This is a genomic window from Paenibacillus sp. PSB04, assembly GCF_025809195.1.
Classification (GTDB): Bacteria; Bacillota; Bacilli; order Paenibacillales; family Paenibacillaceae; genus Paenibacillus_AQ; species Paenibacillus_AQ favisporus.
This window is the reverse complement of the sequence record NZ_CP081301.1, coordinates 2,982,134-3,362,500: the sequence shown is the minus strand read 5'-3', so window position 1 is coordinate 3,362,500 and position 380,367 is coordinate 2,982,134. Positions and strand designations below refer to the sequence as shown.

The 380,367-nt window shown below is 54.4% G+C and carries 335 protein-coding genes, 2 tRNA genes, 1 rRNA gene, 4 riboswitches and 2 other annotated features (1 of these 344 running past the window's edge); of the genes, 101 read left to right on the top strand and 237 right to left on the bottom strand.

What is annotated here, in order from left to right; translation table 11 throughout:
• The 53 genes from K2F33_RS15475 to K2F33_RS15215 all read right to left on the bottom strand — a co-directional run.
• A 16S ribosomal RNA gene (locus K2F33_RS15475) occupies positions 1-167 on the bottom strand (it extends 1,386 nt beyond the left edge of the window).
• Positions 168-716: 549 nt separating this feature from the next.
• The gene (locus K2F33_RS15470; protein ID WP_263882147.1) at positions 717-2,765 is read right to left on the bottom strand and encodes a LysM peptidoglycan-binding domain-containing protein; all 2,049 of its coding nucleotides are present in this window, start codon (positions 2,763-2,765) and stop codon (positions 717-719) included.
• Positions 2,766-2,933: 168 nt separating this feature from the next.
• Positions 2,934-3,818, bottom strand: a complete 885-nt coding sequence (gene ilvE, locus K2F33_RS15465) for a branched-chain-amino-acid transaminase (protein ID WP_076174439.1) — start codon at positions 3,816-3,818, stop codon at positions 2,934-2,936.
• A 3-nt stretch (positions 3,819-3,821) separates the two neighbouring features.
• The gene (pheA, locus tag K2F33_RS15460; RefSeq protein ID WP_263882146.1) at positions 3,822-4,718 is read right to left on the bottom strand and encodes a prephenate dehydratase; all 897 of its coding nucleotides are present in this window, start codon (positions 4,716-4,718) and stop codon (positions 3,822-3,824) included.
• Between the two features lie 4 nt (positions 4,719-4,722).
• Positions 4,723-5,682, bottom strand: coding sequence for a homoserine kinase (gene thrB / locus K2F33_RS15455; protein ID WP_263882145.1), 960 nt, complete (start codon positions 5,680-5,682; stop codon positions 4,723-4,725).
• Positions 5,679-6,749 (bottom strand): threonine synthase, encoded by a 1,071-nt coding sequence (gene thrC, locus K2F33_RS15450; protein ID WP_116234237.1) that lies wholly within the window; start codon positions 6,747-6,749, stop codon positions 5,679-5,681. Before thrC ends, thrB begins: the two co-directional genes overlap by 4 nt.
• 48 nt (positions 6,750-6,797) lie before the next feature.
• Positions 6,798-8,084: a homoserine dehydrogenase gene (locus tag K2F33_RS15445; RefSeq protein ID WP_076174430.1), complete on the bottom strand. Its 1,287-nt coding sequence runs from the start codon at positions 8,082-8,084 to the stop codon at positions 6,798-6,800.
• Between the two features lie 62 nt (positions 8,085-8,146).
• Positions 8,147-8,584, bottom strand: a complete 438-nt coding sequence (locus tag K2F33_RS15440) for an ACT domain-containing protein (protein WP_076174428.1) — start codon at positions 8,582-8,584, stop codon at positions 8,147-8,149.
• Between the two features lie 206 nt (positions 8,585-8,790).
• Positions 8,791-10,101: a GTPase ObgE gene (obgE, locus tag K2F33_RS15435; RefSeq protein WP_145142027.1), complete on the bottom strand. Its 1,311-nt coding sequence runs from the start codon at positions 10,099-10,101 to the stop codon at positions 8,791-8,793.
• Between the two features lie 13 nt (positions 10,102-10,114).
• A complete protein-coding gene (locus tag K2F33_RS15430) occupies positions 10,115-10,855 on the bottom strand; it encodes a Spo0B domain-containing protein (protein ID WP_076174423.1) in 741 nt (246 codons plus the stop codon).
• Positions 10,856-11,098: 243 nt separating this feature from the next.
• On the bottom strand, positions 11,099-11,410 hold the full coding sequence (rpmA, locus tag K2F33_RS15425; RefSeq protein WP_076174421.1) for a 50S ribosomal protein L27: 312 nt from the start codon (positions 11,408-11,410) through the stop codon (positions 11,099-11,101).
• A 17-nt stretch (positions 11,411-11,427) separates the two neighbouring features.
• Complete coding sequence (locus K2F33_RS15420; RefSeq protein ID WP_076174419.1) at positions 11,428-11,760, bottom strand: ribosomal-processing cysteine protease Prp; 333 nt, start codon at positions 11,758-11,760, stop codon at positions 11,428-11,430.
• A gap of 13 nt (positions 11,761-11,773) precedes the next feature.
• Complete coding sequence (rplU, locus tag K2F33_RS15415) at positions 11,774-12,085, bottom strand: 50S ribosomal protein L21 (RefSeq protein WP_076174416.1); 312 nt, start codon at positions 12,083-12,085, stop codon at positions 11,774-11,776.
• Between the two features lie 13 nt (positions 12,086-12,098).
• Positions 12,099-12,185, bottom strand: a sequence feature (ribosomal protein L21 leader region).
• Between the two features lie 58 nt (positions 12,186-12,243).
• Positions 12,244-13,488, bottom strand: a complete 1,245-nt coding sequence (locus K2F33_RS15410) for an Rne/Rng family ribonuclease (RefSeq protein WP_076174413.1) — start codon at positions 13,486-13,488, stop codon at positions 12,244-12,246.
• Between the two features lie 127 nt (positions 13,489-13,615).
• Entirely contained in the window at positions 13,616-14,479 is an 864-nt protein-coding gene (locus K2F33_RS15405) for a M50 family metallopeptidase (protein ID WP_145163062.1), read from the bottom strand.
• On the bottom strand, positions 14,472-15,335 hold the full coding sequence (locus K2F33_RS15400) for a M23 family metallopeptidase (RefSeq protein ID WP_263882369.1): 864 nt from the start codon (positions 15,333-15,335) through the stop codon (positions 14,472-14,474). The genes K2F33_RS15405 and K2F33_RS15400 overlap by 8 nt, the downstream gene beginning before the upstream one ends.
• A gap of 215 nt (positions 15,336-15,550) precedes the next feature.
• Positions 15,551-16,249 carry an ABC transporter permease gene (locus K2F33_RS15395; protein ID WP_076174406.1) on the bottom strand — a complete coding sequence of 233 codons (699 nt, stop codon included), beginning with the start codon at positions 16,247-16,249 and terminating at the stop codon, positions 15,551-15,553.
• Between the two features lie 12 nt (positions 16,250-16,261).
• Positions 16,262-17,164: an osmoprotectant ABC transporter substrate-binding protein gene (locus tag K2F33_RS15390; protein WP_089548369.1), complete on the bottom strand. Its 903-nt coding sequence runs from the start codon at positions 17,162-17,164 to the stop codon at positions 16,262-16,264.
• A gap of 41 nt (positions 17,165-17,205) precedes the next feature.
• Positions 17,206-17,865 carry an ABC transporter permease gene (locus K2F33_RS15385; protein WP_076174404.1) on the bottom strand — a complete coding sequence of 220 codons (660 nt, stop codon included), beginning with the start codon at positions 17,863-17,865 and terminating at the stop codon, positions 17,206-17,208.
• Positions 17,862-19,031, bottom strand: coding sequence for an ABC transporter ATP-binding protein (locus K2F33_RS15380; protein ID WP_076174401.1), 1,170 nt, complete (start codon positions 19,029-19,031; stop codon positions 17,862-17,864). The genes K2F33_RS15385 and K2F33_RS15380 overlap by 4 nt, the downstream gene beginning before the upstream one ends.
• A 541-nt stretch (positions 19,032-19,572) precedes the next feature.
• Complete coding sequence (locus tag K2F33_RS15375; protein WP_076174398.1) at positions 19,573-20,088, bottom strand: DUF2179 domain-containing protein; 516 nt, start codon at positions 20,086-20,088, stop codon at positions 19,573-19,575.
• Between the two features lie 217 nt (positions 20,089-20,305).
• Entirely contained in the window at positions 20,306-21,100 is a 795-nt protein-coding gene (minD, locus tag K2F33_RS15370) for a septum site-determining protein MinD (RefSeq protein ID WP_076174396.1), read from the bottom strand.
• Positions 21,101-21,103: 3 nt separating this feature from the next.
• Positions 21,104-21,766, bottom strand: a complete 663-nt coding sequence (minC, locus tag K2F33_RS15365; RefSeq protein WP_089548370.1) for a septum site-determining protein MinC — start codon at positions 21,764-21,766, stop codon at positions 21,104-21,106.
• Between the two features lie 78 nt (positions 21,767-21,844).
• The gene (gene mreD, locus K2F33_RS15360; RefSeq protein WP_397345588.1) at positions 21,845-22,375 is read right to left on the bottom strand and encodes a rod shape-determining protein MreD; all 531 of its coding nucleotides are present in this window, start codon (positions 22,373-22,375) and stop codon (positions 21,845-21,847) included.
• Complete coding sequence (gene mreC, locus K2F33_RS15355; RefSeq protein ID WP_076174390.1) at positions 22,372-23,244, bottom strand: rod shape-determining protein MreC; 873 nt, start codon at positions 23,242-23,244, stop codon at positions 22,372-22,374. Before mreC ends, mreD begins: the two co-directional genes overlap by 4 nt.
• Positions 23,245-23,299: 55 nt before the next feature.
• Positions 23,300-24,334, bottom strand: coding sequence for a rod shape-determining protein (locus K2F33_RS15350; protein ID WP_076174388.1), 1,035 nt, complete (start codon positions 24,332-24,334; stop codon positions 23,300-23,302).
• A 39-nt stretch (positions 24,335-24,373) separates the two neighbouring features.
• Complete coding sequence (radC, locus tag K2F33_RS15345) at positions 24,374-25,063, bottom strand: RadC family protein (RefSeq protein ID WP_076174385.1); 690 nt, start codon at positions 25,061-25,063, stop codon at positions 24,374-24,376.
• Positions 25,064-25,106: 43 nt separating this feature from the next.
• Positions 25,107-25,709 carry a Maf family protein gene (locus K2F33_RS15340; protein ID WP_105446166.1) on the bottom strand — a complete coding sequence of 201 codons (603 nt, stop codon included), beginning with the start codon at positions 25,707-25,709 and terminating at the stop codon, positions 25,107-25,109.
• A 25-nt stretch (positions 25,710-25,734) separates the two neighbouring features.
• Positions 25,735-25,977 (bottom strand): DUF4321 domain-containing protein, encoded by a 243-nt coding sequence (locus K2F33_RS15335; RefSeq protein WP_076174380.1) that lies wholly within the window; start codon positions 25,975-25,977, stop codon positions 25,735-25,737.
• 118 nt (positions 25,978-26,095) lie between these two features.
• Positions 26,096-27,397, bottom strand: a complete 1,302-nt coding sequence (locus tag K2F33_RS15330; RefSeq protein ID WP_263882143.1) for an SPOR domain-containing protein — start codon at positions 27,395-27,397, stop codon at positions 26,096-26,098.
• Positions 27,398-27,579: 182 nt separating this feature from the next.
• Positions 27,580-28,944: a UDP-N-acetylmuramate--L-alanine ligase gene (murC, locus tag K2F33_RS15325; protein ID WP_089550337.1), complete on the bottom strand. Its 1,365-nt coding sequence runs from the start codon at positions 28,942-28,944 to the stop codon at positions 27,580-27,582.
• A gap of 4 nt (positions 28,945-28,948) precedes the next feature.
• Positions 28,949-30,325: a bifunctional folylpolyglutamate synthase/dihydrofolate synthase gene (locus tag K2F33_RS15320; RefSeq protein WP_076174374.1), complete on the bottom strand. Its 1,377-nt coding sequence runs from the start codon at positions 30,323-30,325 to the stop codon at positions 28,949-28,951.
• 45 nt (positions 30,326-30,370) lie between these two features.
• Entirely contained in the window at positions 30,371-33,037 is a 2,667-nt protein-coding gene (locus K2F33_RS15315; protein ID WP_076174371.1) for a valine--tRNA ligase, read from the bottom strand.
• 58 nt (positions 33,038-33,095) lie between these two features.
• Positions 33,096-33,353 (bottom strand) — a binding site (T-box leader).
• Positions 33,354-33,630: 277 nt separating this feature from the next.
• On the bottom strand, positions 33,631-35,079 hold the full coding sequence (locus K2F33_RS15310; protein ID WP_263882142.1) for a LysM peptidoglycan-binding domain-containing protein: 1,449 nt from the start codon (positions 35,077-35,079) through the stop codon (positions 33,631-33,633).
• A 129-nt stretch (positions 35,080-35,208) separates the two neighbouring features.
• On the bottom strand, positions 35,209-36,105 hold the full coding sequence (locus K2F33_RS15305) for an RluA family pseudouridine synthase (protein WP_263882141.1): 897 nt from the start codon (positions 36,103-36,105) through the stop codon (positions 35,209-35,211).
• A complete protein-coding gene (gene hemL, locus K2F33_RS15300; protein WP_263882140.1) occupies positions 36,102-37,403 on the bottom strand; it encodes a glutamate-1-semialdehyde 2,1-aminomutase in 1,302 nt (433 codons plus the stop codon). The genes K2F33_RS15305 and hemL overlap by 4 nt, the downstream gene beginning before the upstream one ends.
• 66 nt (positions 37,404-37,469) lie before the next feature.
• The gene (gene hemB, locus K2F33_RS15295) at positions 37,470-38,468 is read right to left on the bottom strand and encodes a porphobilinogen synthase (RefSeq protein WP_263882139.1); all 999 of its coding nucleotides are present in this window, start codon (positions 38,466-38,468) and stop codon (positions 37,470-37,472) included.
• A 56-nt stretch (positions 38,469-38,524) separates the two neighbouring features.
• A complete protein-coding gene (gene cobA, locus K2F33_RS15290; protein ID WP_145142002.1) occupies positions 38,525-40,078 on the bottom strand; it encodes a uroporphyrinogen-III C-methyltransferase in 1,554 nt (517 codons plus the stop codon).
• Positions 40,079-40,089: 11 nt separating this feature from the next.
• On the bottom strand, positions 40,090-41,046 hold the full coding sequence (hemC, locus tag K2F33_RS15285) for a hydroxymethylbilane synthase (RefSeq protein ID WP_263882368.1): 957 nt from the start codon (positions 41,044-41,046) through the stop codon (positions 40,090-40,092).
• The gene (locus tag K2F33_RS15280; protein WP_263882138.1) at positions 41,046-41,696 is read right to left on the bottom strand and encodes a precorrin-2 dehydrogenase/sirohydrochlorin ferrochelatase family protein; all 651 of its coding nucleotides are present in this window, start codon (positions 41,694-41,696) and stop codon (positions 41,046-41,048) included. The genes hemC and K2F33_RS15280 overlap by 1 nt, the downstream gene beginning before the upstream one ends.
• Positions 41,697-41,701: 5 nt before the next feature.
• Positions 41,702-42,424 (bottom strand): cytochrome c biogenesis protein CcsA, encoded by a 723-nt coding sequence (gene ccsA / locus K2F33_RS15275; protein ID WP_145141996.1) that lies wholly within the window; start codon positions 42,422-42,424, stop codon positions 41,702-41,704.
• Positions 42,425-42,543: 119 nt separating this feature from the next.
• Entirely contained in the window at positions 42,544-43,932 is a 1,389-nt protein-coding gene (hemA, locus tag K2F33_RS15270) for a glutamyl-tRNA reductase (protein ID WP_076174358.1), read from the bottom strand.
• Between the two features lie 190 nt (positions 43,933-44,122).
• A complete protein-coding gene (locus K2F33_RS15265; protein WP_263882137.1) occupies positions 44,123-44,650 on the bottom strand; it encodes a hypothetical protein in 528 nt (175 codons plus the stop codon).
• A 118-nt stretch (positions 44,651-44,768) separates the two neighbouring features.
• A complete protein-coding gene (speD, locus tag K2F33_RS15260; protein ID WP_089548381.1) occupies positions 44,769-45,167 on the bottom strand; it encodes an adenosylmethionine decarboxylase in 399 nt (132 codons plus the stop codon).
• 308 nt (positions 45,168-45,475) lie between these two features.
• A complete protein-coding gene (locus K2F33_RS15255; RefSeq protein WP_089548382.1) occupies positions 45,476-46,063 on the bottom strand; it encodes a non-ribosomal peptide synthetase module in 588 nt (195 codons plus the stop codon).
• 334 nt (positions 46,064-46,397) lie between these two features.
• The gene (gene yihA / locus K2F33_RS15250; protein ID WP_089548383.1) at positions 46,398-47,042 is read right to left on the bottom strand and encodes a ribosome biogenesis GTP-binding protein YihA/YsxC; all 645 of its coding nucleotides are present in this window, start codon (positions 47,040-47,042) and stop codon (positions 46,398-46,400) included.
• Between the two features lie 17 nt (positions 47,043-47,059).
• Positions 47,060-49,396 (bottom strand): endopeptidase La, encoded by a 2,337-nt coding sequence (gene lon / locus K2F33_RS15245; protein WP_163881424.1) that lies wholly within the window; start codon positions 49,394-49,396, stop codon positions 47,060-47,062.
• A gap of 90 nt (positions 49,397-49,486) precedes the next feature.
• Positions 49,487-51,241, bottom strand: coding sequence for an ATP-dependent protease LonB (gene lonB / locus K2F33_RS15240; RefSeq protein WP_263882136.1), 1,755 nt, complete (start codon positions 51,239-51,241; stop codon positions 49,487-49,489).
• Between the two features lie 236 nt (positions 51,242-51,477).
• Positions 51,478-52,575, bottom strand: a complete 1,098-nt coding sequence (ispG, locus tag K2F33_RS15235) for a flavodoxin-dependent (E)-4-hydroxy-3-methylbut-2-enyl-diphosphate synthase (protein WP_076174340.1) — start codon at positions 52,573-52,575, stop codon at positions 51,478-51,480.
• A gap of 118 nt (positions 52,576-52,693) precedes the next feature.
• Positions 52,694-53,950: an ATP-dependent protease ATP-binding subunit ClpX gene (gene clpX, locus K2F33_RS15230; RefSeq protein WP_076174338.1), complete on the bottom strand. Its 1,257-nt coding sequence runs from the start codon at positions 53,948-53,950 to the stop codon at positions 52,694-52,696.
• Between the two features lie 12 nt (positions 53,951-53,962).
• Positions 53,963-54,553, bottom strand: a complete 591-nt coding sequence (clpP, locus tag K2F33_RS15225; RefSeq protein WP_076174335.1) for an ATP-dependent Clp endopeptidase proteolytic subunit ClpP — start codon at positions 54,551-54,553, stop codon at positions 53,963-53,965.
• A gap of 334 nt (positions 54,554-54,887) precedes the next feature.
• Positions 54,888-56,216 carry a trigger factor gene (tig, locus tag K2F33_RS15220; protein ID WP_263882135.1) on the bottom strand — a complete coding sequence of 443 codons (1,329 nt, stop codon included), beginning with the start codon at positions 56,214-56,216 and terminating at the stop codon, positions 54,888-54,890.
• A 141-nt stretch (positions 56,217-56,357) separates the two neighbouring features.
• Complete coding sequence (locus K2F33_RS15215) at positions 56,358-57,299, bottom strand: hypothetical protein (RefSeq protein ID WP_208629382.1); 942 nt, start codon at positions 57,297-57,299, stop codon at positions 56,358-56,360.
• Between the two features lie 260 nt (positions 57,300-57,559).
• Between K2F33_RS15215 and K2F33_RS15210 the strand changes: the two genes are divergently transcribed.
• Positions 57,560-57,633 (top strand) — tRNA-Arg (locus K2F33_RS15210).
• 463 nt (positions 57,634-58,096) lie between these two features.
• Here the strand turns inward: K2F33_RS15210 and K2F33_RS15205 are convergent.
• Both K2F33_RS15205 and K2F33_RS15200 read right to left on the bottom strand, forming a co-directional pair.
• The gene (locus tag K2F33_RS15205) at positions 58,097-59,116 is read right to left on the bottom strand and encodes a Gfo/Idh/MocA family protein (RefSeq protein WP_076174298.1); all 1,020 of its coding nucleotides are present in this window, start codon (positions 59,114-59,116) and stop codon (positions 58,097-58,099) included.
• Positions 59,117-59,157: 41 nt separating this feature from the next.
• A complete protein-coding gene (locus K2F33_RS15200) occupies positions 59,158-59,931 on the bottom strand; it encodes a sugar phosphate isomerase/epimerase family protein (RefSeq protein ID WP_145163098.1) in 774 nt (257 codons plus the stop codon).
• A gap of 138 nt (positions 59,932-60,069) precedes the next feature.
• On the opposite strand from K2F33_RS15200, the gene K2F33_RS15195 reads away from it, so the two are divergent.
• Positions 60,070-60,888 (top strand): helix-turn-helix domain-containing protein, encoded by an 819-nt coding sequence (locus K2F33_RS15195; protein ID WP_263882367.1) that lies wholly within the window; start codon positions 60,070-60,072, stop codon positions 60,886-60,888.
• Positions 60,889-60,983: 95 nt separating this feature from the next.
• Here K2F33_RS15195 and K2F33_RS15190 read toward each other — a convergent pair whose 3' ends face one another.
• The 7 genes from K2F33_RS15190 to K2F33_RS15160 form a co-directional block, all read right to left on the bottom strand.
• Positions 60,984-61,856 (bottom strand): carbohydrate ABC transporter permease, encoded by an 873-nt coding sequence (locus tag K2F33_RS15190; protein ID WP_076174289.1) that lies wholly within the window; start codon positions 61,854-61,856, stop codon positions 60,984-60,986.
• 17 nt (positions 61,857-61,873) lie between these two features.
• Positions 61,874-62,749: a carbohydrate ABC transporter permease gene (locus tag K2F33_RS15185; RefSeq protein ID WP_089548390.1), complete on the bottom strand. Its 876-nt coding sequence runs from the start codon at positions 62,747-62,749 to the stop codon at positions 61,874-61,876.
• A 30-nt stretch (positions 62,750-62,779) separates the two neighbouring features.
• Complete coding sequence (locus K2F33_RS15180; RefSeq protein ID WP_076174284.1) at positions 62,780-64,105, bottom strand: extracellular solute-binding protein; 1,326 nt, start codon at positions 64,103-64,105, stop codon at positions 62,780-62,782.
• A 97-nt stretch (positions 64,106-64,202) separates the two neighbouring features.
• On the bottom strand, positions 64,203-65,777 hold the full coding sequence (locus K2F33_RS15175; RefSeq protein WP_263882134.1) for a response regulator transcription factor: 1,575 nt from the start codon (positions 65,775-65,777) through the stop codon (positions 64,203-64,205).
• The gene (locus K2F33_RS15170) at positions 65,758-67,587 is read right to left on the bottom strand and encodes a sensor histidine kinase (RefSeq protein WP_263882133.1); all 1,830 of its coding nucleotides are present in this window, start codon (positions 67,585-67,587) and stop codon (positions 65,758-65,760) included. Before K2F33_RS15170 ends, K2F33_RS15175 begins: the two co-directional genes overlap by 20 nt.
• 382 nt (positions 67,588-67,969) lie before the next feature.
• Complete coding sequence (locus tag K2F33_RS15165; RefSeq protein WP_089548393.1) at positions 67,970-69,790, bottom strand: ABC transporter ATP-binding protein; 1,821 nt, start codon at positions 69,788-69,790, stop codon at positions 67,970-67,972.
• The gene (locus K2F33_RS15160) at positions 69,783-71,537 is read right to left on the bottom strand and encodes an ABC transporter ATP-binding protein (RefSeq protein WP_263882132.1); all 1,755 of its coding nucleotides are present in this window, start codon (positions 71,535-71,537) and stop codon (positions 69,783-69,785) included. Before K2F33_RS15160 ends, K2F33_RS15165 begins: the two co-directional genes overlap by 8 nt.
• Before the next feature lie 285 nt (positions 71,538-71,822).
• Between K2F33_RS15160 and galU the strand changes: the two genes are divergently transcribed.
• Both galU and K2F33_RS15150 read left to right on the top strand, forming a co-directional pair.
• Entirely contained in the window at positions 71,823-72,731 is a 909-nt protein-coding gene (galU, locus tag K2F33_RS15155) for a UTP--glucose-1-phosphate uridylyltransferase GalU (RefSeq protein WP_263882131.1), read from the top strand.
• Positions 72,732-72,810: 79 nt separating this feature from the next.
• Positions 72,811-73,893, top strand: a complete 1,083-nt coding sequence (locus K2F33_RS15150) for a glycosyltransferase family 8 protein (protein WP_263882130.1) — start codon at positions 72,811-72,813, stop codon at positions 73,891-73,893.
• Between the two features lie 55 nt (positions 73,894-73,948).
• On the opposite strand, the gene K2F33_RS15145 is transcribed toward K2F33_RS15150, so the two are convergent.
• The 4 genes from K2F33_RS15145 to K2F33_RS15130 form a co-directional block, all read right to left on the bottom strand.
• Positions 73,949-75,166: a CynX/NimT family MFS transporter gene (locus K2F33_RS15145; protein ID WP_412973988.1), complete on the bottom strand. Its 1,218-nt coding sequence runs from the start codon at positions 75,164-75,166 to the stop codon at positions 73,949-73,951.
• The gene (locus K2F33_RS15140; protein ID WP_076174266.1) at positions 75,159-75,872 is read right to left on the bottom strand and encodes a FadR/GntR family transcriptional regulator; all 714 of its coding nucleotides are present in this window, start codon (positions 75,870-75,872) and stop codon (positions 75,159-75,161) included. The genes K2F33_RS15145 and K2F33_RS15140 overlap by 8 nt, the downstream gene beginning before the upstream one ends.
• A 167-nt stretch (positions 75,873-76,039) precedes the next feature.
• Positions 76,040-76,711, bottom strand: a complete 672-nt coding sequence (locus tag K2F33_RS15135; RefSeq protein ID WP_084204113.1) for a phosphatase PAP2 family protein — start codon at positions 76,709-76,711, stop codon at positions 76,040-76,042.
• Positions 76,712-76,874: 163 nt separating this feature from the next.
• Complete coding sequence (locus K2F33_RS15130) at positions 76,875-78,077, bottom strand: ROK family transcriptional regulator (protein WP_089550341.1); 1,203 nt, start codon at positions 78,075-78,077, stop codon at positions 76,875-76,877.
• A gap of 424 nt (positions 78,078-78,501) precedes the next feature.
• Between K2F33_RS15130 and K2F33_RS15125 the strand changes: the two genes are divergently transcribed.
• The 6 genes from K2F33_RS15125 (at position 78,502) to K2F33_RS15100 (ending at position 84,547) form a co-directional block, all read left to right on the top strand.
• Positions 78,502-79,761, top strand: coding sequence for an ABC transporter substrate-binding protein (locus K2F33_RS15125; RefSeq protein ID WP_076174264.1), 1,260 nt, complete (start codon positions 78,502-78,504; stop codon positions 79,759-79,761).
• A gap of 54 nt (positions 79,762-79,815) precedes the next feature.
• The gene (locus tag K2F33_RS15120) at positions 79,816-80,763 is read left to right on the top strand and encodes a carbohydrate ABC transporter permease (RefSeq protein WP_263882129.1); all 948 of its coding nucleotides are present in this window, start codon (positions 79,816-79,818) and stop codon (positions 80,761-80,763) included.
• Between the two features lie 24 nt (positions 80,764-80,787).
• Positions 80,788-81,621 carry a carbohydrate ABC transporter permease gene (locus tag K2F33_RS15115; protein ID WP_076174262.1) on the top strand — a complete coding sequence of 278 codons (834 nt, stop codon included), beginning with the start codon at positions 80,788-80,790 and terminating at the stop codon, positions 81,619-81,621.
• Between the two features lie 61 nt (positions 81,622-81,682).
• Positions 81,683-82,717, top strand: a complete 1,035-nt coding sequence (locus tag K2F33_RS15110; protein ID WP_263882128.1) for a Gfo/Idh/MocA family protein — start codon at positions 81,683-81,685, stop codon at positions 82,715-82,717.
• Positions 82,714-83,697: a Gfo/Idh/MocA family protein gene (locus tag K2F33_RS15105; protein ID WP_263882127.1), complete on the top strand. Its 984-nt coding sequence runs from the start codon at positions 82,714-82,716 to the stop codon at positions 83,695-83,697. Before K2F33_RS15110 ends, K2F33_RS15105 begins: the two co-directional genes overlap by 4 nt.
• A 31-nt stretch (positions 83,698-83,728) precedes the next feature.
• On the top strand, positions 83,729-84,547 hold the full coding sequence (locus K2F33_RS15100) for a sugar phosphate isomerase/epimerase family protein (RefSeq protein WP_076174256.1): 819 nt from the start codon (positions 83,729-83,731) through the stop codon (positions 84,545-84,547).
• Between the two features lie 487 nt (positions 84,548-85,034).
• Here K2F33_RS15100 and pstA read toward each other — a convergent pair whose 3' ends face one another.
• The 4 genes from pstA to K2F33_RS15080 form a co-directional block, all read right to left on the bottom strand.
• Positions 85,035-85,916 carry a phosphate ABC transporter permease PstA gene (gene pstA / locus K2F33_RS15095; RefSeq protein WP_263882126.1) on the bottom strand — a complete coding sequence of 294 codons (882 nt, stop codon included), beginning with the start codon at positions 85,914-85,916 and terminating at the stop codon, positions 85,035-85,037.
• Positions 85,913-86,866: a phosphate ABC transporter permease subunit PstC gene (gene pstC, locus K2F33_RS15090; protein ID WP_412973987.1), complete on the bottom strand. Its 954-nt coding sequence runs from the start codon at positions 86,864-86,866 to the stop codon at positions 85,913-85,915. The genes pstA and pstC overlap by 4 nt, the downstream gene beginning before the upstream one ends.
• Positions 86,867-86,965: 99 nt before the next feature.
• A complete protein-coding gene (locus K2F33_RS15085) occupies positions 86,966-87,820 on the bottom strand; it encodes a phosphate ABC transporter substrate-binding protein (protein ID WP_076174249.1) in 855 nt (284 codons plus the stop codon).
• 32 nt (positions 87,821-87,852) lie between these two features.
• Positions 87,853-89,304, bottom strand: a complete 1,452-nt coding sequence (locus tag K2F33_RS15080) for a stalk domain-containing protein (protein WP_263882125.1) — start codon at positions 89,302-89,304, stop codon at positions 87,853-87,855.
• Between the two features lie 274 nt (positions 89,305-89,578).
• Between K2F33_RS15080 and K2F33_RS15075 the strand changes: the two genes are divergently transcribed.
• The gene (locus K2F33_RS15075; RefSeq protein ID WP_076174244.1) at positions 89,579-90,571 is read left to right on the top strand and encodes an MraY family glycosyltransferase; all 993 of its coding nucleotides are present in this window, start codon (positions 89,579-89,581) and stop codon (positions 90,569-90,571) included.
• Positions 90,572-90,737: 166 nt separating this feature from the next.
• Here K2F33_RS15075 and K2F33_RS15070 read toward each other — a convergent pair whose 3' ends face one another.
• Both K2F33_RS15070 and K2F33_RS15065 read right to left on the bottom strand, forming a co-directional pair.
• Positions 90,738-91,202, bottom strand: a complete 465-nt coding sequence (locus K2F33_RS15070) for a hypothetical protein (protein WP_263882124.1) — start codon at positions 91,200-91,202, stop codon at positions 90,738-90,740.
• 73 nt (positions 91,203-91,275) lie between these two features.
• Positions 91,276-91,349 (bottom strand) — tRNA-Arg (locus K2F33_RS15065).
• Positions 91,350-91,489: 140 nt separating this feature from the next.
• Here K2F33_RS15065 and K2F33_RS15060 point away from each other — a divergent pair.
• Positions 91,490-91,783, top strand: a complete 294-nt coding sequence (locus K2F33_RS15060) for a magnetosome magnetite crystal formation protein family (protein ID WP_076174239.1) — start codon at positions 91,490-91,492, stop codon at positions 91,781-91,783.
• A 280-nt stretch (positions 91,784-92,063) separates the two neighbouring features.
• Here the strand turns inward: K2F33_RS15060 and K2F33_RS15055 are convergent, their stop codons facing one another.
• On the bottom strand, positions 92,064-92,411 hold the full coding sequence (locus K2F33_RS15055; protein WP_263882123.1) for a hypothetical protein: 348 nt from the start codon (positions 92,409-92,411) through the stop codon (positions 92,064-92,066).
• Positions 92,412-92,447: 36 nt separating this feature from the next.
• Positions 92,448-92,762 (bottom strand): hypothetical protein, encoded by a 315-nt coding sequence (locus tag K2F33_RS15050; protein ID WP_076174234.1) that lies wholly within the window; start codon positions 92,760-92,762, stop codon positions 92,448-92,450.
• A 267-nt stretch (positions 92,763-93,029) separates the two neighbouring features.
• On the opposite strand from K2F33_RS15050, the gene asnB reads away from it, so the two are divergent.
• Positions 93,030-94,874, top strand: a complete 1,845-nt coding sequence (gene asnB, locus K2F33_RS15045; RefSeq protein WP_263882122.1) for an asparagine synthase (glutamine-hydrolyzing) — start codon at positions 93,030-93,032, stop codon at positions 94,872-94,874.
• 91 nt (positions 94,875-94,965) lie between these two features.
• On the opposite strand, the gene K2F33_RS15040 is transcribed toward asnB, so the two are convergent.
• From K2F33_RS15040 to K2F33_RS15010, 7 genes are all read right to left on the bottom strand, one after another.
• Positions 94,966-95,952, bottom strand: a complete 987-nt coding sequence (locus tag K2F33_RS15040; protein WP_089548407.1) for a LacI family DNA-binding transcriptional regulator — start codon at positions 95,950-95,952, stop codon at positions 94,966-94,968.
• 99 nt (positions 95,953-96,051) lie between these two features.
• Complete coding sequence (locus tag K2F33_RS15035) at positions 96,052-99,417, bottom strand: GH36-type glycosyl hydrolase domain-containing protein (RefSeq protein ID WP_263882121.1); 3,366 nt, start codon at positions 99,415-99,417, stop codon at positions 96,052-96,054.
• Positions 99,418-99,573: 156 nt separating this feature from the next.
• Positions 99,574-101,733, bottom strand: coding sequence for a glycoside hydrolase family 3 N-terminal domain-containing protein (locus K2F33_RS15030; protein ID WP_263882120.1), 2,160 nt, complete (start codon positions 101,731-101,733; stop codon positions 99,574-99,576).
• Positions 101,734-102,125: 392 nt separating this feature from the next.
• Complete coding sequence (locus K2F33_RS15025) at positions 102,126-103,724, bottom strand: type 2 periplasmic-binding domain-containing protein (RefSeq protein WP_116234190.1); 1,599 nt, start codon at positions 103,722-103,724, stop codon at positions 102,126-102,128.
• A 55-nt stretch (positions 103,725-103,779) separates the two neighbouring features.
• Positions 103,780-104,682, bottom strand: coding sequence for a carbohydrate ABC transporter permease (locus K2F33_RS15020; RefSeq protein WP_076174223.1), 903 nt, complete (start codon positions 104,680-104,682; stop codon positions 103,780-103,782).
• Positions 104,683-104,700: 18 nt separating this feature from the next.
• Entirely contained in the window at positions 104,701-105,660 is a 960-nt protein-coding gene (locus K2F33_RS15015) for an ABC transporter permease (protein ID WP_076174221.1), read from the bottom strand.
• A 14-nt stretch (positions 105,661-105,674) separates the two neighbouring features.
• On the bottom strand, positions 105,675-106,439 hold the full coding sequence (locus tag K2F33_RS15010; RefSeq protein WP_089548411.1) for an alpha/beta hydrolase: 765 nt from the start codon (positions 106,437-106,439) through the stop codon (positions 105,675-105,677).
• A 550-nt stretch (positions 106,440-106,989) separates the two neighbouring features.
• Between K2F33_RS15010 and K2F33_RS15005 the strand changes: the two genes are divergently transcribed.
• Complete coding sequence (locus K2F33_RS15005; RefSeq protein ID WP_263882119.1) at positions 106,990-107,895, top strand: serine hydrolase domain-containing protein; 906 nt, start codon at positions 106,990-106,992, stop codon at positions 107,893-107,895.
• Between the two features lie 124 nt (positions 107,896-108,019).
• On the opposite strand, the gene fucU is transcribed toward K2F33_RS15005, so the two are convergent.
• A complete protein-coding gene (gene fucU, locus K2F33_RS15000; protein WP_163881484.1) occupies positions 108,020-108,448 on the bottom strand; it encodes an L-fucose mutarotase in 429 nt (142 codons plus the stop codon).
• A gap of 172 nt (positions 108,449-108,620) precedes the next feature.
• Between fucU and K2F33_RS14995 the strand changes: the two genes are divergently transcribed.
• Positions 108,621-109,826, top strand: a complete 1,206-nt coding sequence (locus K2F33_RS14995) for an SLC45 family MFS transporter (protein WP_145029194.1) — start codon at positions 108,621-108,623, stop codon at positions 109,824-109,826.
• 84 nt (positions 109,827-109,910) lie between these two features.
• On the opposite strand, the gene K2F33_RS14990 is transcribed toward K2F33_RS14995, so the two are convergent.
• The 4 genes from K2F33_RS14990 to K2F33_RS14975 all read right to left on the bottom strand — a co-directional run bounded on the left by K2F33_RS14990 (position 109,911) and on the right by K2F33_RS14975 (position 113,567).
• The gene (locus K2F33_RS14990) at positions 109,911-110,780 is read right to left on the bottom strand and encodes an endonuclease/exonuclease/phosphatase family protein (protein ID WP_263882118.1); all 870 of its coding nucleotides are present in this window, start codon (positions 110,778-110,780) and stop codon (positions 109,911-109,913) included.
• A gap of 240 nt (positions 110,781-111,020) precedes the next feature.
• Positions 111,021-111,644 carry an XTP/dITP diphosphatase gene (locus tag K2F33_RS14985; RefSeq protein WP_212971248.1) on the bottom strand — a complete coding sequence of 208 codons (624 nt, stop codon included), beginning with the start codon at positions 111,642-111,644 and terminating at the stop codon, positions 111,021-111,023.
• Between the two features lies 1 nt (position 111,645).
• On the bottom strand, positions 111,646-112,407 hold the full coding sequence (gene rph, locus K2F33_RS14980) for a ribonuclease PH (RefSeq protein WP_076174210.1): 762 nt from the start codon (positions 112,405-112,407) through the stop codon (positions 111,646-111,648).
• Positions 112,408-112,490: 83 nt separating this feature from the next.
• Positions 112,491-113,567, bottom strand: a complete 1,077-nt coding sequence (locus K2F33_RS14975) for a GerMN domain-containing protein (RefSeq protein WP_076174208.1) — start codon at positions 113,565-113,567, stop codon at positions 112,491-112,493.
• 224 nt (positions 113,568-113,791) lie between these two features.
• On the opposite strand from K2F33_RS14975, the gene K2F33_RS14970 reads away from it, so the two are divergent.
• A complete protein-coding gene (locus K2F33_RS14970) occupies positions 113,792-114,370 on the top strand; it encodes a phosphatidylglycerophosphatase A family protein (protein ID WP_076174206.1) in 579 nt (192 codons plus the stop codon).
• 153 nt (positions 114,371-114,523) lie between these two features.
• Here K2F33_RS14970 and K2F33_RS14965 read toward each other — a convergent pair whose 3' ends face one another.
• The 3 genes from K2F33_RS14965 to K2F33_RS14955 form a co-directional block, all read right to left on the bottom strand.
• A complete protein-coding gene (locus K2F33_RS14965; RefSeq protein WP_263882117.1) occupies positions 114,524-115,516 on the bottom strand; it encodes an MBL fold metallo-hydrolase in 993 nt (330 codons plus the stop codon).
• Positions 115,517-115,535: 19 nt separating this feature from the next.
• Complete coding sequence (locus tag K2F33_RS14960; protein ID WP_263882115.1) at positions 115,536-116,291, bottom strand: class I SAM-dependent methyltransferase; 756 nt, start codon at positions 116,289-116,291, stop codon at positions 115,536-115,538.
• Between the two features lie 164 nt (positions 116,292-116,455).
• Positions 116,456-116,992, bottom strand: a complete 537-nt coding sequence (locus K2F33_RS14955) for a GNAT family N-acetyltransferase (protein WP_263882114.1) — start codon at positions 116,990-116,992, stop codon at positions 116,456-116,458.
• A 240-nt stretch (positions 116,993-117,232) separates the two neighbouring features.
• On the opposite strand from K2F33_RS14955, the gene K2F33_RS14950 reads away from it, so the two are divergent.
• A complete protein-coding gene (locus K2F33_RS14950; protein WP_186320366.1) occupies positions 117,233-117,415 on the top strand; it encodes a hypothetical protein in 183 nt (60 codons plus the stop codon).
• 158 nt (positions 117,416-117,573) lie between these two features.
• Here the strand turns inward: K2F33_RS14950 and K2F33_RS14945 are convergent, their stop codons facing one another.
• The 3 genes from K2F33_RS14945 to gpmA all read right to left on the bottom strand — a co-directional run bounded on the left by K2F33_RS14945 (position 117,574) and on the right by gpmA (position 119,892).
• Positions 117,574-118,503, bottom strand: a complete 930-nt coding sequence (locus tag K2F33_RS14945) for a manganese-dependent inorganic pyrophosphatase (RefSeq protein ID WP_089548420.1) — start codon at positions 118,501-118,503, stop codon at positions 117,574-117,576.
• Between the two features lie 128 nt (positions 118,504-118,631).
• Positions 118,632-118,982 (bottom strand): DUF1904 family protein, encoded by a 351-nt coding sequence (locus tag K2F33_RS14940; protein WP_089548421.1) that lies wholly within the window; start codon positions 118,980-118,982, stop codon positions 118,632-118,634.
• Between the two features lie 160 nt (positions 118,983-119,142).
• On the bottom strand, positions 119,143-119,892 hold the full coding sequence (gene gpmA / locus K2F33_RS14935) for a 2,3-diphosphoglycerate-dependent phosphoglycerate mutase (RefSeq protein ID WP_263882113.1): 750 nt from the start codon (positions 119,890-119,892) through the stop codon (positions 119,143-119,145).
• A 286-nt stretch (positions 119,893-120,178) separates the two neighbouring features.
• Here gpmA and K2F33_RS14930 point away from each other — a divergent pair, with 286 nt between their 5' ends.
• On the top strand, positions 120,179-120,640 hold the full coding sequence (locus tag K2F33_RS14930; RefSeq protein WP_263882112.1) for a DinB family protein: 462 nt from the start codon (positions 120,179-120,181) through the stop codon (positions 120,638-120,640).
• A 208-nt stretch (positions 120,641-120,848) separates the two neighbouring features.
• Here the strand turns inward: K2F33_RS14930 and K2F33_RS14925 are convergent, their stop codons facing one another.
• Complete coding sequence (locus K2F33_RS14925; RefSeq protein ID WP_263882111.1) at positions 120,849-121,517, bottom strand: DUF899 domain-containing protein; 669 nt, start codon at positions 121,515-121,517, stop codon at positions 120,849-120,851.
• Between the two features lie 172 nt (positions 121,518-121,689).
• Here K2F33_RS14925 and K2F33_RS14920 point away from each other — a divergent pair, with 172 nt between their 5' ends.
• Positions 121,690-121,914, top strand: a complete 225-nt coding sequence (locus K2F33_RS14920; protein WP_076174190.1) for a DUF6199 family natural product biosynthesis protein — start codon at positions 121,690-121,692, stop codon at positions 121,912-121,914.
• 6 nt (positions 121,915-121,920) lie between these two features.
• Here K2F33_RS14920 and K2F33_RS14915 read toward each other — a convergent pair whose 3' ends face one another.
• Entirely contained in the window at positions 121,921-122,907 is a 987-nt protein-coding gene (locus K2F33_RS14915; RefSeq protein ID WP_263882109.1) for a GNAT family N-acetyltransferase, read from the bottom strand.
• Positions 122,908-123,148: 241 nt separating this feature from the next.
• Between K2F33_RS14915 and K2F33_RS14910 the strand changes: the two genes are divergently transcribed.
• Positions 123,149-123,523, top strand: a complete 375-nt coding sequence (locus K2F33_RS14910) for a hypothetical protein (protein ID WP_263882108.1) — start codon at positions 123,149-123,151, stop codon at positions 123,521-123,523.
• A gap of 152 nt (positions 123,524-123,675) precedes the next feature.
• On the opposite strand, the gene K2F33_RS14905 is transcribed toward K2F33_RS14910, so the two are convergent.
• Positions 123,676-123,900 carry a helix-turn-helix domain-containing protein gene (locus K2F33_RS14905; protein ID WP_036649309.1) on the bottom strand — a complete coding sequence of 75 codons (225 nt, stop codon included), beginning with the start codon at positions 123,898-123,900 and terminating at the stop codon, positions 123,676-123,678.
• Positions 123,901-124,248: 348 nt separating this feature from the next.
• Between K2F33_RS14905 and efeO the strand changes: the two genes are divergently transcribed.
• The 6 genes from efeO to nagA all read left to right on the top strand — a co-directional run bounded on the left by efeO (position 124,249) and on the right by nagA (position 131,310).
• Positions 124,249-125,151, top strand: a complete 903-nt coding sequence (gene efeO, locus K2F33_RS14900; protein WP_263882107.1) for an iron uptake system protein EfeO — start codon at positions 124,249-124,251, stop codon at positions 125,149-125,151.
• 3 nt (positions 125,152-125,154) lie between these two features.
• On the top strand, positions 125,155-126,450 hold the full coding sequence (gene efeB, locus K2F33_RS14895; protein WP_212985924.1) for an iron uptake transporter deferrochelatase/peroxidase subunit: 1,296 nt from the start codon (positions 125,155-125,157) through the stop codon (positions 126,448-126,450).
• Positions 126,451-126,498: 48 nt separating this feature from the next.
• Positions 126,499-128,319 (top strand): FTR1 family iron permease, encoded by a 1,821-nt coding sequence (locus K2F33_RS14890; protein ID WP_263882106.1) that lies wholly within the window; start codon positions 126,499-126,501, stop codon positions 128,317-128,319.
• A gap of 209 nt (positions 128,320-128,528) precedes the next feature.
• Positions 128,529-129,413 (top strand): MurR/RpiR family transcriptional regulator, encoded by an 885-nt coding sequence (locus K2F33_RS14885; protein ID WP_076174180.1) that lies wholly within the window; start codon positions 128,529-128,531, stop codon positions 129,411-129,413.
• Positions 129,410-130,138, top strand: coding sequence for a glucosamine-6-phosphate deaminase (gene nagB / locus K2F33_RS14880; RefSeq protein ID WP_089548430.1), 729 nt, complete (start codon positions 129,410-129,412; stop codon positions 130,136-130,138). Before K2F33_RS14885 ends, nagB begins: the two co-directional genes overlap by 4 nt.
• Positions 130,135-131,310: an N-acetylglucosamine-6-phosphate deacetylase gene (nagA, locus tag K2F33_RS14875; RefSeq protein ID WP_263882105.1), complete on the top strand. Its 1,176-nt coding sequence runs from the start codon at positions 130,135-130,137 to the stop codon at positions 131,308-131,310. Before nagB ends, nagA begins: the two co-directional genes overlap by 4 nt.
• 65 nt (positions 131,311-131,375) lie before the next feature.
• Here the strand turns inward: nagA and K2F33_RS14870 are convergent, their stop codons facing one another.
• Positions 131,376-132,350, bottom strand: a complete 975-nt coding sequence (locus K2F33_RS14870; protein WP_179232039.1) for a YhcN/YlaJ family sporulation lipoprotein — start codon at positions 132,348-132,350, stop codon at positions 131,376-131,378.
• Positions 132,351-132,453: 103 nt separating this feature from the next.
• A complete protein-coding gene (locus K2F33_RS14865) occupies positions 132,454-133,005 on the bottom strand; it encodes a hypothetical protein (RefSeq protein WP_089548433.1) in 552 nt (183 codons plus the stop codon).
• A gap of 171 nt (positions 133,006-133,176) precedes the next feature.
• On the opposite strand from K2F33_RS14865, the gene K2F33_RS14860 reads away from it, so the two are divergent.
• From K2F33_RS14860 to K2F33_RS14820, 9 genes are all read left to right on the top strand, one after another.
• A complete protein-coding gene (locus tag K2F33_RS14860) occupies positions 133,177-134,097 on the top strand; it encodes an NAD-dependent epimerase/dehydratase family protein (protein WP_263882104.1) in 921 nt (306 codons plus the stop codon).
• Between the two features lie 556 nt (positions 134,098-134,653).
• Positions 134,654-135,931 (top strand): nucleotide sugar dehydrogenase, encoded by a 1,278-nt coding sequence (locus K2F33_RS14855; protein WP_306433710.1) that lies wholly within the window; start codon positions 134,654-134,656, stop codon positions 135,929-135,931.
• 689 nt (positions 135,932-136,620) lie between these two features.
• Entirely contained in the window at positions 136,621-137,595 is a 975-nt protein-coding gene (locus K2F33_RS14850) for an NAD-dependent epimerase/dehydratase family protein (RefSeq protein WP_076174167.1), read from the top strand.
• 14 nt (positions 137,596-137,609) lie between these two features.
• Complete coding sequence (locus K2F33_RS14845) at positions 137,610-138,611, top strand: glycosyltransferase family 4 protein (RefSeq protein WP_076174164.1); 1,002 nt, start codon at positions 137,610-137,612, stop codon at positions 138,609-138,611.
• A 3-nt stretch (positions 138,612-138,614) separates the two neighbouring features.
• Positions 138,615-139,574, top strand: coding sequence for a Gfo/Idh/MocA family protein (locus K2F33_RS14840; protein WP_076174161.1), 960 nt, complete (start codon positions 138,615-138,617; stop codon positions 139,572-139,574).
• A complete protein-coding gene (locus tag K2F33_RS14835) occupies positions 139,571-140,281 on the top strand; it encodes an N-acetyltransferase (protein ID WP_263882103.1) in 711 nt (236 codons plus the stop codon). The genes K2F33_RS14840 and K2F33_RS14835 overlap by 4 nt, the downstream gene beginning before the upstream one ends.
• Positions 140,282-140,302: 21 nt before the next feature.
• Positions 140,303-141,421, top strand: a complete 1,119-nt coding sequence (locus K2F33_RS14830; RefSeq protein ID WP_263882102.1) for a DegT/DnrJ/EryC1/StrS family aminotransferase — start codon at positions 140,303-140,305, stop codon at positions 141,419-141,421.
• A gap of 13 nt (positions 141,422-141,434) precedes the next feature.
• Positions 141,435-142,145, top strand: coding sequence for a glycosyltransferase family 2 protein (locus tag K2F33_RS14825; RefSeq protein WP_263882101.1), 711 nt, complete (start codon positions 141,435-141,437; stop codon positions 142,143-142,145).
• A 284-nt stretch (positions 142,146-142,429) separates the two neighbouring features.
• The gene (locus K2F33_RS14820) at positions 142,430-143,821 is read left to right on the top strand and encodes a glycosyltransferase family 4 protein (RefSeq protein WP_076174154.1); all 1,392 of its coding nucleotides are present in this window, start codon (positions 142,430-142,432) and stop codon (positions 143,819-143,821) included.
• A gap of 406 nt (positions 143,822-144,227) precedes the next feature.
• On the opposite strand, the gene K2F33_RS14815 is transcribed toward K2F33_RS14820, so the two are convergent.
• From K2F33_RS14815 to K2F33_RS14705, 23 genes are all read right to left on the bottom strand, one after another.
• Complete coding sequence (locus K2F33_RS14815) at positions 144,228-145,289, bottom strand: glycosyltransferase family 4 protein (protein WP_263882100.1); 1,062 nt, start codon at positions 145,287-145,289, stop codon at positions 144,228-144,230.
• A 27-nt stretch (positions 145,290-145,316) separates the two neighbouring features.
• Complete coding sequence (locus K2F33_RS14810) at positions 145,317-145,652, bottom strand: hypothetical protein (protein WP_076174152.1); 336 nt, start codon at positions 145,650-145,652, stop codon at positions 145,317-145,319.
• A 304-nt stretch (positions 145,653-145,956) separates the two neighbouring features.
• Positions 145,957-147,171, bottom strand: coding sequence for a glycosyltransferase family 4 protein (locus tag K2F33_RS14805; protein ID WP_089548436.1), 1,215 nt, complete (start codon positions 147,169-147,171; stop codon positions 145,957-145,959).
• Positions 147,172-147,324: 153 nt separating this feature from the next.
• The gene (locus K2F33_RS14800) at positions 147,325-148,041 is read right to left on the bottom strand and encodes a glycosyltransferase (protein WP_076174141.1); all 717 of its coding nucleotides are present in this window, start codon (positions 148,039-148,041) and stop codon (positions 147,325-147,327) included.
• Positions 148,038-148,970, bottom strand: a complete 933-nt coding sequence (locus tag K2F33_RS14795; protein ID WP_076174139.1) for an NAD-dependent epimerase/dehydratase family protein — start codon at positions 148,968-148,970, stop codon at positions 148,038-148,040. The genes K2F33_RS14800 and K2F33_RS14795 overlap by 4 nt, the downstream gene beginning before the upstream one ends.
• The gene (locus tag K2F33_RS14790) at positions 148,931-149,782 is read right to left on the bottom strand and encodes a dTDP-4-dehydrorhamnose reductase family protein (protein ID WP_076174138.1); all 852 of its coding nucleotides are present in this window, start codon (positions 149,780-149,782) and stop codon (positions 148,931-148,933) included. Before K2F33_RS14790 ends, K2F33_RS14795 begins: the two co-directional genes overlap by 40 nt.
• A complete protein-coding gene (locus K2F33_RS14785; protein ID WP_076174136.1) occupies positions 149,782-150,765 on the bottom strand; it encodes a polysaccharide biosynthesis protein in 984 nt (327 codons plus the stop codon). Before K2F33_RS14785 ends, K2F33_RS14790 begins: the two co-directional genes overlap by 1 nt.
• Entirely contained in the window at positions 150,758-151,849 is a 1,092-nt protein-coding gene (gene wecB, locus K2F33_RS14780; protein ID WP_089548439.1) for a non-hydrolyzing UDP-N-acetylglucosamine 2-epimerase, read from the bottom strand. Before wecB ends, K2F33_RS14785 begins: the two co-directional genes overlap by 8 nt.
• Positions 151,850-151,866: 17 nt before the next feature.
• Positions 151,867-153,312, bottom strand: a complete 1,446-nt coding sequence (locus K2F33_RS14775) for a glycosyltransferase family 4 protein (RefSeq protein WP_076174131.1) — start codon at positions 153,310-153,312, stop codon at positions 151,867-151,869.
• A gap of 147 nt (positions 153,313-153,459) precedes the next feature.
• Entirely contained in the window at positions 153,460-154,599 is a 1,140-nt protein-coding gene (locus K2F33_RS14770; protein ID WP_076174129.1) for a glycosyltransferase family protein, read from the bottom strand.
• A 32-nt stretch (positions 154,600-154,631) separates the two neighbouring features.
• A complete protein-coding gene (locus K2F33_RS14765; RefSeq protein ID WP_373309633.1) occupies positions 154,632-155,717 on the bottom strand; it encodes a CgeB family protein in 1,086 nt (361 codons plus the stop codon).
• A gap of 183 nt (positions 155,718-155,900) precedes the next feature.
• Positions 155,901-156,227, bottom strand: coding sequence for a hypothetical protein (locus K2F33_RS14760; RefSeq protein WP_076174127.1), 327 nt, complete (start codon positions 156,225-156,227; stop codon positions 155,901-155,903).
• A 3-nt stretch (positions 156,228-156,230) separates the two neighbouring features.
• Entirely contained in the window at positions 156,231-156,530 is a 300-nt protein-coding gene (locus K2F33_RS14755; RefSeq protein WP_076174124.1) for a hypothetical protein, read from the bottom strand.
• Positions 156,527-156,883 carry an alpha-helical endospore appendage domain-containing protein gene (locus K2F33_RS14750; RefSeq protein ID WP_076174457.1) on the bottom strand — a complete coding sequence of 119 codons (357 nt, stop codon included), beginning with the start codon at positions 156,881-156,883 and terminating at the stop codon, positions 156,527-156,529. Before K2F33_RS14750 ends, K2F33_RS14755 begins: the two co-directional genes overlap by 4 nt.
• 30 nt (positions 156,884-156,913) lie before the next feature.
• Positions 156,914-157,201 (bottom strand): nucleoside-diphosphate sugar epimerase, encoded by a 288-nt coding sequence (locus tag K2F33_RS14745; RefSeq protein ID WP_076174121.1) that lies wholly within the window; start codon positions 157,199-157,201, stop codon positions 156,914-156,916.
• Between the two features lie 152 nt (positions 157,202-157,353).
• Complete coding sequence (locus tag K2F33_RS14740) at positions 157,354-158,733, bottom strand: glycosyltransferase family 2 protein (RefSeq protein WP_318672518.1); 1,380 nt, start codon at positions 158,731-158,733, stop codon at positions 157,354-157,356.
• A 53-nt stretch (positions 158,734-158,786) separates the two neighbouring features.
• The gene (locus K2F33_RS14735) at positions 158,787-159,809 is read right to left on the bottom strand and encodes a GT-D fold domain-containing protein (RefSeq protein ID WP_263882099.1); all 1,023 of its coding nucleotides are present in this window, start codon (positions 159,807-159,809) and stop codon (positions 158,787-158,789) included.
• Positions 159,810-159,871: 62 nt separating this feature from the next.
• On the bottom strand, positions 159,872-160,603 hold the full coding sequence (locus K2F33_RS14730) for a sugar phosphate nucleotidyltransferase (RefSeq protein ID WP_076174117.1): 732 nt from the start codon (positions 160,601-160,603) through the stop codon (positions 159,872-159,874).
• A 32-nt stretch (positions 160,604-160,635) separates the two neighbouring features.
• A complete protein-coding gene (locus tag K2F33_RS14725; protein WP_084204105.1) occupies positions 160,636-161,388 on the bottom strand; it encodes a glycosyltransferase family 2 protein in 753 nt (250 codons plus the stop codon).
• Positions 161,388-162,506 carry a glycosyltransferase gene (locus tag K2F33_RS14720; RefSeq protein WP_084204104.1) on the bottom strand — a complete coding sequence of 373 codons (1,119 nt, stop codon included), beginning with the start codon at positions 162,504-162,506 and terminating at the stop codon, positions 161,388-161,390. The genes K2F33_RS14725 and K2F33_RS14720 overlap by 1 nt, the downstream gene beginning before the upstream one ends.
• A 5-nt stretch (positions 162,507-162,511) precedes the next feature.
• Positions 162,512-163,213 carry a glycosyltransferase family 2 protein gene (locus K2F33_RS14715; RefSeq protein WP_263882097.1) on the bottom strand — a complete coding sequence of 234 codons (702 nt, stop codon included), beginning with the start codon at positions 163,211-163,213 and terminating at the stop codon, positions 162,512-162,514.
• The gene (locus K2F33_RS14710; protein WP_186326167.1) at positions 163,206-163,388 is read right to left on the bottom strand and encodes a hypothetical protein; all 183 of its coding nucleotides are present in this window, start codon (positions 163,386-163,388) and stop codon (positions 163,206-163,208) included. The genes K2F33_RS14715 and K2F33_RS14710 overlap by 8 nt, the downstream gene beginning before the upstream one ends.
• A gap of 173 nt (positions 163,389-163,561) precedes the next feature.
• Positions 163,562-170,428, bottom strand: coding sequence for a WIAG-tail domain (locus tag K2F33_RS14705; RefSeq protein ID WP_263882096.1), 6,867 nt, complete (start codon positions 170,426-170,428; stop codon positions 163,562-163,564).
• A 367-nt stretch (positions 170,429-170,795) separates the two neighbouring features.
• On the opposite strand from K2F33_RS14705, the gene K2F33_RS14700 reads away from it, so the two are divergent.
• The gene (locus K2F33_RS14700; RefSeq protein ID WP_263882095.1) at positions 170,796-171,899 is read left to right on the top strand and encodes a YheC/YheD family endospore coat-associated protein; all 1,104 of its coding nucleotides are present in this window, start codon (positions 170,796-170,798) and stop codon (positions 171,897-171,899) included.
• A 191-nt stretch (positions 171,900-172,090) separates the two neighbouring features.
• Here the strand turns inward: K2F33_RS14700 and K2F33_RS14695 are convergent, their stop codons facing one another.
• The 3 genes from K2F33_RS14695 to K2F33_RS14685 are packed head-to-tail and all read right to left on the bottom strand — an operon-like array spanning position 172,091 to position 175,126.
• Entirely contained in the window at positions 172,091-172,903 is an 813-nt protein-coding gene (locus K2F33_RS14695) for an energy-coupling factor transporter transmembrane component T family protein (RefSeq protein ID WP_263882094.1), read from the bottom strand.
• Positions 172,900-174,522: an ABC transporter ATP-binding protein gene (locus K2F33_RS14690; RefSeq protein ID WP_263882093.1), complete on the bottom strand. Its 1,623-nt coding sequence runs from the start codon at positions 174,520-174,522 to the stop codon at positions 172,900-172,902. Before K2F33_RS14690 ends, K2F33_RS14695 begins: the two co-directional genes overlap by 4 nt.
• Positions 174,515-175,126 carry an ECF transporter S component gene (locus K2F33_RS14685; protein WP_076174107.1) on the bottom strand — a complete coding sequence of 204 codons (612 nt, stop codon included), beginning with the start codon at positions 175,124-175,126 and terminating at the stop codon, positions 174,515-174,517. The genes K2F33_RS14690 and K2F33_RS14685 overlap by 8 nt, the downstream gene beginning before the upstream one ends.
• A gap of 79 nt (positions 175,127-175,205) precedes the next feature.
• Positions 175,206-175,319, bottom strand: a riboswitch (TPP riboswitch).
• A gap of 280 nt (positions 175,320-175,599) precedes the next feature.
• Between K2F33_RS14685 and asd the strand changes: the two genes are divergently transcribed.
• Positions 175,600-176,394, top strand: a complete 795-nt coding sequence (asd, locus tag K2F33_RS14680; protein ID WP_089548444.1) for an archaetidylserine decarboxylase — start codon at positions 175,600-175,602, stop codon at positions 176,392-176,394.
• 18 nt (positions 176,395-176,412) lie between these two features.
• On the opposite strand, the gene K2F33_RS14675 is transcribed toward asd, so the two are convergent.
• From K2F33_RS14675 to K2F33_RS14655, 5 genes are all read right to left on the bottom strand, one after another.
• The gene (locus K2F33_RS14675; RefSeq protein ID WP_263882092.1) at positions 176,413-177,270 is read right to left on the bottom strand and encodes an SDR family oxidoreductase; all 858 of its coding nucleotides are present in this window, start codon (positions 177,268-177,270) and stop codon (positions 176,413-176,415) included.
• 25 nt (positions 177,271-177,295) lie between these two features.
• Complete coding sequence (locus K2F33_RS14670; RefSeq protein ID WP_263882091.1) at positions 177,296-178,291, bottom strand: phosphotransferase enzyme family protein; 996 nt, start codon at positions 178,289-178,291, stop codon at positions 177,296-177,298.
• A gap of 233 nt (positions 178,292-178,524) precedes the next feature.
• Complete coding sequence (locus K2F33_RS14665; RefSeq protein WP_256992934.1) at positions 178,525-178,647, bottom strand: hypothetical protein; 123 nt, start codon at positions 178,645-178,647, stop codon at positions 178,525-178,527.
• Between the two features lie 91 nt (positions 178,648-178,738).
• On the bottom strand, positions 178,739-179,524 hold the full coding sequence (locus tag K2F33_RS14660) for an AraC family transcriptional regulator (RefSeq protein ID WP_076174099.1): 786 nt from the start codon (positions 179,522-179,524) through the stop codon (positions 178,739-178,741).
• Positions 179,525-179,713: 189 nt separating this feature from the next.
• Positions 179,714-181,177 carry a MocR-like pyridoxine biosynthesis transcription factor PdxR gene (locus K2F33_RS14655; protein WP_263882090.1) on the bottom strand — a complete coding sequence of 488 codons (1,464 nt, stop codon included), beginning with the start codon at positions 181,175-181,177 and terminating at the stop codon, positions 179,714-179,716.
• A 206-nt stretch (positions 181,178-181,383) separates the two neighbouring features.
• Between K2F33_RS14655 and K2F33_RS14650 the strand changes: the two genes are divergently transcribed.
• The 3 genes from K2F33_RS14650 to K2F33_RS14640 all read left to right on the top strand — a co-directional run bounded on the left by K2F33_RS14650 (position 181,384) and on the right by K2F33_RS14640 (position 183,772).
• On the top strand, positions 181,384-182,037 hold the full coding sequence (locus K2F33_RS14650; RefSeq protein ID WP_076174095.1) for a pyridoxamine 5'-phosphate oxidase family protein: 654 nt from the start codon (positions 181,384-181,386) through the stop codon (positions 182,035-182,037).
• 164 nt (positions 182,038-182,201) lie between these two features.
• Positions 182,202-183,503, top strand: a complete 1,302-nt coding sequence (locus tag K2F33_RS14645) for an aminotransferase class I/II-fold pyridoxal phosphate-dependent enzyme (RefSeq protein ID WP_263882088.1) — start codon at positions 182,202-182,204, stop codon at positions 183,501-183,503.
• Between the two features lie 140 nt (positions 183,504-183,643).
• Entirely contained in the window at positions 183,644-183,772 is a 129-nt protein-coding gene (locus K2F33_RS14640; protein ID WP_208629380.1) for a YjcZ family sporulation protein, read from the top strand.
• 109 nt (positions 183,773-183,881) lie between these two features.
• Here K2F33_RS14640 and K2F33_RS14635 read toward each other — a convergent pair whose 3' ends face one another.
• The 5 genes from K2F33_RS14635 to K2F33_RS14615 form a co-directional block, all read right to left on the bottom strand.
• The gene (locus tag K2F33_RS14635; RefSeq protein WP_263882363.1) at positions 183,882-185,108 is read right to left on the bottom strand and encodes an ABC transporter permease; all 1,227 of its coding nucleotides are present in this window, start codon (positions 185,106-185,108) and stop codon (positions 183,882-183,884) included.
• 3 nt (positions 185,109-185,111) lie between these two features.
• Entirely contained in the window at positions 185,112-185,858 is a 747-nt protein-coding gene (locus K2F33_RS14630; protein WP_076174092.1) for an ABC transporter ATP-binding protein, read from the bottom strand.
• 91 nt (positions 185,859-185,949) lie between these two features.
• Complete coding sequence (locus K2F33_RS14625; protein ID WP_263882087.1) at positions 185,950-187,416, bottom strand: DEAD/DEAH box helicase; 1,467 nt, start codon at positions 187,414-187,416, stop codon at positions 185,950-185,952.
• 163 nt (positions 187,417-187,579) lie between these two features.
• Entirely contained in the window at positions 187,580-188,353 is a 774-nt protein-coding gene (locus tag K2F33_RS14620; protein WP_263882086.1) for an SDR family NAD(P)-dependent oxidoreductase, read from the bottom strand.
• A gap of 194 nt (positions 188,354-188,547) precedes the next feature.
• Entirely contained in the window at positions 188,548-189,006 is a 459-nt protein-coding gene (locus tag K2F33_RS14615) for a chemotaxis protein CheX (protein WP_076174086.1), read from the bottom strand.
• 384 nt (positions 189,007-189,390) lie between these two features.
• On the opposite strand from K2F33_RS14615, the gene K2F33_RS14610 reads away from it, so the two are divergent.
• Together K2F33_RS14610 and K2F33_RS14605 are read left to right on the top strand one after the other, a co-directional pair.
• The gene (locus K2F33_RS14610) at positions 189,391-190,293 is read left to right on the top strand and encodes a LysR family transcriptional regulator (RefSeq protein WP_076174084.1); all 903 of its coding nucleotides are present in this window, start codon (positions 189,391-189,393) and stop codon (positions 190,291-190,293) included.
• A 51-nt stretch (positions 190,294-190,344) separates the two neighbouring features.
• Positions 190,345-191,154 (top strand): histidinol-phosphatase, encoded by an 810-nt coding sequence (locus K2F33_RS14605; protein ID WP_263882085.1) that lies wholly within the window; start codon positions 190,345-190,347, stop codon positions 191,152-191,154.
• A 151-nt stretch (positions 191,155-191,305) separates the two neighbouring features.
• Here the strand turns inward: K2F33_RS14605 and K2F33_RS14600 are convergent, their stop codons facing one another.
• The 6 genes from K2F33_RS14600 to K2F33_RS14575 all read right to left on the bottom strand — a co-directional run bounded on the left by K2F33_RS14600 (position 191,306) and on the right by K2F33_RS14575 (position 197,112).
• On the bottom strand, positions 191,306-191,935 hold the full coding sequence (locus tag K2F33_RS14600) for a GNAT family N-acetyltransferase (protein WP_076174078.1): 630 nt from the start codon (positions 191,933-191,935) through the stop codon (positions 191,306-191,308).
• A gap of 60 nt (positions 191,936-191,995) precedes the next feature.
• On the bottom strand, positions 191,996-192,910 hold the full coding sequence (locus K2F33_RS14595; protein WP_263882084.1) for a metallophosphoesterase: 915 nt from the start codon (positions 192,908-192,910) through the stop codon (positions 191,996-191,998).
• 183 nt (positions 192,911-193,093) lie between these two features.
• Positions 193,094-193,732, bottom strand: coding sequence for an ion channel (locus K2F33_RS14590; protein WP_076174073.1), 639 nt, complete (start codon positions 193,730-193,732; stop codon positions 193,094-193,096).
• A 169-nt stretch (positions 193,733-193,901) separates the two neighbouring features.
• On the bottom strand, positions 193,902-194,666 hold the full coding sequence (gene sdhB, locus K2F33_RS14585; RefSeq protein WP_076174070.1) for a succinate dehydrogenase iron-sulfur subunit: 765 nt from the start codon (positions 194,664-194,666) through the stop codon (positions 193,902-193,904).
• Between the two features lie 16 nt (positions 194,667-194,682).
• Positions 194,683-196,428 (bottom strand): succinate dehydrogenase flavoprotein subunit, encoded by a 1,746-nt coding sequence (gene sdhA / locus K2F33_RS14580; RefSeq protein ID WP_076174068.1) that lies wholly within the window; start codon positions 196,426-196,428, stop codon positions 194,683-194,685.
• Positions 196,429-196,443: 15 nt separating this feature from the next.
• Positions 196,444-197,112 carry a succinate dehydrogenase cytochrome b558 subunit gene (locus K2F33_RS14575; RefSeq protein WP_076174065.1) on the bottom strand — a complete coding sequence of 223 codons (669 nt, stop codon included), beginning with the start codon at positions 197,110-197,112 and terminating at the stop codon, positions 196,444-196,446.
• A gap of 353 nt (positions 197,113-197,465) precedes the next feature.
• On the opposite strand from K2F33_RS14575, the gene K2F33_RS14570 reads away from it, so the two are divergent.
• A complete protein-coding gene (locus K2F33_RS14570) occupies positions 197,466-198,368 on the top strand; it encodes a LysR family transcriptional regulator (RefSeq protein WP_089548454.1) in 903 nt (300 codons plus the stop codon).
• Between the two features lie 71 nt (positions 198,369-198,439).
• Here K2F33_RS14570 and K2F33_RS14565 read toward each other — a convergent pair whose 3' ends face one another.
• From K2F33_RS14565 to K2F33_RS14555, 3 genes are all read right to left on the bottom strand, one after another.
• Positions 198,440-199,702: a cation:proton antiporter gene (locus K2F33_RS14565; protein WP_263882083.1), complete on the bottom strand. Its 1,263-nt coding sequence runs from the start codon at positions 199,700-199,702 to the stop codon at positions 198,440-198,442.
• Between the two features lie 19 nt (positions 199,703-199,721).
• Entirely contained in the window at positions 199,722-200,393 is a 672-nt protein-coding gene (locus K2F33_RS14560) for a potassium channel family protein (RefSeq protein WP_076174058.1), read from the bottom strand.
• 86 nt (positions 200,394-200,479) lie between these two features.
• Positions 200,480-201,820 carry a TrkH family potassium uptake protein gene (locus tag K2F33_RS14555; RefSeq protein ID WP_263882082.1) on the bottom strand — a complete coding sequence of 447 codons (1,341 nt, stop codon included), beginning with the start codon at positions 201,818-201,820 and terminating at the stop codon, positions 200,480-200,482.
• Positions 201,821-201,887: 67 nt separating this feature from the next.
• A riboswitch (cyclic di-AMP (ydaO/yuaA leader) is annotated at positions 201,888-202,031 on the bottom strand.
• A 258-nt stretch (positions 202,032-202,289) separates the two neighbouring features.
• Between K2F33_RS14555 and K2F33_RS14550 the strand changes: the two genes are divergently transcribed.
• Positions 202,290-203,984: a CPBP family intramembrane glutamic endopeptidase gene (locus K2F33_RS14550; protein ID WP_263882081.1), complete on the top strand. Its 1,695-nt coding sequence runs from the start codon at positions 202,290-202,292 to the stop codon at positions 203,982-203,984.
• Here K2F33_RS14550 and uvrC read toward each other — a convergent pair.
• Positions 203,953-205,836, bottom strand: a complete 1,884-nt coding sequence (gene uvrC, locus K2F33_RS14545; RefSeq protein ID WP_263882080.1) for an excinuclease ABC subunit UvrC — start codon at positions 205,834-205,836, stop codon at positions 203,953-203,955. The two genes, K2F33_RS14550 and uvrC, sit on opposite strands and share 32 nt — an antisense overlap.
• Before the next feature lie 252 nt (positions 205,837-206,088).
• Positions 206,089-206,406, bottom strand: a complete 318-nt coding sequence (trxA, locus tag K2F33_RS14540) for a thioredoxin (RefSeq protein ID WP_076174051.1) — start codon at positions 206,404-206,406, stop codon at positions 206,089-206,091.
• A gap of 399 nt (positions 206,407-206,805) precedes the next feature.
• On the opposite strand from trxA, the gene K2F33_RS14535 reads away from it, so the two are divergent.
• Positions 206,806-206,964 carry a YqzM family protein gene (locus tag K2F33_RS14535; protein ID WP_089548459.1) on the top strand — a complete coding sequence of 53 codons (159 nt, stop codon included), beginning with the start codon at positions 206,806-206,808 and terminating at the stop codon, positions 206,962-206,964.
• 140 nt (positions 206,965-207,104) lie between these two features.
• Here the strand turns inward: K2F33_RS14535 and dnaI are convergent, their stop codons facing one another.
• The 4 genes from dnaI to K2F33_RS14515 form a co-directional block, all read right to left on the bottom strand.
• Positions 207,105-208,058, bottom strand: a complete 954-nt coding sequence (dnaI, locus tag K2F33_RS14530) for a primosomal protein DnaI (RefSeq protein WP_263882079.1) — start codon at positions 208,056-208,058, stop codon at positions 207,105-207,107.
• 31 nt (positions 208,059-208,089) lie between these two features.
• Complete coding sequence (locus K2F33_RS14525; RefSeq protein WP_076174045.1) at positions 208,090-209,610, bottom strand: replication initiation and membrane attachment family protein; 1,521 nt, start codon at positions 209,608-209,610, stop codon at positions 208,090-208,092.
• 36 nt (positions 209,611-209,646) lie between these two features.
• Positions 209,647-211,338 carry an alpha/beta hydrolase family protein gene (locus K2F33_RS14520; RefSeq protein WP_263882078.1) on the bottom strand — a complete coding sequence of 564 codons (1,692 nt, stop codon included), beginning with the start codon at positions 211,336-211,338 and terminating at the stop codon, positions 209,647-209,649.
• 96 nt (positions 211,339-211,434) lie between these two features.
• Positions 211,435-211,731 (bottom strand): YuiB family protein, encoded by a 297-nt coding sequence (locus tag K2F33_RS14515; RefSeq protein WP_076174042.1) that lies wholly within the window; start codon positions 211,729-211,731, stop codon positions 211,435-211,437.
• Between the two features lie 273 nt (positions 211,732-212,004).
• On the opposite strand from K2F33_RS14515, the gene hemQ reads away from it, so the two are divergent.
• On the top strand, positions 212,005-212,754 hold the full coding sequence (gene hemQ / locus K2F33_RS14510) for a hydrogen peroxide-dependent heme synthase (RefSeq protein ID WP_076174040.1): 750 nt from the start codon (positions 212,005-212,007) through the stop codon (positions 212,752-212,754).
• 178 nt (positions 212,755-212,932) lie between these two features.
• Here the strand turns inward: hemQ and K2F33_RS14505 are convergent, their stop codons facing one another.
• Together K2F33_RS14505 and K2F33_RS14500 are read right to left on the bottom strand one after the other, a co-directional pair.
• The gene (locus tag K2F33_RS14505; protein ID WP_076173728.1) at positions 212,933-213,190 is read right to left on the bottom strand and encodes a hypothetical protein; all 258 of its coding nucleotides are present in this window, start codon (positions 213,188-213,190) and stop codon (positions 212,933-212,935) included.
• Complete coding sequence (locus tag K2F33_RS14500; RefSeq protein WP_076173727.1) at positions 213,190-214,383, bottom strand: NAD(P)/FAD-dependent oxidoreductase; 1,194 nt, start codon at positions 214,381-214,383, stop codon at positions 213,190-213,192. The genes K2F33_RS14505 and K2F33_RS14500 overlap by 1 nt, the downstream gene beginning before the upstream one ends.
• Before the next feature lie 428 nt (positions 214,384-214,811).
• Between K2F33_RS14500 and K2F33_RS14495 the strand changes: the two genes are divergently transcribed.
• On the top strand, positions 214,812-215,807 hold the full coding sequence (locus K2F33_RS14495) for an NAD(P)/FAD-dependent oxidoreductase (RefSeq protein ID WP_076173725.1): 996 nt from the start codon (positions 214,812-214,814) through the stop codon (positions 215,805-215,807).
• A 205-nt stretch (positions 215,808-216,012) separates the two neighbouring features.
• On the opposite strand, the gene K2F33_RS14490 is transcribed toward K2F33_RS14495, so the two are convergent.
• Both K2F33_RS14490 and K2F33_RS14485 read right to left on the bottom strand, forming a co-directional pair.
• A complete protein-coding gene (locus K2F33_RS14490) occupies positions 216,013-216,156 on the bottom strand; it encodes a sporulation histidine kinase inhibitor Sda (protein ID WP_089548462.1) in 144 nt (47 codons plus the stop codon).
• A gap of 278 nt (positions 216,157-216,434) precedes the next feature.
• A complete protein-coding gene (locus K2F33_RS14485; protein WP_076173724.1) occupies positions 216,435-217,097 on the bottom strand; it encodes a YheC/YheD family protein in 663 nt (220 codons plus the stop codon).
• A gap of 195 nt (positions 217,098-217,292) precedes the next feature.
• Here K2F33_RS14485 and K2F33_RS14480 point away from each other — a divergent pair, with 195 nt between their 5' ends.
• Positions 217,293-217,508, top strand: coding sequence for a hypothetical protein (locus K2F33_RS14480; RefSeq protein ID WP_076173723.1), 216 nt, complete (start codon positions 217,293-217,295; stop codon positions 217,506-217,508).
• Between the two features lie 81 nt (positions 217,509-217,589).
• On the opposite strand, the gene K2F33_RS14475 is transcribed toward K2F33_RS14480, so the two are convergent.
• Positions 217,590-217,949, bottom strand: a complete 360-nt coding sequence (locus K2F33_RS14475) for a HesB/IscA family protein (protein WP_076173722.1) — start codon at positions 217,947-217,949, stop codon at positions 217,590-217,592.
• Positions 217,950-218,766: 817 nt separating this feature from the next.
• Here K2F33_RS14475 and mqnE point away from each other — a divergent pair.
• Positions 218,767-219,873: an aminofutalosine synthase MqnE gene (mqnE, locus tag K2F33_RS14470; protein ID WP_076173721.1), complete on the top strand. Its 1,107-nt coding sequence runs from the start codon at positions 218,767-218,769 to the stop codon at positions 219,871-219,873.
• A gap of 59 nt (positions 219,874-219,932) precedes the next feature.
• On the top strand, positions 219,933-220,994 hold the full coding sequence (locus K2F33_RS14465; RefSeq protein WP_076173720.1) for an NAD(P)/FAD-dependent oxidoreductase: 1,062 nt from the start codon (positions 219,933-219,935) through the stop codon (positions 220,992-220,994).
• Here the strand turns inward: K2F33_RS14465 and K2F33_RS14460 are convergent.
• On the bottom strand, positions 220,991-221,245 hold the full coding sequence (locus tag K2F33_RS14460; protein WP_076173719.1) for a YuzB family protein: 255 nt from the start codon (positions 221,243-221,245) through the stop codon (positions 220,991-220,993). The two genes, K2F33_RS14465 and K2F33_RS14460, sit on opposite strands and share 4 nt — an antisense overlap.
• A gap of 162 nt (positions 221,246-221,407) precedes the next feature.
• On the opposite strand from K2F33_RS14460, the gene K2F33_RS14455 reads away from it, so the two are divergent.
• Positions 221,408-221,653 (top strand): NifU family protein, encoded by a 246-nt coding sequence (locus tag K2F33_RS14455; RefSeq protein WP_076173718.1) that lies wholly within the window; start codon positions 221,408-221,410, stop codon positions 221,651-221,653.
• An 85-nt stretch (positions 221,654-221,738) separates the two neighbouring features.
• On the opposite strand, the gene K2F33_RS14450 is transcribed toward K2F33_RS14455, so the two are convergent.
• The 8 genes from K2F33_RS14450 to K2F33_RS14415 form a co-directional block, all read right to left on the bottom strand.
• Complete coding sequence (locus K2F33_RS14450; protein WP_076173717.1) at positions 221,739-222,524, bottom strand: SDR family oxidoreductase; 786 nt, start codon at positions 222,522-222,524, stop codon at positions 221,739-221,741.
• Between the two features lie 286 nt (positions 222,525-222,810).
• Complete coding sequence (locus K2F33_RS14445) at positions 222,811-223,659, bottom strand: MetQ/NlpA family ABC transporter substrate-binding protein (RefSeq protein WP_089548465.1); 849 nt, start codon at positions 223,657-223,659, stop codon at positions 222,811-222,813.
• A gap of 138 nt (positions 223,660-223,797) precedes the next feature.
• Positions 223,798-224,466: a methionine ABC transporter permease gene (locus K2F33_RS14440; protein ID WP_089548466.1), complete on the bottom strand. Its 669-nt coding sequence runs from the start codon at positions 224,464-224,466 to the stop codon at positions 223,798-223,800.
• Entirely contained in the window at positions 224,466-225,482 is a 1,017-nt protein-coding gene (locus K2F33_RS14435) for a methionine ABC transporter ATP-binding protein (RefSeq protein WP_263882076.1), read from the bottom strand. Before K2F33_RS14435 ends, K2F33_RS14440 begins: the two co-directional genes overlap by 1 nt.
• A 153-nt stretch (positions 225,483-225,635) precedes the next feature.
• Positions 225,636-225,771: riboswitch (SAM riboswitch) on the bottom strand.
• Between the two features lie 89 nt (positions 225,772-225,860).
• The gene (locus tag K2F33_RS14430; protein WP_076173708.1) at positions 225,861-226,580 is read right to left on the bottom strand and encodes a Cthe_2314 family HEPN domain-containing protein; all 720 of its coding nucleotides are present in this window, start codon (positions 226,578-226,580) and stop codon (positions 225,861-225,863) included.
• 24 nt (positions 226,581-226,604) lie between these two features.
• A complete protein-coding gene (locus K2F33_RS14425; RefSeq protein ID WP_263882075.1) occupies positions 226,605-228,371 on the bottom strand; it encodes a UbiD family decarboxylase in 1,767 nt (588 codons plus the stop codon).
• Between the two features lie 101 nt (positions 228,372-228,472).
• Positions 228,473-229,468: a COX15/CtaA family protein gene (locus K2F33_RS14420; protein ID WP_089548469.1), complete on the bottom strand. Its 996-nt coding sequence runs from the start codon at positions 229,466-229,468 to the stop codon at positions 228,473-228,475.
• 310 nt (positions 229,469-229,778) lie between these two features.
• Positions 229,779-230,123 carry a thioredoxin family protein gene (locus K2F33_RS14415; protein WP_076173701.1) on the bottom strand — a complete coding sequence of 115 codons (345 nt, stop codon included), beginning with the start codon at positions 230,121-230,123 and terminating at the stop codon, positions 229,779-229,781.
• A gap of 140 nt (positions 230,124-230,263) precedes the next feature.
• Between K2F33_RS14415 and K2F33_RS14410 the strand changes: the two genes are divergently transcribed.
• Positions 230,264-231,640, top strand: a complete 1,377-nt coding sequence (locus tag K2F33_RS14410; protein WP_263882074.1) for a DUF2515 domain-containing protein — start codon at positions 230,264-230,266, stop codon at positions 231,638-231,640.
• Positions 231,641-231,672: 32 nt separating this feature from the next.
• Here the strand turns inward: K2F33_RS14410 and K2F33_RS14405 are convergent, their stop codons facing one another.
• The 8 genes from K2F33_RS14405 to K2F33_RS14370 form a co-directional block, all read right to left on the bottom strand.
• Entirely contained in the window at positions 231,673-233,307 is a 1,635-nt protein-coding gene (locus tag K2F33_RS14405; protein ID WP_076173697.1) for a putative polysaccharide biosynthesis protein, read from the bottom strand.
• Positions 233,308-233,376: 69 nt separating this feature from the next.
• Positions 233,377-233,862: a DUF456 domain-containing protein gene (locus K2F33_RS14400; RefSeq protein WP_076173695.1), complete on the bottom strand. Its 486-nt coding sequence runs from the start codon at positions 233,860-233,862 to the stop codon at positions 233,377-233,379.
• A gap of 9 nt (positions 233,863-233,871) precedes the next feature.
• On the bottom strand, positions 233,872-234,618 hold the full coding sequence (locus K2F33_RS14395; protein WP_263882073.1) for a Cof-type HAD-IIB family hydrolase: 747 nt from the start codon (positions 234,616-234,618) through the stop codon (positions 233,872-233,874).
• Between the two features lie 244 nt (positions 234,619-234,862).
• Entirely contained in the window at positions 234,863-236,914 is a 2,052-nt protein-coding gene (locus K2F33_RS14390; RefSeq protein WP_263882072.1) for a peptidoglycan D,D-transpeptidase FtsI family protein, read from the bottom strand.
• 254 nt (positions 236,915-237,168) lie between these two features.
• Entirely contained in the window at positions 237,169-239,223 is a 2,055-nt protein-coding gene (locus tag K2F33_RS14385; RefSeq protein WP_412973986.1) for a peptidoglycan D,D-transpeptidase FtsI family protein, read from the bottom strand.
• A gap of 308 nt (positions 239,224-239,531) precedes the next feature.
• Positions 239,532-240,491: a helix-turn-helix transcriptional regulator gene (locus K2F33_RS14380; protein ID WP_076173689.1), complete on the bottom strand. Its 960-nt coding sequence runs from the start codon at positions 240,489-240,491 to the stop codon at positions 239,532-239,534.
• A 175-nt stretch (positions 240,492-240,666) separates the two neighbouring features.
• Positions 240,667-241,365: a hypothetical protein gene (locus K2F33_RS14375; protein ID WP_089548472.1), complete on the bottom strand. Its 699-nt coding sequence runs from the start codon at positions 241,363-241,365 to the stop codon at positions 240,667-240,669.
• A gap of 389 nt (positions 241,366-241,754) precedes the next feature.
• Positions 241,755-241,916 carry a hypothetical protein gene (locus K2F33_RS14370; RefSeq protein ID WP_167372909.1) on the bottom strand — a complete coding sequence of 54 codons (162 nt, stop codon included), beginning with the start codon at positions 241,914-241,916 and terminating at the stop codon, positions 241,755-241,757.
• Between the two features lie 271 nt (positions 241,917-242,187).
• On the opposite strand from K2F33_RS14370, the gene K2F33_RS14365 reads away from it, so the two are divergent.
• The 3 genes from K2F33_RS14365 (at position 242,188) to K2F33_RS14355 (ending at position 244,730) form a co-directional block, all read left to right on the top strand.
• A complete protein-coding gene (locus K2F33_RS14365; RefSeq protein WP_263882070.1) occupies positions 242,188-242,610 on the top strand; it encodes an MreC domain-containing protein in 423 nt (140 codons plus the stop codon).
• Between the two features lie 114 nt (positions 242,611-242,724).
• Positions 242,725-243,351, top strand: coding sequence for an AIM24 family protein (locus K2F33_RS14360; protein ID WP_263882361.1), 627 nt, complete (start codon positions 242,725-242,727; stop codon positions 243,349-243,351).
• 113 nt (positions 243,352-243,464) lie between these two features.
• Positions 243,465-244,730 carry an MFS transporter gene (locus K2F33_RS14355; RefSeq protein ID WP_076173681.1) on the top strand — a complete coding sequence of 422 codons (1,266 nt, stop codon included), beginning with the start codon at positions 243,465-243,467 and terminating at the stop codon, positions 244,728-244,730.
• 217 nt (positions 244,731-244,947) lie between these two features.
• On the opposite strand, the gene K2F33_RS14350 is transcribed toward K2F33_RS14355, so the two are convergent.
• Positions 244,948-245,826, bottom strand: a complete 879-nt coding sequence (locus K2F33_RS14350) for an EcsC family protein (RefSeq protein WP_263882069.1) — start codon at positions 245,824-245,826, stop codon at positions 244,948-244,950.
• Between the two features lie 138 nt (positions 245,827-245,964).
• Complete coding sequence (locus K2F33_RS14345) at positions 245,965-246,420, bottom strand: Lrp/AsnC family transcriptional regulator (protein ID WP_076173678.1); 456 nt, start codon at positions 246,418-246,420, stop codon at positions 245,965-245,967.
• Positions 246,421-246,649: 229 nt separating this feature from the next.
• On the opposite strand from K2F33_RS14345, the gene K2F33_RS14340 reads away from it, so the two are divergent.
• Both K2F33_RS14340 and K2F33_RS14335 read left to right on the top strand, forming a co-directional pair.
• On the top strand, positions 246,650-247,489 hold the full coding sequence (locus tag K2F33_RS14340; RefSeq protein ID WP_076173677.1) for a sulfite exporter TauE/SafE family protein: 840 nt from the start codon (positions 246,650-246,652) through the stop codon (positions 247,487-247,489).
• Positions 247,486-247,872 carry a DUF1634 domain-containing protein gene (locus tag K2F33_RS14335; protein WP_076173676.1) on the top strand — a complete coding sequence of 129 codons (387 nt, stop codon included), beginning with the start codon at positions 247,486-247,488 and terminating at the stop codon, positions 247,870-247,872. The genes K2F33_RS14340 and K2F33_RS14335 overlap by 4 nt, the downstream gene beginning before the upstream one ends.
• Positions 247,873-247,927: 55 nt before the next feature.
• Here the strand turns inward: K2F33_RS14335 and K2F33_RS14330 are convergent, their stop codons facing one another.
• From K2F33_RS14330 to K2F33_RS14320, 3 genes are all read right to left on the bottom strand, one after another.
• Positions 247,928-249,478, bottom strand: coding sequence for a potassium/proton antiporter (locus K2F33_RS14330; RefSeq protein ID WP_263882068.1), 1,551 nt, complete (start codon positions 249,476-249,478; stop codon positions 247,928-247,930).
• 289 nt (positions 249,479-249,767) lie between these two features.
• Positions 249,768-251,465, bottom strand: a complete 1,698-nt coding sequence (gene ilvD, locus K2F33_RS14325; protein WP_263882067.1) for a dihydroxy-acid dehydratase — start codon at positions 251,463-251,465, stop codon at positions 249,768-249,770.
• Positions 251,462-252,157, bottom strand: coding sequence for a GntR family transcriptional regulator (locus K2F33_RS14320; RefSeq protein WP_263882066.1), 696 nt, complete (start codon positions 252,155-252,157; stop codon positions 251,462-251,464). The genes ilvD and K2F33_RS14320 overlap by 4 nt, the downstream gene beginning before the upstream one ends.
• A 236-nt stretch (positions 252,158-252,393) precedes the next feature.
• Here K2F33_RS14320 and K2F33_RS14315 point away from each other — a divergent pair, with 236 nt between their 5' ends.
• Positions 252,394-252,768: a winged helix-turn-helix transcriptional regulator gene (locus tag K2F33_RS14315; RefSeq protein WP_263882065.1), complete on the top strand. Its 375-nt coding sequence runs from the start codon at positions 252,394-252,396 to the stop codon at positions 252,766-252,768.
• Positions 252,769-252,974: 206 nt separating this feature from the next.
• On the opposite strand, the gene K2F33_RS14310 is transcribed toward K2F33_RS14315, so the two are convergent.
• A complete protein-coding gene (locus K2F33_RS14310; protein ID WP_263882064.1) occupies positions 252,975-254,051 on the bottom strand; it encodes an SDR family oxidoreductase in 1,077 nt (358 codons plus the stop codon).
• A 254-nt stretch (positions 254,052-254,305) separates the two neighbouring features.
• On the opposite strand from K2F33_RS14310, the gene K2F33_RS14305 reads away from it, so the two are divergent.
• Positions 254,306-255,433, top strand: a complete 1,128-nt coding sequence (locus K2F33_RS14305) for a GNAT family N-acetyltransferase (RefSeq protein ID WP_263882063.1) — start codon at positions 254,306-254,308, stop codon at positions 255,431-255,433.
• 93 nt (positions 255,434-255,526) lie between these two features.
• On the opposite strand, the gene K2F33_RS14300 is transcribed toward K2F33_RS14305, so the two are convergent.
• Positions 255,527-258,070, bottom strand: a complete 2,544-nt coding sequence (locus tag K2F33_RS14300; protein ID WP_263882062.1) for a beta-mannosidase — start codon at positions 258,068-258,070, stop codon at positions 255,527-255,529.
• 412 nt (positions 258,071-258,482) lie between these two features.
• Here K2F33_RS14300 and K2F33_RS14295 point away from each other — a divergent pair, with 412 nt between their 5' ends.
• Positions 258,483-258,737 (top strand): hypothetical protein, encoded by a 255-nt coding sequence (locus tag K2F33_RS14295; RefSeq protein ID WP_263882060.1) that lies wholly within the window; start codon positions 258,483-258,485, stop codon positions 258,735-258,737.
• A gap of 63 nt (positions 258,738-258,800) precedes the next feature.
• On the opposite strand, the gene K2F33_RS14290 is transcribed toward K2F33_RS14295, so the two are convergent.
• Positions 258,801-260,714 carry a sensor histidine kinase gene (locus K2F33_RS14290; RefSeq protein WP_263882059.1) on the bottom strand — a complete coding sequence of 638 codons (1,914 nt, stop codon included), beginning with the start codon at positions 260,712-260,714 and terminating at the stop codon, positions 258,801-258,803.
• Between the two features lie 241 nt (positions 260,715-260,955).
• Between K2F33_RS14290 and K2F33_RS14285 the strand changes: the two genes are divergently transcribed.
• Both K2F33_RS14285 and K2F33_RS14280 read left to right on the top strand, forming a co-directional pair.
• Positions 260,956-261,885 (top strand): hypothetical protein, encoded by a 930-nt coding sequence (locus K2F33_RS14285; RefSeq protein ID WP_263882058.1) that lies wholly within the window; start codon positions 260,956-260,958, stop codon positions 261,883-261,885.
• 74 nt (positions 261,886-261,959) lie between these two features.
• Positions 261,960-262,199 (top strand): NHLP leader peptide family RiPP precursor, encoded by a 240-nt coding sequence (locus K2F33_RS14280; RefSeq protein WP_263882057.1) that lies wholly within the window; start codon positions 261,960-261,962, stop codon positions 262,197-262,199.
• 85 nt (positions 262,200-262,284) lie between these two features.
• Here K2F33_RS14280 and K2F33_RS14275 read toward each other — a convergent pair whose 3' ends face one another.
• Positions 262,285-264,189, bottom strand: a complete 1,905-nt coding sequence (locus K2F33_RS14275; RefSeq protein ID WP_263882055.1) for a sensor histidine kinase — start codon at positions 264,187-264,189, stop codon at positions 262,285-262,287.
• Positions 264,190-264,547: 358 nt separating this feature from the next.
• On the opposite strand from K2F33_RS14275, the gene K2F33_RS14270 reads away from it, so the two are divergent.
• Complete coding sequence (locus tag K2F33_RS14270; protein WP_167372908.1) at positions 264,548-264,712, top strand: hypothetical protein; 165 nt, start codon at positions 264,548-264,550, stop codon at positions 264,710-264,712.
• 72 nt (positions 264,713-264,784) lie between these two features.
• Positions 264,785-265,219, top strand: coding sequence for a hypothetical protein (locus tag K2F33_RS14265; RefSeq protein ID WP_076173665.1), 435 nt, complete (start codon positions 264,785-264,787; stop codon positions 265,217-265,219).
• A gap of 93 nt (positions 265,220-265,312) precedes the next feature.
• Here the strand turns inward: K2F33_RS14265 and K2F33_RS14260 are convergent, their stop codons facing one another.
• On the bottom strand, positions 265,313-266,347 hold the full coding sequence (locus K2F33_RS14260) for a YeiH family protein (RefSeq protein WP_412973985.1): 1,035 nt from the start codon (positions 266,345-266,347) through the stop codon (positions 265,313-265,315).
• A 219-nt stretch (positions 266,348-266,566) separates the two neighbouring features.
• On the opposite strand from K2F33_RS14260, the gene K2F33_RS14255 reads away from it, so the two are divergent.
• Positions 266,567-267,469, top strand: coding sequence for a LysR family transcriptional regulator (locus K2F33_RS14255; protein WP_263882054.1), 903 nt, complete (start codon positions 266,567-266,569; stop codon positions 267,467-267,469).
• Here the strand turns inward: K2F33_RS14255 and K2F33_RS14250 are convergent.
• The 4 genes from K2F33_RS14250 to K2F33_RS14235 all read right to left on the bottom strand — a co-directional run bounded on the left by K2F33_RS14250 (position 267,454) and on the right by K2F33_RS14235 (position 270,892).
• Positions 267,454-268,269, bottom strand: coding sequence for a formate/nitrite transporter family protein (locus K2F33_RS14250; protein WP_263882053.1), 816 nt, complete (start codon positions 268,267-268,269; stop codon positions 267,454-267,456). The two genes, K2F33_RS14255 and K2F33_RS14250, sit on opposite strands and share 16 nt — an antisense overlap.
• Positions 268,270-268,617: 348 nt before the next feature.
• Positions 268,618-269,631, bottom strand: a complete 1,014-nt coding sequence (moaA, locus tag K2F33_RS14245; RefSeq protein ID WP_263882052.1) for a GTP 3',8-cyclase MoaA — start codon at positions 269,629-269,631, stop codon at positions 268,618-268,620.
• Between the two features lie 99 nt (positions 269,632-269,730).
• The gene (fdhD, locus tag K2F33_RS14240; protein ID WP_076173758.1) at positions 269,731-270,537 is read right to left on the bottom strand and encodes a formate dehydrogenase accessory sulfurtransferase FdhD; all 807 of its coding nucleotides are present in this window, start codon (positions 270,535-270,537) and stop codon (positions 269,731-269,733) included.
• A gap of 7 nt (positions 270,538-270,544) precedes the next feature.
• Positions 270,545-270,892 (bottom strand): Na-translocating system protein MpsC family protein, encoded by a 348-nt coding sequence (locus K2F33_RS14235; RefSeq protein WP_076173660.1) that lies wholly within the window; start codon positions 270,890-270,892, stop codon positions 270,545-270,547.
• 328 nt (positions 270,893-271,220) lie between these two features.
• Here K2F33_RS14235 and fdhF point away from each other — a divergent pair, with 328 nt between their 5' ends.
• The 3 genes from fdhF (at position 271,221) to K2F33_RS14220 (ending at position 276,153) form a co-directional block, all read left to right on the top strand.
• Positions 271,221-274,163 (top strand): formate dehydrogenase subunit alpha, encoded by a 2,943-nt coding sequence (gene fdhF, locus K2F33_RS14230; RefSeq protein WP_412973984.1) that lies wholly within the window; start codon positions 271,221-271,223, stop codon positions 274,161-274,163.
• Positions 274,164-274,181: 18 nt separating this feature from the next.
• Positions 274,182-274,676: a helical membrane plugin domain-containing protein gene (locus K2F33_RS14225; RefSeq protein ID WP_263882050.1), complete on the top strand. Its 495-nt coding sequence runs from the start codon at positions 274,182-274,184 to the stop codon at positions 274,674-274,676.
• 559 nt (positions 274,677-275,235) lie between these two features.
• Positions 275,236-276,153, top strand: a complete 918-nt coding sequence (locus K2F33_RS14220; protein ID WP_263882049.1) for a polysaccharide deacetylase family protein — start codon at positions 275,236-275,238, stop codon at positions 276,151-276,153.
• A gap of 275 nt (positions 276,154-276,428) precedes the next feature.
• On the opposite strand, the gene K2F33_RS14215 is transcribed toward K2F33_RS14220, so the two are convergent.
• The gene (locus K2F33_RS14215) at positions 276,429-276,974 is read right to left on the bottom strand and encodes a glutathione peroxidase (RefSeq protein WP_076173656.1); all 546 of its coding nucleotides are present in this window, start codon (positions 276,972-276,974) and stop codon (positions 276,429-276,431) included.
• 239 nt (positions 276,975-277,213) lie between these two features.
• Here K2F33_RS14215 and K2F33_RS14210 point away from each other — a divergent pair, with 239 nt between their 5' ends.
• Positions 277,214-277,957, top strand: coding sequence for an SDR family NAD(P)-dependent oxidoreductase (locus tag K2F33_RS14210; protein ID WP_263882047.1), 744 nt, complete (start codon positions 277,214-277,216; stop codon positions 277,955-277,957).
• 80 nt (positions 277,958-278,037) lie between these two features.
• Here the strand turns inward: K2F33_RS14210 and K2F33_RS14205 are convergent, their stop codons facing one another.
• Positions 278,038-279,411 (bottom strand): N-acyl-D-glucosamine 2-epimerase, encoded by a 1,374-nt coding sequence (locus K2F33_RS14205; RefSeq protein WP_263882046.1) that lies wholly within the window; start codon positions 279,409-279,411, stop codon positions 278,038-278,040.
• A gap of 134 nt (positions 279,412-279,545) precedes the next feature.
• Between K2F33_RS14205 and K2F33_RS14200 the strand changes: the two genes are divergently transcribed.
• On the top strand, positions 279,546-279,926 hold the full coding sequence (locus K2F33_RS14200) for a hypothetical protein (RefSeq protein WP_240913397.1): 381 nt from the start codon (positions 279,546-279,548) through the stop codon (positions 279,924-279,926).
• Positions 279,927-280,164: 238 nt separating this feature from the next.
• On the opposite strand, the gene K2F33_RS14195 is transcribed toward K2F33_RS14200, so the two are convergent.
• The 4 genes from K2F33_RS14195 to K2F33_RS14180 form a co-directional block, all read right to left on the bottom strand.
• Positions 280,165-280,626, bottom strand: a complete 462-nt coding sequence (locus K2F33_RS14195) for a DUF2269 family protein (protein ID WP_263882045.1) — start codon at positions 280,624-280,626, stop codon at positions 280,165-280,167.
• Entirely contained in the window at positions 280,623-281,243 is a 621-nt protein-coding gene (locus K2F33_RS14190) for a TetR/AcrR family transcriptional regulator (protein ID WP_263882044.1), read from the bottom strand. The genes K2F33_RS14195 and K2F33_RS14190 overlap by 4 nt, the downstream gene beginning before the upstream one ends.
• Before the next feature lie 32 nt (positions 281,244-281,275).
• The gene (locus tag K2F33_RS14185; protein ID WP_263882043.1) at positions 281,276-281,734 is read right to left on the bottom strand and encodes a DoxX family protein; all 459 of its coding nucleotides are present in this window, start codon (positions 281,732-281,734) and stop codon (positions 281,276-281,278) included.
• A gap of 104 nt (positions 281,735-281,838) precedes the next feature.
• Positions 281,839-282,471 carry a TraX family protein gene (locus tag K2F33_RS14180; RefSeq protein ID WP_076173650.1) on the bottom strand — a complete coding sequence of 211 codons (633 nt, stop codon included), beginning with the start codon at positions 282,469-282,471 and terminating at the stop codon, positions 281,839-281,841.
• 171 nt (positions 282,472-282,642) lie between these two features.
• Here K2F33_RS14180 and K2F33_RS14175 point away from each other — a divergent pair, with 171 nt between their 5' ends.
• The 4 genes from K2F33_RS14175 (at position 282,643) to K2F33_RS14160 (ending at position 287,149) form a co-directional block, all read left to right on the top strand.
• Entirely contained in the window at positions 282,643-283,848 is a 1,206-nt protein-coding gene (locus K2F33_RS14175; protein WP_263882042.1) for a MalY/PatB family protein, read from the top strand.
• A 313-nt stretch (positions 283,849-284,161) separates the two neighbouring features.
• Complete coding sequence (locus K2F33_RS14170; protein ID WP_089548500.1) at positions 284,162-284,959, top strand: SDR family NAD(P)-dependent oxidoreductase; 798 nt, start codon at positions 284,162-284,164, stop codon at positions 284,957-284,959.
• On the top strand, positions 284,956-285,732 hold the full coding sequence (locus K2F33_RS14165) for an SDR family NAD(P)-dependent oxidoreductase (RefSeq protein ID WP_263882041.1): 777 nt from the start codon (positions 284,956-284,958) through the stop codon (positions 285,730-285,732). The genes K2F33_RS14170 and K2F33_RS14165 overlap by 4 nt, the downstream gene beginning before the upstream one ends.
• 28 nt (positions 285,733-285,760) lie before the next feature.
• Complete coding sequence (locus K2F33_RS14160; RefSeq protein ID WP_076173646.1) at positions 285,761-287,149, top strand: mandelate racemase/muconate lactonizing enzyme family protein; 1,389 nt, start codon at positions 285,761-285,763, stop codon at positions 287,147-287,149.
• A 227-nt stretch (positions 287,150-287,376) separates the two neighbouring features.
• Here the strand turns inward: K2F33_RS14160 and K2F33_RS14155 are convergent, their stop codons facing one another.
• The 4 genes from K2F33_RS14155 to K2F33_RS14140 all read right to left on the bottom strand — a co-directional run bounded on the left by K2F33_RS14155 (position 287,377) and on the right by K2F33_RS14140 (position 291,717).
• Complete coding sequence (locus tag K2F33_RS14155) at positions 287,377-288,360, bottom strand: mannonate dehydratase (protein WP_089548502.1); 984 nt, start codon at positions 288,358-288,360, stop codon at positions 287,377-287,379.
• Between the two features lie 225 nt (positions 288,361-288,585).
• Complete coding sequence (locus K2F33_RS14150) at positions 288,586-289,863, bottom strand: ABC transporter substrate-binding protein (protein ID WP_244169371.1); 1,278 nt, start codon at positions 289,861-289,863, stop codon at positions 288,586-288,588.
• Positions 289,864-289,927: 64 nt separating this feature from the next.
• A complete protein-coding gene (locus tag K2F33_RS14145) occupies positions 289,928-290,734 on the bottom strand; it encodes a carbohydrate ABC transporter permease (RefSeq protein ID WP_263882359.1) in 807 nt (268 codons plus the stop codon).
• 17 nt (positions 290,735-290,751) lie between these two features.
• On the bottom strand, positions 290,752-291,717 hold the full coding sequence (locus tag K2F33_RS14140) for a carbohydrate ABC transporter permease (protein ID WP_084204072.1): 966 nt from the start codon (positions 291,715-291,717) through the stop codon (positions 290,752-290,754).
• Between the two features lie 909 nt (positions 291,718-292,626).
• Here K2F33_RS14140 and K2F33_RS14135 point away from each other — a divergent pair.
• A complete protein-coding gene (locus tag K2F33_RS14135) occupies positions 292,627-293,532 on the top strand; it encodes an RraA family protein (protein WP_076173644.1) in 906 nt (301 codons plus the stop codon).
• Between the two features lie 58 nt (positions 293,533-293,590).
• On the opposite strand, the gene K2F33_RS14130 is transcribed toward K2F33_RS14135, so the two are convergent.
• Entirely contained in the window at positions 293,591-294,760 is a 1,170-nt protein-coding gene (locus tag K2F33_RS14130; protein ID WP_076173643.1) for a helix-turn-helix domain-containing protein, read from the bottom strand.
• 46 nt (positions 294,761-294,806) lie between these two features.
• Positions 294,807-295,454, bottom strand: coding sequence for a GntR family transcriptional regulator (locus tag K2F33_RS14125; RefSeq protein WP_076173642.1), 648 nt, complete (start codon positions 295,452-295,454; stop codon positions 294,807-294,809).
• Between the two features lie 672 nt (positions 295,455-296,126).
• Here K2F33_RS14125 and K2F33_RS14120 point away from each other — a divergent pair.
• Positions 296,127-298,130, top strand: coding sequence for a methyl-accepting chemotaxis protein (locus K2F33_RS14120; RefSeq protein WP_318672479.1), 2,004 nt, complete (start codon positions 296,127-296,129; stop codon positions 298,128-298,130).
• Positions 298,131-298,353: 223 nt separating this feature from the next.
• On the opposite strand, the gene K2F33_RS14115 is transcribed toward K2F33_RS14120, so the two are convergent.
• The 4 genes from K2F33_RS14115 to K2F33_RS14100 all read right to left on the bottom strand — a co-directional run bounded on the left by K2F33_RS14115 (position 298,354) and on the right by K2F33_RS14100 (position 304,381).
• Positions 298,354-299,457: a Leu/Phe/Val dehydrogenase gene (locus K2F33_RS14115; protein WP_089548505.1), complete on the bottom strand. Its 1,104-nt coding sequence runs from the start codon at positions 299,455-299,457 to the stop codon at positions 298,354-298,356.
• Positions 299,458-299,654: 197 nt separating this feature from the next.
• Entirely contained in the window at positions 299,655-301,397 is a 1,743-nt protein-coding gene (gene nagZ / locus K2F33_RS14110) for a beta-N-acetylhexosaminidase (RefSeq protein WP_263882040.1), read from the bottom strand.
• Between the two features lie 208 nt (positions 301,398-301,605).
• On the bottom strand, positions 301,606-302,973 hold the full coding sequence (locus K2F33_RS14105; protein ID WP_412973983.1) for a (Fe-S)-binding protein: 1,368 nt from the start codon (positions 302,971-302,973) through the stop codon (positions 301,606-301,608).
• A complete protein-coding gene (locus K2F33_RS14100) occupies positions 302,966-304,381 on the bottom strand; it encodes an FAD-binding oxidoreductase (protein WP_076173638.1) in 1,416 nt (471 codons plus the stop codon). The genes K2F33_RS14105 and K2F33_RS14100 overlap by 8 nt, the downstream gene beginning before the upstream one ends.
• Before the next feature lie 205 nt (positions 304,382-304,586).
• Between K2F33_RS14100 and K2F33_RS14095 the strand changes: the two genes are divergently transcribed.
• Positions 304,587-305,315, top strand: a complete 729-nt coding sequence (locus K2F33_RS14095; RefSeq protein WP_263882039.1) for a FadR/GntR family transcriptional regulator — start codon at positions 304,587-304,589, stop codon at positions 305,313-305,315.
• A gap of 133 nt (positions 305,316-305,448) precedes the next feature.
• Here K2F33_RS14095 and K2F33_RS14090 read toward each other — a convergent pair whose 3' ends face one another.
• Both K2F33_RS14090 and K2F33_RS14085 read right to left on the bottom strand, forming a co-directional pair.
• Positions 305,449-306,066, bottom strand: coding sequence for a glycerol-3-phosphate acyltransferase (locus K2F33_RS14090; RefSeq protein ID WP_318672476.1), 618 nt, complete (start codon positions 306,064-306,066; stop codon positions 305,449-305,451).
• The gene (locus K2F33_RS14085) at positions 306,063-307,172 is read right to left on the bottom strand and encodes a glycosyltransferase family 2 protein (protein ID WP_263882038.1); all 1,110 of its coding nucleotides are present in this window, start codon (positions 307,170-307,172) and stop codon (positions 306,063-306,065) included. Before K2F33_RS14085 ends, K2F33_RS14090 begins: the two co-directional genes overlap by 4 nt.
• Before the next feature lie 295 nt (positions 307,173-307,467).
• Between K2F33_RS14085 and K2F33_RS14080 the strand changes: the two genes are divergently transcribed.
• Positions 307,468-307,896, top strand: a complete 429-nt coding sequence (locus tag K2F33_RS14080; protein WP_076173635.1) for an Rrf2 family transcriptional regulator — start codon at positions 307,468-307,470, stop codon at positions 307,894-307,896.
• 141 nt (positions 307,897-308,037) lie between these two features.
• Positions 308,038-308,676 carry an NAD(P)-dependent oxidoreductase gene (locus K2F33_RS14075; protein WP_263882037.1) on the top strand — a complete coding sequence of 213 codons (639 nt, stop codon included), beginning with the start codon at positions 308,038-308,040 and terminating at the stop codon, positions 308,674-308,676.
• Between the two features lie 77 nt (positions 308,677-308,753).
• Here the strand turns inward: K2F33_RS14075 and K2F33_RS14070 are convergent, their stop codons facing one another.
• Positions 308,754-309,218 carry a hypothetical protein gene (locus K2F33_RS14070; protein ID WP_263882036.1) on the bottom strand — a complete coding sequence of 155 codons (465 nt, stop codon included), beginning with the start codon at positions 309,216-309,218 and terminating at the stop codon, positions 308,754-308,756.
• Between the two features lie 440 nt (positions 309,219-309,658).
• On the opposite strand from K2F33_RS14070, the gene K2F33_RS14065 reads away from it, so the two are divergent.
• A complete protein-coding gene (locus tag K2F33_RS14065; RefSeq protein ID WP_212985867.1) occupies positions 309,659-310,579 on the top strand; it encodes an AEC family transporter in 921 nt (306 codons plus the stop codon).
• Between the two features lie 56 nt (positions 310,580-310,635).
• On the opposite strand, the gene K2F33_RS14060 is transcribed toward K2F33_RS14065, so the two are convergent.
• A complete protein-coding gene (locus K2F33_RS14060) occupies positions 310,636-311,499 on the bottom strand; it encodes a helix-turn-helix transcriptional regulator (RefSeq protein ID WP_263882035.1) in 864 nt (287 codons plus the stop codon).
• A gap of 212 nt (positions 311,500-311,711) precedes the next feature.
• On the opposite strand from K2F33_RS14060, the gene K2F33_RS14055 reads away from it, so the two are divergent.
• Positions 311,712-312,731, top strand: coding sequence for an aldo/keto reductase (locus tag K2F33_RS14055; RefSeq protein WP_212985865.1), 1,020 nt, complete (start codon positions 311,712-311,714; stop codon positions 312,729-312,731).
• A gap of 81 nt (positions 312,732-312,812) precedes the next feature.
• Complete coding sequence (locus K2F33_RS14050; RefSeq protein ID WP_263882034.1) at positions 312,813-314,312, top strand: MDR family MFS transporter; 1,500 nt, start codon at positions 312,813-312,815, stop codon at positions 314,310-314,312.
• Between the two features lie 141 nt (positions 314,313-314,453).
• Here K2F33_RS14050 and arsC read toward each other — a convergent pair whose 3' ends face one another.
• The 3 genes from arsC to K2F33_RS14035 all read right to left on the bottom strand — a co-directional run bounded on the left by arsC (position 314,454) and on the right by K2F33_RS14035 (position 316,613).
• Entirely contained in the window at positions 314,454-314,873 is a 420-nt protein-coding gene (arsC, locus tag K2F33_RS14045) for an arsenate reductase (thioredoxin) (RefSeq protein WP_076173629.1), read from the bottom strand.
• Positions 314,874-314,900: 27 nt separating this feature from the next.
• Positions 314,901-316,196: an arsenic transporter gene (locus K2F33_RS14040; RefSeq protein WP_263882033.1), complete on the bottom strand. Its 1,296-nt coding sequence runs from the start codon at positions 316,194-316,196 to the stop codon at positions 314,901-314,903.
• Between the two features lie 90 nt (positions 316,197-316,286).
• On the bottom strand, positions 316,287-316,613 hold the full coding sequence (locus K2F33_RS14035) for an ArsR/SmtB family transcription factor (protein ID WP_263882032.1): 327 nt from the start codon (positions 316,611-316,613) through the stop codon (positions 316,287-316,289).
• A gap of 157 nt (positions 316,614-316,770) precedes the next feature.
• On the opposite strand from K2F33_RS14035, the gene K2F33_RS14030 reads away from it, so the two are divergent.
• From K2F33_RS14030 to K2F33_RS14020, 3 genes are all read left to right on the top strand, one after another.
• Positions 316,771-317,220, top strand: coding sequence for a MarR family winged helix-turn-helix transcriptional regulator (locus K2F33_RS14030; protein WP_076173626.1), 450 nt, complete (start codon positions 316,771-316,773; stop codon positions 317,218-317,220).
• A 399-nt stretch (positions 317,221-317,619) separates the two neighbouring features.
• Complete coding sequence (locus tag K2F33_RS14025; RefSeq protein WP_263882031.1) at positions 317,620-318,432, top strand: arsenite methyltransferase; 813 nt, start codon at positions 317,620-317,622, stop codon at positions 318,430-318,432.
• Positions 318,433-318,560: 128 nt separating this feature from the next.
• Positions 318,561-320,534 (top strand): DUF2339 domain-containing protein, encoded by a 1,974-nt coding sequence (locus tag K2F33_RS14020; RefSeq protein ID WP_263882030.1) that lies wholly within the window; start codon positions 318,561-318,563, stop codon positions 320,532-320,534.
• A 153-nt stretch (positions 320,535-320,687) separates the two neighbouring features.
• On the opposite strand, the gene K2F33_RS14015 is transcribed toward K2F33_RS14020, so the two are convergent.
• On the bottom strand, positions 320,688-321,410 hold the full coding sequence (locus K2F33_RS14015; protein ID WP_263882029.1) for an HAD family hydrolase: 723 nt from the start codon (positions 321,408-321,410) through the stop codon (positions 320,688-320,690).
• A gap of 425 nt (positions 321,411-321,835) precedes the next feature.
• On the opposite strand from K2F33_RS14015, the gene qoxA reads away from it, so the two are divergent.
• The 5 genes from qoxA (at position 321,836) to K2F33_RS13990 (ending at position 326,937) form a co-directional block, all read left to right on the top strand.
• Positions 321,836-322,786, top strand: a complete 951-nt coding sequence (qoxA, locus tag K2F33_RS14010) for a cytochrome aa3 quinol oxidase subunit II (RefSeq protein ID WP_373309628.1) — start codon at positions 321,836-321,838, stop codon at positions 322,784-322,786.
• 27 nt (positions 322,787-322,813) lie between these two features.
• Positions 322,814-324,760, top strand: a complete 1,947-nt coding sequence (gene qoxB, locus K2F33_RS14005) for a cytochrome aa3 quinol oxidase subunit I (protein ID WP_089548517.1) — start codon at positions 322,814-322,816, stop codon at positions 324,758-324,760.
• Positions 324,757-325,353, top strand: coding sequence for a cytochrome aa3 quinol oxidase subunit III (gene qoxC, locus K2F33_RS14000; protein WP_076173619.1), 597 nt, complete (start codon positions 324,757-324,759; stop codon positions 325,351-325,353). Before qoxB ends, qoxC begins: the two co-directional genes overlap by 4 nt.
• 1 nt (position 325,354) lies before the next feature.
• Positions 325,355-325,636, top strand: a complete 282-nt coding sequence (qoxD, locus tag K2F33_RS13995; protein WP_076173618.1) for a cytochrome aa3 quinol oxidase subunit IV — start codon at positions 325,355-325,357, stop codon at positions 325,634-325,636.
• A 182-nt stretch (positions 325,637-325,818) separates the two neighbouring features.
• Complete coding sequence (locus tag K2F33_RS13990; RefSeq protein WP_263882027.1) at positions 325,819-326,937, top strand: acyltransferase; 1,119 nt, start codon at positions 325,819-325,821, stop codon at positions 326,935-326,937.
• A 295-nt stretch (positions 326,938-327,232) separates the two neighbouring features.
• On the opposite strand, the gene K2F33_RS13985 is transcribed toward K2F33_RS13990, so the two are convergent.
• The 8 genes from K2F33_RS13985 to K2F33_RS13950 all read right to left on the bottom strand — a co-directional run bounded on the left by K2F33_RS13985 (position 327,233) and on the right by K2F33_RS13950 (position 338,018).
• A complete protein-coding gene (locus K2F33_RS13985; protein ID WP_263882026.1) occupies positions 327,233-331,813 on the bottom strand; it encodes a collagen binding domain-containing protein in 4,581 nt (1,526 codons plus the stop codon).
• Between the two features lie 242 nt (positions 331,814-332,055).
• Positions 332,056-332,679: a class D sortase gene (locus K2F33_RS13980; protein ID WP_089548520.1), complete on the bottom strand. Its 624-nt coding sequence runs from the start codon at positions 332,677-332,679 to the stop codon at positions 332,056-332,058.
• A 33-nt stretch (positions 332,680-332,712) separates the two neighbouring features.
• Positions 332,713-332,967 carry a hypothetical protein gene (locus tag K2F33_RS13975; RefSeq protein ID WP_076173614.1) on the bottom strand — a complete coding sequence of 85 codons (255 nt, stop codon included), beginning with the start codon at positions 332,965-332,967 and terminating at the stop codon, positions 332,713-332,715.
• 540 nt (positions 332,968-333,507) lie between these two features.
• Complete coding sequence (locus tag K2F33_RS13970; protein WP_263882025.1) at positions 333,508-334,680, bottom strand: response regulator; 1,173 nt, start codon at positions 334,678-334,680, stop codon at positions 333,508-333,510.
• Between the two features lie 653 nt (positions 334,681-335,333).
• Entirely contained in the window at positions 335,334-335,849 is a 516-nt protein-coding gene (locus K2F33_RS13965) for a mismatch-specific DNA-glycosylase (RefSeq protein WP_089548523.1), read from the bottom strand.
• A 24-nt stretch (positions 335,850-335,873) separates the two neighbouring features.
• Entirely contained in the window at positions 335,874-336,728 is an 855-nt protein-coding gene (locus K2F33_RS13960; protein WP_089550357.1) for a MurR/RpiR family transcriptional regulator, read from the bottom strand.
• 183 nt (positions 336,729-336,911) lie between these two features.
• Complete coding sequence (locus tag K2F33_RS13955; protein ID WP_143811885.1) at positions 336,912-337,031, bottom strand: NAD-dependent epimerase/dehydratase family protein; 120 nt, start codon at positions 337,029-337,031, stop codon at positions 336,912-336,914.
• A gap of 45 nt (positions 337,032-337,076) precedes the next feature.
• On the bottom strand, positions 337,077-338,018 hold the full coding sequence (locus K2F33_RS13950; protein WP_263882024.1) for an NAD-dependent epimerase/dehydratase family protein: 942 nt from the start codon (positions 338,016-338,018) through the stop codon (positions 337,077-337,079).
• A gap of 170 nt (positions 338,019-338,188) precedes the next feature.
• Here K2F33_RS13950 and K2F33_RS13945 point away from each other — a divergent pair, with 170 nt between their 5' ends.
• Complete coding sequence (locus tag K2F33_RS13945; RefSeq protein ID WP_263882023.1) at positions 338,189-339,022, top strand: helix-turn-helix transcriptional regulator; 834 nt, start codon at positions 338,189-338,191, stop codon at positions 339,020-339,022.
• Between the two features lie 47 nt (positions 339,023-339,069).
• On the opposite strand, the gene K2F33_RS13940 is transcribed toward K2F33_RS13945, so the two are convergent.
• From K2F33_RS13940 to K2F33_RS13930, 3 genes are all read right to left on the bottom strand, one after another.
• Positions 339,070-341,469: an S-layer homology domain-containing protein gene (locus tag K2F33_RS13940; protein ID WP_263882022.1), complete on the bottom strand. Its 2,400-nt coding sequence runs from the start codon at positions 341,467-341,469 to the stop codon at positions 339,070-339,072.
• 151 nt (positions 341,470-341,620) lie between these two features.
• A complete protein-coding gene (locus tag K2F33_RS13935; RefSeq protein ID WP_263882021.1) occupies positions 341,621-342,964 on the bottom strand; it encodes a hemolysin family protein in 1,344 nt (447 codons plus the stop codon).
• A gap of 636 nt (positions 342,965-343,600) precedes the next feature.
• Entirely contained in the window at positions 343,601-345,847 is a 2,247-nt protein-coding gene (locus K2F33_RS13930; protein WP_263882356.1) for an excinuclease ABC subunit UvrA, read from the bottom strand.
• A 93-nt stretch (positions 345,848-345,940) separates the two neighbouring features.
• On the opposite strand from K2F33_RS13930, the gene K2F33_RS13925 reads away from it, so the two are divergent.
• Entirely contained in the window at positions 345,941-346,882 is a 942-nt protein-coding gene (locus tag K2F33_RS13925) for a helix-turn-helix transcriptional regulator (RefSeq protein WP_263882020.1), read from the top strand.
• 527 nt (positions 346,883-347,409) lie between these two features.
• On the opposite strand, the gene gntK is transcribed toward K2F33_RS13925, so the two are convergent.
• The 3 genes from gntK to K2F33_RS13905 all read right to left on the bottom strand — a co-directional run bounded on the left by gntK (position 347,410) and on the right by K2F33_RS13905 (position 351,189).
• Positions 347,410-348,948 (bottom strand): gluconokinase, encoded by a 1,539-nt coding sequence (gene gntK / locus K2F33_RS13915; protein WP_145141670.1) that lies wholly within the window; start codon positions 348,946-348,948, stop codon positions 347,410-347,412.
• Positions 348,949-348,983: 35 nt separating this feature from the next.
• Positions 348,984-350,345: a GntP family permease gene (locus tag K2F33_RS13910; protein ID WP_076173603.1), complete on the bottom strand. Its 1,362-nt coding sequence runs from the start codon at positions 350,343-350,345 to the stop codon at positions 348,984-348,986.
• A gap of 166 nt (positions 350,346-350,511) precedes the next feature.
• Positions 350,512-351,189, bottom strand: coding sequence for a GntR family transcriptional regulator (locus K2F33_RS13905; RefSeq protein ID WP_076173742.1), 678 nt, complete (start codon positions 351,187-351,189; stop codon positions 350,512-350,514).
• A gap of 417 nt (positions 351,190-351,606) precedes the next feature.
• On the opposite strand from K2F33_RS13905, the gene K2F33_RS13900 reads away from it, so the two are divergent.
• The gene (locus tag K2F33_RS13900; protein WP_263882019.1) at positions 351,607-352,596 is read left to right on the top strand and encodes a hypothetical protein; all 990 of its coding nucleotides are present in this window, start codon (positions 351,607-351,609) and stop codon (positions 352,594-352,596) included.
• On the opposite strand, the gene K2F33_RS13895 is transcribed toward K2F33_RS13900, so the two are convergent.
• The 5 genes from K2F33_RS13895 to K2F33_RS13875 all read right to left on the bottom strand — a co-directional run bounded on the left by K2F33_RS13895 (position 352,597) and on the right by K2F33_RS13875 (position 358,224).
• Positions 352,597-353,397 carry an ABC transporter ATP-binding protein gene (locus tag K2F33_RS13895; protein WP_089548531.1) on the bottom strand — a complete coding sequence of 267 codons (801 nt, stop codon included), beginning with the start codon at positions 353,395-353,397 and terminating at the stop codon, positions 352,597-352,599.
• Positions 353,384-354,394, bottom strand: a complete 1,011-nt coding sequence (locus K2F33_RS13890) for an ABC transporter ATP-binding protein (protein ID WP_089548532.1) — start codon at positions 354,392-354,394, stop codon at positions 353,384-353,386. The genes K2F33_RS13895 and K2F33_RS13890 overlap by 14 nt, the downstream gene beginning before the upstream one ends.
• A 4-nt stretch (positions 354,395-354,398) precedes the next feature.
• Positions 354,399-355,235 carry an ABC transporter permease gene (locus K2F33_RS13885; RefSeq protein ID WP_089548533.1) on the bottom strand — a complete coding sequence of 279 codons (837 nt, stop codon included), beginning with the start codon at positions 355,233-355,235 and terminating at the stop codon, positions 354,399-354,401.
• Position 355,236: 1 nt separating this feature from the next.
• The gene (locus K2F33_RS13880; protein WP_076173597.1) at positions 355,237-356,247 is read right to left on the bottom strand and encodes an ABC transporter permease; all 1,011 of its coding nucleotides are present in this window, start codon (positions 356,245-356,247) and stop codon (positions 355,237-355,239) included.
• Positions 356,248-356,358: 111 nt separating this feature from the next.
• A complete protein-coding gene (locus K2F33_RS13875) occupies positions 356,359-358,224 on the bottom strand; it encodes an ABC transporter substrate-binding protein (protein WP_089548534.1) in 1,866 nt (621 codons plus the stop codon).
• Between the two features lie 138 nt (positions 358,225-358,362).
• Between K2F33_RS13875 and K2F33_RS13870 the strand changes: the two genes are divergently transcribed.
• Entirely contained in the window at positions 358,363-358,635 is a 273-nt protein-coding gene (locus K2F33_RS13870) for a hypothetical protein (protein ID WP_076173595.1), read from the top strand.
• 39 nt (positions 358,636-358,674) lie between these two features.
• On the opposite strand, the gene K2F33_RS13865 is transcribed toward K2F33_RS13870, so the two are convergent.
• The 5 genes from K2F33_RS13865 to K2F33_RS13845 all read right to left on the bottom strand — a co-directional run bounded on the left by K2F33_RS13865 (position 358,675) and on the right by K2F33_RS13845 (position 368,062).
• On the bottom strand, positions 358,675-359,631 hold the full coding sequence (locus K2F33_RS13865; RefSeq protein WP_145141660.1) for a DMT family transporter: 957 nt from the start codon (positions 359,629-359,631) through the stop codon (positions 358,675-358,677).
• Positions 359,632-359,758: 127 nt separating this feature from the next.
• Positions 359,759-359,920: riboswitch (FMN riboswitch) on the bottom strand.
• Positions 359,921-360,148: 228 nt separating this feature from the next.
• A complete protein-coding gene (locus tag K2F33_RS13860) occupies positions 360,149-361,258 on the bottom strand; it encodes an S-layer homology domain-containing protein (RefSeq protein ID WP_263882018.1) in 1,110 nt (369 codons plus the stop codon).
• A gap of 230 nt (positions 361,259-361,488) precedes the next feature.
• Complete coding sequence (locus tag K2F33_RS13855; protein ID WP_412973982.1) at positions 361,489-365,136, bottom strand: DUF6359 domain-containing protein; 3,648 nt, start codon at positions 365,134-365,136, stop codon at positions 361,489-361,491.
• A 276-nt stretch (positions 365,137-365,412) separates the two neighbouring features.
• Positions 365,413-365,961: an AAA family ATPase gene (locus K2F33_RS13850; protein ID WP_263882017.1), complete on the bottom strand. Its 549-nt coding sequence runs from the start codon at positions 365,959-365,961 to the stop codon at positions 365,413-365,415.
• Positions 365,962-366,031: 70 nt separating this feature from the next.
• Positions 366,032-368,062, bottom strand: coding sequence for a bifunctional 2',3'-cyclic-nucleotide 2'-phosphodiesterase/3'-nucleotidase (locus K2F33_RS13845; RefSeq protein WP_263882016.1), 2,031 nt, complete (start codon positions 368,060-368,062; stop codon positions 366,032-366,034).
• A gap of 306 nt (positions 368,063-368,368) precedes the next feature.
• Here K2F33_RS13845 and K2F33_RS13840 point away from each other — a divergent pair, with 306 nt between their 5' ends.
• The 6 genes from K2F33_RS13840 (at position 368,369) to K2F33_RS13815 (ending at position 374,316) form a co-directional block, all read left to right on the top strand.
• Positions 368,369-369,346: a phosphate/phosphite/phosphonate ABC transporter substrate-binding protein gene (locus K2F33_RS13840; RefSeq protein WP_076173590.1), complete on the top strand. Its 978-nt coding sequence runs from the start codon at positions 368,369-368,371 to the stop codon at positions 369,344-369,346.
• A 117-nt stretch (positions 369,347-369,463) separates the two neighbouring features.
• Positions 369,464-370,234 carry a phosphonate ABC transporter ATP-binding protein gene (phnC, locus tag K2F33_RS13835; protein WP_212971339.1) on the top strand — a complete coding sequence of 257 codons (771 nt, stop codon included), beginning with the start codon at positions 369,464-369,466 and terminating at the stop codon, positions 370,232-370,234.
• Positions 370,231-371,046 carry a phosphonate ABC transporter, permease protein PhnE gene (phnE, locus tag K2F33_RS13830; RefSeq protein WP_212985842.1) on the top strand — a complete coding sequence of 272 codons (816 nt, stop codon included), beginning with the start codon at positions 370,231-370,233 and terminating at the stop codon, positions 371,044-371,046. Before phnC ends, phnE (K2F33_RS13830) begins: the two co-directional genes overlap by 4 nt.
• On the top strand, positions 371,043-371,870 hold the full coding sequence (gene phnE, locus K2F33_RS13825) for a phosphonate ABC transporter, permease protein PhnE (RefSeq protein ID WP_212971341.1): 828 nt from the start codon (positions 371,043-371,045) through the stop codon (positions 371,868-371,870). The genes phnE (K2F33_RS13830) and phnE (K2F33_RS13825) overlap by 4 nt, the downstream gene beginning before the upstream one ends.
• Before the next feature lie 226 nt (positions 371,871-372,096).
• Positions 372,097-373,830 carry a hypothetical protein gene (locus K2F33_RS13820; RefSeq protein ID WP_263882015.1) on the top strand — a complete coding sequence of 578 codons (1,734 nt, stop codon included), beginning with the start codon at positions 372,097-372,099 and terminating at the stop codon, positions 373,828-373,830.
• A 216-nt stretch (positions 373,831-374,046) separates the two neighbouring features.
• Positions 374,047-374,316 carry a hypothetical protein gene (locus tag K2F33_RS13815; protein ID WP_263882014.1) on the top strand — a complete coding sequence of 90 codons (270 nt, stop codon included), beginning with the start codon at positions 374,047-374,049 and terminating at the stop codon, positions 374,314-374,316.
• A 144-nt stretch (positions 374,317-374,460) separates the two neighbouring features.
• On the opposite strand, the gene speD (K2F33_RS13810) is transcribed toward K2F33_RS13815, so the two are convergent.
• The 5 genes from speD (K2F33_RS13810) to K2F33_RS13790 all read right to left on the bottom strand — a co-directional run bounded on the left by speD (K2F33_RS13810) (position 374,461) and on the right by K2F33_RS13790 (position 378,194).
• Positions 374,461-375,267: an adenosylmethionine decarboxylase gene (gene speD / locus K2F33_RS13810; protein ID WP_263882013.1), complete on the bottom strand. Its 807-nt coding sequence runs from the start codon at positions 375,265-375,267 to the stop codon at positions 374,461-374,463.
• 173 nt (positions 375,268-375,440) lie between these two features.
• Positions 375,441-376,208, bottom strand: coding sequence for an ABC transporter permease (locus K2F33_RS13805; protein ID WP_263882012.1), 768 nt, complete (start codon positions 376,206-376,208; stop codon positions 375,441-375,443).
• A gap of 1 nt (position 376,209) precedes the next feature.
• Entirely contained in the window at positions 376,210-376,971 is a 762-nt protein-coding gene (locus K2F33_RS13800) for an ABC transporter ATP-binding protein (RefSeq protein ID WP_263882011.1), read from the bottom strand.
• A gap of 15 nt (positions 376,972-376,986) precedes the next feature.
• Entirely contained in the window at positions 376,987-377,850 is an 864-nt protein-coding gene (locus K2F33_RS13795) for a pentapeptide repeat-containing protein (protein WP_263882010.1), read from the bottom strand.
• Between the two features lie 14 nt (positions 377,851-377,864).
• Positions 377,865-378,194, bottom strand: coding sequence for a PadR family transcriptional regulator (locus K2F33_RS13790; protein WP_076173581.1), 330 nt, complete (start codon positions 378,192-378,194; stop codon positions 377,865-377,867).
• A 438-nt stretch (positions 378,195-378,632) separates the two neighbouring features.
• Here K2F33_RS13790 and K2F33_RS13785 point away from each other — a divergent pair, with 438 nt between their 5' ends.
• On the top strand, positions 378,633-380,366 hold the full coding sequence (locus K2F33_RS13785; RefSeq protein ID WP_263882009.1) for a PQQ-dependent sugar dehydrogenase: 1,734 nt from the start codon (positions 378,633-378,635) through the stop codon (positions 380,364-380,366).
• Position 380,367 lies beyond the last annotated feature (1 nt).

Sequence of the window (380,367 nt, the reverse complement as noted above, 5' to 3'; positions counted from 1 at the left end):
CACGTTTCCGTGGGTTATCCCGGTCTTGCAGGCAGGTTGCCTACGTGTTACTCACCCGTCCGCCGCTAACCATCAGGAGAGCAAGCTCTCCATCAAGTCCGCTCGACTTGCATGTATTAGGCACGCCGCCAGCGTTCGTCCTGAGCCAGGATCAAACTCTCCAAGAAAGTTTGTAGCTCATTTTGAATCTGACGAGATTGATTTAATCTCAATCGCTCCGGTCATAAGACCATCGCGTTTATACTCACTCGTTGTTCAGTTTTCAAAGATCAAACTTCGTTTCGTTACCGCCTGATGTTTCAGCAGCAACTCTCATAATATATCACAGACTCGATATATTTGCAAGACTTTTATTCGAAGAAGTTTTTTCTATCAAATCTCATTTTCTCCGACCTGCTAACTCGTTAACTCGGCCGGACTTATAATTTATCACAGTTCTCACTACTGTCGCAACACACAAAATATTCCATCGAATCTTCATACTATACTTTTACCCACAACAAAATAAATTCTAGCATATTTCAAGCATCTTTTTCATATATTCATACTAGTTCTTTTATAAAATTAATACAGCATTCATAGAGTTCAAACTGCCATTAAACGGAAATGCTCTTGCTGAAGAATGGTTACAAATGATACGAACCTTGAATTCAATTAGAAGCAGGCATTCCGGCGATCACCTCGAAATGCCTGCTTCTGCTCAAATTGACCTGCTATCATCCATTAATCCATGGGTTTTTACGCGGTCTGTCAGCAGCTGTGCTTTTTCTTTCCTTTTTGGCGGCGGGAGCTTTCGATTTATTAACCTTCGCTTTATCCTTCGGGTCGCTGAGCGTTTTTACCGTCTTGGATGTAGTCTCATCAGCCGCAGGCTCAGAATCCTCTACCTCGGATGTCTCATGGACCGCCGCCTCATTGATGGTAGCTGTCGCTTGGGTCTCCTCTTCCCCAATCGGGGCTGGGTAGGCAGGCGCCGGGTTACGGTCCCAGTACGCCGCGTTCTCAGCGGCCCCTACAAAAGGGGCGTTGGGCCCTGCATGCTCATAGGCTCCCAGCGTCGAGGGAAACCCCATTCCATAAGGTGACGGGTAGCACCAATCATATGGAGTGGGATAAGCATGATGCGGATAGGCGTATGCCGGATCCACTTCTGGAAAATGAGTCATCGGTGCATAATTCGGATAAGCTTCGGCTGGAGATACCATCGGCATGTGATTCGGATAAGCTTCCGCCGGAGATACCATCGGCATTTGATTTGGATAGGCCGCTGCCGGGGATACCATCGGCATTTGATTCGGATAAGCTTCTGCCGGGGATACCATCGGCATTTGATTCGGATAAGCTTCTGCCGGGGATACCATTGGCATTTGGTTCGGATAAGCTTCGGCCGGAGATACCATCGGCATTTGGTTCGGATAAGCTTCGGCCGGGGATACCATTGGCATTTGGTTCGGATAGGCTGCTGCCGGACTTACTTGAGTATTCGGAAACATGGCATTCGCGTTTGGATATGCTGCTATCGGCTCACTATAAGGCTGAGCGTAGAATGGATCTACTCCCGAATACGGGGATACCACTCCTTGGCAGCCACATGGACTATACGGCGCAATTCCAGCGTGTACCGGATGATAAAACGCCGGCTCTACACTGTGCGGAAACGCCTCATTTGGCTGGTAATGGGCCGGCCCCACATGGATGGGCTCATAAGCGACCGGATGCTCGTGATTTTCCCAATGCGGCGCATAGGCAGGGGACACACCTGTCGGATAAGCGTTGGGACCCGGTTCATACTCGGTACCCTGAACGATTCCCGGATAATAAGGTGTTTTCTGCTTGTTTTCTTGCATGGCGTGCTGCAGGTTTGCGTTCTCGGCATTCGGCATGTCGTGATAGGAAGCCACTTCGTGCACGGGACCCGGGTACTGAATAAAGAGGTTATGCGTAACTTCGCTGTAAATGGTCTCTTTGCTGTAGGTCGGCTTCTTCTCGGCTGCCGGCATCACGTTCGGTTGATTTTCCACCGCAGGCATGATATTAGGTTGGTTCTCCATGATAGGCATCACATTAGGCTGGTTTTCGGCAGCAGGCATGACGTTAGGCTGGTTTTCCGCTATGGGCATCACGTTTGGAAAGGTGTAATTCGGCGAGGTCATTTCCGGCATTTCCTGGTTCATCGACAGGTTGGGGAGAGGGGGTGGAGACGGTATGTTTGGCAGCTCGGGAAGCTGCTGCGGCAGCACCTGGGCATTGTTCTCTTCCTTATTTTCTTCCATAGGCGCGGTGAGCTCTTCTTTATTCGGTTTTTCCGCCTCTTCCGGCTCCACATTCTCCTCTATCGGTGCCGTCAGTTCTTCTTTGGGACCGGTATATGTTTTGTTGCCGGGGATCGTTTTGGCATTCGCATTCCCGTCTACACTCTCAGCTGTGACGCCACCGACTTTAGGAATGTTGACCACTTCCCCCACAAGGAGCGCGTTCGGATTTTTGAGCTGCGGGTTGGCGTCGATCATATCCTTGAGCGTCACACCCCAGGCTTTGGACAATTTCCAAAGGCTGTCTCCCTGCTTGACGACATGCTTATGGATGATTTGATCGTTGTTTGGAACCTGTATCGGTTCCGCAGGAATTTTGACTTTCTGTCCGACCGTTAGCTGGTTTGGATCGGAGATTTGCGGGTTGGCGTCGATAATTTTTTGCAAAGGAACGCCGTATTTTTTCGAAAGCTCATATAATGTGTCGCCACTTTTGACCATGTGTATTTTCACGCGGCAAATACCTCCTAAACTTCTTGTAGGCGTGGGTTCGCCTCCATTCGTTACTACATCTTATGCAGGGGATAGGCGGATGACATCCCTTTAGACAAAAAAATCCTTCCACGAAGAAGATCGTGAAAGGATTTTAGAGAAAAACAGGTCATAAAAAGGCTGTCGGAATCAGGATTCCCAAACTTTGTAGCCGTCTTGCGTAACGATTTTCCGGAATTCTTCAAGAAGCTTCAAAGTGACCGGTCCAGCCTGTCCCTGTCCGATGACGCGTCCGTCGATTTCGCGGGCGGCGATGACTTCGGCAGCGGTTCCGGTAAAGAATACTTCGTCGGCAATGTACACGTCGTGCATGCTGAACGGTTCTTCCTTCAGCTTGTAGCCCAGCTTCTCACAGAGCTCGATAATCGCCATGCGCGTAATGCCTTCCAGCGCTCCAAGGTAGCAAGGAGGAGTGTAGACGACACCGTTTTTAACGAGGAAAATGTTGTCGCCTGAGCCTTCGGTCACATATCCCTGCGCATTCAGCATGATTGCCTCGTCTGCTTCCGCGAAATTCGACTGGATTTTGACCAAAATGTTGTTCAGGTAGTTCAGGGACTTAATCTTCGGATTCAGTGCATCAGGCAGGTTACGGCGCTGCGATACCGAGACTGCTCTCAGTCCGTTCAAATAGGCTTCCTCCGAATAAATCGCCAGCTGCTCCACAATAATAAGAACGGTTGGCTTCGGGCAGCGTCTCGGATCCAGGCCCAGGTTCCCCACACCGCGCGATACGATCAAACGGATATACCCGTTGCGCATATCATTCCGGCGAATCGTTTCCGCCATGGCGTCGCGCATTTCCTCGAAGGACAGCGGGATGACCAAATCGATCGATTTGGCGGAATCATACAGGCGGTCCAGGTGCTCTTTGCATTTGAAAATGTTGCCCTCATAGATTCGGATTCCTTCAAAAATGCCGTCCCCATACAGGAAGCCGTGATCAAACACCGAAACTTTCGCGTTTTCTTTCGTTACAAATTCTCCATCTAAGTAAATCCACTGTTCTGACATCTGTTACCGCACCTCCGAATTTTGTTCCTGATCCTGATAAGTAAAGCTCGGGTAAGATCCCAGCACGCGTACCTGGCAGCCCAGCGCTTCGATCTCGCCGAAGGCCGCCGTCAGCAGCACCGAGTCCACGGATTCGAGCACATCGATATAAAAGTAATAGCTTCCCAGCTTCTTCTTGGTTGGTCTGGATTCAATCCGCGACAAATTCAAACGCCTCCAAGCAAAGGCTGCAAGCACCTGATGCAGCGCTCCCGCAAAATCCTCGGGCAGCGTCACCAGCACGCTCGTTTTTTGCTGTTCTACCGGCCGGTTGAGCGGCGGAAGTTCCTGATGGCCGATCAGTACGAACCGGGTAAAATTGTTGTCATGATCGGTAATGCGTTTGGCCAGCACGTCGAGCCCGTGAGTAGCCGCTCCGAGTGTTGTGCCGATGGCGGCCCAGCCTTTGCCCGGATTGGCTTTGACGATGCCCACGGCTTCGGTTGTGCTGCCTGCGTTGATCAGCTCAGCCTGCGGAGCATGCTGGCGGATAAACTGCTGGCATTGGGCTGTGGCTACAGGATGAGACAAAATTTTCTCGATCCGGCTGTAATCGATCTCCCCTGACTCGGACATAAACTCCTTGCGGTCACCGATCAAATTCTGGATCGACGGATAAACCCACTCCACCCGCATCGGAATGTCGACTTCATTCACCAACCAGTCCATATGCAGGCTTACCGAGCCCTCAATCGTGTTCTCAATCGGAATGACGCTATAATCGGTTTTTCCCTGGGCCGTCGACAAAAATACGTCGGAAATCAGCTTATGATAGACCAGCTCCACCGGCTCATCCCCGAGCAAATACGCGACGGCCTCGTGCGACACCGACCCTTCCGGCAATAATGCAATTCGTTTCATGCGCTTACTTCCCCTTTACCATATCCATAAATGAACGGGACGGCATCCCGGAAATCTCAACGACTCCTTCCACGTCGGGAAGCAGCCATTTGGCGGATGCGTTGATGCCCTCAGCCCTCATCGTATTCAGGAGGAAGGCTTCCAGTTCGTTCTTTCTGGATTGTTGGCGGTCCACCAAAGCGAGCAGCGTAGGACCCGCACCGCTCAGCGCAACGCCAAGCGCGCCGTGATTCCCCGCTTCCTCCAAAATCCGGGTCATGCCCGGAATGAGGGGAGCCCGGTACGGCTGGTGCAGACGGTCCGACATCGCTTTGCCGATGAGGTCCATCCGGCCGCTGGCCAGCGCTCCGACCAAAAAAGAGGCCCGACTTACATTATACACTGCATCCTTACGGCTGATATGATCTGGTAAAACTTTCCTGGCCTCCGAAGTCTGCAGCTCAAAATCCGGGACGACGACCAGCACTTCCAGATCTTCAGGCGGATCGAAGCGGATGCATTCGGCATGAACACCGTCCCAAATCGCCGTAATGATGCCGCCATACAGAGAAGCCCCGACATTATCGGGATGGTCCTCAATCCCTGTGGCCATATCAAACAACTCCGCTTTGCTCAGCGGTGACCCGATGAGTGCGTTGGCCGCAGCCAATGCCCCGACAATCGCCGTGGCGCTGCTTCCGAGCCCACGGGTCAACGGGATGTCGGAATACATGGATATTTCGAGCTCGGGCACATGCACTCCCGCCCGCTCGAACACCTGCTGCGCGACTTGATACAAAAGATTACTTTTATCCCGGGGAATTCCCTGCATTTCGTCTCCGTACAAATGAAATACGGTCTGCTCCGCTTCCTTCATCTCGATCCAGGCGTACAGCGACAAGGCCATGCCCAGCGTGTCAAAGCCCGGTCCGAGATTCGCGGTACTGGCAGGAATTTTCACCCGTACCCCGTCAGGCTGAATCATACCCGCTCCTCTTCCAGCTTCGCGATCGCTTCCATAACGGCTTCCTCCGTATCCGGAACGACGATAGGCTCAGCGTTGACCGTTTTCAGCGCCACGTTCGGGTCCTTCAGTCCGTTTCCGGTCAGGACGCAGACAACCGTCTCCCCACCTTTGAAAAATCCTTCGCGCTTCAGCTTGTACACCCCTGCTACCGATGCGGCGGAAGCCGGCTCGGCAAAGACGCCCTCACGTGCTGCAATGGTGCGATATGCGCTCAGAATCTCATCGTCAGTGACGTAATTGATCTGACCGTTGGATTCCTCAGCAGCAGCGACAGCGGTCTTCCAGCTGGCCGGATTGCCGATCCGGATGGCGGTTGCGACCGTTTCCGGCTCGAGAATCGGCTCGCCCTTCACGATAGCCATCGCTCCTTCGGCTTCGAAGCCGACCATGCGCGGCAGCGAGGAGGCTTTGCCGGCAGCGTGGTATTCCTTGAAGCCTTTCCAGTACGCGGAGATATTGCCTGCGTTGCCTACAGGAATGGCCAGCACATCCGGCGCTTTGCCCAGCTGGTCCACCACTTCGAATGCGGCCGTCTTTTGCCCTTCAATGCGGAACGGATTGACGGAGTTTACAAGTGTAATCGGATGCTTGGCCGTAATGTCGCGCACGATCTCCAGGGCACGGTCAAAGTTGCCTTCAATGGCAATGACCTTGGCACCGTAAATCATGGCCTGTGCCAGCTTGCCGAGGGCAATGTTGTTGTTCGGGATGAGAACGATGCAGTTCAAGCCGCCGCGCGCCGCGTAGGCCGCCGCTGCAGCCGAGGTGTTGCCCGTGGAGGCACACATGATCGTACGGCTGCCTTCCTCCATAGCCTTAGCAACAGCCATGACCATGCCGCGGTCTTTGAACGAACCGGTCGGATTCAGCCCTTCATATTTAAAATAAAGATCGAGTCCAAGCTCCTCTGACAAATTTTCGGCGCGGATCAGCGGGGTGTTGCCTTCCTTCAGCGTCAGGAGAGGCGTATTGTCGTTCACGGGTAAATATTCCTTGTACGTTTGCAGTAAACCTTGGTATGGCATCGTAAAACTCCTTTTCTGTATTCGAGGTAGTTATTTGAATGGGCGGGGTTACCCCTCAACCCGGTATACGCTCTTGATTCTGCGGATGACGTCCAGCCCTTCAAAATGCTGAAGCACCTTATCCATGCTCGCTTTGTTGGCTTGATGTGTCACGATGATGATCTCCGCTTCGGGATTGTGCTCGTTCGGCTGCTGTACGACCGATTCCAGGCTGACTCCGAATTCGGCGAACACCTGCGTAATTTTGGCGAGAACACCGGCTTTGTCGTCAACATGAAGCAGGATAAAGTTTTTGTAACTGATCTGTTCATCGGTCTTCAGCTTCTTCGGCTTGTAAGGAACGATCGCTTTCAGGCCGTTGACGCCCAGTCTAAGGTTTTTGATGACCGCCATCAGGTCGGCCACAACGGAGGTAGCCGTCGGCATTTCGCCGGCGCCGGCGCCGTAGAACATCGTCTCGCCGACCGCTTCACCGTACACGTATACGGCATTGAAGACGCCGTTCACAGCGGCGATCGGGTGCCCTTTGCGCACCATTGTCGGCTGAACGCTGATGCTGAAATGATCGTCCTGCCGGTCAGCAATGCCAAGCAGCTTCATTTCGTAGCCAAGGCGTTTGGCATACGTAATGTCTTCCTTGGTCACCTGCGAGATGCCGCGCACGCTGACGTCCTTCAGCTCGATGTTGGAGCGGAAGCCGAGCGTGCCCAGAATCGCCATCTTGCGAGCGGCGTCCAAGCCTTCGACATCGGAGGTCGGGTCGGCTTCGGCATAGCCCAGTTTTTGCGCTTCTTCCAGCACATCCTCATAGGACGCGCCTTCTTGGCTCATTTTGCTCAAAATATAGTTGGTGGTACCGTTCACGATCCCCATGATTTTCAAGATGCGGTCCGAAGAAAATCCTTCGATCAGCGTCCGGATAATCGGAATGCCTCCCGCCACACTCGCCTCATAGAAAACGTCGCACTGCTTCTCCTGAGCCTTGGCCAAAATCTCCGCTCCGTGCAGCGCCATCAGGTCCTTGTTGGCCGTGACGATATGCTTGCCGCGCTCCAGCGCCTCCAAAATGTAGGACTTCGTCTCATCAATACCGCCCATCACTTCGACGATGACGTCGATTTCCGGGTCACGGATGACATCCCACGGATCTTCCGTCAATTTGCCTTGATCAACGGCCACGCTGCGCGTTTTTCCGGAGTTCTTCACCGCGATCCTTTCGATGACGACCGGAGAGCCCACCTGGCTGCTCAAATCCTCCTGATGGCCTTCCACGATCCTGACGACCCCCGTACCGACCGTGCCCAGACCCAACAATCCAACTTTAACCGGCTTCATTCTCATACCTCCCGTGAATCTCCAAATAACATTCTTTGTCTTCTATGACACCAGGCACGGACTTACCCCTGTCCGATCAAATTCGCCCGCTTCACTCCCGCTACGTCGCGCATGCCTTCCAGCATGTCCCCAAGCTCGTCGCCAAGCCGCGTCACTTCGACGGATATCACCACGTTCGCCATCCCCTGCAAAGGAATGCTCTGGTGGATCGTCAGCACGTTTCCGCCATAACCGGCCACCGTGCTCAGCACTTTCGACAGCATGCCCGCCCGGTGCTCCATATCGATAGAAATCGTCACGATCCGCTCGCGCTCCAACTGGTTGATCAGGTGGATTCCATCTTTGTATTTATAAAAAGCGCTGCGGCTCAGCCCGACTTGTTCCACGGCTTCATGAACCGTCTTCGCGTCCCCGGCCGCTAGCAGCTGTTTCACCTGCATCGTCTTGACAACGGCTTCCGGCAAAATGTCTTCCCGGACCAAATAATAGCGTTCTTTCACGAACGTCCTCTCCTCAAAGACTGATGTATTCATATAGTGGACATTATATAGGAACCCTTGCCTGACGGTCAATAGTCCGACGCCTTTTTAATCTCCATCATACAAAAAATTGCCCGCCATGTAACGTAAAATGTCAGAAACAAAAGGGGCTGCAACAAAAAACCGGACGCCGTATACGAAATATACGGTGTCCGGTTCTTGTATGTTTAATAGTAGCTGCTGCCTTCTACAAACTCGAATTCAAAATCGCCGATTCTCACAATGGTGCCCTCAACGGCACCGCGTTTGCGAAGCTCATCGTCGATCCCCATATGGCGCATCGTCCGCGCAAGTTTCAGAATCGCTTCATGCGAGTTCATCTGCATGCGTTTGAGCAGGCGCTCAATTTTGACACTGTGGACCACATAAGCCTCGTTGTCTCTCGTAATGGTGAACGAGTTGTCCTCGGTCTTATCCAGCTTGTACACTTTTCTTTCGGTGATTTCGGGTACTTCTTCCAGCGCGGCTTCCACAGGAATCTGGTCCAGCAGATCTGCCGCACGGTAGAGCAGCTCCTGAACGCCTTGCCGGGTCAGCGAGGAGATCGGCATGATCTCCAGATCAGGTCTGTCCTTGGCGACTTTTTCACGGAATTCGGCCAGGTTGTCTTGCGCTTCCGGCATATCCATTTTGTTCGCTGCTACGATTTGCGGACGTTCGGCCAGGTTGGCGTTGTACAGCTTCAGCTCGTCGTTAATTTTGACCCAGTCCTCGTATGGATCCCGTCCCTCGGATCCCGCCATATCCACCACATGGATAATGACGCGGGTCCGTTCCACGTGGCGGAGAAACTCATGCCCGAGGCCGACCCCTTCATGAGCACCCTCGATCAATCCCGGCAGATCGGCCATGACGAAGCTCCGGCCTTCCGCGACCTCCACGACGCCGAGGTTCGGCGTAATCGTCGTAAAGTGGTACGCCCCGATTTTCGGTCTCGCACCGGAAACGACCGACAAGAGCGTGGACTTCCCTACGCTCGGGAAGCCGACCAGACCGACGTCGGCCATCACTTTCAGCTCCATCACCACATACCGTTCCTGGCCTTCCTCCCCGTGCTCGGCGAGCTCGGGAGCCGGGTTGTTCGGGGTGGCAAAACGGATGTTGCCTCTACCGCCGCGGCCGCCTTTGGCAACGACCACCTGCTGTCCATGACGCGTCAAGTCGGCAATGACTTCGCCCGTATCATCGTCAATCAGCACGGTACCCGGCGGAATGCGGACGATCATGTCCTCCGCCCCTGCGCCATGCTGGCTCTTATTGCGGCCCTTCTCGCCGCGTTGGGCTTTGAAATGGCGCTGGTATCTGAAATCCATCAGCGTGCGCAGACCTTCGTCCACACGGAAGATGACATCTCCGCCCCTGCCGCCGTCACCGCCGGCAGGCCCGCCTTCCGGCACGTATTTCTCCCGGCGGAAAGCCACCAGGCCGTCACCACCGTCGCCGCCTTTGACATAGACTTTCGCTTTATCTACAAACATGACTTCACCTTCCTCATGCTCCACACGGCACGCGCAATTCAAATGAAGCCTGAGTCGGATCGATCTGCTCTGCTTTCATTTTCTTGCCTTGTACCACATTATATATTTGCTGCCGAAGCAGTTCCGGGTCCCCAAGGGAACCTTCTTCCTCAAACCTTACGATCAGCTCCGAGCCTTCCTCATAAAGGCTCAGGAACAGTTTGCGGGACTCGCCCCGCGAAGACTTGCTGCTGTATTGATATGCCCGGATCGTTTGGATGACGGCCAAGGCCAGATTGGCCCCTTCTTCCTGGCTGAGGTTGTTGATCAGCGTCATCTGGTCATCCACGTGAACGTCCAGCTCCAAATTGCTGCTGGTGCTGCGAAAAGACTGAAGGTAGAAAATAAGCGAAGGAATGCCCAGCTTGGCTATTTTGCTTTCGACAGCCATCTGTTCCTTTATTCTTTCCACACATTGAACCGCTTTATCACTTTTTCCGAGCTTGATATAACCATACAAAATTTGCAAATCATTCATCCAGTCATGGCGGTGATGGTTGAGCGTCCGGATGGCCGTCTGCTCCAGACTGCGGACTACGGCATCATGATGACGCGAAGTACTCCGGCGTATCTGCGCATATCCGAGAAAAAGCACCGCTAATATCCACAGCGGAAGGATCATGTACCAAATCCACGAGCCACCACGGTATATAAATACTAACGGAATCACGATTGAAATGACCGCAGCGGCCATTATGCTCTTCCCAAATCTCATAGCACTCCCCGTCCCCGTCCCACACATGAGATAGTTAACATCATTGCCCAGTATACCATAATTGTCCAGTTATGTTCATATCAATAATACACAGCCTACAAAATAACCCCACCAAGTGGGGCTTTTGCTCCAACGCATATTCAGCTGATTTGCAGGGGGGCTCCCAAGAATATGTTTTAATTCAAAAAGAGCCCCCGGCAAGCATTGCCGGAGGCTTCTTGTTCATTCTGCGTTCGCAGACAATTAAGCTTCTACTGCTGCCGCTACAGGAGCGACATCCACAGGATAAACGCTCACTTTCTTGCGGTCGCGGCCCCAACGTTCGAATTTCACAACGCCGTCCACTTTAGCAAACAGAGTGTCGTCTTTGCCGATGCCCACGTTCGTACCAGGATGAATTTTCGTTCCGCGTTGGCGAACCAAGATGCTTCCGCCAGTAACGGTTTGGCCGTCAGCACGCTTAACGCCGAGACGTTTCGCTTGGCTGTCGCGTCCGTTCTTTGTGGAACCAACACCTTTTTTCGAAGCGAACAATTGAAGATTCAGCTTTAACATGTTGTCTCCTCCTTCTGTTAGTAATGTACTTCTTGTATTTGAATATACTTCCCGTATGATTCTGCTATGGAATTCAGCATAACCACCATCGATTCCAGCAGCAACTGAACCTGTTCGTGCACGCCTGATTCCTCCATCGAAGGAACGTCCGCGCTCAGAAAACCGTTGTTCATTCTGCTGTCCATGACCGTTCCGGTTAATGCTTCCACCGAATTGACCGTTCCCACCGTGACCGCCGATACTCCGGCGCATACGATGTCTTCTCCGGCCTTCGCGTAGTTCGCATGCCCCTTCACTTCAAAGCCACGAATCTTGCCGTCTTCCCGGCGTAATATCCGTACGTTAATCAATTAGCGCACCTTCTTACGCTTGGATCTTCTCGATCGTAACTTTTGTGTATGGCTGACGATGACCTTGCTTCTTGTGGTAGTTCTTCTTAGGTTTGTATTTGTATACAACAACCTTCTGGCCCTTACCATGCTTCTCAACTTTAGCGGTTACGGATGCGCCGGCTACGACTGGAGTTCCTGCCACCAGACCGTTGTCACCGGATACGGCCAATACACGGTCGAAAGTTACACTTTCGCCATCGGCTGCGTTCAGCTTCTCGATGAACAATACGTCGCCCTCTTGAACTTTGTATTGTTTACCGCCTGTCTCGATAATTGCGTACATTTGCTTGCACCTCCTCATGTCTCAGACTCGCCTAATCCAGGTGGCCTGCCGTCTTAAGCAGCGGCACTTGTAAACCCGACCGGAGCGGTTACAGCATGTGACAAGCAATAAATACTGGACACATACTCATAGATATTAACATATCCGTCCATCATAAGTCAATGCGCGCTCAGAAGGTTTATTTTCCCCGTTCCGCCGCATACTTCGCATGATTTGGAAAACATGACAGCCGTGTCCTCTCTTACTTTCTTCCGCGTAAGCTCCAGCAAGCCAAGCTTGCTCCAGCCGACGACATGGCTCTTGGTCCGGTCCCGGCTCATACCCGCCTCCAGCCGGTTGACAACCTCCTGCCGGTTCTTCTCTTCTTCCATATCGATAAAATCGACGATAATGATGCCGCCGATGTCGCGGAGACGGATCAGCCGGGCGATTTCTTCTGCCGCCTGCAGATTGGTCTTCGTGACCGTCTCTTCCAAATTGCCGCCGCCGGTATATTTCGCCGTATTGACGTCGACCACCGTCAGCGCCTCGGTCTGATCCAGCACGATCGTGCCTCCGCTCTCCAGCGTCACCCTGCGCGCAAAATCCCGCTCCAGCTGTTCTTGAACGCCATGGGCTCTAAAAATGTGCTCATGGCCCTGGTGCATTCGTACGGGCCGGTGTCCGCCGTGGGCAATCTCCTCCAGAAACAGCTCGGCTTCTCTCGCTTCCGGCCGGCTGTCAATCCAAAGCTCGTCCTGCTCCGGATCGAACACGTCGCGGATAAACCGCTGCACGATACTGAGATCCCGGTGCAGCAGGCACGGTGCCGCGCAGGCGTCAGCCTTCTCCTGAATGCTTAGCCACCGCTCCCGCAGCGCGTTCAAATCCCCTTCGATGGCATCCGGATGTTCATCCTCGGAGACAGTCCGCATGATGACGCCCTCTCCGCTCCTCCGGAGGGAATCGCCCAGCACCTTCAGCCGGTTCCGGTCATGCTCCCGGTATACCTTCTTGGAGACGGCCACATAATCCGCATGCGGCATATAGACGATCCATCTGCCCGGAAGCGAATAGTGCGTCGTCACCCTTGGGCCTTTGCCGCCAAGCGGCTCCTTCATCACCTGGACGACGATTTCCTGCCCGACGCGCAGCAGCGATTCGATATTCGGCTTGTCCTTCGGCTGCTTCTCCAAATGCGGATGCAGCACGTCGTCCACGTATAAAAAGGCGTTTTTTTTCTGACCGATATCCACAAACGCGGCCTGCATGCCGGGCAATACGTTGACCACACGCCCTTTGTAAAAGCTCCCGACCAGACTGTGCCCCTGGCTCCGCTCGGCAGCGAATTCCACCAGCTTGCCTTCCTCCAAGAGCGCCATCTGGGTCAGCTTCGGTTCGATGTGAACGATCATTTGTTTCATGGCTTCACCCCTGCCAGAAGACATATCTTTTTCATTGTACCATGAAATCTCCTTTAAATTAGCTCCATCCCTGAGTTAGGAGCAGCCCGCATTCACACCTTTTTCACGTTCGTTGTTCCTTGCGTATTTATATCCACGAAGTACGATCTGTCGCAAAATAAGCAGAAATAATGCGCTGCTCGGGAAGCACGGCAATAATTTTTCCGCGCTCGTTCATCACATAAATAAGATGGTATTTCTCTCTTTTTAATAGACGCAGGATACTGTCCAAATGTTTCGCCGGATCGGCAACGATGGGCTGCGCGAGTTCCCCGTCCGCTCTGGAGCGGGTGTACATCGATTCACGGTGCATGAGAAATCTTGTAAATCGGTAGGGCAGGTTCCGGTAGTCGACCCAGTTCGAGTACAGCAGAAATATACCGATTAACAGCAGGTTGAGCTGAACGCTGCCCTTCCCTTGAAAAAGCGGTGCCAGCGCGCATATAATGACGATCACGCTCGCCCCAACGCTGATCCTCGAGGACCAGAGAAGCGTACGGTGATAAGGGAAAAACAAGCTGGCAGCCGACTGTAATATTTTGCCTCCATCAAGGGGTAAAATCGGCAGCAGATTAAACAATGCAATCATCGCGTTGCCATAAATTACATAAGACAGAAATGCGCCATCCCCCCAGCCGGCCAGACGGAGGAGCAGCGCGAACAGGATCATCATTCCGTTTTGCAAAGGCCCCGCTGCCGCGATGACGATTTCCTTCCACGCGGACAGCCGGCCCTGATCTTCGATTTCCACCACCCCGCCGAACGGTAGGAACTGAATCGAACGGATGCGAACGCCGTACATCAGCGCAGCCCCGGCATGTCCCAGCTCATGAATGAATACGATGACGAACAGCGTAATTAGCTCGAGGAAATGCCCGGTAACGACCGAAAACAGCATCAGGATCACGAAAAACGGGTGCAGCGACAGGGTCATTCCGCGAACGTTAATCAATCGGGATCACATCGGCCGGATCCACATAATGGCCCCCTTCTTTGACCGCAAAAAACAAGGTCGGCGTTTCACCGTCACTCCCCTGTCCGAGCGACCCGACCGGGTCTCCGGCCTCGACCCAATCGTTCTTCTGCAGCTGCGTCTCCTGCAAATGGCTGTATGTCGCTACCAAGCCGCCGGAGTGCTGGATGGTCACCGTGACTCCGGTTTCCGGCGAATCCGACACTTCCATAACACGTCCCGTTTCTACACTTTTCACCTGAAGCGCCGTGCTTGAAACCTCATCCGGAGCAATTTCCACTCCTTTCAGGTTGACGGCGAAGGCCTGTACGATTTTCCCTTCGATCGGCGGCACCATCGATTTGGACGCATCGACTTTCAATGGGGACACCGGATCCTGTTTGAAAATAGGGATAAAAGAGGGAGCTTTCCCGAAGTATGTTTCATACCAGGCTTCTGCAGCCTGAAAATCCATTTCCCGGTTCAGCGATTGAACGACAAAGCTCTGCACTTTGCCGCTCCACGGCTGGTTGATCGGAAAGTGAAACACGCCCCACACTCCCGCAAACACGATGGCGCTGAAAAACAGGCGCCACATGAAGCCGGAAACAAAGTGGTGCTTTCTATGGAAGGGGCCGCCGGCCTGATAACGTTCCTTTTTCCACTGCTTCTCCGGATCGGGCTCGGGCACGTAGCTTTCGGGCAGTTTGCCCCGGCTCCACAGCCTTGGCTCGTCCCGTACAGGCAATGGTGAAGGCTGCGAGGGCGGCTGGATCGGCATCGTTTTTGACAAATCGTCTCTGGTCAGCAGATCGCGGATCCGTTCTTCTCTCCGCTGTTTGATGGAAGATTTCATGTCCACTTGTGCTCATCCCCTTTTCGAGGCTTGTTTTATACCAGTTTATGTGGGAAAGTCCCGTTTTTAGAACAAGCCTGTTCCACCATGTGATTCCATAGCATCGGCTATTGGCGTTTCAGGGTCCTTGATGCTCCAATGCATTATCACACCGTTACGGAACACAAAAAAAAGCAGCCCCGGGACATTCCCGAAGCTGCTTTTGCTTCCATTCCTCACACCTTCTGAATTTTAGGCGGGACCGGGGCGGCGCCCGACGACTTCCTTTTGCTCAGGTCCAGCTTCTTCTGCAGGTAGCCCAGCACGATGTCCGCCACAATCGCCAGCAGCGCCGCAGGGATGGCCCCGGCAAAAATCCGCAGCGAGTTGTTGCTGTTCAGGCCCGCATAAATTTCCCGTCCCAGACCACTGCCGCCGACCAATGGCGCAATCGTCACGACACCGATCGCTATGACCGCGGCGATGCGGATCCCCGACATCAGGTAGGTCAGCGCCAGAGGGAACCGGACTTTATAGAGCAGCTGAAACGGACTCATGCCGATGCCTCTGCCGGATTCCATATAGCTTGGGTCCACCTGCTTGAGCCCGACGTACGTATTACGGACGATCGGGTTGAGCGAATACAGGAACAAACCGACCATCACCGTCTTCATGCCCAGGCCGAGCCACAGCATCAGGATGACGAGCATCGCCAGGCTGGGGATGACCTGCAGAATGTTGGTGATGAACAGAATGACCTTCGCCGCCCAGCGGCTTCTGGAGCACAAAATACCGAGCGGTACCCCGATGACGATCGCAAGCCCCAGTCCGATCACCACCATCAAAATATGCTGGATGAAATACTCCCATAATAGCCCGCTGTTCCGCGAGACATAAGATACGAAATCCATAAACGTTAGCTTTTTCTCGTCCATGCTAACCCTCCTCTAGCTCTTGATCAAACCTTTCTCCTTCAAATAGGCAATCGCGACTTCCCGCTCGCTTTTCTTCTCGATATCCACCTGGTAGTTCAGCGAAATCATCGTGTCGGCATCGATATGCCCGATCAACGGAGCAATGGCGTCTTTGATTTCAGGATGCTTTTGGAGGATGTCCGTCCGGATCACCGGACTCGCGTCGTACGGAGGGAAGAACTGCTTGTCGTCCTTCAGCGTCTGCAGCTGATAGGCTTTCAAGCGGGAATCCGTGGAATAAGCAAGCACGATATCGACCTGACGGTTCGCCACCGCGCTGTACACGAGGCTGATCTCCATCGGGAACACCTGCCCGAAATTGATGCCATATGCTTTGGAAAAGGCCGGATAACCGTCCGCTTCCCGTTCCAGCCACGTCGTATCCACGCCGAGCTTCATGGACGCCATATCTTTTTTGACATCCGAAATCTTCTGGTAGCCCTTCGAATCGGCGAGATCCTTACGGACCGTAAAGGCATACGTATTCTCAAAGCCTAATGGATCCAGCCAGGTAAAATGAAAATACTTGTCAAAGCCAGCTTTGGCTTCTTCAAGCACCTTCGCCCGGTCCTTGGTTTGGCTGATCGGAAAATGGTTGTTGAAAATTTCGCCCGTATAGAGCGTGGACATTTGAATGTCGTTTCTTTTCATCGAATTGATGACGATCGAGCTTGAAGCCAGGTCGGGAATGATGTCGACGCTGACATTGGTTTTATCTTCAATCAAGGCCTTGTACATTTCGGCCAAAATTTTCGTCTCGGTGTAGGTTTGGGTTCCGATAACCACATCCTGCTGGATCCCGCAGGCCGAAGTGATGCCTGTCAGAAGGATGGCACAGCACAAAAATAACGACAATTTGAACGTTTTCAGTTTCATCACGCCTCCTCGGATCAGTCTAAAGGGCTTCGTCAGCCTTGTCATACGGCAGCACTCCGGGTTTGACGGTAGCGCCGGGTCAGCCAGCCTTCCAGCAGCCCCAGCAGGCCGTCGGCCACCAGAGCCAGCACAACTGCGCCGATGCCGCCGATAAAGATCATTTCCGGCTTGTTGACGCCAAGCCCCGAAACGATCAGCTGCCCGAGCCCGCCGGCCCCGATCAGGGAAGCAAGCGTCGCCCAGCTGATGATATACACCGTCGTGATCCGTATGCCAGACATGATATAAGGAAGCGATAAGGGAAGCTGGATTTTCAGAATCGTCTGGGCTGCACTGTATCCCATGCCTTTGGCGGAATTCAGCACGCCTTTATCCACCGACTGGAATCCGTCGTACGTGTTCCGCAGAATCGGCATGAGGGAATACAGCAGCAGCGCCAAAATCGCCGGCTTCACGCCGATGCCAAGCAGAGGAATCAGAATGGCCAGCAGCGCCAGGCTCGGGATCGTCTGGAACAGGTTGGCGATAAAAAATACGACGCTGTTGATCCATCCAACCCGGTTGTATACCAGCAAAATGCCGATAGGGACCGCCACGATCGTCCCGAGGATCACCGCGGAAAAGGAGATGGTCAGATGCTGCCGGAGGGCCAGCAGGATATCCGGGTACCTTTCGGTGATAAAGCTCCAAAATTCACTCACACCGGCTCCCCCTCTCCGGCAGGCTGCGGAGGGGCCAGGTTCGGATATACCTCGGCCAGATGCTTGACGACACTGCCCCGGGTTACCAGTCCCAGGAACCGGTTATTCCCGTCGACCACGGGGACATTGCTCAGCTGGTGGCTGTCCATGAGCTCAATGGCCTGGGGCAGCGTACTCCCTGAAGCAACAGAGAAACGGACAGGGATCATGACGTCGGCAACTGTCTTGCCCTCTTCCCCGTACATGTCCAGCACCCGGTAAATCGAAACCGCGCCCTGCAGCTGCTTGTTCCGGTCCACGATAAACAGGGAGTCTACGCGCTTGGACTCCATCATTTTGATCGCTTCCGCCAGTCCGCGGTTTGGAAAAGCCGTTACGGGATTCGTAATCATGACGTCGTCAACGAGCGGAATTTCATAGGATAACTCGTTCTCGCTCTGCAGCCGCTTCTGGCCGATAAAGTTGCGGACGAAATCGTTCGCCGGATGGCGCAGGATCGCCTCGGGTTTCCCGGTCTGCACGATTTGCCCATCCTTCATCAGCACAATCGTGTCCGCGATTTTGATCGCTTCGTCCATATCATGCGTCACGAAAATGATCGTCTTGTTCAGCTCCTGCTGCAGCCGGATAAGCTCATCTTGGAGCTGCTCCCTGCTGATCGGGTCGAGCGCCGAGAACGGCTCGTCCATCAGGATAATATCCTGGTCGGCCGCCAGCGCCCGGATAACCCCGACCCGCTGCTGCTGCCCGCCGCTGAGCTCGGAAGGATAACGGTTCCGGTATATGGTATGGTCGAGACCAACCAGGTCGAGCAGTTCGTTCACTTTCCGGTCGGTTTTCTCTTTATCCCACTTTTTCAAATGAGGGACGACCGCCACGTTTTTGGCGATATTCATATGAGGAAACAAGCCTACACTCTGAATGACATATCCGATATTCCGGCGCAGTTCCACCGGGTTAAGCCCGGAGATGTCTTTTCCGTCGATCAGTACTTTTCCGGAGGAAGGGGTGTTCAGGGCATTGATCAGCTTCATGGTCGTCGATTTGCCGCAGCCGCTGGGGCCGATCAAGACAGTAATTTCACCCTTCTTAAACTCCAGGTTGATGTCTTTGAGGGCATGAAACCCGTCATCATACACTTTGTTTACATGTTCCAGTACAATCATTCAATCGCTCCTTTAGCCAGCTGTATTCATAGTATGTGGAGCATTTCGCATATCATCCGCCATCCGGCGCAAAGACATGGTCCGTCCGCAAAAGGGAGCGGGTCCATCAAACATGGCTTCAATCTTCAAGTAACCGAGCTTGTTTCATAGATAGGCTCACGGCCTGTTATGTAGTGGAAAAGCGGTTTTCCTAACGGGGAGTTAAAGGAATCATCCAAATACTGCGTGAGCGTTGCCATATGCAACGAATGGATGAAGCTAAGCATCCGTGCATCCTTAGATTCTCGCGTTCAACAGACATGCCAAACTGCAAATAGACAAGCCTAACTCTTTTGGACCTGGACGGAAGATTGGCGAAATGCGACTGTGGATCCGGTTCCAAGCAACAAATTTGGGACCTCCTGCCTGGCTGGCTCACAGCAGGTTTTAGTTTATTACCCATTCTGCTGCAAAATGAAACAGGCAGGGGCTTTTTTTATAAAAAGAAAATGCAGCCTCTGCAGCACTGTCCCCCGATCCCGCAATGAAACGTCCGCCGGTACTATTTTTTTGTTCCCCGGGTCCAGAATCCCCCATGAAGCATGACAGGCTCGGTGACGACAATGAATGCCTTCGGGTCAAGCTCCAGGATGGAGTTGTAGAGCTTCTTCTGGTTTTTCCGTTTGGCCAGCACTTCGAAGACCAGACGATGGCCGTCGCGGCCGCTGCCGATCCAGGAGGTGACGCCATACCCGATGTTGCGCAGCGTGTTGGCCATATCGCTCCCGGGATCATTGACGATGACCTTCATCGTAATATAGCCGAGCGCAATCCGGTTTTCGATCCACGAGCCCACCAGAACGCCAAGACCGTAGCCCACGGCATACACGATCAGGGACAGCGGCTGATTGACATACTTCAGCACGATGCTGAGTCCGAGCACATAAATCGTAATTTCAAACATACTGAGCACCGCGGCCAAATACTTTTGGCCTTTCAACGTCAGGATCATGCGCAGCGTAAAGAAAGAGACGTACACGATTTGGATGACGAAAATAAAAATCAGTATTCCGAGCATAGTAAGCACCCCTTGTCTATTCTCAGGTTGTCTTTGTAGTAACTTAACCCAATTCGCCAAGCCTCTATTCACGCCCGGGATCGATGAATGAAAGGAAATGGCCATACATCAAGGGAATTTGGAGGAAATGATGCGGAGCTCAAACGCAAAAAAAAAGGAATGAAGCCGCTTGGCTCCATCCCTTCTCTATAGAATAATCATCGTATAAAAGATCCGGTCATCCCATTCCGAACAGCTTTTTGAAACGGGTGAACATGCTTTTCTTCTGGTCCAGCTGCATCAGCGGCACCGTATCGCCCAGGATGCGCCGCGCAATGTTGCGGTACGCGATCGCGGCCCGCGATTCCGGGTTCATCACCGTAGGTTCCCCGCTGTTGGCTGCCTTGATGACGTACTCGTCATCCGGCACGATCCCGATCAGATCGATGTTGAGCACCTGGAGCACATCCTCGATGTCGAGCATGTCTCCGGATTTGACCATATTCGGCCGAATCCGGTTCACGACGAGCTTGGGCGACTCCACGGCAGAGCTCTCCAGCAGCCCGATAATACGGTCGGCGTCACGAACCGCGGCGTTCTCCGGCGTGGTAACGACGATTGCCTTGTCCGCTCCGGCAATCGCGTTCTTAAACCCCTGCTCGATGCCGGCAGGACAGTCGATAATGACATATTCGTACTCTTTCTTCAGCTCAAGAATGATATCCTTGACCTGTTCCGGCGACACCGCGTTTTTGTCCTTGGTCTGGGCGGCCGGAAGCATATACAGCTCGTCAAAGCGCTTATCTTTCACCAGCGCCTGGTTCAATCGGCAGCGCCCTTCCGCCACATCGCATAAATCGTAAATGATCCGGTTCTCCAGGCCCATCACGACGTCCAAATTGCGCAGGCCGATGTCGGTATCGACCAGGCACACTTTTTTGCCAAGCAGCGCAAGCGCGGTTCCGATGTTCGCCGATGTGGTCGTTTTGCCCACACCGCCTTTACCGGAAGTAACGACGATAGCTTCTCCCATGTGTTACACCCCTTTAAACACGTTAAAATCCCGCCGTATCCGGACAATATTGCTAATTTTATCGATTTGCATGGCTCCGTCGCGCAAAAACGCAAACTCCATGCTTGTCTCCCGAATGTTCCATTCGTCCGGAGGCCGGCTGATTCTTTCGGCAATCCGGAGCTGGGTGGGGGCAAAATAGGAGGCTGCAATGATCGCTTCCTCATTTCCCTCTACGCCTGCATGGGCCATTCCACGCAGAGCCCCCAATATATAAATATCACCCGTGCACAGAATGCTTCCGCCCGGGTTCACGTCACCCAGGAACAGCAGGTCCCCGTGATGATGCAGCACCTGGCCCGATCGGACCATTCCGCTCATGACCGCATAGGCCGGCTCTTTCCCGGGTTCGGTTTCCCCCTCAGGCATCTCTACGGAACGGATCAGCAAATTTCCCTTTTGCTTCAAGATGTCCAGCATGGATTGTTTCTGGTCTTCCGATATACGCCTTGACCCAAGCTTCACGTCTACATGAATAATCGGTCCGGTCAAAATATTTTGATGAGTATGCTCCAGCTTATACCTCAGCTCACCCAGCAGTTCCTCAAATTCACATTCGTCATCGAGCAGGAAAACCAGGCCATCTTTGATGCCCTTAATCGTCACATGATTCGATTTGACTGCCATGCCTGTCCCTCCCATCTCTATACATTTCGTTCCCGGATGCATAAGTTCCTGCCTGATTATGCAAATTGTAAGGGCGGTTTACGCCGCCTTTTCCACTTTTGCGCGTTTACCAAGCTTCTCGAGCTGCTTGCGCAGCGGAACATAAATGATTAACCCGAAAACGAAATGAACGACCAGATCGGGCAGAATATGGTGCAGCAGGTTCCAGTTATACGGAACGGCCGTGAGCGAGAACACCCGGTAGATCCCGTACAGCAGGCTGTCAAACAGCAGGCTTCCCAAAATGATGACCGTCATCATGACCGGCATTTGGGCGCGCGGCATCCGAAAAATAAAGCCCATAATATAAGCCGTAACCCCCATAACAAAGGAGTACGTGCCAATCATATCCCCGTAAAAGACGACGTCATGCAGCATGCCGAATATAATCCCGAGAACGAGCGCGGTATGACGGTGATGGTATACCGAAACGAATAACAGGACGATAAGGACCAGATTCGGCGAAATGACGTTCTGCCAGGAGCCCGGCAGCAGCCAGGGAACGACCGTCCCTTCGAGAAGAAAAAGGACGAACAGCAGCAGGATCAGCACTTGCTTGCGGACCATTATTGCGGTACCTCCGGTTGCGATACGACGAAGAGCAGCTTCCAGTCCTGGAACTCCGCCGCAGGCTTGATTGTCGCCGTCTTCGTTTTCCCGAACGGACTGACCTGTACTTTTTCGACAGTTCCGATAATAAGACCTTGCGGATACTTGCTCGGATCTCCTGCGGAAACGATGGTATCCTTTTCCTTAATCGGATCGTCCTCTTTGATCTGGGTCATCTGCAGGGTCTTGCTAACCTCGTCGTAACTTTCGATAATTCCGAACACGTTATGATTATTTAGTGCCGTTGCCGAAATGCCGTTAGAATTCGGGTCCTTCGCATCCATCGTCGTAATCAGCTTGACGGTCGACGTAAAGTTGCTGACATGGCTGATCACTCCGACAAGGCCCTCGCTCGAAATGACGGACTGGCCGACCTTGATGCCGTCCCGCTCGCCCAGATCAATGACCAGGGAGCGGTTTACCGTATCCGAGTTGACACTAACGACCTGGGTAATATGATAAGTATAATTGTTTTGCTCTTTCTGGGCATTCGTAAAATGCAGCGCTTCTTCCAGATCCTTATTTCGCTTGTCCATAAGATTATATTGGACTTTATCGCGTGTATAATGGGCAAGAGCAATTTTGAGCTCCTCGTTTTCTTTGTAAATGTCCCGCATATTGGCAATATCTTTAAACAAGCCCGCTATGTAACCAGCGGGCTTATAAAAGATATTTTGGGCAAATCCGACCGTATCTCTTAGAAACTTCTCGGGCCAGGATAACGAGGCCCGGGGCCCCAACGTAAATCCCATGAGCGCAATAAACATAACCAAACCAATCAGTATGACAAACAATCGCTTATTACCGAGCAGTTTAAACAGTTCTAACACCCTCTAACTTACTGATTTCTCTCCCATGATCAGGGGTGACCCGCTTTATAACTGCCTAGCGTTTGGAACGCACGGCCGAACTGCTGCGGGATTTGAATAGATGAATGTTCTCCAGCGCCTTGCCTGTACCGATGGCGACGCAGTCCAGCGGATTGTCCGCCACGATGACCGGCATGCCGGTTTCTTGTGCAAGCAGCTTGTCCAAGTTGCGCAGCAGGGCTCCGCCTCCGGTCAGGACGATACCGCGGTCCATAATGTCGGCGGCAAGCTCCGGCGGACATTTCTCCAGTGTCACCTTCACCGCTTCAACGATCGCATTGACCGTGTCAGACAGAGCTTCACTGATCTCGTCGGATGTGATGGTGATCGTCTTCGGCAGGCCGGTTACAAGGTCACGACCGCGGATTTCGCTCGTTTCCACCTGCTCCAGCGGCAGCGCAGAGCCCACTTCCATTTTCAGCTGCTCTGAAGTCCGTTCCCCGATCATTAAATTGTATTGCCGTTTAATATATTGAATGATAGATTCGTCCATTTCGTCGCCAGCCACTCTGACCGAACGGCTCGTAACGATACCGCCAAGGGAAATAACCGCAACTTCAGTTGTACCCCCGCCGATGTCAACGACCATGCTGCCTGTTGGCTCCCATACCGGAAGGTCTGCACCGATGGCTGCCGCAAACGGCTCTTCGATGGTGTAAGCCTCACGCGCACCCGCCTGTTTGGTGGCATCTTCAACCGCCCGCTGCTCTACCGCAGTGATGCCCGAGGGTACACAAACCATCACGTTCGGATGGCGCTGGAACATAGAGCGCTGCTTTTGCGCCTGACGGATGAAATATTTAATCATGGTGGCCGTCGTGTCAAAATCAGCGATAACCCCGTCCTTCATCGGACGGATGGCACGGATGTTCCCCGGCGTGCGGCCGATCATTTTCTTGGCGGATTCACCAACGGCTTCAATGCTCTTCGTATCGGTGCGCAAAGCGACTACCGAGGGCTCTCTTACGACAATTCCTTTTCCACGGACATAAACGAGCGTATTCGCCGTCCCCAAGTCAATACCCAAATCTTTCGTGAAGCTCCCTAACATGCTGTAATCTCCCTTTCTTCGTCAATCTCAACTATTATATTACATCAAGCCTTGCTCCTTCAAACTGACGTATCCTCCATCACCGATAATCAAATGATCCAACACCTCTATGCCCACAATGTCCCCTGCCTCCTTCAACCGGGCGGTCAGGGAAATATCTTCTGGACTGGGGGTGGGATCTCCACTGGGATGATTGTGTGCACAAACGACGGATGCGCTGCTGCATTTAATGGCTGCGCGAAACACCTCGCGGGGATGCACGATGGAGGCGTTCAGACTGCCGATCGAAAGCGTCTCTTGAGCAATAATGTGATTTTTCGTATTCAAAAACAAACAGACAAAATGTTCTTTTTGCAAATACCGCAGCTGCTCTGAGAGCACGTTCGCGGCATCCTTCGGGCTCCGTATCGTAACGGGCTCCTCTTTGCGAGCTCTGGACAAACGCTGTCCGAGCTCGATTCCGGCTTTGAGCTGCAGCGCCTTCGCGCTGCCGATGCCCCGAATGGACATCAGCTCCTCGACGCTCAGGTCGACCAGATTTCGCAAACTGCCGACTTGCTTCAGTATCCGCTGAGCCAAATGTACGGCTGACTCCTGGCGGGTTCCCGTCCGAAGCAAAATAGCAAGCAGTTCGGCATGGCTTAAAGCACTCGCCCCATATTCAAGCATGCGTTCTCTCGGGCGTTCTTCATGGGGGATGTCGCGCAGCAGATAAGTTTGCGACTCCATAAGTTCCCCTTCTTTCCCTTCATTCAAATAACATCCGCAAGTTTTACAAAACGTCGATTCCGAACTCGCCCAGCATGTCCGAAAGCAGGGACAGCGGCAGTCCGACCACGTTAAAATAGCATCCTTCGATCCGTTCGACGATCGTTGACCCGAGTCCCTGGATCGCATAGGCGCCCGCTTTGTCATCAGGCTCTCCGCTCATGGCGTAAGCCTCTACCTGGCGCCCGGTGAGCGGCTTCATCGTCACCGACGTCACACGATGGCGCACCATCGTCTTGCCGTTCATGACATCGATGACGGCGACTCCCGTATATACCTCGTGGGTCCGGCCTTGCAGCGATGTCAGCATGCGAACCGCATCCTGCTTGTCGACCGGCTTGCCCAGCACCTGATTGTCCAGCACAACAACCGTATCACTACCGACGATCACGGCATCCTCCTTATCATCATGAAGCGAGGCATGAACGGCTTCCGCTTTGCGTAAGGCCAGTCCTTCCACGACCTGCTGCGGTGTCCAATCTTCGGGTGTATGTTCTTCAGCGTGACTGGGACGGATCTCAAACGGAATATGTAGAGAAGCGATCAGCTCCTGCCTTCTCGGTGAAGTTGATGCCAGAATAATGCGGCGTGAATGGTTTGATTTCAATGAAAGGATCTCCTTTGTCCGGTAGTTAAAGCCTGCGATACAGCCACACGGAGACAATGATGCCGATCAAACTCAGCAGGCTTAGTTTCATTTGAATGGTAATGTCGTAACTGATAATGTCCAAATTAGCTTGCGGTGACCATTTGATCATCGTGGATGCGGTCAGAAAAGAAAGAGCTTGTACAGGCTCCAGCGCTTTGGCTATCCATGCTCCCGCCAGCCAGCCAAGCAGCAGAAACAGCAGTAATATTCCAACATTCTTCTTCATTCTTCTCTTCCCTCGCCATAATTTGACACCCACATTATTATACGGTTATTTGGACGTCAATACAAACACAAATCCGGCATGGGGAAGTATTTCCATTTCCACGCCGGATCTTTGTGTTTTATGCTTTTTCCAGGGAAGCGACAAGCTGCTTCTGCAGCATGATGAATTCCATCATCCTGGACTGGATTTCCCATAAATGCCCCTTCGCCGTATTTTTGTTGTATTCCTCGACGGACGAAAGCGAGCTGTTCATCGCCTGCTCCAGCTGCCTGCCCATCTCCTGCTGATCCGCGCCCAGGCCGGCCTGGAACGGCTTGGCCGCCTCCGTCCACTGCCGGTGCAGATCGGTCAAACGGCTCATATCCTCGGCACCGATTTTCCCCGGAAGATCCTTGCCAAGGAGGCTCGCCGACGTTTGGCTCAGCAGCGCAACCAAGTCCGCGCTCACCTGAAAGTATTGGTTAACGGCCTCAGCGTCCCCGTTAAAATGCAGGGAGGTTGCGGCCGGGAGATCCACCTCCCGCACATACAGATCAACCCCTTCCGCCTTCAGCTGATTGCTGAGCAGCTTGGCTTGTTCGCGGTCTGTGGACAGGCCCGCATACACCCGGTTTTCCTCATCCGGGTCGTTCCCTGCGGCAATGCCGTACTGCTCCAGCTCATCCTTCGCCTGCTGAACCCGGTCGGCAGTGCTGAAGACGCCATACTGCAGCATGTAGTAGGTTTGAGGACCCACCTCGACGGCGACCGCCGGCACAGAAGCTTGATCCTCGCCGGACTGCGCAGAGGTGCTTACAGCACTCGGGTTTCCTGTGTCGCCGCCCGGGTCCATCCCCGCAGATCCGTCCTTGAAAAAGGAGAGGACCACCAAACCGAACAACGCCCCGGTGACGATGGCTCCAGTTACGGTTCCAACGACTTTCCATATCGATCCCGGCCGGTGAGGCCGGTAGGAATACTCCTCGATGATTGGCCCGGGCCCTGCTTCATCGGGTCTGTTCTCGATGTGATCGTAGACATCATAGCCCTCCCTGACCGTGTACCTATTATTGGCACGATCCGGGTCCCAGTCTTCCAAGCTGTCCGGATAGCGATGATCTGGTCCGTCCGTACCGGATTCATGCTCATGGGTTTCCTCTGCCCGCTCTTGTATTCCGTAACCCATCCTCTCCTCCAGACGCTCCCAGCTGTCCTCCCTGTTGAACGGATCACTCCATCCCTGCATCGACGCAGGCACAGCCGATATCGGGGTACGCTTTGTTTCAACATCGCGGCGGCTGCTTCCGGAATTACGATCATCCGCCCATGCAGGGTTCTGTGCAGCGGATCCCGCAACCGTCAACTGTCCGCGGTCCTTCTTATCTTCAAGCTGGCGCCCTTGTTCTTCATCAAACCGGAACGTCATTCTCGCCTTGTTCACACCCAAACACCTCACCCTTGTCCGTATCTACTATGTATATATGATAGATTTCCAGAAGTTATGTTTGATTGTCCCACGAAAATGACAAGAGCAAAAAAACCGTAATCCCCTTTCAGACAGGGAATTACGGTTTCTTCGGTCATGATCCTATGCAGCCCGTGCCCATCCGGCAGAGGCATTCCTTACATTGTCTTGGCGATTTCCGCCCCGACTTTCCAAATGTCGCCTGCCCCCATGGTCAGGACAAGCACCCCTGGCTGGAGCCGCGGCTTCAGATCGTTCAGGACATCTTCCTTCGTCGGCAAATAACGGGCGCCCGCATTGCTGTTTTTGACGATCAAATCAACCAGCTTGGAAGAGCTCACGCCCTCGATCTGCTTCTCTCCGGCTGGCGAATAAATGTCGGTAATGATCACTTCATCGGCTCCGCCGAAAGCCCGGCTGAATGCATCGAGCAGGAAGAAGGTCCGTGTATAGCGCTGCGGCTGGAACACGGCGATAATCTTTTTGCCCGTAGCCTTGGCGGCACTGATGGTAGCTTCGATCTCCGTCGGGTGATGCGCGTAATCGTCGATGATCAGAATATCGTTCTTCTCGCCGAGCACCTGGAAACGGCGTTTGGCACCGTGGAACTTCGAAACGCCCGCAGCGATGGATTCGAACGGAATCCCTGCCTTCAGACAGGCGATCACCGTGGCCATGGCGTTATAGACGTTGTGGCGTCCCGGAACCGAAAGCTCGACGGTTCCCAGCGTCTGTCCGTTATGCTTCATCGTGAAGGATGCGTGACGGTCGCCCAGGACCAGATCCTCGGCGGTATATTCCGCATCGGAATCGATCCCGTAGGTGGCCACATTGCAGCGGATCGAAGGAAGGATCGCGCGGATATTCGCGTCATCAGCGCAGACGACGGCCGTGCCGTCTTCCTTGATCTGGCTCAAAAACTGCACATAAGCGCTCTTCAGCTTCTCGAAATCGCCGTCGTAGTTTTCAAGATGATCTGCCTCAATGTTCGTCACGATGCCGAGCCACGGATGGTACTGCAAAAAGGAGCCGTCGCTCTCATCCGCCTCAGCCACCACGTAGTCCCCTTTGCCGGCTTTGGCGTTCGTGCCGACGTTCATAATTTCCCCGCCGATAATAAACGTCGGATCTGCGCCGCATTCCTCCATGGCGAGTGCAATCATGGACGATGTAGTTGTCTTGCCGTGTGCTCCCGCAACGGCGATGCCCTTGCGCTCATTCAGCAATCTGGCCAGCATTTGCGAGCGGTGAAGGATCGGAATGTTCAGATGCTCCGCCTCTCTTCGTTCCACGTTGTCCTTGGGAAGCGCCGTCGAATAGACGACCAAATCCGCTCCGTGAACCTGCTCGGCCGTATGGCCTATATAAATTTTGGCTCCCTTGGCAGCCAGTTTTTCCGTTAATTCCTGGGCAGCCACGTCCGAACCCGTGACCGTATATCCCATTTCCAGCATAACCCGTGCGATGGCGCTCATCCCGTAGCCACCAATACCGATAAAATGAACATGTTCAGAATTCAACAGATTTTCACCAACCTTTTTCAGAATCGGTCTGACCCAGCAGGGCTGCCCGCACATCAGAAATCAAATACAGCGTGCCGGACACCACTGCCAAATCCCCCGGTTCTGTCCGTGACTTAAGTATGTCTAGCGCGTGTTTCCAATCCGGTTCTACGATGATCTGCAAACCTGGTTTGCCGTGAGAATGCTTCAGCCGCTCCACAATGTCCAGCAAAGCATCAGCGTCCATTTTTTTTCGGAAATCCGGCTCGGTCAGGATAAGCGTATCCACTATTGGAAGTATATGCTTCAAAGAGGACTCATGATGCTTATTTGACAGCATTCCCATCATCAAATTTAACTGTTTAAAGTGATAATGCCTTTGCAGGCTCTTGCTGAGGCTCTCCAGCCCCTCCGGATTATGCGCCCCGTCCAGAACAATCCGCGGAGAATCGCCCACTTCTTCGAGCCGGCCGGCCCACTTCGTATCCCGGAACCCCTTCAGCAGATCCTCATCGTCCATGACAAAAGCCATGTACTGCCGCAGCACTTCCAGCGCCATCATCGCGCCGGCGGCATTGGCAATCTGGTGCTCGCCCTTCATCCCGATGCTCAGATCCAGCTCGCGGAAAGGACCTTTGAAATGGAACGTCTGTAACGAACCGTCCAAACCGGTATATTCGTAGGTGAACTGCTCTCCCGCCAAATACAGCGTGGCGCGGCACTCTTCGGCTTTTTGCTTCAGCACCTCAATGACTTCCGGCTGGTTCACGCAGCTGACCACCGGAACGCCTGGTTTGATAATGCCGGCCTTTTCCGTGGCGATTTCCACAAGCGTATCGCCAAGAATATCGGTGTGGTCCATCCCGACATTGGTGATGATGGAGACGATGGGGTGAACGATGTTCGTTACATCCAGCCTTCCCCCGAGCCCGGTCTCCCATACAACCACGTCAGGGTAGCATTCCTCGGCATAATACAGGATCGCCAAAGCCGTGGACACTTCGAACATCGTCGGCGATCCGAGCTCCGTGGCCGCAATTTCCTGCACCGCAGGGTACAGGCGGTTCGCCAGGGAGAGCAGCACCTCCTCCGGAATGTCTTCCCCGTTGTACTGAAAGCGGTTCGTGAATTTGGTGATATACGGCGAAGTATACGTGCCTACCGAATAACCGCTTTGCAGAAGTACACGGGTCAAGTAAGCGCATGTCGACCCTTTCCCGTTCGTACCGGCGACATGAATGAATTTCAGCCTCCGGTGCGGGTTCCCGAACTTCTCCATTAACGTTTCGATCCGCTGCATCCCCGGTCTGATCCCAAACGGAATCAGACCGTTAATCCAATTCGCCGCCTCTTCATATGTGCGCAGAGAAGCCTCCCGTCCGGCTTCCAATTGATCCCCCATACCATTCACCTTCTGAATTTTAGTTAAGTTTCTGCTGCGTCGTGATCAGCCTCTCAGCTCTTCGATCCGTGCGATGACTTTGCTGCGTTTATCGGAATAGTCGGCCATCTTGGCCTTCTCCTCTTCAATGACTTTTGCCGGCGCTTTCGCCACAAAGCCTTCATTGGCCAGCTTTTTCTCCACCCGCTGCACTTCGCTGTTCAGATGCTGCAGCTCTTTCTCCAGCCGCGCAATCTCCTGGTCAATGTCGATCAGACCGGCAAGCGGCAGGTACAGCTCGGCACCGGTAATCACGGCAGTCATCGCCTTGTCCGGTGTCGTCAGGTCGAGACCTGCCGTAAAGCTCGAGGTGTTGCAGAAGCGCTGAACGTATACTTCGTTCCGGTTCACGATCTGCAGCACTTGCTCGTCGCCCGCCTTCAGCATCAGCTCGATCTTCTTGCTCATCGGAACATTAACCTCTGCGCGGATGTTGCGAACGGCACGGATGGCATCCATCAGCAGCGACATCTCGGCTGCAGCTTCGGCATCCTCGAAGGCTGGATCATACTCCGGCCATGCCGCAAGCGTGATCGTTTCCCCTTCGTGAGGCAGATGCTGCCAAATTTCTTCGGAGATGAACGGCATAAACGGATGAATCATCCGCAGCGTGCGGTCCAGCACATAGCTAAGCACCGACTGCGTCGTTTTCTTGGCGCTCACATTGTCTCCGTACAAAGAGAGTTTGGCAAACTCAATGTACCAGTCACAGAGGTCATCCCAAATGAAGTTATACAGGAGCCGGCCCGTTTCACCAAATTCGTAGGCATCTATTAGACGCGTAATGTCACGGGAAGTTTCGTTCAGGCGGTGGAGAATCCAGCGGTCCGCCGTGCTGAGCTCTCCGCTTATGTCAATGTCGTCATATGTGAATCCTTCCAGATTCATCAGAGCGAAACGGGAGGCATTCCAGATTTTATTGGCAAAGTTGCGCGCCTGCTCCACGCGTTCCCACCGGAAGCGCAGATCCTGCCCCGGCGTGCTGCTCGTGGAGATCATGTAGCGCATCGCATCTGCGCCGTACCGTTCGATGACGTCGAGCGGATCAACGCCGTTGCCGAGCGACTTGGACATTTTCCGTCCTTCGGAATCCCGGACCAGTCCGTGCATCAGCACGTCCTTGAACGGAATTTCGCCCGTAAATTCCAGCGCGGTAAAGATCATCCGGGCTACCCAGAAATAGATGATGTCATAGCCCGTAACGAGCACGTTCGTCGGATAATAACGTTCCAGATCCGCCGTCTGCTCCGGCCAGCCGAGGGTAGAGAACGGCCACAGCGCCGAACTGAACCAAGTGTCCAGAACGTCGTTGTCCTGCGTAAGCTCGGTGCTTCCGCATTTGGAGCATTGAGTTACATCCTCATGGGCTACGTGGATCTCGCCGCAGGATTCGCAGTACCAAGCCGGAATCCGGTGTCCCCACCACAGCTGACGGGAAATACACCAATCCCGGACGTTTTCGATCCAGTTCAGGTACGTTTTCTCGAAACGATCCGGAACGAAGCGTACCCCTTTGCCCGCCTTTTGCGCCTCGATGGCTCTTTCCGCGAGCGGCTGCATTTTAACGAACCACTGCGTCGACAGGTAAGGCTCGACTACGGCGCCTGTGCGCTCACTATGCCCTACCTGGTGCACATGGTCTTCGATTTTGATCAGCACGCCGAGATCCTTCAAATCCTGAACGATCTGCTTGCGGCAATCGGCCCGGTCCATGCCTTCGTACTTCGCGGCCTGGTCATTCATCGTGCCGGTCTCGTCCATCACGATGATTTGCGGCAGATCGTGGCGCAATCCCACCTCAAAATCGTTCGGGTCGTGTGCCGGAGTAATTTTCACGGCGCCGCTGCCGAATTCGCGTTCCACGTACTCGTCGGCAATAATCGGAATTTCGCGTCCGACAATCGGAAGCACGAGCATCTTGCCGATCATATCCTTGTAGCGCTCGTCTTTTGGATGAACCGCTACCGCCGTATCGCCAAGCATCGTCTCAGGACGCGTGGTCGCTACCGTAATGTGGCCGCTTCCGTCCTTCAGCGGATACTGCAAATGATACAGATGACCGTTGACTTCTTTATATTCAACCTCAATATCGGACAAGGCGGTTCTGGCGGCCGGATCCCAGTTGATGATCTTTTTGCCGCGGTAGATCAGCCCTTTTTCATAGAGTTTCACGAAAACTTCGCGAACCGCCTTCGACAGACCTTCGTCAAGCGTAAACCGCTCTCTGGAGTAATCCAGCGAAAAGCCCATTTTGGCCCACTGTTCATGAATCGTTTCCGCGTATTGGTCCTTCCATTCCCACACTTTCTCCAGGAACTTCTCGCGCCCCAGGTCGTGGCGGCTAATATTCTGCTCACGCAGCTTCTGCTCCACCTTGGTCTGCGTCGCGATGCCCGCATGGTCCGAGCCCGGAAGCCACAAGGCGTCGTACCCCTGCATCCGCTTCGTGCGAATCAGAATATCCTGCAGGGTAAAGTCGAGGGCGTGCCCGATATGGAGCATCCCCGTTACGTTTGGCGGCGGAATCACGATCGTATACGGCTCAGCCTCGGGCTTCTGCCCGGCTTTGAAATACTGGCCGTCGATCCAGTATTTGTACCATTTCTTTTCGGCCGATTTCGGGTCATACGTCGTCGGCATCCCGGTTGTTGCTTGGTTTTCCTGGTCTGTCATATTGTTCATCCTCCATCACAAGATCAGCTTTGCCAAAAATACAAAAAACCTTTCGTCCTCAAAGGACGAAAGGCTGTTCTTTCGCGGTACCACCTTTGTTTTGCGACAGCAAGCACAAACACGCATGCCTTCGCAACACTTCGTACAGATAACGGCTGCAGCCGGCCGGCTCTACCTCCCGCGCCTTCGGACGCAAGTGCTCAAACCGACAACTTCCGGGCGACTTCGGACAGCTGCATCCTGCGGAATCTTCCAGCGCTGCAATTCCGCTCTCTGAAGGGCAATACCGCCTACTCTTCCCGTTCATCGTTTTTGTGAAGATGGTGAAATGGATCATTTTTCAGCGAAGCTGAAGCGTTTCATATCGCAAGAAAAACTTCCGCCAAATTCAGGATGTCTTCTGTATTTGACGTTCGTTGATGTTTTTCTGCAAAACATATACTCCATAATAACGCGCTTCATGTCGATAGTCAACTTCCCTTAGTCCAAAGTGCAGGACCATTTTCCCGTGTTCGGGCAGACCTCATCCCGGGCACAAAAAAAAAGAGCCCGGCGCCGCAAAGCGCCAGGCTCTTCTGATTGCCTCAAAATCGTTACGGAATATACAGAATTTGACCTTCCTGCACGGTCTGGTCCGCCAGCCGGTTGTACAGCACAAGCTCCCGCGGCGTCAGCTGATAACGGTCGGCGATCGTCTCGAGCGTCTCCTCCCGCTGAACGATGCACAGCCGGACCTTACGGAACGGAGTCTGCTCGGAGATACTGCCGAGGAACAGGTTCTTCCATTTGATATCATCGGCTTCAGCAGCACCCGCGCTGGCGATGGCATCAGCAGCCTGCTGCTCCTCCTGCGCCTGCTGGTACTCAAGCTCCTTGATCGAACGGCTTGAGGACAAGATCGAGGAAAAGCCGATCGCTTCCTTCTCGCCGGACTCGGGTTCCTTCTTGCTTCCGAGCGCAATCCGCATTTCCCGGTCTTCAGGCGGTTCTTCCTGCTGAACTTTATCCTGGAAAGCTCCAAACGGGAACGTAGGCTCGCTGAACGGGTCTTTACCCGCCGCGTTCAAATAGATGTCTTCTTCCTGCTCTTCATCCGCCTGAACCGCCGTCGCTTCCGGATGCAGCAGCTCCGACTCCTCTTCATGCTCAAAATGCCACTTGTTCGGGTACTGGGGCTCCGCTGTCCGCTCCGATGGTTCCTTGTCCGTATGTAAAGCGGATAATCCGGCCACCTGCGGCGGAGGCGCTGCCGCTTCCCGCTCAGGTTCGTGGGCAGATTCCCATGCGGTAGACGGCGCAGTTTCGCGGGAATCGGACGCCTGAGGCACAGCCGCTTCCTCCGGCTCGGACGGAGGAACAGCAGCCGCTTGCCATGCGGCTTCCCAGGCTGCCGCTTCCCGTGCTTCATCCGAGTCACTGGCTTCCGCAGCTTCGATCGGAACCTGTTCCGGCTGCTCTGCCTGAATTTGGGACTGAGGCGGCGTAAAGGATGGAGCCGGTGCGGTCCAGACAGGCGCAGGGTCGTCTGGCGGCGTGAATTCACGCTGTTCCGGTTCTGCCGAAGCCGGCTCTTCCTCCCGCTCTTGCGCGAAGATCGCCGCTTCCTCCGGAAGGTCCTCATCCGGTGCATGAACCACCGTGAATTCGTCCGCTTTCCAGGCGGGTGATTCCGCGACCTGAGTCTCGATGCCGCGCAGAGAAAGAACGCCCGTAATATTCAGGCTCCGTTTGGACAGCAGGTCGACGTCAAAATTCTCGATTTCCACCGCAATGTCATCCAGCGAGGTTACCCGGTTCAAGGGAACCGTAATCTCCACTGGAATGAAATGCTCCAGCCGCTGCGTCCCTTCTTCCTCACCTTCGCTTCTGTACAGCCCCGACAGGAGCAGATGCCCGCGCAGACTGGCTTGTTCGTCCTGGCTGATCACTTGAATATGCGGAAGCAGCTCGATTTCCTCGAGTTCTTCGATACCCGCCACGTCTTCGTTTAAATGGATGCGTTCGTAAATGTCAAAGCGTAAACCGTAGGACTGGTCAAACACAAATAACGTCCTCCTTTTCGGCATATTTCTAACCGTGGGCCATCCCCACAGCACGAGCCAAAATCGTTACTCGTTCTATTTATATGCTTTAAAAAGAGGAGCATGCCAGTTTTCATATGATACTTAGGTTTACGCTCTCACAAGGGCTTTGAGACGCTCCATATCCTCGGGCCACGGATCGCTCACCTCAATCTGCTCGCGTGTGAGCGGATGGGCGAAAGAGAGACGCTCCCCGTGAAGCGCCTGCCTGCCGATGGCGGACATGCTTCCGCCGTACAAGGCATCGCCCAGCAGCGGGTGACCGACATGACTGAGATGAACGCGGATCTGATGCGTCCTTCCGGTTTCCAGTTCCAAATAGACGAGGCTGGCTTGATTCCCGGCTTCTGCGTGGAGAATCCGGGTCACCGCAGATTGCCCTCCCGGAGACACCCGTCTGCGCTGCTTGTGATGGCGGTCCTTGCCGATGGGCAGGTCGATGACCTTCATCTCCGCAGGGATCCGCCCCTCGACAAAGGCGGCGTAAATCCGCGAAATCCGCTTGCCGCTCATCTCCTTGTCCAGCACAAGCTGCGCCCAGTCATTTTTGGCATACAGCACGGGCCCGGTGGTATGCTGGTCGAGCCGATGAATATGCCTGACCGCAATCTCTTCCCCTTGCATCTGATAATGGGCGGCCACGGCATGATCCAACGTGATTTCGTCGGTGTGCCCATCCGGGTGAACCTTCATCCCGGCAGGCTTGTGAACGACCAGGCAGAAGTCGTCCTCGTACAGCACGGTGAGATCCGTCCAGATCGGCTCGATCCCCGCCTTGCGGGAAGCAAAAAGGGCCAGCCGAAGCCGGTCCCCTTTCCACTCGATGCCATTTGATGCCTGAAGCTGTCCAAGCAGCTTCTCCGGCAGGCCTGCCTCGTTCAGCAGCCACGCCGCGGCCGCCGCTTCGCGGTCCGCGGCCGATGCGATTTTTTTGCCCGGAGCCAGCTCCAGCCATTCCCCGCGCCGGAGCCAGTGGTTCAGGCTCACAGCTGCTTAAGGGCGTTGTAATTGGCTTCAATCGTCGCATCGATGTCTTCGATGCTGTGGGCAGCCGATACAAACATCCCCTCAAATTGGGAAGGAGCCACGCTCACGCCTTCCTCAATCAGATTGCCGAAATATTTGGTGAAGCGCGGAATGTCGCTCGTCTTCGCCGTATCGTAATTCACGACAGGCCCTTCCGTGAAGAAAGGACATACCATGGAACCGACGCGGTTAATCGTCACCGGAATGCCAAGCTCTTTGGCATTTTTTACAAAACCGGCCTCCAGACGGGCTGCGCGCTCTTCCAGCTGGTCATATACAGCAGGCGTCAGGAGCTTCAGCGTCGTAAACCCAGCCGCCATGGCCAGCGGATTTCCGCTCAGCGTGCCCGCTTGGTAAATCGGACCGGACGGCGCCACTTTTTCCATAATTTCGCGTTTGCCGCCGTATGCGCCGACAGGCAGTCCGCCGCCGATCACCTTGCCCAGGCAAGTCAGGTCAGGCGTAATGCCGAACCGGCCTTGGGCACAGTTCAAATGAACGCGGAACCCGGTCATGACCTCATCAAAAATGAGCAGGCTGCCATATTTTGTAGTAATTTCGCGCAAGCCTTCCAGAAAGCCCGGAAGCGGAGGTACGACGCCCATGTTGCCGGCTACCGGCTCCACGATGACGCAGGCGATCTCCTCGCCAAAACGTTCAAAGGCAAGCTTTACGGACTCAAGGTCGTTATACGCGACCGTGATCGTATTGCTGGCCACGCTTTCCGGCACGCCCGGGCTGTCAGGCAGACCCAGTGTCGCCACCCCGGAGCCGGCTTTGATGAGCAGGCTGTCCGCGTGTCCGTGATAGGAGCCTTCGAATTTCAAAATTTTGCTGCGTCCCGTGTACCCGCGGGCCAGACGAATCGCGCTCATCGTCGCTTCCGTACCGGAATTGACCATCCGGACGATGTCGATCGAAGGGACACGCTCGCACACGAGCTTGGCCATCTCCGTCTCAATCAGCGTAGGCGCGCCGAAGCTCGTGCCTTTGGCCGCCGTTTCCTGAACCGCAGCAATCACTTCCGGATGGGCGTGTCCCATAATCAGGGGTCCCCAGGAGCCGACGTAGTCGATAAAACTGTTGCCATCAATATCGTACACGCGCGATCCTTGGGCATGGTCCACATAAATCGGCGTAAGTCCGACCGATTTAAAAGCGCGGACCGGGCTGTTTACTCCGCCGGGGATATATTGCTTGGCTTCTTCAAAGGCCGACCGGGAAGCCTCCTCCTTGCGCTTTCCTGACATACTGCTCATGTCATTCACTCCAATCTATCGGTTTAAATCACCCCGCTAAGCGGGGATTTTGCTCCGATGCTTCGGTTATCCCTTGATCCACCGGGCCACGTCTTTGGCAAAATAAGTAATAATGATATCCGCGCCGGCGCGCTTCATGCTCGTCAGCATTTCCTGCACTACGGCTTTTTCGTCGATCCAGCCTTGAATGGCCGCCGCTTTGACCATGGAGTACTCCCCGCTCACATTGTAGGCGACGAGCGGAAGGTCGAACTGATCCTTCAGCGTGCGCATAATGTCCATATAGGACAAAGAAGGCTTGACCATCAGCATGTCGGCCCCTTCAAGCACATCGGATTCCGCTTCACGCAGCGCTTCGCGCGCGTTGGCCGGATCCATCTGGTACGTTTTGCGGTCGCCGAACTGAGGTGCCGAGTCGGCTGCCTCGCGGAATGGGCCGTAGAAGGCGGAAGCATATTTGACCGAATAAGACATGATCGGAATATGCTCAAATCCGTTCTCGTCAAGCCCTGCGCGGATCGCCTGCACGAAGCCGTCCATCATGTTGGACGGGGCGATAATATCGGCGCCGGCTTTCGCCTGGGACACCGCCGTTTTGACCAGCAGCTCCAGCGATTCATCGTTCATGACGTCGCCGCACACATGGCCATCCCGTTCATAGGTATGCACCATGCCGCAGTGTCCATGATCCGTAAACTCGCAGAGGCAGGTGTCGGCTACGACGAGCAGGTCCGGATACCAGGACTTGATCAGGCGTGTGGCTTCCTGCACGATGCCGTCTTCCGCAAAGGCCGAGGAGCCGATGCTGTCCTTCGTTTCCGGAATGCCGAACAACAGCACGGCAGGAATGCCGAGGGAGGCAATTTCGTCCACTTCTTCTTTCAGCCGGTCCAGCGAAAAATGATAGACTCCCGGCATGGATGAAATCTCGTTTTTTATGTTTTCTCCATAGGTTACAAAAATCGGCATGATCAGGTCATTCACGTTCAGCACCGTTTCGCGCACCATGTTCCGCATGCCCACGGACTGGCGGAGGCGCCGGTGTCTTACCATTGGAAAACTCATAGCTGTAAACCTCCTGTTGGTAGATATTTACGAGTCTAGGGTCATCCCAGACCCTTCTATTCTGATGCGGCCGCAGCTTCCGCGTTCCACAGGCACAGCGACCGGACAAGGCTGTCCAACGTCGCTTCTTCGGCAATGATGCCTACTTCAAGGCCCGCGTCACGGGCTGTCTTGGCCGTAATTTCTCCAATACATGCAACTTCCACACCCTGCAGCAGCGCTGCCGGGTCCTGCACTCCCATCCGCTGCAAAATCGAGAGCAGATTGTTCACCGTCGACGAGCTGGTGAACGTCACGGCATGAATCCCGCCCTCTTCCAGCAGCCGGATCAATTCGGGATCGTCCTCCCGCCCGGCGATCGTCTGGTACATCACCGCGCTGGTGACCTCGAGTCCCATCTCCGCGAGCTTGTCAGGCAGCCAGTTTCGTGCCAGATCCCCGCGCGGGAGGAAGACCTTCTGGCCGGCGAGCAGCTGGCTGCCCAGCGACTCGATCAGTCCTTCCTGCTGGAAGCGGTCCGGCAGCTCCACGGGGATGATGCCCCGCTGCCCGAGCGCCTCGGCTGTGGCCGGGCCGACCGCCGCAATCCGCGCCCGATGCAGCTGCCGGATGTCCTTCCCCTGCTCCTTCAAATGGCGGAAGAAGTAGTCGACGCCGTTGGTGCTGGTGAAAAACACCCAGTCGTATTCACCGAGCCGGTCGAAGGCGTCCTTGAGGCCCTGCTTAAGCTCGGGCGCTTCGGGATACACCGTCTCGATCACCGGAAATTCGTAGGGCTCCCCGCCGAGCTCCTCGATCCGGTTGACCAGATCGCTTGCCTGAGCCCGGGAGCGGGTGACGAGGATCCGCTTGCCGAACAGCGGCAGCGACTCCGCCCATTTGAGCTGCTCGCGCTGCCGCACGACGTCGCCGACAACGATGACGGCCGGCGGCTGAAAGTCCGCCTGCTCTACTTTCTCCGCGATGTCGGCGAGCGTCCCGGCGAGCACCGCCTGCTCCGCCCGCGTCCCCCACCGGATCAAGGCCACCGGCGTGCCGGGCTTACGTCCATGGCGCATCAGCTGCTCGGCGATATAACCGATCTTGGCCACGCCCATCATAAAGACCAGCGTTCCGGTCGCGTTCGTAACCTTGTCCCATTCGATCATCCGGTCCAGCTTGTCCGGGCTTTCATGTCCGGTGATGATGGACAAGGAAGAGGCCAAATCCCTGTGGGTCACCGGAATGCCCGCGTACGCCGGTACCCCGATCGCCGCCGTAATGCCGGGCACGATTTCATAAGGAATGCCGTTTCGCCTTAGCAGCTCGGCTTCCTCACCTACGCGTCCGAATATCGTCGGATCGCCGCCCTTCAGCCGCACGACCGTTTTGCCCTGCAGGGCAAGGTCCACCAGCAGCTGGTTGATCTCTTCCTGCTTCATCGTATGGCGGTCCGGGAGCTTGCCGACGTATATTTTTTCCGTTCCCGGCTTGAGCGAATGCAGCAGCTGCGGCCCCGCCAGGCGGTCGTATACGACGACATCCGCCTTTTGCAGGCATTCCAGCCCTTTTACCGTAATTAATTTGGCATGCCCGGGCCCGGCTCCCACCAAAAATACTCTTCCCGCCATGTTCTCATCCCCTACTCCCTGGTCTGTTCCAGAATTCTCTCGGCTCCCTGGGCAATCAGCTTATTGGCAACGTCTTCCCCAAGCTTCTGTGGATCCGTTCCCGTCAGCGTTTCTTTTAAAATGACGTCCCCTTCGGGAGATCCTACCATTCCCGTTAATTGTATAACGGGCGGAGTGCCTTGGGAATGCTCCGTTTCGGACGGAACGAGTACGGCGTGTGCCCCGATCGGCACCTGGCAGCCACCGTTCAATACGGCGAGAAACTTGCGTTCGGCAGCAACGGTCAGCTCCGATTCCTTATCGTTATATAAATCAAGCAGTCTGCGCAGATCCGCATCATCTTCGCGGCATTCGATGCCGAGCGCTCCTTGGCCAACAGCCGGCAGGCAGGTCTCCACCGGAATATACGAGCTGATTTTATCCTCCCAGCCCATGCGGTACAGCCCGGCAGCGGCGAGAATGATCGCCTGAAAGCCTTCTGTCTCGAGCTTGCGCAGACGCGAGTCAATATTGCCGCGAACCGGCTCCAGTTCCAGGTCCGGCCGGTGAGCCTTCAGCTGGCTGGAGCGGCGCAGGCTGCTCGTTCCTACTTTCGCTCCCTGCGGAAGCTCGTCAATGCTTTTCCCGTGAAGGGAAATGAGACAGTCCCTCGGATCGACGCGGCGGGGCACCGCACCGTTCATCAAACCCTCGGGGAGAACCGAAGGCATGTCCTTCATGCTGTGCACGGCCATATCGATTGCACCGTCCAGCATAGCCTGCTCGATTTCTTTAACGAACAAGCCTTTCCCGCCGACCTTGGACAACGTCACATCCAGAATGCGGTCGCCTTTCGTCACGATCTTTTTCACTTCAAATTGAAAATCAAACCCGTGTTCCGCGCACAGCTGCTTCAGCTGGTCGATGACCTGCCCTGTCTGCGTTAATGCCAATGCGCTTTGTCTGCTGCCTACTACGATTGTCCGCATCATGATTCCTCCTGGTTGTTCGCTATCCATTGCTTGATTTGTTCCGTATCCCACGGCTCAAACGTGCCCTTGCGGATTTCATCCAGCACTTCAAGCTCTGCCGCTTTCATTAATAATCTTTGCCGGGTTTCCGGGCGCGTAACCTGCCTCTTGATGCTGCTGCGCATCCGGTACATCCATTCGAGATATTCCTCGTATTCAGGGCCGTATTCTTCCTCCAGCCTGTCGCAAATCTCCGCAGCCAGCGCCGGTCCGGCGCCCGATGTGGACACGGCGATCACCAGCCTGCCCCGGCGAAGCACGCTCGGGCTGATAAAAGAACCCGTCCTACTGCCGCCGGCCGCGTTTGCCAGCGCACCCATCCGCTCCGCCTCATCGATCACGGCACCGTTCACGGCAGGTGAGGAGGTTGCCGCATAGACCAAAAAGGCCCCCGCCAAATCTCCCGCCGCGTACTCGCGGGAAATCCAGCGGATCCGGCCTTCCATTACAAGCTGCCGCAGCCCTTGTGTCACTTCCGGACTGATCACCGTCACATCTGCCGAAGCCGCAAGCAGGGAATTTACCTTTCTTTCGGCCACGGCCCCGCCGCCCACCACGGCGCAGCAGCGCCCCTTGCAATCCAGCATTACGGGCAAATATACCGACAAAGGACTCACTCTCCTGTCCAACGGTGAAAATCGGACCACGTATTCAGTACGAAAATAAAGATAATAAACGCATATCCGATCAGAATCCACTGGGCCATCACTTGACCGGAATGCTGTTTGGAACGTTTACGAATCAGAAAAAAATAATAAATCGCCAGTCCGGCAAGCGTAGCCACTACTTTCAAGTCCAGCAGCAGGCTGAGCTTGCCTTCGGAAATAAGCGACAGCACCGCGACGATGAACGAAACGGATAAGAGCGGGGTTCCGATCGATGCGAGCAGGTACGTATACTTGTCCATCAGCTCAAGACTCGGAAGCCGGCGGACGGTGTCGCTCCATTTTTTCCCTTTCAGCCTTCTATGAAGAAACAAATACATGCCGGCAAATACGGCGGCAATGGTGTAAACGGCGAAGCTTAGGTTGGCAAGCGTGATATGCAGAATGAGCAGGCCGTGTACCGTCTCCCAATGACGCAGCGGGTTATTCCCGGCCGCAAACCATAAGCGGTTCAGCACCATGGCGCTGAATCCGATGATGCCGAGCAGCAGGACGGCAAACTCCGACCGCTGCACCCAGTTCAGGATCAGAGCGGCGATGACGATACTAAATGAAAATAAGAGCAAAAAATCAAATGGGGTAAAGATCGGCAGCATGCTCTCCTGCCACGCTCTGATCAGAAGCGCGCCTCCCTGCAAAACGCCAACTACAACAAGAAGCCCTGTACCCATCCGCTTTGCCCCCTGATTGCGTCGTATGCAATCCGAGATAAAAAACAGAAGGCTCAGGGCGTAGATATAAATGCCGGCATCGTAAAAACCAGTGAGCAATGTCAACTCCCCCTACCGGCTTACAGGCTTGCAGGAGTCAAAGAAACCTTGGACAGCTTCATGTCCGATGGGTTCTTGCTATTCCCTTGCGGGACCTTGCCGGATTTCTCCATGACGCTGCTGCCATGACCGGACGCATTCATGTCCTCTTCCAAAGCAAATATGTGTGTGAAAAACTCTAGCGCCTCGTTGCCTTCCTTGCCGCCGGCCATTTCCTTCAAGCGGTTGATCGGATCGTGCATCATCTGATTGACGATACTCTTGGTCAACCGGCGGATGACTTTGCGCTGATGGTCGTTCAGTTCAGGCAGCTTGTTAAACAGGCTTTCCAGCGTTTCTTCATGAATCGCCGTGGACTTCTCCTGAAGCGCACGGATCGCCGGCCGGATGCCGAGCGTCTTGAGCCATTGATAGAACGCCGTCTTCTCCTCTTCGATCATCACTTCGATCTTCGCGGCTTCGGCCCGGCGCATTTCGAGGTTGCTCTCAACGATTCCTTCCAGGTCGTCAATATCATACAGGAATACGTTGCTAATCTCGGCGATAGCCGGATCAATGTCCCGCGGCACCGCGATATCAATCATAAACAGCGGCCGGGATTGCCGCTTCTTCATGCTCTCGCTGACCTGCGCCGGCGTAAGGACGTAATCCTTGGCACCCGTCGAGCTGATCAGGATGTCCACTTCGTGAAGCCGGGCAATCGCCTGCTCCATCGTGCACGGCGTACCTTGAAACTTGCTGGCCAGTTCTTCCGCCCGCGCCAGGGTCCGGTTGGCGACGATCACCTCTTCGGCCCCGTTCGCGTACAGGTGCTTGACGGTCAGCTCGCTCATTTTGCCGGCACCGAGAATGAGCACCTTCTTGTCGTTGAACATGCCAAAAATCCGTTTGCCCAGCTCAACGGCCGCGTAGCTCACGGACACTGCGCTTTCCCCAATGGAAGTCTCCGAATGGGCTCTCTTGCCAAGGGTTACAGCCTGCTTGAACAGCATGTTGAACCAAGTGCCCGTCGCTTTCTCCTCCTGGCTTTGCAGGAAGGCGCTTCGGACTTGACCCAAAATTTGCGTCTCCCCGATCACCATGGAGTCCAGGCCGCAGGTCACCCGGAACAAATGGGAAATGGCCTGCTCGTCTTCATATATATATAAATGCTTTGTAAATTCTTCTCTTGGGATGTCAAACCATTGCTCCACAAAACTGCGGATGAAATACCCGCACATATGAAGACGGTCTACCACCACGTATATTTCAGTGCGGTTGCACGTAGCCACAATCACGCCTTCCATTACACTTTTCGTCAGCATCAGCTGGCTGAGTGCCTTTGGAAGTTCGCTTTGATCAAATGTAAAACGTTCCCTCACTTCTACAGGCGCTGTACGATAGTTTAATCCGACAACGACGATGTGCATTACGTGTTCACCTGCCTATGTTTCATTTCAAAAAAAAAGATCCAGTTCAGGACGTTTTTTCTTACGGTACGTTCATTAACAACGTGTTCATTATATCACAAATGTCCTGCTCTCTCTGAACTATTTTTGAAATGTTTATGAAATTACATGTGATTTATTGTGTCACAAAGCACTGGGCTTTATACCCTCTTTATTGCGTTTCTTCCAGCGTCTTGGCGAGTTCTTTGCCGATTTTCTTCAGCTGGCCCGCTTGCGAGGCGATCACGTGCCCGTCCTCGCTCAGCAGCTTATCGTATACCGGCATGACACCTGCATACAGCTGGCTGTACCGAAGCAGCATGTCCTTCTCCGCATCGGTGAGGAGGCGGTTGCCGCCGATTTGCCACTCTGTGATTACATTAACCAGATCACCGACCGGTTTAAGCGGATCGACGTCACCGTCCCCAAATGTTTTTGCCAGCCGGCCGTGAGCATACGACGCCGAATAAGCCGCCAGCTTGAGGGCGTTCAGCTCATCGGTGCGCGAACTGCCAGCCGCATCCGCCAGGGACGTTCCCAGCACCTGCATTTGAAACTGGGCCACCTCGAACAGCATCCTTTCGGCATTCTCTCCCTCGGTATGAGGCCACATCATCCGGTATCCTTGGTAGACAAGGCTGACAAGCAGGACCAACAGCAGACCGACAAACAGCAAATCCCTCTGTTTTCTCCTTCTCACGCTTAAGCGAACCTCCCTGTTAACAAGCTTACTACTCATTGTATGGGGGTCCAAAAAAACAAATAACCATGGAGATGTCCATGGTTATGATTTAGATATCGTTATTCGTGCCGCGAAGTTACACCAGCTCGGTCTGTTTCAGTTCAGGGGTTTCTACCGTCAATTCACCCAAACCGCGCACCAGTTTCTTGGCGTAAGTTTTCTCAGGTTTCAATACGGATACCAGGTAATCAATGGCCAACTGTGGATCTACCGTCTCACCGCAAGTGTAGCAGTCGATCGCTGCGAATCCTCTCTCAGGATACGTGTGGATCGAGAGGTGGCTTTCTGACAACAATACGAGTACTGTAGCGCCTTGTGGTTCAAACTGCTTGGATTGTACCGACATGACTGTAGCACCGCATGCTTCGGCTGCCTCAACCATTTGAGCCTGCAGAAATTCCGCGTCATTCAGCATGTCAAAATCTACACCCCAAGTATCAACAGCAACGTGTCTTCCGAAAGTTGAATATTCCATCCTTCGGTTCCCCCTTCCTAGGAATAAAATGTTTGAAAATTTCATCCGCTAGGACCTACGTCATTCACTTCCCGAGGGAATAATCTCTCGCAACATTCAATGTCCTGAGTGAATCCTGGTTCCTATATAATTCTTTTCAACGAGATTAAAAATAACATCTATCCGCCCTAATTGCAACCCTTTTTTATCCTTTGCAAATATTTATTTTCAGCCACTCATCCCCGCGTCACCTGACCCGTTTTACCGGGCATTTAAGACGTAAAAAGAACCCTTCAGTTACCGAAGGGTTCTCTTTCTCCGAGGCCATCTCAAGCCTCAAGTGCAAACCATTTATGTGTGGTGAGGCGCAGTTTCTGGTCAATAACAGCAATCTGTTCAGGGGTCACCGCTTTGTTCCGTTCATCGAGCCAAAAATTAATATCTTGGTACAAACGGGATATTTCCTGTTCGACCTCGGTGAGCTGGAACATTCGCTGGAGTTCTCCGGCCGTATGCTTATATTCATACACCAGCTTACTCTGGGAAGTCGTAACTTCCGCAATTTTGCGAACCGAGCCTTTTTCATAATAATACATCATCGTGAATCCCTGATAAATGCGATTGACGATTCCGTCTCCTTTGCAGGCGACGAACAGTTTGCGGACCGCGTTTGTCAGATGAGGGTTTACCAAGCGGCAAGACAATTCACAAATGTATAACGAACCTTTACGCTCCAGAGGGAGATGAACCGCCTCGCCGCTTTCGTCTTCAAGCACAATTTCTTGTCCTCCGCCGTCCAGTACTTTCACATAAGAATGCACATGACAGCTTTCCGCCGAATGCAAAAATTGGTTCAATTGCTGCTCCGTCATTTGTAAAGTCGTTTGAACATACTCTGTGGCTAACCGCTGAGCCATAAAAATCTCCTCAATTCTTTTTTATGATTACAGAACGATGTGCTCCAGCACGTTTCGATTCTATAATCGCAAGAAAAATTTCCGCCGGACATGGCGGGTGAAGATCGTTAAAGGAGCTTAAGGCCTCTTTAAACAACCTTTAGTATTATTATACAGCACATCCTCGAGCATTGGCTTGCTGAGCGAACCATGAATTTCCTTCATATTTCATAAAATAACGGATTAAACCGGATTGTAGCCGAAAAATCTTATGGGATGCTCACTTTCCTCCCGTGAAAAGTCTGAATCCCTATAGTATACAGCGAATTTATCGCATTTTCGTTAGGTTGAGGCGTTACGGGTTCTCCTGCTGCTGCCCTTCCTGCGGAACCGCCCCGGACTGCGGAGAGTCGCCGTTTTCCGTAAATGACTGGATCACAGCCCATAACTCTTCTTTACCCACACCCAGCTCCGAAGAAAACATGACGAACAAATCAGTGCTGCGGAGAAGGAGGCTCTCCTTCATTTGCTTGACATGCTTCTGCCACCGGCTCTTCGGTATTTTATCCGCTTTCGTAGCCACGACGCAGATTGGAATGTCATAATGCTGAAGCCAGTCATACATCATGACGTCATCCTTGGTCGGCGGGTGGCGAAGATCCACCACCATGAGAACCAGCTTCAGCGTCTGCCGCTCCAGCATGTATTTCTCAATCATCTTGCCCCAGGCAGCCCGCTGCGTCTTGGACACTTTGGCGTAGCCGTACCCTGGGAAGTCCACAAAATACAAAGCCTCATTAATACGATAGTAGTTCATATGCTGGGTTTTGCCCGGGGTCGAGCTTGTTCTCGCGAGGTTCTTCCGATTGATCATCCGGTTGATGAGCGAGGACTTGCCGACATTGGAACGCCCTGCCAGAGCAATCTCCGGCAAGGCGTCCACAGGATATTGGTCAGGGCCGACGGCGCTGATAATAAATTCTGCATTCGTAACTTTCATGTTAAATTAAACCCTCTCTAGTGCACTCCCGCCTGCTCCACCAGTGCATGCTTCAGCACCTGGTCCATATGGGACACCGGAACAAACTCCACTTCTTCTTTGACACTGTCCGGAATCTCGCGCAGATCCCGCTCGTTGTCTTTGGGGAGCAGTATTTTTTTGTAGCCGGCGCGGTGCGCAGCCAGCGATTTCTCCTTCAGTCCGCCGATCGGCAGCACCCGGCCGCGCAGGGTGATTTCACCGGTCATGGCGATGTCTTTGGAGACATGTTTCTTGGTCAGGGCCGACACGAGGGCCGTGGCAATCGTAATGCCTGCCGAAGGTCCATCTTTCGGAATCGCCCCTTCAGGGATATGAATATGGATATCATTCTTCTCATGAAAATCGGGGTCAATGCCAAGCTCATCGGCTTTGGCACGCGTGTAGCTGAAAGCGGCTTGCGCCGATTCCTTCATCACGTCCCCCAATTGGCCGGTCAGGGTCAGCTTGCCGGATCCCGGCACGACCGTGACTTCGACCATTAATGTTACGCCGCCGACCTCGGTCCAGGCCAGGCCGGTTACCGCACCAATCTGATCCTCCAGATCGGCCACGCCATATCTGAAGTTCGGACTGCCTAAATAGTCCTTGACATCGTCCGGCTCAATGGTAATCTTATCGGTCTCTTCGGATACGATGATCTTCGCAGCCTTCCGGCACAGCGCCGCGACCTGCTGCTCCAGGTTCCGTACGCCGGATTCCCGGGTGTACTCGCGGACAACTTTCATGAGCGCCTCTTCCCCGATCTCCAGCTGGTCTTCGTTCAGGCCATGCTCCCGTTTCTGCTTCGGCAGCAGATAGCGCATGGCGATTTGAAGCTTCTCCAGTTCCGTATAACCCGGGATGTTGAGCACTTCCATCCGGTCCAGCAGCGGACGCGGAATATTATGAATGGCATTCGCCGTCGTAATAAACATTACTTGGGACAAGTCGAACGGAATCTCGATAAAATGGTCGCTGAACGTATTGTTCTGCTCCGGATCGAGCACTTCCAGCAGCGCCGAAGACGGGTCTCCCCGGAAATCCGAAGCCATCTTGTCGATCTCATCCAGCAGGAATACCGGGTTCAGCGCACCCGCGTTTTTCATTCCCTGGATAATCCGCCCCGGCATCGCTCCCACATAGGTGCGCCGGTGACCCCGGATTTCCGCTTCATCCCGCACGCCGCCAAGCGATATCCGGACAAATTTGCGGTTCAGCGATTTGGCAATCGACCGGGCAAGCGAAGTTTTACCAACGCCCGGAGGTCCGACCAGACACAGAATCGGCCCTTTCATCTTCTTCACCAGCTTCTGAACGGCCAGGTATTCGAGTACGCGCTCCTTCGGCTTGTCGAGGCTGTAATGATCCTCGTTGAGCACCTGCTCCGCCTTATGGATATCCAGATCGTCCTCGGTTTTAGCCGACCAGGGAAGGCCAAGCAGCCAATCGAGATAATTGCGGATCACGCCGCCTTCCGCCGAGCTTGCAGGCATTTTCTCGAGACGGTCGATTTCTTTCTCCACCTTCTCTTTGACCCTTTCGGGAAGCTCCTGCTTGTTCATCTGCTCACGCAGCTCTTCCACTTCTCCGGCGCGGCCTTCTTTCTCGCCCAGCTCCTTCTGAATCGCCTTCATCTGTTCGCGCAAATAATATTCCTTCTGCGTCTTTTCCATCTGCTTCTTGACGCGCTGGTTAATTTTGCGCTCGAGCTCCAGCACTTCGCGTTCGTTATTCAGAATGTCGAGGAGCTTCTCGAGCCGTTTGCCAACGTCGACGGTCTCCAGAATGTCCTGCTTATCCTTGATTTTTAACGACAGATGGCTCGTAATGACGTCGGCCAGCCTGCCGGGCTCGTCGATATCGGACACCGCGGCCAGCGTCTCGGGCGTTACCTTTTTCGATAAATTAATATAGTGCTCGAATTGACTGAGTACCGTACGCATCAGTGCATCCACTTCAGGATCGTCGCTGTCTTCCTCCTTCAGCTCGCGGGCAATGACTTCGTAATATTCTTCATTGTCCGTGTACTGAATGATCTCGGCGCGCTCCATCCCTTCTACCAGCACCCGGATGGTGCCGTTCGGAAGCTTCAGCATCTGTCTGACGTTGGCGACTGTGCCAACCCGGAAAATATCTTCCTGCGTTGGTTCTTCTATGTTCACCTCGGACTGAGAACAAAGGAGAATCAAATTATCTTCCACCATTGCTTTTTCCAGCGCTTTGACCGATTTCTCCCGGCCTACATCGAGATGCAGAACCATGCTCGGGTAGACTAGAAGGCCTCGCAAAGGCAGTAAAGGAAACCGGCGGCCTTTTGATTTACTGGGCCCCATCGCTTTTGCACCTCCAGCCGTTCTCAGGGTTATGACATTCGATTTTATTTTAGCAAATGTTCACATAAAACACCAATCTTTGTAGCCTGATCAGCAGGAGCCGGCATCCGTTATTTGACTGTTACGCGCAGGCTTGGCATGCAGGAAGGAAGCTGAAGCTGCCGGGAATGTCTCCGGGGCCGCGCTGGGTTCGATCGTTTCCTCTGCGCTGCTGTCGACTTGACGGTCCAGCTCGCCTCCGAAAATATGCCCGAACGCTTCCTGGATCGACTCCACCGGAATGACGCGCAGTCCGTTCAAATCCTCGAACAGAGTCTGCCAGTTTTCCTTCGGAATGATCACTGTCGTCGCTCCTGCCTGGAAGGCCGCCTCGACTTTGGCGATAACGCCCCCGATCGGCTTCACTTTGCCGTGAATGCTGATTTCGCCTGTCATGGCCAGTCGATTGTCAACCGGCAGCCCTTTCATCGCCGAAACGATGGCGGTAGCCATGGCAACGCCGGCAGAAGGACCGTCAATCGGCGTTCCTCCAGGGAAATTGATATGCAGATCGTAATCGCCCGGCGAAAGACCCATGGAGCGCAGAACGGTCAGCACGTTTTCGATGGAACCCTTCGCCATGCTCTTGCGGCGCAGCGTTCTGGAACTGCCCCCGCCGATCTCTTCCTCTTCGACGACCCCGGTAATATTGTAGATACCTTGTCCTTTGGCGACAGAAACGGCAGTCACCTCGATTTCAAGCAGTGCTCCCATGTTCGGACCGTACACGGCAAGGCCGTTGACCAGGCCAACCTGCGGTCGTTCCGGAACCTTCCGGTCCGGACGGGGCTGAAGCTGGCTGCTGCTTGCTACCCATTCGACGTCGGAAGCCGACAGGGAGTCCCTTTTTTCCGTCAAGGCCAAACCTGCTGCCAGCTGAATGATATTGACCGCCTCGCGTCCGTTGGTGGCATACTGCTTCACAACCTCGACCGCCTCCGGGCATGGCTTCAGACCGATCTTTTGAATCGCATCTTCCGCAATGCGGCTGATCTCCTCAGGAAGCAGCGGGCGGAAAAAGATCTCCATACAGCGCGAACGCAGCGCCGGCGGAATTTCCTGCGGCGAGCGTGTCGTTGCCCCAACCAGACGAAAATCGGCCGGAAGGCCGTTCTGGAAAATATCGTGCACATAGGCCGGGGTGTTGCTGTCCTCCGAATTATAGTATGCACTTTCGAGCAGGACCTTACGGTCCTCCAGTACTTTTAACAATTTATTCATTTGGATCGGATGCAATTCCCCAATCTCGTCGACAAACAAAATTCCCCCGTGCGCTTTCGTAACCGCACCTGGCTTAGGCTGGGGAATGCCGGCGACGCCCATGGAACCCGCCCCCTGATAGATCGGGTCATGGACCGATCCGATTAATGGATCGGCAATCCCCCGCTCGTCGAAACGGGCGGTGGTCGCATCGATTTCGGTGAATTTGGCGTCGGCTTTAAATGGCGAGGCCGGATTTTTTTTGGCCTCCTCCATCACGACCCGGGCGGCTGCGGTTTTCCCGACCCCTGGTGGCCCATAGATAATGACATGCTGCGGATTCCCGCTGCACAGCGCGGCTTTCAACGCACGAAGCCCGTCCTTCTGTCCGACGATATCCTGCAGCGACTGCGGTCTCGTTTTTTCGGCCAGCGGCTTGGTCAGTGAAACCGAACGCAGCTTGCGCAGCTTATCCATCTCTTTGCGTGATTCCCGATCCACCGCGGTGCGGTTCGTCTTCTGCCCGCGGAGCAAATTCCAAAAATAGACGCCGATGATGATCGCAAAGAAAAATTGTACCAGCATCATAATCATGGTTAAATCCATAGTAAATCCCTCCCGATTCTCAGTTCAGTGGCTTCTCCTCCGGCATGGTATTAGATTGATACATCATCTTGCCGGAAATAGGTTCGTTAGCCTGATACATGGTAGTATAGCCTTTTCACCCATGAGTAAACGGGATGGGCCGGGATTTTTGCATCTTTTTTGGAAAATTGTCCGCCCTCATTCAAAAAAGAAGCCGCAGCACTGCATAAGCAGGACTGCGGCTTCTTGCGGCAAAATTAGTGTTTGCGCCCCGGGATCGTTCCGGTTTCTTCGTATACTTTAACGATGCTGTCGATTTCCTTCTTCAATTCGTCCACCATCTCGGCCTCCGGCACTTTGCGGATCATCTCTCCGTAACGGAAAAGGAGTCCTTCGCCGCGACCGCCGGCGATGCCGATGTCCGCTTCACGCGCTTCGCCCGGACCGTTGACCGCGCAGCCAAGCACGGACACTTTAATCGGCACTTTCAGCTGGGAGATGTAGGCTTCCACTTCGTTGGCGATGGAGAACAAGTCGATGTCCAGCCGCCCGCAGGTCGGACAGGACACGAGCGTTGCGGCGTTCGAGATCAAGCCGAAGGTCTTGAGCAACTCACGCGCCACTTTGACTTCTTCCACCGGATCTGCGCTCAGGGAAATACGCACGGTGCTGCCGATGCCCATCGAGAGCAGGGCGCCGATGCCCGCCGAGCTTTTGATCGTACCCGAGAACAGCGTTCCCGATTCGGTAATACCAAGGTGCAGCGGATAAGGAATCACTTCGGCCGCCTTACGGTAAGCTTCGATGGCCATCGGCACGTCAGAGGCTTTCAGAGACACGATAATATCGTGGAAGTCGAGCTCTTCCAAAATGCCTATGTGATATAGGGCACTTTCCACCATAGCTTCAGGCGTCGGATACCCGTATTTCTCCAGCAGGTGAGCTTCGAGCGAACCGGCGTTGACGCCGATCCGGATCGGAATCCCGCGCTCTTTACAAGCTCGGACGACCGCTTCCACCTTCTCGCGGCTGCCGATATTGCCCGGGTTGATCCGGACTTTATCGATGCCGTTCTCGATGGCTTTCAGCGCCAGCTGGTAGTTAAAATGAATATCCGCGACGAGCGGAATATGAATGCGTTTCTTGATCTCTTTAATGGCTTCCGCCGCTTCCACATTGTTGACCGTTACCCGGACAATCTGGCAGCCGGCTTCTTCGAGCCGAAGGATTTCCGCCACCGTGGCTTCCACGTTAGCGGTCTTCGTCGTACACATGCTTTGGATGATGACTTCGTTGTTACCGCCAATCGTCAAATTACCGACCTTGACCGGCCGTGTGTCTTGTCTCAAAAACATGATTGTTCTCTCCCATAACGCCAAGACTCCACCCCGTCCCCGCGAAGCAAGCGGCAGGGCGGAAGTGGAGAATCGGCACCTAAATTTGGGAAAATGGCATCTGTTTTACAACAACAGATTACGCACTTTCCTCTTGTTTTTTATCTTTTTTGCTGATCAATTCCGGAATCATCTTCTCTTTGACAACCTGCTCCGTAATGATGCAGTCCTTGATATCCTCGCGGGAAGGAACTTCATACATTACGTCCAGCATGATGCCTTCAATGATGGCCCGAAGTCCGCGGGCACCCGTATTGCGTTTGATCGCTTCGCGGGCAATCGCTTCAAGGGCTTCCGGCTCGAATTTCAGCGTTACGTTATCCATTTCGAGCAGTTTCTGATACTGCTTCGTCAGCGCGTTCTTCGGCTCGGACAGAATACGCACCAGCGTCTTCTCATCGAGCGGCTCCAGCGTCGAAATGATCGGCAGACGTCCCACGAATTCAGGGATCAGGCCGAATTTCAGCAGGTCTTCCGGCAGAACCAGACCGAGGTATTCACCCGGTTTCAGATCTTTCTGGTTGTCGGTACCCGCGTTGAAGCCGATAACTTTCTTGCCGATCCGGCGCTTGATCATTTGCTCCAGGCCATCAAAGGCACCGCCGCAAATAAACAGGATGTTCGTCGTATCGATTTGGATAAACTCCTGGTGCGGATGCTTGCGCCCGCCTTGTGGCGGAACCGAAGCGACCGTTCCTTCCAGGATTTTCAGCAGCGCCTGCTGTACCCCTTCACCCGATACGTCGCGGGTAATCGAAGGGTTCTCGGATTTACGCGCCACCTTGTCGATTTCGTCGATATAGATAATGCCGCGTTCGGCTTTTTCCACGTCGTAATCGGCTGCTTGAATCAGCTTCAGCAGGATGTTCTCTACGTCCTCACCCACGTACCCGGCTTCCGTAAGGGAAGTCGCGTCGGCGATGGCGAACGGAACGTTCAAAATTTTGGCCATCGTCTGGGCAAGCAGTGTCTTACCCGAACCGGTTGGACCCAAAAGCAGAATGTTACTCTTCTGAAGCTCGACGTCTTCAATTTTGCTGCCGGTATTGATCCGTTTGTAGTGGTTGTACACGGCAACGGACAGCGATTTCTTCGCTTGTTCTTGACCGATGATATACTGGTCCAAAATATCGCAGATTTCCTTCGGCTTCGGAATATCCTTCAGATCCAGCTCTTCCTCATGTCCGAGCTCTTCCTCCACGATCTCCGTGCAGAGCTCGATACATTCGTCACATATATAGACACCGGGGCCAGCAACAAGCTTGCGCACTTGCTCCTGGGATTTCCCGCAAAAAGAGCACTTCAGCTGCCCTTTTTCATCGTTAAATTTAAACATGTAAACACCCCTTTAAGATTTAATCGGTGAAGTGAGAACCTGGTCAATTATGCCGTATGCTTTCGCTTCCTCCGCGCTCATGAAAAAGTCACGATCCGTATCGCGCTCAATTTTTTCAAGGGGCTGACCCGTGCGCTCCACGTAAATTTGATTGAGCTTTTCCCTGGTTTTAATAATCCAGCTCGCATGGATTTGGATGTCGGACGCCTGGCCCTGAACACCGCCGAGCGGCTGGTGAATCATGACCTCGCTGTTCGTCAGCGCAAAACGCTTGCCGGGTGCTCCGGCCGTCAACAGCAGAGATCCCATGCTCGCCGCCATACCAACGCAAATCGTGGATACATCAGGCTTGATAAACTGCATCGTATCATATATACCCATCCCCGCTGTGACAGAACCACCCGGTGAATTGATATACAAATGAATATCTTTCTCCGGATCCTCCGCAGCCAGGAACAATAATTGAGCTATGACGAGATTGGCAACATCATCATCAATCGCACTGCTCAGGAAGATAATGCGGTCCTTGAGCAATCTGGAGTAAATATCGTACGATCTCTCGCCTCTATTGGTTTGTTCTACAACCATAGGTATCAGACTCATGTGTCCAACCTCTTTTCCATGTAAAAGATGTGATGCGTGCTTCAATCAAGTTTACAGCACTATTCTAACATGTTCAAAGCACGATGTCATTTTTTCACTCCACACCATTTAATACAGTGTATGAGTCTTCTAACAATTATAACCCGAAACGGACTCTTGAATCGAATATGTATGGAAACAAAGCATCCATTTTCATGCAAGATTTAGATATAAATGGATACTTTTAGTTAAAAATAAGGCACGCAAATGAATATACGTGCCTTATCTCTCTATAGGTCCCTTATGTCAGCCTCCGCACTTAGATCAGATGCAGATGACCGCGTCCGTTTCCTTCTTATTTTTCTTCAGCAGTTTCAGCAGCTTCTTCGGCTGCTTCCACTTCTTTGCTGTTCTCAACCAGGAGATCCACCGTTTTGCGAAGGGAAATTTCTTCGCGCAGGCTTCCCAGCGAACCGTTTGCTGTAAGGATGTTGCGGATCTCGTCAGCCGTACGCTTGTAAGATTCAGCCATCACTTCCAGCTCTTTGTTGATGTCTTCCTCAGTTACTTCAATGTTCTCTTCTTTGGCGATTTGCTCCAGAACAAGGTTGTTGCGGACGCGTTTTTCGGCATCGTCCTTCATTTGCTCTTGCAGATCATCCGTCGTTTGGCCAGAGAAGCTGAGGAACATTTCAAGGTTCATGCCCTGATTGCGCAGACGGTTGTCAAAATCACGCATCATGTTTTGAATTTCGCTGTCAATCATCGCTTGTGGAATTTCCACCTCGGCGTTGGCGGCAACTTTGTCTACGACAGCTGCTTCCTTATTACCTTTGGCTTCTTGTTCCTTACGGGCCAGAAGCTGTTTCTTCAGGTCTTCCTTGTACTCGGCGAGCGTTTCGAATTCACTTACGTCTTTGGCGAATTCGTCGTCCAGTTCAGGAAGCTGTTTGCGCTTGATTTCATGCACTTTCACTTTGAACACGGCTTTCTTGCCGGCCAGTTCTTCTGCATGATATGTCTCAGGGAAAGTCACTTCCACGTCTTTGAAGTCGCCAGTCGCCATGCCGACAACCTGCTCTTCAAATCCAGGAATGAACGTGCCGCTTCCCAGTTCCAGAGAATAACGCTCAGCTTGTCCACCTTCGAAAGGAACGCCGTCAACAGATCCGTCGAAGTCGATTACGGCGATGTCTCCGTTCTCGGCAGCGCCTTCGTCGATAACAGACAGTTCGGCATGACGTTCTTGCAGACGCTTCAGTTCAGCGTCAAGCTCTTCGTCCGAAACCTCAACCTTCTGTACCGGAACTTCCACGCCTTTGTAGTCGCCCAAAGTCACTTCAGGCTTAACCGTTACTTTCGCTTTGAATTTGAACACTTCGCCTTTCGCGAATTGGTCAATCTCCACTTCAGGACGGTCTACAGGGAAGATGTCGGTTTGGTCGACAGCTTCTGTGTATACTTCAGGAAGCAAAATGTCGATTGCGTCTTGATACAGAGCTTCGACGCCATAACGGGCTTCGAAGATCGGCCGAGGCACTTTACCTTTACGGAAACCAGGCACGTTAGCCTTTTTTGCTACTTTATTAAAAGCTTTGTCGAGGGCTGCAGCTACGCGGTCTGCTTCCACTTCAACTTCAAGAACGCCAAGGTTCTTCTCTATTTTTTCCCAGGTTGCTTTCATTTTATGCTTTCCCCTCCAAAAATAATTCACATGTACTTAAGTTATCAGCACGCACAGAATAACCATTATAGTATAAACAACATTGCCGTGTTTTTCAAGGGCAAGCCCTTGGCAACTCTTCAGGTAAACGTTTCCGATCGCCTACTCCTGCATGCCGGCCGACACGAACTGCCTGAAGCTTCGATAAGCCTGCTCAAAACGGAAGCGCATCGTGTCCGTGATCCCATACATCGCCCGGGACTCCTCCTCGTTGCGGCTGCCTGTCAGGCTCTCAGTGACGATCTGATGCAGGGCAGCCGCCCAGATGTCGATCGTCGTGTCGTCCTCGTCAAGAATCGACCGGTAATCCTCCGTTCCATAGATCGCCATAATAAACTGCGACCACAGCTCCTGGGCAAAATAATACAGCGTCGGCTCCTGCACTTCGGTCTGCGCAGCCACGCGCTCCGTTACCATTGCCACCTGCGGCGGAAACTCCTCCGGCGTTAAAGGCACCGTCTCCATATCGACGCTTACCTGCTCCTGTCCGCGCTTAAACTGTACCGTGCCCTGCATACCGCGCTTGCGCAGCGTTTGAAGCACCCTGAACTGCAGCAGCGGATGAAGGCGAGCCTGCATCAGCCACCCCACCAGCTTGTCGTCGATATCCGAGCCTTCCAGATAGGACAGCTGCTCGAGAGCGAGCATGGTCTGCTCCGATAAAGGCTCTTCCATGGCGGTGTGCAGCAGCTTGTCGGCGTAATGCTGGTCTTCGGCCAGCTTGGCCCGCACGTTCTGCCGTTTCATTTCTTCCTCGTCGGGCTCCTCCTCATGCTCATCAGAGTCCAAGCCTGCGCCCTGCCCGCCGCCGTGATTCATATATTGTGGAAAAGCGGCTTCCAGCCATTCCAGAAGCGCCTGCCATTCTTCATAATGCCTCTCATCCTGCCCTTGGCACTGCAGCAGGAAACGCAAAAGCTCCATCGCTTCCCCGTACCGTTCATTTTCCAGCATGACGGTCAGCTGAATCTGATAGAAGTCGAGCGTCTTTGGAAAAAGAATGACGTTGTCCTTCGCTGGGGAAATATGTTCTTTAATATGTATTCCCTCCTTTCCCCGTGCTTGTGCAAATAATTGTTGATTATAGCATACCTCTTTCAACTTGAAAAAAAACATGTGAATGGACGGGGAATCCATTCGTTCTATGAAAAACGTATAGAAACCATTAATAATATAAACGGGGATTGAAACAACTTTTTTCTCTTGCCCTGAGAACAGATGAGGAGGACTATGAGAAAGGAAAGAAAAACATGTTGATGTTATCGCAAATATATGTTATGATCTTTCTTGCTTGAATTTTTCATGTCCCAGTAGCTCAGCTGGATAGAGCAACGGCCTTCTAAGCCGTCGGTCGGGGGTTCGAATCCCTCCTGGGACGTAAAATGACACCACTCTAAGAGTGGTGTTTTTGCGTCCATAGGGATGAGAACCCCAATAGGGGGTTCGTCGGAGCATAAGCTTCGATAGCATCCGCTTCGCAGTCCGCCCGATAGGGCGGTATCCCGAGCTGGGACGTAAGAAAGCTCTCCTTATAGGAGAGCTTTTTTAGTTCCAGGAGGGAATTGAGAACCCCAATAGGGGTTCGTCGGAGCATAAGCTTCGATAGCATCCGCTTCGCAGTCCGCCCGTCAGGGCGGTATCCCGAACTGGGATGTTTGGAAGCTCTCCTTATTGGAGAGCTTTTTTAGTTCCAGAAGGGGTTATGAGAACCCTTCCAGGGGTTCGTCGGAGCATACGTACCGAGAATTTCCTCTTCCATAACCTTCGCCACCCATTCGCTCATCTAAACACAAAAAAGAGGACCCCAGGGTTACCCCAAGGTCCTCTCTATCCGATGCTTGTTACAGCTTAACGATTTTACCTGTGTCCTGCGATTCAAACGCGCCCAGGATGACGTTCAGGGAGCGCAGACCTTCTTCGCCGGAAATTTGCGGCGGCGTGTTGGTCAGGATCGATTCCACGAACGCGTCGATGACGCCGCTCGGTACTTGCTTTTCGTTCGTCGCCATGGCGCCGACCTTGTACGTTTCCACAGTGCCGTTGGTCAGCTCGACGATAACCTCGTCGCCTTCAACGGTTCCGATCTTCATGCAGCCGTTTTCGCACCAGAGCACCGTACCGTTGTCGCCGGAACGGTAGTGCGTCCAGCTCGCCATCAGCGTGCCCACAGCTCCGCTCTTCATGCGCACGATGCAGGTCGCATTGTCGTCCACGTCCGTACCTTCTTTATGTACGGTACCGATAAAGCCGGCGACTTCCACGATTTCATCGTTCAGCAAATAGCGGATGAAGTCGGATTTGTGTACGCCAAGGTCGCCCATAGCGCCCATGATCGCTTCATCCTTGCGGAAGAACCAGCTGTCGCGTCCGTCGACACTCCAGCTTTCCGGACCACCGTGGCCGAAAGACGTGCGGAACGTCAGCACTCTGCCGAGCTTGCCGGAATCCAGAATTTCTTTGGCCTTCACGTGCGGAGGCATGAGGCGCTGATTGTGGCCCACCATCAGGAAGACGCCGTTTTTGCGGGCCGCTTCGATCATCTGCTCCCCTTCTTCCTTCGTGGTTGCCATCGGCTTTTCCACCAGGACGTGCAGCCCAGCATTCGCTGCATCGATGCTCATCGAAGCGTGAAGGTAGTTCGGTGTACATACGCTGACTGCGTCAAGCTTCTCGTTCTTCAGCAGTTCCTTGTAGTCGGTGTATGCTTTGGCACCATATTGTGCCGCCACCTCTTCAGCGCGCTCCTTGAGCGGATCCGCAAAAGCAACCAGCTCCACATTCGGGTTCGCTGCGTATTCAGGAATATGTCTGCGCTGGGCGATGGCGCCGCAGCCGAAAACCGCTACTCTAATTTTACTCATGGATATAAATCTCCCTTTCTTCAGCTCTAATCTCAATCACATTAAAATTGGTTCAAGTAGTTCTGTTTCAGCCAGTTCATGCTGTTCTCCACGCTTTGCAGCGGAGGATTCTGGCACACGTCCTGCTCGACGATCAGCCACTGCGTACCAGCATCGGAAGCGGCCTGAATGACGCCCGGCAAATTCACGTCCCCTTGACCAAGCTCAAGCGTCTTCATGTTGCCATCGGCATCCCTGCTGAAGTCCTTCAGGTGAAGGAGCGGCAGTCGTCCGGCATATTTCGGGATATAGGTGAGCGGATCCTGTCCGGCAAACTGTACCCAGCATACGTCCATTTCCACTTGAACAGCTTCAGGAGAAGTGGAGGAATACATAGCGTCGAATACAAACTCGCCGTCAATCTTGTCCGCGAATTCAAAATCGTGGTTGTGATAACCGAAGGTCAATCCTTGTTTGCGCGCCTCAGTACCCACTTCCTCCAGGAAAGCAAACAGTTCCTTCCACTGCTCGATATTCTCCCGGTCTTCCGGTGCAACGTAAGGACACATCATCGTTGTCGCGCCGATCGTTTTCAGGTAATCGATCTCTTTCTGCAGGTCGGCCCGAAGCAGATGCAAGCCCACATGAGCGCCGATCGCTTGAAGACCAAGCTCTTGAAGAAGCGTTTTCATTTCTTCAGCAGGAATGTCACCGTATCCGGCAAACTCCACACCTTCGTACCCAAGCTCAGCCACTTTGCGAAGCGTTCCTCGGAAATCCTTAGCCGTTTCATCACGAAGCGTATACAATTGCAAGCCAATGTTCAATTTTTTCATAAAAAGGGCACCTCGTTTCCCAATAAAATGATTGCTCTATCTGCTACTATCATACATGCAAGTAAGCTAAAATGAACATAAACAATATGATTGCAACATGAACTATTTGCTTGTTTTTTTGAGAAAGGGGAGTACATGATGGAAGCCAGACTGCTGATTTGCGATTACTCCTACCATTTCCAGCAGTTCAGCAACAGCCACCGCGCGGGCTTGACGACCTATTTGTTCCGGCTGCAGACGGAAGGATCCTGCACCGTATTCTGCAACGGTACCGATTACCATGTCCAAGGCGGGGACCTGCTGCTGCTGAAACCGGGAGACGAATACGAGCTTATGGTGCATGAAGATGCCGGCGGGGGACGCGTCTCGAGCGGGGATTATTTTCTGTTTTGCGAAGGCGGCTGGATCGATGCCTGGTGGAGCCGGATGAGCCGGCCGGTTGTCAGCCGGATTGGCAGCGACGATCGCCTACTCGGTCTGTGGAGGCAGCTGCTGCTAGAAAAAAGGCGCGGCCTGGAGGGGGAGAACGTGGAGCTCACCGGTTACCTGCTGCGAAGCTTGTGCCTTTGCCTGGACCGGGCCATCACGGAGACGAAGCCGGCGAACCGCACCGCTTATACCGCGCTTAGGCTGAAGCGTTTCGTCGAGGAGCATGCCACCGTTACCTTTAAATTGGAGGAAGCCGCCGCCCATGTTGGCCTGAGCCTGTCCAGAGCCGTCAAAATCTTCAAGGAGCAGTACGGCAAAACGATGATCCAATACGCCTTGGAAATCCGGCTGAACGCCGCCATCGAACGGATGAAATACAGCACCATGACCCAGGAGGAGATCGCTGAAACCTGCGGTTTTGCCAGCTACTCTTACTATCACCGCGTGTTCCGCGGCACCTACGGGATGTCGCCGGCCCAATACAGGGAGAGCTTCGCACCTGACGCCAAGCCGCAGCCGGACAAATAAACGGTTATACCAAAAAGCAACCCGCCCGGTATGAACCGTTGACGGATTGCCTGATTTTACGCGAGCAGATTGTTTTCGATCATGGAACATCCACCCTATCCTTTGGTGGAGCCCGCCACCATGCCCTTCATGATTTTCTCCTGAAGGATCAGATAGATGACGATCGTTGGAAGCACCGCGATGGCCATCGCCCCCATCGTCAGGCTGTAATCCGTGCCGAAACCGTCCGAGAAAAGGGACAGGCTGAGCGGCAGCGTCTTCAGCGCCTGCGTGTTGATAAAGACGAGCGCAAAGGAAAAATCGTTCCAGAACCGTAGAAACGCCAGAATCGAAATCGTCGCCACGATCGGCGTGCAGAGCGGCAGGATCATCCGGCCGAATATTCCCCACCATCCGCTGCCGTCGATCATCGCCGCCTCTTCAATCTCTTTCGGAATCGAGGACATGTAGGCCATGGACAGAAACACGGCGATCGGCAGCTCAAACGCTGTATAGGGCAGAATGAGCGCACCGTAGGTGTCGAGGAGACCCATGTTTTTCATCATGATAAACAAGGGAACCAGCGTGCTGTGGATCGGGATCAGAAGCCCCATCGTAAACAGCACGACGACGACTTTTTTTAACGGGAACGAAAATCTCGACAGCACATACCCCGCAAGTACGCTGAGCAGAACGGTCAGGATGACCGCCGAGACCGTCACGACCGCGGAGTTCAGCATCGCCCTCCCCATATTCCCCAGATCCCACGCCCTTACCAGGTTTTGCGCCATCCACTGTTTCGGCAGCCCGTATGGATTGGCAAAGAAGTCCTGGTTTGTTTTAAAGGCGCTCGTAAACAGCCAGTACAGCGGATACAGCGTAACGACGGCATACGCCAGCAGGATCAGCTTGCCGAAGCCGGCCAGCCCTTTGAAGACGGCTCTTTTGCCCGTGCCGCTCCGGGAAGCGGCCGTAATCGTTGCATTCATCCTAGCTTCTCCTCCCCTCAGCTGCTTTTGCGGCGCGTCGCCAAATAGTTCAAGGCGATGAGCACCGCGCTGACGATCATGATCATGGTGGATACGGCCGAGCCGTAACCGTACCGGTAAACGCTGAACGTGCTGTTGTACATGTACGTCGCCAGCAGCTCGGTTGACCGCGCCGGCCCCCCGCCCGTCATGACGATGACATGGTCGAAGGCTTTCAGGCTTCCGGAGATGCAAAGTACGATCGTGACGACCACCGTCCCCCAAATGATTGGGAGAGTGACGTGAATCAGCTTGTTCCAGCCGGCGGAGCCGTCGATTTTGGCTGCGTCGTGGATTTCGGGTGAAATATTTTGCAGCGCCGCGACGAAAATGACCAGGTAAGGGCCGATATTCGCCCAGTTGATCGGAATGGATATAGCCAGCATGTTGACCTTCGGGTCGGACAGCCAGGCCCGGGTCCAGGAGTGGAGGCCGAGCAGATCCAGCACATGGTTCGCAACCCCGAACTGCGGGTGATAAATGTATCCCCAGATAAGGCCGACCACGACGGTCGACAGCACCATCGGCATGAAAACGGCCGAACGGACAAACCGGGAAAACAACGAGTTCTTGAACAATACGATGGCTAAAACGAGCGCGACCGGAACCTGGCCGACGATCGACGATACGACCAAAATCAGATTGTTGCGCAGCGCCCGCCAGAAAATCGGATCCCGGAACATCTCCTTATAATTGTCCAGCCCGATGAATTTGGCGTCGCCAAAGCCTTTCCAGCTGAAAAACCCGTAATACGCCGACCAGAACACCGGAATAATGACGAAGATCAAAAACAGCAGAAGCGCCGGAAGAAGAGCTAGCGCTATGAATCCTTTACTTCGCATCGCTGTTGGCATGGCAGCTTCCTCCCTTTCTCATGTCCGTTATTAAGGCGCGGCCGACCGGGCCTGCGCGTCCTGCAGCTTCTGTGCGACGCCTTCTACGGAGCCGCCCATCATGATTTCCTGGAGGCCGTTATTAATGACCTCGGCCGCTTCCGCCGACAAATAAGCATCATAGACCGGCGTGACTTCGGTCGATTTGACGAGGTTGAAGGCTTTATAGTAGAGGGAAGTTACCTTAGACTTGTCGATATCGGTGTCGTACATCACCATGGAGTTGCTCTCGGCGATCGCTTTCTGGGCATCCGGCCCGCTGACCGCATAAATCAGCTCCAGCGCCAATTCCCTTGCTTTGCCTTCCGTCCGGCTGCTGAGCGCAAGTCCGCCGCCGGCACCGCCGGAAATCGTGCCTGCCTTCCCTTTCCCTCCGGGGATTGGCGGCAGCACCGTCACTTCGATATCCTTCATCTGGTCTTCCGTAGAGGATGCCGCCAGGTTCGTGAGCGTCCATGCGCCGCTGATCATCATCGCCGCGTTGCCCTGTATGAAATACTGCTCAGCCTGCGTATTGTCGATGCTGTTGGCGCCGTCCTGGAACGCCTTGTGATCCACCAGCTCCTTAAAATGACCTAGCGCCTGGATGAATTCCGGATCAGTGAATTTGGCCCCTTTCTGCGCAGCGGCGTTCTTGAACCATTCCGTTCCCGTTACCCGGTCGGCGAGCGAACCGAGAATCGTGGACTGCGCTACCCACGGGGCTTTGTTGCCCAGCGCAATCGGGGTGATGCCTTTGGCATTGAATGCGCTGACGGCCGTCATCATCTCATCCCACGTGGTCGGGACTTTCACGTTGTTTTTTTCGAACAAGGCCTTGTTATAGTACAGGATTGAGGTGGCCGACATGCCCAGCGGAGCCGAGTAGATCTGACCTTGCTCGAACTCATACGGTTCAAAAGCGCCTGGCAGGAACTTGTCCTTCCAATCCGAATGCGCGTCAAGCACCTCCGTAATCGGCTGAAGCAGCTTGGCCTGATACAGCTCGGAGGACTGGCTGCCCGCATAGACGAAAAATACGTCCGGCATTTCATTCGCCGCGGCAACCGTGCTCAGTCGCTGGCGGTAACCGTCAGGCGGGATGGCCTGGGCGTCGAGTTCTACCTCCGGATGGTCTTTGGCAAACTGCTCGATGAAGCTCCGGACCGATTTGGCCCGCAAATCATCCCCTGCAAAATTGTGCCAGATCGTCAGTTTCACTTTCTCCTGACCGTCCGCGCTTCCCTCTGCCTGCTTTCCGCTCTCCCCGCTGCCGCAGGCGGCAAGGAGCATCGTCATAAGCAGCAGAACAATGCCTAATTTACGTGTAGTTTTCATGGTCATCCCCCTCTGATATAAATCTGAAGTTCAATCAGCCTTGCGATGATTAGCCCAAGTATAAAAGAGGATGAACGTCTCCCACAGGGGATAGAATTCAGTCAAGGGAGGGACAAACTTCAGCACTTGCCCTATATTCCGAAGGGGTCAGACCGGTGAATTTCTTGAACAGGCGATTAAAATACTTCAGGTCTTCGTAACCGATCTCGCCGGCGACCTCGCTGATTTTGGCCGGCGTTTCCCGCAGGAGCCTCATCGCCTTGCGAAGTTTCGCCTGCGTGACGTATTCGAGATAGTTGCGGCCGGTCTCCCGCTTGAACAGCTCGCTGAAATAGTTCGGGTTCATATGGACGTGCTTCGCCACCTGCTGCAGCGACAGGCTTTGGTCCAAGTGGTCGTGAATGTACGCAATGGCCCGTTCTACCGGACTGGACGCCGATACCATCCCGCTGTACTGCTGCATGATCTGTTTCAATTCATGAACCATGATTCGTTCTGGCCACTTGGCCAGCTCGTAGATATCGAATGGAGTCCCGGAAGGAAGCGGACTGGAGTAACCGATCGAAGCGGCGGCCCGCTCCAGCCACCGACGGGCCGAGACAAGAATGGAATGGAGGTAAGCCTGCATCGATCCTGGTGTAGCCTCGGGGTCCAGTATGATCCGTTCAAGCAAATCCGTAATCCAGGACCGCAGGCGGAACGTGTCGCCCGCCCGGAGCAGGGCAAACAGCTCGGATTCTTCCTCCACCGTGCATACCGTCCGGATGCCCCGGCGGGAGGCTACCTCTTCATACCGAATGCGCCGTTCTGCACGCAGCAGCCATGCATAGGAGCCGGCCTCCGCTGCGGCAGCTAAGGCGCCGGGCAGATCCTGAAGCTGGGTGAACGGCAACCCGACGGCAGCCGTGACCCGGCAGCCCAGCTCAGCCTCCACATGGCCCAGCACCGGCCTCATGCGGCTCCAGTCGTCCTCGCCCCGGCTTTTTACCAGAAGAAGCAGTGCACCGTTCCATTCGAGCCATGCGCATGGCAATCGTTCGGCCAGCCGGCTGCCGAGGATGCGGTATACATCGCCGTCCGGGCGGCTGCCCCTCTCCCCCGAGCCGGAGGAATGGGCCGACAGCAGCCAAATACGGAGCACCGTGAGCCCGTCAGCATCGGGCCGAAGGTCGGGGAACCGGTCCCAAAACTCGGCTTCAGTTCGGGCATCGGGTGCGGATCCTGAAGCCAACAGTCTCCTCAAGAACCCGCGGTTCACGATCGTCTGCTGGACCCTGCCGCCCTCCTCGTTCCGCCGGCGAACCTCCAGCCGCTCCCTGGCCTTGGCCGCGGACTGGATGATTTCCCCCGGTCTGCTCGTCTTCAGCAAATAGTCGCTGACTCCTTCGCGCATCGCCTGCTGGGCATAGGCAAACTCGTCGAATCCGGAAATGATGATGATTTCGGTATCCGGGAACTGCTTTTTCACCTCCCGGGCCATATCGATCCCGCTGAGCCCCGTCATCCGGATATCGGTAAATATAATTTCGGGCTGCTCATCCGGAATCCGCTGCAGCGCTTCTTCGGCGGAAGCGGCCGGCTCCAGCACCGTAAAACCGTTCTCCTCCCAATTGACCACCGTGCTTAGCCCGTTTCGGATAATCACTTCGTCATCAACGATCATAACCTTCATCTTCGTTCTCCCCTTTGCTTGATTGTTCCCGAGTCCACTCCTTTGCCTCCTGCACGATCGGGATCCTGAATGTAATCCGCGTGCCCGCTCCTTCCGCACTCTCTACCTGAAGTCCGGCATCCCTGCCGTAATGCAGCGCCAGCCGCTTGTTGACGTTGCGCAGCCCGTAGCTCCCGCGGGCGTCAGGCTCCTGCCCGTAGGCCGCCGGATGCTCCGCCAGCCGGTTCCGGAGCCACTGAAGCCTCTCTTCGGGCATTCCGATCCCGTCGTCCTCAACGGCGAAATCGAGGAACCCCCCGCTGCGCTCCACCGCGATCCGGATCATGCCCCGCCCGTCTCGGCCGAGCAGGCCGTGAAGGATCGCATTCTCCACCAGCGGCTGAAGCAGCAGCTTAAGCATCGTTAGATGGTGCAAACTCTCAGCCGCATCGACCCGAAAATCGAATTTGTCGGGATACCGGATCGATTGGATATTCATGTAATGGCGGACATGCGTGATCTCCTGCAGCACCGTGCAGTATTCCTGGCCGGCATTTAAACTGAACCGCAGAAAATCGCTCAGCGAGCCGACCATCTCGGCGATCTTGGCACCGTCCTGATTCATCAGCGCCAGCCATTGCACCGAGGAGAGGGTGTTATACAAAAAATGCGGGTTAATCTGCACCTGCAGCGCATGCATATCGGCTTCCTTCTTTAGTGATTCATTGCGCTTGACCTCATCGGTGAGCTTCACAATCCGCGAAGTAAGCCGGTTATAGCTGATGATCAGCTGACCTACCTCGTCTATCGTTTTGACCGGCAGTGCAGGCAGAGGTTCTTCCGGCCTGGCGTTTCTAAGGAATTTGGTGAGCGCGGAGAGCGGGTTAGTAATTTTTTGAATCAGAAAAAGAACCAGAATGATGACAAACAGGATCGCAGCGGTGACAGCGACAGCCGTAAGCCTTAGAAAATACTGGTTTTGCGAGCTGTATTCCGCAGCCGGTATGATCCCGACAAGCTTCCAGCCCACGCTGGACATCTTTTTATACAAAATCGTCTTCTTGCCGCTCCCCTGCCCGTAGACCAAATCCCCGCTCTGTCCCTCAAAAGGGCCGATCGAAGGATAATAAGCGTCCAGCGCAAGATTCGTTTCCATATCCGGGGGGCCTGCGAGAATCCGGTTGTTCTCGTCCAGCAGCAGCACGAAGCCCGTTTTTTCCAATGCCACCTGCCGGACCTGGCTGGCGATGACCCCCTGATCCAGATTGATCTGCAGGTTTCCGATCGGCTTGTATTTATCGGTGCTGCGGATCGGTCTTGCCAGCGTGATCATCTTCCTCACCCCTTCAAAGGTCCACTGCCGGTGGACCGAAGACCACCACTTGGGATGCTCGACATAATAATCAGGATCCCTCTCCGTGACATCTTGGAACTCCGACCGCACCAGCGACTTGTAGGAGATCGAGTCCTTGGCCCCAAGCGGCTCGACGATGATGTTCGCGATATAATCTTTGGAAAAGGCGAGGCTTGTCAGAAAGTTGATGACGGCGGTCTGCTGCACGTAATTGCTTTCCGAGCTTTTTAAATAGGACTGCACGCCTTCGTTGCCGATCAGAAAAAGCGAAATGTTCTCAACGTCCTTGACCATCGTCTCCAGGTAGACATCCAGCTGCCTGAGATTGTTCATCCCGGAGGTTTTGGCCTTTTCCTCGGTCAGGCTCTCGGCCATTTTGTAGGAGAAAATGCCGAGGAACAGCAGCGGAACCAGCGCGGCCAGAATGGTGAGCAGAGACAGCTTATGCTTCAAGGATGTTCCGAACCAATGCTGCATATGATCCCTCCTACGTCGGTTTATGAAATGGTTATGTAATATTATATAACATTGAAAACACTTGCTAATAAACCAATTGGCTTTATCACAGAGGTTCATGTTAGGTTTATTCACTATCTTAGAAGATCACTAGGTCTTAAGTAAATGGTTAAAAAGTCGCAGTTGAATCCGTTTTGCCTCTAAAAACTCGTCGGTTGAGGGAGTATTTTACGCGTCAGAGCCTGCGCCCAGGGGAGCGCCGCAGCTACAGCTATGATCCGATCCTGTTACGCTGGCAGCCTCGTTTTCCTGTCTGCAAAATAAAACGGGGAAAGAGCATCGCTCTCTCCCCGTTTCTATACATCCGGTTCAGCCGGCTTCCAATCGGCCCCTGCATCCCGGGCTACTCTTCATCGGCCGCCTGTCTTGCATGATTGTACAGCTGTTCATAGTATCCGTGCATGGCCAGCAGTTCGTCATGGGTGCCTTCCTCAATCGCCCGGCCGTCTTTCATGACCAGAATGCGGTCGGCGTGCATGACCGTGGACAGCCGGTGGGCGATCACCAGCGTCGTCCGCCCTGTAGACACGTTCGCCAGCGCGCTTTGCACCAGCTGCTCCGTATGCGAATCCAGGTTGGCGGTCGCCTCATCCAGGATGAGGATCCGCGGCTCAAAGACCATGATCCGCGCGAAGGAGATCAGCTGCCGCTCCCCGGCTGACAGGCCGCTGCCCCGCTCCGATAGGAGCGTGTCGTATCCGCCGGACATCCGCATGATCATGTCGTGCGCGCCGACGAACCGGCAGGCATCCATCACCTTTTCACGGGAGATGTCCTCCTGAAACAGCCGGACGTTATCGAGAACGGTTCCCGCGAACAGATAGGGCTCCTGCTGGATCAGTCCGACGAGACGGTGGAGCTGCTGCTGCGGAATATCGCGGATATCCGCCCCGTCGATTTTGATGCTGCCGGAATTAACGTCATAGAACCGGTTCAAGAGGCTGATCATCGTGCTCTTCCCCGCTCCCGTCGTGCCGACGATGCCGACCATCTCCCCGGGCTTCAAATGAAGGTCGAGATGGGGAATGACCGGCTTGGATTCCGAATAGCCGAAAGAAATGTGGTTGAAGTCGACCCGGCCGCGGGCTTCGGACAAGCGCAGCCGGCACGTTTTGTCAGGCTCCGGGTCCTTCACTTCCGGCTCGGTACTGAATATTTTCCAGATCCGGTCCATCGATACGGTCGTCGACTGGAACGTGTTCCACTGCATCGTGATCTGGTTGATCGGCTGGAAAAACTGCCGGATGTAGCTCGTAAACGCGTACAGAACGCCGACGGCCATATGCTCATGGAATACCGCCAGTCCGCCCAGCCAGACAACCGTGACGAGGGCGACGTTGCCCAGAATGTCGAAGGTCCGGTTAAACAGCACGTTGGCGCGGACCTCCCTCATGTTCGCTTCCCAGTAGCTCTGGTTATTTTCGTTAAAACGCCGGGTCTGCTCCTCTTCCTGGCGGAACGCCTGAATCAGCCCCATCCCGGACAAATTCTCCGCAATGAATCCGATTAACCGCGACAAGCGGCTCCGGGTTACCTGGTACGCCTGGCGTAGATATCGGCGGAACAGGAAGGCCACGAGGCCGATGACGGGCAGGACGATCATTGAATACCAGGCCAGCGTCGTATCGAGCTGAAACATAAAGACAATGATCAGTACGAGCGTCATGCCGTCGCGGATCAAGCTGAGCAGCACCTGCGTGAAAAACTGGCTGATCGTCTCCGTGTCGCTGGAGACATTGGTCACCAGACTGCCGCGGTGCACGCGGTCGAAATAGGACATCGACAGCTTGGAAATATGCTGGAACAAATCCTTCCGGATCCGTGCCACGATGCTTTGACCCGCGTACTGCAGCAGGTTATTTTGCAAATACGTGAATAAGAAGCTGACGATCGAAATGCCGAGATAAATGCCGGCGATCGTAGCGATATAGCCCATGTCCCTGCCGCCGACAGCCAAATGATCGTCGATCACGATCTTGACCAGATACGGCTGCAGCAGATCGGCGGAAATGCCGAGGATCGCACAGACAAACACGCCGGCAAAAGCCCACTTGTGCGGTTTGCCGTAAGCCAGTATCGCCCTGAAGGCTTCAAATGATTTTTTCTTGTCCGCTGCATCCTTTGCTTGCGTTGCCTTGAGGGCAGCGGCTGAAGAATTAGGCATGCTGCAGTCCCTCCTGTTGAATCCGGTATAAAGATGCATAAGGCCCGTCCGGACAGGCCATCAATTCCTCATGGCTGCCCCGCTGGACAATGCGGCCTTGATCCAGCACGATGATTTCATCGGCATGCTGGACGCTGCTGATCCGGTGCGCGATAATGAGCGTCGATTTGCCGCTGCGCTCCCGGATCAAATTGCCGAGGATGCCCGATTCCGTCATCGCGTCGACGGCGCTCATGCTGTCGTCGAGAATCAAGAGCTCGGGCTTTTTCATCAGCCCTCTCGCCAGACTCGCGCGCTGCCTTTGACCGCCGGACAGCGTAAGGCCCCGCTCGCCAAGCCGGGTCTCAAATCCCGCTTCAAAGGAGTTGACGCTTTCCAGCAGCAAAGCCTGGGCCGCTGCCTCGCGGATTTGCTCGATGCTGGCGGAGCGGTCGCTGAAGGCGATATTGTCGGCGATATCCGTGCTGAACAAAAACCCGTCCTGCGGCACATAGCCGATCTTACGGCGCAGCGACTCCAGGGTCACACGGGTAATATCCTGGCCGTTCACCTGAATGCTGCCGGCCGGGGGCTCATAAATGCGCAGAAGCAGCTTTGCCAGCGTCGATTTGCCGCTGCCGGTGCGGCCGATGAGCCCGACGGTGCGGCCTTCCGGAATGGTGAAGCTGACGTCCTTAAGCGCTTGTTCCGACGTCCCCGGATAAGAGAACGTCAAGTTGTCCACGGCGATATCCCCGATGCGGGCAAGGTCCGAAGCGTCGTCCTTGTCCCTCACGCTCGGCACCCGGGCCAGCAGCCGGTTGACGCGTTCCAGGGACGCTCCTGAGCGCTGCATCATGTTAATTACGTTGCCGATCTGCTGCAGCGGCCCCGTCAGCATCCGGAGGTAGAAGGTCAGCGCAACGAAGCTTCCAAGGGTCATCCGGCCCTGAATCGTCATATATCCGCCGACCAGCAGCGAGACGACAAGGGATAACGCCCCCAAGAAAGGAAGCAGCGCCTGGAACAAGGATGACATCCTCACCAGATGCAGCTGCGCGCTGCGCACCCCGTCGACCGTCTCGTCAAACCGGCGCTGCGCCGTCTCCTCGATGGCGAACGTCTTCGTGACGCGGATGCCCCCGATTTGCTCATCGGCGGATTCCGTCATTGTGGCCAACCCTTCCTGCACATCCATCGACCGGTTCCGGATGCGGGGACCGAAATAAATGACCAGAAACGGAATAGCGACCAGCGGACACACGCTGACCAGAATCAGAGTTACCGGTATACCTGTAACCAGCATCATGACAACACAGGAGATGACCATGAACACGGCGTTGGTCGTCTGCGTGACTCCGAATGAAATCGCTTCCCGAACCGAAGTCACGTCGTTCATGACATAGCTGAGCAGCTTGCCGGTCCCCTGTTTGGAAAAAAAGTCCTCACTGAGGCGGGAAAACTGGGCAAAGATCTGGCCCCTTGTCAAAAACTCGAACCGCCGGCCGAGACGCATAATGGTAAACTGCCCTAAGCCGAACAGCACGCCATAGGACACGGCGATCCCCAGCAGGATCAGGCTGTAGCGGATGATGTCCTCGCGACCGATCGAACGTTCCTTCAGTCCATCCGTCACCTTACCGAGAATTTGCGGAAGCAGCGCCTGATCCACGTTGGACAGGATGATCAGGATGACGGCGGTCAGGTAGAGAAGCGCGTTTTTCTTCAAATAATTGGTGAGCAGTTCGAAGCTTTTCAAGAGTTCCATTCCCTCCTTTGGTTTCAATTGAATTGATATTTCATCATTACCCGCTTCCGACCCATCCATTAAAATATACCACAGAAAAAAAAGATTGGGCTTTTCCCAACCTGGCAGAGCAGCGAAAAAACCGTGTCCTGGAACGGATAAATTTTTTTTGGAGTCTTACTTCTGCCTGCAAAAAACCGGCCGTCCATTAATTTTGCCGCACTGGATAAATGTCCACGATCCGAAGCTCTCTCCGGCATAAGATGACAGTATGCGAAATTGCTATCAGCAAAGGAGGAGGACCGCTTGAAGATTCGTAAAGCGATCATTCCGGCAGCCGGTTACGGAACGCGGTTTCTTCCCGCCACCAAAGCAATGCCCAAAGAGATGCTGCCGATTATCGATAAGCCCACCATCCAGTTTATTATCGAAGAAGCCGCGGCTTCCGGGATTGAGGAAATTTTGATCGTGACCGGCAAAGGCAAAAAGGTGATCGAGGATCACTTCGACTCGGCGCTGGAGCTCGAATATTATTTGGAGCAAAAAGGCAAGTTCGAGGAACTCCGCAAAATCCGGGAATTCACCGGCATTGTAGACATCCACTATATCCGCCAATCAGAGCGTAAAGGTCTGGGGCACGCCATCGGGGTAGGGCGCAAGTTTATCGGAAACGAGCCCTTTGCCGTCCTGCTTGGAGACACGTTTTTTGACGCTGATCCGCCGTCGCTAAAACAGCTTATGGATGGGTATGACCGGCTGCAGACGTCCATTGTAGGCGTGCAGAGCGTGGCGGCTGACAAGGTATCGAGCTACGGCATCGTCGACGCCAAACCGCTGGTCGATTCGTTTGCGTATGTGAACCGGTTGGTGGAAAAACCCGCGGTCGATGCCTCTCCTTCGAGGCTGGCCATGGTGGGCCGTTACATTTTGACTCCATCCATTTTCGATATCCTGGAAAACCAATCCCCGGGAGTTGGCGGCGAAATCCAGCTGACGGACGCATTGAATCAATTACTTGCCAAAGAAGCGATTTATACCTGCGAGATTAAAGGCCGTTGGCATGACGTCGGTGATCCGCTGGGTTATGTGAAGGCCATTTTGGCACTGACGAAGCAAAGAGCGCATCTGAAGCAACACCTGCAGGACGAAATGAACGAGCTGTTAAAAGAGGACCCGCAATCACCGGATTCCGGTTCCGGTGACCCTGCGCCGTAAGCCCAAGCTTCACCCGCCTGCCTTCTCGTGATGCAGGTATGTAACGGAAAACCAATTCTAAAGAGAGGTGTCCCCGCAAATGATTGAATTGGCTTTAGCTTTTACGGATAAGGACGGAAGCTATTCCGAGCACGCTGCCGCCGCGTTGGCTTCGGTGTTCCGTAATACTTCCTCCGAGCTTCAGGTTCACATCCTCCATGACGATTCGCTCCTGGAAGAAAACAGGAACAAGCTCGCCCAGCTGGCGGCGGATTTCAAGCATCCGATCCACTTCTATCCTGTGACCCTGCCTGTCGAGATGATGGACGTTCTGTCGGGAACCGGCTCCATCGACCGATGGACGTGGGGCAGTCTTTACCGGCTGCTGCTGCCAGCCGTGGTACCTGCTGAACGGGTAATCTATCTCGACTGCGACGTGATGGTCAATATGGACATCACCGAGCTGTGGGAGATCAATCTGAACGGGGGCTACCTTGGGGCTATCCACGACCAAGGCATCCACGGCATCGCAGAAGTTGTGGCCGTCCAGGGTTTAAACCCCGAAACCTATTTTAACTCCGGGGTCCTTTTATTTGACCTCAATGCCATTCGGCAGCACGTGACGTGGTTTGAAGAAATGCTGAACTTTTTCCGCGCCTTTCCCGGCACCTCGATGCCGGACCAGGACTGCCTGAACCATGTATTCGGGGGAAACTGCCTGCTGCTGGACCAACGGTTCAACTGGTTTTACGTCCCGGGTGCAGAAATGGACCTCCAGCAGAAAATCGTTCACTTTGCCGGTGACATGAAGTGCTGGGACCCGCTTTCCCCAGGATATGTCCTCTATCAGGATAATCTGAGATTAACGCCATGGAGCAAGGAGCCGGTACTCCCGGCGCCCATCAAAAGAAGCACGGACAGAAAAGCCCGGCATCTGCTTATGAAACGCAAAACCCGCAAACACTCGCCTAGAAAACCATCCTCCCGCCACCGAAGCGAAAGGGAACAGAGTGAAAGGGTCGTCATGAGGAAGCGGAGAAAAGCCTCCAGACACTCCAGGTACTCCCGGCACAAATCTGCAACCGGCAGCGGCAGCAAGTCCCGCATCCTTACGGTGCGCCGCAGCTCCCGCAGAAAGCATGCCATGTACATTCAGGGCTTCAGCAGCGGCATCTATTTGTAACGGCCGTCTCAAGAAAAATGCAAACAACCTCCGCCCTTCCGGCGGAGGTTGTGCTTTATTCTTCAATGTAAGTGTTGTTTCCGGCGCCCCATCCGGCCAGCATATAGACGATCGCCACGATCAGCAGGACCGAGGTCGCGATCGTCCAGCTGCCGCTCAGGTCATGGACAAGTCCAATCAGCAGAGGTCCGACAGCGGCCAGCAGGTACCCGACCGACTGGGCCATACCGGACAATTCCGCAGCCTGTTCGGTCCGGCGGGTGCGGAGCATGAAGAACATCGTTACGAGGCCGAAGGCCGCACCGGTGCCGATTCCGACCAATACGACCGCGACCGGAACGATCGCATTCCATCCGCTAAGCAGCAGTACAAAGCCCAGAACAAAGCAGAGGAACGTCCCGACGACCAGGCCGCGCTGATTCTGAAAGCGTCCCGCCAGAATCGGCACAAAGAACGTGACCGGCACGCTGAAAAACTGCATCAGCGACAGCATCCAGCCTGCCGTCGAACCGCTCATGCCCCGATCGGTCAAAATTTCAGGCAGCCAGGACACGACCGAGTAAAATACGAAGGATTGCAAACCCATAACAATCGTGACCTGCCACGCCAGTTTCGAGCGCCAGATGCTGCTTTTCGACGAAATCCGCACCCCGCCGGTCCGATGCCGGTACCGGAGCTGCGGCAGCCAGACGATGAGGGCGATCAACGACAGGATTCCCCAGATGAGCAGGGATCCCCGCCAGCCGGAAGCGAGATGATTCGACACCGGGAGGCTGACGCCGGAGGCGATAGCCGCAAAGATATTCATCGAAACGGAATAGATTCCCGTCATGACACCCACCCGCAGCGGAAAATCCCGCTTAATCAGGCTCGGCAGCAGCACATTGCTGACCGCGATGCCGAGGCCGAGCAGAATCGTGCCGGCAAATAAAGCGGCGACCGAAGGAACGAACCGTAGGGCAATGCCCAGCGTTACAGCGGCCACGCCGCTAAACAGCGTCTTCTCCATGCCCCATCTCCGGGCCAGCTTCGGAGCAATCGGAGAGACGACGGCAAAGGCCAGCAGCGGGAACGTCGTCAGCAGCCCCGCAAGGGTATGCGACATTCCCGTATCGAGCCGGATCGTTTCAACGAGCGGACCCACCGAAGTGATCGGCGCCCGCAGCGTCGTCGCGATCAGGATAATTCCAAGAACCAGCAGCAGCGCCTTCATCCCTGTGGAAACCTGGGGATTCTCCGCCGGCTGCGTAGATATTTCGTATGTTTTATTCATGATGTTCTGTATTTCCTCCTTCAGACAAATCAAGCAAGGCATCTTGGGATGCCTGGATATAAGACCTGACAATTTCACCCGCCTCCGCCGCGTCCCGGCGGATGATGGCTTCAAGCAGACGCTCATTGAGCCGGCCGTGCACAAGCACCAGATCCCAGCTCAGGCTGCCCAGCGAGAGGGAACTCGTCACGGATTCGCTAATGCTGTCATACAATTCGCTGAGCAGCCGGTTATACGCAGCGGCGATCACCTGCTTGTGAAAGGCCAAATCGGCGATGAGATAAGCTTCTATATCTCCGGACTGTTCTGCGGCGCTGCAGGCCGCAAGCGTAAGCCGGATCTGCTTGATATCATCCGCCGTGCTCCGCTGGGCGGCGAGCCGGGCGGCCTCCTGCTCCAGCGCAGCGCGAACCTCCAGCGTCTCGCTCAGCTTGGAGCGCTCCATCCGCCGCTGAAGGACGGGACCGAGGCTGCTCGACGCGACGACGTACGTCCCGTCCCCCTGCCGAGTCCGGAGCAGTCCCGCATGAATCAGGGCACGGATCGCTTCACGGATCGTGTTTCGGCTGACGCCCAGCTTCTCCACCAGCTCCGGTTCCGGAGGAATGCGTTCCCCAACGGGCCACTGCCCTTCTTCAATCAGCTTCTCCAGCTGGGATGCGACCTGCTCGACAAGCGTTGAACGCGTTGGACGCTGCAAGTTCATTTGAATACCTCCAAACATAGGATGTTTGGTTCATTGTAGCATGAACTTCGGTTTTCTGCACTTTTTTTCGTTTTTGCACCATCTTCGGCCCTGAAACGCAGCAACGGCAGCCTTCACTCGGAAGGCTGCCGATCTGGTGCAGCCGGGCTCTGTTAGAGCATGCTGCCTTATGCTTGAAGTTCCTTCTGCTGCCGTACTTTCTCCCGGCTACGGTGTGCCCCGGGCAGGACATAGATCACGAAGTGGTAGATTTCAACCATCGCAATCGCCGCAACAGCGTCCCAGAGGACATGCTGTTTCACGAACTGTGTCGAGGCGATGATGAGAATCGACATCGTGCTGACGAGAATCATGATCACGCGGCTCCGGGACTTGCTTGTCAGAAAGAGTCGCATAACCATGTAACTCGAGAAGCAGTGAATGCTCGGAAAACAGTTGTAGGGCTGATCCCGTTTATAAATAAATCGGACAAGCTCACTGAACGGATCGCTGCCGGTCACGACCGGCCTTGGCACCGTCGTTTGAAACACAAGATAAATGCCGTAGCATGTCATTGCGCATACCGTGTACAGTATAATGCCCCGGTAATACAAATTCCGGTCCTTAAAGAAAAGGTAGACCAGGCAGGCATAGATATAGAAGATCCATACGCCGTAAGGGAGCGCAAAATATTTTATAAATGGAATAGCCAGATCCGCTTGCGTGACAAGGGAATACACGCGGTCATTCGGGTGGTTCACCAGCTGGTAAATCGACCCCAGAACGGGAAAAACGAGCATCAGTACTAATGGGGCGAGAGGACGCAGCCTCTGCATCATTGCATTTACCTTCGTCACCATATCAAACCTTTCTCTGCCGGTTGCAAAAGATGTTAAGGGATTCCTTCGAGAACCGCTGCCTTATTGTACTGCTAGAACCGGTTTCCATCAACCATATTTATGTATGAAGCCTTTTCCAGTTTCTATTTCATTTCCCCACAGTCTCCTCACCGAAGGATGACGGCTATGTTAACGAAAACTGAAACAGATCCTGCAGCACGACAGCGGCCGCACCGATTAATTTGCCGTCATCGCCAAGCGAAGACTGCCCAACAACCAGATCGTCCTTCAAAATACGCATGGCATACCTTGAAATATGCTCCTCAACCTTATGAAGCAGAATAGGATTGTCCTGAGCCACGTTCCCGCCTAACACGATCGCTCCCGGATTAAACAGGTTCACCAGGTTGACGATGCCTGCGCCCAGATGCTCGGCGATCTCCTCGGTGATGTCCATGGCCAGCCGATCCTCTCTGGACAGTGCCTCTTTATACACCGCAGGCTCGATCCGGCTGAAGTCGCCGCCTGTCAAATCGTGGATAAGCGTCTGCCGGCCCGAGGCCATCGCCGCCATCATTCGGGAGTGCACGGCAGGCCAGCTTACCGAGTTCTCCAGGCAGCCGACGTTTCCGCATTCGCAGCGGATTCCGCTCCGGTTGACGCTCGTATGGCCGAATTCGCCCGCTCCCCCCAGCTTTCCCCGGAGGATCATGTCGTTGACAAGGATGCCCGCCCCAATCCCATTGCCGACCATAATATAGATCAGATTGGCAAAAGAGCTGTAGCTCCCGAACCGCCGTTCCGCAAGCACGAGCGAGTTGGTATCGTTCTCGACCCAGGTTTTAATCCCATAGCGGCTTTCCACGAGTTGCTTGACCGGAACGTCATTCAGGCGGAGCTTGGAATTATAGTAGACAACCCCCTGCTCAACATTAACCACGCCCGGTGTCGTGACGGCTATGCCGATGCAAGCGTCCAGGCTGCCGGTTTCGGTGACGAAGCGGTCGATCATGCCGAGCATCAGCTCGATGACGCCTTCTCCCTGCCGCGTTCCAACAGGGGCGGATTCTTTGCGCAGGATATTCGCCTCCAGGTTTAATTGGGCAACCTCGATGACCGTGTTTGAGATCGATGCGGCAAACAAAAAATGGTTATCCGGTGCAAATCGCAGCAAAATGGGCTTGCGCCCGCCGCTGGACTCTCCTCTGCCGATTTCAGTCACATAGCCTTCCCGGATCAGCTCCTGAACCGCCGCAGCTACGGTGGAGGGGCTAATCCGGTTTCCTTTGGCCAGCTCGATCCGGGAGATCGGGCCGTCCAGGCGGATTTTATTTAAAATGATCGACCGGTTCAGCTCCTGAATCAGTTTCCAATCGCCTTTTCTCATCGTTTTCAACCATCTTCCCCTTTCTTCGGCAAAATGCATCAATATATTCCATCTTATTCCATATTTGCAGTAAAATATAGTTCCCAATGCTCCATTCCATGTAACATATTCCAATAACCAAAATATGCGGAAACCGATACTTTCCACTTGAAAACGCCGTTTTCCTGCCTTCCAAAAGTTTTTATGCAAATATTTATCAAACTATTGAAAATAAAAATCACCAAATATATAATCTTACGCAAATAGATGCCATTCTTTTCCTGAAACCTCACATTGAATGGTCAGTTGGCATCTACTTATTTTGATTATTGGAATAAGTATGGCGATGGATTTTCGCAAGATAAGGGGGGAGAATTCGTACATCATTGGAACTGCGGCAGATCAAGAATGAATGCAAGAACCATATTTAGAGGAGGTTATTGGAATGGCTAGAAAAATGTCGATCATCCTCGTGTTCCTGTTTCTGTTCACTGCTGTAATGACGGGCTGCGGCGGCTCTTCCGGAGAAGCCGGCGGCAAAAAAGTAATCAACGTGGCTCTATGGGATGAGAACGTGAAGGACACCGTCAACAAATCGATTGAGCTGTACAAGAAAAACCACCCCGACGTGGAAGTCAAAGTAACTTACACCCCTTGGGCCGACTACTGGACCAAATTGAAAACAAGTCTCGCCGGCAATAGTGGGCCCGATGTTTTCTGGATGAACGGCCCCAACTTCTACGCCTATGCCTCCAAAGGCTGGATCAAGGATCTGCAGCCGCTTATTGATGAAAGCAAGCTCGATACCTCCGTTTACACTGACGCCCTCGTCAATCTGTACACCTACAACGATCATCTTTATGGACTTCCTTATTTCCTCGATGCGGTTGGACTCTACTACAATAAAGAACTTTTCGACAAAGCCGGCGTGTCTTACCCGGACGGCAGCTGGACCTGGGATACGATCGAGCAGAATGCCGCCAAGCTGACGGACAAGCAGAACGGCGTGTACGGCTACACCGCTTTGATTGACAGCCAGTCCGGATATTACGATCTGATCCACCAGGCCGGCGGCTACATCATCTCCGAAGATAAAACGAAATCCGGCTTCGATTCGCCCGAAGCGCTGTCCGCTTTTCAATGGGAGAAAAAGCTGATGGACCAGGGCTATTCCCCGAACGCCCAGCAGCAGCTAGAGACCAAGCCGCTCCAGCTGTTCGGATCCGGCAAAGCCGCCATGTTCCCCGCCATTTCCGTCAGCGCGCCCGAGCTGTACAAATTGCTGGGAGACAAGCTGGGGGTTGCCCCGCTGCCCGCAGGCAAGCAGAAAGCGACGATCGTTCACGGCCTGAGCTGGGCGATGAACGAAAAAACGAAGCATCAGCAGGAAGCATGGGATCTGATCCAGGTGCTTTCCGGCAAAGAAGGCGAGCAGTACCTGGCCGAATCGGGCTTCAGCATTCCCGCTTATAAAGGAACGGAGGAAGGCTGGCTGAAGTCGATCCCTTCCCTTGACCTGAAGGTATTCGTGGATAGTCTGGACTTTGCTGTGCCGTATCCGGTGTCCGAGCGGACGGCCGAGTGGCAGGACGTGGAGACCAAGGAGCTTCAGGACGCCTACCTCGGGAAAAAGTCGTTTGAGGAAGCGCTGAAAACGATAGCCGATAAAATGAACGAGATTCTCGCGGAAGAGAAGAAGGATTAAAGAAGAGTCTACGCTTGTATCCACTTAACTTCGAGAGAAAGGATGGTGCTGCCGGTGAATACGCCGCTGGCCGTCAAGTCGAATGACCCGAACCTGCCTGCAGCCCGGAAGCGGAAAACTTCCAAGCTGGCCATCCAGGAGGCGGTCTGGGGGTACGTATTTATCCTCCCCGTCGCACTGGGTCTGGCCCTCTTTTATATGGTGCCTTCCGCCGCTTCCCTGATTCTGTCCTTTACGAACTGGGACGGCATGTCCGCTCCGGCGTTCAACGGGATCGACAATTTTACCCAGCTGATGCAGGACGAGAAGTTTACGCATTCCCTGCTGAATACGCTGCTCTATACCGTTGCGACCGTCCCGCTGTCCATCGTCTTTGCCACGCTGCTCGCCGTGCTGCTCAATCAGCATATCAAAGGGATGGTCGTGTACCGCACGTTCTATTTCATCCCGGTCATCACCATGCCGATCGCGGTCGGCATGGTGTGGAAATGGCTGTATAACTCCGAGTTCGGCCTGATCAATTACGTGCTCGGGGCGATGCATCTGCCCCAGCCGAACTGGCTGTTTGACGAAAAGTTTGCGCTCATGTCGATCGTCATTGTCAGCGTCTGGACGAGCGTCGGTTACAACGCCGTCATCCTGCTGTCGGGGCTGCAGGGAATTCCGTCGAGCTATTACGAAGCAGCGTCGCTGGACGGCGCCGGCACGGTCTACCGCTTTTTCCGGATAACGCTGCCGCTGCTGACGCCGAGCTTGTTTTTCGTGCTCGTCATGTCCTTCATCAACTCTTTCCAGGTATTCGACCTCGTCTTCATCATGATGGGACAGCAAACCTCCCTGCTCGATTCCACGCGCACCGTCGTGTACAGCATTTGGGAGGACGGCTTCAAGTACTTCAACATGGGCTACGCTTCGGCGGAGGCGTTCATCCTGTTTATCGTCATCCTGATCATCACCGCGTTTCAGATGTATTTCCAAAAACGCTGGGTTCATTATCAATAACCTTCATGAGGAGGAGAGGCTGTCATGATAACCCGAACTTCCGACCGCGGAAGACGGCTGGCCGTTCATATTCTGCTGATCGCGGGAGCCGTCCTGATGGTGACCCCTTTTGTCTGGATGCTGTCCACATCGTTTAAATCCTTTGCGGATTCCATGAAGGTGCCCCCTACGCTGCTGCCGTCGGAATGGCATTTTGAAAATTACGCCAAGGTGCTGACCACCATCGATTTCGGCACTTACTACCTCAATACGATTCTGGTGACGCTAGGCCGGACAGCCGGACAGCTGCTGCTGTGTTCCCTGGCCGCATACTCCTTCGCCTGCCTGAAATTCCCAGGGAAAAACGTCATTTTTCTCGCCCTGCTGGCCGTGCTCATGGTGCCGTCCCAGGTCGTCATGATCCCGAGCTTTGTCATCATGAGGCAGCTGAACTGGCTGGATACCTTCTATGTCCTGATTATCCCCGGCATCTTCAGCGCATTCGGCACCTTTTTGCTGAGGCAATTTTTCATGACGCTGCCGAAGGATCTGGAGGAGGCGGCCAAAATCGACGGCTGCAGCTATTTCCGGATTTATTGGAACATCTACCTGCCGCTGTCCAAATCCGCTCTCGTCTCTTTGGCCATTTTTACGATTCTGGCGGCATGGAACGACCTGCTGTGGCCGCTCATCATGACCAGCTCGGAGGATATGCGCGTGCTGTCGATCGGCATCTCCTCCTTCCAGGGGCAGCATTCTACCGATTATCCGCTGCTGATGGCGGGTGCCGTGATGGCTACGCTGCCGATCATCATCCTGTTCATTTTCCTGCAGCGCTATTTTATAGAAGGAATCGCTATGAATGGCATCAAAGGATAAGAAAACGAATACACCTTTTACAAGTGTAACCGGTCCATCATAAAAGGAGCTGAAAACCGTTATGATTCACGTACTCGTTATAGGCGCAGGGGCGATGGGGAGCACCCATGCCGCAGCCTATGCCGATATGCCAAATGCGCACTTGGCCGGTATCGTCGACACCGACGCCGGCAAGGGAGCGCGGGTTGCCGAGGCATGCGGCACCTCTTCGTTCACTTCCTACGCGGAGGCGATGGAAGCGCTCGACCGCGTCGATGTCGTCGATGTTTGCCTGCCGACGCCGCTGCACAAGAAGTTTGTTCTTCAAGCGGCCGACGACGGCAAGCACGTCATCTGCGAGAAACCGCTGGCGCGAAGTCTGGCCGACGCCAGGGAAATGATCGACCACTGCCGTTCGCGTGGTGTCCGGCTGTTTGTCGGGCATGTTCTCCGCTTCTTCCACGAATATGCGCATGCCAAGCAGCTGCTGGATGATGGCGTCATCGGCAAGCCGGCCGTCATCCGCGCGGGCCGCGGTGGAGGGTATCCGATCGGCTGGCAGCATTGGTACAGCGATTTCGGCGCCAGCGGCGGCATTACGCTGGACGCCATGATCCACGACTTCGATTTCCTTCGCTGGTGCTTCGGCGAAGTGGAACGTGTATATGCCAAGGGGCTCCATGGGAGAGTTCACGCCCAGCTGGACTATTCGCTCGTGACCCTCCGCTTTCAAAGCGGCGCCATCGCCCACGTCGAGGGAACCTGGTCGCATGAAGGCTTCTCCATGAATCTGGAGATGGCCGGCACGCAGGGGATCATCGGCTATGACAGCGCCCGGGATCAGCCGCTGCTGTCTTTTCAGCGCGGCGGTCATGCAGGCGGAGGCGGCGGCGTACCCGTTCCGGAAAGCCCGGTCGAGGAAAACCCGTATTTCCAAGAGCTTCGCCATTTCCTGAATTGCATCGAGCAGAATGAAGAGCCGATCGTAACCGCGGAAGACGCCTATAAGGCGCTTCAGATTGCGCTCTCGGCGCTGAAATCGATGGAGACCGGGCGGCCGGTTCATCTGGGGACCGGTGCAGCCGACCCGAGCAGCAAAGGAGTGATCGGTTCATGAAAATCGGCATCGCCAGTTTTGCCCATATGCACGCATACAGTTATGCGAAAGCGCTGATCCAATTGGAAGGAGTGGAGCTCGCCGGCATTTACGATCCCGATGAGCAGCGGGGTCAAAAGTTCGCCGGCATCCTTGGCACCAGCTATTACAGCAATTATGCGGAGCTTCTGTCGCAAGGCCTCAGCGGGATCATCGTTACGTCGGAGAACGCAAACCATAAGGAGCATGTCCTTGCGGCCGCCAAGGCGGGAGTTCATGTGCTGTGCGAAAAGCCCATATCGACCAATGCCGCGGACGCCCGGGACATGATCGAGGCCTGCAAAGCCGCCGGCGTCATGCTGCAGACGGCCTTCCCGGTCCGGTACAATCGGTCCGTCATCCGGGCCAAGCAAATGATCGACGAAGGCAAGCTCGGCCGGATCCTCGCCATGAAGGGGACCAACCGCGGGCAAAATCCGGGCGGATGGTTCGTCGACCCCGCCCTGTCCGGCGGCGGAGCGGTCATTGACCACACCGTTCATGTCGCCGATATCATGCGCTGGTTCACCGGCGCGGAGGTCAAAGAGGTGTACGCGGAAATCGGGCAGCTCATGTCCGCCGCCCCCATCGATGACTGCGGAATTCTGTCGATCGAATTTGACAACGGCGTCTTTGCCACGCTGGACTGCAGCTGGTCCAGGAATCCTTCCTTCCCGACCTGGGGCGACGTGACGCTGGAAATCGTCGGGACGGCCGGCACCCTGACGATCGACGCCTTCGGACAGAAGCTGAACGTATTCAGCGAGGAGCGCGGCTACCGGCACCATTTCTGGGGCGACGATATGGACTTCGGCCTGGTCCGGGATTTTGTAGTCTCGATCGCGGAAGGCAAGACCGAGGCGAACGTGACGGGCGTCGACGGGCTCAAGGCGCTCGAAGTGGCCCTGGCTGCATACCGCTCAGCGGAGCGATTGGCCGCCGTTTCGCCTGCAGAGCTCTGAACCTAAACCTGACAAAGGGGTGTATGAAGCGATGCTGAAGTCGATAAATCAATGGGGATTTCCGGAGGGAACCCCGCTCGAGACGATATTTCTTCATGCGGAGCAGGCGGGTTACGATGCCGTCGAGCTGAACCTGTATCCGTCCGGCGGAACCGGGCTGACCATGGACACCACTGCCCAGGAGGCGGAGGCCGTACTGGCCCTGGCTTCCCGTCACAGCATTCAGCTGCGCAGTCTGTCGACCGGCATGCTGTGGAAATCCCCTCTGTCCGCGGCAGATCCGGATGTCCGCGCCGGCGGACGGGAGATCGTCACCCGGCAGCTGGAGCTTGCATCCCTGCTCGGGATGGACACCGTGCTGGTCGTTCCCGGGGCGGTGACGCCTTCCGTCACCTATGAGGAATGTTATAGCCGCAGCCAGGAAGAACTGCGGGAACTCATTCCGCTGGCCGAACAGCACGGCGTTCATATCGGCATCGAGAACGTCTGGAACAAATTTCTGCTCTCCCCGATGGAGATGGCCCGGTATATCGACGAACTCGATTCGCCCTGGGCCGGAGCCTATTTTGACATCGGAAACGTCCTCCTCTTCGGCTATCCTGAGCATTGGATCCGGACGCTGGGCGAGCGGATCCGCAAAGTCCACGTGAAGGACTTTAATCCGGCAGCCGGACCGAACGGCTTCGTCCCGCTGCTGTCGGGCAGCGTCAACTGGAACGAAGTGCGGCGGGCGTTGAACGAGATCGGCTACACGGATACCGTCACGGCCGAGCTCACTCCGTACAGCTCCGACCCTTACCAGATGGTATATGATACTTCCGCACAGCTGGATATTATTACGGGCCGTTGAAGTCAACAATGCTGACCACCTTCAGCCGAAAGTTAATCGCTTGTAGCAATCCCAAGCGTTCAGCTTCGCTGAATAAGCTGATCAATCAGTCAACCTTAAAGGGCTGTCTCGCCGGCAGAGTCATTCTGCCGGAAGACAGCCCTTTTTTTCCTAGATCAAAGCTTATTTCGGTATGAATACATATAAATGCATGTTCAAAAAAGTCGGTTTTCAGCACCGAGAAGATTGGATGAAGCTAGGGGCTGAGGAGCAGAGCGTACGTAGTGGGTACGTGAGCACCGGAAGACCCGGCTGAATTCAAGATTCGATGCCGAATCAGCTTCCCGATTTACTTCGTGCTAGATATAGAATTTATTCGTTATCAGCAGAGCTGATGAAATTCGATATCGCAAGAAAACCAACATTTTAATCGCGGTCACTCATCCCTGATTGGCCTCGATTGGTTTTCTTATCAAAAGCGGACTTTTTGAACAACCTCTAGAAGGCCCTATTTCTTCAGGCGCCGGTTGCTGATCCACAGCGGAATGCGGAACAGCAGGTTCATCAAGAGGACGACGATGACCAGCACCGCGGCCGACTTGTCGGCGATTTGGCGGGCATCCTCCACGATCGCTTCCGACTGCACGTACCAGAGGTGTACAGCCAGCGTCTCACCCGGTGAGAACAGATTGAAGTCCCACATCTCCCCGGAGGTGCTGAGCCCAGCGTTCAGGAGGATGACGGCCGATTCCCCGAAGGCCCGGCCCGCTACGAGGCAGATGCCCGTCACTATCCCCTGCATGGCCATCGGGATAACGACGGTCCGGATGCATTGGAATTTGGTCATCCCGAGGGCATAGGATGCGTTCTTTATGTCATTTTGTACCGCGCGCACCGCTTCCTCCGTCACCCGGGCCAGCATCGGCAGGTTGAGGAAGGCCAAAGAAACCGCTCCACCGAGAATGGTCAAGCCAATTTGAAAATACTCGGCAAAAATGGCCAAGCCCAGCATCCCGAATACGATCGACGGAACGGAGGAGAGGCTCTCGACGCAAATCCGCAGCACCTCTGTAAATTTATTCGGCGGGGCGTACTCCGCCATGTAGATCCCTGCTCCGACCCCAATCGGAACGGAAATAAGCAGCGACAGTACCAAAATATAAAACGAGTTGAACAGCACCGGCCCGATACCGCCGCCGGGGTCCATGTCCTCGGGCAGCTTCATCAAAAACTCGAGGCTCAGCCCGGGCAGCCCTTTGCCCAGGATGGTCAGCAGCAGCCAGAAGATCAGCAGCAGGACCAGGATGCCGAGCCCGTAAAACCCGTACGTTGCCAGCCGGTCGTACACAAGCGATCTTTGCATTTTGCGGGTGCGCGTCCATTCGCTCATGCCTGCTCCCTCCCTTTGCGTCCCAAATAGCGGATAAACAAAATCAGGACAAACGAGATGATGAGCAGCAGGAAGGCCATCATGTGCAGCGCGTAATTCCAGGTGGAGTCAAACTCCACGTTGGAAATCTGCATCACGATGTTGCTGGTCAGCACCGAAGCCGGCGTAAACAGGGACTTGGCGAGCTGCGCCGTGTTGCCGATGACCATCACCACCGCCATCGTCTCCCCGATCGCCCGGGTCATTCCCATAATCACCGCCGCAATGATGCCTCTGCCGGCGGCGGGAAGGACGACCCGCATCATGACCTGCAGGCGCGTGGAGCCCATGGCATACGCAGCTTCGCGGTATTTTTTCGGCACGGCGGAAATCGCGTCGTCGCTGATCCGGCAAATCGTCGGCAGCACCATCAGGGCGAGCACGAGCGCCGCCGCCAGCAGCCCGTCGCCCAGATTCTCCCCGCTCAGCCGGCGCAAAAACGGAATCAGCACCGTCAGGCCAAGGTATCCGTAGACAATGGAAGGAACCCCGACCAGCAGGTCCAGAATCGGCCGCATGGCGTTTTTCAGCCAGCCGGGCGCGATCTCGGCGATCAGCACCGCCAGCCCGACGGATACCGGCACGGCCAGCGCAAGCGTAAGCGCCGTCAGGGACAGGGTGTTGATGATAAACGCGGCTGCACCGTAGTGCTCCTCCTCCGGAGTCCAGTTAAAAGAAAGGAAGAAATCCGCAAAAGAGATGTCGCGGAAGGTCAGAAGCGCGGTTTTGCCGATAAAAAAGATCACCAGGCCCAGCACCAGGCAAAGCGCCAATATGCTGAACCAGAAATAATACGTAAACATGCGGTTGGTGAAACGGACCCTGGCGCTGCGGCTGAACCTGCGACGCTTCGCGGGCGGGGTCAGCACCTGACGTTCCTCGGGCACGTACTGCTGCACGGGGGTGCTCAAACTGGCTCTCCTCCTATAAAGCGGCCAGCCCCATCAGTATTTGAGGGCTGGCCGCGATCATGAATATGGCTTGGCTTGGATCAGCTCAATCCACTTGCCTTAACGCATGGCGGAAATCGGAATGAATTTCAGTTTTTTCAGGGAACCCTGCTGGAATTTCGCGCTTTGAACATACTCGATAAACGCCTTGGTAGCGCCGGTCGGCTGGCCTTTGGTCATGTAATATCCGTATGCCCAAATTTTGTAGCTGCCGTTGATGACATTGTCCGTCGTCGGCTGCACGCCGTTATAGCTCAGCGCCTTGATGTCGCTGTTTACGTACACCAGGTCGATGTATCCGATGGCGTTCGGCGTTGTGGCTACGGCGGTTTTCATGTCGCCGCTGGAGCCGACTTCCTTGTAGTTTTTAGCCTTTTTGACGATGTCGCCGCCAGCCAGCGCTTTGGCCTGATAGTTGACGCGGGTGCCGGAGCCGAAGGCGCGCGTGATGACTACGATGTCCGCGTTGTCACCGCCGACTTCTTTCCAGTTGGTGATTTTGCCGGAGAAAATCCCTTTCAGCTGTTCGGTGGTCAGGTTGTTCACCTTCACGTTTTTGTTGGTGACTGTCGCAAAAGGAATGACGGCCACTTTGTTCGCTACCTGGCCTTCAAATGCCTTGAAGCCCGGAACGTCCATGCTGGCGTCCCAGTCGCACGCCCCGATGTCGGCAATGCCCTTCTTCACAGCCTGCGGTCCGGTTACCGAACCTTTGCCGGAAGCGGAAATTCTGACTTTCGGATTGATTTTCTGAAATTCCTTGGCTGCCTGAAGCGTGAGCGGAAGCAGCGCAGTGGACCCATTAATCGTAATTTTGCCGGAGATGCCGGAGGCGGCGCTTGCGGAGCCGACCAGGGTGGTTACCGCTACCAAGGAAGTGACGGCAGCCAGCGTTAATTTTTTGAACAGTTTCATCGTTTATTCTCCTTTTCGGTTAAGAACCGCTTTTATTTGGTAAGCTGAATGGTCTTTCCACCTGTTATGACTACAATCCTGCCGTCTTCGATCAGGGCGATCCGGCTGCCGTCCGCAGACATCGCCAGCTCGCTGACGGTTCCGGACGTGCTGTAAAGCTGCGCCTGGCTGCCGCTGTCGATCTTCAGCACTTTCGTGCTGCCGTCAGCGGCGATGCCCGCAGCAGCAAGCGTTCCGGATGGCCCGGGCGCGATGACCGTCACATCGATGATGCTAGACAGGTCCTGGACGCTGCTACCTGGGCCGATCACCTTGATGACGTCCTTGGCAGTGACGCTATCCGGATCGGCGCTCAAATACGCCGCTTTGCCGCCATCCAGTGCGACAGGATACAATTTATTGTCTTTACCCGTTGTTAGCTGAACCGGTTTAGCTTCTTTATCCGTGAGTTCCAGGGAATACAGCTGCTGGCCTGCACCTGAATAGTCGATGCTGAGCGATTCTTCCGTACTGTCCTTATCGCTGCTGGCCACGCCGGTCACATTGACGATATAGACCAATCGTTTGCCGTCCGCGGACAGGCTCACGTCGGACTTGTTCTCCACTTTGTCGGCCAGCACTTCGGTCACCTTGCCGTCGCCGACATTCATGTAAGATATTTTTTCCTGCTTGTCGCCCTGGATGAAATAAATCCGGCTGTTATCCGCCGACCAGGTCAAATCTGTCTTGACGGAAGTGTCGGAGCCGAGTTTTTGCGACAGCCCGCTGGCAAGGTTCATCAGGTAGAGCTGGCCGGCGTTATCGGTATAAGCTCCCCACTGCCCGTTCGGGGACACCGCCAATTCCGCAGCATATTCGTCCGTCGAGATCACCGTGCTGCCATAGCTTGCGGGGTCCAGTTTAACGATTTGGGCGGACTCCGCGTCGTCACGGCTGGCAATGATTTGCCCTTGGGCGTTCCAGCGTACCGAAGAATAGCTTCCTTCCGCTCTTTGAACCGTCAATACCTGCTGCGTCTGCCCGCTGCCTGCGATCCATTCCCCGCCCAGTGCTTCCACGAGCGATTGAATCTCTACGTAGGTTTTGCCATCTTGAAGCAGAGGAGCGTTCGTAAAGGCTGCGGCCTCTCCATTCACCTTATAGGACTTTGCTCCTGCCTGCAGCTGAACGACGCGTGAACCGGTCGCATCCTTTATCGTGACGATCCCTTTGGCGGCGCTTGCGCTTGCCCCGAAAGCCTTGACGATGTCTGACACGGCTACCAGGTACGCCTGGTTGAGCTGGACCGCATTGACGGAGACGCTCGCGCCGTTCACGCTGAGTTCCACCTTGGCCACTTTCAGTTTTGGCGACGTCATCTTTGCAGCCTGACCCGCAGATGATGATTTTGCAGCGGAAGCAGCTTCTGCCGTTCCTCCGGCCAGTACGGAAGTTACAACCGCAGAGGCCATCAGTACCTGAAACATTTTATTTTTCTTCAACATCGGCTCACCCTTCTTCTATTAGCATAAGTGCTATAGACCTATTTTCTACTAGAATTGTAAAAAGCGGTTGATTGGAATGTTATGGAAATATTAAATATTTTATCGTTGTATTTTGCAAAAATAGCGATTATTCTAGTTAAAAATACAAATGCTACATCTATGTAAAATGAACTAAAGAAATAAACGCCTAATTGAGCCGCTTTACCAACTATTTCGATAAAAAACTTTAGTTCAATCTATTTAACCCTATCCGAAAACCAACCAGAGACTTTGAATGAAACGACAGCAAATTGCAAAGCTAAGTATTGGAGGCCTGACCATTGTGTATGTAATTGGATTTATTGTGTCGCTTGTTATCGTTTTGGCTTTGATCCCTCCTTTAAGGAAGCTCGCGATCCGGGTTGATTTCGTCGACCGGCCCACCCATCGCAAAATACATAAGGAACCCGTACCGCATTTGGCAAGCATCGCCATCTTTCTCGGCTTCATGGTTCCCTACATCGTTCTCACCGGACACTGGGACAAGGAAATGGCTGGCATTGTGGCCGGCTCGCTGCTCATCCTCGGCATCGGCATGATCGATGACTGGTACAAGACGAAAGGCAAGGATTTTGCCGCTCTGCCCAAAACGCTCGTGCAGGTAGGCGCTGCGGTGATCGTCTATTATTCAGGGATCTCATTCGAAGGGATCACCGTTCCGTTCGCCGGCCATATGGTCGTGTTTCCGGAGTGGCTGCAGTTTATTCTGACGATTCTGTGGATCTTCGGCGTCACGACGGTCATTAATTTTATGGACGGGCTGGACGGGCTGTCCGGAGGCGTGGCCGCCATTTCGGCCTTGACGCTGTTTATCGTTGCTATCGCCAAAGGCCAGTCCCATTCCGCGATCATGGCGGTGCTGTTGGTCGGGGTGACGCTCGGTTATTTGAGATACAACAAGCCGCCCGCCAAAATTTACATGGGGGATGCAGGCGCGACGTTTATCGGGTTCATGCTCGGTATCATCGCCCTGGACGGAGCCTTTAAACAGGTGACCGTCATTTCCATTCTCGTTCCTGTGCTGGCGCTTGGCGTGCCGATCTTCGATAACATTTACGTTGTAATCAAACGGTATCGGGACGGCAAGCCGGTGTACAAGGCCGACCGAAGCCAGCTCCATTATCGGCTGCTGTCCTGGGGGCTGAGCCCGAAGCAGGCGGTCGTGTTCATCTATTTGCTCAGTGCCTGCCTGTCATTGTCCTCGATCATCCTGATGTTGATCAGTTAGCGTGGACCTTCCGGCTAGGCGTGGTTAACAAGGAAGTAAGCAGGAATCGTTCGATGGGAGCGATTGAAACTCAATGACAAAGGGGCTGCCCACCGTCGTGCATGACACGACAGCATGGGACAGCCCCTTTTATTATGGCTAACCGGCATACCCTATTTAGATCGAATTAGGCTTGAGAAGCGGATTGAAGGGCACGAATGGACAAATCCAGCTCCACCATGCCGCCCGGAAGGTCGCGCGATCCGGCAATTACCCAATTTACGGCCAGTGCTTTTTGCAATGCAGCCAGCTGCTCCAAGCTGAGCCGCAGCCCGTGAATCACGCCCTCGCCAACCTCAAAGTCCTTTTCCTCATCCAGGCCAAAACGCTGCACCAGCCAGTTTTTCAGCCCGTTCCGCGTGTTAAACGTCATACGGTAGCCTTCCGTTGCCGCCTGGGCCAGCGGCTCCCCGTGTTCCTCCGAGTAGCCGAACAGGTTGACATAACGCTCGCCCTCGAGCCCTGCCTGGATAAACGGCTCAGCGTCCTTTTGATGGACAGCTTCAGCGATGGCGGCCGCAGACAGTCCGGCCCGCTTCGCCTGCTCGATCAGAATTGCGGTCCACTGTGATACTTTAATATCCTGATTCATCCGGTCTCTCTCCCTTCTCGCTCCACTTGCTTATATCTAAAGAAAAAGCCCTCGAGTGAGGGCTTTCCTTGTACGTCCCAGGAGGGATTCGAACCCCCGACCGACGGCTTAGAAGGCCGTTGCTCTATCCAGCTGAGCTACTGGGACTTGTTATGTAATAAAAAAAGCGAATGCGTTATTTATTATACCGCATTTAGCCAATTTTTCAAGAGGAAAATGACAAAGCCGATTGGCGGGAAATACTATGGGTAATAACTTAACAAAATAAGTTGTAAAGGAGCATTTCCATGCGACAGTTGTTATCTTCACTTTCCTACTTCAGCATATTTTTCGCCCCATTTATCCTGCCGGTGATCGTATGGATCGCCGTCCGGGACGAATACGTCGCCAGGCATGCCAAGCGAGCGCTGCTCTCGCATCTGCTGCCATTCATTGCGGCCGTACCGCTGCTGTTTTTTACTTTGGCAGCCCACCATGCCGGCTCGATCTTGGGATATATCCTGCTGTTCTGCGTTATTTACTTCGGCACGTTCGTCTACAACATCGTGAAAGGCATTCAGGTGCTTCGCGAATATGCGTGAAGCGTGAACAGCAAAGAACAGCTGAACAAACCTCCAGGGATATCCCCGGAGGTTTGTTCATGGTTCAAGGAGGTTACTGGTTGCCAAAACGTCTTGGGTTATGGGGCACAGCCAAATTTCTCGAATTTCTGCTCGTCACTCCACCCGCAAAAGCGTTTTGTCGGGCGTACTTGCTTCTCTTGCCTTTTTTGTTCGTGAAGTCCGCCATTTAGCTCACCTCCCCTAAACCATAGTATGGGGCGGGAGTCTGCCGGCTATGTTTCTTAAATTATGGCTGCGTTTACTTTGCGAACCTGCTCCGTAGATCCTCCTCTACGTTCCCAAAAGAGATCAGATCGCGCAGGAACAGATCCCGCTCCTCGTCGGCCGTCAGAAAAAAGCTGCCTTCAAACGCCTGCATCGTCACATCGGTATACGCCTGATGCATACTGTTGTCGTACCAGTCTAGCTCTGTGTCGGCATCGTTGCGGATCAGCCTGATCAGGTCGTAGCAGTCCGGCGTCTGCTCGGCCACATAAGCCAAAAGCGCGGGATCGTCAACCGCCCCTGGCAGCACGCCGATTTCGGCGCAGCGTATCCCGTCCAGTTCCGTCATCCGCCGCACCTTGGCATCCTTAATATAATACATGCTTTCCTCCTCTCCCGGTCAGCTTGAATTCAGAAATCAAGTATAACCCAGCATTTTGTTCTCCGTCAGATGCTGGCGCGTTTCTGCCGTGCCGTATTCGTATATTTTCCGGTACAGCTTGTTCAGGCTCTCCGTGTACTGCGAATTGACATCATCCTCCGGCGTATCCGGCCATGGAAACGTATAGGCCAGGAAGGAGTCTTCGGCATGCTCCTGCATATCCTCCATCATCTGCTGCACTTCCCTGGCCTGCCCCACCGTGCAGTACATCACCAGCTCATAAGGAGCGGCGCCTTGTTCGGCAAGAACGCTTCTGCCGTGTACCGATACATAAAAATGCTGCTTATCCATGTCTCATTACTCTCCTTTGTGAAGATCATAGAAATTTATAAGTTTTCAGCGGAGCTGAACCATTCCATGATCGCAAGAAAAACATCCGCTAAATGCGGCCTGCCTGCTGTAGAAGTACGTCGACAGACACGTTTTTCTTACACTGCCTTTCCTATAGTTTTCGTTAAAGGACAGACATTTTATGCCCCGATTCGGCATATAACTGTATCACTTTGGCAAACAGAAAGGACAGCGAGTGGACAAACGACAAAGAGAGGATGACCCATCATGTGCGGAATAACCGGTTTTATACAATGGAGCGGCGACTTAACCCAGGATTCGCAGATCCTTGTCAAAATGACTGAAACGATGTCGGATCGCGGACCGGACGCTTCGGGAACATGGATCTCCAATCCATGCGCCTTCGGCCACCGCCGTCTGAGCATCATTGACCCCGAAAACGGCGCACAGCCCATGATCGTTCATGATGATGATGATGTGTATGCGATTTGTTATAACGGGGAGCTATATAACGCGGCCGAGCTGCGGAGCGAATTGGTCAAAAGAGGACATCACTTCCGGACCCATTGCGATACGGAAGTTCTTTTGGTTTCATACATCGAGTGGGGGCCGGCCTGCGTGGACCGGTTCAACGGCATTTTTGCCTTTGCCATCTGGGACAGCGTCCGGGAGCAGGTGTTTATGGCGCGGGACCGCCTGGGCGTTAAGCCCCTGTTCTACGCCTACATCGACGGCACTTTAATATTCGGCTCTGAGCCCAAAGCGCTGCTGCAGCATCCCAAAATGGAGCCCGTGGTCGGCCCGGAAGGGCTCGCCGAAGTGTTCATTATCGGCCCGGCGCGGACGCCGGGACAGGGCGTCTATAAAGACATGAAGGAGCTGCGGGCAGGGCACGCGATGATCTTCAGCCGCGACGGGCTGCGCAGTTACGCCTATTGGCGTCTGGACAGCCACATCCACGAAGACAGCGTGGAGGAAACAGCGGCCAAGCTGCGCGAGCTGCTGCAGGATACGCTGGAGCGGCAGCTGGTTTCGGACGTTCCGGTCTGCACGCTGCTGTCCGGAGGGCTGGATTCCAGCGCCCTGACGGCCCTTGCCGTTCAGTATTATAACCGGACCAACCAAGGGCAGGTCCACACCTATTCAGTCGATTACGTCGGCAATGAGAAGCATTTCAAATCGCATGCCTTCCAGCCGGGAGCCGACGCTCCGTTTATCCAGCGGATGGTGGAGGAACTCGGGACACAGCACCATTACATCGAATTTGATACCCCCGAGCTCGTGGAATCGCTGAACGCCTCCACCCTGACCCGGGACCTGCCCGGCATGGCGGACGTAGACGGCTCGCTCTACTTATTTTGCCGTGAGATCAAAAAAGGGGCTACGGTAGCCGTCTCCGGCGAAGCGGCCGACGAAATTTTCGGCGGCTATCCCTGGTTTCACCGCGAGGAAATGCTGAATTCCGGCACGTTCCCTTGGTCGGTCGCACCCGACATGAGGGCCAGCCTCCTGTCTCCCGAAATCCGCGAATGGATCCGTCCGCTGGATTACCTGGGGGACCGTTACGCCGATGCGGTACGGGAGGTTCCCAAGCTGCGCGGCGAGACCGGCCAGCAGGCCAAAATGCGGGTCATGTCCTACCTGAACATCACCCGTTTCATGCCGACGCTGCTGGACCGCAAGGACCGCATGAGCATGGGCGTCGGCCTCGAAGTACGTGTGCCTTATTGTGATCACCGGCTGGTCCAGTACGTGTGGAATATCCCTTGGGAAATCAAAATGACCGGCGGTCGGGAAAAGGGCATTCTACGAAAGGCACTGGAAGGCGTGCTGCCGGACGACGTGCTCTACCGCAAGAAGAGCCCGTATCCGAAAACCCACAATCCGGATTTCCTTGCCGCCGTCAAGCAGCAAATGCTCGACATTCTGGACGATCCGTCCGCCCCGATCCTGCCGCTGATCGACAAGAACAAAATTCTCGAGATCGCCGCCTCCCCTGAGGCCTCCTCGAATCTGCCATGGTTCGGCCAGCTGATGTCGGGGCCGCAGCTGTTTGCGTACCTGGCCCAGGTCAACAACTGGTTGAGAACCTACAATGTGGCCATTCGTTAACGTAAAATGAACATGCAAAAAGGGTATCCGACAGGCTCGAGTCAGCCGGATACCCTTCTGTTTGTTCACCGCGGTGCATGCGTGCTTCACCCTAGCCCACGTTAACCTGCCGGGCGCTTTTTCCGACAGATTCCCCTTTGATCAGCGTGACGTAGATGCGCTCATGCTCCACTTCCTCACCGGATAAAATCTTGATCAGCTGCTCCGACGCCAGCGCCCCCCATTTCCGTTTGGAGTAGTTGATGGTCGCCAGGCGCGGCTGCATGTAGCTCGTCAGCTCAATATTATCGAAGCCGATCAAATGCACATGCTCCCCGATCCGGTAATCGGTCTCCGCCAGCCGATTGCAAAAACCGATGGCCATTTCGTCATTGAGGCAGAACACGGCCGCCGGGCCGGTATACTCACCGATGACCCGTTCGGCGGCGCGTTCCCCTCCGCTTTTCTTGAAATCGCCGGGGATCTCGATCCACTCCACATCTTCCGTGCGGTCCGCCACCATTTTGACCGCCTTCATGCGCTGAATGGAGTCAAACGAGTCATCAGGCCCCGTCACGATGTAAATCTTCTTGTGGCCCTGCTCGACCAAAAATTCGGTGGCCAGCGTGGCCCCTGCCTTATTATCCAGCAGCACCTGATTGATGTTGGGATGCTCGAGCTCCCGGTCCAGCACGACGATTTTGTGGTTCCGCTCGGCATATTTGAGCAGCTCGGCGTTCGTAAACGCATGGTCCAGAATAATGGCTCCGTCGATCATCCGCTCCGGAAGCATCCGGTGGGCCTGCTTGCCGCTGCATACGATCAGGTCGTAACCCTGGGCGTTGCAGACCTCCTTCATCCCGTCGAGCAGGTCGCCATACACGTCCCCCTTAAAATCCGTCAGAAATACCCCGATGATCCGGGACTCCCGCTTCTTCAGCGATCTCGCGGCCGCGTTCGGCACATAGTTCAGTTCCTTGGCGATCGCCAAAATTTTCGAGCGGGTTTCATCCGTCACCTTGCTGCTGCCGTTCAGGGCATATGATACCGTCGATATGGAAACCCCGGCTTTTTTAGCGATATCCTTAATACTAACCAATGTTCCTCGCTCCCCCGTATCAAACCATTGCTAGGTCCAAAATTATCCATATTCCAGTTCTCATGGAAAAGGGCGATCCGTGAAGATCGCCTTAAACTGCTACATAAAAATCTCAACCACATTGTGGCCGTCCGATTTCATTCCCCGCTCGAACACGTCCTTCGAAATCCGCAGTCCGCCCTCGCGGTACGGATTGCTCAACGCCGAAGCTTCCAGCTCCCGGCCGTTCAGCTTCACGCGGCGCTCGCCGGTGCCGTTCAAATGGTAAATGAAGGCCACGTCCTGACCGTCGTAGCGGAAGTCGAAGCGCAGGCCGTCCAGCTTCTGCGGCAGCACCGGATCCACGATGAGGTCCTGCTGCTCCTGGCGGATGCCCAGCGCGTTCGAGATCAGCTGATTCATGTAGATCCCCGGGCCGCTGGAATATATACGCCATCCGCCCTTCACCTGCACGCTGCCGCTGCGCAGCTCATCAAAATGCGCCTGCGCGTCATAACGCGTGTTGAACTTGCCGTCGGAGCTGCTGAAATAAGCGTTGCTTTGACGCAGCTCGGCATTCGGCACGACATTGCGGATGCCGACCGGGTTGATCACGTTGAGGCCGTTCCATACATCATCCGCATGCCCGAGCTTCGCCATCGCTTCAATGAAGCGGATATGGGCGTGAACATACTGCAGGCCCACTTCGCGCCCGAAGTTCGACGCCTGCTCCGCCCGTTTGAAGTGGGTGCTGACGCCGCCGGCATACTGGGCCGGACGGTTCATGAGACGGACGCCGTCTGGGAAGAAGAGCTTCTCTTTGATCAGCTCATAATGCGCCTTCGCGCGCTCCGGATCCAGCAGCTCTGCAATCATGCTCCGGGTCATCGGCAGCAGGCGGTACTGAATGCCGGTCTCTTCGTCGGTCGGATGGAGCATCAGCTTCACCTCGTCCGGATTTTCCATATAGAGGAACCCAGGAATGACTTCCGTTCCGAGCATGTATTTTTCGTAATCGCGCTTGATTCCCTGCGCCATGTCATGAAGCTCCGAAGCCAATTCCGGCTTGGCGGATTTCAGGGCCCCCGACAGCTGTGTCATCGTCTGGTACGTCAGGGCGACGGTCCAGCTGCTGACCATATACTGCTTCAACTGGGCGTTGGCCGGCTGCAGTGTATCGTCCCAGTCTCCATCCCCATAAGAGGACAGATGGGTATCATGCAGGAAGTGGCTGCGAATGTAACTGATCTCCTTGTACACGTGATCCAGAATCGTGGCTGTTTCTTCGGTAAAATGGAACTTGTGCTTGACCGTATACGGAACCTTCTCCTCGAGAATGCCGAAGTCTTCGGTCGCCCGCAGGTAATCGCTGAGCACCTTCAGCGGCCATACGATGATATCGCCGTGGCTCTCCTCCTGCTGGACGGTAAAGTAGTTGTCGAACATAAACCACTGCGGCCAGTTGCCGTCGTCTTCGTACTGGTGGGAGTACACCATTGTCAGAATGTCGCGGACCTGTTCGAATTTTTGCGTCGCCATAAAGTACTCGGTCGGCCCCTGGCAGACGTCCCGCGTTCCCCAAGCCGCGCCGCCGTACTGTTCCAAGCCATGCGGCACCGAATAATGAACCAGCATATTATGGGTGTACCACCAGGCCAGTGCATTCACTTTGAAAAAGTCCTTGCCTTCCGTGCTATCTCCGCCGGTTAAGCGGAATCCGTTCATCACGTCCCGGAAGAACTCCCGGTACTTCGCGATTTCATCTTCTGCGCTGCGGTTAGCCTCAGGAAGGTCTTCCCCGTCCAGCAGCCCCTGCATCGTCAAAGTCCACTCCGAGACAGCATCCAGCTTGAGCGTCACGACCGACGATTCCCCAGCCTGAATGCCGCTTGCGAGTGCCGTTTCATCGCTAACAACCGCCTTGGCGCCGTCGATCCGCATGGTGTATTTCAGGTGCGGATAGGCTTCCTTCCGGAGTGCATCCTGGGCGCCGTGGAACGTCAGCACACCCGCCGATTCCGTCATGCGGACCGGCGCTCCGAACTCGTTGACGTCCATGGTGACCTGGCTGGTCACCAGGAATTCATACGCTTTGCCGCTCTCCGAGCGCACATGAAGGCGTACTTCAGGCACATCTGCCGCCGCGAAATTGGTGATCACCAGCATGTCATCCGCCGTTTTGTAATACCAGCGCACATAGTTGAAGCCGATCTCGAACAGGGACGGCATCGTCAGGAGTCGGTACACTCCTTCGATGTTTACGTATATCCGCTGTCCCGCCGTCTTCGGCACGTTCAAGGCGCTGCGGGCATTGCTCATCATTTTGTTGAAGTTGGTATTGCCCACCACCAGATGGGAGTTGAAAATGCCGTACATATAAGAAGTCGTCGTCACGACTTTGGCGCCCAGCTTCACGCTGCCGCCGCTCATCAGGATATGCCCGTGCGGACGCTCCACCCGCAGCTCCTTCTCCTTCAGTACGACATGCTCATAGGTGTCGGTAAAGAACGCAAGAAGCTGTCCGTTCTCGGTTTCCTCTTCCTGTCTTCCGGCTGCCGGGAAAAGGGTTTCGAGCTCCTCCGCGGTAAGCGGCAGGGTGCGCAGCGGTTCGCCGATCTCCGGATTCAGGCGGACCTGCGGCAGTTCATGCAGCGGTCCGTCCGCAGCGGCCAGATTTGCCTGCACCTGATCCCAGGCTTTCAGCACCTCGTCCTTGAATTCCAGCTCGGTTACCGCAGCCGCATGATCCGGCTTGAACAGGCCGTAGAACACGAAGCGTGCTTCCCCGTCCAGCGTTACCGCTTCGGACTGAAGCGCCGTGTAGGCAAACTCGTATTGATAGACCTCGTTCGCCAATTGAGGCTGGCTGAGGCATGCCGGCACGTTCGTTTCTTTATAAGACAGGCCGAAGAACTGGAAGCCGTCCGTAGAGAACCCCGCGGCACGCGTCAGCGAACCCTGCTGTATGTAAGGGAACGCTCCGCCCTGCGGCTGGTTTTGGCGCGAGCACACCACATAGCCGTGGTCTTTGTCTTCGAAGACGGTATGGTCGATATATTGGGACAGGTACGCCTCGTTGCTGCGAACGGCGCCCGGATCCGCGTCCCCGATATCCTGGCCGTAAACAACGTCGATCTTGAGGCCCTGCCCGGTCGCCCGGACGTCCCAGAACCATACGCCGAGCGGACTGAGCGCAAACGTCACGCTGTACGCTACCCCTTCGGCTTCGCCTGTCCAGACGATACGTCCCTCGCCTGTGCTGACCCGGCTGTCCGAACGGATGCCGAGCAGAGGGTAGAAGCGGATGGCAGAATCGTCATGGATGCGAAGATACAGATTATTTAAAGCCCCATCGAGCGGGCTGCTCATCAGCTGGTTGATCATCGTTTTGCCGCTGACGGCTTGGAACAGGTCGCCGCTTTCCCAGAACGTAAAGGACAGATCGCCGGCCTGGACGTGAAGCTTGGAATTCGTAATGGTTGTCATAGTTGTTCATCCTCCTATCCCGGAAGCCGGCCGGAACCTGTCCGGTACGGCTTCGAGGCAGCTTTTACAGTATTTTTCATCCTGCATCGTCTTGTTGGTCAGCTCTCTCCAAGGCCATGCGCTGTTCTTTGTGTACGCGCATGGCCGTCTGTTCATCTAAACCAGCCGGAACGACTCAGCAAGGGTGTCCCGGCTGTTCGGACCGACAAACACCTGGAACGTTCCCGGATCGCTGGCTTGCGTAAGGTCGGAATGATGATAACGAAGCTGTTCCTCCGTGATCGTAAAGACCGCATCCGCGCTTTCGCCGGGAGCAAGCTCGAGACGTACGAAGCCTTTCAGCTCGCGCATCGGACGGACCACTTCACCGGCCACGTCGCGGATATACAGCTGAACCGTTTCGATCCCTGTGCGATCCCCGTTGTTCGTTACGTTCACGCTGACCTGAAGCGGCTGATTGGCCGTTATCTCGTTTCCGGACAATTTCAGCTCGCCGTATTCAAACGTCGTATAGGATAGGCCGTATCCGAACGGAAGCAGCGGATCATTCGGACTGTCGATATATTTGGACACATACCGTTCTTCCGTTTTGTCCGGATTCATCGGACGGCCGGTATTGTAATGGTTATAATAGACCGGAATTTGACCCACCGAATGCGGGAAGGACATCGTCAGCCGGGCCGAAGGATTCACGCGCCCGATCAGAATGTCGGCGATCGCGGCTCCGCCTTCGCTGCCCGGGAACCAGGCTTCCAGGACGGCATCCGCTTCGTCAATGATTCCGTGCAGGTCCAGCGGGCGGCCGTTGAAGATCACCGCAGCCATCGGCTTGCCGGTCTTCTTCAGCTGCCGCACCAGCTCCAGCTGGGCTTCCGGCAGGCGGATGTTCGTGCGGGACCCGCCCTCCCCGCTCATGGCCGAATCTTCGCCAAGGGCGAGCACGATCACGTCCGCGTCTTGAGCCGCGGTGATGGCAGCGTCAATCTGCGATTGCTCCACGCTTACGACGCCGGAGCCTTCGGCAATGACCAGCTGTCCCTCAGCCAGCCGCTCCTGCAGCGCGGTTCCGAGCTTCACGGCGTCTTCCTTCACGCCGACGCAGGACCACCAGCCGAGGATGTCGTCGCTCTGGGCGAACGGCCCAATCAGGGCAACCTTCTTCCCAGACGCAAGCGGCAGCAGGCCGCCTTCGTTTTTCAGCAGTACGCTCGATTTGGCTGCCAGCTCGTAAGAAACGTTTCGATGTTCCTGACAGAACAGCACTTCGCGCTCACGCTCCGGATCGGCTCCTCGCAGCGGATTGTCGAACAACCCGAGCTTGTCTTTCAGCCGCAATATCCGCAGCACCGCTTCGTCGACCAAGGCTTCGTCCACGCGTCCGCTCTCGATGAGGCCCGGCAGATGCTGTACGTAACAAGGGGTCATCATCTCGATATCCACGCCGGCCCGGATCGCCCGGTAAGCGGCCTCGCAATCATCCTCCGCCGCGCCGTGCGCGATCATTTCGCGGATCGACGCCCAGTCCGAAATCAGGACGCCGTCAAATCCCCACTCATCGCGGAGGATGCCGCGCATCAGCTTCTCATTGCCGGTAGCCGGAATGCCGTCCACGGTATTGAACGACGTCATGACCATCTCGCAGCCTTCGTCCAATGCCGCTTTATAAGCCGGCAGATACTGCTCCCGCAAATTGCGTTCCGACATGTTGACCGTGTTGTAGTCGCGTCCCCCTTCAGGAGCGCCATATGCGGCGAAGTGCTTCACGCAGGCAGCCAGCCGCTCCGGCTCATCCTTCAGGCTCCCGCCTTGATAGCCGCGGACAAAAGCGCGGGCAAACAGGCTGTTCAGGTACGGATCTTCGCCGGTCGTCTCCATGACGCGTCCCCACCGCGGATCGCGCACCAGATCGACCATTGGTGCAAACGTTACATGAATGCCGGATACCGCCGACTCTCTCGCGGCAATTTCGGCGCTCTTCTCGGCCAGCTCCGTATCCCAGGAGCATCCGATCGCCAGCGGGATCGGAAAGATCGTTTTGAAGCCATGCACCACATCGGCCATGAACATCAGCGGAATGCCGAGCCGGCTTTTGCTTAAATATGATTTCTGCACGTCGATGACCGACTGGGCTCCCGATAACCCCAGAACGGAGCCGCTGGCGGTCACCATCGATTCGGTGATCCCCATTTCCTCAAGCGGTCCGGTAATTTGGCTTTCGCCGCCTTCATGAAAATTGGCGGTCAGCTGGAGCAGCTGCGCAATCTTCTCCTCCAGCGTCATCTGATTCAACAGTTCGGTTAACTGCCGGTTGTCCATTCCATTCCCTCCACAACAAAGTCGTATGATGATCCAGGCCTTCCGGACACGAATGGTCCGGCTCTTTCAGACCCTTTCTCCTTTCTCAGGAGCTTGCACAAAACCTGGCTGACAAGGGCAGCAAGGATGAAACCCGTCCTTGGCGCTTATCTTTTGTGCAAATTCCTCATGAAGAAAAGCGTCTATCGATGTACATTTGCGTTCTTTAATCGTTATAAGAATCTATGTCTCCTCCCTGTGGCCAGGCCGGCCTATTTATAATAGAAGAAACCCGGCCCGGCACCACCGTGGAAGAGAAGAACCCGGCTGCATCAAAATGTGCTGCACACCGGGTTCCTTAGACTCGGACTGCGTATAATGCTCAGTTCTTATCCTTATTTCAGAACGATCTGTTACTTGGCAAATTTGCTGTTCAGTTCATCCAGAACCGGCTGAACGAGGGACTGTTTGCTTTGTACCCATTTCTTCCAGTTTGCTTCCAAATCGCCGCCTTGCAGGATCAGGTTCGCATACTCGTTCTGGTAATCGAAGGATGCCTGGCTCTTCGCTTTGGAATCGTACAGCTGCACATCCCAGTCGTAAGTTGCCAGCTTGCCGCCTTCGCTGCCCAGTTTCGCTTTCTCTTTAAACAGCTCAACGGCGCGGTCACGGTATTCCTTCTTGATTGCAGGGTTCACGATACTGAAGTCGTCGCCCAAAATGTACAGTCCTTCAAAACGTGCCGGATATTTGTCTTCCAGAGTCGTTCCTTCCGGAAGCAGGCTGACCGGCTCTTTGTTCTCGTCGTACTTCCAATCCTTGCCCTCAAAGCCCATGTTCAGGAGCATTTGTCCTTCTTTGGTCGTCGAGTAATCGATAATATCCATGATGCGTTCGAACTTCTCTTTGCTGATGTTCGGCGAGAAGATCAGCGCAGACCAGAAGTTCGGCTGCTCCAGGTTGCGGTATTTGCCGTCGTCACCCAGAACGATCGCCGTATGGACGAGGTCGTCGCTGCTTACGCCCAGGTTCTTCTGCATGTTCTTGTCCATATCTTGTCTGTACGAAGCCAGACCGCCCAGGGACATCATCGCGGCAACGCCTTTAACTCTGAAGTTGTCGCTGCCTTCGTTGTTTTTCCAAGTGTAGAATTCCGGATTAAGCAGGCCTTCTTTGTACGCTTTCTGCATCAGCTTCAGACCGGTCAGCGTCTCCGGATCGGCTGGTCCCCAATGGAACTTGCCGTCTTCTCCTTTGTAGAACGCCGATTCCACGCGGGAGTGCTCACTGTTGGCCATGATGATGTTGGTCAAAGCGTCATCCGCTGTGTATGAGATCGGAACGAGCTTGGAGCCCAGCTTCCCTGGGTCTTTCTCTTTGACCAGTTCCGCATAATGGATCAGTTCGCTTGTGGTGTATGCATCTTTCAGTTCAAACCCGACAGCTTTGGCCCAGTCTTTGCGGATCGCAATGACGCCGATTTGGTTCACAAGCGGATCAGCCGGTTTGTTCTGGTAGTACACCGGTTTCGGCAGAATGTAAGTACCGCCTGTCAGCTCTTCCAGCTTGTCGCCGAGGCCGGTCAGCTTGTAGGCCGCCGCCACATTCGGCCAGCGCTCTTTCCAGTCATCCGGGAATTTGTAGAGCAGTCCTTGATCGACATAGTTCATGAAATCGCCGTGCACGTAGTTCCAGCTGGCCACGTCAGGCAGGTCGCCGGAGTTGATCCACAAGCGGAGTTTTTCCGGCCAGGAATCCCACTGTACGTAGTTGTAATCCCACTCGACGTTGAATTTGTCCATCCAGTACTTGTGGAACTCGTTGTCGAGCACACCGTCTTTTACTTCCGTGGTCTGCGCGACGGAAATTTTTAATTTGTCCTTGTAGTTCCCGTCCGCGTCTTTTTCGTTGCCGCCGGATGATGCCGTGTCTTTCCCGCAGGCAGTCACCGTCAGCATCACCGCCGACAGCGCAACGGCCAGAAGCGGTTTGAACAGCTTTTTGGTGTTCATGTTTTTTCCCCTCTTTTGATCAGATTTTTTGTGGTAAAAAAAATCTATTGTGTAATCAGGTCTTGATAGCCCCTGTTAACACCCCTTTGGCGAAGTGCTTTTGCAGCATCGGGAAGAAGCACATGATCGGCACCATCGATACGAAGACCGAAGCCATCTTCATTCCCGTGGAAAAACCGGATTTGTTCAGGGCGTCCACGCTGGCCGCATTCGAAACGTTTGTCGACGATTCGACGATGATGGTCCGCAGGACGTTTTGCAGCGGAAGCATTTCCGCTTTTCGCAGGAAGATCATCGCATCATACCATCCGTTCCAGAAGGCCACGCCGTAGAACAGCGTGATGGTCGCCATAATCGGCGCCGCGAGCGGAAGGACGACGGAGAACAAGATGCGCCATTCGCCCGCCCCGTCGAGCCTCGCGGATTCCATCAAGGACTCCGGCAGGCCCTGGAAGTAGTTCATCATCAGGATCATATTGAAGGCACTGAAGCTTCCTACCAGGATGACAGACCACAGGGAACCGGTAAGGTGCAGCGATTTCATGACCAGATACAGCGGCACAATCCCGCCGTTAAAGATCATCGTGAACAGGACGAGGAAGAAGATAAACTTTTTCCCCGGGAACTTGTTGCGGCTGAGGCCGTAAGCCATCGTGCTCGTCAGGAACAAGCTCAGCGGCAGGCCGACCACCAGAATTTTAATGGTGTTCCAGAAGCCCGTCAGCAGCCTGCCGTCCTCGAACAGCGCACGGTAGGCGTCCAGCGTCGGATGCTTCGGCCACAGCATCATCGGATTATCGGCATACTCCTTCTGTGAGGCGAGCGAAATCGCGATCACGTTCAGGAACGGAATCAAAATAATTAAAGCCAACACAATCAGCACGATAAACATGATGTAATCGAGAAGCGTCATTTTACCGACCCGGTATTTATGCCGTTTCTCAGCATGCGTACTCATCTCTCTAACACTCCTTTCCTAACGGAACAATCCGTCTCCGCCCATCAGTTTGGCCACGCGGTCCGCAGCAAGCAGCAGAATCATGTTCACGAGCGAACGGAACAAGCTGACCGCCGTCGAGAACGAGAAGTCCGTCGAAGACTGGAACGTGATCCGGTAAATGTACACGTCGAGCACCTGGGACACGTTCTGCGTCGCCGCATTCGCCAAGTTGAAGATCTGGTCGAAGCCGGCGGACATCAGGCCGCCCACGTTCAGGATGAACATGACCGTGACGGTCGGCAAAATGTTCGGCAGCGTAATTTTGAAAATTTGCTGCATCCGCGAAGCGCCGTCGATCTGCGCCGATTCGTATTGGTCCTGGTCGATCCCCGAGATAGCAGCCAGGAAGATGATGGCTCCCCATCCGGTGGATTTCCAGATGTCCGTCAAAATCAGCATCGGCAGGAACATGGGCTCGGAGCCGAGGAAGTTGATCGTCGGAAGTCCAAGAAGCTGCAGCGCGCTATTCAGCAGGCCGTCATAGGAAAGGACGTTGATCACGATCCCCGAAACAATGATCCACGACAGGAACTGTGGAAACGTAAAGATCGTCTGGAACAGCTTCTTCGTCTTCCGCATCCGGAGCTCATTCAGCAGGAGCGCCAGCAGAATCGGGAACGGGAAGGTGATGATCAGCTTGATAATGTTGATGTACAGTGTTCTCCACACCGCTTGGGCAAACGTCGGGTCGCGGAATACATACTTGAAGTTCTCCAGGCCGACCCAAGGGCTGCCCCAAATTCCCATGTTGGCTTTGTAATGCTTAAACGCGAGCGACAAGCCGCCCATCGGCAGATAAGCAAACAGGATCAGCCAGATGATGCCGGGAATAAGCAGCGTATACGTCATCCGGTGCTTCCAAATTTCCGTAAACAGATTACCGGTTTTGGAACGCTCCTTTGCATTTTTGTTCGGCCCTAAGGCTGCGGGTTTCAATTGGCATCTCCTCACTATTCTTGGGTCTTGTCTTCAAACAGAAAATCAAAAGCGGTCTTTAAATGCTCTTCCCAAAAGAGCCAGTCATGCGTTCCCGGTCCCTCAACGTACCGGAAATCGAACGGGCTGTTCTCCATGCTGGCGGCAAACTGCCGGTTCATTCCGACGAACGGATCCTCCGATCCGCAGCAGCACAGTACCGGCGGCAGCCTTCGGCCCTCTTCGATCAATTTCGCGGACAGCGCATACACATCCTGATCCGGCTTCACCTCAAGCTCCGGTCCGAAAACGGCCTGCATCTCCCTGCGCATCCCTTCCGGCATCGCCGGGTCATTCAGACGCTGACGGATGTCGGTCACGCCCGAGAAAGATACGACTTTGGCGTACCGCTCCGGATAGGTGAGCGCGCATTTGAGCGCTCCGTAGCCGCCCATCGACAATCCCGCGACAAACGTTCTTTCGGGATCGGTATTCAAATGCAGCAGGCGCCCGCACAGCTCGGGGAGCTCCTCCGTGATGTAGTGAAAATAGTCCAGCCCGTAAACCATGTCGGTATAAAAACTTCGTCCTGCTTCCGGCATGATCACCGTACAGCCGTGCCTCGCCGCGAACATTTCCACGGTCGTCAGGCGGTGCCAGGTGCTGGCGTTGTCCCCCGCTCCGTGCAGAAGATACAACGTGCTTGAAGTGGGGACGCCGGTATCCACCGGAGAGATCACATGGATGCTGGTCGTCATCCGCAGCGTAGGCGAGCCGGTATCGATCGTTAGATGCGCCATATGTAACCCCTTTCATTTCAGTTCGACTGCTCTATCGTGTTGTCCGCCTTAGTCAGCAGCAGCCCCCTTTCGGGAAGCCGGCCCGGCTGAGCCGATAACGGACAGTTTCGGCCCGTCATTGGTTCTTCTGATCGCCGATTGCGTTCCAGCCTAAGCAAGATCCGATTCAGCCTCATCGGGCGTTATCGGTAGATGCCGCAGGAGCGTCAAAGGCGATGAAAGCGATTTTTTCGAATCGTTTCGATTAACATCATAAGCCCGTTGTCTAAACCTGTCAACAACCTTTTTTACAAAGGCCCAGCGAACTGTATTTTTGTGCAAATCCTTGATCTCACTTACGTTAATGCGACAAAATCCCTAGCGGACGGCAAATGGTAACCGCTTACAAAATAGAGTTGACAACATAAAGTAATCTGTAATAATCTCAAGATTAATGAGTCAATGTGGAAACGTTTCTATAAATTTCATCCTATTCCTGACGGCTGTAGCATAAAGGCATATGCAGTAACCCGTTTCAGCCATAGGGATCAAGCGGAAGGAAGGCTTAACGATGACATTTCAAATCGGCGGTTTTGTCGATAACGCAGGAAGCAGGAAACTAAACGTTTTATCCGTCCGGGTGCTGCAAAATGGGCAGCTGCTGGGGCTCTGGGACCGGAATGGCGACGCCCGCCGGCTTCAGCATTCGGTCAGCAAGTCTTTTGCAAGCATGGCGGTCGGACTTGCCATCGCCGAAGAAAAGCTGACGCTGGATGCACGGTTAAACGATTTTTTCCCGGATTATGGAAAATCGGTGAAGGATTCGGCCTATCCACCGGGAGAGCTGACCCTCGGTCATCTGCTCCGGATGGCTTCCGGCCACGATGCGCCGCCGCTCTGGGCGGAAGAGCGGGAAACGCTGCAGGAGAAGGATTGGGCAAAATACTATATGTCCCTGCCTTTGGACCGGATGCCCGGCGAGACCTTCACGTACAGCAGCGGCGATACGTTTATGATCTCGGCCATAGTTCAGGCAGCCGTCGGGGAGACGGTGCGCGATTATTTGGTGCCGCGGCTGTTCGAGCCGCTCAGCATCCGGGATGTCCGGTGGGACACGTCGCCGCTGGGCGTCACGCTCGGCTGCACCGGGCTGTGGATCAGCTGCGAAGAACTGAGCCGGTTCGGCCAGCTGCTGCTGCAGAAGGGGCGATGGCAGGGCGTCCAGCTGATCCCGGAGGCATGGATCGGCGAGGTTACGCGGAGGCAAATCGACACGCCGGGAACGGCGGACTGGGGGGCGGGTTACGGCGGCCAATTCTGGATGTGCACGCACGGAGCGTACCGCGCCGACGGCATGCGTGGACAGTTCTGCGTCGTCATCCCGGACAAAGAGGCCGTGATCGCCATCAACAGTGACGAGGATGATATGCAGGGCATTCTCGACGCCGTCTGGGCGGATATTTTGCCCCAGCTCTAAGCGTGTTACATTTTCGTGACATGTCAGAAAATACAACAAAACGGTGCATCCTCTTAGGCGAGGAGAGCACCGTTTTTGCTTGCTTGGGGGTGAGGAATCTGGACCATTCGTATCTGTCATTCCCTTAAGAAATGACCCCTTTGGACAAAATCAGGTTGCCGTACAACGCACGTTCTCCGGTCGCCACAACCGCGTAGGCTTTCTTCGCGCGTTCATAAAATTCGAAACGTTCCAATTCGGTGAACTTGATGTCTTCCCCTTCCGTCTCATGCACGATCTTGCGGTATACTTCCCACACCGGCGTTTCCACCGGATCTCCCGGCACCACCTGCATCAGCATGACGGGGTACTCCACGTACCTGTTCAGGGGCAGCAGCTCAAGCGTAGCCTGAAGCAGCTCGGGAATGCCGTGGCCGTCCGCTCGGACCAGCCGCTTGGCCAGACTGGCGGAAGGGAAATTTCCGTCGGCGAATACGATCTCGTCCCCGTGCCCCATTTCGCTTAATATTTTCAACAGCTCAGGAGACAGCAATGCAGAAATTCCTTTCAACATGACAAAAACCTCCTATTATGTTCCCACTTGGGGTGTCCTGAAACATAATACGACACGCGGCAGGAATATCCTTCCTGAAATAATTTTTACAATCGCATGAAGCTACCGGATACACTGCCGTTGTATAATAGTGGAAAATGAACCCTAACACGAAACGGAGGATTTGTCGTCCATGAAAAAGACCTGGCTGCTTGGCTTCGGATTTTTCAGCATCAGCATCACCTGGGCGCTGTACAATGCGTTTGTTCCGTTTTTCCTCGATCCGTATCTGAAGAGCGCCGCGTGGATCGGCTTCATGATGACCATCGACAACTATTTCGCCCTGTTCCTGCAGCCATGGATCGGCAACCGGAGCGACCGGACCGTCTCCCGTTTCGGCAAGCGGATGCCCTACCTGCTTATCGGGATGCCGCTCGCTGCCCTGTTCGTCGTCCTGATCCCCTTTCACACCAGTCTGCTGACGCTGGTCCTGTTCATGATGCTGATGAACCTGGCGATGAGCCTCTACCGCTCGCCAACGATCGCGCTCATGCCGGACATCACGCCGGAAGGGAAGCGGACCAAAGCCAACGGCGTCATCAACTTCATGGGCGGCGTAGGCGGCATTCTCGCGTTTGCCGGCGGATCGCTGCTGTACAACCAGAACCGCTCCTTCCCGTTTATCGCCGCGGCGGTCATCACCCTGCTGTCGCTGTGGATCCTGTACCGCTTCGTCCCCGTTCGGGGAAGCGGTTCCACACCTTCCTCCGCGCCGCAGGAAGGAAGCCGGATCAAGCTGCGCGGCGAGCTGGACCGGACGACGGTGCTGCTGCTGATCGCCATCTTTTTCTGGTTCGTCGGGTATCAAGGCGTCGAATCGTTGTTTACGCTTTACGGCAAGCATCATATGGGGCTGCAGGAAAGCGCCGCTTCCTTCTCCCTGACCTTCTTTTCGCTGTTCTTCGTTCTGTTTGCCATCCCGAGCGGCTGGCTCGGCAACCGGTACGGGAAGAAGAAGATCATCCTGACGGGCGTCGCCGGCCTGTTTCTCGTGTTCGCGGCCGTTCCGTTCATCGGGACCGTGGGACCGCTCCGCGTGCTGCTTGCCCTCGGCGGCATCTTCTGGGCGTGCATCAATATTAATTCCTATCCGTTCATCGTATCGACCGGAAGCGAAGCGAGCATCGGAACCCGAACCGGACTGTATTACCTCGTGTCCTCCCTGGCCGCAATCACTTCGCCGCCGCTGCTCGGGCTGATCATCGACCAGTTCGGCTACGCCTCCTTGTTTGTCGTCGCGTCGGCCAGCCTGCTGATCGCTCTGCTGTTCCTGACGATGGTCCGCCATGACGGCAAAACGGCCGGCGCAGGGTCCGAGACGGCGACGCTAAACGGATAAACAGATGGCGTATGACAAAAAAACATCCGCGGCTGACGAAGCCAAGCGGATGTTTTTTTGCTATATGCGAATTGTCAATACCTGCTACACCAGCAGGTCGGCGACCACCGGAAAATGGTCGGACGGCATTTTGCCCTGGCGGTGGTCGGTGATCACGCCAAAATTGCGCACCCGTACCCCGCGGGTCACGAAAATAAAATCGATGGCGCTCTCGAACTCGAGACCATGCTCCTCGCCCGAGTTCAAATACGCAGGGAACAGCCGCGCGGCCGTTTCCCGGGAGTCAAAGCCTTGGAAGGTGAATGCCGGGCCGAAATGGCGGTAATCCGCACTGACCGCCGCATCACGCAGCAGAGCCCCGCCCTCTTCGTCGCCGCAGAGGACGCGGTAGGCTTCCGAATCGCTGGTGACGTTGAAATCCCCGGTCAGCACCGCGGCGCCCTTTTCCACCAAGTCCCGGATCCGGCTTTTGATCAAATGCGCGCTCTGCTTGACCGCCTCCACACCGATGTGATCAAAATGAGTGTTCAGATGGATAAATTCTTTTCCCGTATATGTATCTTTGAACCGGCACCAGGTTACCATCCGGGTGCAGGCTGCGTCCCAGCCTAATTTGCCCGGCTTCTCCGGCTCTTCGGACAGCCAGAAATGTCCGTGCTCCAGCGGCTCCAGCCGCTGCTTTAGGTAAAAGATGCAGGCGTATTCGCCGTCCTGCTTCCCGTCCTCCCGGCCGGCTCCGATCCAGCCGTACTCCGGCAGACGCTCTTCCAGATCCGTCAGCTGGTTATGCAGCACCTCCTGCATGCCGACCAAGTCGGCGCGGTGGAAGCGGACGATTCCGGCAACCAGGTCCCGCCGGCTGTTCCATGTATTCTCGCCTTCCTTGTCATAGTCGTTTTTGATGTTATACGACATGAACCGGAGCTCCATCTCCGGTATGGCTGTGTTGCTCACATCAACACCTCATTTCTCAAAGTTTGCGCACGCCCATTCTACCATAATCCGCCGGAAAGCGATCACAAAATTTGGTTAAAGGTACGATTCATCCCCTTCAGACGGGTTCACAGCTTTGATATGATCGTGCTCTGCTTTGCGGGATCTCCTAGGTGGGACGTCAATACAGGACACGGCGAAAAGGCCGCCCCTTGGATCAGGTAGATCCAAAGGAGCAGCCTTCAGCGGAATCATCTTTATTTATGGGGCCAGCTTGGCCATCAGGCTGCGGAGCGCCGCTCCGCGGTGGCTGATCGCCTGCTTTTCCTCCATCGTCAGCTCGGCCATCGTTTTCCCGTATTCGGGAAGATAGAATAGCGGATCGTACCCGAAACCGCCCGAGCCGGCGCGGTCGGCGGTAATCCAGCCCTGAACCGAGCCGGAGGCCTCAATGAAGCCGCCCGTTGCCGGATCATACAGTATCAGCGTGCAGACAAAGCTCGCCGGGCTGAGCAGTGAATCCTGAACGTCCGCGCCCATCTTTTTGTCCTCCAGCATTTGCAGCAGCTTCTCGTTGTTCTGCTCATCCGTGGCATGCTCACCCGCAAACCGGGCGGAGTACACGCCCGGACGGCCTTCCAGCTCGTCAACGCATAAGCCGGAATCATCGGCCAGCACCGGAAGCCCGAGGGCATCGCCTACGGTTTTGGCTTTCTTCAGCGCATTCTCCGCAAACGTGTTCCCGTCCTCCACTACATCCGGGATGCCGGGATAGTCGAACATGCTTTTCACCTGTTTGCCCAGCGGGGCGAAGGCATGCTCAAACTCCTTGACCTTCCCTTTGTTCTTCGTCGCCACAATAATCGTATCGCCCGCCGGAATCATGCTAGGCCTCTCTTCCGGCTTGTCCCGAGCCGATCATCAGCGCAATGGGGCCAAGAGCTTCCTTCTGCTTGGCGATCAGCTCGCGGATGCCCTGCTCTCCAAGCTTCAAGAGCTCATCAAGCTCCTGCCGTGTGAACGGGCTTTCCTCGCCGGTTCCCTGCAGCTCAACGAACGCGCCGCTGCCGGTCATGACGAGGTTCATGTCCACCTTCGCCTTCGAATCTTCCTCATAATTCAGATCAAGCAGCGGCTCTTCACCGACCACCCCGACGCTGACCGAAGCCAGAAAGTCGGTAATCGGGAACACCGGCAGCTTGTGCTGCTGGGCGATTTTGTTGATCGCAATGGCCATCGCCACAAACGATCCCGTAATCGACGTCGTGCGGGTACCTCCGTCTGCCTGAATGACGTCGCAATCCAGCGTGATGGTCCGCTCGCCCAGCGCCTGCAAATTCACAACGGAGCGTAGCGCTCTGCCGATCAGCCGCTGAATTTCCATCGTACGTCCGCTGAGTTTGCCGCGCGCGGCTTCCCGCTGGTTGCGGGATTGCGTCGCCCGGGGCAGCATCGAATACTCCGCCGTTACCCAGCCTTTCCCCTGTCCTTTCAAAAAAGGAGGAACCTTCTCGTCCACCGTGGCGGTGCAAAGGACTTTGGTGTCCCCCATTTCAATGAACACGGAGCCTTCCGCGTACTTGTTTACGTTCACTGTCAAATTCATCGGCCTAAGCTGATGGCTGCTGCGTCCGTTTGATCTCATCATTTCTGCCTCCTACTTCGTTCGCATCCTGTTTAAGCAACCTTTATTTTACCAAAATGGAGGGATAAAAACACCCTGAGCTGCCCTTAAAGCGGGATTTCGTTAATATAATCGGGGCGTGTGACCGGCTGGCTGTAGTCCAGATTGTCGGTTCCGACGACCTTGGACTCCCCGTTCAGCTCGATTTTGACCTTAGGATTCCCCGCGTTTTCCGCCACCGTCAGCACGACGGACTGGAGCATTTCGGTCGGTACCGCATCGCCTTCGGCGAACATGTCTTCCTTCAAGGATACCGTTACCGTGCCATCCTTCTCCTTCTTCACGGACTGCAGCTGCGTCTCGTCGGTCATGACTTGTTCCAGGCCGTCTGTCTCCTGCGGACCGCGGATCAGTTCGGCGAGTGCCGACTGCAGCGCGTCCTGTCCCGGTTTGACAAGCCGCGTTACCGGAACGTAATACTGGATGCCGGCCGGCGATGCCGCCGAGAAGTAAACGGTGACTGGCGACGAATTCGTCAGCGTGGCCCCCTGCCCGACTTCCAGATTGATGCCCATGCTCCGGCTGAGCGGCTGATCCAGCGGAGTGCCCCCTACAGGCATTTCCGACAGCTTCTTGCCGTCAACCCACAGCTGGACCTTTTGCACATCCGCATTACCGGTCAGGGTCCAGGCCAGTGATTCGAGAATTTTGCGTTCATCCGGCGCTTTGTATTTTGTGAATGCACTGTTAAACTCGACAACAGCCAGCTTGTTATCCTTGTCCACCGTGACCTTCTTGACCTCGGTTCCTGCAGGCAGGACGCCCGTGAAGCCTTCCGGAATATATTTGGCATAGGCACCGCCGGAGACGAGCGTTTCCACCGACAGCTGAACCGAAGTTTTATCCTTTACTTCCGGCAGACCGAGGGTGACGGGGGCAAGCATCCCGTTCCCGTCCGCCAAATACACGGTCGTCGGGGTGCCGGTGAGCTCGGCCTTAGCCTTGGCGCCTGTGGTGCCTGTGCCGTCCGACATATTGAGCATCTGCTCCTCGACCGCCTTCGGCGGCGCATCGATGTCTTCCGAAGCCGAATGGGTCCCGAACAAACCGCAGCCGGACAGGATAACGGGAACGGCCAGCAATCCGGCGGCGGAAATGCCGCGAATTTTGTTAAGCTTGGTCATAAGTCTGGTTCCTCCTAATCATTTTGTACAGTTTGTACTACCATGTATACGAGCCCCCTTCCGAAAAAATAACAGCCGGTCCATATTAATTTTATTCAGGCCCCTCGCGCCTACCCTGCTGCTTGAGGATGCGTCAAAATGGGCATAACTGGACAAAGATATACTGCAAAACATACAATCAAATTGCGTGAAGTTACATACTACTTGGATGACGGGGTGACGTAATGAGTGAAGCAAATGAGGCAAAGCAAGCAAAAATTCCATACAGCTTAAACAGTAAAAAGGTATCCGAAGCGACGCGGGAATGGCTTCATAACCGGGGCGTGAGGGTGGAGGAGATCGCCGAGCTCGTTATGCTGCTGCAGAAAAAGTACTATCCGAACCTGACGATGGAGGAATGCATCCTGAACGTGGAGAAAGTGCTGAGCAAGCGCGAGGTGCAAAACGCGGTGCTGACCGGCATCCAGCTCGATATGCTGGCCGAGCAGGGCAAGCTGCTCTCCCCGCTGCAGGACATGCTGGAAAATGACGAGAGCCTGTATGGCGTCGACGAAGTGCTGGCCTTTTCCATCGTGAACGTATACGGCAGCATCGGCTTTACGAATTACGGGTATATCGATAAGCTCAAGCCCGGCGTGCTGGAGCGCCTGAATGACAAAAGCACCGGGGAAACCCATACGTTCCTGGACGATATCGTCGGCGCGGTCGCCGCGGCGGCCAGCAGCCGGATCGCGCACGGCAAGCAGGCGGAGAAGGAAACGGGAGACGGGCCTGAAGAGGTTCGGCTTCCCGAAGATCACTAAAACATCTTTCATCATTGAGGAGAGCTGATTCGTCAGCCCTCCTCTTGTCATTTGGCGAGGAAAATAACGCAGAAGGTTCGGAGCCGGACTAATGCAGCGCTCCGAACGCAAACAAGGACGGCCTCTTGGCCGTCCTTCCCGCTCTTCCTGCCGCTATGTAACGGCGGCTTCATATCGGAAGATGCCGTCTTCACCCGGCACCTTCCTGACCTGGCCGCGCCGCTCCAGCTCCTGCGTATGCGCCAGCGTCTCGCACATGGCGAAGCGCATCTGGTGAATGCCGAGCGCGGTGCCGAACAGGGCGGTGCACAGCTCAAAACCGGTCGCCGGCCCTGCCTGAATCCGTCCCAGCACCCGAACCAGCCGCTCTTCATGATGCTGCAGGAGCGCCTCAAGCCGGGCTTCAACATGGTCAAACGGATTCCGGTGTCCCGGATAGGCCCGTTTTACCTGGAAGCCCTGCAGCTTCCTGAGCCCGTTCAGAAACGAATGCAGCGGCTCAGGATCGCTTCCGGGCAGCAGGCTGACGTTCGGGGAGATCTGCGGCAGCACCGCATCTCCGCACAGCATGACCCCGCTCTCCTCATGCAGCAGCGACATATGGCCTGGCGCATGGCCCCACGTTTCGATGGGGGTCCATCGCCGCCCGCCCATCTCCAGCGGCTCCCCTTCGGTCAGCGGCAGCGCCGAAGGCAGCGGCTCCACCTGCGGGAAGAAGCTCTCCAAATGGGCGGGCAGCTGGCTTGTCCATGCCTCCGGCATGCCATGCTGCCGAAACAATAGCGGCAGGTCGTCATTCATCGTGGATGCCTCGCCCCACATCCGCTGCATTTCCTCCGCCGCCCGCGCGGACATCCGGACCGGGCAGCCCGCCTTTTCCTGGAACCACCCCGACAATCCCAAATGATCGGGATGATGGTGCGTAAGCACGACCGACTCCACGTTCCCGAAAGGGATGCCCAGCTCATCCAATGCCTTATTCCAGGCAGCTTCATTCTCCGCGGTCCGCGGTCCCGGATCGATCACCGTAATCCCGCCTGAAGGCCCCCGCAGAATATAGCTGTTTACCCAGCGCAAAGGGTATGACATCGCCATCTTTACCTGAATGATGCCGTCTTCGTAGTGCGTAATCTCGGGTATATTCAATGCCCCGTCCTTCTTTCATTTATGCTTTCTCTTCTTGCGGGCGCCGTCCCACAAAAATCATCCGCTGTGAGCGCCCCTCGTCATAATCGACTCCCTCATTATAGCCGCCGTACACTTCGTCTGTCATGAGCCCGGCTTCCCGCAGCATTTCCTCCAGCCGGCCGCGCGTGTACAGCTTCACCCGCTCGTGATACTCCCGTGTGCCCTTGGTGCCGTACATATCCGATATGGAGATGTCCTTGATGACAAAATCCCCTTCGATTCGGCGCTTCTCCACGATCCGCTGCCCTTCCTCCTCCCGATCCGATGCCGGAACCAGATGTCTCCGGACATAAGGAGAGTTCATGAAGTCGATGATAAACCACCCTCCGGGTTTCAGCATTCGGCAAATCTCCCGGAGTACCTTGAGCTGCTCCCCGTCCTCGCGAAAATACCCGAACGACGTAAACAGATTGACGACGGCGTCAAACCCGCCTTCCAGCGGAAGCTCACGCATATCGGCCTGCCGCCATTCCACCCGCTCCTTCGTGTCCAGCCTCCGGGCCTCCCGCAGCAGTACGTCGGAGAGGTCAACCCCGGTGACGCGGTAGCCCGCGTCCACCAGTGCGAGGGAGTGTCTGCCTGTTCCGCAGCACAAGTCGAGCACCTGCGCCCCTGGCGGCAGATCCAGCCAGGAGATCATCGTCTTGACCTCCCGGGCTGCCCCTTCGATGTCACGGTGCTTATATACCAGGAGATAATCCTCTCCAAAGCTTTTTTCATACCAATCCTTCATCCTCTGCGTCATCCTCCTGTGTATGTGAGTCGGTTCCATGAATTATTACATTCAAAAAGGACGGTTGAAACCAGCCGGCTGCCAGCCTGTACCCGCCGTATGCAGTATAGGATTCGACGCACCATGGGATTGTATGAATCGAGCCGATATAGGACTGTCCCGGTTTACGACTCAGGCATATATTCATGCGATAGAATCGAATACAGCCAGGAATTCGCAAAGCCTCCTTTATTCGTCGGCATATGCTCGCGGAGATAGCCCTCCTTTTGCATGCCGATCTTCTGCATGACCCGCTCGGACCCGATATTTTCCGGGCGGCAGGTCGCATAAATCCGGTGTACTCCCAGCTGCCGGAAACCGAATTCCAGCATCGCCTTCGCGCATTCCGAAGCATAGCCTTGGCCCCAATGATCCGCATGGAAGCAATAGCCGATTTCTCCGTTCGAGCCCGAGACGTTGATTCCGCAGCCGCCGATCAGCTCCCCGTCCGTTTTCCGGATTACCGCCCACTCGTAATGGGTCCTTGGCTCTTTCTGCTGCATCGCCTCCATGCCTGCGACATAGTCCTTCGTTTCTTCCTCGGTATTCGGACCCCAAAGGGTATAACGGGTAACTTTGGGATCTGATGCGTACCGGTGTACGCTCTCCCAGTCTTCCGGCACAAACTCGCGGATGACCAGCCTGTTCGTCTCCAGCCTCATTTCATGTCTCCTCCTTCGAACCGCATTGAATGAATTGAATCCAGATTAATCCATCTGCCTTTCGGTGTCGACCCCCTTAAATGAAAAGCATTAGGAGAGCTGCCACAGCCGCCATCATTTGCCGAAATATAGCGGAAAATAATGCGGAACCCGGCCCATATTGCGACAAACCTTTTACCAGACTGGTGATATAGTAAATATGCACTAATCATAGTGTTTTAAAAATTGGAGGGATTAGATATGGAACATTTGGAATTGGACATCTTGATGGCTGACGAAGAAGCAGAACAGGAAGAGCAGATCGACGACATCGAAGAAGAAGATGAAGAGGCGGAAGACGAGGAAGAATCCGAATTCGTAGAAGAGGCGGATGAGGACGAAGACGAAGAAGCCGAAGATGAAGAAGACGACGAAGAAGCTTAACTGGCAACACAATCCCTTCTCCCAGATACACAGAAGCTAATCCAACAGACCTGTTCAGCGATGAACAGGTTTTTTGATTTCGATCGCAAAAATAGAACGAGCAGGCCGTCCTCCCCTTTCAAGGAATCAGCCTGCTTCTGTTCAGCCGTTCAATGTAATTATTTGCTCAGCGTTTCGGTCAGCACCGGTACGATTTGCGATTTACGCGATACAACGCCTTTCAATACGGCCGTATTGTTCTCAAGCTTCACGTTATAAGCCGTTTCAACCGCAGCAGCGGATTTTCCGAGGGCCAGCGCCACGGAATCGTTGTTCAGGATATCCGTTACGACAAACACGAACAGATCGAGACCTTTCTCGCTGATGATCGCGTTCAGGGCGTCCTCCAGTTCAGCCTGACGGTTCAGGACGTCGTTAGGGTCCACCGTGTTCACTTGGGCGATTTCCACTTTGCTGCTGCCCATTTGGAATTCTTTGGCGTCCAGGGAGATCAGCTCGGCAATCGTCTTGCTGCTGACATCTGCACCCGCTTTAAGCATGTCCAGTCCGTACTGCTCCAGGTTCACTCCGGCGATGTCGGCGAGCTCGCGTGCAGCGGCTACGTCCTCCTCGGTGCAGGTCGGGGATTTCAGCAGGAGCGTATCGGATACGATCGCGGATACCATCAGTCCGGCGATTTGCGGCGTAACTTCAACACCTTTTTCCTTGAACAGCTTGTTCAGGATCGTTGCCGTGCAGCCTACAGGCTCTGCGCGGTAGTACAGCGGATGGCTTGTCTCGAAATTCGCAATGCGGTGGTGGTCGATGACCTCGCTCACGCGCACCTGATCGATGTCGCTAGCGCTTTGCTGGCGCTCATTATGGTCAACGAGAATAACCTCGCTTGCTTCGTTAGCCACGGTTTCCACTTGGCGAGGGGCCTCGGCTTTGAAATAATCCAGCGCAAACTGCGTTTCGCCGTTGACGGCGCCCAAACGAACCGGCTCCGTATTATGGCCGATCTTATTTTTGAGGTAAGAGTATACGATCGCCGATGTGATCGTGTCCGTGTCCGGGTTTTTGTGCCCGAAAATTAATGTTTTTGCCATGGTTTCAACTGCTCCTTTATCATTTGGAATAAATGAAGACTTGGTTCATGCCGTAATCTACATACGATTATAGCGGGAATTGGGCTATATTCCAATTCCTTTACAGAGATTTATTCCTGAAGGCTTGATTACAGCCTGATTTCGGGAGGCGTCTTGGCCGGAATCCGCTTCAGCGGCTGGCCCTCTTTATAATACAGCGACGGATTCAGCAGCACATAAAAAATATGGGTATGCGGGCAACCAAGGTTCTCGAGGATCCGGTTGATGTTCTCGGCGATCGCATGATGCTTCTCTTCCTCACGCGGGAACATGAAAATTTCCACGGACCGGGGGCTGTTTGTGATTTTTTCCACATGTAAAAGCTCAATTTTGACGATTTCTTCCGGAATGTTGGCGATTCCTGAAATGCATTCGATAATGGCCGGTGCGGCGGTCTCCACCACATTCTTTTCAAAACCTGTAAATCTGACAAAAGGCAAAGCCGTTCCCTTCTTTCTCTTTCTTTCTAAAGCTGTGCCCGATCTAAATATATCGGCATTACTAACCTACCATAAAAACGGCAAAGGAGTCACCTCCCGAAGAGATCACTCCTAAATGCCAATGGATACTGCTGATACCCCAATCCGATGGCTGACGCCGTTATTCCATAATTTTTGCCGGGTTGGCGACGACGTCGATTTTCTCCTGCACGCGTTCCGGGCTCCCCAGAAAATGGCGGTTCAGCGGCTTCAAATCGTCGTCCAGCTCGTACAGGATCGGCACCGCGGTCGGGATGTTCAGATCCACGATGTCCTCCTCGCTGATATTTTCCAGCACCTTCATCAAGGCCCGCAGGCTGTTCCCGTGCGCGACGACGAGCACCTTCTTGCCCGCCTTGATCTGCGGCACGATCTCCGCTTCCCAGTAAGGGAGCACGCGTGCGATCGTATCCTTCAGGCTTTCTCCCAGCGGAATCTCCTGCTTCGTCAAGTTGCCGTAGCGCTTATCCTTGGGCGGGTAGCGGTCATCGTCGGCCGTAATCTGCAGCGGGGGTACGTCGTAGCTCCGGCGCCACAGCATGACCTGCTCCGCGCCGTATTTCTTCGCCGTCTCCTCTTTGTTAAGTCCCTGTAGCGCGCCGTAATGCCGTTCGTTCAGTTTCCACGATTTGCGGATCGGGATCCACAGCAGGTCGTTGACGTCCAAAATATAATTCAGCGTTTTGATCGCCCGCTTTAATACGGACGTATATGCAATATCGATTTCATAGGGAATATCCTGCAGCAGATGCCCGGCCTTGATCGCTTCCTGGACCCCTTTGTCCGTCAGATCGACGTCCGTCCAGCCGGTGAACCGGTTCTCGCGGTTCCACTCGCTTTCCCCATGTCTGACCAGAACCACCTTGTACATGGTGCCACACTCCTTTACTGCCTTACTCGCAACAAACTACCGGTATAGCTTTTAACCGACAAGCATTTTTTAAACTTTTTCTTTTCATTCCAATCATTTTGCATACAGGCTGCGGGTGAGCTGCCGTCTCTAACAGGACTATTGTTTGCGGACCCTTCTCAACACATGCTCTGCAGAGGTTCCCTCTGGGGTAGACTCCGGGACGTACGCCCGGGTTGCCTCCCTGGCCGGGCAGATTTCAATAACTACTGTTACATCATAATCGGAGAACGACGGAGGTACAATAATGAGAAATGCTTATTTGTTCGGCCAAATCGAGCGCGTGCGCACGGGCATCATCAACAAGGTGTCCGCGCTGCCTGAATCCAAGCGGGATATCGTCCCTGACGGATTCAACAACAATATCCACTGGCATCTCGGGCATTTGCTGGTCATATCCGACATGCTCGTGCTCCAGTACAGCGGCAAGGACGGCATCATTCCGGCAGAATATCGCCCTTATTTTGCTTCAGGGACGAAACCGGCGGATTGGCAGGGCGAGGCACCGGCGTGGGATACCCTGATTTCGCAGCTCACCGAGCAGATTCGCGTGTTCCAAGAGCAGCTTGGTGACGACCTAAATCAGCCAGTCGCCAAAGCGGACAACTTTGCCAAAGCCGAGACGATCGACGAGCTGCTGGTCATGAACATTAATCATGAGGCATCGCATGCCGGCATGATCAACGCCATGCTGAAGAAGCTGGCCTGATATCGGGTCAGCAGACAGCACAAGGCAGCCCTTCTCTCCGTGTCGGAGAAAGAGGCTGCCTTTATTTTTGGAGAGAACTCGGGTTAGAAACCGACGGTGGTAACCTTGAGTTCGGGATGGGTACGCGTGGCCCCCTCCGCTATCGCCACCAAACGAAGCATTGATTCATAACCAAATGCGGAGCGGCATCGCGTGGCATCAAAACGGATTAACGATAGTCGTCATGCAGACGCCACCAGATGTAAGGCTGGGTTTGCGGCCATCCTTCAGGCGAATCCTCCCACGTTTCCTGGCGGCCAAAGGGTGTCAGGTCGAGCAAATTGAAGTCCGCGCGGATCCGGTCGACGCCGCGGGAGGCTGTGAAATAGGTGCGGAACACCTCATCTCCATCGCGGAGAAAGACGCTTAAGCCGAACCCGTCCCCAGCACCCATGTCATTGTTGAATTCGTTCCCGTTTGAAGAGAACCAGGGTACATTCCAGCCCATCCGGTCTTTGAACGGCTGGATCTGTGACAGGGGCGCGGGGGAGACCAGAATAAAGGTCGTATCACGGGCATTCAGGTGGGCAAGGTGGCCGATGTTGTCGACAAAAGAGGAGCAGCCTGTGCAGCCTTGACTGGCGCCTGGAGCCATCATGAAGTGGTACACCATGAGCTGACGGCGTCCGTCGAAAAGCTCAAGCAGTCGCGCTGGACCACCTGGTCCCTCGAACATATAATTTTTGCCGATCCGTACCATCGGCAGCCTGCGGCGTTCTGCGGCCAGCGCGTCCAGCGCGCGGGTAAGCTCCTTCTCTTTGACGAGCAGCTTGTCGCGTGCGTCCATCCACTCTGTTTCCGAAACGATTTGCGGAAGTGCTGTGTTTTTCGTATCCACGGGTATCCTCCTCCAAGTTTTACAGGATTCGTTGATTCTGCCATTATCCTAGCATGATTCATTTCCCGGGATTTCTTATGAATTGCGGAAAATAATATGAAACTGCTTATTACTGATGTTCTGGAACCGCAGGCTTCATTCAGACGTTCTATATAGAAAGGAGCTGATGGATATGGACCTCGTTCTGATCATCTTAGGGCTGATTCTGATAGGCGGCGGCATCATGACCCGCCGGAACCCGGGAAGGGGATGGCGGAGCAGTGAAAGCTGGAAGACAGAAGAAGAAGCGGAGCCCAGCGAATCCTACCTTGAACTCCAAAAGATCCGCGGCTTTCTTGCGATCGTGCTCGGCTCGATTTTTATCGTGATCGGGTTGTTTATGCTGCTGTTTTTATGACCGCCCCTATTCCAGAGAACAGACCATTTTGAAGTTCCCGGGTACCGCCTGAAACCCCAGCAGATCGCGGTTGATGCGAAGCATGGGACCGTTCAGCGAATCGTTATGGGTTCGCAAATAAGGCACACCGGCAGCGCGTGCGGTTTGTATGGCCAACAGCTTCAGCGCCAGCCCGATCCGCCGTCCCCTATACTCCGGCAGCACACCGGTAAACTGGTGGTACATCGCCTGGGTCTGTTCGTTCTGCTGCAGGGTCACGACGCCGACATAGCGGTCTCCGTCCTTGGCGATATGTACATACTCCGGCCGCACGCCGGCCAGGTTAATGCTCCATTTCTTCCATTCCTCAAACCAGGGGAAATCCTCGTTGTATCCCGGAATGTCCTGATGGGCGATCCTGTACAGCTCATGAAGCTTCCGCTCCTGCGCCTCTCCAGGCTCATCCTTCAGCGTCACGAACATAATGCCGGATGACTCGGCGCTGCGAATGCTTGGCAGCAAAGCTTGGTCGGTAAAAGACGAAAGGTCCAGCACAGATTCAAAGGTGTGGCGTTCCAGCAGGTAGCCCCGGCGCTCCGCAAACGATAGCGAGGCTCCGTCATTCTCCCTCATAAAACAAACGAGACGGGAAGCCTTAACCATGCACGCCCACTCGCGCACTTCCCGGGACAGAGCCCTGCCGGCTCCGCGGCCGCGTTCATCCGGATGGACGACAAGGGTGACGTTGAGGCTGCCGGGTTCGTTCCAAGGTGCACGCCAGGCGATGGCGTAACCGATGACCTCTCCTCCCCCGTTAACGGCGACCCATTTCGGGCGATCCCAGCCCATCAGCCGCCCCTCTTCGTCGTAATGGAGCTGGCCCGGCTGCGGAATGCTCTCCTCTTCGTCCTGCAGCTGCTTGGCGGTGACGGGTTCCGACCAGATCAGGCTCAGCAGCGCCGCGGCCGCTCGAAAATCCTCCATGCCAAAACGGCGAATCGTAAAGTTTGACAATATGTATTCCTCCAAAAAATGGTATTGGTTTGGCCTCGCTCATTATCTCATGCAATCACCTTGATGAAGCGATAAAGTTTAGGTATAGCGTTTTTTTCCTTAGCTGGGGCGATTTCCGCTCCCCCACGTGCTCATAAATATGAATCTTTGAAAATCAAACTTTTGCACGCTATCATCTGTCCGATACCGATCTGTGAAGCCGGCATAGAATATATCAATCTTAAGAAAAGGAGTGATATATTTGGCAAACAGCGATGTACGTCTTGCCCTTTGGTCCGGCATTAATTTTACGGGCCGCAGAATCTTGTTCAGACGCGGTGGAGTTGCGGTCCGCGACCTTGGAGCTTTCCGTTTCGACAATCTTCTCTCCAGCTTCCGTCTCAGAAATACGGTGCAGAGCAATCAAGTGACGCTTGTTTTGTTCTCACGGATTAATTTCCAGGGATCTTTCCGCGTGTTCCGTGGCAGCCAAAATGTAGCCAACCTGGGCAATTTCAACTTTAACAACGTCACGTCTTCTTTCATCCTCGTTGGACGCAACCTGACAAATTCCGAAATTTCCCAAATTCAACGCACCGGCAGACCGCCGCAAGACATTCTTATCATCAGACAGTAACCATCTGCAAAGGGTGCCCGACAGGGTACCCTTTCTCATGTAACCAAATCCCCGCATAAGATGGAAAGTGAACAAAATAAAGAACCTCCCGCCATGTCTTCCCGTCAAGGAAGACATCCTGCAGAAGGCCAAGGTCGCAAGAGAGGCTTCGATCAGATTTTTAATTCCCCAAGCTTGATCAGCTCGACAACGGCCTGAGAACGGCCTTTGACGTTTAATTTCTGCATCACATTGGAAATATGGTTCCGGACCGTCTTCTCGCTGATAAATAACTGACCGGCGATATCGCGTGTCGTTTTGTCCTGAACGAGCAGTTCAAATACTTCGCGCTCACGATGAGTCAACAAAAATTTGCTCTTATGATCGTTCCCCTTCAATGGTGTCACCCCTCCTTGCTCGGGTTTGTATGGTATAACAAGGTAAAGGGATACAGTCAACTCATATTATGTAAGGCACCGGGCTTTGGTGTCGTTATGCATAAAAATTAGGCACCTGCCTTGAAAGGGCTTACAGCGGGAGAAATTTCGGCATTTTAAAATGGCAGTTGACACATGGTCGGTAACTCATTATGATGTTGCTATCAATGAAATTGAGAATCATTATCAAATTAATCCATCCCTTTCTTCTATAAGAAATAGAGGATGTTTTTCTTGTGGTTACAGAAACATTCAGCGCCGCTGAAAATGTACACATTCTATAATCTTAAAAAAGGAGCTGCTTTGAACTTGAAGTTACATACGATCATTCCCGCCGGTATTATTCTCTCCTCCCTGCTCTTCGCAGGCTGCTCGGAGAAAGAAAGCGCGGATCCTGCTGCCAGCGAAGCAAAGACTGAGACGCCAGCCGCTAATACCGACACATCGGCGCCAAGCGCCGGTACCGATACAGCTGCGGCGCAGACGGCCGATTTCAGCGCAGCCGTGGAATCCTACCGCACCTTCGCGGTGGAGCAGTGCGATCAATTCGTGAAGCAAACGGAGAAATTCACCGAAGCGGTGAAAGCCGGCAAGCTCGAGGAAGCGAAGGCGCTGTACGCCCCGGCCCGTTCCTATTACGAGCGGATCGAACCGATTGCCGAGGCGCTTGGCAATCTGGATCCCGACATTGACGCCCGCGTGAACGATGTGGATGCCGCCGAATGGCGCGGATTCCACCGGATCGAGAAGGGACTGTGGGAAGATAAGACGACCAAAGGCCAGGAAGCCTTTGCCGACCGGCTTCTGCAGGACGCGCAGCTGCTTCGTGCCAAGGTGGAGACGGTCGATATTGACGCCAGCCTGATGGTAACCGGAGCGGTTGAGCTGCTGAACGAAGTGTCTTCCTCCAAGGTAACCGGCGAGGAAGAGCTGTACTCCCATACCGACTTGTACGATTTTGCGGCCAATGTGGAAGGCGCCGCCAAAATTTACGAAATCCTGAAGCCCGACCTGGCCAAAAAGGACCCGGATCTAGAAAAGCAGATCGGGGAGCGATTTGATGCGCTCAAGAAAGAGCTGGACGCCTACAAGAAAGGCGACGGATACGTCAGCTACACCGAGCTGAAAGAGGACGAAGTCCGCAAGCTTAGCCAAAACCTGGATGCCCTGGCGGAGCCGCTGTCGAATATGGGCACCCTGCTTGGAGTGTAAAGCATGTCAAACCGTGAGCATGAGGAAACCAAAGATTCGTCGATTTTGAAAAAGCCGCTGTCCCGCCGCGACTTGTTGCGGCTGGCGGGCACCGGCGGCCTGGGACTGATCATCGGGGGCGCCGGTATCGGCGGCCTCTTCGCCGCGAAGGAGCGGAAGACCGCGGCGGCCGTTGCCGGCCAGCCTGACGCCGGGGACCGCATCCCGTTCTATGGGAAGCATCAGGCCGGTATTATCACCCCCTCGCAAAACTTCATATACTTCGCCGCTTTCGACGTGACTACGACCGATGCGAAGGAGCTGAAGAAGCTTTTTCAAGCCTGGACCGCGGCAGCTGCAGCCATGACCGAAGGCTCCATGCTCGGGGAAGAGAGCGCCAATCACAACCTGCCGCCGGTGGATACCGGAGAGTCGGCAGGTCTTTCGCCTTCCCGGCTGACCCTGACGTTCGGCGCGGGGCCGTCCCTGTTTGATTCGCGCTTCGGGCTCGCCTCCAAGCGGCCGGCGAATTTCAGCGATCTCCCGGCCTTTAACGGGGATCAGTTGGACGCCCGCTGGTGCGGCGGCGATTTGGCCGTTCAGGCCTGCGCGGACGACCTGCAGGTGGCGTTTCACGCCATCCGCAATCTGGCGCGCATTGCCCGCGGCACGGCCGTGCTCCGCTGGACCCAGGAGGGCTTCCAGCGCACCGGCAGCGCCGACCCCGCAGGCGGAACCCCGCGGAATCTGCTCGGCTTCAAGGACGGCACGGCCAATCCGGATACGACAAGCAGCGAGCAGATGAACCGGGTCGTTTGGGCCGGGGCCGAAGGCGGCGCAGCCTGGATGGCCGGCGGCAGCTACATGGCGGTGCGCCGGATCCGGATGCGGATCGAGGTGTGGGACCGATCCTCCCTGAAGGATCAGGAGGAGACGTTCGGACGGTACCGGGCCAGCGGCGCACCGCTTGGCGGCCAGCACGAGTTCGACAAGGTCGACTTGTCCGCCAAAGGGCCTGACGGATCGCCGGCTATTCCGGCCAATTCGCATATGGCGCTCGCCCGCGGAGACGGCTCCGTACAGATCCTCCGCCGATCCTATTCTTATTCGGGGGGCATGGACGCCAAGACTGGCCAGCTGGATGCCGGACTGCTCTTTATCTGCTTCCAGCGCGATCTGCAGAAGCAGTTCATCCCCCTTCAGCAGAAGCTTGCGAAGAGCGACCGGCTGAACGAATATATTCAGCATGTCGGGAGCGCGGTGTTCGCCTGCTTCCCCGGCGCCTCTTCGGGAGGTTATATCGGAGAGACGCTGCTCTAGCCAATAGATATCAAACTCTAGCAGAATTGACATAAAGGAGACTTCACCATGCTGCGAAGCAACCTTACGCCTCGTACCGGACGATGGAACCGCCCGATGCTCGGCGCCCTGCTGACCCTTGCGATGCTCCTCCTGAGCATCTTGGCCCCGCACGCCGAAGCGGAAGAAAATTCCGCCCTGGACTCCCTCCTGCCTTCCGTTGGCAGCGCCCTGGTTGAAGCGGGCCAGCAGGAATGGTCCAAAGCGAGCGAGGATCTGAACCAATTCAAACAGCTCTGGGAGCCGGTCAAAGCCGGGGACACGGATCATGCCGGCTTGACCGCGGCCGTCGACGCAGCGCTTCAAGACGCTCAGAGCAAGCTTGCAAGCGGCGGACCGGAGGCAAAAACCGCGCTGTCTGCATTGGCCAAAGAAGTCAACGCATACGTCTCCGCAGCCGAGAGCTCGACCGGATCTTCCGGCACGGCCATAAGCGGCGTGGAATCGGCCAAGAAGCTGCTGCCTCTGGCTCAGGACAGCTTGAAGGCCATGCAGGCGGGGGACTGGGGCGCGGCCAAGCGAAGCTATCAGTCGATCGTGGATGCATGGCCGACGGCAGAAACTCCGATACGCAGCGATAACTTCACGGTCTACGGACAGCTTGAAACCGGGATCAGCCTCGTGCGGATCGCCCTTCAGGCTGAGCCGGTACGCGAAGAGCAGGCCGTGCAGGAAATGCAGAAGCTTGTTACGCTGATGACCGGTTATACTGAAGGAAAAATCGCTGCCGCTGATTCCGGTAGTGACGGAAATTACCGGCTATCCGACGCGCTGGGCATCCTCGAAACCGCACGCCAGGATGCGCAGGCCGGCCGCAGCAGCGAAGCGGCGGACCAGATGACGAAGTTCATTTCCATCTGGCCGGCGGTCGAGGGCGAGGTGCGGGTATCTGCGCCTGACCTGTATACGGATATTGAAAATAAAATGTCGGCCGTTTCGGGCTACCTGCTCTCCAGTCCGCCCAAACTGGATGAAGCCGTAAAGGTCATGGACGCGATGAAGTCCTCCCTCACCCCGCTTGCGGTCGATCACAAATATACCGCGTGGGATGCCGCACTAATTCTGCTCCGTGAAGGCCTGGAGGCCATTCTCGTGCTGTCCGCCCTGCTGTCTTATTTGAAGCGAAGCGGAAATACGCGCGGCCAGAAATGGATTTGGGGCGGAGCCGGGTCAGGCCTCGTCCTCAGCCTCCTGCTCGCGGTTGTGCTCACTTTCTCCATCTCCAAAGCGGCTTCAGGCGGCGCCCGCGAGCTGATCGAAGGCATCACCGGTCTGGTGGCCGTGGTGATGATGCTGACCGTCGGGCAATGGCTGCACAGCAAGTCCAACACGGCCGCCTGGAACAAATACGTGGGCAGCCAGATGGATCAGGCGCTGGCCCGAGGAAGCCTGTGGTCTCTATTCGTGCTGGCCGGTCTGGCCGTCCTGCGTGAAGGCGCGGAAACGACCATTTTCTATGCCGGGATGGCCTCCTCCATTGATATGGGGCAACTGATCCTTGGAATCGCCGGCGCCATTGCCGTTCTGGCCGTGCTCGCTTATGCGATTATCGTGCTCAGCGCCCGCCTGCCACTGCGCGGCTTTTTCCTGGCGGCGACGGTGCTGATCTACTACCTGGTGTTCCGTTTCCTCGGTGACAGTATCCATTCGCTCCAGGTCTCGGGTCGCATTCCCGCCCATTCGGAAACCGGGCTGCCCTCCGTATCCTGGCTTGGCATGTATCCGACCTGGGAAACGTTCATTCCACAGATGGTCGTGCTTGCTTTTGTGCTGTGGCAGCTGATTCGCGTGGAACTGCGGAATACGCAGGGATCCAAGGCACGCGCATAAATCTCTTATAAAAACCGGACTCTAAGAAGTCCGGTTTTTTGCGCTTTTACTTATACAGAAATTTAACAATCCCGCCCCTTGTCAACGTAAGACAAATGGCCTATGATGGGGATGAAACAAAAATTATTTTCTCAAAATTAATATGAATCGCTAAAATTATTTTCACAATCCACACCAGCATCAATAGTTTTATCCAAGGAGGCTTGCGATTGGCACCTATATTACACGCCTTGGCGCAGGAACAGGAACGGCTGTCCCAGCAGGAGCGCCGGATCGCCGATTTTATCCTCTCCTCCCCTTCCGAAGTCGTTCACATGGGGATCAAGGAGCTGGCCGAGCAGTGCGGGACCAGTCCCGCCACCGTGACCCGGTTCTGCAAAGCGTTCCATCTCAAAGGCTACCCGGATCTAAAAGTGAAGCTGTCCGCCGAAATCGCCCATACGGAAATGCAGGAGCGGAGCGGCATGTCTTCTTACCAGGATATCGTGGCCAACAATCCGTTATCCCAAATCGTAGAGGCCATGGAAGCGAATCATCTGGCCTCCATCCGCGACACGACGTCCCTGCTCGACATGGACCGTCTGGCCCAGGCGATCCGCCTGCTCTGCGCCGCCGATCGGATCGACTTGTACGGGGTAGCCACCTCGTCGATCGTCGCCCAGGATTTCTACCAGAAGCTGATCCGGATCGGTAAGAACTGTACCGCCTTCGCCGATTCACATATGCAGATCACTTCCGCCTCGACGCTGTCGGGCCGGGATGTGGCGGTCGCCATCTCCTATTCTGGGGAAACGCTCGAAACGATCGATGCGCTGGCCTGCGCCAAAGACAGCGGGGCAGCGACCATTTCGCTGACGTCGTACAGCAGCAATACGCTGGCTGCCATGGCCGATATTCCTTTGTTTGCCTCTTCCCTGGAAAAAGGAATGCGCCGGGGAGACATGGCTTCGCGCATCGCCCAGCTCCATCTCGTCGACATCCTGTTTATGGGGATGAACAGCGAGCAGTTCGGACAGTATGTTCCCAAGCTGGAGCAGTCCTACCATAACGTACAGAATTACCGAAAATCCAGAGGAGGTCATTTTCAAGCATGAACATTTATACGTTTAAAAACGAAGCTGATTTTAACGCCACCGGGGCCAGCCTGATCGCCAGCCTGCTTCATACCAAACCGAGAGCGGTACTCGGCCTGGCCACAGGCAGCACCCCGGTAGGAATTTATGGACGGCTTATCGAAATGTACCAGCAGGGCCTGGTCAGTTTTGCGAAAGCATCCAGCTACAATCTGGACGAGTACGTCGGCCTGCCTGAGGGCCATTCAGAGAGCTACCGTACCTTTATGAACGAGAAGCTGTTCAACCATATCGATATTCAGCTTGAAAATACGCATGTTCCAAACGGCAACGCCGCCGATCTGGAGGAAGAATGCGTCAAGTACGATGCCATGTTGGAGCAGAACGGCCCGGTGGACCTGCAAATTCTCGGCATCGGCCACAACGGGCATATCGGGTTCAACGAGCCCGATGACAGCCTGGATGGCGGAACGCACGTGGCTGAGCTTCAGGAAAAAACCCGCACGGCGAACGCACGCTTCTTCCCATCGCTGGACGATGTGCCTAAGCACGCGATTACCATGGGGGTCGGCAGCATTCTAAAGGCCAAGCAGATTCTGCTGCTCGTTCGTGGCGAAGACAAGGCTGAGATCGTGAAGCGCGCGCTGAAAGGACCGATTACGACGCAGTGCCCGGCATCGCTGCTGCAATGCCATCCGAACGTCGTGGTGCTGCTGGATCAAGGTGCAGGGAGGTTGTTAGGATGAGTGAAGAAAACGTACAGCTCTTGTACGGCAAGGTTGTAACGCCGGCAGGGGTATTGGAAGAAGGAGCGGTCGCCATCCAGGACGGCAAGATCGTCTATGCGGGGCTTGCCCGCGATCTGCCGCAGCGCTGGACGGACTCTGCTGCAAGCCAATTCAAATCGGACGGATACATCGTTCCCGGCTTTATTGATGTCCACGTGCATGGAGGCAACGGCCAGGACTTTATGGATTCAAACAAGGAAGTGCTGGATACCATTACCGCCTTCCACTGCTCACAGGGAACCACCTCGATTCTTCCGACGACCATGACCGCGCCAAAGGCGGCGATCGACCGCGTCCTCAAGGAAGTTCACGAGTATACGCAGCATGACATGCCTTACACAACCGTGGAGGGCGTTCATTTGGAAGGTCCTTTTATCAGCCCGAAATGGCCGGGAGCGCAAAATCCGGAGCATATCGTCCTGCCGAATGTAGAATGGCTGGAAGAATGGGAAGCTGCGTATCCGGGTCTCGTTCGCCAGGTGACGCTGGCGCCGGAGCGCGAAGGCGCGCTGGAAGCGATCGCCTGGATGACCGAGCACGGTATCAACGCCGCGCTGGGCCATACGGATGCAACGTACGAAGAGGTGGAAGCGGCCGTGGAAGCTGGTCTGCGCCAAGGCGTGCATACCTTTAACGCGATGACGCCGCTGCACCACCGCAAGCCCGGAACCGCAGGGGCGGTGCTGAGCGACCCGCGCATCCACGCGGAAATCATCGCCGACGGCATCCATGTGCACCCGGCCTGCATTTCCATCCTGGCCCGGTTGAAGCAGGATAACAATCTGCTCCTGATTACGGACGCCATGTCCGCAGCCGGACTCGGGGACGGGGAATACATGATCGGCGACCTTCCGGTTGAGGTGCATGACGGAATCGCTACCTTGAAGGGTCAGCGGGACAGTCTTGCCGGAAGTACCTTGACGATGATTAAAGGCTTCCGCTACCTCATCAACAACGTGGGCCTGTCGATCGAAGAGGCGTCCCTCGCCGCCAGCTTCAACCCGGCCAAACGGCTGCGGATCGAAGACCGCACCGGCACGATCGAAATCGGCAAGCAGGCAGACGTTCTGCTGCTGGATAACCAGCTCGATATTCAAGGCGTTTGGGTTAAAGGACGTAAGGTATTTTAAAAAACGGATTATGTATAAGGGGCTGTCCATAACAAGCTTATGGCAGCCCCTTTTTATCGGCAATTTTACCGATTGGTCGTATCAAAATGGTGAACAGGGGCATTGTAATTGGTAGTACGGTTGCCATTCCCGGCATTCATTGGGAAGATGCGCTCCACCATCGTCGACAGGTCGGACATGAGTCCTTTGATCGGATGTCCTCCTTGCGTTTGTGCCGATAAGTTAGCCAGTCCCTGGACAAAGCCCGGATTTGCAGATACATAGACGTTCTTGATTGTGTTATCCGTGCTCTTGATCGTATTGGCGATACGGTCTTTGATATCGGACGTAATCGTGTCATTGCGGTAATCGCTGTATCCGCCGGCACCCATACCGTTGTTGGTGCCGACCCCGTTATCCGTCGTACCTGCCGTACCGTACGTCGTCATATTATAGCCGTTGTTCCCCGTAATGCTGGCCCCTTTAGACGAATAGTTGCGGATGTTATGATGCGCTGCAGCGGGATTTGGAGCAGTACCGCGTACGCCGTTGCGCACGGTTCCGGATTTGGACCGGTTGTTGAAGCTGCTTCCATTGGCCGTTCCGGCATTGTTAAAGCTGCTTCCGTTCATCATGTTGTGGGTGCCGCTGTAGCTTTTCGCCCCCATGTTTCCGCCGGTGTTGCTTGCGGTATCACGCAGGGAAACGGCAACGTAGGCGGTATTGCCGGCCACGAGAACGTTGGCGGATTTGACTTCCTTCATGGCCGCCACTTTATCGGACAGCTTTTGCGACAATTGGGCATTCGTCAAGTTATGGGTGGTCGCTGCGTTGCCGTTATTCGTGCTGTTTGTATTGTATGTGTAGCCTTTCGGACTGATCAAGCCGTTTTCCCGCAGGGAATTCACGCCGATACGGCCCGTTCTGCCGTTGCCGTCAATGACGTTTTTGGTGCGGATGTTCGTATTTGCAGGCTCCTTCGTCGTACAGCCGGCAACACCGGCCATGCTCACGAGCAGGGCTGCTGATACCGAAAGACTAATCGCTTTGGATCGTAGCATGAGTTCATCCTCCATCTCTAATAGGTGTATTAATAACACCATTTAGGATGACCACCCGCATGATCCGGTATGCTGAAAGGTTTTGGCATGGCGGGATCAGGCGCTACTGCAGCTGCTCAAGTTCCAAATATGCATCCTTGGATACCAAATAAGCTAAAGGATCGCCACTGCGCAGGATCCACACCTGTTCGGGGTGATCCGGTTCGACCGCAATGAGGTAAACTTCCGGCTCCTTTTTTAATCCGCTTAAAGTAACCGTAATGGTACCAACGATCACTTCATGGCTTAAAGTCGAAGTGCGGCGGGTACCCCCTTCTTTCCCCAACTCGCGAAGCTTTCGAATCCTCGATTCCGCTTGACTTACAGGCAGCTCGCTTCCATTAAGCAGCCATCCGCCCCTTAACATGCTCTCTTCCGTCGCAGCCGGTTGGCGCTGCAGAATCCAGGACTGGTTTCTCCCTTCCCACTCCACACTTCGAACCTCTTTATCATTCCATTGGAATATCCCCGTCGACTCCTGGATTTGCTCTCCATTAGCAGCCATTGTTTCCCGGGCCGGATCCGGCGGGTTCGCTTCACGATCCGCCATGAGTGTTGCAACGATGACGCCCAAGAGCAGGCACACCGCCGCTCCTATGCTTTTCTTAACGTGCATGGCTCATCCCCCATTTGCTTGAAGGCATTCGGTTTTACCCTTCCTTGCCTTCATTTTACCCATCCCGCTCGAGAACTTTGCATCAGCCCCAGAAATGGTTGGATCGCCTAATACCGAACGTTTCTCCTCCACATACGATAGATCATGACCTAACACACAGGAGGTAGATGCATGAATACGGTTGTCGTGACAGGCGGCGCGGGATTTATCGGCTCGCATCTTGTCCGTCGTCTTGCGTCTCTTGGTTCGCAGGTGCATGTGATTGATAATCTGTCCACGGACCGAGCCGAAAAAGTCCCCTCCGAGGCGGTTCTTCATACGCTTGATATTCGAAGCCCGGATGCCTATAAGATGATTGTTTCCATTCAGCCGGATGTCGTTGTCCATTTGGCTGCGCAGGCGGATGTGCAGCAATCGATACGGGATCCTTTTCTGGATATGGACATTAACATTGGGGGCACGCTTAACATACTGAACGCCTGCAGGGAAGCAAAGGTCCGCAAGGTCATCTTTGCATCCACATCAGGTGTATACGGTAACCTGCAGAAGGACATCATGACAGAAAACGACCCAACGCACCCGATCTCCTTCTATGGCCTTTCCAAGCTGGCCGGCGAGCAGTACATTCGTTTATACACGTCCTTATTCGGGTTGTCCCATGCCATTCTCCGCTTCGCCAACGTGTACGGACCGGGTCAGACCGCGAAGGGAGAAGGCGGCGTCGTGGCCATCTTTATGGACCGGATCCACCATGACCGGCAGCTGGTTGTCAACGGCGACGGAAATCAGACGCGGGACTTTATTTATGTCAAGGATGTCGTCGAAGCACTCATCGCGGCAAGCAGCCATCCGGAGGATTTGACGCTGCATGTCAGCACCGGAAAAGCGGCTACGGTTAACGATTTGGTGTCGTTCCTCCGTAAGTTTCATTCCCGTGAAATTCATGTGCAGCACGGCCCAGACAAGTCTGGAGATATCCGTCACAGCTGCTTATCGAATCAAGCGATTCAGCGAAAGCTGCTTTGGAAACCCGTCTATTCGCTGGAACAGGGGCTTCAAGAGACGTATCGAAGTTTCGCTGACCTCATGTAACATTTTCTATATCGTACATTACATCTTTCTACTCCATGAATAGGACAAACAAGCGAAGACCTTTCTCAAAAAGAACCGTCCAATTAGGGCGGATTTTTTGCTTATCTGATTATTTTTAACTACACCCGCTGTTTAAGCGACACATTAACGGGTTGGACAGCCACCTACGCAGCCATACCGGTCAAGCACTACATTCGTTTAAGTTTATAGTAATTCCAGGCTTCTTCCCACTCGCCGTCATACCTGTCAATGTTTATCATGATATGTCATAGCCTATGAATCTTCCTTAATCTTCTCAGTAGTAACGAAAGAAAAAATTCGTCTCAACCACAGCTATGGCTACGAAAAGACGACAAGGATCCATTCAACTTCCCCTTTCCTGGAAAATCCGGATCTGAACCGTTCACCTCCGATCCTCTAAACTGCAAATCATTTGTCACGGAATCTATGAAAATTCGTGATACTCCACTATTTTTGCTAATTTGGACAATCAACTAACGCAGTTTTAGTTATTCCGCGTACTATGCTACGAGATCGATCAAAGGGAGTTGGAAGAATGATGGTGGATATTCCGAAGTATAAAATCGGCGTAATCGGGCTGGGATATGTCGGATTACCATTGGCCCGGTTATTTCTCGAGAAAGGGCACATTGTATACGGCATTGATGTAGATGAACAAAAGATTAATATGTTACACAAGCGTCAACCCTATCTTTCGGATTATGAGAAAGGCGACATCCGGGAACTGTTCAGTAAAAATAGATTCTATGTCGGCAGTTCGTTTGATGTGATCGAAAAAGTTGATGTTATCATTATTTGCGTTCCAACACCGCTTGGAGATGACGATCAGCCTGATTTGAAGTATGTCATCGGGGCATTGCAAAGCACGCTTCCGTATCTCCGGCGGGGCCAGCTCGTCGTGCTCGAAAGCTCCACTTTTCCAGGAACAAGCGAGGAGCGAATTCAACCTATTCTGGAGTCAACCGGATTCCTGGTCGGAAGAGATATTTCACTCGCTTATTCGCCAGAGCGAATCGACCCCGGATCAAAATGGGAGTTGGAGAAAATCCCTAAGGTTGTAGGGGGAGTCACCCCATCATGTACAACTTTTGCCAAACAAGTGTATGGAGCCGTATTTGATCAAATCGTTGTGGTATCCTCACCAAGGGTTGCTGAAATGACAAAAATTTTGGAGAACTCTCAGCGTTACGTAAACATCTCGTTTATGAACAGCTTACTGAGATTGTGCGAGAAACTGGATATTAGCCTTTGGGAGGCCATTGAAGCTGCCGGAACTAAACCATATGGTTTTACGAAGTATTACCCGGGTCCAGGGGTAGGTGGACACTGCATCCCCGTCGATCCCCTGTATTTATTATGGAAGGCAAGAGAACACGACAACGATTTGCCTTTCATTGAGCTTAGCCATCAGGTAAACAAGGATATGCCTGGATATATTGTAGAACGGGTAACAAAGGCTCTGCTTCCAAAAGAGCTTCTTGGGAGTCATATCCTTGTTATCGGCGTAACGTATAAGAAAGATGTGAATGATATTCGAGAATCTGTTGCCATTCATATCATAGAGCAGCTATTAATGTCTGGAGCCCAAGTAGAATATTTTGATCCTTATGTAGATGAACTAAAAGTTGGCGAAACCAAACTTCATTCGATTGAGCTCACAGCCCGAAACATGAAACACTTCGATTGCACCTTAATATTAACGGATCATTCCAATATCCCTTATGAGACCCTAGTAGCGCATACCCCTATCGTAGTTGATACACGTAACGCCACAAAAAATATAACAGATCGCAAAAATATCATTTTACTCTAAGAAAGGGAGTTTCCTCAGCCTACAGACGGCCTTATCGGGTCCAGCGCCCCCTAAATCCCACGTTCTAAGTTAAGAAAGATAATTATAGAAAAAGACCCACTCCCTTCCTCTTCAGATTACCTATCTCACAGTTGTACATTGTAAATTCCGAACCCGTCAATGTTCTGCCATAGACTTGAGTGCATCCTCGCTGTCAACGAATGTACTGCAATAGCCTATTTTGGAAGAGAGTCTAACCCCCTATCCATTCTTCTGAGATCTAGAAGATAACCCAGTCTCGGTTCATATCGCAGCTTTTCTTCTCTCGCTTTTCTAGACATCAAGATACTCTACCATTTCTCGGAAATTTAGATTATAGACCAGTACTTTCTTACACGGGTGACCGTAAGATATGTCAAAGTTTAACGCAAAAGGAGATGACGACGTGAAGAAGGATCGCCATCATCGGCGTTGGATATCCCGGTATCCTGGACCTGTTGTTTCTTGACACTAGCGGAGTTTGTCAGCTGTGACAAACCACAAAATGATATCAACCTTCCGTTCATTCAACAAAGCAATAACAAATTATGCCAAACGTACCATAGGCCTCGATAATCTAGCATTCACCTTGTTATGAGGCGGCCTGTCCAGACCTTCGCAATTCATTCTGCTCTACAAGGAAGGGATCTTGATTACAAGGAGTGTACCTTATGGATATTTTAGTTACAGGCGGCGCAGGATTCATTGGATCCAACCTGGTGAAGAAATTGCTGTCCATGAATCACAGGGTGTGGTCACTTGATAATCTGTCTACCGGCTCTCTTACATTCCTTAACGAGGTTTTGCATCACCCGAATCATCGCTTTATTGAGGGTACCGTCTTGAACCGTGATCTCATGAAAACACTGATCCAACAAACAGATGTTGTTTTTCACTTATCCGCAGTACTTGGCGTTAAGAACACGGTGGAAAATCCGCTGAAAGTTATAGAAGGCAACATAGACGGTACAAGAAACGTACTGGAGCTCGCTTATGAAATGGGGAGAAAGGTTATCTTTGCCTCAACCTCTGAAGTATACGGCAAGAATCGTGATCTGCCGTTTCGTGAAGATTCGGACCGTGTTTATGGAACAACGTCCATTCATCGATGGTGTTATGCGACTGCTAAATCGTTAGATGAGCATATGTGCTTAGGCTATTCTCAGAAAGGCCTTCCGGTTACGATTCTGCGTTATTTTAATGCCTATGGCCCCGGTCAAACGAATTCCCAATATGGCATGGTCGTACCACGTTTTATTATGGCTGCCTTGGAAGGCCGGCCGCTGGAGGTTTATGGGGATGGGTCACAATCCCGATGCTTTACGTTTATTGACGATACAGTACAGGGGACAGTGCAGGCATTAAGCTCTAAGGCCGATGGCCTCATTTTCAATATTGGTTCTGAACAATCGATTACGATCAAGCAGTTAGCCGAGCTCGTGATTCGGATGACCGGGTCCCCGTCGGAGATTTTGATTAAGCCTTATGATGAGGCATATGGACCCGGGTATGAGGATATGCCAGCGCGCAAACCGGATTTAACTCGATCCAAAGGGATACTGGGATATGATCCGCAAGTCGGTATTGATCTCGGGTTAGAACGCACGATCGAATGGTACCGGCAGGAGCTTGGGATACACCGATGAAGGAGGGACGCATCATGTTTCATTTCAAGTTTGTTATGGATAATTTCCACGCCTCAGCCATGTCGGGGCCATTCACGGAAGCCAATATGAGGGCCAAATGGCTTCCTTATTATTGTCCGCCTGATATACAGATCGGATTTGCCCCAAATCCGGGACAATTTCCGATCTACCCGAGTAACGCCCTGATTGTCGGTAAAGAGGATATTGGCTGGTGGAACCATTATGTACAAAACTATACCGAGGATTTTCAGGTTTATAAGGGAAGATATTGGAGCACGGGTCCTAATTTCGACCAATACCGGCCAGTCGAACGCTATGTTCCGCTAGTCGTGTATTCGGAATTTCAGAAGCAGTATATGAAGGATTTAAATTACCCTGAGCATCTCATTCATATCATTCCAAACATGGTTGACAGTGAGATTTTTTACCCCAGGCCAAAAGGTAATGAGATTATAGTTGGCTGGATCGGTCACGATTTAAATGGTTTGCTGAAAGGACCGGAAGTTATGCCATTCCTTGCACGCCGGTTCCCGCATATCCGGTTCGAGATGATTATGGCCCCCCCACCAACGAATCAGGAAGGCTGGTTAAATGATCACCCTCCAAATCTATTAATTCGAACGAATGTGCCTCATAACCAAATGGCTGACATCATTAGCCGCTGGCACGTTCTCGTATGCGGAAGTAAAAGCGAAACCTTCTCCAATCAGATTGCGGAGGCTATGTCTTGTGGTGTACCGGTTATTGCAGCCGCAATGGGCGCCATCTATCATACCGCACCTAGTCAGCGCTTGATTTTCGACGTCAATTGGGGTTCGCCTCCATATTGGTGGCTGCCTGAGGCGCTGGAGAAATACGCCACCGCTCTTCACGAAGTTATTTCTAGCGCGGCCTACCGTGATAGCCTCTCGATAAAGGCTATAAATGATAGTAAACGATTTTCACCCCAAGAAGTATGCAAGAAGTGGTATGACTTTATGTATTTATGCCGTGAAATCGTAGAAAGAGGAGAATAAACCATGAGGGTAGGTGTCATTGGTGCAGGAGTCATGGGTGAAAATCACGTTCGGGTATATACTGCGTTGCCAAATGACTGCGAACTGATAGGGATATATGACGCTGATCAAGAGCGGGCACAGCACATCTCCGCTAAGTACCAGACAATGGCCTTCAAAAGTTTAGATGAGCTTCTTGGGCAGGTTGACGCGGTGTCGATTGCAGTTCCCACTTTTCATCATTACCAAGTCGGCCTGGCATGTATAGCCAAAGGTGTTCACATGCTGATGGAAAAACCGCTCGCTCAAAATATGAAGGAAGGTACGGATTTAATTAAGCGAGCTGCTGAGGCCGGCGTGAAGCTGCAAGTCGGGCATATCGAACTGTATAATCCCGTCATTCGGGTATTGCGTCAAATCATTGAGCAGGAAGAGGTCGTTGCGGTAGACGTTCACCGTATGAGTCCATTCGAAGCCAGATGGCAAAACGTCAATGTTGTCGATGATCTGATGATTCACGATATTTACATTATGAACCATCTGTTTAAGACAAGAACCGAGGCAACCCAGGCTGTCGGATATGTCGATCATGGCATCATTCGCCATGCGGCGGCGCTCCTTCGAATGGACAATGGGATCATCGCACAGGTAACGGCGAGTTATATTACAGAGGAAAAGATTCGAACCATTCGAATTGTGACCAAGACCGCTTTCATTCAAGCCGACTTATTGGATAAACAGGTGCTTATCACCCGTTCGACTCGCTTTTATCAAACCTCGTTAAACATGAATTACGCCCAACAAAATATCGTTGAGAAAATTGCCGTTCCCATACAGGAGCCCTTGTGGCTGCAGCTGCTTGACTTTATTACATGCATCAAAAAAGGAACGCAGCCCAATGTACCCGGTGAAGGTGGACTTCTGGTCATGGAAATCACCGGAGAAATCACGAAGAAGATTTTACAAGCGGAGGAATCCAGATGAGTGAGCGAAACGATGATTCGACGAACGTGATCTCGACGAAAGCGATGATCGGCAAAGATGTCGTGCTCGGCCATCATATCGTAATTGAATCGGGAGTCACGATTGGAGACCGGGTCCGGATTGGCCATCACTCCGTCATCCTTCAAAACACAGTCATTGGAGATGACGTATCTATTGGAAACGGCAGCTTCCTCGGCTGTCAACCCTTTAAAAATTCCAAAGTCATTCATCATATCACAGATCAAAAAGGACTGGTCATCGGCAAAGGATCAAACATTGGCAACGGAACCGTTATTTATGCAGGCAGCCAACTGGGGGAAGACGTCATGGTCGGCGATTTGGCCAGCATCAGGGAACAAACAAACATTGGCCATTCGACGGTAGTAGGGCGCAATGCGAAAGTGGAGTGCCGGACAGAAATCGGAAATCAATGCGTCATCCAGACCGGGGCGTATATTACCGCGGACATGATCATCGAAGACAACGTATTTATTGGTCCGGAAGCTTCTACTTCGAATGACAAATACATGGAGCCTACAAAGGTCCCTCTGAAAGGGCCACATATTAAGAAAGGAGCCAGAATCGGCAATAACGCGACGCTACTGCCAGGTATCGTTATCGGAGAAAATGCGATAATCGGTGCAGGGGCCATCGTTACGAAGGACGTCGCGGACGGAATGACTGTCAAAGGCGTCGCGGCTAAGTGACTTGGAAGGAGGGTCTCACCCATGCAACCCATTCTTTTATTTGATCCACAATCAGAATATCGGGTCTTACGAAATGAGCATATTCTGGATGCATTGTCCGAGGTTCTGGATAAAGGTATTTTTGTCGCAGGACCTGAGGTGAAGCGGTTTGAAGCGGAGATAGCGCTGCTTACTCGAACGAAACATGCCGTATCGACGGCCAATGGAACGGACTCTCTCATCCTCACCTTATTGGCAAACGGCATCGGACCTGGAGACGAAGTGATTACTTCCCCCTTTACATTCTTTGCGACAGCCGAAGCTATTGTACGCGTAGGAGCAACGCCTGTTTTTGCCGACATCGATGAGCGAACGTATAACCTTTCTCCAGCACACGCGGAAGCAAAGATAACGGCGCGTACCAAAGCGATCATCCCCGTCCACCTATTCGGGCAGCCAGCAGATATGGACGCATTTGCCGAACTGGCACATCGGTATTCTCTGATTATTATTGAAGATGCATGTCAGGCTATAGGTGCAGAATATAAAGGCAAACAGGTAGGCAGCTTAGGCCATGCGGCTTGCCTCTCCTTTTATCCCACTAAAAATCTAGGCGGCTTCGGCGACGGAGGCATGGTTACGAGTAATGATGACGAAATGGCTGATCGTATCCGGGTACTCGCTTTCCACGGGATGGGAAAGCTTAAATATTATCACGAGGCCGTGGGACTTAACAGCCGGCTGGACGAGATTCAGGCCTTGATGCTGAGAATCAAAATGCAAAAATTAAGCGCATGGACGAAACGCCGCCAGGAACTGGCACAGCGCTACACGAATCAACTCGTGCAGCTGAACGACGTGATTCTACCATACTGCGATTCAGCTTGCAGCCATGTCTATCATTTATACGTCATACAGGTTCCGGATCCAGACAAATTATTACTCCACATGGATCAGCATGGAATTACTACTGCCCGCTATTATCCATGTCCGCTTCATTTACAGCAAGCATTCTCCTCTTTAGGGTATAACGTCGGAGACTTCCCTGTTTCTGAAAAGGCAGCCGAGCATGCGCTCGCACTTCCCGTGCATCCCTTTCTTACCGATGATCAGCAGCAGTATATCATTGATACGCTTGTGGCTTTCAGCCACGTTAAATAAAGGAGGTCAATACGTGAAATTCCAAAGAATTCCTAACCTGGCCAGTATTGTAGTAGGTGCGTATAATGCTTCTCGACATATCGAGGAAACACTGGATAGCCTGATTCATCAAACCTACCCTTTTATTGAAATTGTTGTCGTCAATGACGGTTCCACAGATAATACAGACCAAATCATTCAACAATGGGTGCAGAAGCATAGAGAGCATCCCGTAATAAGAGAAAACAGATTTGTCTACCATCCGCTGCCTTATAATATCGGATTTTCCGGTGCGTTTACCACAGGCTATTTTTTAGCAAGAGGTGAGTTTATTGCCACAATGGCGGCAGATGACCTCTCGCACCCGGAGCGGATCGCAAAACAGGTCGCATTTTTACAGGCAAATACAAACTTCTGTCTTTGTGGATCAGGAATAGCTTGCTTCGTAGATGGAAACTTTGAGCAGCAGTTTGTCACCGACTTCGTAAAGTATGGTTATGAGAATATTGCCGGCATTTATTTGTCAGGCGGTCATTGTGTATGCCATGGCGCGCTAATGATGCGCGGTTCTTTGTTTGATCTGCTTGGCGGGTTGGAGCGTTATCCGGCAGGAACGGAGACAACGACCGAAGACGTGTATTTTATTACAAGATATGTGCTTAGGGGTTATTCGGTTGAGAACCTGCCTGAAATATTGTACTACTATCGGATTTATCCGGAGCAGCGGTCGCAGCAAGGATTTTGATCGTATTTGCAATGGGGAGGACTTCCTCAAACAGACCATTATAGAAATAGGATCCGGTCGTCTTGAAAAACAGGCGGCCGGATCATTTTATTTTTACATAATTATTATCTCCGTGTCTGTCATGGGTGCTGTAGATTGGTGGCCGCTTTTTTAAATGATGCAGGCGTACCTCCCGATAAAAACGTAAATTTGCTGCGGGGCAAATGGGTATATGTACGTGAGCAATGGTATGAACAGCTCATATGATATGGGGACGACAGATTAGTCAATCGGGAGATGAACAGATGAGAATATTAATCGCCTGCAGTTGGGCGCTGCCTAATGCTGGTGGCGTGAACACTTATGTCAATCAACTGACCAAAGCATTACAACGCGCGGGGCATACCACTGATATCTTCTCCCCGACGCCGGACGGCCAGGGATTTCGGATCTCCAATAAAGACTTGTATATAGAAAGAGGAAGGCTGCAATCCTTGATCGCCGACCAGACACACCAGTATATGGATCAACATCTACCAGGAATTCATCCATGGATTAAGCAATCCGAGATCGATCGATACTGCTTGGAAGCCGCTATCATGTATTTCGGTTTGGCAGAATACGATCTGATTCATGCGCAGGACATCGTGAGCGCCCATGCCATGTCACGTGTTAAACCGCCACATACCCCCTTAGTAACGACAATTCACGGATGTCTCGCCAAGGAAGTGTTTGTTGAATGGACGGAAATGGGATTGCCCGAGCAAGATCAAAGCTCTCCCCTATGGCGCTATTGCTCCTTGCGCGAATATCTGGGTGCAACCGTTAGCGATGTGACCATTACTCCATCACAATGGCTCAAAGATATATTGGTTCAAGAATTTTCTGTTCCCGAACACCATGTTGTGGTTAGCCCTTACGGTATAGATGTGGATGAATTTCAACAAAACATGATGCGTGTAGCCACCATACCGAAACCTACCGCAAAAAAAGTGTTTATGTGTCCTGCACGCTTCGATGCTGTAAAAGGGCACATCTATCTGCTTCATGCTCTATCTAAGCTGAAAGAAGAACGCACAGATTGGGTTTGCTGGCTTGTTGGTGACGGATCACTCCGAGATAAATTAAAGCGAGCCGTGCAGGAACTTGGTCTCACGGACCACGTTACCTTTTTGGGAAATCGTGATGATATCCCGGAATTGTTACACCAAGCAGACCTCATTGTCCTCCCGAGCATCCAAGACAACCAGCCTTTCGCCATTATTGAAGCCCAAGTTGCTGGTAAACCGATTATCACTTCTAATGCCGGTGGCATTCCTGAAATGATAAAAAGTGCATCAAATGGATTTGTATTTCGCAGCGGAGATAGCGATCAGTTATATATTTTACTGCGATCTGCTTTAGAGAACCCCGCAATGTTCCTTTCCGTCGCAAATCAAGCCAGAGAACAAGGAGAAATATACTGGTCTTTACCTGCATTAACCTCCCGCCTACATGAGTTGTATGAGCTCGCACGCAGCAAGCATCTCGATCAAGGTAACGAAATTGCTCCAGATCATGATCTGCAAAATCAAAACACATCAGAAGGAGGAGATGGAAAATGGAGCAGTCAAAGAAGAAGGCGCCTATTACTCAGAAGAAAAAGAAAAGTACGCTTCCTGAAAAGAAGAAGACTGCTAAGAAAAAAACAGCCATAAAGCGAATCCGCCAAAAAAAACTTTATCAAAGACGGAAGCGCAAAAAATGGAGGTACATGCTAAGGAGCTTATCTATTAGAAACAAGAAAAAAAACAAGACTAAAGATGATCCACCGCTCACACTCGCTTCCATATTTTCATTACCGGGACTCCCTCCTTATGAAGAAGAAATTTGGAATCCAATTCTTAGATCACTTCAAGCTAATTCTATAGATTATAAAATTCCTGATATGAGCATCATCCAGCCGCTTAGCGGGGTGAGTTAGCAGCGATGCCAGGGAATCACCCTTGTCGAAACCGGCGCAGTCTTAACAAATAAGGGCTTACCGTTACCCAACGGCAGGCCCTTATTTGTTTGTGGTTATACATTTTGTTTAAAACATCAAGTCACTGTCCGTTTTAAAATTTAGATGTTGTTCAACATATCAATGAAATTTACGCTATACCTATACGGAGTAAATTCTGTCTTAACTAAGTGCTGAGCAGCATCCCTAATGCTTTCCCTCAGTCCAACATCTTGCATGAGGTTCAATCCCTCAATGACAGCCTGGTGAACATTTCCCAGATTATAGTTCTTTCCTGTAACATTATGCTTGATGGTGATCGTTACTCCATCGGAATTGGTTGCTAAAATAGGGCATCTGCAGCTCATCGCTTCCAATACCGATAGTGGCCCACCCTCCACTTTCGAAGTGGAGCACATAAATCCGCCCGAATCTCCAATCGAAGAATAATAGTACTGCATTTCTTGATTCGGGATATTAGCATGCATGGTTAGCCGGGGGCCCAGCTGCAAGTCGTCCACAACTTTTAAAAACTGCTGGCGTTGATCGGGGTCACCAAGATTGGGATCCTCAAACATCCACAGCTGCAAATCGGGCACAAAATGCGTTAGTTGATGGCCGATATACAAAAATTCCCGCCAGTTTTTATTATCGTCTATCCTTCCCAGCCAGGCGATGACCGGGTAGGAAAGCTTGGTCGTTTGGCGATAGGTAAACGTCTCCGAATTAATACTGTTAGGAATGATATAACAGGGGATGTGCGGAAACAGTTCCTGGAATAAAGCAGTGATATGCGGTGTGCTGGGGTTCATTAAGGCGGATGCGTAAGCATTCACATAGGGAACGGCCTCGGTCAGCTTGCTTCGGGCTACCTCTTGTGGCCCGTAACCCTGAATTTCAAGCACCAGCTTGCCGGTATATCCAAGTTGGCGGAACCGGGGGAAGCTCTCATGATCTGTCGTAACTACGATCACGTCATAACCGCCCGCATCCAGTATTTGTTTGATTTCCGCGTCATCATTGGTAATATAGATCGGAAAATCCGCCCTGTTCTGCATGCCCGCCCCCCAGAAATAATACAAACAGGAAGCCTCGATTCCATGATTCCTCAGTTCATGGCAGCGCAAACGATTGATCGTATCCATCCCGCCGCTCGGCACGTAAAATACAAATAAGACCTTCATTGACTCCTCCTCCCGTCCTGCAGCCATTTAGTTTTCTCTCATCGTGTCCTCCTGTGTGTACTCAGCAATCAACATGCCCTGATTCTTTATCTTGAAAACGACACCCGTATGCGCCAGGTTATTGATGTTGGTAACAAGTACTAGCTCAAACGGTGAATAGTTAGTCATAATATCGTGAACACCAACCCACTCATCCGCCCCCGCATGGATCAGGCCGATATAAAATAGTCCCTCAATGCCATACCCGTGGATCAGCATTTCAAAGGGAACTTCCCCGGAATTGTTTATCTCCAAATCAACAGATTGAATACAGCGGCTGTTTATGGGCCCGTCGGCATTCGACACCAGTCGCAATATGGACATATTTATTCCCCCTGTGATTTATTTGGACGTTTTTGCCATATGAGGTACCGCCCTGGGGACGGTACGTGGGATAGATTATCGCTCTCCTATATCAAAGGGGCGGTCTAATTGCAGAACAGGGATATCCGGCAGCTTGTAATCCTTCGGGAGATTCGCAAAAATCTGATTCCAGACCAAATAATCTACCTTTATTTCCAAATGGGAAGACTGGACCGTGAAAATACGGTTATATAAATCACCTATGACCTTAAAAGGTTCTTCAGACATAAGCCTCTCAATCCTTTCCTGGGCTCTTGATTCAAGCCTAGCCAATAACCTGACGATACAGTTCCAACAGCCGCCCAACCATCCGATCCAAGGACCAGTGCTCCTCTCCCCAGGCGGAAGCATTGCGGCCGAGTTGTTTGCGTAACTTCTCATCCTCCAGAAGCTGATGCAAATGCTGCGTCAAGGATACCGGATCTTTTATCGGCGAAACAAGACCCGTCCGGCCATGTTCAACCATCTCCGGCAGGCCGCCGGCATTCGATACGCACGCAGGGAGCCCGGCAATCTGTGCTTCCATGACCGAGAACGGCTGATTGTCCTGGATGCAGGAGTGCACGAATATATCCGACTGCATGAGAAGAGCTGGGATGTCATGGCGTTCGCCTAGGAACAAAACGTCATTGCTCAAGGCCAACCCGTCAACCTGCCGCTGCAGTTCTTCCATCTTCTCCCCGTTCCCGACGATCCAGCATACCCAATCCTGCCGAATATATTTCAGCATGCCAAGCGCCGATATAAGCACATCGATTCCTTTGACAAAAGACAATCGGGCCGGGAAGATGATCACCTTTTTATCCACAGGGCGCTGCATGTTGGTTCCAGCCTGGGCCTTCCTCCAAAAATCGAGGGTATCCAAACCGTACTGGAATACGCAAACTCTGTTCTCAGGGACCCCGAAATCACGTATCAGTTCGTTTTTCTGCCAATGGGTTGACGTAATCGTAACGGCACCGGAGGTAGCCCCATAGTACTCGATAGACTTCAGATACTTCCATGCAGGCGATCCCTCTGTGATGCCAAGGTGAGGATTCAATCGAAAATGATTGTGGAGCTCCCCGGAAACCGAGCCGTGTACCTGCGCTACCAGGGGCACGTGAGCCGGCTTCACGCGGCTGATCGCTCTAGCCGCAAAAATATCTTGGGTGTGTATAATATCATATTGATCAAGACCGAAGTATGCGGCGGAAAGTTCCAAATGATATCGGTCCTCTTCGTAGAAATAAATGATCCGATCAGCATGCAGCTGAGGTGCATATTCCTGTGCCAGCTTGGCGGACAGAAACGGGCGAATTCGGTCCTTGGGGAGCTCCCGGCCGCGGTTTACGATGTGGAATTTAGAATAATCCGGGCTGTTTCCAAAAAGATCCACCTGATGTCCCATCGCTTCTAGCCTCTGTTGGAGTTGTGTCATATACTTCCATACTCCGCCAACATGGGGAATCAGCCAGTAGGTTGCCAGTAAAATCTTCATCTCTTCTCCTTCCTATGAGTCCGGTGGGATACTGGATTCACCGATCTCACTTCTGTGCCGTCAGCTTATATCAAATTGATGAAAGAAAGCACCAAAACCAAGGGTTCCGGTGCTTTCAGTGAATCTGGCGAAGATCACCGGGCAGACTGCCTATTACTCCATCATGGCTGAGATTCGGCCAATCGCGTAACTGACCTTCTGCCAAGTGACCGCACTCTCCCGTTTAATGACTTCCTGATGCCGCAGGGTTCCCATCGCCTCATGCCAGCGGTAGCCGACCAGCGCTTCGTTTAAGTAATGAAACGAAAAGCCGGCTTGAATCGCCCTGCCCCACATCTCCAGGTCATGCGTGTATGGAAGGGACTCATCGAACAGCCCGATGTAACAAAATAATTCTTTTCTCATCATGACCGTGCACCCGTTAACTGGGTTGGCATGGCTCAGAAAGTACCGGTAGAAATCAATCATCCGTTCATATGATACGCCCGCATGGTACTTCACAACTTGACTGTTCTTGTCGATATTATTGAAATTGGTATGGGAGATCCACGCATTCCTCTCCAGCATGAATAACACCTGGTTATTGATTTTGTCCCTGTAAAACAAATCGTCTGAGCTCAGCCACGCGATATATTCTCCCGACGCATGGCGGATTCCGTGGTTGAGTGCACTGGCAGTGCCTCCGTTAGCTTTTCCCAGATAATGAATGTAGGGCCTGTAAGGTGCCAATCGTTCGGCATGCTGTGTCGATCCGTCATCGACCACAATGATCTCTATGGGGCTGTAGGACTGCGACAGGGCGCTTTCAACCGCCTGCCCTACATATGGATCGTTGTAAAAAGGAATGACGATCGTGACTAAAGGTCTCATTTGGAATCACCTCCACAGGTACGAAAGTATTCGAGAACATCGGTAAGGGATGTGCGGAGAGGAATGGAAGGTTCCCAGTCCAGTCCCTTCATCCTGGGGGCCGTATTCTTTGGATTCCCCTGGCTGGAATTCTCTCCTTCGCCCCACTCGATAGGGAATGGCTTCTCAAAAATGTCCATATAAAGATCTGTAATTTCGCCGAGTGTATATTCTTTTCCTGACCGGACGGAGTAGATCTCTCCGGGGAGTCCTTGCTCCAGCAAAATCTTATAAGCTATAACCGCATCACGGACGTCTAAAAAGTCTCTGCGTATGATGCGTGAGGGAATGTGAAAAGCTTCATCCGTTTCCCCCCGTTCCCAGGCTGAGATATGCTGCCCCAGCAAACTGCAGAAGCCTCTCGACGGACCCGGGCCTATAAGATTAGACGGCTCTGCCAGAATGATAGCCTGGCCGAACAGCTCTTTCCATGATAGGGCCGCTGCCTTCTGCAAACTTTTGCTCAGGCCGTAGGGGTGAGGCGGCCTAAACGGCGGATACAGAGGAAAAACCAGCATTGAACCGGTGATCAATATCCGACAGAAAGGATAAGGACGGAGGGCATTCAGGAGATAGAGCGTTGGGAGCACGTTGGTTTCCATATAGAGCACCGGTTCCGTCCAAGACTCGGGCACCGAGTTCTTGCCGGCCAGATGCAGGACATAATCCGGAGCAATGGTCCCGACAAGCTCTTCAATGCCCTTCTTGTCAAGGAGATCGCATGTATAGTATTGGACGCCCTCAACCTTATCGTCTTCGCTGATATGACGAACCATAGCGGCAACCTGCATACCCTCCCCGGCAAAATACCGGCAGGCATGGCTGCCGGTAAACCCCGAAGCACCGGTGATTAGAATGATGCGCTGTAGGGAGTCGTTTCTCGCATCCATTGTTTCAGCTCCTTCAGCATGTCTCGATAAGGCGGAACCTTGTAAGTCCAGTCGCCTCGAGTCGAAACCAGCGTCCGGTCCTGAACGGGGGTATGACCCGCAACCACGGTCACATCCTCCAGGTTCCAAATCTCTTGGAACAAGAGAAGAAGATCGTGCTTGCTGATCGGTTCCGGATGAGCCAGATGAATCAGCCCAGATAATGATGGCGTAAATAATGCAGTATCGATCGCTTTTGCCAGTTCCAGCGTGGTTACCCCGTTCCAGAACACGTTGCAGTACCCTGTCACGGTTCCCCGCTGGTGCATGAACCAGTGCATCAGCCCGATTCCGTGCGAGCGGATCTCCGGGCCGATGATGGAGGTACGGATCGTCAAATGTCCCGGGGCTTGGACTTCCCCCAGCGCTTTGGTCATTGCGTAGACGCTCGTTCCATCGGGTACGTCGCTCTCCCGGTAACCTCCGCGCGTTCCTTCGAACACGCAGTCGGTGCTGATATGAATCAATCTGGCCCCGACCGAATCCGCCGCCCGGCGGAGACGATGCGGCAGAAAGCCGTTGATATGGTAGGCATTGATTTTGTCCTCTTCCGCAAAATGGTTGAGTACGCCGATGGCATTGATGATGCAATCGGGTCTCACGATCTCGACCAATTTATCCACTGTCCCGATATCGGAAGCATCCATGATTAGTCCACCGCTGTTGCGGGGATCCCGGGTCGTGTAGAAGACCTGGTGCTTGCTTTGCAGCTTGAAATAATCGACCAGCATATGGCCTGCCATCCCGCTTGCTCCCAGGATCAACAGCTTCATTATAAGAACCCCCCGCGCTCCAAAATATTGCGGATTTCCTCTTTGCTCATCAGGTGGGTGTTTGAAGAGAAGCTGCTGAACGAGACCGGCTGGCAGTGACTGTACCGATATTTCAGGCCAGGTATGTTGAGTGTCGGCAAAATGACCAGATATTCTTCGTCAAACACGACGGTCGAAAGACTCTCATAGTCGCTCATCAAAATTTCATGAATTTTTTCACCCGGACGAACGCCGGATTCAACAATTTGAACATCCTCCCGTCCGGAAGCCTCGATCAACACCTCCGCCAAATCTACGATCCGGCAGGCCGGCATCATCATGACGAAAATTTCGCCGCCGACGCTTTCTTCCGCCGCTTTGAACAGCACGGCGATCGCATCGCGAAGCGTTAAGAAGAAACGTGTCATTTTCATGTCGGTGATTGACACATAGCCCTTATTACGTATCTGTTCTTTGAACACATGCACGACGCTGCCGTTGGTTCCAAGCACATTGCCCCCACGCACGGTGACGAATCGGGTATCGGTGTGAAGCAGATTCGCGTATACGATCAATTTCTCCCCGATGGCCTTCGTCATCCCATAAAAGTTGGAGGGATTTGCAGCCTTGTCAGTCGAAATATAGAACACTTTCTTAACTTTATTTTCAATTGCGGCCTCGATGACGTTCTGTGTGCCGATCACGTTCGTTTTCAGTGCTTCATAAGGCTGATCCTCGCATACCGGAACATGCTTAAGGGCCGCCAGATGAAACACGTAATCGATATTTTGGCATGCCGCCATCAAAGCTTCTTTGTCACGAATGTCTCCGATCCGGAAATGCAGCCGGTCATTTTCGAATTCCCGGCTCATGGCGACTTGAGAGGATTCATTCCGCGAGAAAACCACCACTTCCTTTGGAATGAGCGGCAGCAATTGGGCAATTAACTCATAGCCCCATGATCCGGTGCCACCGGTCACCAATATACGCTGATTTTCAAACATGCACATTCCCTCCAAGCAGAAATTTGACAACCTTATCCGATACATCTTCGGCCAGGTATCCCTGGGGACACTGCCACATCGTGTTCAACTCAAGCATCAGGGCAGCTGAATCGGCAATCCGCTTCGCATCGACGCCTGATACGATGTTGCTCCCGCAATCCACCGTTTCCGGCCGCTCCGTCGTTCGCCTCATCGTGACAGTCGGTACCTGCATAATGCAGCACTCTTCCTGCACGGTTCCGCTGTCCGTTAGTGCACAGCAGGCAGATCGCTCCAATTGGACAAAGTCGAAAAATCCAAAGGGTTCATGAAATTCCACCAGAGGGTTCATGGAAAATCCGGAGTGCTCGGCAATCCGTGAAGCGGTCCGGGGATGAATGCTGCAGATGATACGACGGCCGTGATTTTCAGCGATCAGGTTGAGCCCCTGCATAATCTGCTCCAGATGCTCTGGCCGGTCCACATTCTCCGCACGGTGCGCGGTGACAAGAAAATACTCCTTCGGCTTAAGACCCAGGGTTTTCAGAATATTGCTGCTCCGGGTCTGGGGTTCGTAATACTTCATTACTTCATAAATGGGGTTTCCTGTAAGAACGATCCGATTGCTCGGAAAACCCTCGGCAATCAAATGCTTCTTGCTCTGTTCTGTATACGGCATATTAATAGAAGAAATCGTATCGATGATACGCCGGTTCTTCTCCTCCGGAACGTTCAGGTCGAAGCAGCGGTTTCCGGCCTCCATGTGTACCACGGGATATCCGAGCCTTTCGGCCAAAATCGCGCAAAGAGCGCTGTTGGTGTCCCCAAGAAGCAAAATTTTGTCGGGCTGCTCCCGCTTCAGGATTTCTTCCATTTGGGAGAACATCGCCGACAGCTGCATTCCCAGGGAAGCTGCCGAGTCCTGCAGCACGTAATCGGGCTTTCGCAATCCCAGTTGGCTAAAAAAGATCCCGCTCAGCCTTTCTGCAAAATTCTGTCCGGTATGCACCAGCACGTGGCGCTCCGCATACCGGTCCAGCTTCGGAAGAACGAGACTGAGGCGGATGATTTCTGGCCTTGTACCCAAAATGGTCATAATTCTCATATCTTCCGTCTCCTAATCTATCGTTTCGCTGCCCTCCGTCGCCCGACGGATTTACGCTTCTTGCTCCTCGATCTTCGGAAGGTTTTTCCTCGCGCGGATCTTCGTGGCCTTTTCGCGAGCTTCTTCAACTTCCTTTTGCGGGTAATCCGTATATAATAGAATCTTCTTCGACTGGACCTCCGCACTTTGCGGGGGGCCTGTGCCTTGTCAACCGGGGGCTCCGCTTGTACCTGGGGTCCCTCCACCAGGAGGGGGGCTCGGTTTCCGGCTGTCAGCCAATGAGGATGGTATTCGCGCCATTGACTGATGATTTGATCCAGCCTCCATTGGTAGGCTTCAATTCCGTACAACGCCCTCGCCGCCGCTTCATTGTGTATGCCGATATTCTTCAAGGCATCCGGATCACTCAGCAGCATGGCAACCTTATCGGCGAGCCCTTGGGCGTCCCCGACGGGTACCGCCAAATGTCCATTGCCTGTACTTTCCATCAGCTCACCGAGCCCCCCGGATGCAAAGGCCACAACCGGTTTTCCGCACAACATGCCTTCCAGCGCGGTCATGCCAAAACCCTCGGACACCATGCTCGGTACGACCAGAATGTCCATCGCGCTGTAAACCGACTGAACCGATTCCACGAACGGGATAAATTGGAATCTTGATCTATAACCCGAAAATCTGACATCCGCCAAACAGGCATCGTAATAACGGTGATCCGCAGCCCGGCCGATGATCACAAAACGGCAATCGGGATGGCCCGGGCATAGTGACAACGCCATACGAATAAACTCTCTAAGGCCCTTTTCCGGATGAATAAAAGCGGAAATGTAGCCGATGCACTTATGTTCCTCTTTTAGCCCGATCCCCTTTCGTTCGCTCTGCCTTACGAGATTACCAAAGGAGTGAAGCCGCTCGCTGTCCGTCGATGGAGGGAGCAGGCTGATCGGACTGCTAATTCGCCCGTAAAACACACGGGCGGCAGACTCCGAAATCGCAATGATCCAATCGCTGTAATTGTCTACAATGGTTAGCACTTCCGACGTGAATTCGTTCTCCTGAATCACCTCCGTCACTTTCCAAATGACGGGGATTCCCAGCTGTTTAGCGGCGAACGCGGGCAGCGCGTTGACGATCGTGTTCGTCAGCACCAAATCAGGCGCGGTCTCTCCGATGAGCCTGACGACAGAAGCATAATCGGGATGGCTGCGTAGCTCATCGGCATTCAGCGGCAGCCGGGAATCCGGAGTATACATCCCGTATAGCAAGGGAAAGGTCTGAATCATGACCACCGTTCCCTGCTTTCGGGCGTGGTCTGTCAGCTTACCTTCACCTGGAGCCACCAAGATGCAATTGAAATAAGACGCCATGCATCGGCAGAACAGGAGCAGCAGCTTCTCGGCTCCTGTAATGCTTTTGGTGTTGCTGACATGCGAGAACAGCATCAATTTGGGTTTAGTCATATCCATGTTTTAGGCCCACCTGCAAAAATCCGTACAGGGGTGCGAATCACACCTCCTTTCACCCAGATAATACAAGATATGAGAGGCGACACTTGCCGGCACTGACACATGCTACCCGTCATTCGTACAAAAAAGCCTCCAAACGTATAGAGACTACGGGTAAATGATCGTGAGCATCTCGTTCAGGCGTTTGCCGTACGTATGGTCTCTGAACGTTCTCTCCAAGGCATTCAAGGCGATCTGTCTGCGTTCTTCCTCGTGGGCAAGATAGTATTCAATTTTGTACAATAACTCCTCCGGTGAACTGTAAGTTTCGATCTCCACGCCAGGCGTATAAAATTTGGCCAGGTCGCTCCGGCTGTCGCTTAGCTGAAGCGTCGCGCAGGCGGCAATTTCAAAGGTGCGGGGGTTGGGGGAAGCTGCGGGAATTTTAATAGCGTTGTTGTTGACGGTATCGTCTTCATGGGATCGGTGCAGATTGATGACGATCTTGGAACCGTTATAAGCCTCCGCGGTCTCGGCCGGGCCCATCCATTTGTTGAGCTCGATGCGGTCCTGATAGGCTGTATATTGAGGCAGACGGTCCCACCAGATCCCGTTGAATACGGTATTATGCTGCATAAGCCGGTCGATGATCGGATCAAAAAAGCCGATGCGGTTCCAGTACGCCGAGCCGATAAAGCTGACATCCCGGCGAAGCGGAGATATATTCCTGGATGGCCGGTAGTATTCGGTGTGTGCAGCAAAAGGCAAATGATAGACATGCGTGCATCCCAACTGCTGATAGAAAGGTACGCAGTTGGACTCCAACGTGAAGATGTAGTCGTAATGTTTGACGTTCTCCGTCGTCATGTCGGTATAGTAGGGATCGTCCGTAAGCCAGACGGCCGTACGGATTCCAAGCTGCCGAATGATATCCATCATTTCGTTGTTTACGAACATGCCGTCCAAAGCGAGCACCAGATCTGGAGCCGCCTGCAAAACTGCTTCGACGGTGATCTGCCCCGGTTCGATAATAACCACCTCGGCGACCATCGTCCGGAGCGTGGAAGAGATGGCCTCGTCCAGCGGCGAATACGGGTACCCCTTGCCCGAAGCGATATACAAGACGCGAATTTGACGGAACGGGACGGATTCAGGCGGCCGGCTGGCGATCACGTCCGCACGGCCTCGCAAATAACCTTCGTCATATCCGCGGCGATAGCCGTCCTGTCGTCCCCTGGCTCTCGCTTGGGCGGAATCGTAACTCAGGGTCAGCTCAGGGACCCTTGAGGGCCATTTAACCTTCGACATATCGACACTCCCTTGTTTGATATTGTCCGGTGTCAGAACTGTTCCAGAAACGTTCTCATCCGGGAAATAAACGTATGCTCCTGCCGAGTCGTGTACAGCCCGCGGGCCGCCATGATTCTCCGCTCCTCTTCATGCTCCAGGTAATAGATGATCTTGTTTTTAAGTTCCTCAGTGGATGTATAGGTTTCGATGTCATAGCCTGGTCTGTAATAATTGGTGAGATCTTCGCGGATATCTGTGATCTGCATCGCTCCGCAAGCACTGATTTCATAGGTCCTGGGGTTGATCGATTTGCCGCTGATCCGATGACTGTTGCGGTTGTCCTGCCCCCATTCGTCGGGACGATGGATATTGATGACCACTTTCGCCCCATTGTAATAGCGGACTGTTTCCTCCGGCGGAATGAACCCAAGCTGTACCGAGCGGCCCAGCAAATCCTGCCGGGACAAGCGCTCCCAGAACCCCCCGGCAATCAACACTTTTTTATCCTTCAGAAACGGTGCCATTTCGTCAAAAATAGCGACACGGTTCCAAAAGGCATTGCCTATAAAGCAAATGTCGTACAGGTGCTCCGGTCCGCAGCGCAGAGGCTTGAACATGTCAGCGTTCACGGCCAGCGGCAAATAGTGGACTCTTTTGACCCCAAGAGCACTGTAAAAAGGTACGCATCCCAGCTCGTGGGTAAACACGACGTCGTACGCGGTGCATGCGGCCGCGGTATCCTCGCTAAAATAGGGATCATCGACAAACCAGACGGCCGTCTTGATCCCCATCGCGCGAACCCGCCGGATATCCTCCAAATGATTTTCGGGAAATACATGCAGTCCGTTCAATACGAGGATGAGATGAGGACGCTCCTTTTGAGCAAGCTCCAGCATCTTTGGAGCCTCTACGACGATACATTCTCTGACCAGGCTGCTAAGCGCGGCAGATATACCCTGATCAATGGCATGAAAGCCCTGCGGAATATAAAATACTTTCATGTCCCGGAAATAAGGCTCCGGAGCGGGTATCCGTTCCATGACAGCCTGACAGACACCAAGGCGCAAGCCGTCCTCGTAGCCCTGCAGGTAACTGGCGCTTGCCGCCGTTTCAGCCACATTTTCCACAGTCTTCACCCTGTCTGTCTTGAATTGTGAAAGAACAATATAAATATATGCGGAAGAGGCAATTGCATCATGGACGACTGCCTTCGCGCGGATAAATTGGCGGATGCCCTGCCGAAAAACGGCAAAAAGCCTTTCGCCCCATGGCTGTCCCATGGAGCGAAAGGCTTGACTGTGTCCCGTTCCCTCACGTTATTACTTGGATTGGTAGGCTAGCAGATGACCATCTTCATAGCCTTTGGCAAAACCCGCGTTAAACCCTTCATTGTAAGCTTCGTCAAATCCTTGGCTGTACGCCGAGTCCGGACTGGTATGAGGCTCTACACCTTGAGCCACAGGCACAGGCAGCACCGGCTTTACGACCCGTTTCCGTTTTCTGCGAATGCTTTTGATCCGATGCTTTCTTTTTTTGGGTAGCAGGTGCTTACGCCGCTTTTTCAACTTGATGACTCGCGCCTTACGGCTAAGCAGCAGGCGCTTCACGGATTTTGGCCTCCGATGACGTTTTTTCTTCGTTATCATCCGTTAATCCTCCTGTAATTCTCGGGTGACTGCGAAATGGGCGGATAGAGATGCGTTTAACCAGGGCGGCGCGGAATTCCCGCTTCGGGGCTGGCACAGGCTGATGCCCGTGAGCATCCGGCATAATGCGTCTTGATGCTGCGTCAGGAGCCGGATATTTTCAAGAAGTGCCCGGGCAGAGAGGTCCGACTCGGAAGAAATGTCGGCGATGCTCCCGAGAATCCGGGCCAGCGCCTTTTGGCTGAGCGCGATGGATTGAATCAGCTCCAGCTTCGTTTCTTGCTCACGAAGGAGCAAACTCATTTGCCCATGTCTCCGAGGCCGCCGTAATCACCGCCGCCAAACATGCCTTCACCACCACCACCGCCGCCGCCGTACTCTTCTTCTTCCTGTACGAGCAATGCTTTCAAGTTGCTGCACAATCCATTCTCCATCTTCGTGAGCCCCTCCAAAAGCTCCACGATCTGACCGTGAATCTGCAGAGGCTCGCTCAGTTGATTTTCATGGCTTGCAAACGCATCCGAGTTCAAATGATTCAGCGTCCAGTTCCGCATTTTTTCGGCTTCGACCGCTTTGGCTTCCAGAATCATGGCGATGTTCCACTGGATTTTGGAGGCGGCGTCCAGCATATGCAAAAAGGCCTGTTCTCTGCTCATATCCAGCACTCCCTTACGTTTCTCCCGAAATTATTCCTCTTCATTGCTGCCCATCTCTTTCACCACATGATTCAACGTTTCCGCCAGCGCTTCCTGCAGGTCAGCAATGCTGCTAAGGTAAGAAATAATGCTCTTGTTGATCTGGCTGGAATTTTCAATCAACCCGCTCACACCGTCAAATTCCGGATGTTCATCGGGCAAATCATGAATAATCTGGGCCATCCGGACCGCCACTTGGCGCTCGGCATCCAGAACCCTGGCCATTTGCTGCTTGGAATGTGACATATGGGTGAGCATTTCGTCAATTTTGCTCTGCATTCCGGTCCCTCCCTGGTGATAGGTCACGCCTTCTGCGAATAGGCGGTCCGCCTGATCCGCATCTGCCTGCTATATCCTATGCCGCCATCCTGAAGTCAGTTACGCGATTGGGGGCAGCATACGTTTTTTTCTCATCTTTTTTTAGAAAACCGTCAAAGCACGGGATTATCCAGGTGTGGGGGGGCGATGATCAGATCCCCTTCCGGCACAGAATTTAACCGCTCGAGCGGCCACACCGATCGTTTTCTCAACGCCATATGCCATCGTTCCAGGGTATGCAGCGATGCAAACGGCCTCATCGTTCCGCGGGACCATTGGTACACCCGTCCACCGGGGCCCTCCACCAGCTGACCGGCGCCGGCCTCCCCGGCCGATAAGGACTCATCCATTGCTGCCGAATCCAGCATTTCCCGGATCTGCTCGCTTGTCAGAGAATACTCACCGTCTGGAATTTGCCGGATATCTAACCTTGACAGCAGTACGGCTTCTGCACCCACTTGTTCCGCCCCGCCGCTAAGGGCGTACTTGCGCCCGTTCAGCAGAAAATACACAAGGCCAGACTGGTCCCGTACCAGTACATGTGACGGGTAAAAATCATGCCCGCTTCGCAATCCGGGAAACCGAGCCAGCGCGCCTTCCTTCATGTTTGTCACCCAAGCGTAAGGATTATCCCACTTATTCGTGTAATACAACTCGTTATGATGATGGACCGACTCAAACTGCTGGCCCAACTGTTTCATGCTTACGCTTCCGAAATGGTGGATAAACGAATCCCCGGCAATAAACAATTTCCGGCCGGTCAGCCGGAGCCGGATGATCCAGTCGTCGTCTTCATAGTTGCCGATCCGGTACCCCTCATCCAAATAACCGATGCGGTGCAGAACATCTCTGTGGAGCAGCAGGCAAAAGCCGACCAATCGGTCGGCTTCACGCCACTTCCCTTCGTCCGGCACATTATGACCGGCTGCAAATTCCCACATCTCCTTCACATCTTCGTAAGGAACCGGAATTTGCTGTTCGCCGCTAATATAGTTCGTCACAGGCCCCACGGCACCGATCTGAGGGTCGCTGTCCAGGCAGCGGAGCATGTGGGTCAGCCAATTCGGCGTGACGAGAATATCATTGTTCAGGATGACAACCGTTTCTCCCTTGGCCATCATGATGCCGTAATTGACGCCGCCGGCAAATCCGCGGTTCTGCTCCAGCCTTGCAAACCTGATTTTCCCGCCAAACGGCTTGAGGCAGGAGGCAATATCGTCCGTAGACGCATTGTCAACGACAATAATCTCATGCGGTTCCGGCGTATGGGCCTCAATGCTCCCTAAACACTGGATCAGATATTCGGCCTGGTTATAGGTCGGAATGATGATGCTGGTGCCTTGAAACGGAATATGGAATGTGTCCCTTCCCTTTACCAGCCCTTCCGTGTACCCGCGTTCGTAACCCTCGTTATATCGGTCGCTTCCAGAGGATGAGGGAGGAGACTGCCGGATTGGCCGGCGGCCCCTTGCACTCCTGAACCGCTTTTTCATTTCAATCCCTCCCCGTTTTGCACACATGATATTTCTCTCCGCTATACACCTTACTATCTGGCATAAGGAATCTCACCGGAAACGAGCTTATCCGCCAAATGTCCAAAATCCAGCGCAACTTTGCCCAGCTGGCTCGCGATACGCTCGCAGATCACGACCGCGGGAATGCCGCTAGCCACGAGAGCCAGGTCAAATTCGCATATGGCCGCCTCCTGCATCACCCTTGGAATGTCCGAAAATCCCCGCACCGGGCTGATTACACCGGCTATGGTCAGCGAAGCCGAAGCCAGCAGCGTATTCGCAAGCTCGGGAGCCCGGTTTCCGATCAGAAGCAGCCGTTTCCCCGGGAGAAGCTGCTGCAGCAGACCATGCTCATGCAGCGCATAATTCATCGTGGATGTCGTCAGTGTCAGACTGCGGTAAGATAGCCCGTAATACCGGAGCACCGGGAACAAAAGGCCCTGGAACGTCGGCAGACGGGAATGCGGAATGCCGATGATCCCGGCCATGCGGAGCGAATCGGCCAGCATATCTCGTGCCTGCGGATCAGGCAGCTGCATTCCTGCTGTCGAGAGAAAGCGCCCCTTTTGTCGTACTTCCTCCAGCGGAAGCACGGTGTCATGGGCCAGGGCCAGCAATTCTCCGTCTCCCAGTCGGACAACCGACAGGGGCTGGCCAACGGCCAAGGCATGCGCCATGCGGCCATGGACCTCTTCGGGGCGCAATAGCTGGAGCCAATGTTCTCGGTATGCCGATATTCCCGCGGCGATTACCTCATTGGCACCTATATCCGGCAGTACCGTATACGGTGGAAGCTGGGAGGCGACTGTCTCCTCCACCCCTTCTGCATATCCGGCCTGGTAAGCAGCGTCCTGCACCTTTTGGATATCGATCGAGGGCTCCGTACTGGATTCACTGGGCCTCTCTTGGGGAAGAGGATGCACCGCGAGGGGAGTAAGCCCCGGCAGGTTCGGATGCTTTATACCATTTCCCCGCTGGCCGTACTTGTGCTTTCTTTTCTCCTTTCGGTTCAGGGGAGCATGCCGCCGACGGAGTATTAAACGTCGCTTGGCCAATTTGACACGAAGAGCCCTCTTCCATGGAGGAATGAAGGCTCTGTTTCGGATCCGAGGGCGGCTCATGGGAGAATTCCCTTCATTTTTTTGCCTGCTTCTTGCAGAGATTCAAAGGTTCCCGCGTCGCCCCACCAATGCTGCAGGATATCGTACTCCAGCCGCCCGTCTGCCGCATAGACGTTGTTGACGTCGGTTATTTCGAGTTCTCCCCGGTCCGATGGACGGATCCCGGAAATGATATCGAACACGGAAGTGTCATACATATAAAAACCGGTGACGCTGTAAGAAGATTTAGGCTTCGCTGGCTTTTCTTCAATCCGGCTGATGAGCTCCGGGCGCGCCCGGTCAAACACCGGGACACCATACCTTCTGGCATCCTGAACCTGTTTCAGGAGAACCCGCGCCGTCCCGGCAGGCTGCTGCGCAAATTTATTTACATACGTGCTCAAATCATCCATAAACAGATTATCTCCAAGCAGAACGACGAATTTTTCGTCCTTCATAATAAAGCTTCTTCCTCGATCCAGTGCCTCGGCGATTCCTCCCGCAGACTCCTGAATCCGGTAGGTTAGCTGCACACCAAAATCCTGACCGCTTCCCAAAAATTCCGTATACAAACCTGCGGACTGTTTGCCCATGACAATAAGAATTTCCTTGATTCCTGCCTGACGCAATCTGTCGATGCCGTATACGATCATGGGATACTTTCCGACAGGTAGCAAATGCTTGTTGATCAGCCGGGTCAGCGGATACAATCGGGTACCTGTCCCGCCCGCCAAGATAATACCTCTCACTGCACCACTCCTCCTTCAGATTTGCTGCCTGCTTACTCTATAAACTGGCGGGGATCAATCTGCCACTTCTCTATAAACAAGCGGTGATTCCGGTCAATCAGCTGTTGAATCTGTTCGGAGGATGCCTGTTTAAAGCTGGCGCTGCCCTGATGGTGAACGAGCGCATCCCCGCAAATCAGCAGATGAAAGCCGGCCAACCGAGCCCTGTAGCAGTAATCGTCATCCTCATAATGACCTGGTGAGAATGCTTCATCCAGAAATCCGATCCTGTTCAACACTTCCCGTTTTATAAGCAGACACATGCCGATAACCCGGTTCACTTCCACCCAGCGGGACGGATCTGGCTGATTGTTTCGGGCAGCTGTCAGCTGGAATTCTTCTGTATTGTTAAAAGAAACATCCACCTTTTGTCTACCCGAGGCTGCATTGGTAACAGGCCCGACCAAGCCGACATCCGGCCGGCTGTGCAGGGCGGCGAGCATATTGGATAACCAGTTCGTCGTAACCGTCACATCGTTGTTGAGCAGGAGCAGATCGTCCCCTCCGGCCGCCGCCAGACCGATGTTGCAGGCGACTGGAAACCCGCGGTTCACCGGAAGGGAGATAAATGGAATTCCCTCCTTGATGCAGTAGCCGTCGGTACCGTCAGTCGAGGCGTTGTCGACAACGATGATTTCGTACGGCGTATCGGTGTATTTGCGGATCGCCTCGATGCAAGGGACAAGCAGATGCAGGCCGTTATGCGTGGGGATGATAATGCTCGTCATTCGCTGATTCAGACTCATCAGGCATTCCTCCGCAAGGCGACTTCCGTCCGGGAGACTGTAGAAGACTGGGGCATCCAGCCGGCATCAATCAGCGCATGGAACGCTTCCGCATGGTCACCGATAATCAGGTCTGCCACCGCATTGCCGGTGCCCGTATTCCCGGGACGCTTCCGGTTTGCGCTGATCACGTCAACCGGCTGCACCAGCGCGAAGCGGTGCCCCTTCGCAAGGGCCAGGGCTTGGGCCTTGGGGGGAACCATCAACTGCTCGCTGCCGATATCATCAATCAAACGTCTTGCCAGTGCATGTGGAACGGCCGTTAGCGAATTTGCCCCCAGTTCCGGGTGCCCTAGCACCGTATTTAAAAAGCTTTTGCACCGCGTTACCTCATCCTGATGCATATATGGCGGCAAATACGGATTCAGGTCATTCAGCGCAGCGTCTATCCCTTCATCCACCTTATATATAAAAGGAGCCAGTTCCTCGGCGGAGATCACGACATCCCCGTCCGTAAACAACACGATATCCGCCGAGGTCATGGCGGCCCCCATGCTCCGGCCCACGTCATGTCCGAGCCGGCCCGGAACATGGAGGATGCTGGCGATCCGGTGATTGCGTGCAGCCGAGTAGCTTTGATCCCGGCAGCCGTTCAGTACGACGATTACTTCCTGGAGCGGCAGCCGTTCCAATTGCTGAAGCACCTTGCCCAGCGTATCCTGTTCATTGCTGGCACAGACGACGGCTGCGGCCGTCCTTGCCAGCGGCAGCGGAATACGGTTGTCCTTTCGCCCGGAACCTTTAGCATAACCGTCGGCGTAGCTTTTTGACAGCCGGAGCATCGTACGAATACCCGGACGCTTCTTCACATATGCCGCGCACCAATCGGAAAACGCCCGCTGAAGCGGCGATTCATAGAGGAGAACATCCCCTTCTCCTTCTTCGGCGTCGGCTTTGCCTCCTGCAAGGAGTCCTGCCTGATAAGCGGCATCCGCCAGCTTGCCTTCCCCCGCCCGGTAGATTGACGGTAGGGCCGCACGGCTCCGCTTCGGAATGGTGCGCCTTTCCTGCCGCCGCTTCCTCCCGGCCCAGTTTATTCGAGACCGAGCCGTTACACTTCTTCTTGTTCTTCTTCTCATCAGGCTCACCTTCTCACCCGCTTTCGTTCCCGTCCCAGATCGCTTCGAAGCCCCCTCGGATCCGTTACCGACAAATACCACTTCACTGCCTGAATATGATCCGCAAGAACCACCTCCTGCAGTGGATCTTTTCCGTCCACTTTGGCTCTCCGCTTATTTAACCGTCCTACGGGTACTTCATGAACCGCTTCGACCCTGAGCCCGGCGGTGACTGCCTTCGCTAAAGCAAGGGGAGGGACCGACAGGCATTCGGCTCCAAGCATGTCGACGGCGCGGCGGCTTAATGCATGCGGGACGGCGGTCAGAGAGGCTCCAAGCAGATCGGCGCGGCGCAGCATCGTATTTAGAACATGCTTGGCCTGAACGACCGGATGCGTCTGACGCCGGCGAACCGGGCCTCTATACCGGTTCAGCGCGACATCTACCCCGCCAATAACCGCCGTGACGAAGGGACGAAGCTGCCCGGCACCGATCGGCATGTCTCCGTCCAGGTACAGCATTACCTGACCCCGGGCGGCCTGCGTCCCTGCGCTTCTTCCCACATCATGCCCAAGCGGATGCTCATACCTCAGCACACGAGCCCCCGCAGACTCGGCCGCTTCTGCCGTTCGGTCGCGGCAGCCGTTGGCTACGACAATAACCTCGCAGGAAGGATGTACCCGCAGCGCTTCCCGGACCACGGCAGCGATCGTCTTCTGTTCATTCATCGCAGGGATGATCACCGATAAGACCGGAGGAAGGTCGGTATGGGGCATCCGCCTTGCCTGCGGCTTGGTTCGATGCCTGGTTCTTGACCATACGCCCGTCTTCGATGCTTGTCGGTACTTTCGGCGGGTTGGTCGATAGGTTCGTCTGTATCTTATCCGCCTCATCATTCGACATATCCCTCCCTGTCATATCAGCACGTATCTCATCACATCCTATGCCATGGGGAATGCCGTGGAAGCGGCGTTTGTGCAATGTATTTAGGTATCGTTCACGGATTTCATCACGATACTTGCTGATGATCAAGAGCATAACAAAAAAGCGCGGGGACTCTGCCCCGCGCTGGTTACTTATTCCTTATCTTTATTCTCTTTTGGTTCTGCCTCAGTCCTGAACGCGCTTCGCTGCCTCATGCTGCGCTGTGCATAGCCCGTGGTTCCTTTTCCTGATGGAGAGACCGAGCCGATCGCGATCCAGGATAGGAAACCGAAGGTTTCCGGGCCCACCCGTCTTCTCACCACTTCGATAAAGGCGATATCTTCCCGCTGCGTGTTCAATACAGCATAGAAATCGGGATGATTGCACATCGCCACGATCACATAATGGGTGTTTGGATACGGTTCCGGCAGCGTCACCGGTACTTCAACCTGCAGCTGGCCTTCGCCGATCCGGAAAGAAGTGATGCCGTACTGTTGAAGGGCCGGCTGTCCCGAAGCACTCTGAACGGGTGCAAAAGCAAGCTGTTCACCGGTGACCGACCTAGCGGCGATGTGTCTGTTCTGGATCGCCCCGTTCTGGATATGGTCCGAATGGACCGCCCCGGATTGAAGATGCCATTCCTGGATGCTTCTCGCCTGAAGGTGAAGCGGCTGAATCGTTTCCGGCTGGATGTGGCTGCCGTCGATCGTGTTCGGGGCAATTTTATCGCCCGTAACGGCTTCATCTTCCAGCAGACCGGTGGTAACGGACTCCGGTGCCAGGTGATGCGCCTGAACGCTGCCCGGCTGCAGATGGTCCGAGGATACGGATTCAGGGGCCAGATGATCCGGACCGACCGCTCCCTCTGCAAGATGTTCACCTTGGATGAGGCCGGGCTGCAGGTGCCATTCCTGCACAATGCCGGACTGCAGATGGTGCGGCTGAATCGTTTCCGGCTGGATGTGGCTGCCTTCAATCGTGTTCGGGGCAATCTTTTCCCCCGTAACGGCTTCATCTTCCAGCAGACCGGTGGTAACGGACTCCGGTGCCAGGTGATGCGCCTGAACGCTGCCCGGCTGCAGATGGTCCGAGGATACGGATTCAGGGGCCAGATGATCCGGACCGACCGCTCCCTCTGCAAGATGTTCACCTTGGATGAGGCCGGGCTGCAGGTGCCATTCCTGCACAATGCCGGACTGCAGATGGTGCGGCTGAATCGATTCCGGCTGGATATGGCTGCCGTCAATTGTGTTCCGGGCAATTTTTTCCCCCGTGACGGCTTCATCTTCCAGCAGACCGGTGGTGACGGACTCCGGCGCTAGGTGATGCGGTTGTACGCTGCCCGGCTGCAGATGGTCCGAGGATACGGATTCAGGGGCCAGATGATCCGGACCGACCGCTCCCTCTCCCAGATGTTCGCCCTGAATGAGGCCGGGCTGCAGGTGGTACGGCCCGATGGATTCCGGCTGGATATGGCCGCCGTCGACCGCACGGGAAGCGATCTTATCCCCCGTTACAGCATCCTTTTCCAACGAATCGGCCGTGACGGACTCCGGCGCCAGGTGATGCGGTTGGATGCTGCCCGGCTGCAGATGGTCCGAGGATACGGATTCAGGGGCTAGATGATCCGGACCGACTGCTCCCTCTGCCAGATGTTCGCCCTGAATGAGGCCGGGCTGCAGGTGGTAAGGCTCGATGGATTCCGGCTGGATATGGCTGCCTTCAACCGTTTGGGAAGCAATCTTATCCCCTGTTACGGCTTCCTTCTTCAGTGATTCGGTAGTAACCGAATCCGCCGCCAGATGATGCGGCTGGATAAGGCCTGGCTGCAGATGCCATTCCTGAATCGTCTCAGCGTGAAGGTGGTACGGCTGGATCGACTCGGGCTGGATATGGCTGCCGTCGACCGCATGAGGAGCAATCTTGTCGCCCGTAACGGCCTCATCTTCCAACGATTCGGTCGTGACGGTATCCGGCGCAAGGTGATGCGGTTGGATGCTGCCTGGCTGCAGATGACCCGAGGTGACGGATCCGGACGCCAAATGCTCCGGGCCAACCCCTCCTTCTGCAAGATGTTCTCCGCGAATAAGGCCGGGTTGCAGATGGTAAGACCGGATCGATTTGGGCTGGATATGGCTGCCATCCAATGTATTAGAGGCAATCTTATCCCCAGTCACGGCATCATCTTCCAGTGAACCGGTCGTAACCGAATCCGGCGCAAGGTGATGCGGCTGGATGCTGCCCGACTGCAGATGATTCGAGGTGACGGAATCGGCCGCCAGATGATCCGGACCGATCGTACCTTCGGCAAGATGCTGGCCCTGGACGATACCCGGCTGCAGATGCCATTCCTGTACAATGCCGGACTGCAGATGGTGCGGCTGGATCGATTCCGGCTGAATATGGCTGCTGCCTACGGCGCGAGAAGCGATTTTATCTCCCGTGACGGCTTCATTCTTCAGAGCATCTGTCGTGACCGAATTCCGTGCCAGGTGATGCGGCTGGATGCTGCCCTGCTGCAGGTGATCCGAGGTGACGGATTCGGCTGCCAGATGTTCCGCGCCGACCGCTCCTTCTGCCAGATGTTCCCCATGAATGAGGCCGGGCTGCAGATGGGACGGCTGAACCGATTCCGGCTGAATATGGCTGCTGCCAACCGCGTTGGAAGCGATTTTATCCCCCGTCACTGCTTCGTCTTCGAGTGAATCCGTCATGACCGAATTCCGTGCCAGGTGGTGCGGCTGGATGCTGCCCTGCTGCAGGTGATCCGAGGTGACGGATTCAGCTGCCAGATGTTCCGCGCCGACCGCTCCCACTGCAAGATGTTCTTCATGAATGAGGCCGGGCTGCAGATGGGACGGCTGAATTGATTCCGGCTGGACATGGCTGCTGCTAACCGAGCCTGGAGCGATTTTATTCCCCGTAACGGCTTCGTCCTTCAGAGAATCAGTCGTTACGGAACTCCGATCCAGGTGATGCGGCTGGATGCTGCTCCGCTGCAGATGATCCGAGGTGACCGATTCGGGGGCCAGATGATCCGGACCGACGGCCCCTTCTGTAAGATGCTGGCCCTGAATGAGTCCTGGCTGCAGATGCCAATCCTGGATGCTCTCGGCCTGAAGGTGAAGCGGGAGGATCGATTCCGGCTGGATGTGGACACTTCCTATCGCACCCGTGGCCAATTTAGCCGAGCTTACGGATCCATCCTTCAGCGCATGCTCGTGAACAGCCCCAAAGGCCAGGTGCTCCGCCGTTACGGCCCCTGTCTGGATGTGATGGCTTCCGATCGACGTGTCCGCCAGCTTATCGGCTGTGACCGCACCGGGATGCAGCGCTTCGGTATGCACCGAACTTGTGGCCAGATGCTGCATACCGACACTGCCTGCCTGCAGCTGTTCCTCTCCGACCGATTCGGGGGCTAAATGCCTGAAGTCCACCGCACCAGGGGCAATATGCTGCTTCTCCACGCTCTTTTCCTGAAGCTGAGCCGAGCCGATCGATTTCGCCTCGATATGGCGGGTTCCGATCGAATCCGGCGCGATCTTGTCACCGGTTACTGATCCGCCCTGGAGGGCAACTTCGGATACCGCATCCGGGGCAAGATGGCCGGATTGTATGCTGCCGTTCGTCAGATGGGCCGCTGTGACGGATGCCGGCGCTAACTGCTTAGAGCCTACAGCTTCTTCACCCAGGTGGCCGATGCGGATAATCCCCTCCTGAAGATGCTCAAAACCGATGGAGGCCGGTTTCAGATGAGCGCTGTCGACGGATGCCGGTGCCAGCTTGGAGGCGCCCACCGCACCATCCTGCAGTGCCTCCGAATATACGGCACCTTCAGCCAAATGCTGGGCTTTGATGCTGCCTGACTGAAGTTGCTCTTCTCCCACGGAATCCGGAGCAAGATGCCGGAAACCGACCGCCCCCGGAGCAAGATGCCGCTGCTGTACGCTTTTCTCATGGAGATGAATGGAGCGGACGGCATCCTGTTTGATATTGACGCTGCCGACCGATTCCGGTCCGAGCTTCGATGCGGTTATTGCGCCGTCCTTGATGGCTTCTGTGTTAACCGATAACTGACTCAAATGGCGTTCCTGGATCAATGCGGACTGCAGATGCCCTTCGCTGACCGAGCCGGGTGTGAGATGACGCTCGCCGACAATGCCTTCAGCTAAATGTCTTTCCTCGACAGTACGGTCTTGCAGGTGCTCACCGGAAACCGAACCGGCCTGGAGCTGATTCCCTCCGACTGAGCCTGCCGTGAGATGACGCTCACTGATGATATTATCAGCCAGATGCTTCTCTTCCACCGCTTGGTTCTGCAGGTGCACCCCGGATACGGAACCGTCCTGAAGCTGATTTCCGCCGATCGAACCGAACGTAAGGTGACGCTCACTGATGATATTGTCAGCCAGATGCTTCTCTTCCACCGCTTGGTTTTGCAGGTGTATTCCGGAGACAGAGTCGGCCTGAAGCTGGGTTCCTCCGACCGAACCGGCTGTAAGATGGCGCTCACTGATGATATTGTCAGCCAGATGCTTCTCTTCCACCGCTTGGTTTTGCAGGTGTATTCCGGAGACAGAGTCGGCCTGAAGCTGGGTTCCTCCGACCGAGCCGGCCGTAAGGTGGCGCTCACTGACGATACCTTCGGCCAGATGCTTCTCTTCTACTGAATGGTTTTGCAGGTGCGCTCCGGTGACGGAATCGGCCTGAAGCTGGGTTCCTCCGACCGAGCCGGCCGTTAGATGGCGCTCGCTGACGATGCCTTCAGCCAGATGCTTTTCTTCGACCGCTCCACTGTGCAAATGCACGCTGGAAACCGAGCCGGGCTGAAGCTGTACTCCGCCGACTGATTCTTCCGAGAGATGCCGCTGGGTTACCGCACCCACGTTGATCGAGCGGGAAGTGACGGCGTTGTCGGACAAATGCTCACTGCTTACGGACGCGGAGGCCAGCTTGGGGCTGCTCACACTCCCATCAGCCAGTTTGGCAGACGTCACCGCCAGATCCTGAATTTTGTCGGTCGCCACGCTTTCGGGTGAAAGCTTCAGGGAGGTGACCGCATGGTCTGCTAAGTGAGCCGGATAGATAATGCCGTGATTGAGATGACCGGATTGAACGCTTCCTGCTGAAAGCTTTTCTGCAGTTACCGCTTCATTCCTAATGATTGCGTTGTGTACGATTCCGGGCGTCAGATGATCTGCGTTCACCGAACCTTTGGCTATATGCTGGGTTGTGACGGCCTGATCCTGAATCGCGGATGCTCGCACGCTTTTGTCGGACAAATGCCGATCCTGAATCGAAGCCGGGCGGATATGCTCCGCGCTGATGCCGCCTTCGGCTATATTGCGGCCGCCGACCGCGCCGTCTGCCAGTATGCCGCTCGTCACGCTGCCGCCTGCGAGCTTTTCACCAATGACAGATTTGTTCTGCAGATGACGGGAAGCTACCGCTCCATCCGAGATATGCTGCTCGACAATGGCGCTGCGGGTAATGTGTCCCGTGGTGATCGACCCGTGTCTGACATGAGAGCCTTCCACGACGTTTGCCGCAATATGGCTGCCGTTAACAGCCCCCTGCTGAATGTGGGACGTCTGGATGGAATTCGGCGCAATCTGTGCTTTCTGGACGGCACCTTGTGCCAGATGCCGGGTCTGCACGGCTTCGTCTGCAATTTTCTGGGGCAGAATGCTTTGATCGGCAATTTTAGATGAGGTGACCGTCTGCTCGACAATATGCACCGTTCCGACCGACTGCTCTGCCAATTTGTTCGCCCCGACGCTGTGGTCGGCCAAGTGCGCTGCAGTGATCTCGCCGGGGGCGATATGCTTGCCGCGAATGGTCGCATCCGCCAAATGCGCGGACGTTACCGCAAAGGGTGCCAATATTGGTCCGGTCACGGCTCCATCCTGCAGATGTTGGGTGCCGACTGATTTTTTGGCGACATGCTCGCTTGACACGCTCCCCGTCGCGATTTGATTTCCGCCAACGGAGCCGTTCTGAAGAAGTTCCCCGGTCAGTGATCCTTCCCGTATATGAACGCTTTCGATGGAGCGCTCCTTTAGCTTGTCGCCCGTAATTTCGCCGGTCCGGATCTTCGAGCCGGTAACGGCGCCTTCGGCCAGTTTCGACGTGTCGATCACTTCATTTGTCAAATGCATGGACTGGATGCTGGCCCCAGCAATTTTGCTTGCCGTTACGGCTTGGTCTTGCAGCAGATCTGTGTTTACGACCAAATTGCTCAAATGGCGTGACGTGATGGAACCGTCGGCGATTTTGGTGGAATCGATCACCTGGTCGCCCAGCTTGGCGGATGTAATACTTCCGTCGCGGATTTTTTCCCCGCTGATGGAGCGATCCCGAATTTTGCTGCCGCTGATCGCGCCGTCGGTCAGATGCTCCTCCAAAATGGATTCAGAGGCAATTTTGGAGGAGACCACGGAGCCGTCGGCTAAGTGAATATGAGAAACAGCATAATCGGCAATGGCCTCGCTGCCTACCGAGCCGGGCTGAAGTCTGGACGAGTCAATGGCCCGGAGCGCAATTTTGGACGTCGTGACCGAACCGTCGCTCAGATCATCCGTATAAATGATTGGCTCCGGGGAGTTCGGCATCCTTTTTTCTTCAATGATCTCCTCCAGCTCCTCACGGTCCCGAACCGGCACCGTCTCCTCAGGTATAGCTTCTTCAATAACAGGCTCCTCGGGTACCGCTTCCTCGGATACCGCCTCCTCCTCGGGCTCTTCTATTGCCTCAGGCTTGCTCTCTGCAGTGTCCTCCATTTGGTGCTCTTGTATCGGTTCAACTGTCTCCAAAGTCGTTGTTTGCTGGACTTCTTCCTTTTCAAGGACTGCATCAGGGGCAATGGATCGGATTTCCGCATATGAATCAAGTTGGTTTGTCTTTGGCGCCGTTACTTTGCTTTTACGGATCAGTTCCAACTCCTGAATTTCAGGATTATCCACGAAATAGAGGTTCTTGTTCGGTTGTTTAACCGTCCGGCTTTTATTTTTCTTCTTCAAAAGACCTCGCTCCTTCCTGACCGGATGCATCTTGGGCATCATATGCGAACAAATAGGCCGTTGTCACTGATTTCCCGGTTTTTGTAACGATTTTGAACTAGCCAATCGGATGAGTGCTTCCGGCAGAACAATCCGGGAGGACGGGATCACAAATATTCAGGGATAAAAGGTTGAAGTTCGGGGGATGATCGAGGGACATCCTGAGGGACATGAGCGTCACCTGCCCACCAATAACTACTCTGTGCATTCATCCTTTCACCGTTTGAGAAAATAGGCGGCACGTTACGGACAAAGACCCTTGCTTATAGCAATCTATGGCATAGGATATATAAAAAGTGGGATGACGGAATGCCAGGGAGGGATGAACGTGTGGATTTCTGATGTTGGAATTCTGCTGAATGCAACGGTGCACCGGGGAATTCCCGGCGGAAAGACGGGAGCGGAATCCCTCGTCAATTATGAAGAGGCGGCCCGGATGTTCGGCTTAAGGCCGTGCTATATGAAACTACAGGATATCGATATTGAACGCCATGAATGTTCGGCGTTTGTTCTCAGAGAGGGAAAATACGTTTACACCAGGCTTCCGCTGCCAAGGGTCATTCATAACCGGGCCATCTACTTTGACGGGCGGTCAAAAAATAGAATTCAACGTCTTATAGACGGCGGATATATGATATTCAACGCCCACAATCGGTACGGGAAAGATGAAATTCATCACTTGCTCGAAAGTAACCCGCTGCTTTCGCAGCATCTTCCCGATACGACGATCGCCGCCCCTTCCTCTGTCCAGGAAATGATGCGGCGATATCGTGATCTGATATTAAAGCCTTGCGTCGGCAGCGTCGGCAGAGGAATTATGCGCCTTCACGCCCACGGCCAGCACTGGTATCTTACTTATGCCCGAACCGGGCGATCCCTGGGATGGACGACGGTTCGCTTGAATAGACAACAACTTCCGGGCATCCTGCTGCGCCGGATCTCCCAGGCGCCCTTCCTTGTCCAGGAACGCATCGCACTGGCGGAATATAAACAGCGGCCTTATGACCTTCGCGTCTCCATCCAGCGAGGCATCAGCGGCAGCTGGAGCCTGACGGGAATGTATGCCAAAGTCGCCGCATCCCGAATGTTCGTCTCCAATGTCGCTCAAGGCGGCAAGGCCTTCCCGGCCGAACGAATTCTGGCCGAAAGCCTGCCTGGGTTATCTGCGGACAGAATCTCGGATAGCGTACATCAGCTCGCCTTCGGCGTGGTCCGGCAGCTGGAGCAGCATTTGCCTTTTGCGGCGGACCTTGGCCTGGATATCGGCGTCACGAAGGGCGGCAAGCCGTATTTTATTGAATGCAACGGACGGGATCAGCGTTACGGCTTCCGAAACGCCAATATGCCCCAGTATTGGAAAAAAACCTATCGTGAGCCCATGGCCTATGCCCGGTACCTGGTAAATCGGCAGCACGCCGGCATAGGACTTTGAGCACGGATCCCGGGTTAGTCTGCCATAAATTGTGCGCAACCTCCGGAAATCCGATAAAGCAGGTAAAAACGCAGAACGGGAAACCGGGAAAACAACGGATGCCGGACAAAAAGATGCTTAAACGAAAGACCGAAAATGCGTCATGCTGCTTTTTCGGTCTGTTCTGCATCGGCTAATAGCTATCATACGGCTTAACCTTGTCCATGGTACCTGACATCTTCGATGCCGAACCAGGGAACGGCAGCGGCCGCATAGTACGCAGCCGCTAGGGCAATGACGAACATGAGAACTGCCAGCCCGTCATACCTGCTGAAAGCCGACGGATAATAATACGTTCTGCGCCCCGACCCGCTGAACTGCTTCGCTTCCATCGCCACGGCAACGCGGTGCGCCCGGCGGATGCTCTGCGACAGCAGCGGCACCGCATACAGCCGGACATGCTGAAGGAGGCCACTCGGCCCCCGGCCTGTCCGCACGCCGCGGATCCGCAGCGCCTGCCTGCGGATGAGAAACTCCTCCCATACGATGGACAGCAGCCGGATCGACGCCATGAAGCTGTATGCGAATTTGGGGGGAAGGCGAAAATTTTGCATCAGCGAATAGAACAGCTTGACGGACGGCGTGGTCATGACGAAGAGCAGTCCTTCTGCCGCAAAGGCAATCGCCCGGAATCCCAGGTGCAGCCCGCGGTAGAAGCTTTCCTCGGATACGCGGAACAGCCCCCACTGCCACCAGACGTGATCCCCTTTCCCGAAAAGGATCATCGTCAGGGATGAAGAGACGAATACGAGGCTGAAGGAGAGAACGAGCAGCCCCACCTTCCATGCCGGATAACCGCTGAGCAGAAACAGGAGGGCGATGTAGACCGCTGCCTGATAGACGGCAAAATCAATGCTTCGCGTCTGAATCGTAACGATAAACAACATGATCAGCAAGGCGAGCTTCAGCGAGGGATTCGCCCGGTGCAGCCAGGTATGACGGCTCGGAGTCAAAAACCGGTTCATCCGCTCACCTCCTCCTGCGCATCCGAAGCTGCGCCTTCTCCCGCAAGCCTCCGCCTCCCGGACTTTATCGCTATCAGGCTTCCGCCTTGGATTTCCCATACCTGGGTAGCGGCCAGCTCAGCGATTTCTCGCTCATGCGTCACCATAACGATCGCCGTGCCGCTGCGGCGAAGCGCTTCGCAGTATTCCAGGATGGCAAAGGCGTTGCGGGCATCCTGCCCGAATGTCGGTTCATCCAGCAGCAACACCGCCTGACGGCGCACCGCCGCGGTGGCAACGCTCAGCCTGCGTTTCTGTCCGGTCGAGAGCTGATACGGATGCCGGTTCTCCAAGCCGTGCAAATGAAACGTCTTCAGGCAGTCTTCGGCTTTACGCTCCACCTCAGCCCGCGACATGCCGCCCTGCATGTGAAGGGAAAAGGCCGTCTCCTCCAGTACCGTCTGGGCAACAAACTGAAACTCCGGGTTCTGAAACACGAACCCGATCCGGTCCGAAGGGCAGGTCCGCTTCCTGCCCCTTCCCTGCAGCAGCCTGCCTTCCAGCACGTAGCTGCCGGCGGTCGGAAGAAGCTGCATCAGGCTCAGCAGCAAGGAGCTTTTACCCGCCCCGTTAGGACCGACAACGGCGACAAAATCGCCGGCATATACCTCCGCCTCTTCCACCATAATCGCCGGCGCATCTCCGCGGAGACCGACAAACCCCCGCAAGGAGAGGACCGGCGCCGCCAAGTCCGCACCTTGCTGCGGGGATTGCACCAGGCCGCTGTTCCATGTATCCCGGTGACGGATATAATCCTCCCAAACGCCGGGATACCAAATGCCATTTTCCTGAAGGGTCCGGCGGTACGCCGTGAAGATTTCGGCCGGCTTGCCGTCGGCCAGAATGCTTCCGTCCGGCGCGAACAGAACGATCCGGTCGACCCAGTTCACGATTTCTTCGATCCGGTGCTCGACGATCAGCACGGTCCGTCCGGCCGATACACCGCGAACCGCCTCCCAAATTTGCTGTCTCCCCTCGGGGTCCAGCAGCGCCGAGGGCTCATCCAGCAGGAGCACTTCCGGTTCCAGCAGAAGGACCGAAGCGAGCGCGAGCCGCTGCTTCATCCCCAGGGACAGCCGTTCAATCGGAGTGTGCAGCTCTTCGAGGTCCAGGCCGACCCGTCCGAGCGCCTCCCGCATCCGCGGCACCATATCCTCCCTGGCTACTTGGCGGTTCTCCAGCACAAACGCCAGCTCCTCATCGACATACGGCATGCAGAACTGGGTATCCGGGTCCTGAAATACATACCCGCACGAGCGGGGCTTCCGAATGTCCGCATATTTGAGCGGAACGTCAATGACTGCCGGAATCAACCCGCCGAGCACCTGCAGCAGCGTCGATTTCCCGCATCCGCTTGGGCCGAGCAGAAGCACCTTTTCCCCGGCCGGCACGGACAGGGAAACATCCTTGAACACGAACGCCTTCTCACCCGGAAACTTCAGGCGCAGGTCCGTTACCGAAACGGCAATTTGCCCGCTCCCTTGATCCGTCCCTTGATCCGTCCTTTGATCCGCTCCTTGACCCGTCTCATGCACTGCCGAATGCTGCATCGTCGCGATACCCCGGTTAGTCTCAGTCATGATCGAGCGCTTCATAATCCTTGGCTGTCACCGGCCGGAGCAGCTGGGTTACTCCGGTTGCTTCCAAAGCTTTGGTCAGGGCATACGCCAGGTACCCTGCGAGTACCGCCGAGCTGATTAACCGCATCACGTACTTCAACACGATCATCCATGTCGAATAGTCCGTGACGTAGCCGTAGTACACATCCACCAGGAATGATCCCAATCCCGAAGCCATGCCGGCCAGCGCCGCTACCCCCATGGAGAATTTGCGGTAACGGAACAGGGCGAAGATCAGCTCCGCGGCTAGACCTTGCGCCACGCCGTAAATCGCCAGCTGAAGGCCCCATTCACTGCCGAACAGAATTTCTACGTGAGCCGCGGCAACCTCGGCCAGGAGGGCTACGCCCGGTTTGCGGATCAGCAGCGCGGCAAGCGTCGAAGCGAGGAACCACATGCCGTACATCAGCTCATCCGCTTGGAAAAACAGCGGCTTGAACAAGTCGTTCACCGAACCCCAAAAATGGTACACCACCCCGATCACGAGGGAGAGCAGAATTGTCACGAGCAGGTCGCTGAGCTTCAGCCCCTTCGGCCGATCCATCTGCATCGTACTGCTGTTCATTTGACAACATCCTTTCTTTTTCCAAAATTGGGCAATAAAAAAACCCCCTGGATAAGCGAGGGAGATCGTCAAATAAGCCCATAAAAGGACTTGAATTCTCTACGCTGGCATTATCCAGATCAGATTCCCGGTCAGCAGCGGTTCATTAGCTGCACTCTCAGCCCGATTCGCTCGAGCTCCCGTATTCCCATATGTACACAGATGAACGCAAGGCGCGGCATCGCCGCCTCCTGGTCCCGGAGCCATCGCCGTCCAAAGCGATAGATGCTTGGGTTCGATTCCGTGTAACAGGCACCTCGCCGCGATGAGTCGACGTCGGGCCCGTATTGATTCCAAAATACATGATCCTCGAAGGATTGGCAATACCATTTTTCTCCGGAGCGGTTTTCAGGATTTGTTGCATATTGATTTGGTAGCCGTTCTATGTCAATATATTCAGAGTGCTACAGGCACGTATGGAAGGGAGATTAGGCATGACAAAGAAATTACTGCGGCTCATGACAGAGCTCTCCTCGCGAAAGTGGCTCTCTTCCATGATGGGACGCTTCTCGCACAGCCGACTCAGCAGAGGGATCATCCCTACGTTTATCAAAAGCTATCAGATCCCGGCGCATGAAGCGGAGAAAGAAATCTATGAATACCGCACGCTCAACGAATTTTTTTCGCGGCGGCTGAAGCCCGGCATGCGTCCAATTCACGAAGGCGAGCACGTACTCACGAGCCCCGTCGACGCCAAGATCACCGCAATGGGTGAAATCACCTCAGGCACGATTCTGAACGTGAAAGGGCAGGATTATTCGGTGGCGGAGCTGCTTAATTTCTCTCCCCACCTGGAGTTATATAAACATGGCTATGTCTTTGTGCTGTACCTCAGCCCTACCGACTATCACCGGATCCACTCTCCAATCACAGGCGTGAAAGTGGAGAGCGAGCATATCAAGGGCCGGTGCTACCCGGTCAATGATTTTGGCATGACCCAGATGAAATCCGTGCTGTGCCGCAATGAGAGGCTGATAACGTATATCAAGGGAGCCCTGGGAGAAGTCGCGGTCGTCAAAGTCGGCGCCATGAATGTCAGCAGCATCCGCTACGACGACGAAACCGCCAATTCCTGGCGTAACGGCGATCCGCTCGCCTATTTTGAGTTCGGTTCGACCGTCGTGCTGCTGATCCAGGACGGCGCATTCACCCCGCGGACAGACCTCCGGACCGGAGATCATGTCCGCATGGGCCAGCTGCTCGGTCAGCTGCACCCGCATAAAGGCTGAACCGGAAGCGAATCCGGCTCAGCCTTTTTTGCTTAGGAGCGCGAGCATAATCCGCTGAAACCACCGGCCCGGAAGCAGCTGCTTGGCCTTTATCGTCCAGCGTGTGCCGGCAGGCAGCGCATAGCGGAATGCCGGCTTGTTCATACGTGCGATTCTCGCGATCAGCCGGGCCACATCGGCCGGATCGCCGCGCTGGTCGGCGTTGTCACGGGAAAAGGCCATCACCTGGCTCAGCATCCGCTCGTAGGGTGACCGCTCGGCGGCGCTCATCTGCGCAAATCCTTTGTCCCAAATGGCCGTTCCGTACGAACCTGGCTCCACCACAACGACATCGACGCCGAATGGCCGCATTTCTAGGGCAAGGCATTCGCTAAATCCCTCCACAGCAAACTTCGACGAGACATAGGGGCCAAAACCGGGAAATCCGACAGCCCCGCTGACGCTGCTGATCTGAATGATTTTTCCCTGATGGGCCTCCCTCATCGCGGGAAGAACGGCCTGGGTGACCGCAACCATCCCGAAGAAATTCGTTTCCAGCTGCGCCTTCCACACGTCCATCGGAATCTCCTCGATCATTCCTCCGTATGCGGTGCCTGCATTGTTCACAAGCACGTCAATTCTTCCGTGGGATTTCAGGATGCCCGATACCGCCTCAAGCACCTGTCCCCCGTCCGTCACATCCAGCCTAACCACGTGAATATGCTGTATTACCCCCGCCGTCTGCGCAGCGTCCATCAGCTCCCCGCTCGCTTCCGGCCTTCGCATGCCGGCAAAAACCGTGTATCCGGAGGCGGCCAGCTCCACGCTGGCCAGCAGCCCGAAGCCGCTGGAACCACCCGTGACCAGCGCGACCGGCCGCTCATCATGTCCTCCCAATTGCGCTCCACTCCCCGTTCAGATGTTATTTCGCCGGAAACAAAAACGGCTCATCCGCCAAGTAGCTGCGGATCGCGGACAGAATATACCCCTTCTGTTCCTTCAGCGACGGAATTTCCTGCGGATTGCCGGCGTGAAACGCCTGATTCTCCAGGACCGCCTGCAGGAAAAAGGTTTCCAGCATGGACACGCTCTCCTTTGGAAGAAGTCGCATGCTTTCGTACCCGTCCAGCAGCATGCTCCGCTGTGCCGGGTACAGACCGATGAGCGCCTGCGCCAAGTCGTAGGCATAATAACCGAACCCGCAGCGGCCAAAATCGATCGGGCAAGGTTCCCCGTCCGTGAATACAACGTTCCCTTCGTGGAGATCCGCATGGATCATACCATACCGGGAAGGGCCCGGAGGCCATGCGGCGATCCGCCCTCTGATGAGGTCCGCCGCCTGTACATAAAGCGCCCATTCATCGGAACTCAGAAAGGCGCGGTGCCGCCGTTCCAGCCGCTGCATATCTTCTGTCAGGCTCGCAGCCCCCCATTCGGGTCTGACGAACCCTTCCGGCGGAACAAAGCTCTGCGCAGCCTGATGGAGCCTGGCCATAAGCACGCCCATCCGGTACACCTGCCTGTCATCGAGGCCGCCCTCCGCCTGCTCCCCTTCGATCCAGCGCAGCAGCGTCACCGGCCAACCCTGGCTTCGGTCCGCCTCGCAGATCGCCACGGTATTCCCTTCCTGGTCCGCTACGCCTTCCGGAACCGGCAGGCCTTGGGAAGAAAGCCAATTCAGCCACATCATTTCCGAACGGATGGCCGGTACGTCGGCCGACACCGGATGGATCCGCAGCAAAAATTTGCCGCCGGACCGCGCGCTCACCCGGTATGTAATATGGTCTGAAATTTGGATAAATTCCGCATGTTCCTCCTTAATGCCAAACTTCTCCAGTGCGGACATCAGCACCTGCTCCGCCTGAACCAGCAGGAGGCGCAGGCTGTCCTCCGAATTTGCTCCGAATGCTTCATTCATTTCGCTATCCTCCATCCTCTGCTTAACACCTTGCTCCCACAGCATACCATAAGCCGGCAGGCCAGGGGAGGGCGCGACCGCGAACCGTATTCTCCGCGTAACCGGTACTATTGACCATTTCAATCTAATGATGCGCGCACAAAAAAGCAGCGGCGGGCTGGCATCCCGCGCTGCTCTTAGACATCATTTATATCAGGTGTGATGAAGTTCATAAAAAAGGTTAACGAGTGGGGTTAAAACCATACGTCGCTCATGATGCTGACCGGTCTGAACCGGCGCATCCGGTTACGGCCGTTCCCCCGCGCCGCCGCAGCTGCGGCATACCCGTCACGCCTGCGAATCCGCCGTCTGCTCATCCGACTCTTTCCTCCCTTCGTTTATTCGGTGCATTTGCAAGCTTGAAGCTTATTACCCGAAAGGGGAAGACCGCGAAACAGCAGGAAACAATTACCGGATTTCGGACGGATTCTTGCCCGTATACTGCTTGAATTGCCGGCTGAAGAAAAAAATGTCGCGGTATCCGAGCGCATCGGCCACCTCCGTGACGTTCATGCCGGCATGCAGGAGCAGATGCTGCGCCCGGTCGATCCGCGTCCGGATAATGTAAGATTGAACGGGTGAGCCGATCAGCTCCTTGAATTTGATCGAGAAATACCGCGGCGACAACCCGGCGCGGGCGGCCAGATCCTCGACCCGGTGCGGTAAGCCGGGATGCTGCTGAATGTAATTGGCGATCTCGTGAATCACCTCGGTCAGCTGGTTGCTGACCTTCTTCTCCTCCGGCTGCTGCCGGTCGTGCCGGAGCAAATGGATCATCAGCTGCTTCAGGATGAGCTGCCCCTCTTCCTGGGCGGCGAAGGTGTTCACAAGAAACAGCCTGACGTAGCGGGCAAGCATGTATTCAAAGTCAACGGTTTCCGTCAGCTTCCGGTACGGCAGCGGAATATCCGTCACAGGCTCGGACACCCGAAAGTGGCTGTAAGTCAGAACGAGCGGCTTCTGCGGATTGTGCGTGGCGCTCGTGTGGTCGCCGGGCCTGAACAGGAAGCAGCTCCCCTTGCCGACCTCATACGGTTCGTCATTCCGGATGACGGTCCCTTCCCCGCTCCATACGTAAAATAAATCGTAATTTTCCAGCGCCTTCTCGCGCTTCTGCCATTTCCAGCCGGGCTCGCACACAATTTTGGCGAGGGACGGCAATATTTCAAAAGATGACGGCGATGCGTGCAGCATGTCGTCATTCCCCCCTATATCATAGACTCATATCTTTCCTCCCTATGATACTATTTCGGCGCGGTTTTTGCACATCCGGCCCATCCCCCTGGGATTCCGACGGGTTTACGCCCCTGTAGGCCTGTCCAAAATCGCGCCTTCTCCCAAAGCCGTAAATAACCGCACACAGTCTACAGGATCTGCCTTCGACTATTCGTTCATACGATGCCGGATATCCTCCCATGCCGCAGCCAGCCGGTCAACCCCCTCCTCCAGCTGCCGCTCATCCCATCGGGCATAGCTGAAAAAGGCGGCCGGCAGTCCCGGCTGGATCCTGTAGCCGGACGCGTCCCTGAACGTTACGCCACGAGCCGCTGCTGCGGCTGTAAAGGCTGCAAAAGCTTCCGGCGGTTGCAACCAATAGGCATACACATGCAGGCCGGAATCTCCCGGCATCAGCGAGAACAGATGCCCCGCCTTCTCCCGCATCCGGGTGCAGAAACGGCGGTGGCGGGCACCGTAGATCCGCGTAAGCCGGCGGAGATGCCGGCCATAATCGCCGCGGGCCATAAACCGGGCAAGCGCCCGCTGCTCAAGCAGCCCTGTCGTCAGCGGCTCGTACAGCGTTTTGGCCCGCAGCACCGCATCCACGAGCGATTGGGGGACAATGGCGTAACCCAGGCGCAGCCCGGCAAACATCGTCTTCGAGAAGGAGCCGATATAAATGACCCGATCCCGCGTATCCAGCGTCTTCAGCGGCTCGATCGGCCTGCCGCCGAAGCGGAACTCGCTGTCGTAATCGTCCTCCAGGATGACCGCCTCGTGCCGCTCCGCCCAGTCCAGCAGCTGCCGGCGCCGCTCCAGCGTCAGGACGGCGCCGGTCGGGTACTGGCGGCTCGGCGTCACCAGTACAAGGCGGGCGTCCCAATCGGACAGACGGATGCCGTGGACATCGACCTCAGCCGGAATCACTTCCGCTCCGCAGGCAGCCGCCGCCCGGATGATTCCCGAATAGCACGGATCTTCAAGCACGGCCGCCTCGCCTTCATTCAGCAGCAGCTGAAAGAGAAGGGTAATACCCTGCATTGATCCGCTGAAGAGCACGATTTGCTCCGGATCGGTATGAATTCCCCGCGTGACGCGCAGATGGGCGGCGAGCGCCTGCCGGAGGCCAAGGTCCCCGGCGGGATCAGCGCCGCGCTGCATATCCTCTCCACCCCGGCCTCCTGCATAGGCCATGGCGCTGCGCCACTCCGCATAGGGAAACAGCTCCATGCTCATCCCGCCTCCCCCCAAGTCGATGCCGGCGGGAGCCTTGCCGCCGCCGGATCTCGGGATTGGCGGGAGCTCTAGCAGCCGCTCTCCCCAACGGGATAGGGCAAGCGGTGCGGCAGCCGCATCCCCCCCTGCTGTTGGCGCAGGTCCCGCTTGAGCCACGAAGGTCCCCCGGCCTACTTCACTGTGGACATAGCCTTCCGACACCAGCATATCGTAACCTAAGGCGGCCGATCCTCTCGACAAGCCGTATTGATCCGCGAGCTCGCGGGTCGAAGGCAGCTTCGTTCCTCCAGGCAGCCTCCCCTCCATAATGGCGTCCCTCAAAGCGTGATACAGCGCCAGGTACTTGTACCGGTGTTTCTCAATATAAGTTTCCAGATGCAGGGATATCTCCATGCCGTCCTCCCTTCCATTGCTGCGGAACCAGATGCAACAAACGTATTTTTCCTCCCGTGACCGCTTATCGTCTCAGCCGCCAGCAAAATGGACTATAAAAAATACTCTAAATTGGACCTTTTTCCTTGTCAATATTCCCGTTATGCTGTTGTCACCGCAGCGATGACCGCCGATCGGCAAGCGATGCATCAAGGAGGAGAAAACCAATGAGAAGAAATGAATTTGAAGTGACGCGTGAGGAAGAAATCGAGGCGTTTTTGTCGGAGATGAGCTTCGGCTTCCTGGGAACCCTCGGTGAAGACGGACATCCCCGGGTGACTCCGATCAACTATGTGTATCATCAAGGCATGTTCTACATGCATGGCAGCCGTTTCGGCGAAAAAATGGACCACCTCGCCGCCAATCCCGCGGTGAGCTTCAGCGTCGCGGAGGAATATGCGATCATTCCTTCCTACTTTACCGACCCACTGATGGCCTGCCCCGCCACTTCGTATTTCAAGAGCGTGACCGCATCGGGACGGGTCGAAATCGTACAGGACCTGGAAGAGAAAGCAGCAGCTTTTACCCTGTTTATGAACAAGCTCCAGCCCGAGGGTGGTTACGCCCCCATTGACGCGGCCAATCCCAAATACGCTTCCAGGCTGCGCGGTGTCGCCGTTCTGCGGATCGTTCCCGACCGAATTACTGCGAAGTTCAAGTTTGGGCAAAATTTGACGGAGGACAAAAGGGAACAGGTGCTGCAGGGTCTGGACGCCAGAGGCCGCGGCAAGGACCGGGAGACGATGGAGCTGATTCGCAGCAGCGCTTGCCCTCATATGCAGCAAACCTTGGCCCCGGATCCCTATTCCGAAGAAGAGTAAGCGGCATGATTCACCAAGCGCCTTAGAGAGCCTTTTTCACAGCACAACCATCCTTTTCCTTTTTCCGTGACGGCTCTCATCGCAGGTGATATAATGTTAGGCAGTTAAAATGGCATATACCTTGCAAAAGCCTATCATTACACAGATTTGGAAGGATGGAAACCATGTTAAACCCACTCGCTGCACAGTTGAACGAAAGTTTGAAAGCCGGCAACGCGCATGTGTACGAAATGTTGTCCAAGCTCGGCCAGGAAATCTATTTTCCGAAGGAAGGCATCCTGAGCCAATCCGCGGAAGCGACCAGCCATGCCAAAAAATATAACGCAACGATCGGCATTGCGACCGAACGGGGCATCCCGATGCATCTGGCTGCTATCCAAGAGAAGCTGTCCGCGTTTGCGCCGAAGGACCTGTACCCATACGCACCGCCCGCAGGCAAACCCGATTTGCGCGCTGCCTGGCTGGCGAAAATGATCGAAGAAAACCCGTCGCTCGCGGGCAAAACGGTCAGCAGCCCGATTGTGACGAACGCCCTGACCCACGGGCTCAGCATCGTGGCCGATCTGTTCGTGGACGAAGGGGACGCCGTGATTTATCCGGACAAAAACTGGGAGAACTACGAGCTGACCTTCGGCATCCGCCGCCATGGCGAGCTGGTCAATTATCCGCTGTTCACCGGGGACATGACCTTCAACAGTGACGGACTTCGCGAAGCCCTGCTGGCCCAGAAGGACAAAGGCAAAGCCGTCGTGCTGCTCAACTTTCCGAACAATCCGACGGGCTACACCCCGGGTCCGGCGGAAGGCGAAGCCATCGTCGCTGCCATCAAGGAAGCCGCCGAAGCCGGCATCAATGTCGTGGCGGTTACGGACGATGCCTATTTCGGCCTTTTCTTTGAGGACTCCCTCAAAGAGTCGCTGTTCGGCAAATTGGCGGATATCCATCCGCGCGTACTGGCCGTTAAAGTCGACGGTGCCACCAAAGAGGAGTTCGTCTGGGGATTCCGCGTCGGCTTCATCACCTACGCTTCCCAAGATACCAACGTGCTCGCCGCCCTCGAGCAAAAGACACTTGGCATCATTCGCGCGACGATTTCCAGCGGCCCCCATCCTTCCCAGACCTTCGTGCTGGACGCGCTGAAGTCGCCTGATTTCGCGGCTCAGAAAGAAGAGAAATTCCACATCATGAAAGGCCGAGCCAACAAAGTGAAATCGCTGCTGGACAGCGGCAAGTACGGTGATGTGTGGGAGTACTATCCGTTTAATTCCGGATATTTCATGTGCCTGAAGCTGAAAGGCGTGTCGGCCGAGGAGCTGCGCAGCCACTTGATCCACCAATACGGAGTCGGCACCATCGCCCTAGGCGAGCATGACCTGCGCATCGCGTTCTCCTGCATCGACGAGGAATATCTCGAAGACCTGTTCGATTTGATCTATCAGGGCGTTCAGGATCTGCAGCGGAAATAAGCACGGAAGTACCATTTAGCGGGCAACCATCAACAACCTATTTTTTTGGGAAAGAACGGGTGATTGCCCAAGCACAGCAGCCCCCCTAGACATAGGATACGGTGTAACGAAAAACAAACCACTGTAAAGGGGAATGCACAATGAGCGAAGAAGTAAGAGGCGGATATGGATACGGATATGGACATTGCCACGGATTGTTTGGCAACACAGGCGCTATCCTGGTTCTCTTCATCCTCTTGGTTATCATCACTCGTTCTTTCTGGTTATAATCGAAAAAGTAAACAGGCAAATCGCATCCAAGCCGACTGCTGAGCTCTCGGCAGTTTGGACGGATGCACCAAAAGACCGGGAGCCTATTCCCGGTCTTTTTTCGCTTGTCTATTCATCGTCATCGTCATCATCATCACTCTTGCCCTTCCGGGACTGAAAATAACGGAACAGCACGCTGATCACGACCCCGCCAAGCAGCGTCAGCAGCATCGGTCCGATTCGGCCGCTCCCCGCACCCAGCATGGGCAGCCAGATCAATACAGCTACAACCAGCTGAATTTGAAAAGCCAGGTTAACGGCGTTCTGCTTGCGCGATGCTGGCGGCACCGGATAAATGTGCAGCCAGAAGGATTCCTGGTGGTAGCGCAGCAGCGAGGACAGCTGAACGCCGATCACGAATACGAAAAACAGGTAAATCCCGCTGCCGAGCAGCCCTTGCCGGGTCCACCAAACGAGGAGCGCTGCGAGGATGCCTGCCCGGATCACGATGCTGAATACATCACTGCGGACAAAGCTCTTCGTAATTAAATAGCGGTACGCTGCCTCCGGCTTCCAGGGAACCCGGTTCCCCGCCCAGGACATCCACCTGCGCGGATAGACGCGCTGCTGCCTGCCTGGAACGTTCACGAACCAGCCGAGGATCTGCATAACGCGGGCGCTGTGCGTTTTCTCCATGGCAATCAGCCGCTCCCAGGCCACCAAGTGCTTGGCCGGAATGCGCAGGGCGGCGATATAGGTCAGCGCGAGCAGCACGATAAACAGAAGGCTCCGCCACTCCGGCTGCCACAGCCAGGCGGCAACCGCAAGGATCAGCACGACGTAACGCAGCAGACGGTAACCTGCCGATGCCCGGCGGGAAACCATCCGCAGCTCCTTCCAGCAGCCGTAGGCAGCCAGAATCTTCAAGGCAAACAGGAGGAGCAGGAACGGCCAGAAGGACTTGGGATCCGCATCACTGCGTACATACAGCGGCCAGGACAGGATGAAGACCAGGGCAAGGCCGATAAGTTTATAAACGACGCCGCTGGTCCAGCCTGCCTTGAAATAATCGTTCATCCTGGACTCCTGCGGCAGCAGAAACACCGTGTCCGCCGGCTGCAAGTACGTCCGGAAGCTGCTGTTTACCGTCAGCGGCACGAACAGGATCAGCATAATCCAGCGAATCGGCAGCCCGGCTGGAATATGCTGAACGAGCGACGTGTACCACGCCGCAAAAGCAATCAGCATAAACAGCAGCAGCACGGCCACACCGCTTTGGATCACGTAGCCGAGATAAGGGGTGACCTCCCCCCAGAAGCGGCCGCGCCGCTCCATCCGAAGTTTTTTCAAGTCCATCATTCAATCCCTGCCCTGCACGAGAGTATAGAACAGCTCCTCCAGCGGCAGTCCCGGTCTGCCGGCCTGCGCGGCGATGTCCTCCAGCGTCCCCTGCGCGATCACGCGTCCCTGGTGGAGAACGATAAAGCGGTCACAGTAATTCTCGATCGTCGATAAAATATGGGAACTCAGCAGGATCGACGACCCGCCTTCTTTGAGCTCGACCATAAAATCAAGAAGGGAGCGGATGCCGAGCGGATCCAGGCCAAGGAACGGCTCGTCGATAATGTACAGGGAAGGCCGGGCCACAAACGCGCACATGATCATGACTTTCTGCCGCATCCCCTTGGATAAGTGCGTGGACAAGCTGTCCATCTTGTCCTGCATCCGGAAGATGCGTGACAACCGGTCCGCCCGCTCTTCGTAGTCCTGGCGGTCAACGCCGTACGCTCTTGCGGTAAACTCCAAATGCTCCCTGACGGTCATCTCGTCATAGAGCAGCGGAGATTCCGGAACGAAGGCAAGCGCCCCGTGGTAGGTCCCGGCGTCTTCCTCCCGCTTCTTGCCCTTCACGCGGATGTCACCCTTTTGCGGATGCATTAATCCGAGAATATGCTTCATTGTCGTGCTTTTGCCGGCCCCGTTCAATCCGATCAGGCCGACCATCTCGCCGGACCCGACCTGAAACGAAATATCGTGCAGCACTGGGCGGTTCAGGCTGTAACCACCGATGAGGCCTTGAATATCCAGCACAGCCGTATCACTCATCAACTCTTCACCTCATTCAATTCCCGGGCGGAACAGCCAGGGGCGTGTCCGCACGGGAGAATCCATCCGTACTTGCCTCCCCGTTCGCCGATTAAGCCCGGGGAGGTTTATTTTTCAACCATTTCGGGGCGCCCTTGTTCTTGCGGATACGCTCCCGTTCGCTTTGGCTCTGGCGGGCCGCCGGTTTGCCGCCCTTGAAAGGCTCACCGCCCTGCCGGGTCGTATCCCGGCCGTCGCGGCGTCCGCTGCTGCCTTCCCGCGGTTCGCCCGGGCTGGATGGGCCGCTGGCGCTCCCCTTAGCCGGCTTCAAGTCTCCTTGCCGGCTGCCGCGCACTTCCGCCATGCCTGCCTGGCTCCCGGATGGCCGAACCTGGCGCTGATGGGGCTGGCCTGACGGCTCCCCCTTCCGGGCTGCAAACTGCTCCGGCGTCAGCACTTTGCCGCCGTACAGCACGCGCGGCTCGAGAGAGATGCCGAGCTCTCCTGCAAACTTCCGCATAATAAAGGTCTGGCGGTCCGTCACAATCGAGATGACGCGCCCGCTGCGCCCCATCCGGCCCGTCCGTCCGGCACGGTGCACATAGTGCTCGGCGTCAGGCGCCGGGTCGAAGTTGATGACGAGCTCGAGCCCTTCGATATCGAGCCCGCGCGCCGCCACGTCGCTTGCCACGAGCACTTTGAACCTGCCGTGGCGGAAGCCGCCCAGCACCCGGCTGCGCGCCAGTTTGTCCGCGTCTCCGTACAATCCCTCCGCCGCGATGCCTAAATGGGTCAGCTTCGCCTCCACCTCGGCGATCGATTCGGTCTGATTGACGAAGACGATCGCCCGCTGCGGGTTGTACTGGCGGATAAGGCGCCGCAGCATGTCGACCCGGTCGCGTTCCTCGGCCACCACATACAAATGCTCCAGCCCCGACGCGGTCGTCTGGTCCGGGTCGATGCATATTTCGACCGGGCTGCGCATCTCCCGTTTGACCAGCGCCGCCGTGCTCTCGCTGACCGTGGCCGACAGGAATACCAGCTGCCGGTCACGCAGTGCGCTGCTCAATATCCGGTCGACGTCGCCGGCACCGCCGAGCTGAAATACCTGGTCGACCTCGTCCACCACGATGGTCGAGACGTGATGCATCTTCAGCTTGCGTATCTCGATCAGCTCGCGGACTCTGCCGGGAGTTCCGACCACAAGCTGGGGATGCAGCCGCAGCTTCTCCACCTGGCGTTTGACCGCGGCCCCGCCGATCAGCCCAAGCACACCGATGCCGCGGGCTTCCCCGTATTTTTCGCCTTCACGTACAATCTGCATCGCCAGTTCCTGGGTCGGCGCAAGAATAAGCTTCTGTGTCGCCTTCAGCTCCGGATCGATGGTCTGCAGTACGGGCAGAAGGTAGGCCAGCGTTTTGCCGGTTCCCGTCTGCGAGCGGGCGAGTACATCCGCTCCGCGCAGCACCGCAGGAATGGCCTGCGCCTGGACCGGCGAAGGCTCCGTTATGCCGTACTCGGCCAGCTTGTCTATCCATACTCGGTCAATACCTGTTGCTTCAAAAGAAGTCGGGTTCATGAAATCGTTCATCCTTTATGTTTTAAGTCATTCTTTATCATTATATGCCAAAAGCGCCATCCCACCAAATGCAAGTATAGGACTCACCGCAAAATTCTGCGGGCGCAAAAAATAAGCCGGCCCCTCATGGGAGCCAGCTTATTTATAGAGATCAGAAGGCGTATCACTTCCGGTTCATGATCCGGTAGGTCAGCCGGTCCGCCAGTCTGGGAAACATCTGATACAGGCGCATGGCGACCGCCGCTTTCCCCGGCAGGTTCATTTCTTCCTTCCCGGTATGCATCACCTTAACGATTTTGCGGGCTACATGTTCCGGCGTCATCATCAGCCATTTCACGTTGCTGACATATCCACCCGACGGGTCTGCAATGTCAAAAAACGGCGTATCGATCGGACCTGGATTGATCGTCGACACCCGAATGCCCGATTCCCGCAACTCCTGCCGGAGAGCGTTGCTGAAGCCGAGAACGGCATGCTTCGTGGCCGTGTACGCCGTGGATTTGGCCGTTCCGATTTTCCCCGCCATCGACGCCACATTGATGATATGTCCCGCTTCGCGCTGGAGCATTGACGGCAGCACCGCCTTGGTGCACCGGACCGTGCCCATATAGTTGACGTCCATCATCTGTCCGAACTCTTGGGGAGGCATGTCCGTAATCGTCTCAAACTTGCCGTAGCCCGCATTGTTCAGCAAAATGTCAATATGGCCGTACTTATGTATAATGTCTTGCATCGTGGTGCTCACCTGGTCCTCCCGGGTCACATCCATGGCCCGCAATTCAAAGGATCCCGTCATACCTTCAGCTGCTTCCCGCAGGCGCTGCTCCGACCTGGCGGTCAGCACCGTCACCGCGCCTTCCGCTGCGGCCAGCTTCGCCGTCAAGGCCCCGATCCCGCTCGACGCCCCGGTGATCACGACGACTTTGTCCTTTAACATGGCTTCTCGTCCTCCTATAGGAAAACAAGCCGGAACACCCCGAATCAGTGCAGCAGCGCCGTCCAGAGTTTGTTCCCGCCCTTTCCCACTTCTGTAGGATAACGTCGCCCGCATGCTCACAGCGGACCAGCATCATGCCCAGGGATCAGCAAACGTAACGCTTGTGCTTCCTGCCGTTATTCCTTGCTGATATTTTAAGATATCATGACCTGAATATCCAGTTCGCCGATTCCGTCCATAAGCAGCGGAATGCTGAGCGCCTTTTGCGGAAGGAACGACTCGATGTGCTCGCTCTTCATCACTCTCGGAGGCGTAATGTCGACCGTGACCCCTTGGTTGGACAAAATCGTGCTGGCATTGCCGCTGATCATATTACCAAGTTCGGATATGGCGCTCTGGCCCATTTCGTCCATTTCCGTAAGAATGTAACCGCCCATCATCACGGACACCATCCGCAGCGCTACATGCTCTTGAATTCCGAACACGATGTTGCCGGTAAGCTGTCCTGTCATCCCGATTTGAATCCAGATGTGATCCTCGATGATCTCCATATTCTTCACCCCGAGGCTGCCTGTAGAAGGGGTAACCTGAATCACTTGTTCAATGACGGTCCGGGCGGACTCCAGAAAAGGATTAATGACTTCAGCCTTCATATGTAATTACTGCCCCTTTCACAACGGGTTGGGACATGTCCCAAAAGTCCCATTACCATTGGAATAATTATACTTTAAACCCTGGAATAAATCACGAAAAATTCATGAAACGTCTTCAATCCAGGGTATAAATACCCTTATATATCCACCGGCTTTCCTATTTAAGAAAGAAAACCGGGATGATTCCCTTTATCTATATCGGTACTTCCGGAGCAATTTTGAAGACCGTGGCGAATTTTGTAGATTGCTTTTTCCAAAAATAAAACGAATCACCGGCTGCCCCGCCCGCGTTGCCCTGACTTCCGGAATCCCATATAATGAAAGGATACACTTGTTCGAACTGATCTGCTTGACGGCAGGCATCAACGCCGAAGGAGGAAATGCATGAACATTAGCCAATTGGAGACCCTGATTACCATCTCAAAAACCATGAGCTTCCGCAAAGCCGGAGAGCTGCTCAACTTAACCCAGCCGGCTGTGTCTGCCCAGATCAAAAGTCTGGAGGACGAGTTCAAGACGGTGCTCGTGGACCGGAATCAGCCCGTCACGCTGACCGACCGCGGAGAAGTGTTTCTCAGCCATGCCGAACGGATTCTAGCGATTGTGGAAGAGCTGAAGGAGCGCCTGTACGACCTGGATCAAACACCGCAGGGACACATCGTGCTCGGAACCACCACTTCGATAGCCATACAAATTTTACCCAGAGTCCTTTCTTACTTCCAGAACCAGTTTCCACTCATCAAAACCTCCATCATGTCCATGGCTTCATCCCAGATTTACACCAGCGTGGAGAACGGACAGATCGATGTGGGCCTGGGTTATCTGATCGAGCGCAACCCCAATTTGATGACGTCGGTTCTGTACTATGACACGTTCGAGCTGATCGTCTCCCCGCGCCATCCGCTTGCCCGGAAGACGGCCGTCACGATCGATGTCCTCCGCGAAACGCCCCTCATCCTGCTGTCACCCGATACGGTGGGCAGACGGTTTGCCGATGATATTTTAAAAAAGCACGGAATCGAGCCCAATGTCGTCATGGAATTGTCCAGCAGTGAAGAAATCAAGCGGATGGTCGAAATCGACCTCGGCGCGGCGATTATGTCCAAACAGTCGGTCGCGAGCGAGCTCCGCCTCGGCACACTGAAGATCATACCGCTGACCGAACTGGAAGTGAGCCATCCCGTCGGCGTCATTTACAAGTCCGGCAAATACCTGAACTCGGCCATGCAGCAGTTTCTGAGCGACCTGAAAGGCATGCCGGAAACGAACTTCATCAGCTCGGAGTAACCCCGCCGCAGACCTTTGATTCCAACGATTATTGACAAGGAGGAGTACGATATGAAATTCGATCTGCATACCCATCACTTCCGCTGCGGGCACGCCGACGGCAATATCCGGGATTACGTGGAAGCGGCGCTGGAGGCCGGACTTCAAGTCATCGGCATTTCGGACCACACCCCCTATTTTGGCGAGAAAGAGGACCGGGCGTTTCCGCGCATCGCCATGGGCAAATCGGAGCTTCAGCATTATGTGCGGGAAGTGCTTGATTTGAAAAAGGAATACGAGGGGCGCATCGACGTGCTGCTCGGCATCGAATCCGACTTTTTTCCGGAGCATGCCGAAAAATACAGGAAAGTTCTCGCCGATGTTCCGTTTGACTACATCATCGGCTCGGTACATAGCGTGGGCGGCGTCAGCATCTTTAACAAAAACCGCTGGAAGGGGCTGTCCGAACAGGAGCGCATCCGCGTAAAGGAGGAGTATTACCGGCTGATCCAGGACTCCGCCCGAAGCGGCATGTTCCAAATCCTTGGGCATATTGACGCGATGAAAGGCAACTTCCCGGCCTTCTCCGACATTCCCGCCGATGAGATCATTGACGAAACGCTGCAGACCATTGCCGAGTGCGGAATCGCGATCGAAATCAATACATCGGGCAAAACGAAGCTCAGCGGCGGCTGGTACCCGGCGGACGCCATCCTTGAGCGGGCGCTCCACTTCGGCGTGGACGTCACTTTCGGCTCGGACGCTCATGTTCCTGGAAGGGTTGGAGACGAGCGGGACGAAGTAGCCCGGCGCCTGAAGGACATCGGATTCCGGGAATGGGTGTATTTCAAGGGCAAAGACAAAAAGGCGGTTCCCCTCTGAGGGAGCCTCTTTTTTTGGGCAAAAAAAATGAACCCGCACGATCCGGGTCCCAGAACATCATTTATATTTTCAAAAAGGGGGTCATGTGAATAAGTTTACCCGGTCTCTGTTAGAGTCCCATAACAGCAATATTTCATTTATGTTACAAATCTTACCTGATTTCATATGATTGCAGATTTGGCGCATTCTCCTGGTTTGCCTGAAGCTGCAGCCCCTTCCGGTATTCATCATAGGTACGGTCGGTATGAGCGTACACCATCATCTCGACCGGCGCGGCGAAAAACATGCGTCTATGCTGAAAGGTACGGCTGAGCTGCATCCCGTTTTTTTGCATGACCCTGGCCGACGCCGTGTTGACCGCATGGCATCTGCCTTCGATGTGCAGCAGTTTCAGCTCGGTGAAGGCATAGTGCAGCATCAAGCCGAGCGCTTCGGTGGCGATTCCCCTGCCCCAGTACGCTTTGGCGAGCATATAACCGATCATGGCATCGCGCTTCTCCTCACGCCAATGCTGCATCGACACCACGCCGGCCAGCTCGCGCTCGCCATGAAGCCAAATGCCCATGTGCAGCGAGTCCCTGCGGCCGGTGCTCAGCAGCTCCGAGGCGATGCGCCGCGAGCGGGCAAAGCTGAAGAAGGAGCTCTGGGTCACGTATTTGATCACCTGGGGGTCTGCCAGGATATCCAGCAGCCTCGGCGCGTCCTGCGGTTCGATCGGTTTCATCATCAGACGGCTGCCCGTAAGCAGGGGCATCGGCGTTCGTGTGTCCTCATTCAGCACGCTCTTCTCCCCTTCCTTCGCTTGATTCCCTTAAATTGATTCGAATCGTTACCAGCTTGTCTAACGAGTGTCAGACTGCAGGGTGAAGACGGTAAGCTCAGGCTTGCATAACAAGCGGACGGGAAGGTGGGTCTCCCCGATCCCCCGGTTGACATACAGCGGCATTCGGCGTTCTCCTACTTCGTACATGCCCATGACGTACCGTTTGGATCCCGGAGGCGTCATCAGCGCACCGAGCAGGGGCAGACGCACCTGTCCGCCATGGCTGTGTCCGGACAGCTGCAGATCGAAAGGAAACAGGGCCGCGTTACCGGCGTAATCCGGCTCATGCATCAAGAGCAAGCTGAACATATCATCCGGAATGCCGGCTCTTGCCTTCTGCGGATCGGGAAATCCATGCAGCCAGTCATCCAAGCCGACCACCGCGATGGATTGACCGCTGCGGTTCAGGAGCTGGCTACTGTTCTGCAGGACCCGAAAGTCGGCCACCTGCAGCTTGTGGCTTACATCCTTGCCGCTCCCTCCCCAAAAATCGTGGTTGCCTAGCACCGCAAATTTGCCTAGAGGGGCATCGATCGAAGCGAGCAGCGGAATATACTCGTTCATCGCCTCCGCACTCGAATCAATGATATCGCCGGTAAAGCAGATCAGCTCGGGAGCTTCCCTGCGAATGGCCGCAATCAGATGTTCGATGTGCTTCTTTCGGGTGTGAAACCCGAGGTGGGCATCGCTGAAATGGACGACTTTCAAGTTGTGAAAAGCCGCCGGCAGCCGCGGACATACCAGGGTCCGGTACACGGTATCCAGCTGCTGCGGCTCCCATAACCAGGCGTAAGCGCCTGTCAGCAATCCTGCTCCGGCCGCTAGGGCGACGCCGCGCTTCAAAAATTGCCTGCGGGTGAGCCGGCTGCCGGGCAGCTCCGGCTGGGCTGCCTCCTGCCGAATTCCCGTTCCCGGATGCGGCGTATTTTTCATGCAGGCGGCCTCCTGTATTGGAATAGAATAGGACTTTCCCCTATTATATCCTTCAGGCCGCCGCTCTTCCAGCAGTGCGGATCATTCCGCCGGAGGCGGTGCACTGGCCCGGGACAAACGCTGCTGTTCAAAGGGATATGCTCAACGGTTATTGCGCAAAGTCCGGGCATGGTGCCGAAAAGTTTACACCTCCTCCTGACCTGCGCCCTCCGGGCCCTCTTTAAAAATTTTACGGAACACGCTCAGCAGCGACAGCGCATAAGCAACCGTAATAAAGCTGAAGGCGATCTCCATCACGACGACTCCTCTGGAGGTGTTATCGACAGGAGTGATATCCCCGTAGCCAACGGTAGCAAAGGTTGCAACGCTAAAATACAAGAAGGAAATCACCTGGCTCAGCAAATCGTTGCCGATATTTTTACCGTCGAAGCTGTTATGGCCGAAGAGCTTGTAAATCGACGTGTAGATAACGGTAAAAAAGAGGATGCACGTTAACGTGGCCATGCTGATGCGCGTAATGACGGTTTTGAGCTGCACTTCTTTTTTCAGGGCCGACTCGGCAATCCGGTTGAAAATATACAGCACGTAGAAGATGACCGAGCTCAGGCAGAAGATCAGAATCAAGGCCCGCATCCCTCCTGTTCCCGGTACGACCCGGGAAAGGTCGATCCAGCCGATCAGGTCTTCCAGGGAGACCAGAACATAAATCAGAATTGGCCCAAGCAGGATCGCCTTACTCGTCCATTTTTTCTCCAACCCGTAAAACACCGCAATCAGGACAATCAAACCGGTAATATTGAGCACCCACATCCACCAAGACATGAGCCATCCTCCTCCATTCTCCCTGCACATCTTCTGCCTGTAAAGTTTTAGAAGTCTTTATCGTTAGATTACCCCCGCCACAAGGGTTGGACGCATCCTGACATATACCAAAAATCCCCTCGCCGGCGAAAAGCTCTCCGCTGACAAGGGGATGATAGTTAACGTTGATTTATACACCCAGCCACTGCTTGAACATGTGTTTGGTGGTTTGCTTGTTCATTTCCGCGATCGACGTGGTCAACGGAATGCCTTTCGGACAGGAGCGCACGCAGTTCTGCGAGTTGCCGCAGCCTTCGATGCCGCCGTCCTGCATCAGCGCTTCCAGGCGTTCTTCCTTGTTCAATTCACCCGTTGGATGGGAGTTGAACAGGCGAACCTGGGAGATCGCCGCCGGACCGATAAAGTCGGTCTTGTCGTTTACGTTCGGGCAGGACTCCAGGCAGACGCCGCAGGTCATGCACTTGGACAGCTCATAAGCCCACTGACGCTTCTTCTCCGGCATCCGTGGTCCAGGGCCAAGATCGTACGTGCCGTCGATCGGAATCCAGGCTTTCACCCGCTTGAGCGCGGTGAACATCCGGCTGCGGTCGATAACAAGGTCGCGCACGACCGGGAACGTCTTCATCGGTTGAATCCGGATCGGCTGTTCCAGCTTATCGATCAGCGCCGCACACGCTTGGCGCGGCTTGCCGTTGATCACCATCGAGCATGCGCCGCACACCTCTTCCAGACAGTTGGATTCCCAACATACCGGGGCGATCTTTTCGCCTTTGGCGTTGACCGGGTTGCGCTGAATTTCCATCAGCGCGCTGATCACGTTCATTCCCGGGCGGTACGGAAGCTCGAACTCCTCGGTATAGGCAGCAGCGTCCGGGCCGTCCTGACGGGTTATGATAAACTTCACTTTTTTGGAAGATGCAGTTGCTTCCGCCATGTCAAATCCCCCTTCTTTACTTGTCTTTGGAGTAGTCGCGGATCCGTGGAGGGATCAGCGATACATCCACTGCTTCATAAGAAATTTGCGGGCCATCCGGTGTCCACGCTGCTTTGGTCGTCTTGAGGAACTCCTCGTCGTTGCGGTCCGGGAATTCCGGCTTGTAGTGAGCCCCGCGGCTCTCGTTGCGGAGCAGTGCTCCCAGCGTCATCGCTTCGGCCAGCTCCAGCATGTTCCACAGCTGGCGGGTAAACGAAGCGCCCGGATTGTTCCAGCGCGACGTGTCGTTGACGTTGATGTTTTTGTAGCGCTGCTTCAGTTCCTTGATTTTGGCGATCGTTTCTTCCAGCTTTTTATTGTAACGGACCACGGTCATATTGGCGGTCATGATATCGCCGAGCTCCTTATGCAGCCCGTACGCATTTTCCGTGCCGTTCATTTTCAGGATGCCTTCGTATTTGTCCGTCTGCTGCTTCTTGTAGCGTTCGTATACGCTTGAAGGTACATCAGCAGAGGATTTTTTCATTCCCTTAATGTATTCCACGGCTTTCGGTCCGGCCACCATGCCGCCGAAGATCGCTGATACGAGCGAGTTGGCTCCAAGACGGTTGGCCCCATGGTATTGGTAATCGCATTCGCCGGCTGCGAACAGGCCTGGAATGTTGGTCATTTGGTTGTAATCGACCCACATGCCGCCCATGGAATAGTGAACCGCCGGGAAGATCTTCATCGGAAGCTTGCGCGGATCGTCGCCGACGAATTTTTCATAGATTTCGATAATGCCGCCAAGCTTGACGTCCAGCTCTTTCGGATCTTTATGGGACAGGTCGAGGTACACCATGTTCTCCCCGTTGACGCCAAGCCCCTGATTGACGCAGACGTCGAAAATTTCTCGGGTCGCGATGTCACGCGGCACGAGGTTGCCGTAGGCCGGATACTTCTCTTCAAGGAAGTACCAAGGCTTGCCGTCTTTGTATGTCCAGATCCGTCCGCCTTCACCGCGGGCCGATTCGGACATGAGGCGCAGCTTGTCGTCGCCCGGAATCGCTGTCGGGTGAATCTGGATGAATTCACCGTTGGCGTAATGAACGCCCTGCTGGTACACGGCGCTGGCCGCGGTACCGGTATTGATGACCGAGTTGGTCGTTTTGCCGAAAATGATCCCCGGTCCGCCGCTGGCGAGAATAACCGCGTCAGCCTGGAATGTATGAATCTCCATCGTGCGCAAATCCTGCGCGCAGATGCCGCGGCAGATGCCTTCGTCGTCGATGACCGCCTGCAGGAATTCCCAGTGCTCATGCTTCGTGACGAGGCCTTCCGTTTCGTGGCGGCGCACCTGCTCGTCGAGCGCGTACAGCAGCTGCTGTCCGGTCGTTGCGCCGGCAAACGCCGTACGGTGATGCTTCGTTCCCCCGAAACGGCGGAAATCGAGCAGTCCTTCCGGCGTACGGTTGAACATAACGCCCATCCGGTCCATCAAGTGGATGATGCCAGGCGCCGCCTCGCACATCGCTTTGACCGGCGGCTGGTTGGCCAGGAAGTCCCCGCCGTACACGGTATCGTCGAAGTGAACCCATGGCGAGTCGCCCTCGCCCTTCGTATTGACGGCACCGTTGATGCCGCCCTGCGCGCACACGGAGTGCGATCTTTTGACCGGAACCAAAGAAAACAAGTGAACATGGACGCCTGCTTCCGCTGCCTTGATGGTGGCCATCAGACCTGCCAGACCGCCGCCCACGATAATAATATTAGATGTTGCCATGCCTGCTCACTCTCCTTAACTTAAAACTGACTTCACGGTATCAATCCATACCGAAGCTTCCTGGAATTCCGCTCTGCGGAAGGCGACCAGGGACAAAATAAACATCAATGCTACCAAGACGAACAGCGTCATGCACACATACGAGGATACCCGCTGTGCGCGCGGCCCGACCGTGATTCCCCATGCGACCAGGAACGACCAGAGTCCGTTCGCAAAGTGGAAGGACGCGGATACGACGCCGATCAGATAGAGGACGAAGAATACCGGCTGTGTCACGATATCATGCATTAGGGAGCCTAGCCCTTCGTGAGTCACGTTGCCGAGAGTGATCTGGAACCGGGTTTCGAATACGTGCCAGATGATGTATACGAACGTAATAACGCCGGTAATCCGCTGCAATAGATAGCGCCAGTTGCGCTCATAATTGAAGCGTCCAGTGTTCGGTTTCGCCTGATACGCGATATACAGCCCGTATACGCCGTGATAGATCAGCGGAAGATAAATCAGCACCCACTCCAGGACGAAAATAAGCGGAAGGTCATTCAGCAATTTAACGCCGGCGTTGAATCGCTCAGGCCCTCCCTCAAATGCGCCAAAATTCGTCAGGGCATGCTCGATGAAAAACAAGGCGAGCGGAATGACCCCAAGAAGCGAATGAAGCTTTCTGGCATAGTAACCTTTCATAAATTGACGTGCCCCTTTCTTCATAGTACAACGTTTTCATAATTCATTATTCGACATCATTCTGCCACCCTTTTTCTAACCTGTGAACAACTTGTGGCACTTTTCATGTTACTCTTTTTTTTCTTATAATGGAATTGCAATATAATTATTAAACGTTATAATGTAAATGCATAAGACCTACGTTTAGCTTGTAGTTTTTCTTGCGATATAAGGAAGCTCATTCTCTGAAGCATATTCGTTCTTATATCTAAACAAAATCAATTGTCGATGTAACTTCACAGAAGAACAGACCGCACCTATAACCATCTTACCCCAAGCAGCCGCAGTCCAAAAGTTTCATGGAGATGAATGACATGTTTGAAGATCTGGATGTATTCGCCACGGTGGTGGAGCAGTCGAGCCTGAACAAGGCTTCGAAGCTGCTGAATTTGTCCCAGCCCGCCCTCTCGCGTAAAATTACCAAGCTGGAGGACGAGCTCGGCGTGCAGCTGTTCAACCGCCGCGGCAAGCGCCTTGAGCTGACGGCCTTCGGCCAGTCGGCCTATACCTTTGCTCTAGAGCAGCGGCAGCAGCAGCAGAAGTTCATGCAGATGATCGCCAAGTACAAAGGGGACGATCAAATTTCGGTGACGCTCGGGGCCAGCCTGACCACGCTTCAGACGACGCTGCCGCCTTTGGTGAACGCGTTTATGGAGAAGCACCCTTCTGCTGAGCTGAAGCTGGTCACCGGGAAAACGCATGAAATCGTGTCGGCCGTCCGCGACAAGAAGCTGGACGCAGGCATCGTCGCCTCTTCAATCGAAGAGCCCGGCCTGCGATGCACGCCGCTGTTCGACGACCACCTGGAGCTGGTGCTTCCCCGCAATCACAGGCTGTGCGGCCAGGATAATGTGAGCATGGACATGCTACACGGCCTGCCGATGATTATTTTCTCAACCGGAACGTGGTACCGGAAATTGACCGACGAATTGTTCCACCGGGCCGGCGTCGTGCCGGACATTCGGATGGAAATGGATTCATTTGAAGCGATCGTCCGGCTTCTGCCCGCCTGCAGGGCGGCGGCACTGCTGCCCAAGTCGTATTTGCGCAGTCAGCTGCTGGACGACAACGACCTGGCGATTCTTCATATTCCCGATCTGCAGGAAACACGGCGCACCACCTCGCTTGTCTACTCCGAAAACGGAGGGCTGAGCGCCGGGGCACGCCGCTGGATCGAAGAAACGAAAAAGATTTTCGGCCGCACCCGGGATGAATGACGCGGTGCCGGCAAATGACGAGCCGTCAAGACGGGATTCCCCGCTCCTGACGGCTCGTATCATGTTACAGGCTATTTCTGCCCCATGGGCTTGGAAGCCGCCGGCTCCGCCTTAACCTCAAGGCCCAGCTTGCGGGCGACAAGTCCCGTGGTGCTGGCCTGCAGCAGAATCGTCAGCATGATCGCCATGAACGTCACGGCCGAGATAACATCAGCGTGGGCTACGCCCATGCCGGCGATCATGCCCGAAAGGGCGGCGGGAATGACCCCGGTCTCCCGGACCCACATCATGAACAGCAGCTCGCGCCAGGACCATTTGACCTTGCGGTCGGGCAGGGCGCAGAGCAGAATCGTGATGGGCCGGGCGATGACCATCAGCACCAGGACCGCCGCCAGGCTTGGCCAGAAGTAATCGCCAAGCACCCGGAAGTTGACCTGGCTGCCGAGCAGGATGAAAATCAGCATCCGCATCATGACGCTCGTATTGTCCGCAAACGATGCGGTCTCCTCCAGCTTATCGTCCATTGACAGCCCGAACGTATCCGCGTTCCCCCAGATCAGCCCGGCCACGAAGGTCGCCATAAATCCGCTGACATGAATCAGGTCCCCTATTAAATAAGAAGAAAGTGCGACGACGATCATCGTGATCGTCGTGTAGTCCTTCAGGACGCCAAGCCGGAAATGGGCGACGAGATACGTAAGAATCATAGATACGACGGCGCCGACGAGAATGCCGCCAACGGCGGTTTTCACGAAGTCCCAGCCCATCGTCCCGATATGTAAGGAACCGCTGCCCGTCACCGCGGCCAGCAGCGCAAAGGTCAGAATCGAGCCGGTCGCATCGTTGAAGGCAGACTCGCTCTCCACCGTCTCCCGGACCCTTTCCTTGATCTTTACCTGCTTGAACACAGGAATGATCGAAGCGGGGTCAGTCGAGGCAATGACGGCGGCGGCCAGGAAGGCTACGAGCCAGTCCAGCCCGAACAGGTAATGCACGGCAGCTCCGACGATCAAGGTCGTGACGATAACGCCGGGAACGCTCAGCATAGAAAGTGTGATCCATACCTTCCGCAGCCCGCTCAGCTTCAGGTTACGGCCGCCGTCAAACAGAATAAGCGCCGACCCAACGGTGAGGATCAGCTGGTTGATGAGGGAGCTGCTTGTTTCGTTGATCAGATGCAGCCCCTGCCCAAGCAGCATGCCTGCCACGATAAACACAGCAACGTCCGGAAGCCTGAGCCAGGAGGCCAGTCTTCCGGACAGCATGCCGACGGCAATGATAAACAGCAGCAGTATTAAAATGTGATGAATAATTTCGGTCGTCGGGGATTCCATGTCTGTCTCACTTCCGGATTTATGACTTGACGTTCACCGCTTCGCTCTCGAAGCGGTCGATATTGCTGTTGGAGCCAATGATGACCATGATGTCGCCCGCATGCAGCTGGTCCATCGCCGTCGGCGCGACGATGACTCCCTCGGTACGATGGAGCGCAACAATGCTGCATCCGTACCGGGCTCTCGTATTGACTTCGCTCAGCGTCTTCCCGTTCAGGCATTGCGGTACGGTCATCTCCACGATGCTGTAATCTTTGGACAGCTCAATGTAATCCAGCAAATTCGGCGTCACGAGCTGGTGCGCCACCCGGATGCCCATGTCCCGCTCCGGAAAGATTACCCGGTCCACGCCCAGCTTGGACAAGGCTTTGCCGTGCAGCATGGAGATGGCCTTCGCCACTACGGTCTGAACGCCGAGTTCCTTCAGCAGGATTGCGGCCAGGATGCTCATCTGGATATCGTCCCCTATCGCCACGATTCCGCAGTCAAAATTGCGGATTCCCAGCGATTTGAGAACCTCCTCATCGGTTGCATCCGCCACCACGGCGTGGGTCAGATGCTCGCTCATATCATTGACCACTTCTTCATTGATGTCTACCCCAAGCACCTCATAACCCAGATCCATAAGCTCCATGGCCAAGCTTGAGCCGAACCTCCCTAAACCGATCACGACAAACTGCTGTGTTTTCATTTCTTTCCAGATGCTCCTTATCCTTTAATGTTGGTTCTATATATGGTTCTTATAACAATATTGAAACTTTGAATCACCCAAATTCCTTACCCGATAATGATCTTACCTTCGGGATGACGGTACAGCTCCTTGCCCTTCTTCGGACCAAGCGCGTAGGCGAAGGTCAGCGGCCCAAGACGGCCGGCAAACATCGTCAGGCAGATCAGGATTTTCCCGATCAAGGACAAATGCGGCGTCAGCCCGAGCGATAATCCTACGGTGCCGAAAGCCGAAGTCGTCTCGTACAGGATCATCAAAAAGCTGCTGTCTTCTGTTGTGGACAGAATCATCGATACGCCGACCACCAGAAACAAGGCCAGAAAGGTAATGGTCAACGCTTTGAAAATCCGCTCCTGCGCCAAACGGTACCGGTACAGGACGATATCGTCGCGGCCGCGGATCATCGCGATCACCGCACCGACGAGGATGGTGAACGTCGTGGTCTTGATCCCGCCCCCGGTAGAGCCCGGCGACGCGCCGATAAACATCAGAATGATCGTGAAAAATTGCGATGCCTGGCGCATATCTGCCAAGTTCAGCGTATTCGCCCCTGCCGTCCGCGGCGTGACCGACTGGAACAGCGAGGCGAGAATTTTGCCACCCCAATTCAGCGAACCGAGCGTCTTGGGATTCGTGAATTCAAAGATAAAGATGACGACTGCTCCGACCACAATCAGGGCACCGGTCATGGACAGCACCACTTTGCTGTGGAGCGACAGTTTCCGGTGTACCTGGTAATCCACCAGATCGGACATGACGATAAAGCCGATGCCGCCGGATACGATCAGAAACATCACGACAAAATTGACGAGCGGATCGTATACAAATCCCGTCAAGCTGTTAAAATGGCCGAACAGGTCAAATCCCGCATTATTGAACATGGACACGCCATGAAATATTCCAAAATAGATCGCTTTTCCAAGAGGCATATCGAACGACCACCGGATGGCAAGCAGCAGTGCTCCGCAGCCTTCGATCGTCAACGAAAAAAATATGACTTTCCGGATCAGACGGACGATGCCTTCCATCGTATTCTGATTCATCGCTTCCTGCAGCAGGAGCCGGTCCCGGAGTGAAATCCGGCGCTTGAAAGCCAGGGCAACCAGGGTAGCCATCGTCATAAAGCCGAGTCCCCCGACTTGAATCAGCAGCATAATGACTACTTGGCCGAACGTGCTGAAGTACAGCCCCGTGTCTTTGACAACCAAACCGGTCACGCAGGTCGCCGAGGTTGCCGTAAACAAGGCATCAATAAAACTCAGCGGTTTTCCCGTCGTGTTCGAAATCGGCAAGGTGAGCAGTATGGCTCCGATCAAAATAATGGCCGCAAAACCCAGAGTTAATATTTGCGGAGGGGCCAGCCGGAACCACTTCCATTTCCCAATCAATACATTCACCTCTTTAAAAAAGTCAAAAGAAAAAAAGCATCGGAAATCCAATGCCTTTCGGTTTGGCTCCTGCATGCACGACGCCTACGAGGTTAGCTGACGGATTCGGGCATGCACAGGTTGCCCTATTCGCGGACTAAAACATCCAACGAAATTCACCCCAAAAAATTGGTTCCCCCGTTTTCACTTGGAAATTCGGCGTTCTTATTCATTTGCATCAAAATTATAATCTTTATTGTAGGACTTCACAAAGGCCTTTTTCTGATGAATTGGATGGAAAACAGCCTGATTCGCAATGCAGGTGGACACGGTCTGCGGTTATCTTCTCTTTTCGATGGCTTTCCTTGATTTTCATCGTTTTTTCACCACTATTTTCAGGGTATACTGGTTTTGGGCGAATCTTCTATGTTATGTTTACCGTACTGTATTGGGGGGAATGGTATCTTTATCACATTCAAGGGGGGATTTCATGGACCGGTTAAACCAGCCGCTGGAAATCAGGGCCAATTATAAATGGCTGGGCATTTTGGGGGTCATCGGCCTTATTTTATTCTTTTTTGTACAAGTGTTTCCGCAGACGAGCTCGGAGACGCTAGAGGGGCAAACGACCAAGGTCATCAGCAAATCGGAGGCGGAAGCAGCCGCCAAAGCGTTTGCCTCGGACCGGTTGACTATTCAAACAGGCATTGCAGATAAGCCGCTCGTCACGTACCAGTCGGAATCGGACCTTTACGGTTATTTATCCAGAGAGAAGCTTCTTAACGAATATAACAAGAAATACGAATCGAAGTATCCTTATGACGTGTTCCGGGTGCGGCTGCCCGAGTCGAGCGATCAGGGATATGTCAATGTAGACGTACATATGAACACGGGCAAGGTCGTCGGGTTTTCCATCACGCCTCCGTACTCCAAGTATGCTGCCGCGATGGCTGAATCGAACGAAACCATGCGCAAGCAGAAACTGAGAATTGTGGAAGGCAACATGACGCTGGAGGATAAAGAGGAAATCGCCTCGTCCTGGCTGCAGAAGCTGGGCTATAACACCGGCTCCCTGAAAGTATCGAGCGGCAAGGATGAGCCCGGATTGATCTATACCGACTCCTCCTCGCACATCGGGGAATCGCAGTTGGAATTCAAGTTTGCCTTTGAGGATGGGGAGCTTCACTCCTTCCTCCCTGGATTTTCGGTCCCATCCGCTCATACGGCTTATGTAGAGAAGCAGACCAAAAGCGCCACGATGCTGACCATGCTGGGATACGGACTGTTTACGATCGTGCTCGGCATTCTCGCCATCATTTACAGTGCACTGACGCGGCGGTACACCTCCTTTGCACGCGGGCTGTTTTTGTCCTTGTTTTATTTTGTTGTCTCATTGCTGACGACTTATAACATGCTGCCAGTGCTGGAAGCGGAAGGCTTCTCCCAGTTCGGGATCATCGCGGCCATGGTCGTTCAGGTGATCCTGAGCATAGCCATGACGGTGCTCCTGTATTTCTCCCTGGTCGGCGGGGACGGACTATGGCGCAAAGCCGGTTACAACGCCTGGGCCCGCGCCAAAGAGCCTGGATATGGGCGTTACGTGCTCCACAGCATGTTCACCGGGTATTTGTGGGCGTTTATCCTGATGGGGGCGCAGTCGGTGATCTATCTCGTCCTGGACCGGACGATCCACAGCTGGTCCACGACGGACGCCTCGCAGTCCCCGTATAACATGCTGTATCCGTGGATGCTGCCGATCATGGCCTGGATGGCCGGCATCTCCGAGGAAGCCGTGTACCGCCTGTTCGGCATACCGATGCTGAAGAAAATCGTAAGGAACACATTTGTCGCCTGCGTCATTCCGACGCTGATTTGGGCCTTCGGCCATACGCTGTACCCGATCTACCCGATATACACCCGGCCGATTGAGCTCCTGTTCATCGGTCTCCTGTTCAGCTTGATCTTCCTGCGTCACGGCTACATCGCGGTCATGTTCGCCCACGTCGTGTTCGACAGTATCCTGATGAGCTTCAGCTTGTTCAGCATGGGGGATCTGACGAACATTTTGGCGGGCGTGGTCACCTGCGTCATGCCGTTTATCGTCGCCTGGGTCATTTACCTGTTTTACGGCAAAAAGAAGGAGAAGCCGTATGCTACGACTCCTCCTCCTGAAGGGCTGCTATAATTTGTCCGGCGAGCTTGTCGCCGATCGAGAGAGGCCGGAAGTCTTCAATCCGGGCCTCTTTTATTTTTTTGAGCGAGCCAAAATGCTTCAGCAGCAGCTTACGCCGCTTCTCGCCGATGCCCGGGATGGCGTCGAGCTTGGATGCCACCATCGACTTGCCGCGCTGCTCGCGGTGGAAGGTGATGGCGAACCGGTGCACCTCATCCTGGATGCGCTGGAGCAGGTAGAACTCCTGGCTGTCGCGCGGCAGCGAAATCGGCTCGGGCGGATCGCCCACCATCAGCTGCGCGGTCCGGTGCTTGACGTCCTTGACCAGACCGCACACCGGGATAAACAGGCCCAGCTCGTTCTGCAGCACGTCGATCGCGGCGGAAATTTGGCCTTTGCCGCCGTCCACGACAATCAGGTCAGGCAGCTCCAAATTTTCCTTGAGCACGCGCTCGTAGCGCCTGCGGACGACCTCCCGCATCGTATCGTAATCGTCCGGTCCCTGAACCGAACGGATTTTGTACTTCCGGTATTCCTTTTTGTCGGGCTTGCCGTCGATAAACACGACCATCGCCGATACCGGATTCGTTCCCTGGATGTTGGAGTTGTCGAACGCCTCGATCCGGTGCAGCGACTCAATGCCGATATACTGGCCGAGGTTCGCGGCGGCCTTGGACGTCCGCTCCTCATCTCGTTCGATCAGGCGGAACTTCTCGTCCAGTGAGACCTTGGCATTCTCTTCCGCCATGGCCACAAGCTGGCGCTTCGTTCCCCGCTGGGGCACCAGCACCTTGATGCCGAGCCATTCCTGCAGGGATGCAGCACCGCCGCCGGCATCGATCGATTCCGCGGCATCCTCTGACCGGCTGCTGTCTTCCGCCTCTTCCCCTTTTGGCATGTCAGGCAGCAAAATTTCTTTCGGCAGCGCCGGATTGTCGCTGTAATACTGCGTCACGAAGGACATAAAATCGCTGTACGCCTCGCCATAAAACGGAAAAACAGACGCGTGGCGCTGGATCATTTTCCCTTGGCGCATATACAGAATCTGCACGCACATCCAGCCTTTATCCACGGCAAAGCCCAATACGTCGCGGTCTTTCGTGTCCGTCGTCGTAATTTTCTGCTTCTCCATGATCGCTTCAATGTTCAGAATCTGGTCGCGCAGTTCCTTCGCCCGTTCAAAATACAGCTCCTCCGCCGCCTCCTGCATCTTGCGCTGGAGCTCCTTCTTAATCTCCTCGTGCCCACCGCTCAGAAATGAAGTAATTTCCTGGGTAATACGGTCATATTCCTCCTGAGGAACTTCCTTCTCGCACGGTGCCAGGCATTGGCCCATATGGTAGTACAGGCATACCTCCTTCGGCATGACCCCGCATTTGCGAAGCGGGTACATCCGGTCCAGCAGCTTTTTCGTCTGCTGGGCAGCGTAAGCATTCGGATAAGGGCCAAAATATTTGGCCTTGTCCTTGAGCACGCGGCGGGTCACCTCAAGGCGGGGATGCGGCTCATTGGTAATTTTAATATAAGGAAACGTCTTATCGTCCTTCAGCAGGACGTTATATCGCGGCTGATGCGTTTTGATCAGATTACATTCAAGAATGAGTGCTTCAATGTTGCTTCCGGTCACGATATATTCAAAATCCCGGATATCCGCCACCAGGCGCTGCGTCTTGCCGTCATGGCTGCCGGTAAAATAGGAGCGGACCCGGTTCTTCAGCACCTTGGCTTTACCTACATAAATAATCTTGCCATCGGCATTCTTCATCAAATAACAACCGGGCAGATCGGGCAGCAAAGCCAGCTTGTTGCGGATCTTCTCCAGTGCTTTTTCCTGTTCCTGTAATTGCTTTGCAAAATCGTCCATGCCGTATCGGCTCACCTCCCGGTACTTATATTATAGGAGAAAACGGCTGAATACAGCAATATAACCCGGCAAAAGTCGGGGTTTCGTCAAGATAGCCTATTCGGTTACCTTCGGGTCATTCCAGCGCTGCATGTAAATATACAAAAAATCCCGACAACCTATTTTCGGCCATCTGCCAGGGATCCCGTACCTACATACGAATAAAGCGCCCCCGGAATCATCCGGAGGCGCCTGTCATCGGCCATGCACCAATTATTGGTGTTTAGCGATGATGTTTTTCAGGTTTTCTTTGGAGTTCAGGCCGACCACTTTATCAACCGGTTGACCGTCCTTGAAGAAAATCAAAGTCGGGATGCTCATCACGCCGAAACGGGACGCCGTTTCCGGGTTGTCATCCACGTTCAGTTTGGCAATTTTCACGGAGTCTCCGAGCTCGTTAGCCAGGTCTTCCAGAATCGGAGCGATCATTTTGCAAGGACCGCACCATGGTGCCCAAAAATCTACCAGAACCGTACCTTGACCTTCAATTTCAGCGTTAAAGGATTGGTCGGATACATTCACAATTGCCATAATAGGTTTCCTCCTTATAAGAAAAAAATTCGGTGTATTCTGCTTCACAGAAGACAGACCATGTTTAGCGGCTGTACGCAGGAGACGAAAAAACGGCCATGCGGCTTGGTATCCCCCGTAATCGCAAGAGCGCAAATGGACGTCTAAACTGATATGTCTTTGTGGACAGTTTAAGTATAACACATTCCGTCAAGAAATGTGAAACCCTTAATTACAGATTAAACGAAATTCGGGCCCCCTAACCGCTCAGCCACCCTTTCCTGCCCCTATAAGTATTCACCATATATTCTTTACAAATTCTTTGAAGTTTGGGTATACTAATGTTAACTCGGGTTTCTCTGTTCATGAGAAGGCTCATTGACATCAGGCTGAAACCATGATGAGGAGGCATTTGTTCAAATGGATGCAAACGTGCACGCTAACGATCCGCGGAAACACGTGAACGAAGAGCCGCGCAATGATTTAATGGATCTGATGAATGGCTTTGGCGGAATGGCGCTGTTTATGACCGTTCTGTTTGCAGTCATGGTGATCATTAAATTTGTTATTTCCGGCTAATTAGCCCCATAGGGCTTACAAGAAAACCTGGCTTCGCCTGTCTTTTGGACAGGTTGGCCAGGTTTTTTTGGCTTATAAACAGTGAATTTGGTAATGATGCAAAATGCCGCTTGGCCCAGGTCCTGTTGAAATGGCCCTTATCACTGTCTACGGCGCTGATTCTCCCCGTGCAAATGCACGACATCGACGAACGGCGCGATTCGGTCCATCAGCCGCTGACCCTTATGCCCTTCTTCGCCATCTTTGTTCGTGAAGCTCAGATGCCTTTCCAGGCCGTCCAGAGCATAATTCGACGTATAGAAGGTCGGCTTGCGGTTCATCCGGTAATTCAGGATGGAGCCCAACACGTGGTCGCGTACCCAGGGACTCAAATTTTCGGCGCCGATATCGTCAAAAATGAGCAGATCGCACGCCTTCATCAGCTCCACGGTCTCCTTCAGCTTCACGTTATCGCTAAGCATCCCCTTCAGATCCTCCACAAAATCAGGCATGTATACGATAACCCCGGTATGACCGGTAATCGCCAGCTCATGGAGGAGATAGCTCATCAGAAACGTTTTGCCGGTCCCGAACGATCCGTACAGATACAGTCCTTTGTTCGGCAGACCGTTCTCGCGTACTTCCCGGATATACCGGAATACCTGGTTCACCGCCGGAGCCCGGTTCCGGTCCTTGCCCATAATCTCAACCTCGTTATATCCTTCGCTTAATGCGCGCTCGTCCACGTAAAAGCTGCGGATCCGCTTCTTGATCAGGTCCTCTTGCTGCTTGGCCGTCTGCAGGGTGCAGGGAACCTTGCGTTCTACCAGCTCCGTAATCCCGTTGACGACCTCCACCTCCAGCTTGCTGTAATGACCCTGAAAATCGTTCGGGCACCGCTCGAGCCCCGGGCAGCGGTCACAGTGCCGCCGGTCGGTTGCAAACTGGTACAGCCGGGTCACGTTCATCCGCAGCAGCGATTCTTCCAGCTCCGGATGCTCCTGCCGCAGCTCCCGTACCGCCGGATCCCTCAGCAGTTCGTCCGCGATCTCCTGCGACCGCTGTATAAAGGAAGGCCCTCTCATCTGCTTCAGCAGCTGCCCCAAAGAATCCATGCCGGTTGTCCTCCTCTCTCTTCAGGCGGTTCTATATGCCGCCCTTTTTCTTGCTTGCCTGCATTTCAGCTGCCATACGCAGCATTTCCTCAAACTCTTCCTCGCTGACATCGCCGACCTGCCCGTCTTCCTGGGCCAGCGGGATATCCGGCTTCATCTTCACCGTTTTGCCGCCGTATGTACGGGTTCTTGCGCCGCCGGCTGCTGCGGCCTGCTTTCCTTTGACCTTGGACTGGTCGCGGATGTACTCCACGGCCTTCTCATAGGAGTTGACCTGCTTCAGCAGCATGTTGGAGGCGATGGCCTCGACAAAATTGCGGTTGATCCGCTGGTCGTTCCCGCCTTCGGTCAATAGGGACATCAAGTAGTGGATCAGCACATTGATGACTTCACCCGGCAGCTTGTAGCTGAGGTCGATCTTCTCGAATATATCGATAAAATTGTCCGGCACCGAGCCCGGAAAATAAGTTCTGAGCAGCTTCGTATACGGCTCATTCCGAAGCATCATATTATACTGGTGAATGTCGCATTTGGATTGGAACTGAACCGGAACGTCGACGTAATATTCCATCTGCACGGCATGCTCCAACGGAGCCTGCTCTTCTTCCGTTTCCGCCTGCCGGAAGGAAATGACTTTCCCCGCGTACACGTCCCGCTGTTCCTGGCGGCGCTTGTCCTGGCGGAACTGCAGGCTGGCCTTATGCTGGAACTCGTCGAGCAAAATGTCGCCGTCGGGCCCAAAGATGCCGTCCTCATCGAGCAGGCGGCAAATGTCCTGGACGCTGAGATCGTATTTGCGTCCGACAAAATTGATGACGCCCATCTGCTCATGGTTGAAGCGCAGCCCTTCCACATGCCGGCGGTTGGCGGAATCCCGCGGGAAACGCAGGATGATATCGGAATAATTCAGCGCCCCTTCTTCATCGAGAACCCGAAGTCCAGGCTGTCTTGACGTGGATACCTCAGACAACGCCTGTTCCAGCTCGTAATCGATCACATGGGTGTTCAGTTCAAAAATATCGTAAAAGGCCAATGAAATATTTTCTTTATGGACGGACGATGATCCGGCATACTCTTCCGGTTCCTTCGACCACAGCTCCTCGCGCAGCGACAGGACGGCAAATTTGCCGATCTTATCGCGCAGCAGCAGCGTCAAATGCTGTGTATTAAAGAACTCCGTCGGCGAGAGTGGAGCCTGGAGCTCGTATTCGTACATGTAATCTTCCTGCTCGGGCACGTAAATCCGGCAGGATTGCAGCAGCCCCACCGCTTCCAGACGGGAAGCCTGCTCAATCAGATATTTGCGTCCCTTCTCGCTCGGCTCAAGCCCAAGCGACAGGAAAATGCGCCGCTGCTGTTCAACCCGGGAGTAGCCCAGCTTCTCTGCCGGGATATGCTGAAACAGCAGGTGGTATAAGCTGATGGCAAATGCCCCGACCATGGGCTGGTATACGGAGCTGAGCATTCGGTTGTCCAGGCTGCTTAAACCAAAATCACGGAACACGCAGTACCGGTGGTTTTCGGTAAAATGCAGCAGGCTCTTCATATGCATAATCTATGCTCCCTCCCATCGATTCGTAGACTTTCTCTATTCTATCACAAAAGGGTCCGCTTCTTCTCCGTTTTTCGACAAGTCTTTCATCCCCAAATGAATCCAGTTTGCGACATCGGTGATGACCTCGCCAGGCACATTACCGGGCAGCTTGTACTCCTCGCCGGTCGAGTTCTTACTATAATATATATACATATGATTAAGTCCCGGATATGACTTAAAGGCTACGTCTTTTCGTTGGCTCAGCGCACTTCTCCACACCTTGAGGCTCGGCGGAGGGACCTGCACGTCATTCTCCCCCTGGAGGATGTACATCGGGACGTTCTGATCTCTGGCGAGCAGCGGCCCGCTGTAGTTTCTGAAATCGAACCACCAATACGCGTTCGGCAGCGGAAAATGCTCCGGCAGATGCTCCTTCGAATAACCGGGGTCCTTCAGCAGCGCGACGGCTTTTTCCCATGTGTCCACCTGCTTTTGCAGACGGGCCAGCTTCTCATCCGAAGCTCCCTCTTCTTCCGCCCGCCCTAATATTCCCCGGTACTGCATCAGCATCAGGTCCTCCAGCGGTCCGGATGGGGCGGACATCACGACCGCGCCGGCGATATGCTTGCCCGTATCCGAAGCGATGATGCGCGGGACAAGCATCCCGCCTTGGCTGTGGCCGAGCACATAAATCTGCTGCGGATCGATCCTTGGATCGGCGGCCAGCAGGGCAGCGGCGCTGACGGCATCGTCAACCGTCTCCTCCTGGACGGTAAAGGACGGGGTGGCGGAACGAAGCGGGTATTCCCGCGTCCGCTTTTCGTAGCGGAGCACCGCAATCCCTTCGCCAGCCAGTCCCACCGCCAGGTCCCTGAACAGCTTGCCTCCCCCGGAAGACTCGTCCCGGTCATTGGGGCCGGAGCCGTGAACGAGCACAAGCGCGGGAACCTTCTCCTGAACGTTCCGGGGGAGCGTCAGTGTGCCTGGAAGGAGCAGAGGGCTCTGGCCGACCTGCACTTCTTCCTCCGTGTACTTTTCCGGGTGGTCATAGGCGGGCGCCCGATAGCTGCTGGTCACATTTTCGATCCAGGCGATATCGTTCAGCAGCCCCTCCGGGCTGAACCGGAGCTCCATGCCGAACGTCTCTCCTTTTGGCGTCTGATAGACCAGACGGGCGTTGCTGCGTACGGAATCCGTATAGGCTTCGGCATGCAGCAGGCTCCAGTCGAGGCCGTACAGCTTTTCCAGCCGTTCTTCGTACTTGGGAAGCGACGAAGGCGGATAAGCAGCCGATAAGGATGCATCCATCATCCGTCCCGCCTCTTCCCATTTCCCATGGCGCAGCAGGGTCATCCAGTAGATCGCCCTCCCCTTCCAGTCATCCGGATCGAGGGACCAGCGATGGTCCGCCCAAGTTCCCCGGATGCCCAAAGCCCCGGTAAACGATTGGAGCGGCACGAGCAGCGCTCCTCCTCCGTCCGTCACCGCGGTACGCGCAAGTTCATACGGCGCTTGGTCCAATAAGGACTGCTTGCTGCCGGGCGTGATTTTCCAGCGGGTTTTGCCGAGCGAGACCTGAACCCGCTTGTCCGTCCCGTCCCACAGCACCTTGGCGCCCAGCGCCTCGGCCGCAATCCGGAGCGGGATCATAGTCTGCTCTCCCGCGGACGCCGCCATCGCGTTTGGTAGCGAACCTCCCGCCATCAGCCCGGTGGCAAGCACCAGACCCAATGCTTTTCTCCACATCCATCCGTCCCCCCATCATTCAACCCTTCAGCGCCGGGATAGCGCAAAACAGCCCCCCGGGTGGAGAGCTGTTTCGAAATCGGCCGATTTGCCGGCCTAGAACATTTTAAATCCGCTTCTGCGAAGCTTCTGGATGGACCAGCCGCTGATGACCGCGCCTGCCAATCCGGCTACTCCCGTTAAATAGTCAACTACGCGAAAAGACTCCAAGTGACTGAGCAGCGACATTTGGCTGCGGTCCCATAAAGAGTATACGACCACCGGTAAAATAACGATGACAAACAAATAGCAGGGGAACCAGGTCGTTTTCATTAACATATTCAAAATAAAGCCGATGCCGAACATCATGACAAAAAATAACACCATCAGCACGAGAACGGGTATAAATTGCATCTCAGCCAAGTCACCTCTTCTTTTCTATCGCCCCGCTAAAACGGATACAAACAGGCCGTTCACAGTCTTGCCACGTTTTGTGGACTAGTAGTTAGTTTACTAAAAAAACGGTCACGAATCAACGAACAATCGGTGAATAGATTGTGACTTCATTTGCTCTTGCGCTTGCGGTTGAGCTACAATGAAGAAAAACGTCAACGACCCTGATACTCGGGTCCAGCAAGCAACCTTGGGATCCGCTTACAGGCAACTATTTATAGGAGTGATTCATAGATGAATGAAGCAGCATCAACTCTGGAGGGCTGGTACGCTCTCCACGATTTCCGTTCCATGAACTGGGCGGCATGGAAGGCCGCCGACGACGAGGACCGCGCCATGGCGCTGGACGAGCTCCAGGCGTTCCTGAACGAATGGTCCGAGGTGGAATCCAGCAAGCAGGGCAGCACAGCAGTGTACAGCATCATCGGACAGAAGGCCGATTTTGTGTTCATGCACCTGCGCGAAACGCTCGAAGACCTGAACGCCATCGAGACTGCGTTTAACAAAACGCTGTTTGCGCAATATACGACGAAGTCCTATTCCTATGTCAGCGTCGTCGAGCTCAGCAACTATCTCGCCGGTTCCGGTGAAGGTGACCCGATGGAAAATCCGCATGTCGTCGCCCGTCTGAAGCCGATCCTGCCGAAGACGAAGTACATCTGCTTCTATCCAATGAACAAAAAGCGCGATCAGGCCGATAACTGGTACATGCTTGACATGGACGACCGCCGCAACATGATGCGCAGCCACGGGCTGATCGGCCGCAGCTATGCAGGCAAAGTGAAGCAAATCATTACCGGCTCCATCGGATTCGACGATTGGGAATGGGGAGTTACTCTGTTCGCAGAGGACGCGCTTCAATTCAAGAAGCTGGTCTATGAAATGCGCTTTGATGAAGTCAGCGCCCGCTATGCCGAATTCGGCGGCTTCTTCGTCGGAGCGATTCTGACGCCGGAATCTTTTGAAGACATGCTGAAAATTTAAAATACTTTCATATATAAGAAAAACGTCTATCGACGTACTTTCAAAGAAGACAGACCGCGTCTAAAGGAAGTTTTTCTTGCGAGATCAGGAAGCAGAAGCTCCGAAACTTATACTTTTCTGATCTCTTAAAAAAAGGTTTGCCCCGAGTAAATTCAGGGCAAACCTTTTTGCTGTTTCCTTAATCCTCTTCCTGTTGTTCATCCTGCTGTTTCATCGACTCCAAAAATTCAGCGGTCGCCCGGTCGCGGTCCCTTCCCTTTTCCTTCAGCCTTTCAATGGCCGGAAGGATGAGGATGTCCACTTCCTTTTGGACCGTGTACGACAGATCGTACCGGTTCTGGTCCTCGAGGAAGGATCCCACTTCCATCAAGGCGTTATAACGGTCCAGTTCGTCCCGGGTCAACAATGCGCGGACTTGAACACTGCAGTGCCTCATTACAGGAATTTCCCTTTCTTCAATACCAGCGGAATGCCGCCGATAATAAATAGGTAGCGCATATCCACGATCTTCTTCAATTGAGCTGCCCGCCAGCCCTTTATATGCTTGTCGCCTACTACCGCGATACCTTCGCCTTTACCCAGGGAAGCGACGGTGCCCTTGTTGCTGAATTCGAACTTTTTCGGCTGCTGGCCACGAATTGCCGTGACGATGTTATGAGCGCAGCACACGCCCTGCTGCATCGCAATCTGCGCCGTCGGCGGATATGGACGCCCTTCCGGATTCATGATCAGGGCGTTGTCCCCGATGACATAGATGTGGTCGCTCCCAGGCGCCCGCAAGTACTCGTCTACCTTCACCCGGCCTCTTGCCGTTTCAAAGCCGGCCGCTTCAATCATATGGTTGCCGCGGATTCCTCCGGTCCACACCACCGTAGCCGCCTTGATCTCTTCACCGGTCGCAAGCACTACGCCGTCCGGCTTGCATTCTTTGATGGCCACGCCGATTTTGAAGGTTACGCCTTTCTTGCGGAGCACCTCCATGGCATACTCCACGAGCTCCGGAGCAAAACCCGGCAGCGCCGTAGGCGCCGCCTCCACATTGTAGACATTCACAAGATTCGGATCGACATCGTATTCCTTGCACAGTGCCGGTATGCGGTCGGCCAGCTCGGCAACAAACTCAATGCCGCTGAAGCCCGCTCCCCCGACGACAAAATTGATTCTTTCCTGCGGACTGCGTTCATTTTTATACAGCGCGAACTGGTACTCGATATGCTTGCGGATCAGCCGCACCGAGTTGATGCTGCGGATCGTCATCGCATATTCGGCCATCCCCGGAATGCCGAAGGTTTCGGATTCCCCGCCGAGGGCAATGACCAGGAAATCGTAGGAGAGCGTCCCGTCCTCCAGGATGACCTTCTTCTCATGCGGACGGATTTCCTGAACGGAGGATTTGACCAGATCGATCTTGAATTCGTCAATCAGCTTCGAAATCGGTACCCGTGTATTCTCGACGCTGTCCGTACCAGCAGCGGGCATATGCAAATGGGTCGTAATATAGTGGTAATCGTGACGGTTAACAAGCGTTACGTCCGCTTCATTATAATTCAATTCCTTTTGAAGGCGCTGTGCTGTCAGGATGCCGCCGTAACCCGCACCAAGGATTACTATCTTGGGAATGTTGCTCATCATCTTGCTCCTTCCAAAATGTCGGTCTCTATATATATTTGTGAACCATTACAAATGTTATTGTGAAATATTACACATTAGTTTGAACTTCAATGAATCTTTTTATCACAGGCAGCCTGTGTAAGAAAAAAAACAGCGGGAATACTACCAAAACCTGCCCGCACATAACTAAAATGATAGCCACTTTCCCATAAAAGATCAAGTATTATTTGGCCTTCCATGAGAGCATCCATGCTGTTTTCATTTTCCTTTTCATTCCAGTTTTCAGTTAAGTTTATTCTCTTATCCTGACGGAGAATTTGCAAAATAGGATGTAAACTTTTCAGCCGAAGCCCGGATGTATTATAATGAGATGGAATTTGAAGAATATACAGCGTGCTTAATTTCGCTAGCGTTCTTATTTATATTTGTTGGAGGTGCTTACACTAATGACATCGCAGCCGGCTGACATAACCGACCTGCTCATTATCGGAGGAGGTCCTGCAGGCATGTTCGCTTCTTTCTATTGCGGGATGCGCCAGGCATCAGTCACACTCATTGAAAGTATGCCCCAGCTTGGCGGGCAGCTTGCAGCCTTATATCCCGAGAAATACATTTATGACGTGGCCGGATTCCCTAAAGTAACGGCACAGGAGCTGGTCGACAATCTGCAAAAGCAGATGGACCTGTTCCAGCCGAACGTACGCCTGGAGGAAAAGGTTACTTCCCTCGTTAAGCAGGACGAGCGCCATTTTGTGGTGACGACCGATAAAGGCGAATACCACTCCAAAGCCGTCATCATTACGGCCGGGGTCGGAGCCTTTGAACCCCGCAGACTGGAGCTTGAAGACGCTAGGAAATTTGAGAAAACGAATTTGCACTACTTTGTGAATGACTTAAACCGCTTCAAGGGGAAAAAGGTGCTGATCAGCGGCGGCGGAGACTCCGCGGTAGACTGGGCGCTCATGCTGGAGCCGATCGCCGAGCAGGTCACGCTGATTCACCGCCGCGACAAATTCCGTGCGCATGAGCACAGCGTCGAGAATTTGATGGCTTCCAAGGTTCAGGTCGTGACGCCGACGGAAATCACCGCCCTGCACGGGGAAGACACGATTACCAAGGTGACCTTGTCCCATGTGAAGACCAAAGAAACGCAGGAGATCGAAGTCGACGACGTCATCGTGAACTTTGGCTTCGTATCTTCCCTTGGCCCGATCTCCGATTGGGGCATTCAGATTGAGAGCAACTCCATCGTGGTGGATTCCCGCATGGAGACGAACATTCCCGGCGTCTTCGCCGCCGGAGACATCACCACATATCCGGGCAAACTGAAGCTTATCGCCGTAGGATTCGGCGAGGCGCCGACCGCGGTCAACAACGCGAAGGTATACATTGATCCGGAAGCTAAGCTGTCTCCCGGCCACAGCAGCAATATGAAACTCTAGCCCGAAGTTACGCGCAAATTGGGCACAAAAAAAAGGGTATCCTGATCTGATCGTCATGAAGTCATGATTCAGATAGGATACCCTCATTTTGTTGCGGTGCTGCTAATCTGGAAAATAGATGTTACACCTCCACACCTTCCATAACTTCCACGTCATATGCAGCTTATAATACAACAGCATTTGTGGATGTGTACCGGGATGTGTCCTAATGAACTAAACTCTCTGATGAAGTCTCTAGATTCCTCTTGTGGATTTCGGCCAGGAGTAAAGCGATGAAATCATGATCCAGCATGAGTTCCACGGCCATATGATAAGAATCGAGCAGCAATTCATCCGACAACATAGCCATTATCTTCACATCCTTTCCTTAATTTTCCTCAAAACTATCATATCAAACTTCACATAAGAGAACAAGCGTTCGCTTTATCCACAACCTGTTGTGGAAATCCTGTGTATAATTTGTTAGCAAGTGTCGGAATACCAACAAAATTGCAGTGGATTTTGGGGATAAACGTTATACACAGGTGCTGTGCATACGACCCGGCTTCAAAAAATTTTTTTCCAGTTTCATAGTCTTATATAATGATATTACCCCGCCTATAATCTCCTAAACATTGCCAGTTTGATTTATTGAGGGCGCGTATTTACTTCAAAAATCCAAATTCTCCCGCTGTGGTCCAGACCGTAGTCAAAGCCGAGCTCGCCGATGCCGGGAAAACGCCGCTCCAGAATTGCTGTACAGCGCCGGGTAAGGGAACGCATCTCTTTAAGCTTTGCTTTGGAAGAGATCTGCGGCAGGGAACGGCTCAGGCCAACGCGTCCTTTCAGCAAATAACCGCCCTTGCACAGATTGGTTACGAATAGTCCGCTGCGCGCGACCCGTCCCACCATTGCGGTAATGACCCAACGATCGTCCACTTTGACGTATTTGACACGGTAATCGATCGGACGCCCATCGACCTGGGCCAATTTAATCCCCTGCTGAATTAAATAGGTCCTTCTCACCTTCAGCTTCCGAAAACCGCTGTACATGCCGGAGAAGCTGTCAAAATAATAGGTTTGAGAGAAGCGGGTTATACTATAACCGCTGCCGGTACGGGATATTTTCATGACACCGTAACCGCCTCCGCCGACGACCGGTTTTACGACGACAAAGTCATACATTCCCAGCATTTGCTGGAGATTCTCCCGGCTCATAGACCGGGTCTGCGGAATATATGGGGCAACATCCGGATCCGTCAGCAGCGCTTCGGTCTTCAGCCATTTGCTTGCCAGCTGTCTTCCCCCCATGTTGTCGCCTCCTTTCTATGCTCCTATGTTATTAACATACTCGTATCTACGGGTTCCCTCCTGTATGTTTGTGCATAGAAAAGGATAAACGCGTAAAAAACGGGGGATAGCGGAGCCTTGGCGTGCCTGTCTAAATCGGATATAATGAAATGAAGTGTGTAAATTTGGAATATCCTGCGAAGGAGGATAACAGCTGTGGCTCAATTTTTCGGGGTATTATACTGGGTCGGCATGATCGGCATGTCCCTTGCTCTGGTCGTGACAACCGTTTTAATCTTTGCTTTGGGCTTTAAATTTCTGAAAGACAGACGCAAAGGGCTCGGCACCTGCTGCATCGCTTTTTCAATCGTGGCGGCGGCCATGCTCGTCATGATGGTGAACAAAACGTTTATCGTTCCCGGGCTCTCCTAACGAACAAAAAAAGGCTCACAACCTGCTTCTGTACGAAGCGGGTGTGAGCCTTTTGTCTTATTCATCCGCAGTGTGTGCCCGTTAGCACTCCTCAGGAGCCGGTTTGCCTGCATCGAGCGCTGTACGGAACGAAGCGCCGCATCCGCAGGTCGCCGTAGCGTTCGGATTGTTCATGGTGAATCCGCCGCTCATGCCGGACTCCTCAAAGTCGATTTCCAGCCCGTCAATCAGGCGGAGGCTTTCTTTATCCACGACCACCTTCAGGTCGTTAACGTCCATGTATACATCATCTTCGGTTTCGGCATCGTCGAAGCCCATGGCGTAAGAAAATCCGCTGCATCCGCCGGCCTGTACCCCAAGACGGAGGAACATCCCTGGAATTTCCTGTTCGGCGAGCATTTCTTTCAGCTTATCGGAAGCGGAATCGCTAATGTTGATCATAGGTAACCCTCCTTGGTTAACTGATGTGAATTTATTCATTGCAGGGCTTCAGCAGCGCACCTGAAAGGCGGCCGAGCAAAAGTCCCGCTCTGTGAGTACATTGCACTTACCTTTAGTATACTCCACAACGTTGTTCCCCTCAAGAGAGGTTCCGCCCGGCAGCAGCCCCTCCGTTCCCATGATGTACCAGAAAGGCGGTCGGAACGCCGTATTCGCGCCTCCAGAAGTTATAATCAGGCTTCATCCGGAGGATTTATATCACATTTGCCCCCTTCGCAGGATCCTTAAAGATGGTATGATTTCCGGATCTTCGCATGCCGATTCTGTATAACTGTATTGCGGACCCCGGATAGGCGGTTTATAATAGGTGGGTAATGAGGGAGCAAGTGTCGGTAATTTGTCATGGAAAAGACAACGCTCTGTCACTCTGGGTTGTAACTTTTTTCACATAAAAAAGTCTATCCATTCATTACAGAAGACAGGCCGCGCTTGGCGGATGTTTGTCTTGCGATTATAGAATTCTTCGGCATCTTTGAAAAATGTATACATTCTATAATCTATAAAAGGCGGGCCCCCTACTTTTTCTTTACCGGCCAAAAGCCTCTCCGGAGTGCTTACCAAAGCGTCTGGCCTTACGGCTTGGATGATCCGCTGAATACATATCCTCTGCGGTACATGGAAGACGCTGACCGATAAAATTGGCAAATCGACTGGACGGGTTGAACGCCGGACTCCTTCCAGGCGCTGCGGGTTGACTCTTGCGTCCTGCAAAGGGCGTGTCTTCCGCACGACCAAAATGCGAACAGGAGGAATGGAAATGTCCACTATTGTAACATCGAACACCGAAAGACGCATGCAGGAAATCATCGAGAAGGTCCGCCAGGGTGAGCGGCTGAACCTTGAGGATGGAGTATTTCTGTATGAAACCGATGATCTGCTGACGCTGGGGCAGCTGGCGAACGAAGCCAACCTGCGCAAGAACGGCAAAAAAGTATATTTCATCGAAAACATGAGCCTGTACTTTACCAATGTCTGCGAGGCGCACTGCGCGTTCTGCAACTTCCGCAAAGACCTTGGTGATGAAGGCTCCTATACGTATTCCGGTCCTGAAATGGTCGAATACATTGAGCAGCACATTCATCCGGGCGTCCGGGAATTCCATATCGTTGGCGGACATAACCCGCACGTGCCTTTCCAATACTATGTGGATTCCCTGCAGGCGCTGACCGACCGCTTCCCGGACGTAACGCTTAAAGCCTATACAGCGGCCGAAATCGACTTCTTCACCCGCATCAGCGGCCTCAGCATCAAGGAAGTGCTACAGGAGCTGCAAAAAGCGGGACTGAAATCGCTGACCGGCGGCGGTGCAGAAATTTTGTCCGACCAATACCGCAAAAAAATGCGGGTGGAAAAGGCTAACGTCGAGCAATACCTCGAGGTGCACCGGACGGCGCATAACCTGGGCATGAAGACGCATACTACCATGCTGTACGGATCGATCGAGTCCCATGAAGACCGGATCCGCCACATGATGCAGATTCGCGACCTTCAGGACGAAACGAACGGATTTATGGTATTTATTCCTCTTTCCATGCAGCCAAGAAATAAAAATGCCGGCATCATGCGCCGTAACTCCGCCTACGAGGATCTGAAGACCATTGCCATCAGCCGTCTGATGCTGGACAACATCGACCACGTGAAGGCTTACTTCATTAATATCGGGCCGCAGCTGACCCAGGTTGCGCTGAGCTTCGGCGCTTCCGACGTCCATGGCACCATCCTTAAGGAACGCATCAGCCACGCCGCAGGCGCGCTCACTCCGGAAGGCCTCACCCGCGATGAGCTGATCTGGCTAGTCAAAGGCGCAGGACGCATTCCTGTGGAACGCGACACGTTTTATAATGAAATAAAAGTTTATGAATAAGTAAGAGGAATTTTATACCTTTCCTCAAACCCGACGTATGAGAAAGGAAAGACGGACATATGAGAAAATTCGTCATCCTGGGTGGAGGTTACGGAGGCCTTGCATTGATTCAAGGTCTCCTGAACAACCACTTCCCCCAAGATATGGAGCTGATTTTGATTGACCGCATGCCTTTCCAAGGCATTAAAACCGAGTATTACGCGCTTGCGGCAGGGACGGCAAGCGACTATGATCTGCGCATCCAGTTTCCGAACCATCCCCAGCTCACGAAAAAATACGGCGAAGTCACATCCATCGATCTGGAAGGCAAGCGGGTGCACCTCGAAGGCGACGACCCGATCGAATACGATTACCTGACGATCGCCCTGGGCTGTACCGACCGTTATCACGGCATACCTGGCGCGGATCAATTCACGAACAGCATCCAGACGTTCTCAAGCACGCGCCAAACCTATCAGCGCTTGAATGATGTCAAGCCGTACGGAAACGTACATATTATCGGCGGCGGCCTCAGCGGCGTTGAAACGGCTGCGGAGCTGCGGGAGAGCCGTCCGGATCTTAACATCACGATTCTGGACCGGGGCAGCCGGGTGCTCTCCTCCTTCCCTCAGACGGTTTCCTTGTACGTGGAGCAGTGGTTCATGGATCATGAAGTGAATACTCGCTCCCACATATCCGTGTGCCGGGTGGAAGACGGTATCGTCTATAACGGGGATGAAGCAATCTACACCGACGCCGCGGTTTGGACGGGCGGCATTCAGCCGGTGAAGGTCGTTCAGGATTTGAACGTGCCGAAGGATCCGGGAGGCCGGGTCGTGGTCAACACGTATTCCCAAATTCCGGATTACCCGGAAGTGTATGTCGTGGGGGACTGCGCCAGCATTCCGTTCGCTCCCAGCGCCCAGGCGGCAGGAGCCCAGGCCAGACAAGTGGCCGACGTGATCCATGCGCTCTGGAAAGGCGAAACGCCGAAGATCCACAAGATCCACCTCCGTGGAACCCTTGGGTCGCTTGGCAGCAAGGCGGGCTTTGGCCTGATGGGGAAAACTTCGGTAAAAGGAAGAGTACCCCGCCTGTTAAAAAGCGGGGTACTCTGGAAGTCCAGACGCCATTTCGGCTAATCCAGCTCGAGGCTGTCCCAAGCCTCGAGTTCTTTTATTTTGGCCATAATGGCCTCATACAGCTCATCGGCGCTGTCCGCATCTATAATCTCACCGTTCACCATGGCGAAGGGCATCATGGCACATTGGCCGCAATTGCTCAGGCATCCGTATTCGATAACGTCGTAATCCGGATTCTCCTCCAGCTTCTCCATGACTTCATCGGTTCCGAAATGCATGTTGTTGGTGCAAAACTCGATGATGGGTCTCAATGATATCACCTGCTTTAGGTATTGATTCTTAGGTAGGCCTTATCTTAGTTTACCGGGTGAGCCGAATAATATCAACGGCCTTGTCCGATTCAGCATATATAGCCATTTTATTTTGTCTCGGTTTGTAATATAATAAAGATTACAGGAAAGGAGTTGAAATCAATGAGCGAAAACGCACAGAGCACCATGTATGATGAAGTAGCGGAAGTGCTTGATAAGCTTCGCCCGTTCCTTCAACGCGATGGCGGCGACGTGGAATTGGTTGACGTGGAAGACGGCATCGTGAAGTTGAAACTGATGGGTGCCTGCGGCAGCTGCCCAAGCTCCACCATTACATTGAAAGCCGGGATCGAACGCGCCCTCGTTGAGGAAGTTGAAGGAATCAACGACGTTATTCAAGTATTCTAATCCCATTCAATAGCAAGAAGAGACCTGACTTCATCGAAGACGGGTCTCTTCTTTTTTTTGTGGCTTGGGGCGCCATAACAGGCGCTCACATCCCATGATCGGCCGGACCAATCCAGGGACGGATCGGATCCAGCCCGCCGGAGATGTCCATAATGTTGCCGGTGATAAAATCGGAAGCGTCGCGGCACAAGTACTCGATCACGCGCGCGATATCCTCGCCGCTGCCGGGCCGGCCCCGCGGCGTCTCGCCGTCCTGCAATCCGGCGACCTCGGCAATGGTCTTCTCTTTGTTATCCCCGCGGATGTCCCCGGGACACACCATATTCACCGTAATGCCGTACGGGGCCTCCTCGACCGCCAGCGTCTTCGTAAAAGAAACCAGTCCGGTCTTGGCGGCGGCGTACACCGCCCGGTGCGGCCACGCTCTCGATTCCGCCGCATGCCCGAAGCCGAAGTGGATGATTCTTCCCCAGCGCTTAGTCCGCATCGCAGGCAGCACCAAATGGTCCAGCAGCATCGTGCCGACCAGATTGCCCTGGATGAGCGACAAAATTTCCGTCTGGGTATAATCGGAGAACCGTTTACGCTCGCGGATAAAAGGTCCCGCGTTGTTCACGACGATGTCCGGACTGCCGAGCTCGGACTCGACGCGAGCCACCAACTGCTCCAGCTGGCCCGTGTCGGAGACATCGGCTTGCACGGCGATGCTGCGCACGCCCAGTCCCTCGATGACCGCCCGCAGTTCCTCCGCTTCGCGGCGGCTGTGGACATAGTTAAGCGCGACGTCGCAGCCGGAACGTGCCAGCGTGAGCGCCGTCATTTTGCCAAGTCCCTTGGCACTGCCTGTGATCAGGGCAACCTTTCCCCTCAAAATGCCACCCTCCTTTCTGCTATCCGAACTTCCCATCCTTTGATCCATTCGATGACACATCATTCCTATTAAAAATATAATGGTGTATGTATGTACAAACCTCACGCAAGATCATTGATCCTGTATAGTATAAAAGATTTCACGGCACCGCCGCAACTTGGAAACCCTGTACAGCTGGGCCGCGAGGAAAAGCGAGCCAAATAAAAAATGGTTGCCCGACGCAGATGCAAATAAAAAAGCCGCAGGGGATGAACCCCTTGCGGCTGTGCTGCGCATTTCGCAGGCTTTAGAATGCCGGGATAACGGCACCTTTATACGTGTCTTCGATGAACTTCTTCACGTCGTCGGAAGTCAGGGCAGCAGCCAGCTTCTTGATGGCGTCGGAGTCTTTGTTGTCCGGACGGGCCACCAGGATGTTAACATAAGGGCTGTCTTTGCCTTCGATGAAGAGCGCGTCTTTCGTTGGATCAAGGCTGGCTTCCAGCGCGTAGTTGGTGTTGATGACGGCCAGATCGAATTCGCTCAGCTGACGCGGCAGCATTGCTGCATCGACTTCCTTGATTTTCAGGTTTTTCGGATTGGCGGTAATGTCCTTCACCGTAGATTCTACTTTATTCGGATCCTTCAAAGTAATCAAGCCTTGTTTGGCCAGCAGGCTGAGCGCGCGGCCGCCGTTTGTCGCATCGTTCGGAATGCCGACGGTTGCGCCGTCCGGAATTTCGTCAGCGCTTTTCACCTTCTTGGAATAAGCACCAAGCGGCTCCAAGTGAACGCCTACTACCGGAACAAGGTCCATCTTGCGCTGTTTGTTTTCATTGTCGAGGTAAGGCTGATGCTGGAAAAAGTTAGCGTCGAGCTGTTTCTGGAACGTCTGCACGTTCGGCTGCACATAATCGGAAAACTCTTTGATGACGAGCTTCACGCCCTCTTTTTCAAGCGCAGGCTGGATATGCTTCAAAATTTCGGCATGAGGCTTCGCCGTTGCGCCAACCGTCAGTGTAACCGTTTCGGCTGCAGCCGGTTTGTCCGTGGATTCGCCCGCAGCATCGCTGCTGCTGTTATTCGGCTTGCTGCCGCACGCGGCGAGCACGACAACCAGGGCCAAGGTCAGAAAAGAAACGAGCCATTTTTTCATTGAATAAATCCCCCTTAAATTCATAAGAATAATATGATTTATATTAGAAAGGCAGTGCTTTGATGTTACCTGCCTTGCCTTTCCAGGTCAAATCCGGTGATCCGGATGCATGACTGTGAGCCAAACACGTTGTACGCCTTACTTTCTGGTAAAGTGACGCACCAGCCGGTCGCCCGCCATTTGCAGCAGCTGTACCAGCACGATCATGAAGATGACGGAAATAATCATGACGGTCGTTTCATAGCGGTAATAACCGTAGCGGATGGCCAAATCGCCGAGACCGCCGCCGCCAACCATTCCCGACATCGCCGTATAGGATACGAGTGTCACGACCGTAATCGTAATTCCGGCCAGCAGGCCCGGTCTTGCTTCGGGCAGCAGCACCCGCGTAATGACCTGCCAGGTCGAAGCGCCCATCGAATGCGCCGCCTCGATTACGCCACGGTCCACTTCACGCAGCGATGTTTCCACCAGTCTGGCGAAGAACGGCGCAGCGGCGATCACCAGCGGCGGAATCGTCCCCAGCACCCCGAAGGTGACGCCGACGATCGCTTTCGTGACCGGGATCAGGGCGACGATCAGGATGATAAACGGGACCGAACGGAGGATGTTCACGATAAAGGAAATGACCGCATAAACGGCACGCACCCAGCCTGTCGTCGAGCGCGATGCCATAAACAGCAAGATGCCGATCGGAAGACCGAGGATAAAGGTGAACACCGCGGAAGCCCCGAGCATTTTCAGCGTATCCAGAGTGGCTACGCCGATCTCGTTCCAGTCAACCGAGGAAAAATCCAAACCCCACATCAGTTCATCACCTCCACGTCAAGCCCCTGCTCGCTCAGCTTCGCGAGCGTCGCATCGATCTGATCCCGTCCGCCCTCAAAGCGGACGATCAGCTGCCCGTACGGGGTATCTTTAATGGTGGAAATGGTGCCCTGCAGGATGGCGAAATCCGCCCCCGTCTCGCGCACGGTCCGGGACAGGATGGACTCGTACGTTTTGCTGCCGAGAAACGTAATTTTCACGGCCTGCGCCGGACCCGTTCCGGAAGCCTGGGCAGCCAGCTCAAGCGGTTCGCCCTGGCTCTGCTCCCCGCGGACAAAATCCTTGGTCACGGGGTGCTGCGGCTTCAGGAATACGTCCGTGACCGCCCCCTCTTCAACGATGCCGCCTTGATGGATCACGGCCACCCGGTCGCAGATGCTCTGGATGACGTGCATCTCATGGGTGATCAGGACGATCGTCAGATTAAACCTCTGGTTAATGTCCAGCAGAAGCTTCAGGATCGAATCCGTCGTCTGCGGATCGAGTGCCGAAGTCGCTTCGTCGCACAGCAGCACCTGCGGATCGCTGGCCAGCGCGCGGGCGATGCCCACCCTCTGCTTCTGGCCTCCCGACAACTGGGCCGGATATTTATTGCAGTGGGCTTCCAGCCCGACCAGCGCAATCAGCTCGTTAACTTTGGCCTCCACCTCCGCCTTGCCCTTACGGGCCAACCGGAGCGGAAAGGCGATGTTGTCATACACCGTCGCCGAGCTCAGCAGATTGAAATGCTGAAAAATCATCCCGATCTTCCGCCGTTCGTTCTGCAGCCGCTGCTTGCTCAGGCCCGTCAGGTTAACGCCGCCTACCCATACTTCTCCGGAGGTCGGGCGTTCCAGCAGGTTCATGCACCGGATCAAGGTGCTCTTCCCTGCGCCCGAGTGGCCGATCACGCCAAAAATTTCTCCTTTATGAATGCTGAGGTTCAGCCCGGACAAAGCCTCCGTCGCCTTTGCCCCTTGGCCGTACCTTTTCGTCAGCTGCTTCAGTTCGATCAACCGAAGGGCCCCCCTCTCTTCCCCCTATCCTACCCGAATAGGGTTCACATAATCTATCTAAATGACCAGTCTATTCTATCGAATCCAGGCAAAATAAAAAGCCCCTCTGACAGAATCAGAAAAGGGGCTCCCTTATTTGTAAAAGTCGCTGCCTTCTCATCTGCCAACCCGCAGCTTAAGCTGCAGCTTGTAGGAATTAGCACCATGACATTCAAGTAACGGCGGATGCCGTGCTCAAATCGGTTGCCGGGCTTCATCGGGCCTGTCCCTCCGCCTCTCTCGATAAGAAAAGATTATGAAATTAATGATGACGTGTTTTCATTTTTACAGTATAGATATATTTGCGCACTTTGTCAAAAGGAAATTTGTTGTATCCCTTTATGGATGCATGCCTTCCTTTTTCCACAGCTTGTTGGCGTAATGAAAGGATGCCGAGAGCGACTTGCATACCATGTCCAGCCCCTGCTTCAGCTCGCTCAAATGCTGGTCCAGATCCTCCAGCTCGACCTTATCCTTAAGACCTTGGTGCCGCTGCCACAAGTCATCCTGCATCTCGGAGTTCATGTAATGAACCTCCGCATTGCGCCGTTTGCGCAGCACGTTCAGGGCGCTCTTGTATTCGTCCTTGATCTCTGACAGCTGCCCGGCCAGGCCTTCATGGGTTTTCATGTAGTGAAACTGCCGGAGCACCGTAAAATAGGAAAAATGCGGTTTGTTCTTCTGCGTGTTCAGATCGAACAGATCATTGAGCACCGTTCCGAGCTTGTCCAGAACGGAAAACACGCGGATAAATCCGTTTTTATAGAAATATACGTACCTGGCGTACTCGGCCTGCTCCTCAATCGTCATGTCATCTACATAACCGGCCTTGACCGATTGACGGAAAAAGGAAGCGGCATACCAGCTCTGCTCCAATTCATCCAGGGAAGACACCAAACCGCGTGTCCATATCTCCAGTTTGCGGTAATCATGGCTGGGATCCTCATTCTTTTCGATCTCGTTCTGGAGCAAATGGATCGTCTCCACCATCGTTTCGATGGCATCTTCGAGCAGCCCGTTATTTTGGCGGGGCATCTCTCCAAGCAGCGTTCGCAGCATCGGCATTCTCTCCCTGATCAGTATTTACGCAAAATAACTGTTCCAGCGTTCATCCACCTTCTTGACGATATCCTCCCGCGGAATCAGTTCGTCCGGATACCCGGTTTTCATGCGTGCATCCACTACAATCGGCAGGCGGTACGACAGATGATGATTCCGCACTTCGGCACCCGCATAGATGTCCGTGGCCGGGTTGAAGCGCGTAAACACCGTCCACAGGAAGGACGTCTGGTCGGCTGCCGTCTGGCGGGCATCGTCCACCAGAAGGACGAGCGGCCATTCGGTTCCCTTCTCCTGCAGCCGCTGCAGCAGGCGCTCCGGCAGCTCCGGCTCGTCCTCGTACCCAGCGCCTGAGACAAGGAGGCAGCCTCCGCAGTAAGGAACCATCTGTTCGATCTCCGCGATCGGCCCCTCCTCATAAGCACGCGGCAGCTCGCGAACCGGCTCCCCGATCCCCATCAGCACGGCTTTGCTGCCGTGGTTCAGCTTGCGTCCGGTGTAATCGAGCGTATCGTGGGATGTCTTATTAAATATAAACAGATCGACGGCCGGGTTAAACCGCGCAAGGACCGTTTCCAGCAGCTCGCTGGCGTTCTCGAGATCGACCGGCTGGTCGGTCAGGATCAGGAATTTGGTCAGGGACAGCTGACCTTCACCCAGCATCCGGAAGGCGGATACGAGCGCCTCGCGGGAGTAACTGACGCGGACTATAGCCGAAGCAAGGGCATGGAAACCCGTCTCGGCATATGTCCACAGCGACTTGATCGAAGGCATGACGAGCGGGAAGGCCGGCGACAGCAGACGCTGCAGAAATTCGCCCATGAAATAGTCCTCCTGCCGCGGCTTGCCTACGATCGTCGCCGGATAAATGGCGTCCTTGCGGTGCCACATATGGTTGACGTGAAAGACCGGAAAGTCATGCATCAGGGAGTAATACCCGTAATGGTCCCCGAACGGGCCTTCCGGACGCCGTTCGAACGGCGGGACGAGGCCGCTGATCGCAAACTCGGCTTCCGCCGGAATCCGGTGCCCGCCGAGCGGATTTTCCACCATCGGCAGCTTTTCGCCGAGAATCATGGACGTGAGCAGCAGCTCGGGCAGCATTTCCGGGCCCGGCGCAATCGCCGACGCGATCAGGGCCGGCGGTCCGCCGAGGAACGTCGTCATGCGCAGCGCTTCGCCGCGCTGCTCGGCTTCGTGGTAATGGAAGCCGCCGCCCTTGTGGATCTGCCAGTGAATACCGGTCGTCTGGTTGTCATAAATCTGCATGCGGTACATGCCCAGATTGTGGTCCTTGGGCCGCGATGGGCTCTCCGTATAAACAAGAGGCAGCGTAATGAACGGGCCGCCGTCTTCCTGCCAGCTTGTGACCCGCGGCAGGTCTTTCAGCGGCTGGTCGCTGCGGGAGACACCGAGCACAGGGGCATCGCCCATCGGTACGGTTTTCATGCCTACCTTTAGAATGTCCTTGATCAGGCCGCGTTCATTCCACAGCGCCGACAGCGTCGGCGGAAGCATCGTATCGAGCGCACCCACCAGGGACTTCATCAGCTCCTCCGGACGCGGTCCGAACGCCATGTCTACGCGCCGGCTGGTACCGAACAGATTCGTAGCCACGGGAAACGGAGTCCCCTGTACATTCGTAAACAGCAGCGCCGGCCCCTGTTCGTCGATGACCCGGCGGTGGATCTCCGCCAGCTCCAGATACGGATCCACGGGAGCCTCGATCACTTTCAGGTCATTTTCCTTGCGCAAGGCTTCGAGCCATTGGCGTAAATTTTGATAGCTCACACGATCATTCCTCTCCAGAATAAGCCAAAAAATAATAAATAAACTTACAAACAAAGCCCTCGAATCACTTCGCGGACTTTGGATGTGCAGCGGTATTCAGTTCATCGTTTGCCGCCCTGCGGCTCAAAGCCGATTCCCCGGGCGGCCGAAGCGGACTTCGGCTGCTGAAGCGTCGCCCTTCCGGTCTGCCAGACGCGGACGCTCAAATAACAGAGCACGCCGAACAGAGACGAAATCAGCAGATTGTGCAGCAGCGCGGAAAAGATGTATACCTCCGGCTTGTTCAGCGTCGACACGATCGCCGCCCCGCTGAACACCTGCATCAGGCACAGCGTTACCGCGGCGATGCCGAGGCCCTGCAGCTCCCGGTTCCCCCGGTTCAGCCGGTAGCCGCAGACGGCCAGTACGGCGATGGCGATCAGCAGCAGCAGTGCCGCGATCCGGTGGATAAACGCGATAGTCACCCCTCCGGACAGCTCGGGAATGAACTTCCCGTTGCACAGCGGCCATCCCAGGCACCCCCCCGCCGAGTTGGTGTGGCTGACATATGCTCCGATATAAACGACGATATAGGAGTAGATGGTCACGGCCCATGTATAGCCGCGGAAGGTCGCACTGACGCGCGACGTACCGCCGGACGGGTACGAAGCCTCGCCCAGTTTGTCCATCCTTCGGGCGCCTAAGGCCAGCATCAGCGAGCTGGCAAATGCGATCAGCGAGAAACCGAAGTGGAAGGCAAGCACGGCCGAGGACTGGTCATACACGACGGCCATTGCCCCCATGACAGCCTGAACCAATACGAAAATAAGGGTCAACACCGAATACGTGCGCAGGTCACGCCGGTTCTTGGCGAACAGATGGAAGGCGACCACCACCGCGACCGCTGTAAGCCCTGCCAGCCCGCTGACCAGCCGGTGCGAATATTCAATTAATGAGGCGATGGTATGCGCCGGAACGAACTCACCGTGACACAGCGGCCATTCATGCCCGCATCCGAGTCCGGAATCGGTCTTGGTGACCACGGTTCCGCCGAACGTCGCAAAAAACATCACGACAAACGTTAAATAACTAAGCCATTTCAATTGTCTGGTATTCAAAATTCTCTCACCTGCTGCTCATAATAAAAACTTTACTACTGAAGACAGGTACCTCAATATTTTACCAATCTCATCTATTATACCTGATTCCTTGACATACATCACCGCCACTTTGTGACAAAATGTCGGAGAAATGTCGGATAAATGAAACAGCCCCACGAAGTGGGGCCTTTGCTTCGCTGCCGGTTCGGCCAAATGGTAGTGAAACCCGAATACCTTCGGTTCCGTACAGCCATGCCATGAAGCTGCTCTCTAAAGAGAAAAGCACCGCCTCAAATGCCTCTGTGCGGCAAGAGCGGTGCGAATGAGCTTATTTATGAATCGTTCTGTATACGTCCAGCGCCGTATTCAGGAATCCCTCGATTTCTTCGCGAGATTTGCGAAGCTTGTTTACCAGCCGCACCAGCTCCCGGCCGTCCGAAAAGGCCACAAAGCTTGGTATGCCCAAAATGTTCAGCTCCTGGCTGAGGTCGCCGACTTGATCCACGTCCACTTCGACAAGCGTCAGATCGTTCGAAAATTTCGTTTCCACGTCCGGCATAAACGGGTCCATAAATTTGCAGTCCGAGCACCAATCCGCTTTAAATACGGCTACGGTCAGTCTCGGAGACTGGATTGCGACTTGAAATTCGGCTTGAGAAGTAATTTTTTGCATGGATATCCGCCCTTTCTATCCCATATCTTGTCCAATTCTTGTCCATTTCTTCTCTTAGTGAATCAAAATACCGAGTGGAAGTCAAATTTTTTAGCCATACTGAAAGTAATGTGAGGTTTACAAGAAAGGAGGATGCGGTCATGCCGGTAACATCTGCACAGCGCACCCTTGTACCCGCCTGGATCCGGATCATGTCGGCCCTGCCGAAGACGGCCGCCGAGGTCGCCCGCGGCAAAGCCGCCGGCTGGAAAGCCTCGCGGCAGCTGACCCGCCGCCGCCGGCCGCTCGACTGGAAGGAGACGTCCGCCCAGAGTATCCGCGACCAGCTGGACCGGATGGCCGGCGACATCGGCCGGATGCGGGAAATGCGCAACCACCTGGCTTATCCCCGGGATACGAATGCCCGCTCCCAGGAAGAGCAGGACATTCTACATACGATCCGGACCCGCACCCGGGAGGCGAACCGCAGCAACATTACGCGGACGAAGGCCTATTACGATTGCTACCGGGAGTATCCCGAGCTCCATTGGTCCTTTTTGGCCCACATGGTGTCGCGGAACGCCGGCTGGAATATGAGCGACCTGAAGGGCGGACTCATGTCCGATCTGATGGAGCCTTCCGCCCGGGAAGACCTGTACCGGATGCTGGAGCGGTGCAACGCGCTCATTTTTCAGGACGCCTACCCCCAGCTTCTGCTGTACAGTCACAGCCGGCGCCTTGGACGGAGCTTGTTTCACCTGCTCCCGAGCTTTGGCGTATCGGCGTTCATGAGCCCGTTCTGGGACCGCTTCTGGATTGAACGGGACAGCGCCCTGCTTGCCATCGGGCTGATCATCAATGAACAAAACTATATTGAGGGCCGCGTCGTGCAGAACGGTTATTATCAAAGCCGGGTCCTCCGTAAAAAAGCATTTTCCATGCACAGCAAATTTCAGATGAATCAAGTCGTCTTCCCGATGCTGCCGCATATCCCGGAGCTCGAAGCCGACGTGTTCCATACCCCCGAAGAAAAGTCCCGGATCCGCGAGTCAGCCGGCTACGCCGCCGATTCCATGGTCGGACTCATTCTGGAGCAGTTCTCCAGCCTGAACGAGAGGATTGCCTTCGGCAAAGCGCTTTACGCCACTCTGTTCGGTTACGAGGATGTATTGTCCGGCGTGCACTCGTTCGCTTCAGTCGTCGAGCATCGCGGTTCACGGAGCGAATATTGGCCGCAGCTGTTTACCCATGACAAGAAAAACGCGCTAAACTCCCCGCTGGAAAGTGTCGAGCTGATGAAGCCGGGATGGCTCCCCGGCGGCCGGCGCCTGTACAGCCCGCTCCTGCACGACGTGTGGCATGACCTGTACAGCGAACCGATCCCGCGGTATGACTGGTTCAAAAACGAGGATGCGATTCATTACGTAAGCCGGCCGAGACGGCCCTTGATGATCGAAATGACGCATGCCCACCGGAACGCGCTGCAAAAAACAGCCCTCACGCACGATGTCGGGAGGGCTGTGACTTCAACGTATTAGCTTGTCTATAAACTGAGGCGGTACGGACCGTATTAACCCCGTTCCTGCGATTTCAACCGGGACGGCTGCAGGCGCATCAGCGGACGCAGCGCCTTCTGCAGGATACGCGGATAGCTGGACAGCTCCTGCTGGCGGAGCACGCCGAGCATGACCAGCAGTGCCAGATACAGCACCACGACCACGACGCCAACCACCAGGCAGGTGATCAGGAACGCCAGCCTGTCCGGCAAAATGTGGACGAGCTGATCGCCCGCGGCGTTAAGCCCGTATCCAACGGCGCTGGTGACGATCACGGTAATGAGAAAACCACGCCAGCGTTTCCCCAGAATGGAGAACGGCACGATTTTTTTCATGACGCGCAGATTCAGCCACGTAATGACGAGGAAGCAGAGTCCCGTCGCGGCGATGATGCCGTAAATGCCAAGCCATGGAGCGAGAATAAGGCTTCCAAGGAGCTTAATGATTATGCCCATCATCACGCTGATGACCGTCAGGTACGCTTTGCCGACGCCCAGCAGGATCGAGTTGGTCGTCATCATCGTAATCTGGAAGATCGTGCCGAACGTCAGCAGCATGATCAGTCCGCTGCCGTCCAGGCTGCTGAACAGCAGGCCGTTGATCGAATATGACGCCACGCAGAGGGCGATGACGATCGGCATGCCGGTCAGGATCGAGATGCGCAGCGCAAGCGTGATCTGCTGCTTCAGATGCGCTTCGTCCTTCCGGGCGAAAGCGGCCGAAATGACCGGAATCAGCGAGGTGCTGAGGGCGATGGCCAGAATCGGCGGGATGCCGGCCACGCTCTGCGCGCGCTGTCCGAGAATCCCGAGCAGCTGTGTCGCTTTCGCTTCGCCGATCCGGCCGATCAGGAGCGGATTGACGATCGACGAGTCGATAAAGTTGACCACCGGCACGGTCATCGATGACAGCACGATCGGAATGGAGATCGTAAAGATATCCTTGTAAATCTGTCCCATCGGCAGATGCGAATCCGGACCGGCTTCCAGCATCAGTGCCCGGTCCTGCTTGCGAATCTTGACGGTGTAATACAGCATGACGGCAAACGCGCCGATGCTGCCGAGCACGCCCCCAAAAGAAGCGCCGGCCGCTACCCAGCTGTCCTCATATCCACTTTTCAGCAGAATGTAAGCCAGCAGGATCGCAGTGCCGACCCGGGCGAACTGCTCGACGATTTGCGAAATGCCGCCCGCGGTCATGTTGCCGCGGCCCTGGAAGTATCCGCGCATCATCGCGATCGCCGGAAACAGCAGCAGCGCCGGTGCCAGTGCGCGGATGGCGAGCGACGCTTCCGGCACTTTGGAAACGTAGGTCGCATAATACGGTGCGAGCACGTACAGCAGAATGGTGATGATGACGCCCGCCGCCGCGGCGAAAATAAGCGCTGCGTGGTACACGCGCTGCGCTTCCGCCGGCTTCTTCAGCGCATAGCGCTCGGATACCATTTTGCTCAGCGTACTCGGAATGCCTGCCGTTGCCACGGTCAGCAGCAGCAAATAGACATTGTTCGAAATCGTAAACGAGGCCTTGCCTATGTCATTAAACAGGTGATCCAGCGGAACCCGCTGCACCAGTCCGAGCACGCGCGCCACCAGCGCGGCGGCAGCCAGAATGAGCGTGCCTCTAATAAATGATTCTTTCTTCGCCAAACCCTATTCCCCTTCTTTCCCCAGCAAGCACAACCCCGGACGGGTGACCGCCCGTGCGTTATCTTCTCATTAGAAAAACACGATCCATACGAAAAATACGATGATCATGACGATTTGCAGGATCACTTTCATCACCATGCTGCTGAACAGGCCCACAAGCGTCCCGAAGCCTACTTTCACCGCTTTTGACGGGGACGATCCGTTGATAAGCTCTCCCACAAACGCGCCTACAAACGGTCCGATCACAAGTCCGAAGGCCGGGATGACGAACGGCCCGATGATGGCCCCGATGGTGCTTAGTATGACCGACAGCCTGGAGCCGCCGAATTTCTTCGTTCCCCAGGCGCCGACGGCATAATCGGCTACGAACAGCACCACGATGATGAGGCCCTGGATGATCCAGAACCAGGTGTTGAAATGGGAAAACGTAAAAAACCAGCCATACACAAAAAAGGCAAAAAAGATAGCCAGCGCCCCCGGCAGTATCGGGTACACGGCGCCGGCCAAGCCGATTGCGAACAGCGCAATGACCAAAATCCAGCCAAGCACAGCCATCGCCTATGCTCACTCCTCGTCAAAAATGAATTTTTGGATAACCTCAGCGATTCCGTCATCGTTGTTGCTTGACGTAATATAATCGGCTGTATCTTTCACGACCTGCTGCGCGTTGCCCATAGCTACGCCGAGTCCGGCCTGCTGGATCGCCGCCAGATCGTTCATGCTGTCTCCGACCGCAATGACTTCAGACATTGTCAGGCCCAGCAGCTTGCACACTTCCGCAATGCCCGCAGCCTTGTTCAAGCCTTCCGGGTTGATCTCCAGATTAAACGGCGAGGAGTTAGTAATTTCAAGGCCGCCCATATCCTGCAGCTTCATGAGTATCCGGTGTCTCGCTTCGTCATCCTCTGTATGGTAGCCGAATTTGAGCCATTCCTTGCCTTCGACGTCATCCGTCCAATGATCCTTATTGTACAACTGCTCAACAGAATAGGCCCAGTACCAGCAGTCCTCTTCCACCGCGATGTCGTGCATCGCCTTCACCAGCTCCACATCCATCAATGAGCGCAGGTGAAGCTCATGCGGGGCACGCCATACTTCGCTGCCGTTTACCGTAATCATGGGCGTGGTCAGCCCGAGCTCTTCCCCATAAGGCAGGGCGCTCATAAACGCCCGTCCTGTCGACAGGCACACATGCACGCCGTGCTTCGATGCCTTGCGGATCCACTGCGCCGTTTCCTTTGAAATGTTCTGCTCATCGGTCAGCAGCGTTCCGTCCATATCCAGTGCGAGTAACTTGTATTTCGTACTCATGCCGTTTCCCCCTGTCCTTGTTCCAGCGCTTTTCTTTCCGTTTTGACACAGACATACGGACATTTTACCACAAGGACCGGGACCTCACAAAAAGGATTTGCGGCGGCACTTACATTGCTGGACAGGTCTATCATTAAAAAAGCAGGCAGCCGGGGAAAGTCCCGTGTCACTGCCTGCCTGCGATCAGCCAGTTTACCGCAAGCACCGATGGATCCCACGGCCTTGCAGGCACTGCCTGACTTTATTATGGGTTGCTTTGACCGTCGGTCGTTTCCTTCTTGCCTTTCGGAACGCCGTCCAGTCCGTACACCTCGTCGTACGCGTCGAAAATTTTACGCGCGATCGGCGCGGCGCTCTGCGAGCCGAAGCCCCCTTCCGGGATCATAACCGCAATGGCCAGAACCGGATTTTCCTTCGGAGCAAATGCGATAAACACCCCGTTATCGATCAGCTTGCCGCCGACGCTCTGGGTCGATGTCCCCGTCTTCCGGGCAAAGCTGTAAGGGAAGCCTTCAAAGGAGGAAACGTCACTCTTCATCCCGCGCTTGATTTCATCCCAGTACGACTGGCTGAAATTGACGGTGTTCAGCACTTCCGGCTTGAACGTTTTAAGGATGTTGCCTTTGTCGTCGGTGATCTTGCTGACGAGCTGCGGCTTCAGCCGCTTGCCTTCGTTAGCCAGCATGGCGGCGTATTGGGCGAGCTGCAGCGTCGTGTATTTCCCCTGCTGCCCGAAGGAAGCATAGGCCATGGCCGCCTGGGCTGAACCAGCTGCTTTAACATCCATGTACTCCTTGCGGCCCTCCCATTCACCTGGCAGACCACTGCCCGTGCTGACCCCAAGGCCAAACGAAGTCATGTAGCTGTCCCATACTTGGATGGCTTTGGAGCCGTATTTTTCATACAGCTTTTTCCCGATCTCGTCGACCATAAACGCGTTGGACGACTTCTCGATCGCACGCGCCGGGTCCATCCCGCCGTATACGTGGCCCTGGGAGTTCTGTACGCGGGTCTGGTGGCCTTCTTTACCGAAGTATGCCGCACCCGTATCGTTATAGTAGGTGTTTGTTCGAATCAAGCCTTCCTTCAGTCCGATCAGGACGCTGAGCGGCTTCATCGTGGAACCGAGCAGCACGACTGATTCCGGATGGCTGCCGGATTTCCCTGGGTTAAAGGAACGGATCGTGCCGTTCTGGTAAATATTCTGAATCTTATCCCAGTTCTCCGGCGAGATGCTGCCTGACTGCCACACGTTCGTATCGTAGTCCGGCATGCTGGCCATGGCGACGATGTTGCCCGTCTTCACTTCCATCGCGACGGCGAATCCCGTCGTCGCGTTCGGATGCAGCTTGCCCGAAACCGGATGCGAGTGGAGCCAGCTCAACTGCTCGGTAATGGCCTGCTCCGTCTGCAGCTGAACTTCCTTGTTGATCGTGCTGTAGATGTTGTGCCCCTTCTCCGGAGGCACGATATCCTCCACGCCCTCCGGCATGTTGCGGGGATCGATCGGCACCTTCTTGTATCCGTTCTTGCCGCGCAGATCGTCCTGATACATCAGCTCCAGGCCATCGTAACCGACAAACTCGGGTTCGGTGTAAATCAGGCCCGGGTCGGCCTGCGCATCGCCGCTGCGCTGCTGCTCGTCGATCGTCTTGTACTTGGTCAAACTTTTGGATCCCTTAAAGGTCCGGATGTACCCGATCGTCTGCACCGCCACGGTGTCGGGGTCATAATGCCGGATGCTTTCCTCTTCGATCGCGATACCCGGGAAATCAGACTTATGTTCCGAGAAGTAGGCGATTTCCTTGTCCGACAAATCCATCTTGATCCGCCGTGGTGAATAACCCGAATATTTCTTGTAATCCAGATCCATTGCATCTATGATATCCTGCTTGGTCATTTTCTCGCCGTTCGGATCGCCGTATTTATTGAACACTTCCAGCAGGTCTTCTGCCATTTTTTCGGCTTCCGGACGGTTCTTCTTCCCGTTCTTCTCGCTGTAGTCCTTCATCAAGGTAAGATACAGCGACTGGGTCGGCGTGGAATAAGCCAGCTTCACGCCCGAAGCGTCGTAAATTGTTCCCCGGACCGGAGGCAGCGGCACATCCTTGACGATGTTGCTGGACTCCTTCTCCGTCAGCGTCGGCCCCTCCACAAACTGCAGAATGGCGAGCCGGATAATGATGACACAGAAAATAATAAACGTACTGAAAAAGAACAGGTTAATCCGCAGGTTAAAGCTGTTTTTCCCTTTCTTCGGACCTTCCTGCGCATGGTCCGTCGTATAGTCGCTCACCAGCATTCCTCCTTCCTGTCTGACCTATGTAAAACGACCTTTATTATTCTAGCATAAAAGGCATGCATTCGACATCTTTCGCTCTTCCCCTGGGTTGGGATATAAGGATGCTGTTACTTTTTTAAGAACAACAGAAAAAGACCGCCCGGAAAATCGGGTCGGTCTTCATCCAATATATACATATGAAAGCATTGTTCTATTGGAGCAGACGTCAGTGAAGCTGCTAAGCCGAATGGCCGTTTTTTCGAACGGTCTTACGGGTTCACAGCCTGCTTGTTTTTCTTCGGTACCCCGTCGAGTCCGTATTCCTGGTCATACGCATCGAAAATTTTGCGGGCGATCGGAGCCGCACTGTATGCGCCGAAGCCCCCTTCCGGAATGACGACGGCGACGGCCAGCTTCGGATTGTTCCGCGGGGCATAGGCGATAAAGACACCGTTATCCCGGTTTTTTCCATCTGCCCACTGCTCAGAGGTACCTGTTTTTCTAGCAAAATCATAAGGGAAGCCTGCAAACGCCGACTTTACGTCAGTGTTCATCCCTCGCCGCACAAGATTCCAATACGATTTGTCAAACTCGTCGGTCTTGTTCAGCACCTCACGCTTAAACGTTTTGATCACCTTGCCGTTCTGGTCGGTAATCTTGCTGACGATCTGTGGCTTGATGCGTTCCCCTTCGTTGGCTAGTGTGGCGGTATATTGAGCGAGCTGGAGGGTTGTATACTTGCCTTCCTGGCCGAAGGAAGCATAGACGAGAGAACCCTGGGCGCTGCCCGTTTGCGGAAATTTGCCGTTTTTGTCGGGCATATACTCCCTTCTGCCCAGAAATTCATTGGGGAGATCGATCCCCGTTGATACCCCTAAACCGAACTGCTTCATATAGTTGTCCCAGACGTCGATGCCCTTGTTGTAGGTACCGCCCTTGTTTTTATATTTTGAATACAGCCTGTCACCGACCATTTCGACCATAAAGGTATTTGACGAATGCTCGATGGCCTCAGCCGGGGTGCGGAGGTATCCGTAAGCATGGTTCTGTGAGTTCCGTACAGCTTTCCTCTCTTTGCCGAAATACGCAATGCCGACATCGTTATAGGGTGTCGTCGTCGAGAACAAATGCTCCTTCAGGCCGACCAGCACGCTGAGCGGCTTCATCGTGGAACCGAGCAGCAGCGTGGACTCCATGTTGTGGCCTGATTTACCTGAGGAAATGGGAGTAATGGTCCCATTCTGGTAATTGAACTTGATCTTTTCATAATCCTTATCGGAGATCCCCCCGTCCGCCCATACATTTGTGTCATAGTCAGGCATGCTGGCCATGGCCACAATTTTGCCGGTATCCACCTCCATGGCAACGGCGTATCCCGTCAGCGCATTGGGATGCGTCTCACCAGACACGGGATTGTGATGCACCCAGTCCAGCTGGTCCATGATCGCCTGCTCCGCCGTCTGCTGCACCTGCTTGTTGATCGTCAGCCAGACGTCGTTCCCCTTCTCGGGCGGGACGATCTCCTCAACACCGTCAACAATGTTGCCCGGCGTTACCGAGACCACTTTATACCCGTTTTTGCCCCGCAACTCTTTTTGAAAGGACATCTCGACACCGTCGACCCCGACCAGCTCATCCGGCGTATAGACGAGTCCGGGATCCTTCTGGTCTTTGCGCGCCTCGTCATACTCTTTTAACGACTCCGTATGCTTGAAGCTCTTAATGTATCCGACCGTTTGCACTGCGATCGTATTCGGGTTATACGTCCGCTTTGATTCCTCAATAATTTCGATCCCCGGAAATTCGGATTTCCGCTCCATGAAATAGGCGATCTCCCGCTGTGATAAATCCATCTTGATCCGGCGCGGATAATACCCGTGCTCTTTCTTGGAGTCCAGGTCCATCGCTTCGATGATGTCTTCCTTCTTGATCGGGTCCCCCAATCCGTTAAATACATCCGCTATTTTCTGAGCCAACTGCAATGCTTCCGCGCGGTTCTTCCTGCTTTTTTCCGTCGCGTTGCTGTAATCCTTCTGAAGGGTTATGTACAGCGACTGTACCGGCGTAGAAAAAGCCAGTTTGGTTCCGGTCGCGTCCAAAATATCTCCACGGGCAGGCGGGAGCGGAATATTTTTCGTGTTTTGCCCGGTTTCTTTCTCCGTCAGCGTGTCCGCTTCGACGAATTGTATGACGGCCAGCCGGATAATAATGACGCAAAATATGACGAAGGTGCTGAAAAAAAACAAATTCACCCGTAAGTTAAGCCCGGACTTGGGCTCATTGTCCTTATCGCCTTTCACGTTCCTTCCCAAAAAATTGTTCACCGATCTCCCCACTTCCTTGCACTCATCTCATACTGGAAAACATTCCCCATAATTTTAACATATCTTGACAGTGAGGAGAATGATAGGAAAATGATAAATATACGATTTCCTGGGCTGTATCGTAATGACTCAAGCGAAGTCGGCCTTTCATCGTTGGATTCTCGAATGAGGCGGGAAACTATACCTGAAGTCGCTGCCAAGCATGCGGAGGAGTTGAAAAGACAGGGCCAGCATCCATCGGGCAGGGGGATGTCAACTGCTGGCATTTCCCTGTTGCAGGGTGAGCAATAAAGTGCGGGGATCCTGTATCATTTGTATAAAGCAAGCCATTTGCGTAAATTTCGTTTCATCATTTCCCTGTAAAATACGGGCTCCATGATTTCGGCTTCCGCCCCATACTGGGACAGCCAGCTTATAAATTCAACCACGTTGGTTACACATAACTCCACAATCAGACTGCCGTCCCGGCTCTCCGCCATTCGCATCGGGGGAATAAACGCCTCAGTTCTGAACATACTCGCCATCCGGGGAGAGATCCTGATTTTAAACTGTATTTGGTCTTGCTCGTGCTGCTCATGATAAGGATCCAACAACTCTTGCTGAACATGCATATGTACTTTGACGAATACGTCATCTAAAACTTCTACCTGCTGAAAATTGCTAAGAGCGTAAATTTGGATATTCCTTTCCGAATGGCTCCTGCCGACCAGATAAAAGCGCTGCTTCCAAGGTACGAGCCAGTAAGGATCGATTCTTCCGGACTTTCGCTCCCGGCGGTCAGAAAGAACGTATTCCGCCTGGATCGTATGCTGGGACAAGGTGGCCATGAGGATCGGGATGAGAAACGGCGGCTGATCCCGTATCGCTGCCGCAGACTTGTCCGCCGATGTCATCGCTTCTTGCTGCTCTGTTACCGCGGAATCTGCTCTTCGCTTATGGTTCGCCGCCATGACTTTCTCATATGCACTTTCAAACGCCGCGGGCAGGATCGGTTTAATCTGATTCATAATGGAAGGAAGCGCCGCGAAAGCGGACATTTCCTCTTCCGTCCAATCCAGCGGATACAAGGCAAAATCCCCGATGAACCTGTACCCTTTGCCATGCCCCTGATGGGTAATCGGAATGTGCATGGCGCTCAGGGCATCCATATCGCGATATATCGTCCGCTCGCTGGTGCCGCAACGCTCCGCAAGCTCCCTGGCCAGAATGCCGGGCTTGGCCTGAACCAGGGTGATAATGCGCATTAGTCGGATCAGTCTGTCTGTCATGTGGATTCTCCTAGCTCGTATAGTAAATTAGACTCATATCTCAACTTCCGAAGTAGTCCATTCGACTTGTAGCAAAGTGAATCCTGCTTTCATGTTCCAAAGACCATCCCCTTCGTTTTTGCTATTTTTTCTTGAAAAATATGTACTTGAAATGGCAGGGTATACATGCGACTCCTTACCCGTTTCTAACCAAAGAAGTATTCCTATTCATGTAAGTTCCTACATAGTGCTCGCTGAGCTGGTACAGCATGTCGGCCTCGGCCAGCAAACGGCCGTCCGCGTTCCGGGCCGCGCTGATCAGCAGCTCGTCCCCCTTGCGGCGGAGCACCCATTCCCCATGCTCAATATCGCCGAATTCGAACAGCCTGATGGCTTCCTTGACTACTCCCGGTGTTTCCAGAAGTTTCACATGCTTATGGACGTGGAAATCCTCCGGCTGACGCAAAAGCCCCATGTGATACGTGTAATTCAGATAAAGTTCTTTGACGGGGAGCTCCTTAATCCGCTCCTTGTTCCGCTCCTTATAACGCCACTGGGCCGAGATAACCCCATGAAGACCTGGACTTTGCGGCTCAAGGGCAAGCTCGATCGCAAAGAACTGCTTGACTCCGTCCTGCAGATGCCCCAGCGGCACGATCAATGAATGATTCAGTCCTCTTCTTGCCTTTGCCCCGTAAATACGCAGCAAGGTCACATGCGGTTCCAGCCACAAGTGCAGCTCCACATCCCGGGCGATAAGCTTAGGGGAGGTTCGCCTCCGGGCAGGACGCAGCGTTCCTCCGTACCACTCGACTAGTAGAATAGCCTTATTCATTCCGCTGGCAAAAATATGATTGCGGTTCCATGTAAATTGATCCTGTATACCTGACTGCATGGATGTTCACCCCTATCTTAATTCATCGTCTTTATATCGTACCAATATTGGCTGACAGCATCTTGTCACGGAACATACGTTCGTATTCATATATTTGTAAATAATATCACAACATTCCACTATTTTCTACCTGATTCTTCCTTTTTTTCGAGTAAACCACTCCCTTTACCGCGGCTTTTTCACTTCAATGCATCTTTATGTAAAAAGTCCTACGATTTGTCCTAAACTAGTATAAAAGAACGAAATTGAAATAAATGTCGAAACGTGTAGTGTAGATTCGAAGCGGCCAACTTTTTTTATCGGCATAAATTTCGCCCATGCGAAAAAAGACCCAGAATCTCGAAGGATTCCAGGTCTTTTGCGTGTTGAAATATGGTATTATTTAGACATTAACTGACAATTGCATTCATTTTGGTTTCGTTTGGACCGGCCGTTTCGCGGATTTGAACCGGTGCATACGTAATTTTGTCAATCCACAGCTCCTTGCCCAAAGGCTCGCCGTTAACGGTAATCATAATCTTTTTATATTGTTGTTCTGTTTCACGCATCATTCATTGCTCCTTTTCATGTCGTATATATTCGTATATTTGAGAGGGCTTCTTCTATTCCTGGGACTGGCTCTTCTGTCCGCCTTTTGGTACGTCATCCGGCTTCCTTTTTCATTTACCCGCTTTGGGCGCCATTTGAAACCGGTCCGGCAAAAATGGACGAAAGTGGAACTTTTCCGCCGGTTTTCGAGTATATTCTATGGACGGCTCCGGCCTGTCCTGCGTGATGGACAACCCTCACTTTCTATAACTCTATGCAGGAGGTTGTTGCTTTATGAACCGGAACTTATCGCTCATCCGCCTATTATGTGCGGTGATGATTGTCATATGCGGCACGATGCTGTTCAAGACTTCCGCCAAAGCGAATTATTTCGACGATTTTTATAAAGGGGTGGAGACGTTCTCCGGCCTCCCCAGCGAAGTCAACCGGCTGAAGGAGAGCTACCGGGAAACCTTGGACGACCTCGACCGGGCTCAAGCCAACGCGAAGCAGTACCAGAAGCAGAACGCCGAGCTGATGGCGCAGAACAAGAAGCTGTCCGAAACCGTTCAGGCGCTGCAGGAAACCAATCAGGCCAGGGCAGCCAGGGAGCATAAGCTGAAAGTTATGCTGGTCACGGTGGTTGCTCTTGCCGCCGGGTATTTTGTTTTTATCCGCATTATGCGGTACTTCATGCGCAGAGCCAACCGGATCTAGCGACAAACCCGGAGTCCGAAGTAGGAGGAATTGCCATTGAATCTGTCGATACTGGAACATGCAAGCCCGGACAGCGGACAAGCCGTGACCTTCCTGCTGGAACAAGGGGAAGCGATGCACTTTCTGCATCCGGAGCAGATCATCGCCTACAGGGGACCGTCCGACGGGCGGACCGACCGGCTGATGAATATCAAGGGGATGTACCGGAAGAAAAAGCTGATCCAGGCAGATATGCGGGGGAGCTGCAGTTTTACCGCAGCGCTGCCTCCCGGCTACAGCGTCAAGCCGATTGAGCTTGCCGGCGGCAGCGATTTGCTGTACGACCTGCGGCATTTATTTTTTTACAGCTCCGGCATCACTATGAAAACGCGGATTCTGAGCGCGAAGAATATGCTGATTACCCGTGACGCCGTCAAGGTGAAATTTGCCGGGACGGGCACGATCGGCGTCCTGACCGAAGGCATGGTCCTGGAAGCGGAGCTTCATCCGGACGAGCCGCTGTACGTTGACGCGGGAAGCGTGATCGCTTATCCCGAGAATGCCAAGCTCGACTTGACGGTTTACGGCAATACGCTGGCCAGCCAGCACATGAATTATCATTTTAAAATGACGGGTGTGGGAACGGTGCTGTTTCAGGCCGGACACCGGAGCAGCCACCTGGAGAAGGACCTGAACAACGACGGGCTGATCAAGCGGGTGCTGCGGGAGATCATTCCGTTCGGGGGAGTTTTTATCAAGTAAGGGGTATACGGTTTGCCTGAATCTGACATATAATCTCCTTAAACATTCCGAACGAAAGAGGACCTGACATGTACATAGCCGATCCTTCTTGAGTTCAAACACAAGGAGGTAACATGTCCGTTCAAACGATGACCAAGACTTCGCCGCCAAGTGGACAGCAGCCGCTGACGCAGCCGGATATGTCGGCCACGGTCTACCGGATCCTCATCGCCATCAGTCTCGTGCATCTGTTTAATGACTCGATCCAATCGGTCATCCCGGCGATCTTCCCGATTCTGAAGTCGTCCATGCACCTGACCTATACGCAGATCGGGATCATTTCCTTTGCGATCAACTTTACGTCCTCCATCATGCAGCCGGTGGTCGGATGGTTCGCCGACCGCAAGCCGACGCCCGCGCTGCTCCCGATCGGGATGGGCTTCACCTTCACCGGGATGCTGCTGATGGCCTTCGCCACCACCTATCCGGCCGTGCTGCTGGCCGTCGTGTTTGTGGGCCTGGGCTCGGCCGCCTTTCATCCGGAAGGCTCGAGGGTATCCCACATGGCCTCCGGAACGCGCCGCGGGCTGGCCCAGTCGATCTTCCAGGTTGGCGGCAACGCCGGGCAGTCCCTGGCTCCCGTGCTGACGATGTGGATTTTCATCCCGCTCGGCCTGTTCGGCTCGATCTGGTTTACCGTCGTCGCCGCGGCCGGCATTGCGGTCCAAATCTTTATCGCCAGATGGTACGGCAACCGCCTGCGCACCGGGGCGTACCAGAAGAAGAAAACGCAGGCGCGCCAGCTGCGGCCGGAAGTGCGCTCCCGCGTCCGTTTCGCGATCGTGCTGCTGGTGCTGCTCGTGTTCGTCCGTTCCTGGTACAGCTCGTCCATCAGCACGTTCTTTTCATTTTATCTCATGGAGAATTTCCACCTTTCCGTGAGCGACGCGCAGGTTTACATTTTCCTGTTCCTTGCAGCCGGCGCCGTTGGCACGTTCTTTGGCGGTCCGCTGGCCGACCGGTTCGGCAAACGGAACATGATCTTCTGTTCGATGATCCTTGCTGCTCCGCTGGCCATCCTTCTGCCTTATGCGAATCTGTTCTGGTCCGGCGTGCTGCTGGCGATCATCGGCCTGATCGTCTTCTCCAGCTTCTCGGTGACGGTCGTGTATGCGCAAATGCTGTTCCCCGGCAAAATCGGAACCGTCTCCGGCCTTATTACCGGCCTGGCTTTCGGAATGGGAGGCCTTGGCGCACTCGTGCTGGGTAAATGGACCGATATTGTAGACATTACGACCGTCATGCAGATCTGCAGCTTCCTGCCGCTGCTTGGCATTCTGACTTATCTGCTTCCGTCCGACAAGCTGCTGAACCGGTGGTCCGAGGGAACGGAAGCCTGATCAGCGTTGTTGCGCGTCCAAGCGATTCATCTGCAAAAAGGGACCGCCCTGGGCTTTATAATAAGCCTGGTGGCGGTCCTTTTAGGTTGCCGGCATATGCGGTTGTGCAGACTGCCGTTATCTCTATGGCCCATGAGTAAATATAACAGTCCCTTGCCCGACCCAAGTTAGGCCGTCTCCCAGCGGGTCCTACTGCACCTTACCGGCCGCGGCCTCCCTATGCCTCACCATCCGGCTGCTCCGAGCGCAGCTTGGTCACAATCCGGCGCTTCCTGTACAGCATTTTTCCGGCTTCGGCCACATCCTCAATCGTGCCCTTGTTGCTGATGGAGCCGAAGAAAATCCCGGCAATCGGCACGAGCTGGAACAGCTTTTTCCATCCGAAGCTGTCACGGTACGTCTGCACCACTTCCCGCCAGCCCTGAATCTGCGACATGACTTGGGCCGGCGCGTGGTCTCCGTCAAACTGACCAAGCTCGTCCAGCACCGCCTTTTTGCCGACGATGTCGGCCGATGCAAACTGCAGGCACTTGACGATAAACAGGCGCTCTTTCTCATCCCTCGGATCGTATCCGTAGCAAACGGCGATCTCCTGCAGCACCTTCAAAGAGAGGCCCAGCACCGCAGGGATGTCGATGGCCAGCGTCAATACGCCGCCGATGCCCGTTGTGGCCCCTTGGGCGGCGGCAAGCTTGGCGCGGCTCGCGGTGAGTTCATCCGCCACGCTGTCCATGACCGCAAGCGGCAGATTCGCCGCCTCGGCGAGCGTCAGTCCGGCTCCATCCCCGCCGTCATGCCCATCCGCCGGTTCCGGCGCTCCGCTTCCCTCCGGACCGCTTCCCATAAGCGAATGCGTCCGCTCAAGCCGCTTAAGAATAGATCTGCGCTGCACCAAATACTGCCCGCCGGTCTGCAGAAACCGTCCGACCTCGCCAAGCCCTTCGGCCAGCTTGTCCTGAATCACTTTCGGCGTCAGCCGGTCCAGCAGCATAAACGGCAGCCGGCTCCATTTTTCCCAAAACCACGCGCTTTTCTGATCCTTCTCCCATTTTTCAATCCGCCTTAATTCCTGCTCCAGCTGATCTTTGGTCTCCATCTGTCCAGACACCTCCCAAAATTGGTTGTTCATGTAACACGGCCCCGATACGCCTTTCCCGCGATCCGGCTACCCACATACAAAGATAGGCATGATAAACGAGAAAGACCGCATGGATGCAGCTGCATGATGGACATCTTAAATCTGTATGCCTTCCCGCTCTTTGAACCGGCGGATCAGAAACTCGCTGTGCACGTTCGTGATGCCTTCCACCATCTGGAGCTTCCGCAAATATTTTTCCACATGCTCCTGGTCATCCATCAATGCATGGACATGCAGGTGCGGGCCGCCGCTCATCTGGTAGACGCTCGTGATTTCATCATCCGCCAGCAGCGTTTCGGCAACGGTCTCAAGCAGGTTCCACTCCACTTCGATCAAGAAGTACACCGACATGCTTTTTCCGGCCTTCAGCGGGTTGACAATCACCGTAAATTTATCGATGATTCCCTGCTCCATGAGGCCATTGACCCGTTCCCGCACGGCAGCCCGCGTCAGGTTCACAAACCGGCCGAGCTCGGCATGGCTGAGCCTGCCGTTATCGAGCAGATGATCCAGAATCATATTGTCTTTTTCGTCCAAGTGTTTGAATTTCATGGCTTTCTTCCTCTCCCGGCATAAGCTTCATTGCTTCGTTGTATTTTACATTGTAAAAACAAACTACATAAATATCGTCCGTTTGTATGGTTAATATTATACAAACGGTGTATAATGAATCCGTCCTACGGCATCCGGATGCGATTAGCCCCGTGTTTTTAGTGTACAGGGACACGGCGGAAGAGCGCAATCCGGACTCTTATTTTCTGATACAGGCAGGTGTACTCATGTGATTACGTTATCTTTGGAAATTCTGCTCATCTCCGTTCTGGCCGGCATCGTCGGATCGGTGCTGGGTCTCGGAGGCGGCATCATCGTCACGCCGGCGCTGACGCTTCTATTCGGCGTCAGCATCGAGCATGCCATCGGCGCCAGCATCATATCCGTCATCGCCACTTCAAGCGGCTCCGCCATCGCATACATCCGCGACCGGATCACCAATATGAGGGTCGGGATGTTTCTGGAAATCGCCACGACCATCGGGGCGATCACCGGAGCGTTCATCGGCGGCATCATCGCTCCTAATCTGCTCTATATCATCTTCGGGCTGCTGCTCATCTACTCCGCGTTTAATATGATCAAGAAGAAGAGCGAAGGTGCCGCCGGTGAGGTCAGCATGAGCCCGGCTGCCAAGAAGCTTCGGCTTGAAGGAAGCTATTATGACAAAGCCATCAAGCAGGACGTCCCTTACCATGCCGGAAACGTCTACGGAGGCTTCTCCGTCATGTACGGCGCTGGAATCGTATCCGGCCTGCTCGGCATCGGCAGCGGCAGCTTCAAAGTGCTGGCCATGGACGTGTTCATGAAGCTTCCTTTGAAGGTCTCGACCGCCACCAGCAACTTCATGATGGGCGTGACCGGGGCGGCCAGCGCGGGGGTTTACCTGCTGCGCGGGGATATCGATCCGCATATCGCCGGACCGGTGGCTCTCGGCGTTCTGGCCGGAGCGACCGTCGGAGCGCAAATTATGCAGCGTCTCAAAAGCAAGACGATCCGCCTGCTGTTCATTCCGGTGCTGGCGTACGTGGCCGTGCAGATGATTTTGGAAGGAGTGGGACTGACGAAATGAGCGAAACGAACGAGCAACGTCAAGAGCGGCAGCAGAAAGATATTTTGGAGGTGGAGCTGGCCGTCAGCCGCTGGCTCCGGGTCGGCGTCGTGCTGAGCGCAGCCGTCATCATCGTCGGATTGGTGCTCTTTTTTATGGAGGGAAGCAGCGGATACCCCGGCAGCTCTTACCCGCACAGCCTCCCCGATATTGTGAGCGGAATCGCGTCGTTCAAGCCTTATGCCGTCATCACGGCCGGATTGATCCTTCTCATTCTGACCCCCGTACTGCGCGTCGCTATTTCCATCTGGGTATTTGTGCGCGAAGGCGACAAGCTGTATACAGGGATTACCACCCTGGTGCTGCTGATACTGATCATCAGCTTTATCTTGGGAAAAGCCTGAAACTCCGGCATTCCAAAAAGCCCTGCTTCTTCGCAAAGAAGGCAGGGCTTTTGTATTAAGTTTCCTGTTCCGGAGGGTCGTCCGGATCTTTAGGCGGTATGATGTTAGTGGCCTCTTCGGACTTCTGCTTCTCTTCGTTGAGATGAACTACCGGAAGCGCCGGCGAAGTCAGAATCGCTTTCACCTGCTTCCGTTTCGCCTTCGGGCTCAGCACATACACCGTATCGCCCGACTCGATTCTCGTGTTCCCACGCGGAGCGATGATCTGTTCGTTGCGGATGATCGCTGTAAACAAAATGTCCTCCGGCAGGTCGAGCTCGGAAATTTCCTTGCCGGCGATCGCCATCGTCTCGTTGACGTCCACGTGGTTGATCTCCGATTTGGCTTTGCCTAAGGCCGTCAGCTCCAGGAGCGAAGGGTTGGACGGTTTGATTTCTCCCGCCAGCCCCAGCTTCCCGGCAAACGGGGAAATGGTCGCCCCTTGGATAATAGCCGAAGTCAGCACGACGAAAAACACCACGTTAAAAAATAGCCGTCCGTGTTCCATATCCGCCAGCATCGGATAAGTCGCCAGCACGATCGGTACGGCTCCGCGCAGGCCGGCCCAGGAAATGAGGAGCTTTTCCCGGAAAGAATACTTCATCCCGAGCGTGCTGAGGAAGACGCCAACGGGCCTTGCAATCAGCATCAGAATCAGGGAGAGCAGCAGACCTTCCCCGACGATGCCCGGCAGCTCGGATGGAAAGACAAGCAGGCCGAGCAGCACGAACATGACGATCTGCATCATCCAGCCGAACCCCTGGTTAAAATGCATAATCGAACGCCCATAGGCCAAATCGGAATTGCCCATGACGATAGCCGTCACGTAGACGGCGAGGAGCCCGCTGCCATGGATCACCGAGGTGGCGCTGTACGCAAGAATGGCGAATCCGAGCGCCATCACGGGATACAGTCCGGACGAATCGAAATTGATCTTGTTGATGACGTAAACCGCCAGCCTGCCGATGAGCAGCCCCATGACCAGGCCGATGCCCATTTCCCAGAAAAACGACAGGATCATTTGGAAGATTTCCGCCTCGGGATGCTGAACATATTCGATCAGGGAGACGGTAAGAAAGACGGCCATCGGGTCATTGCTGCCGGACTCGGCTTCCAGGGTGGAGGTCAGACGCTTTTTGATATTTTTCCCTCCAAGCACCGAGAATACCGCGGCCGCATCCGTCGATCCGACGATGGCACCGAAGAGAAAGCCTTCCACCCAGGACACGCCCAAAATATACTTGGCGCAGACGCCGACGATAAAGGTCGTCAGCAGCACCCCCACCGTCGCCAGCGACAGGGCCGGCTTGATGACCGGCTTGATATCAGCAAACTTCGTCTGCATGCCCCCTTCGAACAAAATGACAATCAGCGCCAAAATCCCGACGATCTGGGTGATGAGGACGTTATTGAAATACACGAACCGCGTAATCAGCATGCCAACGATGATAAACAGCACAAGGGCCGGCATGCCGAATCTTGAGGAAAATTTGGTGGTCAGTACGCCGACGAGCAGCAGGCCGGCCATTAATAGAACAAGTGAATTAACCAGTGTTGTGGAATCCAAACAGCCTCGCCTCTTTAAAATGGAATGTAAACACGCCTTAATTTCGGTTGCGAACAAGAAAATTGCCCTAGTTATATATAAACCAAGCAACTAATGTTACAAACAAAAGCGGTATGTCCCCTCCCCTTTAGGCCGTCAATTGACGGTGAGAACAGCCCTCTGAAAAGGGGAATCATGGGTCTACATTTTCCAAATAAAGGCGGGATTATGCGGGCTTATTGGACATGAGCGGATCATGGTAAATAGAAAAGGGAGCACCGCTTCTATCGCGGTGCCCCCTGCTTACAATTTAAACGTCTTCGTCCGTGACGGCTCCTTTGGATGCCGAGGATACGAGCCGCGCATACTTCCGCAGCACGGCGGCGGAATGCTTCAGCTGCGGCGGGAACCACTGCTTCGCTCTCTCCTCCAGCTCCTCGGAGCTGACCTGCATATTGATTTCCTGGGTTTCGCTGTCGATGGTAATGATATCCCCTTCCCGAAGGAGGGCAATCGGACCGCCGACCTGAGCTTCCGGAGCCACGTGTCCCACCACAAAACCGTGCGAGCCGCCGGAAAACCGGCCGTCAGTCAGAAGCGCCACGTCACCGCCCAGTCCTTTGCCCACAATCATGGCGGTGACGGACAGCATTTCCGGCATGCCGGGACCGCCTTTCGGTCCGCAGTAGCGGATGACGACGACATCTCCCTTCCGGATCCGGTCGCTCACGATCGCTTCCGTGGCTTCTTCTTCACTGTCAAATACACGGGCAGGCCCGGTAAAGGACAGCCTGCTCAGGCCGGACATTTTGGCTACGGCCCCATCCGGCGCCAAATTACCTTTCAGCAGCACGAGCGGCCCTGTAGGCTTCAGCGGCTGATCCAGCGGTCTGACGACGTTCTGGCCGCTCCGCAGCGGCGGCACCACTGCCAAATTTTCCGCGATCGTATGCCCGGTTACGGTGATGCAATCGCCATGAAGCAGGCCCGCTTCAAGCAGCAGCTTCATGACCGCAGGGACACCCCCGGCATCGCTCAGATCCTGCATCATATACCGGCCGCTCGGCTTCAGATCGGCAAGATGCGGCACCTTCTTGCGAATCCGCTCGAAGTCATCAATGGTCAGATCGACCTGAACGGAATGGGCGATGGCCAGCAGATGCAGAAAGGCGTTGGTCGATCCCCCCAGAGCCATGACGACGGTAATGGCGTTCTCGAATGCCTTTTTCGTCATAATGTCTCTTGGATAAATCCCTTTTTCGAGAAGCTGGATCACCGTTTCTCCCGCCCTCGCACACTCATCGGCTTTTCCGCTTGCGATGGCCGCCGTCGATGAGGAACCAGGCAGGCTCATGCCCATCGCTTCCGCGGCCGCAGCCATGGTGTTGGCCGTGTACATTCCCCCGCAGGCTCCGGCACCCGGACAAACGTGGCACTCGATTTGATGGAGCTCCTCGGGAGTCATTTTGCCGTCATGATACTGCCCGACGGCTTCGAAGGCCGTCACGATATTTACGTCTCGGCCGTTCAGCGATCCAGGCTGAATTGTGCCTCCATAGACGTATACAGCGGGAAGATTCATGCGTCCGATCGCCATGAGGCAGGCCGGCGTATTCTTGTCGCACCCGCCGATCGCTACCAGGCCGTCAAAACGCTCGGCGTTCACGACGGTTTCGATCGAATCGGCAATAATTTCCCGGCTGGGCAGCGAAAACAGCATGCCTTCATGCCCCATCGAAATGCCGTCGGAAACGGTGATCGTATTGAATATGAGCGGAGCCCCGCCGCCGGCCTGAGCGCCTTTCTTGGCTTCCCTGGCCAATTCATCAATATGCATATTGCAAGGTGTCACTTCGCTCCAGGTGCTGGCCACGCCGATCATCGGCTTCTTGAAATCCTCATCCTTAAATCCGACCGCACGGAGCATGGCCCGGTTCGGGACCCGGTTTACGCCCTCACTGATGACTTTGCTGCGAATCCGCAGATCTGATCGATCTTGACTCGTCATTTCGAATCGTCTCCTTCCGAGTGGTTTTGAATGAATGCATAAAGCTCATTCATCGGTCTCAGCAAATTCTGCTTCATCACCGAGGCGGCCAGCGCCGCATCCTTCTTCTCGAACGCCTCGATGATGCGGGCATGCTCTTCTGCCGAGGCAGCGGTTGCCGACACCGGCTGGGCCAGAAAAACATACTTAAACCTCCGAATATGGATTTGCAGCGAGGCGCTGAAGGATGCAACGTAGGCATTATCCGAAGCGTCCACGATCAGGTTATGAAACTGCTCGTCAAGCTCCATCGCCTGGTACGGCTGTCCCTGCTTGATCGCGGCGGCGAAATCGGCGTTAAGCCCCTTCAGCTGTTCGATCTGCGCCGCCGAAATTTGAGTCGCAGCCGTTTCAGCCGCCAGGGAATGCAGAGCAGCCAGGGTAGCATACATTTTCAGAATGTCATCCTTCTCGACCGTCTGAACGCGTGTATCCCTTCCCGGGTGCATTTCTACAAGCCCTTGGACTTCCAGCAGCTGCAGTGCCTCGCGTACGGGGGTGCGGGAAACCCCCAGCGCCTCCGCCAACTCGGCATCCACCAGTTTTTCTCCCGGTTGAAGGGTGCCGTCGATAATCCATCTCTGAATTTGGCTGAAGGCCCGCTCCTTGGCGGTCATACGCACAGGCGAGGAATAACTTTTAGGGATCGGCATGATCGCTCACTCCTTTATCTTATGTATGCAATATATCGCATACATATATTAAATTCAAGAATAAAAATGAAATGCCCTCCCATTTCCCGTCGCCTGTTATGCGGATCGCAACCAGTCATGCTATATTGGAAATAATCAGACGGATTATCGCTCCCTGCGGCCCCAGGTTATCCTGTACCGTAGAGATGACTTGAAGTCGGCGGCGAACAGCCCCTTACTTACGGAGGTGCGAACGTATGGATCAACCGGTGAAAGTATACAATACAGCGGTGGAAGTAACCCTGGAGGTGATCGGCGGCAAGTGGAAGCCGGTCATCCTGTTTCATCTGACCTTCGGTAAAAAGCGGAACAATGAGCTCCTGCATCTTATTCCTTCCATCACCCAGAAAATGCTGACCCAGCATTTGCGCGAACTGGAAGACGAGGGCATCATTCAGCGCATCATCTACAATGAGGTTCCTCCCAAGGTCGAGTATGAACTGACCGAATACGGCTGGAGCATGAAGGAGCTGCTGCACATGATGTGCCGATGGGGAGAAATGCATGTCGATAAAAAGTACCAGGGGACGGCGGTCATCCGAGAAAACTCCCGGTTGGAGCCCGCGCCTTAACAAGCAGGGTTGCCGCCTGCAAGGGGCAGGCGTCCATCGGCAGATCGGTTGTTTGAAAGGCACCGGCGGCGCCAAGAGAGATCCTGCGGCATGACTCGGAAGGATCAGAAGCATATAAACAAAGAGGCTGCATCCCTGCAAGATCAGGGGCAGCCTCTCTTTATATACGTTGGGGTTATCATAGGCATGACGGCCAAACCCACGCGTTACGGAATGACCTTACGCCGGCGCAAATCATCGAAAATGTTCATGAACATCTCTTCTGTATCCACGTACTCATGGAAGCCAAAGCGGCGGGCTTTGGTCCCATCGGCGAAAAAATCGTAATCCCAGGAGAAGACGAAATCGCCGAAGCCCCAGGAAGAAACCTCTTGATAAGAATGCAGGGCAAGCCCGTGCTTTTGGACCATGTCATTCCACAACGGCTCTTTGTCGGCCATAACGACGTCTAGGGACATCTGAAGGGGCGGCGCCGTCTCCATTCCGAAGTAAGCGGCGATCTTCGGCCACATCTCGTTCCACCGGAACAGATCCCCGTTGTTGATATTGAACGCCTGATTCGCGCACCGCGGATCGGTTGCGGCCCACACGGTAGCTTTGGCAAGAAGCCCGGCATCAGTAACCTCCATCAGCGTATGATAGGCCCCCGGTTTCCCCGGAAAACGGAGCGGAATGCCCAGTTCCTTGGAGATGGACGCGTATACGGCGATAACCATGGCCAGATTCATCGGATTGCCCAATGCAAAACCCGCGACCACCGAAGGACGAATGGCCGACCACGTCCAAGCCTTCCCCTGCTGCCGTTTCTCCAAAAACTGCTGCTGATCCACATTAAACTCGGGCGGCATATGACCGGCATCCGATTCCTTGGCCGGTGTTTTGAACGGGCCGAGATGCGCACCGTACACTTTGTACCCCTGCATCAGGCTGACATGCCGCAGCCCCGGCGATCCCGCTTCGACCGCCTCGACGCTGTTGACCAGCATGGCCAAATTCGGTGCCACCAGCTCGGCCCAGGTCGGACGGTCCTGATAAGCGGCGTAGAACAGATGCGTCACCTCGGGAAGCGCGCCCAGGCGGCGCCGGGCATCTTCCGGGTCCAGCAGATCCGCCGCGATATAGCGGACCCGCTCCCGGTCCTCCCCTCCCCTCCGGGATACCCCGATCACTTCCCACTCCGGCAGCGTCAGCAGATAGTCGATGAGATTGCGTCCAATCACCCCATTGGCCCCGACGACCAATGCCACTTTCCGTTCTTCCTTAACCGATTTATGATCATTCATGGAATGTCAGCTCCTTTGTTTATTGTGCTTGGTGATGGCTCTATTGTGCACCCGGATTGCGCCCTCGGGAAGTACGCACTTCAAAGTCATTTAAGCACTTTTTTGTAACGTTGGAGCAGACAACGGCTTTCCGGGCATCTGTTTTTTTCAATTGAGGAAATGGCTCGCCCATCTTCACTTTATCCCGTTAGAGGGCTATACTTATTCTCGACCTATTTGACAACTAGCATGACGGATGAGGAGGCATGTATAACTTGAAGATTCGGCTGCTTAATTCAAATGAATTGCAACAGGCCGCAGACCTGTCGGACCTTGTATTTGGCAAGCCCGGCCAGCCCTCTATGGGCAAATCGTTTCCGGCCCTGTTTCATCCGGGTGTCAGCCATTCCTATGGCGCGTTCACCGATGAGGGCGAGCTGGTGGCGTTCATGGGACTGGCGCCGGACGTGGTGCGGATCGGGGAAGCCAGGCTGAACGTGTTCAGCATCGGTTCGGTATGCACACACCCCGACTTCCGCGGGCAAAATCTGGCCAGCACGCTTCTGGCGGAATGCATGGAGCATGCACGCCGCTCCGGGGCTTCCCTCGTATTCGTATCCGGCGGCCGTTCCCTGTACCGCCGGGCAGGCTGCTACGATTTTGGCAGAGTCCATTATGCCATGCTGGATCGCGGCAGCGCGGCAGCCCTTTTGCAACCGGATACAGATGAATGGAGCATCAGCCCTATGCGGCCGGAGGATACGTTCGGCATCTCCGCGATCCTCTCCGGCGCTTCCCCGGCCTATGAGCAGGGCCCCGCACAGCTGCTCACGCTGCTGGGCAGCAGCGCCATCGCGGACATCACCATGATGCGCCAAGAAACGCTCACCGCTCGCAAAGACGGCGCGATAGCAGCCTTTCTGGCCGCTGCCGTGCCAACGGCTCCTGAATCCTCGACGTCCGGCGAACCGGCCAAGGCCGTCGAGTGGGGTGGCCATCCGCAGGCCGTCGCCCGGCTGCTGGCCGAAATGCTCCAGCGCCACCGGATTCAGCGCTTGGAGGTTCCGGTGCCTTGGCAGGAGCAAGCCCTGCTGAAACTGCTGCAGCAGGCCGGCGCCGCGGTCCAATCCGGCCCGAACAGCGGCACCGTATGGATCGCGGACGCCCACAGCCTGCTCACGCAGTGTTCCCCGCTGCTCAAGGTGGACTGGCAATCCTTTATCCGCATCGATGAAGCCGGCGGCAGATCATACACGGTCACAAACAAGGGACAGGAACTCGTGCTGGATGACAGCGGTTTGCTGTCGCTGCTGTTTGATCCCGAGTCTCCCCACCTGGCGGGGGCGCCGGAGGATTTCTGTACGATACCTCTGCCTTATTTATCCGGACTGCATTATATTTAACAGCAGCGGCTACAGCGCTGGTGCATACGCGTCCAACCCAAAGAAAAGGAGCCGTCCCGGTATACCCGGACGGCTCCTTCGTATGCAAATATCCTACTTTACGATAAAGTCCGCCATCGATTTCACTTCGATCCGGCCCGGTCTGGCCGGGATGAACGGCTCTTTCCCTTCCGAACGGGCGTAAAACTGCACGCGCTGCTCCCTGCCCGGAATCAAATCGAAGAAATTGTCGCTGAAGCTGCCCTCCGCCTCGCTGGAAATCCATACTTGTTTGGCCAGCGTATCCGTTGTAAGGATCAGCGTATGACCTTGGCTGCCTTCTTCCTCCCGTACCGTAATATTCGCTTTGGCGAACGCGAACTCCTTAGCCGGCACGAAATAATACTCCTTGCTGTCCACCACTTGTCCGGACACCTCAAGCTGGACGAGCAGAAACGTTTCCTGAGGGCGGCTTCCACCCAGCAGCTGCTCCACGGAGCAGGTATGCACCTTTTCCGATATGTTCGCGCTTATGCTGAAGCTCTCCGCCGTTTCCTGCAGGACGTTCCCTTTCAGGTCCATGACCTGCAGGCGAAGATTTCCAGACAGCGGCTGAAGCACATCGGAAAGGACGTAAATGTCCAATGCATCGCCGCGCGTACCGTCGATGGAAACGGCGACGTCGCGGAAGCTGCGTTTGGCGTAATACTGGAGCGCCTTCCAGCGGCCGAAATAATCCATTCCCGCCCAGGAAGCCACCGGCCAGCAATCGTTCATCTGCCAATACAGCGTCCCCATGCAGTAAGGCTTCTTGCGGCGATGCGCCTCAATCGCCATCTTCATGGCTTCCGCCTGCAGCACCTGGCTCATATATAGGAAGGACGGAAAATCCTTCGGCTCGTTCATGTACATATCCATATACTGCTTGATCAGACGGTTGCCCTGCCCGTTCTTCTGGTGGGCCAGCATCACTTCGGATTCCAGGGCCAAATCATGCTCTTCGGCATAGCGGCGAACCGATTTGTATTCCGGAAACGACTGAAAACCGTATTCGCTCATGAAACGCCCAATGTACACGTTATAATTTTCAAACGGCTCCACATTGTGCCATACGCCCCAGTAATGGATGTCCCCGCCGGTGGAGCTGTTCGTCGCATGCTGACGAATGTCCCCGGTCAGCTCGATCATCGGCGAAGACGGCCAGTAATCGGCCTGCGGCGCATAACGAGTAATCGCTTCCGGCAAAATCCGGTGGAAGATCGCCTCGTAATCCTGCCACAGGTGCTCGCGGAGCTCCGGAGTATACTGCTGCTTCCAGCCCCAGCCGGTATTTTCGGAATAGTGGGACCAGGCCGTATCGATTTCGTTATTTCCGCACCATAAAACAATCGAAGGATGATTTCTCAGACGTCTGACGTTCTCCTCCGCTTCCAGCCGCACATTTTCCAAAAATGCCTCGTCGCCGGGGTACATGCTGCAGGCAAACATGAAATCCTGCCATACCATCAGGCCGTATTCGTCACACAGCTCATAGAAAGCATCCTGCTCGTAAACTCCCCCGCCCCAGACGCGAAGCATATTCATGTTGGAGGCTGCTGCACTGGCAATCTCATGACGGTAGCGTTCGTAGGTTACTTCGGTAATAAAGCTGTCGTTCGGGATATGGTTGGCACCCTTGGCGAACACCGGTACTCCGTTCAGCTCGATATAAAAGGTAGAGCCGGCCTCGTCCTTATCGCGGACCAGCCTGACCGAGCGCAGGCCCGTTTTAACGCTTTTCTCGGCTGCCACGCCGCCGTCAACGATCAGCTCCGCACGGAACTCATACAAATTCGCCTCACCGAGTCCACGGCACCACCACAGCTTCGGATTGTCGATCACCAGCGGGAGTTCCACCGTCTGGGTGCCTTGTGACAGCTGGACCTGCTGGTCCCAAGTCTGACCGTCCGCGCTCAGGCGAACCAGCGCTTCCCCTTCCAGGTCTGATTCCAGCTCGATCACGGCCGTTATCTTTGCGGACGCTGACGTAACCTCCGTCTGATCGATGTACACATCCTGAATCCGGCTGTGATCCCATCCTTCAATATAGACATCCCGCCAAATGCCGCTGGTCACGAAACGAGGACCCCAGTCCCATCCGTAATGATACGGCGCCTTGCGGGCGAATACGCTGATTTTCCTGTCTCCAAGTCCTCCGACATCCGACTGGTCATTCGTTGCCGGCAAATCGTAGCCGAGGCGCTCCAGCTTAGGAAGATTCTCCTGAACCGGCGAGCGGAAACGAACATGGACCGTATTGTCCTTCGGCTGCAGCACATCCTTGACATCGGCCTTCCATGTGCGGAACATATTATCCGCCTGAAGAACAGGTTTGCCGTTCACGGCGACGTCCGCATAGGTGTCAAGCCCTTTAAAGACGAGCTCCAGATGCGGAAGGGACAGCAGCTCCTCCGGCAAATCGAACCGGCTTTCGTAATCCCAATCCTGCTTATCGATCCACTGCACTTCCTTCTCATTCGTTCCGTAGAACGGATCCGGAATTTTGCCGTTGGCCAGCAGATCCGTATGTACGCAGCCCGGTACCTTCGCCTCCATCCATTCCTGGTCCTTGCAAGCCTTAAAGCTCCAGCTGCTGATGTTCCATTGCGTTTTGTCCATGATATCCTCCTGCCATTGCTCGTATTGTCCAAAGAAAGTTAGCATAATTTATTATAACAAAACTAACAATCTAGTAAATGATCATTTTCCCCACCAGCCGGATGTTTTCAACATCTTCAGATCACCGGGAAGGGACGGCACGAGGGCCAACGGGACCCTATTTTTTTGCTCCTGTAGATAACATCTCGGCCGCCCCATCATACACTGCAATAAGACCTCTGGCTTCAGCTGCGGCGACAAGCTGTATAAATCGATTTCAGATGATCAAACATACATCGGTTTCTTTCCCCAGTCTATTTTCTCTTGGCCTCGGAACGACCCGAACGGCAGTAACATAACTTACTGTGAGTTCGTTAAAGCACCCTGTCATCGTTTTTTAAAGAAGGATTCTCACGCAAAGGAGTGTCTTAACGTGAAACCAGTGAAATCGGCAAAGCCAAGGAAGCGGGTTAAATCAAGATCAAAACCGGCGAAGCCCGTTCGAATCAGCGGTTTGGTCCCCTCCGCAACCCCGGGAATGGGAGCAGGCGGAAGTATCGGTGCGATGAGCATCGGAAAGCAGCTTGCCTTTATTTCCGCTTTTCTGTTTCTTATTGCCGCAACGATCAGCTTATATCTGGCCTGGAGAGACCTCCATGGAGGGAACGCTCCTGAAGAGCTATTTTAAACGTAAAAAAATGACGCCGATACAGGCGCCATTTTTTTGTTCCAGTGTATGCGGATCAAGGGATTATTCCGTTCCCTGTTCGCCGGATGCGGCGGCCGGGAAACGGACGGTCATCACCGTACCGGCGCCTTTCTTGCTCTCAATCTCGATCTTTCCCTGCATCACCTCAATGATGCGGAACGTGACCATCAGTCCGAGCCCGGTTCCTTTCGATTTGTTGGAGTAATATGGCTCGCCGAGCCTCGCCACCTCTGACGGCTCCATCCCCTCTCCATTGTCGGCGACGCGAATGACGACCTGGCCGTTCTCCCGGTAAGCCCGGATTTGAATGTGGCCTTCCTCCCGCAGCGCTTCAATGCTGTTCTTGATCATATTGATAAAGGCCTGTTTGAACTTCGACGAATTGCCGTAAACGTACAAGTCTTGGGGAATATCCGTCGTCATCCGGCCGCCTTGAAGGTTAGCCAGGGGGATCAAGATGCCCTCGATATGCCGGAATTCATACCCCACATTGAGCAGGGATACCTTCTCCGCCTCCGGCTTGGCAAATGTAAGAAAATCCGTAATAATCCCCGATGCCCTGTCCAGTTCCTCAAGCGCCAGCCGGAGATACTCTTTCTCCCGGTCCCTTGACTTCTCCTGCAGCAGCTGCAGAAAGCCGCGGGTGACCTGAAGCGGGTTTCTCACCTCGTGCGCAACCGAGGCGGCCAGCTCGCTGATGATTTCCATTTTCTCCGACCGCTGCAGCTCGCTGTTAAACATTTCAAGCTCCCGGGAATACACGACAATCTGCCGATGATTATGGGCAAACTTCCGGCCAAGGATCATGATGAGGCTGATCACGAAGCCAAGAACTCCCCATTTCCACCAGAACAGCACGTAGTCCCCCTGGCGTACATAGAACCAGACAAGTTCACCCAGCGCCGGGATGGCAAACAAGGCAAATCCCGAAGCAAACACAGCTGCGTCCCTGTTTCCTTTGGCGGCGTAGGATATCGCGCTGGCCGCCAAAATCATCAGCAGAACGATCATAATGCAGCCGAGCACCTTGACGGAAAAGAAATAATAAATATCGGAGAAACGGCTGCCGCTAAGCAGGTTGATGACCATAAACCCGAGGCAAAAGAGCGAGTACCCTACCTGGAATTTACGGCACATCCGAATGATCAACATGTAGCCAGGGCCAATGGTTCTTTCAAAATAATAGGTTATCGCCGGTAAGAGCGACAGCAGGCCAAGGTCAAAAACGACCTGAAACCATTCTCCATAGCTTCTGAACAGACTGTACACAAAAGGAGAATAAGTCAGGATCATGAGCCCGATCGACAAAATGACTGCCGTCAGTGACAGCCAACTGTTCCGCTCACTCCGGTTCAGGAGTATAGCCGAAATCAGCATAATCAGCGCAATGAATATAAACGAGCTTCCCAAAACGATATCACCCAGATTGGCCTTGATCAGCTTGGTCAGCAGCGTCTGGTAATCGCCGGCCCACACGGGACCGTCCATGCCGATCCGGCCGGTTCCCCCTTGGATTTTTAAGAGCAGCGTTTGACCGGCGTCTTCACGGCTCAGCGGAAGCAGGATATGATGAACATCATACCGGTAATCCCGATCGATTTCGTAACGTTTCTCTTGACCGACGTAGATGTCGATTTTGATTCCATAAACCGGTTTGAGCAAAATGGCAGGCGTATTCCAGATGAGTGCCGGCAGCTTCGTTTCGAACCATCCCGCCTTCTCTTCCCCGGTGCTTAACTGCAGCGGCTGCTTCATCCGGTACGGCTCCCACCCGGAAGCCGGCCCGATGCCGTCCGTGCTGCGGCTGCCTGTACCTCCGCCCTCCCATGTGAACCGCCAGTCCGTCAGCGGCTTTAGAGCCGGTTCGGAACTGCCGTAACAGGAGGCGGCAAGCACAAGCTGGATGACTATACATATCGCCGCCGCGATGATGCCGTATTTTCTCGAAGCTTTCATATGTGCACCTCTACCGAATGTTAGTGTACCGGAACCAGCAGTCTGCAGCCTCGCATCCGGTTCTTTCAATTTCGGATTTCATAAATTGGAAATATATGCTAAACTAATCAAAACCTCAACTAAACTTCATATAACAACATACACACAACCCCATATTCATAACCAGTCAACGGCTCAATGAGGTCTTCAGCACCGGATACCGCCGCTTGGAACAACAATTCTATCTAAAAAAGGTGATTATATGGAATGGTTAGAGCGTTATGAAGCCGATTTGTCGTATGTATTCCGCGAAACCGAGTGCATCATTGCCGCGTTCCCTTCTCCTTTGAACACGAAAGGCCTTTCCTATTTAAGCCATTTTAACCCGCTCGAAGAAAACAGCGCCAAAAACTATATTTGCTATTTGCTGCCCTTCTGGCTGATGGAAACGGCAGGACTTTCGGCCGAAGACGCCCGGAAGCTGTCGATCGGCAACGTTTGCGCCATGCTCTATTTTTTCATTCAGGACGATTGCATGGATTCCTCCTCGCCCCAGGACAAGGAGCAGCTGCCGCTGGGAAATTTGCTGTACCTGCAGTTTCTCGACATCTATCGCGGCTACTTCCCCTCAGCGTCCCGGTTCTGGTCCTATTTCAGGCAGTACCTGCATGAATGGGCTGAAGCCGTTACCAATGAGCACACGGCCGACTATTTCCGCGTGAATCCGCTGTTTATCGCGCGCAAGGCTGCGCCGCTGAAGCTGTCGAGCACCGGAGCGCTGCTCCTGTCGGGCGGGGAGGAACAAATTCCGGCCGTGACCGACTTGCTCGAACACGTACTGGCTACGCTGCAAATGGCAGATGATTGGGCCGACTGGCGGGAAGATCTTGAGGAAGGCAGCTATAACAGCCTGCTCTCGCTGATCCGGTCGCAGTTTGCCCAAGGCGGACCGCTCACTGCCGATCGTGTCGAGCATTATATTGCCGTTCACGGCATTCTGCGCTCATACACCGCCGTGGCGGAAGCCAACCATGAGCACATCAAGCAGACCCCATTGAGCATTCCCCAGCTGCTTTCTTTTCACGAGCATATTCTGCTGTCGATTCAGGACGACGCAAACCGGATCGAAGATGAGAGAAACGCCTTGCAAAAAGGCGGATTAAGTTTATGGCTGTTAAATCATATCAAATAATGATAGATTTATAATTTATTCCATGGTATACTTATAAAGGTAATATTAACCATTTTGTTGAAAGGGTGATTCTAATGACAGCAGAAGCTATCCTTCACAACCAAGTTATTCAAAAAGCCTGGGAAGACCCAAGTTTCAAGGAAAGACTCCTGGCCGACCCTAAGGCCGCAATCAAAGAAGTGCTCGGTATTATTTTACCTGAACACATCAAAGTAAAGACAGTGGAGGAATCATCCAACGAGTTTTATCTCGTGCTTCCCCCAAATCCAACAGAAACGGTCAGAGCGGCCGCGGCGCCGAAATACTCCTGGTAATTGAGATTACACACCTCATCTTGAATATACATAAATGATGAAAGGGTTGGGAACAGTGAAGTTCGCCACCTTACCGTCAAGCGGCTTATACAGCCGCTGATGGAAAGGAGACGACCGCTTCGGTTCCCACCCCTTTTTCGCTTTTGAATTCAAGACTTCCTCCCATGGCTTCCACGATCCGGAACGTAACCATAAGACCAAGTCCGGTGCCTTTCGTCTTGTTGGAGAAATACGGCTCGCCCAGCCGGGCAAGCTCCTCCTTGCTCATCCCTTCCCCATTGTCCTGAATATGGATGACAACCCGCTCGTCCATTTCGTAAGCCCATACGTTAATCTGACCGTCTCCGTTAAGCGCCTCGATGCTGTTCTTCACCATATTGATAAAAGCCTGCTTAAATTTCGAAGAGTTCCCCTTCACCTGCAGATGGTCCGGAACACGCATGTCGATCTGGGCGCCCTGAAGGTTCGCAAGCGGTACGATGACGCCCTCCACATGCCCCAGCTCCTCTTTGACGTTCAGGACGGAAATCCGTTCAAACTGCGGCTTGGCAAAGGTCAGGAAGTCGGTGATGATGCTTGCGGCCCGGTCCAGCTCCTCCAGGGCCATCGTCATATAGATTTTATCCTGGTTTCTGTACTTCTTGGTCAGCACCTGCAGGAAACCGCGTGTCACCTGAAGCGGGTTCCGGACCTCATGTGCGACGGATGCGGCCAATTCGCTGATGATGGCCATTTTCTCGGAGCGCTGCAGCTCGTTGTTGAACATTTCCAGCTCCCTTGAATATTTTACAATCTGTTCGTGATTGATAGTATAGTTCCGGCCGAGGATCAGCATCAGGGAAATGATAAATACAGCCGCCCCCCACTTCCACAGAAACAGGTCATAGTTGCCGTCCTTCAAATAGAACCAGACCATTTCGCCAATGACCGTCAGGCCGAACACCGCAAAACCGACGGTGAGAATCTCGGCGCTCCGGTTCCCTTTCACGGCATGGATGATCGAATTGCTGACGAGCAGCACGGCTTGTACGATCATAACGATTCCCAAAACACGGACCGACAGAAAGTAATGGATACCGAATAATTTATCGTTTAGCACGATGTTCGCCAGCATGAAGAGCAGGCAGAATGCCGAATATCCGATTTGAAAATACAACAGCTTCTTGATCACCGACCGGTACCCGCTGCCGAAGATCCGTTCGATAAAATAGGTTAGTGACGGAAGCAGCACGAACAGCGCGACATCCCATAGGCGGGTGTAGAGCTTGCCGTAATCCTTGTAAAAGGTATAAAGAAACGGGGAATACGTGATGACCAGCACTCCGGCGGAGGCGATCACCAGACTCAGTGAAATCCAGGAGGCGTTCTGCTCCTTTTTCAAAAAAACCGAGCAAATGAGCATGACGAGCGCAATAAAGACAAACGCGCAGCCCAGTATGATATCGATCAGGTCTCTCTTGACGTAGTTGTCCAGCAATTCCGGATAGTTGCCCAGTTCAATGCCGTGGCGCAGTCCGATGCGGTCCTTGGCGGATTGAACGCCTATGTATAGTATTTTATCGGAATCATTTCTCTGAAGGGGAGTTAACACTTTGTTGTTATCGTAAATATAGTCGCGGTTTGATTCGTAGATGGGGGTCGTGCCGATAAAAATCGCAATGTTCTGTCCGTATATCTTAGGGATAAGCATGGAGGGGATGTCCCAGTTCAAGGCAGGGAGCTTCGTTCTGATCCATAATGTCGATGATGTTCCGGGCCTCTTCGGCAAAGCCATGCCGGATTGATTCGGGCTCCAGCCTTCGCTTGCCGTTACGGATCCGGGAACTACCGCAAGATCCGGGCTGTCCGCCCATTTGACCTCCCACTCGGTAATCCAACGCTCTCCACCCGTCTGCATCGCCCCAGCAAATACCGGTACCGTCACAAACAGCAGGGTCAGGCAAGCGATCAGAGCCAGCTTCGTGATTACGGATTTGGGGAAACCCTTCATAAAACACCTCAAAAGTTAATATTTGTAAAATTTCAACTGCTATGTAGATTCGCTATCATCATCGTCCACTCCTTCCTGTTCTTTCGGGCATCGTCAAAAAATATATCATTTGCATAAATATACATAAAAACTCGATCATACTGCCGCCATTCTTTATATTTATGCATTTGAAAACATAAGAATCCCCGGGTTGACATCAACCTTAGCACAACTGCCTTCGGGGCTACACAAGCCGGGACTTATTTAATCATACCACTTTTTCCTAAGTATGGTAACGATGTTTCACCTTGAGCGGGTACGTTTATTAAAGTAGCAAACGACAGAGACTTCCCGATCTGCGCTGAAAGGAGGATTACCCATGAGTGAATTCCGCCGGAACAACGTTGAGGTTGAGCATAAGGAAGTTCAGCAGAAGTCCGATTCCAGTCTTGTAGCAGCCACTTTTATCAAATACGCCGCGTACATTATTATTTTTTTCGGTTTCCTCTACTTCTTGATCCGATACGTATTTCCTAAGTTTTAATCCGGGAGCGGATATACGGGCTCATTTCGGGTAACGGTAAGGAAAGAAAATACGCCAAAGGAGATGGATGACATGGCTGATGAGTATAATAAGAATATGAAAAGCGATGCCGATTTGACCTATGAACGGTACGACCAGCAGCGCGAGCTTCCGCCCGAGTTTGAGCTGCCCCGGGATGACTTCAAGGATACGGGAACATACACCAAGCAAAGCATCAGCCGTGAGCCGGAAGCGGAGGACGTGGAATTCTATGTCCGGTCCGACATGAGTCCTGAGCTTGGGGGCCGGGACTCGGCTCAAGCCTCTGCCGGGACGTCCGGCGCGTACGCCGGTGAATCCTCGGCCGTGAATGAACTGACGGAGGACGAAGAGCTGCCGGACGTTCCGGATGCGGACGACATTTCGGCGAACAGTCCGGTCGATCCTTCCGCGATCGCCATGGTGGAGGATATGCACGGAACGGACCTGATCAATGGATATGACGGCGATGATTCCGAAGAACTGTAGCCGGTACGATCATTTAAGTTTGTAAAAAAGAGGAGGACTCCGCCGTTCCCGGCCGGAGTCCTCCTTTAGGTGTTGGCCGGTACGTTCCGGCGTTTATGCTAATCCCAGCGCCTTGACCAGCACATATCCGACGCCGGCAAGCAGGCAGGAGCCAAGCAGCGCTGCGGCGAACGGCCGACCCCCTTTGCGCCCGAACACGGCGAAGTCGACGTTCAGGCCAAGACCGGCCATGGCCATCGCCATCAGCATATAAGCTGCCGTGACGATCTGCGAGGCAGCCGATTCGGGCAGGATGCCCAGCGTATGGATGCCGCTCATCGCCAGGAAGCCAAGCACAAACCAGGGGATGGGAATACGGCTTCTTTCCCCCGGTGCGGTGCGCCCGCCCTTGCGGCTGCTCCAGAGGCCGATGAGAACGGCGACGGGCACGAGCAGCGCCACCCGGGTCAGCTTGACGATGACGGCCATATCTTCGGCCTCCTTGCCCCCTGGCGCTGCTGCCGCGATGGCATGGGCGACTTCATGGAGCGTGCCGCCCGCAAACACGCCGTATCCGGCCGGCGACAGGCCGAGCAGCGGATACAGGCCGACGTACAGCAGCGTAAACAAGGTGCCGAGCAGGGCAACTACCGCGGCGCTGACCGCCGTCTCCTGCTCGTTGGCCCGAACCTGCGGCGCGATGGCGGCCACGGCGGCCGCCCCGCAAATGGCCGAACCGCAGGCGGCCAGCAGCGACATGACCGGATCGACCTTCATCAGCCGGGCGATGCCGTATACCGCAAGCAGCGTCACGCTGATATTGACCGCAGCCAGCAGCAGAACCTTTGGCCCGGCATGAACGATGTCCGCCAGGTTCAGCCGCATGCCGAGCAAAATAATGCCCAGCCTGAGCAGCTTTTTATTGGAAAAGGCGATGCCGGGCATCGCGTACTCCGGCACGCCGGCGAATGCCCGGTAAACCATGCCAAGCAGGATGGCCAGCACCAGCTGCCCCATGATGCCCAGAAAAGGCAGCAGCGCCAGCCCCTTGGCCAGCAGTGATAATACAAAGGTGAGGCAGAGCCCCAGCATATAAGCGTTCAAATTGCGCTTTCTGCGCGGCAGGGCCGATCCCTGAGATGCAATCATGATTCATTCCTCCCGTCCGTAGCCTGGTCATTCAAACGGCTATCGATACGCTCACTATAGAATGTCCGGCTCCGGAAGGGAAATACCGATTTGCTATCCCGATCATCAGGATAACTTATGATTGATTGCAGCCCTACCCCACGTTACACTGAGTGTAATCTTCAGTCGCCGCCTTAGCCTTGTTTGCCGCTGAAGAAATGATGAACAGGAGTCCACGCCATGATCACAGACACACTAAAGGTCTTCATCACCGTCGCCGAAGAGCGCAATTTCTCCCGCGCCGCCAAGCTGCTCCATCTGTCCCAGCCGGGGGTTAGCTTGCACATCCGGAACTTGGAAGATGAGCTTGGCGCGAAGCTGATGCTCCGGTCCCCGAAGCAGGTCAGATTGACCGAGGCCGGCGAAATCTTGTTCCGGAAGGCCAAGCAGATGCTGGCGCTGTACGAGGAGGCCCAGCAGGAGATCCATCTGCTGCGGGATGTCGTGACCGGCTCCTTGAGCATCGGTGCAAGCTTTACGATCGGCGAATACATCCTTCCCGCCGTGCTCGCCGAATATGCGCACCAGTACCCCGACGTCGACGTGCAGGTTCACATCAGCAACACCGACAACATCGTGCATGATATCCGCGAAGGGCGGTTTCACATCGGTCTGGTTGAAGGCAGCACGACCGCCAGGGACGTGCAGCTGACCACGTTCATGGAGGACGAAATGGTGCTGGTGATGTCGCCTGACCATCCCCTCACCACCTACAAATCGATTGATCCCGGCATGCTGCAGGACCAGGTGTGGGTCTTGCGCGAAAGCGGTTCGGGCACGCGGGCCTACAGCGACCGGCTGATTGAGGAGGGCGGACTTGCGGTCAAACGGAGCTTTGTCTTCAGCAGCAGCCAGGGTGTCAAGGAAGCGGCCGCCGCGGGCCTTGGCATCGCTGTCCTGTCCCGCTGGGTCGTCCGCAAGGAGCTTGGCAGCGGCGAGCTGTGCGAGGTCAAGCTGAAAGGGATGAAACTCAGCCGGGATCTGCTGATGGTTCAAGGCAAAGATCAGCCAGCCGGCATGGCGCTGCTCAAATTCGTGCATATTTTGGAGCAGTACGCCAAGCGGCATTACGCCGATTTATGATTCGCCTTCTCGGCCAGAGGCAGCATGGAGCCGGCGGGCTGGCGGTAAGCGGCGAAATACGCAAGGGCCACAAAGACCGCTCCGCCGATCAGGTTGCCCAGGAACACCGCCGCGAAGTTCGGGAAGTACTGGCTCCAGCTCATCTGTCCGGCAAAGATCGCAGCCGGAATGACGAACATGTTCGCGACCACGTGCTGAAAGCCGATGGCGACAAACGCCATGACCGGAAACCAGATCCCGACGATTTTTCCGGTAACATCCTTCGCGCCGTAACCGAGCCAGACCGCAAGGCAGACGAGCCAATTGCAGCCGATGGCCGACACAAAAGCCTGCAGGAACGAATCATGCACCTTTGCTTCGGCCACAGCAACCGTTTTGGCCAGAAACGCCCCTTCCGTCAGCCCGGCGACATGCCCGAAGAAATAGGCGACGAACACCGCCCCGATAAAGTTGGCGACCGTAACGAGAATCCAGTTCTTGAGGACGGCGCCAAAGCCGATTTTACGGGAAAACCACGCCATTGGAAGCGTCATCATGTTCCCCGTCAATAGTTCCCCTCCGGCCAGGACGGTCAGGATCAGCCCTACCGGGAAGACAGCTGCACCCAGAAATCCGGCGACCGAGCCCCATTCCTTCGGAGCCGTTCCGATGACACGGATATCCAGCAGAAAACCAAGCGCAATAAAAGCACCCGCCAGGAAGCCGAGAATGAGAACCGCAGGCAGCGGCAGTCTGGCTTTCTTCTCCCCTGTTTCAATGGCAATATCACGAATTTGCTGCGGTGAATAAAAAGACGACATCGTACCATTCCTTCCATTTTTCTTCGTAACTTTCTTCGATAAAAGCCTGTGATTCGCAACCAGATCCACTTTCCCTTGCTCTTTCCAACAACAAAAAAACCGCCACAAATCAAACCCCGGCCCTGAAGCCGAAAGTTGATTGACAGCGGTTAATTCCCCTACCCGATTCCTATAGGGAGATCAAACACACATGACACGTAACGAATAGGGCAGGTGCAGTCCCTACAACCACCCCATTTGTCTATGACATTTCATACATATGATAAACACCTGTTCATAAATTTGTCAACAATTTTAAAGAAAACGTTGATCGATGTACATTCTAGGAAGCCAGACCGGAACAAGCCGTCATCCGCCGATCCGGGACATTTCCACCTTGGCTTCCCGGCCCGTACCGGTGCCGGCTTTACCGCGGTCCAGCGAATACCGGTCATGCCGTCCTTCCCAAATGGCCATGATATGCTCCGCGATCTCGTCGTCGGTTGCACCTGAACGCAGCCATTCCCTCAGGTCATGCCCCTTCGTCGCGAACAGGCAGGTGTAGAACATGCCGTCCGCCGATAATCGGCCCCGCGTACAGGTGGAGCAGAAGGCGTCGCTGACGGATGAAATGACGCCGATTTCGCCTTGGCCGTCAAGAAACCGGAAGCGGGAAGCCACCTCTCCCTCATAATTGGGATCGGCAGGCGCCAGCGGAAATTCGGCGTGAATCCGCTCCAGCATCTCGCGCTTGCTGACGACCTGATCCCAGTTCCAACCGTTCGTATTGCCGACATCCATATATTCGATCATGCGCAAAATATGGCCCCGCTCGCGGAAATAGCGGACCATAGGCAGCAGGGCATGCTCGTTGACGCCCTTCTGCACCACCATGTTAACCTTCACAGCCAGGCCTGCTTCGGCGGCGGCGTCAATGCCCTCCAGCACCTGCGCCACCCTGGCCTTTCCGCCGTTCATCGCCAAAAAAGTGTCGTCATCGAGCGCATCCAGGCTGACGGCGACGCGCATCAAGCCCGCCTCACGCAGCGTCCGGGCGTGCCGGGCGAGCAGGCTGCCGTTCGTCGTCAAGGCAACGTCCTCCACGCCAGGGATCCGGGACACCTCCCGAATAATATCCGGAAGCTCCTTGCGCAGCAGCGGTTCGCCGCCGGTGATGCGGATTTTGCGGGCCCCGAGGCGGGTGAATATCCGCGTAATCCGCACCGTTTCCTCGACGCTGAGAATATGTTCCCTGGACAAAAAAGCGTAATCCTTGCCGAAGATTTCCTCGGGCATGCAATACCGGCAGCGGAAATTGCAGCGGTCCGTCACGGAAAGCCTCAAATCTCTGAGTATACGGTTGTATTGATCATGGGTTTCCATGATGATCCCTCCTTCATTTGAAGCTGCAAATTCCCTTGATGTGGGCTGGTGCCCAAAACAATTCGTGCTGCTGCAGCAGGTACGCCTGGGGCAGGCCGCTCAGGATTGCGGCCTGCACTCCACAATGCGGTGCGGGTGGGTATACACGTTGCAGGATTGGCCGCGGATAAAGCCGACGGCGGTAATGCCCAAATTGTCCGCCAGCTCCAGCGCAAGCTCAGTTGGCGCCGATTTGGACAGGATGACGGCACAGCCGATTTTCGCCACCTTCAGCAATATTTCCGAGGAAATTCTGCCGCTGAACACGATAATTTTATCATCCACCGCGATGTCGTTTTTCAGGCAGTAACCATAAATTTTATCCAGCGCGTTATGCCGCCCGATATCCATTCTCGACAGAAGGATCCCGTTTCGGTCGCACAAAGCGGCGTTATGCACACCGCCTGTACGGTTAAACGTCTCGGCTCCCTCCTGCATCTCCCGCACAAGCCGGAAGCAATCGTCAAAGGACAGCTCCACCGGAGCCTGATCCAGCACCTTGGCCGTTTTCGCGTCATTGAAAAACACAAAGCCCTGCCGGCTGGCGCCGCAGCAGGACGTGACGTACCTTTTGCTGTATAGCTGTCGATGGAGAGGACTCCACTTGCTTACAGACGCGTGAACGAACCCCTCCTCTTCCTGAACCCATAAGTCCTTGATTTCCTCAATGCTTGAAATGACACCTTCCGATGCGAGATAACCGACAGCCATATCTTCAATGTATTCGGGCGTACAGACGAGGGTCGCAAATTCCTCGCCGTTGATTTTGATCGTTACCGGATGCTCGTTCACGACCAAGTCGGTCTTTTCCTCCATCTTTCCCTGCTCGTACCGGATCATGCCCGGCCTGCTCGTCACAGCCTCCATCATCGCTTCATCCCTGCTCTATATTTTTCTCGAACATAAAGACCGAAACGGCCATGTCTTCTTCCACCTTGATATCCGTAAACAGATGGATCAGCTTCGATCCGCACAGCTCCTCCAGCCCTTCCGGGACCTGGGATTTGTACAGCTCCTTGATCATGTGTGTTCTCGCGCTGTGCACCATCTTCTTGCCGTCTTCGGACTGTGCGATAAACTTTTCAGTAGGTGTGAAATTGCCGTGCATCCGGGTGATCGCCATGTTCTCGACAAACGTGGTATGAATGCGTTCCGGACCTTTTCCGAACGTATCTTTCCTCACTTTGCGAATGATATCGTTAAACGCAACTTCCTTCTTCATCCCATTCTCACCTCATCACAAGTTTAACACTATACTAAATCTTAGTAGGATTGTACAGAATAATTCAACCTTGTTTTTCTGTCCGGGCGTAGTATAATCATGACGAGAATACATTTATGCCATACAGGCGCCGGAATGATCCATTAGTAGGCCAATGCTAATCGGTTACTCCACTACAACCTGCCGCGCACAATGATTAGCGGAGACGGGTTTAGTGGAGTTTTTTTGTTTTTATGGCCTGCTCTTTAGCTTATGGACACCCGCCGAAGCGCTGCAATCACCGGGACGCTTGGCGGCTCCATTTAACATTGGGGTGAAAAGGGGTTTTATGTTCGTGAACCAAAATCTTGTTAACATTACGCTCGACGGACAGGCGGTGGAAGTCACATCGGGCATGACCGTGCTCGAGGCGATCAATCTTGCCGGCCTGTCGCATCCGCAAATTTGTTATGTCCCTGAGGTAGACCCGATCCAGACGTGCGACACATGTATTGTGGAAATCGACGGGAAGCTTGCGCGCGCCTGCTCGACCATTGCCGTTTCGGGAATGAACGTCAAGCTGTCTTCCGCATCCGCCAAGGCTGCACAGACGGAAGCGATGGACCGGATTCTCGAAAACCATCTGCTCTACTGCACCGTATGCGACAACAACAACGGCAATTGCAAGCTGCACAATACCGCCGAAATGATGGAAATCGAGCACCAGAAGTACCCGTACCGGCCGAAGGTCGAACCTTCGGAAGTCGATATGTCCCATCCTTTCTACCGTTATGACCCGAATCAATGCATTGCCTGCGGACAGTGTGTCGAGGTCTGCCAAAATCTGCAGGTGAATGAAACCCTTTCCATCGATTGGGAAGCGGACATCCCGCGGGTCAAGTGGGACAACGGGGTCGATATCAACGACTCGTCCTGCGTCAGCTGCGGCCAATGCGTCACCATCTGCCCGTGCAACGCCCTCATGGAAAAATCAATGCTGGGCGAGGCCGGCTTCATGACAGGCATCAACGAGGAAGTGCTGAATCCGATGATCGACCTCGTCAAGGAAGTGGAGCCGGGATACAGCGGCATCTTCGCCGTTTCGGAAATCGAAGCGGCGATGCGGGACACACGCACGCGCAAGACCAAAACGGTATGCACGTTCTGCGGCGTCGGCTGCTCCTTCGAGGTGTGGACCAAAGGCCGGAAGATTTTAAAGGTACAGCCATCCCACGACGCGCCGGTCAACGCGATCTCCACCTGCGTTAAAGGCAAATTCGGCTGGGATTTCGTCAACAGCGAAGAGCGGATTACGACCCCGCTGATCCGGCAGGGAGACGCCTTCGTCGAAGCTACCTGGGATGAGGCGCTGAACCTGGTTGCCGAACGCCTCGGAGGCATCCGTAAGGAGTACGGCAACCATTCGGTCGGCTTTATTTCTTCCTCGAAAATTACGAACGAAGAGAACTATGTGATCCAAAAGCTGGCCCGCCAGGTGTTTGAAACGAACGACGTGGACAACTGCTCCCGCTACTGCCAGTCTCCGGCATCGGACGGACTGATGTCGACGGTCGGCATCGGCGGCGACGCCGGCACGATCCAGGACATCGCGGCAGCCGGCCTCGTCATCTTGATCGGCTGCGCGCCGGCCGAGGGCCATCCGGTCCTGGCGACCCGGATCAAGCGGGCGCACAAGCTGCACGGCCAGAAGCTGATCGTCGCCGACCTGCGCAAGCATGAGATGGCCGAGCGCTCGGACCTGTTCATCCGTCCGAAGCAGGGTACGGACTTCGTATGGCTGACGGCGGTCACGAAATACATGATTGACCAAGGGTGGCACAAGCAGGCGTTTATCGACCAGTATGTCAATCAATTTGCCGAATACCAGCAGTTGCTGGACACCTTCACGCTCGAGTACGCCGAGCAGGAAACCGGCATTGCCAAGGAGACGCTCATCTCGATCGCCGAGATGATCCGCGACGCCGACGGCACTGTCATCTGCTGGGGCATGGGCGTCACCCAAAACATCGCCGGATCGCACACGTCGGCGGCCATCTCCAACCTGCTGCTCGCTACGGGCAACTACATGCGTCCCGGCGCCGGAGCTTACCCGCTGCGCGGACATAACAACGTGCAAGGAGCTTGCGACATGGGCACGCTGCCGCCTTGGCTGCCGGGATACCAGCACGTCTCGAACGACGAGGCGCGGACGCGGTTCGAAAAAGCTTACGGCGTGGCGATTTCGCCGCAGCCGGGTATGGACAACATCCAGATGATCGATGCGATCGACCGGGGCGACATGAAGGCGATGTACCTCGTCGGCGAAGATATGGCCTGGGTCGACTCCAACGCCAACCACGTGCACGAGGTGCTGGCGAAGCTCGACTTCTTCGTCGTGCAGGACGTATTTCTGTCGCAGACGGCCCAGTTCGCCGACGTCATTCTGCCTGCCGCGCCGTCACTGGAGAAAGAAGGCACCTTTACCAATACGGAGCGGCGCGTTCAGCGCCTGTATCAGGTGCTGGAGCCGCTCGGCGACTCTAAGCCGGACTGGTGGATCACGACCCAGATCGCCAAGCGTCTCGGGTATGACTGGGGTTATACCCATCCGAGCGAAATTTTCGCCGAAATGGCCAGCCTGACCCCGTTCTTCTCCCAGTGCAGCTATGACGTGCTGGAAGGCTGGGGAAGCTTCATCTGGGGCTCGGCGAGCGGGGAACACACACCGCTGCTTTATACGGACGGCTTCTTCTTCCCCGACAAAAAGGCGCGCTTCTCGCTGGTCGGCTACGTGCCGCCGGTGGAATATCCGGCCGAATTCGATCTCGTTCTGAACAACGGACGCCTGCTGGAGCAGTTCCATGAAGGCAACCTGACCAACAAATCGCACGGGATCAATCTGAAGCTGCCGGAAGTGTTCGTGGAAGTATCGCCTGAGCTGGCCGCCGAACGAGGCGTCGAGAACGGATCCCTAGTACGGCTCGAATCTCCTTACGGCGCGATCAAGCTGAAGGCGGTCATTACCGACCGCGTCCACCGCAACGAGCTGTACGTACCGATGCACTCGGTCAGCCACGAAAACGCGGTCAACCTGCTCACCGGCAATGCGGTCGATGTGCGCACGCACACGCCGGCCTATAAGCAGACGCGCGTGCGGATGCAGATTCTGAACGTGAAGGGTACCAATCCGCTGCCGCTGACCAATCCACGCAACAAGAAGCGCTACCCGCAGGATGGCGTCGAGGTGCACCGGAAATGGAACCGGCCGGATTATGTATCGCTCGTCGATTAAAGGAAAGGTGGAATCTATATGGCACAACCGATTTCATACATCAAAAAACGCGAGCTGACGGAAGAAGAGCTGAAGCAGCAGTCGCTGGAGCAGCTGACGGATTCGATCGCCGAGCATGAGCTGGCGCTGGAAAAAGCCATCGGGGTGCTTAGCGAGCTGCACGACAGCGGCATTCTGGAAGCGGCTGAGTCACTGCTGAAGGCCAAAGCCAAAGTGGCCGAAATCGTCCTGGGCCAGGCCACCCGGCCGGAAGTGACGAACATGATCAACAACGGTATGGCCGCCGCCGGCGCCCTCGCCGCTATCGATCCGGAGCAGACGGCGAAGTTGCTCGGCAGTGTGGCCAAGGGCCTGGAGGAAGCCAATCAGCCGCAGGATAAAAAGGTGACGGTCTTCTCCCTCATGAATGCGCTGAAGGATCCCGACGTGAACCGGGCGATCGGCTTCGGGCTGCGGTTTCTGAAAGGCATGGGCAAAGGCCTGGGGAATGAGTCAAGTGAGAACAATCGATGATCGTAAGCCGATAAAAACAAACGGATAGAAGTAGCAAGATGAAATAGACCCTTTGCGGGAGTGCCGCAAAGGGTCCTTTTCGTTTTTGAAGTTTCAATAATTCAAAGGATAATTCTTTCGTTGCCGAGCTTAATCTTGCCATTCGTATAATATTACATATATTTACAAATATAAATACATCATTGATAATATAAGTGTTTTAACGCCTTTGCCAAAAATGCTTGATGGCGTGCGTGATCTACAGGATCGTCAACCCAGAGCCATTGTTCACATCATATAAAAAGAGGGGAAATTGTGTATTTACTCGCATGGATTATATTAATCATTACCGGTTTAGTGTCCGTAGTTCATATTTTATTTGGATTAGCAGATTTAGGTGAAGAAATGAAACTGGTGGTTAAAATTTCACAGTTTTTATTCTTTTCTTCGTTGTTATTTATTGTGATTCGAATCCCTCGGCCTTGATTCTCCTAAACTTTTGAACCGCTGGTTCCCTCTTCGTTCGATAATGATCCTCTCCCTGCATGGAAATACGTATTCAATTAGGAGGTGACGTCCCTTGAACCTCGCTCAAGCTTTGGGCTTCCCGCCGGATGAGCGGCTGCTGATCATCAATGCGGATGACTACGGCATGTGCCACTCGGCCAATGCGGGCATCCAGCTGCTGCTTGCCGAAGGGGCTATTTCCTCGGCAACGATCATGATGCCGTGCCCTTGGGCCAAGGAGGCCGCCAAGTGGGCGGCCTCGCGCCCGGACGTGGACGTCGGTGTCCATCTGACCTTTACCAGCGAGTGGGACACCTACCGCTGGGGGCCGGTCACACGCCGGCAGACGGTGTCCTCCCTCATTACGAATGAGGGATACTTTCCCCGCGACTGCCGCACGGTGGAGACCAGGGCCCAGGCAGCCGAGGTGCACGCCGAAATCATTGGCCAAATCCGGCTCGCCCGGCGCATGGGGCTGAATCCGACCCATCTCGATAATCATATGGGTAGCCTGTACGGGTTGGAAACGGGGCGGGATTTCCTCTCACTCGTCCTTGGCGTCTGTGCGGGAAACGGTCTTCCGTTTCGGCTGCCAAGGCATATTCCCTCTTCACTCCAACTGCCTTCCGCCGCCCGGCGCATCCATAAGGCACGGGTCCGTGAAGCGGACTCTTTAGGGGTCGTCATTCCGGATCACTTAATCCAGCTGCCCTTTTCTCTGCGCCCGGGAGAAACATACGAAGCCTTCAGGGAAAGCGTGGCGGATGCGCTGTGCTCGCTCCAGGCCGGAGTCAGCGAGCTGTATATCCATCCGGCCGTCATTACGGATGAGCTGATGGCCATCCATCATGAGTGGCTGAAGCGCGGCATGGAGCTGCAAGTTTTCCGCGATCCCTGGATCCGCGAAGTGATGCGAAGCCAGCGCATCCGGCAAATCTCCTGGCGCAATCTGCAGCAGCTTCAGCTGCGCAGGCGGCGCCAGAATCCGTAAGTCCTGGCCTGCCGGGTGTGCGGGGACGGGGCATACAAACGGCGTTCATCCGCCCCGGACGAAGCCTTTTACCGAAAAATGGACAAAAAAATAGACCCTAGTCCCGTGCCTAGGGTCAATTCATATATAAAAGGGGTATGAGTGCATTATATGAGAGTTTTCTTAAAAACACCTGAAAATTACCTTCAGAATACATTAAAATTCAAGGCAATTCTATCCAAATGGCCGTTTGGCGCCGCCACTGGAATGGATAGCGGCTAACAATCCTTAGTGTTTTAGATCAGCGCATCAATGGCCGATTCCAGCTCCAGCGGACCGACCGGTGTCTCAAACCGCTCCACCACCCGTCCTTCCCGGTCAATCAGGAACTTGGTGAAGTTCCACTTGATATCGTCCCCTTCCAGCAGCTCAGGCTGTTCCTTCTCAAGGAACGATTGCAGCATTTTCCCTTCGGAATTGTCCGTACTGATCCCCTTAAACGGAGCCTTCTCCGTCAAGTAAGCAAACAGCGGATGCTTGTCTTCTCCGCGCACATCCACCTTCTCAAACATCGGAAAGCTCACGCCATAGTTAATTTGGCAGAACGTATCGACTTCCTCATTGCTTCCAGGCTCCTGCTCGGCGAACTGGTTGCTTGGAAATCCGAGCACCTTGAATCCCTTGTCACCGTATTTCTCGTACAGCTTCTGCAGGTCGGCATACTGCGGGGTGAACCCGCATTTGCTCGCCGTGTTCACAATGAGAAGCACGTCCCCCTTATATTCCGAAAGTTCCTTTTCCGCGCCGCGAATGCTGTTTGCTGTAAAATTATAAATACTCATGGTCTCATCCTCCACCTTAATTATATTTTATAAAATTAAATTGTACACAATTTATATATCGAATGTACCACCATCTTTTCCGGAAAGCAAGCTCTTTTTGCTCCGTCCGCGGCATGTTATTCTCAGGGTATCTCCAAAGCGTCGGCTAATATTTTCAGAAAAATGGGTAAATTAACAAAGATGAACCCGATTCCGGTGACGGATACGGACAATTGCTGTGAGAAGGAGTGACGCGAGGTATGAAACTTTCCGGTAAAGTAGCGGTCATTACGGGCGGTGCCAGCGGGATCGGACAAGCCACCGCACGTCTGTTTGCCCAGGAAGGCGCCAAGGTCGTCGTGGCCGACCGCTCGGAAGCGGGCCAGGAAGTGTCCGACCATTTGAAAGAAAAAGGGTACGACTCGATTTACGTCCGGGTGGATGTGACCAAGGAGGAGGAAGTCCAGGCGCTGGTGGAACGGACCGTGCAGGAATACGGAAAACTAGACATTATGTTTGCCAATGCGGGCGTGGCCAACGATGAACCGGCCGATCAGCTGTCGCTGGACAAATGGCAGCGTACGATCGACGTCAATCTGACAGGCGTCTTCCTGTCGGATAAACACGCCGTAGTCCAAATGCTAAGACAGGGTACCGGGGGTGCGATCATCAACTCCGCTTCGATCCACGGCCATGCGGCCAAGGCGGGAGTTACCGCTTACGGCTCGGCCAAAGGCGGCGTCGTGCTGCTCACCCAGACGCTCGGCATTGAATACGCCAAGCATGGCATCCGGGTGAATGCCGTTTGCCCGGGTTATATCGATACGCCGCTGCTAAAGGCGCTTCCGCCGGAAGCCAAGCAGCAGCTCGTGGAGCTTCACCCGATCGGCCGGCTCGGCACCGCGGAAGAGGTAGCCAAATCCGTCCTGTTCCTGGCCAGCGACGACTCCTCGTTCGTGATCGGAACGAGCCTGATGGTAGACGGCGGATACACCGCCCAATAATGCCCACGGCAAGTATAAAAGAAGCGTCCTGGCGGCATCGCTGCCGCCGGGACGCTTTTTTTCATGCTCAGCTTCCTCTATTACCCACGATCCTGCTCTACTTTCAGCCTGTGGCCGATCGGGGTTTCGCCCGACTTTTTGCCTTTCACATGCCATAGTCCCGGCGTATCCCGCATCCCGCTGACTTCGACCAACACAGGCCGCTGTGGAAACCCGCTCACCCGCAGCCATAAACGGTTGCCGTCGACGGCCCTCTGCTCGATGGTGATGCCGGCCAGCGGTCCAGCCTCCGTGTTCTCCTCCGCAAAGAACAGCACCGTCCCCAGCGTATCCGGATCTATCCGTTTGTTGAACGAAACCGTCAGCTCCTGTTCTCCGCGCATGACGGCTTTCACAGGGACAGGCGGTTCGTCATACATATACCCGCCGAGATGGTATTCGTACGCCGTCCACGTATCGTAGCCGAGCTCGTAAACCGTGTTCTGGAAGTCATTGAGCCAGCGCCGGTTCTTCACCATGCTGCTCCGGGAGCCGATGTCAGCCTGAATGCCAAGGGGAAGTCCGGGATAAGCGGCCCGGATCGGTGCGGCGAAGCTTTCGTATCCTCCCGCGTACTGCGGCGGCAAATGGCGCTTCATCCAGTCCGGCCAGTGGGTTTGAAGCACGTGCATATCCGGCCGGACTTTCCCGATCATCGAAATCGCATCCAGCCCCTGCCATTCCTTCAGCCGGAGGGTGGATACCGCTCCGCCGTCAACCGCCAGCGACCAGGTCGCTACGGCAATATCCGGGCGGACACTTCTTGCGCCTCCGCTGCCGTTTATAATTTCATCGATGAGTCCGTTCACGGCGTCCACGCGGAAAGTAATCCATTTGCCGTAGATGTCAGGTATCTTTTTATAATAGTTAGCCGCCCGCTTGTTCAGAAATTCGGGAATATCATGGCCGTACTTATCCCGGAACGCTTGCTTCGCGTGGGGGCCGACGTCGCCGTATACCCCTCTGCGGATGCCGTCCCATTCCGGAAAATAGGGCTCGGCGATCTCAATGCCGTCAAACGGATGGTCCAGTAGGACCCGGGCGACCGCTTCCTTTTTCCATTCCATGTAAGATGCCGAGAACGGAGAAAACCGTTCAAAGCCGTCATTGAGCTCCTTCAGCAGCCCCATCCGCCAGGAACGCCATTCCCGTGGGAGATGTTCAGTGGCGAACGTTCCGTTCCCGATTACAAGCGCCCATACGGCAATATCCCGGGCGTGAAAAGCCTCAATGATGTCCGTTCGGACCCTGCTCTCGTTCACGACAAAATAATGCACCGTCCGGTAGCCGGACAGCTCGATCTCTTCGGCGATGCTCTCGGCAGAGCGGTCCGCATAATAAGGAAACAGCGGGTCGATTTGAATGCTGGGCCCTTCCAGCGCCCATGGTCTTGATATCACCCTGCTCTCGTTCATGGTTCCTCCTTTCGCAAATCTAAAGCCGTCTTTGCTGTACCTGCGTAAAACGGCCTGTGATTCTCTTCAAAAAATCGAAGCACCCGCCCAGCTCAGGGCATACAATGCAGTAAACGTTCATCGGAGGGATCGAAGTGCTGCTCACGAAGTTTAAAAGAAATATAACCCTGCAGGAGCGTCTTGCCAAATTCACCGGGCATCTGGTGGAAATCAACGGCGCAGGCCTGGGTCTGGAGCCGGGGCGGCTGCAGCATGTGTATAAAAGCAGCTTTATCCGCGTTCAGGGGGAGCTGTTCGTTCCGCTCAGCCTGCAGACCATCCGCGTCTTTGACGTCAAGCCGCCGGCGGTATTCCGCCGCGTCGGAATCCGGACGGTATTCCAGTCCGGCAAAGCCTTTTCCAACATGAAGCTGGTGCTCATCGGTTCCGACTTCATCGAGGTGCAGGCCAAAGGGAAATCGCCATCCCGAATTTTATTTCCCCTGAATCAAGTCGAAGGAATCTTTCCGGTCTGATCCGCGCTTACCTTATTGTACATCTTTGAACCGGAAAATGCCCAGACACTGCGCTTTGGGTTCTGCCCAGCCATTTTGGCGTTTTATTTAAGGTATGCTCTATTTCTTTCCATAAAAACCGCACCTATACCCTCATTTTTACAGACCCTGCAGCTGCAGACGACGGCCTCTTGACTCCCCTTATCAGCAAACCAAAAACCGGCCGTTATACATAACGGCCGGTCGTTTGCGCCTCATTTTAAAAAGGCTTGCTGACCATGAAGTACAATATGAAAACCGGCAGCAAGGTGGCAAGGATGCCGAAAACCGCCCAATACGCCGACAACTTCTTGTAAGCTGCGGAGATCGTCCCGTTTTCGAGCGCCTGCCGGCTGAGCCGGATCATTCCCCGCTGCAGCGGGATTAGTACGGCCAGCCACAGCACGCCGGTGATCCCGAACAGGATTAGCGAAGCCGTAAGCCAGTTCAGACCGGCCAGCGAATAGCCGCCTTTGGCGGCCATCAGGCTCCCGGTGACGATCAAGAGCAGCAGCCCGGGCAGCGTAAACGCATAATCGGCGAGCATCACGTTGTTCGCGGTGCGGTGAATCTCCGCGGCATCGCCCCGGACGTCGGCGCGGACTTTCCAAAAAGCAGCCGTAATGATGTTACCCAAGAAAAGCACGCTTCCGGCAATATGCAGAAACAGGAGCAGCGTCATGACGTCGGAGCACCTCCTTGACGGTCCGGCCGCAGCGTCCGCATAATCAGCTCCGAAAACTCCTGAATGCCGAACCCTGTGCTGCGAACTCCGATCAGGCTGCGCATCCGCAGCCCGAAGGAGAGCAGCTCAAACAGCTCCGCCGCCTGGTCGGCATTGACCGATGAAGGGATGACTCCGGACTCCTGGCCTGTGACGATCCACCTCTTGGACGTGGCGACCGCCTGACGGTAAAAGTCCGCGACGATGCCGGCCGCTTCCGGCTGATCGCTTTTCCCGATCAAATACATCATGATGAGGTTGCTCACATCTTCCCGGCTCTCCAGCTTGGGCAGACTCTGCGCGATCGCATTCATGGGCCCGTCAAATTCCTTTACGGCAGGGGCATCCACCGCGTCCATGAAGCTCGTATTCGTCTCCTCCAGCTTAGCCTCGAGCACCTTCACGAACAGTTCATCCTTGCCGGATACATAATGGAAAATGGCACCTTTGGACAAGCCGGATCTTGCCATAATATCGCTGAGCGTCGTCTTGTTGCAGCCCTTCTCCAAAATGAGCTCCTCGGTTGTATCCAGCAGCAGTTTCATCGTCTGCTCGCGTCTTTCTTCCTGTTTCATCTCCATCCTCCTCCTGATTTAGTTCCAATCCGTCATGCCCATGCTCCCGGAGGGAACCAGCCCGCAGCGAGTACGGCAGCCAAAAAAACGACCTGAAGCACGGTTCGCGGGACAAGCGGCATCACCGCTCTGCCGTCCAGAGTCAGACGGTTATTCGCCGCGTATACGTTGGCCGGAAACATGGCCAGCAGCATCAGTGCGAGCCCGGTGGATGCCGCCCCGGCCATGATCGGAATCATCATGCCGACGGCGCCGGCGATTTCCAGCCAACCCGTCAGCGTAACCAACGCGCCCGGCTGCGCAAACCGCGGCGGTACCATGGCGACCAGCTCCGCGCGGCGTTTGCCCCAATGGGCCGACGCGGTCAGCAAAAACATGACGGCTATCGCAAACCGCAGACTGATGATCCAGTCATTCATATACTCCCAGCCCAGCCATCCCATCAAGCGAAACCCTAACAGCGAAACGATTAATCCAATCAAAGGAGCCATTTTCCTCACCTTTTCTCTTGTTTTGTTAGCTCCATTATAAATACCGACCATCGGTTTGTAAATAGGGTTACTGTAAATATTTTCAACGAAAAAAGGCTGGTGCATTAAGCATCCAGCCGCTGCAGCACAGCCAGCACGGTCAGATGCAGCGGATAAAACGACCGCCACACCCACGCCCTAACTCTGGCCTGCTCGATCTTTTTCCATAAATAAGGCCCGTATACAATCACCAGGGTCGGTACGATGCTCAGCATCTGCAGAACAGCCCCTGCTCCGAATGCTATCAAATACAGTATGTTCAGCAGCAGATGGGCACCCAGCAGCTTCTCGGAGGAAGCATATCGGAAGGCAAGCACCAGCAGCAGGCCGTATGCTCCGTAATCAAACGGGAACCCTTCCATCAGAACGCAAAAGGCCAGAGTGATCCCGGCTTTGGCTGCCAAGGACAGATTGCGCTCCAGAATTTGCAGGACGGCGGCTGCCACAAACAGCGTAACGACCACGTTCAGCCCGTCCGGGTCCAGAGCCAGCTGGTATGGAATTTGGGAGAGCAGAGCCAGTATAAACAGCCTGAATAAATATTTGGTCCGGCTTCGGGTAAAATAATGTCCCTGTACGAGTGCATAGGCGTAAATCGGAAATGCGATCCTTCCGATCACCCTCAGCCAAATTTGATCCGGAAAAAACACGATCCCTGCATGATCGATCAGCATGGTCAGCATGGCGATCAGCTGCATGTTCTTCCTCCTTTCGGATAACCCGTAGGCTTCATTCCTCATGCGTTAATTGTACTTGAGATGCAGGATGGTTTTCAAAGCTGATGTGTACCCAAAAACTTGCCTGTATCTGTTATGATTATATTCGTGGATAGACGAACTTTTGAATGACCTTCCAAGGAGGAGAACAGCTTGAACTTTCATCAACCAATCGAACGTATAAATACAGATAGTTTTAAATGGGACGACCTGAAGCGGATCTTCGGCGTGTCCGACGTCCTTCCGATGTGGGTAGCTGACATGGATTTTGCCGCACCCGACTCGGTCATTTCCGCGCTGAACAGCCGCGTAGAACACGGGGTATTCGGCTATACGATGCAGTCTGATGCGTATAATCAGGCCGTAGCGGACTGGATGAAGAGCCGCCATCGGTGGTCCATCGACAAGGAATGGATCGTCTTCTGCCCGGGCGTCGTGCCCGCCCTCAGCTTCATCGTGCAGGCTTTTACCGAGCCGGGAGACAAGGTTGCCATCCAGACGCCGGTGTACCCTCCTTTTCACAGCGTCGTCACCGATCACGGCCGGGAGCTGGTGCAGAACCCGCTGAAGGAGCAGGACGGGTATTACACGATGGACCTCGAAGCGCTCGAGCAGAGCCTTGACGATCAGGTCAAGCTGTTCATCCTGTGCAGCCCGCACAATCCGGTCGGCAGAGTATGGCGGCGCGAAGAGCTGGAGGCGGTTGCGAAGCTCTGCATGGAGCGCGGCATTCTGATGGTGTCCGACGAAATCCATGCGGACCTGGTTTATGAAGAAGGGACCCATATTCCGTTCGCCAGCTTGTCCAAGGAGATTCAGGAGAACTGCATCATTTGTACTGCGCCGAGCAAAACGTTTAATATTGCCGGGCTGAATACTTCGAATATCATCATTCCGAACGATTCCATCCGGCGCCGGTTCAAAAAGACGCTTGAGCTCTATCATGTCAATTCGATCAGCACGCTCGGCAGCGCAGCTACCCAAGCCGCCTACAATGACGGCAAGGCTTGGCTGGACGAAGCGCTGGTGTACATGAAAGCGAACATGGAGTATGTGAGTGAATATTTGGGCGAACATATTCCGGAAATCAAAACCCGGGTGCCTGAAGCGACGTACTTGATGTGGCTCGATTTCCGCGCACTGCAGATGTCACCCGACGACCTGGAACAATTTCTGCTGAACAAAGCCAAGCTTGCCCTGAACAAGGGTTCTGCTTTTGGCAAGGAAGGCGAAGGCTTCATGCGTCTGAACATTGCCTGCTCCCGCTCCCTGGTCGAGGAAGCGATGAAGCGTCTTGACCAGGCGGTCCAGGAATGGCGCAAGGAGCAGCAGCAACAGCAGCAGCAGCAGCCGGTATAAGCAACCGGTGTAATAGAAGCGTCATGCTTCCCCAAATAGGCATTAGACTAGGCTAAAAGCTTGGTCCGAACAAGCGGCAACCGGCTTGCGTAGGCTTCCCGTACAGGGCAGCATTCGCTCCGGGAGCCGCTTTTTTCATGCTTCCGTTTTAGAGCCGCCGCTCAGGCTGCTTCGCAATCCCCTCTTCCCTCCCCTTTTGAAAGAAATCAAACAAAATCGTAAGATTCACATCTCGAAGCCGGCAGCGCCAACCTTTTATGATGAAGTTGAACGTACCGACAGCCATAAGTACCGCTCTATCCGGAGGTGATTTATGAATCATTCTGCACAAGTTGTCCTGATCACGGACGCAGACACTCCTGTTGGCAGAGCCATGATCCGGCGTTTTTCGGCCGGCGGCGCCCATCTCGTGCTGAACAGCGCATCCGGCGGCGCCGAGGCGGCGGCTGATATCGCTGCAGCCCGGGCCGCAGGCTCGAACGTCATCGTGGCGAGCCTCGACCTGAGCGTCGGAGCCAACGCGAACCAGTTGGTCGAGACCGCGGAGCGGGAACTCGGCGGACTGGACGTCCTGGTCCACAATAACGATCTGCTCGCCCCCGCTTCCGTCGAGACCTGTTCGGAGGCGCTGTTTCAAGAAGTGATGCATGCGAATGCGAAGTCCGCCTTTCTGTGCGCACAGGCCGCAGGAAAGGCGATGGCATCCCGGCAGTCGGGCTGCATCGTCTTTGTTTCGTCGATCCATGCCGAGAAGCCGACCGGATCTTCCTTTGTCTACAGCGCGTCCAAGGGAGCCGTCAAAATGCTGGCGAAGGAAGCGGCACTGGAGCTCGGCCGGCACGGCATCCGCGTCAATACGATTGAGGCGGGGCCGGTAGAAGGCGATGATGAACGCTTCCACAGCAGGCTTACGACGCTCTATCACAGCTACGAAACCAAGGTGCCGAGCGGGCAGCTGGGAAGCGCTGAGGATATCGCCCATGCCGCAGGCTTTCTCGCCTCCGCGGAAGCCCGCTACTTGAACGGCGCAGATCTCCGGCTGGACGGCGGTTTCCTGCTGCACTACATGGACCATAAAATGAAACGGCCAAAGGGAGGCGATTCGCCATGAGCATGGCAGGCAAAGTCGCCCTGGTGACGGGAGCGGGAACCGGCATCGGCCAGGGGATTGCGCTGGAGTTCGCACGCAGAGGCGCAAGCGTAGCGGTCCACTATAACCGCAGCGAGGCAGGCGCCCTTGAAACGAAGCGGCGGATCGACGAGGCCGGCGGTGACTGCTTCATCGTTCAGGCGGACGTGGCCAGGCAGGACGAGATTATCGCGATGGTAAGGGAGGTCGAGCAGCGCGGCGGGGGCATCGACATTCTGGTCAACAATGCCGCCGTGCAGCTGAACTACGACCTGTTCAAGCACGATGAGGAGACGTTCAGCCGCATGATGAATACGAACGTGAAGGGCTACTGGCAGTGCATTCAGGCCGTCGTTCCGGCCATGAAGCAGAAAGGCGCCGGCCGCATCATTCTCATCTCTTCGGTGCATTCGAAGCGGCCGACCGATTTCGATCCCGTCTACGCGATGACGAAAGGTGCGATCCGGATGCTGGGAAGGGAAAGCGCCATCGAGCTGGCCCCGTACGGCATCACGGTGAACATGATCGAGCCGGGAGCCGTCGACGTCGGCAAATATGAGCGCATTTTAGCGGACGATCCCGATGCACAGAAGAAGCTGGAGGAGCGGCGCAAGCGCCAGCTGGTCAAATTCCCGATGGGACGCGTCGGCGTCCCGCTCGATGTCGCCAGGCTTGCCGCCTTCATCGCCTCGGACGAAAGCGAATATTTGACGGGCTCCGCCATCCGTCTGGACGGCGGGAGCATGCTGCTGTAACGAACCATCCAATAGGGGGAGTGATTTCATGATTAACAAAGAGTCTTACGAGCAAACTTTGGCCCATGTAAGCACCGCTTCGAGACCCTCGGAGCTGAAGATTACGGACATCCGCTTCACCGATATCGTCGGGGGGCCTTTTCACAGCAGCCTGATCAAGGTGTATACCAACCAGGGGCTCGTCGGCTTCGGAGAGGTCCGCGACGGCGCGGACAAAGTATACGCCCTCATGCTGAAGAGCCGCCTGCTCGGCGAAAACCCCTGCAATATCGACAAGCTGTTCCGGCGGATCAAGCAGTTCGGCGGCCATGCCCGCCAGGGCGGCGGCGTCAGCGGAATCGAACTCGCGCTGTGGGACCTGGCCGGCAAAGCCTACGGGGTGCCGGTCTATCAAATGCTTGGCGGCAAATTCCGCGATAAAATCCGCATGTACTGCGATACGGAGGTCGTCGGCAAGGATACCGGCAAGGCGATGGGCGAAGCGCTGAAGAAACGGATGGACGCCGGCTTCACCTTCCTGAAGATGGACCTCGGCATCGGACAGATCATCAATGAGCCAGGCACGCTGAGCGCCCCGCTCGGTTTCCTGGAGGAGATGAGGGAAAAATCGAAGCGCCGCTACAATCAGAACTTCGACGGATTGTCGGAAGACGAGCTGCGGGAAATTACGAACCGCCACTACGATATCTACAACATCCCCCATCCCTTAACCGGCATTCATGTCACGGAAAAAGGACTCGACATGCTCGAGCAGTACGTCGCGGACGTCCGTTCCGTCATCGGCTACCAGGTGCCCCTCGCCATCGACCATTTCGGCCATATCGGGCTTCAGGACTGCATCAAGCTGGGCCGGCGCATCGACAAGTTCAACCTGGCCTGGATGGAAGACATGATTCCTTGGCAGTACACGCAGCAGTACGCCCAGCTGTCCCGGGCCGTCACTACTCCGATCTGCACAGGCGAGGACATCTATCTGAAGGAGAATTTCAAACCGCTGCTCGAAGCGGGCGGCGTCTCCGTTATCCATCCCGACGTCCTGACTACCGGCGGCATTCTGGAGACGAAGAAAATCGGCGACATGGCCCAGGACTACGGCGTCGCAATGGCGATCCATATGGCGGAGAGTCCGATCGCCTGCCTTGCGGCCGCCCATGTCGCCGCCGCGACCGAAAACTTCCTTGCGCTCGAATACCATTCCTGCGAAGTGGATTGGTGGGATGACATCGTCATCGGCAGCAGGCTGCCGGATAAACTCGTCCAGAACGGGTACATCACGCTGACGGATGCGCCCGGTCTCGGCATCGACGATCTGAATGACGAAGTGCTGGCCGAACATGTCCACCCGGAGATCGGCGGAATCTGGGAGTCGACCGACCAGTGGAACAAGTTTTATTCCAACGACCGGCTGTGGAGCTGACGGCTGGCGGCAATACGAACCACCCGCACGGAGGAACGCTGTGCGGGTGGTTTTTTCTCGTATGGATGACGACAGGTAGACGCGTGAAAGGACGCTGATCTCCGACCTCCCTTTCTTTTGATCCCCCTTTGTCGACGAAAGGATGCCTCGTCAAAACGAAAAGGCACGGATAGGAGGGATCCGTACCTTGATAATTATTGATCTTTCTGTTTGGCAATGGACGAAGCTTAAGACGTCACCGAAGCCCGGCTCATCTTGGCCGCCGCTTCCATCAGTCCGGTGATATAGCCGACGCCGTACAGGCGGCCGAGCAGCTCATATCCCGGGTTCGTATTGTCCTCGCCTTCCATCGTCGGGACATGGTCCGGTCTCGCCGGCCCGTCGAAGCCGACCTCGTAATAGGTCTTCATCGCTTCGAGCATATCCGTCTTGCCGTCGTCGTGGAAGGTCTCCTCGAACTTCTCCGGCGTGCCCTTCACGTCACGGAAGTGGACGAAGAACAGCTTCTTCTGGCCGGCGAACTGGCGGATGACCGCAGGAATGTCCTCGCCCGCCGTCGCCAGCGTTCCTTGGCACATCGTCATGCCGCTGTATGCGCTCGGCACCAGATCGATCGCCCGCTGCAGCGCGGCCGCGCTCGTCAGAATCCGCGACACGCCGCGGATCGGCGAGATCGGCGGATCGTCCGGATGGAGCGCCAGCTTCACCTGCGCGGATTCGGCGACGGGCACGATTTTTTCCAGGAAATAGTGCAGGTTCTCCCACAGCTGCGCCTCAGTGACGATGCCGGCCTCCGTCAGCGGGGCATCCGCCATCAGGCTGTGATCGTAGCTTGATACGAGCGCCCCGCCGCGCGTGCGGGTTGTCGTCGAGGTGCGGAACCAGTTAAACTGTGCCATGAAGTTGTAGCAGAGCACAGGAATGCCGGCGGCGCCCATGTTGACGATGAACTGCTGAAAAATCTCGATCTCCTCGTCGCGGCCGGGCGTCCCGAGCTTGATGTTGTTGCTCGGCGGCATCGATTCGATGACGGACAGCGTCAGTCCGAAGTCGGCGTACCGCTGCTTCATCCGGATCAGCGGCATCAGATCCCACGGCTTCTCCGACTTCTCTTCCCACGGCAGGCCGCCAACCGCATAGTTCACGTTCATCTGCTTCGCCAAATGCCACAGCCGGTTCGGCTGCGAAGAGAAAAATTCCGCCAATTGCATGGAATGAACACCTCTTTCTCATTAGCTTACTCATAAACATTAGGATATCAATTCAGGATAACAGCAGCACCGTCTCACGAACAGAGAAGCTTTTTCATGCGGCTCCCCGCCGATTGATATTGCCACCGCCCCGTGCTGTTTCCGGCTTAACGGTACATTAGGAAGATTCGTCACAAGGGTCGCCTTTCGGGAGCTCCACTTCCCAAAAGGCGCTGCTTCCCCGGCTCAGCTTCCTGCTTTGGCTGCCAGCTCCTTGCCGAGCTTGTCGATCTTGTCGAAGGCCTGCTCCAGGCTCTGCTGGCCGAACGTGACCGCGTCCATCTCTTTCTTGTAGGCGTCCACCCATTCCGTGAATCCGGGAGCCGGCGAGTAGAACGGCAGCGCTTTGTCGACGGACTGATCGTAAATTTCCTTGCCGAGCTTATCCTTCGCTTCCAAATTCGGCTCGAGCTCCTTGTAAATTTCCGGATTGATCGGAATGCCGCGGGTCAGTCCGAGTGTTTTTCCCGCATCCTTATCCGTCACGAACCATTTGACGAAATTTTTTGCCTCTTCCTTGTTCTTCGAATTGGCGCTGACACTGAGGAAAATAGTCGACTGTGCCCAGCCCCCGCCGGCCGGACCGGTCGGCATATTGACGACACCCACTTTGCCCGGCATCAGCTGCTCCAGCGCGCTGACCGAGCCGGTTGTCGCTCCACGGGTCATGACGACGCCGGAAGCCATCGGGTCCGCCTGCGGGTCGTTCTCCAGGAACGAGGCCGCCTGGTCCGCCGGGGGCACAATTTTGTCCTTGCGGAACTGTTCATAGGTTTGGTAGAACTTCATGAACAGGTCTTTATCCAGCGTGAACGTCTTGCCTCCGTCAGCCATGATCGGCGGCTTGCCCATCGCCGTCTGGTAGTAGTTGAAGCCGTCCCATGTCGTCGTGTCGCCGATCGGATACTTGCCTTCCGGCAGCTTGGCACGCGCATCCTTCGCCCATTGGAAAAACTCGTCGTACGTCCAGTCTTTATGCGGCAGCGGGATGCCGTATTTCGCCAGATCCTCCTTGTTGAAGGCGATCCCCTGCGCGTTCTGGCTGAGCGGAATGCCGTACAGCTTGCCGCCGATCTTCAAATTCTCGAGGACGCCTGGATCCACGATACCGGTCAAGTCGATATCGGACAAATCCTCCAGCTGCCCCCGGCTAACGTACTCCTGCAAATAGGCGGCGTCCATTTGAAGGACATCGGTAATCGTTTTCGATGCCGCCAGTGTCGGCAGCTTTTGCCAGTAGGCGTCCCAAGCCATGTATTCCGGCTTGAATTTTACGTCCGGATGCTGCTGCGTGTACAGGTCCAGCGCTTTTTTGGTCGCTTCGTGCCGTTCGTCTGGTCCCCACCACATGATGCTCAGCGTCTTTCCGCTGCCGCTTCCTTTTCCGCCGCCGCTGCAGGCCGTGATCGCGAAGAGTAGCGCCAGCAGGAGAGAGACCAGGCTCATTCGTCTCATGTTCATCATCTTCCGTTTCCCCTTTCGTTTTATATCAGCCATTTTTTTCGTGAAATCTTATTACGCAGCCAAGCTACCCTTTGAGGCCGGTCGTCGCAATCCCCTCGACAAAATGCTTTTGCGCAAACAAAAAGATAAGCATGGACGGGAGGACGGACAACAGCGACATGGCGAGCAGTTGTCCCCATTGGATATCGAACTGGTCGATGAACATCCGCAGCGCCAGGCCGACCGTAAACTTTTCGACCGAGCTGATGTACAGCACCTGCGCGAAGAAATCGTCCCAGCTCCAGATAAAGGTAAATATCGCGACCGTCATGAGCGCCGGCTTGATCAGCGGGAAAATGATCCGGAGGAAGATGCCGTACACCGACGCGCCGTCGATTTTCGCCGCCTCGTCGAGGTCCCGGGGAATGCCCCGGATAAACTGGACCAGCAGGAAGATGAAGAACGCTCCGCCGCCAAAAAAATGCGGCAGCACCAGCGGCACGTAACTGTCCACAAAGCCCAGCTTGTTAAAGAGGATATACTGCGGAACGATCGTTACCTGTCCGGGCAGCATCATCGTCAGCAGCAGGATGGAAAACCAGAAGCCCCGCAGCTTGAAGCTCAGCCGGCCGAAGCCGTAAGCGACGATGGCGGCGGTCAGCACCCCGCCGAAGACGTTGCCGACCTCCATCAGGAGCGAATTGCCGAAGAAGTGGGCGAACGTGTACTCGCTGGAGAAATGCCAGCCTTTGCTGTAATTTTCCCACATCGGCGTCTTGGGCCAGATCGTCGGCAGGCTGAGCTCTTCGGTCTTTTTCAGGGAAGCGCCGACCCACCAGATGACCGGGTACAGCATAAGAAGCGAGAACAAGGAGAGAAACAGATGATTCATTACCTTGGACTTCAGCTTCACTTCGTTCCCCCTCCTTCCGATTCGTAGAATACCCAGTAGCGGGATGCGGCGAAGTTCACGATGGTCAGGAGTGCGACTATGGCGAGCAGGATCCAGGCCAGCGCCGAGGCATATCCCATCTGGTAATGCTTGAACGCCTTCTCGTATAAATACAAGGCATACACGTAAGTGGAGTTGACCGGACCGCCCTTCGTAATGATAAACGCGGAGGTAAAGGTCTGAAAGGAGCCGATGACGCCGAGGATCAGGTTAAAAAACATGACGGGAGACAGCATCGGCAGCGTAATGCTGATGAACCGGCGGATCTTCGCGGCGCCGTCCACGGCTGCGGATTCGTACAGTTCCTGCGGGATCTGCTTCAGGCCAGCCAGGAAAATAACCATCGTCGAGCCAAACTGCCAGGTGTTCAGGAGAATGAGCGTGCCAAGCGAAGTGTCGGGATTGGAAATCCACCCTACGCCCTGGATACCGAACCAGGCGAGCACCTGGTTGATATAGCCGTCGAGGCCGAACATGTTGCGCCACAGGGCTGCCACCGCAATGCTTCCGCCGATCAGCGAAGGAAAATAGATGGCCGTCCGGTACAGGTTCATGCCTTTTAACTTCTGGTTCAGCGCCATAGCCACGAGGAGCGAGAAGAACAGCTTCAGCGGCACGGAGAACAGGACGAACAAAAAGGTGACGCCAAGCGATTTGGTAAAGGTCGAATCATTCGTAAAAATGTTGACGTAGTTTTCGGTTCCGACCCAGACCGGGTCTTCCAGCAGCGAGTAGTCGGTAAAGGACAAATAAAACGATTGGGCGATAGGCCACAGCGTAAGCAGTAAAAAGCCGATGAGCCACGGGGAAATAAAGATGTAACCCGCCAAATGGGTGTCCCCGGTCTTTGCGCGCTTTCGGACGGCGCGTCGGGTCTTTTCCGCTTCGGCTGTCGTTTTCGTTTCTGCAACCATCCTTTTCATTTCCTCCCCTCTTGCATTCCATCATCATAAAAATGATTGTAGTACTACTTTATTCGAAAGCGGTTTCATGATTAAAGGCGACGATTTTACGATAATGTTTGTTTTTTTAAAATCCGTCTGCGTCTCCCCCCGCTCAATTCAACTTCAGGTGGTAAAAATCAGATATGCTCCATTACGCCAATAACTTTCGATGTACATTTCAATGATGTTGGGTTACTTATAACGACAAAATTTAGATTTGTATCGTTCCAGGAGTTTGTTCACATATAACGAACAAAACTTTAGATGTGTATCGTTTCAGGAGTTTGTCCACTTATAACGAACAAAACTTTAGATTTGTCGTTCCAGGGGTTTGTTCACTGACAACGAACAAATTTCGATTTTGTCTTTCAAAAGGTGGACAAACGCACCTTATCTTTACTCTCCGTCCTCGTACCATATATCGGTTAGAATCTATATGTTGATGCAAGATGTAGAGACATCTGCATTTTAGCCGCCCGTAGAAGGATATAGTGCCGTGTCCATCTTTTATAAAACAAAACAAGAATATGTCCATTGGATAAGGACAAAGAAAGTACGAAAGCTAACAAAATGGGCAGTGAGGGGAAAAGACAGATTGATTTGAGGTTTGCGGAGTGCCGGGGAGCAGTTGATTGGTTTAAGATCTGGGGTGTGTCATAGAAAGGCTGTTTGGTTTATGTTCTGGAAAGTGTCATAGATAAGCCGTTTGGCTTGAGATCTGGAGTGCGTCATAGAGAAGCTGTGTGATGATCAGATGGATCAGCTCTGCTGAAAATTTATAAAGTCGATCATCTTAAGAAAGTCGCATCGACAAAACGGAATCCGTCCTTAACAATGGAATCAAGCACTAGGTTCGAAAGCATCCATTGATCGAGGAGGGATTTTGGAATGAAATTTGACAATCCGGAAGATATCATTCAGTTGACGCCGCAGTGGAAGGGTGAGCGGTTCGAGAACGGACGGCCGAAGGTGCCCGAAGACGTGCTGAGAAGAATCCGCAAAATTACGCTGGAAGAAGCGTGGGGGCCGCTCTGGCACCGTGGTTACAAATTCCAGTTTGAAGGCGACTTCAAAATCGTGCATCCCGACCAGGTCATGGTGGGACGCGCGGTCACCGCGGTCATGGTACCGCAGCGGCCGGATCTGCACGAGACGCTGCTGAACTACGGTCATGAACAGGAAGGACGAAGCGGCTTCTTTAACCAGTGGGTGATCGATTCCCTGGTTGAAGATGACGTCGTCGTCGTCGATATGTTCGACAAGGTCCACCTCGGCACCTATGTCGGCGGCAACCTTTCGACGGCCATCTCCACCCGCACCAAGCGCGGCGGAGCCGTGATCTGGGGCGGCATCCGCGATAATCAGCAGGTGTCCGAAATCAAGAACATTAACGTCTATTACCGCGGAAGCGACCCGACGGCCATCGGCGAAGTCACCATGGTGGGCATGAACGTGCCGACCCGGATCGGCAAGGCGATCTGCCTGCCGGGCGACGTGGTGCTGGGCACGCCGGCCGGCGTCATCTTCATCCCTCCCCATCTGGCCGAGCTGACGGCCGTGCAGGCGGAGAAATCGCAGGTGCGGGACATCTTCGGCTTCGTCCGGCTCAAAGAAGGCGTCTACTCCACTGCGCAGATCGACGCTTCCTGGACCACGGCGCTGTGGGAGGACTTCACCCAGTGGTTTGAGAGCGACGAGGCTGCCGCCGAGTATCGGCATCTGACCTGGGAGACCGAGCTTGAGGAAGCCCGAAAAAACGAGCTCGACGGTCCGCGGAGCGACGTGCGACTGTAGCGGGCTCACAACAACAAAAAAGGAAGCGGCTGAATGGCCTGCTTCCTTTTTTCGCTGCCTATTTGCAAATCGACTCCCGGTACTCGCTGGGGGAGACACCGACCTTCTTTTTAAAAATTTGGCTGAAATAACGGGAATCCTGGTATCCGACCTTTTCGGCGACCTCATAGTTTTTGTAATGGGTGGTCCGCAGCATGTCCTTGGCCTTGTCGATCCTGATTTCGGTCAAGTGCTCAATGAACGTCTTGCCGGTGTTCGTCTTGAAGAGCAGGCTCAAATAAGTCGGCGTAATGAACACCTTCTGCGCGACGCTCTGCAGCGAAGCATACTGGCATTCCTGCTCCATGTAATGGATGGTCTTTTTAATAAGGCTGCGGTGGCTCTCTTTGAGCGTGGGCGAGAAGACCTCCCATAGGCCGGTCAGAAACCGGGTGACGTAGCGCTTCAGTTCATCCAGCGTGCCGATCTTCACCAGCGACGTCGCTTCAAACGGCTTGTAAGCGCCTCCATTCCCTTCGTCGGCAATCACCCTTTTTTCGATACCGACCAGCATCCGGATTGTCAGCTCATACATGCTCGTCACGTCGATCGGGCCTTTCTCCAGCAGCGCGGCATAAAACTGGTCCACCGCTTCTGCGATCTCCGCCTCCGTAGCGGCCGAGCGGAAGCTGGCGTACAGCTTTCTCTCCTTCTCGGCCGGGTAGCGCCCGACCGGCTCCATCCGGCGGATTTCGCTGTAATGGATGATTTGGCCCGTCCCGCGGTAAAACTTGTTATTCAGTGCAGCCGAAGCCTGCCGGTAAGAAAGATGGATGTCGCTCAAGTGGCTGCATGGCTTCCCTACTCCAATGTTCACCGGATGGGGAAACCGCTGTTGAAGCATCGCTTGCACCCGGACCAGCACCTCTTTGGAAACCCAGGAGAACAGCAGTCCGATCCTCCCTTCCTCGTCCAGAAAGACAACGCTCCCTTCCGGCACACGCTCCTGAAGATCGGCGCGCATGTTCTCAAGATATGCCAAGCGGTCATGCTCATGGTCATAAGGAGCGGTCGGCTCCAATAACGCAATGGCGGGAAACGTATAGTACGGGTTCAGGCGAAGCCGGGACAGGCTTTCCTTCAGTTCCCCCTTCATATTCGCTTTGCCGGAAATGAGGTGCCTTAGCAGACGGTCCCTCATCCAAGTCATAACATCCTGGTCATCGAACAAGAAACGTTCATTTAACATGCTTCATTTCCCCTTTGTGAAAGGATAACGAACGAGAGGCATGGTTCTAGTCCATATGGATGAACTTATAGGCATGCATATGCTCGATAAAAGCCTCCTCAACCGCATCCCCGTCCCCTGTCTGGAGGACGGTGATCAGCCGCCGATGCCACTCGGCCAGCAAATCCGTCGTGTGATGACGATTGGAGATGGCCATAAAGCGCATCACCTTCGTCCTCATTTGGTTCCAGAGCTCCAGAATAGCCTGATTGTCGCAGCGTTTGTAGAAAAATCCGTGAAAATCCATATCCAGCTCGAGGATACCCAGCGTGTCATCGCGCTCGACGGCTTCCTCCATCGACCGGATAATCATTTCCAATTGCTCGTAATCATCCTCCGACAAAGTTGGCATAGACGTTCGCACGGCGTAACCCTCAATAATTTCGCGAAGCACGAAAATATCTCTGATCTCCTTCGACGTAATATTGGAAACGACCGACCCTTTATTCGGAATGCCGTTAATTAATCCTTCCTGCTTCATCCTCTCCAACGCTTCGCGCACAGGCGCCTGACTGACCTGAAATTTACCCGCGATGTCCAGCACGATGAGCCGTGTTCCCGGCTGCAGCTCGCCTGCGATAATTTCCCGCTTAAGCGTCAAATAAATCTGTTCGCTGATGGAATTCCCCAAAGGGATGTAACTGCTGTTTGACATGACTCTCAGTCTCCATTCGCCGATCATCCATGACCGCAGATTTGACCAACACGTACGAAACGGCAGTCAGGTAACCGTTTTCAAAACGGTCGGTCGATAGGTTCGCTGACTTACGTTCCATCATCCCTCCCGCTATTATCGATTATCGATAATTTGTTTCCATCATTATATGGGGGCCAGATGCCTTCTGACAACGGAGAATTTTGACGAAAAGGGTTTGATTTTTTATGATCTTTTCGCGTATATCGACAATCCGTTTCCGTGGGGCTTCCATCCCTGCCCCTTCCCGCCGCAAGCCCTATCCGCCATGCACCCTATTTTCGGTGTAACCCGTATAGTTCGTCCTACCTATTCAGAAAAAAAACAGGAAATGAATGGTTCTTCCTTTCATTTTTTCAGAATAAAATGCCGGTTTATGAAATAAAGATATGAAAATATCGGGGGTACTTGTCGAAATATAGAATAGGAACTAAAACCGGTCGGAATCCTTTCCGCTCAGGCATGCCGTCCGCCGAAACGGATGAATCCATTCAAATATATTACATACCTATTGACGGATTCTCACGGATCGGCACATACGGCCCGCCCGGAGCTGCTCTTTTAAGCGCTGCGCCTGTTCACACAGGTGCTGCCGGAACTTTAGACCTATATCGACTGCAGGGGGAATCTCGTTTGAACAAGCTACTCAAGCAAATATCCGGGCTTTTCAACATTAAAAAGCTCAGAAGCAGACTGATGCTCTTCATCTGTCTGATGCTCATTATCCCGACCGTTGTGCTTGCCGTCTTCGCCGTGAACAGCGCCAAAGCACAGCTTCAGGACAAAATGGAGGACACTACGAAATCAAGCGTCATGCTGCTCGACAAACTGATCAACACGATGGTTGAAATGCAGCTGTCCAACGTGAAACAGCTCAGCAATCAGATTACGTATGCCGACATCGAAAACCACTCGGTGGAGACCCGAATCCTGATTGACGATTTTAAAGCGCAGCATCCGGAAATCGAAATCGTCTCGATCGGCACCGACAACGGGTCCTGGATGAAATCTCCTGACCCCGGCCAGCAGCAGTTCGATCCACGGACCCGCAACTGGTACAAGCTGGCCATGAACAACAAGGGGCAGGCCGTTGTCGACGATCCGGCGATTTCGGCCACGACGAAAAACTATGCGGTCGCCATTTCCAAAACGCTGCCTGACGGCAAAGGGGTTATCAACATCAGCCTGAGCATCGGGAACATCAACAACATCGTGAAGCAGGTTCACCTTGGCAACGAGGGCTACATCTACTTAGTGGACCGCAATGGCCTGCTGATGTCGCACCCGACCGAGAAGGTGGGTGCCAAGTTTGTCGGCGACCAGCTCAAAACGATGCAGGGTAAAAATGAAGGGCTGCTCGACTACACCAATCCGATCAATGGCGTTGGCCAGCGCGGCTATTTCGTGACCAACGAGCTGACCGGCTTCAAAATCGTCGGCATCCTTCCGGAGAGCGAATATACGAAAGCGACGACGCCAATCTTCTGGACATCGGCTATCGTTCTTGTGATCGCCGTTATTGCCGCGCTGATCGTGATGTTCTTCATCATCCGCAGCATGACGCGTCCGATCGAGCAGCTGAACCGTTCGGCGAAGCGCGTGAGCGAAGGGTATTTGAACGATCGCGTCGTGACGAAGCGGCGAGACGAAATCGGAGACCTGGCGCATAACTACAACGCCATGGTCGACTCGCTGCGCCGGATGGTACTGGACATGTCGGAAACCTCCAGCCAGCTGGCGGCCTCGAGCGAAGAGCTGACCGCCAGTACGGAGCAGAACGCGCAGAGCGTCGAATTCGTCTCCAATCTGATGACGGATTCAGCTCAGGAGGCCAACAACCAGGCCATCGCCGCGCAGGAAAGCGCGCGCACGATGGAGGAAATGGCCAGCGGTATCCAGCGTATTGCCGAATCGGCCAGCACCATCGTCGATTCGTCGAACCGTACGGAAGAAGACGTGCACGCCGGCAGCCGGAAGGTTCAGCTGGTCAGCACGCAAATGGACACGATCAAGAAGTCCACGCACGAGTCTGCTGCGCTGATCGAGAAGCTGAACGACCACAGCGCAAGCATCGCCGCGATGAGCACGGCGATCTCTGAAGTGGCTAAGCAGACCAACCTGCTCTCCCTGAACGCCGCTATCGAAGCGGCGCGGGCCGGCGAGCATGGACGCGGCTTCGCCGTCGTCGCCGAGGAAGTCCGCAAGCTGGCGGATCAGTCGAACCTCACGGCGGAGGAAATCCAGCACACGATCCAGGAGATGACGATGCTGATCACTGACGCGTATAACGTGATGCGTCATAAAGTGCAGTCCGATGTGGATCAGGGGATGGAAGTTACGGCAGAGGCGCTCGAAGCTTTTGCCAATATCGAAAAATCCGCCAAGCAGATTACCGACCAGATCCAGGACATTTCCGCCGTCACCGAGCAGATGTCCGCGAGCAGCGAAGAAGTGTCCGCCTCCGTGCAGGAAGTGGCCAGCATTTCGCGCAACACGGTCGCATCGTTCGAGCGCGTAAGCGCCGCAAACCAGGAGCAGCTGGCGTCCATGGAAGAAATCTCCTCTTCGGCGAACAGCCTGTCGAAGATGGCGGTGGATATGCAGGAGAAAATCGACCGCTTCAAGCTGGAGGGCTGATGGGGGTGGCAGCAGCCCGCTTGATTTCCCGGCCCCCGGGGGTATAAGAAATGTTAAAAAGCGTACCGTACGGTTTAAGTCCGTGCGGTACGCTTTTTGGTGTTTATTATGGGTGTGTCCCCGTCGGTATGCCTTTTAGTGCTTGCAGGGTGATGTGTTTCCCCACTAACCTCAGCGGTTCCATGGAGAGATTCCCTGCTTAGTTTCCAGCGGGCCCTCTGGCTTAATGCCCAAAGCGGCGGCTCAGCACATGATGCGGGTTTTGCAGGAACGGGCTGCGCGTATTTTTGAGCGTTTCAATGCGCTCAAGCGCAAGCCGGTCCGCGGCGGCATACGTCGGGATGCCGGCTTCCCGGGAGATGTCGAAGATGCGGGAGATGCTGTTATAGATCCCGCTGATTTGCTTCCAGGCGCGGTCCTTGTTATAGCCGTTCAGCTCGTCGGCAATATTGATGACGCCGCCGGCGTTAATGACGTAATCCGGCGCGTAGACGATGCCCAGCTCGTGAATCAGGTCTCCGTGCCGGGCTTCCTTCAGCTGGTTATTGGCCGAGCCGGCAATAACCTTTGCCTTCAGCTTCGGAATACTCTCATCATTGATGATGGCGCCCAGCGCACAGGGGGAGAAAATATCGCAATCAACGCCGACAATATCCCCCGGCGCCACCGCAGTGGCGTTATACTTCTCCACCGCGCGGCTGACCGCCTCCTCGTTGATATCCGTCACGATCAGCCGGGCTCCCTCCTGATGCAAATACTCGCACAGGTGGAAAGCCACGCTGCCGACGCCCTGCACCGCAATCGTCCGGCCTTCCAGCGAATCGGAACCGAAGGCTTCCTTGGCGGCGGCCTTCATGCCTTGATATACGCCGTAGGCCGTCGCCGGCGACGGATTGCCGGACGAGCCGTAGGTCGGGGAGATCCCGGTCACATAATCCGTCTCCTGATGAATGATATCCATGTCGGCCACCGTTGTGCCGACATCCTCTGCCGTAATATAGCGGCCGTTCAATCCTTGTATGTATCTTCCGAAAGCCCGGAACATCGCTTCGTTCTTGTCCTTTTTCGGATCGCCGATGATGACGGTCTTGCCTCCGCCCAGGTTCAGGCCTGAAATGGCGTTCTTATAGGTCATGCCCTTAGCCAGGCGCAATGCGTCTTCGATTGCGGCTTCCTCGGAAGCGTAAGTCCACATCCGGGTCCCGCCCAGTGCCGGCCCGAGCGTCGTATCGTGAATCGCAATGATCGCTTTGAGTCCGGATGACTTGTCCTGACAAAAAAGCAACTGCTCATAATCGTACTGTTCCATTGCGCTAAACAGTTCCATATCGGTGTTCCCTCCATTGTGCTTCATGCCTCATGCTACTCACGCTTATAAGCGTAACAGGATCATTATAGTAATGATTTGACTTGAAAGTAAAGTTTTCACCCGTGTTATCCGACTTTCCAGGCTTTACCCGACTAGGTGCGAATGAATACAAAAAAGACGGCTGACGCCGTCTTAAAATGCTTTGTCCCTGCTTCTCACGCTTTCGTCTGCAACCCCCAACCCGCGGGATACGATGCGCCGAGCGATACCGGCAGGCTCCCTTTGAAAGGGATAGCGCCGGCGATGGCTTTGGCGGTGCTCACAAGCGCCAGCGGACGGCTCTCGTACGCCGCAACCAGCGCAGACGCTTCCGGAAAACACATCAGGTCGTACGGATTGCGGAGCGCGGCCACCACGACCGGTTTGCCAAGCGCGAGCAAATCCTGGACCAGCTTGATCTGCGCCGGGTCAAACTGCGCATTGTACGTGCCCACGACGATCTGCCGCACCTCCCCGCCTTCGGCTTCCTCCATAAGGCGGCCCGCCTGTTCCGCCACTTCGGCCAGCGGCACCTGACGGTCGCTCACGTCGATCCCCTCTGCGGCCAGGGCGCTGCCCAGGCTTTCCGTCCTCGCGATCGCTTCGTCGGCGATCGTCAGCGCGGCAGCCGCGACCGAGATGACCAGCGTGCGCTCCCGTTTCAGCGGCAGGATGCCATCCCTTGCTTGCACCAGCGTAATACTTGCCTCGCTGATCCGTCGGGCCAGATCCATGTGGGCTTCGCTCCCGGGGAGCTTGTCCCGCAGTCCGGGCGCTGCCTGTTTGCCACTCTGGGCCAGCTCGTCCTGCAGCCCATGCGAGTCTTCGACAACCTGCCCTTCCAGCTCCGACCGCAGCGTCCCCAGCTCCGCCGGGCTCCCGAGCAGTCCGCGCTTCGCCTTCAGCGCAAGCAGCCTCCGCACGGAGGCGTCGATCCGGCTCTCCGCGATCCGGCCGGAGCGGACCGCCTGCTCTAGCGCCTCCATCGCCTCCACCTGCAGCTGCGGGGTCTGGCTGATCAGGACGGTGTCCGCTCCCGCTTCGACCGCCATCACCGCAGCCTTGACGGTGCCGTAATGCTCGGCGATCGCTTTCATTTCCATGCAGTCGGTCATGACGACGCCATCGTAGCCGAGCTCCTCGCGCAGCAGGCCGGTCAGCACGGCATGCGACAGCGTTACCGGCAGCTTGGACGGCTCTAGCGCCGGAAAATAAATATGCGCCGACATGACCGCGTCGATGCCTTCGGCGATCGCCTTTTTGAACGGAACGAGCTCCACCTCATCCATCCGCTCCCGGTCGTGTGTAATCGTCGGCAGGTCCAGATGGGAGTCCACGGCGGTATCCCCGTGTCCGGGAAAATGCTTCGCCGTGGCCGCGACGCCCGCGTCCTGCAGACCGCGGAAAGCAAGCGTCCCGTACTCCGCCACCGCTTCCGGGGACTCCCCATAGGAACGGACGCCGATGACCGGATTCAGCGGATTGTTGTTCACGTCGAGCACCGGCGCAAAGTTCAGGTTGATGCCAAGGGAACGCAGTTCCTCCCCGCTGACGCGCGCGGACTCGTACACCCAGTCCGCCGAGCCCGCGGCGGCCAGCGCCATATTTCCCGGCATCAGAGCAACGCCTTCCGTGATCCGGGCGACCATTCCGCCTTCCTGATCAATGGAAATCCACAACGGCAGCGTCCCCGACGCCGCGGCCGCCTGCTGCAGATCCCGGCTCAGCCTGCTCACCTGCTCCGTCGTCTTCACGTTGCGTGCGAAATAAATGACGCCGCCGATCTGATGCGTGCTGATGAACTGCCGCAGCTCCTCGCTGATTTCCGTCCCCCAAAAGCCGCAAACGAACATCTGCCCGATTTTTTGCCGCAGGCTCATGCTCTTGATCAGCTGATCGATCTTCCGTTCCTGATTCATCGTGATATCCCCCTAGCTCATATGCTGTATCAATTGCGCTGCTGATTCCGATCTGATTCCAATATCTGCGAAATACCATCATCGCTCCCAAATCCATGACAGCATGATTTAAAATATCGATTCTGATAGGATTCGAATCTTCAATGATCCATCACTCTGATTTCAATTTCGGTATACCGGATCCGGTTCCCCCTGCGATTCCTTCTCCCTATTCCGTCCGCTCCTGCAGCCGCTCATGCAGAAAATCGACGATATGGACGGCCTTTATGCTGCCGCTGAGGCCTTCCTTCTCGATGCCGTGCTTCATCTGCAGCAGGCAGCCGGGATTGCTGGTCAGCAGATACTGGGCCTGCGTCGCTTCCACATGCTCCATCTTGTGATCCAGAATGCTGCCGGCCATTTCCGGCTGCGTCACGTTGTAGATGCCGGCTGAGCCGCAGCAGCGATCGGCGTTTTTCATTTCGATAAACTCGGCGCCCCCCACTTGGCGCATCAAAACGCGCGGGGCGTCCGCCGATCTCATCACATTGCGCAGATGGCAGGAATCCTGGTAGGTGATTCTCACCTTCGAATCCCCTTCTGAAGCAGGTACTGCCGAAGGGACGCCGAAGTTTAAGCTTCGGCCCGCACGGACAAGCAGCTCGCTGACATCAACGACACGCCCGGCGAACCAGGCTGCATCATCCCGCCACTGCGGATCTTCATGCAGCAGATGGTCGTATTCGGTCAGGATTGCCCCGCAGCCGCCCGCATTGGAGACGATATAATCCACATTCGCCTCCTTGAAGGCACGGATATTGCTGCGGGCGAGCTCCCGCGCTCCTTCCGCCTCGCCGCTGTGCGCATGCAGGGCGCCGCAGCAGTTCTGTGCCGCCGGAATCACTACATCGAAGCCGGCCGCGGTAAGCAGATCCACGGTATGAATGTTCGTGTCCGTGAACAGCACATCCATAATGCAGCCTCTGAAGAGCGCTGCAGTTGCGATTTTCTCGCCTTTTGCCGGGTGATACGCGCCGATCTTCTCCAGCACGCCCTTGCCCGAAGCTTCGGGCAATATTTTCTCCATATCGCTGATATGCTTCGGAAACAGCTTCATGATGCCGGTGGACCGCGCTGCCTTCCGCAGCCCCGACTTCTGGTACAGCTCGAGGCCTCGGCCCACCAGCTTCATCCGCTTCTGATGCGGAAATACCGTTTTGAACGCCGCATGACGGGCAGCCTTCACCAGCGGTTTATGCTGCTTGTGATCCTCGATCGCGTCCCTTGCCTGTTCAATAAGCTGCCCGTATTTGACGCCCGCCGGACAGGCCGGCTCGCAGGCGCGGCAGCCGAGGCAGTGGTTCATCTGCTCCTCGAACGCCCCATCCGGCTCCATAATGCCATCTGCAACGGCCTTCATCAGGGCGATCCGGCCCCGCGGCGACTCGGCCTCGATGCCCGTCTCGGCAAAGGTTGGACACGCCGGAAGGCAGAAGCCGCAGCGCATGCAGTTGGTCAGCTGGTCCTCATCGAGGCGCAGCCGGAGCGTCTCGGCGAGCGGATTCGCCCGCTCCTTCACGTTCACCGTGTTACCCACGATCGATCACCACCCGTTTTCTTGTTTCTTTTGCGAACATTTTCCCCGGATTCAGCAGGTTTTGCGGATCAAAGGACTGCTTGATCGCCTTCATGACCTCCATCCCCGCTGCCCCGACTTTCCATTCGAGGAACGGCGATTTCACCAATCCGACCCCATGCTCGCCGGTAATCGTTCCCCCGAGCCGGATCGCTGCTTCGAAGATTTCCTCGAACGCTTCGTCCACCCGGTGAATTTCCTCCTGATTGCGCGCATCGGTCGTTGCCGTCGGATGAAGGTTGCCGTCTCCCGCATGGCCGAAGGTGCAGATCTGGACGTCGTATTTCTTCGCGATGCGGTTGATCTCAAGCACCATATCCGCGATCTTGGAACGCGGTACCGTCGCGTCCTCGAGAATCGTCGTCGGCTTCAGTCTTGCCAGCGCGGTAAACGCGCTGCGCCGGGCGGTCAGCAGCTTCTCGGCCTCCTCCGCGCTCGCCGCGATGCTCACCTGATCGGCCTGCTCGCTGCGGCAGATGTCCGTGATAAGCGCAATATCCCGCTCCACGGTTTCCATGTCGCCGTCCTGTTCGATCAGCAGGATCGCTTCCATGTCGAGCGGCAGCCCCAGCTTCGCATAATCGTCCACGACCCGGATCGTGGAGCGGTCGAGAATTTCCAGGGTAGCCGGGATGATCCGGTTCTCGATGATTTTGGATACCGTGCGGGCCGCGCCGTACAAATCCTTATACATCGCCAGCATCGTCTTCTTGTACTTCGGCGGCGGAATCAGCTTCAGCGTCGCCTCCGTGATGATGGCCAGCGTGCCTTCCGAACCGACCAGCAGCTTCGTCAGATCGTAACCGGCCACATCCTTCATCAGCTTGCCGCCGGTTCGAATGATGTCGCCGCTCGCCAAGACCGCCTCTAGCCCGATCACGTAATCTTTGGTCGTTCCGTATTTCAGCCCGCGCAGGCCGCCCGAGCATTCAGCGATATTGCCGCCGAGTGTCGAGATCGACATGCTGCTCGGGTCCGGCGGGTAAAACAGGCCGAGCTCCTCCACATGCGTAATAAACTGTTTCGTATTTAGCCCAGGCTGAACGATTGCCGTTAAATTTTCCATATCGATCTCGAGGATCCGGTTCATCCGGTGCATGACCATGACGACGCCGCCTTGAACGGGCACCGTGCCGCCGCACAGGTTCGTTCCCGAACCCCGGCCGACGACAGGGATTTTATGCCGGCTCAGCACCTTCATCACTTCGGAGACCTGGCCGGTATTTTCCGGGTATACAACCGCATCCGGCAGCGACTGCAGCATCGGTGTGCCGTCATACGAATGCGTGACCAGCGACTGGGGATCATCCTTTACATAAGAGCTGCCCAAAATGGCGACAAGCTCGCGTTTTACGTCTTCCTGCAGCAAGGAAAACACTCCTTTACATTCCATAATCGATATCAGTGTGAATAAATTAGTCAGGTCATCTGATGACTTTTATTGTGATCAAGTATACACTAAAATAAATGAATCTATATAGATTGAATTCAAGAAAGTCACATTTTAGACACAATTTATTCCCCGTAGGCCAAGGAATGACTAGTAAAAACTTAAACGGAGGGACGCTTGAACGATGAATCCGCAGCGGCCGTTGAAACAATATGAGTGGGTAATGAATGATTTGAAGCGGCAGATGGACGAGGGCTCGCTTCAGCCGGGGGACCGCCTCTCCTCGGTCGTTGACCTGGCGCTCCAGTACAATGTGGGCAGATCGACCATCCGCGAGGCGCTCAGCGCTCTGAAAGCGATGGGGCTGCTGGATATCCGCCAGGGCGGAGGGACGTTTGTGCGTACACCGCCCGCCGATCCGCTGCCGGTACATCCCGGACAGCTCTACGCGGACTTGTGGGAGGGACGTGCGGCTTCGCTGCGCCATCTGCTTGAGGTCCGGCGCGTGCTGGAGACCGGCTGCGCCTCCGTTGCCGCATCGAACCGCAGTGAGGCGGATCTGGCGGCTTTTGAGGAAATACTGCGCGAAATGGAGAACGCCGCCGATGAGCAGATCAGCGAGCAGGCGGACGTGAAATTCCATCAGCAAATCGCCGCGGCAACGCACAATCCGCTGCTGCTGGATTTGATGGAGTCGTTATCGAACAAGCTGCATGAAAACATGAAGGATATGCGCGCCTTGTGGTTCTATGCCGAGCGCTCCTCCGCCGAGCGGCTGCTGCAGGAGCATGCGTCCATCTATGAGGCGATCCGGACCCAGGATGCCAAGGAGGCCCTGGCCCGGATGGAGGCCCATATCACCAAAGTGGAGCAGGTGCTCAGTGAAAAAGGCGCGGGCGACCAGCCGCTTTGACCTCCAGGCTTAAGCCTGAGCCGCAGAGGCGAAAGCGCGATGCCGCTGCCAAAGAAGCAAGCCCGATTTAGCGTCCGCCCTTGCCTCCTGCCCACCCGCGTTTCAATTTACCCGGCATAGGCAGCACGCCATGTTAATTTCCTCGCCGCCCGCTGTACCTTTTTAAAAATACTTCCAGCTTCCTTTTATTCGTATAGACGAGAATCAGCAGATTTACGAGCCATATGCACAAATATGGTCCCGGGAAGCCCCGGGCGATCAGATAGACGGAGACGAGCATGAAGCCGGCCACCACCTGGAAGCCGCTCGCTTCCGTGGATAAGGGCCGCCGGCTCATCAGCTTGGAGGCGATCAGCAGCAGCGCCAAAATGACGGCCAGCGCCAGCGATACCTCAAACCGGGTCAAGGCGCTCCATACCCCAAAGGTGACGGCGATCGCCTTGCCTCCCTTGAACTTCAGGAACGGCGAGAAGGCATGCCCCGCAACCGGGGCCGCGGCGACAGCCACCATGCCATACCCGTGCACGGTGCCGCTGCCGGCGATCCATACCAGGGGCACATATCCCTTCAAAAAGTCCAGCGCCACCCCCGCCAGACCCAGCTTATACCCCGCAGCGCTCCAGAGGTTGAACGCACCCGGGTTCCCGTCTCCCACCGCCTTCAAATCCTTGTGCGCCGCCCGGCCCAGCCAATACGAGAACATCAGCGAGCCGCACAGAAATTCCACAGCCGTCAGCAGCAGGATCATCATGGTTCCCTATGCCCCCCAACATCCACGGCCCTGTCCTTCCACATGACATGCCCCAGAAACATGACCTGGTAAGCGGAATACAGCATCACCACCAGGAAAAAGATCGTGGATAAAATATGAAGAACAGGCATCACGAGGCCGAATTTGCCGACATTTTTGATCAGATAGCCGATGTGTGCCATGTACAGCAAGTAGCCCGCGAGCAAGGGAATTCCCCATGGCGTGTTCCATAGAAAGAACGCCCCTGCGGAGCAGACCAATCCGATAAACCAGAGCGCAATCAGTACGATCGTCCATGGACTCAGCTTGGCCGTGCTCAGCACCGCCCCTTTGCCGAATCCCTGCAGCTCGCTCTTAATACCGTGCGGGTACATGCGGAACGATACCATCCCCCGGCCGATAAAATTCGTTACACCGATCCCGGCTTCCATGTACTTGGCGCCCAGGTTTAAATCATCCAGTATTTCCGATCGGATACTGCTGTGGCCGCCGACTTGCTCATAATCTTGCCTTGTTGTCAAAATGCAGGAGCCGTAAAGTCCTTTTCGGAGATTGCGGCGTTCAAAAGGGGAGGTAAACGCAAATACGCCCAAAATATTCGGAATGAGTGCAAGGCGTTCGTAAAATTTCTCGGTGTGGTGAAAGGGGACGACGGAAATGACGCCACCGGTACGGGAGCGAAGCTGCAGAAGCGAATCCAGCGCATGCGGTGACAAGCGGATGTCGGCATCCAGAAAAACGAACGTATCCCCGGAGGCATGAAGGTAGCCGTTCCACACGGCCCATGTTTTTCCCGTCCATTCGGGAGGAAGCGGCGGATTCTGCACGATGGTCACCCCGAAGCCCGCGGCGACGTCCCGGGTCCGGTCCTGCGAGCCGTCGTCGACGACAATGATCTCATGCGGCTGCAAGCTTTGAGCCCGGAGCGATTCCAGGAGAAAAGCCAGATTCTTCTCCTCATTCCGTGCCGGAATGATCACGGAGAGCTTAGCCCCCGCCTGCCGCCCTGCGCCAACGCTGCGAGGGACCTGATTTTTGCGGAACAACACAATCCCGGAAAGGATGCCGATAACAAATAACAGGTAAAGAAACAGGTAAAGCCCCATAGCCAACAACCCCATCTCTCTAAAGTAGCTGGAACCTTGGAAGGTTAGAGCCTTTCGTGCGTCTGACGGATCTGTCATGAAGCGTTATCGCTGAATGATGCAACCATAGTGTAGCCGAGCATTTCTCCCTTTTCAATACATTATATTCCAGCCCCTTGGCCAAGGATTCGCGGATTGTACCATCCCTTCTGAAAACTTTCTGGCCCCTTCGGGCCATGCTGCGCAGCAGAACGCCTTTTATGATAAAATAATCTTATTACTCCCAGTACAGGGCGGCGGCAAGGAGGCATAATCCATGAATATCAGCAGCCGGTTTTCCGTGGCTATTCATATCCTTTCGATTCTGGAAGTCAACAAGACGGGTACCAATACGTCTGATTTTATAGCTTCAAGCGTCAACACGAACCCGGTCGTGATCCGGAGAATTACAGGCATGCTCAGCAAGGCGGGATTGGTCGAAGTGAAGCCGGGGGTCCCCGGTGCCAAGCTGGCCAAGGATCCTAGTGATATAACGCTGCTGGACATTTATAATGCGGTTAACGTCGTGGAGGAGAACGGCCTGTTCGGCGTCCATGATTCTCCCAATCCGGATTGCACGGTGGGCCGCAACATCCAGGGGGTGATCGTCCCGTTGTTCACCAGCGCCCAGAAAGCGATGGAGAACGTGCTCGCTGCCGTTAAGCTCCAGGACATCATCCAAGACATCGAAGCGCTTGAAATGTAACACACGCCCCGACTCCCGACCCGGAAGAGGGGCGTGTTCTTTTCGTATTGAAGGTTTGCCGTCCTTTTTGATTTGACATTCGCCCAACATGTAACTACAATAGTTACAGGTAAGACATGATAACCAGGAGGGAACTTTTTTATGAATATTGGAGTTATTGGAGCCAGCGGCAAGGCTGGACGCCTTATTGTAGAGGAAGCGTTGAACCGCGGACACCAGGTAACGGCGATCGTTCGTGATGCAGGCCGCGTTACGGGGAACGTCAGCGTTCTGGAGAAAGATTTGTTTGACCTGACGGCTGAAGATGTGAAGCCGTTTGATGTTGTCGTCAACGCCTTCGGCGCCAAGCCCGGGGACGAGCATCTTCACGTCGAAGCCGGAAGATCGCTGATTTCCGCCCTGAAGGAAGCACCGTCGACCCGGCTCATCGTCGTGGGAGGCGCAGGCAGCCTGTTTGTCGACGAAGCACAGACCACCCGCGTCATGGATACGCCAGATTTTCCGAAGGAATACTTCGCTACGGCATCCAATCAGGGCAAAAACCTCGAGGATCTGCAGCAGTCCAGCGGGATTCAGTGGACCTTTATCAGTCCGTCGGCCTTTTTTGATCCCGAAGGGGCAAGAACCGGCTCCTACCAGGCCGGAAAGGACCAGCTTCTTGTCAACTCAGCCGGCAGCAGCTATATCAGCTACGCGGACTACGCGATTGCCGTCCTTGATGAAATCGAGCATCCGCAGCATCAGAACGAACGGTTCACCGTTGTGGGCGAAGCCAAATAAATAGATGTATTGACAAAAGAGACGATCCCCTTTCTTGGGACCGTCTCTTTTACTTACCGGAAAAGGCAGTTTCACGCTTATTTCGATCCCATCATCGAAGGAGCGGCCTTCCAGCTCATCTCCTCCAAAAGGGCGCGAACCCGTTCCAACATCATGTCCACATGCTCGGCGTGCATATCTTTGAGAAGCGACATATTTTCCGGCTCGGCAATATAGCTGAGCGTGTTCAGGAACAGCTCCGTCTCCAAATCGATTAACGCGATTTCCCGTGCCCAGCCAATTAAATCCTCGTAGGGCATGCAATCCGGAGGGACATCGAGCCTAAGATGCAAAGCGATCTCCTTCAGCTTGGTTTTCGCCGCCATATGGGCGAGAATCAGTGCCGGCTGCAGCTGTCCCTCGTCTTTGAGCAGGATCGCCAGATTCATATGACTCCTGGATAATTCACTCCAAATTCGGGTCTTGGCGGACTGGAGGGAATCCCCATCCGCGTTAAGTTCCCTTTCTTTAACCAGGCTCGAGTTTGTTGTGTATGGACTCATTCCCATTCATACCTCCCTTGGAGCAGCACTTCTGCAGGAACTGAAGCCGGTATGGCTTGCCGGCGCGAAGTAAGGGGGTGCATACTCATCTTGAGTGTCGGCATATAGACTGCCGAAAGTGCTTGCCGCCTGCGGCTTCTTGTATCGCTCATCCAAGACGGGAACGTTCCCATCTTGACCGCTGCGGGCTTTAGGCTTGATAACTGCTGGCACTCCTTGTTGTATATTTCGGTTTTTTCTGCATCAAAATGAAGGGTTTTCCATATTAAATAGCTTTCTCCAACAATTAGTGTAGTATTGGGGATTCGCCATGGCAAAGTGGCCCTCCCGCTTCCTGCTTCCTCCCTATTTTTTTCATCACGGCTCCAGGTACGGTGCTATAATGAAGAGGTTGGTTTCAAATACATCATGACAATGATCTCGAAAAAGGAAGCTGAGCTATGATTGGAGACATACTTTTGGAAGTGGTGCTGCCCGTCTTTGTGCTGATTGGAATCGGTTCATGGATGCAGCGCGTGTTCCGCCTGGATTTGTACACACTGGCCAAAATCAATTTTTACTGCATAACCCCTGCCGCCGTCTTTATGAGCATGTATCATTCGGATATGTCGGGCGAGCTGCTCGGGAATGTGACACTCTTTTACGCATTATATGTATTCATTCTATACGTGATAGGGACCTTGGTCTCCCGCCCGCTGAAATTCACCAAAAGCATGCGCGCCGCGTTCAACAACAGCATCATGCTGGACAACTCGGGCAACTACGGGATGCCGATCAATGCCCTGGTGTTCAAGGGGGACCCCCTCGCCAGCTCCATGCAGGCGCTGATCATGTCGCTGCAGAGCCTCCTGACGTTCACTTATGGAGTCATATCGATCCAGGGCGCCAAGCTGAAAGGCAATTACCGCAGCATGATTATCGGTTTTCTGAAAATGCCGGTCCCGTATGCGCTCGTGCTCGGAATCGTGCTGCATGCTGTGCATGCCCCGCTGCCCCTGTTCGTATCGCAGCCGCTCACCTATGCCCAGCAGTCGATGGTGGCCGTCGCCCTGCTGACGCTGGGAGCCCAGATCGTCAAGTATCCGCTCAAACTGTACCGTGTGGACGTATATATCAGCCTGTTCCTCCGCCTCATCATCGGCCCGGTCATCGGCGTAACACTCGTGTTTGCGCTTGGAATGAAGGGGATTCCGGCCCAGGCGCTGCTCATCGCATCCGGCATGCCGACCGGGGTCAACACGTCGATTTTGGCGGAAGAGTACAACAACGAGCCCGATTTTGCGGCGCAAACCGTCCTGATTTCCACGCTGTTTAACATTATCACGATTACGGGATTGATTTCACTGGCGAAAATGTTCTGAAATAGAGGCGAAATGCCTCTATTTTTTTGTATATATCGGCCAAGTCTGCTCCTGCCCTAGCTGGAACCAAGGACGAATTGGCGCGGCGTAACGCCGAGCACCCGCTTGAAATGCCGGTGAAAATGGCTTTGGTCGCTGAAGTTAAGCACTGCCGCCACTTCGTGAACGGGAAGACCGGACAGCAGCAGCTGCTGTGACCTGCGGATCCGCTCCCGGATCATATACTGGTGCGGCGGCAGGCCTGTGGTCTGCTTAAACAGCCTTACCAGATGGGACGAGCTGATATGAGCGGCTGCAGCCAGGTCTTCGAGAGAGATATCCTGGTCCAGAAACGCATCGATGTACTGCAGCGCTTGATCCAGCTGATTTTTCTCCAGCTTATGCGGGGCCGCCCGGCTCCCGGCTTTGGTGCCTGAACCGTAGCGGTCGAGCATATGGACGGTGAGCATGCGCATCAAGGAATCCGAGTAGAGCCTGCCGCCCATCCCCCCGCTCTGCTGCTCTTCGTGGAGCCAGCGGACCAGCTGGACGAGCCGTTCATCCTGCAGCCGGATCTGTGTGGCGAAATCGATCTGCCTGGCTCCTCCGGGGAGCTCCAGCTCACCGGCTACCTTTTGGACCAGGTCAGGGCTCAGGTCGAGACGGAAGAAATCCAGCTCCCTGTCCCACCGGCACAAAGACATGTCGCCTGCAGAGAATACGTTGATATGTCCTGGCCAGGCCACCCCTTCCCCGCTGTATCCGTCGGACCGCTCAAACACGCGGACCGGCTCCTTGGTACGGTGAATGACCATGAGGTGCCCCGTTAATACCGGCTCAAAGGCTTCCTGCGGGGGGACTTGCTCCAGACTGGACAACGTATACTCCGGCTTCTCCACGATCCTGTTTTCACCCTTTCCCACTGTTGGCCGTAGCGGCAATGCGTTCTCCTCCCTACCGCTTGGATGCAAATGAAACGCTTTTTTTTCCATTCTAAACGCTGCTTCCTTCCCTGACAAAGGGTACTTCGGCCCAAATGAGCATTTTGTTCAAAAAAGATGATCAACCGGTTCAAGAAACCGTCCCCGGATTCCCCGTATACTTGGGTTCAAGAAGGGCACCAACCCTATAACATGAATGGAGGCGTTGAATCATGAAATATGCAAGACTCGGAAACTCGGGACTGATCGTGTCCAAACTGGCATTCGGAGCAATGACTTTTGGCACGGGAAACCTCCCGAGCGTCTATAAGGTAGGCCCATCAGCTGCCCGGCAGCTTGTGGACGAGGCGCTGGCGGCAGGCATCAATTTCTTCGATACCGCGGATGGTTATGCCGACGGGCAAAGTGAAGAAATGCTGGGGCAGCTGCTAGGATCAAGGCGGCAGGAAGTGGTTATTGCCACCAAAGGCGGCTTCCGTGCGGGACCTGCGCTTGTTCAGTCGGGCTTGTCCCGCAAGCATTTGTTTGCCGCCGCAGAGGCGAGCCTGAAACGCCTCGGCACCGATTACATCGATTTGTACATCGTTCACAAGACGGATCCCTTCACGCCGCTGGAAGAAACGCTCGAAGCGCTGAACGACTTGGTCCGGCAGGGAAAAGTCCGCTATATCGGCTTCTCCAACTGGCCGGCCTGGCTGGCGGCCAAGGCGGTGCAAATCCAGCGCGAACGGGGCTGGGCCACCTTCATTAGCGGACAGATGTATTATTCCCTGGTCGGCAGGGACGTCGAGTACGATATCCTGCCGTTCATGAAGGACGCGGGCGTCGGGCTGACGGTATGGAGCCCGCTGGCCGGCGGATTTCTAAGCGGCAAGTATTCCCGCAGCAATTTGCAGGATCCGGACGGACGGCTGAGCGGCTTTGACATCATTCCGTTCGACAAGGAATGGGGTTTTGCCGTGCTGGACCACGTTCACAGCATCGCCGATGCGCATGGCGTGACGGCTGCACAGGTATCGCTTGCCTGGCTGCTGTCCAAAGCCGGCGTCAGCAGCGTCCTGGTGGGCGCCAGCAAAATGAGCCAGCTGGAGGACAATTTGAAAGCCATCGACCTGGAGCTGACGGCTGAGGAGATGCTGCTGCTGGATCAAGCCACACAGCCGCGCCCGCTCTACCCGAATTGGTTTGCCGATTCGATGCTGGATGCGGAGCACATGAAAGCGCTGGGGTAAGTTCGTTCATATTCAGTTCATAAACATCGTGTATTTTGGTTTCATTCCAAAAAAGCAAATAGAGAAATGAGGGAGTTTGGAGTGAAATCAAATCGAAACACGCTGATTTTGATCGGACTGATGATCGGTCTGATTTTTGCGGAGCTGGACGAAACCGTCGTATCCACGGCGATGCCTACCATCATCCGCGATTTGCACGGCCTGGCGCTGTACGGCTGGGTCGCCGGCATTTATATGCTGGCTGCGACCATTTTCATGCCGATCCTCGGCAAGCTGGCCGACATTTACGGCCGGAAAGTCGTTTATTTAAGCTGCATGGCGCTCTTTATCGCAGGCTCGATCGTATGCGGCCTCGCCCCATCGATGACGGTGCTGCTTATTGGCCGGGGCATTCAGGGCATTGGAGCCGGGGGGCTCATGCCGATCGCCTTAGCCATCATCGGAGATTCGTACCCGCTGGAGAAACGCGCCAAAATCCAGAGTCTGTTCGGCCCCATGATGATCATTCCCCAGCTGCTGGGTCCGACGGTGGGCGGATATTTGGTCGGTCACGTCAACTGGCACTGGGTGTTCCTGATCAACATTCCGGTTGGCCTGATCGCCGCCCTGGTGCTCGGAATCGGCATGCGGGAATCGCGCGGAGACGAGAAGAAGCCGATCGACTGGCTTGGTTCATCGGTGCTTACCTTAAGCATGCTGTCCCTGCTAATGTCACCGGTTCTGGTCGATAACCAGGGTCTGGCCTGGTCTTCGCCAACGATTATCGGGCTGCTGGTTATCGGCGCCTTGCTGCTCGGTCTGTTTATCTGGATCGAGACGAAGGTCAAGGAGCCGATTATCCCGCTGCATTTGTTCCGTAACCGCAATGTGGTCGTGCTGTCGCTGCTGGTCTTTATTCTCATGCTGGGCCTGATGGGCGGCATCGCCACCTTCCCGTACTTTGCCCAAAATGTGATGGGGCTGACACCAACGCAATCTGGTTATCTGATGCTGGCGTTTATGGCCGGCGCCATTCCGTCAAGCATCGTTAACGGATTTTTAATCACCCGGGTTCCATACCGCAATCTGTTTATCATCTGCTTTATCCTGCCGGTCATCGGCATCTATCTGCTGACGCAGCTCGGCATTCACACCTCCGTGGTGTATATCGTCGCTTCCTTCTTTATTCTGGGCCTCGGCCTCGGCGCCCTGTTCGGCGGCGACAATCTGATCGTGCAGGAATCGGTGTCCAAGGAAAACAGCGGCATTGCGCTCGGCACCGTGCAGCTGATCCAGTCGCTCGGCACGACGATCGGCCTCAGCGTCTTCGGCAGCCTGCTTGCCAAGCATATCAAGGATGGCGTCTCCTCCATTGCCGGACAGCTTCCTGAAGGAAGCGCAGAGCACCTGGCTACGGGAGGCATCCCGGCAAATCTGGCGCCGGACTTGGTGCTGAAGGTGCAGACCGTCTTTGTGGACGCGTTCCAAAACTTGTTCGGCATCGCGTTCGTGTTTATCCTGGTCTCCTTTGTGATCACCTGGTTTTTGAAAAAGGGAGTGCTCACCAGCAAGGAAGCGGCGGCCGAGTCGGGACACAGCTGAGCCGGCTGGCCGTAGTTCTAAACTTATAAATGTGGCTGAACGCTTCTCTAGTCATGCATGGCAATCCAAAATAAATAGCGACAGTCTTGGGACAAAAAAACCCCGGACTGTCGCTATTTCATTTTCAGCTATCCGCTGTTTCTATTCCCCCGTTTTGGCAAATCGCTCGATTCTTTCGCCAATCTGATCGCGCACACGTTGAAATACGGCCCACTTCTCTTCCTCTGTACCCTGGGCTTTCGCCGGATCGTCAAATCCCCAATGCTCACGTCTGACTTGCGGTGGAGTGACGGGGCATTTGTCAGCCGCATCGCCGCAGAGGGTCACCACGAAATCAGCCTCGTTAAGGAGTGTGGAATCAATGATATCAGAGGTTTGACCGGATATATCAATCCCTGCTTCTTCCATGGCTTTGACGGCATTGGGATTGAGCCCGTGAGCTTCAATGCCCGCACTGTGCACATTCCAGTCGTCACCCAGGTATTTTTTCGCCCAGCCTTCAGCCATTTGACTCCGGCAGGAGTTGCCTGTGCACAAAAAGTAAATTGTTTTCTTGTTCATATGAGCATGTCTCCTTGGATATGAAAATTATAAAATCGCTAGCCACAAATACAGGCCCAGCAGCGTAATCAAAAGGGTAGGAATCGTCAGGATGATGCCGGTTCTAAAATACGTCCCCCAGGAGATTTTGACCCCTTTCGCGGACAGCACATGAAGCCATAGGAGTGTCGCCAGTGATCCAATCGGGGTCATCTTCGGCCCTAAGTCGGAACCGATGACATTTGCATACGCCAGAGCCTCCCTGATGGCATCGGTGGTGTGGGTGGATTGTATGGCCAGGGCATCAATCATAACGGTTGGCAAATTGTTCATTACAGATGACAGCACGGCAGATATAAAGCCCATTGAGATCGTCGCCGCAAACAATCCCTGATCAGCAGCCGATTGAATGACTTGAGCTAATAAGTCCGTCAGCCCGGCATTCCGCAAGCCATACACCACCACGTACATGCCAATGGAGAAAAAGACGATGGCCCACGGGGCCCCCTTAACCACATCCTTGACCGGAACGATTGGACTTTTTCTTGCCATAAGCAAAAAGAAGATCGCGATGACACCAGCGACGATGGATACCGGTATATTTAAAAATTCGCTCGCAAAGTATCCAACCAGCAGAATGGCAAGCACAACCCAGGATAATCTGAACATGGCAGGATCCTTGATCGCATCCTCCGGGTTCCTTAGATCGGCGGCATCAAACTTCGCGGGGATGCTCTTTCGGAAAAACAGATAGAGAACGATGATGCTGGCTCCTAGAGCAAATAAATCCGGAATGATCATATGGCCGGCGTATTCCATGAAGGAAATACCGAAGAAGTCAGCAGATACGATATTTACGAGGTTGCTGACAACCAGCGGCAGTGAGGTCGTATCTGCAATAAACCCGCTGGCGATAATGAACGGGAACACCTTCTTTTCATCGAATCTGAGCGCCCGCATCATCGCGAGAACGATCGGCGTTAAGATCAGCGCAGCACCGTCATTTGCAAAAAATGCAGCCACAACAGCACCGAGGAACGAGACATAAATAAACATCCGCAGACCGCTGCCGCGAGCGGCCCTTGCCATATGGAGCGCAGCCCACTCGAAAAATCCGATGCTGTCCAGAATAAGCGAAATAAGGATAATGGCTACAAAAGCGAGCGTAGCATTCCATACGATTTGCGTGACATCCCAAACGTCCTGGAACCGGACCACCCCAAGGAGCAGAGCAAGAACTGCGCCTCCGCAGGCTGACCACCCGATCGACAGGTTTTTGGGCTGCCAGATGACGAGAACTAATGTGATCAAAAATATGACGCAAGCCAATACAACGGTTACCATTTCAACCTCCGTGCGAACTGTCGCTGATCTTGTTTGTAAACATTCGCGAATCATTATATAACTATGTACTTATATGATCAACAGATAAACTTACTTGCACGCGGAAGTTAAATGCTGTTTGTTTAATGCGGATAATATCTTTTGGGAATCGGGCGTGTGATCCAATACAGCCTTGATATACGGTTTATCATCTGCATTTAAGGAGTAGTACACCCATTGTCCACGCTTACTTTCCTTCACCAGTCCCTGAGATTTCAGCTTTCTTAAATGCTGGCTTACCGCAGGCTGGGAAACCTCCAGGATCTCAACAAGCTCACAAACGCAAAATTCCCGGTCCTTAAGTAAGGATAATATGGTAAGGCGGGTGTAATCGCTTAGCAGCTTTAGCTTATCCGACATTTCGCGAATTTGTTCCATCAGGGTCCCTCCTTTTCGTGATATATAAGCGGATGATTATATGATATGATGATGAGAAATAAATATCAAATCCATAAAAATGCATCCTTACCCCAAGAAAACATTTGCATATTGCAAATAAATACAGTATAAATGAATCACGAGGTGAAAAAACGCCATGGAAAGCACTCGCGAACTATTCCAAATCATGACCCGCCGCTTTGGCTTACTCAATAAAAATTGCTGTACCGTGGGTGGGCACGATCTCACACCGGTTCAAAGCCACATTTTGTTTGAGGTCGACCGCCAGCATCATCCTTCGATCCAACAGATCGCGGAAACATTAGGCACCGATATCACAACATTCAGCCGCCAGGTACAATCACTGATCAAAATGAACCTGATCAAAAAGACGCCTGATCCTACAGATCGCCGGGTTTCGACGCTCGCTCTAACGGTTGAAGGGAAATACGTCGCCGCCACCATCGACCATCAAATGAACGCTTATTTGGATGATGTATTTTCTTTTATGACCGAGTTTGAGAAAGAGACCGTTCTCCGGTCCATTAAATTGATGAATGAAGCGATGGCCAAATCCGATTATTGCTGCAAACCGATGCTAGGGTAATTTTTTTTACCTTTCAATACTTGCAATTTGCAATTAATTTTCATCGTGTGCAATCCTTTGATCTGATGTCAAATGGCTTTGCTGCTTCCAGCAGCGGGTCATTCAACATACACAACCCTTTAAGGAGGTCCTTCGATGTACGATCACTTTTACACCGCCGAGTACCTGATGAAAATGAACGAACAGCAAGTGCAAAAAACGGCTCGGCAGGCATGGAAATGGTCCGCGGAAAAACCAAAAATGGGCCGGTATAAGTTCCTGGACTCTGTCCGTAAAGCGAAGACAGTTCCTTGCTGCTCTCCACCCATTCAGGCTTGCTGTTCTCCACCCATTCAGGCTTGCTGCTAAAGTGCTGCTGACCATTGATCGAATCCGAACCTATTCTAAGGAGTGTTATCCATGTCAAAGTTAACGAATGATGAAATCCGCCAAAACGTGCGTAGCCGATACAAGCAGATTGCCGTTGCCGAGATGAACGCCGGATCTTGCTGCCAACCGGACAACAGCCAAGCCAGCTGCTGCAGCACGCCTTCCGATTTTAACTCGATCTCAAGCCGATTAGGTTACTCTGACGACGAATTAAACGCGGCACCAGAAGGCGCAAACCTTGGTTTGGGATGTGGTAACCCGCAGGCGATTGCTTCTTTAAAGGCTGGTGAGGTCGTGCTGGATTTGGGAAGTGGCGGCGGATTTGACTGTTTTCTGGCATCGCGCCAAGTAGGAGATACCGGTAAAGTCATCGGTGTCGACATGACTCCCGAAATGGTCAGCCGTGCACGCAGCAATGCAGCGAAAGGCCATTTCAAGAACACCGATTTTCGTCTGGGGGAAATTGAGCATCTTCCCGTCGCTGATCACACGGTAGATGCCATTATTTCGAACTGTGTGGTCAATTTATCTCCAGATAAACAGCAGGTGTTTCACGATTCTTTTCGTGTACTGAAAAGCGGAGGCCGGCTGGCCATTTCGGATATCGTTACAACTGCAGATTTACCTCCTGAGATCAAAAACGACCTGGATGAATTGTATTCAGGCTGCATTTCAGGGGCTTCTTCCGTCAGCGAAATAGAAGCGATGCTTAGTCAAAGCGGGTTTACAAACATTAGCGTTGAACCTAAGGATGAGTCCAAAGCTTTTATTAAGGATTGGGTCCAAGGATCGAATATTGAGGATTACATTGTTTCGGCTGTCATCCAAGCCACCAAGCCTTAAGATCGTGGAATGCCGTCCTGTTTACCCATGTCCACCCATATTATGGCTCTTGTTCCAGCCGAGATGTGTTATATTAGTACCATCTCGGTTAAATACATAATTATGGAATTTTTAGGGGTGAACAGCTATTGGATTTGGAAAGAAGGATTGAGCAGCTCGAAGCGAAAATGAAAGCGATGGAGCTGGAGCTGAACGAACTTAGACGGGAGAGGCCGGGTATAGGTGATCCTCGGCAGCAGCCGGTGAATCCGGGAGCCCAGGCCCAGCGGCCGGTGCAGCCGCAGGTTCCGCCTCAGGCTCCCTATGCTTCGCCGCAGGCACCGGGCGCTGCATACCCGAACCCGCCTGGGTCACAGCCTTACCAGGGGCATCCAGGCCAGCAGCCGATGCCTGGGCAGCCTGGAGTGCCGGGGTACCCTGGAGGTCCCGGCACGGGGCCGTATCCGGGCCAGCCGGGAACCGCAGGTTACCCGGCGCAGGCGGGCCCGCACCAAGGCCAGCCGGGCCAAGGGCCGTACTATGGCCAGCCCCGTCCCGCCGGGCCGCAGGCCCAGCGGCCGCCCAAGCCGCCGAAGCCGCCCGTGGACTGGGAGCATGCCATCGCACGGGTGTGGCTGCCGCGCGTGTTTATCGTCGTGCTACTGCTCGGCGTCCTGTGGGGCTTTATCGCCGCCGTGTCGGCGGGGTATCTGACGCAGCCGGTACGCTGCCTCCTCGGCCTGGTTGCCGCCGGCGCCATGTACTTCTTCGGGGAGCGGCAGGTCCGGGCGCAGCGGGAAGGATTGGCGCAGGTACTGCTCGGCGGCTCTGTCGCCGTGCTCATGCTGACCTTTTTTGCGGCGCATCATCTATATGAATTGATTCCGTCCTGGTTAGCTTTCCTATTATATATCTTGTCCATCGCCCTGGGGGTGTGGACCGCCGTAAGACGCCGCTCCCAGACGCTCGTGATCATTATGACCGTCGGCGGTTATCTCATTCCGTTCCTGGTGAAATCCACGGAACCGAATGCCTGGATCGCCGCAGGTTTTGAGCTCGTCTTTTCCCTGGCGATGACGTCGCTGTCGATCCGCTATGCTTACCGTGCCGCCTACTTCGTGTCCATTGGCGTGCTGCATCTGCCGCTGATGATTCTATACATGGCAGGCGATTTCGAAGGCAGCCGGCATGTCTTCCTCGGCGCGGTATTCCTGCAGCACGCCCTGCTGCTCGTCCTCTCGCTGGTCCGTCCGTACCGCTACCGCGTAGACGAGACGGTATCGCTCATGACCGGCTTCGGGCTGGTCGTGCTGTGGATTTACGCTTTGTACAATCAGGCGGGCGGCCCCGGTCCCGAATCGATGATGATGATCATCTGGGCCGTCATTTACAGCCTGATCGCCCTCTGGCGGGTGATGAGCGGCCGCGTTCCCCACGAATACATGGCGATCGCGACCTGCGCCTGGCTCATTTGGCTGGTTGAAATCGTCAGCCGGGAGGCACTGCCGCTGTCTGTCCTGATCGAGGCGTCCCTTGGGCTAGGCCTCGGCATCCTGCTGAGAAGCCGGATGCAGCAGATTACGTCCGCCATCCTGTATTTGTTTGGGGGACTGAGCATTCTGCAGCTGATCATTCACGAGATCCTGTCGATCGAAACGCTGTCCTGGATCGCGCTCCTGGCCAGCCTGGCAGGCTTGTCGGCGGTCCTCCGCAGACATATGGCCGAAGAATGGCAGCGGAAAGTACCGGATATTCTGATGTGGTCCGCCGCGCTGCTGTCCATCGTCTTCCTGACGGAAGTGACCTCGGTTCTGACGCGGAATCTGTCGTTCGACCTTCAGCATTTGATCCTGTCGGCCGAATACGCGCTCTATGCGATCATCGTTATTATTTACGGCGTCATGGTGGGTAAATCGATGGTCCGCCTGGCCGGACTGATCGTCCTGCTGATCACGCTGCTCAAGGTCATCTTCTTCGACCTGCCAGGCGTGTCGCTGGCCGTGCGGGCGATCCTGTTCATCGGTCTGGGCGTCGCAGGGATCGCCGTTTCCCGAATTTTGTACAAACGCAAAGGGGCCGATACCGAAGCCCCGCCGGGACCTCCGTCGCTCCCGCCCGAATAAATACGAAATGACCGCGCCGCGCGAGAGTTATCCTACTTGACTCAAAAAGCGATGCCACGGGAGCCATGCTTATCGATTTCCAAAATAAAGGGTGCCTGCACATCCCCGATGGATGCAGACACCCTTTTTTTCATGAAAACAGCCAACCACCCGCTAGCCACTCAGCAGAACGGATCTCAGCTCCCCGTAGCCCCCCAGAATATGATGGGGCTGATGTCCGGTCGCAAACGGCTCGACCTTCCGATGGTTAAACCAAACTGATGTCCACCCCGCCTCCAGCGCGCCGATAACGTCGTTGTTCCAGGAGTCGCCGATGTACCAGCTTGCCCCAGGCTCCGTTTCCGTCGCCTCGTTCACATGCCGGAACAGCCGGGGATCCGGCTTGTCCATGCCCACCGCTCCGGACACGAATACCCGGTCCAAGCCCACCAGCTTGTCCAGCCCAAGCGCACGGACTTTGTTCATTTGGTGTTCCTTCGGGCCATTGGTGATCACGCCGACCACATCGCCCCGCTCCTGGAGCTCCCGGATCAGCTCCTGCGCCCCCGGAAACAGGCGAATGTCGAACTGCCCCTCCAAATAGGCCGCCTGAATCGCAGCCGCCTGCTCCCGGTCCACGTCGATGCCGAACTCCGCAAGGGCCAGCTGAATCCGCTGCTCGCGCATGTCCTCCAGATCCCCCGCATTCGCCGGATCATTCACATGTCCATGCCGGGCCGACAGCAAGTCGCTGTAATGCCGGAACCGGTGGTATACTTGTTCATAAGGAAAGCCGTCCGGCGGCGATATCAAGCGATCGATCGCCTGCCGCAGCGGTTCCAGATGGTCATACAGCGTATCGTCCACGTCAAAAAATACCGCTCTTTGTTCACCCATTTTCTTGTTCTCCCCCATCTGCCTAGTCCGCGATCACATGCCGGCTGCTGCCCGCATTAGCCCTCATATTGTACCATACAGCGGGCTTTTGGGACGCCTCAGCCGCTGCTTCAGCAGGAAAAAATCCGGATAACGGCTTATGATAAGCCCTTTCAATTGTGACGAAACTGGCAACATTGACAAAGCCTTGTGCAATTTTGAACAAAAATGAAAATCCCCGATTTTCAGCGATTACAGTGATTTTTCGCACAATTTGAGGTTTTTTTAAAAATCATGTGAAGATGTTCACAGAATATCTGTAAATGATTTACATTTATTACTTTTGTTGCATTTGTTTTCGTTCCCCCGGATTACTAAGCTATGGCTATAAGGTTCATTATTTTTAGACCAATTCAGCTACATGTAACGCTAGAAAGGAGCTCACTGTGAAGAAAAAAAGATGGTTATTTTTTGGTTTATTTGTATCCATCATGTTGCTGCTTAGCGGATGCGACTCGTCGTCACTCATCGTGCTAGATCCGAAAGGTCCGCAGGCAAAAACGCAATCCAGCACGATTATTTTCTCCATCCTGATGATGGCTTTCGTCTTGATTGTTGTTTACATCTTGTACATCATCATGCTGACCAAATACCGGGCAAGCAAAACCAGTGACGATTATATCCCGCCTCATATAGAAGGTAACAAATGGCTCGAGTTCACCTGGATTGCGATTCCGGTTATCATTGTGGCCATTCTATCGGTTGTCACGGTCAAAACGACCAGTGCGGTGGAAAGTGTTCCTGCCGGTTACGAGGATCAGAAGCCGCTTGTTATCTATGCCGCATCGTCCAACTGGAAATGGCACTTCAGTTACCCTGAAGAAGGCGTTGAAACGGTGAACTATGTGAATATTCCTACAAACCGCCCGATCGAGTTCCGCCTGTATTCTTACGGACCGATTACGAGCTTCTGGGTGCCGCAGCTTGGCGGACAGAAGTACGCCATGAGCGACATGGTCAACACGCTTCACCTGCTGGCCGACACACCAGGTTCTTTCATGGGACGTAACTCCAACTTCTCCGGTAAAGGCTATGCGCAGATGGAGTTTGAGGTACAGTCCATGAGCGCCGGAGACTTCAGCAAATGGGTCGACGACGTGAAGAAAACCGCACCTCAATTGACTGAGGACAAATTTAACGCGCTGCTGAAAACCTCCTACGTTGGACGGGAATCCTTCTCTTCCACGCATCTCGGGTTCAACCCGCCGCCTGAAATGGATATGTCCGAAGGGCATCACGGCAGCGGCAGCAGTGACAAAGATTCCGGCTCGGAAACGATGGATCATTCGGATATGAGCAATATGGAAGATATGGGGTCCATGGAACATGGAAACTAACATCTACTGGAAAGGAGACCTACCTGCATGAAATGGGACGAATTTTTTGTTACCGGTGAGCCGATGATCTATGCTGCCATGGTCAGTATCGTCGTCGTTTCCCTCGCCATCCTGATCGGCCTGACCTATTTTAAAAAGTGGGGCTATCTGTGGCGCGAATGGCTCACAACGGTTGACCATAAGCGGATCGGGGTCATGTATATCCTGTCCGCACTCATCATGCTGTTCCGCGGCGGGGTCGACGCCCTGCTGATGCGTACGCAGCTCGCAGCTCCGGAAATGAAGTTTCTGGATGCGCAGCACTATAACGAAATCTTTACAACGCACGGCGTTATCATGATCCTGTTCATGGCGATGCCGTTCGTTATCGGACTTATGAACGTTGTCGTTCCGCTTCAAATCGGGGCGCGCGACGTAGCTTTCCCTAGACTGAATGCCGTCAGCTTCTGGATGTTCTTCTTCGGAGCGATGCTGTTCAACATTTCCTTCGTCATCGGGGGATCGCCGGATGCCGGCTGGACCGCATACTTCCCGCTGGCGAGCCTGGAGTTCAGCCCGACCGTAGGTAACAACTTCTACTCTCTGGCCCTTCAGATTTCCGGTATCGGTACGCTGATGACCGGTGTCAACTTTATCGTAACGATTCTGAAAATGCGTGCGCCAGGCATGAAACTGATGCGCATGCCGATGTTTACCTGGTCCGTCCTGATTACGAACGTTATCATCCTGTTCGCATTCCCGGTTCTGACCGTTGCCCTTGCCCTGATGATGTTCGACCGCATCTTCGGCAGCCAGTTCTTTACGATGGCGAATGGCGGTATGGATATGCTCTGGGCCAACCTGTTCTGGGTATGGGGACACCCTGAAGTATATATCGTTATTTTGCCGGCCTTCGGTATATTCAGTGATATTATTTCCACGTTCTCGAAAAAGAATTTGTACGGTTATAAATCGATGGTTGCCAGTATGGTGGTCATCTCGCTCCTGTCCTTTATCGTATGGGCTCACCACTTCTATACGATGGGCGCAGGCGTTATGGTCAACGGCTTCTTCTCCATCACGACGATGGCGATTGCCGTACCGACCGGCGTCAAAATATTCAACTGGCTCTTTACCTTGCAGAAAGGTAAAATCTCGTTCACGACACCGATGCTGTACGCGATGGCCTTTATTCCTATCTTTACGATCGGCGGCGTAACCGGCGTCATGCTGGCGATGGCCAGCGCGGACTACCAGTACCATAACACGATGTTCCTGGTTGCCCACTTCCACTATGTATTGATTCCGGGTACCGTCTTCGGGGTTCTGGCAGGCATGTACTTCTGGTTCCCGAAAATTTTCGGTTTCCGTCTGAACGAGAAGCTCGGCAAGACCGCCTTCTGGCTCATCGTCGTCGGCTTCAATACGGCCTTCCTGCCACTGTTCTTCCTTGGACTGAGCGGCATGACGCGCCGGATGTACACGTATTCGGCCGACACCGGCTTTGGCCCGCTGAATATGGTGGCTACGATCGGTGCCTTTATCCTGGCCATCGGCTTTGTCGTTCTGTGCTACAACTTCTACTGGAGCTTCCGTTACAGCCCTCGCGACGAAAACGGAGATCCATGGGATGCACGTACGCTGGAGTGGAGTACGCCAAGCCCTGTGCCGGTGTACAACTTCGCCAAGGTACCTAACGTCAAATCCATGGATGCACTGTGGGAGGCTAAAGTCAACGGGGTACCTCTCTACGAGGAAGGCCCTTACGAACCGATTCATATGCCTAACAACAGCGGTCAACCGTTCATTCTCGGCGTCATTATGTTTTTCCTAGGCTTTTTCCTGGTATTCAGCTGGTTCATTCCTGCAATCATTGCGGGTATCGCTGTCGTAGTCATGCTGGCTCTGCGTTCCTTCGAACGCGATCATGGCTATCACATTTCACCTGAGGAAATTGCCGCCACTGAACAGAAATTGCGGGGTGATTCCGTATGAAAATAAATGATTCACTGCCACTCGAGTATAGAACGGAAGAGAACAGCAACAAGATCTTCGGGTTCTGGCTCTTCCTCGGGGCAGAGATCGCCCTCTTCTCCACGCTGTTCGCCGTCTATTTCACACTGTGGAACCGGACGGGGAGCGGCCCGACGGGGAAAGAGCTGTTCGAACTGAACGGCGTCATTTGGGAGACATTCCTGCTCCTAACCAGTAGTTTCACCTGCGGCCTTGGCATTCATGCCATGCGCCTCAATCTGAAGAAGCCGATGATCGTCTTCTTCGTCATTACACTGCTCATGGGCCTCGGCTTCCTGGGCATTGAAATCACCGAGTTCGTCAACTACGTTCACGAAGGCGCTACGCTGCAAACGAGCGCGTTCCTGTCCAGCTTGTTCGTCCTGCTCGGTACCCACGGTCTTCACGTGACGATGGGTATTCTATGGGGCGCTGGCATCTTGATACAGGTCGGCCGTCAAGGCTTTACGGATGAGACGGCGAACAAATCGTTCATCTTCTCGCTGTACTGGCACTTCCTTGACGTTGTCTGGATCTTCATCTTCAGCTTTGTCTACATGAAAGGACTGATGTAATATGGCACGTTTATTTCCAATACGGCACGTGATCGGATACATCTTCTCGCTGATCCTTTCAGTGGTTGGACTGGGCGTGGTGTTCTGGGATTTGAACCCGACCGCCGGACTCTGGATCCTGATCGTGTGTGCGCTCATCCAGGCATCGCTGCAGCTCGTACTGTTCATGCACATCGGCGAGACCGACAACAAAAAGTCGCTGTACTTCAACATTGCTTATGCGTTGTTCGTCGGACTGGTTACGATCTTCGGTACGCTCTTCACGATGCTGTGGGGATGGTAAGAAGCTCTGCTTGAGTTCAGATATTATCAAAGGCTTTTCTGATCCTAAGGGGTCAGGAAAGCCTTTTTTTGTTGGATTATTTTTCTGTTAAAAAAAGGAATGCTTTTATGCAAAATCGAATCTAACCATTGGCTCGTCAAATGTTGCCATACGATAACGTTCCAATGGAGGCGAACAAAGTATTGGCCCAAAAACAGAGGATCACCTATTTGGATCTCTTGCGCGGCATTGCCATTTTGGCTGTAGTCACCATCCATGTGACATCCTATCCGGTAGCCTTTCTGTCCACGGATTCTACCGTGTACCCGCTCTATTTTATCCTGAATGCGGCTTCTCAATTTGCCGTACCGGCGTTTCTGTTTTTGAGCTCGCTCGTCCTGTTTTACCGCTATGACGGCGGCGTTCAAGGCAACTGGCTTCTTTTTTATTGGAAACGCTTAAAGCGGATTCTGCTGCCTTACTTGTTCTGGTCCGTGTATTACTCCACTTATCTGTCGTATATCCAGCATATTTCATTCTCAGACGGTCTCCGCAAATTTCTTAAAGGCTTGCCGCTTGGCGGCAGCTATGACCATTTGTATTTCATGATCATCATCGCCCAGTTTTATGTGCTGTTTCCTTACCTATCGCTGTTGTTTCAAAAGGTAGGGAAGGTCCGGCAGCATCCCATACTCGTGGGGGCCTTGCTGCAAATCGCCTTCTATCTGCTGAACTATTACGTGCTCCATATGCATAAAACCGGGACCTTCGTGATGACCTACGTCGTTTATTTCTTTTTGGGTGCTTACATGGCCGAACGGTTAAAGGGCTTGTCTTCTGATGAAACGCCGAAATGGAACTACCGGTGGACGGTTCTGTTTCTGGGATCCGCAATGCTCTTTATCGTGCAAAAATGGCTGCAGCTGGCTAACCCCCATTGGATTCGCCAGCCTTTTCTATCCAACATCAACTTTATAACGGATTACGCCTACTGCAGCATTGCGTGTGTATTTTTGGTGCTGTTCGTTCGAATCCTCGAAGGGAAACCACGACTTCAAAAAGTACTGTTTTCCCTCTGCTCCTGCGCCTTCGGCATTTACTTTATTCATCCCTACTTTTTGATCTTGTGGCGGCATTTTGTCATGACGAGCGGCCCGATCGCCTATCACCTGCTCACCTGGGCAGGCGGAGCGGCTGCGCTTGCCGCCTCTTGGCTGATCACTTGGCTCCTCATGCATACGCCGCTCGGCGTCTATCTTGTAGGGGAATCCAAATGGAAGGCCCGGAACAAACGCGGCGCGTCTCAGAGCGGAACGATGTGAGCTTGGGAAGTTAAGCTGCACAGCTGTAAGTCCATGAAGATGAGCAAGATCAGAAAGATCTGTAAGCTCGCTGCGCAAACGGCTCATTCCTCCGATCGCTGTTGCCAGCCCATGTTTTGGATGATATAGACCACTTTGAGGTTAACATGGGCTGACAAAGGCGACCACTTCGTTTCTCCGGAATTGACCCGTCCGCTCCGCTGGAGTCTAGGATGAAAAAGCAGCCTGCCGTTTTATGCGGCAGGCTGCTTGCTTATCTACTTTTGGAAAATTTGCTAATACTATTCGCTTCATTCTACAACTGCTTTTGGGCTGCTTGTTTCTTCTTGAGTCCGAACAGGGCTGCGCCCAGAGCAATCAAGCCCACACCTGCGAGCTGCATCGGCAGAGGGCTGGCTTCCCCTGTCTTCGGCAGGGTTGCCGCACCCCCGGCGGATGACTCGCCAGGCTCCTGGCTGCTGCCTGTTTGGCTGCCAGCACTGCTGTTCTTGCCTGGGTCGGTTTCATACCCCGGGCTCGGCTGCGTTCCAGTCCCGCCAGCGCCAGCTGTGCCGCCGCCATTCGGCTGCCCTGGCTGGGACGGTTGTCCCGGCTGCGACGGCTGGCCCGGTTCACTAGGCGCCGGCCCGATAATTATTCCGCCTGGAATGTTCGGAGTTTTCGGGCCGCTTGGCGTTTCGCTGCCCCCAGGCTGCCCCGGTTCGTCCGGATCCGGAGTAGGCGTTACCGGCGGTTTCGTTTGGTTACCTCCACCACCGGAATCGCCGCCACCGCCGTTGCTTCCACCGCCGCCTCCGCCGGTGATGCGGCCGTTCTCAACGGTGATTTTGGTCTCCTGACCGGATACGATTTCGAATTCGGTCAGTGCCTCCCCAATGTAGTAACCGGCCGGAGCGGCGGTCTCTTCGGCGTAATACTTACCTGGTCTCAGGCCGTCTACACCTAATTCGCCATGCTCGTCCGTTACCAGACTGGCGAGTTCCTCGCCTTTGGCATCCAGTACATGCTGCTTGTTCTCATCAAGAATGCGGAACTTTGCACCTTTCAACGGAATATCCAGTCGGCCGGTTTGAATTTTGGTGATCTTCAGCGAGCCGGTGATCTTGTCGTTGGTGAATGTCAGCTGAAGCGGCTGGTCATCCACGATCTCGAATTTCAGCGGTTCCGGCTTGGACTGATAACCTGCCGGTGGAGTAACTTCGACAAACATATAGCTGCCCGCTTTGAGATTCGGAACGGACACCTTACCATCCGCATCCGTAGTCAGCCCTGCCGCCACTTCGTGCCCCTGCTCGTCCAGCAGGTTAAACACGGCGCCTTCCAGTGGCGTGCCGTCATAAGCGTCGGTTTTGGTCAGCTGCACAGAACCGACATAGATTTCGTTAAATGCGGTACCTTGTTTAGTGATTGACTGGTTCACATCGATGGTAAACGAAATCGGCGTCGTATCGAGCTTATATCCCTTAGGAGCTGTCACTTCGATCAACTGGTAGCTCCCAGCGTCGAGATGGGCCAGCAGGATTTTCCCGTCGTCTTCCGTAGACAGCTCGGTCTTCCCTGGGACATCTTCGAAAGTACCGTTCACGTCTTTTTGGAGTTTAAACACGGCTCCTTTCAGAACCTTAGCAGGATCATCCTTGTCTACCTTCGTAAGCTCGTAATCCCATACGCCTTTCGTATTCGTGACGGTTATTTCGGCTGCATCCGCTTTGAAAGTAATCTTCTTGCCGGCCCGGTATTCATCATCGATGAGATATCCAGCTGGGGCAGCCAATTCCTTCAACACGTAGTCATTGTACCGGGTATTGCTGAAAACCGCTTCCCCTTGATCATCGGTAACGAGCTCCCGAATGAGGGTCTTGCCGGTCTTATCATAGAGTCCGAAACGGGCGTCAGCCAGTGGAGCACCTGAACCTGCATCCTTTTTAATGATCGTCAGGTCTCCTTTGCCCGTCTGGGCACCGCCGCCAGCTCCCGAGAAGCTGACATTGACGATTTTATTTTCGTCCTTGCTGACGCTTCCCGAGGATTGGCCAGCAAATTTGGCGCTGTTGGTGATCGTTTCGCCACTATCGGCATTGATGAACGACTTGTACTTCAGAATGTACGCTTCCTGAATCGTGTTCTTGAAGGTCAGGGTAAAGGCATTATCCTGGACGTCAAGCGTATATGTATCAGGGTCCACGAGCGCCTTTTGTGTCAAGTTTCCATTCTTGTCCACTGCCGTACTGTACAGCTCAAACGAAGACGGAATCAGAATCTGGTTCGTGGATAGTGTATCCGTCAGCACTGCATTCTCCACGATGGACTGGCTGCGGTTCACATTGAGGGTCCAGTAGGCAAAATCCTGATCCGCAGCGGCTCCCTGTACGCCCGTTTTGTTGATGTATTCGCCGCCGTACTTCGGATTCACATTGGTAGACTGTACAAAGAGCTTGGTATCCGGCAGTGCGCGGTCGTACATTTCGGCGGCATTGCTGTAGTTTGCTGCCACCGGATGGTCTTTCAGGCTCGTTTTGTACGTGATCCGGTAGGCGCCGTCGATCGGTTTTTTGAACACTAGCTCAAAACCATGTTTGTCATTGTCCGACAGCGTCTCTAACGTGTAATCCGCGTTCAGTACAAGCGGGGTTCCCACTGGTTTAACGCCATTCGCACCACCTGTGAGCTCCAGTGGTTGAACGACCAGGGAGTCTGCCAAGAACGTCTGCTCTCCCGAATAGAAATCCCTGACGACGGCCTCGTTCACGTGATACAGGTTGTAGTTCACGTTTAAGGCCCAGGTGATTTCCTTGGTCGTCGCGTCATAGCTTCCGGTTTTGCTGCCGTTGTTTTTGGTGAAGTCGTCGGCCGGAGCGCTTACGGTTTTGCTGATGGCTGGCTGCTGTACGCCGCCTTCCTTCCAGTCGACTTGGGCAGTGTTCGAATATTCATTCATTTGGCCTGCGGTCGGATCGAAGCTCGTTTGGTACGTGATCACATAGCTCGAATCGATATCCTTTAGGAACGTGATCTTGAACCCGGTATCATAATCCGGATTAGGCTCAACCGTGTAATCATCCTTGCTCATTCCGTCAATTCCAACAGTCTCCGGAATCAGCTCCATGTGCTGGCCTGCGAAGTTATCCGTAATGACAACATCCGTCATATTCTTCTTGTCATCGTTCAGGCTAAGCTTCCAGTCGATGGTCTTGTCGCTGTAGTTCGTGCCTGTGTACGTTTTCCAGAAAATGACCTGCTTAATTGGTTGTCCAACCGTAACTTCCGGTACACCCGGCATGCTTACCGTATTTTGGACATCTCCATTTTCATACACGCGTCCGGATGCCTTCGTCTGGTATCGAATTTCATAGGCAGCGTTGACATCATGCGTGAACTGGAGATTGAAGCCCGTTTCCGATTTTGTCACGGTGTAATCGGTGCCCTTAGTAAGAGCCGTTCCGTTTTTTTGCGAAGCGGTACCATTATCATCAATCGTCATCTCGTACACTTCGAACGAATCGCCCACTAGTTCCTGGGTAGTCGTATCGAACTTATCGTTGATCCAGGCCTTGTCCTGCGTCAAACTCTGCTCATTGTAGTTATACTGGATCGCCCAAGAGATAGTTTGACTATTTGCGTCATAGCCTGTGGACTTTTTACCGAGCGGCTTGCTGTACTTTGTGTCCACCTTAGCCGACTTCGTCAGAGGCTGCGGCAGCCCGCCACCGTTGACTTCCACATTGTTGGTGTACGCTGTGTCCGTCGTTTTCGTGATTTTTGTCTTGTAATGGACCCGATACGCGCTGTCCGAGCTTCCATTAAACTTTAGCTCAAACCCGCTCAGGGAGTCGTTCATCTTCTCATAACCTGTAAACGGATCCTGAGCTTCCACCACCGATCCGTCCAGCTGAACCTGCAGCTTATGCACTTCAATGGAATCCGGGATCAGCTCCAAACCTTCCGGCAGCGTATCCTTGAATTGCGCATCCGTCAGCATACGCTCACCCTTGTTGAAATCAACCGTCCAGGTAATTTCACTCGGGTTCATCGCTTTGTTCGGCGTTCCGGACTTGTCGATTTCGCTGCCTGTAGGGTTGTTAAAATGGATGGGGATGACGATGGGATCATCAGGATAATCAAAAACGATGTCCTGCTTGGTCCCGCCGGAAAACTTGCTTCCGTCGAAGTTTCTCCATACGTAAAAATCCCCGGACCATTCGAGGTTATCCTCGATTTCCTTGCTGAACGTAAAGGTGACCTGACCGTCGGTCGAAATATGATAGGTACCTACGTCGCCAGTGAGGGGGCCGTCCAATTCCCGGTCCGGCTTGAATTTGTCTGGGAGATCGAAGGTAAACGTAGCCCCTTCGTGGTAACCGTGGTCTGCGGGAAGCGTCCAATACACGTCCACTTGAACCCTGGCTCCCATATCGACTCGGATGTCCTGAAGCTTGTTGCCCTCTTCGTCCTTCATCTGCACATCGGTAATGATGTTCTTCGTAATCACCTCACCCTGCGCCGGGTCTGCATCCGCCTGTACAGCTCCTTCAGGGGCAGCAGTCTCGTCCGGGGCAGCTGGCGTTTCGGTGGATGGGTCGGGTTCAGCCGGTACTGCGGGTGGCTCCTCCCCAGGGGCCGCTGGAGCATCCCCAACCGGCATATCCGTTCCCTGATTGCCCGGGGTCACGGTTCCGTCACCGGAAGCCGGTGCGTCCCCGCCGGGCTCACTTGAAGCATCCGAAGCGGCTGTATCCGACTCCGTCACCACCACCGCTCCGGTTGTACCTCCGGTGGCGTCCGTTTCAGCACGCACCAGACCGGAAGGAACCAGCAGGTTAATCAGCAGAAATACTGCCATTAACACATAGGGCACCTTCCCAAATGTTTTCCTCATCCTTCAGATTTCACCTCTCACTCTCTATATCGAAATGTATCTGCTGGCAAAAAATGATGCGTTTTGCCCGTGTTTGTCGAACCAGCAAACAAAATCACTATAAAGGGTCCCTCTGAATAAGTTCTGAATCTCACTTTCGGGATTTGGAGGGCCTAGTGAAGGTACGGAAACTTCATGTACACGATGGCGTCGGCACTCTGAATCATAAAAAACGCCCCGCCTCCACATGGAGGCAGGAGCGTTTATGAAGACTTCATCTTGCCTTTGATGATCAACCGGTGCGTTGGATTCACGAGCGGATCGCAGGTCACCAGGGTGATTTCCCTGTCCCGGCCGTTTGCCTCAAGTACCCATACCTCTTCCGGCTTGACGACAAGCTTGTCTGTCACCGTATATTCAAATATCTCTAAACCGGTGTCTACACGGATGGTATCCCCCGGTTGGAGCTCGTCCAGCCGGTTGAAGTTGCGGCCGTATGTCCGGCTGCGGTGGCCTGCAACAGCATAATTGCCGATCTGGCCGGCTATGCCGGTATGCTCGATGCTGGCAAGGCTGGTTTTCATATTCTTTTTGGTGGCGCCGTGCAGGATGGGCAGCTTTAAGTCGATTTTCTCGATGACAAGCATGCCCTCCACCTTCCCGTCCTGAGGATTGGTAGAAGCTGCAGCCGAGATTCCCTTCGGTTCATTGTCTGCTTTGTCGTAATCTGTGGCACCGCCAGCAGCACCGGCCGAAAGTTCCTCCTCGGACACGCCGATGTTCTGAAAACTGTGCTCCCATCCGCGTGCCAGCTTCTGCTGCGCTGCGTTTTCCCTCCATTCGGCCAGTTTTGGATAACACAGCAGGATTACGCCAGCCGCAATCATGATGCCTGCCCATAGTTTGATCTTAATTGGTGGTCACCCGCTTTTCTTCCCGGATTTCTCTTCCCAGACCATCCCTGCAAATAAGACGCGTTTCGGTTCTGGTGTAAGCGTGCAGCTCTCCCAGTGGTCCATTTTCACAAGCCCCCGCCGAACGAGCGCAAAAACGGTATTGGTCGTACAATACCACCCCGGCTTCGATAGGTTCCGGGAGTCGTCCGGCTCCCTCTCATAAGTCCAATACCCGCCATGCTTCCAGCGTTGCAGCCGCCCGCCATGTTGTTGCGCCATGCTTAGCGCTTCCATTTGTTTGTCGGATAGTTTCATATGATCACCACATAACCTTTATTTGTCTTCTCGCCGCAGAGACGGCGGATCAGGCATTAATATACTGATACCCAACATACCCCGATTAAACCATAACGGACTGGATAAATTCTGAATATGGATAAAAAACAGACCTTTAACACACTTAGGCTTTTCTAAAAAACAAACGGATGCTTATTCCAGCACCCGTTTTCTTCTTCATTCCCATGCTATATTCAGATAAAGTTCATTTCTACTTTGTATAATACAAACATATACTTCATATCGTGGAACCCGAGATTTGGGACCGATATGTCAGAGATAAGATATTTGAGGAGGATCCATGGAAGTTACGCGCATTCTCAAGGAAACGTTGCTCAAATATAGTACAATGTCGAACGCAGAAATCAAGGAGATTCTCATAAAAGAACAAGTATTATACAAGACCGTGGACATCGCTTCCAAAAAACAAGAGCCCGTAAATCATTTCCCTTAACAGCGGAGATTCACGTTTAATCTCTCTCATTATTGGACGTCTGCTTCTTCCTTCTCATGCACGCGTTCCTTCTCCCACGCCTCGAACCAGGCTGAGATCTCTTTACTGGGAGCCATATCGTAGTCTTCCAAGAAAACCGATGTCATCTGCTGGTACAGCCGGCGGACTCCGACCCGTTGGTTGAGGGAGGCATACAGCTTCATTAATCCTTCGTACCCCTCTTCCCTGTAAGGCATTTTTCGGATCATTTCCTGATACAATCCGATCGCTTCCGCATGCTGTTCGAGGCCAGCACAGCATTCGGCGATTCTCTTCGCATGGTCAAACCAGAGCAGCCGGGTCCGCTCTTGTTCGGGCTCTGCCCACCCGTACCCGTGTTCATCCAGAAAATCACCAGGGTACTTATCCATGATGGCGATATGCTCCGGAAGGCTTTCAGGCGCCACTGGCGGGGCGCCGCGCAGATCTTTTTCCCATTCCTCGATATCCAGTGTCACATTGCCGAATTCAAGCCGGTACCCTTCATCCTGAAACTTGATATGTAGATCCATGCCGCTCGTCTTAATCGTTTTCCTAATTTGATAGATGGCCGTGTGAAGCTGTGTTGTCGCTCTCTTCAGGTTAAAATCCGGCCATAACAGGTCGATCAGGGTTTGCTTGCTTACGGTTTTATTCCGGTAATAGATCAGGTATGCAAACAACTCCGGTGCTTTCAGGGTTCTCCAGGAAAAAGAATGGGGCTTGCCGTCGGCGGATCGAAAGTGCAGGTTTTTCAGACAGCAAAGCATCATATGGTTTACGGATCGTCCCTCTTCCGTAGGGGCACCTTCCGGCGGTGAGGAAGCCACCCGTTTCATCGTGACAGCCAGTCTATCGGGATGAATCGGTTTTAGTAAATAGTCCAGCGCGTTAATCTCAAAAGCTTTTATAGCAAACTCCTGATAGGCCGTTACAAACACAACCTCCAGACCAGGATACATGGCGAGCAAGCGGTCAGCCAGCTCAAAACCCGTCATTTCCGGCATATCGATATCCAGAAAGGCAAGGTCCGGGGCGTCCTCTGCCGCTGCATCCAGCGCTTGAAGAGGGCTTTGGAAGGCTCGGACAGTCAGCGGCTCCAGATTTACGCCTTCCAGCGACTGCAGGAGCCGTTCCATTTTCTTCAAAGCAAGATATTCGTCATCAACAAGAATAATCTTCAAGGTCTATGCGTTCTCCTTTCAGGCCATTTCGAACATGCCGTCTTCCAATGATGCGATTTTGTGCTGGAGTCAGATCATGTACGACAATACCGCAAGCAGCCCCGCAAAAAAGCTTCATCACAGAGCTGCTCCACGATTACCCAATTCGAGAGTATCATTAATTCGGCATCGATTCAATTCGTTTAGTAAATTAGTGAATTTAAGTACGGAGGACAAACAACCTTTAACTGTAGAACGCGATATTGATCAATTTTATAATTAAAGCAATGACGACAAGAAATGACGAGGTATACGCGAGTTGGTTCAGTTTTTGATCTTCTGCGGACTGCCGGCGCCTCTTTTTCGGACGAAGCTTTCTTTTGGCGTCATTTCTTTTGGTGTCATTTCTTTTGGTGTCATTCCTTTTGGTGAGTCTCCTTGTGGTGAGGTTCCTTTTGGACATATTGGAAATCCTCCATTATCTGAGGTGTCACGCTGTAAAGGCTGTGCCGGCGGTCTTCACGCTCAGCACCTTATTCTACTTATATGTAGATGAAAGGACAATGGGAACTATCCGTGTCCTCTCATGATCATTTTTCTCGTTACCCGCAGGTTTGAACGCAAAAAAGCAGGGCTTCCAATGAGCTTCGCCTGCTTCGATGGGCCGGTGCAAGTCAGGATCCCTGCTTCTCTATAAACTCCGCCAGCCGGCGGTAGATTCCGACGATCTCCTCCATCGGCATCCGCACGAGCCCGCTTGAGCTGGGGGCCACAAACTCATGGATTTCCGGGATGACGGGGTCCGGCTGAAATCCCCAATCCACTTTGGAGCGCCGGCTGTATTCCGTGTACACGCCTTTGCCGACAAAACAGGCGATCCGCGGCAGGTACTGCCGCAGTTTTCCCCGGAGAATCTCCCTTCCCTCCGCGTACTCCTGCCGCTCGATATCGTCCACGCCCCGGGTTGGTCTTGCCACAATATTCGTGAAACCGTAGCCGAGCTTCAGAAGGTCCTGGTCCTCCGAAGCATCGTACAGTCTCGGCGTCAGCCCTGAACGGTGCAAAATACGGTAAAAATTGTTCCGCGGGTTAGCGTAATGGTGCCCGGTTTCTCCGGACTGCAGGCTGGGATTAAAGCCGATAAACAGGATGGACAAGCCATCATCGAGATGATCTGGTACCTCGGGCATCCTCATCCCCTCCTTTATTTCCGGTTAATACAATTTATCCGATGTCGCTTTGGCCGTGATCTCCCGGTACTTCAGCGCTTCATCCTTCATTCGCAAAGATACGGCGACGTTCAGCATGTCGATGACGGCCAGCTGGGACATTTTCGCCGACAAAGAGCTTCCCTGAAGCGGATTCTCCCGGCCTACCATAATCAGCACGATGTCCGCTACCTTCGTAATCGGGGAACGGGCGTTGCTCGTAATCGCAATAATGCGGGCACCCGCCTTTTTTGCCAAATTCAAATTGTCGATCGTATCCTTGGTGCTGCCCGAGATGGACAAGCCTACGGCTACGTCGCTGCTCGTCATAAGCGAAGCGCCCATCGCCTGAAAATGGGTATCCGCAACCGCCGTACTCCGCTTGCCGATCCGGGCAAAGCTGTGGGCCCCCTGCATCGCCGTCAGGCCCGAAGACCCCACGCCAAAAAAGTGGATGGACGATGCGCTTAACAGGCACTCAATCGCCTTGCTCAGCTGCTCCCCATTGATCAGCTCGCGCGTCTGGTCGAGGGTCTGGATGTGCGTACCGATAATTTTCTGGCTGAGCGTGACCGCGTCGTCATCCTCGGAAATCTCTTTATGAATATGGTCCGTTGGCTTCACCAGATCCTGCGCCAAAGACAGCTTGAAGTCCTGAAAGCCTTGAAACTTCAGCTTGCGGCAGAAGCGGAGCACTGTCGTTTCCCCGACATCCGCCTTCTCGGCGAGCTCTGTCACCGATTCGTAGATAATATCCTGGGCATGCTCCAAAATGTACTGGGCCACCTTCTGCTCGGTTTTCGTCAGTCCGTTCAGATGGCTGCGGATGCTCAGCAGGGTCTTTCCCATTTCCTGCACCATGGACACTTGTATCTTCCCCTTCCTCTTTTAAGCCGGTTCGCGGTTATTAACCTGCATGCATTTTAGGAGATAAATTCCCAAATCATAAATAATGGAGGTTAATTTCTCCAACAACAATACAATTTTATTGTATAGGCAAAAAAAGAGGATTGCAAGCCGAGGGGATGACGGAAGGGGCATGCACTAAAGGGCACCTTCATTCAGCGCATGGACCAGTACACTAACGGAATATCCTTGATCCCACAGCCACGGCACCAGGCGGCTCCCAACGCGGCCGGTTGCTCCCGTTATCAAAATTTTCATGTCATGACTCCTTTGCGTCGATATAATATAGATACATCTATCGGATTAAAAAGGGTTACCATCCCTTAACCAAGCAGCATATTCGGCAATCGCCAGGTCCAGGGAATACCTGGGCTGCCATCCAAGCTCCTTATATATCCGGGAAATGTCCATGGCAGGATACTGCGGTCCGTCTCCCTTCCCGGGGCGCAGCTCCAGTCTCGTGTCCGGTACGACCCGCAGAATGGCTTCGACCATCTGTTTATGGGTCGTTACCTGCCCGGTTCCGATGTTGTAGACGGAATGGGCCAGAGACGGGGCCGTCTGCAGCCGGGCCAATGCCTCAGCCGTGTCCGTGACATAGGCCACGTCCATGCCTTCTTCTTCGTAGGGGAGCAGTCCTCCCCGCAAATAAGACGACAGTGGTAAGCCATTAACGGCCGCGTGGACGGCCTGGGCCGGGAGGAAGTACAGTCCGCGGGCCAGCGGGCCGAAGGCGGAAAAGCGAGCGCTGACCACCTCTAGTCCGGCTTGCCGGGAATAAAAATCGCCTATCGTCTCCGTCACTTTCTTGTAAGCTGTCATCGGATAGGGAGCCTGTACCGGCAAAGCGTCGTCCTCCCGCCACAGCGGCATCTCCACTCCCGCGTAGACCGCGATGGAACTGGCAAGGACGACACGCCTCACCTCTAACCGGCTGCCGCACTCCAGAACATGGAGCAGGCTTTGCACGGTTTGCTGCGTCCCCTCTGCGGGCGGCACGTTCATACGGGGAGACGCCAGATGCATAAGCCCGGTGACCGCGTGCTTTTTTCCTGCTCCCAGCAGGGATTCTGCTTGAAGCACCTCCACCGTTTCGATAAACAGCCTTTTGTTCAAATAAGGGACAAGAAAAGACGGCAGACGATCCTCCCGATAACGGGTAATGATAACGTCTTCGCCGAGATCAAGGAGGGAGCGGGCCGCATGGAGGCCGATAAACCCCATCCCTCCGGTAATCATGATCATATGCTTGATTCCTCCTTACAGTCGTAACGCCGCCGGGCCCTATCCCGGATCGATACATCCAGCTAGGCATCCGGAAGGCCGTTCTCCAACATTATGAATCATTCAAAAAAGCACTGCCCTCCTGTGCGTAACGTACCATTGGCAGTGTCAGGATAAGGAGGTTTTGCTGCATGAATGAAGCATCGGCCGGATTCACATTGGGCGCGTTTTTGCGCGCACGCCGGGAGCAGCTGCATCCATCGGAAGTGGGCCTGCCCTCGCTGGGCAGACGCCGGACCCCGGGACTCCGCCGCGAAGAAGTGGCTCAGCTCGCGCATATCGGTATATCATGGTATACCGCTCTCGAGCAGGGCAGGCAGACAAATCCCTCCGTCCAGGTGCTGGACAGCCTGGCCCGGGCATTAAATCTGAATGAATATGAGCGGCAGTATATGCATCGACTTGTCAAAGCGCAGGATTCCGCGGGAACGAAGGAAGCACTGCTCCTGCCTGCCGGGCTGGAGAGAACGGTCCGGTCTCTAGACCCGAATCCGGCGCTGGTCATAGACCGAAAATGGGATCTGCTCGTATGGAACCGCGCCGCCGAGCTCGTATTCGATCTGCCCGTGTTCACGGACCATACCGCCAGGCCAAACTGGCTGATACGGTTCCTGACTGAATCCACCCGGCGCATGAACGAAGCGGAGCGGGACGAGAAGGTGCAGGTCATGATTGCAAGGTTCCGGGCGGATTGTGCCCGCTACCCGGGAGATCCCGATGTGCAGGCGCTTATTCAGGAGCTGCTGGAAACGAGTGAACCGTTCCGGTTCTACTGGGGCCGCCAGGACATCAGCCAGGCATCGGATTGCTATAAACGGTGGGAGGTTGCCGGGATCGGCCTCCTGGAATTCGAGTATATCAACCTCCAGCCTTCGGGGAGTCCGGATTTGCAGCTGATGGTGTATACGGCAAGTCCGGCCGCTTATGAGCGGCTGGGGGAGATGGTGCGGGGAAGAAGCAAATGAATATGGGGTATAAAAGAGCACCCAAATGAGTTTGGGTGCTCTTCAAGTTATGGATTAGATGGTAATGGCTGTGCTGGCCAGTTGACCTGGTACTTGAGTAGATCAGAGTAACTGTTGCTGCCTTGCTTCATAACTAAGTAGAGGTAGTAAGGCGATTCAGCAGGTGGTATGGAGAATATTTCAAATGACCCCATCCCCGAGCTGGCTTTTCTTGCATCGGATAAGGGCTTTTTCTGAACGGCATTAAGGATGACCTCATCCATACTGAGTTTTTCCGACGAATCCAGCGTAAAGAAAAGCTCGGCTTCTTCAAGTGGGTTGGGAGCATCGTACATAACATACCCTGATAAAGCCCCTTTATTATCTGCGCCTTCCGGTATGATAATTGGCGGAGGGTTCACCAAACTAATTTTAAACCTCGTCTCCATCTCCTGCTTCTTCACTTGAGATAAAAGACCCTCTGTATTCTCCGCCGCAACAAATACTTTGTACTTGGTCTTAGGGGAAAGATTACTCAGCAAAATGGTTGTTTTCGTGCTCTCCGAGGTTGATGTCACATCCACATTTCCGCTGATCGATGCAGGATGGGCTGCCTTATAGTTCTTTACCTCCTCAGCCGTCAGCTCAGCAGGCGCATCCACCGACGGAATGACCACATAGTAGAGCTTTTTGGCATTCTTCGTAATCGGCTGAACCTTTACTGATTCGGAAGTCAAATCCGCAAGCCCAATCTCCTCCACTACCGCTGCGGGGTTCTCCACTACTGGCGGTTCAGGGTCGGGCGAAGGCGTGCTGGCCGGAGGTGAATATACCGGGGCAGGCTCTACGACAGGCTTTGGCTTCAGCGTAAGCGTGGATTGAAACGTTTCTCCTGTGCTAGCGGCGCTTAGCGTTGCCTTCACCTGAATTTCTGACGAAGTATCTGCGACGAGCCGGGCATAGGTTTGAGCTGAATCACTTGAAGATACCGATATGCCGCTAAATTTCAATTGACTCTTTTCCGAAGTCACGCTGATATACTTTGTTAAAGTTTCCAGGTCACGAATTGGAGTCCCATACTGATTGTATGCCGTAAAGTTCCAATACGCTTGCTCGCTGCTCATGATCGAGTCGGTTGCTTTGCCCGAGGCGTCCGTGATCCCTTTCGATTCCAGCTTTCCTACGATTGCCGTATCTCCGATGGTAAAGATGCGGGTCTGTGCGACACCTCCATTCGGTTCAATGACGGAAACGGTAAACCGGTCACCTCTTCTCATGGCTGAGTTGTTCATGTGGACCAGTACGGTGGGTTCCCCTTTGACCGTCGTTAAATCTTCGGAAGAAGAAATGTCAAAGTCGTCGGCGGTCAGATCCATAGTTTCCCCAAATTGGTTTAACGGAGCAAAATGAACAGGAATCTCTTTGGCCCAGGCGACCGTATCGCTGGGATCGGTAAATTTGATGCTGGCGAGCCTTTCCGCATGGGTAGATGTAGAACCCTGCGTATACTTCTCATCGATCGGCCCAGTTCCGGTCAATGTGATGTCATATGAGTCCTCTTCCAGCTTGCGGTCCAAGATGAGGGTCGCTTTTGTCCCGCTCCATTCCACCGCCTTAACGGTTACTTCGCCATACTTTTTACTGACGACTTTAAAGGACAGCTCTTCATTCGTTCTGTAACGGCTGAGATTTACCTGAAGGCGGCTCGCCCCCGTCTGCTCGACGCTGTAGACTCGAAACGGTTGAGTATTGCCATAGTGATATGTTCCGCTATTGGACAAACCGTCAATCAAGTCATCGCGGGTTGCAGAACCGTTAAAGTCGTTTGCAGATCCATCCAGCAATTTAAGCTGAAGCGCCAAGGCTACATATCCTTTTGCCCAATCCGATACCGTATCACTCGAAACACCAGGCGTTGATTTTGCCTCCGCTTCTTTCCCCAGTCCCCGAATAAGAAAAGCGGCCAGCTGCTCCTTCGTTACCATCCCTGCCGGATTATACGTGCCGTCGGCGTTCCCCGTGGTAATCCCCGCCTGCTTGAGGGCTTCGATGTAAGGCAGCGCATATCCGTTGCCGGGATCATCGGCCACAACGTCATTAAATGATGATTTCGTCAAGCTGTCATCGACCTTGAGATTCAAAATCAGCGCCAGCACCTTGGCGAACTGGGCCCTTGTAAGCGTGTCGTTAAGTCCAAAACGATCCTCGGAGACCCCCTGAAAAACGCCTGCCTGGATCAAGGTTTCCAGTTTTGCTTTGGTCGCGATGTCCACTCCCTGCAGATCGGTGAAATCATCGACGGTTTTGGCCAGTGCGCCTGTCGGCAGAGCGGCAGCCATAAACACGCCAAGTGCCGTCACTACGGTTAAAGCTTTGCGTACCATGTTCGTTCCCCCAATTTTAATTAAAACGGTCATTTGAAAAATCAATTTTAATCGTTCGCGATACCCGCGCCAAATTCCTTCCATCCCACCCTCCTTACCATAAATATTCCGCAGAGCACGTGATACAACCACAAGAAAAGGGCCTCCGGCTGTCCCGAAAGGCCCTCTTACGGTTTGTCTCCGTCACTCCCAAGCTCCCCGCTCACCACTGTATAGGGCTCCTAAACTCAAACCTTTAGTCCTCCCCTGCTTCCGGCAGCTCCGCCTCCGGCTCGTGCTTAATGACCTCGATTTCCCGGATCATCGGTCCTTCCATGCGCCGAATGGCAAATTCGCAGTCGTCCTGCCGGATGACGTCCCCTTCGGCAAGATCGAACTTTTGCGACAGCAGCCAGCCGCCGATCGTATACACTTCATCCCCCGCCGGGATATTGGTCCCCAGCTTTTTGTTCACATCATGGATGAGCGCTTGCGGCTGAAAGCGGTAGCGGTTGCCCTCCAGCTTCGTGATCAGCAGAGATCCCGCTGGCTGCGGGCCGCCGGAACCCGAAGGAATATCTCCCACAATCTCCTCCAGGATATCCTCCAGAGTGACCAGACCCGACGTTCCCCCGTACTCGTCCATCAGCACCGCCATATTGATGCCCGCCTTCTGCATCTGAGCCAGCAAATCTCTCGCCTGAACGGTTTCTATCACCTGCAGAACCGGACGGATAAAAGGCGTAATCTTCTCGTCTTCGCCGGTTACGCGCCGGACGACTTGATGCAGCATTTCCTTGACGTGGATAATCCCGGTTACGCGGTCCTTATCGCCATCCACTGCAACCGGCAGATAATTGAACGTTTTGCTCTCGATGACACCCAGGACATCCCGTACCGTAGCATCGTGGGAGACGTAACGGATAGAAGTCCGCGGCACCATGATTTCCCGTGCGTCCCGTTCGTCGAAATCAAAGACGTTGTTGAGGTAGCGGTACTCGGTCGGCGTAATTTCGCCGCTGCGATACCCTTCGGTGAGCGCAAAACGAAGCTCTGCTTCGCTTAACGCAGCGTCTTCCTCCGATATGGGCTTAACCCCGAAGATGCCGGTAATGAAGCGCGAGGAACGGCTCAGAATCCAGTTGAAGGGATACGTGATTTTGTAAAAAATAATCAGCGGACGGGCGAAAAACAATGCCATCGGTTCAGCGATCTGGATCGCAAAGCTTTTCGGCACGAGTTCCCCGATCACAACCTCAAAGTAGGTCAGGATCAAAAAGGCGATAATGAACGACACGATGCTCTCCACCGACTCGGGTGTATGCATGAGTTCAAACAGCGGATGGATCATTCGCTCCACGGTGGATTCCCCCAGCCAGCCGAGAGCCATCGAGGTCAGCGTCGTTCCGAGCTGGCAGGCGGACAGAAACTCGTCCAGGCGGGATATGATATGTTTGACCGCGCGGGCATTTTTATTGCCTTCGGTCACCAATTGGTTAATGCGGGACACTCTGACCCGGATCACCGAATATTCGGAGGCAACGAAGAACGCGGTTAATGCGATGAGCAGAATAACGAATATGATTTTCACAATTTCCACAGCATTTCCTTACCCTGCGCCTTGGGCGGGCGGTGAGCGGCCAGGATAAGGAGCACCTCCTTTATGTTCGACGGATGAATAATCTCTTGGAATGTATATACCCAATTTTGAGGAGGAACACATGGGCTTAGGATGGATGATGCGGGGATGAATATACCCGGACTTCGACTTTTGGAGCGTGGGAACAGGCCGTTACTTCGACTTTTGGAGCGTGGGAACAGGCTGTGACTTCGACTTTTGGCGCGTGGAACAGGCCGTAACTTCAACTTTTGGAGCGTGGGAGGAACGGGCATTGGGCTTCAGCCGCTGTTGAATTCGTGTTGTTTGGGATTTTATTAGGTGGTCACAACACGAATTCAAAGGCGGCACGTAAACTTTACGCCTCAATCCCCTTTTCCTCCGGGTGCAACTGTTCAGGGAAACAAACATAAAGAAAAAAGGACTATCAGCGTGCTTAGAAGAAGCCCGCCCCCGTTTTATCGAAAGTTTCTTTTACATGAGGAAGCCTTTATCTCTGTGCTCATACTTCTTCAACCAATAAAAATCCCGACAATTCGTAGAATCGTCGGGATCCCCTACACCGTAAATTTTCTCCGGCACATTTGACACAAACGTCCTTTGAACCACGAATCCTCGCTAAAGCCCTAAATACCTCCCGGTGATCGAGGCGCTGCAATCGATGCTATCTTTCGGTATGCCTTCAAATATCACCTGGCCGCCTTCTTCTCCAGCCCCAGGGCCGAGGTCGATCATCCAGTCAGCCTGACGGATCACCTGCAAATTGTGCTCGATCACGATCAAGGTACTGCCACGTTCCACGAGGCGGTTCATAAGGCCGATCAGGAGCTCGACGTCAGACATATGCAGTCCGGTGGTCGGCTCGTCCAGGACATACAGGGTCCCTTCCCCCTCCAGCTCCGCGGCCAGCTTGGCCCGCTGCAATTCGCCCCCTGATAACGTACTCAGAGGTTGTCCTAAGGTCAAATAACCGAGGCCTACTTCCTTTAATCGTTTGAGCGGCGTTTCAATTTCTTTTTCATGAAACATGTTAAGCGCATCCTCCACGGTCATGGCCAGAACGTCGCTGATGCTTTTCCCGCGAAACCGATAGGACAGGACCTGTTCTGTATAACGCTTTCCTTCGCATGCTTCGCAGATGCTGGAGACCGTATCCATAAAGGCGAGATCGGTAGATATGATCCCCAAGCCCTTACAGTGGGGACAAGCCCCTTCGGAGTTGAAGCTGAACAGCGAAGCGTTCACGCGGTTTTCTTTGGCGAACAAAGTTCTGATCGTGTCGAAGATGTCCGTATAGGTGGCCAAATTGGACCGGTTGGAGGCGTGAATCGCGCCTTGGTCAATGAAAATCGCCTCGGGGTAGTACCTCGGAAGAACCTGACGGATCAGCGTGCTTTTTCCGGATCCCGCTACTCCGGTAACAACGGTCATCACGCCGGCCGGAATTCGAACGCTAATATCTTTGAGATTATTCGTAGTCGCATGCTCGATGGCGAGCCAACCGCCAGGCTTTCTGACCTCCCTTTTGAAGTCGAGGTGACGGTTTAAGTACCCGGCAGTTAATGTCGGGGATGACAACAGCTCATGAAAGCTCCCCTGAAATACGACCTCTCCACCGTGGGTTCCGGCGCGCGGCCCCATTTCAACAATATAGTCGGCAATCTGGATCACATCCGGATCATGCTCAACAATCAGAACGGTGTTGCCTTTATCCCGCAGCTGCTTAAGCAATCGGTTGATTGTGTTGACATCATGCGGATGGAGACCAATGCTGGGCTCGTCAAAAATATACAGCAAATCGGATAAGCTGCTGCCGAGCTGACGCACCATCTTGATCCGCTGCGATTCACCGCCCGACAGGCTGGGCGTTTCGCGATTCATGCTTAAATAGCCAAGGCCTACCGCCAGCAAATTGCCAAGGCGCTTGACAATTTCGTCCGTCACCGTCTGTACTTCAGGCTCGCGGATGGAACGTATAAACCTGATAAGCTCGCTAACCTGCATACCCGCACAATCGGCAATGCTTTTTCCGTCAATTTTACAGGACAACACGCGTGGGTTCAGGCGGCCGCCGCAGCATGCAGCGCACAGCTTCTCGCTCACGATGCGGTCGATCGCCTCCTGATATCTTTTAGCATCTCTCGAATCTTTATAGAGATAAGTACGTTTAATGCGCGGAATAACCCCTTCATAGAGAGACGTCGGCGGCCATCCCTCCGTTGGATTTGGCGGCTTGAACCCGCTTTTATGGAGCAGCGTATCCATCTCCTCATCCGTATAATCCTTCAGCTTTTTGTCGTTATCGAACAGGCCGGTGCAGACATATCTTTTCCACCTGACGTCGCCGGGCATGAAGGTCGGAAACAGAATAGCCCCCTCGTTAAGCGATTTTTCCCTATCGATCAACCGGTCGACGTTGATGTCTTTCACTTTCCCCAAGCCTTCGCAGTCCGGGCACATGCCCTGAGGGTTGTTGAAGGAAAACACGTCGGAATATCCAACGAAAGGAGTACCGATCCGGGAAAATAACAGCCTCAGCAGCGCATAAATATCCGTGACCGTGCCGACGGTAGATCTCGCATTTCCGCCGATCCTTTTTTGATTCATGACGATCACCGCCGGCAAATGCTCAATGGCATCCACCTCCGGTTGCCCATAATGAGGGAGCCGGTTGCGGATGAAGCTGGAGTACGATTCGTTGAATTGCCGCTGCGACTCCGCTGCGATCGTATCGAATACAAGCGCCGATTTGCCGGAGCCGGATACGCCTACAAATACCGTAATCTGCTTTTTGGGGATCGTCACATGAACTCCCTTCAGATTTTTTTCTCTTCCGCCGACGACGCGAATGTCATCTTCTTTGATCATGTGAATTCCTCCTCTTGCGATTTGTATAAAATAGGATATGCTAAAACCATGCCAGAAACTGTCATGGTTAAGTGAAGAGGAGGAGCTTTTGTGAGCAAAGCCAAATTACTATTTGATTTAATCCTGTACGTGAATGCCAAACGCAGTTTTACTGCACAGGATGTCGCGAATGAATTTGGCATTTCTGTCCGAACGGCGCACCGCTATCTTACGGATATTGCCGATATGGGCGTCCCGCTTTATACGGAACCAGGAAGAAGCGGTGGTTACCGGGTACTCCCCAACCGGACACTGCCGCCGATCATGTTTAATGAAGAAGAAGCATTTGCTATCTTTTTTGCTTTTCAGGCATTGAAGTACTATCAATCGCTTCCTTTTGATATTCATATCGATTCCGTCTCCCGCAAGCTGTACGCAAGCCTGCCTGACGATACGAAAAGAAAAATAGACGGCCTGGATTCGGTAATCACCTTTTGGAATCAGAAAAGGACCGTCCCGTCTCCATTTCTAAAGGAAATCATCGAGGCGGCCTCCGCGCACCGCTTGCTTAAAATCGAATATGTGTCGAAGCTGGAAAATACATTGAGGGAAGTGGCTCCGATCGGTATTTACGCCAGCGACGGCTTCTGGTACATGCCCGCGTTCGATCAGGTTCATGGCGAAATCCGGCTGTTTCGTACAGACCGGATCGTGTCCATGGAGCAAACGAAGCAGGCGTTTGAGCCACAGATGGAACTGCCGGACTGGCTCAACCTCAGCACGGCGGTGACGCCGGAGTCGCCCGTCCGTTTATATGTAGAGCTGACCCGTGAAGGCTTGAGACAGTGCCGCAGCCAGCCATGGCTGGAGCCTTATATCGTGGAGGTTAGCCCGGATGAAGGTTACATTGAAAGTGTCATTGATCAGCGCGAGATGGAATTCGTGACCGGCTACTTTTTTCAACTGGGTACGGCCGTTAAAGTCATCGAGCCGCCCGAGCTTGTAGACGGGATTCGTGAGCAGGCGCGGGAGATTCTCCGCCAGTATGCATGAGGCACGACCTTTGACCGGTATCTTTCATATCGGTTGTTCTGTGTCTCTAAATAAAAAGGACCTGCCAGCTCACAGCCGGCAGGGTTTTCGTCATTCTTTATTACCAACAAAATGCCTTCAGGATAATTACCAAAAGAATAAAGAGTACAAGGATAGCACCAACATTATTATGGCAACAGCCATAACCTATTCCTCTAACGTCGCTCATGAAAGTACCTCCTTCATATTGAAGATACTGATATCATATGGGTAAATTCTATATATGTTTAGGCTCTTGCATAATTCATTCATCTTTTTAAAGAAAAAGGCCCGCTCCGAAAGAGCGGGCTGATCTTATTAAGGAGGTTTTATGAGTCTCAGTATAATCTATGTTCTATTTAGGCAACTGGTTCTTAGTAAGGTATAACACACATCAAAAATTGACATCACGCCTTCCACGCGCAAAGCCGACTAGCTTCGCAGAAACATGTTTAACGCAAAAAAAGCCTGCACAGCAGTTTCACACGCTGTACAGGCATTCTTTTGGATTAGAACAGGCTGCGCTGAAAATCGGCGATCGCCTTATATTCCTCTTCCAGGTTGCGTGAAATTTTAATAAAGATCGGCAGCAGCTGATGGTAAATCTGTGCGTTCTCCTTCACCGGCGTATGCTGATGCGTTGATCCGACCATGCCGGAGACGACACTTAGCGAATCGACTTTGCCCATGGCGTACAAGCCGAGCACGACGGCGCCCAGGCAGGAGCTTTCGAAGCTCTCCGGCACGACAACTTCCTGATCGAAGATGTCGGCCATCATTTGGCGCCACAGCGGGGAACGGGAAAATCCGCCGGTGGCGTGGATTTTGGCCGGACGCCCGATGCGTTCCTCCATCGCCAGCAGTACGGTATATAAGTTGAAAATGACGCCTTCAAGGACGGCGCGAATCATATGCTCCTTGCGGTGGTGCATCGTCAGACCGAAGAACGATCCGCGGGCGTCGGGGTTCCAGAGCGGGGCGCGCTCCCCGGTCAAATAAGGGTGGAACAACAGCCCGTCGGATCCCGGATTCACCTGTTCCGCAATCCGTGTCAGCAGGTCGTACGAATCGATACCGAGACGCTTGGCAGTCTCGATCTCAGATGCGGCCATTTCATCATGTACCCATTGGAACAGCATGCCGCCATTGTTGACGGGACCGCCGATCACCCACAGCTTCTCCGTCAGGGCGTAGCAGAAAATGCGGCCCTTCGGATCGGTCGCCGGATGATCGACCACGGTGCGGATTGCTCCGCTGGTACCGATGGTGGCGGCAACGACACCAGGCTCGATCGCATTGACGCCCAGATTGGACAGCACGCCGTCGCTCGCGCCTACGATAAACGGCGTGGATGGATCGAGCCCCATCTCGGCGGCAAACGTCTTATCCAGCCCGTCCATGCGGTAGGTGGTCGGGACAAGCTCGGACAGCTGGCTTGGTGTAATACCGGCAACCTGCAGCGCCTCCTCATCCCAATCCAGCTTGTTCAGGTTCATAAGGCCCGTGCAGGAGGCTATCGAATGGTCGACGACGTACCGGTTGAACAGCTTGGCGAATACGTACTCCTTAATCGAGATAAACTTGGACGTCTTTTCGAAAATGTCCGGATTGTCATGACGCAGCCACATCAATTTGGTCAGCGGGGACATCGGATGGATCGGCGTACCTGTGCGCAGATAAATTTCATGTCCGTTCATATCGTTCTTCAATACTTCGGACCATTTCGCGCTGCGGTTATCCGCCCACGTAATGCAGTTCATCAGCGGCTTCCCGTCCTGGCCGACCGGAATGACGCTGTGCATGGCCGAGCTGAACGAGACGAACATCACCTGCTCCGGGCGGATTCCGCTAGTATCCATCACCTGCTTGACCGAATGGATCACGGCCGTAAATATCAGATCCGGATCCTGCTCGGCGATGGACGATGTCGGTGTCAGCAGCGGATAGCCTTCACTTCCCTTGGCCACAACCTTTCCGTTTTCTTCGAACAGAACGGCCTTGGTGCTCGTCGTTCCAATATCGATTCCGATCATCATATTACTGCTCATGTTTCAACCTTCTTTCTTCTTCACTAGACATATCCTTATACTACCAGACTGAGCACCAGGATGATAATCAATGCAACGATCGACAACAGCGTTTCCATGACGGTCCAGGATTTCAGCGTCTGCGGGACGGACATGTTAAAGAATTCCTTGACCATCCAGAAGCCGGCGTCGTTGACATGCGACAGGACGAGCGAGCCTGCTCCGGTCGCCAGCACGACGAGCTCGACATTGGCTGCCGGGCTCAAGGCAAGCACCGGTGCGACGATCCCCGCGGTCGTGGTCATGGCCACGGTGGCGGAACCGGTTGCAACACGGATGAGTGCGGCCACGAACCATGCAAACAAAATAATGTTGATGTGAGCCGAAGTTGCGATTTGGGCAATGGCGTCACCTACGCCGCTGTTAATGAGCACCTGCTTGAACGCCCCGCCGCCGCCGATGATCAGAATGATCGTGGCTGTCGGCGCCAGACATTCGCTCGTAAACTTGGATATTTGTTCTTTCGTAAATCCTCTGGCGAAGCCAAGGGAGAAGAAAGAAAACACGACCGAAATCAGAAGCGCAATAATTTCGTTACCGATAAATTCGCAGAACAGCGTAAAACCGCTCGAAGCATCCGGGTCAACGATCGAGGCGATCGAACCGATCAGCATCAGGATCACCGGCATCAGAATCGTCAGCAGCGTAATGCCGAAGCCCGGAAGCTTGCGCGTGCTGCTGCTGGAGAACTGCTCCGCCAGCTCAGCAGGCGGCTCGACCTGGATGCGTCTGCCGATCCATTTACCAAAGAGCGGTCCGGCCACGATCGCTGTCGGAATGCCAACAATCAGGGAGTACAGAATCGTTTTCCCCAAATTCGCCTGATAGGCATCAATCGCGATCATCGGGGCCGGGTGAGGCGGCACAAGTCCGTGTACGGTGGACAGACCGGCCAGAATCGGAATACCGATTTGCAGCAGTGACATTTTCGTTTTACGTGCGACGGTAAATATAATCGGGATCAGCAGAATGACGCCGACCTCAAAAAATACCGGAATCCCTACGATAAAGCCGACGATCATCATCGCCCAGTGAACGCGTTTCTCCCCGAACCGGTTCACGAGGGTTGTGGCGATCTGCTCGGCGCCGCCGGATTCGGCCATCATTTTGCCGAGCATCGTGCCGAGACCGATGACGATCGCGATCGTTCCCAGCGTGCCGCCAAGCCCCTTGGTCACGGAATCGATAATATCCATCGATTTCATGCCGGTCAGGAACCCGAGCAGCAGGGCGGACAACAGCAAGGTCACAAACGGATTCCACTTGAATTTGGCAATAAACACAATAAGAAATGCAATGGCGATCAGTGTCCACACAATGAGCGTCCAATTATGGCTCATACCGAATATACTGGACATGGGTTGTCCTCCTTTTGTTCGTACATGATGTTTTTCACATATGATACCCATTATTCCAAGCTTTGATTTCAAATACTTGCATACTTGTCGACAACATGAGGCGGAAGCTGCCCGCAAGCAGCCCCTTTTGGTTCATATTACGGAATGGAAAGGCCGACGAAGCGCTTTAAAAATCCGTCAGGCTGCGGTGCAGCGTCTGGCGCGAATCGGCGAAATACTCCTGTACAAGCTTCTGGATTTCGTCCTCGTCGCCGGAGGCCAGACCGTCCATAATTTTCTGATGCTTGCCGATCACGGACCCGAGCTTTGCTTCCCCTTTGGAAAAAATCTCTTCCGTCGTAATCAGCATGACGGTCATCACGATCGGCCGGATGCTGTTCCATAAATGCAAAATGCGCTTATGGTCCGCTGCCGCAATAATCGCCTCGTGAAAGGATAAGTCCTGATACGAAAATTCGACGGCATCCTGATGCTTGACCGCAAGCTCCATCCGGTCAACGATCCGGCGCAGCGTAACCAGCAGTTGATCCCGGTCCATCTTGGCCAGCCGCTGCTGAACGAAGCTCTCGATCAGGAAGCGGACATCGTACAATTCAACAATATCGGTCAGGCTCAGTCCGACGACGACGGCACCCATCCGTTCGAGCCGGATCAGCCCTTCGCTCGAGAGCGATTTCAAGGCTTCTCTGACGGGGGAACGGCTTGTCCCGAAATCGGCGGCCACCCGGTTCTCTGAAATAATTTCACCCGGCTTGATCCGGCCGCTGATAATCTGCAGCCTCAGCTCGGACGCAATCGACTCTCCCAAGGAAACACCCTGCAGCCAGGATGAAGGATAACGCAGCATGAGACAACTCTCCTAAATCAATGTATGTACAATGACGTACGCTACCGATTCTATCATACAACCGACCGCCGCATCCATGGTGAGGGACCTGCTCTCCGGAAGCCTGCTTCAGCCGCAGACCTTAACGCTCAACCGTTTGACCGGCAGCCGTGTGCCGCAATCCGATTTTTTCCTTTTTTCAAAAGAACCATGCAACAACGAAGAACCGGAATGCGTCTTTTACCACGAAGACCTGTGGTTCTTCGAAAAAGAAACGCTTCCAGTTTGATTGTGCTGTGCTCTAACCTGCCTCTGCCTCCAAGTATACTTGTATACAACTTGTAATCGTCTTTATTTTAAAACAATCCGTGCGATCTGTAAACCGCGTGGATGAAACATCCAGCACACCAAGCTTCGGAAAGGAAGTGATTGAATTTGAAAAAAATCGCCGCCATCCTGCTGCTGTCCATCTGTATCGCCACGGGCTGCGAAAGCCACAAGCCTTCGGCGGAAAACACACCACCGGCTGACCCAATGCCTTCCGGAACGGTCAATTCCACGGACGGAATCAACGAAAAACCTCCCGCCACGGCAGCTGATCCCCCTGCTTCCACCCCTGATGGCGGGAGCCCGCAGCCTACCAGCAGCCACGAGGGCGAAGCCGAAACAGAAACTCCGGGGCGGCTGCAGTCTTCCCAGCTGATGTTCGGCTATTTGGACGCCGCCAGCAGCCGGATTCTTGCAGCCGACCCGGAAGGCAAGCAGCAAACACCGCGGGAGCAGTTTACACAAGCGGTCATCGCGCCGGACGAGCTGGCCGACATCCGCTTCACGAAGCATCAGGCCCGGTCGGATCAGGATAACGGCAGGCAGAACCGGTACAATTTCGACCATGATGAAGGCGATTTGTTCCGCCTCTCTTCCCCGGTAACTCCAGCGGATCCGGACGCAGGCGTCGTTCTCGCACAGAGAGACGCTTTTGCCGGGCATGAATTTCTGCAGGTGGAGCATGCGGAGGGAAGCCTGCCCGAAGAGGCGGCAGCCCGGATCAAGCAAGCCAAAGGCCTGAACATCCACAGCCAGGGGCTTATCGGACAAATCTCCCCTGACGTGCAGCTGGGTATCGTCCAGTACGACAAGGACGGCGGCAAGCCGCTGGCCAGCCTCGTGCTGATCACCCCGGATACGCTGCTGTTTCGCGATTTTGAAGGAACGGATGACCCGAGCTCCACCTGGCGCGTCGACGACGGCGGGCAGATGGACCCGCAGCTGTTCCACGTTTTATTTGTCACCCGTTCCGGGCATGGCTATACGCTTGGGTATGAATGGTGGGGCTCGGAAGGATCGAACCTGGCCGTGCTGCAGCAGGACGGCGGCGCATTTCGCGTCGTGCAGGAGGGCGGCCGCTATACGGCGCCAATGTGACTAGCCCAAGTCCCAGGCCGTATGGATTTTCGGCACATCGCTGATGAGCTGCCTCGTATAGGCGTGCTGCGGGTTCAGGATAATGTCCTCGGCCGGTCCCCTTTCGACGATTTGGCCCTTCTCCATGATGTAGATCGTGTCGCTCACGTAATAAGCGAGCCCCACGTCGTGCGTGATGAAAATAATCGTCATCTCGTTCTCATCCCTCAGCTTCAGCAGCATGTCGAGAATGGTGGACCGGGAACAGGCGTCGACCATTGAGGTGGGCTCATCCGCGATCAGCACCTTGGGGTGAAGCATAAAAATCCGTGCGATCATAAGCCGCTGCATCTGCCCGCCGGACAGCTCGAACGGATACTTGTTGTACAGCTCCTCGAACTTCAGGTTGACGAAAGAGCAGGCCTCTTTCATTTTATTGAACTGCTCATCCTTGGTGAGCTTCAGCCCCTGCAGCCGGATGCAGCTGAGCAGCAGCTTCTCTACCCGCTGGAACAGGTTAAAGGACGAGAACGGGTCCTGAAAAATCGCCTGAATGTCTTTCCAGTACTTTTTTCGGTCGGCATGGCGGCGCAGCACTCTCGGTTGTCCTTTGTAATCGATGCTGCCCCCCGACTCCTTTAAGAGACCCATGATGATTTTGGCAAGGGTGGTTTTGCCGCTGCCGCTCTCGCCGACGATGGAAATGATTTCGCCTTTATGAAAATCGAAGTCCACCGTATCAACGGCGGTCGTTTTAGCCGCCCCGTACCCGAATATTTTCGTAATGCCTCTGCCGCGGATCAACAGGTCACGACTGCTCATTTGCATACCACTCCTTCAGCGTTCCTGTGTCAAAATGGCACCGGTACTGGCGGCCCTCCACTTCCTGCACCGCCACATTGTTTTGCCTGCAAATATCCTGGGCGTAAGAGCACCGCTCGGCAAACCGGCAGCCGGCAGGCACATGCTTCAAATTCGGCGGCGTGCCCGGAATGGCCGCCAGCTTGTGCCCCTTCATCCCCTCCTCCGGAACGATGATGGAACCCATCAGCTTCTTCGTGTACGGATGCAGCGGATCAAAGATCATCTGCTCGGCCGTGCCGCGCTCCACGATTTCTCCCGCGTACATGACCATAATGTCGTCGGTGACGTGGTACAAGAGCGGCAGCTCATGCGTGATGAATACCAGCGAGCGGATGAACTGCTTGTTGAGCAGGTCCTTCATCAGCTTGATGACCGCCTTCTGCGACGTTACGTCCAGCGCAGACGTCGGTTCGTCGGCGATCAGCACCTTCGGATTCAGAATGGTGGAAATCGCAATGACCGTCCGCTGTTTCATGCCCCCGGAGAGCTCATTCGGATACGAGCGCAGCACCTTCGGCGACAGGTTCAGCGTTTCAAAGCGCTCGACGGCCATGTCCCACACCTGCTTCTTGGTCAGCTCTGGCCGGTGCTCCTTCATGATATCCTCAATGAAGCGGATGATCCGCAGCGTCGGATTGAGGGCATTCATGGCCGCCTGGGGAATATACGCGATTTCCCGCCCGGAAATTTGCGTGCGCAGCTGCTCCTTGTTCAGCTTCATAATGTCGCGGCCGTGGATTTGGATCGAACCGCTGCCGTAATGGAGCGGCGGAAAATAAAATCCCATCAGGCTCAGCGCCAGCGTCGACTTGCCGCAGCCGGATTCGCCGGCGATGCCGAGCGTCTTCCCTTCTTCCAGCACGAAATCGACGCCGTCGACGGCAAACACTTTTTCCTTAAGCCGGGTTTTATAATAGGTTTTCAGTCCGCTAACTTCCAGAATGTTTGTAGTCATCGGCCTAGCTCCTTATTTTCGGATTAAAAATTTCGTCCATGCCCGTGTTCATCATATACAACGAGAACGTGATCAGCGCGATTGACAGCGCCGCAGGGATAAACGCCCACCATGCCCCCGCCACCGGCGCCTCGAAGACGAGCGCCCAGTTCATGATGATGCCGAGGGAGATCGTGTTGTACGGCCCGAGCCCCAGCATCGAGATGGAGGCCTCCGACAGTATGCCGGACGCGGTCTGCAGCACAAACGCCATGACGACATAAGACGCGATGTAGGGCAAAATTTCAAAAACGATGATCCGGGGCGTGCTGTGTCCGGAAATTTTGGCGATATGGACATGATCCCGGTTGCGGAGCGAGCTGGTCTGCGCGCGTACGGCCCGGGCCGTCCACGGCCAGCTGGTGATGCCGATAATGATCGCCGTCACGAGCGAGCTGCGCGAGTTGATGCTGACCGAGATAAGGATCAGGATAATAAACGACGGAATGACGATAAAAATGTTCGTGATCGACGTCAGCAAGTTATCCACGATACCGCCGATGTAGCCGGAAGCGAGGCCGATAATGAGTCCGATGGCCGTGGCGAACACGCCTGCGATGAGACCGACCCGGATCGAGGTCTGGATGCCGTACATCAGCTCCAGGAACAGATCCCGCCCGAAATTGTCCGAACCGAGCCACAGCTGCGAACTCGGCGGCTGAAACGCCAGGGCGATCATCTCCAGCGGATCCTTTTTGTTGATCATCGGGAAGATGAGCACCAGCGCCAGCATAACGATGAATATTCCCGCCCCCAGCATGAATTTGGGGGATTTGATGAGAATGTTGAAGGAGTTTTTCATATTACTGGTCCTCCATTTGCGAGGCTTTGATCCGCGGATCGATAAAACCGTAAATGATATCAATCGTAAAGTTAGCCAGCAGAACAGAGAGCGCGATCAGCAGCGTACAGCCGGAAATAAGCGGGTAATCGAGCTGACGGATGGCCGTAAACAGCCAGGTGCCGATGCCCGGATAGCTGAACACGATTTCACAGATGAGCGAACCGCCCACCATCGTGCCGATGGACAAAGCCAGTCCGGTAATTTGGGGAAGCATGGCGTTCCGGAACACATATCTCGAGATGCGCGAATCGCGGATCCCAAGCAGCTTGCTGTACAGCACATAGTCGGCATTCAGCTCGTAAATGGACATTTCCCGCATCCCGATCGCCTGGCCGCCGATGGTGACAAGCACGATCGAGAGGAATGGCAGCGTATGATGGCGGATGACCGAGCCGATAAATTCAAAGCTGAGCTGCGGAATCATTTGAAAATCATACCCTCCGGACAGCGGGAACCACCCCAGCGTCAGGGCGAATACGTACAGCATGATGATGGCCAGCGTAAAAAAGGGAATCGAGTTCACGAACAGGGCTACCGGAAAAATCACCTTGTCGAACACGCCTTTTTTATAGGCGGCCACGGCTCCGAGCACGTTGCCCAGAATCCAGCCTACCAGAATCGCCGGCAGCTGCAGGCCGATCGTCCACGGCACCGCTGAAGCCAGGATGTCCGTCACCTTTTTCGGATACAGGCCGAACGAGGTGCCGAGGTTGCCGGTAAACAGGTTTTGGACATAGATCAGAAACTGCTGCCAGAGCGGCTTGTCAACACCAAACTCCTGAATGAACGTCTCATAGACCCGTTTGATCGTATCGCTGTCCGTCATCCCTTTGGTCATCTGTGAGACGATCATGGCGACGGGATTCCCCTCGATCATGCGCGGAAGGAAAAAATTCAGGGAAACGGCAATGACGAGCGTCACCAGGTACCAGAACAACTTTTTTACGAAATATTTGGCATAGGCATTCAAGAAGGTCCCTCCCTTGATCTTTGGATCGGCGGTGGATGCGTCTTGGAAAAGAGGGCCCGCATGGCGCTCCGGCAGTGCCGGGAGCCTCCCATGCAGGCCGCTTCCTTGGGCTTAGTTGTGGATCTGGTACAGCGCCCGGATGCCCGCCCCGTCCATGGCGATTTGCGGAGGAATGTTGCTTCCGTCTCCGTCGACGGGGAAGCCTTTCCATACCGATTCATTGACCGTATGGAACACCCACGGACGGTACATGAGCGGAATGGACGGAATGTCGGTCAGCCAGATTTTCGTCAAATCCGTGTACAGGGTTTTGAGTTCGGCCTGATCGGTGACGCTCGGAATTTTGTCGATAATTTGGTCGGCCTTGTCGTTTTTGTAACGGCCCCAGTTCCAGAACGCCATTTCGCCGAGCGGAGCCACTTCCTTGGAATACATGATGTCATGCGCTCTGCTCCACGGCTGGCTCGGATTGACGCCGCCCGCAGGCGTGTTCATGATGATGTCGAACTTGCCGGTTTGCAGGTCGTTCGTCCATACCGGCGCTTCCGGGAACTTCGTGCGGATTTCGATGCCGATCGCTTTCGCGCTCTGGGCCACGATCTCCAGCGCCGCATTCCAGTCGGACCAGCCGTACGGGCATTCCACTTCAAATGGCCCGAGGCGGGTGCCGTTCAGCACGCGGATGCCGTCCTTGCCTTTTTTGGCGCCGATGCTGTCGAGCAGCTCGTTGGCCGCCTTGACGTCGGTCGTCCACTGCAGCGATTTGATCGCAGCCTGATCGACGTATTTGGACTCCGCGTCCGTGTTCAGCGTCAGGGACGGCTGCATCGCTGCCGAGTAGCCGCTCATCGCGAGGTCGGAAATTTTCTTGTAATCGATGCTCATCGCGATCGCGCGGCGGACGTCCGGGTTATCCAGCCCTTTTTTCGAGAAATTAAAGAAGATCGACGGCATGGAGCCCGGGACGTAATAAGGGGCGTCTTTCAGATAGGTCTTGATCGGAGCGCCGTTCTTCCACATGTTCCATACCTGCGGGATGAACTGCTGGGAGACGTCCACCTGTCCGCTCTTGAAGGCCAAATCGCCGGCGGCGTTATCCTTATAGATGACGTGCGTAATATATTTCGGAGCAGGCAGCTTGCCGAAGAGCGACTTGCCCCAGTAATTGTCGTCGCGGACAATCGTGATTTTCTGGTCGTTGTAGAAGTAGATTTTGTAAGGGCCGGTGGCTACCGGATTGGCGTTGACTTCCTTGCGGATCGTCGCCAGATCGTTGTTTGACTTCTTCTCGATTTCTTCCCAAATATGCTTGGGCATCATCGGGATCAGCTCGATGCTGTCAAGCACCGTCAGACGGTTCGGGTTGTCTTTGTTCAGCATGATCTTGACCGCATTCGGGCCGTCCGCTGTGACATCCGCAATGTACGCCCAGTAGTTGCTCCAGTTGATGTCGTATTTTTTGCCGAGCTGGTAGGTGTACACAACGTCATCGGACGTAAACGGCTTGCCGTCGCTCCACTTAGCGTCCTTATTCAGCTCGATATGCAATGTCATGTCGTCGGTCCACTCGTATTTGGTGCCGAGCAGCGGCTCAAGCTTGCCGTCCAGCTGATTGATCATAAACAGCGTCTCGTAGACCAGCTCTCTCGAGTTACCATAGTTGATCGGGAAGGCCGGATTGCCGCTCAGCAGGTTGAAGTTGGATGGCGGCCCCCATTGAATTCCGTTAATGTAAAGGGTTTCATTTCTCGGCGTTTCTTTGGCGTCTCCGCTCGTTGCTGGCTGGTTCGCCGCGGGCTCGGTCGTCGCCGGCTCCGTGGCTTTTTCTCCCTGATCGGCCGGCTTGGTTTCCCCTTGCGCCGGCGGCGTCGTCGTTCCCGTTGCGGAAGGCGGCTGCACGGTCTGGCAGCCCGCGATCATCACGGTCGCCGCCACGAAAAGGGCCATGAGCGGCTTGGAAGCTAATTTCAGCTTCATGTAAACTCCCCCATTTCCTCCAATTCACATCTACATAAATTGAACTAAGACAGGGACAGCACTTCGCCTTTAGCTCATTTTATATACATGCAAGCGTGATGCAGATTTCACGTCTTCAGATCGGAAGGTTCGTGCCCCATGGATCCGAAGAAATCAAACCTCTTCATTCCGAGGAAACCGCATACCCCTTCACGAAAAAGTACGGAGCGGGCTGACGGACTCATGCGGCTAAAACGTGTTCTGCAAGCGCTTTCCGTAAAATGTATGAGGGATCGCTTGGAAATGATGACTGATTTATTTTTTAAATGTGCTGAAAAAAAGTTACTGAAATCCTTCGCACGGTTTGCCCTTCCCTTCCAAATAAAAAACGGCCCCTGCCATCAGCAGGAACCGCTTTTCAAACCTATATAAAATTGCGTCTTCAAATCCTGGACTGGCTGCTTGCAAGCTTTAAGCCGCGCTCTTGCGGGAAATCATGAACAGCGCCGCCCAGATCAGGATAAATCCGACCGCTTGGGTTGGCGTCACGACCTGATGAAATACGATCCAGTTGATCAGTACGCTCACCATCGGGAAGCTCAGTTCCGCCAGCGTCGCCACCGATGCTTTCGTCGTTGTCAGCCCTTTATAGTACACCATCAAGCTGAACAGTCCCGGCAGAAGCGCCTGCCCCAGCATGTTGATCGACACTGCAGCCAGCGTTCCCCCGTCGGTATGCACCTGCCAAGGATCTCCCTGATTGATGGTAATCCCGATCAGCAGCGGCAGCGCCAGAATGAAACGCAGTGAAGTCACCGTCTCATACTCCATTTTTCCGACCATCAGACGACCCATGACCGTAGAACCGCCCCACAGTGCCGCGGCACCCAGCGAGAACAAGCTGCCGACCTTGACGAAATCATTCACATGCCCGAACGGAAACGTGAAGCCGAAGGTCAACAAATACGTTCCGGCCAGCGCCACGATGAACAGCCAGGTGAAATGCTTCGGAAGCTTCTCACGCAGCAGCAGTTTGGCCATAAGAATGGCGAAGATCGGCTGCAGCTTCTGCAGCAGAACGACTGCGTTCAAGTTCCCCGAGGACAGTCCCTGCGTAAACAGGATGGTTGCAACGGCCGAGCCGCCCCACGACAGGAAAAGCAGCGCGCCGACATGGCGCAGTTTCAGGCCTTTCAACTCGCTCCGATGTTTCCACAGCATCGGTGCGACGAACAGCACCAGCAAAATATGCTCGATGAGCACGATCTGCGTTGCCGTCATATGTTCTTTGAGCAAAATGATCCGGAACAGCGGATCCGCTCCCCACAATGCTGCACCCAGCACGACCAGCCAAAAGCCGGATTTGCTGCGTTCGGCCTTCCCACTTGCCGCGGGCCGGACCTTGATATTGCTGCTTACATTTTCCATACTCCAGTTCCCCTATCCCTGAATACGGAGTCAACATTGGAAAACCCCCGAGATCGACATCAATCGACACATCGGGGGTTGATCAAATAAGCTTGCGGAAATGTCAAAATTTCGCACATGCCTATTCTTTGATCTTCTCCCATCCGGACTTTACCGTCGGCCCTGGAATTACACCAGGTCAGTCGCCGCCTTATTGCTAAAGCTGCGAGTCGCGGGCTTGACGCCGTCTTTACCACAAGAAGAGACGCTCACCGCCGGTCAGGAATTTCACCTTACCCCGAAGATCCATATTCATTTATTTTTATTTTTTTCATGCAACTTACATTGTTTTCATCATTATAGCATAAATGTATCCAAAAGTGTTTCAGTTTTTTAATAGCTTTTTATTTCCATGGATTAAAAATTTGGATATGGGGCTGGAGATGGACATTTTTCGGTATATCAGCAGCCATTTAAAATGACAGACGGCAGGCATTGATGAGCCTGCATCAAGCACTGAACGGACTCGCGGCAGCACTTATCGCTGCTCAAGCACCGACAGGATCACGGCCACCGCTTCAGCCCGCGTTGCGTGCGCGTTCGGGGCGAACAGGCTGCCCGCTCTTCCGTGCATGATTCCTTTCTCCACCGCTGATGAGATATACGGCTTGGCCCAGGCCGGAATTTGAGCGCGGTCGGCAAAATTCAAACTTCCCGCACCTCCCGGTGTTCCGGTACCAAGCGCCCTGACGGTCATCGCCGCCATTTCGGCCCGGGTAATGAGCCGGCTTGGCCCAAACGTTCCGTCGGCATAACCGTTCATGATGCCGCGCGACACGGCATCATGAACAGAGGCCAGCGCCCAGGCCGGAATTTTCTTCGCGTCGGAAAAGGCCAGCGCCTGCGAGCCGGCCGTCTGACCCATCGAGACCGCACGCATCATCATGCTGGCGAACTCTGCCCGGGTCACTTCCTTGCCCGGCTGAAACGTACCGTCGGGATATCCGCTGACCCATCCCTGCTGAACCGCATTCAGAATCGGCTGCTCCGCCCAGTGGCCGCGGATATCCCGGAAAGTGCCCGGCGCTACTTCCGCTTTGCCCGGTTGGACCGTGATTTCCGGCTTGACGGACATCTCGGATGAGCGGAGAGCGGAATCCACCAATTTGGCGCTCTCCACGGCCACCCGGGACGAAGCCGCCTTCAGCGCCGTAAACTCAATGGCGGCGAGTTGGAGCTTGCCGCTGTCTCCGGCTGTTTTTCCTACTTTGGTATGGGCTAGGCGGATTTCGTTGTTTTGGACAATCGGTTCGACCGAAAAGCCGGATGTCCCAGAGGATGCGGTGCGGTAAGCCAGCTTCGCCGGGTCAAAACTGAGCGTCAGCTCATACGCATACAAGTCCTTCAGCTGCTCGCCGGTCACCGTGACCGTCACCTTGGAACTGCTGGAAGTTACCCCCAGTGACAAGGAAGGTGCTTCCGCAGCGGCGGTGGTTACCGCAATAGCCGGGGAGGCCGCGGCAACCGGGGAGCTGCCAGCCGTTCGTACTTCTGAAACCGCAGCGTTTGCGGGGGTTCCTGATCCGATGAGTCCGACACAAATGGCTACGGCCCATGCGGCATAGCGGGTAGATTGTTTTCGTGGCATACGTCCAGCCCTCTTTCCATGAATTGAAAATCGCAGGAGCAGCCTGCACCGCTCCTGCGATTGTATCCTTTTCCAAGCAGTTGATTTCTAATGCTGCTTACGACCATATCCATTGGATGATATCCATTGGATCATATCCATCCCGATACGGTCCCCATCCCCGCATGAATCATGCGAGACAAGGTACTGCGTATGAGCCGGGCTTGAGGACCATCCGGTTCTCTATCCCCTTACTTCGCGTACCAGCTGCCGATGATCATCTGCGCTACCGCAGCCAGCGAACGGATCGAAATTTCGCCTTCGCTGAACAGGTCCGCCGGAGCAACGCGGCTCCAGTTGGGATCCGTCGACTGGATGCCGTAGTACTTGGCGAGGATGGACAAATCCTGCACCGTAATCTGCACCGCTCCAGGTACCAGCGTGATCAGCTTCTTCTGGAAGGTGGTTACAGCGCTGCCGAGTGCAGCCGCAGCCGAATCCACCTGGTTTTGCGTCGCGGCATTGTCTAAGTAGACCACATTCGCGGTTGTAATGGCCGCCTTCAGCTGGACCTTGGCCAATGCCGGATATTGGCCGACCTTATCCCCTGTGACGGCCCGGTCGTAGATGCTCTGCGCGGAGGCAATCGCCGAAGTGAGAGCCGACTTGTCGACCGGAACCGAAGGAACCGGGATGACGGCGTTCTTGAACGTGCTGACCGCCGCTTTCAGAGCAGTCAGCGCATCGTCGATCGCCTTCTGCGTGGCAGCGGCATCGTCCGCCACACGCTTGGCGTCGCTGATCGCCGACAGCAGCGCGGTCTTCGCCGATGCCGGGTACTGCCCCGGCTCCGTGCCCGTGACGGCCTGATCCGCCAGCTTCTGCGCTTCGCCGATGGCGGCAAGCAGCGCCGCCCGGTCAGCCGTGGCGATCTGGATCTGCAGCGCAGCGGAGTCCGTGTTCACCGGGCTCGAATTGCCGTCCGCCGAAATGGCAAAGGCGGACACCGACACGGCTGCGCTTCCGGAGACGCCGGATTTCAGCGTGCCGTGGAGCTTCAGCAGCTCCCCGTCCTCCGAGACGGCGTTTTCCTGGCCGGTGCTGGCCATGATGATGCGGATCTCGCCTGATTCCGGCTTCACCCCGGTGGCCAGCACGCCAAAGCCGGTGCGCGAGGAGCTTACCGCGCCGTCGGCCAGTGCCAGCGTGCCGTCCGAATTTGCCACGGTCGCAAATTCCAGCTTGGCCGGATCGTACTTGACGATCAGGTCCAGCGCCGTAAAGGCAAACGCCGGCTTGGTAATGCCTACGCCCAAGTCAACCTGCGCTCCCGCAGAAGCCGCTGCCGGACCGGTCAGCACGGCGGAGTTCGGCGCCTGCGTCCCTGCCGCTTCCACCGTGATGCTGACCTGGAGCGTATCGCTGCCGCCCTTTCCGTCCTGAACCCGGAAGGAAGCCGTGTAGCTGCCTTCCACAGCCGGCGTCCACGTGAATTTTCCGGAAGCCGCATCAAAGGCCGCTCCCTCCGGCAGGGACACCGCTTCATAACTTAAAACGTCTCCGTCCTCATCGTTGGCATACACCGAGAACGTCACTTGCTGCCCGGCTTTCACGGTCTGGGCAGACACGTCGGCAAACGCCGGAGCGTGATTGTCTCCGGCAGCCGCAGCCGGACGGATGTCGCTTTCTTTCAGAAGCTTCAACTGGTAGGCGCCTTTAAAGATCGAAGAGATCCCGGTAATATCGACGGCCGTTCCTGCCGGATAGGCCTGCTTCAGCGCATCCGCGCTGATGCCCGTCCGGCTGTCGACGCGGACACGGTTCGTCGTGCCGCCGCTGACGAGATCGAATTCCAGGGAGCCCGTGACGGTGGCGTAGTTTTGCACCGCCGCGTTTTTGATCGTGATCAGCTGCCCCTGGTTGCTGTCATTGACCGCGGCCGCAGCCTGCGGAACCGGAGCCGGAATATCGGCCTGGGCGTCCAGCTTGGCCACCTGGACCTCGTTGGCCAGCTCGACCTCGGTGTTATAGGTCAGCTTTTGGGCGGTCAGCTTGACCTTGTCCAAGGCATGGTAGCCTGTCGCTTTGCTCGGGTACACATAGACACCGCCGGTGCCGTCCTGCATGTAAAATCCCGAGCCGCCAAAAACTCCCGGCTCCGACGTTACCACGCCCTGCACCGTAACGTAATCGTTGTCTGCCGCTTTACGCGCTTCCGCAATGGTTGTCAAATCGGGAATGGTAACGACGGGCGGCGTACCGCCGGCTCCATAGGAACCGGCTTTGTACGTCGTCGGATCATACCATTTGTACCCTGCGGCCGGCGTCGTCCACGGCTCGGTTCCCGGAATTTCGGCCGATGTGGCCGGTTCTTCCAGCTTACCGAGCAGCGGCGTCGGCTCATCAAGCGTAATGCCCTGATTTTCGAATGTTGCGTAATCTTCATGAACTGCCAGCCATTTTACCGTCTGGACGAGGAAGACGGCGTCCTGGGCTTCCCCCTTGAATCCGTCGTAAGTCGTTTTCTTGCCGCCGTTGTCCTCGCGGACGTATCCCGGCGTTGGGTCCTCGACCGGCGAGGAGTCGCCGATGAATGCAGCTTTTCCTTTTTCCAGCTTGGAAATGGCAGCGAACGGCCCTTCGGCGATGCCGCCGTTTTTATAGACGCCTCCGTTCGGGAAGTTTGCCTTGTCGCTGTTTTCTACGGCATTGCCCCAGCCCGGCACATTTTCCGGGAGGTAGACAACGCCCTTGACCCGGGTCGGATCCAGAATTGTCAGCGTGGAGCCGCTGTGCATCTCCACATCATTAACGCCTGCGGTAATACCGAAAGACTGATCATATTTCACCGCGCCGGTTTTGGTAACGTCCCCAACCGAATTGAAGCGGAAACGTACGCCGAAGTTCTGGCCGAGCCAGTCCGTGCTGGTCACGTCCTGCATCGCGCCCGATGCCGCTTCGGCGGTGGACATGCCCTTGGTCGGATTACCAAATGCGCCGCGCCGGTAGCCGTTCATCACTTCTGAGGAATCCCAACGGTTCAGGTTCCGGTCGGAATTGTAGTGGTCGGAGATGAAGAAAATACTGCCGCCTTCCTTGACATACGTCAGCATGGCGGCCTGCTCGGACGCCTTAAACGGAATGTTGGCTTCGCCGATAATAAAGACGTCGTATTGCTTCAGCTTGCTCAGTGTAATCGCCGGCGCGTCAAAAGCGTGCGAGTCCATCGGCAGCGTTCTTTGCAGCGCATCCACTTGGAAGCCCGCTTCCCTCAGCCCGTCGGCAAAGTCCGAAAATGCGCCGTCAATGACCCAGTCCGAAGCTCCGGCCGTCTGTCCGTGCGTTTCGTCGAACAGCACCTTTTTCCCCGTGCCGTCCGGCAGCGTCGTCGGAACGCCGATATTTTCGCTGCCCGGATCCGCCGGGTTCGGCGTGCCTCCGCCGGGATTTTCTCCGGACTCCCCGTCCAGGGACATCGCTGTCGGGCTTTTGATTCCAGCCATGCCGCTGTACGCGGCCAATTGCCCGGTAACAGTCAGTTTTTTCCCCACGTTGGCGGGGTTCGTCTTCAGACCGTACTGGGAACGGTAGGAAGCCGAGATCTGGACATCAATCATTTTGCTCTGTGTCTTCTCCCCGGGTGTATCGGCAATCAATACGTTAAAATCGTCCTGAAAGCCCGAATAAATCGGTTTGGAATTGTACATCTCACCGACGATGTAGCCTTCAACGGTCGCAGTTTCTCCGCTGTTGTTTTTGGCAAGAGCTTCGGCCACCGTGAGCGGAACCGCAGCCGCAGCCTGTGCGGGCATGTATCCCAAGGCGGCGGACAGCAGCAGCATCCATGCCAGAAATAGACCTGTGAGCTTTTTCCTGCGGACGAAATACGGGTTGTCCATCTTGCGAACTCCTCCTTTACATTCCGGCAATTATGATTGCGGCTTCCTCAGGTTAACATCCCTTTATTATGGCTTGTTGCGGATTATGTAAAATATGGGACTGCTGTACAAATGCACCGAGGTGCTTACGGAAACCCTTCCTTACCTTGGATTTTATATGAGGGAGCGGAAGGGCGGGCAGTGCCGCAGTCCTCATTTTGGCGCAAAAAAAAGAGAGACCTTTAGGCTTATGCCTAGGACTCTCCCCTCAACAGTGATGTCATACCCTGCCGTTATTTAACGAATCTTGGCTTCTGCTATGCCGGACATGATCTTGTCCACCGTCTCCCCCGGCGTCAAGCTGGAGGAATCCAGCCACAAACCGAGCCGGGGCGTTTCATCATGCAGCACGCGGTTTAAGGCGTCCACCGTCCAGGCCCCGTAGCCCTTTTTGGACCGCTGCGCTTCCCTCTGTTCGACCGCCTCGGGAGAAGGACACAGCACCACCAAATATACCGGGCGGCTATGCAGGAAGGACAAAAAATCTTCCAGCACCCGGCCGACGATGACGTCCTGCACCACGACCGTAAACCCTGCCCCGGCGTACGTATCGGCCGCCTGCGCGGCAAGCCGGTAGCGAAGCAGCAGCTGGCCTAGCTCCTCTTCGGAAGCGTCCGGCTCGACCTCCTTCCGGTCGTTCACGATCATTCTCCGGAACAGGTCGCCGCGAAGATGCACGGACTTGTCTAGCCGCTCGGCGAGCAGCTGCGCAACCGTCGATTTGCCGCTTGCCATAATGCCGGTAATTACGATAACGGCAGGCTGCTGAATGGAATGAGCTGCCATGTACGATTCCCTCCTTGAATGCTGGTTATCCTATCATTATATATTTGGGCATTCCGGATCGTCAGGGGATTTATCCCTTTAAACCAATCTTTCCCAGATTCCGGGCCTCCGTCTCCCGCTCCGGCGATTGCCGCCCCAGATCCAGGCTGAAAATGCCGAAGCCTTGATCGTTCTGCCGCCCGGTATAGCGGATGTGCGGATAATCTCCGGCATATTTCACCGCGTCAGGCGATGTCGTAAATGTGACGTTGACCGGGCCTTCCACCGGTGTGAAGTGCCAGTTCGGCTCCGCCTCAGCCGGAATTTCGCCGCATGCCGTAATGTAGTCAATCAGTACCTGCCGGCATTCATCCTCGGAATCGATGACCAGCTCCATCTCCCGGATCCCCGGGAAATTGCCGCCGCCAAAGACCCGGTAGTTGCTCGAAATCACGATGAACTCCTGATCCGGATCCAGGGGAGCCCCTTCGAAACACAGATGAACGATCCTGCTGGCATCCGGGTCGTTCAGGCTCCCATCCAGCTTATATTTTGCCGGCTGCGTTACGTCGAGCTCGTACGTGATGCCGCTGATCACGTCGAAATTAAACACGGAAAACTGCGGATTAAGCAGCGGCTGTTCCTCCAAGGACAGCGGATCGATGCGATTGTACGCTCCCGCGGTCATTTCCAGCCACTCCTTGACGGCCCGGCCGGAAATCCGCACCCCTTTGATCGTGTTGTCATACAAATACAGCTCCGTCGCGCTCTTGATCGCAATCGGTCCGGCCGGAATATCCGTATATTCCTTGGGACCGTTGCGCCCCGCTTTAAACGGCGAACCCACGGACAATACCGGCAGCTGCTGCAGCTCCGGCATGGAAGCTGCAATCATCCGCCGGGCGTACCACGTCTGGGCATGGTTGACGAGCTGAACGGAGGCGTCATCCTGCACCAGGGAAAAATAGCTGTGCAGCGGGGCGTGAATGGTGCCGATCGGCTCATTGGCATAGGCGACGGTCGCCTCATGGTCCTGCCGGAGCAGCTCGGCGATCCCTGGGTCCCGAAGCGGCGTGTCGCGTGCCGCATCCTCCTCTTTTTCCAAACGGCGGACCGAGGACGTCCCCTGCACGACCTGCCATCTCCCCTGCCGAAATTGAAGCAACAGGTCGATCACGCCCAAATGCCCCCCGCCGAACCCGGCCTGTACGGCCGGAATGCCGTGAATCGTACCCTTTTCCAAATGGATGTCCGGCAGGAGTTCACCGCTCTCATCCTTAAAGGAAGCATCCAGCAGATGCCTATCCGCAGGAAACACATGATGCGTATGGGAAAAGGTCAGCGCATCAATGCCAGGCACCAGGCTGAGCGGATACACCGCGTTCTCGGCATTGCCGTCCGTCAGCGCCACCTTGCCGTCGAAGCCCGTATGAGCCAGCGCCACGACCAGATCCGCGCCTTCCTCCTTCATCTTCGGAACCCATTCCAGCGCGGACAGCAGGATGTCCTTCACCTTCACCCGGCCTTCAAGGTTAGCTTGGTCCCAGTCCATGATTTGCGGCGGCACGAAGCCGATGAGCCCGATTCGGATAAGATAGTCCTGCCCGGCATCGTCCAGGCATCTTTTATCCAAGATGACATACGGTTTATATCTGTTCCGGCCGCATTCCTCAGGCTCAAGGCCAAGGCCTTCATCGAAATATACGTTGGCGTTGACATAGGGAAAATCCGCTCCGGCAATGACATCGTCCAGCATGTCGAGTCCATAGTTGAATTCATGGTTGCCCAAAGTTGCCGCGTCATACCCCATCGCATTCATGACCCGGATTGCGGGGTGAACGTACAGCCCTTTCCCTTGCTTCATGGCGGCATATTTTTTAGCGGCATACGTTCCGAGCGGGTTCCCTTGAATTAGGTCTCCATTATCCACGAGCAGCGTGTTCGGTACCTCATCCCTCGCGCTTGCAATCAAGGCGGCTGTCCGGACCAGCCCGATGGAGGCATCCGGCTGATCCCGGTAATAATCGTAATCCATCAGGCAGGCATGCACGTCCGTCGTCGACAGAATCCTCAGGTTGACCGTTGTATTGTTATCGGGGATCATCCCGTTCCCTATATTCATCGATGTCTCCTCTCCTCCCGACCGGCTCGAACAAGCCGGCACTTCCTGTTCTCCAGTATAACGGAAAAACATTAATTCCACGTAAACGCCCTTTCGGACCTGTTTCTACTTATTGGAAGTAGCCCTTTCGCCTTAGAAAAACGCCGGACCCTCCGTTCCGAAGTACTAAATTTTTACATTCGTTTACAAAAGACCTCTTCTCCGTTAACCCTTGTCCCCCGGGACGTGTGATAAGCTCTTTCCTGTCAGACGGGGTTAAACCCGCTTCTGACCAAATAGATGAATCAAGTGGAGAGGGGATCATCCATGTTTAAAAAAGTATTATCCATCAGCATGACCTTGGCCCTGGCTGCCGGTTTAGCGGCATGCGGGTCTAAAACCAGCGGCAGCGACTCGGGCAGCACGGCCGCCTCATCGGCCTCGGGTACGGCGGAAGCGGCTGCTACGGCTTATGTGCCCAAAGAACTGAACGTGCAGTTTGTTCCATCCCAAAACGCCGACACCCTGGAAGCCAAAACGAAGCCGCTGGAAAAGCTCCTCGGCGACCGTCTCGGCATTCCGGTTCATGTGACGGTTTCCCCGGACTATAACACGATCGTGGAAGCGATGGCTTCCAAGCAGGTGGACGTCGGCTTCCTTCCGCCGAACGCTTACGTACTGGCCCACGACAAAAAGAAAGCCGCTGACCTGCTGCTTCAGGCGCAGCGCTACGGCATTAAAGACGATACCGGTGAAGACACCACGGAAAAGGTCGATTTCTACAAAGCGATGATCGTTGTGAAAAAGGATTCGCCGATCCAAAGCCTTCAGGACTTGAAAGGCAAAAAGATCGGATGGCAGGACGTCACTTCCTCCGCCGGCTACGTGTTTCCTGCGGCTGAGCTGAAGAAGGAAGGCATCGATCCGGACAAAGACGTTCAAGGCGTGACGATTAAAGGGCATGATGCCGCCATTATGGCGCTCCTGAACGGTCAGGTTGATGCTGTAGCGGTATTCCAGGATGCGCGCAACACGGTGAAAAAGGACGTTCCGGACGTCTTCGAAAAGACCCGCGTTCTTCACTATACGGCCAAAATCCCGAATGATACAGTCAGCGTCCGCAACGACATGGACCAAAGCTGGAGAGACAAAATCAGCCAGGCGTTCATCGATATTACGAACGATGCGGAAGGCGCACAAATCATCAAAGACATTTACACGCATGTCGGCTATGCCAAAGGTGATGACAAAAACTTCGATCCGGTTCGCGAATACGCCGAAGCCGTCGGGCAGGAAATCAAGTAAATTTCAAGCATTTCATTTTTCATGTAGAAACAATGAACCGGGCAGCACCGTCCAATGGCTTCATGGCGGTGTTGTTTTCCCGTTTTCTCTGAAAATACGACAGAAAGTTGGAATCTCATGATTGAATTCGATCACGTCTCCAAAGTGTACCCCAACGGAACGGTCGGGCTTCGCGACATTAATCTGACCATCAAGGAAGGGGAGCTTGTCGTCATCGTCGGCCTTTCCGGCGCGGGCAAGTCCACCTTTTTGCGCAGCATTAACCGGCTGAACGAAATTTCCTCCGGGGAAATTCGTGTCGGCGGACAATCTGTCACCCGTGCGGCCGGCCGCCAGCTTCGGCTGATCCGCCGCGACATCGGCATGGTGTTCCAAAACTTCAATCTGATCAAGCGCCAGAACGTGCTCAGCAACGTGCTGTCCGGCCGGGTCGGCTACCATTCAACGCTGCGGACGATGCTCGGCTGGTTCCCGAAGCCGGACGTCGCCATCGCGCTCGAGGCTCTAAACCGCGTCAACATCCGTGAAAAAGCGTACATCCGCGCCGACCAGCTGTCCGGCGGCCAGCAGCAGCGCGTCTCGATCGCCCGCGCGCTCGCGCAGGAGGCCCGGGTCATTCTCGCGGACGAGCCCGTCGCCTCGCTGGATCCGCTCACCACCCGCCAGGTCATGGACGACCTGAAGCGGATCAATCGCGAGATGAACATTACGACCGTCATCAACCTCCATTTTATCGACCTTGCCCGGGAGTATGCGACCCGGATCATCGGGCTGCGCGCCGGCGAGGTCGTCTTCGACGGAACCCCGGAGGAGGCGACAGACGAGGCGTTGGCCGAAATTTATGGACGGCCGGTCCTCAAGGACGAGCTGCTGGGAGGCGTGTCATGAAGGCGTCGCCCCAGGCAGGGCCGCTGCAGACGGCCTCCCTTCCCGGGATGGAGCCGCCGCCGAAATACAAGCGGTACGCGGGGTGGATCGTCCTGATCGCAATCCTCATCGCCTGCTCCATCCGCACCGAGGTCACCCCTTACCAGCTCATCACCGGCCTGCCGCAGATGGGCGGCCTCCTGGCGGAAATGTTCCCGCCGGATTGGAGCTACCTGCCCACGATATGGGCCCCGATGATGGAAACCGTGCAGATCGCCGTGCTCGGCACCTCCCTCGGCGGGCTGCTGGCGATTCCGGTGGCGCTGCTGTCCGCGTCCAATCTGCGCGTGAGCCGCTTCGTCTCGCTGCCGGTACGGATGGTGCTGAACCTCGTCCGCACCATTCCGGACCTGCTGTTCGCAGCCATATTCGTCGCCGTATTCGGCATCGGCCCGTTTGCCGGGATGCTGGCGCTCGTCTTTTTCTCCTTCGGTATTATCGCCAAGCTGACGTTCGAGGCCATCGAGGCGATCGACCCGGGGCCGCTGGAGGCGATGTCGGCCGTCGGCGGAAACCGGCTGCAGATCATCCGGTATGCCGTCATCCCGCAGGCCCTGCCCTATTTTATGTCGTACCTGCTGTATACGTTTGAGGTGAACGTGCGCGCAGCCGCCGTACTCGGGCTTGTCGGGGCGGGCGGTATCGGCCTCCTGCTCGACCGCTCCCTCGGCTTGTTCCGGTACGACCGCGCCTGCATCATCATCCTGCTGACCCTCGTCATCGTTCTGATCATCGATTACGGCAGCGCGCTGATTCGGAGGAGATTATTATGAACCGTAACACATCTTTGCCGCCGTCCGGCACGCCGGTGTCATTCGGCTCGGTGCTTCGCTCACGCATCCGTTTCGGACTGGTCACGCTGGTGGTGATTGCCGTCTACTGGTGGTCCATTCAGGGGATGCACTTTGAAGGAATTCAAGGGACGGCGGGCACCGTCTCCAAGTCCATCCTGACCGGCTTCCTGCATCCGGATTGGTCTTTTGTGTATATTCCGGACGGAGAGGATCTGCTTCGGGGTCTGCTCGATACGCTCGTCATCTCCGTCCTCGGCACCGTCGTCGCTGCCGTCGTCTGCATTCCGTTCGCTTTCTGGGCTTCCAGCAATATGAGCCGCGGTCTCGCGCTGTCCGGCAGCGGCAAGCTGGTTCTGAGCGTCATCCGGGTGTTCCCGGAGATTATCGTGGCGATTCTGTTCATTAAAGCCGTCGGTCCCGGCTCCTTTGCCGGCGTCCTGGCCCTGGGCATCCATTCCGTCGGCATGCTGGGCAAACTCTACTCGGAGACGATCGAGAGCATCGACCGCGGACCGCAGGAAGCCCTGATCGCGTCCGGGGCGAACCGGCTGCAGGTGCTTCGGTATGCGGTGCTGCCGCAGGTCATCCCGCAGTTCCTTTCTTACTCGCTGTACCGGTTCGAGATCAACATCCGCTCCGCCACGACCCTTGGACTGGTCGGTGCCGGAGGCATCGGCACCCCGCTGATTTTCGCGCTGCAGGTGCGCAACTGGAACCGGGTCGGCATCATTTTGCTGGGGATCATCGTCCTGGTCATCCTGACGGATCTCATTTCGGGATGGGTGCGGAGAAAAATCATCTAATCGGGGAGCGCTGAATAACAGGTAAGAATGGCCACAATAGCTGCATTTTTGCAGCTATTTTCTGTTTCCAAGGTAGACTTTGAACTTCCGATGCCGCTGTTGCCAGCTAACTTGAAAATAAGACAAACCTCATATGCAGAATGGTTACAGCGCACCTGTCGGGCCGCCAGCTCCTGCCGCACAATAGAATTTGATCATATTACCAATGCTAAAGGAGTGTTGCAGATTGACGACAGCCTTGCGCAAACCGGCGATGATGTTGATGGCTTTGTTGACAGGAATTTGTCTATGGGTGAGCCAGACTACTACAAGTTATGCGGACATGAGCTCTTCCCAGCTAGAAGCGGAATGGACCCAATTGTTCGGGGATCCCGCGAACTACAATACGCCGGACCATGTGGCGCCGACGGCCGACGGCGGCTTTGTCGTGCTCAGCGACCTCACGAGCCGTACCTTCGGCCCCACCAGACTGCATGTGATCAAAACGGATGCAAGCGGCGGCACTGAGTGGGAAACAGACTTTTTCGACGATCATTACGTCACAGAAGCGTATCACGGGTACGACATTCAACAGACCCGGGACGGAGGATATATCATTGGTGCTGCCCTCGATGACCGTTCCAATGGCGGGCCCCTTTATCGCGCATACCTCCTTAAGTTGTCGTCCACGGGACAAGTGGAATGGAACCGGGCCTACAGCACCGTCTTCGCAAATCCGGTCAACAGCGTCCAAGAAACAAGCGACGGCGGTTTTATCGTGACGTCCTCCACCTATAACCGCTCCGATACGGCTCCTGCCTACGTCTTTAAAACGGACAAAGACGGCAATCTGCAATGGGACCATACATTTCGTTACAGCGGGGGCGGACCGACCGATTTTAGGGATGGTCAAGTTTTCAACGCTGCTGCCGAGACTTCGGACGGCGGTTTTTGGGTGGTAGGCAGATCCTATGATTCCTTTACATACTATCCTTTGTTGGTGAAATATAACGCTTCCGGAAAACTGATATCCAAACGCATGAAAGAGACTTCAGACTGGGGGAGGCTGGATTACAAGCAGATCATACCCTCGGCCGACGGGAAGGGCTATATCATGCTGAATGCCGAAGGCCTCTGGGAAATTGACCGTTCCGGAAATACACTGTGGAACCTGAGATTAACCGATTCCTCGCGGGAGTTGGACGATATTTCATTCTTGCAAATGAACCAGGTAGACGATGGTTATCTGGTACTCGGCAAAGATCAAACGAGCGATGACCATGTGATCCTGAAGCTTAGCGCCGAAGGGAAAACCATGGAAGTCCTTCGCCAGGAGATCCCCGGGTATACGGGAAGTTTCAATAACGCAGCCCTCCTTCAAGACGGCGGGTTTGTATATTTAAACAGTATCGAGTCCTCCGCTTATCTTCAGCTCACAAAGTTTAAGCTCGTATCTCAAGGCGAGCAGCCCGGCGAAGGCGAATTTTTTCTGGATGACAGCGAGTATTCCGTGACGGTAAACGACATGATTGATATCGTCGCTTTGTTAAAAAAACCGGACGGCACCGTTCTTCCGGTGACCAAAGAGACCCGATTTTCAATCGAAAATCCCGAGATCGCATCCATTGACGAAGAGGGTAATATTATCGGGCTGGCACCGGGCCTAACGAGTATTAAGGCCGAATATAACGGACAAACAGCCGCCGCCTCCCTTCTGGTCGTCAAACCTTACGTCCCGAAACCGGTTAACCGCATTAGTGAAGAGACCGGTCCAGCCAAGTCGGATTCGACCGATCCGGATTCCATTGTTCCGGGCAGCACGGATCCTGAGCCGTCCAATCCGGTCCCGGCCGATTCAGGTGATACCGCCTCAGGTTCGTCCGATCCAGACACGTCCAATCCAGGAAGCGCTGATCCTGACTCGTCCGAGCCAAGCACGCCCGATCCGACAGGCGCTGAGCCTGGCACATCTCAGCCATAAAAGGTTTAATCCCGCATCCCGGGAACGAGATCGGCCCATTGTGTACAATCATGGCTTTCACACTGGGCTCTGCTTCTACTAAAAAAGACTGGATCCACGTGGCTTCCCCACAGATCCAGTCTTTTTTACGATCCGGCTGAAGATGCTTTTCCATCTCCCGTATGTTACAATAATGGAAATTAAATGTAATTTTAAACAAAAAAGGAGCTGACCCCCATGGACCCCAACCGAACCCGTTCCGCCAGTCCGCAAGGAAAGCCCGCAGTTCACGAAACACAGCCCGCGAGCGAAACCGCTGCGACCCTTGATCATGAAAGTTATGTTGATGAGCAGCTCAGAAACATACAAACGATCGAAAGCGGCGGCCCGCCCAAAAAGGTCAATATGGACCAGCTCCCCGCCCCGATCCGCTACTTCGGCTACTTTTTTATGTCCGGCATCGCCCTGTTTGCGGTGATCTCCATCTTGATCAGCATTTTCAAATAACTGCCGCCAGCAAAATAAAAACGCCGTACCCCTATATGTGAGCACAGCGCCTTATTGCCAGCATAGTTAGGCTTTTATTCTCTTTCATGACTCCATCGCCTTATCGAATTTAACTTCATCACTTCCGCACCAGGTTCATCTGCCTCAAATCAAATTTTTGCCGTAATAAATCTCGTCCATTTCCAGTGTAATCCGCTCCGTGATTTCTTCCTGCTCGCTCTCGCTCAGCGTATCCTTCGTATAGCCGAACAAGTAATTGTCCAGGTCAAATTCCCGCAGCTTGCATTTCGTATGAAAGATATGCTCCTGATACACGTTCACGTCGATCATGTCGTACATATCCTTCACCTCATCCGGGATATAGTTCTGGATCGAATTGATATCGTGGTCGATGAACAGCTTATGGCCGCTAATATCGCGCGTAAATCCGCGAACCCGGTAGTCGATGGTCATAATATCCGTGTCAAAAGAATGAATGAGATAGTTCAGCGCCTTCAGCGGCGAAATCTCCCCGCAGGTCGATACGTCGATATCAGCCCGGAAGGTGCTGATGCCCTCATCCGGATGGAACTCCGGATACGTATGAACCGTAATATGGCTTTTATCCAAGGCCATAACGACTGAATCCGGCAGGGGCCCTGGTGATTCGGAATAGGATTCCTGCGGAACCTCCACCACCGGCCCTTCGGAGACGAGAATCGTCACGCTCGCCCCCTGAGGTACATAATCCTGTTTGGCTATATTCAGCACGTGAGCCCCGATAATATCCGACACCGTCTTCAGAATCGTCGTCAGACGCTCCGCATTATACTGCTCATCGATGTATTCCAGGTAAGCCTCGCGCTCTTCTTTGGTCCGCGTAAAGCAGATATCATACATATTAAAGCTGAGCGACTTCGTCAGGTTGTTAAACCCATGCAGCTTAACGTGCTGCTCCGGTATTTCCTTCATTGCACATTCACCCCGCTGTCTTCATGTCCACTGCCTAATATTCCCTGATCATGGTGCATTATCCGTCTAGTACGGCAGCTTTTGTTTATTTACACTTTTTACCCCAAATGGGGCAGTGACAAACAATGCCGGATGGTAGGCAGCAGCTTGAGATAAGCGGGGATATACGGATATCACACCCGTTTCTTATACGCCCTCATCGCAAAAACATATGCCACAAGCATGATCCCGACGCACCATGCAAGAGCGACCCAGATATCATTGCCCACAGGCTGACCTGACAGCAGCGAACGGATCGCTTCTACAATCGAGGTCACCGGCTGGTTGTCGGCAAAGGCGCGAACGACCCGGGGCATCGAATCGGTCGGCACAAACGCGGAGCTGATGAACGGCAGGAAGATAATCGGATAGGAAAAGGCGCTTGCGCCATCCACGGATTTGGCGGACAACCCGGCAATCGCCGCGACCCACGTTAACGCCAGTGTAAACAGCATCAGTATGCCGGCTACGGCAAGCCACGGCAGCAGCCCTGCCGACGAACGAAAGCCCATTAAGAGCGCAACAAGAATGATGACGACCACCGATATGGCATTGGATACCAGCGAGCTGATCACATGTCCCCACAGCATGGTGGAACGGGCAATCGGCATGGAGTGGAACCGCTCGAATATGCCCCGCTGCACATCGATAAACAGGCGATAAGCCGTATAAGAAATTCCGCTTGCAATGGCAATCAGCAAAATGCCTGGCAGTAAATAATTTACATAGTTATCCGTGCCGGTTTTAATGGCGCCTCCGAATACATAAACGAACAGCAGCATAAATGCGATCGGCATGATCGTGACCGTGATGATGGTGTCCCAGCTGCGGAAAATATGGCGCATGGAACGTCCGAGCATCACACCCATATCGCTGAAGTAATGCTTCTTTACCGCTTCCATTTTACTTTTCCTCCTTTTTGCCAACGATGGCAAGAAATATTTCTTCCAATGAAGGCTGTTTTTCAACGTACTCCACCTTTGCAGGCGGGAACAGCTTTTTCAGCTCCGCGAGCGTGCCGCCCGCGATAATCTTGCCCTCATGCAGAATGGCGATTCGGTCGGCAAGCTGTTCAGCTTCCTCCAGGTACTGCGTGGTCAGGAATACGGTCGTGCCGCCGTCCGACAGCTCCTTGACGATCTTCCACACCTCGATGCGTGCCTCGGGATCAAGCCCGGTCGTCGGCTCGTCAAGGAAAATGATCTGCGGTTTTCCGATCAGGCTCATAGCGAGGTCGAGCCTGCGGCGCATCCCTCCCGAATAAGCAGATACTCTCCGGTTCGCGGCATCCGTTAAGCCGAAGCGCATAAGCAGATCGCGTGCGACTACACGCGGAGCTGCGAGATGCCGGAGCTTGGCGATCATGATGAGATTTTCCTGTCCGGTCAAATTTTCATCCACGGCCGCAAACTGACCGGTCAAACTGATCGACTGCCGTACATGGTCCGGCTTAGAGGTGACATCGAATCCGTTGACGGCAGCGGTTCCGCCGTCAGGCTTAAGCAGCGTGGTAAGGATTTTTACGGTTGTCGTCTTACCCGCCCCGTTGGAGCCGAGCAGGGCGAAAATGCTTCCCTGATCCACCTCAAAATCCACACCTTTTAGAACTTGCTGCTGTTTGTAGGATTTTTGCAGTCCTTTGACTTGAATCGATTTGTTTGGCATATCTTCTCCTCCTTTTCAGATCACCGTAACTTTTGACAAATCGGCATCCATGCCCTTGAGTGCGGCAAAGGTCAACTTATCCATCGTCGCCCCATCAAAGCAGATCGTTTTAATGGCGCGGTAATATTTCTTGGACAACAACGACCCTTGAAAAGACACATTTTTGAGCGTAGCGCCCTTGAACGAAGCTTCTTTCAACCCGGCTCTGTCGAACTTGACGCCAATGAAGATTTGACCATCGAAGCGCTGCCCTGTCAGATCGGAAGATGTGAAGTCCACTCCGTCGAATACACAATTCTCAAAGAAGGTTTTGGTGAGAGCGGTCATCGTCAGGTTGACGTCGGTCAGGTGAACGCCTGTGAATGTGGCTCCGGCCAGCCACGACTTGCTGAAGTTCGTTCGTACAAGAGTGGATTCGTTAAAGCTTGCATTGGCCAGGTCCAGGGTGGTCAGGCTGCAGTCGGTCAGGTTTGCGCCGTCAAATCGGGCATCCTTCACATCGCTGCTCTTAAATGAACTGCCGGTCAAGTCCGCATTCGTGAAGTCGGAGCCTCGGAGCGTGCTTGATGTGAATTTCCCCTTATGTGCGGTAACGCCCGCAAAGTCGCTTTCGGCCAAGTTGCTCGCGCTGAGGTTGGTCAGCACCTGCCGCTCCAGCGAACGGGAAAGGTTTGCCACCTCCAGTACGGTTTGCTCGATGTCCCCGATACTGTCGATAGTCATCTCCAAAGCCGTTTCATCGTCCTTGCCCTCGGCTTTCAGCTCACGGTACCGCTCCTGCAGATCGGAGTGCAGGTCGGCCTTTAATTCGCTGACGCTTCTCACCCCTTCGTATGCAGCAAAAACCTCGTTCAGATAGTTCGTCAATTTCTCGTTCATCCCATCATCTCTCCTTATAATAAGTTTTCAAGCACGCGCTTGGCGTACTTCCAGTTGCTTTGGTTGCGTTCATAAGTTGCCTTGCCCTTCTTAGTCATCCGAAAATACTTTCGCCGTCCGCCCTGCGATTCATCGCCCCAATACCACTCGATATCACCGTCACCTTCAAGCCGCCGAACGCTGGAGTACATCGTGGCTTCCTTTAACTCATACTCACCGCCCGAACGCTCGACAATCAGCTTGACAATTTCATAACCGTAGCGGTCGGCTTCGGATAAGAGCCGTAAAATCATCGTGTCGGTATGGCCTCGCAGCAGGTCGGATGTGATTTTGTTGTCTTTCATGTCATCACCTCCATATCTGCATGATACGATATACTACTATGACTGTCAAGGTAATTTGTTAATAAAAATACTTTGCCGAAAATACAGGTGCTTGAAGAATAAGAAACAGCGTACATTCAGCAAAAATCAAACTCGGTTTAACGGGAGTTTTTTTGCGGTTCAATGGTTTACCCCTGCCGAAAATAGAAAACAGCGGCAATCTAAGACTGCATCCTCAGTCCTAGTCCCGCTGTTTTTTAGCATTAGCCCTTGATGAGAGCCCGCTGCAAATGGGCTGCATCCGACAAATTATTTTCCGGGAAATGACCCATTTTTTCATTCAGTCATGACCCTTCTATTGAAATCCGGAATGGAATATACATTACAAGCCTTAGTCTGGACATCTAGCGACATCCTGGACACCACTTTCCTTTTGGAGGATCGGGGAGGAGTATATCAATGAACGAATATGTACCGCAGGGAATGGTTCAAAAGCAGTATCACTGGGAATGGGTCAATTATTTTCTGTACCGGCATCTTCAAGAGAATAACCTATTTCCCAAACTGAAAGCACCGCTGAACGATTTGCTGAACAAGCAGGAACAGCAATTGGATGCATTGAGGAAGATCTCTTCTTCACTTGGGATATCCAGTCCTTCTGCAACGGTGAATATAAGGTATAATCCGCTTCTGGACTGTATTAAAGAACTCTATCAGCGGGAGTATGAATTGTTACAGGAGTACATCAGCTATCCCGATTACTTTTTGCCGGTTTCTTCGAATCGACTAGGGATCGAAGACTTGATGAAATCTCAGCTGGCGCAGGTCAATACACTTACAGCATTAAAGGAGACCTTTGGTCAGCTTTTCAAACCCCAACATGAAACGCAAAAGCCTGATTACATATTGGAAAAGGGGTACCGGCTGACGCGGATCGCCACGGGGCTAACGTTCCCCACGGTCATGACATTTGACCCGCAAGGAACCGTCTATGTTGCCGAAGCCGGGTTTGCTTACGGGACTGAGCCAGGAATGGGCCGCGTGCTCCGCCTGGAATCGGATGGGTCCTTTACAGAAATCGCCTCAGGATTCGGAGGTCCTGTAACAGGCATTGCCTGGCATCATGGGGATTTGTATGTGGCTGCAGGAAATTTAGGGGAAAAGCCGTCAGACGGATGCGGGGAAATTATTCGAGTATCGCCGGACGGTACTAGGCAAACGATTGTTAGCGGGCTGCGCACATGCGGGGACCATTTTACCGGAGACATTCTGTTCGGCCCTGACGGCAAACTGTACTTTTCCGTTGGTACCGCCACGAATTCGGCTGTTGTAGGGCTGGATAATATGCTGATCCTGAAGCATCACCCGCAATTTCACGATGTGCCGGCCAGAGACCTGGAATTGATCGGCACCAATTTTATTACCCGGGATCCGCTATCCGATCAACCAGGGGCAGCCGTAACGGGGGCATACCATGCCTTTGGAGTTCCGAGCAAATCGGGTGATATCGTCAAAGGCCGATTGTTGGCTAACGGGGTCATCTACCGCTGTAATCCTGACGGAAGCCACCTACAGATCGTCGCAGACGGCTTCCGGAATACGTTCGGTTTAAGATTTTCCCCAATGAACGGGAAACTGATCGTAACGGACCATGGCGCGGATCCGCGGGGAAGCCGGCAAATCAAGCTGGATTGGGATAAAATTTGGGAGGTCACCCCTGGGGGGTGGTACGGATTTCCGGAGTTTTTTAGCGGTTTGCCCGTAACCCTCCCCCATTTTCATGCCGCGGAACAAGCGAAGCCTACCTTTCTTATCCGTAACCATCCTCCGCTTGCCGCCCAACCGCTCGCCCGTCTGCAGCCGCATAGCGCTTCCATGAAATTTGATGTTTGTACGAACGCTGAATTCGGCAGTCCAGGGGAACTGTTTGTCGCCCAGTTTGGAGAATCCGGTTTTGAAAAAACCGAGGAACTTCCCGGATTCAAAGTGGTTTCAGTCAACCTGGATACCGGGCAAATTTCAAATTTTCTGACCAATCCACATGGCGAATCTACGAAACAAGGGCCGATCCGGCCTATTGATGTCAAATTTAATGCCGAAGGAAATGAGCTGTACCTTGTCGATTTTGGCCTGATGGGTAAGCATAACCCAACGCCTGGAACCGGGAGCCTGTGGAAGATCGTGAAAATATAGC

Bases quoted from the DNA above. Each gene is read 5' to 3' on its own strand.
- ilvE (WP_076174439.1), bottom strand. From the start codon at position 3,818: ATGTCAGAACAGTGGATTTACTTAGATGGAGAATTTGTAACGAAAGAA.
- pheA (WP_263882146.1), bottom strand. From the start codon at position 4,718: ATGAAACGAATTGCATTATTGCCGGAAGGGTCGGTGTCGCACGAGGCC.
- thrB (WP_263882145.1), bottom strand. From the start codon at position 5,682: ATGATTCAGCCTGACGGGGTACGGGTGAAAATTCCTGCCAGTACCGCG.
- thrC (WP_116234237.1), bottom strand. From the start codon at position 6,749: ATGCCATACCAAGGTTTACTGCAAACGTACAAGGAATATTTACCCGTG.
- K2F33_RS15445 (WP_076174430.1), bottom strand. From the start codon at position 8,084: ATGAAGCCGGTTAAAGTTGGATTGTTGGGTCTGGGCACGGTCGGTACG.
- obgE (WP_145142027.1), bottom strand. From the start codon at position 10,101: ATGTTTGTAGATAAAGCGAAAGTCTATGTCAAAGGCGGCGACGGTGGT.
- K2F33_RS15430 (WP_076174423.1), bottom strand. From the start codon at position 10,855: ATGAGATTTGGGAAGAGCATAATGGCCGCTGCGGTCATTTCAATCGTG.
- rpmA (WP_076174421.1), bottom strand. From the start codon at position 11,410: ATGTTAAAGCTGAATCTTCAATTGTTCGCTTCGAAAAAAGGTGTTGGT.
- rplU (WP_076174416.1), bottom strand. From the start codon at position 12,085: ATGTACGCAATTATCGAGACAGGCGGTAAACAATACAAAGTTCAAGAG.
- K2F33_RS15410 (WP_076174413.1), bottom strand. From the start codon at position 13,488: ATGAAACAAATGATCGTTCACATCGAACCGAAGCTGACCCAGATGGCG.
- K2F33_RS15400 (WP_263882369.1), bottom strand. From the start codon at position 15,335: ATGAAATCTTCCATCAAACAGCGGAGAGAAGAACGGATCCGCGATCTG.
- K2F33_RS15395 (WP_076174406.1), bottom strand. From the start codon at position 16,249: ATGGACGAGAAAAAGCTAACGTTTATGGATTTCGTATCTTATGTCTCG.
- K2F33_RS15390 (WP_089548369.1), bottom strand. From the start codon at position 17,164: ATGAAACTGAAAACGTTCAAATTGTCGTTATTTTTGTGCTGTGCCATC.
- K2F33_RS15380 (WP_076174401.1), bottom strand. From the start codon at position 19,031: ATGATTGTACTGGAACATGTAAACAAAGTGTATGATGACGGGTTTCAT.
- K2F33_RS15375 (WP_076174398.1), bottom strand. From the start codon at position 20,088: ATGCTCGGAATACTGATTTTTATTTTCGTCATCCAAATCGTGTACGTC.
- minD (WP_076174396.1), bottom strand. From the start codon at position 21,100: ATGGGAGAAGCTATCGTCGTTACTTCCGGTAAAGGCGGTGTGGGCAAA.
- minC (WP_089548370.1), bottom strand. From the start codon at position 21,766: ATGGCAGTCAAATCGAATCATGTGACGATTAAGGGCATCAAAGATGGC.
- K2F33_RS15350 (WP_076174388.1), bottom strand. From the start codon at position 24,334: ATGTTAGGGAGCTTCACGAAAGATTTGGGTATTGACTTGGGGACGGCG.
- radC (WP_076174385.1), bottom strand. From the start codon at position 25,063: ATGGAGTCGCAAACTTATCTGCTGCGCGACATCCCCCATGAAGAACGC.
- K2F33_RS15335 (WP_076174380.1), bottom strand. From the start codon at position 25,977: ATGAAGAAGAATGTTGGAATATTACTGCTGTTTCTGCTGCTTGGCTGG.
- K2F33_RS15320 (WP_076174374.1), bottom strand. From the start codon at position 30,325: ATGGGGGATCAATTGGAAGCCGGACGGGAGGCTTCTCTGCGCACATAT.
- K2F33_RS15315 (WP_076174371.1), bottom strand. From the start codon at position 33,037: ATGACAGACCAGGAAAACCAAGCAACAACCGGGATGCCGACGACGTAT.
- hemL (WP_263882140.1), bottom strand. From the start codon at position 37,403: ATGAGCAGTATGTCAGGAAAGCGCAAGGAGGAGGCTTCCCGGTCGGCC.
- hemB (WP_263882139.1), bottom strand. From the start codon at position 38,468: ATGAGTTTTCCAATGGTAAGACACCGGCGCCTCCGCCAGTCCGTGGGC.
- cobA (WP_145142002.1), bottom strand. From the start codon at position 40,078: ATGGCGGGAAGAGTATTTTTGGTGGGAGCCGGGCCCGGGCATGCCAAA.
- hemC (WP_263882368.1), bottom strand. From the start codon at position 41,046: ATGCGGACAATCGTAGTAGGCAGCAGACAAAGCGCATTGGCATTAACG.
- ccsA (WP_145141996.1), bottom strand. From the start codon at position 42,424: ATGGGTACAGGGCTTCTTGTTGTAGTTGGCGTTTTGCAGGGAGGCGCG.
- hemA (WP_076174358.1), bottom strand. From the start codon at position 43,932: ATGCACATCGTCGTTGTCGGATTAAACTATCGTACAGCGCCTGTAGAA.
- speD (WP_089548381.1), bottom strand. From the start codon at position 45,167: ATGGAATATTCAACTTTCGGAAGACACGTTGCTGTTGATACTTGGGGT.
- K2F33_RS15255 (WP_089548382.1), bottom strand. From the start codon at position 46,063: ATGGCTCAGCGGTTAGCCACAGAGTATGTTCAAACGACTTTACAAATG.
- yihA (WP_089548383.1), bottom strand. From the start codon at position 47,042: ATGAAAGTTACGAATGCAGAATTTATTATCAGCGCCGTCGGCCCTGAC.
- lon (WP_163881424.1), bottom strand. From the start codon at position 49,396: ATGGGGCCCAGTAAATCAAAAGGCCGCCGGTTTCCTTTACTGCCTTTG.
- lonB (WP_263882136.1), bottom strand. From the start codon at position 51,241: ATGGATTTAACCATGATTATGATGCTGGTACAATTTTTCTTTGCGATC.
- ispG (WP_076174340.1), bottom strand. From the start codon at position 52,575: ATGTTTTTGAGACAAGACACACGGCCGGTCAAGGTCGGTAATTTGACG.
- clpX (WP_076174338.1), bottom strand. From the start codon at position 53,950: ATGTTTAAATTTAACGATGAAAAAGGGCAGCTGAAGTGCTCTTTTTGC.
- clpP (WP_076174335.1), bottom strand. From the start codon at position 54,553: ATGAGTCTGATACCTATGGTTGTAGAACAAACCAATAGAGGCGAGAGA.
- tig (WP_263882135.1), bottom strand. From the start codon at position 56,216: ATGAAAGCAACCTGGGAAAAAATAGAGAAGAACCTTGGCGTTCTTGAA.
- K2F33_RS15205 (WP_076174298.1), bottom strand. From the start codon at position 59,116: ATGAGTAAAATTAGAGTAGCGGTTTTCGGCTGCGGCGCCATCGCCCAG.
- K2F33_RS15200 (WP_145163098.1), bottom strand. From the start codon at position 59,931: ATGAAAAAATTGAACATTGGCTTGCAATTGTATACGCTTCGTGATGAA.
- K2F33_RS15195 (WP_263882367.1), top strand. From the start codon at position 60,070: ATGGAAGCCAGACTGCTGATTTGCGATTACTCCTACCATTTCCAGCAG.
- K2F33_RS15190 (WP_076174289.1), bottom strand. From the start codon at position 61,856: ATGAATGCAACGATTACGGCCGCTTCCCGGAGCGGCACGGGCAAAAGA.
- K2F33_RS15185 (WP_089548390.1), bottom strand. From the start codon at position 62,749: ATGCCAACAGCGATGCGAAGTAAAGGATTCATAGCGCTAGCTCTTCTT.
- K2F33_RS15180 (WP_076174284.1), bottom strand. From the start codon at position 64,105: ATGAAAACTACACGTAAATTAGGCATTGTTCTGCTGCTTATGACGATG.
- K2F33_RS15175 (WP_263882134.1), bottom strand. From the start codon at position 65,777: ATGAAGGTTATGATCGTTGATGACGAAGTGATTATCCGAAACGGGCTA.
- K2F33_RS15170 (WP_263882133.1), bottom strand. From the start codon at position 67,587: ATGCAGCATTGGTTCGGAACATCCTTGAAGCATAAGCTGTCTCTGCTC.
- K2F33_RS15165 (WP_089548393.1), bottom strand. From the start codon at position 69,790: ATGCCTAATTCTTCAGCCGCTGCCCTCAAGGCAACGCAAGCAAAGGAT.
- K2F33_RS15160 (WP_263882132.1), bottom strand. From the start codon at position 71,537: ATGGAACTCTTGAAAAGCTTCGAACTGCTCACCAATTATTTGAAGAAA.
- K2F33_RS15150 (WP_263882130.1), top strand. From the start codon at position 72,811: ATGATTGAATTGGCTTTAGCTTTTACGGATAAGGACGGAAGCTATTCC.
- K2F33_RS15145 (WP_412973988.1), bottom strand. From the start codon at position 75,166: ATGAATAAAACATACGAAATATCTACGCAGCCGGCGGAGAATCCCCAG.
- K2F33_RS15140 (WP_076174266.1), bottom strand. From the start codon at position 75,872: ATGAACTTGCAGCGTCCAACGCGTTCAACGCTTGTCGAGCAGGTCGCA.
- K2F33_RS15135 (WP_084204113.1), bottom strand. From the start codon at position 76,711: ATGGTGACGAAGGTAAATGCAATGATGCAGAGGCTGCGTCCTCTCGCC.
- K2F33_RS15130 (WP_089550341.1), bottom strand. From the start codon at position 78,077: ATGAGAAAAGGCGATTGGAAACTGATTCAGGAGCTGAACCGGTCGATC.
- K2F33_RS15125 (WP_076174264.1), top strand. From the start codon at position 78,502: ATGGCTAGAAAAATGTCGATCATCCTCGTGTTCCTGTTTCTGTTCACT.
- K2F33_RS15115 (WP_076174262.1), top strand. From the start codon at position 80,788: ATGATAACCCGAACTTCCGACCGCGGAAGACGGCTGGCCGTTCATATT.
- K2F33_RS15110 (WP_263882128.1), top strand. From the start codon at position 81,683: ATGATTCACGTACTCGTTATAGGCGCAGGGGCGATGGGGAGCACCCAT.
- K2F33_RS15105 (WP_263882127.1), top strand. From the start codon at position 82,714: ATGAAAATCGGCATCGCCAGTTTTGCCCATATGCACGCATACAGTTAT.
- K2F33_RS15100 (WP_076174256.1), top strand. From the start codon at position 83,729: ATGCTGAAGTCGATAAATCAATGGGGATTTCCGGAGGGAACCCCGCTC.
- pstA (WP_263882126.1), bottom strand. From the start codon at position 85,916: ATGAGCGAATGGACGCGCACCCGCAAAATGCAAAGATCGCTTGTGTAC.
- K2F33_RS15085 (WP_076174249.1), bottom strand. From the start codon at position 87,820: ATGAAACTGTTCAAAAAATTAACGCTGGCTGCCGTCACTTCCTTGGTA.
- K2F33_RS15080 (WP_263882125.1), bottom strand. From the start codon at position 89,304: ATGTTGAAGAAAAATAAAATGTTTCAGGTACTGATGGCCTCTGCGGTT.
- K2F33_RS15075 (WP_076174244.1), top strand. From the start codon at position 89,579: ATGAAACGACAGCAAATTGCAAAGCTAAGTATTGGAGGCCTGACCATT.
- K2F33_RS15070 (WP_263882124.1), bottom strand. From the start codon at position 91,202: ATGAATCAGGATATTAAAGTATCACAGTGGACCGCAATTCTGATCGAG.
- K2F33_RS15060 (WP_076174239.1), top strand. From the start codon at position 91,490: ATGCGACAGTTGTTATCTTCACTTTCCTACTTCAGCATATTTTTCGCC.
- K2F33_RS15055 (WP_263882123.1), bottom strand. From the start codon at position 92,411: ATGTATTATATTAAGGATGCCAAGGTGCGGCGGATGACGGAACTGGAC.
- K2F33_RS15050 (WP_076174234.1), bottom strand. From the start codon at position 92,762: ATGGATAAGCAGCATTTTTATGTATCGGTACACGGCAGAAGCGTTCTT.
- asnB (WP_263882122.1), top strand. From the start codon at position 93,030: ATGTGCGGAATAACCGGTTTTATACAATGGAGCGGCGACTTAACCCAG.
- K2F33_RS15035 (WP_263882121.1), bottom strand. From the start codon at position 99,417: ATGACAACCATTACGAATTCCAAGCTTCACGTCCAGGCCGGCGATCTG.
- K2F33_RS15030 (WP_263882120.1), bottom strand. From the start codon at position 101,733: ATGGACAACCGGCAGTTAACCGAACTGTTGAATCAGATGACGCTGGAG.
- K2F33_RS15025 (WP_116234190.1), bottom strand. From the start codon at position 103,724: ATGAACACCAAAAAGCTGTTCAAACCGCTTCTGGCCGTTGCGCTGTCG.
- K2F33_RS15020 (WP_076174223.1), bottom strand. From the start codon at position 104,682: ATGAGTACGCATGCTGAGAAACGGCATAAATACCGGGTCGGTAAAATG.
- K2F33_RS15010 (WP_089548411.1), bottom strand. From the start codon at position 106,439: ATGGCGCATCTAACGATCGATACCGGCTCGCCTACGCTGCGGATGACG.
- K2F33_RS15005 (WP_263882119.1), top strand. From the start codon at position 106,990: ATGACATTTCAAATCGGCGGTTTTGTCGATAACGCAGGAAGCAGGAAA.
- fucU (WP_163881484.1), bottom strand. From the start codon at position 108,448: ATGTTGAAAGGAATTTCTGCATTGCTGTCTCCTGAGCTGTTGAAAATA.
- K2F33_RS14995 (WP_145029194.1), top strand. From the start codon at position 108,621: ATGAAAAAGACCTGGCTGCTTGGCTTCGGATTTTTCAGCATCAGCATC.
- K2F33_RS14985 (WP_212971248.1), bottom strand. From the start codon at position 111,644: ATGATTCCGGCGGGCGATACGATTATTGTGGCGACGAAGAACAAAGGG.
- rph (WP_076174210.1), bottom strand. From the start codon at position 112,407: ATGATGAGATCAAACGGACGCAGCAGCCATCAGCTTAGGCCGATGAAT.
- K2F33_RS14975 (WP_076174208.1), bottom strand. From the start codon at position 113,567: ATGACCAAGCTTAACAAAATTCGCGGCATTTCCGCCGCCGGATTGCTG.
- K2F33_RS14970 (WP_076174206.1), top strand. From the start codon at position 113,792: ATGAGTGAAGCAAATGAGGCAAAGCAAGCAAAAATTCCATACAGCTTA.
- K2F33_RS14960 (WP_263882115.1), bottom strand. From the start codon at position 116,291: ATGAAGGATTGGTATGAAAAAAGCTTTGGAGAGGATTATCTCCTGGTA.
- K2F33_RS14955 (WP_263882114.1), bottom strand. From the start codon at position 116,992: ATGAGGCTGGAGACGAACAGGCTGGTCATCCGCGAGTTTGTGCCGGAA.
- K2F33_RS14950 (WP_186320366.1), top strand. From the start codon at position 117,233: ATGGAACATTTGGAATTGGACATCTTGATGGCTGACGAAGAAGCAGAA.
- K2F33_RS14945 (WP_089548420.1), bottom strand. From the start codon at position 118,503: ATGGCAAAAACATTAATTTTCGGGCACAAAAACCCGGACACGGACACG.
- gpmA (WP_263882113.1), bottom strand. From the start codon at position 119,892: ATGTACAAGGTGGTTCTGGTCAGACATGGGGAAAGCGAGTGGAACCGC.
- K2F33_RS14930 (WP_263882112.1), top strand. From the start codon at position 120,179: ATGAGAAATGCTTATTTGTTCGGCCAAATCGAGCGCGTGCGCACGGGC.
- K2F33_RS14920 (WP_076174190.1), top strand. From the start codon at position 121,690: ATGGACCTCGTTCTGATCATCTTAGGGCTGATTCTGATAGGCGGCGGC.
- efeB (WP_212985924.1), top strand. From the start codon at position 125,155: ATGTCAAACCGTGAGCATGAGGAAACCAAAGATTCGTCGATTTTGAAA.
- K2F33_RS14890 (WP_263882106.1), top strand. From the start codon at position 126,499: ATGCTGCGAAGCAACCTTACGCCTCGTACCGGACGATGGAACCGCCCG.
- nagB (WP_089548430.1), top strand. From the start codon at position 129,410: ATGAACATTTATACGTTTAAAAACGAAGCTGATTTTAACGCCACCGGG.
- nagA (WP_263882105.1), top strand. From the start codon at position 130,135: ATGAGTGAAGAAAACGTACAGCTCTTGTACGGCAAGGTTGTAACGCCG.
- K2F33_RS14870 (WP_179232039.1), bottom strand. From the start codon at position 132,350: ATGCTACGATCCAAAGCGATTAGTCTTTCGGTATCAGCAGCCCTGCTC.
- K2F33_RS14865 (WP_089548433.1), bottom strand. From the start codon at position 133,005: ATGCACGTTAAGAAAAGCATAGGAGCGGCGGTGTGCCTGCTCTTGGGC.
- K2F33_RS14860 (WP_263882104.1), top strand. From the start codon at position 133,177: ATGAATACGGTTGTCGTGACAGGCGGCGCGGGATTTATCGGCTCGCAT.
- K2F33_RS14855 (WP_306433710.1), top strand. From the start codon at position 134,654: ATGATGGTGGATATTCCGAAGTATAAAATCGGCGTAATCGGGCTGGGA.
- K2F33_RS14850 (WP_076174167.1), top strand. From the start codon at position 136,621: ATGGATATTTTAGTTACAGGCGGCGCAGGATTCATTGGATCCAACCTG.
- K2F33_RS14845 (WP_076174164.1), top strand. From the start codon at position 137,610: ATGTTTCATTTCAAGTTTGTTATGGATAATTTCCACGCCTCAGCCATG.
- K2F33_RS14840 (WP_076174161.1), top strand. From the start codon at position 138,615: ATGAGGGTAGGTGTCATTGGTGCAGGAGTCATGGGTGAAAATCACGTT.
- K2F33_RS14835 (WP_263882103.1), top strand. From the start codon at position 139,571: ATGAGTGAGCGAAACGATGATTCGACGAACGTGATCTCGACGAAAGCG.
- K2F33_RS14830 (WP_263882102.1), top strand. From the start codon at position 140,303: ATGCAACCCATTCTTTTATTTGATCCACAATCAGAATATCGGGTCTTA.
- K2F33_RS14820 (WP_076174154.1), top strand. From the start codon at position 142,430: ATGAGAATATTAATCGCCTGCAGTTGGGCGCTGCCTAATGCTGGTGGC.
- K2F33_RS14815 (WP_263882100.1), bottom strand. From the start codon at position 145,289: ATGAAGGTCTTATTTGTATTTTACGTGCCGAGCGGCGGGATGGATACG.
- K2F33_RS14810 (WP_076174152.1), bottom strand. From the start codon at position 145,652: ATGTCCATATTGCGACTGGTGTCGAATGCCGACGGGCCCATAAACAGC.
- K2F33_RS14805 (WP_089548436.1), bottom strand. From the start codon at position 147,171: ATGAAGATTTTACTGGCAACCTACTGGCTGATTCCCCATGTTGGCGGA.
- K2F33_RS14800 (WP_076174141.1), bottom strand. From the start codon at position 148,041: ATGAGACCTTTAGTCACGATCGTCATTCCTTTTTACAACGATCCATAT.
- K2F33_RS14795 (WP_076174139.1), bottom strand. From the start codon at position 148,970: ATGGATGCGAGAAACGACTCCCTACAGCGCATCATTCTAATCACCGGT.
- K2F33_RS14790 (WP_076174138.1), bottom strand. From the start codon at position 149,782: ATGAAGCTGTTGATCCTGGGAGCAAGCGGGATGGCAGGCCATATGCTG.
- K2F33_RS14785 (WP_076174136.1), bottom strand. From the start codon at position 150,765: ATGTTTGAAAATCAGCGTATATTGGTGACCGGTGGCACCGGATCATGG.
- wecB (WP_089548439.1), bottom strand. From the start codon at position 151,849: ATGAGAATTATGACCATTTTGGGTACAAGGCCAGAAATCATCCGCCTC.
- K2F33_RS14775 (WP_076174131.1), bottom strand. From the start codon at position 153,312: ATGGATATGACTAAACCCAAATTGATGCTGTTCTCGCATGTCAGCAAC.
- K2F33_RS14770 (WP_076174129.1), bottom strand. From the start codon at position 154,599: ATGTCGAAGGTTAAATGGCCCTCAAGGGTCCCTGAGCTGACCCTGAGT.
- K2F33_RS14760 (WP_076174127.1), bottom strand. From the start codon at position 156,227: ATGATAACGAAGAAAAAACGTCATCGGAGGCCAAAATCCGTGAAGCGC.
- K2F33_RS14755 (WP_076174124.1), bottom strand. From the start codon at position 156,530: ATGAGTTTGCTCCTTCGTGAGCAAGAAACGAAGCTGGAGCTGATTCAA.
- K2F33_RS14750 (WP_076174457.1), bottom strand. From the start codon at position 156,883: ATGAGCAGAGAACAGGCCTTTTTGCATATGCTGGACGCCGCCTCCAAA.
- K2F33_RS14745 (WP_076174121.1), bottom strand. From the start codon at position 157,201: ATGCAGAGCAAAATTGACGAAATGCTCACCCATATGTCACATTCCAAG.
- K2F33_RS14740 (WP_318672518.1), bottom strand. From the start codon at position 158,733: ATGAAAAAGCGGTTCAGGAGTGCAAGGGGCCGCCGGCCAATCCGGCAG.
- K2F33_RS14725 (WP_084204105.1), bottom strand. From the start codon at position 161,388: ATGAGTCTGAATCAGCGAATGACGAGCATTATCATCCCCACGCATAAC.
- K2F33_RS14720 (WP_084204104.1), bottom strand. From the start codon at position 162,506: ATGAGAAGAAGAACAAGAAGAAGTGTAACGGCTCGGTCTCGAATAAAC.
- K2F33_RS14715 (WP_263882097.1), bottom strand. From the start codon at position 163,213: ATGAATGAACAGAAGACGATCGCTGCCGTGGTCCGGGAAGCGCTGCGG.
- K2F33_RS14710 (WP_186326167.1), bottom strand. From the start codon at position 163,388: ATGTCGAATGATGAGGCGGATAAGATACAGACGAACCTATCGACCAAC.
- K2F33_RS14695 (WP_263882094.1), bottom strand. From the start codon at position 172,903: ATGAACCGGTTTTTGACTCCGAGCCGTCATACCTGGCTGCACCGGGCG.
- K2F33_RS14690 (WP_263882093.1), bottom strand. From the start codon at position 174,522: ATGACTGAGACTAACCGGGGTATCGCGACGATGCAGCATTCGGCAGTG.
- K2F33_RS14685 (WP_076174107.1), bottom strand. From the start codon at position 175,126: ATGAACAGCAGTACGATGCAGATGGATCGGCCGAAGGGGCTGAAGCTC.
- asd (WP_089548444.1), top strand. From the start codon at position 175,600: ATGACAAAGAAATTACTGCGGCTCATGACAGAGCTCTCCTCGCGAAAG.
- K2F33_RS14670 (WP_263882091.1), bottom strand. From the start codon at position 178,291: ATGAATGAAGCATTCGGAGCAAATTCGGAGGACAGCCTGCGCCTCCTG.
- K2F33_RS14665 (WP_256992934.1), bottom strand. From the start codon at position 178,647: ATGAGCAGACGGCGGATTCGCAGGCGTGACGGGTATGCCGCAGCTGCG.
- K2F33_RS14660 (WP_076174099.1), bottom strand. From the start codon at position 179,524: ATGCTGCACGCATCGCCGTCATCTTTTGAAATATTGCCGTCCCTCGCC.
- K2F33_RS14655 (WP_263882090.1), bottom strand. From the start codon at position 181,177: ATGGAGATATCCCTGCATCTGGAAACTTATATTGAGAAACACCGGTAC.
- K2F33_RS14650 (WP_076174095.1), top strand. From the start codon at position 181,384: ATGAGAAGAAATGAATTTGAAGTGACGCGTGAGGAAGAAATCGAGGCG.
- K2F33_RS14645 (WP_263882088.1), top strand. From the start codon at position 182,202: ATGTTAAACCCACTCGCTGCACAGTTGAACGAAAGTTTGAAAGCCGGC.
- K2F33_RS14640 (WP_208629380.1), top strand. From the start codon at position 183,644: ATGAGCGAAGAAGTAAGAGGCGGATATGGATACGGATATGGACATTGC.
- K2F33_RS14635 (WP_263882363.1), bottom strand. From the start codon at position 185,108: ATGGACTTGAAAAAACTTCGGATGGAGCGGCGCGGCCGCTTCTGGGGG.
- K2F33_RS14630 (WP_076174092.1), bottom strand. From the start codon at position 185,858: ATGAGTGATACGGCTGTGCTGGATATTCAAGGCCTCATCGGTGGTTAC.
- K2F33_RS14625 (WP_263882087.1), bottom strand. From the start codon at position 187,416: ATGAACCCGACTTCTTTTGAAGCAACAGGTATTGACCGAGTATGGATA.
- K2F33_RS14620 (WP_263882086.1), bottom strand. From the start codon at position 188,353: ATGTTAAAGGACAAAGTCGTCGTGATCACCGGGGCGTCGAGCGGGATC.
- K2F33_RS14615 (WP_076174086.1), bottom strand. From the start codon at position 189,006: ATGAAGGCTGAAGTCATTAATCCTTTTCTGGAGTCCGCCCGGACCGTC.
- K2F33_RS14610 (WP_076174084.1), top strand. From the start codon at position 189,391: ATGAACATTAGCCAATTGGAGACCCTGATTACCATCTCAAAAACCATG.
- K2F33_RS14605 (WP_263882085.1), top strand. From the start codon at position 190,345: ATGAAATTCGATCTGCATACCCATCACTTCCGCTGCGGGCACGCCGAC.
- K2F33_RS14595 (WP_263882084.1), bottom strand. From the start codon at position 192,910: ATGAAAAATACGCCGCATCCGGGAACGGGAATTCGGCAGGAGGCAGCC.
- K2F33_RS14590 (WP_076174073.1), bottom strand. From the start codon at position 193,732: ATGTCTTGGTGGATGTGGGTGCTCAATATTACCGGTTTGATTGTCCTG.
- sdhB (WP_076174070.1), bottom strand. From the start codon at position 194,666: ATGGCGGAAGCAACTGCATCTTCCAAAAAAGTGAAGTTTATCATAACC.
- sdhA (WP_076174068.1), bottom strand. From the start codon at position 196,428: ATGGCAACATCTAATATTATTATCGTGGGCGGCGGTCTGGCAGGTCTG.
- K2F33_RS14575 (WP_076174065.1), bottom strand. From the start codon at position 197,112: ATGAAAGGTTACTATGCCAGAAAGCTTCATTCGCTTCTTGGGGTCATT.
- K2F33_RS14570 (WP_089548454.1), top strand. From the start codon at position 197,466: ATGTTTGAAGATCTGGATGTATTCGCCACGGTGGTGGAGCAGTCGAGC.
- K2F33_RS14565 (WP_263882083.1), bottom strand. From the start codon at position 199,702: ATGGAATCCCCGACGACCGAAATTATTCATCACATTTTAATACTGCTG.
- K2F33_RS14560 (WP_076174058.1), bottom strand. From the start codon at position 200,393: ATGAAAACACAGCAGTTTGTCGTGATCGGTTTAGGGAGGTTCGGCTCA.
- K2F33_RS14550 (WP_263882081.1), top strand. From the start codon at position 202,290: ATGGACCGGTTAAACCAGCCGCTGGAAATCAGGGCCAATTATAAATGG.
- uvrC (WP_263882080.1), bottom strand. From the start codon at position 205,836: ATGGACGATTTTGCAAAGCAATTACAGGAACAGGAAAAAGCACTGGAG.
- trxA (WP_076174051.1), bottom strand. From the start codon at position 206,406: ATGGCAATTGTGAATGTATCCGACCAATCCTTTAACGCTGAAATTGAA.
- K2F33_RS14535 (WP_089548459.1), top strand. From the start codon at position 206,806: ATGGATGCAAACGTGCACGCTAACGATCCGCGGAAACACGTGAACGAA.
- dnaI (WP_263882079.1), bottom strand. From the start codon at position 208,058: ATGGATTCTTTGGGGCAGCTGCTGAAGCAGATGAGAGGGCCTTCCTTT.
- K2F33_RS14525 (WP_076174045.1), bottom strand. From the start codon at position 209,610: ATGCATATGAAGAGCCTGCTGCATTTTACCGAAAACCACCGGTACTGC.
- K2F33_RS14520 (WP_263882078.1), bottom strand. From the start codon at position 211,338: ATGTGGAGAAAAGCATTGGGTCTGGTGCTTGCCACCGGGCTGATGGCG.
- K2F33_RS14515 (WP_076174042.1), bottom strand. From the start codon at position 211,731: ATGCAATTTATACCCGTTCTCGTGCTGATGGTGTTATTTTTTGTCATG.
- hemQ (WP_076174040.1), top strand. From the start codon at position 212,005: ATGAATGAAGCAGCATCAACTCTGGAGGGCTGGTACGCTCTCCACGAT.
- K2F33_RS14505 (WP_076173728.1), bottom strand. From the start codon at position 213,190: ATGAGGCACTGCAGTGTTCAAGTCCGCGCATTGTTGACCCGGGACGAA.
- K2F33_RS14500 (WP_076173727.1), bottom strand. From the start codon at position 214,383: ATGAGCAACATTCCCAAGATAGTAATCCTTGGTGCGGGTTACGGCGGC.
- K2F33_RS14495 (WP_076173725.1), top strand. From the start codon at position 214,812: ATGACATCGCAGCCGGCTGACATAACCGACCTGCTCATTATCGGAGGA.
- K2F33_RS14490 (WP_089548462.1), bottom strand. From the start codon at position 216,156: ATGGCTATGTTGTCGGATGAATTGCTGCTCGATTCTTATCATATGGCC.
- K2F33_RS14485 (WP_076173724.1), bottom strand. From the start codon at position 217,097: ATGGGGGGAAGACAGCTGGCAAGCAAATGGCTGAAGACCGAAGCGCTG.
- K2F33_RS14475 (WP_076173722.1), bottom strand. From the start codon at position 217,949: ATGATCAACATTAGCGATTCCGCTTCCGATAAGCTGAAAGAAATGCTC.
- mqnE (WP_076173721.1), top strand. From the start codon at position 218,767: ATGTCCACTATTGTAACATCGAACACCGAAAGACGCATGCAGGAAATC.
- K2F33_RS14465 (WP_076173720.1), top strand. From the start codon at position 219,933: ATGAGAAAATTCGTCATCCTGGGTGGAGGTTACGGAGGCCTTGCATTG.
- K2F33_RS14455 (WP_076173718.1), top strand. From the start codon at position 221,408: ATGAGCGAAAACGCACAGAGCACCATGTATGATGAAGTAGCGGAAGTG.
- K2F33_RS14445 (WP_089548465.1), bottom strand. From the start codon at position 223,659: ATGAAAAAATGGCTCGTTTCTTTTCTGACCTTGGCCCTGGTTGTCGTG.
- K2F33_RS14440 (WP_089548466.1), bottom strand. From the start codon at position 224,466: ATGTGGGGTTTGGATTTTTCCTCGGTTGACTGGAACGAGATCGGCGTA.
- K2F33_RS14430 (WP_076173708.1), bottom strand. From the start codon at position 226,580: ATGCTGCGAACGCTGCTTGGAGAGATGCCCCGCCAAAATAACGGGCTG.
- K2F33_RS14415 (WP_076173701.1), bottom strand. From the start codon at position 230,123: ATGCAAAAAATTACTTCTCAAGCCGAATTTCAAGTCGCAATCCAGTCT.
- K2F33_RS14410 (WP_263882074.1), top strand. From the start codon at position 230,264: ATGCCGGTAACATCTGCACAGCGCACCCTTGTACCCGCCTGGATCCGG.
- K2F33_RS14400 (WP_076173695.1), bottom strand. From the start codon at position 233,862: ATGGCTGTGCTTGGCTGGATTTTGGTCATTGCGCTGTTCGCAATCGGC.
- K2F33_RS14395 (WP_263882073.1), bottom strand. From the start codon at position 234,618: ATGAGTACGAAATACAAGTTACTCGCACTGGATATGGACGGAACGCTG.
- K2F33_RS14380 (WP_076173689.1), bottom strand. From the start codon at position 240,491: ATGACAGACAGACTGATCCGACTAATGCGCATTATCACCCTGGTTCAG.
- K2F33_RS14375 (WP_089548472.1), bottom strand. From the start codon at position 241,365: ATGCAGTCAGGTATACAGGATCAATTTACATGGAACCGCAATCATATT.
- K2F33_RS14370 (WP_167372909.1), bottom strand. From the start codon at position 241,916: ATGATGCGTGAAACAGAACAACAATATAAAAAGATTATGATTACCGTT.
- K2F33_RS14365 (WP_263882070.1), top strand. From the start codon at position 242,188: ATGAACCGGAACTTATCGCTCATCCGCCTATTATGTGCGGTGATGATT.
- K2F33_RS14360 (WP_263882361.1), top strand. From the start codon at position 242,725: ATGCACTTTCTGCATCCGGAGCAGATCATCGCCTACAGGGGACCGTCC.
- K2F33_RS14355 (WP_076173681.1), top strand. From the start codon at position 243,465: ATGTCCGTTCAAACGATGACCAAGACTTCGCCGCCAAGTGGACAGCAG.
- K2F33_RS14350 (WP_263882069.1), bottom strand. From the start codon at position 245,826: ATGGAGACCAAAGATCAGCTGGAGCAGGAATTAAGGCGGATTGAAAAA.
- K2F33_RS14345 (WP_076173678.1), bottom strand. From the start codon at position 246,420: ATGAAATTCAAACACTTGGACGAAAAAGACAATATGATTCTGGATCAT.
- K2F33_RS14335 (WP_076173676.1), top strand. From the start codon at position 247,486: ATGAGCGAAACGAACGAGCAACGTCAAGAGCGGCAGCAGAAAGATATT.
- ilvD (WP_263882067.1), bottom strand. From the start codon at position 251,465: ATGACGAGTCAAGATCGATCAGATCTGCGGATTCGCAGCAAAGTCATC.
- K2F33_RS14320 (WP_263882066.1), bottom strand. From the start codon at position 252,157: ATGCCGATCCCTAAAAGTTATTCCTCGCCTGTGCGTATGACCGCCAAG.
- K2F33_RS14315 (WP_263882065.1), top strand. From the start codon at position 252,394: ATGGATCAACCGGTGAAAGTATACAATACAGCGGTGGAAGTAACCCTG.
- K2F33_RS14310 (WP_263882064.1), bottom strand. From the start codon at position 254,051: ATGAATGATCATAAATCGGTTAAGGAAGAACGGAAAGTGGCATTGGTC.
- K2F33_RS14300 (WP_263882062.1), bottom strand. From the start codon at position 258,070: ATGGACAAAACGCAATGGAACATCAGCAGCTGGAGCTTTAAGGCTTGC.
- K2F33_RS14290 (WP_263882059.1), bottom strand. From the start codon at position 260,714: ATGAAAGCTTCGAGAAAATACGGCATCATCGCGGCGGCGATATGTATA.
- K2F33_RS14285 (WP_263882058.1), top strand. From the start codon at position 260,956: ATGGAATGGTTAGAGCGTTATGAAGCCGATTTGTCGTATGTATTCCGC.
- K2F33_RS14280 (WP_263882057.1), top strand. From the start codon at position 261,960: ATGACAGCAGAAGCTATCCTTCACAACCAAGTTATTCAAAAAGCCTGG.
- K2F33_RS14275 (WP_263882055.1), bottom strand. From the start codon at position 264,189: ATGAAGGGTTTCCCCAAATCCGTAATCACGAAGCTGGCTCTGATCGCT.
- K2F33_RS14270 (WP_167372908.1), top strand. From the start codon at position 264,548: ATGAGTGAATTCCGCCGGAACAACGTTGAGGTTGAGCATAAGGAAGTT.
- K2F33_RS14265 (WP_076173665.1), top strand. From the start codon at position 264,785: ATGGCTGATGAGTATAATAAGAATATGAAAAGCGATGCCGATTTGACC.
- K2F33_RS14260 (WP_412973985.1), bottom strand. From the start codon at position 266,347: ATGATTGCATCTCAGGGATCGGCCCTGCCGCGCAGAAAGCGCAATTTG.
- K2F33_RS14255 (WP_263882054.1), top strand. From the start codon at position 266,567: ATGATCACAGACACACTAAAGGTCTTCATCACCGTCGCCGAAGAGCGC.
- K2F33_RS14250 (WP_263882053.1), bottom strand. From the start codon at position 268,269: ATGTCGTCTTTTTATTCACCGCAGCAAATTCGTGATATTGCCATTGAA.
- moaA (WP_263882052.1), bottom strand. From the start codon at position 269,631: ATGGAAACCCATGATCAATACAACCGTATACTCAGAGATTTGAGGCTT.
- fdhD (WP_076173758.1), bottom strand. From the start codon at position 270,537: ATGGAGGCTGTGACGAGCAGGCCGGGCATGATCCGGTACGAGCAGGGA.
- K2F33_RS14235 (WP_076173660.1), bottom strand. From the start codon at position 270,892: ATGAAGAAGGAAGTTGCGTTTAACGATATCATTCGCAAAGTGAGGAAA.
- fdhF (WP_412973984.1), top strand. From the start codon at position 271,221: ATGTTCGTGAACCAAAATCTTGTTAACATTACGCTCGACGGACAGGCG.
- K2F33_RS14225 (WP_263882050.1), top strand. From the start codon at position 274,182: ATGGCACAACCGATTTCATACATCAAAAAACGCGAGCTGACGGAAGAA.
- K2F33_RS14215 (WP_076173656.1), bottom strand. From the start codon at position 276,974: ATGAGTATTTATAATTTTACAGCAAACAGCATTCGCGGCGCGGAAAAG.
- K2F33_RS14210 (WP_263882047.1), top strand. From the start codon at position 277,214: ATGAAACTTTCCGGTAAAGTAGCGGTCATTACGGGCGGTGCCAGCGGG.
- K2F33_RS14205 (WP_263882046.1), bottom strand. From the start codon at position 279,411: ATGAACGAGAGCAGGGTGATATCAAGACCATGGGCGCTGGAAGGGCCC.
- K2F33_RS14195 (WP_263882045.1), bottom strand. From the start codon at position 280,626: ATGACGCTGCTCCTGTTTCTGCATATTGCCGGAAGCGTGCTTTTCTTG.
- K2F33_RS14190 (WP_263882044.1), bottom strand. From the start codon at position 281,243: ATGAAACAGGAAGAAAGACGCGAGCAGACGATGAAACTGCTGCTGGAT.
- K2F33_RS14185 (WP_263882043.1), bottom strand. From the start codon at position 281,734: ATGGCTCCTTTGATTGGATTAATCGTTTCGCTGTTAGGGTTTCGCTTG.
- K2F33_RS14180 (WP_076173650.1), bottom strand. From the start codon at position 282,471: ATGCAGCTGATCGCCATGCTGACCATGCTGATCGATCATGCAGGGATC.
- K2F33_RS14170 (WP_089548500.1), top strand. From the start codon at position 284,162: ATGAATCATTCTGCACAAGTTGTCCTGATCACGGACGCAGACACTCCT.
- K2F33_RS14165 (WP_263882041.1), top strand. From the start codon at position 284,956: ATGAGCATGGCAGGCAAAGTCGCCCTGGTGACGGGAGCGGGAACCGGC.
- K2F33_RS14160 (WP_076173646.1), top strand. From the start codon at position 285,761: ATGATTAACAAAGAGTCTTACGAGCAAACTTTGGCCCATGTAAGCACC.
- K2F33_RS14155 (WP_089548502.1), bottom strand. From the start codon at position 288,360: ATGCAATTGGCGGAATTTTTCTCTTCGCAGCCGAACCGGCTGTGGCAT.
- K2F33_RS14150 (WP_244169371.1), bottom strand. From the start codon at position 289,863: ATGATGAACATGAGACGAATGAGCCTGGTCTCTCTCCTGCTGGCGCTA.
- K2F33_RS14145 (WP_263882359.1), bottom strand. From the start codon at position 290,734: ATGAATCATCTGTTTCTCTCCTTGTTCTCGCTTCTTATGCTGTACCCG.
- K2F33_RS14140 (WP_084204072.1), bottom strand. From the start codon at position 291,717: ATGAAAAGGATGGTTGCAGAAACGAAAACGACAGCCGAAGCGGAAAAG.
- K2F33_RS14135 (WP_076173644.1), top strand. From the start codon at position 292,627: ATGAAATTTGACAATCCGGAAGATATCATTCAGTTGACGCCGCAGTGG.
- K2F33_RS14130 (WP_076173643.1), bottom strand. From the start codon at position 294,760: ATGTTAAATGAACGTTTCTTGTTCGATGACCAGGATGTTATGACTTGG.
- K2F33_RS14125 (WP_076173642.1), bottom strand. From the start codon at position 295,454: ATGTCAAACAGCAGTTACATCCCTTTGGGGAATTCCATCAGCGAACAG.
- K2F33_RS14115 (WP_089548505.1), bottom strand. From the start codon at position 299,457: ATGGAACTGTTTAGCGCAATGGAACAGTACGATTATGAGCAGTTGCTT.
- nagZ (WP_263882040.1), bottom strand. From the start codon at position 301,397: ATGAATCAGGAACGGAAGATCGATCAGCTGATCAAGAGCATGAGCCTG.
- K2F33_RS14095 (WP_263882039.1), top strand. From the start codon at position 304,587: ATGAATCCGCAGCGGCCGTTGAAACAATATGAGTGGGTAATGAATGAT.
- K2F33_RS14090 (WP_318672476.1), bottom strand. From the start codon at position 306,066: ATGATGATCCTGCTGCTGACGGCTGTGGAATTTCTGTGCGGCTCGCTG.
- K2F33_RS14085 (WP_263882038.1), bottom strand. From the start codon at position 307,172: ATGGGGCTTTACCTGTTTCTTTACCTGTTATTTGTTATCGGCATCCTT.
- K2F33_RS14080 (WP_076173635.1), top strand. From the start codon at position 307,468: ATGAATATCAGCAGCCGGTTTTCCGTGGCTATTCATATCCTTTCGATT.
- K2F33_RS14075 (WP_263882037.1), top strand. From the start codon at position 308,038: ATGAATATTGGAGTTATTGGAGCCAGCGGCAAGGCTGGACGCCTTATT.
- K2F33_RS14070 (WP_263882036.1), bottom strand. From the start codon at position 309,218: ATGAGTCCATACACAACAAACTCGAGCCTGGTTAAAGAAAGGGAACTT.
- K2F33_RS14065 (WP_212985867.1), top strand. From the start codon at position 309,659: ATGATTGGAGACATACTTTTGGAAGTGGTGCTGCCCGTCTTTGTGCTG.
- K2F33_RS14055 (WP_212985865.1), top strand. From the start codon at position 311,712: ATGAAATATGCAAGACTCGGAAACTCGGGACTGATCGTGTCCAAACTG.
- arsC (WP_076173629.1), bottom strand. From the start codon at position 314,873: ATGAACAAGAAAACAATTTACTTTTTGTGCACAGGCAACTCCTGCCGG.
- K2F33_RS14040 (WP_263882033.1), bottom strand. From the start codon at position 316,196: ATGGTAACCGTTGTATTGGCTTGCGTCATATTTTTGATCACATTAGTT.
- K2F33_RS14035 (WP_263882032.1), bottom strand. From the start codon at position 316,613: ATGGAACAAATTCGCGAAATGTCGGATAAGCTAAAGCTGCTAAGCGAT.
- K2F33_RS14030 (WP_076173626.1), top strand. From the start codon at position 316,771: ATGGAAAGCACTCGCGAACTATTCCAAATCATGACCCGCCGCTTTGGC.
- K2F33_RS14025 (WP_263882031.1), top strand. From the start codon at position 317,620: ATGTCAAAGTTAACGAATGATGAAATCCGCCAAAACGTGCGTAGCCGA.
- K2F33_RS14015 (WP_263882029.1), bottom strand. From the start codon at position 321,410: ATGGGTGAACAAAGAGCGGTATTTTTTGACGTGGACGATACGCTGTAT.
- qoxB (WP_089548517.1), top strand. From the start codon at position 322,814: ATGAAATGGGACGAATTTTTTGTTACCGGTGAGCCGATGATCTATGCT.
- qoxC (WP_076173619.1), top strand. From the start codon at position 324,757: ATGAAAATAAATGATTCACTGCCACTCGAGTATAGAACGGAAGAGAAC.
- qoxD (WP_076173618.1), top strand. From the start codon at position 325,355: ATGGCACGTTTATTTCCAATACGGCACGTGATCGGATACATCTTCTCG.
- K2F33_RS13985 (WP_263882026.1), bottom strand. From the start codon at position 331,813: ATGAGGAAAACATTTGGGAAGGTGCCCTATGTGTTAATGGCAGTATTT.
- K2F33_RS13980 (WP_089548520.1), bottom strand. From the start codon at position 332,679: ATGATTGCGGCTGGCGTAATCCTGCTGTGTTATCCAAAACTGGCCGAA.
- K2F33_RS13975 (WP_076173614.1), bottom strand. From the start codon at position 332,967: ATGGCGCAACAACATGGCGGGCGGCTGCAACGCTGGAAGCATGGCGGG.
- K2F33_RS13965 (WP_089548523.1), bottom strand. From the start codon at position 335,849: ATGCCCGAGGTACCAGATCATCTCGATGATGGCTTGTCCATCCTGTTT.
- K2F33_RS13960 (WP_089550357.1), bottom strand. From the start codon at position 336,728: ATGGTGCAGGAAATGGGAAAGACCCTGCTGAGCATCCGCAGCCATCTG.
- K2F33_RS13955 (WP_143811885.1), bottom strand. From the start codon at position 337,031: ATGAAAATTTTGATAACGGGAGCAACCGGCCGCGTTGGGAGCCGCCTG.
- K2F33_RS13950 (WP_263882024.1), bottom strand. From the start codon at position 338,018: ATGATCATGATTACCGGAGGGATGGGGTTTATCGGCCTCCATGCGGCC.
- K2F33_RS13945 (WP_263882023.1), top strand. From the start codon at position 338,189: ATGAATGAAGCATCGGCCGGATTCACATTGGGCGCGTTTTTGCGCGCA.
- K2F33_RS13940 (WP_263882022.1), bottom strand. From the start codon at position 341,469: ATGGAAGGAATTTGGCGCGGGTATCGCGAACGATTAAAATTGATTTTT.
- gntK (WP_145141670.1), bottom strand. From the start codon at position 348,948: ATGAGCAGTAATATGATGATCGGAATCGATATTGGAACGACGAGCACC.
- K2F33_RS13910 (WP_076173603.1), bottom strand. From the start codon at position 350,345: ATGTCCAGTATATTCGGTATGAGCCATAATTGGACGCTCATTGTGTGG.
- K2F33_RS13895 (WP_089548531.1), bottom strand. From the start codon at position 353,397: ATGAGCAGTCGTGACCTGTTGATCCGCGGCAGAGGCATTACGAAAATA.
- K2F33_RS13890 (WP_089548532.1), bottom strand. From the start codon at position 354,394: ATGACTACAAACATTCTGGAAGTTAGCGGACTGAAAACCTATTATAAA.
- K2F33_RS13885 (WP_089548533.1), bottom strand. From the start codon at position 355,235: ATGAAAAACTCCTTCAACATTCTCATCAAATCCCCCAAATTCATGCTG.
- K2F33_RS13875 (WP_089548534.1), bottom strand. From the start codon at position 358,224: ATGAAGCTGAAATTAGCTTCCAAGCCGCTCATGGCCCTTTTCGTGGCG.
- K2F33_RS13870 (WP_076173595.1), top strand. From the start codon at position 358,363: ATGGATCCGAAGAAATCAAACCTCTTCATTCCGAGGAAACCGCATACC.
- K2F33_RS13865 (WP_145141660.1), bottom strand. From the start codon at position 359,631: ATGGAAAATGTAAGCAGCAATATCAAGGTCCGGCCCGCGGCAAGTGGG.
- K2F33_RS13860 (WP_263882018.1), bottom strand. From the start codon at position 361,258: ATGCCACGAAAACAATCTACCCGCTATGCCGCATGGGCCGTAGCCATT.
- K2F33_RS13855 (WP_412973982.1), bottom strand. From the start codon at position 365,136: ATGGACAACCCGTATTTCGTCCGCAGGAAAAAGCTCACAGGTCTATTT.
- K2F33_RS13850 (WP_263882017.1), bottom strand. From the start codon at position 365,961: ATGGCAGCTCATTCCATTCAGCAGCCTGCCGTTATCGTAATTACCGGC.
- K2F33_RS13845 (WP_263882016.1), bottom strand. From the start codon at position 368,062: ATGAATATAGGGAACGGGATGATCCCCGATAACAATACAACGGTCAAC.
- K2F33_RS13840 (WP_076173590.1), top strand. From the start codon at position 368,369: ATGTTTAAAAAAGTATTATCCATCAGCATGACCTTGGCCCTGGCTGCC.
- phnC (WP_212971339.1), top strand. From the start codon at position 369,464: ATGATTGAATTCGATCACGTCTCCAAAGTGTACCCCAACGGAACGGTC.
- phnE (WP_212985842.1), top strand. From the start codon at position 370,231: ATGAAGGCGTCGCCCCAGGCAGGGCCGCTGCAGACGGCCTCCCTTCCC.
- phnE (WP_212971341.1), top strand. From the start codon at position 371,043: ATGAACCGTAACACATCTTTGCCGCCGTCCGGCACGCCGGTGTCATTC.
- K2F33_RS13815 (WP_263882014.1), top strand. From the start codon at position 374,047: ATGGACCCCAACCGAACCCGTTCCGCCAGTCCGCAAGGAAAGCCCGCA.
- speD (WP_263882013.1), bottom strand. From the start codon at position 375,267: ATGAAGGAAATACCGGAGCAGCACGTTAAGCTGCATGGGTTTAACAAC.
- K2F33_RS13805 (WP_263882012.1), bottom strand. From the start codon at position 376,208: ATGGAAGCGGTAAAGAAGCATTACTTCAGCGATATGGGTGTGATGCTC.
- K2F33_RS13800 (WP_263882011.1), bottom strand. From the start codon at position 376,971: ATGCCAAACAAATCGATTCAAGTCAAAGGACTGCAAAAATCCTACAAA.
- K2F33_RS13795 (WP_263882010.1), bottom strand. From the start codon at position 377,850: ATGAACGAGAAATTGACGAACTATCTGAACGAGGTTTTTGCTGCATAC.
- K2F33_RS13790 (WP_076173581.1), bottom strand. From the start codon at position 378,194: ATGAAAGACAACAAAATCACATCCGACCTGCTGCGAGGCCATACCGAC.
- K2F33_RS13785 (WP_263882009.1), top strand. From the start codon at position 378,633: ATGAACGAATATGTACCGCAGGGAATGGTTCAAAAGCAGTATCACTGG.